General features: G+C 41.8%; 306 protein-coding genes and 2 tRNA genes (1 of these 308 running past the window's edge). 135 read left to right on the plus strand and 173 right to left on the minus strand.

Annotated features, from left to right (window positions below):
• On the plus strand, positions 1 to 818 hold the 3' portion of the coding sequence (locus tag HMPREF1532_RS07285) for a glucoamylase family protein (protein ID WP_005927019.1). The gene continues 538 nt to the left of window position 1, outside the view; 818 of the gene's 1,356 nt are visible here — the last part of the coding sequence; its start codon lies off the left edge, out of view; it ends in the stop codon at positions 816 to 818.
• A gap of 227 nt (positions 819 to 1,045) precedes the next feature.
• Here the strand turns inward: HMPREF1532_RS07285 and HMPREF1532_RS07290 are convergent, their stop codons facing one another.
• Complete coding sequence (locus HMPREF1532_RS07290) at positions 1,046 to 4,168, minus strand: coiled-coil domain-containing protein (RefSeq protein ID WP_005927021.1); 3,123 nt, start codon at positions 4,166 to 4,168, stop codon at positions 1,046 to 1,048.
• Positions 4,169 to 4,403: 235 nt separating this feature from the next.
• Here HMPREF1532_RS07290 and HMPREF1532_RS07295 point away from each other — a divergent pair, with 235 nt between their 5' ends.
• On the plus strand, positions 4,404 to 4,811 hold the full coding sequence (locus tag HMPREF1532_RS07295) for a hypothetical protein (protein WP_005927023.1): 408 nt from the start codon (positions 4,404 to 4,406) through the stop codon (positions 4,809 to 4,811).
• Positions 4,812 to 4,985: 174 nt separating this feature from the next.
• Here the strand turns inward: HMPREF1532_RS07295 and HMPREF1532_RS07300 are convergent, their stop codons facing one another.
• The gene (locus tag HMPREF1532_RS07300; protein ID WP_005927025.1) at positions 4,986 to 7,529 is read right to left on the minus strand and encodes an outer membrane beta-barrel family protein; all 2,544 of its coding nucleotides are present in this window, start codon (positions 7,527 to 7,529) and stop codon (positions 4,986 to 4,988) included.
• 935 nt (positions 7,530 to 8,464) lie between these two features.
• On the opposite strand from HMPREF1532_RS07300, the gene HMPREF1532_RS07305 reads away from it, so the two are divergent.
• The 5 genes from HMPREF1532_RS07305 (at position 8,465) to HMPREF1532_RS07325 (ending at position 17,010) form a co-directional block, all read left to right on the plus strand.
• The gene (locus HMPREF1532_RS07305) at positions 8,465 to 10,858 is read left to right on the plus strand and encodes a DUF5689 domain-containing protein (protein ID WP_005927027.1); all 2,394 of its coding nucleotides are present in this window, start codon (positions 8,465 to 8,467) and stop codon (positions 10,856 to 10,858) included.
• Positions 10,859 to 10,988: 130 nt separating this feature from the next.
• Complete coding sequence (locus tag HMPREF1532_RS07310) at positions 10,989 to 12,182, plus strand: DNA/RNA non-specific endonuclease (RefSeq protein WP_005927029.1); 1,194 nt, start codon at positions 10,989 to 10,991, stop codon at positions 12,180 to 12,182.
• A gap of 12 nt (positions 12,183 to 12,194) precedes the next feature.
• Positions 12,195 to 13,229, plus strand: a complete 1,035-nt coding sequence (locus HMPREF1532_RS07315; RefSeq protein ID WP_005927031.1) for an endonuclease/exonuclease/phosphatase family protein — start codon at positions 12,195 to 12,197, stop codon at positions 13,227 to 13,229.
• Positions 13,230 to 13,244: 15 nt separating this feature from the next.
• The gene (locus tag HMPREF1532_RS07320) at positions 13,245 to 15,986 is read left to right on the plus strand and encodes a TonB-dependent receptor (RefSeq protein WP_005927033.1); all 2,742 of its coding nucleotides are present in this window, start codon (positions 13,245 to 13,247) and stop codon (positions 15,984 to 15,986) included.
• Between the two features lie 28 nt (positions 15,987 to 16,014).
• Positions 16,015 to 17,010, plus strand: a complete 996-nt coding sequence (locus HMPREF1532_RS07325) for a DUF5689 domain-containing protein (RefSeq protein WP_005927035.1) — start codon at positions 16,015 to 16,017, stop codon at positions 17,008 to 17,010.
• A 92-nt stretch (positions 17,011 to 17,102) separates the two neighbouring features.
• On the opposite strand, the gene HMPREF1532_RS07330 is transcribed toward HMPREF1532_RS07325, so the two are convergent.
• From HMPREF1532_RS07330 to prfB, 7 genes are all read right to left on the minus strand, one after another.
• Complete coding sequence (locus HMPREF1532_RS07330; RefSeq protein ID WP_005927038.1) at positions 17,103 to 18,398, minus strand: MgtC/SapB family protein; 1,296 nt, start codon at positions 18,396 to 18,398, stop codon at positions 17,103 to 17,105.
• 46 nt (positions 18,399 to 18,444) lie between these two features.
• Positions 18,445 to 18,912 carry a CYTH domain-containing protein gene (locus HMPREF1532_RS07335; protein WP_005927041.1) on the minus strand — a complete coding sequence of 156 codons (468 nt, stop codon included), beginning with the start codon at positions 18,910 to 18,912 and terminating at the stop codon, positions 18,445 to 18,447.
• Between the two features lie 97 nt (positions 18,913 to 19,009).
• Positions 19,010 to 20,071: a porin gene (locus HMPREF1532_RS07340; RefSeq protein ID WP_005927044.1), complete on the minus strand. Its 1,062-nt coding sequence runs from the start codon at positions 20,069 to 20,071 to the stop codon at positions 19,010 to 19,012.
• A gap of 192 nt (positions 20,072 to 20,263) precedes the next feature.
• Positions 20,264 to 24,466 (minus strand): glycoside hydrolase family 95 protein, encoded by a 4,203-nt coding sequence (locus HMPREF1532_RS07345; RefSeq protein WP_005927048.1) that lies wholly within the window; start codon positions 24,464 to 24,466, stop codon positions 20,264 to 20,266.
• A gap of 492 nt (positions 24,467 to 24,958) precedes the next feature.
• The gene (locus HMPREF1532_RS07350; RefSeq protein WP_244266409.1) at positions 24,959 to 27,241 is read right to left on the minus strand and encodes a helix-turn-helix domain-containing protein; all 2,283 of its coding nucleotides are present in this window, start codon (positions 27,239 to 27,241) and stop codon (positions 24,959 to 24,961) included.
• Positions 27,242 to 27,321: 80 nt separating this feature from the next.
• Positions 27,322 to 27,456 carry a hypothetical protein gene (locus HMPREF1532_RS21920; RefSeq protein ID WP_005927054.1) on the minus strand — a complete coding sequence of 45 codons (135 nt, stop codon included), beginning with the start codon at positions 27,454 to 27,456 and terminating at the stop codon, positions 27,322 to 27,324.
• 73 nt (positions 27,457 to 27,529) lie between these two features.
• A protein-coding gene (gene prfB, locus HMPREF1532_RS07360; protein ID WP_122282116.1) for a peptide chain release factor 2 occupies positions 27,530 to 28,649 on the minus strand; the annotation gives its coding sequence in 2 pieces (ribosomal slippage) (positions 27,530 to 28,585 and positions 28,587 to 28,649; 1,119 coding nt in all).
• A gap of 132 nt (positions 28,650 to 28,781) precedes the next feature.
• Between prfB and HMPREF1532_RS07365 the strand changes: the two genes are divergently transcribed.
• Complete coding sequence (locus HMPREF1532_RS07365; protein WP_005927060.1) at positions 28,782 to 31,703, plus strand: M16 family metallopeptidase; 2,922 nt, start codon at positions 28,782 to 28,784, stop codon at positions 31,701 to 31,703.
• 71 nt (positions 31,704 to 31,774) lie between these two features.
• Here the strand turns inward: HMPREF1532_RS07365 and HMPREF1532_RS07370 are convergent, their stop codons facing one another.
• Positions 31,775 to 33,583, minus strand: coding sequence for an AMP-dependent synthetase/ligase (locus tag HMPREF1532_RS07370; protein ID WP_005927063.1), 1,809 nt, complete (start codon positions 33,581 to 33,583; stop codon positions 31,775 to 31,777).
• A gap of 88 nt (positions 33,584 to 33,671) precedes the next feature.
• Between HMPREF1532_RS07370 and HMPREF1532_RS07375 the strand changes: the two genes are divergently transcribed.
• Positions 33,672 to 34,739 carry a M20 family metallo-hydrolase gene (locus HMPREF1532_RS07375; RefSeq protein ID WP_005927066.1) on the plus strand — a complete coding sequence of 356 codons (1,068 nt, stop codon included), beginning with the start codon at positions 33,672 to 33,674 and terminating at the stop codon, positions 34,737 to 34,739.
• Positions 34,740 to 35,108: 369 nt separating this feature from the next.
• Here HMPREF1532_RS07375 and HMPREF1532_RS07380 read toward each other — a convergent pair whose 3' ends face one another.
• Genes HMPREF1532_RS07380 through HMPREF1532_RS07390 form a run of 3 tightly spaced genes read right to left on the minus strand, consistent with a single transcriptional unit; the run spans position 35,109 to position 40,231 of the window.
• On the minus strand, positions 35,109 to 36,233 hold the full coding sequence (locus HMPREF1532_RS07380; protein ID WP_005927069.1) for an aldose epimerase family protein: 1,125 nt from the start codon (positions 36,231 to 36,233) through the stop codon (positions 35,109 to 35,111).
• A gap of 22 nt (positions 36,234 to 36,255) precedes the next feature.
• The gene (locus tag HMPREF1532_RS07385) at positions 36,256 to 37,719 is read right to left on the minus strand and encodes a glycoside hydrolase family 125 protein (RefSeq protein ID WP_005927072.1); all 1,464 of its coding nucleotides are present in this window, start codon (positions 37,717 to 37,719) and stop codon (positions 36,256 to 36,258) included.
• Positions 37,720 to 37,747: 28 nt separating this feature from the next.
• A complete protein-coding gene (locus tag HMPREF1532_RS07390; protein WP_025819020.1) occupies positions 37,748 to 40,231 on the minus strand; it encodes a glutaminase family protein in 2,484 nt (827 codons plus the stop codon).
• Positions 40,232 to 40,657: 426 nt separating this feature from the next.
• Here HMPREF1532_RS07390 and HMPREF1532_RS07400 point away from each other — a divergent pair, with 426 nt between their 5' ends.
• The 3 genes from HMPREF1532_RS07400 (at position 40,658) to HMPREF1532_RS07410 (ending at position 48,274) form a co-directional block, all read left to right on the plus strand.
• Complete coding sequence (locus tag HMPREF1532_RS07400) at positions 40,658 to 42,721, plus strand: beta-L-arabinofuranosidase domain-containing protein (protein WP_005927079.1); 2,064 nt, start codon at positions 40,658 to 40,660, stop codon at positions 42,719 to 42,721.
• Positions 42,722 to 42,749: 28 nt separating this feature from the next.
• Positions 42,750 to 44,549 (plus strand): glycoside hydrolase family 2 protein, encoded by a 1,800-nt coding sequence (locus tag HMPREF1532_RS07405; RefSeq protein WP_005927082.1) that lies wholly within the window; start codon positions 42,750 to 42,752, stop codon positions 44,547 to 44,549.
• A 107-nt stretch (positions 44,550 to 44,656) separates the two neighbouring features.
• Entirely contained in the window at positions 44,657 to 48,274 is a 3,618-nt protein-coding gene (locus HMPREF1532_RS07410) for a glycoside hydrolase family 38 N-terminal domain-containing protein (RefSeq protein ID WP_005927085.1), read from the plus strand.
• A gap of 110 nt (positions 48,275 to 48,384) precedes the next feature.
• Here HMPREF1532_RS07410 and HMPREF1532_RS07415 read toward each other — a convergent pair whose 3' ends face one another.
• The 4 genes from HMPREF1532_RS07415 to dut all read right to left on the minus strand — a co-directional run bounded on the left by HMPREF1532_RS07415 (position 48,385) and on the right by dut (position 52,576).
• The gene (locus tag HMPREF1532_RS07415; RefSeq protein ID WP_005927088.1) at positions 48,385 to 49,692 is read right to left on the minus strand and encodes a murein hydrolase activator EnvC family protein; all 1,308 of its coding nucleotides are present in this window, start codon (positions 49,690 to 49,692) and stop codon (positions 48,385 to 48,387) included.
• On the minus strand, positions 49,689 to 50,249 hold the full coding sequence (gene lolB1 / locus HMPREF1532_RS07420; protein WP_005927091.1) for a lipoprotein insertase outer membrane protein LolB1: 561 nt from the start codon (positions 50,247 to 50,249) through the stop codon (positions 49,689 to 49,691). The genes HMPREF1532_RS07415 and lolB1 overlap by 4 nt, the downstream gene beginning before the upstream one ends.
• Entirely contained in the window at positions 50,246 to 51,997 is a 1,752-nt protein-coding gene (locus tag HMPREF1532_RS07425; RefSeq protein ID WP_025819018.1) for a tetratricopeptide repeat protein, read from the minus strand. Before HMPREF1532_RS07425 ends, lolB1 begins: the two co-directional genes overlap by 4 nt.
• A gap of 144 nt (positions 51,998 to 52,141) precedes the next feature.
• Positions 52,142 to 52,576: a dUTP diphosphatase gene (gene dut, locus HMPREF1532_RS07430; protein WP_005927097.1), complete on the minus strand. Its 435-nt coding sequence runs from the start codon at positions 52,574 to 52,576 to the stop codon at positions 52,142 to 52,144.
• Positions 52,577 to 52,717: 141 nt separating this feature from the next.
• On the opposite strand from dut, the gene HMPREF1532_RS07435 reads away from it, so the two are divergent.
• Positions 52,718 to 54,043, plus strand: a complete 1,326-nt coding sequence (locus HMPREF1532_RS07435) for a deoxyguanosinetriphosphate triphosphohydrolase (RefSeq protein WP_005927100.1) — start codon at positions 52,718 to 52,720, stop codon at positions 54,041 to 54,043.
• Here the strand turns inward: HMPREF1532_RS07435 and glsB are convergent.
• A complete protein-coding gene (gene glsB, locus HMPREF1532_RS07440) occupies positions 54,015 to 55,013 on the minus strand; it encodes a glycine N(alpha)-acyltransferase GlsB (protein ID WP_005927104.1) in 999 nt (332 codons plus the stop codon). The two genes, HMPREF1532_RS07435 and glsB, sit on opposite strands and share 29 nt — an antisense overlap.
• Positions 55,014 to 55,047: 34 nt before the next feature.
• Positions 55,048 to 55,866: a lyso-glycine lipid O-acyltransferase GlsA gene (glsA, locus tag HMPREF1532_RS07445; RefSeq protein ID WP_005927108.1), complete on the minus strand. Its 819-nt coding sequence runs from the start codon at positions 55,864 to 55,866 to the stop codon at positions 55,048 to 55,050.
• 257 nt (positions 55,867 to 56,123) lie between these two features.
• On the opposite strand from glsA, the gene HMPREF1532_RS07450 reads away from it, so the two are divergent.
• The 12 genes from HMPREF1532_RS07450 to HMPREF1532_RS07510 all read left to right on the plus strand — a co-directional run bounded on the left by HMPREF1532_RS07450 (position 56,124) and on the right by HMPREF1532_RS07510 (position 72,663).
• A complete protein-coding gene (locus HMPREF1532_RS07450) occupies positions 56,124 to 56,627 on the plus strand; it encodes an RNA polymerase sigma factor (RefSeq protein ID WP_005927111.1) in 504 nt (167 codons plus the stop codon).
• Positions 56,628 to 57,198: 571 nt separating this feature from the next.
• Positions 57,199 to 57,999, plus strand: coding sequence for an IclR family transcriptional regulator (locus HMPREF1532_RS07460; RefSeq protein ID WP_025819017.1), 801 nt, complete (start codon positions 57,199 to 57,201; stop codon positions 57,997 to 57,999).
• A 15-nt stretch (positions 58,000 to 58,014) separates the two neighbouring features.
• Positions 58,015 to 59,790, plus strand: coding sequence for a YncE family protein (locus HMPREF1532_RS07465; protein WP_005927119.1), 1,776 nt, complete (start codon positions 58,015 to 58,017; stop codon positions 59,788 to 59,790).
• A 19-nt stretch (positions 59,791 to 59,809) separates the two neighbouring features.
• Entirely contained in the window at positions 59,810 to 60,904 is a 1,095-nt protein-coding gene (locus HMPREF1532_RS07470; protein ID WP_005927121.1) for a chorismate transformation FkbO/Hyg5 family protein, read from the plus strand.
• 58 nt (positions 60,905 to 60,962) lie between these two features.
• Positions 60,963 to 61,700, plus strand: coding sequence for a cupin domain-containing protein (locus tag HMPREF1532_RS07475; protein WP_005927123.1), 738 nt, complete (start codon positions 60,963 to 60,965; stop codon positions 61,698 to 61,700).
• Between the two features lie 55 nt (positions 61,701 to 61,755).
• The gene (locus HMPREF1532_RS07480; RefSeq protein ID WP_005927125.1) at positions 61,756 to 65,748 is read left to right on the plus strand and encodes an SUMF1/EgtB/PvdO family nonheme iron enzyme; all 3,993 of its coding nucleotides are present in this window, start codon (positions 61,756 to 61,758) and stop codon (positions 65,746 to 65,748) included.
• A gap of 92 nt (positions 65,749 to 65,840) precedes the next feature.
• The gene (locus HMPREF1532_RS07485) at positions 65,841 to 68,321 is read left to right on the plus strand and encodes a cytochrome c biogenesis protein CcsA (protein ID WP_005927128.1); all 2,481 of its coding nucleotides are present in this window, start codon (positions 65,841 to 65,843) and stop codon (positions 68,319 to 68,321) included.
• Positions 68,322 to 68,607: 286 nt separating this feature from the next.
• Complete coding sequence (locus HMPREF1532_RS07490; protein WP_005927131.1) at positions 68,608 to 68,922, plus strand: hypothetical protein; 315 nt, start codon at positions 68,608 to 68,610, stop codon at positions 68,920 to 68,922.
• Positions 68,923 to 68,951: 29 nt separating this feature from the next.
• Positions 68,952 to 69,968, plus strand: a complete 1,017-nt coding sequence (locus HMPREF1532_RS07495; RefSeq protein ID WP_005927134.1) for a dihydroxyacetone kinase subunit DhaK — start codon at positions 68,952 to 68,954, stop codon at positions 69,966 to 69,968.
• A 13-nt stretch (positions 69,969 to 69,981) separates the two neighbouring features.
• The gene (locus HMPREF1532_RS07500) at positions 69,982 to 70,605 is read left to right on the plus strand and encodes a DAK2 domain-containing protein (protein ID WP_005927136.1); all 624 of its coding nucleotides are present in this window, start codon (positions 69,982 to 69,984) and stop codon (positions 70,603 to 70,605) included.
• A 232-nt stretch (positions 70,606 to 70,837) separates the two neighbouring features.
• On the plus strand, positions 70,838 to 71,710 hold the full coding sequence (gene lsrF / locus HMPREF1532_RS07505; RefSeq protein ID WP_005927140.1) for a 3-hydroxy-5-phosphonooxypentane-2,4-dione thiolase: 873 nt from the start codon (positions 70,838 to 70,840) through the stop codon (positions 71,708 to 71,710).
• Positions 71,711 to 71,775: 65 nt separating this feature from the next.
• Positions 71,776 to 72,663 (plus strand): beta-propeller domain-containing protein, encoded by an 888-nt coding sequence (locus HMPREF1532_RS07510; protein ID WP_005927143.1) that lies wholly within the window; start codon positions 71,776 to 71,778, stop codon positions 72,661 to 72,663.
• 72 nt (positions 72,664 to 72,735) lie between these two features.
• Here the strand turns inward: HMPREF1532_RS07510 and HMPREF1532_RS21760 are convergent, their stop codons facing one another.
• The 3 genes from HMPREF1532_RS21760 to HMPREF1532_RS07525 all read right to left on the minus strand — a co-directional run bounded on the left by HMPREF1532_RS21760 (position 72,736) and on the right by HMPREF1532_RS07525 (position 74,958).
• Positions 72,736 to 72,987, minus strand: coding sequence for an SGNH/GDSL hydrolase family protein (locus HMPREF1532_RS21760; RefSeq protein ID WP_005927146.1), 252 nt, complete (start codon positions 72,985 to 72,987; stop codon positions 72,736 to 72,738).
• Positions 72,962 to 73,228 (minus strand): SGNH/GDSL hydrolase family protein, encoded by a 267-nt coding sequence (locus HMPREF1532_RS21765; RefSeq protein WP_005927148.1) that lies wholly within the window; start codon positions 73,226 to 73,228, stop codon positions 72,962 to 72,964. Before HMPREF1532_RS21765 ends, HMPREF1532_RS21760 begins: the two co-directional genes overlap by 26 nt.
• Before the next feature lie 710 nt (positions 73,229 to 73,938).
• On the minus strand, positions 73,939 to 74,958 hold the full coding sequence (locus HMPREF1532_RS07525) for a FecR family protein (RefSeq protein WP_005927151.1): 1,020 nt from the start codon (positions 74,956 to 74,958) through the stop codon (positions 73,939 to 73,941).
• 442 nt (positions 74,959 to 75,400) lie between these two features.
• On the opposite strand from HMPREF1532_RS07525, the gene HMPREF1532_RS07530 reads away from it, so the two are divergent.
• Positions 75,401 to 75,979 carry an RNA polymerase sigma-70 factor gene (locus HMPREF1532_RS07530; protein ID WP_007479122.1) on the plus strand — a complete coding sequence of 193 codons (579 nt, stop codon included), beginning with the start codon at positions 75,401 to 75,403 and terminating at the stop codon, positions 75,977 to 75,979.
• 62 nt (positions 75,980 to 76,041) lie between these two features.
• Here HMPREF1532_RS07530 and HMPREF1532_RS07535 read toward each other — a convergent pair whose 3' ends face one another.
• The 4 genes from HMPREF1532_RS07535 to HMPREF1532_RS07550 form a co-directional block, all read right to left on the minus strand.
• A complete protein-coding gene (locus HMPREF1532_RS07535; RefSeq protein ID WP_005927157.1) occupies positions 76,042 to 79,710 on the minus strand; it encodes an endo-beta-N-acetylglucosaminidase in 3,669 nt (1,222 codons plus the stop codon).
• Between the two features lie 46 nt (positions 79,711 to 79,756).
• Positions 79,757 to 81,475: a SusD/RagB family nutrient-binding outer membrane lipoprotein gene (locus HMPREF1532_RS07540; protein WP_005927160.1), complete on the minus strand. Its 1,719-nt coding sequence runs from the start codon at positions 81,473 to 81,475 to the stop codon at positions 79,757 to 79,759.
• 19 nt (positions 81,476 to 81,494) lie between these two features.
• Positions 81,495 to 84,833: a SusC/RagA family TonB-linked outer membrane protein gene (locus tag HMPREF1532_RS07545; RefSeq protein ID WP_005927164.1), complete on the minus strand. Its 3,339-nt coding sequence runs from the start codon at positions 84,831 to 84,833 to the stop codon at positions 81,495 to 81,497.
• Between the two features lie 234 nt (positions 84,834 to 85,067).
• Complete coding sequence (locus HMPREF1532_RS07550; RefSeq protein WP_005927167.1) at positions 85,068 to 86,090, minus strand: FecR family protein; 1,023 nt, start codon at positions 86,088 to 86,090, stop codon at positions 85,068 to 85,070.
• A gap of 448 nt (positions 86,091 to 86,538) precedes the next feature.
• Here HMPREF1532_RS07550 and HMPREF1532_RS07555 point away from each other — a divergent pair, with 448 nt between their 5' ends.
• Positions 86,539 to 87,042, plus strand: a complete 504-nt coding sequence (locus HMPREF1532_RS07555; RefSeq protein ID WP_005927170.1) for an RNA polymerase sigma factor — start codon at positions 86,539 to 86,541, stop codon at positions 87,040 to 87,042.
• 530 nt (positions 87,043 to 87,572) lie between these two features.
• Here HMPREF1532_RS07555 and HMPREF1532_RS07560 read toward each other — a convergent pair.
• From HMPREF1532_RS07560 to HMPREF1532_RS07585, 6 genes are all read right to left on the minus strand, one after another.
• Positions 87,573 to 88,340, minus strand: a complete 768-nt coding sequence (locus HMPREF1532_RS07560) for a hypothetical protein (protein ID WP_005927173.1) — start codon at positions 88,338 to 88,340, stop codon at positions 87,573 to 87,575.
• Positions 88,341 to 88,401: 61 nt separating this feature from the next.
• Complete coding sequence (locus HMPREF1532_RS07565; RefSeq protein WP_005927176.1) at positions 88,402 to 88,878, minus strand: DUF3592 domain-containing protein; 477 nt, start codon at positions 88,876 to 88,878, stop codon at positions 88,402 to 88,404.
• Positions 88,847 to 89,293 (minus strand): hypothetical protein, encoded by a 447-nt coding sequence (locus HMPREF1532_RS07570; RefSeq protein ID WP_005927179.1) that lies wholly within the window; start codon positions 89,291 to 89,293, stop codon positions 88,847 to 88,849. The genes HMPREF1532_RS07565 and HMPREF1532_RS07570 overlap by 32 nt, the downstream gene beginning before the upstream one ends.
• Before the next feature lie 13 nt (positions 89,294 to 89,306).
• On the minus strand, positions 89,307 to 92,582 hold the full coding sequence (locus HMPREF1532_RS07575) for a DUF6443 domain-containing protein (protein ID WP_005927182.1): 3,276 nt from the start codon (positions 92,580 to 92,582) through the stop codon (positions 89,307 to 89,309).
• Positions 92,583 to 92,612: 30 nt separating this feature from the next.
• Complete coding sequence (locus HMPREF1532_RS07580) at positions 92,613 to 96,029, minus strand: hypothetical protein (protein ID WP_005927186.1); 3,417 nt, start codon at positions 96,027 to 96,029, stop codon at positions 92,613 to 92,615.
• A gap of 20 nt (positions 96,030 to 96,049) precedes the next feature.
• On the minus strand, positions 96,050 to 97,207 hold the full coding sequence (locus HMPREF1532_RS07585) for a T9SS type A sorting domain-containing protein (RefSeq protein ID WP_005927189.1): 1,158 nt from the start codon (positions 97,205 to 97,207) through the stop codon (positions 96,050 to 96,052).
• Between the two features lie 644 nt (positions 97,208 to 97,851).
• Here HMPREF1532_RS07585 and HMPREF1532_RS07590 point away from each other — a divergent pair.
• The 14 genes from HMPREF1532_RS07590 (at position 97,852) to HMPREF1532_RS07655 (ending at position 114,493) form a co-directional block, all read left to right on the plus strand.
• Complete coding sequence (locus HMPREF1532_RS07590) at positions 97,852 to 98,298, plus strand: HU family DNA-binding protein (RefSeq protein ID WP_005927192.1); 447 nt, start codon at positions 97,852 to 97,854, stop codon at positions 98,296 to 98,298.
• Positions 98,299 to 98,403: 105 nt separating this feature from the next.
• The gene (gene rsmH / locus HMPREF1532_RS07595; RefSeq protein WP_005927195.1) at positions 98,404 to 99,324 is read left to right on the plus strand and encodes a 16S rRNA (cytosine(1402)-N(4))-methyltransferase RsmH; all 921 of its coding nucleotides are present in this window, start codon (positions 98,404 to 98,406) and stop codon (positions 99,322 to 99,324) included.
• A gap of 19 nt (positions 99,325 to 99,343) precedes the next feature.
• Positions 99,344 to 99,703 (plus strand): FtsL-like putative cell division protein, encoded by a 360-nt coding sequence (locus tag HMPREF1532_RS07600; protein WP_005927197.1) that lies wholly within the window; start codon positions 99,344 to 99,346, stop codon positions 99,701 to 99,703.
• Positions 99,704 to 99,846: 143 nt separating this feature from the next.
• Positions 99,847 to 101,946 (plus strand): penicillin-binding protein, encoded by a 2,100-nt coding sequence (locus HMPREF1532_RS07605; RefSeq protein WP_005927199.1) that lies wholly within the window; start codon positions 99,847 to 99,849, stop codon positions 101,944 to 101,946.
• Positions 101,947 to 101,962: 16 nt separating this feature from the next.
• Positions 101,963 to 103,414: a UDP-N-acetylmuramoyl-L-alanyl-D-glutamate--2,6-diaminopimelate ligase gene (locus HMPREF1532_RS07610; RefSeq protein ID WP_005927201.1), complete on the plus strand. Its 1,452-nt coding sequence runs from the start codon at positions 101,963 to 101,965 to the stop codon at positions 103,412 to 103,414.
• A gap of 55 nt (positions 103,415 to 103,469) precedes the next feature.
• On the plus strand, positions 103,470 to 104,738 hold the full coding sequence (gene mraY, locus HMPREF1532_RS07615) for a phospho-N-acetylmuramoyl-pentapeptide-transferase (RefSeq protein ID WP_005927204.1): 1,269 nt from the start codon (positions 103,470 to 103,472) through the stop codon (positions 104,736 to 104,738).
• 178 nt (positions 104,739 to 104,916) lie between these two features.
• Positions 104,917 to 106,251 carry a UDP-N-acetylmuramoyl-L-alanine--D-glutamate ligase gene (gene murD / locus HMPREF1532_RS07620; protein WP_005927207.1) on the plus strand — a complete coding sequence of 445 codons (1,335 nt, stop codon included), beginning with the start codon at positions 104,917 to 104,919 and terminating at the stop codon, positions 106,249 to 106,251.
• A 37-nt stretch (positions 106,252 to 106,288) separates the two neighbouring features.
• A complete protein-coding gene (locus tag HMPREF1532_RS07625; RefSeq protein WP_005927210.1) occupies positions 106,289 to 107,587 on the plus strand; it encodes an FtsW/RodA/SpoVE family cell cycle protein in 1,299 nt (432 codons plus the stop codon).
• A 17-nt stretch (positions 107,588 to 107,604) separates the two neighbouring features.
• Positions 107,605 to 108,726: an undecaprenyldiphospho-muramoylpentapeptide beta-N-acetylglucosaminyltransferase gene (gene murG / locus HMPREF1532_RS07630; protein WP_005927213.1), complete on the plus strand. Its 1,122-nt coding sequence runs from the start codon at positions 107,605 to 107,607 to the stop codon at positions 108,724 to 108,726.
• 143 nt (positions 108,727 to 108,869) lie between these two features.
• Positions 108,870 to 110,249, plus strand: a complete 1,380-nt coding sequence (murC, locus tag HMPREF1532_RS07635; protein WP_044097448.1) for a UDP-N-acetylmuramate--L-alanine ligase — start codon at positions 108,870 to 108,872, stop codon at positions 110,247 to 110,249.
• A 45-nt stretch (positions 110,250 to 110,294) separates the two neighbouring features.
• Positions 110,295 to 111,029 (plus strand): cell division protein FtsQ/DivIB, encoded by a 735-nt coding sequence (locus HMPREF1532_RS07640; protein ID WP_005927219.1) that lies wholly within the window; start codon positions 110,295 to 110,297, stop codon positions 111,027 to 111,029.
• 139 nt (positions 111,030 to 111,168) lie between these two features.
• Complete coding sequence (gene ftsA, locus HMPREF1532_RS07645) at positions 111,169 to 112,596, plus strand: cell division protein FtsA (RefSeq protein WP_005927225.1); 1,428 nt, start codon at positions 111,169 to 111,171, stop codon at positions 112,594 to 112,596.
• Positions 112,597 to 112,655: 59 nt separating this feature from the next.
• Entirely contained in the window at positions 112,656 to 113,954 is a 1,299-nt protein-coding gene (ftsZ, locus tag HMPREF1532_RS07650; protein WP_005927228.1) for a cell division protein FtsZ, read from the plus strand.
• A gap of 89 nt (positions 113,955 to 114,043) precedes the next feature.
• Positions 114,044 to 114,493, plus strand: coding sequence for a GatB/YqeY domain-containing protein (locus HMPREF1532_RS07655; protein WP_005927230.1), 450 nt, complete (start codon positions 114,044 to 114,046; stop codon positions 114,491 to 114,493).
• Between the two features lie 374 nt (positions 114,494 to 114,867).
• Here HMPREF1532_RS07655 and recO read toward each other — a convergent pair whose 3' ends face one another.
• Positions 114,868 to 115,596 (minus strand): DNA repair protein RecO, encoded by a 729-nt coding sequence (gene recO / locus HMPREF1532_RS07660; RefSeq protein ID WP_005927232.1) that lies wholly within the window; start codon positions 115,594 to 115,596, stop codon positions 114,868 to 114,870.
• Between the two features lie 287 nt (positions 115,597 to 115,883).
• On the opposite strand from recO, the gene HMPREF1532_RS07665 reads away from it, so the two are divergent.
• The 5 genes from HMPREF1532_RS07665 (at position 115,884) to HMPREF1532_RS07685 (ending at position 120,128) form a co-directional block, all read left to right on the plus strand.
• Positions 115,884 to 115,955: transfer RNA gene (locus HMPREF1532_RS07665), tRNA-Glu, on the plus strand.
• A 42-nt stretch (positions 115,956 to 115,997) separates the two neighbouring features.
• On the plus strand, positions 115,998 to 116,252 hold the full coding sequence (rpsT, locus tag HMPREF1532_RS07670; protein ID WP_005927235.1) for a 30S ribosomal protein S20: 255 nt from the start codon (positions 115,998 to 116,000) through the stop codon (positions 116,250 to 116,252).
• Positions 116,253 to 116,455: 203 nt separating this feature from the next.
• A complete protein-coding gene (gene gyrB, locus HMPREF1532_RS07675) occupies positions 116,456 to 118,423 on the plus strand; it encodes a DNA topoisomerase (ATP-hydrolyzing) subunit B (RefSeq protein ID WP_005927238.1) in 1,968 nt (655 codons plus the stop codon).
• Between the two features lie 214 nt (positions 118,424 to 118,637).
• A complete protein-coding gene (locus tag HMPREF1532_RS07680; protein WP_005927241.1) occupies positions 118,638 to 119,075 on the plus strand; it encodes a hypothetical protein in 438 nt (145 codons plus the stop codon).
• Between the two features lie 24 nt (positions 119,076 to 119,099).
• On the plus strand, positions 119,100 to 120,128 hold the full coding sequence (locus HMPREF1532_RS07685) for an acyltransferase family protein (RefSeq protein ID WP_005927244.1): 1,029 nt from the start codon (positions 119,100 to 119,102) through the stop codon (positions 120,126 to 120,128).
• Between the two features lie 286 nt (positions 120,129 to 120,414).
• On the opposite strand, the gene HMPREF1532_RS07690 is transcribed toward HMPREF1532_RS07685, so the two are convergent.
• The 3 genes from HMPREF1532_RS07690 to gpmI all read right to left on the minus strand — a co-directional run bounded on the left by HMPREF1532_RS07690 (position 120,415) and on the right by gpmI (position 124,775).
• Positions 120,415 to 122,454, minus strand: coding sequence for a hypothetical protein (locus tag HMPREF1532_RS07690; protein ID WP_005927247.1), 2,040 nt, complete (start codon positions 122,452 to 122,454; stop codon positions 120,415 to 120,417).
• 163 nt (positions 122,455 to 122,617) lie between these two features.
• The gene (locus HMPREF1532_RS07695) at positions 122,618 to 123,199 is read right to left on the minus strand and encodes a DUF3109 family protein (protein ID WP_005927251.1); all 582 of its coding nucleotides are present in this window, start codon (positions 123,197 to 123,199) and stop codon (positions 122,618 to 122,620) included.
• 61 nt (positions 123,200 to 123,260) lie between these two features.
• Entirely contained in the window at positions 123,261 to 124,775 is a 1,515-nt protein-coding gene (gpmI, locus tag HMPREF1532_RS07700) for a 2,3-bisphosphoglycerate-independent phosphoglycerate mutase (RefSeq protein WP_005927254.1), read from the minus strand.
• A 313-nt stretch (positions 124,776 to 125,088) separates the two neighbouring features.
• Between gpmI and HMPREF1532_RS07705 the strand changes: the two genes are divergently transcribed.
• From HMPREF1532_RS07705 to HMPREF1532_RS07715, 3 genes are all read left to right on the plus strand, one after another.
• On the plus strand, positions 125,089 to 126,015 hold the full coding sequence (locus HMPREF1532_RS07705) for a magnesium transporter CorA family protein (RefSeq protein ID WP_005927257.1): 927 nt from the start codon (positions 125,089 to 125,091) through the stop codon (positions 126,013 to 126,015).
• Between the two features lie 318 nt (positions 126,016 to 126,333).
• The gene (locus HMPREF1532_RS07710) at positions 126,334 to 128,106 is read left to right on the plus strand and encodes a hypothetical protein (RefSeq protein WP_005927260.1); all 1,773 of its coding nucleotides are present in this window, start codon (positions 126,334 to 126,336) and stop codon (positions 128,104 to 128,106) included.
• Between the two features lie 28 nt (positions 128,107 to 128,134).
• Positions 128,135 to 129,610 carry a DUF5723 family protein gene (locus HMPREF1532_RS07715; protein WP_005927263.1) on the plus strand — a complete coding sequence of 492 codons (1,476 nt, stop codon included), beginning with the start codon at positions 128,135 to 128,137 and terminating at the stop codon, positions 129,608 to 129,610.
• On the opposite strand, the gene HMPREF1532_RS07720 is transcribed toward HMPREF1532_RS07715, so the two are convergent.
• The 3 genes from HMPREF1532_RS07720 to HMPREF1532_RS07730 all read right to left on the minus strand — a co-directional run bounded on the left by HMPREF1532_RS07720 (position 129,599) and on the right by HMPREF1532_RS07730 (position 133,249).
• On the minus strand, positions 129,599 to 130,201 hold the full coding sequence (locus tag HMPREF1532_RS07720) for a ribonuclease HII (protein WP_007479220.1): 603 nt from the start codon (positions 130,199 to 130,201) through the stop codon (positions 129,599 to 129,601). The genes HMPREF1532_RS07715 and HMPREF1532_RS07720 overlap by 12 nt on opposite strands.
• Positions 130,202 to 130,298: 97 nt before the next feature.
• Positions 130,299 to 130,718: a lipocalin family protein gene (locus HMPREF1532_RS07725; protein WP_005927269.1), complete on the minus strand. Its 420-nt coding sequence runs from the start codon at positions 130,716 to 130,718 to the stop codon at positions 130,299 to 130,301.
• A 326-nt stretch (positions 130,719 to 131,044) separates the two neighbouring features.
• Positions 131,045 to 133,249 (minus strand): sodium-translocating pyrophosphatase, encoded by a 2,205-nt coding sequence (locus tag HMPREF1532_RS07730; RefSeq protein ID WP_005927271.1) that lies wholly within the window; start codon positions 133,247 to 133,249, stop codon positions 131,045 to 131,047.
• Positions 133,250 to 133,603: 354 nt separating this feature from the next.
• On the opposite strand from HMPREF1532_RS07730, the gene HMPREF1532_RS07735 reads away from it, so the two are divergent.
• Together HMPREF1532_RS07735 and HMPREF1532_RS07740 are read left to right on the plus strand one after the other, a co-directional pair.
• Entirely contained in the window at positions 133,604 to 135,529 is a 1,926-nt protein-coding gene (locus HMPREF1532_RS07735) for a heavy metal translocating P-type ATPase (RefSeq protein WP_005927273.1), read from the plus strand.
• Positions 135,530 to 135,615: 86 nt separating this feature from the next.
• Positions 135,616 to 136,032 carry a Fur family transcriptional regulator gene (locus tag HMPREF1532_RS07740; RefSeq protein WP_005927275.1) on the plus strand — a complete coding sequence of 139 codons (417 nt, stop codon included), beginning with the start codon at positions 135,616 to 135,618 and terminating at the stop codon, positions 136,030 to 136,032.
• A gap of 134 nt (positions 136,033 to 136,166) precedes the next feature.
• Here HMPREF1532_RS07740 and HMPREF1532_RS07745 read toward each other — a convergent pair whose 3' ends face one another.
• From HMPREF1532_RS07745 to rimP, 10 genes are all read right to left on the minus strand, one after another.
• Entirely contained in the window at positions 136,167 to 136,487 is a 321-nt protein-coding gene (locus HMPREF1532_RS07745; RefSeq protein WP_005927277.1) for a heavy metal-binding domain-containing protein, read from the minus strand.
• 49 nt (positions 136,488 to 136,536) lie between these two features.
• Positions 136,537 to 138,774, minus strand: a complete 2,238-nt coding sequence (locus tag HMPREF1532_RS07750) for a RagB/SusD family nutrient uptake outer membrane protein (protein WP_005927280.1) — start codon at positions 138,772 to 138,774, stop codon at positions 136,537 to 136,539.
• Positions 138,775 to 138,819: 45 nt separating this feature from the next.
• On the minus strand, positions 138,820 to 140,031 hold the full coding sequence (locus HMPREF1532_RS07755) for a cysteine desulfurase (RefSeq protein WP_005927282.1): 1,212 nt from the start codon (positions 140,029 to 140,031) through the stop codon (positions 138,820 to 138,822).
• A gap of 47 nt (positions 140,032 to 140,078) precedes the next feature.
• The gene (gene sufD, locus HMPREF1532_RS07760; RefSeq protein WP_005927285.1) at positions 140,079 to 141,422 is read right to left on the minus strand and encodes a Fe-S cluster assembly protein SufD; all 1,344 of its coding nucleotides are present in this window, start codon (positions 141,420 to 141,422) and stop codon (positions 140,079 to 140,081) included.
• Positions 141,423 to 141,452: 30 nt separating this feature from the next.
• Positions 141,453 to 142,208, minus strand: a complete 756-nt coding sequence (sufC, locus tag HMPREF1532_RS07765) for a Fe-S cluster assembly ATPase SufC (protein ID WP_005927288.1) — start codon at positions 142,206 to 142,208, stop codon at positions 141,453 to 141,455.
• A 111-nt stretch (positions 142,209 to 142,319) separates the two neighbouring features.
• Positions 142,320 to 143,774: a Fe-S cluster assembly protein SufB gene (sufB, locus tag HMPREF1532_RS07770; protein ID WP_005927291.1), complete on the minus strand. Its 1,455-nt coding sequence runs from the start codon at positions 143,772 to 143,774 to the stop codon at positions 142,320 to 142,322.
• 3 nt (positions 143,775 to 143,777) lie between these two features.
• Positions 143,778 to 144,281, minus strand: a complete 504-nt coding sequence (locus HMPREF1532_RS07775; protein WP_005927295.1) for a CvpA family protein — start codon at positions 144,279 to 144,281, stop codon at positions 143,778 to 143,780.
• 130 nt (positions 144,282 to 144,411) lie between these two features.
• The gene (gene infB / locus HMPREF1532_RS07780) at positions 144,412 to 147,462 is read right to left on the minus strand and encodes a translation initiation factor IF-2 (RefSeq protein ID WP_005927298.1); all 3,051 of its coding nucleotides are present in this window, start codon (positions 147,460 to 147,462) and stop codon (positions 144,412 to 144,414) included.
• Between the two features lie 143 nt (positions 147,463 to 147,605).
• Entirely contained in the window at positions 147,606 to 148,868 is a 1,263-nt protein-coding gene (nusA, locus tag HMPREF1532_RS07785; protein ID WP_005927301.1) for a transcription termination factor NusA, read from the minus strand.
• 2 nt (positions 148,869 to 148,870) lie between these two features.
• Entirely contained in the window at positions 148,871 to 149,338 is a 468-nt protein-coding gene (rimP, locus tag HMPREF1532_RS07790; RefSeq protein ID WP_005927305.1) for a ribosome assembly cofactor RimP, read from the minus strand.
• A gap of 799 nt (positions 149,339 to 150,137) precedes the next feature.
• Between rimP and HMPREF1532_RS07795 the strand changes: the two genes are divergently transcribed.
• The 4 genes from HMPREF1532_RS07795 to HMPREF1532_RS07810 all read left to right on the plus strand — a co-directional run bounded on the left by HMPREF1532_RS07795 (position 150,138) and on the right by HMPREF1532_RS07810 (position 160,203).
• Positions 150,138 to 152,798 carry a hypothetical protein gene (locus HMPREF1532_RS07795; protein ID WP_005927308.1) on the plus strand — a complete coding sequence of 887 codons (2,661 nt, stop codon included), beginning with the start codon at positions 150,138 to 150,140 and terminating at the stop codon, positions 152,796 to 152,798.
• Between the two features lie 85 nt (positions 152,799 to 152,883).
• Positions 152,884 to 155,688, plus strand: coding sequence for a hypothetical protein (locus tag HMPREF1532_RS07800; protein WP_005927310.1), 2,805 nt, complete (start codon positions 152,884 to 152,886; stop codon positions 155,686 to 155,688).
• A gap of 209 nt (positions 155,689 to 155,897) precedes the next feature.
• Positions 155,898 to 157,919, plus strand: a complete 2,022-nt coding sequence (locus tag HMPREF1532_RS07805; protein ID WP_005927313.1) for a glycoside hydrolase family 2 protein — start codon at positions 155,898 to 155,900, stop codon at positions 157,917 to 157,919.
• Positions 157,920 to 157,965: 46 nt separating this feature from the next.
• The gene (locus tag HMPREF1532_RS07810) at positions 157,966 to 160,203 is read left to right on the plus strand and encodes a GH92 family glycosyl hydrolase (protein ID WP_005927316.1); all 2,238 of its coding nucleotides are present in this window, start codon (positions 157,966 to 157,968) and stop codon (positions 160,201 to 160,203) included.
• Between the two features lie 163 nt (positions 160,204 to 160,366).
• Here the strand turns inward: HMPREF1532_RS07810 and HMPREF1532_RS07815 are convergent, their stop codons facing one another.
• From HMPREF1532_RS07815 to HMPREF1532_RS07860, 9 genes are all read right to left on the minus strand, one after another.
• Entirely contained in the window at positions 160,367 to 162,220 is a 1,854-nt protein-coding gene (locus HMPREF1532_RS07815; RefSeq protein WP_244266411.1) for a discoidin domain-containing protein, read from the minus strand.
• Positions 162,221 to 162,348: 128 nt separating this feature from the next.
• Positions 162,349 to 162,696 carry a hypothetical protein gene (locus HMPREF1532_RS07820; protein WP_224203685.1) on the minus strand — a complete coding sequence of 116 codons (348 nt, stop codon included), beginning with the start codon at positions 162,694 to 162,696 and terminating at the stop codon, positions 162,349 to 162,351.
• A gap of 353 nt (positions 162,697 to 163,049) precedes the next feature.
• The gene (locus HMPREF1532_RS07830; RefSeq protein WP_005927328.1) at positions 163,050 to 163,733 is read right to left on the minus strand and encodes a hypothetical protein; all 684 of its coding nucleotides are present in this window, start codon (positions 163,731 to 163,733) and stop codon (positions 163,050 to 163,052) included.
• A 270-nt stretch (positions 163,734 to 164,003) separates the two neighbouring features.
• The gene (locus HMPREF1532_RS07835) at positions 164,004 to 164,489 is read right to left on the minus strand and encodes a hypothetical protein (protein ID WP_005927331.1); all 486 of its coding nucleotides are present in this window, start codon (positions 164,487 to 164,489) and stop codon (positions 164,004 to 164,006) included.
• A 4-nt stretch (positions 164,490 to 164,493) separates the two neighbouring features.
• A complete protein-coding gene (locus HMPREF1532_RS07840) occupies positions 164,494 to 166,059 on the minus strand; it encodes an O-antigen ligase family protein (protein ID WP_005927334.1) in 1,566 nt (521 codons plus the stop codon).
• 101 nt (positions 166,060 to 166,160) lie between these two features.
• A complete protein-coding gene (locus HMPREF1532_RS07845) occupies positions 166,161 to 169,088 on the minus strand; it encodes a DUF4982 domain-containing protein (RefSeq protein WP_005927336.1) in 2,928 nt (975 codons plus the stop codon).
• Between the two features lie 19 nt (positions 169,089 to 169,107).
• Positions 169,108 to 171,084 carry a T9SS type A sorting domain-containing protein gene (locus tag HMPREF1532_RS07850; RefSeq protein WP_005927339.1) on the minus strand — a complete coding sequence of 659 codons (1,977 nt, stop codon included), beginning with the start codon at positions 171,082 to 171,084 and terminating at the stop codon, positions 169,108 to 169,110.
• 59 nt (positions 171,085 to 171,143) lie between these two features.
• A complete protein-coding gene (locus tag HMPREF1532_RS07855; protein WP_005927343.1) occupies positions 171,144 to 172,154 on the minus strand; it encodes a glycoside hydrolase family 43 protein in 1,011 nt (336 codons plus the stop codon).
• Positions 172,151 to 176,158 (minus strand): hybrid sensor histidine kinase/response regulator transcription factor, encoded by a 4,008-nt coding sequence (locus tag HMPREF1532_RS07860; protein WP_005927346.1) that lies wholly within the window; start codon positions 176,156 to 176,158, stop codon positions 172,151 to 172,153. Before HMPREF1532_RS07860 ends, HMPREF1532_RS07855 begins: the two co-directional genes overlap by 4 nt.
• A 695-nt stretch (positions 176,159 to 176,853) precedes the next feature.
• Between HMPREF1532_RS07860 and HMPREF1532_RS07865 the strand changes: the two genes are divergently transcribed.
• Both HMPREF1532_RS07865 and HMPREF1532_RS07870 read left to right on the plus strand, forming a co-directional pair.
• The gene (locus HMPREF1532_RS07865) at positions 176,854 to 178,626 is read left to right on the plus strand and encodes a T9SS type A sorting domain-containing protein (RefSeq protein ID WP_005927348.1); all 1,773 of its coding nucleotides are present in this window, start codon (positions 176,854 to 176,856) and stop codon (positions 178,624 to 178,626) included.
• A 77-nt stretch (positions 178,627 to 178,703) separates the two neighbouring features.
• Positions 178,704 to 183,008 (plus strand): glycoside hydrolase family 2, encoded by a 4,305-nt coding sequence (locus HMPREF1532_RS07870; RefSeq protein WP_053253370.1) that lies wholly within the window; start codon positions 178,704 to 178,706, stop codon positions 183,006 to 183,008.
• Positions 183,009 to 183,467: 459 nt separating this feature from the next.
• On the opposite strand, the gene HMPREF1532_RS07875 is transcribed toward HMPREF1532_RS07870, so the two are convergent.
• The 25 genes from HMPREF1532_RS07875 to HMPREF1532_RS07995 form a co-directional block, all read right to left on the minus strand.
• Positions 183,468 to 184,340, minus strand: coding sequence for a nucleotidyl transferase AbiEii/AbiGii toxin family protein (locus HMPREF1532_RS07875; protein WP_005927354.1), 873 nt, complete (start codon positions 184,338 to 184,340; stop codon positions 183,468 to 183,470).
• Complete coding sequence (locus tag HMPREF1532_RS07880) at positions 184,340 to 184,906, minus strand: type IV toxin-antitoxin system AbiEi family antitoxin domain-containing protein (RefSeq protein WP_044097449.1); 567 nt, start codon at positions 184,904 to 184,906, stop codon at positions 184,340 to 184,342. The genes HMPREF1532_RS07875 and HMPREF1532_RS07880 overlap by 1 nt, the downstream gene beginning before the upstream one ends.
• Before the next feature lie 287 nt (positions 184,907 to 185,193).
• A complete protein-coding gene (locus HMPREF1532_RS07885) occupies positions 185,194 to 185,382 on the minus strand; it encodes a hypothetical protein (protein ID WP_005927362.1) in 189 nt (62 codons plus the stop codon).
• 427 nt (positions 185,383 to 185,809) lie between these two features.
• Positions 185,810 to 186,346: a hypothetical protein gene (locus HMPREF1532_RS07890; RefSeq protein WP_005927368.1), complete on the minus strand. Its 537-nt coding sequence runs from the start codon at positions 186,344 to 186,346 to the stop codon at positions 185,810 to 185,812.
• A gap of 3 nt (positions 186,347 to 186,349) precedes the next feature.
• Positions 186,350 to 189,673: a DUF6443 domain-containing protein gene (locus tag HMPREF1532_RS07895; RefSeq protein ID WP_005927371.1), complete on the minus strand. Its 3,324-nt coding sequence runs from the start codon at positions 189,671 to 189,673 to the stop codon at positions 186,350 to 186,352.
• A 65-nt stretch (positions 189,674 to 189,738) separates the two neighbouring features.
• Positions 189,739 to 192,909 (minus strand): hypothetical protein, encoded by a 3,171-nt coding sequence (locus tag HMPREF1532_RS07900; protein ID WP_044094271.1) that lies wholly within the window; start codon positions 192,907 to 192,909, stop codon positions 189,739 to 189,741.
• Positions 192,910 to 192,937: 28 nt separating this feature from the next.
• Complete coding sequence (locus HMPREF1532_RS07905) at positions 192,938 to 194,077, minus strand: hypothetical protein (protein WP_005927384.1); 1,140 nt, start codon at positions 194,075 to 194,077, stop codon at positions 192,938 to 192,940.
• A gap of 98 nt (positions 194,078 to 194,175) precedes the next feature.
• Complete coding sequence (locus tag HMPREF1532_RS07910) at positions 194,176 to 196,128, minus strand: sialate O-acetylesterase (protein ID WP_005927387.1); 1,953 nt, start codon at positions 196,126 to 196,128, stop codon at positions 194,176 to 194,178.
• Between the two features lie 96 nt (positions 196,129 to 196,224).
• A complete protein-coding gene (xyl3A, locus tag HMPREF1532_RS07915; RefSeq protein ID WP_005927390.1) occupies positions 196,225 to 198,813 on the minus strand; it encodes a xylan 1,4-beta-xylosidase in 2,589 nt (862 codons plus the stop codon).
• A gap of 25 nt (positions 198,814 to 198,838) precedes the next feature.
• Positions 198,839 to 201,394 (minus strand): glycoside hydrolase family 3 protein, encoded by a 2,556-nt coding sequence (locus tag HMPREF1532_RS07920; protein ID WP_025819014.1) that lies wholly within the window; start codon positions 201,392 to 201,394, stop codon positions 198,839 to 198,841.
• A 32-nt stretch (positions 201,395 to 201,426) separates the two neighbouring features.
• Positions 201,427 to 202,821 (minus strand): glycoside hydrolase family 30 protein, encoded by a 1,395-nt coding sequence (locus tag HMPREF1532_RS07925; protein WP_005927396.1) that lies wholly within the window; start codon positions 202,819 to 202,821, stop codon positions 201,427 to 201,429.
• A gap of 11 nt (positions 202,822 to 202,832) precedes the next feature.
• Positions 202,833 to 205,121 (minus strand): GH92 family glycosyl hydrolase, encoded by a 2,289-nt coding sequence (locus HMPREF1532_RS07930; protein ID WP_005927398.1) that lies wholly within the window; start codon positions 205,119 to 205,121, stop codon positions 202,833 to 202,835.
• A 122-nt stretch (positions 205,122 to 205,243) separates the two neighbouring features.
• Positions 205,244 to 206,230 carry a BT_3044 domain-containing protein gene (locus tag HMPREF1532_RS07935; protein ID WP_005927401.1) on the minus strand — a complete coding sequence of 329 codons (987 nt, stop codon included), beginning with the start codon at positions 206,228 to 206,230 and terminating at the stop codon, positions 205,244 to 205,246.
• 29 nt (positions 206,231 to 206,259) lie between these two features.
• On the minus strand, positions 206,260 to 208,272 hold the full coding sequence (locus HMPREF1532_RS07940) for a RagB/SusD family nutrient uptake outer membrane protein (protein WP_005927404.1): 2,013 nt from the start codon (positions 208,270 to 208,272) through the stop codon (positions 206,260 to 206,262).
• Positions 208,273 to 208,303: 31 nt separating this feature from the next.
• Positions 208,304 to 211,420: a SusC/RagA family TonB-linked outer membrane protein gene (locus tag HMPREF1532_RS07945; protein WP_005927407.1), complete on the minus strand. Its 3,117-nt coding sequence runs from the start codon at positions 211,418 to 211,420 to the stop codon at positions 208,304 to 208,306.
• A gap of 27 nt (positions 211,421 to 211,447) precedes the next feature.
• A complete protein-coding gene (locus HMPREF1532_RS07950; RefSeq protein ID WP_025819013.1) occupies positions 211,448 to 212,767 on the minus strand; it encodes an IPT/TIG domain-containing protein in 1,320 nt (439 codons plus the stop codon).
• A 26-nt stretch (positions 212,768 to 212,793) separates the two neighbouring features.
• Positions 212,794 to 214,899 carry an alpha-amylase family protein gene (locus tag HMPREF1532_RS07955; RefSeq protein WP_227096830.1) on the minus strand — a complete coding sequence of 702 codons (2,106 nt, stop codon included), beginning with the start codon at positions 214,897 to 214,899 and terminating at the stop codon, positions 212,794 to 212,796.
• Between the two features lie 650 nt (positions 214,900 to 215,549).
• A complete protein-coding gene (gene fucP / locus HMPREF1532_RS07960) occupies positions 215,550 to 216,869 on the minus strand; it encodes an L-fucose:H+ symporter permease (protein WP_005927413.1) in 1,320 nt (439 codons plus the stop codon).
• A 58-nt stretch (positions 216,870 to 216,927) separates the two neighbouring features.
• A complete protein-coding gene (locus HMPREF1532_RS07965; protein ID WP_005927415.1) occupies positions 216,928 to 217,317 on the minus strand; it encodes an L-rhamnose mutarotase in 390 nt (129 codons plus the stop codon).
• 22 nt (positions 217,318 to 217,339) lie between these two features.
• A complete protein-coding gene (locus tag HMPREF1532_RS07970) occupies positions 217,340 to 218,731 on the minus strand; it encodes a rhamnulokinase (protein ID WP_005927417.1) in 1,392 nt (463 codons plus the stop codon).
• A gap of 81 nt (positions 218,732 to 218,812) precedes the next feature.
• On the minus strand, positions 218,813 to 219,451 hold the full coding sequence (locus HMPREF1532_RS07975) for a class II aldolase/adducin family protein (protein WP_005927419.1): 639 nt from the start codon (positions 219,449 to 219,451) through the stop codon (positions 218,813 to 218,815).
• Positions 219,452 to 219,456: 5 nt separating this feature from the next.
• Complete coding sequence (gene fucO / locus HMPREF1532_RS07980; RefSeq protein WP_005927421.1) at positions 219,457 to 220,611, minus strand: lactaldehyde reductase; 1,155 nt, start codon at positions 220,609 to 220,611, stop codon at positions 219,457 to 219,459.
• Positions 220,612 to 220,620: 9 nt separating this feature from the next.
• Positions 220,621 to 222,393, minus strand: coding sequence for an L-fucose isomerase (fucI, locus tag HMPREF1532_RS07985; protein ID WP_005927423.1), 1,773 nt, complete (start codon positions 222,391 to 222,393; stop codon positions 220,621 to 220,623).
• Positions 222,394 to 222,465: 72 nt separating this feature from the next.
• Positions 222,466 to 223,446 carry a GntR family transcriptional regulator gene (locus HMPREF1532_RS07990; RefSeq protein ID WP_005927426.1) on the minus strand — a complete coding sequence of 327 codons (981 nt, stop codon included), beginning with the start codon at positions 223,444 to 223,446 and terminating at the stop codon, positions 222,466 to 222,468.
• A 208-nt stretch (positions 223,447 to 223,654) separates the two neighbouring features.
• A complete protein-coding gene (locus HMPREF1532_RS07995) occupies positions 223,655 to 225,994 on the minus strand; it encodes a glycoside hydrolase family 3 N-terminal domain-containing protein (protein ID WP_005927432.1) in 2,340 nt (779 codons plus the stop codon).
• A gap of 572 nt (positions 225,995 to 226,566) precedes the next feature.
• Between HMPREF1532_RS07995 and HMPREF1532_RS08005 the strand changes: the two genes are divergently transcribed.
• Positions 226,567 to 226,962 (plus strand): hypothetical protein, encoded by a 396-nt coding sequence (locus HMPREF1532_RS08005; protein WP_005927434.1) that lies wholly within the window; start codon positions 226,567 to 226,569, stop codon positions 226,960 to 226,962.
• Positions 226,963 to 226,976: 14 nt separating this feature from the next.
• Here the strand turns inward: HMPREF1532_RS08005 and HMPREF1532_RS08010 are convergent, their stop codons facing one another.
• Complete coding sequence (locus tag HMPREF1532_RS08010; RefSeq protein WP_025819011.1) at positions 226,977 to 227,675, minus strand: YgjP family zinc-dependent metalloprotease; 699 nt, start codon at positions 227,673 to 227,675, stop codon at positions 226,977 to 226,979.
• A gap of 138 nt (positions 227,676 to 227,813) precedes the next feature.
• Between HMPREF1532_RS08010 and HMPREF1532_RS08015 the strand changes: the two genes are divergently transcribed.
• Positions 227,814 to 228,554, plus strand: coding sequence for a head GIN domain-containing protein (locus HMPREF1532_RS08015; protein WP_005927440.1), 741 nt, complete (start codon positions 227,814 to 227,816; stop codon positions 228,552 to 228,554).
• A 12-nt stretch (positions 228,555 to 228,566) separates the two neighbouring features.
• Positions 228,567 to 229,346 (plus strand): head GIN domain-containing protein, encoded by a 780-nt coding sequence (locus tag HMPREF1532_RS08020; RefSeq protein WP_005927443.1) that lies wholly within the window; start codon positions 228,567 to 228,569, stop codon positions 229,344 to 229,346.
• 298 nt (positions 229,347 to 229,644) lie between these two features.
• Here the strand turns inward: HMPREF1532_RS08020 and HMPREF1532_RS08025 are convergent, their stop codons facing one another.
• The 7 genes from HMPREF1532_RS08025 to HMPREF1532_RS08055 all read right to left on the minus strand — a co-directional run bounded on the left by HMPREF1532_RS08025 (position 229,645) and on the right by HMPREF1532_RS08055 (position 235,226).
• Positions 229,645 to 230,127: a DUF4252 domain-containing protein gene (locus tag HMPREF1532_RS08025; RefSeq protein ID WP_005927446.1), complete on the minus strand. Its 483-nt coding sequence runs from the start codon at positions 230,125 to 230,127 to the stop codon at positions 229,645 to 229,647.
• Positions 230,127 to 230,636 carry a hypothetical protein gene (locus HMPREF1532_RS08030; protein WP_005927448.1) on the minus strand — a complete coding sequence of 170 codons (510 nt, stop codon included), beginning with the start codon at positions 230,634 to 230,636 and terminating at the stop codon, positions 230,127 to 230,129. Before HMPREF1532_RS08030 ends, HMPREF1532_RS08025 begins: the two co-directional genes overlap by 1 nt.
• A complete protein-coding gene (locus HMPREF1532_RS08035; protein WP_005927451.1) occupies positions 230,626 to 231,135 on the minus strand; it encodes an RNA polymerase sigma factor in 510 nt (169 codons plus the stop codon). Before HMPREF1532_RS08035 ends, HMPREF1532_RS08030 begins: the two co-directional genes overlap by 11 nt.
• 62 nt (positions 231,136 to 231,197) lie before the next feature.
• Entirely contained in the window at positions 231,198 to 231,971 is a 774-nt protein-coding gene (gene argB / locus HMPREF1532_RS08040; RefSeq protein ID WP_005927454.1) for an acetylglutamate kinase, read from the minus strand.
• A 31-nt stretch (positions 231,972 to 232,002) separates the two neighbouring features.
• The gene (gene speA, locus HMPREF1532_RS08045) at positions 232,003 to 233,895 is read right to left on the minus strand and encodes a biosynthetic arginine decarboxylase (RefSeq protein WP_005927456.1); all 1,893 of its coding nucleotides are present in this window, start codon (positions 233,893 to 233,895) and stop codon (positions 232,003 to 232,005) included.
• A 120-nt stretch (positions 233,896 to 234,015) separates the two neighbouring features.
• A complete protein-coding gene (locus HMPREF1532_RS08050) occupies positions 234,016 to 234,543 on the minus strand; it encodes a shikimate kinase (RefSeq protein WP_005927459.1) in 528 nt (175 codons plus the stop codon).
• Positions 234,544 to 234,623: 80 nt separating this feature from the next.
• Positions 234,624 to 235,226, minus strand: coding sequence for a nitroreductase family protein (locus HMPREF1532_RS08055; RefSeq protein ID WP_005927461.1), 603 nt, complete (start codon positions 235,224 to 235,226; stop codon positions 234,624 to 234,626).
• A 109-nt stretch (positions 235,227 to 235,335) separates the two neighbouring features.
• Between HMPREF1532_RS08055 and HMPREF1532_RS08060 the strand changes: the two genes are divergently transcribed.
• The gene (locus HMPREF1532_RS08060; RefSeq protein WP_005927464.1) at positions 235,336 to 235,971 is read left to right on the plus strand and encodes a ribonuclease H1 domain-containing protein; all 636 of its coding nucleotides are present in this window, start codon (positions 235,336 to 235,338) and stop codon (positions 235,969 to 235,971) included.
• A gap of 7 nt (positions 235,972 to 235,978) precedes the next feature.
• Here the strand turns inward: HMPREF1532_RS08060 and lpxZ are convergent, their stop codons facing one another.
• The 5 genes from lpxZ to HMPREF1532_RS08085 all read right to left on the minus strand — a co-directional run bounded on the left by lpxZ (position 235,979) and on the right by HMPREF1532_RS08085 (position 241,843).
• Positions 235,979 to 237,217 (minus strand): LpxZ family protein, encoded by a 1,239-nt coding sequence (gene lpxZ, locus HMPREF1532_RS08065; RefSeq protein WP_005927467.1) that lies wholly within the window; start codon positions 237,215 to 237,217, stop codon positions 235,979 to 235,981.
• 16 nt (positions 237,218 to 237,233) lie between these two features.
• Positions 237,234 to 239,066 (minus strand): ABC transporter ATP-binding protein, encoded by a 1,833-nt coding sequence (locus HMPREF1532_RS08070; RefSeq protein WP_044097430.1) that lies wholly within the window; start codon positions 239,064 to 239,066, stop codon positions 237,234 to 237,236.
• 206 nt (positions 239,067 to 239,272) lie between these two features.
• Positions 239,273 to 240,211, minus strand: coding sequence for a glycosyltransferase family 2 protein (locus HMPREF1532_RS08075; RefSeq protein ID WP_005927471.1), 939 nt, complete (start codon positions 240,209 to 240,211; stop codon positions 239,273 to 239,275).
• Positions 240,208 to 241,005: a glycosyltransferase family 2 protein gene (locus tag HMPREF1532_RS08080; RefSeq protein ID WP_005927474.1), complete on the minus strand. Its 798-nt coding sequence runs from the start codon at positions 241,003 to 241,005 to the stop codon at positions 240,208 to 240,210. The genes HMPREF1532_RS08075 and HMPREF1532_RS08080 overlap by 4 nt, the downstream gene beginning before the upstream one ends.
• Positions 241,006 to 241,021: 16 nt before the next feature.
• Positions 241,022 to 241,843, minus strand: coding sequence for an alpha-1,2-fucosyltransferase (locus tag HMPREF1532_RS08085; RefSeq protein WP_005927477.1), 822 nt, complete (start codon positions 241,841 to 241,843; stop codon positions 241,022 to 241,024).
• Between the two features lie 1,092 nt (positions 241,844 to 242,935).
• Here HMPREF1532_RS08085 and HMPREF1532_RS08090 point away from each other — a divergent pair.
• Both HMPREF1532_RS08090 and HMPREF1532_RS08095 read left to right on the plus strand, forming a co-directional pair.
• On the plus strand, positions 242,936 to 243,706 hold the full coding sequence (locus tag HMPREF1532_RS08090) for a glycosyltransferase family 2 protein (RefSeq protein ID WP_005927486.1): 771 nt from the start codon (positions 242,936 to 242,938) through the stop codon (positions 243,704 to 243,706).
• Between the two features lie 41 nt (positions 243,707 to 243,747).
• Positions 243,748 to 244,725, plus strand: a complete 978-nt coding sequence (locus HMPREF1532_RS08095; RefSeq protein WP_005927488.1) for a glycosyltransferase family 2 protein — start codon at positions 243,748 to 243,750, stop codon at positions 244,723 to 244,725.
• Between the two features lies 1 nt (position 244,726).
• On the opposite strand, the gene HMPREF1532_RS08100 is transcribed toward HMPREF1532_RS08095, so the two are convergent.
• The 4 genes from HMPREF1532_RS08100 to HMPREF1532_RS08115 all read right to left on the minus strand — a co-directional run bounded on the left by HMPREF1532_RS08100 (position 244,727) and on the right by HMPREF1532_RS08115 (position 249,415).
• On the minus strand, positions 244,727 to 245,521 hold the full coding sequence (locus tag HMPREF1532_RS08100; protein WP_005927491.1) for a LicD family protein: 795 nt from the start codon (positions 245,519 to 245,521) through the stop codon (positions 244,727 to 244,729).
• A gap of 10 nt (positions 245,522 to 245,531) precedes the next feature.
• Positions 245,532 to 246,434 (minus strand): hypothetical protein, encoded by a 903-nt coding sequence (locus HMPREF1532_RS08105; RefSeq protein ID WP_005927493.1) that lies wholly within the window; start codon positions 246,432 to 246,434, stop codon positions 245,532 to 245,534.
• Positions 246,431 to 248,251: an aminotransferase class I/II-fold pyridoxal phosphate-dependent enzyme gene (locus HMPREF1532_RS08110; protein WP_005927496.1), complete on the minus strand. Its 1,821-nt coding sequence runs from the start codon at positions 248,249 to 248,251 to the stop codon at positions 246,431 to 246,433. Before HMPREF1532_RS08110 ends, HMPREF1532_RS08105 begins: the two co-directional genes overlap by 4 nt.
• Positions 248,252 to 248,431: 180 nt before the next feature.
• Complete coding sequence (locus tag HMPREF1532_RS08115; protein ID WP_167556081.1) at positions 248,432 to 249,415, minus strand: glycosyltransferase family 2 protein; 984 nt, start codon at positions 249,413 to 249,415, stop codon at positions 248,432 to 248,434.
• A 221-nt stretch (positions 249,416 to 249,636) separates the two neighbouring features.
• On the opposite strand from HMPREF1532_RS08115, the gene HMPREF1532_RS08120 reads away from it, so the two are divergent.
• Positions 249,637 to 250,752: a glycosyltransferase gene (locus tag HMPREF1532_RS08120; protein WP_025819009.1), complete on the plus strand. Its 1,116-nt coding sequence runs from the start codon at positions 249,637 to 249,639 to the stop codon at positions 250,750 to 250,752.
• Positions 250,753 to 250,758: 6 nt separating this feature from the next.
• On the opposite strand, the gene HMPREF1532_RS08125 is transcribed toward HMPREF1532_RS08120, so the two are convergent.
• From HMPREF1532_RS08125 to HMPREF1532_RS08145, 5 genes are read right to left on the minus strand one after another with little or no spacing between them, the layout of a single operon-like run.
• Complete coding sequence (locus tag HMPREF1532_RS08125) at positions 250,759 to 252,720, minus strand: LTA synthase family protein (protein ID WP_005927503.1); 1,962 nt, start codon at positions 252,718 to 252,720, stop codon at positions 250,759 to 250,761.
• Entirely contained in the window at positions 252,717 to 253,127 is a 411-nt protein-coding gene (locus HMPREF1532_RS08130; RefSeq protein ID WP_005927505.1) for a GtrA family protein, read from the minus strand. Before HMPREF1532_RS08130 ends, HMPREF1532_RS08125 begins: the two co-directional genes overlap by 4 nt.
• Entirely contained in the window at positions 253,121 to 254,305 is a 1,185-nt protein-coding gene (locus HMPREF1532_RS08135; RefSeq protein ID WP_005927507.1) for a glycosyltransferase family 87 protein, read from the minus strand. Before HMPREF1532_RS08135 ends, HMPREF1532_RS08130 begins: the two co-directional genes overlap by 7 nt.
• Positions 254,306 to 254,326: 21 nt before the next feature.
• Positions 254,327 to 255,304 carry a glycosyltransferase family 2 protein gene (locus tag HMPREF1532_RS08140; protein ID WP_187373826.1) on the minus strand — a complete coding sequence of 326 codons (978 nt, stop codon included), beginning with the start codon at positions 255,302 to 255,304 and terminating at the stop codon, positions 254,327 to 254,329.
• Between the two features lie 10 nt (positions 255,305 to 255,314).
• Positions 255,315 to 256,100: a polysaccharide deacetylase family protein gene (locus tag HMPREF1532_RS08145; RefSeq protein ID WP_005927512.1), complete on the minus strand. Its 786-nt coding sequence runs from the start codon at positions 256,098 to 256,100 to the stop codon at positions 255,315 to 255,317.
• A gap of 166 nt (positions 256,101 to 256,266) precedes the next feature.
• On the opposite strand from HMPREF1532_RS08145, the gene HMPREF1532_RS08150 reads away from it, so the two are divergent.
• On the plus strand, positions 256,267 to 257,397 hold the full coding sequence (locus HMPREF1532_RS08150) for a glycosyltransferase family 4 protein (RefSeq protein WP_025819007.1): 1,131 nt from the start codon (positions 256,267 to 256,269) through the stop codon (positions 257,395 to 257,397).
• Here HMPREF1532_RS08150 and HMPREF1532_RS08155 read toward each other — a convergent pair.
• Genes HMPREF1532_RS08155 through HMPREF1532_RS08165 form a run of 3 tightly spaced genes read right to left on the minus strand, consistent with a single transcriptional unit; the run spans position 257,394 to position 260,015 of the window.
• Positions 257,394 to 258,323 (minus strand): lysophospholipid acyltransferase family protein, encoded by a 930-nt coding sequence (locus HMPREF1532_RS08155; protein WP_005927517.1) that lies wholly within the window; start codon positions 258,321 to 258,323, stop codon positions 257,394 to 257,396. The genes HMPREF1532_RS08150 and HMPREF1532_RS08155 overlap by 4 nt on opposite strands.
• 45 nt (positions 258,324 to 258,368) lie before the next feature.
• Positions 258,369 to 259,406, minus strand: coding sequence for a glycosyltransferase family 9 protein (locus HMPREF1532_RS08160; protein ID WP_005927520.1), 1,038 nt, complete (start codon positions 259,404 to 259,406; stop codon positions 258,369 to 258,371).
• A 3-nt stretch (positions 259,407 to 259,409) separates the two neighbouring features.
• On the minus strand, positions 259,410 to 260,015 hold the full coding sequence (locus HMPREF1532_RS08165) for a DUF4254 domain-containing protein (RefSeq protein WP_005927523.1): 606 nt from the start codon (positions 260,013 to 260,015) through the stop codon (positions 259,410 to 259,412).
• Between the two features lie 117 nt (positions 260,016 to 260,132).
• Between HMPREF1532_RS08165 and pdxB the strand changes: the two genes are divergently transcribed.
• Together pdxB and HMPREF1532_RS08175 are read left to right on the plus strand one after the other, a co-directional pair.
• On the plus strand, positions 260,133 to 261,176 hold the full coding sequence (pdxB, locus tag HMPREF1532_RS08170; RefSeq protein WP_005927525.1) for a 4-phosphoerythronate dehydrogenase PdxB: 1,044 nt from the start codon (positions 260,133 to 260,135) through the stop codon (positions 261,174 to 261,176).
• Positions 261,177 to 261,249: 73 nt separating this feature from the next.
• Positions 261,250 to 262,278 (plus strand): endonuclease/exonuclease/phosphatase family protein, encoded by a 1,029-nt coding sequence (locus HMPREF1532_RS08175; protein WP_005927527.1) that lies wholly within the window; start codon positions 261,250 to 261,252, stop codon positions 262,276 to 262,278.
• A gap of 493 nt (positions 262,279 to 262,771) precedes the next feature.
• On the opposite strand, the gene HMPREF1532_RS08180 is transcribed toward HMPREF1532_RS08175, so the two are convergent.
• The 3 genes from HMPREF1532_RS08180 to purN are packed head-to-tail and all read right to left on the minus strand — an operon-like array spanning position 262,772 to position 264,667.
• Entirely contained in the window at positions 262,772 to 263,647 is an 876-nt protein-coding gene (locus tag HMPREF1532_RS08180; RefSeq protein WP_129649191.1) for an IS3 family transposase, read from the minus strand.
• 8 nt (positions 263,648 to 263,655) lie between these two features.
• Positions 263,656 to 264,045, minus strand: a complete 390-nt coding sequence (locus HMPREF1532_RS08185; RefSeq protein WP_005927532.1) for a hypothetical protein — start codon at positions 264,043 to 264,045, stop codon at positions 263,656 to 263,658.
• A gap of 49 nt (positions 264,046 to 264,094) precedes the next feature.
• The gene (purN, locus tag HMPREF1532_RS08190) at positions 264,095 to 264,667 is read right to left on the minus strand and encodes a phosphoribosylglycinamide formyltransferase (RefSeq protein ID WP_005927534.1); all 573 of its coding nucleotides are present in this window, start codon (positions 264,665 to 264,667) and stop codon (positions 264,095 to 264,097) included.
• Positions 264,668 to 264,816: 149 nt separating this feature from the next.
• Between purN and HMPREF1532_RS08195 the strand changes: the two genes are divergently transcribed.
• The 3 genes from HMPREF1532_RS08195 to rnc are packed head-to-tail and all read left to right on the plus strand — an operon-like array spanning position 264,817 to position 267,233.
• Positions 264,817 to 265,053 (plus strand): acyl carrier protein, encoded by a 237-nt coding sequence (locus HMPREF1532_RS08195; protein ID WP_002558672.1) that lies wholly within the window; start codon positions 264,817 to 264,819, stop codon positions 265,051 to 265,053.
• A 16-nt stretch (positions 265,054 to 265,069) separates the two neighbouring features.
• The gene (gene fabF / locus HMPREF1532_RS08200) at positions 265,070 to 266,332 is read left to right on the plus strand and encodes a beta-ketoacyl-ACP synthase II (protein WP_005927537.1); all 1,263 of its coding nucleotides are present in this window, start codon (positions 265,070 to 265,072) and stop codon (positions 266,330 to 266,332) included.
• 4 nt (positions 266,333 to 266,336) lie between these two features.
• Positions 266,337 to 267,233, plus strand: coding sequence for a ribonuclease III (gene rnc / locus HMPREF1532_RS08205; protein ID WP_005927539.1), 897 nt, complete (start codon positions 266,337 to 266,339; stop codon positions 267,231 to 267,233).
• Positions 267,234 to 267,235: 2 nt separating this feature from the next.
• On the opposite strand, the gene HMPREF1532_RS08210 is transcribed toward rnc, so the two are convergent.
• Entirely contained in the window at positions 267,236 to 268,249 is a 1,014-nt protein-coding gene (locus tag HMPREF1532_RS08210) for an ATP-dependent 6-phosphofructokinase (protein WP_005927541.1), read from the minus strand.
• A gap of 134 nt (positions 268,250 to 268,383) precedes the next feature.
• On the opposite strand from HMPREF1532_RS08210, the gene HMPREF1532_RS08215 reads away from it, so the two are divergent.
• The gene (locus HMPREF1532_RS08215) at positions 268,384 to 269,895 is read left to right on the plus strand and encodes a GH3 auxin-responsive promoter family protein (protein ID WP_005927544.1); all 1,512 of its coding nucleotides are present in this window, start codon (positions 268,384 to 268,386) and stop codon (positions 269,893 to 269,895) included.
• 375 nt (positions 269,896 to 270,270) lie between these two features.
• On the opposite strand, the gene mnmA is transcribed toward HMPREF1532_RS08215, so the two are convergent.
• Positions 270,271 to 271,332, minus strand: coding sequence for a tRNA 2-thiouridine(34) synthase MnmA (gene mnmA, locus HMPREF1532_RS08220; protein ID WP_005927546.1), 1,062 nt, complete (start codon positions 271,330 to 271,332; stop codon positions 270,271 to 270,273).
• Positions 271,333 to 271,386: 54 nt separating this feature from the next.
• Between mnmA and HMPREF1532_RS08225 the strand changes: the two genes are divergently transcribed.
• From HMPREF1532_RS08225 to cysS, 4 genes are all read left to right on the plus strand, one after another.
• The gene (locus HMPREF1532_RS08225) at positions 271,387 to 274,434 is read left to right on the plus strand and encodes a DEAD/DEAH box helicase (protein ID WP_005927549.1); all 3,048 of its coding nucleotides are present in this window, start codon (positions 271,387 to 271,389) and stop codon (positions 274,432 to 274,434) included.
• 151 nt (positions 274,435 to 274,585) lie between these two features.
• On the plus strand, positions 274,586 to 278,893 hold the full coding sequence (locus tag HMPREF1532_RS08230; RefSeq protein ID WP_005927552.1) for a pectinesterase family protein: 4,308 nt from the start codon (positions 274,586 to 274,588) through the stop codon (positions 278,891 to 278,893).
• Between the two features lie 184 nt (positions 278,894 to 279,077).
• On the plus strand, positions 279,078 to 279,893 hold the full coding sequence (locus HMPREF1532_RS08235; protein WP_005927555.1) for a Cof-type HAD-IIB family hydrolase: 816 nt from the start codon (positions 279,078 to 279,080) through the stop codon (positions 279,891 to 279,893).
• Between the two features lie 58 nt (positions 279,894 to 279,951).
• Positions 279,952 to 281,427, plus strand: a complete 1,476-nt coding sequence (gene cysS, locus HMPREF1532_RS08240; protein WP_005927558.1) for a cysteine--tRNA ligase — start codon at positions 279,952 to 279,954, stop codon at positions 281,425 to 281,427.
• A 90-nt stretch (positions 281,428 to 281,517) separates the two neighbouring features.
• Here cysS and HMPREF1532_RS08245 read toward each other — a convergent pair whose 3' ends face one another.
• On the minus strand, positions 281,518 to 283,065 hold the full coding sequence (locus HMPREF1532_RS08245; protein WP_005927560.1) for a sulfatase family protein: 1,548 nt from the start codon (positions 283,063 to 283,065) through the stop codon (positions 281,518 to 281,520).
• A 199-nt stretch (positions 283,066 to 283,264) separates the two neighbouring features.
• Positions 283,265 to 284,467 carry a glycoside hydrolase family 88 protein gene (locus HMPREF1532_RS08250; RefSeq protein WP_005927563.1) on the minus strand — a complete coding sequence of 401 codons (1,203 nt, stop codon included), beginning with the start codon at positions 284,465 to 284,467 and terminating at the stop codon, positions 283,265 to 283,267.
• Positions 284,468 to 284,714: 247 nt separating this feature from the next.
• On the opposite strand from HMPREF1532_RS08250, the gene HMPREF1532_RS08255 reads away from it, so the two are divergent.
• Positions 284,715 to 285,119: a PaaI family thioesterase gene (locus tag HMPREF1532_RS08255; RefSeq protein ID WP_005927565.1), complete on the plus strand. Its 405-nt coding sequence runs from the start codon at positions 284,715 to 284,717 to the stop codon at positions 285,117 to 285,119.
• Here HMPREF1532_RS08255 and HMPREF1532_RS08260 read toward each other — a convergent pair.
• Entirely contained in the window at positions 285,109 to 285,984 is an 876-nt protein-coding gene (locus tag HMPREF1532_RS08260; RefSeq protein ID WP_005927567.1) for a DUF3108 domain-containing protein, read from the minus strand. The two genes, HMPREF1532_RS08255 and HMPREF1532_RS08260, sit on opposite strands and share 11 nt — an antisense overlap.
• Positions 285,929 to 287,833, minus strand: coding sequence for an Ig-like domain-containing protein (locus tag HMPREF1532_RS08265; RefSeq protein ID WP_005927569.1), 1,905 nt, complete (start codon positions 287,831 to 287,833; stop codon positions 285,929 to 285,931). The genes HMPREF1532_RS08260 and HMPREF1532_RS08265 overlap by 56 nt, the downstream gene beginning before the upstream one ends.
• 316 nt (positions 287,834 to 288,149) lie before the next feature.
• Here HMPREF1532_RS08265 and HMPREF1532_RS08270 point away from each other — a divergent pair, with 316 nt between their 5' ends.
• From HMPREF1532_RS08270 to lpxA, 4 genes are read left to right on the plus strand one after another with little or no spacing between them, the layout of a single operon-like run.
• Positions 288,150 to 289,310: an efflux RND transporter periplasmic adaptor subunit gene (locus HMPREF1532_RS08270; RefSeq protein ID WP_005927575.1), complete on the plus strand. Its 1,161-nt coding sequence runs from the start codon at positions 288,150 to 288,152 to the stop codon at positions 289,308 to 289,310.
• Between the two features lie 26 nt (positions 289,311 to 289,336).
• Positions 289,337 to 292,540, plus strand: coding sequence for an efflux RND transporter permease subunit (locus HMPREF1532_RS08275; protein WP_005927577.1), 3,204 nt, complete (start codon positions 289,337 to 289,339; stop codon positions 292,538 to 292,540).
• A 19-nt stretch (positions 292,541 to 292,559) separates the two neighbouring features.
• On the plus strand, positions 292,560 to 293,945 hold the full coding sequence (locus tag HMPREF1532_RS08280) for a TolC family protein (RefSeq protein ID WP_025819125.1): 1,386 nt from the start codon (positions 292,560 to 292,562) through the stop codon (positions 293,943 to 293,945).
• 28 nt (positions 293,946 to 293,973) lie between these two features.
• Positions 293,974 to 294,744: an acyl-ACP--UDP-N-acetylglucosamine O-acyltransferase gene (gene lpxA, locus HMPREF1532_RS08285; protein ID WP_005927582.1), complete on the plus strand. Its 771-nt coding sequence runs from the start codon at positions 293,974 to 293,976 to the stop codon at positions 294,742 to 294,744.
• A 130-nt stretch (positions 294,745 to 294,874) separates the two neighbouring features.
• On the opposite strand, the gene HMPREF1532_RS21770 is transcribed toward lpxA, so the two are convergent.
• From HMPREF1532_RS21770 to HMPREF1532_RS08355, 15 genes are all read right to left on the minus strand, one after another.
• Positions 294,875 to 296,266 (minus strand): glycoside hydrolase family 3 C-terminal domain-containing protein, encoded by a 1,392-nt coding sequence (locus HMPREF1532_RS21770; RefSeq protein ID WP_005927585.1) that lies wholly within the window; start codon positions 296,264 to 296,266, stop codon positions 294,875 to 294,877.
• 18 nt (positions 296,267 to 296,284) lie between these two features.
• Entirely contained in the window at positions 296,285 to 296,962 is a 678-nt protein-coding gene (locus tag HMPREF1532_RS21775; RefSeq protein ID WP_244266412.1) for a glycoside hydrolase family 3 protein, read from the minus strand.
• Positions 296,963 to 297,099: 137 nt separating this feature from the next.
• Entirely contained in the window at positions 297,100 to 298,044 is a 945-nt protein-coding gene (locus HMPREF1532_RS08295) for a glycoside hydrolase family 43 protein (protein ID WP_044094342.1), read from the minus strand.
• Between the two features lie 98 nt (positions 298,045 to 298,142).
• On the minus strand, positions 298,143 to 298,640 hold the full coding sequence (locus HMPREF1532_RS08300; protein ID WP_232305899.1) for a hypothetical protein: 498 nt from the start codon (positions 298,638 to 298,640) through the stop codon (positions 298,143 to 298,145).
• A gap of 5 nt (positions 298,641 to 298,645) precedes the next feature.
• Complete coding sequence (locus HMPREF1532_RS08305) at positions 298,646 to 299,098, minus strand: T9SS type A sorting domain-containing protein (protein ID WP_005927601.1); 453 nt, start codon at positions 299,096 to 299,098, stop codon at positions 298,646 to 298,648.
• A gap of 10 nt (positions 299,099 to 299,108) precedes the next feature.
• The gene (locus tag HMPREF1532_RS08310; protein WP_005927603.1) at positions 299,109 to 300,491 is read right to left on the minus strand and encodes a glycoside hydrolase family 43 protein; all 1,383 of its coding nucleotides are present in this window, start codon (positions 300,489 to 300,491) and stop codon (positions 299,109 to 299,111) included.
• Between the two features lie 37 nt (positions 300,492 to 300,528).
• Positions 300,529 to 302,874: a glycoside hydrolase family 127 protein gene (locus tag HMPREF1532_RS08315; protein ID WP_005927611.1), complete on the minus strand. Its 2,346-nt coding sequence runs from the start codon at positions 302,872 to 302,874 to the stop codon at positions 300,529 to 300,531.
• A gap of 15 nt (positions 302,875 to 302,889) precedes the next feature.
• Positions 302,890 to 304,968: a hypothetical protein gene (locus HMPREF1532_RS08320; protein ID WP_005927614.1), complete on the minus strand. Its 2,079-nt coding sequence runs from the start codon at positions 304,966 to 304,968 to the stop codon at positions 302,890 to 302,892.
• The gene (locus HMPREF1532_RS08325; protein ID WP_005927617.1) at positions 304,965 to 307,025 is read right to left on the minus strand and encodes a glucosidase family protein; all 2,061 of its coding nucleotides are present in this window, start codon (positions 307,023 to 307,025) and stop codon (positions 304,965 to 304,967) included. The genes HMPREF1532_RS08320 and HMPREF1532_RS08325 overlap by 4 nt, the downstream gene beginning before the upstream one ends.
• A 12-nt stretch (positions 307,026 to 307,037) precedes the next feature.
• Positions 307,038 to 308,174 (minus strand): SGNH/GDSL hydrolase family protein, encoded by a 1,137-nt coding sequence (locus HMPREF1532_RS08330; RefSeq protein ID WP_005927623.1) that lies wholly within the window; start codon positions 308,172 to 308,174, stop codon positions 307,038 to 307,040.
• Between the two features lie 79 nt (positions 308,175 to 308,253).
• On the minus strand, positions 308,254 to 309,018 hold the full coding sequence (locus HMPREF1532_RS08335; protein ID WP_005927626.1) for a DUF3823 domain-containing protein: 765 nt from the start codon (positions 309,016 to 309,018) through the stop codon (positions 308,254 to 308,256).
• Entirely contained in the window at positions 309,008 to 310,831 is a 1,824-nt protein-coding gene (locus tag HMPREF1532_RS08340) for a RagB/SusD family nutrient uptake outer membrane protein (protein ID WP_005927629.1), read from the minus strand. The genes HMPREF1532_RS08335 and HMPREF1532_RS08340 overlap by 11 nt, the downstream gene beginning before the upstream one ends.
• An 11-nt stretch (positions 310,832 to 310,842) precedes the next feature.
• The gene (locus tag HMPREF1532_RS08345) at positions 310,843 to 313,878 is read right to left on the minus strand and encodes a SusC/RagA family TonB-linked outer membrane protein (RefSeq protein WP_229108788.1); all 3,036 of its coding nucleotides are present in this window, start codon (positions 313,876 to 313,878) and stop codon (positions 310,843 to 310,845) included.
• A 215-nt stretch (positions 313,879 to 314,093) separates the two neighbouring features.
• Positions 314,094 to 315,326, minus strand: a complete 1,233-nt coding sequence (locus HMPREF1532_RS08350; RefSeq protein ID WP_005927634.1) for an MFS transporter — start codon at positions 315,324 to 315,326, stop codon at positions 314,094 to 314,096.
• A 23-nt stretch (positions 315,327 to 315,349) separates the two neighbouring features.
• Positions 315,350 to 316,408 carry a glycoside hydrolase family 130 protein gene (locus tag HMPREF1532_RS08355; protein WP_005927638.1) on the minus strand — a complete coding sequence of 353 codons (1,059 nt, stop codon included), beginning with the start codon at positions 316,406 to 316,408 and terminating at the stop codon, positions 315,350 to 315,352.
• A gap of 354 nt (positions 316,409 to 316,762) precedes the next feature.
• On the opposite strand from HMPREF1532_RS08355, the gene HMPREF1532_RS08360 reads away from it, so the two are divergent.
• The 4 genes from HMPREF1532_RS08360 (at position 316,763) to HMPREF1532_RS08375 (ending at position 325,631) form a co-directional block, all read left to right on the plus strand.
• A complete protein-coding gene (locus HMPREF1532_RS08360) occupies positions 316,763 to 319,201 on the plus strand; it encodes a GxGYxYP domain-containing protein (RefSeq protein WP_005927639.1) in 2,439 nt (812 codons plus the stop codon).
• A 39-nt stretch (positions 319,202 to 319,240) separates the two neighbouring features.
• A complete protein-coding gene (locus tag HMPREF1532_RS08365; RefSeq protein WP_005927640.1) occupies positions 319,241 to 320,017 on the plus strand; it encodes a T9SS type A sorting domain-containing protein in 777 nt (258 codons plus the stop codon).
• Positions 320,018 to 320,111: 94 nt separating this feature from the next.
• Positions 320,112 to 324,275: a hybrid sensor histidine kinase/response regulator transcription factor gene (locus HMPREF1532_RS08370; RefSeq protein WP_005927641.1), complete on the plus strand. Its 4,164-nt coding sequence runs from the start codon at positions 320,112 to 320,114 to the stop codon at positions 324,273 to 324,275.
• A 420-nt stretch (positions 324,276 to 324,695) separates the two neighbouring features.
• On the plus strand, positions 324,696 to 325,631 hold the full coding sequence (locus HMPREF1532_RS08375; RefSeq protein ID WP_005927642.1) for a tyrosine-type recombinase/integrase: 936 nt from the start codon (positions 324,696 to 324,698) through the stop codon (positions 325,629 to 325,631).
• 1,031 nt (positions 325,632 to 326,662) lie between these two features.
• Here HMPREF1532_RS08375 and HMPREF1532_RS08385 read toward each other — a convergent pair.
• Positions 326,663 to 327,304, minus strand: a complete 642-nt coding sequence (locus HMPREF1532_RS08385; protein WP_005927644.1) for a carbohydrate-binding family 9-like protein — start codon at positions 327,302 to 327,304, stop codon at positions 326,663 to 326,665.
• Positions 327,305 to 327,377: 73 nt separating this feature from the next.
• Here HMPREF1532_RS08385 and HMPREF1532_RS08390 point away from each other — a divergent pair, with 73 nt between their 5' ends.
• From HMPREF1532_RS08390 to HMPREF1532_RS08415, 6 genes are all read left to right on the plus strand, one after another.
• Positions 327,378 to 331,418, plus strand: a complete 4,041-nt coding sequence (locus HMPREF1532_RS08390) for a hybrid sensor histidine kinase/response regulator transcription factor (RefSeq protein ID WP_005927646.1) — start codon at positions 327,378 to 327,380, stop codon at positions 331,416 to 331,418.
• 206 nt (positions 331,419 to 331,624) lie between these two features.
• Positions 331,625 to 333,160, plus strand: coding sequence for a sulfatase family protein (locus HMPREF1532_RS08395; protein WP_005927648.1), 1,536 nt, complete (start codon positions 331,625 to 331,627; stop codon positions 333,158 to 333,160).
• Positions 333,161 to 333,197: 37 nt separating this feature from the next.
• Positions 333,198 to 335,030 (plus strand): alpha-L-fucosidase, encoded by a 1,833-nt coding sequence (locus HMPREF1532_RS08400; RefSeq protein WP_005927651.1) that lies wholly within the window; start codon positions 333,198 to 333,200, stop codon positions 335,028 to 335,030.
• A gap of 27 nt (positions 335,031 to 335,057) precedes the next feature.
• Positions 335,058 to 338,096, plus strand: coding sequence for a chondroitinase family polysaccharide lyase (locus tag HMPREF1532_RS08405; protein WP_005927654.1), 3,039 nt, complete (start codon positions 335,058 to 335,060; stop codon positions 338,094 to 338,096).
• Positions 338,097 to 338,114: 18 nt separating this feature from the next.
• Complete coding sequence (locus HMPREF1532_RS08410; RefSeq protein WP_005927657.1) at positions 338,115 to 339,239, plus strand: glycoside hydrolase family protein; 1,125 nt, start codon at positions 338,115 to 338,117, stop codon at positions 339,237 to 339,239.
• A gap of 324 nt (positions 339,240 to 339,563) precedes the next feature.
• Positions 339,564 to 340,496, plus strand: coding sequence for a lysophospholipid acyltransferase family protein (locus HMPREF1532_RS08415; protein WP_025819122.1), 933 nt, complete (start codon positions 339,564 to 339,566; stop codon positions 340,494 to 340,496).
• 19 nt (positions 340,497 to 340,515) lie between these two features.
• Here HMPREF1532_RS08415 and HMPREF1532_RS08420 read toward each other — a convergent pair whose 3' ends face one another.
• The 5 genes from HMPREF1532_RS08420 to HMPREF1532_RS08440 form a co-directional block, all read right to left on the minus strand.
• Entirely contained in the window at positions 340,516 to 341,346 is an 831-nt protein-coding gene (locus tag HMPREF1532_RS08420; protein WP_005927663.1) for a hypothetical protein, read from the minus strand.
• 382 nt (positions 341,347 to 341,728) lie between these two features.
• Positions 341,729 to 346,852: a chondroitinase family polysaccharide lyase gene (locus HMPREF1532_RS08425; RefSeq protein WP_005927666.1), complete on the minus strand. Its 5,124-nt coding sequence runs from the start codon at positions 346,850 to 346,852 to the stop codon at positions 341,729 to 341,731.
• 82 nt (positions 346,853 to 346,934) lie between these two features.
• Positions 346,935 to 348,428, minus strand: a complete 1,494-nt coding sequence (locus HMPREF1532_RS08430) for a RagB/SusD family nutrient uptake outer membrane protein (RefSeq protein ID WP_005927669.1) — start codon at positions 348,426 to 348,428, stop codon at positions 346,935 to 346,937.
• A gap of 17 nt (positions 348,429 to 348,445) precedes the next feature.
• Positions 348,446 to 351,490 (minus strand): SusC/RagA family TonB-linked outer membrane protein, encoded by a 3,045-nt coding sequence (locus HMPREF1532_RS08435; RefSeq protein ID WP_005927672.1) that lies wholly within the window; start codon positions 351,488 to 351,490, stop codon positions 348,446 to 348,448.
• An 83-nt stretch (positions 351,491 to 351,573) separates the two neighbouring features.
• Positions 351,574 to 353,349, minus strand: coding sequence for a right-handed parallel beta-helix repeat-containing protein (locus tag HMPREF1532_RS08440; RefSeq protein WP_005927675.1), 1,776 nt, complete (start codon positions 353,347 to 353,349; stop codon positions 351,574 to 351,576).
• 262 nt (positions 353,350 to 353,611) lie between these two features.
• Between HMPREF1532_RS08440 and HMPREF1532_RS08445 the strand changes: the two genes are divergently transcribed.
• Positions 353,612 to 354,529, plus strand: a complete 918-nt coding sequence (locus HMPREF1532_RS08445) for an alkaline phosphatase family protein (RefSeq protein ID WP_005927678.1) — start codon at positions 353,612 to 353,614, stop codon at positions 354,527 to 354,529.
• A gap of 138 nt (positions 354,530 to 354,667) precedes the next feature.
• The gene (locus HMPREF1532_RS08450) at positions 354,668 to 355,603 is read left to right on the plus strand and encodes a tRNA-dihydrouridine synthase family protein (RefSeq protein ID WP_005927680.1); all 936 of its coding nucleotides are present in this window, start codon (positions 354,668 to 354,670) and stop codon (positions 355,601 to 355,603) included.
• 316 nt (positions 355,604 to 355,919) lie between these two features.
• On the opposite strand, the gene HMPREF1532_RS08455 is transcribed toward HMPREF1532_RS08450, so the two are convergent.
• From HMPREF1532_RS08455 to HMPREF1532_RS08470, 4 genes are all read right to left on the minus strand, one after another.
• The gene (locus HMPREF1532_RS08455; protein WP_005927684.1) at positions 355,920 to 358,991 is read right to left on the minus strand and encodes a chondroitinase family polysaccharide lyase; all 3,072 of its coding nucleotides are present in this window, start codon (positions 358,989 to 358,991) and stop codon (positions 355,920 to 355,922) included.
• Between the two features lie 25 nt (positions 358,992 to 359,016).
• On the minus strand, positions 359,017 to 359,712 hold the full coding sequence (locus HMPREF1532_RS08460; RefSeq protein ID WP_005927686.1) for a DUF6250 domain-containing protein: 696 nt from the start codon (positions 359,710 to 359,712) through the stop codon (positions 359,017 to 359,019).
• Between the two features lie 142 nt (positions 359,713 to 359,854).
• Positions 359,855 to 360,406 carry a hypothetical protein gene (locus tag HMPREF1532_RS08465; RefSeq protein WP_005927688.1) on the minus strand — a complete coding sequence of 184 codons (552 nt, stop codon included), beginning with the start codon at positions 360,404 to 360,406 and terminating at the stop codon, positions 359,855 to 359,857.
• A 218-nt stretch (positions 360,407 to 360,624) separates the two neighbouring features.
• The gene (locus tag HMPREF1532_RS08470; protein WP_005927689.1) at positions 360,625 to 361,971 is read right to left on the minus strand and encodes an LruC domain-containing protein; all 1,347 of its coding nucleotides are present in this window, start codon (positions 361,969 to 361,971) and stop codon (positions 360,625 to 360,627) included.
• Between the two features lie 415 nt (positions 361,972 to 362,386).
• Here HMPREF1532_RS08470 and HMPREF1532_RS08475 point away from each other — a divergent pair, with 415 nt between their 5' ends.
• From HMPREF1532_RS08475 to HMPREF1532_RS08495, 5 genes are read left to right on the plus strand one after another with little or no spacing between them, the layout of a single operon-like run.
• The gene (locus HMPREF1532_RS08475; RefSeq protein WP_005927691.1) at positions 362,387 to 363,559 is read left to right on the plus strand and encodes a HEAT repeat domain-containing protein; all 1,173 of its coding nucleotides are present in this window, start codon (positions 362,387 to 362,389) and stop codon (positions 363,557 to 363,559) included.
• A gap of 7 nt (positions 363,560 to 363,566) precedes the next feature.
• Positions 363,567 to 365,036: a glycosyltransferase family 2 protein gene (locus HMPREF1532_RS08480; protein ID WP_005927694.1), complete on the plus strand. Its 1,470-nt coding sequence runs from the start codon at positions 363,567 to 363,569 to the stop codon at positions 365,034 to 365,036.
• Positions 365,037 to 365,049: 13 nt separating this feature from the next.
• Positions 365,050 to 368,016 (plus strand): tetratricopeptide repeat protein, encoded by a 2,967-nt coding sequence (locus tag HMPREF1532_RS08485; RefSeq protein WP_172680650.1) that lies wholly within the window; start codon positions 365,050 to 365,052, stop codon positions 368,014 to 368,016.
• Positions 367,991 to 370,156 (plus strand): DUF4838 domain-containing protein, encoded by a 2,166-nt coding sequence (locus HMPREF1532_RS08490; RefSeq protein WP_005927700.1) that lies wholly within the window; start codon positions 367,991 to 367,993, stop codon positions 370,154 to 370,156. Before HMPREF1532_RS08485 ends, HMPREF1532_RS08490 begins: the two co-directional genes overlap by 26 nt.
• 12 nt (positions 370,157 to 370,168) lie before the next feature.
• Positions 370,169 to 370,684 carry a DUF1573 domain-containing protein gene (locus HMPREF1532_RS08495; protein ID WP_005927703.1) on the plus strand — a complete coding sequence of 172 codons (516 nt, stop codon included), beginning with the start codon at positions 370,169 to 370,171 and terminating at the stop codon, positions 370,682 to 370,684.
• Positions 370,685 to 370,688: 4 nt separating this feature from the next.
• Here the strand turns inward: HMPREF1532_RS08495 and HMPREF1532_RS08500 are convergent, their stop codons facing one another.
• Positions 370,689 to 371,957, minus strand: coding sequence for a DUF2851 family protein (locus HMPREF1532_RS08500; RefSeq protein ID WP_005927706.1), 1,269 nt, complete (start codon positions 371,955 to 371,957; stop codon positions 370,689 to 370,691).
• Between the two features lie 84 nt (positions 371,958 to 372,041).
• On the opposite strand from HMPREF1532_RS08500, the gene dapB reads away from it, so the two are divergent.
• The 6 genes from dapB (at position 372,042) to HMPREF1532_RS08535 (ending at position 380,043) form a co-directional block, all read left to right on the plus strand.
• Positions 372,042 to 372,794 (plus strand): 4-hydroxy-tetrahydrodipicolinate reductase, encoded by a 753-nt coding sequence (gene dapB, locus HMPREF1532_RS08505; RefSeq protein WP_005927709.1) that lies wholly within the window; start codon positions 372,042 to 372,044, stop codon positions 372,792 to 372,794.
• 16 nt (positions 372,795 to 372,810) lie between these two features.
• Positions 372,811 to 374,238 (plus strand): signal peptidase I, encoded by a 1,428-nt coding sequence (gene lepB / locus HMPREF1532_RS08510; RefSeq protein WP_005927712.1) that lies wholly within the window; start codon positions 372,811 to 372,813, stop codon positions 374,236 to 374,238.
• A gap of 46 nt (positions 374,239 to 374,284) precedes the next feature.
• Positions 374,285 to 375,223 carry a signal peptidase I gene (lepB, locus tag HMPREF1532_RS08515; protein ID WP_005927715.1) on the plus strand — a complete coding sequence of 313 codons (939 nt, stop codon included), beginning with the start codon at positions 374,285 to 374,287 and terminating at the stop codon, positions 375,221 to 375,223.
• A gap of 46 nt (positions 375,224 to 375,269) precedes the next feature.
• Positions 375,270 to 375,911, plus strand: coding sequence for a WbqC family protein (locus HMPREF1532_RS08520; protein ID WP_005927718.1), 642 nt, complete (start codon positions 375,270 to 375,272; stop codon positions 375,909 to 375,911).
• A gap of 108 nt (positions 375,912 to 376,019) precedes the next feature.
• Positions 376,020 to 376,223 carry an alginate lyase family protein gene (locus HMPREF1532_RS08525; RefSeq protein ID WP_025819120.1) on the plus strand — a complete coding sequence of 68 codons (204 nt, stop codon included), beginning with the start codon at positions 376,020 to 376,022 and terminating at the stop codon, positions 376,221 to 376,223.
• Between the two features lie 244 nt (positions 376,224 to 376,467).
• Complete coding sequence (locus HMPREF1532_RS08535; protein ID WP_005927721.1) at positions 376,468 to 380,043, plus strand: rhamnogalacturonan lyase family protein; 3,576 nt, start codon at positions 376,468 to 376,470, stop codon at positions 380,041 to 380,043.
• Between the two features lie 213 nt (positions 380,044 to 380,256).
• Here HMPREF1532_RS08535 and HMPREF1532_RS08540 read toward each other — a convergent pair whose 3' ends face one another.
• Positions 380,257 to 382,482 (minus strand): glycoside hydrolase family 3 C-terminal domain-containing protein, encoded by a 2,226-nt coding sequence (locus HMPREF1532_RS08540; protein WP_005927723.1) that lies wholly within the window; start codon positions 382,480 to 382,482, stop codon positions 380,257 to 380,259.
• 119 nt (positions 382,483 to 382,601) lie between these two features.
• Positions 382,602 to 383,837 (minus strand): M16 family metallopeptidase, encoded by a 1,236-nt coding sequence (locus HMPREF1532_RS08545; protein WP_005927726.1) that lies wholly within the window; start codon positions 383,835 to 383,837, stop codon positions 382,602 to 382,604.
• Between the two features lie 101 nt (positions 383,838 to 383,938).
• Here HMPREF1532_RS08545 and HMPREF1532_RS08550 point away from each other — a divergent pair, with 101 nt between their 5' ends.
• The 6 genes from HMPREF1532_RS08550 to HMPREF1532_RS08575 all read left to right on the plus strand — a co-directional run bounded on the left by HMPREF1532_RS08550 (position 383,939) and on the right by HMPREF1532_RS08575 (position 390,338).
• On the plus strand, positions 383,939 to 384,478 hold the full coding sequence (locus HMPREF1532_RS08550; RefSeq protein ID WP_005927729.1) for an LOG family protein: 540 nt from the start codon (positions 383,939 to 383,941) through the stop codon (positions 384,476 to 384,478).
• The gene (locus tag HMPREF1532_RS08555; protein WP_005927732.1) at positions 384,475 to 385,080 is read left to right on the plus strand and encodes an SIS domain-containing protein; all 606 of its coding nucleotides are present in this window, start codon (positions 384,475 to 384,477) and stop codon (positions 385,078 to 385,080) included. Before HMPREF1532_RS08550 ends, HMPREF1532_RS08555 begins: the two co-directional genes overlap by 4 nt.
• Positions 385,068 to 385,985 carry a carbohydrate kinase family protein gene (locus HMPREF1532_RS08560; RefSeq protein ID WP_005927735.1) on the plus strand — a complete coding sequence of 306 codons (918 nt, stop codon included), beginning with the start codon at positions 385,068 to 385,070 and terminating at the stop codon, positions 385,983 to 385,985. Before HMPREF1532_RS08555 ends, HMPREF1532_RS08560 begins: the two co-directional genes overlap by 13 nt.
• A gap of 178 nt (positions 385,986 to 386,163) precedes the next feature.
• Complete coding sequence (locus HMPREF1532_RS08565; protein WP_005927738.1) at positions 386,164 to 387,222, plus strand: tyrosine-protein phosphatase; 1,059 nt, start codon at positions 386,164 to 386,166, stop codon at positions 387,220 to 387,222.
• A gap of 74 nt (positions 387,223 to 387,296) precedes the next feature.
• Positions 387,297 to 389,231, plus strand: a complete 1,935-nt coding sequence (locus tag HMPREF1532_RS08570; RefSeq protein WP_005927740.1) for a DEAD/DEAH box helicase — start codon at positions 387,297 to 387,299, stop codon at positions 389,229 to 389,231.
• Positions 389,232 to 389,474: 243 nt separating this feature from the next.
• On the plus strand, positions 389,475 to 390,338 hold the full coding sequence (locus HMPREF1532_RS08575) for a DMT family transporter (protein ID WP_005927743.1): 864 nt from the start codon (positions 389,475 to 389,477) through the stop codon (positions 390,336 to 390,338).
• Between the two features lie 140 nt (positions 390,339 to 390,478).
• On the opposite strand, the gene HMPREF1532_RS08580 is transcribed toward HMPREF1532_RS08575, so the two are convergent.
• The 14 genes from HMPREF1532_RS08580 to HMPREF1532_RS08640 all read right to left on the minus strand — a co-directional run bounded on the left by HMPREF1532_RS08580 (position 390,479) and on the right by HMPREF1532_RS08640 (position 404,244).
• Positions 390,479 to 392,617, minus strand: coding sequence for a S46 family peptidase (locus HMPREF1532_RS08580; RefSeq protein ID WP_005927746.1), 2,139 nt, complete (start codon positions 392,615 to 392,617; stop codon positions 390,479 to 390,481).
• 50 nt (positions 392,618 to 392,667) lie between these two features.
• Entirely contained in the window at positions 392,668 to 394,023 is a 1,356-nt protein-coding gene (locus tag HMPREF1532_RS08585) for a TIGR00341 family protein (RefSeq protein WP_005927749.1), read from the minus strand.
• A 3-nt stretch (positions 394,024 to 394,026) separates the two neighbouring features.
• Positions 394,027 to 395,472 carry a polysaccharide biosynthesis C-terminal domain-containing protein gene (locus HMPREF1532_RS08590; protein ID WP_005927752.1) on the minus strand — a complete coding sequence of 482 codons (1,446 nt, stop codon included), beginning with the start codon at positions 395,470 to 395,472 and terminating at the stop codon, positions 394,027 to 394,029.
• A gap of 96 nt (positions 395,473 to 395,568) precedes the next feature.
• Positions 395,569 to 396,591, minus strand: a complete 1,023-nt coding sequence (gene ruvB, locus HMPREF1532_RS08595; protein ID WP_005927755.1) for a Holliday junction branch migration DNA helicase RuvB — start codon at positions 396,589 to 396,591, stop codon at positions 395,569 to 395,571.
• 117 nt (positions 396,592 to 396,708) lie between these two features.
• Positions 396,709 to 398,259, minus strand: coding sequence for an ATP-binding protein (locus HMPREF1532_RS08600; RefSeq protein ID WP_005927758.1), 1,551 nt, complete (start codon positions 398,257 to 398,259; stop codon positions 396,709 to 396,711).
• Between the two features lie 79 nt (positions 398,260 to 398,338).
• Complete coding sequence (tatC, locus tag HMPREF1532_RS08605) at positions 398,339 to 399,127, minus strand: twin-arginine translocase subunit TatC (protein ID WP_005927761.1); 789 nt, start codon at positions 399,125 to 399,127, stop codon at positions 398,339 to 398,341.
• Complete coding sequence (locus tag HMPREF1532_RS08610) at positions 399,117 to 399,338, minus strand: Sec-independent protein translocase subunit TatA/TatB (RefSeq protein WP_005927765.1); 222 nt, start codon at positions 399,336 to 399,338, stop codon at positions 399,117 to 399,119. The genes tatC and HMPREF1532_RS08610 overlap by 11 nt, the downstream gene beginning before the upstream one ends.
• Positions 399,338 to 399,610, minus strand: coding sequence for a CXXX repeat peptide modification system protein (locus tag HMPREF1532_RS08615; protein WP_005927768.1), 273 nt, complete (start codon positions 399,608 to 399,610; stop codon positions 399,338 to 399,340). Before HMPREF1532_RS08615 ends, HMPREF1532_RS08610 begins: the two co-directional genes overlap by 1 nt.
• A 78-nt stretch (positions 399,611 to 399,688) precedes the next feature.
• Positions 399,689 to 400,630 (minus strand): CXXX repeat peptide maturase, encoded by a 942-nt coding sequence (locus HMPREF1532_RS08620; RefSeq protein ID WP_005927772.1) that lies wholly within the window; start codon positions 400,628 to 400,630, stop codon positions 399,689 to 399,691.
• Positions 400,631 to 400,634: 4 nt separating this feature from the next.
• Positions 400,635 to 401,891: a radical SAM peptide maturase, CXXX-repeat target family gene (locus HMPREF1532_RS08625; protein ID WP_005927775.1), complete on the minus strand. Its 1,257-nt coding sequence runs from the start codon at positions 401,889 to 401,891 to the stop codon at positions 400,635 to 400,637.
• A gap of 13 nt (positions 401,892 to 401,904) precedes the next feature.
• A complete protein-coding gene (locus HMPREF1532_RS20850; protein WP_005927778.1) occupies positions 401,905 to 402,216 on the minus strand; it encodes a Cys-Xaa-Xaa-Xaa repeat radical SAM target protein in 312 nt (103 codons plus the stop codon).
• 11 nt (positions 402,217 to 402,227) lie between these two features.
• Complete coding sequence (locus tag HMPREF1532_RS08630) at positions 402,228 to 402,569, minus strand: hypothetical protein (protein ID WP_005927781.1); 342 nt, start codon at positions 402,567 to 402,569, stop codon at positions 402,228 to 402,230.
• Between the two features lie 30 nt (positions 402,570 to 402,599).
• Complete coding sequence (locus HMPREF1532_RS08635; RefSeq protein WP_240059962.1) at positions 402,600 to 402,944, minus strand: hypothetical protein; 345 nt, start codon at positions 402,942 to 402,944, stop codon at positions 402,600 to 402,602.
• Positions 402,945 to 403,539: 595 nt separating this feature from the next.
• A complete protein-coding gene (locus HMPREF1532_RS08640; protein WP_005927787.1) occupies positions 403,540 to 404,244 on the minus strand; it encodes a DNA alkylation repair protein in 705 nt (234 codons plus the stop codon).
• Between the two features lie 120 nt (positions 404,245 to 404,364).
• On the opposite strand from HMPREF1532_RS08640, the gene HMPREF1532_RS08645 reads away from it, so the two are divergent.
• The 10 genes from HMPREF1532_RS08645 (at position 404,365) to HMPREF1532_RS08690 (ending at position 415,122) form a co-directional block, all read left to right on the plus strand.
• Positions 404,365 to 405,597 (plus strand): nucleoside recognition domain-containing protein, encoded by a 1,233-nt coding sequence (locus HMPREF1532_RS08645; protein WP_005927789.1) that lies wholly within the window; start codon positions 404,365 to 404,367, stop codon positions 405,595 to 405,597.
• 12 nt (positions 405,598 to 405,609) lie between these two features.
• Positions 405,610 to 406,026 carry an rRNA maturation RNase YbeY gene (gene ybeY / locus HMPREF1532_RS08650; RefSeq protein ID WP_005927791.1) on the plus strand — a complete coding sequence of 139 codons (417 nt, stop codon included), beginning with the start codon at positions 405,610 to 405,612 and terminating at the stop codon, positions 406,024 to 406,026.
• Between the two features lie 663 nt (positions 406,027 to 406,689).
• Complete coding sequence (locus HMPREF1532_RS08655; protein WP_005927793.1) at positions 406,690 to 407,598, plus strand: alkaline phosphatase family protein; 909 nt, start codon at positions 406,690 to 406,692, stop codon at positions 407,596 to 407,598.
• Between the two features lie 198 nt (positions 407,599 to 407,796).
• A complete protein-coding gene (gene mnmG, locus HMPREF1532_RS08660) occupies positions 407,797 to 409,671 on the plus strand; it encodes a tRNA uridine-5-carboxymethylaminomethyl(34) synthesis enzyme MnmG (protein ID WP_005927796.1) in 1,875 nt (624 codons plus the stop codon).
• Between the two features lie 50 nt (positions 409,672 to 409,721).
• Positions 409,722 to 410,252 (plus strand): adenine phosphoribosyltransferase, encoded by a 531-nt coding sequence (locus HMPREF1532_RS08665; RefSeq protein ID WP_021936113.1) that lies wholly within the window; start codon positions 409,722 to 409,724, stop codon positions 410,250 to 410,252.
• Between the two features lie 51 nt (positions 410,253 to 410,303).
• Entirely contained in the window at positions 410,304 to 412,148 is a 1,845-nt protein-coding gene (uvrC, locus tag HMPREF1532_RS08670; protein WP_005927802.1) for an excinuclease ABC subunit UvrC, read from the plus strand.
• A 166-nt stretch (positions 412,149 to 412,314) separates the two neighbouring features.
• On the plus strand, positions 412,315 to 412,767 hold the full coding sequence (gene dtd, locus HMPREF1532_RS08675; RefSeq protein ID WP_005927803.1) for a D-aminoacyl-tRNA deacylase: 453 nt from the start codon (positions 412,315 to 412,317) through the stop codon (positions 412,765 to 412,767).
• Entirely contained in the window at positions 412,767 to 413,105 is a 339-nt protein-coding gene (locus HMPREF1532_RS08680) for a nucleotide pyrophosphohydrolase (RefSeq protein WP_005927806.1), read from the plus strand. Before dtd ends, HMPREF1532_RS08680 begins: the two co-directional genes overlap by 1 nt.
• The gene (gene deoC / locus HMPREF1532_RS08685) at positions 413,092 to 413,994 is read left to right on the plus strand and encodes a deoxyribose-phosphate aldolase (protein ID WP_005927809.1); all 903 of its coding nucleotides are present in this window, start codon (positions 413,092 to 413,094) and stop codon (positions 413,992 to 413,994) included. The genes HMPREF1532_RS08680 and deoC overlap by 14 nt, the downstream gene beginning before the upstream one ends.
• A gap of 408 nt (positions 413,995 to 414,402) precedes the next feature.
• Positions 414,403 to 415,122 (plus strand): DUF1266 domain-containing protein, encoded by a 720-nt coding sequence (locus HMPREF1532_RS08690; RefSeq protein WP_005927811.1) that lies wholly within the window; start codon positions 414,403 to 414,405, stop codon positions 415,120 to 415,122.
• Here HMPREF1532_RS08690 and HMPREF1532_RS08695 read toward each other — a convergent pair.
• A complete protein-coding gene (locus tag HMPREF1532_RS08695; protein WP_005927813.1) occupies positions 415,098 to 416,075 on the minus strand; it encodes a polyprenyl synthetase family protein in 978 nt (325 codons plus the stop codon). The genes HMPREF1532_RS08690 and HMPREF1532_RS08695 overlap by 25 nt on opposite strands.
• Before the next feature lie 86 nt (positions 416,076 to 416,161).
• On the opposite strand from HMPREF1532_RS08695, the gene polA reads away from it, so the two are divergent.
• The gene (gene polA / locus HMPREF1532_RS08700; RefSeq protein ID WP_005927816.1) at positions 416,162 to 418,969 is read left to right on the plus strand and encodes a DNA polymerase I; all 2,808 of its coding nucleotides are present in this window, start codon (positions 416,162 to 416,164) and stop codon (positions 418,967 to 418,969) included.
• A 174-nt stretch (positions 418,970 to 419,143) separates the two neighbouring features.
• Positions 419,144 to 419,773 (plus strand): HD domain-containing protein, encoded by a 630-nt coding sequence (locus HMPREF1532_RS08705; protein WP_005927820.1) that lies wholly within the window; start codon positions 419,144 to 419,146, stop codon positions 419,771 to 419,773.
• Between the two features lie 240 nt (positions 419,774 to 420,013).
• On the opposite strand, the gene HMPREF1532_RS08710 is transcribed toward HMPREF1532_RS08705, so the two are convergent.
• Both HMPREF1532_RS08710 and HMPREF1532_RS08715 read right to left on the minus strand, forming a co-directional pair.
• Positions 420,014 to 420,787 carry a LytR/AlgR family response regulator transcription factor gene (locus HMPREF1532_RS08710; protein WP_005927822.1) on the minus strand — a complete coding sequence of 258 codons (774 nt, stop codon included), beginning with the start codon at positions 420,785 to 420,787 and terminating at the stop codon, positions 420,014 to 420,016.
• On the minus strand, positions 420,784 to 422,820 hold the full coding sequence (locus tag HMPREF1532_RS08715) for a tetratricopeptide repeat-containing sensor histidine kinase (RefSeq protein WP_025819116.1): 2,037 nt from the start codon (positions 422,818 to 422,820) through the stop codon (positions 420,784 to 420,786). The genes HMPREF1532_RS08710 and HMPREF1532_RS08715 overlap by 4 nt, the downstream gene beginning before the upstream one ends.
• 124 nt (positions 422,821 to 422,944) lie before the next feature.
• Here HMPREF1532_RS08715 and epsC point away from each other — a divergent pair, with 124 nt between their 5' ends.
• The 14 genes from epsC (at position 422,945) to HMPREF1532_RS08785 (ending at position 439,020) form a co-directional block, all read left to right on the plus strand.
• Positions 422,945 to 423,844: a serine O-acetyltransferase EpsC gene (gene epsC, locus HMPREF1532_RS08720; RefSeq protein ID WP_005927827.1), complete on the plus strand. Its 900-nt coding sequence runs from the start codon at positions 422,945 to 422,947 to the stop codon at positions 423,842 to 423,844.
• A gap of 131 nt (positions 423,845 to 423,975) precedes the next feature.
• Positions 423,976 to 425,289 (plus strand): THUMP domain-containing class I SAM-dependent RNA methyltransferase, encoded by a 1,314-nt coding sequence (locus HMPREF1532_RS08725; protein WP_005927830.1) that lies wholly within the window; start codon positions 423,976 to 423,978, stop codon positions 425,287 to 425,289.
• A gap of 26 nt (positions 425,290 to 425,315) precedes the next feature.
• The gene (locus HMPREF1532_RS08730) at positions 425,316 to 425,885 is read left to right on the plus strand and encodes an ORF6N domain-containing protein (protein ID WP_187373827.1); all 570 of its coding nucleotides are present in this window, start codon (positions 425,316 to 425,318) and stop codon (positions 425,883 to 425,885) included.
• Between the two features lie 7 nt (positions 425,886 to 425,892).
• Positions 425,893 to 428,034: a S9 family peptidase gene (locus HMPREF1532_RS08735; RefSeq protein ID WP_005927836.1), complete on the plus strand. Its 2,142-nt coding sequence runs from the start codon at positions 425,893 to 425,895 to the stop codon at positions 428,032 to 428,034.
• Between the two features lie 112 nt (positions 428,035 to 428,146).
• Positions 428,147 to 429,421 carry a phosphoribosylamine--glycine ligase gene (gene purD / locus HMPREF1532_RS08740; protein ID WP_005927839.1) on the plus strand — a complete coding sequence of 425 codons (1,275 nt, stop codon included), beginning with the start codon at positions 428,147 to 428,149 and terminating at the stop codon, positions 429,419 to 429,421.
• Positions 429,421 to 430,425, plus strand: coding sequence for a hypothetical protein (locus HMPREF1532_RS08745; RefSeq protein WP_005927842.1), 1,005 nt, complete (start codon positions 429,421 to 429,423; stop codon positions 430,423 to 430,425). Before purD ends, HMPREF1532_RS08745 begins: the two co-directional genes overlap by 1 nt.
• Positions 430,410 to 430,880: a YqaA family protein gene (locus tag HMPREF1532_RS08750; protein WP_005927846.1), complete on the plus strand. Its 471-nt coding sequence runs from the start codon at positions 430,410 to 430,412 to the stop codon at positions 430,878 to 430,880. The genes HMPREF1532_RS08745 and HMPREF1532_RS08750 overlap by 16 nt, the downstream gene beginning before the upstream one ends.
• Complete coding sequence (mnmC2, locus tag HMPREF1532_RS08755; RefSeq protein WP_005927849.1) at positions 430,877 to 431,614, plus strand: tRNA (5-methylaminomethyl-2-thiouridine)(34)-methyltransferase MnmC2; 738 nt, start codon at positions 430,877 to 430,879, stop codon at positions 431,612 to 431,614. Before HMPREF1532_RS08750 ends, mnmC2 begins: the two co-directional genes overlap by 4 nt.
• 15 nt (positions 431,615 to 431,629) lie before the next feature.
• Positions 431,630 to 432,511, plus strand: coding sequence for a metal ABC transporter solute-binding protein, Zn/Mn family (locus HMPREF1532_RS08760; protein WP_005927852.1), 882 nt, complete (start codon positions 431,630 to 431,632; stop codon positions 432,509 to 432,511).
• An 8-nt stretch (positions 432,512 to 432,519) separates the two neighbouring features.
• Complete coding sequence (locus tag HMPREF1532_RS08765; RefSeq protein ID WP_005927855.1) at positions 432,520 to 433,269, plus strand: metal ABC transporter ATP-binding protein; 750 nt, start codon at positions 432,520 to 432,522, stop codon at positions 433,267 to 433,269.
• A 329-nt stretch (positions 433,270 to 433,598) separates the two neighbouring features.
• The gene (locus HMPREF1532_RS08770; RefSeq protein WP_005927857.1) at positions 433,599 to 436,955 is read left to right on the plus strand and encodes a glycosyltransferase family 117 protein; all 3,357 of its coding nucleotides are present in this window, start codon (positions 433,599 to 433,601) and stop codon (positions 436,953 to 436,955) included.
• A 6-nt stretch (positions 436,956 to 436,961) separates the two neighbouring features.
• The gene (locus tag HMPREF1532_RS08775) at positions 436,962 to 437,618 is read left to right on the plus strand and encodes a polysaccharide deacetylase family protein (protein ID WP_005927860.1); all 657 of its coding nucleotides are present in this window, start codon (positions 436,962 to 436,964) and stop codon (positions 437,616 to 437,618) included.
• A gap of 18 nt (positions 437,619 to 437,636) precedes the next feature.
• Positions 437,637 to 438,575 carry a tRNA epoxyqueuosine(34) reductase QueG gene (gene queG / locus HMPREF1532_RS08780; RefSeq protein WP_005927863.1) on the plus strand — a complete coding sequence of 313 codons (939 nt, stop codon included), beginning with the start codon at positions 437,637 to 437,639 and terminating at the stop codon, positions 438,573 to 438,575.
• A gap of 67 nt (positions 438,576 to 438,642) precedes the next feature.
• Complete coding sequence (locus tag HMPREF1532_RS08785; RefSeq protein WP_244266414.1) at positions 438,643 to 439,020, plus strand: hypothetical protein; 378 nt, start codon at positions 438,643 to 438,645, stop codon at positions 439,018 to 439,020.
• Between the two features lie 119 nt (positions 439,021 to 439,139).
• Here the strand turns inward: HMPREF1532_RS08785 and HMPREF1532_RS08790 are convergent, their stop codons facing one another.
• The 11 genes from HMPREF1532_RS08790 to HMPREF1532_RS08840 form a co-directional block, all read right to left on the minus strand.
• Positions 439,140 to 440,381: a DUF4861 domain-containing protein gene (locus tag HMPREF1532_RS08790; RefSeq protein WP_005927869.1), complete on the minus strand. Its 1,242-nt coding sequence runs from the start codon at positions 440,379 to 440,381 to the stop codon at positions 439,140 to 439,142.
• Positions 440,382 to 440,463: 82 nt separating this feature from the next.
• On the minus strand, positions 440,464 to 441,258 hold the full coding sequence (locus HMPREF1532_RS08795; RefSeq protein WP_005927873.1) for a gluconate 5-dehydrogenase: 795 nt from the start codon (positions 441,256 to 441,258) through the stop codon (positions 440,464 to 440,466).
• A gap of 153 nt (positions 441,259 to 441,411) precedes the next feature.
• Positions 441,412 to 442,254 carry a 5-dehydro-4-deoxy-D-glucuronate isomerase gene (gene kduI / locus HMPREF1532_RS08800; RefSeq protein ID WP_005927876.1) on the minus strand — a complete coding sequence of 281 codons (843 nt, stop codon included), beginning with the start codon at positions 442,252 to 442,254 and terminating at the stop codon, positions 441,412 to 441,414.
• Between the two features lie 342 nt (positions 442,255 to 442,596).
• Positions 442,597 to 442,667, minus strand: a tRNA-Gln gene (locus HMPREF1532_RS08805).
• A 79-nt stretch (positions 442,668 to 442,746) separates the two neighbouring features.
• Complete coding sequence (gene tyrS, locus HMPREF1532_RS08810) at positions 442,747 to 444,039, minus strand: tyrosine--tRNA ligase (RefSeq protein WP_005927879.1); 1,293 nt, start codon at positions 444,037 to 444,039, stop codon at positions 442,747 to 442,749.
• Positions 444,040 to 444,107: 68 nt separating this feature from the next.
• A complete protein-coding gene (locus HMPREF1532_RS08815; RefSeq protein ID WP_005927882.1) occupies positions 444,108 to 444,749 on the minus strand; it encodes a TatD family hydrolase in 642 nt (213 codons plus the stop codon).
• 6 nt (positions 444,750 to 444,755) lie between these two features.
• Entirely contained in the window at positions 444,756 to 444,977 is a 222-nt protein-coding gene (yidD, locus tag HMPREF1532_RS08820; protein WP_005927884.1) for a membrane protein insertion efficiency factor YidD, read from the minus strand.
• Positions 444,974 to 445,354, minus strand: a complete 381-nt coding sequence (gene rnpA / locus HMPREF1532_RS08825) for a ribonuclease P protein component (RefSeq protein WP_005927887.1) — start codon at positions 445,352 to 445,354, stop codon at positions 444,974 to 444,976. Before rnpA ends, yidD begins: the two co-directional genes overlap by 4 nt.
• A gap of 79 nt (positions 445,355 to 445,433) precedes the next feature.
• Positions 445,434 to 446,186, minus strand: coding sequence for a uroporphyrinogen-III synthase (locus HMPREF1532_RS08830; RefSeq protein WP_005927890.1), 753 nt, complete (start codon positions 446,184 to 446,186; stop codon positions 445,434 to 445,436).
• Positions 446,187 to 446,190: 4 nt separating this feature from the next.
• Entirely contained in the window at positions 446,191 to 446,916 is a 726-nt protein-coding gene (locus tag HMPREF1532_RS08835) for a DUF4271 domain-containing protein (RefSeq protein ID WP_005927892.1), read from the minus strand.
• Complete coding sequence (locus HMPREF1532_RS08840) at positions 446,913 to 447,500, minus strand: LOG family protein (RefSeq protein WP_005927894.1); 588 nt, start codon at positions 447,498 to 447,500, stop codon at positions 446,913 to 446,915. The genes HMPREF1532_RS08835 and HMPREF1532_RS08840 overlap by 4 nt, the downstream gene beginning before the upstream one ends.
• Positions 447,501 to 447,863 lie beyond the last annotated feature (363 nt).

The raw sequence follows: 447,863 nt of genomic DNA on the forward strand, positions 1-447,863 counted from the left end.
AAGCATTGGCGCAAAGAATAGATAAACTGTGGCGTGAAGTGGATTGGAACTGGTACCGCAAAGGGAACCAGAATGTACTCTACTGGCATTGGAGTCCCGAATACGGCTGGGAGATGGACTTCCCGGTTCATGGTTACAATGAATGTCTCATCATGTACATACTCGCCGCCGCATCGCCCACACACGGTGTGCCTGCCGCCGTATATCATGATGGTTGGGCACAGAATGGCGCCATCGTATCTCCGCATAAAGTAGAGGGTATCGAACTTCACCTTCGTTATCAAGGCAGCGAAGCAGGTCCGCTCTTCTGGGCGCAATATTCCTTCTTGGGATTGGATCCCGTAGGACTGAAAGATAAATACTGTCCGAGTTACTTCAATGAAATGCGTAACCTGACGTTAGTCAACCGCGCCTATTGCATCCGTAATCCGAAACATTACAAAGGTTTCGGCCCGAATTGTTGGGGATTGACCGCCAGCTATTCCGTAAACGGCTACGCCGCACATGTTCCCAATGAGAAAGAGGATGCAGGAGTAATCACCCCTACGGCTGCTTTATCGTCCATCGTCTATACACCGGAATATTCTCTCGAAGTGATGAGACATCTTTATGATATGGGAGACAAACTATTCGGCCCCTATGGCTTTTATGATGCCTTCAGCGAAACAGACAACTGGTATCCGCAACGCTATCTTGCCATCGACCAAGGCCCCATAGCCGTAATGATCGAAAACTACCGGACTGGACTGTTATGGAAACTCTTTATGAGCCATCCGGATGTACAGAACGGATTGAAAAAGTTGGGGTTCAATAAATAAAAAAAGAAGGCACTTCCGGGATGTGTGGAAGTGCCTTTCTATCCAAGCGCCAAGCTACTTTGGTAGAGATGAAAATATAGCTTGACATATTAAAATTGCGGCTTGTCACAAGGGGCAATTTTAGAAACAAACAATATATCATATTCTACATTATATCTGAATCAGTAGAAAAAAATCGGATAGTTCCCACTTTAGACAAAGGGGAACTAAATCCGATTAATTATATTTTATTGTACCAATGCAGGGATTGTAATTAAGATTTCCGTATTAGACGGAGTAGCTCCAGCTATTTCTCCCCATGGAGAAGTAACATTAATCGTCACTTTAGCCTCATACGGTTGTACAAATCCGAAAGTCTTACCAGCTTCAGTGAAATATACTTCACCATTCTCGAACTTCAAATACGGGCATTCAGTACCATCGGCAGCAGTAAGCGTACAAGTCGGAGCAGTTAAACCGTATACCGCCAAACCTTTTACACCGTCTGCAAAATCAGTACCGCCTTCAACGTCCGCACCGTCTGCCCACATTACTTTATTTCTGAAATCAATCCAAGAAAATCCTTCTAACACATTTATCTTAGCAGCCTTATCTGTTAAAGTTACTTTAAGTTTTCCGGGTTTCCAAGTACCACTGACATTAACGACTTTAATCGTAGCTTTGCTAGCATCCACAGTAGTATTACCAAACTTAACATCACTTGTAATCACAATGTCCTTTCCACTATATTTAGATGGATTAATAGTTACTACATTATCTTCGAATGATACAGCACCGTTGAATCCAGCCAAATCTTGAACATTAAGAGTTACTGTACCGCCTGCTGCTGTTACATCATTATATACCTCCGTATAATTTCCAAAGAGAGTTGTCAAATCCATTGAAAGAGCAATGGTGCTCGGCCTAAATTGGTCATCCAGTGTAGGAGTGAAAATGACAGTACCATTCATTTTATCACCCTCCCACAGTTCAGGTTTAGTAGTCAAAGAAACCTCATTGTAAGTAATCTTCACATTCGCTTTTACGGTAATCTTCTTTCCATTTCCTTCAAATATCACCTGAATCGGATGCTCACCGCCTGCTGTATTAGCAGCAATAGCGACACTTAAAACATTATCTGTTCCAACTACAAAATGTACATCAGCAGTTTCGTCATAAGATGCGGTTAGCTGTTTGAAAGCGGTAGCTGTTATATTGGCTTCGTCATAGATCTTAGTTAAATCAAATTTAGAAGCCGGAATAGTTTGCTCAGCATTCTTCCATGCTACCTCCAAAGTACCATAATCACAAGTTGTCTCGGCTATAGAAGTTTCTTCTTTAATTGTAACAGCAGCAAATGAAGTCGGGAAAGTACGTTTCACACCTTCTATTTTCACTGTGGCAGTAGCCGTAGCAGTCTGATCTACATAACTGGCCAAATTATAGTTAGCAGGTTTTAATATACCCTCTGCTTTACCAATAGAGAAATAATTTTCATTAGTGACGCTATATTCAATGGAGAATTTACTCATATCATAATTTTCCAAATTTACATAACCGCCATTGATAACATATTTTATACCTTCCGCATAATTAATAGCCGAATTCTCATTATTATAATATAATGTATTTTCTGCTTTAGCAGGACTTTCTAATACAATTGTTTCAATCTTAGTAAGAGACTTACTTACAACAAAGTAATTAGATGTAATATCCGTCAAATTATCATCATTATCAACTTCACCGACTTTCGCTTTAGGAGTCACATGCATACAGATGGCATAACTCTTACCTGCAGAAATTCCCGTTGAGACCACAAAGTTAACCATTCCGGTTGCCTCATCGACACTACTGCTCTCAACATTCAAATACTCAATTTTTCCGGCAGCACGAGACGCTACTTCATGTCCCTCAAAACTATAATCATATTTATCGAAGAATACTTTTGCAGCAGATACTGGAGATACACGGAAAGATATATTCAATGATTTATCCTCTGCAACAACTACATTCTTGTTCGGGGTCACTCCCGTATCCTCTACCTCCAACGAGTTAAATGCAACTACGCCGCCAACAGTCTGAGGTGCGTATACAATGCTTTGTATCATTGCTTTCACACCTATTTCAAGGGCCTCCAGTCTTTTTTCCAAAGCTTGCATCGTAGATTCTGCCGATTCCATCGATTCACTCAAATATGCCTCTATCTTATCATTTAGATCCGCCTCTTTAACATAGTTTGTCAATTCGGTAGATTTGACATATCCACTCAAAGTCTGTGACAAATCTGTGATTTCTCCCATTGCAGCAACCAAATCTGCCACTTGTTTACTCAACCCTTCTTTATCGGAAGTACCATTCACCAAGTCAACAAGAGCTTGCAATGTCTCAGTTTTATAGTTGTTCAAAGCCGTAACATCCGACACAAGTTTTTTGTATTCCGAACTCTCCGAGTCAACATATCTGGAGAACTTCTCATTGATCTCTTTCAGATCTTTATTATATTTATCCAAACTCACATAAGCAGCATTCACTTTTGCCATTATGTTAGCCGTCAATGTATTATTTACATAATCATAAATAGCTTGTTCTTTCTTTGCATAATCCTCTTTTGTCAGATAATCAAGCATCTTGTTATCCAACAACTTAGCGATTTCATCTTTAGTCAGATAAGCTTGCAACGCTTTCGACAAATCTGCTTCTGTTATGTTGTTGCCTTGTGCTGCTTTTAGTTCATCTATTGCAGTCTGGAAAGCCTGATTAGATGTCTGTAACGCTTCGATGGAAGCCTGGATCTCAGCTAACTGTCCTATTTGGGTTGTCAGTTTCACAATTTCCCCGGCATTGTCGCTTATTTTTTCCTCCAACTCTTTCAGCTGATTCTGTGCCTCGGTAAGTTTTTTAGCCAATTCTTCCATTTCAGCAGCATCAGCTACATTAGCCAACTCGTCTTCCAGCGCCTTTATTTCAGCCTCAAGTTTTGTTTTAGAATCCTCCAAAGAGCCTTTTACCGAGTTCACCTCCTCAGACAATTCTCCAATCTGCGCTATCAGTTCCTGGATAGCCGAAGCGTCCGCTTTGTTATTAAGGGCAGCTTCCAGTTCCCTAACCTTATCCTGTAATACCACAACAGCCGCATTATCAGCCTTACCGGCAATAACAGCTTCCAGTTCTGTTTTCAAGGCACTAATAGCCGAAGATACCGCTGTTGACATTTCTGCCGTAGTAACTCCCGGTTCTTTCTTATTGATATTATCAATCTGTTCTTGCAGATTTTTAATATCATCATCATAGTCCGTACAGCCTACAAAGGACGCACTAACTGTAAGCGCTAACGCTCCGAAGAGCATCACTTTAACAAACTTTTTTCTCATAAATAAAAAAATTACATTAATAATATATTATTAAACACTAAGTTCCATATGCTATCTATTTGTGTACAATTCCGTCTTCAAACTCTTACTTATCAATCATTTAAAAGTCGCGCAACATGCACTATCAATGCTGTTTTTTTAGTAACTTAGCCGTATTATAGCCGTATTACGGCACAAATATCAAACATTTATTTGAAACTTCAAAACAATTAATTGATTATTTTTTTAATAAACTATGGATATAATTGATAGATTACAAGAAATAATAGACTATGCCGGCCTTAACGTATCCTCATTTGCCAAGAAAATAGGGGTTGTAGACCAAACAATTAGAGGAATTGTTGTACAAAGGAGAAATAAACCGGGATTTGACATCCTTGCTAAAATACTTCAAACATTTACTTGGATAAATGCAGAATGGCTAATTACCGGAAAAGGAGAGATGATTAAACAGGAAACAACTGCAAAAACAGAGAACAGCCCGTCATTAACGGAATTAATACAATACCTGCGGGAGAAAGATTTGAAAATAGAAAAGCTAATAGAGGAAAAGACGGAGTTGAAAATAAAATTTGAAATGGCAAAAAAAACAAATGTGCAGAAAGAAGAACAAATTCGCACTTCACCTACCACTCAAGGCTAAATAATCCGAGAACTCTGATTTTCATTTTGTATTTAAAGAAATAACGAGCGGACAGAAGAGAACAGCAAGTGCATCAAGACTCATATAAATAAAAAAATCGCCCACGTTCCTAATTTGAGCTGCGCCCTAAAAGTTTTATGTCTTGTCTTACTTTTAGGGCACAGTTCGCATTCTTTAATTCGAGCCACCCTGGCCTCCACCACCTTCGCCGCCTTTCACATCATCATTCTCAATAGAACGGGCAGCTTTCTTCACACTGGCTTTTAACTCACCGATCCGGTAACTCACACTAACCCCAAAACGTTGGCGCGAATAACGCGAAGTGCTTTCCTGCCAAAAGTCATCACCGGTCAGCGTATTCTTATTTTTCATGTATTTTTTGAAGAAATTACCGGCAAAAGCACTCACTGTCAATCGTTTTTCTTTGAGAAAAGAACGGTTGACACTCACACTGTAGTCATAGTAACTGCTACCCTTACCTTGTAGAGAGATATACGGAGTGCTACCCATCAAATTCACACTAAGACGGATATCCAATGGCAAAGTTTGCTGTACACCACCATAAGCAAATACACTCCAGCCACTATTTTCCAAATTCTGAGACGGACTCTTTAAGCGTGAATAATCTCCCCAAAGATTAAGATATACACGAGTTTTCGGAGAAGCATTCCAATTGACATAGCCACTCAAACCCAAATAGCTGCTTTTACCTATATTCTGATAAGTGGAATAAAGCACCTCCTTACCTGTGTGGCTGGTTAAGCCGGGAATATCTTTATCATTCATCAAACTGGTCACCCGCTCTATACCATTATTATTAAACGAGTAGTTCAAAGACATATTTATATTAAATTTCTGCGTAAAGTTACTGTAACTCAGATTAAAAGCATGACTTTTCTCACTTTCCAATGAAGCATTTCCCTGAGTGACATGAGCCGGATTCGAATCATTCAAGTAAGGATTCAAAAACCAGATACTGGGACGCCAGATACGCATATTATATCCCAAACGAATATTCGACATGTCCGTAATTTTAAATCCCAAACTGGCAGAAGGCACCCAATCGTTGAAATCCGCATCAAAACTCTGCTCCGGCTTCTCTGTATATTTCACATCCTGCATTGTTCTTTCATAACGCACACCGGCACGACCCGAAAACTTCTTCACCTTAATACCATAACTGACATATGCCGCCAAAATATCATTCAAATGTTTATAATGGCTACTTCTGTCCTCATCATAATTTTCATCTTTATCATAACGGTTGTTATCGCTATGATTATTACGAATAATATATTTCAACCCCGTTTCAAGCGTATGAATTTTTGCAATAGGGGTAGTATAATCAGCCTGAAAAGTATGCTCCGAACTATTCTGTTTCCCATCAGAACGTTGACCGGCAAGTGTCTTATTCACGTAGTCTTCCCAGCCCGGCTCTACATGATTAAGCGTATAACCATACCGTGAGTTAGAGGTACTCGGCCTTGCATTTATCTTATAAGAAAGGGTAAACATACGATCTTTAAGTTTACGGGAAGTACGCTGATAATCGATATTGCCGCGAACGGAATACCATGAACCATCATTCTCATTATCACTTTCATAAGAATAGTAGGGTACTCCCGAAAAAGCAGGATCGGCATTCTTCATCACCGTCTCACCGTAACCCGTCCCATCATTATTTCCACCATACATACCAAAACCCATTGTTATCAACCGTAAAGTATCTATTTCATAACTGGCTTCCAAATTACCACTCTGAAAACGGTTCTTTCCCTTACTGGAACTTTCGGACTGAATCACTGTTTCTTCCTGCTTTCCCTCGGATATAGTTTGCGTCTGACGCTGTGTGGAACTGGAATAACTTCGAGGAGAATTATTTGCATTATAATTATAACGTGCCGACAACGTCAGTTTATCTTTCTTAATAGTAGTGTACAAGCTTCCTCCACCACCGGTATTGCTGCCATTTCCGGTAAAAGTAGCCGTATAACCTTTAAAACCGCTACCACCTACTGTCACAATATTAAGAATTCCACCAACTCCCTCAGCATCGTATTTTGCACCGGGGTTAGTTATCACTTCAATGTGTTTAATCGTATTAGCCGGCATACTTTTAAGAACGTCTACCGGATTATCGCTCATCATATTATCCGGCTTACCGTTCACATGAATCTTAAAACTGCTGCTACCGTTTACCTTAATATTGTCTTCCCCGTCTACCGTCACTAAAGGAACCTTACGAAGCATTTCCAGTACAGTATTGGTTTTTGAATCCGGATCATCCTGCACATTATATTCTATTTTATCAATATCCGCTTTAACCAACGGTTTTTGAGCCACAATCTCAACGCTTCCCAACTCATTGGTAGCCTCCGAAGTATACAAAGTTCCCAGATCTACTTCTTTCTCACCCGATTTCACTTCAAAATCTTTAGTGACGGTGCTTTTCCCAATCGAAGTAATTGTAATAACATACATCCCCGGCTGAGCATTCATTTTCTCTTTAAAATTTCCCTGCATATCGGTTACAGCCATTTTCACCGCTTTATCCGGAGCTTTTTTCTCCACTATTTTAATAGTAGCATAGGGTTCCCCCTCCAGAGTCAGTGAATCGACGAGGATACCTTTTACTATATAAGAAGAGGTAGTCGTGTTTTGTGCATAACTTGCACAAGATGCAATAAGCAACATCAATAGTAGTAGTTTGCCTTTCATATTGTCTTTGTTGAAGTTTATAGTCTATAAGACGAAAAATCATATGTTTTGTTACAAGGTTTTGACAAAAGTAGAGCCTTTATCCTCCGATACGAAATTTTCGGAGTTAAGAAAGACAAATAAGGAATAAAAAAAGAGTCCTAAAAAAACAAGTTAAAATAATTATCAAAGTAGCACCCTTACCAAAATATGATGTAAAGTCCATTTTCTACATATAATATGCAAACTTCAAACTAAGGGAAATAAGAATAAAAAAACAATTTAATCAAACAAATACAAGAGAGGACAATAGTTTTCTTCAATAACATTTGTCTCATTAAACGAAATACTCGATCTATTGGTCGTAGAGAGACATCCCGTTGGTCGTAGAGGAACGAGTCGTTTCTCTACGAGTTTCACCCTCTTTCTCATAGAGGAAAACGGCACCAACATAAAGAGCTAATAACCAAGCAATTATCCATCTTGCTGTTTGTATCACATTTTCATAACCAAAAGGACTAATACAGCAATATTCCTCACTTAGAAAGCAACAATAAATAAAGACAAAAAAGGCGCAAGAATCCTATTCGGCAATCAAACACTCTCTTCTATTTTCTATATCAAAAACTTTATTTTCAATAAAAATAAAAGAATACAACCATATGACTAAAAAAACAAAAAAAGTCAAGCAATAATGAACATCTTCAAGAAATAAAAACCTTTTGTTTTTTCATTTGTTATACACAATATAGAGTAATCACAGGAGAGACATTATCAAATAGTCACTTTGCCTCAGTCTTTTACATGTTTTACAGCAAAAAATTAACCAAAATGTAATATAAAATAGGATTACTAACCTTTGTTTATTCAGCTCAATAATATATCTTTGCCTACTCAATTGTGGCAAAAAATATATATTATATGCCACGAATATTAACTTTTATTTTTTAACATCAATGAAGAATCTAAATTTTCTGAAGTTGTTTTTTGGGACAATACTCCTGATTGCCACAGCAACTTTTGTAAGTTGTGTCGATGACAATGATGACACAGAAGCTCCTTTTCTGGAAGTTTCTCCTACAAGTCTGATCTTTACCACAGATGGCGTTCCTGCCGAAGGAAGCCAAGCATCTTTTGAGATCTTAACCAACCGTCATTGGACGGCAACAGTGAAAGATGACAAATCTTGGGTTACTCTCTCCGCAACTGAAGGCGATGGCAGTGCCACCATTCAAGTTAGCATCCCGGAAGGAATCAACGATGAAGCCAACATCGATATTCAAATTTCAAATAAAGTAGGGCCATTGATGACAGAAACGGTGAAAATTACAAGCGGTAATATCGTGCCGGCAGAAGTAATTTATCACGAAACAGTGGGTAGTACTACCGTAACAAACCCTTATCCCTATGTTGATGCATATGAAGGATGGGCTAAAACCGGTATCGGAGCCGCCAATGTAACATATTCCGGTCAGAAAGCGACCATTAGATCCAGTGGATTGCCCAACAATAATCCGAGTGCCTATGACGGAGCTTCCGGTCCCAATGTTGTCTTTTTCGGTACACTACCCGCAGATTTTGTTATCGGTGACATTGCACTGACAACTGAACAAACCAATCTAAAACTGACGTTTGGTGCAAGCTATTCATACAAAGCAGAAGGAGCTACCGATTATGACAACACCTTCGATCCGAGTAAGTTCACAGTATCACTGAGCGGGGATGGCAATACATGGGTTCCCGTAACTTACACTAAAAATAATGGCGATGCCGAAACACCTTACTGGATTTTTGCAACGGCAAACTTCACACTTAAACAAACTTCAGCCAAATTATACATTAAATTCACTGCATTAGCAGCATCCGCTATCCGTCTTGACGACATCACTTTGTCCACAGGTAATGGAGGTCAGGAAATCGATTTAGGGAATGTTACTCCACCGGAACCGGGAGAAACAAAACCAATTACCATTCCTGAACTTATAGGAATGATGACTACTACGCAGACTCCAGTAGATGCTACCACTGACCGTACATTCGAAGCTGTTGTACAAAGCAATACGGAAGGTGGAAACTATACGAATAACAACCTTGTTCTCGCAACGGAAGGAGCAACTGCGGCAGGCAATGGTATTACTCTCTTCGGAAGTCAAGTAGATCCAGCTACATTACAACTTACGCAGGGAGATAAAGTAAAAGTCACTCTTTATAAAGGCCTTGCTAAAACAGTAAACTACAATGGTATGTACGAAGTAACCGGTTCTCAAACTGACAATTGGGCAAAAGTTGAAAAAATAGGAACAGCAGCTATCACTCCAATTATCATTACCGCAGATAAACTTACAGAATATCAAGGAATGACAGTAACGATAAAGAATGCAACACCTGAAAATGCCGGTATTTGGGGAAGTCAAGATACTCATGCTTTCACTGCGGGTGGCATTACATTCGCTGTATTTTGTAAAGAAGACTCACCGGCATTTGCCAATCAGCCATTTGTAAAAACAGAAAGCGACATCACTGGTTTGGCGGCAGTCTATAAAAACAATAGTCAACTCGTACCGCGTAACCTGCAAGATGTTATCGGTTTTAACTCTACAGATCCTACAATTATCAAAGTGACTCCTTCTCCTGTGAGTTTCCCAGCCACAGGCGGTACCCAAGTTTTAGATGTTGAGATAGCTAATCAAGGAAGTAATACTATCTCTGCCACTGGATTAAGCGGTATATTATCTTCTACAGTAGATGGTAATAAAATCACAGTTGTAGCAGAAGCAAACAACAGTACAGATCCTGAAAATCAAACGTTGTCCATTTCACTTACTAACGGTAATACAGTTACTGTGCCCGTAAGCGTTTCTGGACAAGGTAGTGGAAACCAAACAGTAATTTCTGTAGATTTAACAAACGCAGCCAATTATCCAAGTACATTCCCTAAATTAAAAACGGAAATAAAAGTAGAAGCCCAAACATTCTCATTCGGTGGTTACGATTATGTTTTTGCAGGTTCAACCGGGAATGGTTATTATCAAGCAATGAACAGTAATGTTCCTTATATAATAAACGGAAAACAAGGAGCCTACATCGAATTACCGGCTATCGCAGACAAAAAGTTAACCAAAGTTACCGCTACCACACGTAGCGGAGCATCTACCAACGTCATGGTAGCTATCGTAGACGGTTCTAACACGGAAATTCCTGGTGGAAAAGCGATCAAATGGGATCAGGCAGATGGTAACATGGATTATACTTACAATTTAACAGGAACAGCCATCAATACTAAATATAGAATCTATATTAGTAGCTCTCATAACGCCCAGTTTACAAAATGGGAACTCACTTACGAGTAATTGATGCTTCTCCCCAGCCCTCCCCGCGAGAGAGGGAGCCAAGTTAGTTTTATAACTAATTAATAAACAAGAGTATCTGCTTCCCTCTCCCACGGAGGAGGCTGGGGAGAGGCTTTAAAACAATTTATAAATGACATCAATTCATAAATATTATACAACTGCGATACATACCGCTTTGCTTACAGTGTTGATACTGTGCGTAGGTTCTTGTAGCAGTGATGATCCGGAAGTAGCACAAAGCCCGAATGATGCCTACTGGAAAGTTTCTTCAACGGTAAGCTCATCCGAAGGATCATCAGCAATTATCATAACAGGTACAACAGGAACTGAATGGGATGCAGAAATCACCGAAGGAAGCGGATGGTTCTCGTTCAGCAGTAAAGATTATGCCAACTCTTCCAAACATGGCACCATAAATGACGGATTAAATGTACTGTATGTATATTATAAATCCAACACAGGGAGAGAGCAACGCCAGGCTAAACTATCTCTTCGGTTTGCAGGAGAAGAACCCCAAACCTTCAGCCTCGTTCAAATGGCCGAATCGCAACAGAACTTACCGGCTTTCGGAGCATGGGTAGAACTGCCGGAACGTAAAGAGAATGCAAATTATCAATACGTTACACATTACGGGCCATTAAGTAACAATAAAACAGTCCGTAACTACTCCATTTGCTTCGACAAGACGAAGAAGGCCGCATTATGGGTTGCCTATCCGATACATAATGCCTATCTGACAGGATCGGGCAAGCGGACAGACGCATGGGCGTTTGACCCCATCATCCCCATAGCCTATCAGGCAAACTGCATAGACAAGTCGTATAGAGGTAGCTATGACCGGGGGCATCAATTACCTTCCGCAGACCGTCTGGCGACTAATGAATTGAATGCTCAAACATTCTATATGTCGAATATGACTCCACAATTGAACCGACTCAATCAGGATATGTGGGCCAATCTTGAAAACAAAGTTCGCAACAATAAATGCTCCGATACTTTATATGTAGTAACCGGTGTGTATTTCGATTCAAATGCGACGACGTACGACGGAGCCGGCAACATTGTATCACTCCCGTCAAACTACTATAAGGTATTATTGCGTACCAAAAGTGGTTCGACAGGCAAAGCAATCAAAGATTGTTCGGCAGACGAGCTGATTTCTATCGGATTCTGGGTGGAACATAAATCCTACGGACAGGATATTCCCCGGTCTATTTGCACTAAAGTTGCCGATATCGAGGCCAAAACCGGTTTCACTTTTTTCCCACAAGTATCCGCTTCTGTAAAACAACAAAATAACCCTACGCAGTGGGGAATTAACTAATAACTCTGGCATATGAAAAAGCTATTGATTCCTTCTATTTTCTTTGTGTTACTGATTTCATTCAGTTTCGCACAGAAGCCTTATAAGGTGGTTTTCTATAATCTCGAGAACTTCTTTGATACAATCAATGATCCCGAAGTTCTGGATGACGAGTTCACTCCTGATGGCCCCAAGAAATGGAATACAGCCAAATATAACAAAAAGCTCAACAACACAGAGCGAGTACTTTTTGATATTGCAGCCATCGATAAGAATTATCCGATTGTAATCGGTGTTTCCGAAGTAGAGACCAGAGGCGTGCTGGAAGACATCGTAGCAACGCCCAAACTGGCACCGGCTAATTACCGAATCGCCCATTTTGATTCACCGGAAGCACGTGGTGTGGATGTGGCATTCCTTTACCGACCGGATGTGTTCAAAATAGAAGGACAGTATCCCGTAAAAACAGTCATTCCTTCGCTACCCCATTTCAAAACGCGTGATATCCTTACCATGTGGGGAACGATCGAAGATGAGCCTTTCTTCTTCATGGTAGCACACTGGCCCTCACGTTTGGGAGGCAAAGAAGCTTCGGAGTTTAAACGCATCGCGGTAGGAGAACAAATGCGCAGTATTGCCGACTCCGTGTTACGGGCAAATCCGGCCACCAAAATCATTGCAATGGGAGACTTTAACGATGATCCGACAGACAAGAGCATCGCTCAAGGATTGGGTGCGAAATTCAAACTGAAAGATCTCAAGAAGGGAGATATGTACAATCCATATGCAGACATGCTGAAAGCCGGATTCGGTTCACTGGCTTATGGTGATGCATGGAATATTTTCGACAACATTGTCATGAGTGAGAATCTGGCTAAAGGTTCGACCGGTAAGCTCCAGCTTCAGAAAGCACCCGGCTCCAAATTCTATGGCAATATCTTTAAGCAACGATACATGGTGCAAAAAGAGGGACAATACAAGGGATATCCGTTGCGTACATATGTGGGCAATAATTTTCAGGGAGGTTTCAGTGATCACTTCCCCGTATATATCTATATAGGTAAATAAAAATCTTCAATATTTATGAGAATAAAAACATTTCTGATTATGGTGTTATCTTTGGCTTCGCTGACGGCTTTTGCACAGGGTGGCGGTGTTAAAGGTAAAGTCGTTTCCCGTACAACGCGTGCGGCTATCGATGGTGTAAAGGTCACCTTAACACCCGGCGATATTACGACAACAACCGATGCAACCGGTAATTTTGAGATTGATAAATTGGCGAAAGGCGAATACTCACTTACTTTTGAAGCAACCGAATTCGAATTGCTGACCATTGCCGTCCGTGTAGACCAAATGATGAGAGATATCAATCTCGTAATCATGGTACCCGAAAACACAATGATGTTGGACGATGCCGTATTTGCAGAGTTCGATACTGAGACTTTGGATGATGCCCAGTCATTACCTTCATCACTGTCCGCATCAAAAGATGTTTTCAATAACATCGCATCTTATAAATTCAGTGAGATGCGCTTCAATGTCCGTGGTTACGATTCACAATATTCGGATGTCTATATGAACGGTATCCAGCTTAACGATGCTATGACGGGATATACTCCCTGGTCATTGTGGAGCGGCTTGAATGACGCTACCCGTAATCAAGAAATCACCTCCGGATTAAATATGGGTGATATGGGTATCGGTGGCATTGCCGGTACGACCAATATCAACACCCGCCCTTCACAAATGCGTAAAGGATTACGTGCCAGTGTAGTAAACGGTAATTCTATGTATCGTTTCCGTGGCATGCTAACTTATTCATCCGGGCAACAGGACAACGGCTGGTCATATGCCTTTTCCGTTTCAACCCGTCAAGGAGGAAATTCTTACGTAGACGGCGTTTTCTATAACGCTTTCGGCTACTTTGCAGCCGTCGAAAAACAGTTTAACACCCAACATCGTTTAGGACTAACTGTTTTGGGTACTCCTACGGAGCGCGGAGCACAACAGGCCTCTACCCAAGAAGCGTATGACCTGGTAGGCAACAATTACTATAACCCCAACTGGGGATGGCAGGACGGCAAACGCCGTAATGCACGTGTACGTAATTATCACGAGCCCATCGCAATGCTTAATTATACGTTCGATATCACCGATCGTTCTCAATTGAATATTGCCAGTTCCTTACGTTTCGGAAAGAATGGTTATTCTGCACTGACATGGTATGGTGGTCCGGACCCACGTCCCGATTACTATCGCTATCTGCCGAGTTTCTACAATGGCACAGAAATCGGTGCATGGCTCGACGAAGCATGGCGCACCAATACAGACAACATACGCCACATCAATTGGGATCAGTTGTATGACATCAACCGTAATCAGCCGGAGAACTCGCTGTATGGCTCCGGACGCCGTGCCATCAACATGATCGAAGAACGCCATACCGATCAGTTGGACTGGAATTTCTATACACAATTCTCACACCAACTACGCAACAATTCCAAAATCAACGGCGGGATGAACCTTCGTCGCAACCGTACTGAATATTACAGCGAAGTAAAAGACTTATTAGGCGGTGATTACTGGGTGGATGTAGACAAGTTTGCAGAACGTGACATGGGTGGTCTTAATCCGGTTCCTTACCAGAATGATATGGATTATTACCAGCAATACGGTCATGCCCGTGCAGCCAAAGAAGGAGACAAATACAGTTATGACTATTATGGCAATAACCTCACCGCTCGCGCTTGGGCTATGTATGAAACAAGTTTCAAAGGTATTGGTATCAACCTTGGTGGTGAGGTGGGACACTCTACCTTGTGGCGCCATGGTTTATGGAAAAAGGGGTTATTCCTCGATAATTCACAAGGCGACTCCCAAAAGTTGAATTACCTGACGTATAAACTGAAAGCTAATTTCAATTATAAATTCTCGGCAGCCCACTCTATCGATGCCAGTATTATCTATATGCAGGATGCGCCGGCATTCCAGGCGGCATTCGTATCTCCACGTACGCGTAACTCCGTTACTCCGGGTATCTCCGCTGAAAAAGTATTCGGTGTAGACGCATCCTACAACCTGCGTATAGGAGATATCAAGGCACGTGTATCCGGTTATTATACGAAGTTCATGGATCAGACAAAAGTACTGTCGTACTATGATGACGTGGAGTCCACTTTCTCTAACTTTGCAATGAGCGGTATCGACAAGCGTCACTTCGGTCTGGAAGTAGCTGCTTCTATACCTCTTTATCAAGGATTGTCTTTGAACGGAGCTATCAGTTGGGGGCAGTTTACTTATGATTCCAATCCCGACTATGTACAGATACAGGATAACAGTGGCGAAATCAAAAATCAAGGTAAGGTCTACTGGAAAAACTTCCGTGTAGAAAGCACTCCGCAGACAGCTATGAACATCGGTTTATCTTATCGCAGCCGTAAAAACCTCTATGCTTCCGTAGACTTGAATTACTACAACAATATGTATTTGTCCATGAGCCCGCTCTACCGTACGGACGCTGTTTTATCACGTAATATGACAGAAGAAGACATCCGCGAATTACGCCATCAGGAGAAGTTCGATCCGGCTTGTGTCCTCAATGCCAGCATCGGTAAGAACTGGTACATCAACCGGATCTATACACTTGGATTCAGCCTTGAAGTAAAGAACCTGCTCAATAATCAGGATATCAAGACAGGTGGATATGAGCAAGTACGTCTACTCAAGAACAAAGATGAAAATTATCAGACGTACCAGCCGTTCGATTCGAAATATTTCTATATGTTCGGTACGACCTATTATATGAATATTTATTTCCGGTTCTAAGTAACGTAACGAATAAAAAATGAAAGCTATGAACAAAATATTGAAAATATGCATGATGGCAGCGATCGTATTAGGCTTTACGAGCTGCTATAACGACTTTGACGATCCAGCTCCGGCGAAAGTATGGACTGAAGAGGATTTTGCCAATGAAACTTTGATCTCGATCAAAGACTTCAAGCAACTATTCTACGATGTATACGGCAACGGTGCCGCAAGTTTAGGCAAGACTCTTGAGATCACAGAAGATTACGTTATCCATGGTAAAGTAATCTCAAGCGACCAGGCAGGCAACGTTTATAAATCGGTATATATTTATGATGAAGATTCAGAATCGGCTATCGAACTGAAGCTAATGGTTAGCAACTATGTATTTTATCATCCCGGACAGGAAATATTCGTAAAGACCAAAGGACTGGCAATTGGCTGTTACCGCTATATGTTAAGTGTGGGTGGAATGCCGACAGAAGCGGATATTGCCAAAGGATATGCCAATCGTAATCTTGAAACCCAACTACTGGTTAATGCCCATATTTTTACCGGTGCTTTGGGAGAGTTAAGCCAAAGTGATACATTGGTTGTAAATAAAACCAATTATAAGACAGAACTCAACGATGATGCCTTAGGCCGTCTCGTTCGTTTCGAAGGTCTGGAATACAGAGCAGGAACATTCGATGACGACAAATACCCCCAATATTTAGAAACGACTTATCCGGGTGGTTCAACTACGGCCGTTTATACCAATAAGTATTATGAAGAAGAAGGGTTGACACCGACTTATGCGTATAGTTATAATAATCAGCGCTACTATGGTTCGTCCTGGTTCTCGTACAACGAAGGCAATCCTACCTCGACAGGTAATTACATTGTACGTGTAAGCGGTTATGCAAACTTCGCACTTCAACCGTTGCCGGAAAATGGAAAGACAGGGGATATTACAGCCATTTACACAAAGTATTCATCAAAATCAGGAGGATTTATCAAATACCAACTACTGGTAAATAGCATGAACGATATTCAATTCTGATAGAAATGCTCAATAAAGAAATAAATTTCCGAAAATAAAAAAGTCCGGGTGTACATCGCCCGGACTTTTTTATTCCCATAAATATCAACGGATTACAATAGATAGAAAATCAATAACAACACAGCATTTATTGCCACTACACACCCGAATCCTCCTAAAATCCACGGACGCAGCTTACTCTCTTTCCCGGAAAAAAACAAGGCATAACACATGTTCACCAGAATATTGCTCACAATAGCCTGCATACTACAAGCCGTAACAACCAACACAGCCACACTGCCCGTATTTTGCAGCAAGTTCAAGATAAAAGGAGTAATATCACTAAAACCGGAAACAAACGATAAAAGATTCAACCCTCCCGTACCGGCATAAATCAAAGTATAGTGAGTAAGCACCGTAAAAACGACAAATAACCCCGCAAAGATCAAAGCAACTTTGAACTCCAACGGATTGCTGCTGTCCTCTTCTTCATCCAGACTTTCGGTACCATCCGTTTTCTTCCGCCGGGAATGAATAAACCAGGCAACAGCAGCAGCTACCAAAGCCATAATAAGCAAATAAGGATAGATACTGACAAATATCTCACGACTAAAAATAAAAATAAGTATCATAAATCGCAAGAACATCATACTTACAGCCAACAACATGGCAGCCACATACTCCGTAGCCTGTTCGGAATGCGCATTACGGCTTTTACGTGCCAATACAGAGATGGTGGCCGTACTGCTATACAATCCGCCGATGATACCGGAAACCAATACTCCCGACTCACGGAACACATAACGCTTTAATAGATAAGACAGATACGAGATACCGGAAACCACCACCGTAGCCAACCATATGGAATAGGGAGTCAGATTGATATCCGGAATGATGTTCTTGTCGGGCAACATCGGCAAAATGATTCCACTGATAGCCAAAAACTTGGCAAGAGTGATCATCTCGTCATTCTTCATACGCTGGGCAAACTCAGTAAAGGTATGCTTCAATTCTGTCAGTAACAATACAGTCACAATTACCATCACGTAAAACCACGATGGCTGCGTGTCTACAATGGGAGCAATACAATAAGTAATCAGGGCTATTATAATAGTAGTAATCCCGAAAACATGAAATTGAGACTGCTTGACGTAATAGTTCAGCCCGAGCAATATCCCCAAAATCAAACCGCCCCCCATAAAGAGACGCATATCTGCTTTATCAAGAATATAAAGCAGATATCCCAATATACCGATAAAAGTAAAAGTACGGTCTGTACCGAAAAGCGTGGTTTCTCCTTCTCGTTTCAGACTGATTCTACGCTGCGACAAACCGATAAGAAGAGAAAATAAAGTCACCAAAATAAAGGTAACCAACTCGCGCGGCAGATAATTATATAATTGTTCCATACACTGTTCTTTTGAATGCGAACAAATATACAGATTATTTTTAGAGTTACCAGATTGTATACGGCTTTTTCATTAGCTGTGAATTATAGTAACGGACATCCCCCGTCACCTCTTGACCGATAAAAGCAGGCTTCACAAAAGCTTCATCCTCTGTACTCAATTCAACTTCCGCCACTACAAGCCCCTCATTCTCACCATAAAATTCATCCACTTCAAAAACATGCGCCCCGCTACGGACCAAATAACGGGTTTTATCAATCACTCCCGGCTCACAAAGTTTCATCAATTCTTCGGCCTCGTTCAACGGCAACTCTCTCTCCCACTCGTAACGGCTGGTTCCGGAAGCATTAGAAGCCCCCTTAATAGTAAGATACCCTTTACCATCACGGATTCGTACCCGTACCGTCCTTCCCCGGGCACTGCTTATGTATCCCTGTATAATACGACTTTGCGCAAAAGCCTGCGATTTATAATCTCCCGAAACGAGAAATTTACGTTCAATTTCCTGTGCCATGCTGCAAAAGTAGGAATGAATAATGAATAATGAACAATGAAATTAATTTATTTTCCAGCATCATCGCTCCTAAATCATCATTCATAAATCATACAACTCAAAACCGTGTCATAAATTCAATCACTAACTTATCCTGTTCGGACGGATCGGGTATTCCTCCACTTTTATAAAAATACTTTTCGTAGTTCAAGCGTATATCGGCTATAAAAGATTTGGAGAAGTTGAAAGTCAAACCGCCTGTCACACGATGGCGTGCATAATCGGTTATGGCCAACTTATTCGGTTCCGTTTCAGACGTTGTTATTCCATCACTATGATCCGTCATCATATCATAACGTGCCAGAAAAGACATCTTATGAAAAAAGCAGCGAAGCGGAATATCATAAATAGCGAAACTATTGACAGAATGCATATTCTTAAAAGCGTCATGTCCATACGTCTTATACAAATATTCCGCTTCTATATGGAATTTATCAGTTTCATAATAAATTCCGGCATCGTACATATTGACGCGTACCTCGGCAGGTTTCATCATTTGGGTACTCAGCGTAAGATTCCATCCCTTCGCAAACCAAAGTTGCCCTTTCAAAGAATAATTCAATGTTTTATGCCATTCCTTCTGTTCTGTCAGTCCGGAGCCATTGAACAACCCGCCTTCAAGGATAAACGGCAAAGATGCATCTTTGCGTGTATAAGCCAGAGTGGCCCCGACATCACGTACATCACCAACCTGTTTTCCAATAAACGAACGGTTAGCGAAAAAGCGTACATGCGGCGAACGGTGCGCATCAATCGTAAAAGGAACCCTCATCTGTCCGATTGTAAAGTTGACATGCTTTATTGGGAAAATACGAGTATAAGCATCCAGCATACGGATTTTTCCCTGATCGGACAGATCTATTTCCGCTTTATAAGCCACGATCGGAAGCACATTGCCTGTCAAGCTGAAACGGGCATTCCGTACTTGAAAACGACTTTCGTCAGTTGCCGTCTGATATTCGTATTTTGCACGGATCGTTCCATGGATTGCCGGTAAATAGTCGTGCAATTCCATCTTCTCCTTATCCAGTTTTTTCCCATCTACCACTTCTTCGTTTACTTGTGCCAAAGCTGTTGTCGTCAGCAGTAATCCTGCCCCAATCGTAACCAATATTTTCATCAGGTTTATAACTTAATATTTTGGTGCAAAAGTAACGATGCCCCCATACACCCTTATGACAAACAGGTTACAAATGTATTACACATTACAAATAGATTACGAAGTACAATAACAGTTCCATCAGACAACAACCAACAGTATTGACAAATATATCATAAAAAAAGCGCCCCTCACAGGACGCTTCCATTCATCTTACTCGGCTACCATTATTTTCGCAACCCGATTATCCGCCTTAACCAGATAAACGCCATTCGGAAGTACTACACGACAATTTTTCTGATGATTCGCCTGGAACAACTGCTTTCCTTCCAGATCAAAAACAGCTACACTTTCACAACTATCCGACAGAAAGAGGTGGCCTTTCCGATAATAAACAAAATTTTCCGTAGTCACATCTCCAATACCGGTAGCATTCAGTACGGTCAGAGTCCCATCTCCTTCGAAATAACCGGGGTGAGTGCCGACACTATACGTTCCGGGCACTTGTTTTACACCGTTCAGATACAGTTCGGCTACACTGCCGTTTGTATTCATAACCGCCTTTCCTCCTTCATTCAATTTTAAAACAGCACAGTCACCGGCAGCTCCCACATGGTTAAAGACCACCCGATTACCCTTACCAATTTGTATTTCACCATTGCCCAAAGCATATGCGGCATCTCCTTGTACCCCAATTACCGATCCCTCGGTACGTGGACTGTTGGTAATACTCCAAACACCGGTAAAACCACTGTTATCACCCTTCAGCACAAGAATGGCACTATTCACCGTTTTTGCATCATTTGCCACAGTAACCGTCGACTTTCCATCTACATTTCCCTGTAGTGTAAGCGTATTTACCGTACCACCGCCACTTAGTTTAAACGATACTTCCCCATTGATATGAACAGGACTGTTCCAACCGAAATCGCTGCTGCCACTGGCATAACTCATACTCGTACCGCCTGCCATATAGAGTTCTTTAATCTTACTGACTGTTTTTCTCAAACGAATGTTATTAGCATTAAGATACATCACTACCGGAAAATTATCTGTTGATGCTTCTATTTCGGAATCAACAAGAATAGTATCTCCTTCAACCGGTAAAATAGCCGGAGTATAATTGGCGGCAACCTCCCAATTTTTATTTGCCTGCGGAGTCCACTGAAAAGCATAATTAGGATGGACAACCGTCAAAGTACCCTCTCCCTCCAGATAGGCTGGCAATTTAGTAGCAGTATACGTTCCCTCTGCCAATAATTTACCACCGGTATATACCTCACTCAAAGAAGCATCCGTATCCAGAATTAATTTACCGCCTTCGGCAATATTCAGTTTGGTTTTGTGATACAGGCAATCACCGCCTGCCAATCGAAGTCCGGCTTCCACAGCAACATCGATATTACCGGTTCCGGCTGCATTCTTACCATGGACAGTTACCTCACCTGCTTTTATATCCAGATTTCCGGTCCAGGTATCATTCACTCCCTGTATAAACAGTTTTCCGGTTTCTGTTTTGCTTAAAGTGCCTTCGCCATCTATATTTCCTATAAGAACGAGATTACCGGCCACTTCCGCAGTCACATCCGACATCAATGAGATGCCTCCGGTAGTTAAAGTTGCCCCTTCCGATCTGTTTTTTATTACTGCACCGTTGAAAGACAATTTTCCCTTCAGATTCGAAGCAGCAGAAACCAATGCTGTCGTTCCCTCTTCAAGAGTGATATTACCGGCAAAATCTCCCCCGTCAAAATCTATCGTGCCATGAGCCACAATTCCCTGATCCTGTTCTTTCGGTGTCCCGGCAGGATTCCAGTTATTAGGCTGATTCCAAGAATTTGATTCGGCACCTGTCCATTCGTAAATATTACTTACAGGAACAAATGTGTAGGTCTTCCCGGCTTCCGTTTCAATATCATACACAGTGGTTTCTACCAAATCCAGTGTGGGAATCTTGGTAATATCTTTAATTACCGGTTCGGGTATTTCATAAACACTGTTCAGTGAATTGCTGTTATCACCCTCTGCTACCTTCATCGTGAAACTATCTCCCGGTCTCAGAGGAGTAGCAGTGCGCAAACGCAAATTGCCTCCTATGCCGGATTTAACCGTTACAGATACGATTTTACCCCACTTCCACTGCATATCCACAATCTCAAATCCTCCTCTGGCTTTCAAACCGGTTACTTTACCTTCCGACCATACATCCGGTAACGCCGGCAATAAATGCACAGCCCCGTCATGGCTCTGTACCAACATCTCTGCAATACCGGCACAGCACCCGAAATTACCATCTATCTGGAAAGGCGGATGTGCATCGAACATATTGGCATAAGTTCCTCCATTCGCATCCGAAATAGTAACATTCGGATCCTTCAGTTTCAACTGATTCTGAATCAGTTGATAGGCATGATTACCATCCTGTAACCGGGCCCACAAACAAACTTTCCAACCCATAGACCACCCACGGCTCTCATCCCCACGTCCTACCAATGACTTCTTTACAGCCTGGAACAGGGCAGAATTAGTATAGGGAGAAATCTGAGTACCGGGAAACATACCCCACAAATGAGAGACATGACGATGTCCGGAACTCTCTCTGTCCCAATCTTCAAGCCACTCCTGCAACTGTCCGTATTTACCTACATGCATCGGCGGCAACTGTTCTTTCAACTCTTTCAAATCGGCAACAAATCCTTTATCCGTGTTCAATATTTCAGCAGCCTCAATGGTGTTGCGAAGCAGATCGTATACCATCTGATTATCCATGGTCACCCCACTAAAAATAGCCGCATTCTGTTTGCTACCACTATCATCGGTATACGAAAACAATCCCGGATGATTCTCCGGAGAATTGGAGGGTGACACAACTTTGTAACCGGTATTCGGATCTGTAATCAGAAAATCCTGATAAAATTCGCTGGCGCTCTTCAGAACCGGATAGATCTCTGCCAAAAACTCTTTGTCTCCAGTAAACAAATAATGTTCCCACAAATGAAAACAGAACCAAGCATTGCAGGTAGGCCACACACCGCATGCCGATTTGTCCACCGCCCCGGTAGAACGCCAGATATCCGTATTGTGATGAAGCGTCCATCCGCGACAACCATACATTTTACCGGCCGATTCTTCTCCGGTCACACTGACATCTTTCACCATCTGCAAAAAAGGATTATGACATTCACTCAGATTCGTGACTTCGGCTGGCCAATAATTCATTTCAACATTTATATTGGCCGTATATTTACTATCCCACGCCGGATACTGCCCGGCATTCGGATTCCAGATTCCCTGCAAATTAGCCGGTTGTGTTCCCGGCTGTGAACTGGAAATAAGCAGATAACGCCCAAACTGAAAATACAAGGCGGCCAATGAAGGATCATTTACTGTAGAAAACTCTTCAATCCGTACATCGGTAGGTTTCTTTTCCTGTTCACTGTTATTGCCCAGATTCAGAGTAACACGTCCGAACTGCTCTTGATATTTCGCAATATGATCCGCTTTGGCCTGCTCGTAATCCTTGTCAAATTTATCAAGATACTCTTTGGCACGTGCTTCACTATCGGCACTGATATCTTTATAACTAACAAAATTGGTAGCTGTCGAGATATAAATACAAGCACTATTGGCATCCGTAACATTCAAGCTACTGTTTGCCGCCGTCTGACTACCTCCATCAGCAACGACCTTTATCAATGAATGGGCATGCAACAGATTAGGAATATTTTCTTCCGTCTTTTTCCCACCTTCAGTGTAAACAGACAGCATGTTATCGGCTCCTTCCACCAGCTTAACAGTCACCTTGGTACGATTTGTTTTCAACGGGCCGACAAAAGAGGTTTTAAAAGTCACCTTGCCCGGTTGGTCAGCCGAAATTTTAATAATAATCAACTGATCTGCCAATGAAGTAAAAAACTCACGGGTATAGTTCACCCCATCTACCGTATAGGTTATTTTGGCAACCGCATTGGAAAGATCCAATTCACGATAATAATTAGACGGTGTTTTGTGGTTTTCGGGAAAATCGAGCAACAGATTACCGATTGACTCATAAATCATCCCGTGACCGGTGATATTCCGGTCTGCAATAATATTAGCCAATGCTAACTTTTGAGCCTCTGCATACTCACCATTATTAATATAATTCCGGATATCTTCCAAATGCGTAAGTGCATTCGGATTCGCATTGTTATAAGGACTACCCGACCAATAGGTATCCTCGTTAATCTGAATAGTATCCTGTGAAGCGATACCATAAACCATTGCTCCTAACCGCCCGTTTCCCAAGGGCAAAGCTTCCACCCAATAATCGGCAGGACGATCATACCATAACTTAAGATCTTGTGCCGACATATTTCCGGTACACAGACCTACTACTAACAGCAGTAAACTTTTCATCAGTACATGTTTTCTCATGGATAAAATACATTTTAATAGTTAACCATGAGGCAAAGTTATCCAACGAAAACCTCCCCAACCGGGTAAAAACGTTTCTAAAAAAGGGTAAAATCATATATCCACCCATAAAAACCAATATTTATAAATTCGATTTATTGATCAAAAACAGCAGTAATCACACCTCAAAAGTCCCCTTTTCAAACACCCTCAAATACAAATCCTTTTTACCAACCAACATCAGGCTTCAAAAAGATAACGAACTAACAATAAACAAGTTATCTACAAAAGTATCACATACCCCTTCAAAACCGAACAAAAATTAGCAATGAAATAATCCTCCTTTCGGAAGAAATAGTCTACCTCCCAATGGAAAAGCTTAACAGCCTCAACCTGATATAAAAACCATGTGAAATAAAAGTTTTCCCAAAATCAAGTTCAACCTTTAAAATAACCATCATCAATGATGACAGCCAGCCAATTGGTATATTGGCATATTGGCGCATTGCCCAATTATTCCTGTTCTTTCAAATAAGTAGTAGGCACCTTGCCGGTTTCTTTCTTGAAAACCCGGCTAAAGTATTTCGGGTCACAAAAACCAGTCATGTCCGCTATCTCCGCAATCGTATACTTTTGCGACTTCAACAAGCGTTCCGCTTCCCTTATCCGAATATCCTTTATAAATTGTGCAGGAGTCTTATTCACACTTTCTTTCATCCGCCGATACAACAAAGAACGGCTGAGTCCCAAATACTCTCCTAAGAAATCGACTGTAAGATTATCATTGGCTATATTTTGCCGGACAAAATCTTCTGCTTTGCGAAGAAATCGCTCATCTTCCTCTTCTTTCAAACCGACTGTTTGCCCGTCCACTGTTCCGGACGATATATCGAAATTTATCTGCTGCCGCCTTTTCCTATAATAAATGACCAAACAGAGCGATACAAGTAATACGACGGCGAATCCGGCATACAACATTTTCCTCTTAAACGGCGGATCGATATCGATAGACAAAGTAGTAATCTCTGCACTCCAAATTCCTTTGCTATCGGTATATTGTACCTCTAATAAATATTCCCCATTTTTAAGCCCGTTCAGAACAATCGGCTCTCTTTCCGCCAAAGGTATCCAAACGGAATCCGGATTCAACCGATATTTATACTGTATTTTCCCCATATAGCCATAATCCAACACAATGGGGGAAATGCGGATCTCCTGCCCTTCAGATGCCTCTATTTCCGTTATATCCGTGTGTAGATGTAATGTATCTACAAGAATTTCTTTCCAACAAAAGGAGGGATTATTTTTCGACAAGTCATTCAAATGCATGGTAAGATAGCCATCCACTGTCCCCACCCAAAGAGTACGTTCCCGGATAAAAGCCGCCGCTTCTGAAAAGGTCATATTCCTGCCAAAATAATTACTCCCAAAAATCTGGACCTGCTGGCCTGCCGAATATTTGAAAAAAGAATCATCCTTAATAAAGTAAAGAACCCCGTCCGTATCTTCTGCAACAGACAGAACGATCTCCGATGAGACGGAGGGTATTTTGAAAGATTCCAATTCCCATTTGCCATTTCGGATAACGAGTTTATGCAATCCGAAGCCCATCGTTGAAACATAGACCGTACCATCCTGTGCGGCATATATATAAGAACAATCGTAGTGGCACAACCGTTGTTCCAATCGTCCGTCCTTATCGTATATCAACAATCCTTTCTTGGAAGCCACCGCTATATGACCATCAATCATAGTGATATGCCTTATTCCGGCAACCGTATCCACCCTCTGTGGAAGAGAATCGTAGTTAGGTTGCCAGGCTATCTTATACAATCCATTATGGTACGTTCCTATCCAAAGATTTTGCCGGTCATCAAAAGCAAACGAATAAATACTGGAATCTCCCTCAAAATCAGTCCAACGGCGAATCTCATACCGGCCTTCTTCCTTTGGAGTAAGCATAAACAGTCCGCCCCCTTTACTCGCCATCCAGACATTTCCGTGCCGTAATTCCATCGAATAAATGTTTGCCCCAAAAGAGACAGGTTCTCTTTGTATATCTCCCCGGGGAGATAAATATCCGATAAAATTCCGGTGCAGGTCATACATGTAGATCCGTCCATTCTTACCAGCCAGCCAGAATTCCTTTTCCATATGCAAGAAAGCACGAATCTCCGTCGCATAGATAGGAGAATCCGTATCCTGTATATGTGTATAGTACTGGTACTGCTCATTTGGAAAACTTATCTTATAAAGGACATCGTTGCAATTGACCCACAAATTACCATTACGATCGGTACAGGAAGCATGCAAAGTAGTGCTTAAATCTTTCTTGGTAGGTACGGATAAGAAAAATGTGTTCCTGCTATCGGAGATCGTTATACCATTTTGTACCGCTTTTAAAACATATGGATTCTTTATCTGTTTTTTAGGGAAAGCCTGAGAAGCCGGCACGGAGAATCTTTTTGTTACCGGATCAAACAGATAACATTTATTTTGTGGTGTCCGGCAAAGAATCCCTCCATTCTCCGTTTCGGCTATCGAACCGAGCCTTCCGATCAGTTGCCCGTCATCCAGTTTATTATAAGTAGAAAACTCACAACCGTCATATTGGCATAACCCATTCCAAGTAGCCATCCACAAATATCCTTTCCTATCTTGCAAAATATCCCGGACAACGCGGTGAGACAGTCCATCGGCCGTGGTATATATCTGATAATGTGTAATATTCCCGGCCAGTACATTAAAACCGGACAACAGATAAAAGACGAAAAGCAACAGGAAATATCTACACATTCTACAAACATTATAAAGAATAAACAAGAAGGAGGCTGTACTCAAACCGCACAGCCTCCATTAATTGTAAAATCTGCTCTTCAACTCACGAAAGAAAAACCTATAATCATGGCAAGTGCCAAAATGACGAGTGAAATAGAAATGATCTTGATCACACGTTTTGCCTGTTCTTCCTCCTTTTTGGTGTGTGTTACTTTTTTCTTATTCTTACCCATATGTTTTTAGCTTTAAAGTTCAACGCTAACAAAGCTAAGAATAATTATTCAAACCAACTAAAGAAGAAGAGAATTAATTTTGTTCCTCGGATGAAAATTCCATCAAATAGGCTTTAATGAAGTCTTCGATCTTTCCATCCATCACTCCATTGACGTCAGAAGTCTGATAATTAGTGCGATGATCTTTCACACGGCGGTCATCGAATACGTAACTTCGTATCTGCGACCCCCATTCTATCTTTTTCTTTCCTGCTTCCACTTTTGCCTGTTCGGCCATACGGTGCTGTAGCTCTTTATCATATAAGATAGAACGCAACTGGCGCATGGCATTTTCCTTGTTCTTAGGTTGGTCACGGGTTTCGGTGTTCTCGATCAGGATTTCCTCTTCTTCACCGGTATAAGGGTCTTTAAACTGATAGCGCAAGCGCACACCCGACTCCACCTTATTTACATTCTGACCTCCGGCACCACCCGAACGGAAAGTATCCCAGGAAATACGTGCCTGCTCGATATTCACTTCGATACTGTCGTCAACCAACGGAGTGACAAAAACCGAAGCAAAAGAGGTCATTCGTTTTCCTTGTGCATTATATGGAGAAACACGCACCAGACGATGTACCCCATTCTCCCCTTTCAAATAGCCGTAGGCATAATCGCCCTCTATCTGGATGGTACAGGTCTTGATACCTGCCTCATCACCTTCCTGCAAAGTAGAAATAGTGGCCTTATAGCCATTCGTTTCGGCATAGCGCAGATACATACGCATCAGCATGGACGCCCAATCCTGACTCTCCGTACCACCGGCACCGGAATTTATCTTCAGAACACAACTCATCTGATCGGCCTCACCGCGAAGCATGTTTTTCAGCTCCAGATTCTCAACCGCTTCCAATGCTTTGGCATATCCTTCGTCCACCTCCGCCTCGGTGACAAGATCGTCTTTATAGAAATCGAAAGCCAGTTCCAGTTCATCACTCAGTGTCCTGACATGATTATAACCCTCAATCCATTTCTGAAGATCTTTCACCTTCTTCATTTGCGCTTCGGCACGCTTCTGGTCATCCCAGAAACCCGGAGCTTGTGTCCTTAATTGTTCTTCTTCGACCTGAATTTTCTTCCCGTCGATGTCAAAGATACCTCCTCAGCGCATCAGTGCGCTCTTTCACGTCTTTAAGCTGTTCAATAGTAATCATTTCGATTTATAATTTAGCGATTTACAATTTACGATTGAAGTTACTTTATCCAATCATTTTATTAGTCTCAAGGGTGCAAAGATAAACAAAATTCTGCTACCTTTGCTTTCATAACTAAATTGTTATCATTATATGAATAAACTACTAAAATTATCCTGCCTGTCGCTATTTCTTCTGATGGCGGCAAGTGTAAGCAGCGCTTCTCTCAAAGATTACCGCTACGAGACAGTGCCCAACGATCCGTTGAAAGCACGTATTTACACACTTGACAATGGGCTGAAGGTCTATATGACCGTCAACAAAGAACAACCACGCATACAGACGTATATCGCCGTACGTGTAGGTGGTAAAAATGACCCTGCCGAAACCACCGGGCTGGCTCACTATTTTGAACACTTGATGTTCAAAGGAACCAAAAAGTTCGGAACACAAAACTATGAAGCCGAAAAACCGTTGCTGGACCAGATCGAGCAACAATTCGAAATATACCGGAAAACCACCGATGAAGCAGAGCGCACCGCCATTTACCATAAGATAGACAGCCTGTCGTACGAAGCTTCCAAACTGGCCATCCCCAACGAATATGACAAGCTGATGGCTGCCATCGGTGCTACCGGTACCAATGCTTATACCTCTTTCGACCAGACGGTTTATGAAGACGACATTCCTTCTAACCAGATAGACAACTGGGCAAAAATACAGGCAGACCGTTTTGAGAATTGCGTCATCCGTGGATTCCACACAGAACTGGAAACGGTATACGAAGAGAAAAACATGTCGCTGACCAAAGATCCGCGCAAGGTATACGAAACAGTGCTTTCTTCCCTTTTCCCACATCATCCTTACGGCACCCAGACCGTATTGGGAACACAGGAAGATTTGAAAAACCCTTCCATCACCAATATCAAAAATTATCACAAGGTATGGTATGTGCCCAATAACATGGCTATCTGCCTTTCGGGCGACTTCGATCCGGATGAAATGATCGCTACCATCGATAAGTACTTCGGTCATTTGAAGCCCAACAAGAACTTGCCGAAATTAAACCTGCCGAAAGAGACGCCGATCACGGCGCCGATCGTGCGAGAAGTACTGGGACCGGATGCCGAAAGCCTGACATTAGCATGGAGATTTCCGGGAGCCGCCAGCAAAGAATTTGAAACGCTGCAAGTGGTATCGCAGATTCTGTATAATGGCAAAGCCGGACTTATCGACCTCGACCTCAACCAGCAACAGAAAGTATTGCAGGCTTACGGTTATCCGTTAGACATGGCAGACTATTCAGCACTGATGTTACAGGGACGTCCCAAACAGGGACAGACATTAGACGATGTAAAAAATCTGTTACTTGAAGAGATCAGCAAACTTCGCGCCGGAGATTTTGACGAAAAGATGCTACAAGCCAACATTAACAACTTCAAGCTCTATGAGATGCAGAGGTTAGAGAGTAATGAAGGACGTGCAGACATGTTTGTGAATGCTTTTGTCAACGGTGCCAAATGGGAAGACGAAGTAACCGCCATCGACCGTATGGCAAAACTGACCAAAGCCGATGTCGTCGCTTTTGCCAATAAATATCTGACGGATCAGAATTATGCCGCTATTTACAAAAAGCAAGGGCAAGATCCTAACGAGAAGAAAATGACCAAACCGTCTATCACACCGATCGTAATGAATCGTGACGTAACCAGCGGCTTCTTGAGTGAAATACAAAATAGTAACGTAAAACCGATCGAACCTGTATTCCTCGATTTCAAGAAAGACCTCAGCCAACTGAAAGCCAAATCGAATATCCCCGTACTCTACAAACAGAACACAAGCAACGATCTTTTCCAGTTGATCTATGTATTCGATATGGGCAATAACAATGATAAAGTGCTCGGTACGGCATTCGACTACATTGATTATTTAGGTACTTCCGACATGACTCCGGAACAATTAAAAAGCGAATTCTATCGTCTGGCATGTACTTTCCGGGTAGTCCCGGGCAACGAGCGTACTTATGTCTTACTGTCGGGACTGAACGAGAACATGCCCGAAGCAATGAAGCTTTTCGAAAAGCTGATGGCAGATGCACAAGTCAACAAAGAGGCATACACCAATATGGTGGCAGATATTCTGAAATCCCGTAAAGATGCCAAATTGAACCAAATGCAGAATTTCCGTCGCCTGATGAGCTATGGCATGTATGGTCCGAAGTCTCCGGCTACCAATATTCTGACAGAGGCCGAACTACAGAACATGGATCCACAGGAATTAATAGACCGTATCCACAATCAGAACAGTTATCAACATCGCATTCTGTATTATGGGCCAACAAGCGAAAAAGAACTATTGGCTATCATCAACAAAAATCACCAGGCGCCCAAAAAGCTGAAAGAAATTCCTGTAGGCAATGAATTCCCACGTCTGGAAACACCGGTTACCCAAATCTTTATCGCACCTTACGAAGCAAAACAGATTTATATGACCCAACTATCCAATCGTGGCGATAAATTCGATCCGATGATCGAACCGTCCCGCCAGATGTATAATGAATACTTCGGTGGGGGTATGAACTCTATCGTTTTCCAGGAAATGCGTGAAAGTCGCGGACTGGCATATTCTGCATGGGCCGGATTGAACCGTCCGTCTTATCTGAAATACCCGTATATGTTGCAGACTCAGATAGCAACTCAGAACGACAAAATGATCGATGCCATCAAAGTCTTTAACGACATCATCAATAATATGCCGGAATCCGAAGCTGCTTTCAAGCTTGCCAAAGAAGGACTTATCGCCCGTCTGCGCACAGAACGTATCATCAAAAGCGACATCATCTGGTCGTATATCAATGCCCAAGACTTGGGACAGAATGTAGATAGCCGTATCAAACTCTATAATGATGCACAGAACATGACGTTGAAAGACGTAACCGATTTTCAGAAGAAATGGATAAAAGGACGCACCTATACATACTGCATCCTCGGTGACAAGAAAGAACTGGATATGGAAAAACTGAAAGAAGTAGGACCTATTCGGGAACTGACACAGGAGGAAATCTTCGGATACTAATTAGTTGAAAGTTGAAAGTTACTATGCAGCATAATAGCGCAGCCTAACTTTCAACTTTCAACTCTCAACTTTCAACTCTCCTCGTACATCTTGTCTATCACCTCCTTGTAGTTTTTAGCTACTACAGGGCGTTTCAACTTCAATGTATTTGTCAGTTCTCCTCTTTCCATGCTGAACGGTTCCGGTAGAAGTGTAAAGCGTTTCACTTGTTCATAATGGGCGAACTGTTGCTGCAATGTATCGATACGGGCGCGGAACAAGCCGATAATTTTCGGGTGTTGCAATAATTCTTCCATATCCTTATATTCAATACCTTTCTCTTTTGCATAATCTTTCACAAAACCATACATGGGCACAATCAATGCAGATACAAATTTACGCTGATCAGCGATAATCGCAATCTGGTCGATATAACGATCGATGGCTAACTTTGTCTCCAACGCTTGCGGAGATATATATTTCCCGTTGGACGTTTTAAATAAATCCTTGATGCGTTCTGTCAAATACAAGCAATCTCCATTCAGATAGCCGGCATCGCCTGTATGGAACCATCCCTCCTTATCGATAGCCTCAGCCGTAGCTTCCGCTTTTTTATAATACCCCTTGGTAATTGTCTTTCCACGCAGCAGAATCTCGTTGTTCTCACCGATCTTCACTTCCACGTCCGGCATTACAGTACCCACCGAACCGATTTCATACCCTGAATTCTGAAAACATGAAACGGTTGCCGTAGATTCGGTAAGTCCGTATCCAACCAGCATATTAATTCCTACCGAATGTACGAATTCACAAATTTCATCAGGAACCGCCGCACCGGCCGTCGGGAAGAAGTTACCATTCTCAATACCGATTGTCTTCTTCAGCAATGAATAAACTGTTTTTTCATAGAACTGATATTTCAAATGAAGCATCAGGGGAGGCGTTTTTCCTTTACGCAGGTAATCTATGTTGTGTATCTTACCTACACGGATAGCATCGAGCATCAACGCTTTCTTTATACCGGTAGTTTCGGCTATTTTCTCCTGTACACCGGCATAAACTTTCTCCCAGAAACGCGGTACGCTACACATCAGAGTCGGACGAATTTCCTTAATCGTCATCTGAATATCCACCGGACGGAGGTTGATGCATATCTGTACTCCCTTATGGATACAGAGATAACTCCAAGCCTTCTCGAACACATGAGTCAATGGCAGGAAGTTCATCGACACATCTTTGTCCGACATATCCACCAGACGAATATCATGAATGCGGAAAGCTTCAAGGAAGCAAGAGTGATGCAACATGACTCCTTTGGGCTCTCCCGTCGTACCGGAAGTATATAAAATATTGGCCAGATCGTCTTCCGAAGCGCGTGAAGTACGTTCTTCCACCACATCATTATGAGGCAATCCTTCACCCATTGCCAGAAAATCATCAAAATAAATGGAAGATACGTCACGCCGGTCTTTTACCACAGAACGGTCGAATATGATAATCTGCTGCAACGACGGACAAAAACCGAATACACTGAAAGCAGCATCATACTGAAATTGTTCGCCTACAAAAAGAATACGGATTTGTGCATCGTTGATAATGTATTGTGCCTGTGCGGGAGAACTCGTCGCATACAGTGGGATGGTCACCGCCCGATTGGCAAAAGCCGCAAAATCCGTAAAAAGGCATTCCGGTTTATTTTGAGAGAAAATACCGATATTCTCTTCCTCCTGTACACCGAGTGCTACCAAAGAATTAGCAGCTTGCCTGACAGTTTTAGAAAACTGGTTCCATGAAATGGGAATCCATTGTGCGGTCTGGTAATCACGGTATCGGAGCGCTGTCTTTTCGCCATACTTTTCAGCCTGACGATGAACCAAGACAGATAAATGATGATAAGTCATATCTTTTGTTGTTAGTAAATACACGGCAAAGATATTAGTTTTATTTGAAACTATCGCCTTTTTCAATAATTATCAGTAAGTTTGCAGCATGAAATACGATGTATCTTACTTAACGACAGAGGCCGTAAGCCTTCTTAAATCGCTTATAGCCATCCCCTCGGTCAGCCGCGAAGAAGCACAAGCAGCCGACCATCTACAGAATTATATCGAAGCGGAAGGTATGACAACCGGCCGTAAAGGCAACAATATCTGGTGTCTCAGTCCGATGTTCGATCTGAAAAAGCCAACCATACTACTCAATTCCCACATCGACACGGTGAAGCCTGTAAATGGCTGGCGAAAAGACCCTTTCACCCCGAGAGAAGAAAACGGTAAACTCTACGGGTTAGGAAGCAATGATGCCGGTGCCAGTGTGGTTACCCTGTTACAGGTGTTCCTGCAACTATGCAGAACACAGCAGTCATACAATCTGATCTATCTGGCTTCCTGTGAAGAAGAAGTCTCCGGTAAAGACGGAATAGAAAGTGTATTAAAAGGACTTCCTCCCATCTCATTTGCCATCGTGGGAGAACCGACAGAAATGCAACCTGCCATTGCCGAAAAAGGTCTGATGGTGCTGGATGTGACCGCTACCGGAAAAGCCGGACATGCCGCCCGTAACGAAGGTGACAATGCCATTTATAAAGTGTTGGCTGACCTTGCCTGGTTTCGTGATTACCGTTTTGAAAAGGAATCTCCCTTACTCGGTCCTGTAAAGATGAGCGTTACGGTAATCAATGCCGGCACACAGCACAATGTGGTTCCCGACCGATGTACGTTTGTGGTGGACGTACGGAGCAACGAGCTGTATTCTAACGAAGAATTATTCGCAGAGATAAAGAAACATATCTCTTGCAAAGCCGAAGCGCGTTCGTTCCGTCTTAACTCTTCACGGATCGAAGAAAAACATCCTTTTGTGCAGAAAGCCATTAAGTTAGGACGTGTTCCTTTCGGATCTCCTACCCTGTCGGACCAAGCTTTAATGCCGTTTCCATCGGTAAAAATAGGACCGGGACGCTCATCACGTTCACATACGGCAGACGAATACGTCATGTTGAAAGAGATGGAAGAAGCAATAGACCTGTATCTGAAATTGCTGGACGAACTGGCTCTTTAGACAGGCGGAAGGGATAAATAGTTTTTTCAACAACAGGTAATAAGAAATATGCGCATTTTTAATAAAGCACACATTAGGCACAACATCCCCATGTTTTACGGCACAATATCCCCATGTTCTGAATAACAACATCCCCATGTTTTATACAACAACATCCGGATGTTCTTATATACCAAAAATAGATTTCTGACAGACAAGAAGCCATCTCCTTGCCTATCAGAAATCTATTTGATTATGTATCTCTAAGTAGTAAGTAGTCAAGTAGTAAGCATCAGGTGATAAGTAGTTAAGAAGCAAGCAGTTAAACAGAAGCATCTTGTCTAATATATTTTCCTTGACTGCTTAACTACTGATCATGAGTTATTCAGGTTAGTTAATAGAGAACTTAAAGACACAATGGCTATTGTACTTTTCACCCGGGCGTAATACAGCCGAAGGCCAATCGGGTTTATTTGGAGTATCAGGATACTTCTGTGTTTCAAGGCATACGGAAGCACGTTGATTATAAACAATACCTTTTTTACCCATTATCGTTCCGTCGAGGAAGTTTCCTGCATAAACCTGTATACCGGGTTCATTGGTATAAACATCCAATACAATACCGGTTTTGGGAGATTCTAAAGTAACACATTTATGGGTGATATCTCTTTGGGTATTCAATACCCAATTGTGGTCGTATCCGTTTCCGTTCTTTAGTTGTACAAAATCAAAGTCATCGATACGGGCACCCACCGGAGTTGCCGTACGAAAATCCATCGGTGTTCCTTCTACAGGAGCTATTTCGCCGGTAGTCATGAAAGTACTATCCACCGGTGTATAATAATCCGCATCAATGGTCAGCAAATGATCGGAATTGCTGCCGGCATCACCATCCAGATTGAAATAAGAATGGTTCGTCATATTGACAATAGTCGGTTGATCCGTTTCTGCCTCATAGCGGATATCGATAGCATTATCGTCCGTCAGTGTCATCAGCACTTTGCAAGTGATATTGCCGGGAAAACCTTCTTCTCCATCCTTAGAAAGATAGGTGAGCTCGAGTTCCTGCGGACCAGTCTGCCGGGCATCATATACCTGATATTGAAAACCGTTCGGCCCTCCATGCAAACAGTGACCGTAATTATTACGAGGTAAGACGTATTCTACTCCGTCAAGCGTAAAGCGACCTTGATTGATACGATTCGCATAGCGTCCGATACTGGCACCAAAATCAGACGGTATGGTGATATAATCCCGGATAGAATCAAATCCCAAAACCACATCCCGCATAACTCCTTCCCTGTCGGGCACCATTACGGAAACAATACGCCCACCGAAGTTCGTAATACAAACTTCCATGTTGTTTGCATTCCGCAATACAAATAAATCCGTCTTCTTACCATCTACTTCTGTCTGGAAATTACTTTTTAATAAACCGGACGCAGTCGGTTTTTCACCGGTAGCACAGCTTGCCAGTAAAAGGGCGCTCAATGCCCACATTGAAAATCTTTTCATACTAAATTATTTCTAAAAAAAACTATTCGATACTATTCAGCAGATCGGCTTTCCCTTCGTTCACCAGTTTCAAGATCAGTTCACCAAACAAGGTGTTCTGCCAAGCAAACCATGCACGGGTAAAGTCTTTCGGATTATCCTTGTGGAAAGATTCGTGCATAAATCCCGTACCGGCATCTGTATCCATCAGCATCTTCACACAAGTCTTTATCTCTTCATCGCTCCGGCTGGTAAAAGCTTTCATCATAATGCTCATCGGCCAAATCATATTATAACCGATATGCGGACCACCGATGCCTTCACCGGCTTTCCCCTTGAAAAAATAAGGATTGTCTTCGCTCCAGACAAAACGACGGGTATTCTGATAAATCGGGTCTTTCACATCAACATCGCCCAAATACGGCATCGCCAGAAGGCTGGGTACATTGGCGTCATCCATCAATAAATGATTTCCGAAACCATCGACTTCGAAAGCATATATCTTACCATACTTCGGATGTTTGTATACGGCATATTTCTTTAAAGCCGCTTCTACTTCTTTCGCAAGATCGGTACACTCTTTTGCCAGAGCCGTTTTCTTATTCACTGTTTGCAGAATCTCGGCAGCTTTGCGAAGCGAGGAAACCGCAAAGAAATTGGAAGGCACGAGAAACTGGAAAGTAGTAGCATCGTCCGACGGACGGAAAGTAGAAACGATCAGGCCTACGGGCTTCACCGGATTTCCTAATCCGTTGTTAGTCACGGTATCGAGTGCACGGTTCGTTTTACGCTCAAACCGGTAAGGACCGACACCCTCTTTGCGCTGCTGCTCCTTAAATGTACGAAGAATATTGGTGATGGCCTGTATCCACTCTTCATCAAAAATACTGTCATCACCGGTCACCTTCCAATATTGATAAGCCAGACGCAAGGGATAACACAAAGAGTCGATTTCCCATTTCCGTTCATGCAATTCCGGTTTCATATCCGTCATATCACTCATCCAATATCCACCGACCGGTCCATCATTAAACGCATTAGCATAGGGATCAAAAACAATACTCTTAAACTGGCGGTGAATAACCCCTGCAAGCATACGTTTCAATTCCGGGTCCGAATTGGCCAATTGTACATAAGGCCATACCTGAGCTCCGGAGTCACGAAGCCACATCGCGTGTATATCACCGGTATAGACAAAAGTATCCGGTTTCCCGTCACTGCCCTCACGGAAATGAACCGTCGTATCCAATGTATTCGGGAAACAGTTGGTAAACATCCAGGCCAGACGGGCATTCTTTAATAGTTTTTGCACACGGACAATCTCATTTTCTACGGCCTGCGAACGAAACAGACGTTTATCCGGCTCCGGACGATTATCCTTTTGGATGGCATCCGTCACACACACATGTTCGGTTGAAAATACAGTAGATGCAAATGCGCCCGGAGTACAGAATAATGCACCTGTAACAATAACGCCGATAAGTTTACTCGATATTCTTTGTGACATAAATCAATAGGTTTAAAAAACTGTTTAGTTAGTTATTCATTTTATTTTCAAGCATCTTTATAAAATAGCCCCCCACAACAGAACGCGCCTGGAAAGCCCGGTGCTCCGGTTTATCGGTAAATACCCAATCGGACATCGGAATGCGGTCGGTGGTTTCGTTCATGAACAGATAAACCGGTTCGATGAATTCCTCAAAAGTAGCTTTATCCGGTGCTAACGTAGCCGTCCACATGATCCAGTCTGTTTTGGTATAGGTCTGACGGTTATCCAATGGCAGTCCGTATCTATTTTGCTTCGTCAGATAATAGGGAATCTCCGTCTTTACGATTTGTTCGGGGAATATCTGCCAATTCATTAATTTATCCCAAACCAGATTATATTTCTGACTCCATGTACCGGATTTATCAAAAGTCAACTTATAATGATCACCGTCACTGGCCATCCGTTCCCATTCGACCGCCATTTCCTTCGCCTTTTGCGTATATTGTCCGGCAATCTCTTTTTTACCTAATTTATCAGCCAGATACCCGTAGGATGCGATACCCAAAATTGCCTTGACAGAAAGATTGGCATTATGGGCAAAGTGTCCGGCAAAGTCGTCAGTACAAAGTTGGTTTTCCGGATCGAGACCATACTCTACCAAATAATTTGTCCAGGTAGTCAATGTCTCCCAATGCTTCTTTGCATAATCGGCATTTCCTTCTATGGCGGCAATGGCAGCAGTTATTATCAGCATATTTCCGGACTCTTCTACCGGCATGTCACCGTTGTACGTCTGACCATTCGCTAATGGATAGGTGCCTATATCGTGCGCCGCAAAAGGTTTAGTCCATTTTCCACTTTCGCTATAATAAAAAATGTGATTGAGCAGTGCTTTGGCTATTTCCGGGTTATAAAGTAAAAAAAGAGGAGCGGAAGGATAAGTAATATCCACCGTACCGATAGAGCCGTTACTGAAATTCTCTTTTGACAAGAACAGAAGTTCTTTATCGGGTGTTTCTACCAATTTATGGGCAGCAATAGCCTGTCGATAGGCCAATGCACAGAGTTCCGCATACTTGCGGCCACCGGCTTCGGTGGCTTCTCTCATAAGTTGATTATCGAAAGCAATCGCTTTGGTCATCAGTACGTCATACTCCCGTTCTGCTTTATGAAATTGGGAAACAATCGTCTCGTTTCCACTCCGGTTCCAGTAAGGACGAAGATTCTCACCAAAATACTGAACTGAATAAATATCATCATAACCAATCAGTAAATGCCCTTCCGAAACTTTCGTTTCGCCCAAAGAACGTACCAGCGCCAAACGGTCATATCCGTCCGTTCCGGTAGCAGAGAGTTTGCCTTCAACAAAACTTTTACGCAACTCCCGGCTACTGCCAGTAGCATATTGAGTATTCTCTTCATCGGCAGCCAGATAAAAATATCCCCAATCAATATGGACATCATCTCCTTTTTTAGCCAGCACTTTCTGATCACGACTACCGGTTTTCAGAAATACAAGATTTTCATCTACAAAGCTTTCTGCCGTAGAAGGTTGTCCGGCAAGGTCCACCGCCCATTGCGGAGAAGCCTCAAAATAAAGTTCGACAGCATGCTTTTGCCCATCAGTAGAAGCCACAGTATATGAAATGTAATTTACCGGACGCGCCATCAACTCCAGATCATCCATAAAAAGCGGAGCGGTAAACGTCAAATCTAAATTCACCGGGCCACAGGCAAATTTATAAAGAGTCTGCATTGGTTGTATTTCGACAGAAAGTTGCCGGGCTATTTGCACAAAACTACGTTGCCCTTCTTTCTCTACTGCCAATCCGAAATCAAGCAATCCGCCATGTGCGCGGTTGCGACAAGAGGCGGCTATAAGATTTTCACCCGGTTTCAAAGTAGCTACGACTTCTTCCGGCAATTTTGTAACAACATGTTTTTTCCAAGCATAGCCGGTATCGACCACTTTAATACCGTTTATGTAAATAACTGCGTCATCATCATGAGAATAATCCAAATAGACCTTTCGCCCTTGCAAATCGTCGGTTATATGGATGATACGGCGTACCCAGATATGTTCTTCTCCCCATTGGGTTCTGGCAGTAGGCTCACTATCCATCGTACCGAAAGCCGCCTCTCCTTCTTTCCATGAATGATCATTAAATCCGGGGTTTTGCCAGCCATCCGCCGGCTTACGAGTAGTATATTTTCCACTCCAAAGACTTTGCTCCGAAGTTCCGGCAAGCGTAGTGAATTCTGCATCCTCAGCACCCATAAAGCGATAAACCTGTCCGTCGACTTTTGCCACACCGATCAAAGGAAAATCTTTTCCCGTCCAGTGTTTCACGGGAGCATCGTAAAGACAGTCGGAAAATGCCCATCCGCTCGTATACGGATCGATTGTCACCAACGGATATGCCGGGGGCCTTAATTCATTCTTACTATCATGTTTTATTTTAGTATCACCACAACTACTAAATAATAATACCATTACACCCCAAACGAGTGTCATCCATTGTTGTTTCATCGTTTTCAATTTTGCCGTTATATAAATTATAAAAAATGTGTTCTTCATACGGGTACATTATAATTTGCAAAAAAAGGAAAAAAACAACCGGCGTTCCGGTAAAATCCAACCAAAAAATAGTAAAAATGAACCAATCGTGATAATGATCAATCTATTTTGGAAAAATCCGAAAGTTTTTTCAGTCAATACTTCCCCCAAAAGTAGAAACAGGTTCACGCAAAGGAAATATGATTTCACAAAGGAACACCATTTTAAGCAAATAAAAAAGCATTCATCTGTTGTAAATAAAAGAAAAAAGTATCCTATTCTGCCAAAAAAGTATCAGAAAATGCCCAATAGACAAATGAGCAATTTATTGAATGATTTATTTTCTACATTTGTCTCTGTTTTCACTTAGTTTGTAATTTGAATCCTAACAAGAAAAACATGAATACCGTTACAAAACTGACACAAATTTTCACCGTTACACTGATTTTAGGAAGTACACTGAATTCATGTACATCCGGTGAAACACGACAAGAAAAAGTTTTAATGAGAGAACGCCCGGACTGTACACAAGCCAATGTTAACTATGCGGGAAACCGTTCCCCGTTAAGGCCGATGAATTTCATTAAACTTCCCGTGGGCGCCATACAACCGGAAGGATGGTTAAAAAAGTACCTGAATCTGCAAAAAGAGGGATTGACCGGACATTTGGGAGAAATCAGCGCATGGCTTGCCAAAGACAATAATGCCTGGCTCACCAACGGCGGCGATCATGGCTGGGAAGAAGTTCCCTATTGGCTGAAAGGATATGGCAACATGGCTTACATCTTAAAAGACGAAAAGATGATAAACGAAGCCAAAACCTGGATCGAAGGAGTATTCCGGAGCCAACAACCCAATGGCTATTTCGGCCCGGTAAACACCAGAAACGGTAAACCGGAGCTTTGGGCACAAATGATCATGCTATGGTGCCTGCAATCTTACTATGAGTATTCGCAGGACGAAAGAGTGATCAACTTGATGACCAATTACTTTAAATGGCAAATGACAATACCGGACGAACAATTTTTAGAAGACTACTGGGAAAACAGCCGGGGAGGCGATAATCTGCTAAGTGTTTATTGGCTCTACAATCGCACCGGAGATCGTTTTCTGTTGAAACTGGCAGAGAAAATCCACCGGAACACGGCTGATTGGACACGTCCTTCCACTCTGCCCAACTGGCACAATGTGAACATCGCACAATGTTTTCGCGAGCCTGCAAGCTATTATATGCTTACAGGCGATTCGACTCTACTGCAAGCATCCTACAATGTACACAACCTTATCCGACGGACTTTCGGGCAAGTACCGGGAGGTATGTTCGGAGCCGACGAAAATGCCCGCATGGGATACATTGATCCACGGCAGGGCGTAGAGACCTGTGGTATGGTGGAACAGATGGCTTCCGATGAAATCATGCTCTGCATGACCGGTGATCCATTTTGGGCAGAGCATTGCGAAGAAGTGGCTTTCAATACCTATCCGGCAGCTGTAATGCCCGATTTCAAAGCATTGCGGTATATCACCTGCCCCAATCACACCGTAAGCGATTCGGAAAACCATCATCCGGGAATCGACAACAGTGGTCCTTTCCTTGCCATGAACCCGTTCAGCAGCCGTTGCTGCCAACACAACCATGCACAAGGGTGGCCCTACTACAGCGAGCATCTGATACTGGCAACTCCCGACAATGGAGCCGCTATCGCATTATATGCAGCATGTAAGGCAACGCTCAAAGTAGCCGACGGACAGGAAATTACTCTTCATGAACAAACCAACTATCCTTTTGAAGAAAAAATAAGTTTCACCGTCAACACCACCGAAGATGTACGCTTTCCGTTCTACTTACGCATCCCTTCGTGGTGCGACCAACCGGAACTGGCCATCAACGGAAAACAAAAAGAGATCGATCCCATACCGGGAAAATATATTTATATTGACCGTACCTGGACCGATGGAGACAAGGTAGAATTGAACTTACCGATGAAGCTCTCCATACGTACTTGGCAAGTAAATAAAAACAGTGTCAGCGTAAACTACGGACCACTGACCCTGTCACTGAAAATTAATGAGGAGTACATCCAAAAAGACAGCCGTTCCACAGCCATATACGATTCCCGCTGGCAGGAAGGAGCAGATGCCACCCAATGGCCATCTTATGAGATTTTTCCAAAATCACCCTGGAACTATGCATTGGTATTGGACTCAAAAGTTCCCTTGAAAAACTTCAAAGTCATACGAAAGGAATGGCCATCGGACAATTTTCCGTTTACTGTTTCCAACGTGCCGTTAGAGGTGAAAGCCATCGGAAAGCAAATACCTTCCTGGACACTCGACAAGTACGGATTATGCAGCGAATTGCCCGAAACCAACGCCCCCAAAGGAGACAGGGAAGAGATCACATTGATACCGATGGGCGCCGCCCGGTTGAGAGTTTCTGCTTTTCCAAACACCTACGAATAAATCAACAACCATATAAACTAATCCTACCATGAACAAATTATTAGCCGTAGCGCTATTGCTACTTATCAACATCTCTGACGGATTTAGCGAAAGTACTCCCCGCCCGGAGTATCCGCGCCCTCAATTCGAACGGTCGGAATGGATAAACTTGAACGGAACTTGGACTTTTCAATTCGACTTTGGTAACTCCGGCAAAGACCGTCAACTACAATCTGCGGAGAAATTTTCCAAAAACATCACTGTACCCTTCTGTCCGGAGAGTAAATTATCAGGCGTAGAGTATACCGATTTTATCAATCAAATGTGGTATCAGAGAAAGATTTCCATCCCGACAGACTGGAAGGGAAAGAAAATTCTTCTGCACTTCGGAGCTGTGGACTATCAAGCCGAAGTATTTATCGATGGCCAATTCATCGGACGACACATCGGAGGAAGTTCTTCATTTTGTATGGATCTGACCCGCTTTGCCAAAGCCGGAAACACTCACAACCTGATCGTATACGTGAAAGACGAACAACGTTCGGGTTTGCAAACAATAGGTAAACAATGCAATAATTTTTATTCCGGTGGTTGTTCGTACACCCGAGTTACAGGTATCTGGCAGACCGTATGGTTGGAAGCTGTAGCCCCGGCCGGGTTGAAAACCGCAGTGATCCGCCCGGACATCGATCAGCAACAGTTCGTCATAGAGCCGGAATTTTACAATGAATCAGACGGTACGCTGGAAGTCACTTTGTTGGATGGACAGAAAACTATCGGCAGAAAATCTGTAAAATGTGCCAACAGTTCTACCGTCATCCTGCCTGTAAAAAAACCGAAACTATGGACTCCGGAAACCCCACACCTTTACGACATCATCTACCGCATAAAAGATACACAAGGACATCTCATAGATGAAGTAAAATCGTATGCCGGTATGCGCAAAGTACATACAGCCAACGGACTCTTCTATTTGAATAACGAACCTTACTACCAGCGTCTTGTACTCGATCAAGGCTATTATCCCGAAGGAATATGGACTGCACCGACGGACGAAGCACTGAAGCACGACATCGAGTTGGGAAAAGAATCCGGCTTCAATGGCGCACGTCTACACCAAAAAATATTTGAAGAGAGATATTACTATTGGGCCGACAAACTGGGTTATATCACTTGGGGCGAATCACCCAGCTGGGGTTCGGACGTCAATAATGAACTTGCCGTACGCAATTTTATCAGCGAATGGAGCGAAACCGTCATACGCGACCGCAATCATCCTTCACTTGTCACTTGGACGCCTTTTAACGAAACGTGGGGAGGTGGTCCGGATACTTATGTACGATTAATTCAGGACATATATCACATTACAAAAGCCATCGATCCCACCCGCCCCATCAACGATGCCAGTGGTGATAACCATGTACTGACAGATATCTGGAGCGTGCATAACTATACACAAGAAAAAGACAAGCTCATCGATGAATTAAAAATAACAGAGGGACAAGAACCTTACCGTAACTCACGCGATAAAAAATACTTAGCAGTATATGAAGGACAACCTTACATGCTGGACGAATTCGGAGGCATCCCCTGGATGGCGGCCACAGATCGTAACAATTCATGGGGATACGGTGGAATGCCTAAAGATGAAGAAGCTTTCTACCAACGCTTGGAAGGACAGATAGACGCCTTGATTGCTTCCAAACATGTATGCGGTTTTTGTTACACCCAATTAACAGATGTCGAGCAAGAGAAGAACGGTGTCTACTATTACGACCGTCGCCCGAAGCTGGACATGAAACGCATCAAAGCCATCTTCGAGAAAATACCAAGCAGACCGGCAAAATAACACCTACCAATCAAAGACCTGTTTAAATCTGCTTCCATCTCATTTTCAAAGACAGATAAAAAACAGGTTATTAACCAAGAAATATATAAACTATAAAACAGACCAAAATGAAAAGACACATTGCCTTAATAGCAACGGCTCTACTGCTATGCGGCGGTTCCTACGCACAAAATACGCAGCCGGAAAAAAAGCCTAAAGCCTACGTGATTGCAGATGCGCATCTTGACACTCAATGGAACTGGGATGTGCAAACCACCATCAAACACCATGTATGGAACACCATCAGTCAGAACCTTCTTCTACTGAAGCAATATCCCGACTACATCTTCAACTTTGAAGGAGGGGTGAAATATGCCTGGATGAAAGAATATTATCCGGCACAATACGAAGAAATGAAAAAGTACATCCGAGAAGGGCGCTGGCACATCAGTGGTGCCAGTTGGGATGCCAACGATGTTCTTGTACCATCTACAGAATCAGTTATCCGTAACATTATGCTCGGACAGGAATATTACCGGCAAGAATTCGGTGTTGAAAGTACCGACATTTTTTTACCGGACTGCTTCGGTTTCGGCTGGACGCTACCGACCATTGCCGCCCATTGTGGATTGATCGGCTTCTCATCACAAAAATTGGATTGGCGCAACAAACCTTTCCACGGTAAAAACAAATATCCATTTACCATCGGGTTATGGAAAGGGATAGATGGCGCTTCCATCATGTTTGCCCACGGATATGATTACGGAAAAAGATGGGACGATGAAGATCTGTCGGAAAACAAACAACTGCTTGAACTGACAACACGCACTCCCCTCAACATGGTATATCGTTATTACGGCACCGGAGACATAGGCGGTTCGCCAACAATCGGTTCGGTACGTTCCGTTGAGAAAGGCATCAAAGGTGACGGCCCCCTCGAAGTGATCAGCGCAACCAGCGACCAGTTATTCAAAGACTTCCAGCCTTATGATAACCATCCGGAATTACCCGTATTCAACGGAGAATTATTAATGGATGTGCATGGAACAGGATGTTACACATCACAGGCAGCCATGAAACTATACAACCGTCAAAACGAGCTTATGGGTGATGCAGCAGAAAGAGCGGCCGTAACGGCTGAATGGCTGAACCAGGCAAGTTATCCCGGTTCTACCCTTTCCGAAGCCTGGAAACGTTTCATCTATCACCAATTCCATGATGACCTGACAGGTACGAGTATTCCACGAGCATACGAATTTTCCTGGAATGACGAGTTAATTTCTCTCAAACAGTTTTCAAATGTCCTCACTTCCTCCATTCGTTCCATTGCCGGTCAAATGGATACACGCGTCAAAGGAACGCCCGTGATATTATACAATGCATTGGGATTCCCGGTACAGGATATAGCAGAAGTGGAAATCACCTTACCATCGGCTCCGAAAGGTATTACTGTTTACGACATGAACGGGAAAAAGGTAGCAGCACAATTGCTGAACTATGCTGACGGAAAAGCACAACTGCTGATAGACGCTTCCGTACCGGCCACCGGCTATGCCGTATATGATATCCGCACTTCGGGCAGTACAAACAACCCGGTTGACGTAGCCAATCACACAATCGAAAACTCTATTTACAAAATAACATTGGATGAGAATGGAGACATATGCTCACTCCTTGACAAGATCAACCACAAAGAATTGGTAAAGCAGGGAAAGGTAATTCGCCTGGCACTCTTTACTGAAAATGAATCACACCCTTGGCCTGCTTGGGAAATCATCAAAGAAACCATTGACAGGGAGCCGATTTCCATCACTGGAAATGTGAAAATATCACAAATTGAAAACGGCAATCTCCGTAAAACGCTCTGCATTGAGAAAACTCATGGAGAATCGGTCTTCAAGCAATATATACGGCTTTATGAAGGCAGCCGTGCCGAACGGATCGACTTTTACAATGAAGTAGACTGGCAATCGACCAATGCTTTATTAAAAGCAGAATTTCCCTTAAACGTGGAAAACCGGGAAGCAACCTATGATTTGGGGATCGGAAGTGTGAAACGAGGCAACAATACCGACACCGCTTATGAAGTGTATGCACATTACTGGGCAGACCTGACTCACCGGGACAACAGTTATGGTGTGTCGTTCCTGAACGACAGCAAATATGGTTGGGACAAACCGAACGACCATACCCTGCGCCTGACACTGCTCCATACACCGGGAACAACCCATAATTATGCTTATCAAGACCGTCAGGACTATGGCCACCACTGTTTCACTTACAGCCTCATCGGTCATTCCGGAGCATTAGATCACACGAGTACCGTAGAGAAAGCAGAACTCATGAACCAACGCCTGAAGGCCTTCCAAACCGACAAGCATAAAGGAACATTGGGTAAAGAATTCTCTTTCGTTACTTCCAACAACCGTAATGTAATTATCAAAGCAATTAAAAAAGCGGAAAGTTCGGACGAGTACGTAATACGTGTATATGAAACCGGAGGGAAAAGCATCCAACAAGCAACCTTGTCATTTGCCGGAGATATTCTCAGCGCCAACGAAGCCGACGGTACCGAAAAAAACATCGGCAACGCAACCTTTAATAGCAACCAATTGCAGATCCATATTAAACCTTACTCTATCCAAACATTCAAAGTACGCTTAAAGAAGTCAATGCAACCGGATTACCGGTCAGAATATGCCAACCTTTCGCTGAACTATGACCGGAAATGTGCCTCGTTCAATGAATTCCGAGGAGAGGCTAATTTTGAATCAGGATATTCATATGCAGCCGAGTTACTGCCGGATTCAATTTTTATCAATCAGGTACCTTTCCATTTAGGAGAGAAAGACAGTTTTAACGGCATGACCTGCAAAGGAGATACGATTCTCCTGCCATCCGGAAATACATATACACGCCTATACTTCCTGGCTGCCTCCGCATCAGACAACGACTGTGCCGCTACATTCTGCTGCGGAAAAAGCAAAACAGAACTTGTCATACCGTCGTATACAGGTTTCATCGGCCAATGGGGACACACCAATCATACGAAGGGCTATCTGAAAGATGCAGAAATAGCCTATGTAGGTACCCATCGACATTCTTCCGGTGAAGACCACCCCTATGAATTCACCTATATGTTTAAGTTCGGTATCCATATTCCCAAAGGTGCTACGAGCATTATCCTGCCAAAAAATGATAAGATCGTCTTATTCGCTGCTACATTGGCAAACGAGAACCTGCCGGAAGTAACTGCTGCATCCAGGTTATTCCGTACAGCCATTAAAGGAAACCACACCGGTGTCCCTACTGATGATAATCCCAATAAAGAGAATCTGCTTAAGACTGCCGAAATCCTGTCATATTCGGGATATGCCAACCCATATGAAAAGCCGGAATACATGATTGACGGCAACAAGGATACCAAATGGTGTGATACCGGTATGACCCCGAATTACGTAGATTTCGACTTAGGTAAACAGCAGCACATCAGTGGCTGGAAACTAATCAACGCCGGAGAAGAAAGTCATAGTTATGTGACAAAAGGATGTTTCCTGCAAGGAAAGAATCATCCGGATGAAGAATGGAAGACCCTGGACCGGATTGACGGCAACAGTCGCAATAAAGTGGAGCGCCAACTACCCCAACCCGCGCAGGCACGTTATATCCGCCTTTTAGTAACTAACCCGGTACAAGACGCCGAAGGTAAAGATGCTCGTATCTACGAATTCGAAGTATACAAATAAGAATTGACAAGAGACCAGTAATCAATGTGCCAATTAGTATGCAAACAGATCTGACTACATTACTAATTGGCACATTTTCATTATCATCCTAATTACGCCCCTACATCCGGTCACCGATTCAGCCAAGGTTCCGGATTCAACTTTTCCTTTTCTTTTCTCAATTGGAAATGCAACACGGTACGTCCGTTATCAGTAGCATCCGAAAAGACCTGCCCGATAGCCTGCTTGGTTTTCACTGTATCTCCCGACTTAACAGACGCGGAAGACAGGTTACAATAAACTGAGATATAATTGCCGTGACGGATCAGAACATTAAATAGTCCATTCAGTTGGAAAACGGCAGCCACCTTACCGTCAAATATAGCCCTTGCCTGCGCTCCCGGCTTTCCTTGAATATCGATTCCTTTATTATCCAACTTTACATTCCGCAATCCTTCGACAGCATACTGTCCATAATGACTGGTAATAATATAAGGGCCGGAAATAGGCATGGGCAATTTTCCACGATTACCGGCAAAATTACCGGATAACTCACGATCGGCCTTACTCATGCTATAAGCTTCCAAAGGAGCGGCTTTCTTCGTCGTTCCTCTTGAAGCGGAAGACGATTTACCCTCCTTGCTTTCCGCTTTCTTACGAGCCGCAGCCTCCCGGCGAGCCTCTTCGGCAGCACGCTTCCGGGCACGTTCTATCTCTTCGGCTATCAGCTTATCGATACGGGCATTAAGCTGATTGGCTTCACGTCTTTTCTTGCTTACTTCATTCTGAAGCCCCTTCTGCTTTTTTTGCAGGCTGGTAACCAATGCACGTTTCTCTTTCTCTTGGCTTTCGAGTTTCTGTTTCTCCAGTTCGCGGTCCTTCAACAGATTCTCTTTAGCCTTCTTGACCTGTTGCAACTCGGCCCTTTTCTTTTTAATCTGCTCTTGCTTCTTCAATATTTCTTCTCCCTGAAGCCGTTGATAAGTGGCATATTCACGTACATAACGAAGCCGGCGATAAGTCTGTCCCAAACTTTTGGCCGAAAAAATAAACATCAGTTTTTCTTCAACCGACTTATTCCGGTACAGGTATTGCACAGACGATTCATATTTCTTTTTCTTATCCTGCAAATCACGCTGCAACGTACGAAGCTGACGCTCCAATACATTCAATTCTCGTTCAAGGGCTTCCACATCATTGTTGATGGCAAGAATGTAGCGTTTACGTTCTTCAATCTGCCCGGTCAGCAAAGCAAGACTGTTTAACTGACTGCCTACGTCTTTCTTTGTATTTTTCAACAATGACTCCGTATCGGCAATTTGCTTCTGCAATTCGCCACGTTTGCTTTCCAGCTCTTTGATCAACTTACTGCTTTGGGCAGAAAGCGAAACAGCCCCCCAAAAAATACATGCCAATAATACAAAGATGCGTTTTATCATAACTTAGTCAGCATATTTAACAATTCCGTAAGCGGCACTTGAGTATATCTGTCGGAAATCTCCGTAGGAGTCATTACAAACTCTTTGGATGAAAAATCGTACAACCGTACTTTCGCTTTTTCCAAGGAAGGTATTCCTAATTCTTTACCACTCAATTCTGATTTCCCTTCAGGCAATGAAGCATCCAAAAGCAGCTTCTCCAATTTGGAAAATCGGGCCTTTTTGGGTAGAATATCATTCAATTCGCTACGCGAAGCACGAACATAACGCTTATTCATTCGATCGACAAGCAGAATTTCATCGGGAGTTATCTCCAAACGGGCTATCTCTGTACGTAAAATAGGCATAAGAATGGAGAGTTGCACACGCTCGCCTCCCTTCATTTTCATCGTCCCTCCGGTAGTTATACTCCCATTTGCTCCGGAAGGTATAGTCAGTTGAAGCCTTGACGACAAATAGTGTGCTGTTTCGGGAACAGCTATGCCAGCAGCCTGCTTTGAACTGCGGCAACCGGCCAACCCAACCATTAGCAGCAACAAATATAGAATCTTCCTCATTCCGCAATATATTTCTTCTTCTTTATCTTTTCTTTCAACGTTTTCGACTGGCTACCCATATCCAGAGCTTGCTGCCAATATTTCAAAGCCCCATCCACATCACCGGTCATATAATAAATATCACCACAATGCTCTACGATGACATCACTTTTTTCCTGATCGCTTTTCATCGCATTATCAATGTAGATACGCGCCTCGGCATAATTCCCCTTTTCAAACAGTATCCAGGCATACGTATCAAGAAAAGTAGCATTATCAGGTTCGGCTTTTACCGTCTTATAACTCATTTCCTCGGCCTTGTCAAGATCACGCCGTTCTACCGACAGATAGTAAGCATAATTATTCAAAGCACCTATATTGGACGGATTGTAAACCAACGCGGAATCGTATGCATTGTATGCATCTGCCATCTGCTTTTTGGTATGATAAATATCACCCATGATAGAATAGAAATCAGACAAGACCTCTTTTTTACTGTCCGGTGTAGCATTCTCCAAAGCTTTCCGGCAGATGGCAAGCGCCTCATCATGACGCTCCGCCTGGTTATAGGCAATAGCCAGATAAAAATAGAACTCAAGCGCATCGGGAGTTGCTTCGATACCCGGTTCGCAGATTTTTATCACCTGGTCAAAATCACTCTTTTGTACGGCTATCTCCAAAAGCATCAAACGGGCAGCCTTATTAGTGGGATCGATCTGAACAACCCGTTCCAACACCGGTACGGAAGCTTCCTTCAAATTTTTAGCCCAAAGATATTGAGAATATAACATCGGAATCTGATCATCTTCCGTATCCTGCTGAAGAATCCGGTCGAAAAGCGAAATTACATCCGTACTGTCCGCTTCTGCCTGTTCATTCTGCGCAATGATCTGACGCATCACATTCAGTTTTGTATCTGCCGGCACTTTCTTATTCAGCAGTAGCGAATCGATTTGTTGCCTGTACAAATCCTTTTGCCCCGTCTGCTCATAATAAGATGCAAGAGAAAAACGGGCCATAACGTTATCCGGCTCGGAAGCAAGCACTTTTTGATAAATATCATAGGCTTCTTGCTGTTTACCATTTTGCATATATACATCACCCAAAATCACCTGATAACGCATATCCATTGGGTATTCTTTCACCAACCCTTCTATTTCACGGAAAGCGCTCTTATCATCCTTCATTTGCAAATAAATACGAAACTTCTCCATCGTAAGCTGCTCGTTTTTTCCGAGCTTCTCTTCCAGACGATCCAGTGTTTCGATCACTTTTCCATAATCTTGCTTCTGGTTGTATAAATCGATCAGAGCAAACAAGGCATCTTTCTTCGCAGGAAAACGGACTGCCATTGCTTCAAGTATATTTATTGCCTTCTCTTTCTCATCCTGTTGCTGATAAAGGCTGGCAAGTGCCTGATTGTACCAATAATTATCAGGTGCGTTCTCTACTGCCGCTTCCAAAGCAGCCTGCCCCTGCGGCACCTGCTTAAGAAACATATAATATTGAGAAATCTCATAAAGTGCCGAAGCGGCATAAGGATCGATAGTCAAGCAATGTTTCAGTAAATCAAACGCAGCATCATACTCCTTTTTTACTTTCAACCGGGTAGCTTCAAGGAAGAAATAGTCGTATTTGCGTTGTTGCTCAGGTGAAAGCGTTATCCGCTGCCGGGTTCCGGCAACATCCGCCTTTCCAATCCTGCGCGAAGAGCCACAAGAGATCAACATCCCTACCAACGTCAAAAGGAGTAACAATCTTATTTTCATTCGTTTTTCGTAATTTGTTATTTAATAATTTAGGAGTAGGCAAGTAGGTAAACAAGTAGTCAAGTAGTTAAGTAGTCAAGTAGCAAGTAGCGGATAGTATTGACTACTTGCTACTTGACTACTTAACTACTTGACTACTATACACTACTCTCTACCTGTATGCCCGAAACCACCGGCACCACGTTCTGTCTCATTCAAGACATCCACTTCCTGCCATACAGCCTGCTCGTGACGGGCAATCACCATTTGTGCAATCCGTTCGCCATCTTCAATAACAAACGTCTCAGTAGAAAGATTTACTAAAATGATGCAAACTTCTCCGCGATAATCCGCATCTATAGTACCCGGAGAATTCAAGACAGTAATACCTTTCTTTAAAGCCAAACCGCTACGGGGACGTATCTGTGCCTCAAAGCCTTCAGGAAGCGCAATGTACAAGCCGGTCGGCACAAGACAACGTTGCATGGGAGCCAGTGTAAGCGGTTCCGACAGATTTGCTCTAATATCCATTCCAGCAGAGAGTCCGGTGGCATAAGCCGGAAGCGGGTGCTTCGATTTATTGATAACTTTCACGTTCATATTCAGCATGTTTACTATTTAACGGGCGAAAATACATAATTTGTATCGAATTTCCGTACATTTGCAGTTAAATAATGTGCGAAAACAGAACAAGACATCGCCAAATAGTAAATTGTAAACCGTCAAATAGTAAATAAAAAGATGGATTGGAGGAAACTGATCTCAGCAAAACGTTTCGGAATGGAAGAATTCCATGAAGACAGACAAGAAAACCGCTCGGAATTTCAAAGGGATTATGACCGGCTTGTTTTTTCGGCCCCTTTCCGCCGTCTGCAAAATAAGACACAGGTATTTCCTCTGCCCGGCAGTATCTTTGTCCACAATCGTTTAACGCACAGTCTGGAGGTTTCGTGCGTTGGCCGTTCGTTGGGTAATGATGTATCCAAAGCAATACTTACCCGCCAGCCGGAACTGTACGATTCGTTCCTGCCGGAAATAGGTTCTATCGTATCCGCCGCTTGTCTTGCACACGATTTGGGCAATCCCCCCTTCGGCCATTCCGGGGAAAAAGCGATTTCTACTTTCTTCTCCGAAGGAAAAGGGCAGTTCCTGAATGAGCAAATCTCCCCGGTGGAATGGGATGATTTGACACATTTTGAGGGAAATGCCAATGCATTCAGATTGCTTACACACCAATTCGAAGGACGGCGGAAAGGAGGATTCGCAATGACCTATTCTACCCTTGCTTCAATCGTAAAATACCCCTTTTCATCGAGTCTTGCAGGAAATAAATCCAAGTTCGGTTTTTTCACCAGTGAAGAGGAAGGATTCCGGCGCATAGCCACAGAATTGGGCTTAATACAGCTCAACGCTCATCCTTTAAAATATGTCCGACATCCATTGGTATATCTGGTAGAAGCGGCAGATGATATCTGTTATCAAATGATGGATATCGAGGATGCCCACAAATTAAAGATTCTGACCACCGATGAGACAAAAGAATTACTTCTGGCCTACTTCAGTGATGAGCGAAAAGAACATATCCGCAAGACCTTCCATATCGTCAGCGACAACAACGAACAAATTGCCTACTTGCGTTCTTCCGTCATCGGATTATTGATAAAAGAGTGTACTAAGGTATTCCTCGAACACGAATCCGAAATATTGTCCGGAACATTTGAAAATCCTCTTATAAAAAGAATATCGGAAAGACCGGCACAGGCTTATAGACGCTGTTCGGAGATTTCGTTTGCAAAAATCTACCGGTCACGCGATGTGCTCGACATCGAACTTGCCGGTTTCCGGGTTATCAGCACATTATTGGAGTTGATGATCAATGCCGTCACCTCCCCGGACAAAGCATACTCGCAACTTCTCATCAACCGCGTATCCGGGCAATACAACATAAAATCGCCCGTACTCTATGAAAGAATACAGGCGGTACTTGATTATATTTCGGGAATGACCGATGTCTTTGCTTTAGACCTTTACCGCAAAATTAACGGCAACAGTCTTCCTGCGGTGTAAATACTTTATTAACCCCAGAGGTCAATTTACATTCGTCGGGATGATTCTCAATGAACGATTGGATGTGACGCATACGTTTATCCTCAAGGATCTCGTCTACTGCTATCAATATACCGGTTTCTTCCACGTCACCGAATTCATAATTGATAGCGGTACCGAACATACGCATGGTAGGGCTCAAACTCATATATGCATTGACTAATGGCGGGATATTATAACCCAACTTGCGGATTTCACAATTCAATATTTTATAATCATCCTTAAACGAGTCTTTACTAAAGATCCCTGCGAGTTCCTTTTCTTCCGTCTCCATAACCAACGGCTGCATCGGAGTAATCAGCTTGTCCTTATCACCGAAATGCTTCTTCAGGAAATAAAGAATCATATCGCGTCCTTGGCGGTGGTAACTCGGATACATCGTCACTTTCCCAAAGAAATACTTCACATTAGGCATTACCACAGTCAACGCCCCCAAACCATCCCATAAATTATCCAAAGCAAACAAGCCTTTGCTTCCGGCACGGGTAGACTGATATTCCAACGTAACGAACGAACGTCCCAGTTCGATGGTAGTAGGCAAATATTCTTTAAGGAACTTTTCCGAGAAATTGAACATATGGGATGTTGCCAGTATCGGCGCTCCCTTTTCATCAAACCGTACATCCGTGCCTAACAGATAACGATATCCTCCCAATATTTCTTCCGCTTCAGGATTCCATACAATGAGTTGCTTATAAGGATTCTCCATTGTATCGTATTCATCAATATCCATGGAAAGGCCTGTACCACCTCCGGCAGCACGAAAAGCTATTTCACGCAAACGGCCGATTTCTTTCATTACATTCGGAGCATTCTGAGCAGTAATAATATAAATCTGATTATTACTTTTATTGGTCATGCGCAACCGTTTATCCTCTGTCAATTCCGCTTTTAGTAGCTCTTTGCTTATCGGTTTAATAATCTCTTCCATATTCCTCGTTAGTGTAATTGTTCTTTTTCTCTTCTTACAGTTTATATACGATGTCCTTCACGTATTCCGCCCATTGCGCCGGTGTTTTCGATTTATCAAATGTCTGCCAAGGAATCGGTTTTCCAAAAGTGACTGTAAATGTCTTATGACGGTTTTTAAACATTTCATCCGCCAGATAAAGCATGGCAATGTTAAATTTAATACCCAATGCCTTGCATATATTGGCCAGATTATAAAAGAAATCGGAGTTCCGTCCTCCGAAATGTACAGGTACCACATCGCGCTGAGCCTGCACACTCTTTACTATAAATGTCTTTTTCCACTCCAAATCACGAATCACTCCGTTCCGACGCCGCGAACAAAGTCCTGCAGGAAACATAATCAACTGGTCATCCGATTTAAATCCCGCTTCCACCATCTTCGGAAAATCTTTTGCCTGTTTCCCGGTCTTATTGATAGGAATACAAAGCGGTGCCAGTCCTCTGAGATTCATTAATAAATCATTGACCAGATATTTCACCTTTCCATTGTAGAATTTACCGAGAACATAGCCCAAAGCCACTCCATCCTGTCCGCCCAGTGGATGATTCGATACAAACGTATATAATCCCTCTTTAGGTAAGTTTTCTTCTCCCCTTACTTCTACCTTGGCATCCAGAAAATCAAGCGAAGCTTCTAAAAAGTCAACACCTAACTTGTCTTTTGACTCTTGAAGAAAGACATTGATCTCCTCTTGATGCACGATTTTCTTCAAATAAGAAATCAGAAATTTAGGGATATATTTATACCGCTTCGGAGCTTTTGCCCGAAGTATCTTATCGATATCTATTAAAAACAAAGAGTCGTCAGTCATTCGTTATAGATAAAATGATTGTGCAAAATTAATTGTTCTTTTCTATTAATTGCAATAATTTGGCAGAAAATGCTGGATCAAGGTTTGCAATGCGAAAAAATAACGCCCGAAAACTATCAAAAATGACCTGAAAACTATCAATTGATAGTTTTCAGGCTAAAGAAAGATAAAATCCCCCCTATCGCAATCAGCAAAATGCCGTAAACTTGCAACATCGAAATAAACAACGATATATTCACAATTTAAAAAGCAACATTATGAAAAGTATAAGCTTCAGAAAAGATTTAATAGGAGTTCAGGATGAACTGCTGCGTTTTGCATACAAACTGACTACGGACAGAGAAGAAGCAAATGATTTGTTGCAGGAGACCTCATTAAAAGCATTGGACAATGAGGACAAATATATGCCGGATACCAATTTTAAAGGATGGATGTACACCATCATGCGCAATATCTTTATCAACAACTACAGAAAAGTAGTACGTGATCAGACTTTCGTAGACAGAACAGAGAACCTCTACCACCTGAGTCTCCCGCAGGAATCGGGATTCGAGAGTACGGAAAGTTCGTATGACCTGAAAGAAATGCACCGCATAGTAAACTCGCTGCCAAAAGAATACAAAGTGCCTTTTGCAATGCATGTGTCCGGATTCAAATACCGCGAAATTGCAGAAAAGCTCAATCTCCCGTTGGGAACAGTAAAGAGCAGGATCTTCTTTACACGCCAAAAGCTACAGGAAGAATTGAAAGATTTCAGATAACGATATTATATAACCTAAACCGACAACTAACCAATTTTCATATAATTTTTTAGCGCAAATTTTTAATTGCATTAATTCAGGAGCAAGAGGAAGAGACTTCCCACTTGCTCCTTTTTTTAGTTTATCATCGTTCGGCTTCAAAAGCGCTGTAAGCCGAAGAGAAAAGTAATGCGTTCCCCAATCAGCCATAAAAATGACGAATTTTCAAAAAAATGCAGTATCTTTTTCAGATAAATCACATTCATCCGGCAAAACTGCTCGTACTCTGTATTTTTCCCGCCCCTTCGCCGGTTTCACCTTCCTTGCTCAAACATCCTATTCATAGGCTATTCAGGGCAAAGAAAAGTTTCTGTTCCCTATACTCCATGCAAATGTCTTCTAAGGGTCGTATATACATTCTATAAAACTCAGGCATACGGATATCCCCATACGCCAATCAGTGTCCGCAAACAAGTATTTTCGGACATAACATACTCTACAACACATTTAACCATTTTTTACAGGGGCATTATCATCTTTTGCCAAATGTTTCCTTATATTTGAGCAACAAACATGGAAGATTATTCCAAATATGGAAAAAACAGAAGAAAACATGGAAAAAGTAGAAGAAAACTATAAAGTGCCGAACCTTGAAAAAGGGATTGCAGTCCTTGAATACCTGTCACTTTACACGACGGGGAAAACATTGCAGGAAATCAAGTCGGAACTTGATATTTCGCAAACTACTGCTTATCGGATTCTAAATACTTTGGTCCGGTTAGGATACCTTATATATAATGAAGATACCAAGCATTACAAATTATCCCGTAAACTATTGACACTTGGATTCAGATCGCTAAACGAACACAATCTATTGGAAATTGTCCTGCCGCATCTGCGTAATTTGCGTGATCAGGTGAAAGAAACAGCCTGCTTCGGAGTATTAGGAGATCAAAAAGGCATATTTATCGAACAGGCGCAAGGGCACCATACGTTCCGGTTCGTACTTTCACCGGGAAAACCTTTCGAGCTGCATTGTTCGGCGCCCGGAAAAGCTATCATGGCCTATCTCCCTAATACTGTCCGCGATTATTATCTGGCGCAGATGGAATTTACGCGCTACAACGCACGTACAATTACGACCCCGGAGGCTTACATGGAAGAGCTGGAGAAAGTACGCAGACAAGGCTATGCCATGGACAACGAAGAAGAGCTGAGCGGAGTAGTCTGCGTCGGCACACCGATCTTTAATTATACCAGCTACCCGTGTGGTGCCATTTGGATTTCCGGTCCCAAAGACAGACTATCGAAAGAGGTAATCCGCCAATCCGTAGAATATATAAAAGATACGGCACAATGTATTTCAAGAGAGTTAGGATATAGTCAAATATAAGAAAAAATATATACTATGAACACCCCCAAGCAAATATTGAAAAAGATAATCGTAGCTGCTTTTTTGTGCAGCCCCCTTTCGTTTGTCTTTGCAGGAAATCCTCCGCTTTTTCCTACAGATATCACCTTGAACGATAAAGGGGAAATTCTGATTACAGAAAAAGGCAGAAACCGCATCAGCATCTTCTCGCCGGATGGTAAAACACTTCTGCGTACGATTCCGGTAGACGAATCTCCTACCGGTATTCTTCTGGATGCCGACAAGGCATATGTCACTACAAGTGCTGCCACCGGACATTTACAGATTATTTCTTTGGAAACCGGCAAGCAGGAAACCGCCATTGCAACAGGTTCCGGTGCCTGTTATCCGATATTCGGCCCGGACAAAAAGCACATATATGTATGCAATCAATTCCAGAATACGGTTTCAGAGGTCGATCCGGCAAGCCACCAAGTTATCCGTTCCGTAAAAGTCTTGCGTGAGCCCAAATCAGCACTGTTCAGTAAAGACGGCGAGTACCTGTTCGTGACAAATTTTCTGCCGGCCCAACGGGCGGATGTCGACTATGTGGCTGCCTGTGTATCAGTAATCAGAATGAGCGATTTCACCAAGGTAAAAGACATACAACTGGCCAATGGAAGCAATGCACTTCGCGGCATTTGCATGACTCCTGATGGTAAATATATTTATGTATCACATAATCTCGGCCGTTTTGCTGTTCCGACTTCCCAATTGCAACAAGGATGGATGAATACCAGTGCTTTCAGTATCATAGATGTATCAAGACAAGAATTCATCGGAGCGGTTGTTGTTGACGAGCCGGAACGAGGAGCAGCAGGCATCTGGAGCATCGCCTGCAACGACGAAACACTATTCATCACCCACTCCGGAACCCATGAAATCAGCGTTATCGATCATAAGGCAATGCTGGACAAGTTTCTGAATTATCCCAACAAATCGATGTTGGATTATGACCTGAGATTCCTGTACGGCTTGCGCAAGCGTATTCCATTGGAAGGAAACGGCCCCCGCAAAATGATCATGGAGAATGGTAAACTCTATATTCCCACTTATTTTGCCGACATCCTAAACATCGTAGACGCCCAAACTTGCGAAATAGCCACAGCCAATCTGAATCCGGACCGGGAAGAAAGTGCGGAAAATAAAGGAGAACGTTACTTCAACGATGCATCCCATTGTTTTCAAAATTGGCAGAGCTGCAACGGATGCCATCCCGGAGACGCCCGTACCGACGGTATGAACTGGGATTTAATGAACGACGGAGTCGGCAACTCCAAAAACTGCAAGAGTCTGTTATTCAGTCATCCTACCCCTCCCAGCATGATATCCGGTATCCGTGAAACCGCCGAATGGGCTGTACGTGCCGGCTTCAAGTTTATCCAATTCTTCGATATCACCGAAGAAGACGCCGTTTGTGTAGATGCCTATCTGAAATCTCTGCGACCTGTTCCAAGCCCTTATCTGGTCGACGGCGAACTGTCCGACCTCGCCAAAGAGGGTCGAAAAATTTTTGAAAAACTGAACTGTACGGAATGCCATAGCGGCCCCTATTATACCGACCTGAAGATGCACCGTATCGGTGAAGACATCGAGTTTGAAAAAGGATGGGATACCCCTACTCTTCGTGAAGTATGGCGCACAGCACCCTATCTATTCGACGGCCGTGCCGCCACCATGGAAGAAGTGTTCGAAATACATAAACATGGAATTGACAAAAAAGTATCTAAAAAGGAAATCAAAGCACTGACAGAATACGTAAACTCATTATAAACCAAAACCACTGGAAAACATGAACTATTGCGAAAAAATACGGTATAACATATATACCACCGAAGTAGCAGATTTTACAACGATGGCAGACACCTTATTGGCGCAATTACCGAAAGACGAGTCCATATTCAGACTGGTATTCTTCGGTACTCCGGCAAACAATGAAGAATATGTCACACGACGTAGCATCCTGTGGAATAAGATACAGCAACGTTATGAAGATCGTCTGCCTGTAATGAGTTATGTATCACAACCGGCGTTGGACGGTGCCCTCACTTTGGAGGTACACAGCTACCGGGCGGATGAAAATGACCACATCACTTATCATCCCAACAAAGGTTTTCCATATGTCACGCTGGAGAATGCAGACGGCCGTTTTCTTTTTGCCGGTGGTTTTCACAGCGACATACTGGATTTTAATATCCAACAACAGGCCGTTGAAATCTTCCGCCTGGCAAGCGAGGTTCTGCACAAAGAGAACTTCCCCATCGAAAATATCATCCGGCAATGGAACTATATCGAACAAATTACCAGTTTTGACGGTGCCGACCAGCATTATCAAATGTTCAACAACGTACGCAGCAATTTCTACAATCAGGCAGTATGGACGAACGGTTATCCGGCAGCCACCGGAATCGGGACAAACTTAGGCGGTGTTCTGGTAGATATCGATGCCGCCGTATTCACACGCCCTGCCTGCTTTGCTACCCCGATCGACAACAAATTGCAGATTGCCGCCCATGCCTACTCGCCGCAAGTATTGGAAACCGCCCAACAACAAAAGACGACACCCAAGTTCGAACGTGCCAAAAGTATGACGTTCGACGACAGAAAACTTATCTACGTATCGGGTACAGCCGCTATCCGGGGAGAAGAGAGCCTGACCGGAGTCGGTCTCGAACGGCAGCTTCACATCACAATGGAGAATATAGCCCAACTGACCGGAGATGCACAACTGAAAATGCTGCGCGTCTATCTGAAAAACAAATCCGACTATAAGGAAGCGTACGAAGTATTAAGCAGTTATCAACTGGCCATTCCTGTCTCTTATATGTGTGCAGATGTATGTAGAGATGAGTTATTAATCGAAATAGAAGGGATTGCCATAAAATAAAACCCAATTCCTCCAGATTACACCACAGCAAAATCACTAACCTAATAAATAAACAAAAATGAAGAGAAAGCTAACAAAATCAGTAGCCTTAGGAGTAGTTATACTCGCTATGGCTGCATGTACCGGCAAAACATCCAATTCAGAAACCACCTGTTGCGAAAACGGAACATGCACCGAACAATGCAAAAACGAATGTAATAACAACAACTGTAAAAACAAAAAAGAAATGACTTATTCCAAAAAGTACACAAATGCCGATTTCTACAAAGACGGCAAATTCCAACAAAATGTTGCCATGGAGGCAATGAAAGACATGTTCGCATTCTATGATGTTCCTTTCACTAAATTGATGGCGACCGATATGTGGGTCACTGATTTCGGATTGGGAGACTTTGAAAATGTAGGTATGGGAGGCATCTTTTGGGTGAACAATGAAGAACAAAGATATTTTGCACACGCCATTTATCTGCTCCCCGGCCAAATGATCCCCGAGCACGCGCACGTTGCCACCAAGTTCCCCGCCAAGCACGAATCATGGATGGTTGAAAAAGGATGGGCTTACAACTTCTCGGAAATTGGAGAAGAAACTCCGAATGCACCCGCCATACCGGCTACTCACGGCCCTATCAAAAGCAAGAATTTCGTAATACAGCAAGTAGGTGAAGTATTGCCGTTGAAACAACTGACTACTTTCCACTTCCTGATGGCCGGCCCCGAAGGAGCAATCGTTTCCGAATGGGCTACCTATCATGACAATGCCGGATTGCGTTTCACCAATGCCAAAGCCGCGTTATAAATATCCAAAGCTGCATTATAAAACAAGAAAATAGCAACACCTTATTATCAACTCCATGAATAAATCTTTGCTAATAGCTCTTGCATTCTTATCGGCTTCCGCCCTGGCCTTTGCCGGGCCGAAGCCCAAGAAAGCGGAGACGTGGATCGACGCTTCAGTGAAAGCGAAATCCGAATTACGCTCGCAATTGCAAAAGGCGGGAATGCCCGTCATATCCAAATGGATGAAAGCGAAAGATAAAGCCGAACCTTTCGTAGTAGACTTGAAAAACTGTAACCAACTCATACTCATTACCTCCGGTGGTCCCGACGGTACCGGGTATGACCATGCCGTATGGGGAAACGCTCGCTTTATTACAGCCGACGGTTCTTCCGTCTGGTTGGATCAGATACCGTTTGAATACGGTGTAGCCGGTTGGGACAAACCCAGAACCAACATAAATGCCAATGGCAAACCGATCCGGATTGCAGGCAAACCTTACGAACACGGAATGTTCTGCCATGCCAACGGCACACTTATCTATCCGGTCAAAAGCGAATATGTACGTTTCGAAGCAGAAGTAGGAATCGACGATGCCTCAAATACCGGCAGTGTATTTTTTCATGCATTGAACGTACTGCCTACGGCTGCTGCCAAACAGTTATCCGAGAAATATCCGGACCAGATAGGAATGCTGAACAGCCAAATGGGAGAACTGGATACTTGGTTAGTCACTGTTGATGCGTCTATTGAAAAACAGGTAGTAGAAGGTATGGCCAACAAGCTGAAAGACAGTGCTTACTTCAAAGACCTGATCCGGCAGGTAGCAGTAGAAAAAGACATAGACACACAGATACGTAAATACCTCGAATTATTTGAGAAGATACAAAATGTCTACGAGGTACAGAGCGAACTGGAATGGCTCAACATAGAAGCCATCAAACTGGCTTTTGCCGACATGAAAAAACAACAGGGGTACGATGCCGCAAAGTACGAACCTCTATTCAATGAACTGCTGAGCCTTTCTAAAAAAGGGTTTAACGCCATTTATCAAAACAACGCACAGGCGTTGGCAGATGCCCGCAAGGCATTAGAGAACAAACAGGCCATCCTGCTCGGCAATCCTCTGTTGGATGGTGACAAAATTGTAGCTACCCGTTTCAAGTTAGGTACACGTGCCCGCACGGCCATGGCACCGGATTTAGGTACGCAATCCAATAACTGGAGCAATCAGGAGTCTGCCCGCCGTAGCGGCTTCGACGCGGAAATTGTCGAATTATCCAATTTGCGCGGTGACATCCAGATGCACCGGGTCTATAAACCGAAAAACACTTCATCCATTGCCGACCTTAAAATGCACTGGGACGGTGACCGGGTAATGTTTACCGCAACCATGCCGGACAACCGCTGGAACATACATGAGGTAAAACTCGATGGAACCGGTTACAAAACATTAGTCGAAAACAAAGAACCGGACCTGGAATTCTATGACGGTACTTATCTGCCCGACGGTCGTCTGATTGCCATCAGCAACATTGGTTACCAAGGAGTTCCCTGCGTCAGTGGTTCCGACCCGGTAGGTAACATGGTTCTGTACAATCCCCAAAATCAGGATATGCGCCGCATCACATTTGACCAAGATGCCAACTGGAATCCGGTTGTTATGAATAATGGACGTGTAATGTATACACGCTGGGAATATACCGACCTGATGCACTACTACTCCCGTTTCGTGATGCACATGAATCCGGACGGCACAGAACAGAAAGCCCTCTTCGGAAGCGGCTCCGCCTTCCCGAACAGCACATTCGACATCCAGCCTCTTCCCGGTCATGCATCGGCTTTCGTAGGTATCATTTCCGGTCACCACGGCATTGCCCGCTCCGGCCGCCTGATACTGTTCGATCCGACCAAAGCACGTAAAGGTGCGGCAGGTATGTTGCAAGAGATTCCGTATCGTAACCGTCCGATCGTAGAGATCATAAAAGACGAACTGGTAAACGGCGTATGGCCGCAGTTCATCAAACCGACTCCGTTGGACGATAAATACTACTTGGTAGCCGCCAAACTGAATCCACAGGATTTATGGGGCATCTATTTGGTAGATGTGTTCGACAATGTGACTTGCCTGATGAAACAGGAAGGTGAAGGCTTTATCAGCCCGATCATCGTACGTAAAAATGTTACTCCGCCCGCCATTCCGGATCGTGTGAAACTGAATGAAAAGGAAGCAACCGTATTTATCCAGGACATTTACGAAGGAGAAGGCCTGCGTGACGTACCTCGCGGAACCGTGAAAGAACTCCGTCTGCATGCCTACGAATACGCCTATCTGAAAACCGTATCCGACCACAACTGGCACGGGATTCAAAGCGGATGGGATATCAAGCGCCAGTTGGGAACCGTGCCCGTGGAAGAAGACGGTTCGGTGATTTTCAAGATACCGGCCAATACGCCTATATCCATACAACCGGTCGACAAAGACGGTGCCGCCATCCAATGGATGCGTAGCTGGCTGACCGGACAACCAGGTGAGATCGTATCCTGTATCGGATGCCACGAAGACCAGAACCAAATCCCCGTACCCAAACGCGTGATTGCTTCTCAACGTGCCGCTCATTCCATCAAAGCACCCGAAGGTGGCGTTCGCTCGTTCACTTTCGACTTGGAAGTACAACCGATCCTCGACCGTGCCTGTATCGCCTGCCACAACGGTGAAAAAGCATTCGACCTTCGTGCCGGAAAGAAAGATGAACACGGCTACGGCCCTTCTTATCTGAATCTGCACCCGTATGTGCACCGCCAAGGCCCGGAAGCCGACATGGCTGTTTTGCAACCGTACGAATATCATGCAAACACCAGTGAACTGATCCGTATCCTTAAAAAAGGACATGCCAACGTAGAACTGACCGATAAAGAGTGGCGGACGTTGTACAATTGGATTGATTATAATGCTCCGGACAAGGGCTATTTCAATGCCAACAAGATTACCGATTTCCCCTACCAAGGTTACGACCAGATTGAACGCCGTACAGAGCTTACCAACAAATATGCCAATGGCATGGGAGTAGACTGGAAGAAGGAAATTGCAGACTATGCGGCTTATCTGAAGGGCAAGGGAGAGATAACTCCTGTCATGCCGGAAGCTCCTGCACCTGTGAAAGAAAAGAATATAAAGGTGAAAAACTGGCCTTTCGATGCAGATGCAATCAGAGCCATGCTGGCCGATGAAAAAGAGACCCGCAAAGAGGTGACATTGGCTCCGGGCATCCAAATCACATTTGTACGTATTCCCGCAGGAGAATTCCCGATGGGTAGCTGGAACGGCGCCGATGACAACCGTCCTGTGTCTAAAGTAAAAATCGCCAAAGGATTCTGGATGGGTGAAGTGGAAATTACCAATGAACAATACAATGTCATCTTCCCCGATCATGACAGCCGGTATGTAGATCAATTATGGAAAGACCACGTACACTTCGGTTACCCGGCCAATGAGCCGAAACAACCGGTAATCCGTGTCAGCTACAATGATGCAATGGAGTACTGTAAACAGCTGAGCGAGAAGACCGGTCTGAACATCACACTGCCGACAGAGGCACAATGGGAATGGGCTTGCCGCGCCGGAAGCGACTCGGATTTCTGGTATGGTAATTCCAATACCGATTTCGGCAAACTGGAAAATCTGGCGGATGAAAGTTGTAACCAGATGGCCGTAAGCGGCATTGACCCGCAGCCGATGTCGAAAAACTCACATTGGTATAAGTATTACTCTTATCTGCCTAAAGAAGAGAGTGTGAATGATGGAGCCATGAACCAGGTCGATTCCAAGAATTATCAGGCAAACCCCTTCGGTCTGTACAGCATGCATGGAAATATCGCCGAGTGGACACGTTCGGACTACCGTCCTTACCCTTATACCGAAAAGGCGAAAACACCTTCCGAGTTTAAGGTAGTACGGGGCGGTTCGTACATAGAGCGTCCCAAATTCGCGACTTCTTATGTCCGTAAAGCCTACTATCCGCATCAACGGGTGTTCAATGTAGGGTTCCGTGTAATCATAGAAGACTAACCGTTGCAATACCAAACCAAACCTATGTACCCATATGCCAATTGGCATGTGGGTACATTAAAACTCTTATTTATTATTCAATTGACAACCCAATGAAAGTAACCTTTAATAAATTACTCTCTTCTTATGTAACAACGGTCGTTTTGTTACTTATCTATGCTGTTGCCCTGGCTGCCGCTACTTTCATTGAGAAATATTACGGTACGCCGACAGCCAAAACAATGGTCTACTATTCTCCCCTATTCTTCCTGCTTCAATTGCTGTTAGTCATCAACTTTCTGGCAATCGTCATAAAACGTTCCTATCTCAAAAGCAGGAAATGGGGTATGCTGACTGTTCATTTTGCTTTTATCATCATCCTGCTCGGTGCGCTTATTTCCTTTTTATTCAGCGAAGAAGGTATCCTGCATCTTCGTGAAGGAGAAACAAGTAACCAAATCGCCGTCCGGACCTCCGACGACAGGACCGGTATCCATATCCTCCCTTTTTCAGTGGAGCTAAAGAAATTTACACTGACCCGTTACCCCGGTTCATCCAGCCCTTCTTCCTATGAAAGTGAAGTCATTGTACACGTAGACGGCAAATCCCGTCCGGAACGAATCTTCATGAATAACGTGTTGGATGTGAAAGGTTACCGGTTCTTCCAAGCATCCTATGATCCGGATGAACAAGGAACAATCCTTTCCGTCAACCGTGACGTGGCAGGACGCAACATTACTTATACCGGCTATCTTCTGCTGGTCATCGGGCTGCTCCTTTGCTTTACCGGCAAGAATTCCCGTTTCATGCATCTGAGTCGCCGGCTGAAAGAACTTCACAATGCCGGAAATATCATCGCATGTTTACTAATGATGATTCTCGCATTCCCCGTAAACAGCCAAGCAAACGATGGAAGGCGAGAGACAAGAGATGGAAGATGGGAGATTGTACAAAAATATATGGTAAATCCGGGGCATGCCGAAGTGTTCGGTTCCTTACCGATGCAATCGAATAGCGGGCGAGTGATGCCAATCAATACTTTTTCGTCTCAAGTACTGCGGAAACTGCATAAGTCGGAAAAGATCGGCGGTCTCAACTCCGATCAGTTCCTGATCAGTTTGTTGATAATGCCGGATATATGGATGCAAATTCCCTTCATCACCGTTTCCAATCCGGAGTTGACAAGTTATTATAACCTGTCTGCCAAACAATGTGCATACATACAGTTCTTTGACAACGGCCACTACAAACTGCAAGAAAAGTTAGAAGAGGCTTATAATAAAATGCCGAACCAACGCACGCGTTTCGATAAAGACCTGATGAAACTGGATGAGCAGATCAATATCTTTCACCAACTCATCAACCGCCAAATGTTGAACCTCTTTCCATTGGAGAATGACCCCAATCATAAGTGGTATGCTCCGGGAGATGACTTGTCCGCTTTTGCCGGAAAAGATTCCATGTTCGTATCCCGCATCATGGACTGGTATCTGGAAGAAGTGCAGGAATCGCTGAGAAGTAATGATTGGACAAAGGCTGATGAAGTGGCCGGCATGATCAATACCTATCAGCAAGCCAAGAACAAGACACTCGATATCAGTCCTAAAAAGATACAATCAGAATTAAAATACAACCGGATGGATGTGTTCAGGGCTTGCAAAATCGGCTATCTGGTTCTGGGCGGTTTATTGCTAATCTTCACATTCATTGCCCAGTTCCAGTTCCGGGAAAAACGTTGGACAAAAACACTGATCTGGATATTGGGTATTCTGGTTCTGATCGTTTTTCATTATCACATGTATGGCATGGGTATGCGGTGGTACATAGGCGGATACGCTCCTTGGAGTAACTCTTATGAGACTATGGTATATGTGGCTTGGGCTACCGTCCTTGCCGGTTTGTTGTTTGTACGCCGCAATCCCCTGACTCTTGCACTGGCCACTCTATTCGGCGGGATCATTCTTTTTGTATCCGGTCTGAACTGGATGGACCCGGAAATCAGTACGCTGGTTCCTGTCCTTAAATCTCCGTGGTTGATGTTTCATGTGGCCATCATCGTCGCTGCTTACGGTTTCTTCGGTATCAGTTGCCTAATGGGCCTGACGAATATGATAATGATTGTTTTTGCCGGAAAAGAGGATAACAATCCGTTGATCAACCGTATCAAGGGGCTCAGTATCATCAATGAAATGTCACTACTGGTAGGGCTTGCCCTGATGGCCATCGGTACCTTTTTAGGAGCAGTCTGGGCCAATGAATCCTGGGGACGTTATTGGGGATGGGATCCTAAAGAGACTTGGGCATTAATTACAATGGTTATCTATGCCATCGTCACCCACCTCCATCTGATTAAGCGCTGTAACTCCCTCTGGTTATTCAATGTCACATCGGTCATCGCCTTTTCTTCCGTCCTGATGACTTTTTTGGGAGTTAACTATTTCTTGAGCGGTATGCATTCTTACGGCCAAAATGAACATGTAAACAACATACTTATATATCTGTACTTAGCTTTCGGAATCATCATTGTTCTGGCTATGCTGTCTTATAGAAGCTGGAAAAAGAATCCGGAAAGGAGGAGGAAGTATGATAAGTAGTCAAGTAGTTAAGTAGTAAGTAGTGAGTAGAAAATAGTATAGCAAATAATAAAGTAGTAAGTGAAATGACAGTCAAGTAAGTAATAAATAATGAGTAGTTAGGGAGTAGACAGTAAGCAGTAAAAAGTAGATAGAAGACAATCAAATCGTAGAATAGAATTCCCAGACACGGAATCTATCCTACTTGACTACTTAACTACTTGACTACTTGACTACTTAACTACTAAATCACTTAACTACTAAATCCAATCACTTAGAAAAAATAACCATTTAAAACAAATCAATTATGAGAACATTCAACCATGTAGGTATCGTCACAACCGAACAAAAAGAAAATGCTTTCTTTAACGAAGGTCTCAGCGTATGGCTGACAGACTACAGTAAAAGTCCGAACAGAATCGAGTTTTTAAAATTCGAAGAAGGCAGTTGTATGCCCGAACTCGTACAGAAACAAGGACATATTGCTTATACAGTTCCTTCACTTGAAGAAGAATTGAAAGGGAAAAAGGTGATCTTCGGTCCGGCTGTTTGCGATGAACATCTCACGATTGCTTTCATTGAAGAAGAAGGCATTGCGATCGAAATAATGGAAATCAAATAAGAACTAATCAAAAAAAGGAGGACAATACCATGTCAGACATCAAAACAAAATTCATCAACGATCCGGAACAAATAACTCCCGAATTGTTGGAAGGCTACACATTAGCCTATGCCGATCAGGTAAAACTCGCAGGTGAAAACATCGTAGTACGCACCCACCCGAAAGATGAAAGCAAAGTAGCTATCGTCACATTAGGCGGCTCCGGCCACGAACCGGCGTTAAGCGGTTTTGTAGGCGAAGGTATGCTGGACTGCTCGGTAGTTGGAGATATCTTCGCAGCTCCCGGCGCACAACGTCTGTTTCAGGCCTTGCAGTTAATGAAACGTGAAGCCGGTATCCTGTTAGTCGTACTGAATCATTCCGGTGATATCATGAGTGCCAACATGGCATGCCAGTTAGCAGAACGGGCGGGTATCAAAGTGAAACAAATCGTCACCCATGACGATATCAGCGCAGGAATCGATGCAAATACCGATGATCGCCGTGGTTTGGCCGGTTGTGTCCCTTTATATAAAATAGTAGGAGCCGCAGCCGAAGAAGGTAAATCTTTGGACGAACTTATCGAAATCGGCGAACGCTACAACAATCAAGTAGCTACCCTTGCCGTAGCAATGCATTCCTGCACACATCCGCAAAATGGGGCAACCATTACCGACCTGCCCGAAGGTATTATGGAAATCGGTATGGGGCAGCATGGCGAAGGCGGTGGCGGCCAAAAACCGCTTGTATCCGCCGATGATACGGCAGCCGAAATGGTAGACCTGCTCTGTCAGCAGCTCAAACCCAAAGCAGGAGACAAGATGATGCTCATCATCAATGGTGTAGGCGCTACAACTCACATGGAACTGAATATTATCTTCCGTAAAGCCTATAAAGAGTTGGAAGCCCGCGGACTGCAAGTCGTAGTCAGCCGCATACAGGAAATACTAACTGTACAGGAGCAAGCCGGTTTCCAGATGATCATGGCTATCCTCGATGAAGATCATATCGATTATTTGAAGAACAAACGTTCCGATGCACCTTACTGGACTACCATCGGAAAATAAAACAACAAAGGAAATGACACAACTGACCATTGATAATTTTAAAACAATGCTTGCCACTGCTTTATCCAACATTAAAGCACGCGAGGATGAATTTTCCAAACTCGATGCCGTCATTGGTGACGGTGATCATGGACAAGCCATCGTAACAGCTATGAGTGCAATCGTTGCCACGGCCGAAAAAGGGAAAGAGTTCAAAACGATGCTGAACGACATGGGATTCGATGTCATGATGCAAGTAAGCGGCTCGACCAGCACGTTATTAGGGGCTTTCTTCTTAGGGATGAGCGACCATGCAAGTGGTACCGAGTTAGATACCAATGCCGTAAAAGTGATGTTTGCCGGAGGCCTTGCCAATGTGCAGAAGCAAACCAAAGCCCAGAAAGGTGACAAAACAATGATGGATGCTCTGATACCCGCTGTCGAAGCTATTCAGAATTGTCCTTCCGAAGATATCAAGGACGTCTTGAACGCAGGAGCCGAAGCAGCATTGGCCGGTGCCCAGTCCACCATCGATCTGAAAGCAAATTTCGGACGTGCCCGTAATTATGGAGAACGTTCCATCGGTTACATGGATAGCGGTGCCGCTTCCTGGAGTTGTATGTTCGCTTCCTTTGCAGAAGCAGCTAAAGAAAAGTAATTTATTTAGTAGTTAAGTAGTCAAGTAGTTAAGTAGTCAAATAGTAAGTAGTAGATAGTCAAGTATAAAAAAGCAAGTAATAAAATTGCATGTAGCAAGCAACAGTAGTAGATAATTAAATCATTAAGTATAAACTTCAGATGCAAATCTATTCTACTTAACTACTTACTACTTGACTACTTACTACTTAACTACTTACTACTAAATTATCATTCAATAATAACAAAATAAAATGGCAGATTTAGACGATTTAAGAGAAGGCTCAAACTTCGGTTTGAATATCGCCGCTCAACAACAACATTTTCATGTGAAAGGTGCAGAAAATGCATCATGGGGTATGAAAGACCGTTTATCACGCATCTTCAACCCGAAAACAGGTAAATCCGTTATGTTGGCTTGCGACCACGGATTCATCATGGGCCCTACTTCCGGTCTGGAACGTATCGACCTGACAATTGTTCCGTTAATGGAATATGCAGACTGTCTGATGTGTACCCGAGGTATCTTGCAATCCGTTATCCCGGCTAACACAAAGACACCTATCTGTCTGCGTTCTGATGCGGGCACCTCTATTCTGACTGATTTGAACGACAATGTATTAATCGATATCGAAGATGCTGTCCGCATGAATGTATCGGCTATGGCTGTCATGCTGGCCATCGGTGATGAGGCCCACGAAGCAAAAACAGTAGCTAACCTGTACAAAGCAGTCGACAAAGCAAGCCGTTACAATATTCCCGTAATGGGAGTAACGGCAGTAGGGAAGCAGATGGCGCGTGATGCCCGTTATTTCGGACTGGCTTCACGTATCTGTGCCGAAAACGGTGCTAATATCGTAAAGACCTACTATTGCGACGGTTTTGAAAAAGTAGCAGCCGCTTGTCCGGTTCCGGTCGTTATTGCAGGTGGTAAGAAACTTCCGGAGAAAGAAGCTCTCGAACTTTGCTATCACGCTATTAACGATGGCGCTGCCGGTGTAGACATGGGACGCAACGTATTCCAAAGCGAATCTCCTGCTGCCATGATTCAAGCAGTACATGCCGTGGTACACGACGGACTTACTCCGGAACAAGGTTTTGAAATGTTCCAGGATTTATCTAAATAACGAAAAATTCAGAATTGGGAACCAAGTCAGACAGGTTCCCAATTTTCTATTAACACACATGCATGATGAAGAAAATATCTATATTTTTATATTTCATCTTTTTTCTTATTTCCAACACTTCCGGACAGAATAAAACGGAAAAACTACTGTTAGGTGGTTCCGGTTGGAATAAGATTGTCATCATAGACAAAGAATCGAAGCAAATAGAGTGGGAACATCCCCTACAAGAAGGATGGGAGTGCAATTCAGTAGCCGCTACACCGGACGGCAACATCTTGTTCTCCTACGGCAAGGGTGCCAAAACGATCAACCGCAACCATCAGGAAATATGGAATATCACCGTACCGGACGGATGTGAGATGCAAACAGCCCGTGTACTATCCGACGGCAATTATCTGTTGGCATGGACAGGACATCCGGCTGTGATCATGGAAGTAAGCCCGAAAGGTAAAATTCTATCGCGTACAGAATACGAAACAGGGATCGACCATCCCCACTCCCAGTTCCGCCAATTGAATAAAAATCCACGTGGAAACTATCTTATCCCGCTTATATCCACTTCCGAAGTGCGGGAAATATCTCCGGACGGTAAACTGATCAGCACTTTAAAAACAGAAGGTACTCCTTTCACAACCTTGGAATCAGTTAACGGAAATTACTGGATAGCCTGCGGTGACGGACACGCATTGGTAGAAGTCAATCCGGATAGCCGTCAAGTCATCCGCCGGTATAGCGAGAACGATATTAAAGGAGTCCGTCTCTTCTTCACTGCCGGCTTATGCAAAGGCTCCGATGGAAGCCTTTACATCTGCAATTGGCAAGGGCACAGTCATGATGCCAACGAAGCAAACAGTCCGCAGCTTTTCGAAATAAACCATAAAGGAGAAATTGTATGGAGTTTGAATGATAACCGGACATTCGGGATGATATCCACTGTCAGTATCATAAACTGATTTCCTAAAGAAAGCATATGTGCCAATACGGTATATTTCCGGTGGCACATTTGCTTTATTGGGAATCTTATTTCATAGAAGATTCTCTATTAATGCTGCATTGATCGAAGATCCTTCCGGCAAGAAACAACGTATAGGAGTCAGTAATATAATTCGTGGATGAGAATTCAAAGCCTTATAACTATCTATCAGATGTTGATAATCCGCCATGAACTCATCTTTATATTTCCAATTTTGCGGCTTCGTATCATTAGTTCCCAATTTTATCAATACAATATCCGGTTGAAAATTTTGTGATTCAATGTACTCTTTCGTTTTTAACATAAGGATAATCTCCTTGAGTAAGAAGGGTTCTGCCCGATACCCCATAATTTCTGACCTCATAACCATCACCTAAATAAGCTTGCAGTTGTGCCGGATAAGAGTTTTGATCGCGATTGGCAATAAATGCTCCATAAGTTATACTGTTTCCTATACAAGCCACTTTTACAGCCGTCTTCTGGGAAAACAGATTCGTACTCAGAAACAAGAACATCCATAAATTCAAAATGAATTTTAATCTCATTGTTATCAGTAATTTATAATTCGGTTTAACGTTTATTCCTTTTATCAGATTCTGTTCATGATACATCAAAAACAATCTTTGGCATCCTCATTTAATATTTTTGTAAAAGTACAAAAATTATATTCCGATAGACATAAACCGATCAATGTTTTTTCACAAACAGCAAAGATCACCTTGATCGTCACAAAAATAAGAAACTATTGATAAAACCAATATCAACATTCTCTCAAATACGATCAATAAAGTATCCATAATTTAAAAAGACAAACTTCAAATGCACAAAGACAATAAACAAATATTTTTTATTACAACGATCTATAAAAAAGGGGAAGAAGTGCATAGAGAAATCATACGATAATATCCGTAAATCACACCCATTTCAGATACATAATATCAAGAGCTGAAAGATATAACAGGGTTCTGAAACACCAAAAATAAACGACAAACAGCAAGCCCTATAAAAAGCTATATATCAAGCAATTATATAACACTATTTTTTCTCTACGGGAAACGGGTCGAAACTCTACGAGGAACAACCCGATTCTCTACGAGTTTCGGGCCGTTTCCCGTAGAGAAAACAAACGGTCGTCCATAAGTTTAAACAAAATAGAGAGACTAATGATTAGAAAAGAACATCCAAGCGTAAAATAAAGATAAAGTGAAAAAAGAAAGTGCCTATTACCTCCCGGCAACAAGCACTCACAAAACTTTTAATACAAATCTACAATTACCTTTCTCTTGGTAAATGTTCCGTCGGATAACTGTACAGGATCCTCCACATTCCATTTCATCGACACCGATTTACTCAAATAATCAAGTATCTGAAACAACGATTCATTCCTGAATGTGGCCCGGAATGTGTAATTCTTGCCCGATTTATTATTGAAATGAATATCGACATTAAAATGCCGGGACAATCTTTTCAGCATCTCATCCAAAGAAGTATTTCTAAAAATCAGTTTACCATCCTTCCAGGCCGTTTTTTCAGAGACGTCTACCTTAGATTTCATAAACTGCAACGCTTTTTTATCAAAAAGCAGGCGTTCACCCGGATTCAAGGTCTCGGAAGTCCCGTAAACCGGCATAAACACGCTTACATGGCCGGACTCCAAGACCGTCTCAACATAGTCTTCACTTTCATAAGCACTAACATTAAAACGGGTGCCATAAACGTATACACGTATCCCCGAAGGAGTATTCACATAAAAGGGATGTTCCTTGTCGGTTTGTACATCAAAATAAGCCTCACCTTGCAAATCGACTTCACGTCCCTCTCCCCGGAACACGGTAGGATAACGAAGCGTACTTCCGGAATTCAGCCAAACGACCGAATTATCCGGCAATTCATAGCGGACAACAGAACCGACAGAAGCTGTAATATCTACATATTGCACTTTTTCCTCCGGCTCATTGAAATATAAATATCCCAATATGACAGATGATAAGAACAGTGGCAAAGTCAAGAAAGCGGCATATTTAATCAGTCGAGTTCCGATTTGCCTATTCCGTTTCTTCCTGATCCCTTTTCGAGTTCTCTGATAAGCAGCTTTCACATCGATTGCTTCCATTGCCTTTATATCATCTCCCAAAGCCAATGCATTCTGAAGATCATGAAAAAGTTTCCGGTGCTCTTCCGACTCATTCAGCCAAACCTCTACTTTCTCTTTCTCAGCCTCCGTACACAAGCCTTTACAGTAACGAAAGAATAATTCCGAATCTTGATATTCCATCTATTTCTAAATTATTTAGAAGCCTCTCCCCAACCCTCTCCGTGGAAGAGGGGGTACAGATACTATTGTCTATTAATTAGTTACAAAACTAACTTAGCTCCCTCTCCCACGGAGAGGGCTGGGGAGAGGCCTCTTTTTTATTAGTTTCTCGCTTTTTTAACCCCATTCACAAAGTGCTAAATTACCATATTATTGGCAGATACAACTGCAAGTATAAAATAAATTTGTTAATAAACAGCCAAATTGGAGATAAAATTAAGAGATTCATAACTCTACAGGAGAAATTCAACTCATGGATATTACAATCGAAACCCGGCCGGTAGGACAGCTTCCCTACTTTTTTTTGATTTCTGAAAAAAACAAATCCAATCCATGCTTTTAGAAAATAGTATTTATTATTTTTGTAACGCCATCAAGCCGATAAGAACTTTAATTGTATATAATGAGAATATCCCTACACGAAAGTAACGACGAAAAAGAATTCCGGAAGCTGTATGAAGAATATTATGCTCCCTTTTGCATCTACGCAAAAAGGTTCATAAACGATATGGCTATTTGTGAAGATATCGTTTCTGATGTATTTGCCTCTCTTTGGGATAAACGAAACTCTATTGAATTAAAGAAAGATACCGCAACCGCATATTTGAAAATATGTGTACGCAATAGTTGTCTCAACTATTTAAAACACTTGGAATACGAATGGAATTATAATGAACTCTGCCAAAAGCAACCACCTGTCTATGCCACAGAATCAGATAGCGTATATACCTTAAACGAACTTTATGATATGCTGTTCAAAGCATTAGAGCGACTCCCTCAAAACTACCGCATTGTTTTTACTAAAAATTTCTTTGAAGGAAAGACTCATGCGGAAATAGCGGAAGAATTAAACCTAAGCGTAAAATCAATCAACCGATACAAACAAAAAACAATGGATATGCTCAGAAAAGAGTTCAAAGAATACCTGCCCGTATTGCTATACCTCATCGTCGTACAAAAAGAAATGCAGTCTATTATATAAAAATGGCTACAAACCATATTTTCAACAGTTTGTAGCCATTACAATCAACTTAAACCAACTCTTTATTTCTTTATAATTTTAGCTGATTTCAAGATCATATCATTTTTCATGACTTTCAGCAGATAGATACCGGAAGTTACATCCAAATCAATATGAACCGTCTCGTTATTCACACAATCTTTCTGTAATCTTTTTACCAACATACCTTTTGAATCGTAAACAGTCATAGTATAAGTACCTGCATCTATCAGACCTACGGCAACATTATCCGTAAATACCGTCGGGGTAATCGTTACATAATCTTTATTGATATCTTCAATACCGACTCCACCTTTTTCAACCTTTACAGTTACTTCTTTCACATCCGTACCATAGGCATTTGTAACTGTCAATGTTGCCGGATAATTTCCTTCTTCTTCATAAGTGACTACCGGAGCTTCGATATTTGACAAATCGACATTAGCAGCTCCCTTGAAGTCCCAAGTCAACGTAGCTTCCACTTTAGTATTACCGGAAAGCCAGGTAGAACCCGGAACAATCGAAGGAGTCAGATTATCATTATCGTTCATAGTCGTCCCTTTAAAGACACCACCCGGAAACTCTTCACCGGCCTTACCCAAATTGGGGAATTTCTTGTCATTATCAGCACACTTGTCTTCAAATATCCAATATCCCTGTAATCCTGCCGGTACTTTGTCCGGAGTATAGCCGTACATAGCCACTGCCATCTCTTCGTCAGTCAATGCCTTATTCCAGAACTGAACCTCATCGATCGATCCCTGGAATCCTTCCGTACCCAAAGAATACAAATCATAAGAAGTTTTAAATGAAACGCTCTGCTCAGCAACACGCTTACCATTTACATACAGACGAACTTCTCTATTATCTCTATCCAATACCATAGCGATATGATACCAAGTTCCGATCTTCACTTCTACTCCGGAGAACATGTCCTTAAAGTCTGAGCCACGATCACGTCCCATTAAACAGAATTGTACTTGACCGGTCGTCTTTTCTTTCTCCAGATAAATCCAGGTAGATCCCCAACTCGGGTTTGTACCCAAATCACGCAAAGACATCACCTGTCCGGCCAGATTAGTCGGTTTCACCCAAGCAGCCATAGTAATAGTAGAAGGAGTCCCCAAAACCGCCGGATCGGCAGCAAAGAAATGAGTACCGTCAGTCAAGTCGATAGCATTGGAAGTATAACCTTCACCCTTAATACCGTTAAATGTAAATGTTACATTCTGAGGTCCTTCAGAGATATCGATATCTTCATCAAAAGTAAAGTCAGCTTTCGGATAGCGTCCGGTCGCTTCAGGAGTAACAACCACCAGCCCGTCATATGTTTTCTGATATACGGCATCCGGGTCTTCCGGTGACGGATTATCAAAACTTACACTCAGATTATACAAACCTACAGATGGGCAGGAAGCAGTAATAGCCTGTCCGTCTTCTTCCTTGACAGTAGTTCCGTCTTCTGCTGTTAAAATCCAATGAGCAGTCGGTATTGTAGGGTCTTCCAACGAGATAGTAAACTCTTCATCCGGAACGATTTTACGACCGTCAAATACAATACCCGTCTTGTATTCATACTTATGTTCGAATACCTGATCAAGCCAAGCGATTTCCGAACGGGTAACACCGTCGGGGGCCACTGCACGAACTCCCATTTCAAATGTCTTGCTGGTAGCAGTCAACTGTACCACCGTTACGGCTGCCCATGAAGTCGTACGGTTCACCATTTTAGGTTCACCTCCGTCCTCACGTACCATTACTTCATAATACCAAGTATCAACATCATCATTATACACGGTAGTCCATGGGTCTTCGCTGTCTTTAGCTTTCCAGATCAGTTTGATTGTTTCATAATTATAAGCAGAATGATTCATTTGCATCTCATAACCGTCTGTTATAATAGTCGGTTTTACAGGATTGAATGTCTTGGCAGGATCAACAATTGAAAGTTCTCCTACATTCACGGCATATTTCTCATCCGTATTCTCTATGGTTACTCCCAAGCAAGCAATTACATCTCCATTATTGATTCCCCAGTCACTCAGTTTCCAGGTAGCAGTAGACCATTCGCCCGCTTTTGCCACAGGAACAACTACTGATTTAAACTGATCTTCCGATCCTTGCAGGCTATATGTCAACTTCATTTTGGCATCCGTCCCTTCTTTAACTTTATAAACCAAAGTCGCTTTTTCAGAACCTTTCACCGCAAACTGAGTCTTAAACAAGCGAACATTCGATTTAGCAGTCTTGCCACTAAATTTCAAGCTGTTAGCTCCCATATAAGCCTCATCATAAGAAAGATCACATTTTATCGCATCAGCAGGTACGTTTCCGTTATCGTCTATTACCCACCATCTCCAAGTCGGCATAAAGTCCTGCATACCCAGATTATACCATTGGAAATCACTGAATTTCTCCCCTTTTTCATAGTTACAAAGCCCGTTACCCAAGCTAAAATAAGTGACAAAAGGCAATTCATTCAAAGTACTCTGCGCAACAACCTTTGTAGCTACACCATTAAATTTCTGCATATTGGCATAAGAAAGGTCTCCTCTCGACGTGATATATTCAGGGGTATTTTTCGGATTACGGTTACCACCGCTGAAGAACATTTCCAGTTTCTCCGTATACACCTGCGACTGAATCTCAGGAGCCGATCCCTTATCCGTACTGTTATAGAAAATATTATTTTGGCTATGTTCACCCCAAGTACCGATAGAAATTTCGTTCTCCATGATAGATTCCCAGCTATCGCCTAATCCACGAGTTCCGATGTGCTGCCCCGTATACACATCAAAAGGACTATGTCCCAATGACTTGGCTGTTCTCACCGCATTAGTAATCTGGCCGGATCCATGATTATAATTCAAAAAGAAATGATCGGCAACCTGTTTCGTCCTATCATCACGGTAAGCAAACCAGTTTTGATTGCTTGAATACAAAGTATTCATAGAAAAAGAAACACCACCGGAGTTCAGCATGGAATCATACCAACATAAGTTCCACTGATCTCCCCATCCTAATTTTTCAGCAGCCTCACGACAAGCAACCAGGAAGTCCTGCAATTTATTTGCCGTATCCTGAGTCATACTCACCTCCGGATTGATGCTCCAACCACTAATTCCATAATAACGGAACATCTTCACCAGTCTTTCCGCATTCACAAACTTTCCGCCTTCTTCTTTAAACAACATGGCAAAAAACTTAGAAGGAGCATTTTGTGACGGCTTGGTGTAATCAATCGTACTTCCGGAATCAAAGAACACAAGCACGGAATTCCGGACACCGTTTTTATGGCAAACATCTCCAAATGTACCGGAAGAACGCAACATCGGTTGATTCCATCCACCATGTACATCCAGATAAGACCACATACTGAATATATCGTTTCGCATAGTATAAGACGGCAAATTCAATGTCCAATCACCATTAGAGATAGGCATCCACCAAAGTACCTTCTTTCCTTTAGCATCCTCGGCAGGATACACCTGTGTTTTTTCATTTACAAAACGCTCACGCGGGCGAACGCGGGAAATAAAGAAGTTTTCTTCCGGATTCTGTCCGGGTTCCCAAGATTCAAAATTCTGACTGTCATACCATTCCCCACTGTTGAAAAGAGGTACATACATGTCCATCCGCACTTCCGTCTGTGCGCAAACAGAAGATGCCAGTAAAAGTGCAGCACTGCACAATAAACTAAACCTGTTTTTCATAATTAATTTAATTAAATTGATAAACTAAAATATTTCTATCCGTATATTATTCAAAATTTCCTTTGTCTACATCCCACCATAAACGGGTACCCCCATTGTCCGGCCCTTTCAGCAAGCCGAGTGCCTTATTCACTTCCTCCGTATTACCTCGATATTCGCTTTGTGTAAAAGGCAAGCGGCGTATCTGAAGTTCCGTATCGATAGCCCCGTTACTATAATTCAAGTCCGAAGGGATAGGTATCAATTTAGGATAACCTGTACGGCGATATTCCGTCCATGCCACAGAAGACAAAGTAGGAAAGAAAGAAATCCATTTTTGAGTGATGATGCGTTGCAATTTCTTTTCCGGAGAATCTTCATCATGCCACCTTACCGAAATGCGATTGATACCGACCTGCTTACCATTCTCCTCGATATAATAATTATATTCCTGATTACGATAATTGATATAAGGAGCAGAACCGAAACCACCTTCAAACAGTTCCCAATCAAAATCACCGCCTTCTTCAGTATTGATAAACCCGTTGATATAGCTTTCGTAAGTACCGGCCCATCCGGATTCATCTCCCAATACACTGGCCCAAGCACTGTGAATTCCTTCGTTATACAGGCTTTCCGGAGTTCCGTCTCCCATATTCCAGTTCCTCAACATACCTTCCGCACGGAGAAAATAAGCCTCAGCCACACGCAATACCGGCCGGGGCCCCTGTTCCGGAATACCGACACGGCTCGTTTTAGAGTATCCTTGATATTCGGTACGGGTCATCGGCACTCCCTGCCGTACTCCCAGATATTTGGTAGCTTTCTCCACAACAGGAGACAACTCGTCATCCGTACTATAAATATCCGCATTATTAGTAGCAAACCATCTTTCCAAGCGAGGGTCTGAGTATCCTTGTAAGATAGAGATTATATTAGCATTGGCACGGGTATCATTCCATAAGTCTTCAATACGGAAAAGCATCAAACCGGATTTCAATACCACATCCGAATCCGAATTTGTCAACACTCCGTCTCTTACAGCATCTTCGGCTTCTTTCTGAGAGTCCGGATAAACCTTCACCAACTGCATGGCAATACGCAAACGCAATGTATTGGCAAATTTGATCCATTTATCGATATCTCCGTCACAAACCTTATCCGCCCGTTTAAAATCATCCAAGAGGTCCTGAGAAGGACTACTGTCACGAAAATCTTTCAACCATTCAACAGCCTCTTTCAGGTCTTGAAACAGACGCTTGTAAATTGTTTCTTCAGAATCATAATAATACGTATCCGAACCTTCCAACACACAAGAATACTGTGCAGGACCATAAGAAGTAACTACCGGTAAAATAGCAGCTACATTGGCAATCTGCATCATGGCTGCCAGTTCAAAGCGTTCCAGTGCTTTACACTGCGGTATATATTGGCTGGTATACTTAAACACATATAAATAGAAGTCATCATATGTCTGAGCACAATGGTCCGGTCTGAGTTGATAATTATAATTATTCGATCCACCGAAATCATTCACCCCCATCATAAAACCGGCAAAGATATCCGTAGTAAGATTCGCCCAAAGTTGATAGCGATGTTCCTGGGGAGGAATAATATTGTCCAACGGACTTTGAATCTTATCCACCATATCGGTTACCGAATCATCGACACCTTTCGGGTCCGTATTAATTTCTTCAAACTTATCAGTACACCCCGTAGACACAAGGCACAAACCAATAAAAGCCGTAGCCAAATGAGATTTATATTTAAATAAACAATTCTTCATATCGTTTTTATCTTATGTATTAAAAATTCAGCTTCAAGTTTAGTCCCCAGCTACGTGTAGCAGGCAGACTGAATACGTCGATACCCTGCCATCCATTTCCCGTAGAACCGGAAATATCAGGATCACAAGGAGACTTTTTATACAAGAAGAATAGATTACGACCGACAACAGAAGCAGTCAGGTTCTTATTCATTCCAAATAAATTCTCGAATGTATATCCGACAGAAAGTTCCCTCAAGCGGAAATTAGTGGCAGAATACATATACTCCATAGCATTAAAACCGGCATTTTGTGCACGCCCTCCTACTCTCGAATAATATTTCTCCGCATCGATCATGGAACCGTCCTTATTGGGTACTCCGCCGTTCAAACGAGCATCTCCTGTCGCCTTAGATACTCCGTATCCATCCATAATCGCTTCGGTCATAGAAAGCACTTTACCTCCGATTTTACCGTCAACCAAAGCATAGATATTCAGATTCTTCCAATTGATCGTATTAGACCATCCCAAATGGAATTTCGAGTTAAAGTTTCCGGCATAGGTATCGGCATCACTTGTCAACAGAGGCGCTCCGGTGTTATCCAATTTTATATTTCCGTTGTCGTCATATTGGAAATCATACGTATATATATCACCATAAGAGCCACCCTTTTTCAACTTCATAATGAAAGCGGAAGCCTCGGCAAGATTATACTCTTCCAACCCCGGACAAAGTTCTTTTATCTCGTTCTTGTTATAGGAGAAATTGATTCCCGGCGTCCACGACCAATCATGGTTGAAATCAAGACGATAACTTAAAGAAGCCTCGATACCTAAGTTCTCCACATTACCGGCATTAATATTTCTTTTGCTATATCCCGATGCTACCGGTGCCGACACCTGGAAATACTGGTTCTTCGTATTGGCCTTATAGAAAGTAAACTCCGTGCGTAAACGGTTGTGCAGCATTGCCAAGTCAAAACCGGCCTCGATAGAGAACGTTTTTTCAGGTTTCCAATCCGTGAACGGCATAACCGTCGGCAATGTGATGGTCAATTTAGACAAAGTGGCTACCGGACGGGAGTAATATGCCGGAATATCGTTACCTACTACCGAATAAGAAGCACGCAACTTCACCATATCGAACAGATCGTCATTCATATGGAACATCTCGTCCAACAAGAAAGTAGCACCTACCGAAGGATAAAAGAAACTCATACTTTCTGTAAACGCCAACGCGGAAGACCAGTCGTTACGAGCGGTAAGATCGAGATATACCATATCCTTATATCCGAGTTGCAATGTACCGAATACGGAGTTCAATCGTTTCTTGGTATAATTCTCCTGATAGTAGATATCATAATAGTTATCCCGATGGAAGATATTAGGGAAATATACGTTACCTTGAGGCATCTTATACGTAATACCGTTCGCATCCGTCACATCCACTTCATAATATTGGTCTCCTTCCGCATTCAGATAAGTACCGTGCGTCACCTCTTTAGTAAAGCTGGCACCTGCCGTTGCCGCCACTGTAAAATCATTCCATGTCTTATTAAAGCTCACCAAAGCATCTCCAAACAAATGCTCGTAGAAATTCATCGTCTCACTGTACGCTCCCATAGAAAGACGGTAAGTACTGGCATACTTTTCTCTTCTGAAGTTTGTATTATCACGTTCATAACTCAAACGTCCCTGAATACTTAGGCAATCCAATATCTGATATTTCAATGTACCGGAAGTTGTAAAACGATGACGAATTGACTTTCCGATTCCACGGTTCAGCATCCAATAGGGGTTTTGATTATGCTCTTCCAAAGAAGTATAATCCTCTACAATCCAATTTTGAGTAGGCACGGTAGGACGTTCGGCATTAAACAATTCATAGTTATCTCTATAATAGCCGTAATCCACGTTTCTGGGAATTACATACAACCCTACCAACGGATTATCCAACATACCGCCACCCGGTTTGTTTTTCGTTTCCGAATAGGTATACGTACCCGAGAAGTCCATAGTCAACTTTTCATTGAAGGCTTTAAAAGTCTGCCGTCCGCTAAGGTTATGGCGCACAAATGTATTGGTAGGCATCACTCCGCGGGAAGAGGTGTTTCCATAAGAGAAGTAACTTTGTGAATTCTGAGAACCGCCACTTACAGCCACACTGTTATTAAAATTATATCCCACCTGATAGAAATCTTTTATCTGATCGAATCCGTCTATATCCATCTGATCTCCCCAACTGTAAAAAGTAGAAGGTTTACCGGTTTTAGAATTCATCGGTACCCCGAACGTATTTTGCAACTCTGGCAGATTAAAAACAGTTTCCGCCGTCATATTGCTGGACACATCGATTCTGATCTTTCCTTCGCGTCCTTTCTTGGTAGTAATCATAATTACACCATTGGCAGCCACCGCACCATATAAAGCAGCAGCCGAAGCGCCTTTCAAGATACTGATACTTTCAATGTCATCCGGATTCATTGTAGACAGGGCGTCTCCCTGGTCAGTACCACCGCCATACACGACGCTTCCCCCATCATTGGTATTATTAGCCATCGGCACACCATCGATAACAATCAACGGATTATTACCACCCTGGATCGATTTATTACCGCGCAATAATATTTTGGAGGAACCACCGGCACCATTGGCATTCGGGGTAATAACCAAACCGGCAGACTTACCTTGCAAAGAATTTATCAAGTTCGCATCTTTTACACGGGTCAGTTCTTTTCCCCCAACAGTCTCAGCTGTATAAGACAGCGTTTTAGACAGGCGCTGAATACCCATTGCCGTAACGACTACTTCGCCAAGCATTTCCGTATCCTCTTTCAAGATTATAACCAGCGGCTTATTTCCGACAACAGTAGCAGTCTGAGATGCATAACCTACATAAGAGAACTCTAACACATCACCTTTTTTCACTTTTATGGTGAAATTTCCGTCAATATCCGTAATCGCTCCGGAAGTCGTTCCGCGAACTACAACATTCACACCGATCAAGGCCTCTCCCATAGCGTCCCGAACCTGTCCTTTCATGTCAAAAGAAGGGTCTTGCTGGGCTGCTTCCACTTTTTTGGGAGATAGTATGATCTGTTTATCTACGATTGTATAGGATACCGGAGTTCCCTCAAAAATTTCATTGAGGATCTGGGATATGTTGCCTTGTGGATTCTCAACAGAAACCACCCGATTCTTATCTATCGTCTTATCATTGTATAAAAACACAAAATCAGAAGTTTCTTCTATCCTATTCAAGACCTGTTCGACAGAGACCTGCGACATGGAAATAGGAACCTTTGTTTTCTGAGCGTATCCATTTCCGGCTCTAAGCTGTATCACAGCTACAAAAAGTAATACTAAAGCAATCCTCATAATTAAAGGGAGTTTAAGGTTGAGTACACACTTTGAACAATGTGTAACAATGGAATAATTTTTCTTCATAAACTTGTGGTTAACTAAAGTGTTTTATGAATTAACAAATAAAAATTTACACACCCGGATTCACGTAATACAACATCTCCGGTTTTTTCTCCAGTACAGGATCGATAAAGCAATCCCGTTTTTTACATTTAGAACTATACAATCATAGGCAGTCTATTTTTTATATCAATACAAATCCACTATTATCTTTTTCCTCACGAATGTTCCATCAGATTGCAGCACAGATTCTTCCTCCGTCTTCCACTTTATCATAGCCGATTTACTCAAATAATCAAGAATCTGTGACAATGTCTCATCTCTGAAAGTAGCCCGATATCTATACTGTTTTCCCGATCTGTTATTAAGTGCAATATCGACATTAAAATGCCGTGACAATCTTTTCAAGACCTCTTCTAAAGAAGAATTTCTAAAGATCAATTTTCCATCTTTCCATGCGACCTTCTCCGAGACATCAACTTCGGATTTCACAAATTGCAATGCTTTTTTATCATAAAGCAAATGTTCACCGGGTTTCAAAACCACAGATGTTTCATACTTAGGAATAAATATATTGACACGTCCCGACTCCAATACTGTTTCAACATAATCTTCATTGTCATAAGCACAGACATTAAACCGTGTTCCATATACATATACCTGTACCCCCGAAGGCGTATTCACATAAAACGGATGCTTTTCATCTGACTGCACCTCAAAAAAAGCTTCTCCCTGCAAATCCACTTCACGCCTTTCTCCCTTAAAAATATTCGGGCAGCGAAGCTTGCTCCCCGAATTCAACCAAACGACCGAATTATCAGGTAGCTCATAACGAACAACCGAACCAACAGTTGCCGTTATATTGGTATATTGAATCTTTTCATCGGGTTTCTTAAAATACAAATACCCCAGCGCCATAGAAGAAAGTAATAGCGGGATGGTCAAAAAAGCGGCATACCTAACCAATCTCTCTTGAAATATTCTAATTTTTTTTGCTCTTATATCAGCCTTAATTTTCTTATAACCTAATTCCGCATCAACCGCTTCCATCAATTTTATATCTTCTCCCAAAGCCCATGCAATCTTAGAATCAAGGAATTGTAACCGATATGCCTCTGATCCGTTCAGCAACTTCTCAACTTCATCCTTTTCAGCCTTCGTACACAAGCCTCTATGATAGCGGAAGAATAATTCTGATTCCTGATGCTTCATCTATTTTTTTATTTGATTATTTTGGTTATTTTTCGTTTTTAAATTCGCTTTATAATTACTACAATTATTAAGAGACAAAAAGGACAAGACGTCTTGTGTTTTTTTTCATTTTTTGAAATTAACCACTCAAACAATTATCAGAAAAGAGAAAAAACAAAATAACATTGTGGTTATTTTCTGAAATCACATCAGATCACAAGCTTATTATTAACGAGAATATTCCATATGAAAGGACCCATGAAAGAGGATTTTAATAAAAATAGCTTTATTATCACATTAGGTTCCCTCTAAGACCACCTGAAAACTATCAAAAATGACCTGAAAACTATCAATTGATAGTTTTCAGGCTAAAGAAAGATAAAATCCCCCCTATCGCAATCAGCAAAATGCCGTAAACTTGCAACATCGAAATAAACAACGATATATTCACAATTTAAAAAGCAACGTTATGAAAAGTATAAGCTTCAGAAAAGATTTAATAGGAGTTCAGGATGAACTGCTGCGTTTTGCATACAAACTGACCACGGACAGAGAAGAAGCAAATGATTTGTTGCAGGAGACCTCATTAAAAGCATTGGACAATGAGGACAAATATATGCCGGATACCAATTTTAAAGGATGGATGTATACCATCATGCGCAATATCTTTATCAACAACTACAGAAAAGTAGTACGTGATCAGACATTTGTAGACCAAACAGAGAACCTCTACCACCTGAGCCTCCCGCAGGAATCGGGATTTGAGAGCACGGAAAGTTCGTATGACCTAAAAGAAATGCACCGCATAGTAAACTCACTGCCAAAAGAATACAAAGTGCCGTTCTCTATGCACGTTTCCGGATTCAAATACCGCGAAATTGCAGAGAAACTTAATCTCCCGTTGGGAACTGTAAAGAGCAGGATCTTCTTTACACGCCAAAAGCTACAGGAAGAATTGAAAGATTTCAGATAATCGCATTATATAACCTAAACCGACGACTTATCGATTTCTATTTCTATATGAGTAATTTTTAGTGCAGATTTTTAGTTGTGTTAATTTAGGAGCAAGAGGAAGAGATTTCCATACTTGCTCCTTTTTTTATTTCATTCCTGTCAGAATGAATAGCCCAAAACACCGGACCATCCGGTAAAGACACTGTTCCGTGCAAAAGTATCCCTCGTTCCTTCTAATTGCGCACGAATCATGATAGCATGTTGCCATTTTTTAGAAACGGGAATCAGCAAACCAAGATTTACATAATATCCTGGAAAAGCTCCACCAAAGGGTTCCAACCGTGTGTTCCCTATTTTATACTTAGCCGATAGAAAGCCACAGACCACTGCACCGGCTCCAATAAAAGGACGTACTGCTCCCCTCGGAAAAGTATATCCCCCACCCTACTTGCCGGAGAGCAATATACTTGAATAGTCGCTCTTCCTTCTTGTATCCTTCGCCGACAGCTTGGACACAGACAAATCGACAACCAAACTAAGCGAACTTATCTAACGGGGACAAGAAACAGCAGCATTAACCCCCACCAAGTATGTTAGTACAGGTTTTCCATATTCTTTTAGATCATCGTGCGAAGTATATTTTTGCAAACCGATATACGGAGTTACAGCGACATGAATTTTCGGTTTGTCCGCCTTTGCCACAAACTCGATACAGCCTTCTTCATTGTTACACATCATACCGTGATAAGCTTTCACCAGATCGACCATTCCCTTATGCGTAAAAGGGGTACGATCTATTTTATCCTGAATCCCGAAACAATCCCGAAAGACATAGTGTAATGTCGGAATATAACGATTCACTTCTTTCTTAAACGTACGCCCATCGCTCTGTGTATTTTCAATCAAAGGTGCATCCAATTTCACCAACCTGTCATGACTTTCTATAAAATAAAACTCTTTATTATCCTCGCTTTCATAGTAATACAAATTCTTCATACCCTGAAATAAACACTCCAGAAATAGTTGAACAGTACTGCCATGGCTCAATTCAACCGAACGCGAAACATACAATTTTCCATCGTTCACAAAATGATATTTTTGGATATCACCGGGGTAATAAATAACAGGAGATGCATCCATATCCGACTTAAACATGCAGCAAGCTGCATTTATCTTATCCGTCCGCAAATTGATTAACCCTTGCACAGTATCCTGTTTAAGGGTAATGATATATCCCTTGTTATAATTATCTTGGGCAAATACGGAATATGAAACCCAAAGTACTGAGAAACTAATTAGTAACTGTTTTAAATCCATCTTTGTAATATCTTATAAACCTATTAAATCATAAAAGAGATATTTCCGACACCATTTTGATTTATCTAAAAAGCGACACCAAGCCCAGAAAAATACACAGTATTCCACTAAACAGCAAAAGATACAATGGCGAACTCAATGATGTTTCTAAAACAGCGCTCTGCGGTTTCTGCGGATTATAATGTACCGTACATTTACGCCCCGGGAAATACTGTTTCACTTTTTTACGTGCATAAGACAAAGAACTTGTAGACATGCGATGACCGTAATTAAGCCTATTCGAAACATATAATTTACCCTGTACCTGATACTCATATTTTATCACGACTCTATGTAGCTCATCAATACTACCAGAGGTTGCCACCTCTGAAAATAATATCTGACCGATAGTAGTAGGCCATTTTCTGGCCTTTCTGATGAAATAAAGCAGAATAAAAAAATAAATCAACAACAAGCCCCCCATGATCAGGACAAAAAGCTCGCCAAAAGCATCTTCCATATTCAAATCATTCAATATAATAAAATTTTGCAGACTCATCTAATTCATTCGTTAGTTCTGAATCAAATTTGAAGTTATAAAGCATCCATCTATCCTTTGGTTTATACAACGTAAATGAATACCTAAGTGGCTGGAGTTCATAATTTACAATACAAGAATAATGAACTATAGTTTTACCTATAACTCTTTTGGCTATAATTTCATAGCCAAAATACTTGCCCATAGTATTCTCACAAGACTTTAATTTTTCTCTCAACTCATCTATACTATGTGTCGGCAACTTTAAAAAATTGATATTAGTAGCAAATATTTCATTCAACGCCTTTTCTGCACCAGCACTTTCGTATGTCACGAAAAATGTTTCAACTATTTTACGGGACCCCTCATCACTCACTTTATTGGATTGCACACAAGAAGTTAACACAAGCAATAGCATAATAAATAATTGTTTCATAATCTATATAATTTTAATAACGATTTCCCTCCTGTTTTGTGTTCACATTAATCTCTGGCGTCAACACCTCCACTATTGTATTCATCATTCCATGTAACCACTGAGTAGCCGCTTTGAAATCAACAGACAGTCCAACCTTAGCTGGACCAGCTTTAATGTTAGCACCGACTTTGGTATTATTGTCTATTTGGGCGTTTACTTTATCACCAACTAAAACAGACGCATTAGCGGATGCAAAATCAAAATTTGTATTCATATTCACATCAGAATCAAACGTAGTTTTTACTTCTGCTATTGAAACTTCTGCTTTTAAAGATGCAGAATTTACAGAAAATTTAGCCTCTGCATCTCCTGCTACAGCCTCCATAGACAATTGATTGCCATTGGTTTTAACCGAAATCTCCCCAAAATTCACTTCTACCTTTCCCTTAACAGAGCCTAAACTCAAGCCTGCATTAACAGAATACAGCGATCTACCTAAGCCAATCTCCGATCCTCGAAAAACTTCCTTAGCGGCAGTATTTGTTGCATTAACATGCCTTTCGACTCTAGTTTGTTTCTCACGACTCCAATTCCAATAACCATTTCCCGGTGGGATTTGTACTTCTTTTCCATTCGGATCCACAAATCTCACAGGATTACCAAAACAATAAATATACGGACTCATCGAATAATACTTTTCACAAAGCGGATCGACACCAGTCCACCCCGGAACATCCGATCTTAAATATCTCGCACCGAAATCATACCAATCCAACCCGTGCATCCTATCCAATTCCTTACCACCATATTTGTAAGGCTGCTTACTCTTTTCCACTCCTTCTCCAAATAAACCACCGTAAGGATAATAATGATTCACCTCTTCTACAGTACCATATTGATCTGCCACAACTCGATTATTTCCTTGATGATCACGTAAATAATAATGATAAGTAGACACATTACCATTCAATGTTATATATCCGTCTTCCGTTAAGATTCTGCTTAACTCCCCGTCTTCATATATAAAATTACCACAATAATCGGTACAAGTATATCCCTTATAGCGTGCGCGTGAATCTAAAACAAGGTTAGATACATCCCGTTGCATTGCTAAAGAAGAAGCTAAGTTATTCGATATTTGAAAACCCGGAATCGGATCGACTACCTGTTCCAATTTCGTATAAGACTCTTTACGGCGTTTTACACCATCCGCACTGTATTGATAATCGATATATCCGCTCATATGTAGAATTACTTGCGAAGGCAAATTTAAACTATTATATCTAATTGAAGTAATTCCTTTATTTAAATCTTTAACTAAACTTCCATTTGCATCATAAAAATATTCCTGCGGTTTAGACGAACCATCTACAAAATTAAAAGCTCCCTCATAAAGAGGATCTCCCGCAGAATTATCGTCTATTGCTTTTAACTGATTCCCATTATAATCTATAAATAAATCATCAATCATATCAAAATCATCCGGTTTATTTAAAAGTCCATAACGTCTCACGAAAGTCAAATTACCCATTTTATCATATGCATAATCAACTCCATAATCAGGACAATAGTTAGGATCATCATTACTTTCTCCATATATAGCTCTCTTTAGACGATTCAATTCATCATATTGAAAATTATAATTGCGTATAAGACCAGCTTCCGAAGTAACAGACCAATTCATCTGGCTAATATTCCCATTATAGCAAGGGGTATTGTCTTCATCTTGTTCATTATAAAACAATTTTTGAGTAAACTTTGAGCCAGTAATACCAGTCAGCCAATTACGAATATTATAAGTATATGTACTTTTAAGCGAATCATTCTGATGATAAGTTTTGGTTGATAATCGTCCCAATTCATCATAAGTATTTTCAGACAACACAACAATAGGGGCATTAGGGCCTAATTGATGGGTCGTTTTTACTAATCGATCTGCATGATCATAAGTATATTTATATATTTCAAGTTTAGCTGTTTCTTTTGTATGATAATGAGCATTGACCACCTGCGAAGGCTTACCTGTAAAAGTATAATTAGTAACAGTTATTTTATATCCACCAAGATGATCATCTTGAGTAACCCGAATGGGTCGGCCCTTTATATCATAATAAACCGCAGTATATAGTTTGGCAGAAGTATCGAGTAGTGAAGATATACTTCCTGTTAAAAAGCCATTCGCCGCTACAGTTTGAGCAGGAAATTTAGCACGATTCTGGAAACCGACCAATGACAAAAAGGAATAGTCATCATAATAATTAACCTGATGAATTATTGGAGAAACAAGCTCAAAGTCAGAACTATAACCAGTATTCTCCAATCCATCAGGAATAATACCACTATCATCTTTATTTAATGAGCATACCACTATCCTTTCACTCACCGAAGAAGTGTTAGTATTTCCACATATTCCTTTGACAGTTAACCGATGAAAATTATCATACAGATAAAAAGTCCATTCTAATTTTTCTCTCTGTACACCATCCTGTGAAAAAATCAAATTATCTGCCTGATCATACACATATTTGATTGGTTGACATCCCGGAATTTTTTTCTCTATACAATGGCCCCAGTTGTCATATTTATATTGATAAGCATATAAATCCAAATCAGGCTCGTCTTGGTAAGCTGGCGGAAGAACAAAAATCAGATTATCACAAGCATCGTACACAAAATAGGTATCATGTGGTATATCACCTAACATCTGACGGACTAACACTTTACGATCTTGCTTATCCCTAAAGGTATAAGTCTCATTATGATCTTCGTCTTTCTCTCTTACAACAGACAACTCCTTTTCTGCATAATTGCCATTTAAAACAAGTTCCCCTGTAAACGTGACTTTATAAAGTTTACACAAAAGTATCCCTGTTGCTTTATTAGAGGAATATCCTGTAGACAAATCTCTTGAAAATTTTTCACCAGGCCCCATTATACCAATTACACGTTTCAGTGGAGAATAGTCGTAAACATACTCTGTATAATACATTTCATCATTATAAGTAGCCATAGCTTCTTTATATGAATAAACGCGGTCTGATGTTGTCACTATAGGGAGACGATCCTCTACGAGACGCCCTGTTTCATCACGCCATTGCTCAGTCAAAAGGTTTTTTCGAGAAGGAGTTACCCCTTTTTGAACGGTCATAAAAGAGCGCCCTAAACCATCAAAATATTGAATCGTTTCTATACATTTACTCGCTGCCTGATCCAACATCACGTAAGAATGAATATAATTCTTACAAGAGTCTTGAGAGTATAAATTCAACGTTAAACAGGATAAAATAAAGATATATAAATACTTCATACTTCTTCAAATTTAACTTACCTACAAAATTTATTGTTTGTAATTATATTTTAAACGCTTAACAACTTTCCCATTATGATCCAAAATCGTTTGCAGACGTCCAAAAAGATCATAGTTATAGGTAGTATTCATCCCTGTTGGAGATACTATCTTTTGAATTCCCCACGGTACTTTATAAGTATAAGTAGTAATCAGCGATTTCTTTAGTAAAGAGCGTAGATTTTCTATAGAAGTCATAATCGGAGACAAAGAATTCTCAAATGAATCCATATTTCTAAGGTGCATAGCCACCTCATTATAAGTAGCATTCCGGATCTCTGCTATCGGATAAATACTTTTATATCCCCACAAGTATGTTACAGGTATATTATCTTTTTCAGACATCTGTACAATTTTACCATGTTTATTATATAGGTCTATCGAATACTTTTTTCGATAGAATGAACTATACATAGACAACGAAAGCGGAGAGGATGCTTTTAAAGCATACACTATTTTAGGTAGAATCAACCCTAAAGTATCTATATAACTCGTTTTTTCTGCTTTTGTAACAGAACCGTCACACATGTAAATTGTCTCAAGAGGTTTATTAACAAGATTACGGTTCTTCATCTTTTGCGACATCTGATCCGCATAATCGGTTGAATATTTATATTGTATCTGCCTAATACTCTTATCACTATTACCATAGGACACCATAGACGGTAAATCATTGGAAGATAAATATTTATAATCTTTATAAAACTGAACTGATGGAGTCCCATAATTACTGCCATAATTATTAGGATCATATGTAGTTGTTATTTCTCGTGTCAAATTCCATCTCTCAGATACCGTATCATAAAACCTGGCATATATATAGTCAAATTCACTTGTCGAAAATGTAGAGAATATTAAAGGAATATATGCCTTAAAACCTTTAACCGTTTCTTGTCTATCTACGGTATAAATATAATTTGTTTCCTCTACCTTTCCCCCGTCATCATCATAGAGTATTTTCGATAATAATTGCCCATTTCGCAAACTCCCTGTAGTGGGAAATCCCGGTATATAAGATTCATCCGAAGATAATGCTCTATCCGGTACATTATAATAAGAATATTCTTCATACCCTGTACAAAAATTCTCGCGAACAGTAACCGTACTATATCCCACAGAAGCTCCCATAGCAGAAAAACTAAAAGGAGTATATGGATAAGACATACCACAAACATAAAATCCGGTCACATCTATCACATCAACCCTAACTCCTCCAATATCATACACTCCCCTTAAGGTCAAATTTCTTGTTGTAAAGGGATAAGTAAAAACCGGACTATTCATCAACAATCCTGTACTTTTCCCTTTTTTCATATAGCTATATTTTAAGTCAGAAATTATTTTCCCCTCAAACGTACTATAGATTCTTTTCACCCTAACGCCTCCACCTTTAGACACAACATTTGTATCTATATTTTTCACAACCTCCATACTGACACTTAACGACATACCATAATTTCCGGGAGTTATAATATTCTGAGTTGCAACATTTACAGTATACTTTCCTGCGGGAAGTACAAGTTTTTGCAAAATAAATCGTCCCATTTCTCTTTCAACAACACTTATCTCTTTCAAAATTTTCCCCGATTCATTTTTTAAAAATGCACATCTATAAAAAGAAACTTCTCCATCCTCATCTTTTTTAGGCTCTTCATCATAAGTAAGAACTCTCCATTGCAATGTAATTTCAGTTTCTTTTGTCAATGTAAAAGCAGCCATTTTAGAATTCTCATACATATTCTCATCTTCATCTTCATCCCAAAGAAAGTTTTGATAATAAGCAACTCCTAATACCACTTGTTCTTTTTGAAGAGTACTATTACTTCCATTTTGAACAGCGTGAGGTTCGTATTCAAAATTCGTAATTAATCCTGTCGGATATTTCATTGAAGACAACATTCCGCATGTAACATATTCATTAACAACCTCACGACTTCTTCCTAAATAACTCAAATCATAAGTATATCCCGACAAAGGGCTCATTGTCTTCAAACGATAAGCAGGCACATAAGTAATATTAGATTCCCCTCCTTGCTGCTGTTCGGTACCCCAACGTCTATCCGAAATAGTCTTACCATTATAATATCCCCAATCATCAATGGCATTTGAATCTTTATTCGGAAGCTTAGAAGCTCTATCATATGTAAACTCATACACGTGTCGTTCTTCCCCAGCTTTATCTGTCACACGTTTCAAGAAAAGGCGGCAGCTACAATAGTTCGACACAAGACCTACATATTCATAGTCAAAAATTATATTTTTTACAACCAAACCAGAATTATCCTTTATTTTTATTTCTGATACTTTTTGAGGGAGCTTCGTAGTCTGTACTGATTCAATATCCAACCTGTTATCAGTAATAATCTCTATTGTCAACAAGTCTGTAACTATTTTCTTTAATACTTTCTGATTTATTTTAGAAAATGAATATACATAATTTTCTAAATCATGAATCATACCACTAGCAAACCGAGCAGGAACTGCATCCACTAAATGGTAAATAGTTTCCTGTCTTTGTTTTTGAGTGTAAATATAATCTTCTCCATATTCAAATGTTATTTTATTCTTCTGAGGAGATACAATAGAATCCAAATACCATGTAGTAATAACATCTGGTTGTATTCCTCTAGAGTCATGCATTATCCACCCACGAGTAGTATTAGACAATTTTGAATTACTAGTAGTTGAAAACTGATAAGACTCTGTCATTTCATATGTATTAAAATAATAAATATATCCATCTCCATCTACTATTTCCCAACTTTTACTTTCAATATTATATTCCACCTTAAGATTATCTTTCACTTTTGTCAATAACGGATAGGCTCTATTAGCTAAGTTATTCCCAACCCCATTGCATTGAAAAAACATAGTACCACTATAATTTCCAAAATTAAAATGAAATAAGTCGGGCTCTCCGTCTCTTTGACTATAAATCGAATAATCCTTACATTCACTAACTGATCCATTTTGGTAATCATATCCATTATCTTCTGTTGGTATTGGTAAATTTGTATTCCAATAATAGCCTTTAGGGGATGACTCAAAATCATCAAAACCACGAACTTGCTTCGTTATAGCTCCATATCCTTGTAGTGCCCACCCCAAACCAATACAACCGGACTCTTGTGCCACCTTTATTCCAGATGCATGATAAGCAATATTTATAGGAAACTTCTTTCCATCAAGTGCTATCTCATACAAAGGAACCGAAATATCCGCCGTACCAGTATAGTGCCCAACTGGAATATAACCAAACTGTCCTAAAGAAGCAGCAGTCGGCGATACAGGAACAACCTGTACTACAGACGTATTTTCTCCTTTTAAGTATTCCCAATTTAGAATAGAAATGAATAGCATGCTAATCTTCAAGTAAGTTGTAACTTTATCATTTAATAGTAGTTTCATGTCTCAATTGTATTATTTTATTAAGGTTTCAATATTTTCTCTCCATACATCTTTCCATTAACCAATATTTGCAACAAATATTCACCAGAAGGATAAATATTAAATGACAACCGATCCTGATAACTTCCCTTCTGTAACAATCCTATATTCGATCTCAATAATTGTCGTCCTTGAAAGTCATACAGCATTACTTCAACTTTCGCATCTTCCTCGAGAAAGTAGTTCAATTGTAGATTACCCGTTTCATCCATATAAAAGCTATAAATCACATGTTCATCTTCATATCTTCTCCCTTTCCCTCTTTCAACAGTTCCCCATAAACGGTTGATTCCTTCTTCATCAACACGTTCTCGCCGTAATTGATTTTCAAGATCATCATTCAAATCATAAGATTGTCCATAAGGTGGATAATAAAATGACGTCGTAAAATGTTCATAACATTTACCAGATCTATAAGCCATACTTTTTATCGTTTCAAACACTGGATAACGATAGCCGTCAGCATACCAACGCCAAGTACTTATCTCTAAACAATCAGAATCATTTGCCAAATGAAAATCTATGCTATCATGACAGAGAACAAAAGGGATGGTATCATTCTTGCTTTTTTCTGAAACAAATTTTGTTTTTTCCACCACTTTCTTAATTGTATATATTCGTAAAACATTACGCAAAGTATCCCCATCAGGAAGAATCATGCCCCCTGTCGCATCAGCAGTTACAATAGATTTTCCTTGTATATGTATTCCTAAGCGATTGCAATAGTTGCCCATTCCATCGAAATAATCAGTAAAAGAGTGTCCATATGAAAAAGGAAAAATAAGCAAAGTCTCCGGTTCACGATAACGTATCCAAGTCGTTGGATTTTCATATCCCAATAATAAAAGAGAATCTGTAATTGATTGATAATAGTACATCGTACGATGCTCTATACCGACAATAGAATCAGAAAGTGTTTTAGGAGTAATATATTTTAATTTATAGTTCTCATTCACAAGATCTTGTTCACTAAAATCCCATATAACATTTTCCCCCTTAGGTCCTGGAGATTTACATTTCACCTGTTGTTTAATAATACAATCTCCTTCCCGAGGAGAATTCGAGGCACACCTCAAAAAGAACTGCGCCGACATCTGGGAAGGAGCAAAGAGTAGCAAAAAGAACAATAATAACTTCATATGCATTTATTTTTTATAAAGATAAAGAGTTTTAAATAAAAATTCCAAATATATAACCCGGACAAATCACAACTAACACTTTTTCCAATAAACATCTATTTATCAAAAAGATACAATAAAAAAGAGATTAAAAAAAATGATAATACCCGGACAATTCAAAAAAAAAATCATTGACCCTAATACAAAAAAAACAAAAAAGACCTCGTAAAGCCGAAAATTAGCGTACATAACAACTGAATCATTTATATTATTCTCTTCACACTTTATAGTACAAGCGACCTCTTCCACAAAAGCAAATTGGAATCCATAGGAGGAGGGGATATATCATTTCTTTGCCATTCCAATCTATTATGAGTTACAACCCACTCATTTACAAGGCATAACAAAAAGATATCTTTTTGACTGCCGTAGCACATGGTTATTACTTGCACAGCCATATACTTTAGCATATCTTTGTGAAAAGATTCAGCACTAAAGACATCCCCATGCTGTCGTTCAAAACATCCGGATGTTCTTGTTTACAACATGCCCATGTTTTGTATCAAAACATCCCCATGTTTTTAGAGCAAAAGTATAAAGTCACAAACAAGACGATTGAAAATTTATAAACAGTACAAGTATAATTATCAATAACAGAAGAATATATGGCTATTAATTATGTAGTTACCAAGAAGGTGGACACAACAAAGGGAGAAACAAACGTGCGTTATTATGCTACCACAAGAGCTTTACAAAAGAAACCCGTCGACAGTGCGGAAATAGCCCGGCAACTGGCGGAAAAGAGTTCACTGCAAGACGGGGATGTCATGTCGGTACTTGTACAGTTATCAGGTGTTATCGCCGAACATCTGCACCAAGGACGCACCGTTAGCATCGACGGGCTGGGCAATTTCTTTCCCACAATCACGAGTAAAGGAGTGGAAAAACCGGAAGAATGTACTGCCGACAAGGTATGGGTAGCACGTATCGGCTTTAAATCAGCACCGGCATTTCTGAAAAAGATACGGATGAAAACCAAGTTTCTAAGCATCCAACTACGGGAACAGAAAAAGGCAAATACCCAAAAGAAAAACACTCCGGGGAACATTTAACAATCTGTTGAAAACTTTATTCCATATTTTCCATACAGGAGGTTCTTTTTTCTTTGAGAAATATGTATTTTTGCCGTCACTTGCTTATATAATAAGGTAGAACAGATGAAGGAGACACAAGAGGAATTGACATATCACGTACCGGTATTACTAAAAGAGAGCGTAGACGGAATGAATATCTGCCCGAATGGCACGTATGTAGACGTGACTTTCGGTGGTGGAGGGCATTCCCGTGAGATACTTTCGCGTTTGGAAAAAGACGGACGTTTATTAGGATTCGATCAGGACGAGGATGCCGAACGAAACATTGTCGATGACCCGCGCTTCATTTTCGTGCGAAGCAATTTCCGCTACCTGCACAACTTTCTACGCTATCACGATATAGAGAAAGTAGACGCCATACTGGCAGACTTGGGAGTATCCTCCCATCACTTCGACGACAGTGAACGAGGATTTTCTTTCCGCTTCGACGGTGCATTGGATATGCGTATGAACAAACGGGCCGGACTCACAGCAGCAGATGTGGTAAACACTTATGCAGAAGAACGGTTGGCAGATATCTTCTACCTGTATGGAGAATTGAAAAACAGTCGCAAATTAGCATCGGTTATCGTCAAGGCCCGTGCCAACGGACAAATAAAGACAATCGGCGAGTTTTTGGAGATCATCAAGCCACTCTTCGGCCGGGAACGCGAGAAGAAAGAACTTGCCAAGGTGTTTCAGGCACTTCGCATTGAAGTAAATCAAGAGATGGAGGCTTTGAAAGAAATGTTGACCGCAGCAACGGAAGCCTTGAAACCGGGAGGAAGATTAGTCGTTATCACTTACCATTCATTGGAAGACCGGATGGTTAAAAACATTATGAAAACCGGTAATGTGGAAGGTAAAACGACACAGGATTTTTTCGGTAACCTGCAAACGCCTTTTAAATTGGTGAACAACAAAGTCATTGTGCCGGACGAAGAGGAAATAGAACGCAATCCGAGATCACGGAGCGCCAAACTAAGAATCGCAGAAAAGAAATAAGCAGAAGAGATAGAAACTTATGGAAGAGAAAAAGATAAATAAAAACGAGAACAAAGAACCCAAAAAGAAAAAGAGGGCCTCTTTGAAAAGCATTTTAGGAGGAGATATCTTAGCTACAGACTTTTTCCGCCGCCAGACAAAACTGCTGGTACTCATTATGGTATTTATTATCTTCTATATCCATAACAGATATGCCAGTCAACAACAGCAGATTGAAATAGATAAGCTGAAGAAAGAACTTATCGACATTAAATATGACGCGCTCACACGTAGCTCGGAATTGATGGAAAGAAGTCGTCAGTCACGTATCGAGGAATACATATCGACCAAAGAGAGTGATTTGCAGACATCTACAAACCCTCCTTACCTGATAGAGTAAAAAAGGAGAAAGGAGAAAAAAGGGAAAAGGGAAAAGGGAGAATGGAGAAGGAAAGAAAAAGTAAATTATCAATTGCCATTTGTCAATTGTCATTTGTCATTTATAAATTATAAATAGTTTTGGCTGTCAATAAAAAAAATATAATGACCCGTTACTTCTTTGTTATCCTCATAATGGGGCTGATAGGAGTAGCAATCGTGGTAAAAGCAGGCATCACCATGTTTGCCGAGCGACAATACTGGCAGGATGTTGCCGACCGTTTCGTAAAAGAGAATGTAACGGTAAAGCCTAATCGGGGTAATATCATCTCCTCCGACGGCAAACTGATGGCAAGTTCACTGCCCGAATACCGCATCTATATGGATTTCAAAGCAGGAGCACCGGCCAAAACCGACTCCTTGAAAAAGCATATGAATGAGATCTGTGAAGGGTTGCACCGGATATTCCCGGATAAAAGTGCGGCTGAATTCAAAGCGCATCTACAGAAAGGGATGAAAAAAGGAAGCCGCAATTATTTGATTTACCCGAAACGTATCTCGTACATTCAATATAAAGAGGCCAAACGCCTGCCTGTTTTCAACATGAACAAGTATAAAGGCGGATTCCATGAGTTAGCTTACAACCAGCGCAAGAAACCATTCGGCTCTTTAGCAGCACGTACATTGGGCGATCTCTACGCAGACACCGCACAAGGTGCCAAGAATGGAATAGAACTGGCTTTCGATACCTTGTTGAAAGGACGTGACGGAATCACGCACCGCCAGAAGGTGATGAACAAATACCTCAACATCGTAGATATTCCTCCCGTAGACGGTTGCGACCTTATCGCCACCATCGATGTGGGCATGCAGGACATCTGTGAAAAAGCATTGGTAGATAAGTTGAAAGAGCTGAATGCCAGTGTAGGCGTTGCTGTTTTAATGGAAGTCGCCACAGGCGAGGTGAAAGCAATCGTCAACATGATGAAAGCGGCGGACGGCAATTATTACGAAATGCGTAACAATGCCATCAGCGACATGCTCGAACCGGGTTCCACCTTTAAGACAGCTTCTATCATGGTGGCTCTTGAAGACGGGCACATCACCCCCGATTACGAAGTGGATACGGGAAACGGTATCAAAATGATGTACGGACGGCCGATGAAAGACTGGAACTGGCATCGCGGCGGATATGGCAGAATCAACGTAACCCGTATCTTGGAAGTGTCGTCCAACGTGGGGACATCCAGCATCATCGACCAATTCTATCATGACAATCCGCAAAAGTTCGTAGACGGACTGAAACGGATGAGCATCGACCAGCCGTTGCACCTGCAGATCGCAGGAGAGGGAAAGCCCAACATCAGAGGACCGAAAGAACGCTATTTTGCCAAGACTACCCTCCCGTGGATGAGTATCGGGTACGAAACGCAAGTGCCCCCGATGAATATACTGACATTCTACAATGCCATAGCGAACGATGGCGTAATGGTTCGCCCGAAGTTCGTAAAAGCGGCTGTAAAAGACGGGGAAGTAGTAAAGGAGTTCCCGACAGAAGTCATCAACCCGAAAATCTGTTCGGATAATACGCTGAAACAGATACGGGAAATTCTCTACAAGGTAGTGCATCAGGGACTGGCAGGACCGGCAGGCAGCAAGCAGTTTGCCGTATCCGGCAAAACAGGAACGGCACAGATTTCACAAGGCGCCGCCGGATACAAAACGGGCAGGACGAACTATTTAGTCAGCTTTTGCGGATACTTCCCTTCGGAAGCGCCGAAATACAGTTGCATCGTCTCCATTCAGAAACCGGGGCTTCCGGCTTCCGGTGGGTTGATGGCAGGTAGCGTATTCGGTAAAATAGCAGAAAGGGTATATGCCAAAGACTTGCGCCTGCCACTGACAAATGCCATCGACACCAACAGCGTGGTAATTCCCGACGTAAAAGCCGGAGAGATGAATGATACCAAACGGGTACTCGACGAACTGAAGATACAGAGCCAGGCTAAGTTCGAAATCAAAAGCGGCAAAGAGACTTGGGGCAGTACACATGCCGCCCCCAAAAGCGTTATCTTAGAAAGCAGAGACCTGATGCGTGATTTTGTTCCGAGCGTGATCGGCATGGGCGCACGGGATGCTGTCTATCTGCTCGAAAGCAGAGGGATAAAAGTAAATCTGGTAGGCGTAGGCAAGGTAAAAAGCCAGTCGATAGCCAATGGAACAAGAGTAAGAAAAGGACAAACAATCGTATTGCATCTGAACTGATTATATATAATAAGGTATGAAACTGAACGAATTACTGAAAGCGATCCAACCGGTACAGGTTGTGGGGGCTTCGGACATAGAAATAACAGGAATCAACATAGACTCCCGACAGATAGAAGCAGGACATCTGTTTATGGCCATGCGCGGCACGCAGACAGACGGGCATGCCTATATCCCGGCTGCCATAGAAAAAGGGGCCGTCGCCGTACTTTGCGAGGACCTGCCGGAACAGCCGGCAGAGGGAATCACCTACGTGCAAGTGAAAGACAGCGAGGATGCCACAGGCAAGATGGCGACTCTGTTCTTTGGAGATCCTACTTCTAAAATGGAACTGGTAGGCGTAACGGGAACCAATGGGAAAACGACCATCGCCACCTTATTATATAATACATTCCGCTATTTCGGATATAAGGTAGGACTCATTTCAACGGTATGCAACTATATCGATGACGAAGCAATCCCAACCGAGCACACTACCCCCGACCCCATCACATTGAACCGCCTGTTAGGCAGGATGGCGGACGAAGGTTGCAAGTATGCTTTTATGGAAGTAAGCTCCCACTCCATCGCCCAAAAACGCATCAGTGGATTAAAATTCGCCGGAGGTATCTTTACGAATCTGACCCGCGACCATCTGGATTATCATAAAACGGTAGAGAACTATCTGAAAGCCAAAAAGAAGTTTTTTGACGATATGCCCAAAAACGCATTCAGCCTTACCAATCTGGATGACAAGAACGGACTGGTAATGACGCAAAACACACGTTCGAAGGTATATACCTACTCTTTGAGAAGTCTGAGCGACTTCAAAGGGCGAGTATTGGAGTCGCACTTCGAAGGAATGTTGCTCGACTTCAACAACCATGAACTGATGGTACAGTTCATCGGTAAATTTAATGCATCTAACCTTCTTGCCGTATTCGGCGCTGCCGTATTGCTCGGTAAAAAAGAAGAGGATGTACTGGTGGCGCTCAGTACACTACACCCGGTAGCAGGACGTTTCGACGCCATCCGTTCTCCGCAGGGATATACGGCAATCGTGGATTATGCCCACACTCCGGATGCACTGGTCAATGTCCTAAATGCCATTCACGACGTACTCGAAGGCAGAGGTAAAGTCATTACTGTGGTGGGTGCCGGAGGTAACCGTGACAAAGGGAAACGCCCCATCATGGCCAAAGAGGCTGCCAAAGCGAGCGACCGTGTCATCATTACTTCGGACAATCCCCGGTTTGAAGAACCGCAGGATATTATCAATGACATGCTGGCCGGCTTGGATGCCGGAGACAGAAAGAAAACAATCAGTATGGCAGACCGCAGGGAAGCTATCCGCACAGCATGCATGCTGGCCGAAAAAGGAGATGTAATTCTCGTTGCCGGAAAAGGACACGAGAACTACCAGGAAATAAAAGGAGTGAAACATCACTTTGATGACAAAGAAGAGTTGAAATCAGTGATGAATGATTAGTGACGACATCACTTATCACCAATCACTCATCACTAACCCCTAATCACTATTTACAATGTTATATTATCTATTTGACTGGCTACACAAACTCAACTTTCCCGGTGCGGGAATGTTTGGTTATACATCATTCCGTGCATTGATGGCTATCATTCTGGCACTGCTGATCTCGAGCATCTGGGGTGATAAGTTTATCAAACTGCTGAAGCGTAAGCAGATCACGGAGACACAGCGTGATGCCAAAATCGACCCGTTCGGTGTAAATAAAGTAGGAGTGCCGAGCATGGGTGGCGTCATCATCATTGTAGCCATTCTGATCCCCTGCCTGCTGTTAGGAAAACTACATAATATCTATATGATCTTGATGCTTATCACTACCGTTTGGTTGGGATCATTGGGATTTGCCGACGATTATATCAAGATATTCAAGAAAGACAAGGAAGGGTTGCACGGAAAATTCAAGATCATCGGGCAAGTGGGATTGGGACTGATTGTGGGATTGACCCTCTATCTCAGCCCGGACGTCGTCATTCGTGAAAACATAGAAGTACAGACACCGGGACGCGAGATGGAAGTCGTGCACGGGACAAACGACTTGAAATCGACACAGACCACCATACCGTTTTTCAAAAGCAACAACCTCGATTATGCCGATCTGGTAGCTTTTATGGGAGATCATGCCCAGACTGCCGGATGGATCCTGTTTGTGATCATTACCATCTTTGTAGTGACGGCCGTATCCAATGGCGCCAACTTGAATGACGGGATGGACGGGATGGCAGCAGGCAACTCTGCCATTATCGGACTGACTTTGGGCATACTGGCCTATGTATCGAGCCACATCGAATTTGCCGGCTATCTGAATATCATGTACATCCCCGGTTCGGAGGAACTGGTAATCTTCATATGTGCTTTCATCGGTGCACTGATCGGTTTCTTATGGTACAATGCCTATCCGGCGCAGGTATTCATGGGCGATACCGGGAGCCTGACCATCGGCGGTATTATCGCCGTATTTGCTATCATTATACATAAAGAGTTATTGATTCCCATTCTTTGCGGTGTATTTTTGGTAGAAAACCTGTCGGTCATTCTGCAACGCGCTTATTACAAGGTCGGAAAGAAAAAAGGGGTAAAACAACGCCTGTTTAAACGTACGCCGATACACGATCATTTCCGTACATCGATGAACCAGATAGAAAGCGGATGCCGGGTGGTATTCACCCAACCGGACAACCTCTTCCATGAATCGAAAATCACTGTTCGTTTCTGGATCGTAACAATCGTATTGGCAGCAATAACGATCATCACATTAAAGATCAGATAAATCATGGTTCAATGTGCTGATATGCCAATCGGGGAAGAAGCGGATGCAGGTGAAAAGGCAGGGAAGCGGCAATGAACCCATAAATAAAACAGAGAGAATTAACCGGATTATTAACCATTAAAGTTTATGTGTTGCCGGTGGCATACGGCCACATCGGTATATCGACACATTATTGAGAATGAAAAGGATTGTAATTTTAGGAGCAGGCGAAAGTGGCGCGGGTGCTGCCGTATTAGCCAAAGTGAAAGGATTCGAGACGTTCGTATCGGACATGTCCGCCATCAAGGACAAGTACAAAGAACTGCTCGACAGCTACGGTATTGCCTGGGAAGAAGGCCATCATACCGAAGAACTGATTCTGAATGCCGACGAGGTAGTTAAAAGCCCGGGTATTCCAAACGATGCTCCGTTGATTCTGAAATTGAAAGAACAAGGCACACCGATTATCTCGGAAATAGAATTTGCCGGACGCTATACGGATGCCAAGATGATCTGCATCACCGGTTCAAACGGAAAGACCACCACCACCAGCCTCATCTATCACATTTTCAAGAGTGCAGGATTGAATGTCGGCCTGGCCGGTAATATAGGCAAGAGTCTTGCCCTGCAAGTAGCCGAAGATAAACACGATTATTATATTATCGAGCTGAGTTCATTCCAACTGGACAACATGTACGATTTCCGTGCCAACATCGCCGTCCTGATGAATATCACACCGGATCATCTGGACCGTTACGACCACTGCATGCAAAACTATATAGATGCGAAATTCCGTATCACCCGGAACCAGACGCAGGACGACGCCTTCATCTTCTGGAACGATGACCCTATCATCAAACGGGAGTTGGAGAAACACGGACTGAAAGCACACCTATATCCATTTGCCGCAGTAAAAGAAGACGGAGTCATTGCCTATGTAGAAGATCATGAGGTAAAGATCAACGAACCGATTGCCTTCAATATGGAACAGGAGAAGCTGGCACTGACCGGACAGCACAATCTATACAACTCACTGGCAGCAGGTATCTCGGCCAATCTGGCGGGAATCACGAAAGATGATATCCGCAAAGCATTGTCCGACTTCAAAGGAGTGGAGCACCGTCTGGAGAAGGTGGCCCGTGTAGGAGGAATCGATTTCATTAACGATTCTAAAGCAACCAATGTCAACTCCTGCTGGTACGCCCTGCAAAGCATGACCACCAAGACAGTCCTCATCCTCGGTGGGAAGGACAAAGGCAACGACTATACGGAAATCGAAGACCTGGTACGCGAAAAATGCTCCGCATTGGTGTACTTAGGATTACATAACGAAAAGCTGCACGCATTCTTCGACCGTCTCGGATTGCCGGTAGCCGATATACAGACCGGCATGAAAGATGCAGTGGAAGCGGCGTACAAGCTGGCCAAAAAGGGCGAGACTGTCTTATTAAGCCCCTGTTGCGCCTCGTTCGACCTCTTTAAGAGCTACGAAGACCGGGGAGATCAATTTAAAGAGTATGTGAGAGAATTATGATTCTCTCATAATTCATAAATTATAATTCATAAATCAAGTGGACTTATTAAAAAACATATTCAAAGGCGACAAGGTAATCTGGATAATCTTCCTTTGCCTCTGCCTCATCTCGATTATCGAGGTGTTCTCGGCAGCGAGCACGCTTACCTATAAAAGCGGAGATCACTGGGGCCCTATCACACAACACTCCATCATACTGATGGTGGGAGCGGTGGTAGTGGTACTCATGCACAACATCCCTTACAAATGGTTTCAGGTGTTTCCAGTCTTCCTGTACCCTGTCTCGGTAGTGCTGTTGGCTTTCGTCACTCTGATGGGGGTTATCACGGGCGACCGTGTCAACGGTGCGGCGCGTTGGATGTCGTTTATGGGTTTACAGTTCCAGCCTTCCGAATTGGCAAAAATGGCGGTGGTCATTGCCGTCTCCTTTATCCTGTCGAAAAAACAGGATGACGAAGGAGCCAATCCGAAAGCATTCAAATACATCCTGATTATTACAGGAATCGTCTGCCTGCTGATTGCCCCGGAAAACCTTTCTACAGCCATGTTGTTATTCGGAGTAGTATTCCTAATGATGTTTATAGGCAGGGTGGCAGCCCGAAAGCTGCTGATGCTGGTAGGTTCACTCGGATTGGTGGGTGTGGTAGGTGTCGTATTCCTGTTGGCTATCCCGAAAGATTCGGACATTCCCTTCCTCCACCGTTTTGATACCTGGAAGAGCCGTATCGTCAACTTCACCGAAAAAGAAGAAGTGCCGGCTGCCAAATTCGACATAGACAAAGATGCCCAGATTGCTCACGCCCGCATTGCGATCGCCACGAGCAATGTAGTAGGGAAAGCACCGGGAAATTCCGTTCAACGTGATTTCCTGAGTCAGGCGTTCTCCGACTTCATCTTCGCCATCATCATAGAAGAACTCGGACTGGTAGGAGGTATATTTGTGGTATGTCTCTATATATGGTTATTGGTACGTGCGGGGCGTATCGCGCAAAAATGCGAACGAACCTTTCCCGCTTTCCTCGTAATGGGGATTGCCTTAATGCTGGTATCGCAAGCCATCTTGAATATGATGGTGGCCGTCGGTCTGTTCCCGGTAACCGGACAGCCTTTGCCACTGATCAGTAAAGGAGGTACTTCGACACTGATAAACTGTGCATATATCGGCATGATACTGAGTGTGAGCCGCTACACTGCCTACCTTGAAGAGCAGAAAGAGCGCAATGCCCAACTACAAATGCAGACAGAAGCAACCGGCACAACAGAAGCGCAGACAGCCGCCGAACCGACTGCACAAGTACTGAACAGTGACGCAGAATTCGAAGAAGAAAAGAAATAGGAAAATTACGAGTTACAATGGAGAAAGAACTTAGAATCATTATCAGTGGCGGAGGTACGGGAGGGCATATCTTTCCGGCCGTATCCATCGCCAATGCCATAAAAGAACAATGTCCGGATGCAAAAATATTGTTTGTAGGAGCCGAAGGACGGATGGAAATGCAACGTGTCCCCGATGCCGGTTATGAGATTATCGGATTGCCGGTAGCCGGATTCGACCGCAAGCATTTATGGAAAAACTTTGCAGTACTCGTAAAGCTGGCTCGCAGCCAATGGAAAGCAAAGAGTATCATCAAAAAGTTCCGTCCGCAGGCAGCAGTGGGAGTTGGCGGCTATGCCAGTGGTCCGACATTGAAAATGGCCGGTATGATGGGAGTTCCGACATTGATACAAGAACAGAATTCGTATGCCGGAGTGACGAATAAATTGTTGGCAAAGAAAGCGCAAAAGATATGTGTAGCCTATGACGGAATGGAAAAATTCTTTCCGGCAGAAAAGATTCTGATGACCGGCAATCCGGTACGTCAAAATTTACTTGACCATGCCCTGAGCCGCGAAGATGCGATACGCGCTTTCGGTCTGGACCCGAATAAGAAAACCATATTGATCTTGGGAGGCAGTTTGGGGGCACGTACTATCAACAACACGCTTATTGCCGGACTGCCGACTCTAAAAAAGAATAACGACATCCAATTTATATGGCAAACCGGTAAGATATACCATCAGCAGGTGATGGAAGCCGTCGGTAGTGCAGGAAGCATTCCGAACTTATACGTAGCGGACTTTATCAAAGACATGGCTACCGCCTATTCGGCTGCCGATCTGGTCATCTCACGCGCAGGCGCCGGTTCCATATCGGAATTCTGTCTACTGAGCAAACCGGTCATCCTGGTGCCTTCGCCTAACGTTGCGGAAGACCATCAAACTAAAAATGCACTTGCACTGGTAAATAAAGGGGCGGCCATCTACGTAAAAGATGCAGAAGCCGAAACAAAACTTTTGCCCGCAGCTTTGGAAACGATAGCCGATACGGCAAAGCTAAAAGACTTAAGCGATCGGATAGCCAAGCTGGCCTTGCCGGACTCGGCAACTATAATAGCGAAAGAGGTTATTAAATTAGCGGTGAGAGAGCAAGAGTAAGGGAGAATAGAGAGGGGAGAAGTAAAAAAAGAGATGAGAAATGGGCGAGTATCTCGCTACTGCATAAAAGAAATGTGAACAAAAAAATGGTGAACAGTTTAATGGTGAATAGTTTAATGTAAACAGTAAATAAGATGGTGAATATCAATATAGATAATATTAAATCGGTGTATTTTGTCGGTGCCGGAGGTATCGGAATGAGCGCACTCGTACGTTATTTCCTCTCTAAAGGGAAATTGGTAGCCGGTTATGACCGCACACCCAGTGAACTGACGGAATGCCTGATAGCTGAAGGGGCGCAGATACATTATGAAGAAGACGTTCATCTGATTCCGGAAGCGTGTAGAGACAGAGAGAATACGCTCGTCGTGTTGACTCCGGCCGTTCCACAAGAGCATGAAGAACTAACCTACTTCCGTGACAATGGTTTTGAAATTCAAAAACGGGCACAAGTGTTGGGTACAATCACGCACTCCAGCAAAGGACTTTGTGTAGCGGGCACACATGGTAAAACCACCACTTCGTCTATGGCTGCCCATCTGCTATATCAGTCACATGTCGGCTGTACGGCTTTTTTAGGAGGTATCTCCAAAAATTACGAAACCAACTTACTGCTTTCGCAGACAAGCCCTTATACCGTAATCGAAGCAGACGAATTCGACCGTTCTTTCCATTGGCTATCTCCTTATATGTCTGTTATCACAGCCACAGACCCCGATCATCTGGATATTTATGGAACAGCCGAAGCGTATCTGGAAAGTTTTGAGCATTACACCACCCTTATCCAACCGGGCGGGGCACTGATTATCCGCAAAGGAATTTCTCTGCATCCTCAAGTGCAACCGGGTGTAAAGGTGTATACTTACTCTCGCGATGAGGGTGATTTTCACGCAGAAAACATCCGTATCGGAAACGGTGAGATCTTTATTGATTTTGTCGGACCGGAGGTACGCATCGAGGATATCCGGTTGGGAGTTCCTGTAAGCATCAACATTGAGAACGGGGTGGCTGCTATGGCCTTGGCGCATCTGAACGGGGTGACGGATGAAGAGATCAAACAGGGAATGGCAAGTTTCCGGGGAGTGGACCGCCGTTTTGATTTTAAAATCAAAAATGACCGTATCGTGTTCCTCAGTGATTATGCCCATCATCCGTCGGAGATCAAACAAAGTGTACTGTCTATCCGCGAGTTATACCGGGATAAGAAAATAACAGCCATTTTCCAACCTCATCTTTATACCCGTACACGCGATTTTTACAAAGACTTTGCAGAGAGCTTGTCTTTACTGGACGAGGTAATCTTAGTAGATATCTATCCGGCACGTGAGCAACCGATACCCGGTGTGACCAGCCAACTGATTTATGACAACCTCCGTCCCGGTATTGAGAAAAGCATGTGTAAAAAGGAGGAGATACTCGATGTATTGAAAAATAAGAAAATAGAAGTTCTTATCACTCTCGGAGCCGGAGATATAGAAAACTATGTCCCTGCCATTACGGAAAAATTAAACACCATGGATTGAACAAATTCCGATTGTAATTTGTCAACCTATCGTAAATATCACATTATGCTGAAACGGATTCTTTTATCTATCGTTCTGTTGCTCATCACTGTCTACCTGGGTGTAGCTGTGACAGTATTCAATCGCAAACCCGCCGATCAGGTGTGCCGTGACGTAGAGCTGATTATCAAAGACACGGTGTATGCAGGCTTTGTCACCAAAGATGAAGTAACCGGTATATTGCAAAAGAAAGGCATCTATCCGGTAGGAAAAAAGATGGAGCGCATACATACGAAAACCCTGGAAAACGAGTTGGACAAGCATCCGCTTATCGATGAGACAGAGTGCTATAAGACCCCCAGTGGCAAGCTTTGCGTGGAGGTCAGACAGCGTATCCCGATCCTCCGTATCATGAGTAATAACGGTGAAAGCTACTATGTAGACAATAAAGGAACGATCATGCCGCCCGAAGCCAAATGCGTAGCCCGGCGAACAATTGTAACCGGAAACGTAGAAAAGTCGTTTGCAATGAGGGATTTATATAAGTTTGGTGTATTTTTGCAGAACAATCCGTTTTGGGATGCACAGATAGAACAGATTCATGTGCTTCCAAGCAAAGATGTAGAACTTGTGCCACGAGTAGGCGACCATATCGTCTATCTTGGAAAACTGGATCAATTTGAAGATAAGCTGGACCGCCTGAAAGTATTCTATAAAAAGGCGTTGAACGAAGTGGGATGGAATAAGTACTCACGTATCAGCCTGGAGTTCAATAACCAGATTATCTGCACAAAAAGATAATACATAATGGGCCAATGGGCTGATATGCCAATGAGCCAATTAAAGAATGAGAAAAGTACTAAATTGAATAATAACCAAATTAAAGCGCCAGCCAATCGGCATATCAGCCGATTGGCAGATTGGCACATTATTTAAATATATGGCAACAACAGAATTTATCGCCGCTATTGAACTGGGTTCATCAAAGGTAACCGGCATTGCCGGAAGAAAGAACAGTGACGGAAGTATGCAGGTGTTGGCTTATGCCAAAGAAGACTCCTCTTCGTTTATACGGAAAGGGGTTATCTATAATCTGAACAAGACAGCCCAAAGCCTCACTTCCATCATCAACAGACTGGAAGGCGATCTGAAAGAATCGATCGCCAAGGTATATGTAGGTATCAGCGGACAGTCACTCCGTACTGTACGGAATGTCGTAAGCCGCGACTTAAAAGAAGAAACACTCATCTCGCAAGAGTTAGTGGATGCCATCTGCGACGAAAATCTGGAAATTCCGTTGATAGACATGGATATACTGGACGTTGCCCCCCAGGAATTTAAAATAGACAATTTTCTTCCGGACACACCGGTAGGAGTGCTCGGCAATCATATTGAAGGACGCTTCCTCAATATCGTAGCCCGCGCCTCTATCAAAAACAATCTGGAACGTTGTTTTGAACAGGCAAAAATAAAAATTGCCGATCTCCTGATCGCACCATTGGTAACCGCCAATGCCGTATTGAGCGAAAGCGAACGCCGTTCCGGATGTGCTTTGGTAGATTTTGGTGCCGATACAACCACTATCTCCGTTTATAAAGGCAACATACTTCGTTTCATGACCGTACTCCCGTTGGGTGGTAACTGTATCACCCGTGACATCACCTCTTTGCGGATAGAAGAAGAGGAAGCGGAATCGCTGAAAATAACGTATGCCGATGCCACCTATGAAGAGGAAGGTGAAGAGAAAGCGACCTGCCAACTGGAAGACGAGGAACGAACCATCGAACTGGGCATACTGAACGACATCATCGGTGCACGTGTGGAAGAGATTATCGACAACGTATGGAATCAGATACAGTTATCCGGTTACGACGACAAGCTTCTGGCCGGTATCATCATTACAGGCGGAACAGCCAATCTGAAAAATCTGGATGAGGTGCTCCGCAAGAGGACCAAGATCGATAAAGTGCGAATAGCACGCAATATCCGTAACACCATATACGCTGACGGAGACCTGATAAAGAAGGACGGAACACAGAATACGCTGTTCGGCCTTTTGTTTGAAGGAAAAGAAAACTGCTGCCTTGTAGAGACACGCCCTGTCACCCCGCCACCTGCCGCAACCGAACCGGTAAATATGTTCGAAGAGGACGAAGCGCTGAAAGAACAGGAAGCCGCCGCCCGTGAAGCGAAAAAGAGAAGAGAAGAAGAGGACAAGCGCCGAAAGGAAGAAGAAAAACGCCGCAAAGAGGAGGAAAAGAAAAAGAAAGAAGAAGCCCGTAGAAAGAAGAAAGAAGGACCGAGCTGGTTTGAAAAAACCTTCAATAAAATCTCCAACGAAATTTTCTCTGATGACGACATGAAATAAGAGAATGAACGGTGGAAACGAGCAAATAACAAATTGTAAATTATAAAACAGTAAATATTATGACGGACGAGATAGTACAATTCGATTATCCTCAAGACTCACCTAAGATCATCAAAGTGATCGGGGTAGGCGGAGGCGGAGGTAATGCCGTAAATCACATGTATAAAGAAGGTATACATGACGTAACATTCGTTCTCTGCAATACGGATCATCAGGCACTGGCCGACTCTCCGGTACCGGTCAAGCTACAGTTAGGTAAAGAAGGATTAGGAGCCGGTAACCGCCCGGCACGCGCACGCGAAGCAGCCGAAGAGAGCCTGGAAAGCATCAAAAGCATGCTGAATGACGGTACCAAAATGGTATTCATCACCGCCGGAATGGGAGGTGGTACAGGTACGGGTGCCGCGCCGATCATTGCCAAGACAGCCAAAGAAATGGATATTCTCACCATCGGTATCGTTACCATACCGTTCCGTTGGGAAGGTGACAAGAAAATCGACCAGGCATTAGACGGTGTCGAGGAAATCAGCAAGCACGTAGACGCATTGCTGGTGATCAACAACGAAAAGTTAAGCGAAATATATAATGACCTTTCCGTAGACGATGCTTTTGACAGAGCGGACGATACCCTCTCGATAGCCGCCAAGAGTATCTCGGAGATCATTACCCTGCACGGAAAAGTCAACCTCGACTTTAACGATGTAAAGACGGTGCTGAAAGACGGTGGCGTAGCCATCATGAGTACCGGATACGGGGAAGGGGAAGGACGCGTAAGCGCTGCCATACAGAATGCGCAGCACTCACCGTTGCTAAACAACAACAACATATTCGACTCCAAGAAAGTATTGCTGAACGTCTCTTACAGTTCTCAGCACAAACTGATGATGAATGAGATGGACGAGGTAAAGGAATTTATGAACCGTTTCAGTCGTGATTTTGAGACCAAGTTTGGTATCGCTATTGATGACAGCCTGGGCGATCAAGTGAAAATCACTTTGCTGGCTACCGGATTCGGTATTCAGGACATTCATATGAAAGAAATGGATAACCGCATCTCGCAACGTAGCGTCGAAGAGCAACAACGTCTTGCAGAGCTGGAAGAAAAAGAGGAGGAAAGACGCAACCGCCGCGAAAGATTTTATGATGATAAAGGAGGTAACAAACAGAGAAAGCGCCGCCATATTTATATCTTCAGCGCAGAAGATCTTGACAATGAAGACATCATCGCCATGGTAGAAAGTACCCCGACTTACCTGCGCAACAAGACAACCATAGATAAAATCAGAGGCAAAGCATCCTTGAAAGAGGAAATCACTCCTGAAGAAGCGGTGGATGAAAGCGGACTAATCACTTTTTAAGGGGAGAAAAGAGCATGGAGAGGGAAGAAGGAAAAAAGACCCTTCAACTTAATCGCGAATAATAAACAGCTAAATAGTAATATAGAATCATGGATTTATTTGAAAGAGTCAGCGAAGACATTAAAAACGCAATGAAGGCGAAAGACAAAGTAGCCCTTGAAACATTGAGAAACGTAAAGAAATTCTTCCTTGAAGCTAAAACTGCTCCGGGGGCTAACGATACTTTGACAGATGATGCAGCACTGAAAATCATTCAGAAGCTCGTGAAACAAGGAAAAGATTCTGCGGAAATTTACATCGGACAAGGCCGTCAGGATCTTGCAGAAGGTGAATTGTCACAAGTGAGAGTAATGGAAGCTTATCTGCCCAAACAAATGACACCGGAAGAACTGGAAGCCGCACTAAAGGAAATTATTGCCGAAACGGGTGCCACCAGCGGTAAGGACATGGGCAAAGTTATGGGAGTAGCTTCTAAGAAACTCGCCGGCTTGGCCGAAGGTCGTGCCATCTCTGCAAAAGTAAAAGAGCTCCTGGGATAATCACATTTTCCGTACAGGAAGGCTCGGGAATCGAAAAAATAGAGAAAAACAGGGTATTCCTGTTGTTTTTACTCCCTTCACCTGCTTCACCTTTTTGGGCAATCGCCCTATCCATCGGCGATACAGGGTGAAGGGTCGTTACATTTTTATGCATAGTGCAAAATCTTCCCGGAAACGGTATCTATCACCTCTAAGCACCGTACATACAGACTGAATGGACAGTGCTTACGATTGCCGATATGCCGCCATACCTTTCTCCCGCAGACTTTTGGGGTAGGCCCTTCACCCTATATAGCCGATGAATAAGGCGTTTACCTCTAAAAGGTGAAGCGGGTGAAGGGGGCAAAAACAAACAGGATAAAACCGGAATAAAGTCAATCGAACAGCTCTTTTAATACATCTAAGGATTTTAGTACCGGAAAGTCAGGCAGATGGAGCCGGTAATATTCATTAATGATCGTAAGGCAACGCGCCCGTTCCAAACGGTTCATACCGAAAAGATGCATTGTGTCATAATTCATCCGCATCAGCACTATCAGCCGGGAAGCCTCCTGTGGAGTGATATAAGAAGAATGCAACTGTGGCCGCAACGAAGTAAAACAGGCATTCAGCATATCAAAATAATCTCCGTCATGATAATCCTCCAAATTAGGATATAATCCCAAAAAACGGGAAAGACGCATTAAAAACACCAAATGGAAATTAGCAAACCCCTCGCGGCATTCGTCCAGCCAAGTGATGGAATGTACCAGATAAGCAAACAACGGCCGATTCTCTGCCTCTTCACGAACCGCACGATAAAGGAACTCGGCCAAGAAAAGCGCAATAGACGATTTATAAGGATCGTAAGGTATCGAAGAGAAAGGGAAAAAAGACTTCGCTTCTTTTATTTTATAAAGAGTGGCATTGGGACGGAAATCGGCTTCAATCTCTATCAAGGAAAGAGGTTGAAACAATACGGACTTTACCGCCGATTTCCTTGAACGCGGCACCGGAACCAAAAAAGAAACACGCCCCGACAGCTCGGTATACATCTCAACAATATTGGATGTATCATTGTATTTTAGCGTATGAAGAACTATTCCAACCGTTTTTTGTAACATTTTTCTTTCGTTTCAATTGATCGCAAAACTACAAAAAAAAGACGAGAAGTAATAAGGCTACGCTCTATAACCCCAAAAAACAAAGAAAAAAAAGAAAATTTTTCCTTGCGTTATCTCACTGATAATCAAAACCAAAAAACGTACAAAGGGGAAAAGCGCTCCATTTCTATGAAAATTTTTCCAGTGAAATATTTGCTAATTCAAAAAAAGTATCTACCTTTGCATCCGCAATCGAGAAACAAACACTCGAAAAGCGAAAAAGAAACGGAAACGTTTCACCAAATGATGGCCCGTTCGTCTATCGGTTAGGACGCAAGATTTTCATTCTTGAAAGGGGGGTTCGATTCCCCCACGGGCTACAATTAAAAAAATAAACGAATTAAAAAAACAGATTAGTCGAGATGGCAAATCACAAATCATCACTTAAGAGAATCAGACAAGAAGAAACAAGAAGACTTCACAACAGATATTATGGTAAAACCATGAGAAACGCTGTTAGAAAGCTTCGCTCAACTACTGATAAAGCAGAAGCTACTGCTATGTATCCTGGTGTTACAAAAATGCTGGATAAGTTGGCTAAAGTGAATATTATTCACAAAAACAAAGCAAGCAATTTAAAATCTAAATTGGCGATTTATATCAATAAACTTGCTTAATACAAGAATTTAGCAATACTTCATACAACACAGAGACTGAGCTTTTTAGCTTGGTCTTTTGTGTATTACAACAAGTCCAAAACCATATTCTCACGGTTCTCCCCTCCCCCTTTCTCCAATTCTTGTTTTTTCACCCTTTATTCTTCCTCAATTCATTTTTTTTTGCTATTTTTGCTCTGTTATTATAACTTAGAAAGGTAATTATGAGCGAAGACTTAATTCCCCAAGTTCCCCAGAACGAAGGATCGTATTCTGCCGATAGCATCCAGGTATTAGAAGGCTTGGAAGCAGTGCGTAAACGCCCCGCGATGTACATCGGCGACATCAGCGTAAAGGGACTTCATCACTTGGTATATGAAATCGTTGATAACTCTATTGATGAAGCATTAGCAGGTTATTGCGACCACATTGAAGTAACCATCAACGAAGACAATTCAATCACCGTACAGGACAATGGACGCGGTATCCCCGTAGATTTCCATGAAAAAGAACAGAAATCAGCATTGGAAGTAGCAATGACAGTGCTTCATGCCGGTGGTAAGTTCGACAAAGGTTCGTATAAAGTTTCCGGTGGTCTGCACGGTGTAGGTATGTCTTGTGTAAACGCACTGTCTACCCACATGGTTACCCAAGTCTACCGTAACGGTAAGGTTTATCAGCAAGAGTATGAAATAGGAAAACCGCTTTATCCTGTAAAGGAGGTAGGTGTATCGGAACATACCGGAACCAGACAGCAATTCTGGCCGGACAATACGATCTTTACCGAAACGGTCTACAAATATGAGATATTGGCAGGCCGCATGCGCGAACTTGCTTACCTGAACGCCGGTATCAAAATCACACTGACAGACCGTCGTACTGTAAATGCTGAAGGACAGTTCAAACAGGAGGTATTCTATTCGGAAGAGGGCTTGAAGGAGTTCGTCCGTTATCTGGAATCATCACGTGATCACCTGATCAATGATGTCATCTATCTGAACACGGAAAAACAAGGTATCCCTATCGAAGTGGCTATCATGTATAATACCGGATTCTCCGAAAGCATCCATTCGTACGTAAACAACATCAATACCATTGAAGGCGGTACGCACTTGGCCGGTTTCCGCCGTGCGTTGACGCGTACGCTCAAAAAATATGCCGAAGACAGCAAAATGCTGGAAAAGGTAAAAGTGGAGATTGCCGGAGATGACTTCCGTGAAGGTTTGACAGGTGTCATTTCCGTGAAAGTAGCCGAACCGCAATTTGAAGGACAGACCAAAACGAAGTTAGGAAACAACGAAGTGATGGGAGCCGTAGACCAAGCTGTAGGTGAAGCTCTCTCCTACTATCTGGAAGAGCACCCGAAAGAAGCCAAACAAATTGTCGACAAAGTGATTCTTGCCGCAACCGCCCGTCATGCAGCTCGCAAGGCACGTGAAATGGTGCAACGCAAATCACCGATGTCCGGCGGCGGACTTCCCGGTAAGCTGGCCGACTGTTCGGACAAAGATGCTACCAAATGCGAGTTGTTCCTTGTCGAGGGAGACTCGGCCGGCGGTACTGCCAAACAGGGCCGTAACCGTGCATTCCAAGCAATCCTGCCTTTACGCGGCAAGATTCTGAACGTAGAGAAAGCTATGTATCACAAAGCTCTTGAGAGCGAGGAAATACGTAATATCTACACAGCATTGGGGGTCACTATCGGAACAGAAGAAGACAGTAAAGCTGCCAATATCGATAAATTGCGTTACCACAAGATCATCATCATGACCGATGCCGACGTCGATGGTTCACACATCGACACGCTGATCATGACGTTCTTCTTCCGCTATATGCCACAAATCATACAGAATGGTTATCTGTACATCGCCACTCCTCCGCTCTACCTGTGCAAAAAAGGTAAAATAGAAGAGTATTGCTGGACAGACGCACAACGTCAGAAATTCATCGATACCTATGGCGGCGGTTCTGAAAACGCTGTTCACACCCAACGTTATAAAGGTTTGGGTGAAATGAACGCCCAGCAATTATGGGAAACAACCATGGATCCGGAAAACCGTATGCTGAAACAGGTAAATATCGAAAACGCAGCCGAAGCCGATTACATCTTCTCCATGTTGATGGGTGAAGATGTAGGTCCGCGCCGCGAATTCATAGAAGATAATGCAACGTATGCAAATATCGATGCATAATACGTTTTTATAAACCAACCTCACATCTTACAACGAAGAAGCGCCGGCAGCAAAGGAAAATCCTTTGAGCCGGCGCTTTTCTTTATAAGACACGGAAAAGCTAATCCATCCGAAAAAGAATCATTTATTTTTATTCTATAAAAATTTAGTACAAGCGGCACATATTCCCGTTTTTTTAGTATTTTTGTTTACAGTATTCAAAAAGGAGGTTCACATGAAAGCGACTACGGCATTCAAAAGTACATTTATCAGCTTGCTATTTTGCATCCCTGCTATTCCTGTATTTGCGCAATCCGTCCCAATAGTTGGAGAGACATATGCTCCATCCCCAAAGCAGCTGAGCCCTGCCGATATAAATCTTCCCAACAATTTATTCCGTTGGGAACCTACATATCTACAGACATTAGCTAACCAAAAAGCTATGACAAACCAACACATTCCCTATTTAAGTTTAAATGAAATTAAAGAGAAGAAAGATGTATTCCCTAAAACCCGTCTTTCTTATCACTTAAACACATCTCCCATGACTTTTACAGACACCCTTTTAGGATTGATTAGTGTGGCAACCGAACTTTGGTGTAGCCATTATTACGGAAGAACCGGATCTGATATCTCCACCGCTATTCCCACAACACAAAGCAATACTTTTTAAACCAATCCTCAAATTAGTATTAAAATGCAATCCGACAATAAAAGAATCACCTTTTTAGACATTACAAAATGTTTCGCCATTTTTTGTGTTATACTTGGCCATGTCATTCAACAAACATTTCCGGGAGACCCATACCATGATAGTTGGCTATTTCAATTCATTTATTCATTTCATATGCCGCTTTTCATGGTAGTCAGCGGGTATTTCATGGAGAAGGCGTTCGCAATGTCTCCTCTATATTTTCTCAAAAGAAGGTCTATCCAATTATTACTCCCCACCTTAACCTTCTCTATATTATTCATCCTGTTTCACAATATCATATACACCCGTTTTACAGATAAAGACAGTATCAATTTCTTTGCATATTTATCCGGAGGCTGGATGTGGTTTTTGAAATATCTATTCATCTGCGCGGTTATTGCATATGCAAGTAAAAAGATATTCCGCAACGATATTTTAGCTGCATCTCTACCTACAATACTATTAATTATACTGACTCGTACCACCATATTCAGATTATTACCCTTCTTATGGCTTGGGTATTTCCTTCATAAATACAATGACAGGTTATTTAGGCGTCCCTTAGTCCCCCTCATAGGCAGTCTGATATTTTTCATATTCTTTTTAATCTTTTGGAAAGGAGATTATGACGCCGCTTATCGCATCATTTTCTTCAAAGATGCAGTCAGATTTGACATGCAGAATTTCATCATAACACTCATCCGTTTAGGAGTAGGAGCAGCCGGTAGCATATTCTTTATCGCATTATTCAAAATACTGCTGGAAAGAATAAAAGGTGGAAAACTATTGCAGTTATGTAGCGAAACAGGAAGAAACACATTGGGCATTTATTGTATACAAATCTATCTATTGGAGTTTGGTTTAGAACATATAGCATTCAGATTTAACTTTCCCGGAGCAGTAATCGCCCAATTAGTTTATGCCATCATCGTATTAATCCTTTGCGATGCCCTTGTCCGTCTCGTCAACAAGAACAAATGGACAGCACTGTTTATGCTGGGACGCTGGACTCATAAGTCACAGACGAATTAAAAAGTATTTAACTTAAAGAGTATATCTATTTTAAATCCAAACAAATCCATAGACACGACCCTTAAAACAGGAGAATGTATCGAGACTCAATCTCAGAGAAAATAAACTTTTAATCTAAAACTTGACAATCCTCATCCGCAATAAAAAGAGCCATATCTTTACTCAAAAATAGAGTATAATATGGCTCTTTTATATTCACCAGTTATAGCCTGTAACTTTTCTGAGGATTCATTTTAGTTCTGACAACCTCTCACAAAAAACAATCCGACTAAAGATACCTTAAAAATCACTGCCTGAAAAAACGTTCTGTCCTTCCGGGCGAAAACAATTCCCAAAGAGAAGCGACCGTCCATCCCGGAGCAAAAATATCATTATAAAAACCTTTACCATTACGACCATAATCCCAATTGGTGTGTTGCACTACCTCCGGATAATATCCCGTTTTTGCAATGCCGCAAAAATGCCCCTTATGAGGAAGAAGTTGACGCATAGAGGTACTCATCACCGCAGCAAACTGAGAAAAACGGGGCTCGCCATATTCCTTCGAAAGCCAGTTGAGAATAGAAGCAAATTCAAAAACAAATACATCGATGTGATTATTTTCGACGGAGACATTGCCCCAACCACGAGTTTTAAACCCCAAGTCACCCAACATCTGCCCCGGTGCAAAGGGTACATCCCAAGTATAGTACCAGGAAAGGGCGAAATAGGCAGCTTTCTTAGCCAAAGCAGCATAATGCTCCCTTTCGGCTCCTTTGGAAACCAATGCCAGATAATAGGCAGCAGTAGAAGCATAAAGCGAAGCCTCCTTATCCTCACAGTTTGCATCCAGTGTAGACGAAAAGTAATCTGATTTTGAGATCAATTCTTTCTCCAGATAATTTACGGTACGCTTGGCACTCTCGAGATAACGTTTATCTTTGAAATATCGGGCCCCCATTACCAAAGGAAGTGTAGCCGATGGAGTACTCCCCCCACTCTTATCCGTAATGGTAAAGTCATCCTTAAACTTACGTGGAAAACTGCCATTCTCATTCTGGAGTTTCAAGAACATATCGAGCATCGTTTTCAAACGCTTTTCCCATTCGGAGTGTTTCCGCCCTCTCTCCTTTTCATATTGCAGATAATGCAACAAAGCATAAATCCCCTCTGACTGACGACGTATACTATGCATTTCACCAAAATCGCCCTGGTGATAGTCCACACGCTCATTGAAGAACCCAGACTCAGAGAAACCCTCCTCCAGATAGCTGTCGATAACTGCATTAGCATTTTGAACCAATTCTGCACGCTGATTTGCTTCTCCATATTCCAAAGCATTGAAGGCATTCAACAATGTGCGACCTACAAAACCGATTTCTGCCACAGAACCACTCTCACAAGTAGCCGTAAGTAAGCCTTCGCCAGAAAAGTAATTGGTAGCATTGCCACTTACATAACTCTCCACAAAGAAATTACTCATCACCTCTTTCATCTTATCCTCCGAATAGGGCGTCTCTACCGGCTGTGGTTTATAAGTGTCATAGCAATACTCCCAAGCCCGCTGTACAAACTGAGAAAAATCCTCACTTTTATCGTTGCGAAGTTCCCACACAAGGGAGATACTCTCCCCTTTAGCCAGTTTCTGAAAAGCCTCTACGGCAGATGCCAGCGTAAGTTTACGGATGTATGTTTTGGGAGCTTCCCGGAAAGGGAATCCGAAAGCGAGATAAGAGATACCACCTACATTCTCGAAACCCGTATATCCGACTGAAGTCTTTCCAGAGAGAATCACCTCTCCTTCTTTATGGGTAGTCAAAGCATCCGTATCGTAGGTTGCCAGACGAATCACCGACATTGATTCGCCACTCTGTTCATTAAAAATAGCCGTCAAAGGAGAGCTCAACCGATCCTCACGTACCACCCAACTATCAGAGGTGTGAAAAGAGGGTGCTTCCTGGGGCGAACGCAAATTACGCCGATACCAAAAACCCGGTAAATAGAACTGACAGTCTTTATGATGAAATCCGGTTTTCACCTGCTGGCCGTAATTGAAATAAACGTCTTCCAATGCGGTTAAAAAGACAGTGATCCGTTCTCCATTATCACATTTTTCTACTTTCTGGAAAATATTCACCGGCAGTTTCTCTGTTCCAGCCAACTCGTAATCAAAGTAATTACCAACCAACCTCTGCATCTTGAGTGCATGAACTTCTGCCGAATTCCCAGGAACCTTTAATGCCAACGTAGCCGATACAGACTCCGGAGTATAATTGACTGCCCCCAACATTGCTATACCCGACAACGCTACCGCACAACAAAAAAATCGTTTAATCATTGCATTCATGTTCATTTATCTTTTTATTGAATATATACTTTGAAATAAACTTAATAAAGATAAGCTTAATGAATACAAAGATAAAGGCAATGAAGGCTTACAAATAAAACAAAAATTCCAATATATAAAACTATATAGTCAAATTCGCTTTTAAAAGAATATTTAAAGGGGATCAAATAATTCCTTGGGTCTCTAACTCCCGCGCTGTAAGTTCCAATTCTTCATACCATGCTTTTCCGAACTTACGAATCAACGGTTCTTTCAAGAATTTATAAACAGGCAGATTTTCTTTTCTACCAAGCAATACCGCCGCCTTGCAAACATCCCAACGATGATAATTTACCGCTTTATAAGACCCATAATTTCCGACACGGATCGGGTATAAATGACATGAAACAGGTTTATAGAAATCAACCTTCCCGGCACGATAAGCTTTCTCTATTGCACAATAGCAGCAACCTTTCTCATCATAACAGGTAAATACACAATCTTTATTATTCACGATGGAAGTCACCAAGTCTCCCTCTTGATCCGTATATACCACCCCCTGCTCTTCAATCACCCTACGCGCTTCAGGTGACAATTCGTCCCAAATCGCAGGAAGTGCTTCTTCCAGTTTGGCTACTTCTTCCAATTCTACCGGCGCCCCGGCATCTCCTTCAATACAACATTCGCCTTTACAAGCATCCAGATTGCAAAGGAACTTCTCGCGAAACACATCAAAACTTACTACAACGTTGTCGATCTGAATCATAATCTTATTCGAAAAAAAGGGCGGATAGAAACCCGCCCTCATTATAATATAAGGATCGTTCTTACTTAATCAATACCTTGCCATTCATTTCGGCAGGGACTTCAAGGCCCATAATTTTCAAAATAGTAGGCGCTACATCGGCCAAGCGTCCATTTTCTACCTTAGCGTTCTTATTCTCTGTAACATAAACACAAGGAACAGGATTCAAAGAGTGGGCTGTATTCGGAGTGCCATCTTCATTCAATGCATGATCGGCATTACCATGATCGGCAATAATGATGGCTTCATAACCTTGTGCTTTAGCAGCTTCGACCGTTTCTTTGACACAAGCATCTACTGCAACCACTGCCTTTTCGATTGCCTCATAAATACCGGTATGCCCTACCATATCACCGTTTGCATAGTTCACAACGATGAAATCATACTTATTCTCATTAATGGCAGCTACCAATTTATCTTTTACTTCATAAGCACTCATTTCCGGCTTCAAATCATAGGTTGCCACCTTAGGCGAAGGAACCAGAATACGGTCTTCGTTTTCATAAGGAGTTTCACGACCACCATTGAAGAAGAAAGTTACATGAGCGTACTTTTCTGTTTCAGCGATATGAAGCTGTTTCAAACCTTTGGCTGCCAGATATTCACCCAAAGTATTCATTACGTTCTCCTTATCAAACAATATATGAACTCCTTTGAAAGAAGCGTCATACGGAGTCATACAGTAGTATTGCAATCCGGGTATGGTATGCATTCCCGCTTCCGGCATATCCTGTTGGGTAAGAACCACGGTCAATTCTTTGGCACGATCGTTACGATAATTAAAGAAAATAACCACATCACCTTCTTTGATCGTACCATCTACATTGGCGTTTACAATCGGTTTGATAAATTCATCGGTAATCCCTTCATCATAAGACTCCTGCATAGCTTGGACCATATCCGACGCTTTTTTTCCCACACCGTTCACCAACAGATCATAAGCTTCTTTTACACGCTCCCAACGTTTATCACGGTCCATAGCATAGTAACGTCCGATGATAGAAGCTATCTTACCGGCAGACTTTGCACAATGCGCTTCCAGTTGTTCGATAAAACCTTTACCGCTTTTAGGATCTGTATCACGGCCATCCATGAAACAGTGTACATACGTATTCTCAATACCGTATTCTTTGGATATATCGCAAAGTTTGAAAAGATGGTCCAATGAACTATGCACACCACCGTCTGAAGTCAGCCCCATGAAATGAATATTCTTCCCGTTTTCTTTAGCATAAGTGAAAGCAGAAACGATTTCGGGATTCTTCATGATACTGTTGTCACGGCAAGCCAGATTGATTTTCACCAAATCCTGGTAAACCACACGTCCGGCACCAATATTAAGATGACCGACTTCCGAGTTCCCCATTTGTCCATCCGGCAAACCAACATTCTCACCGCTTGCCTGTAACTGAGAATGAGGATATGTTTTTACTAAATAATCCCAATAAGGAGTAGGAGTATTGAAAATTACATCATCTTTCCCCTGGTCGCCTATTCCCCAACCATCAAGGATCATTAAAAGGGCTTTCTTACTCATAATATCTATAAATTAAATTGATTTTTATACTCATTCTTAATTTCGGGCGCAAAGTTACAAAAAAACAGCTGTTAACAGACTCTGTTTATCTATAAATTACCTAATATTCGATACTTTACGCAAAAAGAAAAAGGAAAATACAGGCAGTACAGAATAAAATCCGTACTTTTGCCTCGCTTAAAAAATAGATGAATATAAATATGGACGATTCAAACCCGCGAACGTGCAACAGTATTAACTAAAGCGAACAGAGCCATACAAGTGTCATGATGCCTCTGTTCGGATTAAAAAACAAACGAAAGGAGGCAATAAGATGAGAAAGTATCTTTATTGTGAGGCTGGCTTTGTGGAAAAATCACAATGGCTCCCCAATAGTTGGGTAAATGTAGTATGCCCCGATGCTAATGATTTTGAATTCCTGACCAAAGAACTACAAGTTCCCGAGTCTTTTCTAAATGACATCGCCGATACCGATGAACGTCCCCGTACAGACACTGAAGGCAATTGGCTATTGACAATCTTACGTATTCCCGTACAGAATAATCAAAACGGTATCCCATTCAGTACAGTACCTATCGGTATTATCACCAACAACGAAATCATCGTTTCCGTATGCTATCATAACACGGAATTACTTCCGGACTTCATAGAGCATACCCGTCGGAAAGGTATCGTTGTACGCAATAAACTGGATTTGATCTTGAGATTAATCTATTCCTCTGCCGTATGGTTTCTGAAATATCTGAAACAGATCAATGTAGATATCACTGCTGCAGAAAAAGAATTGGAAAAGAGTATTCGCAATGAAGACTTGCTCCGCCTGATGAAACTGCAAAAAACACTTGTATATTTCAATACATCCATCCGTGGTAATGAAGTGATGATCGGTAAATTGAAGAGCATTTTTCAGGACACAGACTATCTGGATCAGGAACTGGTAGAAGACGTTATCATTGAATTAAAACAGGCATTTAATACAGTCAACATCTACAGTGATATTCTTACAGGTACAATGGACGCTTTTGCTTCCATTATTTCCAACAATGTGAATGCCATCATGAAACGCATGACAAGCTTGTCTATTACGTTGATGATACCAACGTTGATAGCAAGTTTTTACGGTATGAATGTCGATATCCATATTGACGAAATCCCTCATGCTTTCGTCTGGATAGTACTGGCTTCTGCCATATTATCTGCACTGACATTCATTGTTTTCAGAAAAATTAAATGGTTCTGAATAACTTTCAGCACAAATACAAGCATCTTACCACACTATTATTTTAACTAAACGAAGCAAACGTTTCCACAGATAATAAAATCGTCCGGATGAAAAAGGCAATCAATTTCATCCGGACACTAAAAAATAGAAAAATAACGTCTAAGCGGTCTAAAATCATGTCTAAACATAAATAAGAAGTGCCTAACTATAACATATTGTCTTCTTACCCAATAAATTATAAAACACTTTTTAACCCCAAAATTTGCCACATTCAGTAATATTGTCTATTATTGCAAATAAAATTATATTAGCGTTAAAAACCCAAAGCAAACATTTATGGAAAAAAGACACTTAAGACTCATACCTATCGTCCTTTCCGCTTCATTATTTACATTTTCCTGTGTAGATAATGATTACGATCTGACCGATGACATTGATCTCACGATTCAAGTAGGAGGCAGTGAATTCGCTATTCCCGGAGGAGAAACAGAACCGATTCTGCTTAGTAAAATTCTGGACATAGAGGAAGACGGCGTTGTCAAGACAGATGAATACGGCAATTATTACTTATGGCAAGAAGGCTCAGAAACGACTACCAATATTTCAGTAGATGATTTTGAGATAAACAGTCCCGACATCAATCCAATAAATCAAGTGTTGAATTTCAACCTTCCATCTATAGGCGGTGTTCAGGAAAATCTTCCTCCTATCACTTTGGATGAAATGACTACAAATTTCAAACTTGACGGAACAGAACTTCCCAAAGAAATCAAATCTCTGTCTCTTATCAGTATGGACATGGAAGCCGTCGTTCATTTTTCATTTGAACCAGCTATTGCTGAAAACTTATACTTAGAAGTCATTAACCTGCAATTCCCGGAGTTCATACAATCATCTCGATTAACTCATGGACTTTTACAACTTGAAAATGAAAAAGCCAACAGGATAGATGGACTGTCTGTCACAGTACCTATTGATGGAATAGATTGCAGGCAAGATGGCGTCAGATTCGAAGGAGGCAATATCCTTATTGAGGGAAATATTTCTTTGACAGGTGAGGTAACTATTAATACCGGAGAAATCCTTGTAGGTGAGGGGCCTGCTTCCGTTACATTGAAAGTTGATATCACCCTGCAAGATAAACAGACTAAAAAACAAATCATCAAAATAAAAAGTATAGTAGGTAAAGTGGAACCGGATATCGACATCACTATTGACCCGGTAACTATATCCGGATTGCCCGATTTCTTGGATGACGAAAGAGTTACCCTGTCGGTAGAAAAGCCCATGATATTCTTCACAGCCAATAATAATACACCTGTAGCAGCCCAAGTAAAAGGTGAAATCACTTCTTATATCACTAAAGATAATCAAAAGGAACAACTTGGAGATCCTGTGAATCATCCTGTTAAATTCGATTTTACAATAAATAAGGAAACAGAAGAAAAGTTCTGTCTTTTGCCACCGGATGTACCGACAGATATTGAAGGAGTTACTACTTTTGTCGAAGTGGAAAATTTACCTACCTTGATTTCAAGAATACCGGATTTATTTGAATTCGAAGTAACCGCTGAAGCAATCCAGGCCGAAACGGAAATCCAACTAAACCATACTTATGGCATTACCACCGATTATGATGTCAATGTACCTTTTGTTTTCGGTAAAGACGTTACTCAAATTGTTTATAAAGACAGCGTAGACGGATGGTATGAAGACCTAAAAGACTATGAAATAAAACAAGTAAACGCAACAGCCACAGCTGTTAATAAAATACCGTTAGGATTGAACTTTACAGCGAAAGCACTGACTGTAGATGCTCAAGGTAATCCGGAAGAATTAAAAGGCGTAACAGTCACTGTAAAAGTTGACGGAGAGAAGGACGGTATCATCAAAGCCGGTAAAAACAATGTAGCCGCCGAAAGCGCATTAGTCATCGAAATAAAAGAAACAACCGCCGGTGCAGTTAAGAAATTAGACGGATTGGCTTTCGAGATCGTTGCAGCCTCAGGAACAGACGCCCAAGGACAACAACTAAACGAAAATCAAACGTTACAGTTAAAAAATGTCCGATTGAAAGTACCTGGCGGTGCAATTGTTGATTTGAATTAATTTGAAGATGTATAAAAACGATAAAACAATGAAACACTATAAATTAAAAGCCATATTGGCCTCATTCTTCATTCTTTATACCACAGGTGTAGGAGCACAGAATCTCAATTCAAGCTACTTCATGGAAGGTATGACTTATCGCCATCAGCTCAATCCGGCATTCATGGGTGAAAGCAACTATATAAACATGCCGCTTTTCGTATTGGGTAATTTTAATGTCGGCGTCCAGGGAAATATCGGCGTTAACGATTTCCTTTATAAATACAATCAGAATGGATATAAGCTGACTACATTTATGAATCCAAGCGTCAGCAATAGTGAGTTCTTAAGCAACCTACACACCAACAATCATCTAAGCATGAATTTGAGCATGCCGATCATTGCATTCGGCTTCCGGGGCTTTGGTGGTTTTAATACATTTGAAATAGGATTCCGCTCCAATACTTCTATCAATCTGCCTTATGGACTCTTTGATTTCATGAAGACAGGAATGAGCAATGAAGCCGGTAGTCACTACACTGTAGAAGATCTGACCGTACGCTCTAATAACTATGCAGAGGTAGCCTTAGGGCATTCTCACGAAATCATCAAAGACCGCTTAACGATCGGTGCTAAAGTCAAATTTTTGGTAGGAGGCGCCAATGCAGAAGCCAAAATTAAAAAGATGGATATCACCATGGGACAAGATGAATGGCTCATCGATGCAGAGGGACAATTAGAAGGATCACTAAAGGGTGGTTATTTTGAAAGCAAAGAGCCGGACGAAAATGGCAAGCCCGGTGAAATTGACGGTTTCGATATTGATGGTCCCGGCATAGGCGGTTTTGGTGTCGGATTCGATCTGGGTGCTGTATACAAAATGGATGACTTTGTAGAAGGATTGACGCTATCTGCAGCTTTGCTGGATTTGGGTTTCATCAAATGGAATAACGGATTAAAGGCTAAAATGATACATAGTTACACTTTTAAAGGATTTGAAAACCCGATTGCCGTAAAACCGGACGAAGGCCAGCCAGGTGATATCGACGACGAATTAGATAACTTGGGAGACCAATTCGAAGAATTCATCAAATTCCGCGATGAAGGTACAGTTAGCAGCCGTACTACTAAATTGGCAACAACAATGAATATCGGAGCAGAATACGTTCTTCCTTATTATAAAAACTTGAAATTCGGTCTGCTTTCATCCACTCACTTTAACAAACCGTTCACATGGTCGGAAGCACGCCTTTCTGCCAATGTTGCTCCGGTAAGATGGTTTGAAGCTTCCGTCAACTATGCAATAAGCAGCTTTGGTTCATCGTTAGGATGGGTATTGAATTTCCATCCGAACGGATTCAACTTCTTCATTGGAACAGACCATATGATTACCAAAGTTACACCGCAATATGTACCTGTAGGCAATGCTAATGCAAATGTAAGTTTGGGATTCAATATTACTTGGGGAAAGAAGAAGGCCAAAAAAGTTGTAAAGACTACTACAACTACAATATCAGAATTCTAAAGACAACTGACCATCTCCTAAGAGATTAAAAGTCATTCGATGATAAGGAGAGACACCGTGTTCTACGATAGCAGCACGGTGTTTTTTCGTAGGATATCCTTTATTATGATCCCAATCATAGTAAGGAAACTCTTGGTGCAACCGGTTCATGTAATCATCACGATAGGTCTTGGCTAAAATGGATGCTGCTGCAATAGAAAGATATTTTCCATCCCCTTTTACCACCGTCGTATGAGGGATTTCCAGATATTTCTTGAAACGATTCCCATCAATCAGCAAATGTTCAGGACGTACCTTCAACTGATCTATCGCCCGATGCATAGCAAGAAAAGAAGCATTAAGAATATTTATCTCATCAACTTCTTCGGGAGAAACAACTCCTACCGCCCAAGCAACAGCCTCTTTCTCTATCACCTCACGCAATGTATAACGTTGCTTTTCGGTGAGTTGCTTAGAATCATTCAACAGTTCATTCCTAAAGTCTTGTGGAAGAATAACAGCAGCAGCATAGACAGAACCGGCCAAACACCCCCGACCAGCCTCATCACAACCGGCTTCTATTGTATCTCCATTCAAATACGGTAATAACATAATCGTTTTATTATAACTTAAAAACCGTACAAAGATAAGAGAATAAAAAAAGGATGCCGAGAAAAAGCATCCTTTTATATTGAACATAGTTCTAAAATTATATTTTTTGGAAAGTAGATTTGTCATAGTATTCATAGTCGGAATCTTTCTCTGATGACTCCAATATCAATTCAGAATCAGTCAGTTTCAGAACTGTGTAAACTTCATTATCTTCAGAATCATCATCATAGGCATAAATTATAGTCAACTTATCACCTTCCAATTTCCATTTTCCGGTATCACCATCAGCAACTACCGTACCATCTTCATTGAATGTAACTGTAAAATCCCCTTCTTCATTCCATTCATCATTATACTCTGGATTATTTGCATACTTTTCATATCCTTCCGACCAAGTGCATTGCCATTTACCTACCAAAGTATCTCTTCCTCCTATCTCATCATCATCGCCACAAGAAATAAGACTTACACTCATAATAGCAAACAACATAAAAGATAAAAACTTCAAGTTTTTCATATATAACAACTATTTTTCGCTTATGGCTCTCACTTTCAGCATTCATTAATAAAACATAGCACAAGAGCCTTTAAAGAGAATATTTCTCTCTAACATGCCATTAAATAAATTATAATTCACAAAGATAAAGCTATTATAAACAACCAAAAAATACAAAAATAGCTAAACAAGAATATTTTGCAAAATAATGTGATTATTCAACATAAAAAAGTGATTATCTTGCAAAAAAAATCAGTGACCGATTATTATCAGATGAAACGATATAATAAAATAGTGGCGACTAAATGTATTTTCATTCAGCCGCCACTACCCTATATTTTTTAATTTTAGAATATGCTCCAAGCAACTGTTAAGCCTGCCATTACAATGGCTACCATACTCATAAGCTTGATTAAAATATTCAGACTCGGTCCGGAAGTATCTTTAAATGGATCACCCACCGTATCCCCCACGACAGTTGCCTTATGAACCTCACTCCCTTTACCGCCAAAGTTACCTTCTTCCACATACTTTTTGGCATTGTCCCAAGCTCCTCCGGCATTAGCCATGAAGATAGCCAACACAAAACCACTGCTCAAACCACCAATCAACAACCCAACGACTCCGGTTACCCCAAAGACAACTCCGGTTAGAATAGGGGCTATAATTGCAATAAGTGACGGGATAACCATTTCCCGTTGAGCACCTTTGGTAGAGATAGCTACGCAACGTTCATAATCTGGTTCTGCTTCTCCGGTCAAAATTCCTTTTATTTCACGAAATTGACGGCGAACCTCATCAACCATATGCCCGGCAGCTCGTCCAACGGCATTCATTGTTAATCCACAGAAGAGAAAAGCCATCATAGAACCAATAAAAATGCCGGAAAGTACCTTAGGATTCATCAAGGTAACATCGTAATAGTTCATGAAATCGACAAAAGTAGCATTAGCTGTTGCAATAATATCACCATTTGGCATCGTTAATTCTATGGTACCGAGACGGGTTAATCCGATGCGTATCTCTTCTATATAAGAAGCAAGCAAAGCAAGTCCGGTCAAAGCAGCAGATCCGATAGCAAAGCCCTTGCCGGTAGCTGCGGTCGTATTACCCAACGAATCAAGGGCGTCCGTCCGTTTACGGACTTCCTCACCGAGAGCAGACATCTCGGCATTACCACCCGCATTATCTGCAATAGGACCATAAGCGTCGGTAGCGAGGGTGATTCCTAAAGTGGAAAGCATGCCGACAGCTGCTATACCGATCCCATAAAGCCCCATGCCGACATTGTCGAAATCAAAACCGGAAGCAAACAGGAAAGAAGCAATAATACCTACCACCACTGCCAAAACCGGAATAGCCGTGGAAAGCATACCTAAACCAATGCCGGAAATAATAACGGTAGCAGGCCCTGTCTTACCGCTTTCACTCAATTTCTGTGTCGGACGATAGGATTGTGATGTGTAATATTCGGTAGAACGCCCGATAACAATACCGACGATCAATCCCACCACTACAGCACAGGAAATCCACATCCAGTTATCGAGTTGCAACAACCAGAGAATAAAGAAAGTGGCCACAACGATTAAAACAGAACTGAGATTTGTTCCGAAAGCAAGAGAATTCAAGAGGTCTTTCATTTTGGCATCTTCCTTCGTGCGGACAGAAAAGATACCGATAATGGAAAGTAAAATCCCTACAGCCGCAATCAACATAGGCGCAATAACTGCTTTGAACTGCATGACTGTATCTCCTGTATGCATAAAAGCGGCGGCTCCCAAAGCAGCAGTAGCCAAAATGGATCCGCAATAGGATTCATAAAGATCGGCACCCATGCCGGCTACATCACCCACATTATCACCTACATTATCAGCAATTGTAGCCGGATTACGCGGGTCGTCCTCAGGAATACCAGCCTCGACTTTACCTACCAGATCAGCCCCCACATCGGCTGCTTTGGTGTAAATACCGCCACCCACACGGGCAAACAATGCCTGAGTAGAAGCACCCATACCAAAAGTAAGCATAGTGGTAGTAATAATGCATAGTTTATGAGTAGGAGTCAATACATCCGCAGGAATGGCCCAATTCAACAGCAGATACCAGAAAGATATATCAAGAAGGCCGAGACCTACCACCACCAATCCCATCACTGCCCCGCTACGAAATGCAATCCGCAACCCGGCATTCAAAGATTTACGAGCCGCATTTGCCGTACGGGCAGAGGCATAAGTAGCTGTCTTCATCCCCAAGAATCCCGACAATCCGGAGAAAAAACCTCCTGTAAGAAAAGCAATAGGTACCCACGCATTCTGTACTTGAAAGCCATAGGCCATAATTGAAAACAATATTACCAAACCGAAGAACACCCACCCCACAATCTTATACTGTTGTTTCAGATAAGACATGGCACCTTTGCGCACAGCAGCAGCAATCTTAATCATTTGAGGAGTACCTTCACTCTCTTTCATCATCTGCTTATGAAAATAATAAGCAAAGCAGAGAGCCAATACAGAGGCGGCCGGAACCAACCAGAAAAGCAAGCTATCCATAGAATAAATATTAGAGGTTTAACGAAAGGATAAAAGTATTGATTCTAAATGAAATAGGCAAATAAAAATTAAAGAAATTTCGATGGTCACACTCTGCTTTCTTTTCGAACGGACTACAATGAAATCATTTCGAACGAGAGAGAGCCTCTCCCTTGACAATCCGTATTCAACTTGGATCCGATATAACTTTTATTCCACATAGTTTCCCTATCTTCCAAAAAGCGATGTAGCATCATGATTATATCGAACTGAGGCTATATAGAGACGGCAATCAATAAATTCGTCCTTGTACTGGTTTGCAACACAGTTGCACCACAAATCTCCTACCTTTGCATCAACAAAAGAAAAAAAGTCATGGGATGTAATTGTAATCATCACTCCGGTTGTCATATACAGGAGGAAAAGAAGAAGAAAAGTAAAAACCTACCCGTCATTATCAGTCTTATAATGTTGGGAACGGGAATGGGAATGAATCATTTCGGTTGGTTCACCCTGCCGGGTAGTGCATTGGTATGGTATGCGATCGCCTACCTCATCGCAGGCTGGCCTGTATTGCGGGAAGCTTTCGAACAGCTCCGTCAAGGAGATTTTTTCAACGAATTCATGCTGATGGGAATTGCTACCATCGGTGCATTTTGTATCGGCGAATATCCTGAAGGAGTAGCCGTAATGCTCTTTTACTCCATAGGTGAGGCTTTTCAAGACCGTGCGGTAGGGAATGCACAACGAAATATTAAAGCCCTGTTGGATGTACGCCCGGAGACAGCTACCGTGATACGTAACGGGCAGCCCGAAACAGTACATCCAGAAACAGTAAACGTAAATGAACTCATTGAAATAAAAGCCGGAGAACGCGTCCCTCTTGACGGAACAATGCAAAACGAACAAGCCTCATTCAATACTGCTGCTTTAACAGGTGAAAGCCGCCCGCGCACCATCCGCAAGGGAGAACCGGTACTTGCCGGTATGATTGCCACCGACCGTGTGATACAGCTCATTGTAAGTAAACCATATAATGAAAGTACACTTGCACGAATACTTGTCATGGTACAGGAAGCAAACGAACGGAAAGCTCCCGTAGAACTGTTCATCCGGAAATTCGCACGCATTTATACACCCATTGTAACCGGATTGGCCGTACTGATTGTTCTGATTCCTTTCTTGTACTCACTGGGCATGCCGGCATTCGATTATATATTTAGAGACTGGCTCTATAGAAGTCTGGTATTTCTGGTAATCTCTTGTCCTTGTGCACTCGTTGTCAGTATCCCGTTAGGATACTTCGGAGGAATCGGAGCCGCTTCTCGCGCGGGTATCCTATTTAAAGGTGGCAACTACCTGGATGCCATCACACAAATAAACACAGTGGTATTCGACAAAACAGGTACGCTGACAAAAGGAGTTTTCGAAGTACAACACGTAGAAAGCGTCTTATCTACCCAAGAAGAATTATTACGATACATCGTCTCTGCCGAACAACAGAGCACCCACCCGATAGCCCGCGCCATCAGTGAATATGCCGATAAGAAAGAAATCCCCCTACTCCCCTCTTCCGCCACAACAGAAATCCCCGGGCATGGGCTGGAAGTATATCTGGACGGACACAAAGTATTGGTAGGAAATCCACGACTGCTCTCCCGTTATCAAATAGCCTATCCTATGGAATTGAACGCAATAGCAGATACCATTGTTGTCTGTGCTGTCGATGGTGTCTATGCCGGTTATCTGCTGTTATCGGATACTCCGAAAGAAGATGCCATAACCGCCGTCAAAGAGCTAAAAACATTAAATATTGATAATATACAGATCTTATCTGGAGACAAACAAGCAATTGTTTCTAAATTAGGGACGGAATTAGGGATATCACAGGCATACGGCGATCTATTACCGGAAGGAAAAGTTGCTCATATTGAAGCATTAAAAACCAATCCCTCCAATCGTATCGCCTTCGTGGGAGACGGTATCAATGATGCACCTGTACTTGCCATGAGCAATGTCGGCATAGCGATGGGAGGGTTGGGAAGTGACGCGGCTATCGAAACTGCAGATATCGTTATACAAAACGACCAACCCGCCAAAGTAGTTACCGCCATTCGTATCGGCCGTGCAACGAGACGCATTGTATGGGAGAATATCATTCTCGCTTTCGGGGTTAAGTTCGCAGTGCTGCTATTAGGCGCTATCGGCATAGCCACCATGTGGGAAGCGGTCTTCGCCGATGTCGGAGTTGCTTTAATCGCAATCCTTAATGCCATACGGATACAGAAAAAGAAATTCTGACCTCCTGTGGAAAGATGGAAATTGTTCTATCGGGGAAAGAAAGGTATTCGGGAAAAGTAAAATACCGTAAAAAAGGAACACTTATTATGGAAGAAGATATTTATTTGAAAAAACTGGCGCAACGGAACATCAAGCCGACTGCCATGCGGTTGCTTATCCTTCGCGCCATGATGCAGTTTGACCGTGCTTTCAGCCTGCTCGACCTGGAAACATACTTGGATACAGTGGATAAATCCACACTATCACGTACCATCAACCTCTTTCTGAAACATCATCTGATACATGGTATAGACGACGGTTCCGGTTCACTGAAATATGCAGTCTGCGGCAATGAATGTAATTGTGATATTGACGATTTACATGTACACTTTTATTGTACAAACTGTCATCGGACATATTGTTTGCGGAATATCCATATACCCACCGTAAGTCTTCCCCAGCACTTTACAGCAGAAAGTATTAACTACGTGATAAAAGGATTGTGCGACCATTGTTCACACTAAATAAAACAAAAAGGTCACACAAAGAGACTAAAACTCCCCCGATACCGGCTTTTGAACCGCACTCCAAAAGTTAACCACGAAACTTTTGGAGTGCAGTTTGATTTCCTGCCTGACAATCGGGGGAGTTTTATATTCTATTCGATGGTTACCGCAGTTCCGGTAGCTGTCACCATTAGCATGCTTCCGCTACCTCCTACGGTTTCATAATCCAGATCGACACCGATAACGGCATTGGCTCCCAAACGGGCAGCTTGTTCTTCCATCTCTCTAATTGCCGTATCTTTCGCCTGTCTCAGCACCTCCTCATATGCTCCGGAACGTCCGCCTACAAAATCGCGGATACCCGCCAAAAAATCACGAAACACATTGGCACCGATAATCGTCTCACCGGAAACGATACCATAATAACGAATTATTCTTTTCCCTTCAATAATGGGAGTGGTTGTTACTAACATACTCTTTTCTTTTTTAGTTTACTTGTACCAAATTAGACGTACAAACGACCTAAAAAGTTGCAGTTTCTTCCTGTTTTTTTCCCCATCCGGGATTCTGGATAAGTTTCGAATCCGGATAATCTATCTCTTGCTGAGGGATAGGCAGAAGCTGCTGATAGCTCTCTATCTTCAACTGTCCGGTAGCAAGATCATTACGACGCAAGAAAGCGAAGTAACTGCCAAAGCCTTTCAACTCACTTTGCCAGGTAGAACGCAAAGATTCAATAAAATCGGCTCCACTGACCGGCGGTAAATTACGGGCTTGCCGTACACGATTCAGATAATCCATAGCTTCGCCTTGATTACCCAAACGATAAGCACACTCGGATGCAGACAGCAGTACCTCAGTGTAAGTAACGAAAGGCACATAATCATTCTCTTTCAATACATTTTCATACGATTCCGGTTGTGCGCTGGTCAACAACCCCCAAATAAGTTCTCTTGAATTTCGGGTAAGAGAAGCACTCGAAGACAGTTCCAAAGCATATACACCGCTATCAATGATTCGTTTTAAATGAGCATAAGCTTGATCATAAGACTTTTGATGCAGATACATCTTTGCCAATAAAGCCAACGAAGCGCCTTGTGATGGATATAAGAAACTTTCCGAAGAGTCAAATTTACCCGGTTCCAGTTTGCTGTGTTCCACACAATAATTCAAATCCTCCACTAAATTCGCGAACAAGTCTCTACTAACCAACTGCTTGGTGACAGCAAACGAATTATCATAACTTATCACATAAGGAACGTTCTCCCACCAAGATGCCAACTGAAAATACTGAACGGCAGCCAATTGATGGATGTAAGCCATAAAAGGCGGAATCTCAGTCACTCCACTCCTTTCAAGCAAACTATCAAATATTTTAATTCTGCTAATGGTACTATACACATTGCCCCAAACACTATAAAGTTTACTGTCAGAAGGTGTCAATGTATGTTCGTAAATAAAACGATAAGCCGTACTTCTACCGTCAAAACTTTGTGTATAGTAGCCATCCAAATTAGAGAAATCCTGCATGGAAGTTGCCATCATAAGAGCTATGCCGGTAATCACTTTCTGACCATCCTCTCCAAATTCCACCGGTTTAGACGGATCTCCTTTTTGCGTAAGTCTAAGATCTACCGAAAGCCTTCCACTCGTAGTATAAACCGTAATCGTTTTATCTCTCACCAAAGCACCGGCAGCCGGTTGAACCACAATCTCCAACTCATTTTCCTGAATGGTTCCCGTATAATCGATATCGGAAAACTTAAAAATCTTCAAGGTTTCCACTGATATAGACTCTCCGGGTATACCCGCCGGTTTTTCCAAAGTAACCGGCACCTTACAGTCTATCTTAACACGGAAAGTCCCGCCCTCAGCAGGGATTTCCAATTCTTCCTTATCAAGAGTCAGTGTCACATCACCACCGGCATCCGGTTCATTGCCGGCAATACCGTCTCCATCCCAATCAATGAAATAATTCAAATTGGGAACAGTAACTTCCACACCTAAATCTTTATAGCGTCTAATGATATTATCCGAAATCTCATTTACTTTCAATAACATGGAACTCTCTCGGATTTTCTCTTTAGTATCATCCATAAACCTACCTTCCGCTTTGAATTCGGAACTCAACATAGCAAGGTATTCCGTCAATTCGGCATCACTACGATCTTTCAACAAAGCAGATGAAACGACAATCAACGCACCGGCCTCCTCTGTTCCGGAAGCAATAGAGAAATTACAAACATCCTGATCGGCATAGCGCTCCAAACCAAAATTTCTCAAAACCTCCTTCTGTACTTTCGCATCAGCCTCATCAAAATCCATGATATTGTTTCTGATAAGCTGCATCATACGTTGCGTCTTCAGGTGAGTAAGGATATTAACATTAGCCTGTTTATTATCAGTCAAATTTACAATCGATTGCATGGATATCTGACCATCAGACAATTCACCGTACACCTCATTAAAGTAATACCCGTCAGCCGTAAGCAACACATATGGAGAATTCAAATTAATCTCACCGAAATCAAAAGAACCGTCATTATCAGTAATAACGCCTTGATAGACTTCACCGGTCAGATTATAATTCTTATCCAACGCCTGTGCAGTAATCTTAGAACCATTAATAAAAGGCCCTTTTTCTACCTTACCCGATACATTATATGTTTTCGGAGTAAAAATATCCTCCTTATCTTCACATCCAGCAACGAATGCCAAAATAAAAAACAAACAAAAATAGTTTAGCAGTTTATGTTTCATAGTCTATGTTATTTACGCCTTACGGCCATATTTTACCGATCCAAATCAGAACATCTTACTCACTCTCTCTATACCGGCTACAAGTGCATCTACCTCTTTCTTCGTATTGTAAATGGCAAACGAAGCACGCACTGTACCCTCTATACCGAGACGCTGCATCAAAGGCTGTGCACAATGATGCCCGGTACGCACGGCAATACCCAGCCTATCAAGTAAAGTTCCCATATCAAAATGGTGAATATCCCCCACAAGAAAGGAGATAACACTGCTTTTATGTTCTGCTTGCCCAAAGATACGGATATTGGGTATCTCCTCCAATAATTTCGTACCATAAACCGTCAGCTCGTGCTCATGGGCCGCAATATTTTCGATACCGAGCCCAGTGACGTAGTCGAGTGCTTTTGCCAATCCGGTCGTACCTATATAATCGGGTGTACCGGCTTCAAACTTAAAAGGAAGTTCATTGAAAGTTGTTTTCTCAAAAGAGACATGTTGTATCATCTCCCCTCCACCCTGATAAGGAGGCAGACGATCGAGCCATTCCTCTTTTCCATAAAGAACACCGACACCGGTAGGTCCATATACTTTATGAGCAGAAAAAACAAGAAAGTCCGCATCGAGTTCCTGTACATCCACTTTCAGGTGAGGAACAGACTGAGCCGCATCCACCAAGAAAGGCACCCCGTGTGCATGGGCTGTAGCAATCATCTCTTTAATAGGATTGACCGTTCCCAACACATTGGAAACTTGGGTTACACTGACAATCTTCGTCCTTTCCGAAAACAGTTTTTCATATTCATCCAGCAGTAGCTCACCTTTATCGTTCATCGGAATCACCTTGATGGTAATACCCTTGCGTGCAGCCAGCAATTGCCAAGGCACGATATTACTATGATGTTCCATGACAGAAACAATCACCTCATCCCCCTCCTGCATAAATTCCTCACCAAAGCTGGAAACAAGTAAGTTTATGCTCTCTGTCGTACCACGGGTAAAAACGATTTCGTTCGTACTCCGGGCATTGATAAACCGACGGACAGTCTCACGGGAGGACTCATGCAACTCCGTAGCCTGTTGGGAGAGATAATGCACTCCACGATGCACATTTGCATTGACGGAGTAGTATTCGTCAACAATAGAATCAATCACCAAACGAGGTTTCTGCGTAGTTGCCGCATTATCGAAATAAACCAAAGGTTTCCCATAAACCGTACGGTCAAGAATAGGAAAATCTTCACGTATCTTTTGTATATCCATAATGGTAATGATTAGTGAGTTGTGATAAATAATTAGTTACCACCAATTTACTTGCATATTGCACATCCCTGGCATTTGTTCAGTTCACCCCGGAAACGTTTTTCCACCAACAGGTGTAAACGATCTTTCAAGGCATCCAGACGGATCGTATCTATTACCTCATTCACAAAAGCAAACATCAGCAACAGGCGGGCCTCCTTTTCCGAGATACCACGCGCACGCATATAGAAAAGAGCACCCTCATCCAACTGACCTACCGTAGCGCCATGAGAACACTTCACATCATCGGCATAGATCTCCAACTGCGGTTGTGTATACATACGGGCATCACGTGTAGCACACAGATTACGGTTAGTCTGCTGTGAATTTGTATGTTGTGCATCCGGACGTACCAATACCAATCCGGCAAAAGCACCGACAGCCTGATCGTCAAGTACATACTTGAACAATTCATTGCTGGTACAATTAGGAACTGCATGGTCTATCATGGTGTTATTATCCACATGCTCGTTCTTGTCTGCAATGGCCATACCGCAAAGATTTATTTCCGCTCCCTCTCCGGCAAGGGTCACTTCAGTAGTGTTACGGGTAGTACCGTTGTGCAATGTCATACCATTCAACAGTACATTACTGTTTGCTTCCTGCCGTACATAAAGGTTACTGATACGTACCGTACTTGTATGCGTCTCTTCCAGTTCATACAGATCGAATACAGAGTTCTCTCCGGCAAACACCTCGATAACCTGTGTTGACAGGAAATTTACATTATCCATAGCATGGTCACAAATCAGCAGACGTGCCTGCGCTCCATCTTCAAGGATTATCAGCACACGACGGTTTACCATGAAATTAACATCGGCACGCAAAATATTTACCAACTGAACAGGTCTTTCAACGATCACATTTTTAGGCACATACATCAATATTCCGTCCTGAGCGAAAGCTGTATTGAAAGCCGTCACTCCGTCTTTTGAAGTATCAGCAAGTTTGCTATAATATTTCTTCACCAACTCAGGGTGCTGTTCCGCCATTTCTTTCAATCCACCGAACAATACTCCCTCTGGTAAGTGAGATTTAGGCAGCTTCCTGCTATAGAACGCATCGTTCACCACAAAGAACAAAGACGTACTCATGTTCGGCACATCGCATTTGAACACCTCATAAGGATTCACCGGAATCTCCAACCGGTTCAAATTAAGTCCGTAATCGGGTTCAAAGAATTTGCTGATATCCGTGTATTTATATTTCTCCTGCTTGCGTGTCGGAAACCCCAACCGCTCGAAATCGGCAAAAGCCGCAGCACGCGGTGCATTCATCACCTCAGCACTATGCCGGCAAATCATAGCTTCCGTTTGAGAAAATAAATCTATATATTGTTGTTCTACAGTCATCTTATTGATTTATGAGTTATAGATTATGATTTATAAATCATCAACCTCTTTCTTAATCCAATCGTATCCTTTCTCTTCCAACTCAAGCGCCAGTTCCGGGCCGCCGGTCTTCACGATACGTCCTTTATAAAGCACATGTACGACATCCGGTTTGATATAATCCAACAGACGCTGGTAGTGAGTGATAACGATACAACTCGTATCGGGAGTTTTCAATTTATTAACCCCTTCAGCTACGATACGAAGTGCATCGATATCCAAACCGGAATCTGTTTCGTCAAGGATACTGAGACGCGGTTCGAGCATAGCCATCTGAAATATTTCGTTACGTTTCTTCTCGCCACCGGAAAAGCCTTCATTCACCGAACGGTTGGCAAGCTTGTTATCCAATTCTACCACTGCCCGTTTCTCCCGCATCAGTTTCAAGAATTCACTGGCCGTCAGGGCAGGAAGTCCCTTATACTTACGTTGTTCATTCACAGCCGCACGCATGAAATTCACCATACTCACTCCCGGAATTTCTACCGGATACTGGAAACTAAGAAAAATGCCTTCATGGCTACGGGCTTCCGGACTCAACTCCAGCAGATTCTTACCATAAAAAGTCACACTCCCCTTCGTCACCTCAAACGCCGGGTTGCCCACCAGCACGGAAGAAAGCGTACTCTTACCCGAACCATTGGGCCCCATGATAGCATGTACTTCTCCTGCATTCACAGTCAGGTTGATGCCTTTCAATATCTCTTTGCCATTAATACTGGCATGTAAGTCTTTTATCTCTAACATGATTATATTTACGATTTTACAATTTACGATTTACGATTGGTAATACTTCTAAGACGATCCGCATTTACAATCCAGTTTCAATTGTAAATCGTAAATCGTCTGACCGTCCAATCATCCCACGCTGCCTTCCAACGATATCGTCAGTAGTTTTTGTGCCTCCACGGCAAACTCCATCGGAAGCTTGTTAAGCACCTCTTTGGCATATCCGTTTACAATAAGCCCGATAGCATCCTCAGTCGGGATACCGCGCTGATTACAATAGAATATCTGGTCTTCACTGATTTTACTGGTTGTAGCTTCATGTTCCACTACAGCCGTCTCATTATGAATATCCATATAAGGGAAAGTATGGGCGCCACATTTATCGCCCAACAGCAGTGAGTCGCATTGACTATAATTACGAGCATTATCCGCTTTCTCGGATACGCGAACCAGACCACGATAGGAGTTCTCACTCTTTCCGGCCGAAATTCCCTTACTTACAATCGTACTGCGGGTATTCTTTCCAAGATGTATCATCTTCGTACCGGTATCTGCCTGTTGATAATTGTTTGTCACTGCCACCGAATAAAACTCGGCTGTAGAGTTATCACCGGAAAGAATGCAGGAAGGGTATTTCCAGGTAATCGCCGAACCGGTCTCTACCTGTGTCCACGAAAGTTTGCTATTTACTCCCTTACAGTTACCACGCTTCGTCACAAAGTTATAAACACCTCCTTTTCCTTCGGCATCACCCGGATACCAGTTCTGAACAGTAGAATATTTCACTTCAGCCCGATCGTGCACCATGATTTCCACAATGGCGGCATGCAACTGATTTTCATCACGCATCGGTGCGGTACATCCTTCCAGATAAGAGACATACGAATCTTCATCGGCCACGATCAAAGTACGTTCAAACTGCCCTGTATTTGCCGCATTGATACGGAAATAAGTCGAAAGTTCCATCGGACAGCGAACGCCTTTCGGTATATAGACAAATGAACCGTCGGAGAATACAGCCGAATTCAAAGCTGCAAAGAAATTATCACGATAACCAACCACCGAGCCAAGATATTTCTTCACCAAGTCGGGATGTTCACGAACCGCCTCACTGAATGAGCAGAAAATAATTCCCTTCTCCATCAATGTCTCCTTAAAAGTAGTCTTTACAGAAACAGAGTCCATCACAGCATCCACCGCCATCCCGCTCAGCGCCATCTGCTCTTCCAACGGGATACCTAATTTATTGAACGTTTTTATCAACTCCGGATCTACCTCATCCATACTTTTCGGCCCTTCTTTCTTCTTTGTCGGGTCGGCATAATAAGATATTGCCTGATAATCTATTTCAGGAATTCGGAGATGCGCCCAAGTAGGCATCTCTAACGTCAGCCAATGGCGATACGCTTTCAAACGGAACTCCAGTAACCATTCCGGCTCCTCCTTTTTGGAAGAAATGAGACGGATAACGTCTTCATTGAGTCCTTTCTCAATGATATCCGTATGTACCTCCGTAGTGAAGCCATATTTATACTTCTCCTGCGTAAGTTCCTTTACATATTTATTGGGTTCTTCTTGTTGCATCATTTAATTGAGTATATATTGTTGTGTCACTTCTTTTGCCACAGGGAAAAATATTCCCGCAAACCTTTCCATAGGATAATATAACACAGATTCCTCCTTCTTTGTTTTACTAATCAATGTGTTATCTGCATCGATAAATTCTATTACGCAAATTATCAGACTGGTAAGCAACAGAAACTTCAATGCTCCCAAACCACTGCCAAGCCAACGGTTCAGCCATCCCAAAGAAACAGCCTCCATCGCTTTTGTCAACAAAGATGCCACTAAAGTAAAAGTTAGTGGCACAGCAATCCAGATGATAACAAAAGCAAGAATCTGCGCAACTGTCATCGAATCGGTTATCGTAGGACAAAGCTTCTCAGCCAATGACACATACAACGCCTTTGCCGCCAGCAATCCCACGATTAGTCCCAATATGGAAGCAAGCTGCCTAATGAAACCCTTCATAAAGCCAACAACCACACCGGCACCAACAATAACCAAAATCACAATATCGATAGTTGCCATAAATACAGTTGAAAGTTAAAAGTTGAAAGTCTGAATACAGTTGAGAGTTGAGAGTTAAAAACCAACAGTGCTGCTATCACACTGCAAGTAACTTTCAACTTTCAACTCTCAACTTTCAACTAAATAAGGCTTATAGCGTTTGTTTTACCTCTACCTCTTCATAAGTTTCGATCATATCGCCTATCTTCAGGTCGTTTGTACCTACCAGACTAATACCGCACTCGAAATTCGTGCCGACTTCTTTCACATCGTCTTTGAAACGTTTCAATGCGTTGATAGCACCCGAGAAGATAACGATACCGTCGCGAATCAAGCGCGCCTTGTCGCTGCGTTTCACTTTTCCGGTCTTTACCATCGCCCCGGCAACCGTACCGACTTTCGTTATATTGAACACCTCACGAACCTCGATAGTGGCAGTAACCACCTCTTTCACTTCCGGAGCCAACATACCTTCCATAGCCGCTTTCACCTCTTCGATAGCATCGTAAATAACCGAGTATTTGCGAATATCCACACCTTCTTTGTCAGCCATTCTTTCAGCAGAACCGGAAGGACGAACCTGGAATCCGATAATGATAGCATCAGAAGCAGCAGCCAAAGATACATCCGATTCGGAAATCTGTCCCACCCCCTTATGGATCACATTCACCTGGATCTGCGGAGTGGAAAGTTTGATCAGTGAGTCGCTCAGAGCTTCTACAGAACCATCCACGTCACCTTTCACGATAATATTCAATTCCTGGAAGTTGCCCAACGCAATACGACGGCCCAACTCATCCAATGTAAGAATCTTCTGCGTACGCAAGCCCTGTTCACGTTGCAACTGCTCACGCTTATTGGTAATTTCACGTGCTTCCTGATCGGACTCTACCACGTGGAAAGTATCACCGGCAGCCGGCGCACCATTCAATCCCAAAATCAATGCAGGCTCCGAAGGACCGGCCGACTTAATACGCTGGTTACGTTCATTGAACATGGCTTTCACACGCCCGTAGCTTGTTCCTGCCAACACGATATCCCCCACTTTCAACGTACCGTTGGATACAAGTACCGTAGCCACATAGCCACGCCCTTTATCCAAAGTAGATTCAATGATAGATCCCGTAGCATTACGGTTCGGATTAGCTTTCAGCTCCAGCATTTCAGCTTCAAGCAACACTTTTTCCATCAACTCGCTAACGCCCTGACCTTTCTTGGCAGAGATATCCTGTGACTGATACTTACCACCCCATTCTTCCACAAGGTAATTCATAGCAGCCAATTCTTCTTTTATCTTATCCGGATTAGCCGTCGGCTTATCCACTTTATTAATGGCAAATACGATAGGAACACCGGCAGCCATTGCATGGTTGATAGCCTCCTTCGTTTGCGGCATCACATTATCGTCAGCCGCAACAATGATGATGGCGATATCCGTCACTTTCGCACCACGGGCACGCATAGCCGTAAATGCCTCATGACCTGGAGTATCCAGGAAAGTAATCTTACGTCCGTCCTCCATTGTCACGTGGTAGGCACCGATATGCTGTGTGATACCACCCGCCTCACCGGCGATAACATTCGCCTTACGGATATAGTCGAGCAATGAAGTCTTACCATGGTCTACGTGTCCCATCACAGTTACAATCGGCGCACGCGGTTCCAGATCTTCCTCCGCATCTTCTTCTTCGACGATAGCCTGTGCCACTTCCGCACTTACATATTCCGTCTTAAAGCCGAACTCTTCTGCCACCAGATTAATCGTTTCCGCATCCAGACGCTGGTTGATAGAAACCATTATACCGATACTCATACAAGTAGCGATAACCTGATTAACAGATACATCCATCATACTCGCCAACTCATTGGCTGTTACGAACTCCGTCAGCTTCAACACTTTGCTTTCTTCCATCTCCTGGTTTTCCAGTTCCTGCATACGGTTGGAAACCATCTCCCGTTTTTCCTTACGGTATTTGGAAGCCTTGTTTTTACCTTTCGTTGTCAGACGAGCTAATGTTTCTTTTACCTGCTTAGCTACATCTTCTTCGCTCACTTCCTGTTTTACAACCGGCTTTTTGAAGCGATCTTTATTATTGTTACGGTTACGGTTTTGTCCCCCGCCTTGTCCGCCATGTCCGGCAGGTTTCTGACTGTTAGGAGTAGGATGTGTAAAGTTGGAAGCCACATTGTTGACGTCCACCTTCTCCTTATTGATGCGGATGCGTTTTTTCTTTCCATTTGCATCGGCATTTTCTTTAGGAGCACTTTTAGCAACCTTACTGTCGTCTTTACGGATCTCCTTGATAATAGCATCTTTCATCTGCTTTCTCTGATCCTGACGCTGTTTTTCCTTTTCTTCGCGTTCTTTCCGTTTCTCCTCTTTCGATTTTTTCTTCGGACGGGTCGACTGGTTCAAAGCAGCCAAGTCAATCTGGCCGATCACATTAATCTTGGATACAAATTCCGGCTGACGAATCTTGAAAACATCCTCCTCTTGCTTCTCGGTTGCAACCGTCTCCGGAGTTTCCACTTTAGGCTCTGCCTTTTCTTCTTTTGTCACTTCCGGCATCACCTCCACCTTCGGTTCTTCCTTTTTCACTTCTTCCACTACTTTTTCTTCTACTACCGCCGGCTTCGGTTGTTCTATCACTACAGGCTCCACCTTTTCTTTCACAGGTTCCGTCTGTACGACCGGTGCTACGATTTCTTCTTTCTTCACCTCGGCGACAACAGGTTTCGTTGCCTCCTCTTTTTTCTTCTCTTCAGTTACCACCGGAGCGGGCTGTTGAGTTTGAGGTTGCGACTGTTGTTTAGATTCGCTTACCGGTTCTTTTTCTACTTTCCGGTTGAATTTATTCAAATCAATTTTTCCGACAGGTTTAAACTTCGGACGTGCATCTTCGGGAACGACTGTCTTGATAACATCATCCGCCTTAGACTTCTCCGGCTGCTTTTCGTAACCATCGATAGACACCGATGCCTTATTACGATCCTTGTTCTGACGTTCCTGGATAAAACGTTCTGATTCAAGCCGAAGATTCTTATCCGTGCTAAACTCTTTCACGAGTATAGCATACTGTTCCTCGGTAATTTTTGTATTCGGGTTTGCCTCAACGGTATACCCTTTCTTTTGCAGGAACTCAACTACCGTTGCGATTCCTACATTCAAATCTCTTGTTACTTTGTTTAACCTTATCGTCATACTTTAAATTAAAAGAATAATGGAGCGAAGATATTTACGATTTCACGATTGACGATCAGACATTTAATTTCCTTTCATCTACAACCCACAATATAGAGAGCAGCTCCAATCGCAAATCGTAAACAGTCTAATCGTAAATGAAATTATTCATTGTCTTCAAACTCCGATTTCAAAATACGTAATACCTCGTCCACAGTTTCCTCTTCCAGGTCCGTCTTTTCGATCAACATCTCACGAGGTGCATTCAATACTGCCTTAGCCGTATCGATTCCGATAGCTTTGATAGCATCGATTACCCATCCGTCGATTTCATCTTTGAACTCTTCCAGATAGATATCTTCATCCTGCGCACTCTCATCCAGTTCACGGAACACGTCGATAGTGTACTCGGTCAACATACTGGCAAGTTTGATATTCAAACCGCCTTTACCAATAGCCAGCGAAACCTCTTCCGGGCGAAGGAAAACCTCAGCCTTGCGTTCTTCTTCATTCAATCGTATAGAAGAAATCTTTGCCGGGCTCAAGGCACGCTGAATAAACAAGGAGATATTCGATGTATAGTTAATCACATCGATGTTCTCATTGCGAAGTTCACGAACGATGCCATGAATACGACTTCCTTTTACACCTACACAGGCTCCTACCGGGTCGATTCTGTCATCATAAGACTCTACCGCAATTTTGGCACGTTCGCCGGGGATGCGGGCAATCTTTTTAATGGTGATCAGGCCATCGTTAATTTCCGGTACTTCCATTTCGAACAGACGCTGCAGGAAAACAGGAGATGTACGCGAAAGGATAATTTTCGGATTATTGTTTTTGTTATCCACACGGGCCACCACTGCACGTGCCGTTTCTCCTTTACGATAAAAATCCGCCGGAATCTGTTCTGTCTTTGGCAGCAACAGTTCGTTTCCTTCGTCATCCAGCAGCAGCATCTCTTTTTTCCAAATCTGATATACTTCTGCATTAATGATCGTACCTACTTTATCAATATATTTATTATAAATACTGTCTTTCTCAAGCTCAAGAATCTTAGAAGCTAACGTCTGGCGGAGATTCAGAATAGCACGACGGCCGAACTTTGCAAAAATCACTTCATCAGTAACCTCTTCACCGACTTCATATGAAGCATCTATCTTCTGTGCTTCCGTCAAGGAAATCTGCATATTCGGGTTTGTTAAATCTTCGTCTGCCACTACCTCCCGGTTACGCCATATTTCAAAGTCCCCCTTGTCCGGGTTCACGATTACGTCGTAATTTTCATCAGTGCCAAACATTTTCGCGATAACACTACGGAACGACTCTTCGAGCACGCTTACCATCGTTGTTCTATCGATATTTTTCAGTTCCTTAAATTCCGAAAATGTATCAATCAAGCTGATTGTTTCTTCTTTCTTGGCCATAATTATTTAAAACTAATTAAGTATTTAGTGTATTTTATCTCATCATAACGGAAGGTTTCGTCTTCTTCCATCAATTTAGGACGTTTTGCTCCTTCTACTTTCACTTTCTTTTGTACAGCCACCACAAACTTTTCCTCATCGGCATCTTTCAATACACCGGTCAGCTTGCGGTCATCTTTCGTCAAAACCTCCACATCGCTACCGACATGGTTGTAATACTGTTGCAACACTTTAAAAGGCTGCCCGATTCCAGCCGAACCTACTTCCAGTTCATAATCTTCCTCTTCACGGTTCAGCTTCGATTCGATAAAGCGGCTCAGCTCCACGCAATCTTCAATCCAAACACCTTCTGCATGGTCTATCTCGACCACAATCTTGTCATCCGGGCTTACGGTCACTTCCACCAGAAAGTAGTCTTTTCCCTCCAGCCACTCTTCAACAATCTGACTAACAGTTTTCTTTTCTATCATTGATTAGCTATATAAGAACAAAAAAAGGAGCTTAATCGCCCCTCCACCTTTCATCCATTTCGGGTGCAAAGATATAAATAATCTGTTCGACTACAAAATATTAGAGAAAAAAAGTTTATTATAACATTGCCCATAAAGAGCATGATGAAATTTTGCGTAATCAACGAAGAGAGTACTATTCGCATCAATTTTGACTATTTCGGTACATTATCCACATCGTTTTTACCCCCTTCACTCTCTTCACCTTTTTCGCTTAACCGCTCTATTCATCGGTAATACAGGGTGAAGGTGCAATCTGGTTTTCCAAGCATAATGCGCACCGTCCATATGCATGGTGCCTACGAGTAGTATCCACGGTGCTTACAAGCCGTAAACACAGTACTTGGAAGACATTTGCATAAAGACTGGAGAACGGGAGCAGCCCTTCACCCTGTATTACCGATGAATAAAGCGATTAAGCGAAAAAGGTGAAGGGAGTGAAGGCAGTAAAAATATCATAGGGCAGGTATTCTGAAGAATAAAAAACACCTGCCGAAAAACAATATTGTACTTTTTCTTAAAACCTACCACTTCTTCTCCCGGCCTCTCCCCCAGTTAACGTACATGTAATCCTTTTACCCAACCCATGCAAAACAAATGACAGAAAGGACAGTGTAAACATCAAAACAGACATGACACCCCACATACAATTCGGCTACTTTTGTAAAATCAATTGAACAAATTTCATTCAATCACAGCAAGCAAGTTAGTGAAACCCAATTTACTATCACACTAACCTGCATGCACTTTTTAATATTATATGAAAACATGCATCTATTTAATATTTTCTTTATATGCCATATGCATTCAAGCTCAAGATATCTACAATAATTTAAACCAAAAGTTCACTCAATATTTAATCAAGACGCTCCCCGAAAACATTTATGTACAAACTGACAAGCCCTATTATGTAGTAGAAGACCCCATCTGGATGAAAGCTTTTGTAGTGAATGCACAATTACTTCAACCCTCACCCAGCAACTTTGTTTATGTAGAACTCATAAATCAGCAAAATGAAATACTAAACAGAATAAAGCTAAAAAAAGATTCTGCCGGATTTCAAGGATATATCAAATTAAACGAGCACATCCTCGCCGGAGAGTATGCACTCCGTGCCTATACAAATTGGATGAGAAACGAAGTGCCGGAATACTTCTTCCAAAAAAATATTACTATTGAACGAGTGAAGCAAACACCCCAGCTACTCACTATAAAATATATTCCTATCGAAAAAGACAGATTACAAGCCGTTGCCAAATATACATATAGCGACGGTTCAGCTATCAAAGGACGAAGAATAGATTTTACATACACCAAAGACGGACGTAAATATAGAAAAAACTATTCTGTCACTAATAATGAGGGAGAAATACGATTCAACATTCGGTTGAATGAAGAAAAACCTGATAAGCAGAAGCTGACAGCAACCATTTTCGATCAGAAATGGATCATCTCGCACGAACAGAATTTCGTTATTCCTAACCTCAAAAAAGATTTTGATGTACAGTTCTTCCCGGAAAGCGGCACATTATTAACAGAGACATGGCAATTTGTAGCTTTCAAAGCGATCGGTCCAGACGGACTATGTGAACACATCTCGGGAAAAGTGATCAGCGAAGGAGGAAATGAAATAGCCCAAATACACACCCAGCATGACGGTATGGGAAAGTTTGCACTGTGGCCTCACAAAGATAGTATATATTATGCTGTGGTAACTAACCGGGAGGGTGTTGAGAAAAAGCTCAAACTTCCCGAAGCACGAATTGAGGGAATGACACTCCGGCTTAACATTAAAGAGGAAAATTGCCTCTACTCTATTGAGAATCATACGGCATACTCAACGGATAGTTTATTTCTAATTGCCCATACACGTGGAATGATTTCCGTAACCAGACAACTGACCGAAGAGAAAAGAAGCGGAAAGTTTTCTTTAAGCCAATGCCCTGAAGGTATCTTGAATGTTGCCGTCGTCGACCGGATAGGAAACGTATTCTGCGAACGAATGTTATATGTCAAGAAAGCACATAGCCCGGCTGTACAAATTAAAACCAATTCACAGGAATACGGAAAACGAGAGAGAGTGGAAATGCTACTAAATACCGGACAGAAAGGAGAATTTTCCCTGTCTGTTACTGATGCGAAAGTTGTGAAATGGGATTCTCTGAATAACCATATCATCAGCCAATTATTACTGAAATCAGAAATCAAAGGACACATCGAAAAACCCGGATATTATTTCACAAGTGATAACAAGGTAGTCAACGAGCATTTAGATCTCCTAATGCTTACGCAAGGATGGAGACGCTATAATTTACCGAACATCTTACAACAACAAGTACCGGAAATGAAAATACCTTTAGAGCGGGGACAGGCTTTGAGTGGAAGAGTAAAACCTTTTCTCCGAAAGAAAATTAAGGGGGCAGAAGTAGTAGGATTCACTGATAAGTTGAAAGCCATACATGCAAAAGTAGATACCTCCGGAAATTATGTTTTCGAAGGAATTGAATTTCCGGATAGTACGCCATTCACAATCAATGCAGTTAATAAGAAAGGAAAAGCAAAAGGAATCATGATTTATCCGTCACCGGAGATATTTCCCGACACAAGAAACCTATTTATCCCAAATCCACACCACTTTGAGGAAGTGGAGGCACACCTTAGGCTATACAAAGAAACATATATACAAAACGATATAAGTAAAGAGATTGTATTAGATGACATCGTTGTGACACAAAAATATATCAGTCAGACCGGTAAGTTGGCAGGTGAATTTGCCGCTTATGCGGATTATGTTGTAACAGACAAAACGATCGAGGAAGAATATAAGAATAAATCCGTGGCAGACATAATACATACTGCCATCATGCAACGTTTCCCTGGCATCACTATGGTAGAGGAAGACCATTTTTGGTATAGAGGAAAGCCACTACGATTTGCTGTTGACATGAAACTGATTCAATACGATGAATTACGATTCTATATGGCTGAAGAGATTGCATCAATCTCCTTCTTTAAAGAAGCCTCTGAGGTGCCTCTATATGTACCCATGCATGACGAATTCATAACGGCTCAAATGAACAAATATAGAGGAGTGATCCTTATCGAATTAAAAAAAGGGGGTATAGCTCACTACTTCCGCCCCTCACTCGGTCTGGCTACTCTCTATCCGTTAGGCTACCAAAAGCCGGCAGAGTTTTATTCACCCAAATACGATGTGCCCGATTCGTTACAAGCCGATAAAACTGATTTCAGAACCACCGTTTATTGGAATCCCAAGATACAAACCGATTCTACCGGACATGCCAAAGTATCTTTCTACACCACGGATATGAAACATGATATGGAATACATATTGGAAGGTATTACCGAGAACGGAATACCTTGCCGGGCGACAGGACGGATAAAAGTGAAGAAAGAATAGGGTAAATACCTAAAAAGAGTAGGGAAGTCCCTTTCCTTCGGGGATTTTCCTTTCTTACTTTTGAAAAATCAAAATCTTATTATGTATGAAACACATCATTTCTATTTTATTCATTTGTTTGTCAAATATGACTTCTCAAGCACAAAATAGTCCAAGTGATCTCAACCGGAAATTTGTCAATTATCTGACTTCCTCCCTCTCTGAAAGCATTTATTTACAAACTGATAAGCCCTATTATACGACAGAAGATACAATCTGGTTAAAAGCTTACGTAGTTAATGCACAAATTTACCAACCATCGCCCAGTAATTTTGTATATATAGAATTGATCAATCAACTCGACAGCGTGGAAAGGAGGATAAAAATCCGAAAAGAAAACAATGCTTTTTCCGGATATTTAGCCCTTGATAAAAAGCTTATTCCCGGAGAATATGCCTTACGCGCATATACCAATTGGATGCGAAATGATTCACCAGATTACTTTTTCCAAAAGAATATCTCAATCAGTAAAGTCATACAAAACCCTAAAATACTGACCGCCAAATTCTATCCGGCAAAGGAGAATAAACAACAAGCCCTTATTCAATATACTTATAGTGACGGTTCCCCGATTAAAAATTGCCGGATCGATTTTGCTTATAACAGGAATGGTAAGAAATATCGGAAAAGATATGCCTTAACCGATTCTAAAGGAGAAATCGAATTACAAATACAGCAGCAAGATCGTCCCACAGAAAAACAACAATTATCAGCTACTGTCTTTGATAATAAAGGAGGAATCATCTATGAACAAAAGTTTGCCATACCCGAAAGAGGAGAAGATTTTGACGTCCAATTTTTTCCCGAAAGCGGAATATTATTGGCAGGCACTCCTCAAACAGTCGCATTCAAAGCCATAGGAGCAGACGGGTTGAGTACCTCTGTATCCGGAAAAGTGTTCAGCGCGGGAGGAACATTTATGGCTGACATAACGACCCTGCACAATGGCATGGGAAAGTTTCCGCTATTAGCACAAAAGGATAGTATCTATTTAGCAATTATCACCGACAATAAAGGGATTGAAAAGCAATTCCGACTCCCCAAAGTACAAGAGAAAGGAATAACGTTACAACTCCGCCAACAGGGAGAGACTTGTATTTACATGCTCGAAAACAATACGAACTTCCCAACGGACAGCTTACTGATAATTGCCCATACTCGGGGGATACCTTCAATAGTCAAGCCACTAACTACAAACAACAAAACCGGTAAGTTCTCTCTAAGCCAAGTACCCGAAGGTATTCTTAACGTAGCAATCACCAACCAAACGGGCCGGGTATTCTGCGAACGAATGATGTACATAAAAAAGGAAACTCATATTACCCCCCGGATACAAACCGACCAAGCTGCATATGGGCAAAGAGAAAAAGTAGAAATGCAAATAAGTCTACCCGGCAATGGAGACTTCGCCCTTTCTGTCACTGATGCCCAACTTATAAAATGGGATTCATTGGAAAACAATATTAGTACTCAGCTTTTAATGAAGTCAGAATTAAGAGGGCATATAGAAAGCCCTAACTACTACTTCACTGCAAACACAACACAGATAAACGAACATCTGGACCTGTTGATGCTAACCCAAGGATGGAAAAAATACGATTTGTCATCTATCTTACAGGAACATGTACCTCAACCCCAACATCCGATGGAGATAGGACAATCACTTACCGGAAAGGTTAAGCCGCTCTTCTGGAAAAGCATGAACGGAATAGAGGTTGTCGGCTTCAGTAATCACTGGAAAGCCGTACACGCACAAGTAGACAGCGTAGGGAACTACTTTTTCAACGGAATTGAGTTTCCGGATAGTACCGCATTCACCATTAACGCCATTAATAAAAGAGGAAAAGCGAAAGGGGTAATGATTTACCCGGACGCAGAGGTATTTCCGGATTCCAAAACATTCATCCCCGCCCCCAAAGGAGTCATACAAGAAAGAACTCAAAGTGCGATGGACGAATACCATCAAATTTATCGGCAGAATAATATCTGGAAAGAGATTATGTTGGATGAGATAAACGTTACAGCCAAATATATCAGCAAGACAGGAAAATTAGCAGGGGAGTTTGCCGGATATGCCGATTATGTAATAACCGACAGGATGATAGAAGCAGAATACAAAAATAAGAGTGTGTGGGATATTGTCTATGAAAACATTATACTCAAAACACCGGGAATCGGAAAATTAACAGAAGACCAATATATATACCGAGGAAAAGAGCTGCGTTTTGTTGTAGATATGAACCTGGTAGAATCTACTGACTTGCAATACTATATGGCAAGTGAGATCGCATCTATCTCTTTTTTCCGGGATGCTCAAAGCGTACCGGTTTATGTCCCGAATGCACCTTTCCTGAAAGGAGCCGAATGGCAGGTAGGCCCCAAACTGAAAGAGAGTAACACGATCACCGGAGGAGTAAGCTTTAAGGAAAAAATAGAAGAAGGGTGGAAAAACGATGCAAACGAGAATACCGGATGGAAGAATACAGACTTTCAGAAGCATACCGCCGAAATGGACAAATACAAAGGTGTCATTCTCATCGAATTGAAGAATGGAGGCTCCGCCCATTATTATCGCCCATCGCTGGGATTGGCTACCCTTTATCCGTTAGGTTACCAGAAGCCAGCAGAGTTTTATTCACCCCAATACGATGTACCCGATTCGCTACAAACCGACAAGACCGATTTTAGGACAACTATTTATTGGAATCCCCAAATACAAACCGATTCTACCGGACGTACCAAAGTATCTTTCTATACCACAGATATGAATCACGATATGGAATACGTACTGGAAGGGATTACTGAAAATGGAGTACCCTGCAGAGTTACAGGACGGATAAAGACTAAATAGGACTTGCATCCAAGTAGAGTGATATTACTTAATTCAAGGTTTCAAAAAATAGAATATCCGTATCAAACGTTTTTTTCAAACCGAATTATTGTCGGAATAATACATATTTGCTATAAAATGAGTGCTTCGTTACTATAGAATCAGGATTTTCTACGCTAAATTTGCCATATCATCCTTATCAATATTGTTATCTTAAATTTTATGCACTCATGTACATACGAATGAAATTTATTATTGTTGTTGTTTTATGTTTATTCCCTTTTTTGCAATCTTCCGCCCAATTGCGCCAAAAACTTCTATTGGATCAAGAATGGGAGTTCCGTTCAGACAAAGACGGAAATAATTTAACTTGGGAAAAAGTAACAGTCCCGCATACCTGGAATGCAACAGATGGCCTGACTCCCGACTACTATCGGGGAACGGGCGAATACCGCTATCATCTGAACATATTGCCGGAGATGTTAAAACAACGTGCTTTCCTACGTTTTGAAGCAGTCAGCCAAGTAGCTGATGTCTTTGTGAACGGCATCCCGGTGGGGAACCATAAAGGTTCATTTAATGCTTTCTGTTTTGAGATAACTTCTTCATTAAAAAAGGGAGACAACCTTATAGAAGTAAAGGTTTCCAATCGTTTAGACAACGATATCGCTCCCCTATCCGGCGATTTTACTGTTTTTGGCGGTATCTACCGACCGGTATCTCTACTTTTACTGCCCAAGACTTGTGTCACTCCATTAGATTACGCTTCTTCGGGAGTCTATATACATCAAAACAAAGTAGATTCCAAGCAGGCAGAATTATCTGTCGTAACCAAAGTGAATAGCAGCAAGGCAGAAAAAGATTTATCTGTAAAAACCAGTGTGTTTAATGCGAAAGGACAACTTGTAGGCAACTGTATCACCCGGAAAGCATCCGGAAAAGACGAGACCGTTGAATTTGTTAACAAGCTGAACATAAAACAACCTGTTTTGTGGAACGGAAAAAAATCCCCTCATCTGTATCGTGTTTTTATAGAAGTAATGAAAGGAAATACCGTAGTAGACACTTTATCTCAGTACACTGGGTTAAGATACTACTCCGTCGATGCTCAAAAAGGTTTCTTCCTAAACGGTAATCCCTATAAAATAAAAGGTGTAAACAGACATCAAGACCGGGCCGGAAAAGGATGGGCAATAACAAACAAGGAGCATAATGAAGACATGGAATTGATCAAAGAGATAGGAGCCAACGGAATAAGACTGGCCCACTATCCACATTCTGACTTTTTCTATTCGCTATGCGACCGGGAAGGTATGCTGGTATGGGCAGAGATTCCTCTTATAGGCAAAGCATCTCCTACCCCTGCCTTCACCGAAAATATAAAACTGCAATTAACCGAGTTAATCCGGCAGAACTTTAATCATCCTTCTATCTTTTGCTGGAGCTTGTTCAATGAACTGTGCGAAGGAGATGTAAAAAAACTGATACAGGAATTGAATGAAGTAGCCCATAAAGAAGATCCGGGACGTCTGACAGTTGCTGCCGCCAACGTAGAAAACCGACCGGAAAATGTAATTACAGATATCATGGCGTACAATACTTACCCGGGATGGTATTGGGCACAACCTTCCACTATGAAATCGTCCGTAACACACTGGAACCGTCTGGTGGGAAACAAAGGTATCTGTGTCAGTGAATATGGTGCAGGAGCCAATATCTGGCATCACCAACAAGATGTTCAATCAGCCCCCAAAACAGATGGAATCTTTCATCCGGAAGAGTGGCAGACCATTGTTCACGAGCAGAATTACCGGGGAATAAGTAGCAGCGATTTCGTATGGGGATCTTTTGTATGGAATATGTTCGACTTTGCAAGTGCCTCCAGAAACGAAGGAGATATACTGGGACTAAATGATAAAGGGCTGGTTACTTATGACAGAAAAGTCAAAAAAGATGCTTTCTACTTTTATCAATCGGCATGGTCAGAGTCACCGGTTCTACATATCACGAGCAAAAGAGATATTGCCAGAAGAGAACCCGCCACTGATATCAAAATTTATTCTAACTGTGATCACATTCACCTAAAAGTGAACGGACAAGACTGTGGACATCCTGACAGAGAGGATAATATCCTTATCTGGAAAAACGTATCACTCAAAAAAGGAGAAAACCGGATCGAAGCATCCGGAAAGAAAGGTACTGTCGATCTGACAGACCAGTGTAAATGGGTTCTTTTAGATAAGAAAAAGTAAACATAGCCCGCTATCTTATAAATGTATAACACCCCAAATAAACACCATGAAGAAAATACTTTTTTTGTTTCTATGTTTCTATACAAGTCTCACCTATTCTCAACCCCCAAAAGAGGTTGTGGACTATGTAAATCCTTTCATCGGCACTGCCCTCAAAGGTGAAGGAGGCACAGTACCCTACGTCGGTACGCCTTTTGCCATGACCAGTTTTCTCCCGCAGACGAGAGAGAACAAGATGGGAGGTATGGCATACGTCTATGATGATGAACACATTATGGGATTTTTAGGTTCCCATCAACCCACCATCTGGATGGGAGATTACGGTTATGTATCGGTTATGCCCCAAGTAGGAGAAACGGTGAAAGTTCTTCCGGAAGACAGAAAGATGAGTTTCAATCACAAAGATGAAAAAGCCTCTCCCCATTATTATTCCGTCACTCTAACCGATAAACAGAAGAACCGCATTTTTACAGAATTGACAGCATCCAGCCGGTGCGCAATGCTCAACTTCCGTTTCCCCAAGAATCAGAAACCCCGGTTAATCATCCAAGGCATTAATCTAAACCCTGCCCTGAACGATTGGTGCAATCATCTGAGCCATCGCCTGAACACCATAAAAGGCTGGGTGAAAATAGATACGGAAAACAACGAGATTATCGGTTACAATCCGGACAGGCAATCGGCACAAATAGGACCGGACCTCCCCAATTTTAAAGGATACTTCATCATCCGCTTCAACCGGGATATAAAAGATTTCGGTTGCTGGAACGATTCCACCCTTTATCCGGGAGAGAAAGAGTTATACGGCACCCGGATGGGAGCCTATATAGACTTCGACAAAAGCTCCCCGCAAATACAAGTGCAGATCGCAACCTCTTTCATAAGCATCGAACAGGCACGTATGAATCTGGAACATGAGGTTCCCGAATGGGACTTCAAACAATTATGCAATAATACCAAAAAGGCATGGAACGACAAGCTCTCCAAATTCCACATCAAAGGAAACAATAAAGATGATGCACCGATATTTTACACAGCACTTTATCATTGTTATCTGTTTCCCCGTGAGTTCTCGGAATACGGAAAATATTACAGCGCCTTTGATGATAAAATCCACGATGGATTCTCGTACAATGACTACTCCCTTTGGGATACATTCCGTGCATTCCATCCCTTAATGACCCTTATAGAGCCCGACTTGACCAGCGACTGGATTACTGCATTGCTACAAATGTATAAGGAGGGCGGCTGGCTGCCTATGTGGCCCAATCCCAGCTATACCAATATTATGATAGGTACTCATGCAGATGCCGTGATAGCCGATGCCTACATGAAAGGGATTCGCAACTACGATATCGGTCTGGCCTATGAAGCCCTACGCAAAAACGCAATGGTCCCTCCTGATTGCGACACACAAAGAAGATACGGAGACCGTGACTATTGGACCTCTTTTGAAGGACGTGCAGGAGCCAGCTATTACCACTCCCTCGGATATGTAGCCGATGACAAGACAGCAGAGTCCGTTTCCAGAACTTTAGAATATGCATACGATGACTGGTGCGTGGCACAAATGGCAAAAGACTTAGGAAAAACCGAAGACTACAACCGCCTGATGCAGTTCAGCCAGAATTACAGAAATCAATACAATGCCGAAAAAGGATTCTTCCTGCCACGTAATTACGACGGAAGCTGGATAGATTTGGACGATCACTCACGGCACGGATTAACAGAGGGTTCCAAGTGGACCTATCTATTCTGTGTTCTTCAAGATATCCCCGGCATGATCGACATGATGGGAGGAGAAAAGGCATTCTCCGCCAAACTGGACCGTAACTTCGAAGAAGACCACTACCGGCACGACAACGAACCGGGACATCATTACATCTACCTGTACAACTACTGCAACGAACCGTGGAAAACACAGGAACTGGCTCGTAAACACGTGAGAATAAACTATAAGAATTCTCCCGACGGCGTAAATGGTAATGACGATTGCGGTCAAATGTCCGCCTGGTATCTTTTCTCGGCAATGGGATTCTATCCGGTAACTCCCGGAAGTAATGAATTTGCCATAGGAGCTCCCCAATTACCGGAAATCAAAATCCAATTGAAAGATCACGAATTAACGATAAAAGCAGACAACCTTTCAGAAGAAAACCAATATGTACAATCCGTATTTCTGGATGGGAAAAAACTTCTAAAGCCTTTTATCAACTATTTCGACTTGATCGGCGCTAAAGAACTACGCTTCATTATGGGAAACAAACAAACCGTCTACAAATAAACCAAATTACAACACGACTTTACTATTATTTATCAAAGTATAAGAGGGTACTTCACAAACAAAAAAGTACCCTCTTATCTGTTTGTGAAAAAACTGATATATTGTCCAATACTGATAATCAGAGAATTTTACAACTAACTTGACGATTCATCTTGAACTTCTCTTACCAGAACACCTGCTCTCCATCTACATACGTAAAAATTCGTTCTTCTTTTCCTCTCGTTAGGTTTCTTAAAAAATACAGTCCGCCAGAAGGCACTTCGGTATATTCCAACTTTATAGTAGTAGCAATTTGTTTTCCTAAAGAGGCCCAATGATGGTCTGTCCAATAGAACAATTCATATTCATCTCCAATACCGATTATATTACCGTCGCCTCTCGGTGTATAAATAATTTTTTCTATATCCACCGGATGTCCAAAATCCATACCTACCCAACCACCGGCAGGAAGTGCCGAATCGAAAAAAGTAAGTAAATCTCCATCGAAAGCTGCCTCCTTATACGTATTCGGATCATTATTCCACGAGCGTGGAAGACCTATCACCTTACCTTGATTCCTCAGATGAGAGTCCCGTTCTACAAAGGTTATTTCAGCAACATTACAATGCGACCATTCCGGCTGAAACAATCGCCAATACCTATATTTATTACCTAAGGGGGGGATATTGATCTCTTCTCCTCTCGTACCCCATTTGTCTATTCTATATATAGATACAGAATCTTCAAAAGTAGGTTTATTTGCCGCTTGAAATTTGGCTCCCAGTATTCGATATGCTATATCCTGAACATGTTTAAACAATGGATACTTTCTGTAAAGAGTCATTGATTGCAATACCTTTTTATTGGGGATAATTGTTGTTACTTTGCCTTTAGAAGTTAGAATAAAAGGATTCCCCACTGGTTGTATTCCATACTCCGTATAACTAACCGGAAGATATAAAACATTCTTTCCCAATTTCTTGAATTGTGCAATATGGTTCTTGACTTTCGCAAATGCGATAGGAATCCAAGAAGGATTGTTAAAAACGGCCAAATAAACATATTTACTGTGTTCGCTGTCTATTTTGATATCCACATCACAAGTTGCCATATATTCAGCTGTCACATCCTTTATGAAAGGAGTTCGAAAAGTTTCAGGGACATATCTTTCACTTCCCAGCAAATCCTGCATTTCGGCATTCCTTGCATAGGTTCTCCTATAAACTTTTGCCATTTTCTCACCTAATTTGTGCGGTTCTCCCGGATTACTCTCCGCTCCGCTAAATGGGATGTTCTTTCCATTATTAGCTAATAAAACATTCCAAGAATGCCCCAAGTCAAGAAAAGGCCACTGAGGAGTAAAATCCATCATAACAGGAATACCGTTACTCCGCATAACCGAAGTTGCCATTTCAACATAATCTTCACAAACACCAAAAGGCAGTTTCGTTTTCGTCCTTAAACGATGAATCGGATACATATTATAATCAAGCAGATAAGGATGGACATCTTCCCTCAATTGATTATTCACACGATGAGTGGCCCAAACAGCCGATCCTCTATATGCCTCGCAGTACTGTAACTCATCAAGGCCCTTACTATACTTAATCCCCGCAGAATCTCTCCAACTATCAAAAGGCTGTAATTCCACTGCCTTATAAGGAAGCAGATATTCGCAGAAATCCTGAAAAGAGACATGAGTGGCCCATTCTCCCTCTTTCCATTGACTAAAAGCTTTTTCAATGTTTGCAATCAGAAAATCAGATCTGATAATCTCCACATCCGGAATGGTATAATAGTTCATAGCAAAATGCTGGGATACCTTCTCCAAAGTATCCCGTATCTCCTCCCTTGAACATTGCACATACTTTAATACAGAATCTACAGCATCATAATATTTCTCAACGCTATCCACCTCTCTATAAGAGTAATGTCCGGGCATATTCTTTATTAAAAACTTCGCAGCTTCCAGTTTCAATGAATCCTTTTCATAAAAGGCCAATGCCTTCTCCAGTTCTCCCCGATTTTCTTTTGCCAAAATTAATGCTTCTTCTAATTGAGAATCATATCTTTGACAACTCGAAAAACAAGATAAAAAACAAGAAAAACATAAGATAATACATTGTTTCATAAATGTGCCTTTCATTAAATTCAATACAATAGAATTTACTTTTCAGATTGACTCCGAGTTCCAGCATTAGGAAGTAATCTAAACACTAAATACCCAACAACTATAGCAACCAGAATACCTACAAAAATACGAAACGAACCTAATGTTTCTGTAAAATAACGAATTCTTATATATAAATCAATAATCGAACTACCAATAAGTATCGTAACAAATAACTGCCAAGGTTTTACCCTTCCACACAACCTGCCTATTACAACAGTTGTAAATGCTTGAAAAATCACACAAGTGATGATTGCAGCACTTTCGGTTTGTATCATCAACAAAGGACTAGTAACTATAAATAGCAATACAGATGCAATAAAAACGCCAATAAGAATCTTCACACTATTCCCATGCATAACTCATATAATTAGAAGTCAAACAGTTCAAATTCGCAACTAAACGTCTATACCCAACCAAGCACATTTCAAGAAACCTCACCTTAACATATCCACTAAACAAACTATCATCATTAAAATAGTAATAATGATAGGAAAATAATCTACGGACTGTTCTTTCTTATTTCCTTTTATTATAAGCACTTTTCTTATTTCAATAAAAAACAGAGTTCCCCATGTCGAAAAATACATAACATTATTCAATAGATACTCTTTTCCCCCTATAGGATATACTCTATTTATTAATGAAAATAGTATAGATAAAAAACAGACAATTATATATATAGTATAATCATTTCTCATATATCAATGATGCTGACGTTGGCAATTTTCAAATCACGCTTAGCAGCCTGCAAATCATCATCCAATTTATCTAAAGCTGCAAGAACACATGCACAAGCACCCGGTCCAGAAACAATCAAACACGAACATGCCAATACTGCTGCACTGCATTTAGCTTCAGCATAGTTACGAGCAGAATTATATTGTTCATAACATGTGGCATACAATACCTCTGATCGAGTCTTTACTTTTACAATATTAGAAGCTTCAAAGTAATCATTAAAAAGTTGTATCTTTTCCATCTGATTTAATCGTTCATATTGCGTATTAGCCAATAAACTATTCATCTTCGCTCCTAATCTCTGTAAATCGTTAAGCATATCAGCTTTATTTATAATATCCAACAAATAATCATCATCATTCACATTAGACATTAATTCATTATAATCACTTTCACTTAATGTTTCCTTATACATAAGAAATTTAGCCATAACTGATTCATTCTCTTTAATAAAAGCTAAAAACTCATTTGAATTTTCAACAGATATCATAAGCGGATTTTTATTCACAACAACATCCTCCATTGAACTATTTATAATGTCACATTCATCAGAGGAACAACTGTAAATCACCCCAAAAATAGCTGCAGAAAAGATCATAGCACTACAAAGAGAGGCCATTGCTTTAAATTTTAATTTCATATTATTACTTTTTTAATTATATAAATAATCCTAACCAGCCAAACATTTCAAATTTGGTATATTCCTATATTTTTTCACAAAAACAAATCAAGTAACATTGGTCTTTATCCTCCTACCCAAAACAATTTTATATTTCATCATTAAGTGTACACAATATAAGTCGTATACTTTTTTAGTTACAAACATAGAGGAACTACCAATAATTCACAACAAACAATTATAGACAAACACCATAGACAAGCATTTGTCTATGAAATCTTAGACAAGTATTCAGTATTTTTCATTTCTAAGCATTCCCGTTATAGCCTCATTAATAGACTTCACTTCCTTCAATCCCATTTTCTTGGCAATACGATAACGGTGAGTAGCCAAAGAGGCCAATTGGATATGATAATAGGATGCAATCTGTTTATTACTCACTTCTAAACAAATCAGTATTATTAAATGAATATCTTCATTAGACAACGGATAATTATTACGTAACTTCTGAATAAAGCCATCGTATGTATTATCAAAATATGCCTCCAAACAGTGCCAATCTTTATCATCTGAAGGCATATTGAGTAATACTTGCTTCTTCTCAAGAGAAGTTGAGATCGTATTTACTTTTTGTGGACAACTCTGTTCTATACAAAAATTCTTTCCAGCCCTTTTGCTACTTTTCTTTTGTTTTTTAGGATAAATAAGATAACCAACAAACAAGATAAGTAATATTACTATCCAATATCCAATGTGAATATATAAAGTATTAGACATAGCATTATATTTTTAAGGTTAAGTAATTTTCCATTTCACTCTTTATTCGCTCAATAATAACTGATGGTATTTTCACTGGTTTAGAAATAATAATCGTAGCAAGTTCTCTTGCTTCTGTTTGCCGTCCTTGTCTATCCAACAACCAAACCAATCGATACAATGGCATAAATCGATTAGGACACATATCAGAAGCCAATCTAAAATATTCCTCCGCTTCTACCATTCGATTTATTTCCCAACAATTCTGCGCAATCAACATTTCCAAATCATAATCACTCCATAAATGACGGCATTTCATCGCAATATCAAGACTTTCCTTGTAAAACCGGGCTACATTAAGCTCAGCTGCATAATTGTATAAAAAATAGCGATCATTCCCCAGCACACGCTCTGCCGCATCATACAAAGGTTGTGCCTTTTCGAAAAGCCCACACGAAGACAGGGACAATGCATGTTTCCATTTCATCTCTGCCTTTACCCGAATAACCATCGTGTTCGTTATGCACAAACTCCCCATAACACATAATATCACCAACCACTTTCCAACAACAGAAAATATCTTCCAATGAATATGCCACGTATTCCCAGCCAATATAACCAAATCCAATAAAACAACAGCCCAAGTAAATGGATATAGAAATGGGTAAGAAAATAAAGAGAAAACGGTTATTGAACAAAGACTTAATGCAGCTAAGTCCTTATAGCAACTGTTACATTTTTGATAGCAAAGTATTAAAAATACAATCATTCCCAATAATCCCAACAGCCCACCTAAACCATAATCTACGGCTATGCGAAGAAATTCATTAAATGGCTGCTGAACCGTATCAGCAAGAATAGCGTATCCGCTATCTGGATTCCGATGAAAAAATTGAGCCTGATAATCCATATAATGTGCTTCAAATCCTCCGGAGCCAAACCCGAACCAAGGTTTGATTGCTATCATATTTAAGCAACAAATCCAAATCAATAATCGGCCATCGGCCGAGTTTCTTTTCAGAAAATAAAGAAAAACAATCAGCACTACTAAAGCACCTATTACCAATACGATTTTCTGTAGTTTATTCCAGGAAACAGACTGATACCCCCAAATAGCAACCAACATAAATATACTCAATACTCCTGCCCGTGAGCCTGACAAAAAGACACCACATACAAGTAATAGGATAGTCATTACACACAGCAACTTCTTCCATCCTTTTAACCCATTCCATACAAACCACAAAAAAGGTATACCGGCACATAAAGAAGAGGCAAACCCTGCCGGATTATCAAAGCTACCGGTTATCCTAAAAGATGAAGTACATTGTAATACTCCCCAATATTGTAGGATTCCATATAATGCCTGCAAAGCACATGAAATAATAATAGCATAGATGATCCCTTGCATTTCAAAAGAAAAAGATCTTTTTCGCTGTGAGAGAATTAAATAATAGACAACTAATACAATTCCCATAGCAATAGTCATATACCATTTAGGCACTATTCCTGTGTCAACAAATTCAGAGCTATTAAAGAATAACGCTCCCAAACAAAGTAGTGAAAACAGAATCATCTCCCTAATAATCATATCTGTCTCCTTTCTTTGTTAAGAAGCGTACATTCTTTACAATCTCCATATACTAAGCCGATACTTTATCGGTACCTATGCAAAATTACATGGATTTTAAATCACAGTCTAACCTTCTTGGATTTCACAGAACCTTCTCCCGAAACCAATCCGTCTGCACTCACTTTTACTTTTATTTTTCCCGGATTAAAGGTCGTTCGTACAGCCACTCTCATCAAACCGCCCTCTGCTTGCAATTCATGATCTCCGGGAGCATGATAGGCTAAATCCTTACCCTCAGTCACATAGAAGTTATAAGACCCCTTATAGACTCCTTCCCCCTCTACTTCAAACTTCAAAAGATGATCGGCCCTGGGACACCAGCGGCCGGCTTTATCCACAATCTTAGCCGTCACAATAAAGGCATCGGAAGCATTGGCACGTAATACAAACTCTTCACCGTCGGGTTTGGCAGTCTGCTTCTCGATAGTGACCTGTATTACATAAGGTTCATCGGACGACTCTATCTTTTCGGAGCAGACAGGACGCTTATCATAATCCAGCCCGACCGCCTCAACAATACCCGGTTCCCAATAAATCTCTTTCCAGGTACAACGACGGGTTGCCTGATCCGGCTCAACGATCCCATAGGATTTCTTATTGATAAACAGTTCTACATAAGGACAATTACTCCAGGCATCCACATCCTGAATACCCGAATAGTTCCAATGGCTTTGAAGAGCAACTCCCGGCCGTTTAGAAAACGGTACCCAAAGTGCTTTCTGATAAATCCGATACTTCAACTTTGGAAAGCGATTGGCGTCCATCGCACAGGAACCCAGACTCTTCTGATTCCTCATCCCATTCAGATAAATCGTATACCCCTCGCCATACGTCTCTGCCAACATCCAATCGATCCAGCCACATGCCTGCCTGTCGAGATCATGAAGATAATCCTGTACATAAGCCTGAGAGAACTGCTTTTCATTATCGTAATCGAAGCGGGCAATACACCAGCTGGGCTGACCGTTCCAATTGGTACCATAAACTTCCGTATTCAGAGAAGGATGTCCCTGTACTTTCTCATAACGATTGGTATAGCCTATCACAATCGGCTCCTTCTCATCCCATTCCGGAGGATAACCATCACGATTCAATACCAGACGCGGTTGTATATAATCCCATTTCTTTACCTCCTCAAGCGTATAAGAAGGCAAATATTTATCACCTTCATAGGCCAGCCCATTGTTCGATTCCCAAATAACCACCGAAGGATGATTGCGGAATGCAATAATCGCATCACGGTCGTACTCCCGTTTGTAAGTCTTGGCCGGTTCGTTTTTCAAGGCCCATTCATTGTCTCCACTGTTTACAATCAGCAGAATGCCATACACATCACAAGCCTGAAAAGCTTCGGCAAACGGAGGTTGATGCCCTACGCGGAACGCATTTCCTCCACACTCGGCAATATAAGCGATGTCCTGCCAACGCAAAGCTGCCGGAACGGCGGCTCCCAAACCCGGATAAATGTTTCTGTTGCCAAATCCCCGCAAAATACATTTTTCACCGTTGACATAGCAATGATTTTCATCCCAGGTAATTTCACGTATACCGAATTTCTCACTTTTACTATCCACCTGTTTACCGTCTACATACACTTTATTCTGCACAGTGTACAAATATGGAGTGCCCGAACAGCCGATAGGATACCATAAGTTCGGATTTTGAATGGTTTCCGTCCGATCAAACAGATGAGTAGCGCCGGGTGCCACATTTCGCTGTTCGGTAAATGATAGCACCGTACGTCCCCGTTCATCTTGTAAATAAGTACGCAGTTCGACTGCCTGTGTATGCTCCGAAGAGTTTTCAACATTCGTCTGAAACCTTACGACGGCCTCCTGCGGCGTAGCAGATACCGTTCCGAAATAAGTGCCCCATTTGTTTAAAGGAGAGTAACTGTTGAATGGGATATGCACTTTATCTTTCTTATGCATATAGACAGGACTCACAATACCTCCCATTGCCTGTCCGAATCCTTCATTCTCACCGAATCCCGGCCAGGCAAAGAACGTATTTTTCGCATTCGAGACTTTAATCGCAATCTGATTCTCTTCACCCCATTTTATATATTTGCTGATATTCACCACAAAAGGAAGAGAGCTGCCTACATGAGTCACCACTCCCGGTTGTTTAACCCGTGTATTCCCGGAAATAGCCTGCCCGTTCACAAAGACAATAGCTGCCAGATTCACTCCCTGGAATTCCAAAAAAATCTCCTTCTCCCGATCCTTCTCATTGAAAAAGAGTTTCTTTCTGTACCAGCCTTCTCCCCGCCAGCAACGTTCTCCCGTACTTGCATTCAGATAAGTATCATGTTCGTTGTAGCAATGCGGGATGCCGACCTCTTCCCATCGTGTATCATCAAAATCTGCTCCTGCCATTTCCTGATCCGGATGATCATTTTCAACCGGATGAATGGCCAGCTCACTGACACGCACCGGTAATTCTTCTTTTTTTTCAGAGAAGCATTTCAAACCGGAAAGCTTTATATAACGGTAAGTCACCGGAATCGGTACAGAAAGTGAAGTGCTCGTAACGGTTGCAACGTACCCTACCGTATTATTGACACTCGAGATATCGCCTTCTTTATACAATTCGCACCGCTGTCTGTCTATACCGTCTGTCAACGAATTCCATTGTTTATTATCAAGGCTTACTTCCACTTTTACAGTAGCAAAATATACCCGGTTCCCCTTGAAAGACAATTTGACTTTTCCCGTCTGTTTATTCTCATGCAGATCGATGAGCAGACTTGGTTCCGGTGCATCATTTGCTACCCATTCCGTATTCATATCACCATCATTGATCACAGGTACTGCCTGCGTACCACAGAGAATACGGGCATCTTTTGCCAAATCCATCTCCTGTCGAACGACTTTGGAAAACCTCCAGGGTGTTTCTCCCAGATTTATAGGCTTCTGCTCTTTAGCATATCCGCTCTGAATAAACAAAACAGCACAAGCAAAACATAAATATTTTCTCAATATCATACAGTAAAAATTCTTTTTATTACATCATTACTACTTTCTGTCTTTTCACAGCAGAATCGGTCTCGATCCTGACAATATAAGTGCCTTTTACCATCAGATTGACAGTACCGGTCCCGTGAATCCGACTTTGATACGTCACGCTGCCATCAATGCCGAATACAGTCATCTTCCCCATGCCAGAGATCGAATAATTCAGAGACTGCCCATTGGAAGAAATTAAAATAGCATCCTCTTCTTTGAGGGTAGTAATACCGGTGGTTCCATTCACCTTCACAGTAGCTTTTGCAAAAAGTCCACCTCTTCCTCCATTGTCAATGGCTTGTACTCCCCATTCATATTCACCGTCCGATTCTACTTTAATCTTATAAGAACATTGAGTGAGATAACCGGAAACAGAACCGACTTTAATAAAACCGGAAGTAATATCCGCCGGTACGGTCATGCAGCATTTATCACCTTCCTTCTTCTTCAAATAAACATTATACCGTAAAGCTTTCTGAGGAGTAACATCATCGGCAGCCTCTTCCCATGCCAAAGAAAGAATATCGGAACCTTCGATCAACTTTGCCCGTAAATTTTGCGGCATCCCCGGCGCTTCGTTCTTGCCGGCAACAGAAGTATTTTTCCAAAGTTGTGTATCACAACCGGAAGAACAGGCTCCATTGGACCATCCGGAAATCCATGCATCCAACAGTCCGTCATTATCAATGTCGATCAGATGTTCATTGCCATGAGTGACTCTGGGGAATGCCCATCCGTAATCGTCCTGATTGTACCATGCAATCGGCTCAAAATCAAAATCACCTTTATTGACATATAGCCACGTGCTGTGCTGATGCGTATTATTATGACCACCCACCAGCATATCGGGCAGTCCGTCATGATTCACATCGCCAAAAGAGAGCTGTCCGCCATCTATCGGCAGCAGATTTTCATTTTCTATTTTCTCAAAATTACGCTCTCCCTTGTTTTTATAGATATAGAATTGCTTTTGATTATTATTGAAATAGACTCCCGTCATAATGATATCTGCCAGACCATCGTTATTCAGATCATATACATCACATGAAGAGTTACAAGTAGTGTCAAACTTAAAATCCGATTCCTTAAATGTACCGTTCTGCTGATTCCAGTAAACGTGTACTTCCGACTCTCTTGAATAACCATATCCGGTAGACACGATATCCAGCCAGCCATCATTATCCAAATCGACAAAGCAGACACTGCCATCGGTCAAACCATGGAAAGGCTTTGTTCCCTCCAAAGGAGTTTTCTGCAGTTCGAAATACTCTCCTTTTATATTCTTAAACAGATATACCGCTCTGACCGCATCTTCATAATCTTCCCGGTTCACCCTCGTATGTTCATCAAAGCCCGTTACAAGCAAGTCCGTATAGCCATCGTTATCATAATCACCCGCAACCGCCCAATTGTGTCCTTTTCCTCCGGTCTTTCCATTAAACACCGGCATCAAACCAGATTCCGCCACCGGCATTTCCTTAAACTTGCAAGTACCATTATCCTGTACTCCCTGATTAATATACAAACGTGCCTGGATATTGGATAGGCGTGTATCCAGATCATTCCACTGATAATACCAATCGCCCAGTCCCGGAAGAAAAAGATCCAAAAGACCGTCGTTATTCATATCAAACCAAACCGGGCATGAAAAAGCAACTCCTGCAAATGGGGAGGTTAATTTACGGAAAGTACCATCCCCGTTGTTCTGGTAAAAGTTGCTCTGAATTTTCGTAGCACTACCGTGATTATTCTTATCACTATAAAACAGGTCGAGTGTCCCGTTATTGTTGTAGTCCCCCCAAGCTGCATTCACATAGGTGGCATGAATAAAATTAATCGGGTCACCTCCCGTACTCGACTGTACCGGTTTATCCATATATTCAAACCTGATGTTCTCAATATCTCCCGGAACCTGTGCGTGCAGCAACAAACTAAAGCAAAAACTGCTGCATGCAATAAAAAATAGTTTCTTCATAATATATTATTTAAGAGAAGGTTTTACACTGTCTATTATAGATTTTTCAAAGGTTTCTATTACAAGTCGTTTAAAGACCATTCGTCTTTCCATTCTATCGTAATACTGTCTGCCGAATGAAATTGAACAGGTAACCAAATATATCTGGAATTGATTAAATCCAGTTTATTCCATTTGTCGAACATGGCAATGTATTTATCATTTTCGGGATCTACTGTTATGACATGCGTACTTTGTCCGCCAAACGTCCTGTCGGCATTCTCACCCACACAAGGGTTCCCCATTGCCGTCCACTCTCCCAACATAGAATCTGCTATGGCATATTCCGCTTCATTAGGATCCCAGCCGCTACATCCGGACGTGATCATATAATATTTATCCTGCCTTTTAAAGACAGCCGGTGCTTCTCTGAACTTTCCGGGGAAAACCGCCTTATAAGTTTCAGTATGTTCCAGATAATCATCCGAAAGTAAATGAATATATAAAGTAGAATTACCTTTGGTAGAGTAAACATGATAAGCCTTCCCGTCCCCGTCTTTGAACAGTGTCATATCCCGGCTTTCTTCTCCATACGGACGAAGAGAGTGTAAATACTTGAAACCACCGGTCGGACTATCCGATACGGCAACACCGGTAGCTGCTTTCGAATAATTATAACTATCAATGTGCATCCACATCACAAACTTACCAGTCTTCTCATTATAAATCACTTTAGGTCGTTCTATCACCATAGAAGGATGAATATCCGATTCCGGATTGGCCATATCCGGCTTTAACGCTACCCCCTCGAACTTCCAGGAATGCAGGTCTTTGGATGAATAGCAGGCTACCCCGCCGGCCTCTGTCCGGTAACAATCCCATTCTACACCGGGTGCATGATAGGTAGAATCATTTTTATATTCGCCATACCAATAATACGTCCCGTTATGATACAGAACTCCTCCTCCATGCGCATTAATCATGTTCTGTTCCGTATCCGTCCAGACCTCACCGGGATAAATCATTTTTGGGCCACATGAATAAAGTCCGATTGCAACTATGCTCAACAGTAAAAAATTAAATGTTTTCATTTTGTCAAATTTATATTATAATCATTTGTGTTTGTCATCCTTTGTTGTTTCTCAAATTCCTTCGGTGTCATACCAAACTGTTTTTGAAACAATTTGATAAAATAAGAGGGAGAGTTTATTCCGACGATATAGCACACCTCTCCTGTGCGATAATGCCCTTCGGCTATCAGCTCGGAAGCCTTTTTCAATCGTATCAAACGGATAAAGTCCGTAGGCGATGTTCCGGAGAGTGCCTTAATCTTACGATGCAGGCTCGACCGACTCATGTTGATAATCTCCGACAAGCGTTCCACACCGAAATTAGAATCGGTGATATTCTCTTCAATGATACCTATAATTTTATTTATCAGCTCTTCATCCGCTTTGCACAGTCCTATCGACTGCGAAGTGACATAAGGTTTCTTGATAAACGCTTCTTTCTCCCTCTTTCTGTTTTCAAGAAGCGAATTCAGTTGTGTCGTCAGATACTTAAACGAGAAAGGTTTCTCGATATACGCATCAGCCCCGGTTTCAAGTCCTCTGATCTTACTGTTCAAGTCATTCTTAGCCGTTAGCAACACTACGGGTATATGGCAATACTCAATGTCCGTCTTTATTTTCCTACAGAGTTCAAAACCGTCCATGATAGGCATCATGATATCCGTAACGACGATATCGACATTCACCCTTTGGATAATATCAAATGCTTCGGCACCGTTAGTGGCTTTTTCCACAGAGAAGTTCAAACTCAGCTTTTCGGTCATAAACGATAGCAGTTCAAGATTATCTTCTACCACCAAAATCGTTTCCTGTTTCGATTGCTGCTCTACAAAATCGTCATTATAAATATCGATGTTGGTTTCTTGCCGGGATATATCGCCCTTTGGAATGGCTAATGTAAAAATATTCAGCCCATCGTTACTTTTATAGAGCAACACACCATGATGCAATTCGGCAAGTGACCGTGCCAATGACAGTCCGATGCCGGAACTTGCATTTATATTTGCATTCTTTTTCAATTGATAGAAAGGATCGAATATTTTATCGGCCATTTCGGGAGGTACTATCTCACCGTCGTTCTTTATAATCAGATAGAATTGCATATCGTCCTCTTCAAGTTCCACATCGATTGTATGTTCGGAGTAACGAATCGCATTTGAAAACAGATTGTTCAGAATTTTAATAAAAGATCCTCGGTCGATCAATGCATGGACAGGCAGCTCCGGCATATGAAGTTCTATTTTCTTATTTATAGACAATGCCATCGGAAGAAACTCCTGATATACCTCATCCACAATAGCCGATATATTCCCAACGACAAAATTCATTGTCACCTTATTGGCATCCACCTTTCTGAAATCCAGGATCTGATTAATCAAAGTAAGCAGTTCCGATATGTTCCTCTGCATGAGTTGGACATTCTTCTTTATCTCATGATCTTTAATATCCATCTCGGCCAAAGACTCGAGAGGACCGTTGATCAACGTCAGCGGCGTTCGTATCTCATGGGCTATGTTAGTAAAGAAATCGATTTTGGAGCTATACAGTTCTTTCTCCTTTTCACTCTCAAACATCCGTTGCTTTTCCAATGTCTTCTTCTTACTCACATACAAGTAATATCTGGTTGTTAACCAAACACATACAATCAGAAGGATCGCATAGCAAATGTTGGCAGTCCAGGTCTTCCACCAAGGAGGAAGGATGATAATCTCGACAGAAGCCCCCTCCTGATTCCATACTTTGTCATTATTACTTGCTTTCACAACAAACCGGTATTTTCCGGGAGCAAGATTGGCATAAGTCACACTTTGATTATCTCTTGTAAAGATCCAGTCTTTATCAAGATTTTCCATCTTATAAGCATATTGATTGGCCGCCGGGCAGGCATAGCTTAACGCAACAAATCCCAGTTCTATACTATTCTGATCGTGTTGTAGGGTTATCTGTTTAGCCTGCAGATAGCCGCTATTCGTCCCCTTATCATATAATTCACCGGATGCGTCATCGTTTTTATGCTTTATATAAGTAATATACACAGGAGGGATAAAGCTATTCTGCTCCAGTCTCTCAGGAAAGAAAGAGATCAGCCCTTCCAAAGTTCCAAAAAACAATTCACCCGTACTGCTTGCCAATGCAGATTTATAATTGAACTGGTTGCTGGGCAGACCATTATCCGTCGAATAGGTCTCAATGGTAAAATTCTGCGGATCAAACTGTACCAGCCCGCTATTAGTACCAAACCATAAATAGCCGTTTTTATCCTCAACAATCTTGTATGCAGTATCATCGGGTAACCCCTCTGCCAGTGATACGGTACGGAAATTATTCTCCTTACTGTCGTATTTACAGATACCGCCCCGGTCCGTTGCAAACCAGATATCGCCATTGCTCGTTTCCGTAATACTGCTGACGGAGTTAGAACTTATCGAATGTTTATCATTGATCTGGTTCGTGTAATGCTCTATCTGCTGAGTTTTCTGATTATACTTGAACACACCGTTTCCCATCGTCGCTATCCAGATATTGTCGTTAGCATCCTCCATAATATCATATGTATAGCACAGCCCAAATTCGGGCATATTGACAAATTCCATCGTTTCCTTATTACCCTTATAAATCCCCCAGGCATTCCCTAACCAGACGTTGCCGAATTTATCTTCCCCCAAAGCATATAAACTGAATTCATTCAAGTCTAACTGTTTTCCGGAATAATGCCGGGTGTTATAGCTACCGGCAGAAACGATATCCAATCCTTTCTTAAACAATCCTACCCAGATATCTCCGTTAAGGTTGAGCAGACTCAGCGTCTGTTCCGAAGTCAAGTCTCTACCTATATCTCTTCCCAACTTTTTAAATGTCTGCTTTTCGGGCGAGAAAATATTCACTCCCGCATCTTCGGTACTTATCCATATATTTTGATTATTATCTTCAATGATCTCTCTTATCCGTTTACTGCTGATCGTTTCTTCACGACTCAACGGTATATACCGGGTGAATTTCAGTACAGAACTGGAGAGATAATTAATACCTCCGGCATTGGTTCCTACCCAGATTCCCCCTTCCCGATCTTGATAAATCTCCCCGACCTGATTGTCCGAAAGCGAATAACTACACATAGGATCGTTGTATATTCTGAAAACCTCTCCTTTTTCTTCATCGATAATGTAGATACCATATTGCGTACCGACCCATAATTTGTTATTCAACTTCGCTATACAACGGATAATCTTATAATGCACATCCGGTGCATTTACATCGGTTACCGCATTCTTCCTCTTATTTATTCTACGCAGTTTACCTTCATGTATACCCAAAATAAGATGCTCGCCATCGTCAGACATCGTATAAATATTCTCTCCCGCCAGTGTATTGCCATTCGTATCACCAAGGTATTGAGTAAATTCATCCGTCTGTTTATCATATAGATATACTCCTTTCCCATTTGTCCCAATCCAAACCCGGTTACTTTGATCTATGCACATACTCTGCGGATTCCCATGATCGGGAACCGTTTTCTTTCCAAATGCATAAAACTTCAGCTCTTTACTATCCTGAATATAGCGGAATAATCCCTGATTAGGAACAACAATCCATATATTGCCATCCCGGTCCTCCCCGATATCCGAGATCCAATCGGTCATGGTAATCCCTTCCGCCGTCTGTGTATTCATATAAGTAAAAATTTCGGTTTGAGGATCTAATATAAAGACCCCTTTATCCGTGCCGACCCAGAGATGTTTCTCCCTGTCTTCAAAAAGAGAGGATATGTTGTTATTCTGTTTTTGCGCTACATAATCATAGCAATCGAATATTTTGAAAGTATTCCCGTCATACCGGTTCAGCTTATTGCGGGTGCCAAACCACATAAAGCCATTGCTATCCTGAATGATCGCTTTCACATTGGATTGCGACAATCCCTTATCTCTACCGATTATGTTGAAATAATAATTATTCAACCCATATCCGGATATGTTGAACAACAACATCAAGAGGAAAACGGTAATAGTCAATTGGGGGTGTTTCATATTCTTTATAAACGAATTATTTGAGGGCAAATATAAATAAAAAGAAGAGAACGATTCTTTCAAAAAATAGCAAATTGGTAGTACGTATCACCATCATACAAGGCTTTCCAAAGCACTTCGTACAAATACAACATAAAATGAAACCTATGTAAAGAAATACACGAAGCCAACAAATAACCATCCATACCTTGTCAGTTTTTCCTTCCGGAACAACAAACAATAACCGATTAACGAACAGCCATTGTCATCATACACGGAAAATGATATTTCACCCACATAAATAAAACGTATTCCTTAATATATAAAAACACCCGGATGTTTTTCGTACACAAAAAGCAATTCTTAATTTCCAACGAATACAATCTCTAAAAGATTCGTTTCAATTAATAAAAGAAACGGGATAGATAGCAGATGCCTGTGACCAACTTATTATTTTTTGAATGATTCGTTCTATATAAAAATGGATAGAACGCGTAATTTTGGCATTGGTAATTCACTATATATAAACCGGTTCTTACATAAAATAAGAGTTCATTTCTCAGTTTTCAATAAATAAAGCAAGGAAGATATAACAGTTCAAAAATAGGATCAGATAATAAAGAATCAGGCATAAGTAGCACGCAGATGTTATAAAAATAATCCGGGATAGCTACAGGCCTAATCAAGAATAGATGTTTAATTTAAATTATTTTACAATGAAAAAAAACACATTACTCATCGGAGCGCTCGCTCTATTAGGAATGAATTCTGCATTTGCACAGGATTTAGTGATCGAAACAATGAAAGGGAATGAGAACATCGAATTGGTTACAGATGCTATATTCGATGTCGGTTATGGCAATATCGGCCAAACATCCACCTCAACAATTATTTGCTTGGGAGAAGTTGATTTTGGAGCTGATGGGAACGCTTATCAAGCTACCGGAGTTGAATTCGCACAAGGATGGGGAGATTTCGGAGTAGAAAGATATGTAGTCCTTCACGCCGGAAATACGTTTGAAGAATCCGTAACTTTCACAGAAATGACGGTAGACAGAACATTCGGTTATCACTGCTTTGAAACATTTGCATGGAATATGAAAGAAGGTGAAGAATTCGAACGTCCTACCGGTAAACAAAAAGTTTGGTTAACTTTCCGTGAAGGAAATGGAAATTTACGTTCTGTCATCTTCTATAAAAATACGATTGCAGAAGAGGGTATGCAACCATGGATCAATGAATCACCGGAATATACAGATAAAGCAAATATCATATATGGCGATATCTTCCGAGTAGCAGTCGATGTAGATCCGGAAAACCCAGATGATCCTTTCAAAGATTGTAAGTATAATGAAGAAACAGAATGTTGGGGAGGTGTAGTTAAGGATTTCATTGTCAAATCCGCAGAACCGATTGATTTCGGTGAAGGAGAATTCCAACAATTAGTTGCCTACATTGGTCATGATGGTGAAAGATATAAAGAATATATGGAATTCTACATTGACGAAGTAAAACCGGAAAATATGATTGCAAGAACTTGGACAGGTATCAATTTGCAAAAATGGAACGATTTTACCCCGGTTGCTACCAAACTAAAAGAAGTAAAAGGTTCTCACTATCTGTTTGTGAAATGGGGAGATGCAACCAACCTTCACAGAATCGATCTATTGAAAGAAAATCTTTGGTTTGAGAATCCGGATTGCGGTGTTGTTTATGAGGATATAGCACCGTCTGAAAATGCTGTAGTATTTGTTACCAAAGGTGCAGGTGACGAAGGTGGCGATTGGAGCCAAGGCGATATGGAATGGGAAGTTATAGTTAAAGGCGGCGATGGTGCCCGTGGTGAAGGCTCAAATATCGGTTATACATCCAATGGTGTTGTTGTGGCCTATTATGACATCGATTTCAAAGACGGTGATTACAAGAGAGTTCTTATCAATCATTCCTGTGATAAAAATTATATAGGTACCATTGAAGAAGCTAATTTCTCATTGTATATCGACTTGGATAATATAAATTGGAACAGTGGTAGTACTCCGGAAGATGTACAAAATGCACTTGCAGGACACGAACCGATCGCTGTGGTCAGAGCTCAGGGTACCGGTAAATGGGATACCAAAATGACAACTGCAGCAGCATTGAAAGAAGTGAAAGGAGAACACACCATATATGTTGTTTACAATTTACCAAGTAGTGTAGGTGCTAATATCTATGGTCTCTATTTAGATCCTGATGCCGGTACTGGAACGGGGCTCAAACCGACTGCTACAATCGAGGGCCTAAACGTATATTCCGTAAACAGTGAAATTATTGTAAATGCTACTGAACCGGTAAGTGTTGTTATCTATACAATAAGCGGCATGCCGGTTGCAAACAAAATATTACCGGCTGGCAATACTACCATCAGCAACTTGCCCGAAGGTATGTATCTATTGAAAGCGACTAATCAGAATGGCGCTGTAAGTATCAGCAAGTTAATGGTAAAATAAGAATCATTATAACTTCTAATTACATAAGGGTACCACATTTCCGGGTACCCTTATTTTTATCCCTCATCTCTAACAACATGAAAACAATGCATATACAAAGACTTTCAATCGTAGGATTTTTCTGCTTCATGGGTATCTTTCTTTCGCACGCTCAAGAATGGAAAATGAAGCAAGCCCCTATGATGACTCCATGGAGTGAAACAATAGACGTGAACAACGTGTTACCCGAATATCCGAGACCACAAATGGTAAGAAAAGAATGGCTCAACTTAAATGGCATCTGGGATTTGCGAAAAGGCATAAAAGGCGAAGCATACGATCCGGAGAATTTCACTTTTACACAAAAGATATTAGTTCCTTTCCCCATAGAATCCGCCCTCTCCGGAATCATGGAAGAGAGCGACAGCCAATGCTATTGGTATAAACGTTCAATAAGTATCCCCGAAACGATGAAAGGGAAAAATATTCTGCTTCATTTTGATGCCGTAGATTGGGAAGCCGTTGTCTATGTAAACGGTATAAAAGTAGGTAAGCATACCGGTGGATACGATCCGTTCTACTTTGACATAACCTCTGCTTTAAAAGACCAAGAAAAACAAGAGTTAGTTGTCTATACATACGATAATACCGGTGCCGAAGGACAAGCGAAAGGCAAACAGGCATTAAATAAATGGGGTTGCTGGTATACTCCGGTAAGCGGTATCTGGCAAACGGTATGGTTGGAGCCTGTCAATCCGGTTTATATAGAGGACTTAATGATACGGCCCGATGTAGACAACTCCTGTTTGAAAATGAGAGTCAATACCAATGAAACATTCGGAGTAACAGTAAATATCAGCTTGCTCGACAAAGAAGGAAATAAAATAGCAACACTGGAAAACGACAAAGTCGGAAGGTTACTGACCATTCCTATCGATAACCCTCATTTATGGTCGGTAGAAGACCCGTATTTATACGACCTCGACATAGCTATCCTAAAAGACGGAATACAGACAGACGCCGTAAGCAGCTATTGCGGAATGCGCAAAATCGAAGTAAAGAAAGTGGGTGAAACGCCCCGTATCTTCCTCAATGGAAAACAAATCTTCCAGATGGGGCCACTCGACCAGGGATGGTGGCCTGACGGCCTGTATACTGCTCCAAGTGACGAGGCACTCCTGTTTGATATAAAAGCGATGAAAGCTTTAGGATTCAATATGATACGGAAACATATCAAGATAGAACCTGCACGTTGGTATATGCATTGCGACAGGGAAGGAATATTGGTATGGCAAGATCTGCCCAGCCCCAACTTACCTTCCGGATACGAAGACTATGCAAAAAAGAACTTTGAAGATGAATCGAAAAGAATTATCACTGCTTTCAGAAACCATCCGAGTATTATCCAATGGGTGGTATTTAATGAAGGTTGGGGACAATTCGATACAGAAAGAATGACTCAAATTGTCATAAGCGAAGTAGGCCAAAGCCTTGTCTGTTGTGCCAGTGGCTGGGTAGACGCTCCCATTGGTGACATTAAAGACTCCCATAGCTACCCGAACCCCTCCTGCCCACTGGACGAAACCAGGGCCGGCGTCTGTGGCGAGTATGGCGGCATTACATTGAAAGTACAGGGACACATCTGGCCCGGAGGCGATTTCCAATACACCACCGTAGAGACCGGAAAAGACTTCACCGTCTTGTTCAACAATTTAGCCGACAAAGTAATAGACCATTATTATTACGGATTAAATGCTGCCGTATATACCCAGCTATCCGATGTGGAGATCGAAAAAAACGGAATCTACACATACGACCGGCGCGTATTGAAGCCCTATTCGGCAACCGGAGAACTAAAAACAAAAATAGAGGAATGTATCAATCTGCCACAAAGCGGAATAAAAGTAAGACCGATTCTTTCTACTGCCAAAGAGCATAAATACAAGTGGAGATATACAACCTCTTCCGATATTCCCCGCCGGTGGTTTGCCAAAGAGTTCGACGACCGTACCTGGACGGAAGGAGAAGCCGCATTTGGTAGCTCCTCCATATGGAATGGGGCAAACTTAATCTCAACTCCCTGGAATACCTCACAGATTCATATGCGCCGATGGTTCCGTCTGGGCGACGTCACTCCGGAAATGATCAATGCCATGCGCTTCCTGCTTTATCACGACGATGATATTCACATCTACATCAATGGTGTTTGGGCAGCAAGCAAAAAAGGGTCGGTTTCCAATTACATTCCGTTCGATATCTCTTACGAAGCCAAACAGACATTAAAACCAAATAGCTGGAACTTGATCGCAGTAGAAGGCCTACAAGACGGTGGCGTGCAAATTATGGATGTGGGTATATCCACTTTCTCAACAGAGGATTTTAACTATACGGAAATATACGATGACTTATCCAATCCGGACTACTCGGAAATCGCTACTCCCGGCAATCCGGTATCCCCTGTCTTTACCAAAATAACAAGACCGGTTCCTGCCGAACCCATAGCAACGTCCCTCATCAGAGGGCAGTTCTACCATACGGCAGATCGCTCCAATGTGGCATGGGGGGATTACGATAATGATGGCTGGCTGGAGATTGCCTACTCCGGAAAGAATCCGCATCTCAGAACAGCCTCCGCTCAAAAAGTATCGGCTCTGTATGACTATGACGGTACAGAATCTTTCGTCCGCCTTACCAGTCCTTTCGATGTTTGCTACTATGCCTGTCCGGTCTGGTTCGATTATAATAACGACGGATTATTAGACCTGTTTGTCCCCGGGTTAAAATCAATGGATTACGAAAATAACCTAGAAGAGATTGCTGCATTTTTATACCGCAATAAAGGGGCGGAACAAGGTGGACAGCCTATTTTCGAGGAGGTCAATACCGCCACTCCGGCAGGAAGCAAAATGGGTATCTCTCCGATTTACAGTGCAAAAGACGGTGGCCGGTCACGTCAATGGGTTTCGGTAGGCGACTATGACAAGGATGGCTATCTGGATCTGATCATTGCAGGGCTGGACGATTACGAAGACCCCGATGGAAGAACAGATGAAAAAGGAAATCTCATCGTACACCACGACCGGCGTGCACTTTATCTATACAAAAACAACAAAGGCAAGGGATTCATCCGGCAAGAAACCCCGTTAAATGGTACAGAACCGTTTTTAGGTCTTTCGAGAGGTTCCGTGCACTTTGCCGACATGGATAATGATGGTTGGCTGGATATTGTATCCTCCGGTTATGGTCCGGGCGAAGGCAACCTCCGTATCTATTGGAACAATGGAGACGGAACATTCTCCGAAAACCAACAGTATTTGTATGGTTCCAACGATTCTTCCTGCTCCTTATGTGATCTGGATGCCGATGGTTATATGGATATTGTGGTGACAGGTTTTTCCAGTAATAAAGGTTCGGGCGCCAAGTCTTTTTACATCTATCGGAATTGTGGCGGACGCAACTTTGAAATGCTGAACGACCTCTTTTGCGGTTTTGAAGGAGTAGACGGTGCAACTCCTTCCTTTGGGGATGTCAATCACGACGGTTTGCCTGATATCCTGATAGGTGGTCACGGAGAAAAGCATGAAATTACAACCTGGCTGTATATGAACCGGGGCGATTTCAGTTTCAAAGCTTGCGGAGCCTACTATGATGCAGATCAGGAATGGACTTTCGATCGCATCAGTCACGGTAACAATCATCTGATCGATTACAACAATGACGGTTATCTGGATGCATGGAACATGGGATGGGCACAAAGCAACGTCTGCTCTTTCAGTTGTGCCACTCAACTCTGGAAAAACACGTCCTCAACAGCAGGTATATTACCTAATGAGGCTCCTTCCACTCCTTATAATCTAAAAAGTTCCTACAACAAAGAAACAGGTATGGTTACCTTCTCTTGGGATGCCGCCACAGACGATGTAACTCCCTCCCGGGCATTACAATATAACATATACGTGAAAAAAGCCGGTTCCAAGGAATATTTCATGACAGTCCCTGCCGATCTCCAAACCGGATTTATCAAAACAGGCGAAATATCCGGCCAGATTATGACCACTTCCTATTCCATGTATATCGATAACGAAGATACCGAATACGAATGGGGTGTACAAGCCATTGACAACGGTAAAAGAGGAGGTCATTTCGCTTTATCTTCATTTAATCCGGCAGCCACCGGCACACAAGAAAATAAACTTTCGGAAGTATGTGTATACACAGCCAATGGCGATATTCACTATAATGTAAGTGAGAACACAATTATTGAAATCATCAATACATCCGGCATAAGTATTGTACGAGCTTCAGTTAATGGTAGTGGAGTGTACAGAGATTTAGAAAAAGGAGTCTATCTGGTATCAACCCTTATCGGAAAACTATCCCGGACGTTTAAACTCGCCCTATAATCGCCATGAAAGCATTCTAAATATATAGTAATTATGAAGCTATCCCTGCTGCATATGATTGCGGCAGGGATAGTTTCATAATTATCAAAAGAAGAACTATATATGTTTCAAAAAAATGAATTAAGAACTAAAACGGCTGATTACCATATACACAAACCACTGATTATCAAACAAGAGAACCCACTTATTTCATAAATCATAAAAGTATATACTCTTCATTATATTAAAACTATACTCTTACCGTATAAAAATATACACTTCTACTGCATAAAGGTATATTCTTTTGTATAGCAGAAATAAAACGTTAAAAGTTAGATTAACAAAATTAACACAGTATGTTTCCATATTATGTCACATCTCAAACGTATTTCAGCTAAATATTTACTAAACATCTAACTTGTAGCTTTATCAATAGGGAACAGTGGTAGTAAATTGTATGATTTGTGAAGTCCTCAAAGCTTATTTCATGGATTCCCAGTATGGAAATAATCTTTCTCTTATCAGTGCACCAACGGTTGAAAAGTCCAATGTCTCTTGGTATTTAATTTTCTGCAAAAAGCCTTTCCAAAATATTTGACGGTCTTTTGCTCTGAAGAAATCTTCAGTGAACAGTGGATGACTCTCACGATAGTTTGTTTCTCGGTTAGAGAATGTAGACTTGATGGCTTCTGCCAGCACCTCATTATCTACTCGGTCTGTTACGAGGATGCGGTAAACATCAAAGAAATCTTTCATGCGACTGTTAGCCAACGAGAGGGCTATCATCGCATGAAACTTCTCAGCAACAACGGTCTCCAGAGAGTAAGCCATGATCTCTGCCTGTGGCACGGTATCTATCAGCGCAGGGAATGTCAACGCTTGTGGAGCTGGTGTAACCACATCACCAAAACCGATATCCATTGATATGCGTTGGCGAGCAGTATCAAGACGGGCAACGACTGAGACACGCACTCCATGGTATTCTTTGTTTACCGTTATATCTTCCGTCTCAACGGTGTCAGCATCGTAGCTGACACCGTCAACCACAGCGTCAACATTGCATATCTCTTTGATAATGCGCTTTATATTTTCATTATCATTGTTAATATGCGTTGCCATGAAGTCAATGTCCAAGGTAGGACGAGCTTCGAAACGGTCATGGGCATAGAGCAACGCACCACCTTTAAGGATCAAACGCTCACGGTAGTTGCTGACAGAAAGACGATAAAGCAACCGCTCCTGCATATATCGAGAAATCATCATCTGCGGATTGTAGTGTTCCGCTCTTGACAGGTTTAGCAGTCGTTCCCTAACCGACTTACCCGAGTTTGTTTTTGTGTGTGTCTTACTCATTATAGCATGAATTTTATCAGTTCATCAATTTTTTTTCCGACTCTCAGTTGATAGGCATATTCATAGAGCCGAGTGATGTCACGATCTTTGCGTGCCAGATAGTTTTTCAATATCTCAGAACTTACGTCCAACCCTATCTTGTTCCGATACTTGATAGCGTCACAAACAGATTTTTCCAAGTCGTAAACTTTTACTTTGAATCCATCTATATCTGCCTCTTCAACTCCAAGTTCATGGACATTTTTTGACATAAAACTAAGCTCAATAGGAGGAAAGTCCGGAAGAATAATCTTGCGACTACGTTCTACTGCAATATAGTAGGCTTGCGGAATTTGAGTTGTTAGTTCGTGATGCGACCATGCCGAGTATAGGCACAGCACACCACCAGGCACCAGTGTCTCGACATCAATCATCTGCTTGGACAATCCTTCGTTTAGGGCATAAACGCCACGGCGTACACGCACAATCCGCCCATTCCTCGTTCCGTCCAATAGTTCATTGTACAGCGAGGCTTTCTTGGCATCAGCAGATGATATGAAGCCACCATTCCGAGTTATATAATCCATTATGCTCATTGCTAATCTCTTTTACACACAAAAGTACTACAAATTATTCAATATGCAGTAGTTTTGTATAACCTATCTCACTTCTAAAGTACATTTCATTGAATTTTAGGATAATTTTTCAATATAAAGAGAAGATACAGTATTCCAAATCATCAAGTATAATTTACGGTACCAGCAACATACAAAGGACTTTTACAATTAAATACACCAAGCCCTAACAGTACTATTGTTAATATATTTATCTTCATTTCGTCTACCAATTTAAATAACTCACTTACTTATCAAGATCAGCTTTCAAATTGTTTCAATATTGATCCGATGTTCTTTTTATCCGATAAATCAGAATACCACCATTTACCGCACCGATAGCCATCCATATCGTTAGGATTATCATCTATTACTATCTGTATCAGCTGAATTGCTGTATCCCAGTCTTTATCACACTCATATTGCTTCAATTGTTCTCTCCAACACATAGCATTTGAACCTTTTTTAGTTTTTCGAATATTATATTATCCTACCTAAGTCAATAATAATTAGATTCCATTTCATCTTAAACAGAAGTTAGAACACAGAATTATAATCATCTATTCGAAAACTTCAATCAAACCAAAACACAGTCTTACAAAGGTCATTCTCTCTTATTGGATATTGAATATAAAAAAAGAAGAATACTAATACCTACATAGTATAAAAACCTTGAGCTATCTAATCTTACCGATTAAATACCCAAAAGCAAACTCTTTATCAATATAATCTACTTTGGAGGGTTCATCTATTTCATACTTATAACTGACTTAAGAATTCACAAGATCAGTGATAATAAAAAACAGAACAACCAACGAAATAAGTATTGCTACTATAAAAATAATCTTTTTCATATTTCTAAAATCAACAAATACATTAATTAGCAACACCATAGGGAATCGCAACCTTATAATAAGAAAATTTTTCATTTTCTAATTCAAGTGTCGGTGGACCGTCTAATCCCGTATAAACTCTGTTATAAAAGTCGCCCCGAATCAAAACCAAAAGAAAAAAATCCGGTTGTCTACCAAAAGACATAAGTTCTTTTACTTTTTTCTTGTCACTTTTTAACGGAATGCGATTATCTAAATAGGAGTATGAGTTTGACAATATATATTTATTATATAATTCGCTTGGTATATATATAGGTAATCTCAACTCTAATAAAAAAACATCCGCTCGTTTAAATAAAGTTTTTTCCTTTCCATTAAATGAATTAAACGCTTGATGTGACATCACAAAACAATATCCACTCTTTGTCAAAACAGATACCGGATCATCTATCTGTATTGTATCAACAACATAAAGACTTTTATATCCATCTTGATTAGCATAATCTGGATAATTTAAATCTACTGATTTACAAGACAATATAAAAAACAAACAGAATAAACAAATAACATTTCGGATCATAAATTACCTCCTTCTTATTTTTCCCCATTTACTAACAGAATAATATGAACTACCTATAGAATATGAAAAATTGAAAACACTTAAGTGCCCTTCACCAGCTACACCTCTTCCTTCAGAATTGCTCTTTCCTCTGATAGGATAAGTTATCATATCTTTGAGTCCCACTGTATTTAAATCTAATGAACGATAAGGATCTGTAGATGATGACGTCATCAATCCAAAAGAGCTATGAGTGAGTCCCAAAGTATGACCCACTTCATGTGCACCTGTATTTTCATCCTGCCGCGAATATTTTACTCCAATATGATTACCATTGACAGTCACACCATTTTTATTGGAATCTTTAAAACTTGATACAACTTCATAGATATTAGCAATTCCAGATTTATCTGCCCGGAAAGCCTCCGTAACAACACTACTTCTTTGAGCTACATTCATTGATTCATCGGTTGGCACCTCAATTACTGATAATGAGAAATCCAATGTATAATCACCTTCTTTTGTTTTATAGATATAGTTACCACTTTGTTTATTCCAAAAGTCAACAGCTTGTTGAGCAGAACCAAAATCTTGGGTTGATGCATAATACATTGCGGTCACAATCATTCTATTATTCTCTTTATCTATAGTCAACCTATAATCTCTTCCGTCAGGATCAATCGCATTTACCGGATTATTATTACAATATGCATACGGACTTACCGAATAATAGTCTTCACATAGCGGATCCATTTGATTAAAACGATTCATGATGGCATACATTGTACGGGCACCAAAGAAATACTCATCCAAGTTATTCGTACCCATGAATTCTTTGCCACCCAATGCAAAAGGAACATCTGTATAAGGTTTTCTATATATAATGCCGGAAGGATGATAACTGGGATAACCGAATGTTATGGGACCATTAGCATGACCCGGTTCCCAATAGCCTCGGAAAGAACCGACATGATCTTTCATGGAATAAAAGATTGAATAGCCGACACGGTTCACGAATCTTATAAATCCTTCAGGAGTAGCAATGCGATATAGTCTTCCCGAATAATAATAATCCTCACTCCAATCATTATGCTCTGTGATATAAGGATCCGTATTGTTCACAATGCTATCTAAAGGAGTAGAAGTTCTTATAGGAAAAGAACCATAAGAATCACGTACCTTACGACCATCAGCCATATAAGAATAAGTGAGGAGATTACCGTCATTAAAAGCTACTGCTTCGGGAAGATTAATTATATTATATTTAATAAACCCTATTTTATTATCCAGATTCTTCACCAAGTTACCATTACTGTCATAGAAATATTCAATATCTTTATTCGCTGCATCTTGATAGCGAAGCACATAATAATCGTGGCCACGACTCTCATCAGTCACTTTCTTAATCTGATTACCATGATACTGAATCGTCATTTCGTTTAAGTAATCAGGGTAAGGGTCATAATAAGAACGCTCGATTGTGAGCACGTTACCCATTTTATCATAAGTGAATTTTTCGGGAGTTTCAATAAAACGGCCATCCGGTCGATATTGTTTAGTGGATACCAGACGATTCAGACCATCGTAAGTAAAATGGGAAGTCAAATTATTATCTGCTGTGTTGGACAAACAGGGGATATTGCCATTATATAGAGGAGTAACTCCTTGAGGGAGATTCTCGTTATAATAGATTTTCTGCGACATACGCGGCTCATTAATCTCGGTAGGCCAACCACGAACATTATATTTATAAGTAGAAGTGGCTGTTTCATTATGTAACAGTTTCTTTTCCAAGCGTCCCACTTCGTCATACTCATATTTGGCTACGAGAACTTTGGCATCGTTATCATAAGTCTGGTATAGCTTAGACAAACGCCCTGCATGATCATACTCATATTCATATGTCAGGATATGGTCAACATCATCCACAGAAGCAGGAGGTGTGTCCCGGTAAATACTCGTATGCTCTTTACGGACAGAAACAGGCTGGCCGGTAAAATCATAGTTAGTAAAAGTGTAATTTCTAAAACCGAAAGCAGAATTCATCGTGGACTGTACTTCACGCCCGCGCTGGTCGTAATAATAAGCAATGCAGTCTCTTTTGGAAGGATCGTTCAAAAGAGCTACAACTTGGCCGGTAAGTTTATCACGTGAAGTAAGAGAGGAAGCGGAGAAAGAAGAGTAATACCCTGGACGATTGAGAAAGCCAATGAATTCATTGAATATAGTAGTATATTCATAGTTATCATAATAATTAATGATTAATGGGGTACATAAATAACTTATTCTAGGAACCGAAGTATACCCATAATTTTCTGAACCATATGACGTGCCTCTAAAATAAATTCTGAGATCCAGATTTTTACATATACGTATCCAATCAGCGTGTGTTTTGTTGCGAGTCATAAAGGCCCATATCACTTGCCGCCCTAAACGGTCATACTGAAAAGATTGCCATCTCCCAGCCTCCCGGTCATTACCATCCTGTTTCAGCACCAAATAGTTACACCTATCATACACATAATAAATAGGCTCACACCCCGGAAGTTTTTTCTTGATACACCGGTCTCGCTCATCGTAATAATAGAGATACCCGTATAATTGGACCTCTTCAACCTGACTACACATGAAAGTGCTATATCCTCCCAACGCATCAGCAGCAAGAGGTGGCAGGACTACCCGTTTTCTTCCATGATCATCATAAACAATATAAGTATCGTGCGGAATTCCGTTTGCCTTCTGCCGGGTAAGAATCAGTTTCCCTTCATGATCGGTAAACTGATCGGTCACATTGCCGTCTTCGTCTGTTGTCCGCAGGATAGACACTTCATTTGCATCATAAGATTTCACTTCAACCTTTATATCCTCTCCAACATCTTTTGCAGACAGGCAGTAGCAATGATCATCACCCGTTTTCGTATTATATAAGTAAGTGTACTTCACAGATTTCCCATTCTCCCGCCATGTTTGTCCGGGGCCATAGCTTTCGCGAATGCGGTTTAGCTCCGAATGTTCATAGACCGTATAACTTTCCGGATTGGAATCATTATAGAAATTGGTATTCCCCACAGGCCGGGGAAGCGATTCGGACACTTTGCGGAACGCACCGTCATATCCGACAAATGTTTGTAGATCGTTACCTTGAGGGGAAGCCCCTATCTCTCTAATTTCATCATTTAATCCGAAAGAATTATAATAAGTTATCGTCTCCCTAAAACTACTACCATCGTCTTTGGTCATTAGTCGGGTCCGCACATAATGACGATTCTTATCTTGCCCTTTCAAAAGAGAAGGAAAAAATGAGAAAAGGCAAACAAAAACAAAGATAGAATAAAGTGTATATTTCATGCTGTTTTCATTTTTTAATTAGTTACAATCGTTCTCTTGCTTTCTATAGAAAATAGAAACAGATATTAATGAGTAGGGAAATTATAATCAAAAGCAGTTATCGTCTTCTTAACATTATTCTCCCAAATGTATGATTCGACAAGACGGCCAAAACTATCATAGGTAAAATAGGTAGTTATTCCGTCCGGACCTTTAATAGAAGTGACCCCGATCAAAGGTCGATAAGTATAGAAGTATCCCCGATAACCGGGCATTTCCTGAAGCATTTTCATATACGTCGCAGCAGTAGTTGTGTATGCTCCCTGCTTTTCCATATCCGTAATCCACGTACCATCGGATTGTGTTTTCTTAATTATTTCATCAAGCGTCATTCCTTCCATTTTAAATACCGGATGTTGGTTATAGTATGACCATAGATAGCTGGTAGTAGAACCATCAGAAGTGACAGAACTAATGTTGCCATAAGGAGTATAGGTGTAAGAAAGGCGATCTTCAAAGTTAGAAAGTACCGGATTCCACGTTTGTACCTTTTGAACAGCCAAACCGGAATAAACGTTTCGCAGAGTAGTGGTATCCGCTCCGCATATGCGTTTATATGCTATCAAGTTATTCAGTGCATGCAATTGCAACAAGAAATCTTGTCCCAAATCTTCCGTTATGCTATCTTTCGCCTCTTCCGGATAAATGAAATGTTCGATCGTTTCAGAACTACCAGTAGTAGTACGTATCCGTATAGGATTCAAGTGCCTTGTTGCAAACCACACGGTTGTCTCCACTGGACTATCAAACAGGTCTCCTGAATTTTGTGGACAATAAATATAATCACGTGTCTGTGTTCTTTTATTGCCATCGTCCGCAAAAGTGGTAATACGTTCTCGTTTCAAACGGGAAGCTCCGGCCGTTATAGCCCAGGTAAAGTCTTGATATATCTCTTGAGGATAAGCACCGTATTCTTCCAAATTGCAAGCACGCGTTTTATAAGGACGACCGATAATGACCTCCGGACCATTAAACTTCATAGGATCTCTATAATAATTATACTCGTACTCACGGCGCTCAAGCAGGGTATTGCCTTCATATATCTCTTTCTTTATCAGTTGCCCATACTTTAAAGCCTCTAAGCCGTCATCCGGATCAAAAGGCTTAGTGATATCCTGACGAACTTGAGTACGGGGATCAAAAGGATCATTAGGAATTCCGCCAGCGAGTTCCCAATATGGAGCACTAAAAAAATAATCCGTACGGTTCTCTTCGACACCTGCATTATCAATAACCTGTTCTCTTACGTATGGATAAATAACAGAGCTGCCATTGCTAAAAGTGATATTGGAAACTGGATTCGCCCCCCAGGTCCGTAAACGGCAAAGCTTTGTATTACCACTTGCAGGAATTATAGTCAACCGCTCCATCTGTGTACAGTAATCCCGCTCTGTCAAAGCATGTTTAGGCACTCCAAGATCCTTTTTATACTTACCATCCGACCCTTCCGGTTTAGCAAGAGCATAAGAGAACACGCGTGTCCTTGAAAAGCCACTATGCATATCCTTTTCCCTTATTCGTTGTACACGCAAGCCTCCGGCAAGATAGGTACCCTTCGCATAGTTTGCATCTCCACTGAACATCTTTCCATAACGGTTGGCTTCGTAGGTAAAATTGGTATGTACACCCTCCGGTGAAAAAATATCAGTCAGAATTCCAACCTGCATACAGGCTTCATTACAGTTACGGGCGCTGTCACCAAAATTAAAATAATACTGGTCATTACAATAATAGCGCCCATACGGAATAGGAAGGCGGTTCCTGACATTTTCCCCGTTATAATATCCCCAGTGATCCATTGCATAACTGGCTTCTGACTGGACATTATAAGGCATTTTATATTGAAATGAATAAACCTGTCTCTCTAAAGGAGTTCTACCGGAAGTGACAACTATCGAATCTAATTTAGTAAGACTCGTTTTTTCGTTATAGCGGGTTATATAAAATTGAACCTTTCGAATAATTTCCCCACTCTTGGATTTAACAGTAATAGTACTCAAATTCATATCACCGCCCTGTACAAAAGAAATAGAACCATCGTCAAATTGAATCGAATTTAATTTGCGTTCTTGTACGGAAGTTGCAAAATAAGGGCTGGGAACCAGATATTCCTCAAAATTAGAATATGAACCGGCAACTCGCGCTTCGCCATTTTCAATACGATAATAATATGTGGTGGCACCTTGCTTGGATATCAACCTGTAGTTACCCGGAGATGCAGAATATGCTCTAGAAGCATTTAAAGAATCCTCGCGGCGCAGAAATGTATTCTCTTTGACAGAAAAACAATCAAAATCAAGTGTATCAGGTGCTTGTCCACTATTCCGGAAAGTTCCCGAATACTCTTCCAAAGCTACATAATCGGTAGAATAAGACGATATGATCGGTGCGGATTGGAAATCAGTGTATGTAAAAGAGATATTTGCTCTGGTTTTGTTAGATACAATTCTCCGACACAACCAACGAGTATTATAATTTCCGGTCTTTTCCGTATAGCCGTCCGTTTCACTACCAAATTCATATCTGAGCCCATTATCATCCGTTATATGAAGTTCATTAGGCCCAAGTATTTCCCAACCGACCACATGTATAGGAACATAAGGACGAGTGCAACAAGCACTGACACGGGTAACCGGTTTAAACCCGGAAGTTTCTACACCCAAATAGAATGTGCCGCTCTGCTTTGCCAGTTTATAATAAAAACGATCGGGTTCGCTATCGATAATCTTCTTTTCAACCTGCTTTAAGAAACGAGTCTTTTTATCCGGATCGCTCTGTTCTCTTTCATTAAAATACTTGGCAGTAAGATATCCTCCATATTTCTCCTCATCCGGAATACCTCTGATCTCACGCATAATGGAGGGTTCCGCATTCAAGGTCCAGTTGGTTCCTACCCAACCGCTCAACTGACGGAGTTTAATGCCGGCGGAGTGATAAGACAAGGTTATAGGAAGTTCCATATCCCCCACTTTTATTGTATAAATAGGAATCGTTATGTCAGCCAATCCCGTACTATGATTCACCGGATAGCAAACGTATTTCTGAACTGCAGCAGCCTCCGGAGAAACCGGAACAATCTGGGGTTGGGAAATGGTAATAGGCATCTCTCCGTTCTGTGCATAAAGAGTGCAGCTGTATCCAAAGTTAACGGACAAAAGAAGTGCCAACAGTTTATAAAGGTTTCGTCGATTTTTCATAATAGTGTATTCTAAAAGTAGTTCATGTTCAAATTTTCTCACCATAGGTTTTACCATTGACAACCAAACGTAGTATATAATGCCTAAAGAGAGAAGGATCGATGGTGATAGATTCGCGATATTGCCCCGGACGCATTTCCCTCTTTGGAAAGACGGACAAAAGCTCTCCCTGCACAGTGTATAAAGCGATCTCGACTTCACAAGGAGCAGTCAGTAAATATTCTACAACCAGATGAGCATCCTCCTGATAAAAATTACATTTACCAAAACCATCTCCCAAAGGGAAAGAGCCGTTACGGGACTGTTCCTCTTTTTTCTGTTTCTGCACGGACCTTTCTTCACGTGTCTGTTGATTGTCCGCATCTTCATTCAGAGTATAATATTGCTCGGACGGTGAATAATAAAATGCCGTTCGAAAATGAGATTCATGAGTACCACGACGAATCAATGTGTTCTCCACTGTTTCCAGAATAGGATAACGATAACCCGGAGTATACCAAGAGTAGGTATCCGTTTGCGTGATAAGGGTATCCGCATGGATACGGGACAAAATGCTATCCGGATGGAATTTACATAACCATCCGGCAGAGTCATCTACCGCACGGTATACACCGTGAAAATCCAGGTCCTGAACAAACCGGCGCTGCGTATGTACACGCAACACATCCGGTACCGTATCTCCCTCTATCACGAGAATACCTTCCGCATCTGCCGTAACGGTAGTCTTACCTGACAACTCCATACCATACGCGTGCTGATACTCACCGATATAGCCGAACAGACTTTCGAAACGGTCATTCAGTTTCATAGGATACACAGCCAGAAGTTCCGGAAAAACGGCTTTCTGGTAAGTCGATCTATTTTCTACGCCGACTTTCCATAAAGAATCTCCCTGTATGCGGTATTTATACATGGTACAGTGTTCCGTACCGGTTAAGAGAGAATCACTGCCGGTATAAACCAGTTCATATTGTTCCTTCACCGGAGTCAGTTGCTCTATTTGCCAAACTTGCTCCAGACCCGGCTCACCGGGTGAGAAGTAATTGATCTCCTGCTTACAGATTTCATCGCCTACCCGGGGAAGCGTAGCCGATTTATGCAAAATAGTTTGTGCGCTCGCATGCAGACAACAGATGCCTAACAAAGCGATAAATAATTTTTTTCTCATAATATAGTAAGTTAACATCGTCGTATATCGGTTAACATCGTTTGATAAAAGAACCTGCCTGAAAAATCAACGCAATCAGACAGGTTCTTTCTTTACGTCTACTTGTCTGTGCGGAAAGGGCCTACCGGTACTCCGGACGGGCTATACAGATTCCCATTCGGACAGTCGGCCCAGTTGTAACGTGCCGCAATGGGAATTTCCACTTGAGGAGATTCCAGCACGACACTTTTACCATTTTGCTGCAACGTTGCTTTAGCCGGATAGAATACTCCGTCGGGACCAGCCAATACAAATCCTTTTACTTCTCCTGCATTAGCTTGTACAGGTGAATCGAATGCCAAAGCAAGTGTACGGTCATAAACCTTATATCCTGTACAAACCGGCATGTGATAAGTACCTTTCCGGTAAGTATCGGCTAATGACAAAGCCGCCAGCCGCTTACCGACATCCTGTTTGTTCTTCGGATGAATATCATACGGATCGCCTAAATCGACGGCTGTTATCATCCCTGTATTGGCTATATGCAAAGCCTCGGCCTGTGCCTCGCGAAGAACTGCCCACCGGGAATCCGGCTGTACTTCCTGCGGAGTCATATAACCGGCCAATTGTACAAAGTAGAAAGGCAAATCAATTTTCCACTGTTTCCGCCAGTCGGCAATCAATGCCCGGAACAAAGGAGCATATTGCTCGGCTCTACTGGCATTTTCTTCTCCCTGATACCAGATGACACCCTTAACAGGGAAAGCAGTTAACGGACTGACCATGGCATTGTACAACCCGGAGGGATAATGAGAACTCTCGGGAGAAACCGGTTTCGCAGGAATATCGGTAACCGACATACCTATCCAGTAAATCCACTTTCCGGCCAGTGAGATCCGTTCGCCACCAACTTCTGCATATAAATCTTCGGGAGCGCCATTGATTCCTCCTTCACCTCCATAATCGGTCACACGTATGGTCAGAACACCCTTTCCGGCTTTTACCTCGTTGGCAGGAATCATATAAGACCGGGGAGTCGCGTGCCCCTGTCCCCTTGCTATTTCTTGTCCGTTATAGTAAGTAATATCTTCGTCGTCAATCTTTCCCAAAGACAGCCTGACCTCTTTTCCTTGCCAAGCCGCAGGGATTTCTATTTCACGTTGAAACCAGACAACACCATCAAAACCATCCAGACCGTTCCGTTCCCAGAATCCCGGAAGTTGCATCGGTTGCCAACCGTCACCGGTTTGCAAGGAAGATATCCATAAAGGCTGTCCCTCTCCATAGCCGGCATCCCGGTTCATAAACTCTCTTTCCCATGCCTGCATCTCTTTTTGATAAGCTGCCATCAATCGTTCTTTATCAAAGCCGAGTGCCTCCATCTCAGTCAGTTTTTCCCGGAATTCCGCCACTTGCTTCAATGTACCCGCACTGGTCCATGACTCGGCAGGAGTTCCTCCCCAAGTACAGTCAATCACCCCGATGGGAACATTCAGATTCTTCCATAACTCACGGGCATAGAAATAAGCCACAGCAGAAAAGTCCGCAACAGTAACCGGACTGCATTCCTTCCAACTGCCACCGATGATCTCCACATCCGTAGCAGGAGTATATCCGATCCTCCTCTCGATCTGCAACAAACGGATGGAGGGATATTGTGCTTCTGCCGTCTCCTGTTCATAGTTCATCACTCCTCCCCACTGCGCTACCGGCATTTGCATATTCGACTGGCCAGAACAAAACCAGACTTCACCGGACATTACATTATCCAATATCAATTTTTCTCCATCGGAAAGAGTCAATGTATACGGGCCACCAGCCACAGGTGTCGGTATCTCCAACCGGAATGAACCGTCGGCCTGGGATTTGACAGTGTATTTTTGCTTATTCCAACTTGCTACAACCGTTACCGTACGCTGCGGCTTCGCTTTCCCTTCCAAAGTCAGCATACTATTTTGCTGTACTACCATATTGTCTGTGAAAAAAGCAGGCAAAGTAATCCTGGCAGATACAGGAGCTATCAGCATGAACAATGCCGCTCCTACAAAAAATGATTTCAAATGATCTTTCATTTCTTACTTTATTTAACGATGAGAACGATGTTATCTGACGGTGAATAACATCGTTCCCAACTAATTTACAAACAGTTCGTCTCAGCGTTCAGAGCATCATTTCAGCCTGATACTCAATTTATTTCCCGGTAACGTTTCCGAGCTATTACCATACATAATTTCATAATCTCCCGGCAGGATACGCATGGTATTGGTCTCCGGATCGAAGAATTCAAACGTTCTCGGCGGAAGGTCAATAGAAACGACAGACGATTTACCGGCTTTCAACGGTATACTACGGAAAGCACGGAGAGTCTTGACAGGTCCTTCCTTATCACCCACTTTGCGGACATATACCTGAACAACCTCAGTACCTTCGCGCTTGCCTGTATTCTTCACATTGGCTTTGAAGGTTACCGTCTGATTGGTAGAGATCACATTCTTACTCAAACGGCCTTTGGATATATCAAAAGTAGTATAGCTCAATCCGTAGCCGAAAGGATACAAAGGAGTTTCCGTCATGTATCTGTAAGTACGTCCTTTCATGTCGTAGTTTTCAAAATCAGGTAACTGATCCGTATTCTTGTAGAAAGTGACAGGCAGTTTTCCACTCGGATTATAATCACCGAACAGCACATCCGCTACAGCCGTTCCTCCGGCTTGTCCGGGATACCACGCCTGTAGAATGGCATCACATGATTTCGTTTCGGGTACCAGAGCGATAGCCGAACCGGAACAGTTCACGAAGATCACCTTTTTACCGGCCTGTTTCAATGCCTTCAAGATGTTACGTTGTACTTCCGGCAGTTCGATCGTCGTACGGTCACCACCACTGAAACCGGGGCAGTTGACAAAATACTTGTCTTCACCCTCCAGATCCGGAGAAATTCCGCCAACGAAAATCACAACATCAGCATCCGATACTCTCCCGGCAACTGCTTCAGGAGTTATCTGACGATAAACACCGATGTCAAAGCGCAACAACGCTTCCGCACCCGCCTGCATATACTCTACCTTGATTTTATAATCCTTTCCGGCAGTAGCTTTCAGTGTATATTCTCTTTTTGCACTGGCATGTGCCCCCCAGTAATCAATCACTTTCTCACCGTTGACATAGACACGATACCCGTCGTCGCCCTCGATAACCAGAGAATAATCACCGTTATTCTTCGGACGGAAGGTTCCTTCATAAGATGCAGTGAAGTTATACAGTCCGACTCCCGGAGCATAAACGGTATTTCCACCGTTGTTGAAATTGAAAGGGGTGCTTACCTGCTGTATAGCGGCTACTTCGCCTTTCAGATCCATATTATTCCAATAAGTGCCGGTGAAGCCCGGTTTGCCATTGTTGGACACCTCACTGAAATAAGAATCGAACACCTGATTAGTCAATAACTCGCAGCCCTTTTCATAAGGCACGTTACCAATCTTATTTCGTATTCCTTCCAAAATGGTGGATGTGTGTGACGGAGTCCCTTTATAATTACCCCATTGCATCACAGAATCCACTGCGTTCGGCCCCATAACGGCAATACGCGTACCTGTTTTGGCAAGCGGAAGCACACCGTTGTTATGCAGCAATACCATAGACTTACGGGTTACATCCAAAGCCATCTGCTTATGGGTTTCACAATCCACTGTATCGATACTGATTTTACTCCACGGAACCAGAGTATCATCGTCCATCTCTCCCAGTTCAAAACGGGCCTTCAACAGACGACGCAGGCTTGTATTGATCCGTTCTTCCGAAATAAGCCCTTTCTTTACCGCTTCTTCCAGATGGGCATATTCAATACCGCATTCCAGATCAGTACCGCTTAGTACGGCAGCGGCACTTGCATCCGCCGCATCCTTATGAGTGGCATGGCGGTCTTTATAAAAGAAATCGCTGATAGCTCCACAGTCACTTACCACCATGTGTTTATATCCCCATTCATCACGCAGAATCTGAGTCAACAGACGATTGCTGCCACAACAAGGATCTCCTTCAAAACGGTTATAGGCGCACATCACCTCTTTTACATCCGCTTCCTGTACCAGGTCTTTAAAGGCCGGCAAATAAGTTTCCCACAAATCGCGGGGAGAAATATTCTCCGCATTGAAATAATGGCGTTTGGCTTCCGGACCACTATGCACGGCATAGTGTTTGGCACAGGCATGAAGTTTGTCATATTTGGCATCGGCAGGGCCTTGCAGCCCATTAACGACTGCAACTCCCATACGGCTGGTCAGGTAAGGATCTTCCCCATAGGTCTCCTGTCCGCGTCCCCAACGCGGGTCACGGAAGATATTCACGTTCGGTGTCCAAAAAGTCAATCCCTCACAACGTACCCCTCTACGGCCTTCCCGATGTGCATTATGGTATTTGGCACGGGCCTCATCACTGACAACCGTAAACACATCTTCTACCAGCTTATCATCAAAAGTGGAAGCCATTCCCATTGTAATGGGAAATACCGTAGCTATTCCGGCACGGGCTACTCCGTGCAGCGCCTCATTCCACCAGTCATAATGGGCAATACCCAACCGCTCCACCGGGAAAGATTCGTTTTGCATCAGCCGTACTTTTTCTTCCAAAGTCAACCGCCCCAATAAATCCTCCGCACGCTGTTCCGGAGATAAATCCGGATTCTTGTAAGGTTCATTTTGCGCTACACCAGTGATAGCGATAGCACCCAGACATAAAGTAAATATAAGTTTTTTCATTCTTCTTTTCTTAATTAGGGAGATATTATAATTCAATGGTTTCCTGAAGTTTAATATCTTCAGACGAGCTTCCTATCAGGAACACATATTTACCCTCAGGAGTCACGAACTGCCGGGTTTTCTCATCCCAATAGCGCAGTTCCTTTTTCGGTACGGAAATGGTTACGTCTGCGGAGTTCCCTTTCTTTATATGTACTCTGGAGAAACCTCTCAACTGTTTCAGAGGCATATAAGTACCTGTCTCCGGATACTGAACATATACCTGAGCCACTTCATCACCATCGTATTTACCGGCATTGGATACCTTGAATGTAATATCGATCGTATCATTGGCTATCGAAACATTCTTCCTCTTGTAGTTGAACTTCGTATAGCTCAACCCGTAACCAAACTCATATAAAGGCTTACCCTTGAAATACTGATAAGTTCTGTTTTGTACTGAGTAGTTATCGAAAGAAGGAAGCTCGTCCAATGAGTTATAATAAGTCAACGGAAGGCGGCCGCCCGGATTGTAATCGCCAAACAATACCTCTGCAATAGCTGTTCCACCCTGTTCGCCGGGATACCAGGCATTCAATATGGCCGGAACATTTTCATCGATCCAGTTAATAGCCAAGGAGCTTCCGGCAACTAACACGACCACCGTATTCGGATTTACCTTGTAGAGTTCACGGATAAACTCCTGCTGATCGGTAGGTAACTCCAAAGAGTAACGATCCTGCCCTTCTCTCTCGATCGATTTATTGATACCCAAAACGGCAACGGTTACATCACACTCTTTGGCAGCCTTACCGGCATCGCCAAACAATGCCAAACGATCTACCTGATCGGTAGTAGGTACCTTCCAATAAAGACGCGCAAAACAATCTCCGCCGCCATCAAAATATTCCACCTGCAAGTTATATTCTCTGCCGGCTTCCAACTTCACTATTACATTATCCATCTGGGCACTTCGTTCTGTCCACGAGTCAATCAGTTTCTTTCCATCCAGAAACAGACGGCAACCGTCGTCCGTTTTCAGTCCCAATGTGTATTCTCCCGAAACGGCCGGTTTAAGAACACCGGTCCAGCGAATGGACATGGGTGCCTGCGGCTGGAACGGATCAGGACGGCTGGCGGGATCATAAATCAACTCTTCCTCCGTACGAACCGACGGTGTACCTTCCAACTTGCTATTTGTGAAATACTCTGCTTTCAAGCCGTTCGGGAAGTAGTTCTTGCTAATCGGATCAAAATCCGAGCCCGTAGATACCCAAGGGGCATATACAACTTCCACATTCGCTTTTTCAGCATACTTCCTGATACCATCGAGCACAGAAACGGGAGCGTTCTTCGGAATGCCGCTATAATCTCCAAATTCACAGTGACCGGCATTGATACCCACTACAGCAATGGACTTTACTTTCTTTAAATTTAAAGGCAAGAAGTTTTTCTGATTTTTCAGAAGAACCATACTTTGCCGTGCAGTTTCCAATGCCAGTTCCTGATGCTTCTTACAACCGATAACAGAGGGCTCTATCTGATTATAGGGATTCTGAGAAGGATCGTCAAAAAGCCCCAGGAGCATTCTGCCCCGCAAAACCCGGTAAGCGGCAGAGTCGATATCGGCTTTGCTTACCATCGATTCGTTATAGGCTTTCAATAACGGAGCCGTATATACACGGTCACCGCACTCCAAATCGAGTCCGGCTTTAATAGCTAATGTCGCAGCTGCGTCCAGATCTCTCACATATTTATGTTTAGTCACCATCCACTCGGGGGCGCTGCAATCTGAAACAATATAACCGTTAAAGCCCCAGTCTCCACGCAATACATTCTTTATCAGGTAGGTATTGACTGTACAGGGAACCCCGTTCACCGCATTGTAGGCCATCATGATGGACTGCGCCTTTGCATCAACGATACAACGTTCGAAAGAAGGCAGGTAGAACTCTCGTAAGTCCCGTTCGGACATTTTTGCATTACAGCTCGAACGGTTGTGCTCCTCATTATTGGCAGCAAAGTGTTTAGGAGTAGAAACCGTTTTCAAATAACGGGGATGATCGCCTTGCAAGCCCTTGACAAACTCGCAGCCGATCACTCCGGTCAGAAACGGATCTTCTCCGTAAGTCTCCGGAGTTCTGCCCCAACGCGGGTCACGGGCCATATTTACAGTAGGCGACCAGAAAGTCAGCAAGTCACTGGCACCGGCTATTTGTTTCTTACCATAATCCAGCTCTTTCCAACGTCCCCGCGCCTCATCCGAAATGGCGGAAGAGACCTCAAAAATCAGCCCGGGATTCCAAGTTGCCGCCAACCCGATAGCTTGAGGAAATACCGTAAACTCACCCGGGCGGACAATACCGTGCAAAGCTTCGTTTCCATGATAATATTTATCAATATTCAAGCGGGGAATCTCTCTTGCATCATTCACCAGCAAAGAGATTTTTTCCTCTATCGTCAATCTGGAGAGCAAATCTAAAAGACGTTCATGCTGAGGAGCATTCATGTCGCGGAACAGCTCGCCACCGTTCTGTGCCTGCCCTGCCAACGGCAATGCCAACAGAGATAACGAGCATCCGATTAATTTAAGAATCTTCATCATGTAAGTTTGTAGTTTAAATATTTAAAAGTTTAAAGGGTTATCGTGTTAAATGTTTTGGGAGCCAGTTTTACATTGGCCACATGTCCTTTGCAGGCTATCCTGATATTCCGTTCTTCCGTATCTTTATTGGCGCAAAGAATAACTACCTGTCCATCCGGATTTTTAAATGCCAATACATTATCTCCTTTCGATACACTCAGCCGACGAGCGCCTTTCTTCACGAAATGGCTCAAATGCTTCATCACATAAAACTCCGGTGTATAAATGACCTGTTTCGTCTGTGAGTCGATACGTATCATCGCATTTTGTCTCCATCCCCAAGAACTGGCACCATCATCCTGCAAAACCATATTCCAGTACATATAAGAGTTCACACCTCCGTTCAAATAGGTATTCAGCAAGTCAAATGTATGTTCTGCCGCTCCCCAGTCAAAAGTACCGCCGCCACACTCGTTTTCTGTCTGCATCAGTTTCATATCAAGGTATTTTTGATGAACATCAGCCACAATATCTTTTCCTTCCCACTGCAATCCGATGCCACGGATATATTGGGCGGCATCAGTATCTTCCATCACACAAGCCAAATCTGCCATCTTATTGCAGTTAAAAGTACCGAACCATAAATCGACATTCGGATGCTTCTCGCTAAATACCGGTCCTAAATATTTCCCGATAAAATTGGCCATCGACTTCGGAAGCCAACTGCAATTGGGCCATTGGTGCTTTGTATAGGGTTCATTCTGAAAATACAACAGCGAAACATCAATGCCATTCTGTTTATACTCATCAATGAATTTGGATAAATAAAGCGCATAAGCAGTCAGATATTCGGGCTCTTGTATAAGATGATCACCGGCCACTTCATTTCCTTCTCTGAAATCGTTGTGCTCACCGGGAGCAGTCGCATAATGTTTGGTGGCTTTCATCCAGACAGGAGGACTCCAGGGTGAAGCCCATAACTTGAGATTCGGATTGATGGCTAATGCGGCTTTTATATAGGGTATCACCCCACCCTTATCGCGCTCTATACTGAAATTCTTCATTTCAAAATCTCCCGGAGTTTCATTATAACTATACCAGTCACGGGCATAGTCATTCGCACCGACCGGTAAACGGCAGAATGTAAAATGCACGCCATCCGGGCCAAACAAAGCATTTAATACCGTATCACGCTGCCCTTCGGACAGTAAAGACAAAGCATCCCATCCTAATTCATTAAAGCATCCGCCAAAACCGTCAATCACCTGTTCTTCCGTATCCGAAACAATAACGTCGGCATCCGCGTCTGTCTGCCTCTGGACCTGCACGGGCGACCTCTGCCACTGAGCCTGCTCGGATGTAGTATAAATTTCCGCTTCTTGAATATCAGGTGATTTACAGCCCTGAATTGCTAAAAGTGATAATAATAAAAATTTAAATCTCATAGGTATATAGTTTAGTAGTTGTGTTTATGTTCCATTACATTAAGTGAGGGAGGTACATCATCGGCACTCGCTCCCCATTCCGTATTACATTGATTACCCATTACAAATTCGAGTTTTCCTCCGTTTTCTATATCTTCATGACGAAACCAGGGCTTTGACCATACTTTACCATTCAGCTTAGCCGACTGAATATATTTATTATCAACCGAACAATTACGGGCAACAATCTCCAAGACCTTTCCATTACTCAACTTCATTTTTACGGAAGAGAAGAAAGGACTTCCGATATGATATACCGGCAAGCCCGGTGTAACCGGATAAAAGCCCATCATTGAGAAAACGACAAAGGAAGAAAGACCGCCACCGTCTTCATCTCCGGGAACTCCCATCAAATCATTCCGAAACCACTGATGAACCAGCGAACGGATCCGCTGCTGGGTTTTCCAAGGGGCCTGTGCATAGTTGTACAGATAAGGAATGTGTAGAGAAGGCTCGTTAGCCATAGAAAATTGCCCTACATTTCCTGTGTGATCAGGGAGTTGGGCGTAAAATTCGTACTTCGGTTTCCCCAACCATTCACTGAAGGTGGCATCCAGGTTTTTAACAAAAGCCGAAGCGCCTCCCATCATATTTACCAAATCGCCGAAGTTATGCTGAACGTCCCACCGATAAATCCAACCGTTGTTTTCTCCATAATATTCACGTGCACCGAGTCCCCCGGAAAAACGATAATCAAAAGGCTCTAAAAACCGGCCATCCTTATCCTTGGGGTGGAAGAAAGAGGTTTGGGGATTAAACAAATTACGATAGTTGTAAGAACAGGACACATAATGATCCGCTTCCTTCTCCAATCCGAGAGCAGAAGCGATACGCGACAGACACCACTGGTCATAAGCTGTCCCTAACGTTACAGCGACCGATTGCCGTTTCTCAAAAGAGTTCACTTCAGGCACCGTTTCCTGTTCTCCCGATGCCAATGACGGGATATATCCTTTCTCTTTATAAAAACGGTCTATCCATCCGGCCTTTGCACTCGACCAGGGAGCCAGCGTCTTTTCTTCAATGGCAGCCTTCGTATAGGTATAGGCCTTCTGTAAATCAAAATCACGTACTCCTTTATACCAGGCATCCGCTATGACAGAAACTCCATGATTGCAATTCATCCGGCGCGAATCTCCCGTCACTTCCGGAAAATTAGGAAACCAATGGTCCGAACTGAACTCGGACATCCTCAGAAATGAACGGATGACATCCGTATGTTTTTTCCGGTCGGTCAATATTCGTAAAGGATGGGCCGCCCGATAACTATCCCAAATCCAGTCGTCCGTATAGTAAGCATAACCACCGTCTTCATGTATCCGATTATCGTATACACAGAAATAGCGGCCTTCTTCACTGATGTTTACCGGACGTTCCAGGCAACGGTACAGAGAAGTATAGAAAACGAAACGGTCATTTTCCGTTCCACCGGAAACACTGATTTTTCCAAGTTCTTCGTTCCAGATTTTGCGTCCTGCCGACGTTACCTTTTTCAGATCAAAGTCTTTGATCTCTCTTCGCAAGTTCCTTTTCGCTTGCTCCACACTGATATACGAAATTCCATAACGGACATTCAACGAAAGCGGAGCGGCATCCCAGCCGACCACCACGCAGGTATTATCCCCTTTTGCCTTGCGTTTGCCTTCCTCCCATTTATCAGATTGGAGAGTACCCGTCTTCGTCGGCTCCGTATCCGTCTCCATATAGATATATACCCGCAGGTTATTCCACATATTCTGATAACCGGAAATCACGTTACCGCTAACCTCCAATTCACCATTTCCGGCATTTAATATGAGATAAGGAGTTTTATCTTCCTTATAATCAAAATGATAAATTGCCGATTGGTGCGAAGGTGCAAACTCTACATGTAACTGCTGATTGCATAAATCCACCTGATAGTGATAAGGTTTGGTCACCTCGTTATCATACTCAAAATTGATTACCCGGGACAATCCGGATGCATCCCCCTGAAAAGGCGACAGGTTAAAAGCAAAAGAACCGCGATGGCTGATCTGTATCAACGGGAGCCCATGAATTTTATCCGAAGTATAATCACCACGCTGCGGATAAACTCTTAACATACTGTTGGGCAGATGTACGATCGGATAGGTAGGAACCAGCAAATGACTGATATTCCCCATATATGGATTCACATAATCGACCGGAGCTTTCGCCGAAGCAGCTTCCAGTTTTGTGATACCCGTCGTTCCTGCAACAAACAATAAAATAAGTATTTTCCGAATTATAGTATTTACCATAAGTATTACGTCTGTAAAAAAATGCTACCTTAATAAAAACAGGTCCCATGGAACGATTGGTTGTACATCTCTATCCATGAGACCTGTATTCAAAAAATCACTGAAAACAATACCTTTTTACCTTATGAATTGATCAAAGGTTCTTTCTTTGTCATCGTTTCTTCTATATCGTGCCAAACGTCATAATCGGCATCGCCATTACTACCGTCACATCCGTCTTTCAACAGACGATACCGGTAATGTAAATAGAACCTTTGAATTCTATCCAAATTGGTCTTCGTCTCTACATATAAATTGCTTTCACTGCTATCTACCATTTCAACCTGCATGGTACCCACCGAAGTTATTGTCAAAGTCGCATCCTCATTCACTGTTATACGTATCGCATATTTCTGAATATCCTCTTTCGTCAATTTAGAAACATCATACGTATTCATACCGGCAAAACAACGAATCGAATTCTTTGTCAAGGGAACAACCGGACGTGTCAATGAGAACGAACTATACCGGTCGATATCTTCTCCATTTTCCTTATAGAATATATCCATACCTACCGTCGAGTAAGTAGTTGAAGGCGATTGAAGAGCATAATCATTTTTCAGCAAAACGCGGTATAGAACCGTACGTTTATCCGGATTAATTTCATAAGCCGATACACTTTTAATTCGAAGAGGAATCAGATAAATAGAATCGGGAGACAAACCTTCCGGACGTACATGTACCGGAATAGTACCATAATTATCTTCACTCTCCGCTTTCAATACGGTGGTCATATCAGGTATATCGTACCGCTGTGGGTCGAGTGCGTGGGCAAACTTCGACTCATCAATATCAAAATTCAATCGGTTATACTCTGCCAGCGCTTCATTATCCGGTTCCAGTTCCACCAATACATCCGTATCTATATGCTTGGTTCCTCCACATCCGATACTTATATATCCGGTGGACTCTTGCTTATTCAGATCATGGTTCACTGAAAAAACCAGGTTATCATCGCTTAAGACATTTATCACTTTCTTGTACAATTCCTTATCAAACTGTGCATCTTCATTACAAGCTGTCATGCAAAAAGTTACAGCAGCTGCCAATAATATACGACTTGTTTTCATGTTCTTTTCCTTAAATACATAGGTTTATATTAATCATCCCATCCCGGATTCTGATCCAACTTAGGAGCTTTTCTCACTTCATTCCGGGGAATAGGCAAAAACACTGTTTTTTTATCAACCACCCGGTTACGATAGTCCGCATGATTGACAACTGTACGCTGGAAAAATTCGTTTTCAAGTCCGTCTATATTCATACCCTCGATAGGTTTGCCTTCTTCCTCTTCATAAATACCCCAACGGCGAATATCATAGAAACGACGTCCTTCACCCAAAAACTCAACCATACGTTCTGTCACGATCTGTGCATCCATATCCTCCTCAGTTGCATAATCCTGTGCCCGTAATCCCGGCAAGCCTGCTCTATAGCGAATCATATTGAACGCTGTGATCATATCCTGCAAATTACCGGCTCTCGAGAGTTCATAAGTTTCGCCACTCTCCATGGTTACCGTATGCGTAGAATTTAAATGATTGATGGCTTCCGCATAAGACAAAAGAATTTCAGCGTAACGAATAATCGGAAAGGCTTTGGCTACACGAGCAGAGCCGTTACCATTATACCAATTGTCTGAAGGATGAATATATTTCTTCAATACATATCCGGTTACAGCATAATTTCTATCCTTATGGTCTCCGGTAGCCATATTCTTTCCTGCATTACCATTCATATAATAATTCACCGTCAAATTGAAAGAACCGCTATTACTACAAGAAGTTCCCGGCCAATAACAACCACTAAATCCTACACAAGCATAGAATCGCATCTCACGATTACTGTACATATTATAAGTACCTCTATTTAAGCGATAACCAGAGAATGTCTGAACCCTTGTCGTATTACCTTCTTCCGAATATTCATCGGGAGCAGCTTCCTGAATTGTTTTTCCGTTACGCGTCTTATAAGCATCCACTAATTTCTGTGTCAGGCACATACCGCTATATCCTCCCATGACTGCCGGGAAAGATTGACGGGTATACTCTGCCACTTCTCCTGAATTACGCGCCCAGATCAATTCTTTATTTTGTGTCGAATAAGTTTCTCCATTAAACATATCCGTATAAGATTTCAAAGGGTCGATTCCTCCGGCGCCATTCGGAAAAGTTTCCGTAGGAACACCTTCCGGCAACTCAGGGGTAACATATGCGCCGGAACTTGAGGCTCCTACCGTATGCAATGTATAGCGTTGTCCGCCATCCATATCCATTACACGCTTGGCAGCAGCAGCTGCCAATGCCCATTTTCTTTCATCATAGGTTTGGGATACATATTGTACTCCATCCGTACCACGTTTCCAGTTTCCAAAATAGCGATAAGCTGCCGTTCCTCCATTAAATGCCGGACTAGCCGCCTGTAAACGTACGCGGGCTATAATTGCGTAAGCTGCCCCCTTTGAAGGACGGCCATAATTTACGACAGAAACATCCGCTGGAATGTATTTAGCAGCTATTTCCAGTTCGGAACAAATGTATTCCACTGTCTCATCATACGTGGCACGAGCCCGATCATAATACTCCGCCTCTTCATTCGTTTCCAGAACCTCATCACCCAAGAGTACTGCCGGACCATAATTCATCAGAATATAATAATAAGCATACCCACGAAGAAAATGAGTGTAACCCAATAACTCCTGTTTTTGCAAAGGCGTAATATTCGTACATTCGTCCATTCTGTTCAAAATAAGATTCGCTTTACGAATTACCTTATAACAGGTACTCCATACTCCTAATCCCTGAGTATTGGCAGCAGAAACAAGTCCTAAAGTCAATGCTTTTCCATGGAACAAGTCATAGCCCATCAACGTAAATATATCATCGGCAGCCGTAATACCGGGAGTTTCGTCATTTCCAAATATCTTACTCTCATCCGGCAACTCTCCTGCCGTTCCCCATAAATATTTCTCCAAATTTACCCGGTTGGCAAATACCGAGTCATATTTCAATGTATCATCAAAATATTTGTCAACACTCAAAAAATCGCATGAGCTCATTAATCCCAATACCAAACATGGGATTAACCAAACACTCTTATTTATGAATTTCATACTCATTCTATTTTAAATCAAAAAACAATTCTTAAAAATTCACATACATCTGGAAAGCAAAACGCTGTGGAATCGGATAAGCTCCACCATTGTGATCGGCCTGCTCTGCATCCCACAATTTCATCGGGCTCCAGATACACAGGTCAGATGCAACAAACTGTAAATCAAGAGAACGTACTCCCAAATATTTCAGTAATCTACCAGCCGGTAAATTATAGTTAACACTAATTTCCTGCAATCTCAGATAGCGTGCATTTTGATACCAGAATGACGAGAACTGAGTATTATTCTCATTCTTACCATAGCTAAGACGTGGGAATCTTGCATTCGGATTCTCTGTCGAAGGATCACCGGAATAAGATGCCGGAGTCCAACGGTTACTTTGGTCAGCAACAATCTTCAGCACATTACCGGTTTTTCCACCATAAAACGGTATATACCCTTCACCATTCTTTCCTTTATCCCAATATCCGTTGTCATCTACAAAATAGTAGTCTGTCTTTCCAGTTCCTTTAAACAAGACCCCTAAAGTCAAATTCTTATACCGGAATTCTCCACCAAAACCATACATCAGACGCGGATAGTTCGGATAAGATAAAGGCACTTTGTCATCATCATTAATCACACCATCCCCATTTACATCTTTATATTTGATATCTCCCGGCAAATAATCTCCGAACGTCTGCTTCGGACTGGCGGCTATGTCCGCTTCGTCACGGAAAAGCCCCAAAGCAATATATCCACGGAATGCATTGTTTACATAACCTGAATAGTTTTGATAATCATACTTTTGTACAGCCTGTTCCCAATTTTTCACTTCATTGGCCGAATAAGTAAAGTTTCCGCGCAATGTAAACGACATATTTTTATTGATATTCTGAGTAAATGAAATATTACCGTCTGAACCATAACTTACCATCTTTCCGACATTACCGAAAGGCATTTTCTGTAAACCAGCATAGTCAGGGATTTGTTGACGTTCCTGATAGATACCGTCACGTTTATCATAGAAAACATCTACTACAAAATTTAAACGTTCTCCAAACAGTTTACCTTCAATACCAATATCCGTTTTCTTGGCAATTTCCCATTTCAAGTTATCAGCGCCTATCGTCTCTTCTGTGATATATCCGTTGGTACTTCCCCAACCACCACCATCACCAGTTTTCAATAGCGTCAGATAAGGGAAACGAGTATTTGTCAAACGGTCGTTACCTACCGTACCGTATGATCCACGGATTTTCAAAAAGTCCAACCATGGCAATTTCTCCCGTACCCAATCATATCCGGTAGGAACCCATCCCACAGCTACTGCCGGAAAAAATCCGAAACGATCTCCCTTTGCAAAGTTGGCCGAACCGGTATAGCCAAAATTCAAATCCAAAAAATAAGTATCACGCAATCCGTAAGTGATTCGTCCTGACAGACCCTGATAACGGATAGGAATAGCATACATGCTCCTTAAACTTTCATCTTTATCATCAATATCCTTATTCATCTTCTGCTCACTACTCATATAGTAGTACAACAGCCCACTCAGGCGGTGTTGTTCGGCAAAAGTCCTTTCATAATTCAACATCGATTCGAAATGTACTTTATAATATTGCTCGTCTTCATGAGTGTACTTCACCGGTTCGCTGTCTAACTTCTTATATAGTCCCAATTCTCCGGTATAACGACGGCGATCTGCGTAATACATCTCGGGACGCACATAACGTTTCTCCTTCAAGTTCAACTCCGTATCATAAGCTATCTGTGCCCGGGCACTCAAACCTTTAGTAACCATAGAAAGATCTTGCTTCAACTCTACAGTCGATTTTCCACGGAAATGACGTGTATTACTCATACCGGTGTAATTCAGCATGACATAAGGTGAATAAGCATTATCTGCTCCATAAGCCGGTAATTGTCCGGTAGAATAAACTCTTGGAATAGTCAACGGTGTCAAATTGCGCTGTGTGGCCCATAAAGCATCCGTATCGGCATTACCGGGCTCTGCCTTTTCTGAAATAAAACCATCGGACCCAAAGTAAACCGTAGTTGTTTTAGTCAGATTAATATCTAAATTGACGCGATAATTGTAGGTGCGATATCCGACTTTTGTGGAATACTTAGAAGATTTTTCCTGTTTGTAGGCAGAAGATTCATTAGACATGCCCAAACTCAGATAATAACGTGCAAGGCTACCACCGCCTTTTGCATTTATATAATAAGTCTGCTGCAAAGCATTACGATTCAAAACCTCTTTCTGCCAGTTTACATTCGGATACAAGTCCGGGTCTAACTGATATTTGATCAAGTCCAATTCCATGTCTGAATACAAAGGCGTGTTTCCTCTGACTCTAAGAGCCTCATTCGCCAATTTTGCATAATCATAAGCCTCCAGATATTCGGGCATATTTACCATATGAGAAATAGTCCAATTGGCGCGGGCTGTAATCTGCAATTTATCTGCCGTACCTCTCTTAGTAGTTACCAAAACAACACCGTTTGCACCACGAACACCATACACTGCTGTTGCAGACGCATCTTTCAATACCGAAAAACTCTCGATATCCGAGGGATCTATCTCGCTCAAATTACCCTCCAAACCGTCAATCAACACCAAAGCACTGCTGTTGGCACCGAAAGTACCGATACCGCGAATCCAAAACTCTGAGATATTTTTTCCGGGTTCACCACTACGCTGAAGTGAAATAACACCCGGAATACGTCCACCCAACATATTGTTGATATTCGTTGCCGGAGTTTGTATGTCTGCTATATCGACATTGGTGATAGCACCTACAACGCTCACTTTACGCTGCGTACCCATACCTACAATAACCGTTTCTTCAAGTACTTGCGAATCCTGTTTCAATTTAATAGAAATATTACTCTCCGATTTCGTCACCAAATACTCTTCCTGCTTATATCCCAAAAATGAAACAACAATCACATCATTTTTCTGAGCTTTCAAAGAAAATTTACCGTCAATATCCGTGACAGCTCCCACTCCCGGAGAATTCTTAATAAAAACACTGGCTCCAGGAACCGGCATATCCAAATCATCAAACACTTGTCCGGACACTGTAAATGTACTTTTTTGTTGTGCAAACACAGCAACACAGCCACACAACAAGAACAATAAAAATATATATTTCTTCATACTGTATTATCTTAAAAGTCTCAATTATCATTCAATAGCAAGTCGGCGTACACACTGATTTTCACTATCACCAATATAGATAGTTCCATCGGTATCTAATGCTACACCAAAAGGTTTGTCAAACAATGCTTCTTCCGGAGTTCCATCCATAAATCCCGATTGACCGGCAAGTCCGATTACCGTACTGACAATTCCATCTTGTGAAATCTTTCTGATCACATGATTATTCGTATCGGCCAAATACAACTCATTATCCGCACTTACTATCATCTGACGAGGTTCGTTAAACATAGCATACTCACAAGGGCCATCTGCATATCCCGAACGATTCGTCATACCGGCATACAATTTATGTTCACCTGTTTTTAGATTGTATGTATAGATACAATGAGAGTTAGTATATGCCAAATATAAAATATGTTCTTCCCCTTTAATCGGACTAAATACTATATAAGAGTCGCTCTCGGCCATCAATTTCGTCTGTGTTGAAACAGCCATTGTATATCCCGTTGACGGATCAAACCGTAATAATGTGCCATCCTTTGCGCGTGTATACATAAATCCATCATATTTGCACATTGCAAATGAGTGTTTAAATTTAATATCAAAATCATCACTGGAGGGATCTTTACGCAAAGATGATTTACGGGGGATCCACATGTTCTCTGACGAAAGTACCCAATACTCCATTCCTGCATCTGACGGAATATACACCGTTTGTCCATCATCGGCTATACAAGGCTGATTGAGCGGTGCACCGGTATTGGGGATAAGAATCTGACTCTTATCTTCCAATTCATTTACCAGCATCACTTTGTTGTTATCATAATAACTATCCAATTCCCGGCAACAAACAAATATATTATGGTCAGTATCAATTGCCAAATAAGTAACCTTCGGGAATTGAGTTTCGGCAAGATTTCCCACTTGCGCTCCGGGAGTTCCTTTCATACCGCAAAGCGTAGTTACCGTAGTTTGAATATGATAAGTAAAATGTTCGTCAAACGCCACTTTATTATCACCTACAGAAACTGTAATAGTACAGTCTTCGCCCGGTTTACGCGGGGTAATTACATACATTTTTTCGCCGGTACTTCGAACTACAGCTGCTTTTGTGTCATTAAAATACACATTGATTTTACTCACATCCGTACCGAAATTTTCCCCACTAAAGACCATTTTAGTAGCAATACCACCTTCTTTCGGATAAAAATCCGTCAACACAATCGGCTTGTTGGGATCGTGTTCATTCTTTTGGCTTTCATCATCTTTACAAGAAGAGAATCCTGCAATAAGGAAGCCCATCAACAAAGATGTGAAAATTCTAAATCTGTTACTCTTTTTCATAATATAGTTATTTAATTCCATGAATCTCATTTTTTATACAAATGGTAAATTTCGGCCTGATGCTTAGGTAGATTGTAAGAAAGCTTGCCCTCTTGAATCTGTACGTTATTTCCCGACCAACACTCTATACCACCGGAAACTTTCTCCGGAGTGATCCCAAGATCCTGAAGAGTCAGTTCACCACTCTTCACACCTTCGTCATAATTAAAATAAGCAATGTAATAAGCGTCTTCCGTTTCTAAAGTAAACAGGTCGACCGAGCGGTTAGAACCGAATACTTTATGACCATAAGCCGGTCTGAACGTTTTACCAAGATTGACAACTGCATTGATCCGGTCGTTAACAGCGAATTTCTTCACCTTTTCCTGTGACACCTCTGTTCCGATATAATTTCCTTTAGTCGATAAGTTATCGCCAATCATGAAATAACCCGTCACAGCTCCACTTGTGATACGAGACATATTTTCCGCTTCGCTCCGGTCTCCCATCACAAGATGGTCGGGATCATTATAAGCATATACGCGATCCAGCCACCATCCGAAAGACAAACTGTTCATCATGTAATTGGTGTGCCACATTTCTCCCCAGGCATCACAGCTGATACGACGGGCATTCGCATACTGATAAGGGAAAAGGGGAGCGATCGATTCGACAATAAACATTTCGTCTCCACAGCGTTCACGCAGATATTTCATCCCGTAGTTAAAGGCTTGGGTACCTGTTGTTATATCCTTATTATACCATTTGTCTGCCTCAACCATACCGGCAGTAAGAAAATCCAGTTTGAGATATTTAAAACCGGCTGCTTTAAATTTATCAATGAAATAATTAATTCTCGACAGTGTAGCCGGGGCTGTAGGATCCATACAGCCGGCACCATATAATTTCCGTTTCTGACCGTTCACCTTTAAGTGTGATTGGCTGTATTTATAGCCATTATTCCCTTCAATATCACGTTCATTGTCCGGAAACCAGTCATTGAACGGAGTCCAGTAAATACCCGGCACCTGCCCATTGGCAATACAATGCCGAGCAAAATCTTCCAGTTGCTCCCAATTCAAGTTATCCCAATAAGAATCCAAGCCGACAAAAACAACTCCGCTTGCGCCAAAACCGCCTTTCCCCTGCAAATGCTCTTTCACAAAATCAGAGGCAGAAAGCACTCCTTCATAATTCACATGCGTACTCATCCCCCCCCAGCTATTCCAACCGAACGGAGTCCCCTTGGTCCACTCCCGTTTAGGAACAACGGCTGCATTCGCTTCTCCAAACGTTTCCATACCCAATCTCCAATCATCAAAGAAACCCACAAACATTCTGGATGACTTCACCGTTGTGCTTTTTATAGAACCGTGCACCTTATCATCACGTGTAGCAGAATGGCTGGCACCGCTATAACATTCCAATTTAGTGATACTCCGGTTATCACGGGATCCTACCATACGTATAGCCGACTTCCAGGTATCATGCTCTACGGAACCAATCACAAGACCATTCTGGCTACCACCGTTAAAGATGGAAGTCACTTCGAATGAAATCGTATCGCGAGCCAACGGTCCGGAAGCGTGTATGGCGCTTGCCGATTTTGATTGCGACAACGGTAACGAACCGTAAGTTATAAAACCATCATTATCAAAAGGGACAAACAATAGACGATTGTCAGTATCCTGAGGTAAGAATTGATTGGTTGCCGTCGTATAAATCGGAGAGATATAATTGGTTACCAACACCTTTCCATCCACAGAAATAAGATAAACTTCCGTCAGAAAAAAATCTTTGGAAGAATAAAGATAAAAAATCTGTTCGATGGTAGGAGCACCCTCTTTCTTATACTGTATCGTACATTTTTGAGCCGGACCGAACTCATCGGTAATCTCATCCTTTGTAAACTTCACATCTGTATATTCGGAACTATTATAGTAATTCGAAGAATTATTGAACCGAACAAACACATCGCTCAAAATGAGCTCTCCATTCTTCAACAAATCAATTTGCTTTGTCTCGTCTTTAAAACGAACCGTCCACTCACCGGCAGAAAATTCACGGCTATCGGCACAAGCACTTTCCAAGAATAAGATCTGAATGAACAATAAGCAAAGCGAATACTTAAATATACAATTTCGTCTCTTCATTTTATTAAATTTAAAAATTAACAGATGCATTACTTTGTTAGCCAAAAGTAGCCGATTCGTATATCTTAAAATTGCAAAATACAAGCAAAAAATAGAAAATTCGTAGTAACAGCAGGGGCAATATCCATGGAATAGAACCTCCATACCATTTTATGGAACAGATATACCGATTAAGATAATGACAACCTATCAGAAGAAATTCGAAAAGTAATTATAAATAAGAATGGAAAAACCTCACAGAATTAAGTGCTGAAAACAGCCGATTCGCTAACCGGCACAAGCAAAAAACAATAGGGAATTAGACAATAAGTCTAAGAAACAAAAAATTCACTGCTCCCATCAGTTATCCAAAAACTAAAATTGTAATGATTTAAACAAAACGGCAGGTTGCTTAAAAGTAAAAACAGAGTTTCTTTTACAGTAAAGATAATACACAGGGTAAACAAAACACACAGAGCTGGCTATCAGCATATTAGATGAATACATTTTTTCCCGTAGAGAATCAGGTCGTTTCTCTACGGGAAAAAGATAGTTCCTCTACGAGAAAAGTATCGTTTCTCGTAGAGGAACTATCTAAAAGTCCATAAGATATGACAAAGGGAGTAAAATGAGAAAGTAAGCCCCAACCTCCCTTGTAAAGATAAAGGCAATTACCCTTTTCTCACACGTTTATAAGAACGATGTCCGTATATAGTTACCACCACAAAACAAATAAATGGAAGTATAAACGAAAGATTCACCGCCGGCATTCCAAATAAAGCATGCTGATCAATGATACTTGCCTGCAACGGAGGTAAAACCGAACCACCTAAAATAGCCATAATCAACCCGGCAGCGCCAAATTTGGCATCATTACCCAAACCTTGAAGAGCTATTCCGTAAATAGTAGGGAACATCAATGACATGCATGCCGAAACACCGACCAAACAATACATACCTCCGATATTCTGTAGGAAAATAACTCCCGTTGTGAAACAGCAGGCGGCAATAGCCAAAATCTTCAGCAGTAGTCCGGGATTGAGATAACGTAGTATGAAAGTACAGACAAAACGGCTCACACAAAAAATAACCATTGCTATTATATTGTATTGCTGAGACAAAACTTCCGCAGCCTGTTCACTCATCCCTTGCGAGGTAAACAAACGGGTACCGTATTGAATGATAAATGTCCAACACATGATTTGTGCACCCACATAGAAAAATTGAGCAATCACCCCTTCACGATAATGATGAATGGAAAAGATACGCTTCAACGTAGGCAGAAAATCGATGGAATGAGACTGGTCAGCATTTTTGGGCATCTTCACCATACGGATCAGCAATAGCATAACCAGAATGACAATACCGATTACCAGATATGGAGCAATCAGTACGGCCAAGTCCGAATCACGCATCGCCTCGAACTCGGTTTGAGACAACTGAGCCCGTTCGGCAGTATCCATCGGATTCAGACGGTTCTGGATAAAATTCATCGCCACATACATGCCTAATAATGACCCCATCGGATTGAAAGACTGGGCCAGATTGAGCCGACGCGTAGCCGTCTCCTCCGTGCCCATCGACAGGATATACGGATTAGCACTGGTCTCAAGAAAGGAAAGTCCGCAAGTCAAAATAAAATAGGCAATTAAAAAAGGATAATAATTTCCGGTCATCATGGCAGGAAAGAAAAGGAGAGCACCGAATGCATACAGCCCCAATCCCAACAAAATGCCGGCCTTATAAGAATACCGGCGGATAAATATAGCAGCCGGAAAAGCCATTGCAAAATAACCACCATAAAAAGCGACTTGCACCAATGCGCCATCCGTCACACTCATACGGAATATCTTGGAGAAAGCTTTTACCATAGGATTGGTTATGTCATTGGCAAATCCCCAGAGTGCAAAACAACTGGTGATGAGAATAAAAGGAATAAGATAGCTGACGCCGTCTTTGCTCAGGATAGAAAAGCGTTTGGTGTTATTCATAATGGTATAAATTCGTTAGGATATAAACTCGTTTGAGGTTGTTCGTAAAAATAAAAGGTTATTCGTATAAATGGAACATACGTTCCATCGGTTGCCATTTTTGTGCGGAAGTAGATCCGGGAGTCACAAGTTGGAAAATCGCCATATAATCTTCCCATTCCTGCTGGCGGGGCAAAGTGGCAAGCCGTTCCATTGCCGTGTCCCAATCAAAATCGAGTGCAGTCTCGACTATCATAAACAAACGTGTATCCAAAATGTAAATTTCCATTTCAAGGATACCGACTTCCCGGATACCGGCGATAACTTCCGGCCAGATTTCCGCTTGGCTGTGGCGTCGGCGATACTCGGCTATCAGCTTCGGATCGTCACGCAGATCCAATGTCCGGCAATATCGTTTCACCGGTTGATGATGCTCTTTAGCCGCATAACTTTTAATAGATGTTTCCATGGTTTTATTTTTATCTGTCCCTTTAAATAATTTCTGTAATTTCATCACGTGTCTTAATCTCCCCACACGCCAAAGCTTGCACAAGGATATTTCCAATAGCAGTGGCCTCAACAGGACCTGCATACACCGGAATGCCCAATGCTTCTTCCGTCAGGCGGTTGAGAAGGCGGTTACGACACCCTCCCCCTATGATATGAAGTTGGGTAACAGGTGACGGTAACAAGCTGTTTAACTGAGTGACTCCTTGTTTATAACGTTGCGCGAGCGATTTAAGTATACAAAGAACATATTCACCACAAGTTTTTGGTACGGCAAGGCGATGTTCACGGCAATAATCGGCAATTGCTTTCTCCATATTCAACGGACTTTGAAAGACCTCGTCATCCACACGAATAATTGAATCGATTTCCGCATTCTCCGCAGCAGTTATCAGAGTTTCGTACTCCGTATCTTCGCCTCGTTCTTTCCACTGAGCTATAAGTTGCTGCAAAATCCACAAGCCTGTGATATTCTGCAAAAAACGGATTTTACCTCCCACGCCTCCTTCGTTGGTAAACCCTGCCAAGCGGGCCTCTTCGGTAAGGATAGGTTCGTCTAATTCAACTCCAAGAAGCGACCAGGTTCCTGAACTCAGGAAAGCTTTTCGGGTATTAACACCACCGGTGACGGCAGGCACTGCAAATACGGCGCTTGCAGTATCGTGCGAACCTACGGCAACCACATCGACCTCACCATTCATACCGATCTCTTCAGCAATATCGGCTTTCAGTTTTCCCCGTACGGTTCCGGGCATTACTATTTCTCCGAAAAGACGTTCGGGTAAACCCAAACTGTCTATTAATGGATAGTTCCAAGTACGCTTGCGGGCATCGAGCATTTCGGAGGTGGAAGCAATGCAATATTCATTATTTGCCACGCCTGTCAGAAAGAAACTGAAAAGATCGGGCATAAACAGCAACTTATCTGCAAGTTCCAATTGTACATCCCCGTTCTTTTTCATACTGTAAAGCTGAAAAAGCGTGTTAATAGGCATCACTTGAATACCGGCCTCCGCATAATGACGGGAAATATCCATATGCCCGAACAGTTCTTCGGGTAATCCATTCGTGCGCGGATCGCGATAGCAAACCATATTGCCCAACAAATTGCCTTGCCTGTCTATCAATCCGAAATCGACCCCCCAAGTATCGATTCCGATACTTTTTATGGAATATCCTTTATGGGCAGCCAGACGAAGCCCGGTTTTCATTTCACCGAACAATGCAAGGAAATCCCAATAAATATAGTTCCCCATCCGGATTTGCCGGTTGGGAAAACGATATACTTCCTCCAGTGTTAACCGCCCGTTGTCAATGGTGCCGGCCATCACTCGCCCGCTACCTCCACCAAAATCCACTGCTAAATATGTATTCATAGCTCAACTCTTTTCTAAATAATAAGGAGGAGAAAAAGAGACTTGGAAATACATCCCCATTTTCCCCTCCTTTTCATCTTATTATTTAGTCTTCTTACCCAAAACGTAAGTCTCGAGATCATCAATCTCTTCGGGCGTCAACACGGTATAATCACCGCCGGACTGGATAATAATGCGACATGCCATCTCGAAGAACATGGCACGTTCAAAAGCTTCGTCGAAGTCTTTTCCACATACCACTTGTCCGTGCTTTAACAGTAATACCGAATTGTGGTCTTTCAATCCATCTATCACCCCTTGTGCCAATTCTTTCGAACCGGGACGATAATAAGGAACTACCGGCACTTCTCTGCCTACATGACAAGGTATTTCGGCCGTTACATTCAAATTAGTGGGACGATTCTTCATACAAGCCACCGCAGTAGCATAATGAGACTGGAAATGAAGCACCACATTCACATCGGGACGCTCACGGAGAACACCGAAATGGAAACCGCTCTCCATAGACGGCTTCACACCATTCAGCACTTCTCCCGTCGACAGTTTACAGATGGAGACCTTTTCTTTGGGCAGAGAAGGCACCCAAGAGCCTGTACCGGAAATCAGCACTTCATCCCCTATACGCCAGGAGATATTACCGCTACTGCAAATAGTAAGTCCGGCATCGCCTACACGATGAGCCTGGGCTATAAACTGTTCTATCTGTTCATTCGTTATCATAATGACTACAATGCTTTTTTATAAAGTTCAAGTATTATTTCTTTGCTCACTTCACGGGGATTTCCCGGGGTACATACATCGGCAAACGCCGCCGTAGCCAACTTATCCAGATCTTCTTCTTTTATTCCCAATTCGGATAAATGCTGCGGGATCCCTACACGGACAGAAAGTTCCCGGACTGCCTTGACCGCCGCAGCAGCGGCTTCTTCACGAGTCATATCCGGCGTATATACATTCATAGCCTTGGCTATCTCTACATATTTATCGAGTGCCGCAGGAGCATTGAACTCCATCACAATAGGCAACAGCAAGGCATTTGCTACACCGTGAGGTATATCGAAAATAGCTCCCAACGGATGTGCCATGCCATGCACAACTCCCAAACCTACATTAGAAAACGCCATACCGGCAATGTACTGGGCAACCGCCATACCATTACGGGCTTCGGCATTGGATGGCTCATTGACAGCCGTCTCAAGATAACGGGCAATCATTTCGATCGCTTTTATCTCGAACATATCGCTCATCTCCCAGGCACCTTTCGTTATAAGTCCTTCAATGGCATGCGTCAAAGCATCCAACCCGGTAGAAGCTGTCAGCCCTTTGGGAAGGGTATACATCAATTCGGCATCTACAACGGCAACTACGGGAATGTCATTGGGATCTACGCAAACCATTTTCTTTTCATTGGCTTCATCGGTAATCACATAATTAATAGTAACCTCGGCCGCCGTACCCGCCGTAGTAGGCAAAGCAATAATGGGAACAGATTTGTTTTTCGTATCTGCCACCCCTTCCAGAGATACTACATCACTGAATTCCGGATTATTGGTTATAATACCGATCGCCTTGGAAGTATCGATCGATGAACCGCCACCGATTGCAAGAATAAAATCGGCACCCGAAGCTGCAAAAGCCTGTAGACCAGCCTTGACATTAGCTACGGTAGGATTCGGTTTGACATCACTGAAAACCTCGTATGGAACAGAAGCTGTTTCAAGTACTTTCAACACTTTATCGGCCACCCCGAATTTAATAAGATCCTTATCCGTAACGACCAGAGCCTTATGCAGCCCCAAACGGGCGATCTCTTTCGGGAGCACTTCCCGTGCTCCCGGTCCGAAGTATGAAACTTCGTTTAATATAAATCGATTAATCATTTTATTCCATTATTTATAAATAGGACCATAAACAGCACATGCTCTGTAATCCGCTCCTTCTTTCTCCATACCGAAAGCATTCCATGCGGCCGGACGGAAGATGGCGTCTTCTTCGACATTGTGCATACATACAGGAATACGCAACATAGAAGCTAATGTGATCAGATCCTGTCCGATATGCCCATAACTGATAGCACCATGATTGGCCCCCCAATTGTTCATTACCGAATAAACATCTTTGAATGCAGGTTTATCACACAAACGGGGTACAAACCAAGTGGTCGGCCATGTACGATCCGTACGTTCATCCAGCAAACGGTGAACTTCCGGATCGATCTCTACCGTCCATCCCTCGGCAATCTGGAGTACCGGGCCTAATCCTTTAATCAAGTTCAGACGTGTCATCGTAACAGGCATGCCTCCTTTGGATAAGAAATTGGAAGAGAAGCCGCCGCCACGGAAATAATCACGGTTAGCAGGATACCAGGTAGTAGCTTCCAGACATTTCTCCATCTCTTTTTCCGTGATCTCCCAGCAAGGTTTCATCGCCGGTTCACCTTTCTCATCGGTTTGCTGACCGGTTCCGTCGAGCGTTGTAGCACCGGAATTGATCAAGTGAATAATACCATTGGCAGCCATGCCGGTAAGTTCTTTTCCTGTCACGCGTTTTACCGCTTCGGGGCTCCAATAGGTACGCACGTCCGAGAATATCTGCGCACGGTTTGTCAACAGATGCCCGAAGAGCATCGCTACGCCGTTACAGGCATCATTTTCGGTAGCTACCACATAAGCTTCACGAATACCGTTCCAGTCAAAAGAGGTATTCAATAAGGCTTCCGAATAATCCCCGTTAGGATAAAAGTCGGTCCATTGGCGTTGCCCCTGGAATCCGGCAGCGATGGCATTGTGCCCTAAAGCCTCTTCTTTGAAGCCCATCTCACGCAGTTTCGGATTTCCCTGCATCAAATCGCGCATGATAATAGTCATCTTGACAATGAATTCCCAGTCTTCGTCTTTCTGCTCACGGTTTTTTGTTTTCTCCGGAAGGTTGAAGTCTTTTCCTTCGTTCTTCTTACAATACTTTTCGGTCCAGGCCATTGCTTTGGCGAACTCTTCTTTATCATAAATACCCTCTGTCATGCGGCGGATGATTTCTGTGAGGTCGACAGACTCATTTCGCATACCGAGATATTCCTGGAAGAAATCCGGATTAACGATAGAACCGGCAATACCCATGGAAACACTACCCATAGAAAGATAAGATTTTCCTCTCATAGTAGCTACCGCCTGGGCAGCACGGGCAAAACGCAATATCTTTTCGGCTACATCGGCAGGAATGGAATTATCATTCAGATCCTGTACATCGTGTCCGTAAATACCAAAAGCCGGCAGGCCCTTCTGTGCATGTCCTGCCAATACGGCTGCCAAATAAACGGCTCCCGGACGTTCGGTTCCGTTAAATCCCCAAACCGCCTTCGGGTAATACGGGTTCATATCCATTGTTTCGGCTCCATAACACCAGCAGGATGTCACGGTAATGGTTGCCCCCACCCCTTCACGTTCGAATTTCTCGGCACATGCAGCACTTTCGGCCACACGTCCGATCGTACCGTCGGCTATCACACACTCTACCGGAGTACCGTCTCCGTTTCTTAAATTTGTAGAGATCAATTCGGCTACGGCTTTAGCCAGATTCATTGTCTTTTCTTCAAGACTTTCACGAACACCACCCTGACGACCATCAATGGTAGGGCGAATTCCAATTTTCGGATACTTTTTCATATTCTTATGATTTAAATAAGTAAAACATTTCCATCTGTACTGAACTGTGCTGAAACATAGGAATAAAAAATCCTATAAAGATCCTCTTAAACGTATCTCGGTAGGCAAATACGTATGTATCTGCTTGCCGGTAAGGATAAAATCGGCTGTCAATGTCCCCATCTTTTCCCAATCGATACTCAGCGTAGTTATTCCCCTGTCTATCACTTCATAAGCAGGAGTTTCATTATAGGCCAACAAGCCGAAATCAGTTCCGCAAACCAAACCTTCTATCCGGCTTTGTTTGATGATATGTACCACATCGACCTGTCGGATAGCGATATAAACCTCGCCTTCGCGCACTTTCATTCCTTCCACATCCTCCCTCACTTCGCATATGAATTCCCGGTCGGCACAAAACTTCCGGAAACTGTCACAAGTGCTCCGGGGGTGCTTTGTCCCTTTCACAAACAACAAAACGAGCCTTTTATAGTGCCGCAACCGATCGGCCAGTTGCAATAATGCCTGATAAAAAGAATCATCAAAATCCTGACATATATAAGAATAATCTTTCTTGTCGAACTTGCCGAAGTCGAGCAATAAGAGTTTGGAAGAGTCTATTTTATAAAGATTAGGAGAGAACTTTTCGTTATCGAAGTTCATAACAACGTATTTATTATACCGCCCCAAGGATTCACGAAGAATAGCATTGAACAGGCTCTCGTTATATTGGTGAAACCATAAATCGACCTTATAACGGGAAGACAAATGCTTGATAATGCTATTGTAAAGGGTGTCTTTAAATGGGGAATATTCATCAAGCAACAACAATATGCTTTTCTGCCTGTTTACCACATAATACCCTTTTCCGGGGGTGGAATCGATAATTCCCCGTTCTTTCAAATCGATGAAAGCTTTGAAAACCGTATCACGTGATACCTTATAATCCCGGCTCAACTGATTGATAGAAGGCAAAGCATCGTCTACCTTATATCTACCCATTGAAATATCTTGGCTGATGAGATCGGCCAATTGCTTCACTTTGGTTGTTTGCTGTCCGAATATAATCTCCATATCTACAGATCAAAAGGTTTTCAGAAAACGTCCGGCAACTATGCTGAACCATCCTGCTGCAAAGAAAAGTAATTTATTTAAGATCAACAAGAATAAGAAATATGTTTTGCAACACAAGATCGAGGATAATCGTATAAAAAAACATCCTGATACCTTTTATTCATAGTATCAGGATGCAACTATATTTCTTAAAATCAACAGATTGATTTTATTTATTCGGTGTATTCCACTTTTTTGTTTCCGAGCAGGTTATATTCAGCGTTTGCTTTCCTGTTTGAATTCTGAAATCTCCTTTTTCCAGTATCCATTTACCATCATAGCCTACAAAAGCCAAATCGCTGCCTTTTACTTTCAATGTAACGGTTTTCGTTTCACCCGGTTGCAGTTCTACCTTTTCGAAAGCACGAAGACGGCGGATATCAGGAGTCAAGGAAGCCACCAGATCACTACTGAAAAGCAGAACACTCTCCTTACCTGCCTTATCACCGGTATTGGTCACATCGACCGTAAAAACGAGTTCATCACCGGCAGTAAACGAAGGTTTATTCACGCTCAGACGATCATAGGCAAAAGTCGTATAGCTAAGCCCGTAGCCAAAAGCCCACTGAACAGACATCACCGCATCATAATCATAAGCTCCCTGCATCTTCTCAAGGTCTTCACACGGTTTATAATCATAAGTCACCAAAGAATTGATATCTTTAGGATAAGTATAGGGCATCTTCCCACTGAAATTGACATCGCCGGCCAAAAGATTAGCCAGTGCATCGCCCCCGTAATTACCCGGCAACATGATGTTGACAACCGCCTTTACCAACGGCTCTATCTCATTGATAATACGCGGACGCCCCTCATTCAGAATCAGAATTACCGGTTTTCCGGTAGCCGCCAGAGCTTTCACCAGATTCAACTGGTTTTGTGAGAGGAAAAGATTAGTCAGGTTGCCCGGTGTTTCACAATAAGAATTTTCACCGACACAGGCCAGAATATAGTCCACTTCCGAAGCGGCAGCAACCGCTTTTTCTATTTTCGGAGCATTCTCTTCCCAGTAAGCACCTTTCTGCTTATAAGTCACTCCTGGTTCGTATACCACATTTCCCACACCGAATTTTGCCTTGAATGCTTCAAGGATCGTATTATACTCACCGGCAAACCTATCTGCCTTATGGCCTTGCCAGGAATAAGACCATCCGCCATTCAGCGTACGCATCGAATTGGCATTCGGTCCGGTAATCAATATTTTCTTTCCGGAAGCAAGTGGCAGAATCCGATCCGCATTCTTCAATAGGACAAGTGATTCCTCTGCCGCCAGCAAAGCAGTTGCAGCATGCGATTTACTCGCAAATTCCGGGTATTCCGAAGGATCCCAATATGGCTTGTCGAACAGCCCGAGACGGAATTTCATGCGCAGTACCCGGCGTACAGCATCATCAATGCGGCTCATAGGAACTTCACCTTCTTGCACAAGTTCTTTCAGATAATTACAGAAACTCCATTCATAAGGCACCATAGACATATCGATACCGGCATTAATAGCCATTTTTACGGCTTCTTTCTTGGAAGCGGCCACTTTGTCACGGGTATACAGGTTGTTTATATCCGCCCAATCCGTTACGATGAGCCCGTCCCAATTAAGGTCTTCCTTCAGCCATTTCGTCAAAAGTTCATAATTGGCATGAAAAGGAAGCCCGTTGTTCATAGCAGAATTCACCATAACAGACAAAGCACCGGCTTTCACAGATTCCAGAAAAGGGGCAAAATGCTTTTCACGCATCTCCTGCACCGTGATAGACGATGGCGTACGATCTTTGCCGGATACGGGGACACCATAACCCATATAATGTTTCAAACAGGCAGCTACCTGATTGGGGCCTATATGGTTCGGATCCTCGCCTTGAAAACCAATCACAGATTCACGTCCCATCTCTGTATTGACGTAACAGTCTTCTCCATAATTTTCCCACATACGAGGCCAACGGGCATCACGGCCAAGATCCACAACGGGCGCGTACGTCCAAGGAATGCATCCGGCTTTTGTTTCGTAAGCCGATATCTCGGCTCCTTTCCGTACCAGTTCACGATTGAATGTAGCCCCCATATTGACGCCCTGCGGAAAGAAAGTTCCACCGGCCGTATAGGTGGTGCCATGTATCTGATCGACGCCATACACGCAGGGAATTCCCATAGACTTTATCGATTCTTCCTGAATTCTTTTGATAAGAGTGGCCCAGACCTCCTTCGTCTGTGCTTCGCCATAAGGTACATTCAGTATAGATCCCACTTTATATTTACCGATCACGGTATCGAGCATGGCTTCATCAAAAGTAAAACCCGGTTGCCCTGTTGTTTTCTTATCAGTCAACACATCGATCGTCAATTCGGTCATCTGCCCTATTTTCTCTTCCAGAGTCATCTTTTCGAGCAACTTCTCAACCTTATCCTCTATCACTTTATCAACAGGAATAGCCGGGGAGATTATCGTATTCTGTGCAAAAACAGACCATGCAAATCCTGCGAATACCAAAGGAAATAATAGTTTCTTGTTCATGTTATCAATTTGATTTGTAGTAAGCCGTACACCGGATATCGTTATGATACGTGAGCAAAGATAATACAATGTACCCGATATAATATTGCCGAAGGAGATAAACTTGAATTCCACAAGCAGGAATTCGCAGCGTCAGGCGGTAAATATCCAGCCAAAAGCATAAGAAGTATTTGACAAAGACAGGAACAGAAACATAGACAGCGAGAGTCTGCACAGATCCCTTACGCAATTCTGAAATGCCTTGCTTGCCGCCATTACAGAGCGGAAGGGGCTCCAAGAGCTGGAAATACGAGGCACAATCACCATATTCACATAAAGCATAATCGAACATTGACAATCCCCCCTTCCGCACGCAAACACTGATGAACAAGGGGAAGCGTAAGGGGTAAGGAATCAATTCAAGTTTCTATTCCATACTTTTAATTCCGACTTCTGTACCTTTTGCAAACGAACAAAGCCTTTATTATTTTTTTGATAGGTATTCGCTACGATTCGCTATGATTCGGACATTCCTATACCGGTAATCACAAATAAAATCAGTACCTTTACACCGAAATTTTAAAAGAATCGTTATGGCACATCGTCTGAACACTAATAAGCAATTTATGGTAGGCAATGGTATTCTGGCATTCGCCGTTATTTTTGTTGTAGTCATCTTTGTCTATATGAGTATGAGGCTGCAACGCGAAAAACAGGAAGAACGCCACTTCATAGAAACTTACACGATCCATCTTACCAAAGGATTCACCGGTGATTCGCTCTCACTTTTCATCAATGACAGTCTGATAATAAACAGACGAATAACCGAAGAGCCCTTCGCAATCGAAGTAGGCCGATTTGCAGAGCAAAATGCGCTGATGATCGTCGATAATCTGACAGACGAACTGTCTACATTCGACTTAAGCGAAAAGGGGGGCAGCTACCGCTTTGAAAAAGATGCCGACGGAATTAAACAACTCTCCCGTTAGACGTTGCCATCCTTTCAAATCTCCGTCTTATAATTTTTCAATTCTTCGCGTAGCGCAAGCGCTTTCCCATCGGTCAACGAATCGAGTAACGACCAGAAACGATCGCCATGGTTCATCTCACGCGTGTGGCACAATTCATGAAGCAGCACATAGTCTATTAAATGCTGAGGCAACAAAACAAGAAAGTAAGACAGGTTGATTGCCTTACGAGCCGAGCAACTCCCCCACCGTCCACGGCTGGAATTGATTTTCACACTCTTGTAAGGAAGGTTATGCCGGCCGGACAGCATGTACAGTCGTGGCGGAAGAATGATTTTTGCATTTCTTCTCAGCGCTTCCTCAATGACCTTATGCAACCATTCCTGCAACTTACTATCAGTAAAATCAGCAGTCGGGGGACAAACGATACGCATCTCTCCTAACTCCGAATGCGCCAGAAAACGATCACGCTCACCGGCTACCAAAGACAGCTTAAAATATTCCGTCTCAATCCGGTAATCCAAATCTATCGATGGGCGAGCAGTCTTCTCCTTGAAGCCACGCAATTTCACACGCAATTGATTGATAGCATCGGTGATCTCGGCAGATGTGGTTCCGGGAGGTACGCTTACATAAATGGCATCACTTTTCGTCCGGAAAATCAGCCGCTTGGCACGTGGATTAACACGTATCACCAAAAGCCCCAATTCTTCATCTTCAAGTATCTTATCTATTTTTTCCATACACCTGCAAATAAACAAATATTCTGCGGGAAGAACAAATACAACAGACTCAAAAAAAAGTAGTACCCGATGCAACCTTTTTGAAAGAGTCTACGTCTAATAAACAGAAACCTCAAAAAAACTTATAAGATGAAAGCAAAATTAAACGTATTCTTAATCATATTCCTGACTGGATTACTGACCGGTTGTACCTTTATCTCAGAAAGAGCGGAAGGCATAGCTCCCAGCAAAAATTACATCACACGGGATTACCAAATAAAAGATTTCAATTCCATAGATGCCACTACGGTAGGTGACATTTATTATACCCAATCTACAGATGGGAAAAGTTCCCTGCAAATCTATGGACCGGATAATTTTGTCAAGTTAATACAGGTATCGGTAAAAGGTAATACTCTGATATTAGCTATGGATAAGCATAAGAAAATAAAGAATGCCAAGAAACTCAAAATAACCATCAGCTCTCCGGATCTGAACCGGATCCAATTTAAAGGCGTAGGAAACATTCACATCGATAATAAGTTTGTTACCGGCAGGCTCGACATCGAAAGCAAAGGAGTCGGCGACGTCAATGTTCAGGAACTGGACTGCCAGAATCTGACCGTAAACTCGATGGGAGTGGGTAACGTAAACCTAAAAGGGAAAGTAGTCAACGCCAATCTCAGTTCTAAGGGTGTAGGCGATGTAGAAGCAACGGATCTGGAAGCAACACACGTGAAAGCCTCCTCCAATGGAGTGGGCAATATCTCATGCAATGCTACCCAATCTTTAGACGCAGCCGTCAAAGGAGTAGGAAGTATTAACTATAAAGGAAATCCTGCACAAAAAACATTCAGCAAAAAGGGTGTGGGAAGTATCAAGGGTATTTAAATATATAAAAACATGAAATCAATTTCAATTTCTTCATTCGCTGCAATTTTACTGATCTGGACAATAACTGCCTGCTCGCCCAGCAATCGGGTGACCGGAAGCAATAACTACATAACCAAGCAGATCAAAGTAGAGAAATTCAACGGGCTACAATTAACAGGAAGCCCGGATGTTATTTATAAACAGGCCCAAGGAAAGCCTTCTGTAGAGGTATACGGCCAAGATAATATAGTAGAACTGCTGGATATCTATGTGCAAAACAATAGCCTGACCGTAAAATTCAAAAACAACACAAGCATACAGAACAGGGGAAAATTGGAAATAAGAGTTTCCGGTCCTGCACTCAACCGAATAGCCTTATCGGGTTCCGGTGATATCAAACTTGTAAACGGAATACAAACCGACGATAATTTAAGTATTAAAATACAAGGTTCGGGAGACATTGCGGGAAACAAAATAAGCTGTAATTTGTTATCATTATCCATCAACGGGTCGGGAGATATGACATTGAACAGGATAGATGCCCTAAAGGCAGAAGTAGGTATCAACGGTTCGGGAGATATTTCCCTTTCCGGAATCTGCAAAAATGCCGAATACAGTATCAACGGTTCAGGAGACATTCAAGCTTCCGAATTGGAAACAGAGAATGTAACGACCTCTATCAATGGTTCGGGAGATATAAGCTGTTATGCCACAGAAAGCTTGAAAGGGCGTGTCTCCGGCAGTGGTGAAGTAGCCTACAGAGGAGAACCACAAATAGATTTCTCCAAAAAGGGACTGCGTAAATTATAAAATTCTCTCTTTACATATAACTTTATCTCTCTAACAGAGATGGAAAAAGGAAGTTTCCGTGAGGCAACTTCCTTTTCTCTTTAATGCCATTCTCTGGTATTCTCTTTCTCCTTTTTCCAAGCAATCCATATGAACCGGCAGGATAAATAAAAGGGCTACTGCATCACGCGGTAGCCCATCTATTTAGTTAGTTTTTCTATAAAAATTTGAGAGAATTGAAACTTCACAGCCTCAAGTTGTTTTAATTAAGCACACTAACTATATTTATGTTTAAAGCAAATGAAAATGTCTTTTCTTATCAAGAGCGCTTGGGCTTCATCGAAGCTGCCAGCTTCGAAATGAATTCCGGACTCATATTGCCCGTAAAATTAATCACGGCAAACTGATTCTTTTCATGCATCAACATCACCAACTCGACAATCGCATCCTTCTTCTTTCGGATCATAATCTGACAATTTTCAGCTTTATCCTTAAAAGAAAGAAACGGTTCGAACCTTCCGGAATTCTTTTCCACCACCTTTAGAGCTTCATCGTAATACTTCTGCCCTTCCACTTTGGCAGTCAGCATCTGCATGCTCTTCAAATTAGAAATAATCTCCAGAACTTCATCATCTTTCTCAGCATCGCTTTTCATGATCTCCTCCATCATCTTCGGGCTGATAGTTATACACGTCAGATTTGAATCCGCCTTATGTTCAGTCAGAAAACGCGAAGCAAAGTCCTGAGCCGATACGGCTACAGATAGCAATGCCATCCAGCACATTAAAAGAACGCTCTTCATTATTCGTTAATCATATCGACTCCGCCTAACCGCACACTGTCGGCCAAGTTTTGGTCTTGTGATTTATTGATTCCTTCAGACAGCATCATCAATGCAGAAGAAACTTGCTTATAAGCCACTTCCGGATCATCATATGTATCTGTATAAGTATCGTAATTATAATCCAAAGTTTCATTGGCGAAAAATGTATGCTGCGCCACACTCCCCAATGAAAGCATAAAAGCAACAACCGCAGCCGCCTTCAACAAAGGCATGAACCTTCCGACCAATGTCAGACGCCGTGCTTTCACTACCGGCGGTTCTACCTGAGCCAGAATACGTGCATCGAAGTCTTCGCCCAGCCCCGTCTCACGCTGAACCTGCTGATAAACAAACAGGTCTCTATATTGAAGCAGATGAGCCGGTATTTCTCCCTTTGAGAAGAAAGCGCGCAACTCCGATTCTTCCTCCAAGGAAGTCTCACACTGCCAATATCGCTCCAAAAGCTGTTCTATATATTTATAGTCCATATTCGTCAATCTCTATATACCGTTGTTTCACTTTTTGCCTTGCCCTGAAAAGGTTTACTTTAACTTGTTCCTCCGTCAGTTGAAGCACTTTTGCAATATCTTTATAGCTCTCACCCTCTATATCCCGCAACTGCATAATAAGCCTTTGTTTTTCGGGAAGTTCATCAATCAACCGGTGAATAATTTTCATACGTTCATTATTCACCAATCGGTCATAGGGGCCGGATGTATCGACTTCTTCCGCCATTTCGGGGGTCAGTTCTACATTTTGGGCATCTTTCTTCTGACTTCTGTCTATCGCCAGATTCTTTGCCACTATCAGGCAATAAGCCTCGACAGATTCAAATTGTTGCCACTCATCACGCTTATTCCACACCCGTATCATGGTATCCTGAACAACATCCTCGGCCTCTGCCCTATCCAAAGTTATTCTGAGGGCCAGTCGAAAGAGTTTATCTTTCAAAGGCAATATATCGTTTCGGAAGCTGATTTCTTGCATCTCTATAAGAATGACGGATGAGAATATGAAAAGTTACAGGTACACTCTTATTTTTTTTCGGATTATTTTTTGATCCGTGTTCCTTCTTCTCCGCTAATAGCTGATGCTAAAGTTATTATAACCTCCGAAACTCCGGCATCAATTGCAGCAAAAGAGTTCTCGAGCTTTGGAATCATCCCCCCCTGAATAATGCCATCGGCCACATATTGCTTAAATTCCGCAGGGGTGATCAAAGGAATCACGCTATCGTCATCATTTTCGTCACGCAACACGCCTTTCTTCTCAAAACAGAAAACAAGAGTCACATCAAAAAGAGCGGCAAGCGCCTTTGCCGTCTCTCCGGCAATGGTATCGGCATTGGTATTAAGCATATGGCCTTTACCGTCATGAGTAAGCGGTGCCATAACAGGAACCACACCTTTATATATAAGATCGGATAACAGTGAAGCATCCACTTTTTCCACGTCACCCACAAAACCGTAATCCACTTCTTTCACCGGGCGTTTCACCGAACGCATGACATTCATATCCGCTCCAGTCAATCCCAAAGCATTCACTCCGCGAGCCTGCAGGCCGGCAACCACGTTTTTATTGACCAATCCGCCATATACCATCGTCACCACTTTCAGTGTCTCAGAATCTGTAATACGGCGTCCGTTCACCATTTTACTCTCAATGCCAAGCTGCGCCGCTATCTTCGTAGCCGAACGCCCCCCGCCGTGTACCAGCACTTTATGGCCTTCTATCGTTGCAAAATCATCTAATAATCGGTTAAGTGTAGCTTCTTCTTCTACAATCTTACCGCCCACTTTAATAACAGTCAATTTTTCTCTCATATATTCTAAAAGATAAGTCTCTCCCCACCCTCTATTCCAAATATGTATATCCGTAAAGTCCCGAACGATAATTCGACAAGAACTCCTTCCCCTCTTCTACCGATATTTTTCCTTCTTTTACGGATTTGGTAACCCACGTCTCTAATGTACGCACCAATTTTTTGGGGCTATACTGCACATAATCCAACACTTCGGCAACCGTCTCACCATCGATAATCTGCTCAATGGAATAACCTTTCTCGTTTACGGAAACGTGTACTGCATTCGTATCGCCGAACAAGTTGTGCATATCACCCAATATCTCCTGATAAGCTCCGACCAGAAACACGCCGAGATAATAAGGTTCCTTACTTTTCAAGCTGTGCAAAGGCATATAATGTGACACGTTCTTCGTTGAAATAAAGTTGGCAATTTTTCCATCCGAGTCACAGGTGATATCCTGTAAGGTAGCCGAACGATCGGGCTTCTCGTCAAGCCTCTGAATAGGCATAATAGGGAATATCTGATCAATAGCCCAAGAGTCGGGAAGCGACTGGAACAATGAGAAGTTACAGAAATATTTATCTGCCAACAATTTGGATAAACTACGGAATTCATCCGGTGCATGCTTCAATCCGGCAGCTATCTGATTTATTTCACGGGTAATAGACCAATATAAGCGTTCAATCTGTGCACGCGTTTTCAAGTCGACAATACCATGACTGAAAAGATCAAGGGCCTCTTCACGAATTTGTTGTGCATCGTGCCAAGCCTCAAGCATCTTATTCTGATTCAATGTATCCCAAATCCCATATAGCTCCTGCACTAACTCATGAGCATCCGGAGCGATTTCTTCTTCATCGTCCCATTCGGGCAGAGTAGTTGTTTCCAATACCTCAAAAATGAGCACCGAATGATGGGCTGTCAATGCCCTGCCGCTTTCAGTAATAATATTCGGATGAGGAATACCATTCTTATCGCTGGCATCCACGAGAGTAGAGATCGAGTCATTGACATATTCCTGAATAGAATAATTCACGCTACTTTCACTGCTGGAAGAACGGGTACCGTCATAATCAACTCCCAATCCGCCTCCAATATCGACAAACTGCACATTAAAGCCCATCGCATGAAGCTGTACATAAAACTGAGACGCCTCACGCAATGCCGTCTTAATACGACGGATTTTAGTAACCTGGCTCCCGATATGGAAATGGATCAGCTTCAGGCACTCTTTCATCTCCTTCTTTTCCAAAAAATCCAATGCTTCAAGCAATTCACTGGAAGTCAGCCCGAACTTACTGGCGTCACCGCCCGAATCTTCCCACTTACCACTTCCGGAAGAAGCCAACTTGATACGAATACCGATATTAGGCATTACATTCAATTGCTTCGCCATCTTAGCGATAAGTTTCAATTCATTCATCTTCTCTACGACGAGAAAAATACGTTTTCCCATCTTCTGAGCCAATAACGCCAGTTCTATATAACTTTCATCTTTATATCCATTGCAGATAATCAATGAATCAGAATCCGTATTTACGGCAATCACAGCATGAAGTTCGGGTTTAGATCCGGCTTCAAGACCGAGATTGAACTTCTTTCCGTGGCTGATAATTTCCTCCACAACCGGACGCATCTGATTTACCTTGATTGGATAAATAATGAAATTCTGAGCCTTGTAGCCGTACTCTTCGGCAGCCTGCTTAAAGCAGTGAGCTGTTTTTTCAATACGATTGTCCAAGATATCCGGAAAACGTATCAACATGGGAGATGCCACATCACGTAACTGCAACTCATCGACCAGTTCCTTCAAGTCGACGCCGACGCCGTCTTTTCGCGGTGTAACAACAACATGACCTTTGTCATTAATACCAAAGTACGAAGTACCCCAACCTGTAATGTTGTAGAGTTCCTCAGAATCTTCAATACGCCACTTTCTCATTTTAATGTATTCAGTTGTGTTTATAAATTATTTAAGGCAACAAAAATAACTATAAATCCATAGTATACAATCAGAAAGCCATGTTTTTTAAATAAGATATTTACAAAAGGTACAAATAAGCTACAGTTTCAATAAGTCACGCAACTTTTCCACCGATTTTTCTATCTGGGAACGATCCTCCAGTTCATCGGCATTAAAAACATATTGGGCTTGCGAATAAAAAGGAGCACGTTTCTCCAATGCCCGGATAATAAATTCTTTCAACTCGTCGTCCTGTTTACCCTGTAAAATAGGACGTTGCTGCTTGGCCACACGCAACCTACGGAACAGCATGTCGGGATGTACATTCAAAAAGACCGTCTTACCGTTGCGGTTCATAAAATCCATATTATCAAAAAAACAGGGAGCACCGCCACCTGTGGAGATCACAACATTCTCAAAGGCGCCTACTTCATGCAGCATATTCTTTTCCAACTCCCGGAAACCTGCCTCACCACGTTCCACAAACAATTCACCTACCGTTTTATGAAAACGTTCTTCCATATACCAGTCCAGATCGACAAACGGAAGATTTAATTTCCGTGCGAATGCTTTCCCTAATGTCGTTTTACCGGCTCCCATATAGCCGGTCAGAAATATACGAATCATAATTGCCTATCTTTTTGAGACAAAGATAGGCAATTATATATTAAAAAGCTCACGGTATGTAGTAAATAAAACCGATATGCTTATTTAAAAACTTTCACTCTTTCCGAAAGTTCCTTGAATTCTTTATCGCCCGGTTCTCCGGCGGGCATTCCAAACGGCATCTCGGCTATTAAATGCCAACTTGCCGGAAGTTCCCATGTGCGACGAACTTCTTCATCGATCAAAGGATTATAGTGTTGCAGAGAAACACCAAAACCGGCATCTTCAAGCATCGTCCACACCGCTAATTGGTGCATAGCAGATGTTTGCATAGCCCATCCCGGAAAGTTATCTTTATAACTGATAAATTTATTCTGCAGATCCTGCACCACATTCTGATCCTCAAAAAACAGTACCGTACCATATCCACTGGAAAAAGAATGATCTATCTTCGCTTCTGTATTTTTGAAAGCTTCCGGAGTCACTATCTTCCACAATGTATTTTTAACGATCTGCCACAATTTCCGATGGTTATCGCCCAATAGCAATACGACACGGGTGGATTGTGAATTAAAAGCCGATGGTACATGTGTTACGGCAAAATCGATAATTTCTTCTATTTCTTTATCGGAAATCGGCGACTGGTTTGTAATTGCATAGTAAGTCCTTCTGTGTTTTAAGGCCTCTTTAAAAGATTTCTCCATTATAACTCCTTTCTTTATTATGATATCTATAATAAAGAACAACCGATCATGAAAAGTTGTTCGGTAAAAGAAAATATTTGTAACTTTGCCACTCAAATGAAAAAGATAAATGGGTAAACAAAAGTTTTACGTGGTATGGGAAGGAGGTACTCCGGGGATTTATACCTCCTGGACAGAATGCCAACTCCAAACAAAAGGTTATGAAGGTGCTAAATACAAATCCTTCAGTACCTACGAAGAAGCTGAACGTGCCTTTCATTCGTCTCCTTATGCCTATATCGGAAAAAATGCCGTAAAAACAGAAAACAAGCACAAACCCTCTTCCGAAGTATTACCCGCAGCCGTAGTAGAAAACAGTCTCGCAGTGGATGCCGCCTGTAGCGGTAATCCCGGTCCGATGGAATACCGTGGAGTACATGTGGCCAGCAGACAGGAGATTTTTCATTTCGGCCCCATGAAAGGCACAAACAACATCGGAGAATTTCTGGCATTGGTACACGGACTTGCCTTGTTGAAACAAAAGGGGTTTGATATGCCCATATATAGCGATAGCGTAAATGCAATCAGTTGGGTGAAACAAAAAAAATGTAAGACCAAACTGCCCCGTACCCCAGAAACGGAAGCATTATTTCTCCTTATCGAACGTGCGGAAAAGTGGTTAAGAGAAAACACCTATTCCACCCGTATTTTGAAATGGGAGACCAAAGAATGGGGAGAGATTCCTGCTGATTTCGGACGAAAATAATTGCAGACTACTTGAATTTCTTAATCAGAAAAGCCGGATTTACCCTAAGATAAACACCAAATGAGAAATTAGTCATGCTTCCTTCCGGAACAAGTTCACCACTCGCCAGCTTCATGGTACCGGGCATTGAATAATACAGATCGCCTTTTGCACCGAAAGCGTAGTGTTTTCCAAAAGTCCGGGAATATTCGACGGAAAGGAAACAAGTTTGAGGGTCATCGTAAACCGCTCCCTCTGTCTTCATAGAAACAGCACCAAAATAAGGGATGCCGAATAAAGAGATAAAATCTTTGCAAACAAAATAGCCGCCTTTTACACGAATATTATTTCCTAAATCAAAAGAGGCTTTCGTGTATAATCCCACCCCTTTGTCAAAAGGCCACAACTTGCCGGATTCCTGATAATATCCCAACATGTCCGCCTCAACATTTATCCGCTTCAACACTTTGCGGTTTACGTTCCAAACAATACCGGCACCAACAGAGCCATTTGCCAAAGTTTGCACAGGACGGTCGTTATCCACGATCTGTTCTCCCCCCCGGTGCTGAATAGTCATCTGTACCGGCAAATAATAATGGAAACGGGATTCCGGTCTATTAAATTTAACCAAAGAAGAGAGACCGACCGTAAAAGCCTCCTGATGGGTGTCCGCTTCAAAAATAAAACTCTGCCAGTTGATCCAGGCATCGAAATGCCAACGTTTTAAATCACACAATACTTGAAATCCGGTTTCCGGATCGGCCGTCAAGTTCAATTCGGGATTATAAAGGGGCTCAATCAGTCTATGATTTTCACCGCCATACAGATTACCCAAAACCAGATTTACCCGCGACAAAGCCAGTTGCGCGCGGAAATAAGGCAAAATATGCGTACCACGCTGATACTGGTTTCCTTTCCAAATTGCAATATCATGATAAGCATAATTGGGAAACTTATAAGCACCGCTATAAATCAAGGCATGAACTCCCAATTCCAACTTTATATTCTTCAATGGATAAAACACCCCTTTAGGCTGTAACCACAGACCGGGCAAAGAGTATCCGTTTATAACGCTTCCTGCAAACTCATTGTCCTTAAAAAAGCTGATATTATCAAGTTCAACCAGAAGTTCTCCCTGTCTTTCCGGATCAATCTCGTAATCCGTCCGGCATAAACGTTCTACCATCTGGGCATGAGCTACCGAGCCAAGCAAAGTAACAACCGTCAGACAACAGGCTATCCTACGGACATATTTATTGAGTTTCATCGTATCTGCAATTTTATCAAAGCGACTGCATGTCATTAAGACGTTTATAATACCCATTCAAGGCCAATAATTCTTCGTGCTTACCGCGTTCTACTATTTCCCCTTCATAGAGAACACATATTTCATCCGCATTTTTTATTGTAGAAAGCCGATGGGCTATTGCAATCGTCGTACGAGTTCTCATCAGACGTTCCAACGCTTCCTGTACCAGACGTTCGGATTCCGTATCCAAAGCAGAAGTAGCCTCATCCAGAATCAAAATAGGAGGATTCTTCAAAATAGCGCGTGCGATACTGATCCGTTGCCTCTGGCCACCCGAAAGCTTACTTCCACGATCACCGATGTTGGTGTTGTAGCCATCCTCTTTCTCCATAATGAAGTCATGTGCATTGGCGATCTTCGCAGCCTCAATCACCTGCTCCATAGTCGCATTTTCTACACCGAAAGCAATATTATTAAAGAAGGAATCATTAAACAAAATAGCTTCCTGATTAACATTGCCAATCAAGGTTCGCAAAGCAGAGATACGCACATCCTTTATACTGGTCCCATCAATCGTTATTTCACCTTCCTGCACATCATGATAACGCGGCAACAGGTCAACCAATGTCGACTTACCCGATCCGGATTGCCCTACCAAAGCGATTGTTTTTCCTTTAGGCACAGTCAGATTGACATGCTTCAAGACTTCTTTCTTACCATTATAACTGAATGAAATATCCTTAAACTCAATTTTATCATTCAAGCCGTTCAATGGTTTCGGATTAGGAATTTCCTTTATATTATTCTCAGCCTTCAATATCTTGTCTACGCGCTCCATAGACGCCAATCCCTTAGGAATGTTGTATCCGGCTTTAGAAAATTCTTTCAACGGATTGATAACACTATAAAGAATCACCATATAGAAAATAAACGAAGGAGCATCAATCGTAGAGTTCTTCCCTAAGATCAACGAACCACCGAACCATAGTACAATAACAATCAATATGGTACCTAAAAATTCGCTCATCGGATGTGCCAGCGCCTGCCGCATAGCCACCCGGTTATTGGCATCCCTCAATTCATTACTGCATTTGGCGAAGCGATCCACCATTCTTTTTTCTGCAATGAATGCTTTGATAATACGCAATCCTCCCAGCGTCTCTTCCAATTGTGACATTGTATCACTCCATTTTCCCTGCGCTTCCAACGACTGCCGTTTCAGTTTCTTACCAACCACTCCCATAAGCCATCCCATCCCGGGAAGAACCAACAGAGTAAACAGTGTCAACTGCCAACTGGTGATGATCAATGTTCCAAAATAGAATATGATAAGTATGGGGTTTTTGATCAGCATATCCAGCGAACTGGTTATAGAATTCTCTACCTCCCCCACATCACCACTCATACGAGCGATAATATCTCCTTTCCGTTCTTCTGAAAAAAAGCCCAGAGGTAATGACATCACTTTAGAGTAAACCATAATACGAATATCCCGAACTACTCCTGTACGCAAAGGAATCATGACTGCCGAAGAAGCAAAGTAACAAGCGGTTTTAAGCAAAGTCATAAAAGCCAAAAACAGTCCTAAGAAAAGCAAAGTCATCGACGGACCATTTACCTCAATCATGTGTGATACATAATAATAGAAATTATTCACAGCTATGTCTTTCAAGCTCCCAGTCGAATCCCAAGGCATAAATTCATATACCTTACTATCCATTTCAAATAAAATTTGAAGGATGGGAATCAATAGCGTAAACGAGAATATATTGAATACTGCTGACAAAATATTCAAAAACACGGCTCCCACCACATATCTCCGGTAAGGAGATACGAACCGTTTCATGAGTTGCAAGAATTCTTTCATTAACTTGTACTAAAATGATTTAGGCGACAAAGATAGAGGAAAATCTCCGAAATTCATATCTAAACATCGATAGAAAACACAGGAATTCAACAATTATCTTAATTATAGTTTGTCTGGCACATTATTATCCCCTTCTCATTCATCAGCATGTATTTTTCAACAAGTATAATAAAAAAGCATTATCAACACCCTCCTTTATTCTATCTTTAACGATGTAAGTGTGAAATATTAAATATCTTATCAAATTCATACAGCCAAATAGAAAATACTCCCCCCCGGAATAATTCAGGATGAGCATTCAAAGCTTTCTGCTTCAACCCAACGCGGGTTTTAGCATCTTTCAAAAGTCGTTTTAAAGTACGTCCACCAACAACGTATTGTTGATAAGAGGATAAATTCAGCAAAGATATCATATATTCAAGAATTCGCCCCCCCTCTATAAAATATGCACCCTCTTTTTCTGCCTTTGGGGATACCTTATTGTCATGCTGTCGAAAATAATTCAATTTACGGTTTATACGAATAACATTACCCTGCCGACATATCTCTATCCAAAAAAGCCAATCACCACAATAACGAAACTCTTTATAGCCACCATTCACTTTCGTATAGCATTCTTTTCGAAACAACACCATGCTGGCATTATATACACTGGGGCCCCATAGCATATTCTTTATAAGAAAATCTCTACTCGCAAATTTTGTCTGCAACGGCAATTTAGATGAAAATTTATCCCAATCCAACGCCATGTGTTGTCCATCAGCATCTACCATCTGCGAACCGGTAAAAGCTAAAACGACATCCGGATTTCCTTCTAATGCCGTAACCGTTTCTGTTAAAAAATTCTTTTCAGCAAAATCATCACTTTCAGCAATCCAAATATATTTACCTCGAGCTAAAAGCAAGCCCTTATCCCATTGTTTAAAAGTCGTACCACTATTTTGTTCATTAAACACGATATGGGTAACCCGATTATCGGATTGATATTTTAACAAGATATCACGACTATTATCAGTAGAACAATCATCCAGAAGTATCAACTCGAAATTATCAAAATCTTGAGCCAAGATACTATCAATACGTGACATTAAATAGGCACTATGATTATAATTCGGTACAATTACAGAGACCAGAGGTTCGTTCATCTCAAATATTTATCAATTCCATTATCACACCACTTAACATGGTTTTCCTTTACTACTTCCAGAGCATGCAAATGTTGCCCCTCATTATGGCGGGAAGCCTCCTTATGCCAAAGATGATAAACAATTCCTCCCATCTTTAAAGCTTTCTTTCCAACTCCTGCAAAATGCAAACGATACACCAGCTCTCCATCTTCATGTCCCCAATCCTGCAAATCCTCATTATACCCATTTATTGATATAAAATCATCCCGCCAAAAAGCCAGATTACACCCACGCATATGATCTATGACTTTTGCATACCGTTCTGCCAGGAAAGAGCGCAGTAATCTGGAACGAAAGCCATTCAGGATAAACCCTGCTTTAATTTCCGAAACATTCAGCTTTAAACTGATATCACTAATCAATCTTTTAGTCACCATTGGTCCTAACTTAGTACGGCTTCCACAGACAAAATATCCTTTATCCATCATCTCAATATGATCTTGGATAAAATGACGTTCCATAATTACATCACCATCTATCTGGATGATATAATCGCCTTTAGCTTGCGCAATAGCCTTATTCAAGATTGAAGTTTTTCTAAATCCTTTATCTTCTTGCCAAATATGGACTATAGGAACTTTTAATACTACTCTAAAATCATCTATCAATTTACGAGTATCCTCTCTCGAACCATCATCAGCTATCACAATCTCATCCGGAGAAACCGTTTGAATAGAAGCACTCAACAGACATAATCGTAACGCATCTTCCCAATTATACGTAGAAATCAGCAATGACACTTTTGTATCCATCTCTCTTAAAGTTAGGTTAAACAGTCATGAACAATTTTTCAAAAGAACTAAAATTACTCAATTGCAATGGCGCATTCTTATCCATGATCCAATAAATCGGACGATTATTATAAAATGCAGCCATCAACGAGAAAGTACTCTTTACACCTATTATATAGTCGCACTGAGACAGCAAACACAAGTCCTCCGCCTCATTTCCCTTCGGACAATAAATACTTTTCAGCCCTAAAGCCTCCCTGTAACAATTCACATTTAAATTACGATCATTGGTACAAATAAAAACAGAAACTTTTTTATCAGGAAAATTGTCCAAAAACTGACGTATGTGCTCAATATACACATCATCATTAAAAAAATATTTTCCGCCCATCCAGACCTTATAATCACCTCTGCGAATATGAACGGCCAAACGTACGTCCGTACCGTCTGCTTTTGTATGTTCCTCTAAAAAAGATTTTATTTTATTTAAAACCAAAGATTTAAAGGCAAACATATCTTTAATTTCTGTCCGATATTTCATAAATAATTCAGGAAAACGAAACTGCCAACCATCAATAGCAACCATTCGATGCCTTTTCAACTCTGCAAGTACATCAGGGGTTACATCTGTTGGCTCGTCCAGAAAAAAACACTTTATCAACTGCAATTTAATCAACATTTTTGCAAAAAGATAAACCGGCCAACGGTGATACTTATAATTACAGACTTCAAAGTAACGATATTTATAAGCAAAACGCATTGATACGACTTTTACGTTGTTTTCCTTTCCCCATACATAGGCATGTGCGTATTGCAGAATGTTATTACACATTTGCCCATATCCTTTTACAAAAATCATATTCACAATATTTGTTTTTACTTTTCCTAAGAACTTACTTTCGCTCTATATTCTGCAAAAATAACAATAAAAAACTGATTATTTTAACTTTAAGCCTTAATTCTTCCTACCAAGATGGTTAATAAACTCATAGCCTTTTAATTATTATCACTTTTCTTCTGCTTAATTTAAATTTCCAAATACATACAATAAAAATGTGAAAGACACATGCAGAAATAAAAAAAAGGAAAATACAAGTTTGCAATACAAAAAGAATATCATTTATATTTCCATCTTTGACAAAAACATAAACAAACATTCCTTCATTACTTTAGTAGTCTGCATGAATACAAATAAAAAATCTCCCTCTAAACTTACAATTTGACAAAACGACATTCTTTTTTTCATAGAATCCTTTCGTTAAGAGAAGATACCGGTACGAATGTAAAAAACGCCATTATTCCCTAACTCCTTTTTCCAAAATCATCTATTCACAAGTAATTAACTGACATATTTCTCTTCAATTTCAACATCCGCCGGCAATTCACCATCAGAACCTACATATTTCATACTTTTTTCCATACGAAAGCCCTCCAAAACAGAGAAGCAATTAGAGTCAAAAAGCGTTCTTTCAAAAAGAATTATTTTTTCTCATAGAGAATCTTACCGTTCCTCTACGACTTTCAAGTCGTTTCTCGTAGAGCAACCGGGTTTATCAAGTAGAGACATTCCGACTAAGATACCAAGAAAATATACATATATATTCAATTTAAGCAAAAAATATGCAATAAGAACCGTATATTATCTACATTATCATGCAACCCATTTTCTATTTACTACTTTTTTGCAAAAGTGAATTACAGGAAAACAATCAATACAACAGCAAAATGATAGTATATTCTCTTTTTTAATAACTTTCGCACAAACATCAATCAGTAAATCTAATTACTTCATCACAAGAATCAGACCAATTCTATTCGTTTTAACCCAATTTTTCAACTAATATCTTTCACATCATGCAGATCAAAAACAGAATAAAAAGCTAATTATATAATATTCAATTATAATTCTTTCTATCTTTGCTTTAGAAACGAATCAATAAAGCATATCACAATGAAAATATCAGTTATCATAAATACCTATAACGCATCAAAACATTTAAAACAGGTTCTTGAAGCCGTAAAAGGTTTTGATGAAATAGTTATCTGTGATATGGAAAGCACTGACAATACAATTGAGATTGCAAAAACATTTAATTGCAAAATTGTAACTTTCAAGAAGGGAAACCATAATATCGTAGAACCAGCACGCAACTTTGCTATCCAACAGGCTTCACATCCTTGGGTGCTTGTAGTAGACGCAGACGAAGTGGTACCCGAGCAATTAAAAGAATATCTTTATAAACAGATAGCAAGCCCCGATTGCCCTGCAGGTATTTACATTCCACGCAAGAACTATTTTATGGGCAGGTTCATGCATTGTCATTATCCGGATCATATTTTAAGGTTTTTCAAAAAAGAAGGAACTGTATGGCCCCCCATAATCCATGTGTCCCCTATAGTAGAAGGAACATTGTTTTCGATTCCTGCCAGACGTAAAGAGTTAGCTTTTGTCCATCTGGCCAATGACAGCGTTTCTGATATTATAAGAAAAACCAATGAATATACCCGAAATGAAGTAGAAAGAAAAAAAAATAAAAGATATGGAACCCTCGCATTCTTTTATCGCCCTTTTTTCCGATTCTTCAAAACATATATACTGAAAGGAGGTATACGAGACGGTAAAGAAGGCTTTATAAAAGCCTGCCTGGAAGGATATTATCAATTTGTAATGCTCGCAAAGCTCACAGAACACCATAAAGGCAATCATACAGATAATAAATAAAGTTCACCAAAAAGAATCTAAACACATATATACAAGCCACCATGCAACCTGTTTTTCCTTTAGTTTCAATCATAACTCCAGTGTATAATGCTGAGAAATATTTAAAAACATGTATAGATAGTGTCTTAAAGCAGACTTACACAAACTGGGAACTAATCCTGGTAAATGATGGAAGCACAGACGGCAGTTTAGATATTATAAAACAATATGCACAACTCGATGTCCGAATTAAATATATAGATAAAATCAATGAAGGACCATCCTTATCCAGAAAATCAGGCACAGAGCAAGCAAAAGGGAAGTACATTCAATACCTGGACAGTGATGATTTTCTGCAAGAAAATGCGATTGAATATTTAACTGATAAAGCAGAAGCAACCAATGCAGAAGTTGTTGCTGCCCCTTTCTTTTTCTATTACTCAGAAAACAAGATGGACATTTCCGGGCATTTTTCATTTCAGGAAATGACAGGTATGGAATATTTTAACGAGATTCTTTCAGGAAGAGCTTATTGGAGTGTCTGGTCCAACTTTCTTTCCCGTTCTCTTTTTGAAAGAAACGATATATCATTCGTTCCGGAAATATCTTTCGGTGAAGACGCCATATTAATGGTACAACTATTATATCACACACAAAAAGTAGTAGCTTTGGAACAGCCCATTCTCTATTACAGACAAATAGAGTCGTCCATTTGCCACGATATAACCCCTAAAAGACACGAAGACTTACGAACTTACACCAAGTGGATAGAAAGATTCATGATAGAAAAAGGCTTATACGAATCCTATCGTAACAACCTAATACTAAAAAATATAGAAATGGCTTTTTTATGCATGCATTGGGGATATTATGAGAATGCAGACAAAGATATGAAGCGTATTGTCAAAGATATAAAAAAGCGTCCGCAATTGCTCAAATGCCTGCCGGGAAGACAAAGAAAAATCATCAAAGTATACCGCTTCTCTTCCTGGCTGGGATTTCTAAACCTGATGCATTACAAAAAACAAGGGAAATTATAATTCAATCCAATTCTACATCTGCCGTATGCACCTCTATTTTCTCTATATCCGGTAATTGAAGATAATCTCCATAGAGACGGGTCAGATACTTGTCGACACTTCGGGGAGCAGGAAAGTAGCTCCCTTCAAACTCCACCTGTGAAAGAGGAAACAATTCACTCTTTCTGCGAGATATCGAGAACCAGCTTCCCCAAGTATGCCTGACTTCGTCACGAATACTTACCCATGACCAAAGACGAATCCAGAAATATCTGACCGACAAGAAAAACCACTTCCGGACAATCAGCTTTTCTCTTTTCTGCCTGTCTTTCTCCAAAGCAGCCTTGTCTTTCAGCTTCTGATGCTTTCTGACAAACTTCCGTGCCAGCTTTTCCGACAATGGTTCCAAAGGAAACAAGTCAACATACACTCCTTTATACTTATAAAAGATATCTGCATCATGTGTCTCTTTAATCACAGAATGTAAATCCCTTAATTTCCCAAAAGGATAAAGATAATGTGTATCTGTTTTATGCGTTTGCAAAGCATATTTTGAGTCTATTTCCCGTCCAAGAACTTTCACAAGCTTCAAATAATCTTTCCGAAGCATCTCAATATCCAGATCATCGTCCCAAGGAATGAAGCCGCCATGCCTCACCGCCCCCAAGAGAGTTCCGGAGCTTAACCAGTAAGAGATATTGTGCTTTTTGCATACACCGTCAATATACTTCAGCATTTCCAACATACGTAATTGGTGGTTGCGCAACGATGAACCATCCGGATTAAAACGCTCTCTCAATTCTGCTTGATTGGCCATAACAGTTTCATTAACGGTTAGTTATCATATCGTATATATTAGATGCAAAAAAGACATCATGAAGCCCCAGTCCAATATTATACGACAAAATTCGCTCCTTATCATTTTCCCGGCCACGGCATGTTCCATCAAGTACATCTCCTATCTCATTAAACCATTTAAATTGATTGAAATACCGGAAGCTTCTAACGTGCTCAGTATCGTCAGCAAAAACCTTATCAAAAAACAGATCACAATTTTGAAAGCCACGCGTGTGCACCGGAACCAACAATATACCGGGTTTAAACAATGCATCGTTTCCTATTAAAAGTCCGTCCGCATCAGTGATACAGGACACCAAGACATCCGCATCTTCCACTAATTCCTCCATCGTATCCACAACGCTAAAAACGACATTTCCAAATGTTCTAAAATAGTCAATGAAATACTCTGCCTGATCTTTATAACGAAATAAAACGACTTGAAATATTTCATCCGGGAAACTGCTCAATAGACAAAGCAATGTCGCTCTTGCCGTATTTCCCAATCCGATGAAAGAATATTTCCGGGCGGAAGAAGAACGCAGCGTTTTAATTGCCAACGTAGCTACCGCCCCTGTGCGCATGCTTGTTATCCAATCCGCATTTATCAACGCCAGCAACTCTCCATTTGCACTATTGTAAAGCAGTATATCACTACTTAAAGAAGGGGTTCTACCCAATATACGAGACACTACTTTAACACCGAACCGCTCTTTATCCGAAGGGAGCAAACAAGGCATAGTAGTAAAAAAATCATTTCCTGCAGGGTGCACAGAAACTTTTGCCGGCAATTGGCTATCCTTTTTCATCCGGAAACTTTGTGCAACCCAATCCACACACAAAGAAGGAGAAATAAATAAATTTTCTATTTGCTGGGAATCGATAGTAATCATATTCTGTTATTTATAACGCTCAGCGCGTCAATCAGTCGGTTGTTGTCTTTCTCACTCCGTACCGCAATACGGATATAATTTCCACCATTAAATGCCGATTTCGCAGAACAGTCTTTTATAAGAATATTATGCCGTTCAAGCAACAACCGGGTTAGCTCCCCGGCACTATAGTCAGAAATAATCTCACATAAAAAATAATTGGCTTGCGAAGGGATAACCCTCAGATAAGGAATTTGCTGCAACAAGCCCCAAAAACGTTCCCGTTCCACAACAAACTTCTTACAAGCCCTCTGATAATCATCTTCGTATTTGCCAAAGATTTGCATATAAAATTCGGCAAACGAATTGATATTCCAGATAGCTACATCTTTTCTAATGCTGTCAATCAGTCTGGTGTCAGAAGTAGCAAGTACCCCTAAACGAAGTCCGGGCACACCATAAGATTTTGAAATACTCTTTATTATAATAAGATGTCCATTCTTTTCCAGAATATCATTTGAGAGAAGCGAGTTCAGCTTGCCTTCTGTAGAAAAGTCAACAAATGACTCATCAATAATCAACCGGATATTTTTGCGCTGAGTCCACCTTATCAGATTCTGCACATCCGGTATAGATATAAAATTGCCCGAAGGATTATCCGGATTAATCAACAACAACGAAGAGACAGGCTTATCTTCAAAAAAAGCTTGAAGTTCCTCAACCGTATAAGTAAAATCTTTATTATTCGGAACATATGGAATCACCGTCCGATTATCCAACCGGTTAGGATATTCCTCAAAAGTGGGAAATACCACACCTATGTTACCGCTAAGCTTTTCCATCAGACTTTTAATTAATTCGGCGGCGCCATTACCTACACAAGCAAATCTTTGTTTTATACCAAAATACTTAGCAATCAAAAGACTGTTGACATTCATCCCCGACGGATATTCCGTCAATAAAATATCAAAATTAGCTTTCATTTCCTCCCGCATACGACGAGTAGGGAAATAAGGATTAACCAAATAACAGAAGTCTAAAAGATTAGGGAAGCGCCAATATCCTCCAAAACGTTTCTGATAAAGCGATACTTGTTTTCCAGAAGGAGCAAAAAGAGATTCGGCAATATCCAAGTCCTGAACATCATCTATCTCATACCATTTCTGTCCGGTCAGTGGAAGGGCCTTCAAATCGCAGTTATCCAGCAACGTTATAACACGCAGCACCTGCTCGTAATATTCATTATTGCCCAACGCTTTAGTATAGGCCTCCAGGAACGGAACATAATGTGTCGTTAAGAACTCTTTACTGAATTTATAAACATTCGTAGTTTTATAGTATTGTTCCGCATCACTGTATTTAAATGCTTTCTTCGGTATGAAGTTTACAATGTTATTTTCATCATCCAAACGCACCATTGTACCGTCCATCCAAGTTTCATACTTATCCACCAAAGCTAAATTAGGATAAGGATTGTCCAAGATCAGACGAAATAAAGAGTCTTCAAAAATCAAGTCCGATTCTATCAATAAAGTATCATCTTTCTGCAATTCTTCCTTTGCCAAAGATAAAGAATATATATTATTCGTTTTATCATAAATCTTATTCTCTATATATTCTATGGCAAGTCCATTATAGGTATTTCCTAAAAAAGCCCTCAGTTCTTCTCCCTTATACCCTATTACAATAATGATCCGCGTCAGGGGTAAAGAAGACAGTTGAGTTAAAACACGCTCTATTAAAGTTATTCCATTAACTTTAATCATACATTTTGTATTGTTCTTTGTCAGTTCGCCCAGACGTTTTCCCATCCCGGCAGCCAGAATAACTGCTTGCATGTTTATATTTTAAATATTAATACGTTATAACTTTAAAAGGATAAGAAATCCAATGAATGCAAAAGTCGAGTTTTTTTATAACATGAGCAAATTCTATGCATTAATCTTAATTGAAAGTCAATAATTTTAAAAGCATGAAGAGCACATTATCTATATTTTTCCCAGATATTCGTTTCAACATCAAGGACGCCAATCTTTTTTCTTAAAATAGAAATTGAAAAAGTAGTATGGCTTCCAGAAATAAACAATTTTCCTCAAACGTTTATAACACCGAGGCTCTATCTCTTCTTTCGACAAATAAAGCAAAATTTTCAACTTTTGCCTCATATCCTCAATCGGTTCCCAAAAATACATCACTTTGGTCATCGACAGAATCTGTTTGAATAAAGCAAAACAGATATTTATAATTCTCGTCAATTCAACATAAAGTTCTTTTCCCTCGAACAAAGCCTGTTCTTTTATAAATTGTATCCGTGCAAACTCTGACAAAAAATGATGATACAAGTTCAAAGGCTTAACAGTATGGCAAATACTTCCCTGGCGTTCTACATAAAAATAAAACGCTTTGTCAATCCATGCTATCCTCTGACACAGAAGTATACATTGATGCATCGCCGCCCTATCTTCATAAAGAACTCCCTCGGGAAAAAGAAATGAATCAAACAGTTCCCTCTTAAACAGCTTCGTACAAGCCGAACAGCTCATTTTCTCCTGCATCATTTCCCTTAAAACTTCACGTCGAGAACACAGATAAACCTCCCCGGAGTTAGGATAGGGAGAGTCAGTGTGCATATCCGGATATTCATAACAAAAATTACAATACGTCATATCAGCCTGATTCCGTACCAATGCATCAACCATTTCCTCATACATAGTGGAGGATATATGATCATCACTATCAATAAAACCTATATATTCAGATGTTGCTTCTTTAATACCGGCATTGCGTGCCGTCGAAAGATCTGCAACAGGCAAATGGAGAACTTTGATACGCGAGTCAAGCTTAGCATATGCGTCGCACATTGCAGGAGAATCGTCTGTTGAAAGATTATCTACCAGAATTATTTCAATATCTTTCAAAGACTGGTCTCTCACTGACTCTACACACTTGCGAAGATAATCTGCAGTATTATGAACCGGAATAATAACACTTACTATACTCATTTCCAAACCCTTTTCTATGCATAAATGCATTTAGTTACAACAAAAATACAAATAAATATCCGCCTTGACAAGTTTACAAAAATATTTCTTATATTTGTCGAAAATCCAAGCTACTAATGTCAAAAAAGAATATTTTAATTACAACCTCGGTTTTTCCATACCCACTTAACTCAGGAGGAGCACAAGCCCAGTATCATATGATTAATGCTCTTCGAAAAAAAATGCAAATCTCTTTTGCATATGTTTCTACAAATATAAAAAATGAAACGGCTTTAAAAAAAGAGTGGCCTGATGTAAAATTTCATCCTTATCAAGAGCAGCGCCCTTGCTGGCTCATCAGAAAATACAGAAAGAAAATAAAAAAGCTATACAAAAAGATTGATAATAACAGGGCTATTATAAATCCTTACCTATCTCATTCTTTCGAGGGAGCTATCGATTATGGCTTTGTCCGTTTTTTGCAACAAGTAATAAATGAAGATGACATTGAGATTATACAATTTGAATTTGCAAATTCCCTGAATCTGGCATTTGCATTCCCCGACATTAAACGCATCTATGTGCAACACGAGATCCACTTCATCCGTAACCTAAGATTCATTAAAGACGTAAAAGCCTTATCATCACAAGATTACTACCAATTCAATATGTTAAAGCAGCAAGAGTTGACAGCAATGAACGCATGTACGGGCATCATTACGTTAACAGAGACAGACAAGAACATCCTGAACGAAGAAGGAGTCATCCGGCCCATATTCGTATCACCGGCTATCATTCCTTCTCCTGCTGAAATCTCGGCAGATTACAAATTTTCCAATAGTCTGATTTTCATCGGAGGAGACCAGCACCAGCCTAACTACGAAGGAATTATGTGGTTTCTCGACAATGTATGGAATGATATATTAAAAGAGAAACCTCAAACTACTCTATTCATTATAGGAAAATGGAGAAAGAGAAACCAGAAAATGATCCGTCAGACATATAAGCAGGTTGAAATGACCGGATTTATTCCTTCTATCAGCCCTTACAGCAGCCACTCAATCATGATCGTACCTATACTTACCGGTAGCGGAATGAGAATGAAGATTATAGAGGCCGCCAACAATGGCATACCATTCGTCACCACTCAAGTCGGAGTAGAAGGGCTGACATTTGAGAATGGAAAAGACTGCTACATAGAGAATACACACAGCGCTTTCGCTCAAAGCACACTCACCCTCATGAACGATCCTAATACTCAATTGACATTCAGAACTAATGCTTTTAAAAAGATAAAAGAAGCATATGATACCGACAAACTAATAGAGCAAAGAATGAATGTATATCAACAAATTTGAGAATTATCATTCCACCGTCATCCTATCTCCATTCATCCGCTCCATGTACTGCTGAATGATGGCTTTCAGCTCAAGTTCCATAGCACCTTGCTGTGGTACTTGACCAACCAAGTTTTCTTTCAACAGCTTATCTGTTTTAAAGGCATAAACAGCTACCGTTTTCTCACCGTCGAACTGCAACATATAATCGCCTTTAAAATATTGGTAAATGCCATTATTGTAATTTACCGCATAAGTATCTTCAGCAGGCGTATTCAATAAATCACACCCAAAAGAGACGTAAGGCTTGTCATACCCAAGATAACTCAGTACTGTCGGCATGATATCGATTTGCTGTGCTATGGCATCTCTATATCCTTTTAAATCACCATCCGGAGTATAGAAAATAATAGGAACGGCATAACGGCCGTAATCTGTCCAATATTCAGGATGTTCTGTCTGATTGGTGTGATCGGCAGTCAGCACAAATAATGTATTTTCAAACCATGATTCTTTAGAAGCTTTTTCAAAAAAGAGTTTCAGAGCATTATCCGAATAACGAATACACTTATGTATTTCAAGAGTACCATCCGGAAAAAACCCTTTGTAACGATCCGGAATTACATAAGGGTGATGTGACGAAGCAGTAAAAATACCCGCAGAAAAAGGTTGGGGAAAGCTGCTCATCTTATCAGCAAAGAACTGTAGAAATTCTTCATCCCAAATAGCCCAGTTCCCATCAAAATCATCATCATTCCCATACTCCTCACGCCCGAAATAATCAGGATATCCCACTGCACGTGCATAAGCCTGAAAGCCCATAGAACCGTCTCTCGCACCATGGAAAAAAGCAGTATAATATCCCTTCTTCTTGAGTTCACCACCAACACTCGACAATTTATTCAAGGAGGCAGGAGTCAGAAAAAAGGGTTCTACAAAACGCGGTATTCCCGATAGAATAGAGGGCAGACCATCAATGCTCTGTTGCCCGTTGGCAAAAGAATATTTATAAACAAGACTTTCGGAAACCAAAGAATCCAGAAAAGGAGTGTAACCTTTGTAATTTCCATCCTCAAGCTCTTTATTCAGAGAACCAAAATACTCCTTACCGAAACTTTCCAGCACAAGTACCACCACATTTTTGGAGCGAAAAGTCACACTGTCAGCCGGTACATGAACGGGAGTGAACAGCGCGGTCATCTCCGCCTCATCCGCGAAATAATCGGGAACGACAAATGGTTTCTTTCCGATAGTACGGAATATCGAGAAAGGGGTATTCAATACAATGGCAGTTTCTGCCGGCCGGTTTACATACTGATTGGCATTACTGATTGTAATAGGTCGCACATCCCTTCCTATTCCTCCGCGCATTCCAAAAACACACAAAGGGATAAATGCTACCAACACGATTAAATAAGTCAAGTAATACGTCACCAGCCGATGCTGTGTATTTACCTTCGGAGTGCGATAAAGTTTAAACAACGCATATCCGAAAGCCACAGCTATCAAGACCAGATACCAATGTCGTACCAATTCAATGCCAAAAATCCCCGCCAGATTATCTTCATTGGCAAATTGACTGAAAACAGAAGTAGTAGTACGTCTGTTGGAATACTGAAAATAAACCGTATCTACCAGATTCATTATAATCATTACCATATTGGTAATGACGAATATCCACTTCACAACAGATTGATATTTAGGATTCTCTTTATAATGAAACGGAAAAAGAACCAACAGAATATAAAGGGCATTAGTATAAAGAATAGCCGACGTATCAAAAACCAAACCTCCGCGAAACATTTCCCAAAAATGCGAGAAAGTCAAATCGGTAAAATAATTATGATTCACCCAAATAAACAACAACCGACACAAGCTAAAGCTCACGTATATTAACAACAAATTGACAATAAGAGCCAAAGGCGCTGAAAATATCGTCTTAAAACTGTTCTTCATCTTCTTCTCTCCTAACATTAAATGGAAATTCATTTTTCTTCAAAATTTTCGGCACATTCTTTCTTTTTGTGCTTAAACACCCAGCGAAGTAACAAAAAATTAATCGGAACTGCAACTGCCAATACCAATATAGGAGCTAATATCCGCGAAATTCCGATATATAAAAAGAAATTAAACAAAAACATGTGAATTAGGTAATTGACAAGATGACTCCCTCCAAAACCAATTACTTTCTTAATAGACGGTGCACTGTGGAAAGTCAAATAAGCCGTCAGAAAGAAATTACACACCAAACTTATCAAATAACCGGTCGTATAAGCTACGTTGACATTAATATATACCTGTAACAAATAATAAATCCCGTAATGAATTCCGGCAGCAATCGTTCCAACGAAACAAAAACGGATAAACTCAAACAGTTTTTCTTTATCTTTCAACATTCTATCTTACTTTCTCCGATCTCAATGTAATTTCTAAAACACATCTCATACGATAATTTAAACCAGATAATGGCACAGGGCAACGCTTTCAATGCATAGGGTTGTACAAATTCCTTCCGCAAATAAGCAGGAAACAGATCGGAAGGTGAAAAGCTGGTCAATATAAAAGCAAAAACCATCAGTGCAATATCCCACTTCGAACGCTTCCAGGGAACAGACCAATACCAGATACCAACCCCGACAAAAGCAATAATATAGGTACTGGATTCACTTCCGGTGCTGAACAAAACAACAAATAATAACACGGATGCCAGCAATGCATAGCGAAATGCCTTATATTTATACTGAGCAATACGGAGATAAGGCAATCCAAAAATGATAAGTCCACCGAGTATAAGCCACAAATCGGAATAAGAGGCGCATCCGGAAATTTTACGCACCATGCCAAGCAGAGAGATGTTTTGTCCGCCGGAAAATATATTTTCGGCATTCTTGGCAGACAGGCTATCCCACCATCCTACATATTGGGAAATGATATAATCCGGACTACTGATAGCCATAGGAGCAACAAACATAACCAACGCCCACCCCAACAAAGCAAGGAGAAATTTCACCTTATGCTTGGAAAAGAAGAAAAAGGCCAGTCCGACAATACCATACAGCTTTACAAAAGTGCCCAACATAATAAAGCACGCCGCCCAAATATCCTTCTCTTTCTCTATACAATAGAACGTAGCTACAATAATGGCTGCAATAGCAATATTAAACTGCGACATAAACAGGGCAGTCAGCAACTCATGTGCGCAAAACCAATAAAGAAATATCCGTTTCCGGTCGGGAAAAGGTAATTTACGTATTGCATAATACAAAGACAGGGACAAAACGATCAACCAGAAAAACAGCCCCCACCGTACAGGAAGCATTGCAAACGGTGCAATCACCAAACTAAAAAACGGTCCGTAATGGTTTGTATCCCAATACTCATCATAAGCTACATATAACGGTAACTGCTCGATAGTATGCCAATATACATATCTGAATATCAGAAAATTATTATGTTTCGACAATTTCAGGAGAGTGGCAATGACCGGTAATAGCAACCATAGCCCCAAAAGAGTACGATAATCACTAAAAAACGGTTTTTGTAAAAACAGGTAAAGTCGTTGCACTTGTTTCATAAAATACTCTTATTTCAATAATTATTTCGATGACGTATCTTGGAGTTTACTCTTCTTATCACACAAAAGTGTTTCAATGTTATAGAGGGGACGATTCTTGACCTCAATATAGATTTTACCTATATACTGCCCTATAACCCCTATGGCTAAAAGCACAATGCTACCGATAAACCACAAAGACAGCATCATAGAAGTCCATCCGGGAACCGTAGCATGTTCCCAATAAGACAGCAAGATATACACGGTCATGACAATACTGATAAACAGGAAGAAAAATCCGGCTCCTAAAATTAATGAAATAGGTTTGGTGGAAAAAGAAGTAATACCATCCATTGCCAAAGCCAACATTTTCTTCAGCGTATATTTTGACTTACCGGCCGTACGCTCACTAATAGCATCGTCTACCGTGGTCGACTTATAACCAATCAACGGAACAAGCCCCCGCAAATACAAATTCCGTTCCTTAAAATGCGAGAGCTGCTCCAGAGCCCGCCGGCTCATCAAGCGAAAATCAGCATGGTTATGAATGGCTTTCACTCCCAACGAACGCTGCAACTTATAAAATACAAGAGCGGTATTCCTCTTCATGAAGGAGTCGGCATCACGCGATATCTTCACACCATATACAATATCATATCCCTCATTGTAACGATCCACCATTTCTTCAATAGCCTTCAAGTCATCCTGCAAATCGGCATCGATCGTTATCACAGCATCACACATGTCTTTTGCCGTCATCATTCCCGCCATTATAGCATGCTGATGGCCTACATTTCCAGCCAGGTTCACCCCATAGACATAAGGATTCACTTCGAACAAATGAGAAATGATCTCCCATGTGTTATCCCGGCTTCCATCATTGACAAAAAGAATGAAACTATCCGCATCTATTTTCTTCTTTGCAACGAGATCATCCATCAAGACAGTCAGACGTCCGGCCGATTCCGCCAGAACTTCATGTTCATTATAACAAGGGGCTACAATACCTAATTTCATAATCTTACCGTATTTATAGATTCTGTCGCTTCTCTCTGGCAAATTCAGAATAGGTGACAAATTTCTCTCCTGTCGATTTAAAATAACAGATCAAGTCATTCAGACGCTTCTCCATGCCTTTTCCCGAATGGTTACGAATAATAAAAGGCATTTTAAGCTCCGGATGCTCTCCCAGAGGATAAAATTCCCAAGGATGAAAGTAAGTGACAAAATATCCGTCATGTCGCAATGTGCGACGACATAACCAACGATACAATCCGGCAGGCAAATTATGACAAGAAAGCCAAAACAGAGGAAAACGCAACCAAGGAGTCACAGAAGCGGGTATCTGCAATACCCCCTCTTTCATGAAACAGGTACGAGGCTCTGTCAAGTGCATATAACGCCCGGGAATAAAAGCCGGATTCAAAGAAGAATTATACAAATACCCTTGCCGGGCTATCTCACTCTCAGACACCGGAAACATACGCGGCTGACGATAACCATAGATAGTACATGCCGTTAACTTCTCTAAGACTTGTTTGGAACGGGCCACATCCTCCGGTTTCGGATTCCAATGGTCACAGCCATGTGCAGCAATTTCGTGCCCTTCATCGATTATACGCTTCATCACTTCCGGGGCATTCTCTGCAAAATTCGTGGTACAAAAGAAAGTCGCTTTCACGTCATTACGCAACAAACAGTCCAAGATACGATTTGTCCCGTAGACTGATACTTTCATAGCCTCATCCAATGGATAATCTACCCCATGCTCACGGGGAACATCAAATTCTTCTGTATCAAAACTTAGCAATATCATTACACTCGCTGTTTTTATTTGCAAAGTTACATTTTTTTTATGGAACTCACCCAAAATATTATCTATTAAAAAGAATGACAGATAAATGTACCTGAATATTGGGTACAAATAATTATCTTTGGCAATAAAATAAAGATAATCTGTTCAACTCATATACAAACTGATCATGATGATAGGTTTCGATGCAAAACGCGCCGCACAGAACAAAACCGGCTTAGGCAATTACAGTCGCTTCGTCATTGAAGCATTGACCCGGTTTGCACCCAATGAACGCTATTTACTCTATATTCCCAATCCGAACCGGACTTCTTCGCTAAACGGAATAGAAAAAGCGAACAACGTGGAACTGCGTTATCCTCAAACCACATTCTGGAAAAAATTCCGCTCACTCTGGCGGGTATGGGGAATTACTTCCGATATTGAAAAAGAAAATATCCGTCTTTTTCACGGATTGAGTAACGAACTCCCTTTGAATATCCGTAAAGCGGAAAACACACGAAGCATTGTCACAATCCACGACCTTATCTTTTTAAGATATCCTGAATATTATCACTATATCGATCGCAAAATATATGCATACAAGTTCCGTAAAGCCTGTCAGAATGCCGACCGGATCATCGCAGTCAGTGAATGCACCAAACGGGATATCATATCTTTCTTTCATATTCCCGAAGAAAAGATCGATGTTGTTTATCAAGGATGTGATGCACAATTCAAGCAAGCAGTACCCGAAAATACAAAGGAGGAAATCAGAAGAAAATACCAGCTTCCACAACGCTATATTTTATATTTAGGAAGCATTGAAAGCAGAAAAAATCTGTTATTGATAGCCAAGGCATTGCTACATATCCAAGAGCCGATAACCGTTATCGCCATTGGCAAACGGACACCGTATGCGGAAACCGTAGAAGATTTCTTAAGAAAGAACCACCTGGAAAACCGGATGCGTTTATTAAGCAACATTCCTTTCAAAGAATTACCCGCTTTCTATCAGATGGCAACCACTTTCGTATATCCCTCCTTCTTTGAAGGATTCGGAATACCTTTACTGGAAGCATTAAACAGCGGCGTACCGGCAATCGGCGCCACAGGTTCCTGTCTGGAAGAAGCCGGCGGCCCCCATTCCATATACATACATCCCGAAGACGATAAAGAGCTGGCAAAAGCCATAGAGCAGACATTAACCGATCAATCGCTCAGAGAAAGAATGATAAAGGAAGGGAAAAAGTACGCATTATTATTCGAAGAAGAAAAGCTCACTAAAGACCTTTTAAACGTGTATAGAAAAACAATCTAATCAAGTCTCACCCGTTTACTTTCTTCATCGTATCGTCGATTGAACTCTTCGCGGGTACGTTTCCAACGGTTATGAGTCCACAACCAATATTGCGGAGCTTTTTGAATCGTTCTTTCCAACTCTCTGAAATACAATTCCGTCAGTTGAAACTCTTCCAACCGACGAGGGTCGTGAGCAACCTTCTTCAACCGACATACATAATACCCACGCTTCACACGGACAATATCCGCATAATAGACCACAAAATCCACCTGTCGCGCTATGCGTTCCGCACCCGTCAGTACCGGTGTGTCATGATTCAGAAAATTTGTCCAATAATGAATGTTGTTCCAAAAAGGAGTCTGATCCGATATAAACCCGATAATCATCTTTTTTCCTTCACGGCGATAGGAGATTATTTTACGGAGTGTCTCTGCCATCGGGATATTCACAGCCTGAAAACGACTACGGACACGCACAAAAAGATCATTGAAGGTCTTATTCTCCAACACATGATAAATTTGTCCTAATACAACTTCTTCTTTATCAAAATGCAAGGGAAGCGAAGTGATCCACTCCCAATTACAGTAATGCCCCAGGTAAACACAACACGAACGCCCCTCTTCAAAAGCAGCTTTTACGTCTTCCACTCCTTCAAACCTCATCCGCTTCCGCATCTGCTTTTCACTAATTGTAAAAAGCTTTATCGTTTCCATCAAATAATCACAGAAATAAGAATAAAACTTCTTTTCAATCCGAACAATCTCTTCAAGGCTTTTCTCCGGAAATGAGTCTACCAAATTTCGGCGTACCACTTTCCTGCGGTATCGAATACAGTAATAAAGAGGGAAATAAAGTAAATCTGAAAAAAAATAAAGTACCCGCAACGGCAAAAGAGAAACAACAAACCAAAAAGCAAAAATCAGATAGTATAATAAAGATTCCATGTAATCAAACAATGTATTTCAAACGATTATCTCTGAACAATATTCCTAATCAACCAACATACCTTCTATCTTCTGTATGATCTGCTCGGGCTTAATATTCCGCATACACGCATAATCCTTGCGAAAACAGGGTTTCTGCCCGTATACCGAACAAGGACGACAGGAAAGATCGAGTTGTACCGTATTGGTAGGCAACTGTTTCCATCCCATAAATCCGGCGTAAGGGTGAGTCGCTCCCCACACCGAGACAACCGGCGTATTCACCAATGAAGCCAGGTGCATGTTGGCAGAATCCATAGAAAGCATTACATCCAGATGACTCATGAGATTCAGTTCGGTGCTCATATTCAACTTACCGATCATCGATACTACAGTCGGGTATTTCAATATCCACGAGTCAAAAACCTCTTGTTCACTTCTCCCTCCCCCAAAAAGGAATACCTTTACATCGGGGCGACCGGCAAAATGAGCTACTACCTGTTCTTCCAATTCTATAGGATATATTTTGCCTTCATGTTTGGCAAAAGGAGCAATGCCAATCCACTTTATCCCATCACCTTTAGGTCCCGTCACCGGCTCTATCAAAGAAAAGTCTCCTTTTCCCTCACCATAGATCGAGGTAAAATTCAATAAAACCGGAAAGCCTAACTTCTCCAAGACATCGGCATAACGCCTGAAAGAACTTTTCTGATTCTCTAATACTTTATCATGACGGCGTACCAGTTTCTTTTTTCCTTTACGCCCTTTATCAATGGATGCTACCGGTATTCCAGACATCCGGAATCTTAGACAAAGATATTTCGTACGCAGAACATTATGAAAATCAGCCACATAATCAAAATGTTGCTTTTTCAACTCTGAATACAATGTATTCAATCCCCATAATCCCCGGTGCTTACCGGTCAGATCGGCACTCATAAAATGCACATTGGCAGGCAATCCCTGAAAAAGCGGTTGCAAAACCGCACGGCTCAATACGGTTATTTCATGTTGAGGATATTGAGCCGCCAGCGAATAGACCACCGGAATAGTCATAGCGACATCACCGAGCGCAGAAAAACGAATTACAAGAATACGGGACATTTCTTATTTTTTAGCATAAAGCACCGGATTCAAAGCCGGATCATTATACATCTTCATCTGTTTGTATACTTTCATATATTTCCTTCCGGCCTCAATATCTGCCAACAACTGGTCGATCGCCGTTGAAAGGTCTTTTTTCTGTTCCAGCAAGATAGCAAGCTTCACCTGACACTGGTCATGATGCTCTTTTGTTGTATCCGTGCGTTCCACTTCCTGTTGCATGTGATAAATTTTCAATGCAAGAATAGAAAGGCGGTCTATTGCCCAAGCCGGACTTTCCGTATTGATCGTTGCATCCGGTAGAGCAAGCACTTCTTTGTACTTATCAAGGAAATAGCTGTCGATCAACTCTACCAGATCCGTACGGTCCTGATTGGATTTATCAATTCTACGCTTCAGTTTCAATGCCTCCACCGGATCAATCTGGGGGTCACGTATAATATCCTCAAAATGCCATTGCACGGCATCAATCCAGTTCTTCAGATACAAATAATATTCTATCGACTTCAGCTCGTAAGGATTGTTCATCGGAGCGTCTACACTGTCCGTAATATGATAATCGTTAGTCGATTTCCAAAAGATGTCATTGCAAAGGTTACTAAATGTCATAATCTTAACTTGCTTATATATATGTACAATAAGACAAAGCTAAAGAATATTTCTCACACAAGCAACCCTTTCTTACTTTTTTATTCTATCTTTGCTTGTCTCTAAAGAAAAATGTATATGAAAATTATTGTAGACAACAAAATACCCTACATACAAAAAGCCATTGAGAGAATCGCCGATGAAGTGGTATATGTTCCCGGAAAAGACTTCACTCCGGAACTGGTCCGCGATGCGGATGCATTAATTATCCGTACACGGACACATTGCAACCGCGAGTTATTGGAAGGCAGCCAAGTGAAGTTTATTGCAACTGCTACCATCGGCTTCGATCACATCGATACGGAATACTGCCGGAAAGCCGGCATCACATGGACCAATGCTCCGGGATGTAACTCTGCCTCCGTAGCACAATACATAGAGTCTGCACTTGCCCTTCTCAAACTCGTAAAAGGAAAAGAACTTCACAAAATGTGTATAGGCATCGTGGGAGTAGGAAATGTAGGAGGCAAAATCATCGACGTTGCTCAAAAACAAGGTATGCGAGTGTTGCTAAACGATCTTCCCAGAGAAGAAAAGGAAGGGAACACGAACTTCTGTTCACTGGAGCAAATTGCCCGGGAATGCGATGTGATAACTTTTCACGTCCCTTTATATAAAGACGGGAAATACAAGACTTTCCATCTGGCCGATGAAGTTTTTTTCCGGTCATTAAAGCGTAAACCGGTTATCATCAACACCTCTCGCGGAGAAGTGATAGAAACCCAAGCACTGTTAAATGCCCTGCAGAATGGTTATATTTCCGAAGCCATTATCGATGTCTGGGAAAACGAACCGAATATAAACCTCGAACTATTAAATAAGGTAATGATAGGCACTCCCCATATTGCCGGTTATTCGGCAGACGGAAAAGCCAATGCGACCCGCATGTCATTGGACTCTCTTTGCCGGTATTTCGGAATAAAAACAACATATAACATTACTCCCATACAACCGGAAAACCTCGCGATACAAGCGGCAACCACGGACGAAGCATGGTTGAAAATATATGATCCGCAACAAGACAGCAACAGGCTGAAAGCCCATCCCGAACAATTCGAACAGCTCCGGGGAGACTATCCCCTAAGAAGGGAAAAAGAGGCCTATCATATAAGCATAAGCTAAAACGTCCATATTTGCCGTATTTTTTGAACTACTATATTAAAACCAACCATAACCTATTTAAATTTCAGAAATCATGAAAAAAATTCTTTTATTTACTTTTCTTCTTTTGTGTACTCTCCCGGTAAGTAGCAAAAAGGCGGGGGAATTTACTGTTTTGCAATGGAATATCTGGCAGGAAGGAACATCTGTGCCAGGTGGCTATGAAGCAATCATTAATGAAATCGTTCGTCTGAAACCGGATTTCGTCACATTCAGTGAAGTCAGAAATTATAAGAATAGCAACTTCAGTGCCCGAGTCCTGTCTTCATTGCGTGAAAAAGGCATGACTTATTACTCTTTTTACAGCTACGACAGTGGCTTATTGAGCAAACATCCCATTACGGATTCCCTGACTGTATTTCCCGAGAAGGAGGATCATGGCAGCATTTACAGATTGTTATCTACCGTAAACGGACATAAAGTGGCCATTTATACGGCTCATCTGGATTATTTGGATTGCGCATATTATAATGTACGCGGATACGACGGTTCTACTTGGAAAGAAATAGCCAGACCACGAACAGTAGAAGAAGTTCTAAAGGTCAATACTGATTCACAACGTGATGATGCGATTCGCTTATTTATTGAACAGGCACGTAAAGATATAGCAGAAGGATACAGCATCATTTTGGGTGGTGACTTCAACGAACCTTCCCATCGTGACTGGGTGGAAGCAAACAAAAATCTGTACGACCATAATGGCATGGTAATCCCCTGGACAGTAACCACTCTGCTCGAAGATGCAGGATTCATTGACAGCTATCGCGAAATTTATCCTAACCCACTCACCCATCCCGGATTTACTTATCCATCGGACAACCCTTTAAAAACTCCCGAAAAACTCACATGGGCTCCCAAAGCCGACGAACGGGACCGGATTGATTTCATCTTTTATCAAGGGAAAGGCCTTCAAGCAGAAAAGGCGGTTATATTCGGCCCTAAAGGTTCTATCGTACGGAGCCAAAGAGTAGAAGAAACGTCAAAAGATCAATTCCTCACTCCCAAAAACGTATGGCCAACCGACCATAAAGGATTACTGGTTACCTTCCGTTTTAAGAAATAAAAAAACAAGAAGAGTCGCAACAGTTCAGAGGAAGAAGATGTAGATCATTAATAGTCAATCATGTAAGCATGTGCACTTGAGATTATCAGGCTTCTTCTTATATCAGCCATAAATTCATATTATTAAAACACCCGGATGTTGTCATGCACAACATCCGGATGTTTTTTATAGGAACATGGGGATGTTATTACTCAGAACATGGGGATGTTGATGTGTACTGGATTTAGTTGACAACTTCGATTGTTATTACTGTATTCGTTCACTCAACAATTTTCAATACCTGAATAGGTTTACATTTCTGTTTGTTAGACCTACTGTAGTTGTCCTATTTGGATTTCCAAATATAATGCTAATTATTCTATTTATTCCAAATGTTGTTGAACTGATTTTTGTTATTATCTCGTTTGCCAAGAAATATCCTTGGTCGGGGATCGCCGTGCGGCAAGGGGCGGGACCACCCGTCCCGACGAGCACAATCTGAGTCGGGGCACTTTCATACCTTCTCCTCCTTTATAATTTCCATTGGTGTGCGCATTTTCAAAGCTTGGTGTGGCCGAATATTATTATATGTGTACACAGCCTGTTTAATACGTTCTTCCACCTGGTTAAAAGTCTCCTTCCCGCAGTCAAAGAGCCATCCGTTCTTAATAGTATTGTTCATCCGCTCGGCCAATGCATTATGCAGAGGATCACCACACTGTGTCATGCTTATGCTTATATGTTGTGCTTTTAACGTGTCAACGTATTGGTTTGAGCAGTATTGAACCCCACGGTCTGAATGATGTATCAACCCGCTGATGTCTATCCCGTTCTCTCTGTAAAACAGAAAAGCTGACTCCAAAGCTTTCATCGGGCCTTCCGTTGTCAATGAAGGACAGAACGAATAGCCTACTATTGCACGACTGTGGCTATCAGTAAGCAAGGACAGGTATGCCCAGCCATCCCTGGTGGAGACATAGGTAATATCTGCCACAACCATACTTCCGCTTGTGCTTGCTACGAACTTAGGTGTCGTGTTCAGCAAATCAGGATATATATAATAATTATGATTGGAGTTCGTTGTTTTGGGACGTACACGCTTCTTCCTCTGGACCAGACCATTAGAGCGGAATATCTCATAGCACTGGTCACGACCTATCACCATTTTCTCCTTAAAGTAACGAACACAGCATACATATAGCTCACGCATACCCGATTGGGGCATTAAAGTTCTTAATTCTTTGCAATACAGAACAATACTTGTCTTCAAAACATTAACTTCACACTGTCTGTCCACATGTTTATAGTAACCTTGTCTGGTTATGCCGAAGTAACCACAGAGTCTGTTCAGACCACCGCATTTACGGTTGACCGAGCCTCTCTGTGACAAGGTGTCGATTACTTGGCATCTGAGTTTTTTCGCACGGGGATATGATAGGTCTGCTCTGTCAGATCAATTAGCACCTCGCAGGCTTCATGAAGCATCTTTGTCGTATCCAAATCCCGTTGAAGTTGACGGTTAGACTTGTGTAACGCTTCATTTTCAGCACGAAGCTGAGCGATAAGGGACGCTGAGTCTTCGTCTATCAGCTGTGGATCAATGATGGATTTTTGCATCTTAGGATCTTCTATCTCGTACATTTTCATCCAGCGGGACAATGTACCTAAACTTAATCCATTACGTCGTTCAAATGTTTTCCGACGGTCGGAGCTGGAAAGATACTCGCGAATATAAGACTTACTTTCCAATTCTGTAAACTTTCTGTGAGGTTTTCTTTTGGTTGACATACTTTTTTTGATTTAGAAAGTGTCAACTTATTCAGTACACTACATGTTGTTATTTCCCAAGTATTGTCCTCTCTATTATTAAAGGATAATGTTTATACTCCAAAGAGTGTACCTTCTGTGCCACATCAATTGCAGAGTCATCCGGCAGTACCGGACACTTCGCCTGAAAGATAGTATCACCTTCATCATAATGTTCATTAATATAATGTATAGTAATTCCGCTTTCTGTCTCTCCGGCAGCAACCACCGCCTCATGTACATGATCGCCGTACATCCCCCTTCCACCAAATTTCGGAAGCAGAGCAGGATGTATATTTATAATTTTATCGGGATAAGCATGCAAAAGTCTCTCCGGAACACGTACCAAGAAACCGGCCAGAACAATAAAATCAATATGATATTCATGCAACAAAGCAAGAATCTGCTCACCGGAGACCCAATCTTCCTTCAGAAACACCTCTGAGGGCACCTGTAACCGATGTGCACGCTCTAAAACATACGCATCGCTTCTGTTAGAAAGCACCAACGCCACCCTAATCAAATCATTCTCTTGGAAATACCGGATAATATTTTCGGCATTCGTGCCGGAACCGGAAGCAAAAATTGCGATGTTTTTCTTCATAATCAGCTTATTCTATGCACAAAACAGTGAAAAATGTGCAAAAGATTGCATTTATTTAATCAAATATTTGCGCAGAACGATAAATATTTATTCCTTTGCACCGCAAAATTAAAGAAATAAAACTATTTATTAATTAAAAACTTAAAGTTATGTCTGAAATTGCATCAAGAGTGAAAGCGATTATCGTTGATAAATTAGGCGTTGAAGAATCAGAAGTTACAACTGAAGCAAGCTTCACTAATGACCTGGGAGCTGATTCTCTTGACACTGTAGAACTTATCATGGAATTCGAAAAAGAATTCGGTATCTCTATTCCTGATGACCAAGCTGAAAAGATTGGTACTGTAGGTGACGCTGTATCTTACATCGAAGAACACGCTAAGTAAATCGGATTTCATCAATATGGAATTAAAAAGAGTTGTAGTAACAGGTCTGGGCGCCATTACTCCCGTTGGCAATAGTGTACCCGAATTTTGGGAAAATCTTGTGAACGGGGTTAGTGGAGCAGGGCCTATTACTCATTTCGACGCTTCGCTATTCAAGACCCAATTTGCATGTGAGGTAAAGAACTTCGATGCAACCAAATATATCGACCGTAAAGAAGCACGCAAAATGGACCGGTACACACAATTAGCTGTTGCCGTAGCCCAAGAAGCAGTATCAGATTCTGGTCTTGATATCGAAAATGAAGATTTGAACAGAATCGGTGTTATTTTCGGTGCAGGTATCGGTGGTATTCGTACGTTCGAAGAAGAAGTAGGCAACTACGCTCTTCATCAGGAAAACGGTCCGAAATTCAATCCGTTCTTCATTCCCAAAATGATCTCGGATATTGCGGCCGGACAGATTTCCATCATGTACGGTTTCCATGGTCCTAATTATGCAACCTGTTCCGCATGTGCCACTTCCACCAATGCCATCGCTGACGCATTCAATCTTATCCGTCTGGGTAAAGCGAATGTAATCGTATCCGGTGGTTCGGAAGCAGCAATTGCTGCCGCCGGTGTAGGAGGTTTCAATGCAATGCACGCTTTATCAACCCGCAATGATTCTCCGGAAACTGCATCACGCCCGTTCAGCGCAAGCCGTGACGGATTCGTCATGGGTGAAGGCGGCGGTTGTCTGATTCTTGAAGAATTGGAGCATGCAAAAGCACGCGGTGCAAAAATTTATGCAGAAGTAGCCGGTGTAGGTATGTCAGCAGATGCGCATCACCTCACAGCCTCACATCCCGAAGGATTGGGAGCCAAGTTAGTGATGCTGAATGCATTGGAAGATGCCGAAATGGACCCGAAAGCAGTTGATTATATCAACGTACACGGAACATCTACTCCCGTAGGTGATATCTCGGAAGCAAAAGCTATTAAAGAAGTTTTCGGTGATCATGCCTTTGAATTGAACATCAGTTCGACAAAATCAATGACAGGTCACTTATTGGGTGCTGCCGGTGCGGTAGAATCTATTGCCAGCATCCTGGCTATCAAAAATGGCATCGTACCTCCGACTATCAATCACGAAGAAGGCGACAATGACGAAAACATTGACTATAACCTTAATTTCACTTTCAACAAAGCACAGAAACGTGAAGTTAATGTTGCCCTGTCCAATACATTCGGATTTGGCGGTCACAATGCTTGTGTAATCTTTAAGAAATACGCAGAGTAATATCGTGTTACGAAACCAAATAGACAAGATAAGGCTCCTGTTCTGTAAGGACAGAGAGTCTTATCTTTGTTTTTATAGGATACTTGGATTCTATCCTCGCAATATCCATCTTTACGAACAGGCACTCCTGCACAAGTCTACTTCCATCCGTTCGGAAAAAGGACGCCCTCTAAACAATGAACGTCTCGAATTCTTGGGCGATGCCATCCTTGATGCCATTGTAGGAGATATCGTTTATAAACACTTCGAAGGGAAGCGGGAAGGGTTCTTAACCAATACCCGGTCTAAGATCGTTCAGCGTGAAACATTGAATAAGTTGGCCGTACAAATCGGGCTCGACAAACTCATCAAGTACTCTACCCGGTCTTCATCTCACAACAGTTACATGTACGGCAATGCGTTTGAGGCATTCATCGGTGCCATTTACCTTGACCAAGGATATGAACGTTGCAAACGCTTTCTTGAAGAGAGAATTATCCGTCCCTATATCGACCTGGATAAATTATCCAAGAAGGAAGTGAACTTCAAATCCAAACTGATCGAATGGAGCCAAAAGAATAAAGTAGAGGTATCTTTTGAACTCATCGAACAATTTTTCGATAAAGAAAGCAATCCGGTATTCCAAACAGAAGTACGCATTGAAGGACTTCCTGCAGGTACAGGCACAGGGTATTCTAAAAAAGAATCACAACAAAACGCAGCTCAAATGGCACTTAAGAAAATTAAGACACCGGATTTTATGGCAAGCATAAACGAAGCCAAAATGCTACATTCTCAAAAGGAAGAGATAACAGAAGCCGTATGCGAACAAACGGAAGAAACAGTGATCCCCGAAAAACTCATGCAAGAGGAGCCTGCCGAAGAACACAAATTGTCCGAAACGACATTCGACGAAAACTAAGTTTATCCGAAGCAAATCCCCATACGACGTCCTTGCACCACCAGATCATGGTCTTCAGTGACCAGCTTTAACTTACCGGCCACTTCATTCAAAGGAAGAGAAGATATTTCGTCCCCTTTCAAAGCAATCATACGGCCGAATTGCCCATCAGCAATCAGTTCGGTAGCATGCCCTCCCATCCGTGTGGACAAATTACGGTCAAACGGTGTAGGTGAACCTCCCCGTTGAATATATCCGAGAACAGTCTCACGGGTTTCAATACCGGTTTCGTATTCTATCTCCTGAGCGATATACTCGGCAGCACGTTTCCGCCCGTCCGTCTGAATACCTTCTGCTACAACCACGATGGAATACGGTTTTCCCTTCCTCAAACGGTTCAGGATCACCTCACCGATATTCTTTATATCATAAGGAATTTCCGGAAGAAGAATTACATCCCCTCCACCAGCCATGCCCGAATACAGAGCAATCCAACCGGCTTTATGTCCCATGACTTCAATGACCATCACACGTTTGTGAGAACTGGCAGTGGAGTGTAGGCGGTCGATGGCATCCGTAGCAATACTCACGGCAGAGTCGAATCCGAAAGAGATATCCGTCCCCCAGATATCATTATCAATCGTTTTAGGGACAGAAACAATATTAAGCCCCATAGCGGCAAGCTTGGCTGCTGTTTTCTGTGTTCCATTACCACCGATGCAAACGACGCAGTCGAGCCCCATTTCCTTGATATTATGCTCTATCAAGGCAGGCTTATTCACATCCTCGGCAACTACCCCTCCTTTTTTAAAAGGTTTCTCACGCGAGGTACCCAAAATAGTGCCACCCAAATTAAGCAAACCGGACAATGACTTATCCGTTATCAGCTCTACATCCTTGGTTAACAGACCTTGAAAACCACTATGGATACCGACGACTTCCATACCATAATAATTTATGGCAGTTTTACACACGCCACGAATGGTAGCATTGATGCCGGGACAATCGCCCCCCGAAGTTAAAATTCCAATTCTCATCGCCGTTTATTGTTCTAAAGTTCGGAACTACTCTACTCTTCTTTAACTTTTAACTATTATTTCCGTGGTAAAGATAGAAAAAAAAGATAAATAAGGTTACTTTTGCACGATTAAACATTATCCCAGTAAGAGAAATGAATATCACAAAGATTATAAGACAAGCGTTCAATTCCCGTTTAAAAGAAATAGACCTCTATGTGAGCCAGGCCGGAGAAATACAGCATCGTGTCATGACACGGCTCGTTAACCAGGCTGCCAATACCGAATGGGGAAAGAAGTATGATTATAAATCGATACGAAATTACGAGGAGTTTAAAAGCCGTATCCCTGTACAAACCTATGATGAGATAAAACCTTACGTAGAACGTCTTCGGGCAGGAGAACAGAATCTACTCTGGCCCTCGGAGATTCGTTGGTTTGCCAAGTCTTCGGGAACCACCAACGATAAGAGTAAATTCCTTCCCGTAAGCAAAGAAGCCCTGCAAGATATTCACTACCGCGGAGGAAAAGATGCGGCGGCTCTCTATTTCCGGATAAATCCGGACAGCCATTTCTTCTCCGGCAAAGGATTGATTTTAGGTGGCAGTCATAGTCCGAACTTAAATTCCAATCACAGCCTTGTAGGCGATTTATCTGCCATTCTTATACAAAACGTAAGTCCCCTTATTAATCTGATACGCGTTCCCAGCAAGAAAATAGCTCTGATGAGCGAATGGGAAACCAAGATAGAAGCAATTGCCAACAGCACGATTCCGGTCAATGTTACCAATTTGTCGGGCGTACCTTCATGGATGTTGGTACTCATTAAACGTATTCTCGAAAAAACAGGCAAACAAACATTAGAGGAGGTATGGCCTAACCTTGAAGTATTTTTCCACGGAGGGGTGGCTTTCAATCCTTATCGTGAACAATACAAACAGGTGATCCAATCGCCCGGAATGCATTATGTGGAAACCTACAATGCTTCTGAGGGTTATTTCGGAACGCAGAACGATCTTTCAGACCCGGCCATGCTGTTGATGATCGATTACGGAATATTCTACGAATTCATGCCATTGGAAGAAGTTGGCAAAGAATTTCCCCATACCTGCTGTCTGGAAGAGGTAGAATTGAACAAGAATTATGCAATGATTATCTCTACTTCCTGCGGGTTATGGAGATACATGATTGGCGATACTGTAAAATTCACAAGTAAAAACCCGTATAAGTTCATTATCACCGGACGCACCAAACACTTCATCAATGCCTTTGGCGAAGAACTGATAGTGGATAATGCAGAGAAGGGACTGATTAAAGCCTGTGCAGCAACCGGTGCACAAGTCAGTGATTATAGTGCAGCACCGGTATTCATGGACGAACATGCCAAATGTCGCCATCAATGGCTGATAGAATTTGCGAAAATGCCTGATTCCATCGAGAATTTTGCTGCGATATTGGACGCTACTCTTAAGGAAGTAAACTCCGATTATGAAGCCAAACGCTGGAAAGATATCGCCTTGCAACCACTTGAGGTGATCGTAGCCCGGAAAGGATTATTCCATGATTGGCTGGCCCAAAAGGGCAAATTGGGCGGACAACACAAGATCCCCCGCCTAAGTAATACAAGAGAGTATATCGAAGAAATGCTGGAATTAAATGAAGAATAATGTGACAATATGCCAATGTGTCAATGTGCCAATTGCTATTCAGCATTCAGTATTTAGTATTTAGTATTCAGCATTTAGTATGATAACAGTACGGGTGGTTGACACATACTGACATATTACAACCACAAAAGCGGTGGAATATCACTATCAAATTCTCCCCATTCACCGCTTTCACCTTTTCGAGCAATCAGCTTGTTCATCGGCATTTGAGGGTGAAGGCTCGTCCCCCCGTTTTTATGCACCGTGCAAAAGTCTCTTACGAACGCTGCATACGGGTCGTACGGATAATGCCCAGTGAAGGTAAGCACGCTGCTTACGATTACTGATGTGCCGTGACAGCGCAGCCAATTGGTACATTGGCATATTGGCGCATTGTCACATTGTTATAATACCTCCCCCCAACAGCAAGCCATCTTTATAAAAGGCGGCAGCCTGCCCGGGCGCAACAGCTGTAAGAGGTTCAAGAAGCCGGAGATGTAGCAATCCCTCTGTTGTCAACCGCACCTCGCAATGGTTTGCCTGTTTCCGGTAGCGTATTTTTACGATAATATCGTCATGCCCGAACAAACGGGACTCGTCGATTATGTTCCAATCTTTCAGCCACATCTCCGTCTTCTCAAGAGCCTGCAATGAGGATAAGACGATTTTATTTTCCGCCGGCCATATTTCTTTCACAAATACAGCACGGTTTAAATCGATACCCAACCCTCTACGCTGTCCGATTGTATAAAACGGATATCCGTCATGCCAGGCAATAAAATCCCCCTTTTCATCGACAAATTTGCCTCTTTCAATGCCGGTTGTCGTAAAGCCGGACTGCAAATTCTTTTTCAAAAAGCTACGGTAATCCATCGGACAAAAGCAGACTCCGATACTGTCTTTTTTAGTGGCGGCTTTTTCAAACCCTCTCGCAGCAGCAAAAGCACGTGCTTGCGGTTTCGTCATTTCCCCCATTGGCAGCAACATCCTCCGAAGAATATCCTGTTTCAACCCCCATAAAAAGAAAGACTGATCTTTATCCGAATCGGCAGCAGGTGTGATATAATATTTCTCATCCATCCATATTTTGCGCACATAATGGCCGGTGGAAATATAAAAAATACCCATTTCATCGGCCAACATTGCCAACAATGGCCATTTCAGATAATTATTGCAAAGCGTGCAGGGCACGGGAGTATGACCTGCTAAATATTCATCGATAAAATAAGTGACAATACGTTCATGAAATATCTTACGGGCATCGTAAGTTATATGCCTGATACCAAGCCGTGACGCCAATATACGAGCATCTTCCAAATACTCCGTAGAATCATTCAGCTCAAAAAAACGGAAAGTCACTCCTACCACCTCATAGCCGGCGTCCTGCAACAACATGGCAGCAACCGAACTATCGGTCCCGCCACTCATTCCCAACAATACACGTTTCTTTTGCTCCATCATGCCGCAAATTTAAACAAAATCCCGTATCTTTACCTTTTCAAACTAAATAGAATGAAAGAAACAACGCCACATAGCCAACTTGTCATCGTCCTTTCTGAACATCCGGTACTGGGCATGCTGCTCATACCGTATATCGCAGAAAGAACTACAAAGGAAGAACTTTGTCTGATGGAACAAGCTTTCCATCTTTCTCCAAAAGCTGTGGCACAATTGAGCGAAACAGAACAAAAGGCCATTGAAATCGCGTCACACTACACCGAGAAATATTTGATGACGGTCTATTCCAAAGACAAGACGATTCCCAAGTTCCTCCGTAAACTATCCGAAGATCCGGCAAAGTTGAAAAATATCCGCCTGTTCATCGAGAAAAAACTGATAGAAATGATGGAATTGATCCGTACTCATGCCCTGCTTTTATATCAGAAACAAACAGGCAGCAAATTACTCTACTCACATCACGCCTATCATGTACATAGCAAGGACACAGAAGTTCACTTCTCATTTGAAGTGAACGAGCAATCATTCAGCTATCAACTGCAATGTTATAATGAAGGTAAAATCATTCCTCTTATGGAACTAAAACCGGTAATTGTCCTGACCGCCAATCCGGCAATCTTGTTATTGGGCATGGAAGTATACATTTTCCGGCACATAGAGGCAACACGGTTGCTCCCATTTACAAAAAAAACAAAGATTCGCGTAGACGCTTCACTCACCGAAAAATATATCGACAACATTCTCATTCCTATTGCCAGTTATCACACTATCAGCGCGAAAGGATTGGATATCCGCAAGGAAGAGAGACCTTGTGACTGTCTGCTATACGTAGAGGAAACAATCTATTCCACTCCACTTTTAAGATTGAATTTCCGCTATGGGACTGAACTGTTCACACCTCAACCCACCGAAGAAATAAAGAAATTCTTCTCACGGGAAGTTATAGAGGGTAAAAACATCATATACTATTTTCAACGTAACACTGATGTGGAAGAAGAAGCCATACAAATCCTCCAAAACACCGGACTGGAACGTATTAATGATTCTCACTTCAAACTATCGGAGAAAGCACCGGAGAAGAGCATAACCGAATGGATCACCGTACATCGGGCCATGCTACAAAGTTCGTTTATATTGACCAGCGACTTACAAGATACACCGTACTGCCTGGAGGAAATTCACATCGAACAAAGCTATGATGACGGACCGGACTGGTTCGAACTACACATAACGGTGGTCATTGGTAATTTACGAATACCTTTCAGCCGCTTCCGTAAACACATTTTGGAAGAAAAGCATGAATATACCCTCCCCGACGGACGGATAATCCTACTACCTGAAGAATGGTTCAGTAAATACGCCAATCTGATGGAAATAGGCATGACACGAGGAAAGAATATCTACGTAAAACGCCCGTTTATGGGCATCGTAGAATCTATCATGGAAAATAATAATCCTAAGGAATTCATTCCTCCCCAATTTCAACAAAAATATCCCGTACCTATAGAAATAAAGGCCCAATTACGCCCGTACCAACAAAAAGGTTACGCCTGGATGATGAATCTTTACGAACAAGGTTTCGGAGGATGTCTTGCCGATGACATGGGATTGGGAAAAACGTTGCAGACACTCACTTTACTACAAAAGATTTACAGCCGCAATCATGATGATAGCGACACGGAAAGAGAAAAGACCGAACTCCCGAAAAACAAGAGTGGAATATCGGTGGAATACGAACGGAATCCCATATTAAAAAGCGAGCCGGTCCGTATCGATGAAATGGGGCAATTTGAACTTTTCGGAGATCTGACGAAGGAAAACACATTGAATAAATGTGAAGTTTCCCAACGTACCGCCGAAACTACTCGCAAACCGAGTACACTGATTGTAGTTCCCACCTCACTGTTACATAATTGGAAACGAGAAGCAGCCCGCTTCACCACTCTGTCTATGGCGGAATACAATAGTAATAGCCATTACAAGGAAGGACATCCGGAGCAATTTTTCAATCGTTTTCATCTGATATTCATCTCTTACGGTACCATGCGGAATAAACTCGATGTTCTCCGGCAATACTGTTTCGAGTACATCGTACTGGACGAAAGCCAGAATATCAAGAATAGTGATTCACTAACTTTCCGTTCCGCCATCCAATTGCGCAGCCGCCATCGTCTCGTGCTGACAGGTACTCCTATTGAAAATTCCCTGAAAGATCTTTGGGCACAATTCCACTTCCTGCAACCGGATCTTTTGGGAAATGAAAGTGCATTTACCAAGCAATTCATTAATCCCATCAAGCAAGGGAACAGCCGTATGGAATTACGCCTGCGCCAGCTTATCACTCCCTTTATCCTGCGTAGAAGTAAAAGTGAAGTCGCACCGGAACTGCCACCCCTTACAGAAGAAATTATCTACTGTGACATGCCGGAATCACAAGATGAAATATACCTGCAAGAGAAAAACAGTCTTCGCAATACCCTGTTGCAACTCAGTCCGAATAAAAAACAACACCAGCAGTTCACGGTACTCAATGGCATTTCCCGATTGCGCCAATTAGCATGTCATCCGCGAATGATATTCTCCGATTATGAAGGAAGTTCGGGAAAACTGGAACAGATCATCGACACTTACAGAACCCTCCGTAGCGAAGGACACAAAGTTCTGATATTCTCCTCCTTCGTCAAACATCTGGAGCTGATAGCTGCGGAATTTCATAAATACGGCTGGCAATATGCCCTACTTACCGGTGCTTCCACCAACCGTCCGGAAGAGATCGCCCGATTCTCACAAACAGAAGAAATACAAGCTTTCCTCATCTCCCTCAAGGCCGGAGGGGTAGGTCTCAACCTGACACAAGCAGATTATGTATTCATCGTAGACCCATGGTGGAATCCCGCCGCCGAAGCACAGGCCATAGCCCGCGCACACCGCATCGGACAAAACAAGCAGGTCATTGCCTATCGTTTCATTACGAAAGACAGTATTGAAGAAAAAATCATCCGGCTACAAGAAGACAAACGGTTGTTGGCCGAAACATTCATCACCGATAGCGAATCGATTCCGACATTGACCGACCAAGAGTGGATCGGTCTGTTAGAATAAGCTAACCTTGTATTTTTTAGTATGATAGATAGACAAACTGTTTTATCTTGTGTAATATCTGACTTAATCAAAAAACAGGTAACCGCCTTATTTAGAGTTTATATTATATTCGCCCCATCAGAATAATATTAACTTTAATCATTCTTGTATTATGAGAAATGTATATTACACTATTCTTGCAGTTGCATGCCTGATAGGTAGTTTAACCGCCAAGGCGTCAACAAGGGCGGAGAACAGCTCCGGGTTTACAGACATCAAACTTGATTTGATGAAGGGAAATTTCCTCACTTCCGATGAAATTGCAAACAAAAATCAAGTCACATTTGGCATAGCGATTGCAGAAGACGGTACTCAAACCCGCGTATCAGCAGACGATGCATCTGCCAATATCGTACTAAAAGATTTTAAATACCACAGTGACGAGCATGGTCTCAATCCGGGTACAGCCATTGTAAAAGTACAAGGAGCCGTAAAAATCTCTATTGGAACATGTGCCTGGGGTGGTGATGTGACCATTACAAATGCCGATGGAACAACCGTGGCAAGTATGAATACCAATAATGGAAAATGCTACCACAATGATCAGACTTGTGCTGAAGCATACTACAATGGAGCAGCAACTACGCTTTCCATAAAAGGAGGCAACTATGTGCCCTATATAGCAATTGAAACAGCCAACGATGTTCCTGCAAATTCCAAAATCACCTTTTCTTTAGGTGAATATACCAATGCCGGCACAGCTCCTTCAGAAACTGAAGTGCAGACAGGTGCTACCTACACACTTCCCTTGAACAGAACTTTATATGTGGAAGGTAAAACATTGACAGCTTGGACCGATGGTAACAATAGCTACCAACCGGGTGAAGAAATAACAGTTACCGAAGACTTAGCTTTAACAGCCGTTTTTACTGACAACACCGTATCTCTAAATGACCGGGAAGACGAAGTGACGGTTAGCTGGGATTTTCAACGTAAGAATGGTGCCCCTACTTTAGCCTACGAAAAAGTAACCGGTATCTATGTAGCCCAAACTACCGTTAACGGCCAAGTTATTGATGTAAAAATAGATCTGGATACTACTTCCGGAAAAATAGCCAATGCCGGTTGGACAGACTGGGCACAAATGAATCCAGGTACTATCCTTACTATTCCTGCTGCCAAAAACTGTACAATTTCTTTGGAATCATACAGCGCAACGACCACTACCACTATTGCCGGCGATACCAACTATCAACTATCCGGAAACGTAGCAACCTATGTTTATGGAGGCGATGCTGAAAACATTGATATTGTTATAGGTGATGGTTCTTACTTCAGATACTTCACAGTAGTTTATCCCAAAGTAGAAAGCAATATCCAAGAACGTCCCGTTTATGTGACGGATTTCACTGACTGGCAAAGTTTGTCTTCCAGCAGCGCACCGGCCACTGTTGATCAAACCACTAATTTCAGTAATGAAACTCTCACTTTTACATTTGATGGAGTAACCGTTTCTCCTAATGGAACCAATAGTAAATTCCCTGCTGATGCAATGGGATATGCCATGGCAGAAAAAAATATGGCAGGTACGATCGTTACTTCAAAGCTGAGTAACATCACCCGAGTACGTTTCCGCCATGCTGCCACGGGAAGCAAGCGTGGTTATAAACTGGAAAAGAAAAATGCCACAGATGCTGATTGGGTAGTATTATCCGATGCCGTTGCCGATCCGGCAGGCGGAGCATGGGTGGAATGTGCCGTTAATGAAAACGATGTACAGTTACGTTGGACCAATCTGGCACCTGCTCAAAATGCCTATATGCTCGACCTTGAAATTTATTCCAACGTTGAAATCACCGTACCGCAAGTCACATTGGCAACAAACGTATCGCCCGCAGAAGCCGGAAGTATATCCGTTTCCCCTGTCAGCAGCCAATACGATGAGGGTTCTGAAGTGACGCTGACTGCTAACAAGAATTTCGGCTATAAATTTGTGAAATGGGTGGATGCAGCCAATCAGACGCTCTCCACCGATGCAAGCTACAAACAAATATTAAACGAAAGCATGGTGATCACGGCCGTGTTTGAACAAATAGCGACCTATTCACTCAAAACCAGCGTAGAAGGTGGAGCAAACAGTTATATGATAACCGCTACTCCCGATGCGACCTTAGTAAATGGCGAGAAAATGTATGAAGGAGGAACTCTTGTCACTCTTACGGCAACAGAAAATCCTATTCTGAAATTTACTAACTGGAAAAGCGGAGAAACGACCAATGAACTATCCGTAACCATGGACGATAATAAAGAGTACGTTGCCGTATACAGTGCTTCTGACTATATCGTAGGGTGGGATTTCATCCTAAAAGGCAACAACAGCCGTCCCGCAGACTTCATCTCCACAAGTGAAAATGAAGCAACCGCACTGATTCTTCGCAAAGAAGACGGAACCACTCAAAGCTGGCTGGATAAATCAAAAGAGTCAGGAGGCTACGAGGGTGAACCCGCTGCCGTAAACTGGAAAAACATCTCTGAGAAATATTACTACGAGACCAAAGTAAATGCAGCCGATTTCATCGACATCAAAGTTACTTCCAAAATGCTGTATAATTACAATGCATATTCCGTGCAAAAATTAGAATATTCTTTGGATGGAACCAATTATAAGGAAGCCGCCCGCATCACCCTGACAGGTGCAAAAGCGTGGACACCGTTGGAAGCTACGTTACCCGCAGAATGTAACAATGCAGAGTCACTGCATCTCCGTTGGATTCCTGATTACAGCTCTGATATTGTAGGTACAGCATCCGACAATGACGGTACGGCTATCGGTGCAATTTACATCACCGGAACAGAAAACGGGATTCCTCCGGCAGATCCACCCAAATTGTTATCCAGCATCCCGGTAAACAACGCCGAAGAGATTTCGGCTACAGGACGTATCGTATTGACCTTTGACAGCAAAGTAAAAATGGCAGACGGCGCCGTAGCGACTTTGGGAAATAAAACACTGACTCCGACCGTATCAGGCAAGACAATCACTTTCTCCTATATGGGCTTGGACTACAACACTACTTATACATTCACATTGCCAGCCAATAGTGTATCCAATTTATTCGATAATGAGGTAAAAGAGGATATCACCATCCGGTTTACCACCATTGCCCCTCCGGCAGTGACTCCGGGCATGTATGATGCCATCGTCAGCAATGCCGACGAATTGCTTGAAGCCTTGGCACAAGGTAACGCTGCTTCTACTTCCGGTGCACGTTTCCGCATTTTCCTGCATGACGGGGTTTACGACTTGGGAAGCAAATGCCTGACGGACGTAAAATCGAACATATCACTGATTGGTGAAAGCATGGAAAACACAATGATCGTAAACAAGGCCCCTGCAGAAGGAATCTCTATCAGCGCTACCCTACAGCCAACAGGAGAAAACATATACATGCAGGATATCACCTTGAAAAATGATTATGACTACATAGGAACTACCGGACGTGCAGTATGTCTGCAAGATAAAGGAAACAAAAACGTATACAAGAACGTGCGTATGCTAAGTTATCAGGATACTTACTATTCTAACAACAACCGTATGCGTTCATACTTCGAAGACTCTGAAATTCATGGTACCGTAGACTTCATCTGCGGTGGCGGCGATGTCTTCTTCAACCGTACGTTACTCTATCTGGAAAATCGTTCTGGAAACTGTATTACAGCACCCGCCGGTGATACCGATTGGGGATATGTATTCAATGATTGTATCATCGACGGATACGATGCAAACAAAGGTACATATGCATTAGGACGCCCTTGGCAAGGTGCTCCGATGAGTGTATGGATTAATACGACGATGAAGGTTATTCCAAAAGCAGAAGGATGGAGTGATATGAGCGAAACGATTATTCCGAAATTATTTGCGGAATACAACAGCCACACAGAAAGTGGTATGGCAGTAGATTGCAGTGCCCGTAAAACGAAATACACCGGTGGAACCATCCCGTACAGCCCTGTACTTTCAGCAGAAGAAGCCGCCCGCTTTACCCTTGAAAACGTATTGGGTGGCAGCGATTCCTGGCAACCGGCTTTATTGACCGAACAGGCTGCGGCTCCGATTCTGACAGTCAACGGTTCTACTCTTACTTGGAATGCCAGCGACTACGTATTCTGTTACGCTATCTGCAAAAACGGAAAAGTAATAGACTTCACAAACGAAACTACCTATACGATTCCGGCAAATGCAACCGACGAAGATGTATTCACTGTACGTGCAGCCAACCAGATGGGTGGACTCGGACAAGCATCCAACGGAAGTAACGCTACCGGCATCGATCAAAGTACCGTAAACAAAGAAGTGGTAGAACGTCAATACTACAATGTAAACGGTATTCGTATCAATAATACAGAAAAAGGTCTGAACATCATCCGTACCATCTATAGCGACGGTACCATTGATACAGTAAAAGAATTCGTAAAATAAAGTAAGAAAAGGTTTCCCGACATACTTTGCCGGGAAACTATTCTCTATTACTGAATGCCGGCTGCATCCCTTTCATATGCAGCCGGCATTTTATTTGCAAGTAGCTGTTAATTGAAAGAAAACACCCTACCAAAAACAGAAAATATTATCTTTGCGCTCTCATAAATCAAACACTGAACAAAAAATGAATTACAAGCTCCTCGTTCTCGATCTGGACGGCACTCTGACCAACACAAAGAAAGAGATAACACCCCGTAACAGAGAGATACTGATACAGGCACAACAACAAGGCACACGACTGGTATTGGCTTCCGGCAGGCCCACTTATGGCATCGTCCCCTTGGCAAACCAATTACAAATGAATCAGTTCGAAGGATACATCCTCTCCTATAACGGCGGAGAAATCATCGATTGGAAAACTCACGAAATACTCTATTCAAACGTATTGCCCGATACCGCCATTCCTCAATTATACGAATGTGCCAAACGGAACGGCCTTGCCATCCTTACTTACGACAAAGAATACATCATCACCGAGAATCCGGAAGATGAATACGTAAAGAAAGAAGCCTTTCTGAACAAAATGCAAATCCGGGAAACAAACGATTTCCTAGCCGACATCCGCCTGCCTTTGCCCAAATGCCTGATAGTAGGAGAACCGGATAAACTGATAGCAGTGGAATCAGAATTGTCCCTTCTGATGCAAGGCACAATCAGCGTTTACCGTTCAGAACCTTATTTCCTGGAATTAGTGCCGCCGGGTATCGATAAAGCCCGGTCACTTGCCGTATTATTGGAGAAGCTGAACATGAAAAAAGAAGAAATGGTAGCTATCGGCGACGGTTATAACGACTTGAGCATGATTAAATTCGCCGGATTAGGAGTAGCCATGGGCAATGCTCAAGAACCGGTAAAGAAAGCTGCCGATTATATCACTCTCTCCAACGATGAAGACGGCGTAGCCGTTGTTGTAGAAAGATTCTTTTCAGCATCAAAATAAGAAATATCAATTATTTATTCTAACTTTGTGGTTTCAAACAGAATAAATATCAAACGTTATGGAACATCAACTGACTATTTACAACACTTTAGATAGGAAAAAGGAATTGTTTGTGCCTTTACATGCACCCCATGTAGGTATGTACGTTTGCGGACCTACCGTGTATGGTGACGCCCATCTGGGGCATGCACGTCCGGCCATCACATTCGATGTACTCTTCCGTTATCTCACCCATTCAGGATATAAAGTGCGCTACGTGCGCAATATCACCGACGTAGGTCATCTGGAACACGATGCCGATGACGGTGAAGACAAAATCGCCAAAAAGGCACGCTTGGAAGAACTGGAACCAATGGAAGTGGTACAGTATTACTTGAACCGTTACCATAAAGCGATGGATGCATTAAATGTACTTCCACCAAGTATCGAGCCGCATGCATCCGGACACATCATCGAACAAATCGAACTGGTAAGTAAAATTCTGGAAGCCGGTTATGCTTATGAAAGCGAAGGTTCCGTCTATTTCGACGTAGCCAAATACAATAAGGACTATCATTATGGCAAACTCTCCGGCCGCAATCTGGACGACGTGCTGAATACCACCCGTGACTTGGACGGCCAGAACGAGAAACGTAATCCTGCCGACTTTGCCCTATGGAAGAAAGCACAGCCGGAACATATCATGCGTTGGCCCTCACCGTGGGGAGATGGTTTCCCCGGATGGCACGCTGAATGTACAGCGATGGGACGGAAATATTTAGGAGAACACTTCGATATTCACGGAGGAGGTATGGACCTGATATTCCCGCATCACGAATGCGAGATCGCTCAATCGGTGGCCTCTCAAGGCGATGACATGGTGCATTACTGGATGCACAATAACATGATTACGATTAACGGTACCAAGATGGGCAAATCGCTCGGCAACTTCATCACATTGGATGAATTCTTTAGCGGAACCCACAAGTTACTGACGCAGGCATATACCCCGATGACTATTCGCTTTTTCATTCTGCAGGCACATTATCGCAGCACGGTAGATTTCAGCAATGAAGCTCTGCAAGCATCTGAAAAAGGGCTGCAACGTCTGATGGAAGCCGTAGATAACTTGGAGAAAATCACCCCGGCAGCCACTTCTACAGTCAGCGTAAAAGAAATCCGTACGAAGTGCTATGAAGCCATGAACGATGACATGAATACGCCCATCGTTATAGCCAATCTGTTCGAAGGCGCCAAAATGATTAACAATATCATTGCCGGAAACGATACAATCTCCGCTGAAGACTTGAAAGATTTAAAAGAGACATTCCATCTGTTCAGTTTTGAAATTCTCGGTTTGAAAGAAGAGAAAGGCTCTTCAGATGGCCGTGAAGCGGCTTATGGAAAAGTAGTCGATATGTTGCTTGAACAACGTGTGAAAGCGAAAGCAAACAAAGACTGGGCGACTTCCGACTTCATCCGTAACGAACTGACCGCACTGGGATTCGAGATCAAAGATACCAAAGACGGCTTTGAATGGAAGCTAAACAAATAAAGAGGAAACCCTGTCTATAACAATAAAATGCCGGATCAAAACAAGTCGATCCGGCATTTTTTCTTTACCTATATTCACTAATACCCCAATTTATTCATAAGAAATCATATTTGACAATATACGTTCCCTATACCAGGGATCATCTATCTCTTTCAGCATTCCCCCCATTTCCGAACAAAGTTGTTTCACCACCTCTTTATTCTCCTCCAATGAAAGGTTATTCATCTGATAAGGGTCTTTTTCATCATCAAACAACAGACTCTTTTTCAATTGCTTCGTATTGCGATCGATATAAAGCGCCATTGTGTAACGATGCGTCTTGATTCCCCTTGATGAAGGAAAATAAGATGTCACTAACCCGTTTTCATCTTTCTCTCCATCCAGATTCTGAATGTATAAGGCACCTGTCGGACGTACGATATCAGCTTTTTCATCGAAGAAAAGCGGAGCAAAATTGCGTCCCTGTACTTCAGCAGGAATAGAATCTCCAAGACCGCACAATCCCAACAGGGTAGGCATAATATCCGGTGAAGAAAGCATCAGATTATCCACTCGCGGGCGGATTTTATCCGGATACCGCACTATAAACGGAACATTCATCGACTCTGAATAAGGAGAGTTTTTCGGGTCATCCGTACGCTGGCTACACATAGTTTCTCCATGATCCGAAGAGAAAACGACAATTGTATTCTTATCCAGTCCCATCTCCTTCAATGTTGCCAATATCTGACCAAAAGCACGATCGACGCCAGTCACCGATGCAAAATAGTAACGAGCCGATTCCGCCTTTTCCATTTTCGCATCTGCATTGGGCCGAATCAAAAGACTATCAAGCGGACGGTCTTTATACAAATTGAAATCTTCCTCCATACAGTCGTCCAATGAACGATACGGACTATGCGGAGGATTCATTCCTACCATAATAAAGAACGGCTTTTTCATATCGCGCACATTGCCCTCGTTTTTCAAGTACGAAACAACCATCCCGGCTTCGTGTAAGGGCGACCATTCCTTAGGGTCATGACGTTTCCCGTCCGTATCCCAATAATGAGGATTCTTATGTTCATCAAATGTGCCGTAAGAATACCAATAATTAAATCCGTGTCGACGTTCCTTCGGAGTATAAGCATCCCATACCGGCCGCTTTTCTTCTACATACTGTCCCGGATTTTCCGGATCATTCGGTGTCGGAAAATCAGCATGCAATTTTCCAAAATAAGCACAATCGTAGCCTGCACTTTGAAACACGTCACCGATACACTCTGCATCTTCACGCAAGGAACTGATGGGGCGATTCGAATTACAATTCAAAGGTATACCACTCTTGTTAGGATACATTCCTGTCAACAAACTGCCACGATGAGGACTACTCAACGGACAATTACTCTGTGTTGAAGTCAGTACCACTGATTCGCGGGCAAAAGCATTCAAATTAGGTGTATGCACGGGATCGGCTTTAAAATTCACCTTTTCCCGGAATCCCTCCTGTCCCCAAAATTCCATCGCCTGATTGCGATACTGATCAGGAAAAACATAAATGATATTGGGATGTTCGATTTGTTCAGCCTGTGGAGCTTTACACCCCTGCATAGCAAACAAACTCAAACCGCCGAATAATAAATTTATCTGATTGTTCATGACAAATGACTATTGATTACTAGTAAGCAAGTAGTTAAGTAGTTAAGTAGTCAAGTAGCAAGTAGTCAAGTAGCAAGTAGTCAAGTAGTAAGTAGTAAGTAGTCAAGTAGAATAGATTCATTCTGAAACATGCACTCTTTTTTGATAGCCGGACTATCACCTACTCACTACTTGACTACTTAACTACTTGACTACTTAATTACTTTTTCTCCATATCTCTCTTACGCATCAATCCCTCCAAGAAGTAATAATCGGCATAGTTCAACGGAACATCGATTTCGGAGTCGTGAGGGATGCTGCCTACGGAGTGCATCAGTATAAAATTACCGTTTGTTCCTACTGCTGCACGGTAAGCCGGCGAGCCAAGACTCTCCATGATTTTATCAGCCGTAACCTTATAATCATTTCCCGGAAGATAGTTTTCCATTTCATATAGTGCGGAAGCTGTACAGGCAGCAGCCGAGGCATCACGCGGTTCATTCGGAATATTGGGAGCATCAAAATCCCAATAGGGTACGAGGTCTTCCGGCAGATTTTTATTGGTAAAGATAAAATTGTAGACTTTCTGTGCTTGATCAAGATATTTCTTATCATGGGTATAGCGGTAACAAACCGTGTACCCATACAGTGCCCATGCCTGTCCGCGAGCCCATGCCGACTCATCCGCATATCCCTGCGCTGTCTGTTTCTTACGCACTTCACCTGTTTCCGGATCATAATCCACCACATGATAACAACTATTATCCTGACGGAAATGATGCGCCATCGTTGTATCGGCATGTTTCACTGCAATATTATAAAAAGTAGAATCTCCCGAAAGCGTTGTCGCTTCAAACAACAATTCAAGATTCATCATATTATCAATGATAACCGGACATTTCCAGCCGCGTGTACTCTGCCATCCTCTGTCGGCATCCCACGACTGAATAACTCCTGCATTCGGACGAAAACGAGTAGACAATGATCTGGCAGTTTCCACAATCACATCTTTGTATTCTTTCTTATCAGCCAGGCGATACCCGTTCAGATAGCTGCAACCAATCATAAAACCTACATCATGATGCCATTTCAAATGTTTTACCGAATCGAGTGCTTCTGTATATTTCACTGCCAGTGGCAACCACTTCTTATCTCCGGTAAGCTCATAAGTGAGCCATATACTACCCGGATAAAAGCCAGAACACCAATCATCAATGGGAATATAAACAATATTACCATCTTTATCAATCGTGCGTGGATTCAATACTCTACCCGACTTCTCTATAATATCAGTCTGGATCGTATTCTGCGCAGCAGCATTATCAATGTTATCCTGAATAAAGTCTTTTTCAACCGTTTTAGTGTTGTTGCAACTTGTCAGAATCAGCAGGGAAAATCCCAATACACTCAAAATCGTTTTCATAATACCTGGATTATTTGTGATGTAATTAATTTCATGATGGCAAAAATAGCGCAATCCAACAGATTTGACTGTACTAAATAATCCAATTAAGAGACAAATTTGGTACATTTGCAGAAAATAATATGCCAATGAGCCAATATGCCAATATGCCAATGAACCAATATGTCAATGTCCAACTGCACGTCCAGGTATAGCAGCGCAGCCAATTGGCACATTGGCATATTGACCAATTAACCAATTATTAATCATGACACCACAGGATTTTTTTAAAAACGATCTTTTTGCCGAAAGGGCAGGCATCGTACTCATGGAAGTACGCGAAGGATATAGTAAAGCCCGACTGGAAATAAAAAAGGAACATCTCAATGCAGGAAACCGCACACAAGGAGGAGCTATCTTTACCTTGGCCGACCTTGCCTTAGCAGCCGCTGCCAATTCGCATGGGCAACTTGCTTTTTCCCTATCGTCCAATATTACGTTTCTCCGTGCCAGTGGTATTGGTGATACATTGTATGCCGAAGCCCGGGAGCGATATATCGGCCGGAGCACCGGATATTATCAGATAGATATCACTAACCAAAAAAATGAATTAATCGCCACATTCGAATCAAGCGTATTCCGCAAAGATCAACAAGTACCTTTTACTTTGTGACAATCGAAGTAAGCGGATAACGATTCCCGGTAACACTTCTGAGAAAAGCTTTGGCCGACCCGATATTCAAAAACATATCCAAACGAACCGGGAGGTGGTTTTTATCATCTGTAATATAGAATGTAATCACCTCCTTTTCTTTATCTTTGTCGGTATATTCCACAAATGAGAAAACAAGGCATCGGTAAGTCGTATCATTCTCTGCTTTGATATTTTTCATCCCGCGATAAATCAAGGTCTGTTCTTCTACCCTGCGACCGGTAGCCATAGGAAAGTTTATTTTCTGCCCGATCGTATAGTCGTTCGGATCGTAAGAGCGGGCTTGTGCCAAAATACTGAGCATATCAAAAACACAGCGACTGTCACTATATTCGGTCTCTATAATCTCACCATCCCGGTAAGTACGCTTTTGATTGACAAAGCACAGTCCGTCTTTATAGGAAAACCATGCCTCGTCTACCGTGTAACGTTTTCCCTCTTCAGCTCCTTTGCGGAAATAACGGGGTTCGAGTTTCTCACTGACAATACAAGTCAAAGTGTCCCGCATTTTAAAGAAAAAATCAATTTTCTTACTGCTCACCGACAAGAGATTAAAACGGTAGGCCGGTTTGGAGTGATAAGTCGTCGCATTCGTGGTAAGGCTTGCCAAACCTGCCTTTATCCATACAAATTTCCAGTTGAAATACAAATCGTACATTACATGCTCACCGGACTTGAAAGCTTTGTTCGTAGCTTCACACTGAGCCTTGACCGGCATTGAGAAGCAAACACTAACAATCAATGTCAACCATAGCAGGTTTATACGACTCTTAACGCTGGCGACCGCTTTGATTATTATTCTGGCCTCTTTTCTTCTTGTCTTCATCTGGTTTTTGTTTTTTAAGTTCATCCGGTTTTTGTTTATCCAATGGCGTTGCCTTCACATCCCAAGTCTGTTCGACCTCCCAATTGGCTCTCGGTTCCAATATCTGCGGATAATAGTACACCATTTCCGGCTGCCGCTTCGTTTCGTATTCACCGGTATCCCAGACTCCATTTCCATTCGTATCATTCACCAAACGAGCGCAGTACTTACCCGGATTCAAGAAATAGAAATCTGCTTTCCCATCAACGACAGGTACTTTACGCACTACCTTATCCTGACCATCGAGCAATTCCACAAAAGCAATGGAATCACACCCTGTAACATTAAAATAAATGGCCCCGTATTCCTCCAGAGAACGTACTTTTATGTTCTGCTTTATCTTATCGGTAAACAACCCGTAAATACCATGAAAAGCAGTCGAATCTACCGAGAACTCGTATTCCGTCGCCGGCTCCCAATCATAATACAAATTATACTTACGTAAGTTCAACGAATCCTGTGTAAAATCAAAAGAAACCTCCTCCCATAACGTATCCACTTTCTGTTTCAGGTGGATAGCCGCAGTATCAAACCAGGCTATCGGCTCCTCAAAAGTCAATGAGATATAATCGTACACATCCATAGAAGAAGAGGCACGCGATGATACAGGCAGGAATTTGGTCGGTTCCGGCTCATCCTCTTCATCTTTCTTTCTCTTCTTTTTCTTGGGCTCATCCGTATTCTTTTTCACATTCTTGGCTACAAGCTTCAATGTATCCGTCCGCGGAACCAACTGATTCAATGTATCCGTATACAAATAGCTAAGACTGAATGACAACGTATCTTGCTTATAAATCAACGAATCTTTTACCCAATAATGAATAGTATCATTCTTCAGGCTCTTCTCAATAACAAAAGCATCCTCCTCTTCAAAGTTCAATCCCTTCAACACCGGCAAAGTATCGGCTTTGGCTGCAAAATAAAGCGTAAATTTCTCCGGAGTCAGACGTTCGCTTTTAATAAGATATTGCGAAAACAGATTTTCCGTAAAAGAACGCAATACAATATTATCCGGCAGATAATAAGTATATTTTCTTTCAACAATCGTATCAATAGTCAAAGAGTCCACCCAAGTCGTATCCTGTCGCATACGTTCCTCCCAACGGGGAATAACCAAAGAGTCATTAAAAGCCAGCGCTTCGCTCTTCTGGCTGAAAGAAAAATTCTGATCGGCATCCATCAGACCAAAGATACGGTATTCTCCCGGAGCAATCCCCCGGATTACAAAATGCCCGCGACTGTCCGTACGGGCTACCCGGTCAAACGGCAATTTAGTAAATGCCGTATCGGACAAATTGGAATGTAAGCCCACCAGCATTCCCTTTACCGGCTCCAGATTGGAAGCTTCGAGTAACGTACCGGATACCTCTAACGTATCGATCACATCTCCGGTAGAGAAAGTAAACGCAAAATTACCCAACGGATTTCCTTCATTGTTATCAACGATGGCATCCGAAAAATCAATCGTATAAGTGGTATTGGGTTTCAGTGAATCGAGCAGGTTTATGTTTATCTTCTTTCCCGAAGGTTTAATTTCAGGCTGCTGTGCCTGAGGCGGAGAAATCACAACCTTTTCATTCGCTTTTTCCAATTTTATATATTCATCAAATTCAAGTGAAATTTTCTTCCGGGTGCTGTTAAGTGCCCCGGCAACAGGTGAACTCTTCATAAAACGGGGAGGTGTCTCATCCCTCGGGCCACCGTCCGGACGGCCTATACTGGCACATGAATAAAAAGCAGCCACTCCTGCGACTACCGTCAACACCTTGCGAATAAGCAACTTTATATTATAAGATCTTTTACGTAACATGATGCAAAAATAAAGGTTCTCAGAGAATAAATACTATACTTTACACTAATTTAATGAAAAATCGGGCAATACCGTTCCAAGCATCACTCAGCTGTCATTATTTACCAACAGATGCGACATTTGGAACGAAGTCTCTATTAATAAGAGAAAAACATAGTTAAAAAAGCGGGTATTATAGAACATTCTTACAAGAAATTAAAGTACTTTTGCAGCGAAAACTGAAAAAGCGTATTTCGGTTTTCTTCTTCCATCCTTATACATTACTATGAGCACACAAATTTGTAGAAATTTATCAATAAACACTGAATATAGAAGTATGAAAAGTAGAATTGTATTATTCGCATTTTGTTTGACCCTCTTGTCGAGTTGTGGCAAAAAGGGTTTTGACATGGGAGGAGCTCCGGAATGTGCAGTGCAAACCCTGCAACCCGCAACAGTCAATCTGACCAGTTCTTATCCGGCTACTATTAAAGGAAAACAGGACGTAGAAATTCGTCCCCAAGTATCAGGTTTCATCACCAAAGTTTGTGTAGACGAAGGTTCCATGGTACGCAAAGGACAGGTATTGTTCATCATTGATCCTACGCAATACGAAGCTGCCGCACGTTCGGCCAAAGCAGCCGTAGCAACTGCCGAAGCTGCTGTAAGTACGCAACAGATCACTGTTGACAATAAACGTGCCTTGAACAAGAAAAATATTATCAGCGACTATGATCTGGCTATGGCCGAAAACTCGCTTGCATCAGCCAAAGCACAACTGGCCTCGGCAAAAGCACAGCTTATCAGTGCAGAGCAGAACCTCGGATTTACCAACGTAAAAAGTCCTTCCGACGGTATTGTCAATGATATCCCTTATCGTTTGGGAAGTTTGGTAAGCCCCTCGATCGCTACCCCACTGACTATTGTTTCAGATATTACCGAAATGTACGTTTATGCTTCTCTGACAGAGAAAGAACTCTTGGAATTGGTACGTAAAGACGGTTCGCAAAGCGCTGCCGTAGAGACCTATCCCGAAGTACAACTCCAACTTTCAGACGGAAGTACCTACGATCAAAAAGGAAAAATAGAGACCATCAGCGGTGTAATCAATGCAAACACAGGTGCGGTCAGCATTCGTGCTACTTTCCCAAACAGTAACCACCTGTTGAGAAGTGGCGGTATGGGTAATCTCATCATCCCTTACCACATGGAAAACGCTCTTGTTGTTCCGCAAAAGGCAACGACAGAAATACAAGATAAGAAATTTGTATTCCTGCAACAACCGGACAATACGGTTAAGATGAATGAAATCACCATACTTAACATCGATAACGGACAAGAGTATGTAGTTACCTCCGGACTGAAACAAGGCGATCTGATCGTTATTGAAAATGTAGGTACTCTGAAAGACGGACAAACTATTAAACCGACTACTCCTGCCCAGTCGGAAGCAAACTTCCAGCAAGCTATGCAAGATCGTAAAGAAGGAAAAATGTAAATTCAGCTTATAGAGATAACAAAACTATGAAATTAGATAGATTTATTAATCGCCCGGTACTATCTACGGTAATCTCCATCGTAATAGTCATTCTGGGTATATTGGGACTGTTCTCGCTCCCTATTTCCCAGTATCCGGACATCGCACCGCCTACGGTAAGCGTCTCCACCACTTACCAGGGAGCTAATGCCCAGACGGTATTGAACAGTGTGATTGCCCCACTCGAGGAGCAGATCAACGGTGTGGAGAATATGATGTACATGACATCTACTGCAACAAATACAGGTGAAGCCCGTATCGACGTTTATTTCAAACAGGGAACAGATCCGGATATGGCCGCCGTCAACGTACAGAACCGTGTAGCCAAAGCACAGGGCTTCCTGCCGGCCGAAGTTACCCAAGTAGGTGTAATCACCTCCAAACGCCAGACCAGTATGTTGCTGGTATTCTCGTTGTATAGTTCAGACGATAAATACGATAACGAATTCCTTGAGAATTATGCCAAAATTAATGTAATCCCTGAGGTTCAGCGTGTACCCGGTGTGGGTGATGCCATGGTGCTCGGTGCCGACTACTCTATGCGTATCTGGTTGAAGCCGGATAAAATGGCCCAATACCACCTGATGCCTACCGATGTCTCCACTGCTTTGGCCGAACAGAATATAGAAGCCGCTCCGGGCTCGTTCGGTGAACAAGGCAACCAGACTTTTCAATACACACTAAGGTACAAAGGACGCCTGCAAAGTCAGGAAGAATTTGAAAATATCGTCATTCGTGCTACTTCAGACGGACAAGTGCTTCGCCTGAAAGACATTGCAGAAGTGGAGTTAGGACGTTTAACTTATGGGTATACCAACAACGTTAACGGACACCCGGGTGTTACCTGTATTATCTTCCAAACAGCCGGTTCGAATGCAACACAGATTATCAAAGACATCGAAGCATTGCTGCAAAAATCTGAAGAGACATTCCCTCCGGGTGTAAAAGTAAATATTTCCCAGAATGCCAACGACTTCCTTTTTGCTTCTATCCATGAAGTAATCAAGACTCTGCTCGAAGCATTCGTACTGGTATTTATTGTGGTATACGTCTTCCTGCAAGATTTCCGTTCCACATTAATTCCGGCCATCGCTATTCCAGTAGCTTTGATCGGTACATTCTTTGTACTTTATTTGATCGGATTCAGCATTAATCTGCTGACGCTTTGCGCTATGGTACTCGCCATTGCCATCGTGGTCGATGATGCCATCGTAGTCGTCGAAGGGGTCCATGCAAAACTGGACCAAGGATACAAATCTTCCCGATTGGCTTCTATCGACGCCATGAATGAATTAGGTGGCGCTATCGTATCCATCACGCTCGTAATGATGTCCGTATTTATCCCTGTAAGCTTCATGACAGGCACTTCCGGTACATTCTATCGCCAGTTCGGTTTAACAATGGCTATCGCTATCGGTTTATCGGCAGTCAATGCATTGACACTGACCCCGGCGCTTTGTGCCATCCTGCTGAAACCGCATAAAGAAGATGAAAAGAAAAAATCAACTTTCGTCAGCCGTTTCCATACAGCATTCAATGTCTATTATGACAATATATTGAAACGATATAAAAAAGGTACACTTCGTTTCATCCACAAGCCTTGGTTGACCATCGGTAGTGTAATAGCCGGCATCGCCCTGTTGATGTTCCTGATGAATATTACTCCAACCGGTTTGGTTCCAAATGAAGATACCGGTACTATTATGGCAGTTGTCGACATGCCGCCGGGAAGTTCTATGGAGCGCACCACCGAAGTTATGCAGCGCATCGACAGCTTGTTGGGTGCTGACCAAGCAATCGAAAGCCGGACGATGATTGTCGGTTACAGCTTCCTCGCCGGACAAGGACCAAGTTACGGTTCATTTATCTGTAAATTGAAACCTTGGGAAGAACGAAGCATCAAGCAACGTTCCGATTTCGTATCCGGAATGCTTTATCTGAAAGCCCGTGAAGTCATCAAAGATGCACGCGTATTGCTGTTTGCACCTCCTATGATCCCGGGATATAGTGTATCCAACGGTTTCGAGTTGAACTTGCAGGATAAAACCGGTGGTAGCCTGGATAAGTTCTACGAAGTAGCACAAGACTTCATTACCAAGTTACAAGCGCGTCCGGAAATTCAGTCTGCACAGACATCCTTTAATCCGAATTTCCCGCAATACATGATCGATATTGATGCCGCCGCCTGTAAAAAGGCCGGTCTTTCACCAAACGATATCCTGACAACCCTGCAAGGATATTATGGCGGTCTATACTCTTCCAACTTCAACCGATTCGGTAAGTTGTATCGTGTAATGATCCAGGCAGATCCCGATAGCCGTGCCAACCTTGAATCCTTGAAATCCATCAAGGTACGCAACGGAAATGAAATGGCACCCATCACTCAGTTCATGAGCGTTAAACGTATCTACGGACCGGATAATATCAAGCGATTCAATATGTTTACTGCTATGACTATCAACGGTTCCCCCGCTGACGGCTACAGTTCCGGGCAAGCTATCCAAGCAATGCAAGAAGTAGCTCAAGAATCGTTGCCTACCGGTTACGGTTATGAGTTCTCCGGTATGACCCGTGAAGAACAAAGTTCCAGTGGAAGCAGTACAGCCATGATTTTCGTACTCTGTTTTGTTTTCGTATATCTCTTGTTGAGTGCGCAGTACGAAAGTTATATTTTACCTTTGGCCGTATTGCTTTCTATTCCGTTCGGTTTGGCAGGTAGTTTCATTTTTGCCCATTTGATGGGATTGGCAAACAATATCATCCCGATACTCGGAGCAGCTACCAATAATATCTACATGCAAATCGCCTTGATCATGTTGATGGGACTTTTAGCAAAGAATGCCATTCTGATCGTAGAGTTTGCCCTCGACCGTCGTAAGATGGGTATGAGTATCACTTGGGCAGCCGTATTAGGAGCAGGTGCCCGTTTGCGTCCTATCCTGATGACTTCATTGGCCATGGTTGTCGGATTGATTCCATTGATGCTGGCCATGGGAGTAGGTGCCAACGGTAACCGCGCATTGGGTACAGCTGCCGTAGGCGGTATGTTCATTGGTATGATCTGTCAGATCTTTGTCGTACCGGCCTTGTTCGTAATCTTCCAATACCTGCAAGAAAAAGTTAAGCCGATGGAATGGGAAGATATCGACAACTCTGATGCGGAAACAGAAATAGAACAATATGCTAAATAAAGTTAGAAAAAAATTAAGCATGAAAAAACAAATCATATGTATGTTGTGTGCAACTGCCTTTTTAAGCAGTTGCCACATCTATAAATCATACGACAGACCCGAGGATATTGAGATCTCCGGTTTATACCGTGATACGGTAGCAGGAGGTGATACGTTGGTATCCGATACGACCAACTTCGGGAATCTGCCTTGGAGAGAGGTTTTCACCGATTCTCAGCTACAAACACTCATTGAGCAGGGATTGGCGAATAATACCGATCTGCAGACCGCCATACTGAAAGTAAAAGAAGCACAAGCAGCTTTGATGACTTCCCGTCTTGCCTATGCTCCAATGCTGGCATTATCCCCTCAGGGTACTATCAGCAGTTTCGATAAAAGTGCCGCAACCAAAACGTATTCCTTACCGGTAACCGCCAGTTGGGAACTCGACCTCTTCGGTAATTTGTTGAATGCAAAGAGAGGTTCTCAGGTAGCTCTTCTACAAACGAAAGCATACCGCCAAGCCGTACAAACTCAGATTATCTCCGGCATTGCCAATACATACTACACCTTGTTGATGTTGGACAAACAGTTGGAAATCTCCGAACAAACAGCCGATGTAATGAAACGCAACGTAGAAACGATGCGTGCCATGAAAGATGCAGGAATGACGAATGCTGCCGCCGTTGCGCAAAGCGAAGCCGCCTATGCGCAGGTTATCGCCTCTCTACCGGCTATCCGTCAAAGTATCCGCGAAGCCGAAAACGCCCTCTGCATGCTTTTAAGACAAGCACCGCAAGCTATCAAACGCAGCACATTGGAAGAGCAGCAATTACCCACACAATTCTCTGTTGGCGTACCTTTGCAGCTATTATCCAATCGTCCGGACGTGAAAGCCGCCGAAATGAATCTGGCAAGTACTTATTATAATACCAATGCCGCCCGCGCTGCTTTCTATCCGCAAATCACGATTAGCGGTTCAGCCGGCTGGACAAACAGTGCCGGTAGTGTTATCGTTAACCCAGGTAAACTCCTTGCCTCTGTTGTCGGTTCACTGACCCAGCCTCTCTTTTATCGCGGCAGCAACATCGCCCGTTTAAAGATAGCCAAGGCACAGCAGGAAGAAGCTAAACTCGCTTTCCAACAGACCGTATTAAATGCCGGCAGTGAAGTAAGCAACGCGCTCTCTTTATACCAGACTACCGCCGAAAAGACCTCTGCACGTCAACTTCAAGTAGAATCTGCCGAAAAAGGCGCCGAATATACAAAAGAATTGTTTAATTTAGGCACGTCAACCTATTTGGAAGTTCTCTCGGCCGAACAGTCACTGCTGAGTGCGCGTCTGTCACAAGTATCCGACCATTTCGACAGCATGCAAGCCGTAGTCAGTCTCTACCAAGCATTAGGTGGCGGAAGAGAAAATTAAAAGGTATTAATTGTAAATCGTAAATATCATGATTAGTCCGTTAGCTTATGTAGATCCCGGAGCAAAAATTGGAAAGAATGTCACTATCCAACCGTTTGCCTATATCGAAAAAGATGTCGAAATCGGGGACGACTGTATAATCATGGCTTATGCCAGTGTTCTGAATGGTACCCGTATGGGAAAAGGCAATAAGATACACCACCATGCAGTGTTAGGTTCCGAGCCTCAGGATTTTCATTATACAGGTGAAGACAGTAGCCTGATTATCGGTGACAATAATCATATCCGTGAGAATGTAGTGATCAGTCGTGCCACATTTTCCGGTAATGCAACCCGCATCGGTAATGAAAACTTCCTGATGGACAAAGTACATATCTGCCACGATGTTCAGATTGGCAATCACTGCGTAGCCGGTATCGAGACAACCATTGCCGGTGAATGCAAACTCGATGATTGTGTCATCCTGAGCGGTAATGTAATCTTGCATCAGTATTGTCGCGTGGGTAGCTGGTCATTAGTTCAGAGCGGATGTCGTATTTCCAAGGATGTCCCCCCATATGTGATTATGTCCGGCAATCCCACCACCTATCACGGAGTGAATGCCGTAGTACTTACCCAGCATCACAATACATCAGAACGTATCTTACGTCATATTGCCAATGCCTACCGTTTGATCTATCAAGGTAACTTCAGTATTACAGATGCTGTACAGAAAATCGTAGACCAGGTTCCTATGAGCGAAGAGATCGAGAATATAGTTAACTTCGTGAAGAGTTCTGAACGGGGGATTGTAAAATAACGATTCGTATAAAGCTATTCATAAAGAGCTCCAATTCTTTGTTACTGAATTGGAGCTCTTTCTTTTACATAAACGAATATCGGTCAAAATCTATAAAAAGAGAATTTCATACCGCAATCACCTCACTTTATCACCAAATTTCAAAGTCAATCTTACTTTCTCCGACTCCCAATTCTTTACTCCTCTTGCAAGGAGCCGCTCCTGATACTATAATCGTATATTTGCCTTTCAGCAAATTCTTGCTCCCATCCTCCATTACCATTTTCAATTGATCGGGCTTAATAATAAATTCCACAGTTTGTGACAAATGAGATTCCAATGTAACACGCTTAAATCCTATTAATGATGATATAGGAGTAATTACCCCTGCACCAGGTGCCGACAAATAGAGCTGTACAACCTCTTCCACCTCATTATTGCCATTGTTTCTCAAAGTAGCCTGAACATGTATTTCTTGTTTTCCATCATACTTAGGATTAAGTATTTTTACATCACTGTAACTAACGTCACCATAAGTAAGGCCATATCCAAATGGATACATTATATTATCTGTCATATATTTGTATGTTCGACCTTGCATATTATAATCTTCGAAAGCAGGTAACCAATCGCTGTTTATAGGAAATGTTACCGGCATTCTCCCTGAAAAGCTAACATCTCCAAAAAGTAAGTCACCGAGTGCCATACCTCCTTCTTGCCCAGGATACCATGCCATTATTACAGCATCAGAAAGTTCAGAAACCTCTTCTAAATCTATCGGACTTCCTCCCGTAATCACTGTCACTAATTTATTCCATCTGTTCCTACTAATATCCCGTAAAAATTTAAGTTGATGTTCCGGTAATTTCAAATTTTGTTTATCTCCCCGATGAGAGGATGCAATTGCGTCTCCCTCTTCCCCTTCATCAATACCCGACAACCCGATTACAACAATAGCAACCTCTGCTGCACGTACTTCACCTACTGTCCAATCAGCAGGATTCATATTAGGAGTAGTAGGTAAAATCCCTATCTTATAATTTATGCTGGTACCTCCACTCACTTTTGCGGCAATACCTTGCAGGAAAGTATTAGATCGGGGCGACACGCCGTAATAATTCCCCATCATCACATATGTATCGGCAGTATAAGGTCCTGTAACAAAGATTGTTTTCACATCCTTTTTCAAAGGCAGTGTATGATTGTTATTTTTAAGCAGTACCATACTTTTCTGTGCTACTTCACGCGCAACCATTGCGTGCGTATACGAAGCTATCACCGAATCAGAGATATTTTTATAAGGAGATTCGTCATCATCGGTTAAGTTACCTAATTTCAAACGTGTCATCATTAAAGGCATCAGTGCGTTATCAAGATCAACTTCAGTAATAAGTTTACGTTCCAACGCCTCTTTCAACGCATGAAAGCTCCCACCACAATTAAGATTAAGACCTGATTTTAAAGCAATAGCCGATGCTTCAGCAACATCTTTGGCTATTTTATGTCCGCCATAAATATCGTCGACAGCTCCACAGTCTGACACAACATGCCCTTTGAACCCTCATTTTTTACGCAATATATCTGTCAACAAAAAGAAACTTCCTGATGCACTCTCACCATAAACCCGATTATAAGCTCCCATAACAGCCTCTACTTTAGCCTCTTTCACCAACGCCTCAAAAGCCGGAAGATAAGTTTCGAATAAATCTCTTTTTGAAGGACTCGCATTAAATTCGTGACGCAACGCTTCCGGCCCCGAGTGAACTGCATAATGTTTTGCGCAGGCAGCAGCTTTAAGGAAAAACGGATCATTGCCTTGTAATCCCCGCACATAAGCCTTTCCTATTTCGGCTGTTAAATATGGATCTTCACCGTAGGTTTCCTGTCCACGCCCCCAACGTGGATCGCGGAAAATATTAACGTTAGGAGACCAATAGGTCAATCCTGCATATCTACCGTAATTACCGATTTGCCGGGCAACATTATATTTCGCTCTCCCCTCGGTTGCTATCACGTCGCCAACCTGTTCAATGAGATTTGGATCAAAAGTTGCTCCTATGCCAATCGGTGCCGGAAATACCGTAGCACACCCATTGCGCGCCACACCATGCAAGCCCTCACTCCACCAATCATAGGGCTTTATTCCAAGACGTTCTATACCGGGAGCCTCATTCATCATCTGACTGATTTTTTCTTCAACTGTCATTTGAGAAATGATCTTTCTTGCTTTCTTCAGCATTCGAGTTTCAGTATCTATACTCCCTTGTCCTAATACGTTTGCTCCTACAATCAGACTACCTAATAAAACTAAAAATCTACTCTTTTTCATCTGGAATTTAATGAGGTATGATTTATCTAAGGAATACAACAAAAATCTCATTCGATAAAACGCATAGGTACCCCTTCCAGCGAAACTTTCACGGGTTCAATGTAGCCATCTTTATCGAATGTCATGCGTTCAATACAAGTTTCTCTATGAGTTCCATCATTATCTCCTTTGGGATGACGATGGTATATTATATAATATTCATCGGTATTAGGAAGCCGTATAACAGAATGATGCCCGGCTCCCGTTGCAATTTCCGGATTTTGCAGCAACACTGTCCCTATACGTTCAAACGGGCCAAACGGTGAATCGGAAATGGCATAAGCCACACAATATTCAGGTCCTCCCCAATTCCCCTCAGACCACATGAAGTAATATCTATTATCTCTTTTAAACATAAAAGGGCCCTCAACATACTTTTCAGGAGTGACCTCTTTATAATAAGATCCATCCTCAAATGGAAGCAATCCTGTAAAATCATCATTCAATTTTACAACATTACAATGCTGCCATCCTCCATAATACATATAATACACCCCCTCGTCATAAAAAACAAATTGATCTATCGGTTGAGCTCCATTCACTATTTTAGAAATAAGAGGTTTCCCTAATAAGTCTTTATAAGGTCCTTCCGGTTTGTCAGCGACAGCAACTCCAATACCTCCTATTTGATCATCACTTGCGAGTCCATTAGCACTGAAAAAGAAATAATATTTATCATTTTTTCTTATTACCGAAGGTGCCCACATGTCTTTATAAGCCCATTTAACCTCAACAGTATCCAATATGGTGGAATGTTTAATCCAATTGACCAAATCTTTAGAAGAAAAGCAATCAAAAAAAACTTGTTTTTCATAAGCGTCGGAGTATGTAGGATAAATCCAATAAGTATCATCATAAATAATGGCTTCCGGATCGGCATACCACCCTTCAAAAAGAGGATTTCCACTCATTGTAATTTGTTCAGTCTTCTTGCATGATGTAACAGTACACATCAATATTGGCAAAAGCCACATAATACTACGATTCAAGTTCATAATCTCTTATTTTTTCATTATACATTATCTCTATTTCTTCATTCATAAGAATATTCTTATTTTCTTATAGCTATTTTTTCTGCTTTTATATTCCCCATTTCATCAACAACAATATTCCACCGACTTCCATCAGGCGATTTCAAACACAAACCACCGGCTAAATTTGTATATTTGGCGTATGGCACACTCATTAACTGCCGAATACCTAATGCCACATAATTACCATCATTACTTTTATCTATTTCTATTTTCAAGAAATACGGTCCTTCCAACCACTCCACACGGGACAACTGATTTGTAATCATAGCCCCTTTCCCTATTTCCAAGCAAACAATTCCTTGCGACGTTGTTTCTATGGTATGCTTCTCTGCAAAAACAATTTCTCCATCAACTTCTTTTTGGTGAATATAAAAACGTAAATTTACCATTTGATTAGTAACAAGGTTATTCATATCATCCCTAATCACTGCTTGATACTGAAAAGCATCAGGTACCTGTGCTTTCAAACATACAAACATCCACAAAAAGCAGTTTAATATTAAGACCTTTTTCATATGTATCACTTTTTCATAAGTATAACCGAACTTTTTAAATGTGTACCCACAATTCTCAAAATATAACGTCCGGTAGTATAAGATGCAAATTGAATGTATGATTCAGGCGTAGCCATCATACCCTTATTTACCATCCTACCATTATCATCATATAAGAACCAAGTACACTTTCTATCCTTCTGTAAGCGAATCGTTAGCAGATCTTTTACTGGGTTAGGGTACACTATAAACTGCACATCATTCTCCAATATCTTTATGACACCTGTGGAAACAACCTCCAACGGCTGACCAAATCCTTGCAAAAGCATACTTTCCGGTCTGGATACAGTTTCTGTCATAATCTCTCCAATAGTCCAGCTTACGCCTTCCTCTACATTACCCGCCGTGGATATTACATCTTGCCCATAGCCCATCAAAGAAAAGGTTATAAACAGTAAAATAGCAATATTTTTTTTCATATCTTCCCACTCACTTAAGTATACGTCTTTCAACTCCTTCTCTTGTCATCTTGACAGGTCTTATCAGATTCGTATTAGGACTTATAAACTTCATAACTTCAATACAGGTTTCACGCGAATTCCCCAACGTTTCAGTAATAGGTCTACGATGATAAAAAATGTACCAATCATCTGTTCCTGGAATATTAATTACAGCATGATGTCCCGTACCATTGGCTATTACCTTATCTCCATGTAATATAACACCCTTCTTTTCAAAAGGTCCGGTTATAGATTTCCCCGTTGCATAACTAACACTGTAACTTTCATCCATCCAGTTTCCTGCAGACCACATAATAATGTATTCTCCATTTCTTTTTATCACAAATACCCCTTCTGTATACCCATCAGGAGTAACCTCCTTATACAATTCGCCATCAGGAAAAGGAATAATACCTGTAAAATCATCTTTCAACTTCACTACATTACAATGTCCCCATCCTCCATAATACATATAAAAGTTACCATCATCATCTTTCATCACAAATTGATCAATAGGATGTGCTCCATTTATCGTCTCCGAAATTAATGGTTTTCCGATAAGATCTTTATAAGGTCCCTCCGGCCGATCGGCAACAGACACTCCGATTCTCTTATCATCAGCACTGAAAAAAAGATAATATTTCCCATTATTTTCTATCGCAGAAGGTGCCCATATAAATACATTTCCCCAAGCCACATCCTTAATATTCAAAACAGAGCTGTGCTTTGTCCAGTTCACCAAATCATGAGAAGAGAAACAATCAAAAACACCTTGTTTCTCCTGAAAATCTGAAATAGTGGAATACACCCAATAGGTATCCCCGTAAATGACAGCATGGGGATCAGCATACCATCCTGGAAATATAGGATTTCCGCTTTTTCGTATATCATCAACCGGTTCAGTCCCAATTTCCCCATTATCAGAGACGGAAATCAGCCATTTTTTACCTTCACCAGAGGTGAGACATACAGCTTCGGTTACATCTGCATATTGGGCCATAGGAACGCTTAACAATTGCTGAGTGGAACTTGGTATATAAGCACTTCCCTCATCAACCCGAACTTCCAAAAAATAAGCATCAGAAGCTCCCCAATCAATAGAAGAAAAATCATTCTCTGATATTTGAGTGTTTTTTCCGATTTCAACGGTAAACAACCCATTTTCGTTCGTCCTGCCACCAGCCTCTTCCGAATATACGACTTCTCCCCTTGCTTTCTCTTTATGAATTTTGAAAGTTGCTTTAATCTCCCTATTCGGCAATATCTCTCCTGTATTGTTCCTAATCACTGCCTGATATCCAAAACCGGTGGTTTGTGCATCAGCTGACAAGGACAGGCTAATAAAAAAAAACAATAATAAAAGTTCTCTCATATTTTTTCTTTTTTATAGTTAACGAAGAGAATACATCTCATTTTCTCAGCATAATGCGTCCGCCGAATATGCGCCCTGCCTTTTTCCAGCGATGCGCATGCAAAGTCACAACTACTTCTGATTTCCCTTGGGTAAGGTTAAAAGGAATTGCATATTCTTTATCAAAGTATTCACCTCGACAACTCCCTGTCAAAACCTCACTTGAAATCAATTGATCATCAATCAAAATATCAAACTGATAGTCTGCACCATCATCCCCCCAATATGTGAGGACTAAGTCAACAGGAGCATGAGGATCGACTTTCATCTCAAATGAAAAATTTCCTCCGTCATACGCCTGACACCATTTTCGACTTGACGCACCTATTCCACGTTCAACGTTCTCTCCTCTAAACCGGTGATCAGTTTCCGGTTGCTGTTCGTTAGGACGAAAATAATCAAGAGTCCTCCTTTCTTGCTCACGTAAGAACTTATCTTCTTCTTCATACTGCTTGCGGATTTGTTCCCATTCACTTGGTTCGTAACAATCAAAATATACAGAATAATGTCCGTCACTCTTTTTATAAAGTGGAACAAGTTCTACATTTTTAGGAAATCCGGTTTTAGTAATGAAAGAAGTTTTTGTCCGATTGGACGGCTGTATCCAGTCCCTAAGTTCCGAATCTTTCTTCTCCAGAAAAACAATTTTTCTTTCATCCAAATCCATTTCACCCGCCAAAACTATCGGTCCATTCAAAAAAGCGAACTTATGTTCATCTCCAGGAAGAACTTCCTTATGAAGACTTTTAGGCATTTCTATCTCAATTTTATCACCATCCTTCCACAAACGGTTAAGAGAAATATAAGATCCCGGTTTCTTTTCTATTTCCTGTATCTTATCATTCACTTTAATCGTATATCCCGTTGTAGCCCATTGCGGATAACGGATGTGCAGAGTTAGTGTCTGAGACTTTGCACAACGTAATATAAGAGAAGACTTATCCGACTCCGGAAATTCAGTCTGCTGTTCTATTATCATTCCTTTTCGTCTCCAATTCAATCTGGATGCCACAAATAAATTGATGTACAAATCATTTTCACTCTCCGAATAAATACCTTCCGCATATTTCACGTGGTTTTCAAATCCTGTACCCACACAGCACCAGAAGCTATGTTCCGGAGTGGAAAATTCCTTAAATGAAGCATATGCTAAAGGCAAAGAGTAAACCACCATACCTGTTTCATGATTTTGTGATGCCAAAATGTGATTATACAGTGCCCTTTCATAATAGTCCATATATTCGGCTTTAGGTTCCCATGCAAACAGATGTCCTGTCAATTTTAACATATTGTATGTGTTGCACGTCTCTGTTGTTTTATCAGACAAGAATAATTCTCCAGGTTTGCCAAAATGCTCATAATTACTATTCCCTCCTATACAATAAGTATGTTTCTTCAGAACCGTATTCCAGAAAAAGGTTGCAATCGTTTTATCTTTCTCCCTACCCCGAAGCTCATACGACCGAGCTATCCCCGTCACTTTAGGTATTTGAGTATTGGCATGAAGCCCATTCAGTTCGTCTCTTTGTTGAGACAAGGGTTCCATTACCGAATAATGATAAAACTTATCAGCCAACTGTAAATATCTCAGATTACCAGTAATAGCATACATATTATATAAGGCATCATTCATTCCTCCTGTCTCGCAAGATATCATCCGTTGCCACTGGTCATCGGTCATATCCCGAAATTTATCACAGGCCCAGTCTGTCAATTCAATGGCTACTGTCTTTGCCGTTTCAACTCCCGTATACAAGTAAACGTCTATGAAGCCCGACCATAATTTATGTAAGTTATACCAAGGTGCCCAAAAACCGTTTATCCACGATCCTCCGGGTTCTATTTTATCTGCAACAAGTTCATTCCATAATCTATCACCATCAGGAATAGCAGCCACATATCCGGTTCCTATGGCAAGTTGGCATTTACGTATTTCATTTATACTATACTCTATCCGTCCTAACAATTCATTGTCTCCTGTAGCAGCATAAAGCATAGACATTGCAGATAAATAATGCCCAAAACTAAAACCGCTTTGAGATGAATCTTCCCAACCGTCATACATAGGTGCTTTGGGAGTAAATCCTGCATTCTCGTGAAATCTATGTAAGAAACGGTCAGGTTGCAGAGACATCAGCCATTTCCGATCTGCCTCCATAGCCGCTTTAAAAGGACCTTGAAGCAAACGAACCTCAGAAATGGAAATTGGATAAGCTTGAATCTCAATACAAGGAATAACTTCCATTCGTCTTTCATTGAGTAATGGAATATAATTCTGAGCATAAATCCTACCGATTAATGCCACCATTACCCCAATACACACAGCACTTTTTATCAATTTCATAATAGTATTCCCTCTTTAGTTATCCACAATTTTACCCATTTCTCCCTTTTCCAACTTCAAGCTTTTAATCTTTTGCATAGCAGAGCCGGAGAAGATAATATCGCCTTGCTTCTTCTTATTTATATCAATGTACTTTCCAAGATAGGGTATATGCGTTACACCAATAGTACTTTCCGGATAAATATTTATAGCAGTAGGCGTACCCTTAGTAAACATATAGCCATTCTTCAATAAAGTGAAATCGATCATTGCAGCTAATCCGAAAATAGAAGGACGTACACCTCCGGGTTGGGGCTCTGCATCATTGGTATACGTCTCTGCGTATACGCAATCTGCTCGCAAAATATCTCTCAAGTTACTCTCAAGCAATCCACGTGCCAGAACATCCTTTCCTCTTTCTATAAGTCCATACAAGGTAAAATCGACATCCGGATATTTTGGAGCATTAAAACCAGCAAAAGACTGATTTGTGTCATAATGTTTATAGAACAGTCCCAAAAGACTTTCATAATAATCCATATCAATCTCATTCACATATAATCCGGTAGTAATTTGGATAGGATGCGTATCGCGCCCTTTATATTGATTGATGTGCTGACATGGTAAATCCTGTGGGGTACTCCAAAACCATTGTTTATATTGTTCTACAAAACTCTCTTTCTTTATACGCCACTCTTCTGCATCTTCCTCCAATCCTAACTCTTTTGCCAAAAGAATCATATACTCAACATCTTTTATCGCAGAGACCACAAATTCGGCATCTTTCTCGTTCTCGGGCGTCATATTAGTATAAATCCAGCGTGGATTCTGTAATCTCCAATTTAAATAACGAGATATGGCAGGATAAACTTCCGACAACGACTTTGCGTCTTTCGACAGTTCATACAACACCCATGCTGTGTGAGCTTTACGAGAAGGCAAACTCTCCCCACCCAGCATTCCCGATTCATCAACAAGCGCTAACAAGCCTTTCAAACTACTCCATGAAATATTAACATCTATATAAGCAAACAGCTGTATTGCAACAAACGACTCCCATGCAGCCGAAAATGGGGCTAATTCATGTCCCTCATCCCACAAGGAGGCCTTTCCTGTAACAACCTGATAATAAGGGTAATTTTCCGTTTCCGGTTCCAATACGTTCTGAGCCAAAAGAACCCATGCTTTATAATATGCTTTCTTTATCTGCTCAGCAGTAATCCCTTTTTTATCAATTGAAGTTAGCTCAAAATTAACAGGATGAGGTATTTTATTTTTCAAAAAATCATCCCAATAACGAATCTTATCTAAATAAACATCATCTATATTCTTTTTAAAAGGCCGTCTTACATTAGAGATAAGCATCGCATCAGAATCTGTATTTAATGCATAAGCAACTGCTATATTTACGTCTCCTTTCCCTTTCATGTCAAGAGCCCACCAACAGGCATCTCCCGTATCTGCCACTTTATTAGTTCTTGCCTTCATATCCTCGCCGGAAACATAAAAAGATACATTTTTACTATTCATTCCTTTCACAGACACTGCATATTTACAATTACCGGAATAAACAATAAGCGTCTCATTCCTATCATCCAACCGAACCTCTCCTTTTATAAATCCAGATAGTAAATAGTGTTCTTTTTTATCAAGTCTCAAACTGCGCACAATTGTATTATCATCATAAAAGAAATCATGTCCTTCCAAATGAGAGCCATCTTTATAATCCGCAGAAAACATGAGAGCATGAGGAGCCCATTCTGTACTATATTTTTCTACTCCATTGTCCGGACTTTCCAAACATGAAGCAACTCTTATTTCCAATACATTTTTGAACTCTCTCCCAAATCGCCGTTCCTTTTCATGATAAACATTCTGAGCTGTTAAATAAGCAACGTTTAAGGGCAACACCTCACTATTACTGTATACTACTGCTGTATTTTCCTGTGGAGACTTTCCAAAATCATAAGGATTGATTACAATACGGGATCCAATCGTACTCAAGTCCCTGCGTTGATATGCACCCTCTTCTTTTAAATCAATACTTGTAGGAATCTGAGCATTTAAAACAACAGAATTCAATATTGTAACTAAACATATAATAATCTTTCTCATCTTTCTATTTTTAACTTTTCCATTCGAGTTTCCCCTATTATTCTTTTTTCCGGTTTCCCATTATTCACCCCCCATTGTGCTTCCCGTTTATGAGGGTTTATTTTAAGAGAATAGCGTTCTCCTCGGATTAATATATTTTGCACACCACCTTTTTTTTGATTCAGCAACACGCACTCCGGTATTCCTCTGTCATATTTAAAACCATTCAACAACCATACAAAATCAATCAATGTGCTCGATCCGAAAAGAGAAGGGCGTACACCATCCGGCTCAAAGTCATCTCCAACATATTGCTCGGCAAAAGTTGCTTTAGCCCGTACTATATCACGTAAATTTGCTTCAATTACTCCTTGAGCTTTTTCCACATACCCGTGTTGTAAAAGCCCATAAACCGAGTAACTCACATCCGGATATTTAGGTATACCAAACCCGGCAAAAGACTTATCCGTATCGTATTCCGAGTCGAACCGTTTCATCATACTATTCAAATAGTCACCCTTCAGTAAACCATCGACATACAACCCTGTAGTGACCCAAATCGTATTTCCCTTACTTCCGGAATCACTATTTATATCATAATTCTGCTCCGGTATCGTTTGTGGAGTTCTCCAAAACCATTCCAAGCATTTTTCACTAAATGTTTGATGCGCTTGTTGCCATATCTCCGCATCATTTTCATATCCTAACTCCCCGGCAATAACCATCAAATGTTCCATGTCGATAAGAGCGGAAAAACAAAACTCGGCATCTTTATATGATGTAGATGGTTTAATATCCTGATAGATCCAATGAGTCACATTCAGCCGCCAATTCATGTAACGCTTAAGTGCCGGATAAACCTCCTTCAAGGATTCTTTATCGTGTGTCAGTTCATAAAGTATCCGCGCTGTTTGTACTTTCCGCGATGGTAGACTTTCTCCCCCTAACATACCTTCTTTATCCACAAGTGTCATTAGTCCCTTAAAGGCCTTCCAAGCTAAAGTCGGATCAACATAAGCATACCATTGAATACCGATAAAGCTTTCCCATGCAGCAGAGAACGGAGCACGTTCTTCACCCTCATCCCACAGAGACGCTTTCCCGGCACACACTTGAGGATACGGAAACATCATGTCGTCCTCCGGCAAAACATTTTGTGCAGTAAAAACCCACGCTTTGTAGTAAGCTGATTTCAAATCACCAGAAAGAATCCCGTATGTTTTAACCTGTACCAGCTCAAAATTCTCGGGTCGCGGAACATTAGATAAAAAAGAATTCCAATAAGTTTCATTCTCTGCCATTCTATTTTTTATATCCCCATTGATAAACGGAGCTTGTACTCTTTTTATCAGATCGTCTTCCGACTCGTCTTCATCTGCAAAAGCAACAACAACTGACTGCTTCTTTTTCAGATCTAAAGCAATATGCCATTGATCCTCAGTCTTTTTAAAGTTCAATATGGGTATATTAAAATTTACGGCATATCGTATATTTCCATTATCAACAACTAAAATATTATTGCTCAATGCCAGAGTTCCTCCATATTTGCCAGAAATACAATAATATCCATTACCCCTCTTTAGATCCAGACTACGCACAAGCGTTTTATTATCATAAAAAAAATCAACTCCTCCCAATTCATCTCCCCCCTCATACTTAGCACTGAAAGGAAGAGCATGAGGCATCCACTGAGTTGCATAGGAAAAAGCTATCCCCTCCAATGAATCTTTCACCATAGCATCAAATCCTTTTACCGAATTCCGAATCGTCAACAAATCGGAAACCGCTCTGCTAAAACGGGTACGCGGATGACGCCCTTTTACATTTTTATGAGTTGACAAATAAGCGACATTGAGAGGCAAAGTCGGCCTGTTACTAAATTCTGCAGCAGTCTTCTTTCCATTAAAATCATAAAAATTTATAACTATTCGAGAGCCAGGCATGCTTAAATCTCTACGTTGCCACATATCGTCTTCCAGCAAATCCCGACTTTTGGGTGGGTTAATCGCATACGCAACATATACTTGAGAAATGATACCCAAGACTCCCAATACTACTATTTTCAATAAATGCTTCATAATTTTATAAGATTAGGGTATTATTTGAATGTTGTGAAGTAAAAACTCTTTACCGCTTTTATCATCATACTCAAAACTTAGTACATGTTCTCTTGTTACCGTATCATCCAATATTACTTCCGGATACATATAATCACCCCAACCATCTTCAAAGTAAGTATTCAGTCTCTGACGTTTCCCATCAAGAAGTACATACACATTGGCAGCTTTCTGCCGATCAACAGTTCGGTTAAACATTATTGTTATCATAGAAGCCTTTATATTAAATGTCAGAGGAGTACCTTTATGCGTCGTGTACCATCCCCGCGAAGTTAACTGCCAATCAGGATTCCCCATCGGAGTAAAAGGATACATACCCGCTTGCTCATATCTATTTTGCGTTAACGGTGCAGGTAAATTTTCACCGTCATATATCTTCTCCAAAAAATCCACAACAAGATTTCGTATAATCTTATGCCCTCTATCATTAGGATGAACATCGTCTACAGCCAATTCACTCCAAAGCATGTTACCGGATTCTACTTCTGGATATAAAGCATCACGATAACTAATAAATGGAATATGATAATGATTACAAACATCCACATGGTACTCCTGCCATGATTTCCCTTCCATGTCCATCAAGCCTAAAGCCAAAACAGCAGGTTTTCCTTCTGACTTCAATATTTTACGTATTAAACCTTCATAGCTCGACTTCGCCCTCATTTCATCTCTATCATTCACGCTAAATTCGACAATCACAAAATCGGGCTTTGCCGTAAGCAAATCCTGATCAACTCTATGAGCCCCAAACACGGAATTAGTTGCCCCTATTCCCGCGTTCACAAAACGAACCTCCACATCAGGAAATTTCTCACGAAACCATTCAGCAACCAAAGGGGCATAAGCTGTCTTATAAAAGTCCGACGCTCTGGCACCGGCCGTTATTGAACCTCCAATAACTCCAATAGTTAATTTCTTATTTAGCTGTATCTTTTCAAACATTGTCTTTATTGGCAATGTAACATAGTCATTTTGCAAGCTTCGCCGATACCATTCCTCTTTCATGTTAACAGAGACTTGAGCTGAAACAGAAACACAAAAAACATAAATAAAAAACAAAGTCAATATTCTCTTCCAAAAGGAGACATATACTACAACAGTTTTCATTAGCATTTTATCATTTTAGTAAAAGGAATAATGAGGGCATGTCATACGTAAGCATGCCCTCGTGTTTCATAATTAATAATCAAGGAACCGAGATTTCAATAGTTTCTGTATAATTCCATCTTTCAGAACCCGTCAACTTCGCCCCAATCCTCATCCAATAGGTCTTTCCAGGATCAAGAGCTATAGTTTCAACAAATTCACGCCCGTCAACATAAGTCATCAGTTGTGGAGCTGATTTAAATTTTGAATATTGCTCCTCATAACCACCGACATTGAGTCCACCGCTCAGATACTTGGTACGACTCGAAATAATAACACCGGCTTTTTGAACCCTAATTGCCTTGTGATCATTATTACGATTCATCGTATATTTAACGGTGAGATTCGTGCCGTCCAATGAATGCTCCTCTGTCAATGAGATAAACGGAATCACATTAAAGTTTACCTCTACACGGGCTCCGGGACTCACCTCTATTATCTTCTTACTATCTCCAACAATATCAAAAGCACCATCAAATGGTTCTACTTCGTACGTTGCCACACCATAAGGAGAATTTTCATATTTCCTATCTGTATATCCAAACAACTGTTCCCAATTAAACGAACCATCCGGTTTTCCCTGAAAAGTTTGAGGTTGGGCGTCAGGTCCCCAACTCACTTCTTTAAACCGAATCTGAAATCCGTTAGGTTGTTCCGAATACATTGGTCCATTTGTTATATCATCGATTAACTGGCCATGAAAGCTCGCATTAGGGCCATCGTAATTATCATCGAAACTGCATGAGGTAAATGTGCAACTTACGATCAGGGTAAAGATACCCACTGTTATATTTTTAATATCCATAGTTCTGACAAATTTTAGGGTTAGTAGTAATTTGGGACGTATTTATCCAATTATAATAATACCTGGATAAAAAGCTCTTTTTAGGGTATTTAGAAGCTACGATCTTTTTGAACTTCCATTTATTGTTCGTTATGTCCCAATAAGGTTCCAAGCCTGAGCATGTAAAGTCATTGGACAGAGTTTCTTCCAATACGCGCCATCTCCGTTTACACCAAAAGACTTCATTTTCAAAAGCAAACTCACATGCCCATTGTTTACGAATATCAGGAATACTCAATTCCGAAACTTCCGGTAATCCGGCACGAGTTCTGACATCATTAAGTGCAGCTAATCCTATACCGTTCTCATCAATCCCAAGCTCTGCCGCGGCCTCTGCAGCAATAAGCAACACTTCTGCATATCTCATATCAATCCATGAAGTACTTTCCGGAGAAACATTGGCAATATCCGCTTCATTAATATACTTTCGAACCAGAAACCCTGTATGCGTTTCATCCTGAGTGTCCCCCATTCCATACTTTCCACGTATAGAATATGTTTTTCCATTTACTGTAACATTTCCGGTTCCATTCTTTACCTGTCCGTCAACAATAACTCCTCTACGAACATCAAAAGTCGAATTGTAAAAATTACAACCTGGAAAATACACCGTCCCACCCAGACGATAATCCCGACCTTTAAACATCTCGTCAAGGGTCGTATATTCTTCTGCTAACCATTCTCCTTGATTTACTGCTACTTTTGCAGATGTTCCGTCCAAATTATCATAAAGATCTATTAAATCAAGAGTCGGATTATCCATAGCCGGCCGGCCATAAGGAAGAGGTAGTCTGAAAACACTCCAATCATGAGTTCTTTTTTCTTCCAAATAATACTTCACAAAAATGGCTTCTTTATGTTTGTCCGGTTCTAAAAATAACTTAGCAAAATTAGTAGCCCCATCAGCATCCAAACCACGTGCTAATTCAAATTTATCGGCGGTAATAACTTCTTTGGCTGCATCGAATGCAATTTTATAATAATAGGAAGCCTGATCCGCCGGGATTCCACAAACCTGTTTGTTTGTATTAGGATCCCGATAATCGCCAATCCCCAAAATCGGACTGTTATAACGGGCAATACTTGCCGCATAAAGTGCCGATTGAGCTTTCAAAGTCAAAGCCACATACTTATTTATCCGCCCTTGCGCCTCAGAAACTTCTTTCAATCCTCCTGCAATAGCCTCATCAATCTCATTAATAATAAAATCCCAGATTTCCTTTTCAGAAGCGCGGGCAACCATCAAATCTTCTTTATCGGGATTATTCACATCCTGAGGTTCTGTAATAAGCGGTACTCCACCAAAACGTTTAGCCATTGTATAATAGTACCAAGCTCTAATCACTTTAGCCTCCGCCTTCCAAGCCTTTACCTGATCAGCTGTAAAATTGGAAGAATACTTATCTATCAGCTGCAAAAACTCATTGACATTTCTTACGGCAGAATAATCCCACCACAGATACCCCATGCCTCCATCTATTCTTTCACCATTATTATCTATCACATCAAGAGATTCTACTGCAACACCATAACCTGTATAATATTCAAATTGATCCCAATGAACATAAGGATCATAAGAACTGGTACATATCTGAAAATCTTCAAATAACATCTGAGAATAAAGCTTTGCGAAATGAGCAGTGATAGAAGATTCTGTTTCATATGCTTTTTCTTCCGGAATAATATTTACCGGAGATATATCCAACACATCACAAGACATTACACATGATGCAAGGAATGCGCAACAGTAATATTTCAAATTTCCTGTATTCATAATAGTAGTATTTAGAATGTTAGATTTACACCAAAATTAAAATTCATAGCCATAGGATACTTATACTGTTCCGGCATTTCCGGGTCCAGTTCTTTAATATTAGAAAATGTCAACAGATTATAAGCATTGGCGTATACTCTTAATTTCTGGATTCTGACTTTATTCAATAACATCCTTGGTAAGGAATAACCAATTTCAATGTTTTTCAAACGAAGATAAGATGCATTCCGAATACGACGTTCATCATCCCAAACGTTTGGTAGAAAACTCCATTCGGCACGGGCACGAGGATATTTGCCTGCTATCCACTGCCCACTGTCGTCTTGTCTCCAACGGTCTGTCCACATCTCCAAAGCACCGGCACTTCCCCCATATACCAATGGATTTCTTAGAAACTCTTCATAACTTACCGCATATTTGGCTGCACCATTGAAAACCATATTCAAATCAATACCTTTATATTCGGCAGAAACAGTAAAGCCATACACAACTTTTGGAACATTATTTGTAAAAATCGGAACTAAATCAGTCCATTCAGAAACCCACCCGTCACCATCAACATCCAGATGCCAATAGTCACCAAGCCCCGTCTGAGCCATTTGCGAAGTTCCTTGATGAAGTACTAAATATTTTACTTCATCCTCACTCATAATCTGCCCGCCTAAAACATGCCCCCATTTTATATCATTCCATCTATTATTCTGATTATTTTTCCAATTATCAAAAGAGTTCACGGCCCGAGCCTGCTCTACATGTTTATTTTTAGTACGGAAGATATTCAAATTGGCAGACACAGTATATCTAAAATCATTAATTCGATTGGTATGAGAAAGGGACATTTCCCAGCCTCTCGTCATATCGCTATTCAAATTTTCCTGGGGCATGCTTGTCCCTGTGGTTTGGGGAATAGTCCCCACTCTTGTAGCCAGCAAACCGTTCCTGTTTCTTTGATAAAGTTCAACCGTTCCGGATAACATTCCTTTCCATAAATCAAAATCAAGTCCTAAATTATAAACATCGGAAGTATACCACGTCAGATCCGGATTTACCGCTCCCTTATTCACAATTCCTGGTATTAACTGATTATCAAAAACATATCCGTTATCCGGATATATGTAACCAGCTGCCCAATTGAATTTAGCAGCACCGTCATCTCCAAGTTTACCATATGAAGCTCGAATTTTTATATTATCAACAAAAGATAAAGCATCTACATTTTTAATAAAAGATTCTTCTGATATTCTCCATCCAATCGAAACACTGGGAAAAAATCCCCAACGATGTCCTTTGGCAAAGGCTGAAGAGCCGTCATAACGAAAGCTTCCCTCAATCAAATACTTACCGGCATAATCATAATTCACACGCCCTACAAAACCCTGATTAGCCTCTTTTACAGGGGTAGTCCCCCAAACTTTCTGATCCTCTTCCAGCCCGGCGAACAGTTCATCAACGCTATCCATTGCATAATATCGAAACGCACTAAATCCCGATGGATTATCATTCTTCTGCTGCTCAAACAAAGCCAATATCTTTAGATTGTGAACGTCGTTGAAACTCCTTTCATAAGTAAGCATTGCCTGCAAATTATTAACCCAACGATCATCATATTCCTGTTTCAAGTTCGTTCTTGGTACAACCTGATGTTTCATCAATTCACCTTGAGCGTCATAGCTATACAAATCCAACGCCTTTTGCCAACGCTTACCAGTCATCTGATATTCTTCAAAAGCATATATAAACTTAGCTTGTAGCCCCTTTATAAAAGGCACATCCCACGACAAGCTTAAATTTGTATTAAAATGCTTATTCGCATAATTTGCATATCCCACAGCGTCTGTTCGGCTGCTGGCCAATGGATTATTAGAAAATTGCTTCAATTTCAAATAATAGCCTTTCTCATCGTCTGCCATCAAAGAGGTCAAAACATTTCCGTTTTCATCTACCGGCTGAATACCCCAGATGTCTTTATAAATTTCACCATCATACGGAGCATTTTTATTATCACGCATATAAGCCATATTAACACTGGCTGTAAATCCGTATCCTAAATCTGCGGAAATATTGGAACGCAAATTATAACGGTCATAAGATAAATCACCCGATTTATATAATCCATATTCTTTCATATAGTTAGCCGACAGAAAGTACTGCACCCTATTATTTTGACCAATAGATCCGGAAACAGAGAGATTATGATTCATAATCGGATTACTATTCCTCATCACCTCATCGTAGACATCAAGTCCGGGAGTGTTTCTAATTTGTTCCAACTGTTCGTCATCATATAAAGCAGCAACAGGATTTAGCATATTCCTGTTTATGTCATTTTTCAACAATGCATAATCATATGCTGACATTGGTTTATTCAAATTAATCAATTTTGAAAACCCCATATTCATCGAATATTCGATAGTTGGCTTCCCATCCGTATTCGCTCCCTTTCTTGTAGTAACCAACAAAACACCGTTGCCAGCTTTCATTCCATATACAGAGGCGGAAGCGTCTTTTAGCACTGAAACATTTTCTATTTCACTTGCGCTCAAACGATTAAAAACATCCATAGAAGAAATCATACCATCGATAACTACCAATGGTTGTCCTAATCCTCGTATATTTATATTGGTATTAAATGCCCCCGGTTCCGCACTGTTTTGCCGCACGGCAACGCCCGACAACTTACCGGTAAGCATATTCTGCGTATTAGAACTGAAAGCAACATTCATATCTTTCCCGCTAACAGCATCTACAGAACCCGTAATTGTAGCTTTTTTCTGCGAACCATAACCAACTACCACGACCTCATTTAACTGTTTGGCATCCTCTTCCAGGATAATACTCAATCGCCTGTTATCAGTTATTCGCACCTCTTTATTTTTATAACCAATATACGAAAAAACCAATACATCATTTTTATCCGCTCTCAACGAGAAACCGCCTTCCAAATCAGAAGTTGTTCCGGCAGATTTGCCTTTAATCAGTATAGATACTCCTACCAGAGGCTCTCCGGATATATCGGTAACCCTCCCCGTAATCGTATAGGACTCCATTGAAAATGCCGACACCGTAACTGTCGAAAAAATTAGAACACTAATTAAGAATAAATTAACATAAACATACCTTAGTAGACTGTGCATATGAAATATTTTTTTAATTATACTTTATTTATTACTTGATAAAAAATAGTTAATATACACCTATTAAGGTGGAACAAAATTTACAAATGTTTTCATAAATATTCAATTTAAAATTAATCATAGGTTTTCTATCCGTTTTCCATCTCATCTATATTTTTCGAAATATGTCTTACAACAAAATAAAATAGAGCTTGCAATATTGTAACCAAAGGCAAAGTAAAGATCAAGGCCGCATTATCAGAGATTGCATAAGTTATAAAAATGAATGTTCCGCATCCTAAAAGACGCCCTATATACAATCCGCATTCATGACTAAAAATATAAGAGTATTCATTTCTATTTTCAATATCTTTCAGAAAATCAATCACTCGCATCTGTAATGGGAAATAAGCAAGGTCGAACATAGGTCTTGCAACAATCATCAACAACAAAAAGATAAAAACCGATACCACATTGAAATAGATCGAATTTATTAAAGTTCCTATTACAAACAGTAAAACTGCTACTGCATATATCCGTAAACGGTGTTCTGGTTTGGAAAAACGTCCTATCATATACATTAATAATGCCGTCAAGAGTGAACTTACACTCTGTACAATACCCAAAGTCCCCTCATCGCCCACAATTTTCATAATCAGCATGGCAGGAGCAGTCACGATAAACCCTTGTACCAGACCTTTTGACGCCGCAACACATAACATTTTGTACCACAACATATTGTACCTGAAATATACAAATCGCGCTTTAGCCGGTTTGCGATACGTACCATTCGTTACAAGAATTGAAGCAAAAACCGTTATAACAATCACAATATAAATAACCACCTGATAAGCCGAATTTATATTCTTGAGCCATGATATGCCTTGGGCGGACTGAATAAACCACCCGACACTCACAGGAACAACTACAAAAGTCAATGTATTAAAAAAAGTCTCCAAGCCATAGTAATAATTCCTATTTAAGTCGTTTGTGCAAATTAAAACCAAATAATCCCGGTTCGCCCAAAAAAAGCCGAACGACATTCCCATCACAAGGCCGGCAATGGCAATTCCAACAAAATTCAGTTCTGGTAAAGAGGTCATTATCAACATCGACACACCACTTAACAGCATCCCAAATGCATAAAGTTTACCCGGATTTATTTTATTCAACAGATACCCATTTATCAAAAATGTAACAGGGATACCCGAATATACCGTTAACTGATATGTCATTACCCTACCCACATCCGAAGAATTACGCATGATATAAGCCGCTACAAAAATATCCACAACAGGCAGGACAAATGCATATAACAAAGAAGTAAGTAGCAGAATTCTCGTGTTTTTAGGCTGGCTAAAGAATAGTTTTATCTCGTTCATCAGTGCAAATATTTAAATGATTATCAAAAACCAAGAGACCTTAAAATTGAAGTAATTGAAGCTTTTGCTCCACAAATGACTTCATCCGCCGCACCATAATAGATTATCAGTTCATCCCCATTTACCAATTGTCCGTTTGTGAAAATAACATCACCGAAAAATCCCATTTTCTCATAAGAAGTCTCCGGCTCCATAATCGGGCTTTCCGAACGTGCAATCACCACAGACGGATCGTTTATATCAAGTAATAATGCACCTAAACAATATCTATTCTCTATAGTTGCTCCGTGGTAAATCACTAACCATCCTTTTTCTGTCTTGACAGGAGCACATCCTGCTCCCAATCTTGCACTATCAAATTTACCAGCACGCGTACAAGCTATGCATTTATGATTGCCCCAATGTACTAAATCCGGAGATTCGGCAATCCACATGTAATTACCTCCAATTTCCGGACTACTGGGCCGATGGAGAGCATAATACAGACCATTTATTTTTTCTTCGAAAATAGCGCAATCTTTATTATGCGGTGGAAAAATAAGGCCCAACTCTGTATAGTTGCCCCAATCTTTTGTCTTTTTCAGTCCAACCCCCACCCCTTTAGAAGATACAGAAGTATACGTCAAATAGTATTCGTCGCCTATCTGCGTAACACGGCAATCTTCGATTCCGAAAGAACTGTATTCATTGTTTCCAAACAATCTATTGGTACCCTCCAATACAGAAAAATGAATGCCGTCATCGCTAAAAACCGGACATAAATGTGAGATGGTCGTCAGATAATCTTCACCTCTGAATGTTATCACACGAGGATCTGTCCAATTCAGTTCCGGATCTTTTTTAGATATTTCCATTATCTCTATACGATTCAAATCATCCAATATCGGAAAAGAGATGAAATTCTCCTTTTGTAAAGGACGCTCGGCAACACGTAATAAAAGACCTATTTTATTTCGGAAATAGAAAACTCCCGGATTAAGCAAACATTCAATTACCAAACCCTCCATACTTGGTTGAATATCCCGAGGAGTTAATATCGGATTCTGGGCAAAACGGATAAATAGCGGTTCTGTATTATTCATAATAATTCTGTGGGTTAAAAAATTAGATATGCAAAGAAAGGCATATAAAAAAGAATAGAAGTACACTAAAACAACAAACAAGTATACTATATTAACACCCCATCCAAACACACTAAATAGTGCACAAATTCGGCATACAAAAGAAAAATCCAATATTACAGTACACAAAACAAGAGAGAAACAAATACTCCAACCCTAAATACCATCATTTTCATTCACATTACAAAATTCCGAATCAAGTTCAATCATCAAATATTTTTCAGCATTAGCACAACAGTGTACACTTCTGTAATTACAGGATACACTGAATTACAGCACACGGCATATCTTTGCAAGCAAAACAATCTTATTATTATGAAAACTATTACAAAAAAAATCCGGGTACATAGCTTATTTGTATTACTGACATTCTTATTAGTCCACATGTCAGTCTTTGCCGGTACAAGCAGAATCTATACAGTGGACATATCTATATTGAATGAAGAAGAAACAGCTGCCATTCTCAGTTTACAAGGTTTAGCAAATAGGGAAAAGCCACAAATACTCGTTCTGCCCAAGGACAAAGGAGGATTTAGTGGCGGAGGATACAAATTCCAGGATACAAACATGCAGCGTGACGGCTTGGCCGCACTTTCACAAGAAACATTAGACAAGTATGCGTCTTTAGAAGATGTTTGGGAAGAATACTACACCCAAACCTATGATTACACATTCGAGTCAATTGGCTTTGAAGAGGCATTCAACACTTTTTCGTCTTTATATAAAGGATGTATAAAATATGAAGGCATCAATGCAGCAGCAGGTATTGCAATTGCAACAACAGTATGCGGAGTTTCAGATGCTATTCCAATCACCCAGTCACTTCTCAACAAATATCCGGTTTTCAGGAATTGTACTATCATTAAAGACCTGACTGCATTCAATTTTAAAAACAGAAAAGAGGCACATCGTTGGGCAATCGATAAATATCTGGATCAAACCTCTAAAGATTATGCCTACTCATACTGGCAACACGAACGTAATCTTTATACAATAGATTATGCTGTCGCCCATAAAACATTCGCTTTCTTATTATCATTTGCCAGTGCAAAAAATCCTCAAGGTGGTACCTACGATCAAGAAGAAGCAGATATGCTGGATGAGATTTTCGCACACTTGAATCCGGGAAGCATCATTCTGGGCTGGGGAGAATCAGAAGAATACATCATACAAGCTCGCTGCGGAGAAGGAGGGCATGCGTTAATTTGCACAAATGTTTCCCCAAACTTATCTTTTCATGCAGCAATACCAACCAACATCAAAAGCCTAAAGCAAAAAAGACAACTCGACGAAAATAGCGTTACTGTTGAGAACAAAATATATATCACCTTTAGTATTAACGAAGGAGACACCTATAAATCAATAGGAAATCTAATGATGGATGGTGCATGGTTGCACGAGAAAAGAGGCCAAATAGCATTTAATTGGCCCACCAATCCTAAAATATTGCATATGCTCCCTGGCTTGGCCCAATATTATTATAACAGTATGACTGATAATGATTACTTCACGGTACCGACTTCCGGTATAGGATATTTTGATGCAACTCACTCTACAGAAGAAGCACGCAGCCTATACGCAGCCAAGAGCAAAGAGGTAGCAGAATACGCAGATTTACACTATATCGACGTATGGTGGAACGGTTTTCAAGGTAATGACAAATGGCTTCAAAGCATGGGGATGAAAGGATATACCTCTTGGACGGATAAGCAGCAAGTATGGTATTTCTCAGCCATTCCACGCATCGAAAGTGAATTATATTATGATTTATACTATCCCCCTACCCGAAGAAAAGCCGCCAATATGGCTACATACATAAAAAGTCAGACTGAGTCTATTACAGACAGACCTTGGTTCGTACATGTATATGCATGCGATCCCACCTTTGCTGCAGAAGTCATGAACAATCTCCCGGCTGACCGTTTCAAGGCAGTCTGTATGGATGAATTCTTTGCACTGGCCATAAAAGCTAAAAACAAAGTCCAAGGTCGAAAAATTATGAAAAACCCAGAATTAATGCAGCAACTAATTGATGACGTTGACAATAGTAGCTTCATAGAAGAGTTTGTGACTCCTTCCAAATGGACCGTACATGACGCCACTTATGAAATTAAAGATGGAGAAATGATCATAACAGCAACCGGTACCAATTATTTCTCATTACTTTATAGGGATGGCAATCGATTCAAAATAAACAAATATCCTATATTGGCGGCCAAAATCAACCAATTCCCATCAAGTGATAATAATAACATATCCTGGCTTATCAAACTTAATGACGGGAACGGAGACATCGTTCTAAACGGAAAACCAGAGTATCAACTTAAAAACTATCCGAATGTATATGCATGGGATATAAAGGCATTAAGTAATTGGGATGGAACTAAAGAAACAAATCTACAATTTGTTATTGAATCGACAAATGGTGAAGCGAATGATCTGAAAGACATACAAATGAAGTATGACTGGATTAAAACATATGAAAGCATGAATGCTTTGCTATCAGATTTAGATAACCAAACCGGTATAATTAACAATCAAGCATCTGATTCAGATATTAAATATACAATAAGCCAAGGGATACTGAGAGTCACAAAATACTCCAATATAATCGAAAATTTAGCAATTTATGACACAAGAGGTTCTAAAATGAAGCAATCTACCAAACAAAATGATATTGACATTAATGGTTTAATTCACGGAATATACATACTAAAAATCAATAATTTACATTCTATTAAAATTTCTATTTAGATATAAATCAACATTTGTTTCATTTAAAAGTATAATATTATGAAAAAAAGAATTACATCAATTGTAATGTTTGTCATGGTATTCATGGCAAACAATCTTTCTGCTCAGATCTCAAATTATTTCAGTAGTGAAAACGATCTTATCGGTTTTAAAGGAGCACAAAGTGACCTTTCAATAGAAAATGGCAAGTTAAAGATGCAAATAACCGGGGGTTGGTGGGGAGTTGCCAGTTATGAACCGGAAGAAGGTGCCAATTGGGATTTTGACAAGTACAAATTTGTGGCTGTGAGAGTAGGTAATAAAACACAAGGTACCATCCAGTTTAAATTTTACGACGGAGATACCACCCCATTCGTCAACGGCAAAGATGATGAAGCAATACCTGTAGATGATGGTAGCGGAGATCAGATTTATGTGTTTGATTTAAGTGAAATGGGATTTTCAGGAGTTACTCATTTTGTGAATTGTCAGATAGCATTTGAAGGAGTCGGTCCGGAAAACGTTTTCTATTTTGATTGGATTGAATCTTTTGCCGACATTGACTCGGCATACGAATTCATCGGTAAAGTATTAGAAGGTTGGGATCCAACCCCTACAGGTATCCAATCTGTTTCAAAAGAAACGATACAAATACAAGGTATAGAAAATGCCATATCCTTCAGTAACATGTATAAAGCGGAATCTGCACAGGTATATGATACTGCAGGAAGACATATAGCCCAAGCAACCGTATATAATAGTGACATCAAAAACATAAAAAAAGGCTTTTATATCGTAAAAATAGGAGATCAGACCCATAAAGTAATCGTGAAATAAATATATTTGCAATTCTGAAGTTAAGAGACGAAATAGAATAAGAATATCGTCTCTTAACCTCTATTTCTCGTCTCTCGTATAATAAAGCTACTTCATGACAAAAACAACCACATATCAGGTTTATTATACCACAGCAAAATTCATTTTGCTGATTTGTGTTGCTTTCTTAATCCCCATATGCGTATATGCGGACAACAAATATGTACAATTCACAAACACTTCTGGACTATCAAACAGCGCAATAAACTGTATTTGCCAAGATTCAAGTAAAGTGATGTGGTTGGGAACATGGGATGGTCTAAACGCTTTTAATGGTAAAGAATTTACAATTTACACCCCCAGCCTTGCGAATACAAACGCTATAAGTAATAATATTATCCGAAATGTTATCGAACAAACAAAAGGTATCATTTGGATTACCACCGATCATGGTATCAATCGGATGGATACTTATAACTCCTCTTTCTCCCACTTCTATTTTGGATATGAAAAAATCTATCCTGCATTACCAGAAATATACTCGATTGCCAAATCATCAGACAATACTATTTTCTGTGCAGTCTTTGAATGGGGACTATCATTTTACAAAGAAACAGAACAAGACTTTTATACAATAAATAGCCCATTTATAAAAACTCAAGATATAAAAGATATTAAGATCGACGCAAAAGATAACATTTGGGCTCTACATAAAGACGGAACCATCGATATTATAGAATGGAATAAAGATACAAAAGGAAATGTAGTAATCCAGCATAGTTCAAAAATAGAGTTATCTGACATCAATACATTATATTGTAATAATGAATATATTATTGCCCTTGATAAGCACAAAAATATATTTACTTTTGACACCAACACAAAAAAAATTATATTCACTTATAATCTGAAAGATATAATCCCTACCGGAAGTATCAATAAAATAAGTATCATCAATCAAGAATTATATATCGCTCCTTCCACAGGTAGCTATTTCACCCTATCCATGTTCTCTAATACCCCTCCTTTATTCAATGATGAATTAAAAGGTATAAAAGTAACTTCCTTCTATCAGTCAGATCAAGATATTCTATGGATAGGTACAGACGGCAGTGGCATCTACACTGTCTACAACAAGAGCCAAATGTTCAAAACGGTAAATATTAAAAAAGAAATGCATATGGTCAGATCTTTTTGCGAGGACCATGCCGGAAACTTATGGATTGCAACCAAAGGGGGAGGCGTAGCCATGTTGGGCAATTCCAAAGATTCAGATTTCAAAATTACAACGGAATACAATACAAACAATGGGCTACTTAATAACGATGCCTATGTCATAAAAGAGGGATTCGATGGAGATCTATTCATTGGAACAGACGGGCAAGGGCTCAATATCCTTGTAAACGGACATTTATCCACATTAAATCTAAAAAATATATATTCCGAATCTTCCGGACAAAAAATATTTTCCGGTACTTATGCCATCCATTGTTCCGAAAAAGATTCTACTCTGTGGTTAGGAACAAGTGAATATGGACTTATCAGAATAAAGATACAAAAACAACAGGATAAAACATACAAAGCCATTAGCTACAAACAATATATACATCAAAAAAACACTTCCAACTCTCTGACCAACAACGTTATTTATGCAATAATACCCGATGGAAACAATCATCTATGGATAGGAACAAGAGGAGGAGGCCTCAACTATTTTAACATCTCCCAAGAAAAATTTATTTCATATCAACATATACCCGAAAACAGTACTTCTTTAAGCAATAATGATATTTTATCCCTCTATCAAGAGGATAATGGCGATCTATGGATCGGAACAAGTGCAGGATTGAATTTATTAAAAAAGGAAAAACGGGAACAAGGTCATTTTATTAGATATGACTACACCGTCAATCTCCCCAACAACACTGTTCATGGCATCATCAATGATAACAAAGGAAACATTTGGGTCAGCACCAATAAAGGAATTGCCAAAATCAATAAAGGGAATAACCAAATAACGGCATATTATCAAAGAAATGGATTACAAAACAATGAGTTTTCCGATGGAGCATATTATAAAAGTAAATTCAATAATTATATTTTTTTCGGAGGAATATCCGGATTTAATTATTTCAATCCGGAGCAAATTTCTTTAAGCAACTATGTGCCTAACTTCCAAATATCATCTTTTAAAATTTTCAATACCGAAATCAACATTCATGACAGAATTAAAACAGGAAAAGACGGAATAGAACAACTTATCCTTAATTATAAAGAGAATGTATTCAGTATTAACTTCTTAGCAATGGACTTCATCCAAAATGAGAACTGTGAATACAAATATCTATTGGAGGGTATCGATAAAGACTGGATTTTTAATGGTAATCATGGCTATGCAAACTATGCCAATTTGAAGCCTGGTGAATACAAATTGCTCATTTATTATACCAATAGTGACAAAGTATGGGTACAAAAGCCATATGCCCTTCATATCAAAATCAACCCACCTTATTGGCAAACACCATTTGCCCATTGTATCTATTTCATTCTTTCATGCATATTCATCTATTTCACTTATATCATTGTCAAGAGAAAATTCAACAAGAAAAGAAAATTACTCATAGAAAAGCTTGAACGTCAGGAGTTAAAAAACATACATGAGGCAAAACTTCGTTTCTTCACAAACATAGCCCATGAATTTTATACCCCAATCACTCTAATTTACGGTCCATGTGAAAGGCTTTTGGATTACCACAACAGCGATGAATATATAAGAAAATACACAAATATCATTCTCTCAAACGCTGAAAGAATGAAACACCTTATATCTGAATTAATGGAATTTAGAAAAATAGATCGTGATCTCATGACCATCGCTCCTAAAAGAATCAATATAACCCGTCTAATAAAAGAAATAAGCAGTAAATTCCAAGAAATAATAGAAGAAAACTGCATTAATTTCACTATCAATATGCCTCAATCTGATGTTTACTGGATAAGCGATGAAAGTTCCATAGAGAAGATCCTCTTCAATATTATTTCAAATGCTTTTAAATATACTCCACAAGAAGGATATATAAAAATTAAAATCTCGGAAAGAGACAACCTTTTAACATTTGAGATCACCAATTCAGGCAAAGGTATCAAACAAGAAAACATAAATAAGATTTTTGACCGGTTCAAGATTCTTGATGATTTCGAAAATCAAATAGAAAAAGGAAATGTTGGAAGAAACGGAATAGGACTTGCTTTGACAAAGTCATTAGTAACCCTATTGGATGGAAAAATCAAAGTAGAAAGTACTTTGGAGGAACACACTACATTTTACATCGAACTTCCATTGCTGGAAGAGAAAAAATCCAATCCGCAAGCAAAAGAAGAAGAATTGCCCATTTCACCGGAGATATCCAAAGAAATCATACAATTGCAATCACGAAATGACAACAACGAACCCATTATATTGATTGTTGATGATGAAAAAGATATCAGAACTTTAATACAGGAAACCTTATCCACAAAATACATCAACATTATTCAAGCTTCTAATGGAATTGAAGCTTTGAATTTGATGAAAACAAAGCGTCCGGACCTTATTATTTGTGACATTATCATGCCAGAAATGGATGGAATAGAATTCGCTCGGGAATTGAAAAGTAACATATTCACGAGCCATATACCCATCATTTTCCTTTCTGCCAAAAACTCAATCGAAGATCAGATACTGGCAGAAGAAAGCGGATCGGATACATATCTCACAAAACCATTCCACCCTAAACATATATTGGCTAAAGTAGATAATATCATTGATAAGCACAAACAATTACAAAAATATTATCTTTCATCCGCCACTTCTTATGAATTATTGGATAATGGAAATCTTATTCATAAAGAAGATAAGGATTTTTTCAAGAAAGTCATAGATTTCATAGAACAAAACATTGAAAACGAAGATCTATCCGTTCCATTAATTTGTGACAAAATAGGAATCAGTAAAATGACTTTCTATAGAAAGACCCGAAAAATATTAAATCTGACACCCTCTGATTTTATAAAGAATATAAAATTAAACCGGGCTATAGTTTTGCTAAAAACAACAAACTTCACTGTCCAAGAAGTTATATTCAGATGTGGTTTTAATAATAGATCCTATTTCTACAGAGAGTTCTTCAAATTATATAATATGACTCCTAAAGAATACAAGGACAAACATAATATTAAAGAAAATGAACATAAAATGAATAGTACCGATATTGATTCTGCAAATAGTCATCTTTTGTAGTAACCTATTTACGCAATCCCCTTCAAAGAAAACATAGCACCGTGAATTTACAAACTATCAGTTGGTAAAGACGATTTACTCCATAAAGTCCAAGTTAACTATCCATTTCAAGCTCATCGATATTATTATCACATTCCATTCTCTATATCCAACAAAACATCGAAATCATTATATATCTCAACTAAATTGACTGTTCTCATCTAATCTGAACATTTAAGAATTTATCTTCTCCAATTTCAAAAATGAAAGTTAATAGTCTCCTCTATAAGCTAAGTAGTCTGAAAAATTAAGATAACTTTCCTCTAAATTTGTTCTTTATCGTCTTCCATCCCCATAAATTGTAATGATATATACCATTATCCATAAAAATGGAAGAACAAAAGTTTTTTATCCATTATTCATAAACTAAAATTAGAAAATATGAGACAAGATGATTTCGTGAACTTCATGCGTGCAACTATTTGTAAGTTTGAACAAAGCAATAGCTATGGAACAGCGCATATATACAAAAATAGCCTGAGCAATCTTATTGCATTTTATCGTACCGACAGGATACCATTTAAGAAAATAACTCCAGAGTTACTGAAAGGATTCGAGTTCTACTTAAGACAGAAGCAGCTCAGTTGGAATACCGTCTCCACTTACTTGCGCACAATCCGGGCAACTTATAATCGGGCTGTCGACAGGCACTTGGCACCCTATATCCCGCGATTATTCAAACAAGTATATACAGGTACACGTGCAGATCGGAAAAAGGCACTGAACGCCAAGGAAATGGCGCAAATATTTCAGAGTTGGAAAAACCGGGATATATCGGAGACACACTCTCGCACGCACGGTCTGTTTATCCTCATGTTCCTACTTCGTGGTTTACCTTTCGCAGACCTGGTAAACTTGCATAAGAAAGACCTAAACGGAAATACAATCTCTTACCGGCGTCGCAAAACCGGCAGGCAGCTAACCATTGACATCCCCCGGGAAGCATGGGCTATTTTAAATGAATACATGGATACCGATCCTCACTCTCCCTACCTATTTCCATTTCTGACGGGTAAAGAGGGCAGTATAGAATCCTACCGTGAATACCAATGGGCCTTACGTACTTTCAATCAGCAGCTCAATCAACTCAAAGGAATACTGCATTTGAAAACTCATTTAAGCTCTTATACGGCCCGCCATACATGGGCTACCTTGGCCTATTACAATGAAATCCATCCGGGAATCATCTCGGAAGCAATGGGACACTCATCCATAACAGTCACGGAAACCTATCTAAAACCCTTCAATGCAACGAAAATAGATGATGCCAACAGGAAAGTCATCTCATCAATAGCACAGCATCGTTTGGTGAATTAATTATGACACATTACTTTGTAGGTAACAGAGTTTATTTTTGTCACAAAGATCAATATATTTTTCGTAAAAGCAAAATAAACATCACATTTTTTTATCAATGCGAGGAAACACTATTCAAATATCAATTATTTAACAATATTCTCCCCAAAAATTAAGTGGAGTTTTTCTGCAAAAGCAAAAAAGAGTTCTCTCCATATTCATTCCGATAAATATGGATCACATCGCTATGACATTTACTCTACATCAAACAATAAATCAATTGAAACAGTAGTCTCTCTAAACGCTTTCAGAGGTGTATTTTATCATTATTCCGTTACCTACAAAGTAACAGAAGAGCACAGCCCAAAATACATTATCAATACAGAAAAACAAAACAAGTGGTTTATGACAAAATGGTTTGGTAATTTTTTATTTTCAGAAAACAGAAATGAGTACATTAGAATTGCGTTTGAGTACAATTCTACCCCATGGCGGGTTTACAATTTGGCACATAGATCAAAGGCCCGTAGCAGAAAAGAGGAAAGAATCCTCATGGAACTGAAGGAAAGAGGCATAATCACAGTTATTCGCCTTTTCTGATCAAAAAGGATTACCAAAAGAGTGGGACCATTTTCTTTATACTCTTCATCTCAAGTATTTGACATGCCCACTCTATTTGGTAATTTACATAAAACATTTATAAAAAGAGACTTGATACGAAGGTCTTTTAAAAACCGTTTTGAGAATTATAATTCCGATTCTTAAAACTTATTTAAACTTTGCCCGGCATTATTTTAAGAAGAGAACTTAAAAACAAACCTTTAACACGACCTTAAGAGTTATACTATTCTTATCAATCACAATAGATCTTTATACAGATAAGCAGTAGCTTTCATTTAAAACGAACATTAAACTCTTACTACAACAACATCCGGATGTTCTTATATAAAACATGGGGATGTATTCATGCACAACATCCCCATGTTCTGTATGACAACATGGGGATGTTTTTAGAGTGTAAAAAAAGAAAGGAAGAAATCCTGTGCAAAAGTTTATTCCATTTCCAACGTACCGAAGAAGTCCGGACGGTGAAAATCCGGTTGTTCTATCTCTATCGGATTCCAAGAAAGAAAATGCGGAGTTTGAAGTTCATCGCCGCATTTATAGAAATTAGCTTTGATCTCCTTTCCATCCAACGAAGTTATCTGATGTTTAAAGAACACAGTATAAGGAACAACCAAAGCGACCTCCCAGGTCACCTCCTCTACACGCTCTTCAAAGGGGGTACGTCCGAGACTTGACCAACGCTGTATCTGCGCTGTAACATCCGCAGGAGCATGTTCGCGATTGTTCCGTTGAGGTCCCACTCCCACAAGAACAGTACCGATACAATTACATTCAATGTTATAGTAGATTCCGTCGCCGGCCGGAATAGAGAAGAACTCCACACAGGAATCCGTCCACACCGATCCATTATCTTCGCCATAACGGGCACGCACACTGGCTTCCGTTACCTTGAAATGCAGTAAAATGGCATCCTCCGTATGAGCAACCCGGAATTCGACTTTCGGGCAATAAGGATATTCGTTCCAATTCACTTTGCTGACAGGCTGGAAACCGATCTTTTCTTCATCCAGCAATTTGGGAAGTGAACTGACTTCCACATTAGCTACACTAATTTTTTTTACTTTCATGGCTTCTTGTATTTCTATAAGTCAAACAAAAGTAATATATTTGTGATTAGTTTCACCTTAAACCCGATAAAAAGTGAAAAAATTAATTCTTTTATTTTTAATTATACTGAACATAGCCACGGTTCTTGCTCAAAAACAAAACATCACTTTCAACCATTTGACCACCGATGACGGTTTATCACAATTCTCTGTGAACAGTCTTTACGTGGACGAGCAAGGGGTACTTTGGATCGGTACGCGTGAAGGATTAAATCGTTACAACGGTAGCGATATTAAAACTTTCAAGCTACAGAAAAACAATCCGAACAGTCTGTTCTGCAATACAGTACTTCGTATTACGGGCGATCAGCAAGGAAAGGTCTTTCTGTTGTGTACGGAAGGTGTTGCCGAATTCGATCTAATCACGCAGAAATTTACAACACTTCTGCAAGGGAACGTCACCAGTATTTACTTCAATAAACGTCTCTTTATCGGAAAAAAAGACGAAGTATACGTATACAACAAAGAGACACGGAATTTCGACCTTTCCTATCATCTGGCGGGCAAAGACATCTCTATTTCCTGCCTTCACCTCGACGATGAAGGTAGTCTGTGGATGGGAACCGATAACAGTGGGGTCTACAAATTAGACAAAGAAAAAGTACTCACTCATCCCATTGAAAAAGGGAATACAACGAGTATCTATCAGGATTCCTCAGGCGAATTATGGATAGGGAGCTGGGAATACGGATTATACCATGTGGACAAAGACGGTGTTATACACAACATGCGCCACGACCCGCAAAATCCCAACAGTGTTGCATCCGATTTTGTAAGAGATTGCTGTGAAGATAATAACGGTAACATATGGATAGGTACCTTCAAAGGGCTGAACCGTTATCAGAAAAGTATCGGGCGCTTCGACAATTATGTAGCAAACAATGATACGGAAAGCCTTACACACTCCTCTATCTGGTGTATTGTAAAAGATGCCCAAGGAACTTTATGGTTGGGTACTTATTTCGGAGGTGTCAATTACTTTAATCCGGAATACGAAATTTATACCCGATACAAGGCAACCGATACAGAACAAGAAGGATTGAGCAGCCCCATCATCGGCCGTATGATAGAAGACAAGAACGGAAACTTGTGGATATGCACAGAAGGAGGCGGCGTGAACGTTTATGACAGAAAAAAAGGAATTTTTCAATGGTTCCGCCATGAAGAAAGAAAAAATAGTATCTCACACAACAACGTCAAAGCGATCTATTATGATGAAAAGGCAGAAAAGATGTGGATAGGCACTCACTTGGGCGGACTCAACAAGCTGGATTTGCGCACCAATACCTTCACCCATTACCGGATGAAAGAAGACGATCCGAATTCATTACCTTCGGACATTATCCGGGACATAACCCCCTATCGCGACCAACTGATTATAGGTACCCAAAACGGAGTATGTCTTTTCGATCCGGCAACAGGTATCTGCCGGCAACTATTTAAGGATACCAAAGAGGGACAAGCCATAAGGATGGTAGCAGATCTTTTTATGGATAAAGACAGCACGTTATGGATTGCCGCGACGGGCGAAGGTGTATACAGCTACCGTTTCGATACCGACCTGTTAACCAACTATCGTCACGACCCGGAAATATCCGGTAGTCTCAGCAACAACAATGTAAACAGCATTATGCAAGACAGCCGAGGCCGTCTGTGGTTTTCCACCTCCGGTAGCGGACTTGATTTGTATCATAAGGAAAACAACAGTTTCGAGAACTTCGACATGCAGAAAAACGGGCTCTCCAGCGATTGTGTTTATGAAGTGTGCGAATCCTCTTTTGAACAAAACAGTTTGCTGCTCATTACCAATCAAGGATTCTCCAAATTTGATGTTCCTAACAAGACATTTCATAATTACAGTATTGAAAACGGATTCCCGCTAACAGCCGTCAATGAAAACGCACTCTATATAACCCGTGACGGTGACGTGTTTTTGGGTGGGGTACAGGGAATGATATCTTTTCACGAGAAAAAACTCTATTTTACACCTAAATCATATAATATTCTTCTATCACGCCTGATTGTTAACGGAAAAGAGGTTACTCCGGATGACGAAACAGGGATTCTACAATATGCCCTCTCATATACGCAAGAAATCACCTTAGAAGCCGACCAGAATATCTTCAGCATAGGCTATACCACCTCCAATTATATTTCGGCCAACCGAGATAAAATACTTTACCGCCTTGAAGGATTCTCTAACGAATGGAGCAGCGTGCAACGCGGACAAAATATCATCACATATACAAACCTAAACCCGGGAAACTATACATTCGTAGTCAAAACACACCGGGATGAAATCAAAGAAACCAGATTAAAAATACGGATACTGCCTCCCTGGTATGAAACCTGGTGGGCTTATCTCATCTATATAATATCGGTAGGAAGTTTATTGCTGTATCTTATTCATGCCTACAACTCCAGAATCCGTCTACGCGAATCTCTCAAATACGAAAAAAAGCATATTGAAGATCTGGAAGCACTCAATCAATCCAAATTGCGCTTCTTTACCAATATTTCCCATGAGTTCCGTACTCCGCTCACACTGATCGTAGGCCAGATAGAAACCCTGTTACAAGTGCAAACTTTCACCCCTAACGTATACAATAAAATACTAAGAATTTACAAAAGTAGTTTACAGTTGCGGGAATTGATAAGCGAACTTTTGGATTTCCGGAAACAGGAACAGGGGCATATGAAAATTAAGGTAAGCAAACATAACCTGGTAACATTCCTTTATGAAAACTACCTGCTTTTTCTGGAATATGCCAGTAGCAAAAAGATAAACTTTAACTTTAAGAAGGAAGCAGAGGATATTGAAGTATGGTATGACCAGAAACAAATACAAAAAGTTATCAATAACCTGCTCTCCAATGCTTTGAAACATACCAAGGCAGAAGACACCATCTCGATCAGTGTGAAAAAGCAAAAAGGAAATGCAATTATTGAAATACAGGATACAGGATCGGGTATCGACGCTACCGAAATAGATAAAATATTCGATCGTTTCTATCAAACCGAACAACTCGATTCATTAGCTGTAGGTGCAGGAACCGGAATTGGCCTGGCATTAACAAAAGGCATCATCGAATTGCACCACGGAACAATTTCCGTGGAAAGTGAACTCGGAAAAGGCAGTAATTTCATCATCACGTTAAAGTTGGGCAACGGACATTTCGAACCGGATCAAATTTCTCTGAAAGAAGAAATCGTGCAACAACAAGAGCCTCTGCACCCCGGTGTCTCCGCTATAATGGCCGAAGCTGCCCTCGATAATGACATCATCCCTTCACAGCCCTCAGATGCAAAAATGCTTATTGTTGAAGACGACGCTTCTATCCGTGAGATGTTAGCCGACATATTCCGGACATTCTACCAAGTTATCACCGCTTCGGATGGTGTAGAAGCTATGGAATTGGTAGAGAAAGAGATGCCGAGCATCGTATTGAGTGATGTAGTAATGCCACGTATGTCTGGTACTGAGTTGTGCAAACAAATAAAAAAAGAGTTCAACACATGTCACATCCCTGTTGTTTTGCTTACAGCACGAACTGCGGTAGAGCACACTGTAGAAGGCCTTCGAATCGGTGCAGACGACTACATTACGAAGCCTTTCAACATCAATATACTGGTGTCACGCTGTAACAATTTAGTTAACTCCCGCATCCAGTTACAGGAAAAATTCACCAGACAACCGCAAGCCTTTGCACAAATCCTGGCTACTAATCCAATGGATAAAGAAATGCTGGACCGTGCCATGGAAATTATAGAGAAATATTTGGATGATTCGGAGTTCAATGTCAACACCTTTGCCCGGGAAATGGGTATGGCCCGTACCAACCTGTTTAGCAAGCTAAAAGCTGTAACCGGACAAACGCCAAACGACTTTATTCTGACCATTCGTCTGAAAAAAGGAGCTATCATGTTACGAAGCAATCCGGAACTGAATATTACGGAAATCTCTGACAGAGTAGGTTTCTCTTCCTCTCGATATTTCAGTAAATGTTTCAAAGATGTATACCATGTTAGCCCGATGAGCTATCGAAAAGGAAAAGAAAGCGAAGATGAGGAATAAAGGAAGAGGGGAGATTTGAGAAGGGAGAAGTACTATTGTGCAGCATGATAGCGCAGCCTACTTCTCCCCTCTCAAATCTCCTTTCTCCCTTTATTATGTACTTTTCTTGCCTATAATTCGGACTTCATTAGCCTATATTCTTCCTTATTTGGGGGTATCTTTGCATATATTAAAAGAACAAAGAAATCCTTAGATAAGAAAAGATCATGAAACAAATCTTGTATACTTTATCCTTATTACCCGGTGTTGCTCTAATAAGTAGCTGCGGAAATGCAACCAGCAAAGAAACAAGAAATCACAAACAACAAAAACCTAATATCATCTACATTTTCGCCGACGATCTCGGCATCGGTGATCTTAGTTGTTATGGAGCAACCCAAATCAGTACTCCAAATATCGACCGTTTGGCCGGACAAGGTGTCCAGTTCACCAATGCTTACGCTACATCAGCCACCAGTACCCCTTCACGCTTCGGCCTATTAACCGGAATGTATCCCTGGCGACAGGAAAACACCGGTATCGCCCCGGGAAATTCAGAGCTGATTATCGATACAGCCTGTGTCACTATGGCCGATATGATGAAAGATGCAGGCTATACTACCGGAGTAGTAGGCAAATGGCATCTCGGTTTAGGGCCTAAAGGAGGTACCGACTTCAACAAACAAATTTCTCCCAATGCACAAGATATCGGTTTCGACTACGAATTCGTGATTCCTGCCACGGTAGACCGTGTCCCCTGTGTATTTGTAGAGAACGGACGCGTAGTGGGGCTCGATCCTAACGATCCGATAACGGTAAATTATCAGCATAAAGTAGGGAATTGGCCCACAGGTGAAGAAAATCCGGAACTGGTTACTCTTAAACCCAGCCAAGGACACAATAACACCATTATTAACGGTATCCCACGTATCGGATGGATGACAGGAGGAAAATCCGCCCTCTGGAAAGACGAAGATATTGCCGATATCATCACCAACAAAGCCAAACAATTCATTTCTAAGCATAAAAACGAACCTTTCTTCTTATACATGGGTACCCAGGATGTACATGTCCCCCGAGTACCCCACCCTCGTTTTGCAGGAAAAAGTGGCTTAGGTACTCGTGGCGATGTCATCTTACAGTTAGACTGGACTATTGGAGAAATCATGAATACACTGGACAGTCTGAACCTGGCAGACAATACAATGTTGATTTTTACAAGTGACAACGGTCCGGTTATTGACGACGGATATCAAGACCAAGCCCTCGAAATGTTGAACGGACATACCCCGATGGGTATCTACAGAGGAGGCAAATATAGTGCCTATGAAGCCGGCACGCGTATTCCATTTATTATCCGTTGGCCTGCGGGTATCAAACCAAGCAAACAACAGGCCCTTTTTTCACAAATTGACGTTTATGCCTCTCTTGCCGCCTTACTGAAACAACCTTTACGGAAAGGGGCAGCGCCCGACAGCCAAGAACACCTAAGGGTATTGCTTGGCAAAGAAGCCGGTAATCGCGATTATGTGGTACAACAAAACCTGAACAACACCCTTGCCATCGTAAAAGGACAATGGAAATATATTGAACCCAGTGACGGACCAGCCATTGAATATTGGACAAAAATAGAACTGGGTAACGACAAACAGCCACAACTATACAATTTATCATCTGATCCTGCAGAAAAACAGAACGTAGCCGATGAGTATCCGGAAATTGTGAAGCAATTATCCACCTTATTGGAAGAAGTAAAAAAATAGAATTCCTCTATTACATTCACTCTTAATTCTAAAAAAAATGAATCTGCTATTAAAGAAAAAACTGTTTATACTCTTGGTTGTCCTGAGTTGTACTTCCAATCAATTCATCCTTGCACAACCAACCCATACTACAACAGAAACGCGACTAAACTGGTGGCGTGAAGCCCGATTCGGTTTATTCATTCATTGGGGATTATATTCTGTAGCTGCCGGCCAATGGAACGGCAAAGACATAGATGGTATCGGTGAATGGATACAGAACTTTGCCAAAATACCTAACAGTGAATACAATAAGCTAACCAAAGATTTCACACTTCTGAACTATCATCCGGAAGAATGGGTCGCATTAGCCAAACAAGCTGGTACCAAATATATCGTTTTCACAGCAAAGCATCACGATGGATTCGCTCTTTATCCAAGTGATGCCAGTGAGTTCAATATAAGAATGACACCATATCAAGAAGACCCGTTAAAACAATTGATTACAGCTTGTCGAAAGGCCGGAATTAAAGTCGGAATTTACTATTCACATCGTCAGGACTGGCACGAAGAGGATGCAGCCGTTATGTCTAATGAATACGATGGACACTATGGAAAACCGAAATCAGAAGTCAAACCCAACCTCGACAGGTACATTCGACATAAAGCGCTCCCACAGATACGTGAACTGCTGACACGATATGGCAATATTGACTTAATATGGTACGATACCCCTTTCGATCTGACCCTTGAACAAAGCCAGATATTTGTCAATGTGATACGGGAGTTACAGCCAAACTGTATTATCAATGGGCGTGTAGGATACAACCTGGGAGATTATGGACCATTGGGAGACAATGAAATGCCTTGTAGCAAAGCAACAACCGATCTGGAAATGGTGGCAACCTTAAATCATACTTGGGGATATAAAAAGAACGACAATCATTGGAAAGGGAAAAAAGAGATTCTCTGTTCCTTGATCGAATCTGCAAGCCGCAATATTAATTATATGGTTAATATCGGCCCGATGGCAGACGGTACAATACCTACGCCAAGTGTGGATATTCTAAAATTTGTAGGTAACTGGATGGCAGTAAACTCCGAATCCATTTATGGTACAGAAGGTAATCCATTCAATGATAATTTCCCTTGGGGCTATGTCACCCGTAAAGAAAATAATCTATACCTGCACCTGACACAATGTCCGCAAAACAATTGTATATTGCTAAAAGGCTTACATTCAGACATCCGGCAAGCGATGATACTGGCAACTCAACAACCATTAACCGTTGCTAACCGGCAATCCGTCAAAACAATCACAATCCCTGATGGACTGGACTATGAAAAAATTCCGGTTATCAAACTTGTCTGCGAAACTCCAATAAAAACAGATACCAGAAACTTAATGAATGAAGGAATTATCTCCATTCCGGCAGCATCAGGAACAGTTAAGGCCGGCCAAAAGGGAAAAATAACTTTCGCAGAAGGAGGAACGACCGAAAATTTCAACCCGCAAACCGGCAGCCTATTGTTAGAATGTGAAATAGACATTCCCGGAGAGTATGAAGTAAAGCTATATACCAGTCGCCACTGGAGAAAATCATTTGCAGAAGGAACATTTGTTACCTTAAAAACAGGAGACAATATTCTCAGTAACCGCCTGCTTAAAAAAGACGGCGAACTGGCCAATGTACGCCAGAACTCTTATCCGGAAACTTGGAGTACCATCGGTACTGTTACATTCCCCAAAGAAGGTACGCAGAAAATAGAACTTTCTATCGACAAAATCGGAACATTCACCCGGCTCGGTCATTTTGGAGAAGACCTTCAAGGTGAAAGTGAAAATAATATACGAATCATGAAAATAGAATTAATCTACAAAACACAATAATTATTTTATCACTAAAGCCCTATTCATATGACAAAATATCAATCATTCAAAAATGGCCTTTGCGCCACCATTATGGCCATCAGCCCGATTTTACTATCAGCCCAATTAGTGAAACATGACAGACTGTTGTCCTTCGAATCAACAGAAGTACCTTCATTCGTCGCCGGTATTCATTCTGATTTATCTATCTCCGGTCAACATTATAAAGACGGTACACAATCGCTCCAATGGAAATTCCAGCCGGGAGGAAGCATTATTATCCATAAGGATTTGAAATTTGAAAAGAAAGATCCGACAGGAACGGACAAATATCTGTCAGTCTTTGTGGTATGGATATATAACGAAAAACCGATAGACAAAACGCTTCAATTCGAATTTCAAAAAGACGGAAAGACCTGTAGCTCATTTCCTTTCGGATTGAACTTTCATGGATGGCGTGCTGCCTGGGTTTCTTACGAAAGAGACATGAAAGGCACTCCGGAAGAAGGTATGAACGAAATACGGATCACAGCTCCCGATGTGGCAGGGGAGATTTATATCGACCATCTGCTCACCGCTGCCAAAATGGATCATCGCTACCAGACAGCCGACTTGCAAGTTCCATTCGTGAACAAAGAGACCGGTAATCACTGGTTGTTCGCTCTGAAATATTCCAGACTGACTCCGGATATTCCATTGGAAGCAACCGTCAGCAACACTCAGAAACAAGAAATTGAAATCATAGAAAAACGCTTAAGAGAAATAATCTGTCCTCCGAGCGAAGTTACCTCACAAACAATAGCCAACTTACGCAAAGCTTACGAACATTATGGCATCGTATACAAAGACGGAAAAGTTGCCGGACTCCCTCTCTTTTATGGGCGGGCAGCCGAAGCCTACGAACGTATCCTCCCGAATTGGAAAGGCAACTTAATGGCTGCCAACAATATGGATGTAAGCAGTTTTTTCAATCTGATGAACAGAATAGCCGTAGCCTATAACAATACAACAAATCCTCAAGATAAAGCAGTGCTTAAACAAATGTTCATAGCCATGTACGACCATATCACAGATCAGGGAGTAGCTTATGGCAGTTGTTTGGGCAATATCACTCACTACGGTTATAGTTTCCGTACTTTCTTCACCGCCTATTTCCTGATGAAAGAAGTATTCAAAGAGATAGGTAAACAAGAAGAAGCGGAAAAAGCAATGCTCTGGTACTCGACAGTGAACGACGTATACAATAAACCCCAAACAGCAGGGATTGATATCGACTTCTTCAATACCCTCAGTACCGGACGTATCGCCAGCATCCTGTTTATGGAAGACACACCGGAAAAAGTACAATATCTAAAATCTTTTTCACGTTGGATCGATAACGGCTGTTTACCGGCAGAAGGTTTGAATGATGCCTTTAAAGCAGACGGCTCTGCCTATCATCATTGCAACAATTATCCGGCATATGCCACAGGTGGACTAACAGGAGCTACAAATATGATTTATCTATTGAGTCACACAGGATTCGCCGTTTCTGAATTGGCCCACCAAACGGTCAAAGAAGTACTTCTCACCATGCGTTTCTATTGCAACAAACGGAGTTTTCCTCTCTCCATGTCCGGCCGGCATCCAAATGGAAAAGGAGAATTAATTCCCAGCCATTATGCCATTATGGCTCTCGCCGGTTCTCCTGACCGACACCAAGAAATAGATACCGCCATGGCCGGTGCTTATTTGCGCCTGACAGAGAAGCCCTATAAACGCAGTAAACAGGAAGAACTATTTACGGACTTGCTGTCCGCTAAAGGATTCACCCCGGAACAAACTCCCGAAGGAAATAAGGCAATGGGATATGCCTGTGTATCGGTACAACGCCGCAACAACTGGTCTGCAGTAGCCCGCGGACATTCCCGCTATTTATGGGCTGCCGAACATTACCGGGGTGCAAACCTTTTCGGACGCTACCTGGCTCATGGCAGCTTGCAAATCATGACAGCTCCCCAAGGAGAAGAGGTATCCTCTACCAGTGGAGGATGGCAGGAAGAAGGATTCGACTGGGGACGCATACCGGGCACAACAGCCATCCATCTCCCGGTAGACCAATTGGAAGCCAACATCCTCAATGTAGATGTTTTCTCAGGATATGAAGAAATGCTGTACTCAGACGAAGCATTCGCAGGAGGGATTTCACAAGAACACCGCAACGGAGCATTCGGGATGAAACTTCACGAACATGATAAATACAACGGTTCCCATCGTGCCCGTAAATCATTCCATTTCTTCGATGGAACAATCGTATGTCTTGGTTCGGATATCAAAAATACAAACAGTGAATACCCTACGGAAACAACCATCTTCCAGCTTGCCGTAAAAAGCGATGCCGACCGCAATTTCTGGAAGAACTATAAAGAAAATGAAAAATACTGGATAGACCCTGTCGGAACAGGCTACTACACTCCTGTAACAACCCAATTCGAAAAAAATTTCCCGCAATACTCCCGTATGCAAAACACCGGCGAAAAGACTCAAGGAGATTGGGTTTCGCTAACCATTGACCATGGGAAAGCTCCCCAAAACGCTTCTTATGAATACGCCATCCTTCCCTGCACCAACCAGGCTGAGATGAGTGCATTTGCCAAAAAGCCGTCGTACAAAGTACTGCAAAAAGACCGTAATGCACACATCGTACGCGATTTGAAAAGTAATACGACCTCTTATGTTTTATTCGAAACTCCGGACGCACTGCCAAAAGGACTCATACAGAAAGCAGATACTTCCTGTCTCATCTTATTACGTGAGAATAAAAAAGAAGCAGTGCTCACCGTATGCCAACCGGACCTCGCACTGTATCGGGGCCCTTCAGACGATATATACGATGAAAAGGGAAAACGTATCGAGCGCAGCATTTATTCCCGTCCCTGGATAGGAAACCCGAGCCAACCCATACCAGTACATATCGAACTGAAAGGAAAGTGGGAAATGGACAAAACTCCTTACTGCAAAATCCTCTCTTCGGATAACAAAAAAACCGTATTGGAATTCACTTGTACGGATGCAGCAAGTTTGGAAATAAAGCTTCACAAAAAATAAAATCAAACAAAGTAAAACATGAAAAGCCAAATCTTATTTATCGCATATCTTTTGATAGGAACTGCCCTATATGCCCAAACCTTGCAAGAGGTACAACAAAAAAAAGCAGAATCACAAAACCCGTTGTTTCATAAACTCGGGAAAGCCTACAAAACACCAGCCTTCGAATGTGAAGGCTGGTGGATATGGGGAAGTTCTGTCATCAAAGGAGAAGATGGCAAATACCATATGTTCGTATCCCGCTTTCCTAAGTCTCTTCCTTTCCATCCGGGATGGATGGTAGCTTCGGAAATCGTACATGCAACCAGCGATGTTCCACAAGGACCTTACCAGCTCTCGGACATTGCATTAAAAGAAAGAGGTGCCCAATATTGGGACGGACGTTCTGCTCACAATCCCCGAATTTTAAAAAGCGGAGATACTTATTATTTGATCTATATGGGATCTACCCACCCTTTTGACACTCCTACAGCCGAACAACTTACATTGGAAAGCCCGTGGTGCATCGTGGCCCGTAGCAATAAAAGAGTAGGCATCGCCAAATCAAAATCACTCTACGGCCCATGGACACGTCTGGATGAACCCATATTGAAGACCAAGCCCAACACCTTTTATAGTTTTCTGACATCAAACCCCTCTCCTATTGTAGAAGAAGACGGATCGGTAACAATGATATTTAAAGGAAGAGAATATATCGGTAATGACAAATACTCTGATATGGCATTAGGAATCGCTAAAGCAAAACACATAGAAGGCCCTTATGAAGTGCAGAACAACAATCAGCCCATCTTTCAAGTAAACGGCCAGGGAGAAGCCGAAGATCCGTTCCTATGGAAAGATAAAGAAGGATATCATATCATCTTCAAAGACCATGTAGGAAAATATACGGTTGAATCCAAAGCCGGAGCAATGGCACACTCCAAAGATGCTATTCGCTGGACAGTAGATAAGGATGCACAAGCTTACTCCAAAACCGTGGAATGGGAAGATGGCACAGTTACAACTCAAGGACAATTAGAACGCCCGTTCATCTTGTTTGAAAATGACAAACCTGCCTATATATTTTTCGCAACAATGGATGGTCCCGGAGGATTTGATAATGCAACACGGTCATGGAACATGGTAATTCCGATTGCAAAATAGCAAGACAAAAAAACGAATTCACCTCGTACCCAGAAAGAGAGTCATAAGATCTTTTTGGGTTACCTTTATTTCTCTACAAAAAGGCAGTAAGAAACGAGCTATATCAACATAAAATCAGAAGATATACACTTCTTTCGAAAAATGAGATCGAAGATACAATGTTAAGTTTTCATTCAATTAAAGCCAAATAAAAACACCAAAGGGTTGTCCGTATAAGAAATATTCTTTAGTTTTGTCCGATATTTCAAATTTCGGTTATACTTGTTTGGTTCTGTTGAACCAATTCAAGCGGAAGTATAGAATCTTATGGATCAATTCGGCTGTATGAAATCTTCTCTATATTACTTGATTTTTGCCTTTTGGTATATCATCTCTTTATTGCCATTGAGATTGCTTTATATATTCTCTGATTTGCTTTATTTTCCTCTTTATTATTGCATCCGTTACCGGCGGAAAGTCGTTCGGCAAAACTTAATCTCTTCATTCCCGGAGAAAAGCTTAAATGAGATTTTATGCATTGAAAAAAGATTTTATTCTTATTTCTGTGATTATCTGATGGAAACGGTGAAATTATTCTCCATGAGTAAAAAACAGATGCAGAAACGAATGCATTTCGAAGGAATCGAGCAGATTACAGAAGCTTTCCAAGCAGGTCGTTCTTGTTCGGTATACTTAGGGCATTATTGTAATTGGGAATGGATCAGTTCGCTTCCTATGCATTTGGGCAATGCAGGAATTAGCGCACAAATTTATCATCCATTGGAGAATAAGGCTTTTGACCAGCTTTTCCTATACATGCGCGGACGCTTCGGAGCTACATCCATACAAATGGACGACACTTTCCGAACCATTTTAGGCTGGAAAAAAAGGGGGCAAAAAAGTATCGTAGGTTACATATCAGACCAAGTTCCCGGATACAATAACATCCATTATTGGACAGATTTCCTTAATCATGACACACCGGTGTTTACCGGTGCTGAGCGAATCTCCAGAATAGCAGATTGTGTAATCTTTTATCTGGACGTATACCGTCCTCAAAGAGGATATTACAAGGCTCGCTTTCTAAAAATAGCCGACTCAGCGAAAAACCTGCCCCAATTTCAGGTAACTGAACAATATTTCCGTTTATTGGAAAAAACAATTCAACGCGAACCGCCATATTGGCTTTGGTCGCATAAACGCTGGAAACGTACACGTGAAATATATAATCAGCTCTATCCGAAAGAAATACAGGAAAAAAAACTTAGCCGGCTTTAATTCCGTGACAAGAAGCCGTCTATACGGAAATACGGCTTAAATAGAAAAACAGCAATGTTCTGAATTTCCGCAATGGATTTTCCGTCAGTTTATTGATATAAGTTACAAATGGGTTCTCCACAGGGCTGCTCATGTCTGCCCCACGGATACCTTCTGCTGAAATTCGGGATGCCAATACTGCCTGCCCACCCGAAAGTCTTTTTTCCATCCTTTCCGGTATCAGATAATATCGTCGCAAATCTTTCGACATGCAAATACAACCGGTCAACACTGCCTGGTCATGCCTATGTTCTTTAACAGAAGGATTTTCCTTAAAGCGCTCGTCTTGATGAATATCAATAAACAGGTGAGGATGGGTTGTTGCCAATTGATACCATCGCTTTATCACTTCATTACTTTTTGTCTTTTTTATCATGAAAAAAGTAGCTTGTATCTGATAGGCATTTCTCCACAGACTATTATTCGGATTGAAAAAAGTAAATACTTCCTTTTTACACCATTTCTTGTTCTTGCCCTTCGTTATAAAGAAAATGGCCTCTTTTCTTTTAAGTATTCGAAAATAGTCTTTCCAATCCGTATGCCTCAACAAAGTACATCCGGCATCAGCATACACAATGATATCCCCCTCATCAACCTTGCTCAAAGCATCAAAAAGAACATACGGTTTCCATAACCAATACCCGCCTCCCCTTTCGTATTGTCTTACATATTCTTGAAACAAATCCGGAAGTAATTTATCGTTGTAAAGATGAATTTCATCAAAAATCTCCAATGCCTCCGCTTCTTTTTTTATCCGTTGCAAGGAATCTTTATACTTCTGATCACCATATGTAATGAAAACCTTCTTCATTGTAAAATGTTTCAAAAAATTAAATCAGCATCATTGTTTTTATATATTTTATTATTGTATAAAAACACTACAAACATTCAAATCCAATATCTTTTTACAAAGATAGTTAAAACAATAACATATTATAAAATATAGATGAAAAACAAATAAATTTCATCTTATATTCATCTATCATTGTATCCAATTGTAAAATTTGACACCTAACAACTAACCATTTCATTCTCATCGGGGATATTTAGAAAGAGAAATATGATAAAAACACGTATCCAATATCAAATTAAAAACATATCTGTAATAACAATAACAAGGTTATATAAAAACAAAAACCGACCCTTTCGGGCCGGTTTCAATCATAGGTTAGAAGAATTACGAAATCGAAAGGTTATCGAATCATAACCTTTTCCGTTTTATCATTGATTTTCACGATATAGCATCCCTGTTGTTCAAGAGTGAAACGTGCCGTACCATCTACATCAACCGTTTTAACGGCTTGTCCGGCAACATCATACACAACTGCCGTTCCTACAGCATTCACAACGAAAACATCGTTTCCTGCCGTATAAACTTTGGTCTGTACAGATTGCTCTACATTTCCTATACCCACGGCGTCTTTATCAATCAGTTCAATGTACACCGGTTCACCTTCGGCAAGGGTCAAGGTTATCATTGTCGTATTATCACTCTGAGGAGTAACTACAACTCCATCGACATCCTGACTCAATACCCATTCTCCATCGACAACGATATTTGTCTCTGTAGGAGTAGCTACCCAACCATAAGTTTCATCATCCTTCGGACGTAAATTAGGATTCGCCACAGCTAATGAAAGCGTTTTCTTTTCAGTATCCAGTTTTTCCATCAACAGCATCTCTGAACCGGTAGATTTCACACAACCGAAATTCAAATCACTCATAGCAGTAAAGATAGAATAAGCTGTAACATTAGCAGGCTTGTAAGTCAGAGCATGCAATTTCTCATTTTGAGCTTTTATCTCAAAAATTTCCCCGCCATTATTAGCCATCTTAGCAGCCAATTGAGTCATATCCGTAGTATTCGTTGCCGGAACAGCCACAAATACATATTTTTTATCGGAAGTCTTTACACCATGATCAATATAAGCTTTAGCAGCAGTTACAGTAACAGGACTATCCACATTGTCACCTGTCTCGTTAGGAGACTCTTGTTCACCATGCTTAATAACGATCGGATCGTTTCCTTTCGGCACGAAATAACCGGTACCTTGAGGTGTTAGCATCCATAAATCAGCAGACGAATCATTTGTTTTAGCTTCCGCACCGGCCGGCATTGTCTCACCATTTATTATCAGATCACCACTAACATCAGAATCAATACCCTGGAATAAGTTAGTTGCAGTAATCATATCATCACTATACGAACCGGATGCAGAGATATTGCTACCTAAGCTGATCAACATTCCATCAAATGCATATACAGACTTTTTAAAGGTCAGATTAGTCGGAGTGAAACGCTGGCTTCCCCAAGAATCATCCTGATCAAATTCTGCTCCGAACATACCACAATCTTTCCAAGCCAATGCACCGGCAAAGTTCGTCGTTTTGGAATATTGGTCGAAACGATCGGTTACATTCTTATTCGGCATCATTTCTTTCCACGAAGTATAATGTACGGTAGTTGAACCGGCTTCTACATTCCAATCCCATCCACCAGTTTCTTTAGTTGTACTGTTATCATTGTCTTTTTTCGGGAAACCGGAATTCTCCATAGCCCCGTCATACATTATCTCAAGAGTTCCATGAGCCTGATAACGACCAAAACGATTCGTTTTACTATAAATCTCACCACCCCAGAATTTTGTAGTCGGACAACGCATGGTAGCCACCCAATTATCCTGACGGTAAATACCGGCCGGACTATAATTAAATTGATAGAAACCATCCATATCTGCCTTGTTGACTCCAGAATAGAAATCTTCCATAAAGAAATAATTGTATTGAGAAGCTAACTCTGAGTCAATACCAGTACCCATAATATCGCCACCAACTTCTACCAGTGTCTTGAACAAGTCTTTTGTAAAAGTCATTTCTGTACCACCTACCAATGGATGGCGTCCAGCCAAACTATTGGCAGAAAGTTGTATCTTGCCATCTTCAGATTTTGTAGACATGATATACATTGATACTACCGCTTTTTTAATACGTTCATATGCATCCTGGTTGATTCTGAAGCAAGTACCTTTAAGTTTTCCTATATATTCTACCCAACTTCTATATGCATACATATAATTATTATAATGGGTGTTGTGATGGAATCCCGTTCCATCCGGCTTCAAAATATCATTCGACCCCGGAGAGTATTCACTAGCATTCTCTAACAATCTCGTTAATGCTTTCATATTTTCAATTGCTACATCTTGATCCGGATAATTGGCAGCACATCCATACAAATGTGGCAAGAAATTATAAATATAATCTGAACTCTGGTTAGGGAGCGTGTATTCTAATGGTGCATAAGCCAAATTAAATTCCACAATCCACTTCACTGCTTTGATAATTTCAACTTTCTGTGCTTCCGTATAAGCATTCATCGCATTAAGGAAACCTGCAGGAATTGCTTTTACATTTGTATAATCACTATAAGTAAGTCCACTGAAATTATATAAGAGTCCTTGATCTATTATATGATCAACCAGATTATTAAATGCAGTTTTTACCTGTTGGTTACTAATAGATGCAGCTAAAATTTCAACATCAGAAGATAACTCATTTAAATAATCCAAAGTCAACTCTTTAGGAGTAGGCATCACATCACCAGACACAGTACCATCACTATTTCTCACAATATTCATTGCAGAAACTTTACTAAGCAACTCCCTGATCTTACCGGTATTACCAGTTGGGGTTCTACCAAAGCCCAATTTCAATGTATTGAAATCACTTATTTCCATATCAGTTGCCTTTTCCGGGATTATATCTGCGCCAAAAGCATACACCTTCAACAAACGTGAATTATCTTCACTGAGATAGGCTGCATCCAATACCATCATGTCCGGATATTGACGTTTACTATCCACTACAGCATTAAAATCTACATTGTCAAAAAATATCTTTTGCCCATCGCCCTCTTTTGCAGCATAAGTAAATCTTACTTTTTTCACTTTTCCATTAGCTTTATTCTCATATTCATTATATGGGCGACTAAATTCACGCCATCCCTTAAAGTTTACGAGAATCGTAGCTCTCTTCACAACTTCATCGTCAGCATCCAGAAACTCTGTATAAATAGTATCATTATTAGCATTCATACTATAGATATTAAAGAATGCTGCATTTTGATCACTAACGGTCAAATTATCACTAAACCCAATCTCCACTGTTGCTTTATCAGCAGCGTCCCAACATAAAGACTGCACTCCTTTCTTAAAATGCTCTTTAGTTAGACTAAGTTCACTTCCTACAGCTTTCCATTCCGTAGGAACTACCGTTTCCTCAAAGTCATATTGAATAATCAACTTCTGATCTTCATCATCAATATCAGCAATTTTCGCAAAACTTACATTATCAATATAAACTGTGGCATTTTCCTTATTACCTAAAAAACAAATATTCAAATTAGTCAAATCAATATCTGTTGCATTCTTCACAATCCCTTGATCAAATGTCCACTGGTACATACTATTAGCAGTCTTTGACAAGTTAAAGTCCACATAGTATTCTTTCCATGTATCTGTTAAAGTAAAACTTTGCCAGCATCCGTACCAACTTTGAGTTGGATCACTCGGTTTCCCAGTTTCCTTGATAAAGAACTTATTTACATTACTATTATTTTCATCCGTAGCACGTGTATAAACTCTTAATTGGCCACCGTCATCCGAACGTCCCAAAAATGAAAAGCGGTAAATCCCAAGGGGAACAGTACCATCAATACGCTGAGATAAAACTGTCGTATACCAAGAAGAAGTTTTTCCAGTAATAGCAGCCACCTTACCTTGTGTTGTATCGTCACTCACACCAATAGTTACAACATTTGTTTCATATTGATCTTTATAAGCAACCCATTGTCCACAAACAGTAGGTTCTTCCAACTGTAAAGTTAAATCTGGATTAGATTCAAAATCTGCATCCTTTACCAAGTTTTCACCTGGTTGGTCAGGGTCTTCCGGATCAGACATATCTTTGACAAGAGTAAGCGAAACACCATCAATTAATATTGTCTTATCTGCGATATCACCTTGAAAACAAATACTAAAATCAGTCAAGTCAATATCATCGGCATCAATAGCGTCACTCAAAGGTGCACTGTACATACTATTAATCGTTTTTGTAAAGTCAAATTCAACAGAATATTCAACCCATTCCGCAGTCAAAGCTGTACTATAAAAAGAACCATACCATTTTGATGAAGGATCAGAAGGTTTTCCAGTTTCCTTAATAAAGAATTTTTGTACATCTTTACCACCGGCATCCGTGGTACGAATATAAACCTTGGCCTTACCTCCATCTGTCGATTTACCCCAGAAAGAAAGTTTATAAATTCCCTTTTTAGCAGTAGTTTCAATTCTTTGTGCAAAAAATGAGGTATACCAAGAATAAGGTTTGCCTGTATAAGAACCGACTTTACCCCTAACTGCATCATCAGCAACAATATAACTGATATTATTTTTCTCATTTTTAGCATCTGTATACGTTACCCATTCGCCGAAAACAACTGGGGTCGCATCAAATGTCTTAGTAAAATCTGCATTTTCAAAATCAGAATCTTTAATCAACTCAGTTGGAGTCTCCGGATCCGGTTCTGATAAATCCTCCACTAATTCCAATTGTACATCATCAATCAAAATCGTTTTATCAGCAACATCACCTTGAAAACAAATACTAAAATTAGTCAGATCAGTCTCATCCGCATCAACAGCATCACTCAACGGCACGCTGTACATACTACCTATCGTCTTGGTAAAATCAAATTCTACAGAATATTCTGCCCATGTAGAAGTAAGTGAAGTATTGTAGTAAGAGCCATACCATTTAGATGAAGGATCAGCCGGTTTACCGGTTTCTTTAATAAAGAATTTCTGCACATCTTTTCCATTTGCGTCAGTCAAACGAATAAAAACTTTAGCTTTACCTCCATCTGTCGATTTTCCCCAAAAAGAGAGTTTATAGATTCCTTTTTTAGCAACGGTTTCAATCCTCTGCGCAAAAAATGAAGTATACCAAGAATAAGGTTTGCCTGTAAAAGATCCAACTTTACCTCTCTCCTGATCATCTACTATATCATAAGAAGTAACATTCGTTTCTTTGGCATCTTTATAAGTTAACCATTCACCATATAAATAAGGTTCCGCATCGAATACTTTCGTAAAATCAGCATTATCAAAGCCAGAATCCTTTATCAGATTTACAGTTGTAGTTGAAGTTTGTGAGGTCTGTACCATCTCTTCATACCACATTACCGCATTAGGAGCAAACCATGCCGAGGCTAATCCGGCACAGCCCAAAAAGGACAGTGTTAAGAAAATGTTTTTCATAAATTTTATTGATTTTGTGAAGAAGTTACCCTTCATTAAAGGATAACTTCTTCGAATTATTTTCTAAAAAACGTAAGAATCGTTAACGAGGATTTTGGGTAAATCCACAAGATTGTACTTCCTCAGAAGGAAGAGGCATCAAATAAACATTTCTATTATCTTTAGTCACACCATAGCTATCAATCCCTTCCTTTATTCTTGGAGTGAACTGATTGGCATCCCAAACCTTTTCCGTTCTGACGAGTTGGAACCAACGTTTAAATTCACAAAAGAATTCCCAACCTCTTTCGTCAAATACCGCTTTATCAAACTCTTCTTCATCCAAATTCGGAGTTAAGGGATTATCAATACCACCCATAGCACGTTTACGAACTTTATTGATCTGCTCATAAGCAAATGTATTGGGTCCATGATCCGCCTTGTTCTGAGCCTCGGCGTACATTAACAAAACATCAGCATAACGATAAATAGGTGTTATACCCAACGACTGAGCAGAATTAACGCCTCCATAATCACGATATTTATTAATAGCAGGAGATCTCATTGTCGTATTTTTAAAGCTAACTTTCCTTCTATTAATAATAAATTCATCTATAAAGTTAAACTCTTTACGCTCGTCCTCCGGATATCTTTCATAGAAACAGGAATCAGCTACATAATCAGACCAAGCCGACGTAGATTCTTCTGTAATATAATAAGATTTACCATAATTACTGTACATGTCCGTAGAATGATTCAATGCAAAGATATGTTCTTTATCATCACTTTTAGTAGCTTCTTTCCATAAATCCTCATAGTGATCAACAAGATCATAACCACCATCTTCTATTATTTCAAAAGCTTTATCTCTTGCATCTGCATAATACTGAGTTTGTTTCAACGGCCAACCCGCCATTGTCAAATAAACTTCTGCCAGACAAGCTTTAGCCGCCCATTTAGATACCGTAGAATTAGGAGCATCAGAAACACGACCTCGGTTAGGCAACAACGTTTCTGCTAATTGTAAATCAGGAACAATCAATTTCTTATAAATATCTTCTACACTATTTCGAGTAATTGTTGAATTACCCAAAAAATCTGTAGCACATTGTGAATCGGTAAACGCTGGTACGTCACCAAACCAACGAACTAAATTAAAATGAGCAAATGCTCTCATGAAGTAAGCCTCACCCAAATATTGTTTCTTTTCTTCCTCTGTCATTGAAGATGTTGCCGTCAGACCCTCAATCAACTGATTACTTCCTTGTATCAACTTATACATATTGTCCCACATTGTCATGAAGTCATTTTCCATACTCGCCATATCGACATGCAGTTGATCCCAATGAACACCACGTTTAGTATAAGAACCACAAGAAACATCATCAGCTCCCAACCCCATTAATATCGTACGACAATTGTATGCATAGTTACCTCCCCAAAGAGAAGTATATAAACCATTTGCCAAACTTGTCACATTTTCTTCTGTATATTCAATATTCTCAGGTGTAGGAAAACTTAAAGGCTCCTGAAGCAAATCAACACATCCGGTAAGCAATATACCACTAATCCCAAATGTTATAATTAGTTTTTTCATACTTTGTAATTTTAATTTTAGAATGCGAAATTAAGCCCTATCAAATAGTTGCGTCCATTAGGATAATATCCCCAATCGATACCAGAAGTCAGTGGACTTTTCAATGTTACCTCCGGATCAATTCCAGAATATCCCGTAAACAAGAATGGATTCTGGATAGATGCATAAATTCTAAGTTTACTAATGCCTGCCTTACTTAGGTTTGCATTCGACAAAGAATATCCCAATGTTATACTTTTCACCTTTACAAAATCACCTTTTTCCACAAACTGAGAGGAAGGAGTCAAAGCATTAATTCCCTTCACAAACCCTACAATATCCGTATTTTCATTCTCAGGAGTCCAACGATTAGCCCATTCCGGATTAGGACCTAAATTAATAAGTCCATTAGTAGCAAAACGAGCTTCCCGTGTATAATTATAAATATCAAACCCGTGTACTCCCATAATAAATATACCCAGATCAAAATTTTTATAAGTCAATGTATTATTCCATCCCCATTGGAAAGACGGCTGGCCATTACCAATAGCTGTTTGATCATCTTCTGTAATACCTTCAACCCCATCAATATCTTTAAACTTATACGATCCGGCTTCTGTTCCGGCAGGAGCATCCGCCAATTCCCAAGATTTCCATACACCATCACTTACATATCCCCACATTGTAGCCAGTTTTTTCCCTTTTACATTACGGAAATATTTATTTTCATAATTTCCACTAATAACCATATAAGATTTATCACTATAAAGTTCCTCAATAGTGCCTTCATTATGAGACAAAGTAATATTTGTATTCCAATTAAAATCTTTAGATACAATAGGATCAGCTCCAATCGTTATTTCAAAACCTTTATTCAGGATATGGGCAGCATTCTCCAATCTACTGGAAAAACCTGTATAATGTGGAGCATCTACCTCTAAAAGTACATCCTTACTCAACTTATGATATACGTCCAATGATACAGTCAAACGATTATTAAATGCACCGAAATCAATACCTCCATTCCATTGTTGCGTTCTTTCCCATCTCAGATTAGGAGTTCCGATGCGTTTAGTAGATAAAGCTAAATGATTCTGAGCATCTCTAGTAGCTTCTAATTCTGTATATGCCGAATATGGTTCTACTGCCTGATTACCAGTTTCACCATAGCCAACACGAAGTTTCAACTGACTCAAAAAATTGACATCACGCAAGAATCTTTCTTGTTTTGCATTCCACGCCAAAGCAACAGAAGGGAATTGTTCCCATCTATTATCTTTATCCAAACGAGAAGAACCATCATAACGCCAAGAAGCCGTCAACATATATCGGTCCATAAGTACATAGTTCACACGCCCCATCCAAGACATCATTGCTGTTTTCGTTCTTTCACCGGAAGCATACATCACATCACCTAAAGCTGTATTATTAGCACCTATTATCGTTGATACTAACCCGCCTTTAGCTTCAGTTTTATGAATAAAGTCATCAGAATACATTTGCTCAAACACAGCCGTAGCATTAATTCTATGATTTCTATTAAATTCTTTCACATAAGATAAAATATTCTGATTGGTCCAACTATAATTATGTGTACTAGTAGCAGTAGCACTTGTTTTATCTCCATTTGCCATCACAGTAGTATAACTATCTCTTCCATAAGTTGACCGAGATACATTATCTCCAAAAGTAAAACCTTGCGTCATTCTGAAAGTCAAACCTTTCAAAAGGGTTACATCAACATAACCTTGTATACGAGAAGTATATTTATAACCATCAGTATCTATTTCCCAAATATGTCCCATTGGATTATATTGGGGACCCGTCAAATTTGCATTATTATAATTTCCATCTTCATCTTTAGGCAAAATAGTATTGGGGAATATTAAAGATTCTATCAATACTCCACGATACTGACTGAAACGAGGACCCTGGCTTTTTGAATAATTACCCCAAAGATTAGCACCAAACTTTAGCCATGATTTAATCTCAGTATCAACCTTTAAACGATAATTATAGGTATCTGCACTTGAACTTTTAGCAGTACCTTGATTATTATTATAACTTCCAGAAAATAAAAATTTAGTTTTTTCACTACCGCCAGAGATGGAGAGTTCATGGTTATTCTCAATAGCAACATCACGGAAAACATTCCCTACGTAATCATATACATTTTCACCTCTATCAAAAGCGGCAATTTGCTCATCAGAATAAAAGCGATACGGCTCCCCTGTATCAGTAGCCGGATAAAGTGCCGCTCCATATTCATTTGCCACTCTTGCAAAATCACCTGGAGCCATAACATCAGGAAGACTATAAGGGGTCTTAAAATTCACATAACCACTGTACTCTACTCTTACTTTTCCTGCTTCCGGATTACGGGTTGTTACCAATATTACACCGTTAGCACCCCGAGAACCATATATAGCTGTAGCAGAAGCATCCTTCAAAACCTCAATAGAAGCAATATCCGAAGGATTCAATGAACTTAATGAACCTCCAATAAAACCATCGATTACTACTAACGGACCGCTATCTGCCTGCACGGAATTCATACCACGTACACGAATAGTAGAAGAAGATCCCGGTTGTCCAGAAGAAGAAACAATACTTACACCCGCCAAACGCCCCTGCAATGAAGAAGTTATATCAGCAGCAGGAGCATTTTTCAGAACCTCGCTACCTTTTACAGATGCAACAGCACCAGTTAAGTCTGATTTACGTTGTACACCATATCCGACAACCACAACTTCCTCCAAAGCTTGTGTATCGTCAACCAATTGTATGGTAAAACTCTTCTTACCTGCAACATTCACTTCCTGAGTTTTAAAACCAATATAAGAAATTACCAATGTAGCATTAGAAGGTACATTATCCAACTTGAAATTTCCATCAATATCCGTAATCGTACCGCTTGTAGTCCCTTTTACCAAAACGGACGCCCCGATTACACTTTCTCCGAGACTATCAAGAACCTTACCTGTCACAGTAGAGTTCCCTTGTGCCAACGTAGTTTGTGTCAATAGAAAACTGACAACAAAAAAACAGACAAACTGCATCGACAATAAAATAACTTTCTTCATAGTGTTATAATTTTAAATTATTAAAAGGAAATACAAAGAACGGTATTGCATCATTACCGTTCTTTGTTATAGATAGAAGGTTATTATTTGATAATAACTTTAAATGCCTTAACTTGATTACCAGCCACTACTCTAACCAGATACAGTCCTTTTTCAGATACAATCATAGAGGAGTTACTACCTGCTCTAATTTCTTTAGACTCAAGCATCGCACCATTTATATTATAAAGAGTAGCATAACCATCTTTTTCCGACAAAACATAAATGATACCGTCTTCAACAATCACATCGCAATTCACTGTTTCTTTTTCATTATTGAGACCAGTACCTTTTCCACCTTGGTAAGCACCCATATTTATTTTGCCATCTACTATTCGATCATTATCTGCAATATCTTTACTCATAAATTCATCCATCCATTCTTCTGTCATAAAAAATTCATCTATAAATTCTACAGAACCGGCATTATTACAGAGCGAAGTGCTGGTCAAGGAGAAATCCGCATTTTGTAATGCCTGAATATCAGTCTCATCCGTAGTAGAACCGACAAAAGTAGTTGTCTGAACAAAAGGATTAGCTTCTACAATATTATTCAGAAGAGTTACTGAGTTTGTAGAAGAATTATCTGTAATTTCTATATCAGAAGCACTGTATTGAACTGCTGAATTTTCAGTAGTAAAAACAGCCTTATCATTATGAGTAGGTTGATTATTTACCATAATTGAATTCACTACTTGCGAATAGTTCTCACCGACATAAATAGTTCCCTTATTATTTGCAATTGTATTATTAAATATGGTACTGCCTTGCAAATCTATTAACAAATTATCTGAAGAGTTATTAACTATCAAACAATTCTCTATTTGTGCATTTTTCTTTGTTGCTATTATCGAGTTTCTCCAAGAGTCACCACCAGCTACACTCGTATTTGTATTATTACGGATTATGTTAAACGCAAAATCATAATACACTTCCGAATTACCAGAAAGTACAGTACCTATATTACTAGATACATTCCCTTCAAACAAGCAATGAGTTATTTTCAAATAACGTTTAGCCCATTGATTATTTATCTGAATACAAGAAGATTCATTATTTCTGAAAATACAATTCGTCACAGATGTACCATCTTGGTCACTCAACTGTTCTTCCGTATTATAAATGGATAAACTAGGGACTTTATTACCTTCAAATACGCAGTCATACAACTGATTACCTGGAAAATATTCAGAATGACAACCTCTCAACTGAAGAGTCACTGTAGCTTCGTAAGTAGCGTCAGAAGTATTATTACCTGAGAAATAACAATTACGGACTATCATGTTTTCTTCACCATAAACAACTGTACCCTTACACGCATTATTTAGAATCTGGCAATTTTGAAGAGTTACAGAATTTCTTAAGTAGAGAACCCGACTGTCTGTTGAAACATTGTTTTTAAAAGTAATACCATCTATAATAGTATTTTCCCAAAATGTATCTTTATCAACACGGTCTACCAAACGGAAAGTCTGATTTCCACTGGTAATTATCGTTTCATTTGTAAATTTCCAAGGTTCTGTAGCAGCATTCGGGCGTACACGATTCTCAATAGAAGTCTCTCCTTTGGCAAATCCACCATAGACATGTACTCCTTCTATCATATTAATAGTAGCAGTAACCGTATAAGTACCGGCTGCCATGAGAATTACATCCCCTTTGGATGCTTTTGAATAAGCTGTTCCAAGATCACTGATTGGAGAATCCCAAGAATTACCATTATTAGAGGTAGAGCCATCCGGGCTAACATAGATGTTTTTCGCATTCGCACCCGTCGCAAGCATTAGAGCTAAGACTGAAGTAATAATCACATTTTTCATAAGCGATAGTTTTTATTGTATTAAAGTTACTATTAGGCTTGTTTTTCTGCAACAAAAGTATGAATAAAGACTATATTCAATACACATTTTTGTTCATCAATGCTCCAAAATTGTACAAACCTTTTTTTAATATTTCAAGAGCCAAAAACAGGCCGTATCATGTACTATATTGTAATAAATAGCTCCGTTATAGGTAGAGAGCTATAATGAGGAGAGGGTATCTTTGTGAACTGAACAATACTTAATCTAATTTTTAACAATCATGAACAACAAAATTTTTAAGCTTATCATTTGCTTTACTTTATTATTATTGTGTACTCCTTCATTCGGGGCTAAATGGAGAGCTAAACATGTGGTATTTATCGGATTAGACGGATGGGGTGCCTATAGCATGGAAAAAGCAAATATGCCTACTGTAAAACAATTAATGAAAGACGGTTCATACACCTTGGAGAAACGATCGGTATTACCTTCCTCAAGTGCCGTAAACTGGGCTTCTATGTTCATGGGGGCAGGTCCGGAACTACACGGATACACCGAATGGGGTTCAAAAACACCGGAACTCCCCTCGCGAGTACTTAGCCATTATGGTATCTTTCCAAGCATCTGGGGATTATTCAGAGACGCCAATCCGCAAGCAGAAATCGGTTTTTTCTGTCAATGGAACGGACTGGAATATCTGGCAGAGATGAAGGCTATGAGCAAGGAGATGCATGTAAAAGCCGAAGACGATCCTTCCGGAAAAGCCGATAGAGCGGTAGCGACTCACTCTTGCGCTTATATTAAAGAAAAAAGACCTGACCTTATCGGTATATTTTTCGATGAACCCGACCATTTAGGACACCAAATCGGACACGACACAGAAGCCTATTATCAAAAATTAGAAGAATTAGACGGATACATTGCTGAAATAGTAAATGCTGTAAAGGAGGCCGGCATGTGGGACGACACAATCTTTATATTAACAGCAGATCACGGTGGCATCAATAAAGGACATGGAGGCAAAACAATGCAAGAAATGCAGACTCCGTTCATCATTTCGGGAAAAGGTATCAAAAAAGGATATAACTTTACGGAAAGTATGATGCAATTTGATGTGGCTTCCACAATTGCATATATCTTTAAATTACAACAACCTCAAGTATGGATTGGCCGGCCGATGAAGCAAGTCTTCAAATAAACACGCTACTTCTACCTTAATCAATTTGAATATCTCCAAGCCTCGTTCTTCCCCCCAATAAAGAATGAGGCTTTTTTCATTTTATTATTGGCAATAAGGAATATTCCCTCTACTTTTGCATGCAAAAAAGAAATGCTTATGCTTGTTGAAACGCTTCCTATCCACTTCGCTCCTTTACAAGGCTACACCGAAGCTATTTACCGAAATGCACATGCTACCGTTTTTGGCGGAGTAGAGACATATTATACTCCTTTCGTACGGCTTGAAAAGGAAACATTCCGCAGCAGGGATATCCGGGATATCGAACCGGGCAATAATACCGTCTCCCATCTGATCCCACAACTTATCGGAGCAGATACCAATAAAGCGGAAGCAATTTTATCCCTTTTCATCGAGAAAGGATATAAAGAAGTGGATATCAATATGGGATGCCCGTTTCCGATGTTGGCCAAACGGCATAATGGTTCCGGTATATTACCCTTTCCGGAAGAAGTGGAGAAATTATTAGAAATAATACATAAATATCCGGAAATAAACTTCTCAGTTAAAATGCGTCTGGGATGGGAAAACACAAAAGAATGCCTGAATCTACTTCCGATAATGAATGCACTCCCACTCAAACACATCACAATGCATCCGCGATTAGGGAAGCAGCAATATAAAGGAAACGCCGATATGGAGGGATTTGCAGCTTTCGCAAAGGCATGCCGGCATCCACTGATCTATAATGGAGATATAAAAAACGCAGAAGACATAGAACGCATCCATTCCCGATTTCCTTCTTTAGCCGGAATTATGATAGGAAGAGGATTATTGGCCAACCCCGCTCTGGCGATAGAATATAAAGAGAAGAAACACCTCTCTGCTGAAGATATGAAAGAGAAGCTGTTTGCAGCACACAAAATCGTATTGTCCGGTTATGAAAAACGTTTGCAAGGAGGAGAAGATCAGTTGCTCAATAAAATGAAAACCTTTTGGGAATATCTTGAGCCACAAATCGGACACAAAGCTTGGAAAGCAATTCATAAAAGCACAAATCTGACAAAATACAATGCGGCAATAGGACTTATATGATAAATACACCTCATTTTTATTTACAATATATTATAGTGCAATTTTTCATAGCGCACTCAAAATGTCACATCTTATAAAACTTCAATGAATTTCTCTACGAGATATACCCAGTTTCTCTACGAAGAAACGATCATTCCTCGTAGAGTTTCAAGTCGTTCCTCGTAGAGAAAAAAATAGCAAAAGCAGAATGCTGATAACCAAGCAATTAACAAAGCAGACAATTGTATAATATTTTCAACATCAAAATCCATACTTCCAAAAATTAAAAACAACATAACCCATCCTTTTTTTCTTACAATACAAAAAAAACGGGGTATCAATAAGGGAATATTTCCACATCTTGACTTTTGCCATCCTTACAAATAAAACGAAGAACCGTATACTTCTTATCCGATGATACAACCTGGCAAGCAGGCGTCTCTCTAATAGCCCAACGTCCTCTCAAAGTAATTGTTACAGGAATTTCGCCACTATCATTATCAATCCAAGGACGAGAATAGATACTACGCTCGATACGTTTTCCCTTTTCATCGTATATATCGTCTGAAGGGCCCCGATACAGTGCGAGATCCGGCTGAGCAACAGTCAGCAACGCCTTCTCTTTTTCCTCACGTATCATCACCAGGCAAGAAGTATCCGCTTTCGCTAATAATCCTTGGGGCAGAACGGTAGAAGGCGTTTCAAACAGAACATACGAAGTGGTATGATCCGACAATGATTTTACAATATGGGCATTACGGTCTTTTTGCAACACCTTGTAAGTTGGTTTCCTTGCAAAAGTTTTCATGGCAGCAACAGTCGTTTGTGGAAGTACGGCATATTCATATGCAGCCCCCTCAGGTGCTTTTCCGTGATCAATAATCAAAGAGACCCAATCTCCTTTTGTCTCCTTGTTCGCTTTTTGAGCACGCGAATACTGTGGAAAGTTCTTCTCGAATTTAGTTGTTACGGGAGTGTAATAGCCTGTCCCGACAGGGTCCACCCAATACTTCCCATTTTCTTTATAATCCTTCCAGAAGTTGCGGTCGGTATTGTCCCTTATGGCAAGCTGGAAAATGGTGGTTTCCGTAGGATACTCACTGTTTGTATTCTCGATATCCGAACCGAGGCATACGATTGTTTCGTCGAAGAAATGGAATGATTTACGGGCGCGATGGGAACCATTGTATTTGTCATGCTCATGAAGTTTCATTCCAAAATTTCCATTCATATGCTGCTGAGATAAACCACCGGCAAAGGCTTCGTCCGAATAAAGCATCTCCTCCATACCGGAGTAAGTATCGACATTATAGATTTTTGCCTGTAAATCGTCAAAAGGCAAATGAATAGAGGTAACTCCCGGAATACGATTCCAGTCGAACCCCTCCTCTTGCCATCCGCTTGTGGCAGGTGTCACTGTAACCCCCGGAGCAGCAGTAAGCAACTGCATACTTCCGTGTGCCAGATAACGTCCATAAAGATTAGCACCCAGATAATGCTCGGCAGCCCAGAAATAACGGGAATGCCCGCGTACGATTGCCGCCCAATTACCACGACGCTGTACAGAAATACATCCGTATCCCAAAGCAAGATTTCCCTGTGGATCAGCCTCAGGACGGAATCCTTTATCAGAAAGAAAAGTTGCCATCTGCTGCTCCTCTGCATTGGTAAATTGGGGCACATATTCCGGTTCCTCGCCCGAAGTAACTGTTGAAGCAGAGACCAACCGAAGGTAAGCGGCAGCCATATCAGGATCAAAATCCTCCTTTCCATCGGGAGTACCGGCAATAGCCATCATGGCATACTGCATAGGAACCAGCTTTCCTTTTCCATCCGGATGCCGGCCGGACATAGAGAGCGGAAAGTGGAGTTTATTACAATAAAAACGCATGGTAAGCAGAACCGTCTTTACTGTTTGATGAGCCAACTCAGAAATAGCAAATCCTGTGTGATTCAACAGATAGATCATATTCGTAGCCCCTTCCAGTCCGCCAACTGCATAGGCCGGATAATTATTACGATGATGAAAAGCACCTCCGTCTTTCTTGAACGAACCGGCAAGTCCCAAAGCCGGGCGGCAACCATAATCAATCCACCGGGAGAAAGACTTCAAATATTGAAGTTTTTCCGGTGTATCTTCCATCATCAATATACTTGCAATACGCCCCGTAGTCTGAGTATTAAAAGAGTCCATATCGATACCATCCACCTCCGGTTTCGGATAAACCTCATTCGTAATGGCATACCAACGCAGAGTAGCCTCCGCTTCATTCAGTTTGCCGGCTTCACGAAGTACGTCTTTCATCAAAAAATAGGCCAGATAAAGTCCCCGGACACTATAACCGTAATGATGAATATTTCCCCAACAACTGCCATAAGCAACTCCCTGATCGGTAATATGATCGTACATCGCGAGGAATTTATCTTTCATTTCTACTCTGACAACAGCATCTTCAGCATTGTTATAGGCAACAGCTATCCGTTTCATCAAATCAAAATAAGCTTTCATCTCGACTCCCAACTTAGTCAGCATATCCTTATCCCAATCGGGTATCATCCGTTCATAAGCTTCTGAAGCACGTACCATAAAAACAGGAACTCCGGATACCTGACCGTCTTTATAAGAAATATCATAAAACTCATACTTTTTACGAATCGTCTCAATCTCTTTCTGTGTCAACGCAGAAGGAGTATACACCATATCCCGGAAACGACTCTCTATCAATTGCATTTCCTGTCTTTGCCTTTCACTTACAGGAGTCAGCTCGATATCAGGTTTCAGCAACGAATGTTTATAAACCACAAGCCAGTGATTTGTCGTAGCCGCATTCACAAAAGGAACCTGCAGATCAGCTGTCTGCTGGCGGGCATCGACCTTTGTTGCGGTAATCAAATGATCAATAAAAAGTTCTCCTTTTACATCCGGCGCAACCATGCGCAGTTCATTCATCCCCTCTTCGGGAACACCTTGCATATCCCGTTCATAACAAACCCATGCGGCACGCCAACCCTTGAAATTGATACCGAACGGAAAAGAGGTACATATTTTTCCGTCCTTCAAGAATTGAAATTCTATTTTTTTATCCTGCGGCTGTTCGTTATATACCCATACGATAAACGCGGAAAGAAATAAATCTTTTCCGGTGGGATCTTTCTTTTCAAACTTCAGGTCTTTCTTTAAAGAAAGTATTCCGCCCGATTCAAACGACCATGCCAAAGAATGTTTTCCATCCTTATAATGCTCCGTTGAAATGGATAATTTTGAGTTTTCACTACTCATGCATGCCGGTACTTCCGACTCCTCAAAAGAGAACATACGATCATTCCGGACGAACTGGGCAAATAAAGAAAAAGAACCTCCGAAAGAGAGAAAAAGTACTATTTCCAATCTGATAAAAAGCAGCTTCATTATTCAAAGTATTAAATGTCAGTTATTAAATCGATTGTACTTCAAAACCCGTCACCAATACATGATTCTGAAGCAAGCGCAGGCCAAAATAACCGTCACCTTCTCCGGGTTTCAATGAAGCACGGAATAATTCCTCGCCATTCACAGAATAAGTAGTATATTCTTTCTCTACACGAATCACAATATGATACCATTTACCCGGTACCAACAGGTGCTCCGGATCCGTATATTCCGCTATCAATGGCTTTACGCGAGCATCATCCACACCATTGTATTCGGCATAATAGCGACGAAAACGAGTGGTGGTATTTTCATTTCCGCCATAACCCACATAGAAAAGATTCAATGTATTATAATTCTTAAAAACTCCGTTCCGCCATTCGCTACGGGCAAAAATATGATCAGGATGCAACGGGTCATTAGCTGCCCAGAAGCAGTTAAGATCGCTCAAACGATCGAATTCACCGCCTTCCATCAGCATGGCAACCTGATAACTAATCTCATAATCGCCCGTCAAAAATTCATTATACCACAAAGTCAGCCCAGCGGGTACAACGAGTTCCATCGTATCGGATATCAATGACAGTTGCATTGCCGCAGACTCATCTTCCGCAACCCATTTTTCAAGAATCGGATTACTTTTTTTATTAGAAGAAAAGCAAGCAACCAACAGGCAACTCCCAATTAATAAAACTGAATATCGGATCAAAGTTCGTCTCATGAATATATGTATTAGTTTTAAAGATCACTACCGGTTACAAAGAAACCCCACTTTTTGAAAAAAGCAGGGTTCAAATCGTACAGAATATTACAATAATTATTCAAAATATCCCATCGTGTATAATTCAGAGCAGCACCTCACATCAAGGATGTATTTCCTTGAAAGCCTTATTGTCCTCCTGAATCTGCAGTATAGTCTCTTTCAACTCGCTTATAGGCAAATCAAACCCATACCATCCTGTATAGCAATCGGTCACGTACCATTTACCGTCAATACATTCGAATTCTACGCGAAGATCTACCTCCGATTCTTCATAACCGGCTTCAAAAACTTTATGACCAGGCTCATTAAGCGTAAACTTTGAAACATAAATCCCTCCTTCTTCCTGAGTGATGCGTTCCTCTTTCAAAGTCTCACTATCCAGCAGAGGCCATTTATCTTTAGTAAAAGGAAATGTTTTCTCACTATTTCCATCATCGGTCATCAATGTAATGGGAGTTTTCATCGGAAATTTTATTCTTGTATACTGAAAAGCCGCACTGGAAGTAAACTTCTCCAGAAAAGACTCAAAATCCTCAATTTCCGTTCCTACGTTTTCCCCTTTCGCTTTCGAATGATTGGCACAGGAGATCAATAGTATGCCTGCAAACACAATGCAAGCAAATAATCCGGATACAAATTTCTTGATTCTCATAAAAAACTGTCTAATGTTTGAATATTCAACTCTCTTTCTCTCACTTCTAAAAAGTAATGCAAGTTATCAAGAAAATCCCGATCCAGCAAAAAAGAACAAGAAAATATATATTGCCCTTTCATTTTCTCCAATAAAAAACTCCGGTGAAGTAAAGACCAAGTCTTTACTTCACCGGAGCATATCGTTGGAACGAATCTATTTACCCGTTCGGAATACACTTACCAATAACGGATCACCTTACCGGCAGCCGGATGCAAATACCAATCTTTATTCTTGGCACCATCACTTTCCACCCATTCTTTAAATTTCGGGTATGCTGTCGAAAATAAAACTTTTTCAGAAGCGTGTGCTATACCTACAGGAACTTTGATCCCCCAGACAAAACCATTCTTATTACAATAAGGTACATTATCCATCATCAATCCCTTTGAATCGGTATCATAATTTGTATATGAATAAGTCGGTTTATAACCTTTCATATGGATTTCCTTATTATCATGAGTAACAATAAAGAAGTTCTGTTTCTTCGTATCTGTGATCAGTTCACGATAAGCAGCAAGTTGCGCATCGCTTTCGGCCTTTGTTACCCCTGCATCTGAACGATTTACTCCCGTCAATTTAACTTCCGTTCTCAACATCGGACGTCCTTCCTCTACATAACCGGGAGTTACCTGGAAGAAATTTGTATTATCACCCAGATCAGACAAACCGTCCAAAATAACGACCGGAGAGTCCCCCTTAGTATCTATTGTCACTTTACAATATTGTGCCTGCCCATTCACCTCTCTTACTTCCGCCATATCCGTACCAGTAGCCAATTCCTGCTCCGTACCCTGTCCGCCTTTCAACACTATACGGACAGTGGTTTCCTTTATATACTTTTTATCCAAACCACCCAATACAACACCCAGTTTAGTAGGATATCTGCCTCCCTTTGCACGTACATCCAACGTCATCAGTAATCCTTCTTTATATCCCTGAGCCGGCAATAAGTCCTCTTTCTGACACTCCGTAACCTTCAAATCATATTCAAACACCACATCATTCATGTCATTGTCATTTCCCGATTCATTCGGCCAAGTGTCTTCAAACATTGCCACTCCCGTATTATGATAAAAGCGGAAACCTGCATCCTCTTCACTTGTAGGCTGCACACAATCTTCCGGCACTATGGCCGCAACAACCTCGCTTCTTGTGTTGGTGTTCAAAGCTATTGGCATCGTCTTTTTACCCGATACGGAGTTATACTTCAGATACAACGTTTCGCAATGAATCGGAATATTCAATTCAAGAGAAGTTGTTGTAGAAGAGACAAGCAAGTCACCTACAAGCAAAGTAGCCTCACTGCAGTCCTTGTCCGAATAGATAGAAACTACTGTAGTTTTCGGCGATGAGACCGACACTGAAACATTACGACTGGTTGCCCAATCGAACCCTGCCGATGCAGTATATTCAGTTGAACCCGTTTGGTTCTCATTACTGCCATTTACTCCCTCGACATTATCGGAACATGAAGAGATCATAAAAGCTCCTACAAGAACATACATTAAATTGTTTGTTTTCATCATTGCATATTTTAAAATTACTATATTTCAATCGTTTACCATTAAACCAAACGCCTTTTATAAAAAACATTATTTAATAAAATATAACTTATATTTTATTAAATAACCTTTCAATCCGAATGCTTCCCATATAAAAATGAAAATAAAGCAATAAATAAAAGCACCGAACAATCATCCATCCATAAAGCATTCTCGAATCGCACACAGTTAATAAGAATTAAATTAATTTAATATTTCTCTTATAAAAAGCCACTCGAATTGACTATTTCTATCCATTCCAACGGTACGCACTGTAATAGAACCATTTTAATCCAAATATGTTCCCCGAACAGAATAATGAATAATCGGTTATATTTGTATCAAATATACAACTTTTCATCAGAATATACAACTTCGATTTTAGAATATACAACTTATGAATGAAGTCTTATACGGCATAGATTACTTGGAATACTACTTCTATTGGATATATTACAAGTTCATGGGATATCCGCTGATCATACGAATATGTACCGCTGTAGTAATGCTGTGTATCTTTGCGTACTTTTGCCTTCTCATCAATATCATTTATGGTATATTCAAAAGAAAAAGAGAAAAACGCAAGTATGCCAAGATTCATAAACGGTATTACGAAAAGCTTAAAGAGATATCTTTAAATACAAACCATTTAACAGATGAAGAGATAGCAAACATAGTAGAATATAACGAGAAAAAAAGAATAAAATCAAACGAGATCCGCATTATCACGCAATTATTGGCTGAGATAAAAACAGAGTTTGAAGATCAAATCAATGAACTCAATTTCCAAGGCATACAAAACGTATTTCAAATTACCCGCTATTTTGAGCGGGAACTTCAGTTTGGGCCGCAAAGAAGCAAAATCCAAACCCTGAAACTAATCCAATCCATCAACGGATACGCTTCTGAAGCAGTATTAGTACGGTTTCTATATCATCGTGAATTAGAGTTAAGAAACTCTGCCCGGTATGCCTATATGTGGTTAAGTCAAGGCAATCCTTTCCGCTTTTTCGACGAAGACATCGGCATGAAATTACGAAAGTGGGACATGATGGAACTCCATGCCATTTTGGAACATCGCAAAAAAGCAGGATATGCAACGCCCAGTTTCATTAAATGGGTAAATACTTCGGCAGAAGAAGATGTAAAGAAATTCTTTATCAACGAAATCCGATTTTATAACGAGACAGAGAGCGCCCCTATACTGGCAAAACAGATAAATGCCCGTTCACCGGAAATACGAAGTGAAATAATACGGGCTTTAGGGACTTTGAAATATAAAGAAATCGAACCTAAGCTATTCGAAATGTATAACACGCAGCCGGAAGATGTAAAACAAAACATCATTGCTGCTGTTTTAGAATTAGGAACGGGCAATGCGGTAGATTTTCTTAAGAACGCATATGAAGAAGCAGATAACTGGAGTACCAAGCGATCTATTCTCAAAGCCCTTTATGGATACAATGAAGCCGGCAGACAAATGTTTGATGTACTGGAGACCCAGGCAAATGCTCACACAGCTATTTTATTTGCCCATACTAAGGACTTATTAATTAACCAAATAAGCTAAGCAAAATATGAGAGGATTTATATTAGACTTTTTCAACTATTTCGTATTTTTCTATACAAGCACTCTCGCAACTTGTTTTATCTTGTTTGCTTTCTTGTCTTTTATATCCTTAAAACGAAGAAAAAGCTACTACGTAGAGAGTTATATCCGGAAAACGATTAAGGAATCTCCCTATACACCGGGGGTTTCCGTTATTGCCCCCGCATACAACGAGGAGAAAACGATCATAGACAATGTCAGTTCCATGCTCGCCCTGGAATATCCTGTTTTTGAAGTAATCATCGTGAATGACGGTAGTACGGATAAGACTTTAGAAAAAATGGTCAAGCATTTCGATTTGGTAGAAGTACCATTCGCCTATATAGAACGTATTAAAACCAAACCGTTCCGCCGATTATTCAAATCCACAAATCCCGAATATAAAAGGCTGATTCTGGTAGATAAGGAAAACGGAGGGACGAAAGCCGATGCATCCAATGCGGGAATCAATGTTGCTTCGTACCCCTATTTCATCTGTACCGATGTGGATTGCATCCTCGAAAAATATGCACTTCACCGCTGCATACTGCCGGTTATTTCTTCTGAAAAACAGGTAATTGCCGTCAGTGGTACAATGCTCATGGCAAATGGGTGCGTTGTCAGCGAAGGACAGATAGTAGATGTAAGATCGCCCCATACTCCCATTCCCCTCTTCCAGAACTTAGAATATATGCGTTCTTATCTGATAGGCAAAATGGGCTGGTCGGCCATTAACGGTATGCCGAACGTGTCCGGCGGATTCGGGCTTTTCGATCGTTCTGTAGCAATCGCTGCCGGAGGATATGACGGTACTTCTTTTGCAGAAGACATGGATTTGATTACGCGTATGGTGGGATATATGTGTGACTTCTCACGGCCGTACAAGATCGTGCAGATTCCCGATACCTGTTGCTGGACAGAGGGACCATCCAATTTGGCAATGCTTTACAGACAGCGTACCCGTTGGGCGCGAGGACTCTTCCAGACGCTAAGTATCCACCACAAAATGATCTTCAAAAAAACCTATAAGCAGATGGGGTTGCTTACGTTGCCCTATATGTTTGTATTCGAATTCTTAGCACCGATTATCGAAGTCGTCGGATTCACCGTATTCCTGTATCTGGCCTTTACGGGAGCCGTCAACTGGAATACAGCCTGGATGATATATCTGACAATATACATATTCTGCCAATTCTTATCCATTGTGGTAATCACGTACGATTACTATGTGGGCATGTTATATAAGAGAGGATATGAATATCTATGGATTATCCTGGCTTCCATATTGGAACCGATTATTTACCATCCCATCATCACATTCTTTTCATTGAGAGGTTATTTCAGCTACCTGACACAGCGAAATTTCAAATGGAAGAATATGGAACGAAAAGGATTTAAACAGAAGAAAAAAGTAGTCCGGGAAAGTGAACTTTCTACAGTACAAAGTCCCGCCACTTAGCTATTACGAACCTATGAACAAAGAACTCTATCATAAAATTATCATGCTCGGCTGTTTGTTCCTTTTGATAACTTCATCAATCGGTACGAACAACGATCCCCTATTGCCCGAAGATTATGCAAAAATAGTACAGGAACATTTTGCAAATGAAGAGTGGGAAGAAGGAAAAACCCTTCTGGAAGAAGGACTCGGAAGATATCCGAAGGTTTCCGATCTGCAATGGTTGATGGGAAAATACTGGCATCATAAAAAAGACTATGACCAGGCACGCTATCATTTGATAAAAGCAATAGAAGATAATTACAATAATGTAAACGCCAAACAATTGCTGGTAGACGTAGAAGAGAACACTCAAAATTATTCCAGCGCCATCTGCTATGTAAACGAACTATTGGAAGTAAACCCGTATTGGCGGGGTTTATGGCGCCGAAAAATTGATCTTTACCGCAAACAGGGCAACGATGTAGAAGCCGACCGCCTTTTAAAGCGCATCAATCAGATTTATCCCAACGACACCATTTTAAGAAAAGACTATATCTACAGCATGGAACTGGGATATCAGCACATGAAAAAAGGCGGTAACCGGAAAGAGGCTATCAACACCTTGACCGAACTGATCAAGGCGGCACCGGGAAACGAACAATACTATCTGGATATTATCAATCTGCAATTGCAAGAGGGAAATCAGGAAGCAGCTTTAGGATGGGCTTCCAACGGTTTGTCCGAAATACCCGGCAGTTATTCTTTAATAAGCAAAAAAGTGGGAATTCTGGGCGAACTGGCCCGTTATCCGGAAGCGTTGGTTTTCATGCGCGATCAGATGAGAAAAAACAACAGTGCGGCTTTACGGCAATTATACAACCATATCCTTTTAGAAGCGGCACAGGCAGAAAGGCAGCGTGATCCGTACGTCCTGTACGGCATTGTGTACGACAATGGAAAAAACAACAAAGAAGCATTGGATTACCTGCTAAACACTTCTGTCACCAGGGGATATAGCGATGATGCTTTCTACTATTTACGGGAAGCAAAAAAGAAATACGGCGATACGGACAAAGGCATTCTCTACAAAGAGTACCTACTTTACCGTAAGATGAACGAAAAAGACCGTGCCTTTTCTACTTTAAACAAATTATACGAGTTATATCCGGACGATTATGACATTCTGCTGGCCATATGCGAACAACATATGGAAAAAGCCGAAAGGCTTATAGAATTGGGATTGCACGCGGAAGCACTCCCTCACACCCAGTTTATTATTCAGAAACAGGTAGACAGTGAAATCACCGGAATAGCCTGGGAAAGAGCCTTAGGATGTTATATCAGCATGAAAAAATATAATGAGGCATTGGCAGCGCTGGACACGCTCACCACCCGCTATCCCGAATATGAAAACGGCATCTGGAAAAGAGCCTTCATACTCGACAAGATGGATAAGACCGCAGAAGCGTTGGACATCTATCTTTCAGCCATCGAGCACAGTGACGAAGACATGCGCATGTTCTACGTTATCGGCTACGAAGAGCTTGCAATTCCTTATATCAAAAAGTGCATGGAGGCAGGAAATACGCAACGGGCACATGACACGGCATGCAAACTCGTGCAACTCAACCCGTCGAGCGACCTCGGTTTACGGTATGCCATCAACACGTCGGCATTATTAAAGCAGTATGATAAGTTCCAGCAATACACGGAACAAGGACTTCAATATTACCCGAATGAGCCGTTTTACCAAACAAAACTGGCTACTATCTATGACCGGGACAAACAGTACGATCTATCCATCGGACTCCTGCACCCGATCGTACAGAAGTATCCGGACAACAAAGAGGTAATAGGGGCCTTTTCACAAAGCAGCGAATACCGCGCTTTACAATTATCAAAATCAAGAAAGGCCGTAGAAGCCATCGCCGTACTCGATACAGCGATCCAATTCGACAGCCAAAACAAATCACTTAAATATACCAAAGGATTGGTATACGAAAACAATAAACAGGCAGATTCGGCTTATTACTACCAGAAGTATTATGAACCGTCCCTCATGGAGTACAAGTCTTTCCAACGTCATCTGAACGGTTTGAAAAGCCAAATGCTCAAGAATGAGATTGCTTTGATATATCTGCGCGCACGCTATGGAGAAGAAGACATCATAACCTCGGTTGCCAGCTTGGAATATACCCGGAAAGCCCGTAAAAACACCTATACCGGAAGGATCAATTATGCCGGACGAAGCGGATCGGCCAATAAAGACATGACTGCAGAAGAACAGACTCCGGGAGGAGTCGGCATACAGATACAGGGTGAGTGGACGCACCGATTCTCATCGACAGTCTCCGGCATGGCAAATGTTGCCTACGCCACACAATATTTCCCGCAGATAGCTGCCAATATTGCGGTAACCAAATATTTCAAAAATGATTGGGAACTGGACATTCATGCCGGATACAGGCGCACTACAGCTTTCAAGAAGTCTTTCAGATTCAATGAAAACGCTCTAAATGAAGAAACAGGGCACAATGGAATATGGGAATTCGATTCGTGGGAGAAGTCACGAACCAATCTGTTCTCTGCCGGCGCGGGAGTAGCCAAAACCATCGATAAGGTCTGGCTAAATACCAAACTGGATCTGTATCTCTTGAATTCGGACATCTACTACAATGCTCAGATAGGGGCTAAATATTTCCCGGCGGATGATGGTAAAACAAACATCATGGCAACGGCAAGTATGGGATCGGCTCCCGAAACAGCCGTATTGGATTATGCACTTCCCGGTTCTTTCTCACACACAAATACAATGGTAGGACTTGGAGGGCAATATCTGATAACCCCGAATATTACAATCGGTGTAATGGGCACATGGAATACTTATTATAATCAAACCAATACAAGAACGGGAGGGCAGAACAATTATATAGACAAAGTATCGACACGATACAAGAATTTATACAATATTTATGCACAGGTTTATATTTCATTCTAACAAAGTATCTTTTATTATAGAGATCGTAATTTTATGCTATTTTCTGATAGGCTGCGGCACACAGGGCCATACCGAGCCTACACTATTGTCCAAGGAAGGCTATCTCGTCTCGATATCCGACTACGCAACGGAAGAGGATACGCGTTGGGCCAAATACCTGTATGATCATCTTAAAAAACGTGCAGAAGACGAGGATATGATCGCATTCGGCGTTTCGGAAAAAGACATGTTCCGTATTATCGTACAAATCGACCCGGCACTCAAAAATGATTTCAAGGTAGAAACCCATGCCAACGGTATAAAACTCATAACCTCCGGACCCAAGAAAATGCTATGGCTCCAATACCAGATCATGAAAAAAATCGGCGATATGGATAAACGCATAGAGTCTTCTGATCTCCCCCCAGCTTTGGTCAACCTAAATGACACTTGCGGTTCTTTTGCCTTCAAATACCAAAGCATTTATTCACCGACCGGACTACATCCCGACTATCCAGGAATAACGGGACTGGATAACTTCGATGAAAGTTGGGGAATCTGGGGACACAACCTCGGAAAAGTACTGGGAAAAGATCTCGATGAATTCTATGCCACAATAGACAAGAAAAAATACGAAGAGCAGCTTTGCTTTTCTTCCGATGCCATATACAGACGTATAGAGAATTACATCATAGACAACTATGGAGAAAAGAAAACAACGCGTTTCGTCATTGCTCCGAACGATGACCCTTCAGCCTGTATGTGTCCGGCCTGTAAAGCATTAGGCAACACTTCCGGAAACGCTACGCCGGCTGTAACACAACTAATTACCCGTTTGGCCAAACGTTTTCCCCACCATCTTTTTTTCACCACTTCTTATTTGAGTACCCGGCAAGTCCCGGCAATGGAATTACCATCCAACGTCGGTGTCCTCATAAGTGCCATCGAATTACCCCTCCGCCTTGTCAACAAAAAACACACACAAGAGAAGCAATTCATACAATCATTAAAGCAGTGGAAAAATGTAACAAAGCAAATCTATGTATGGGACTACATCAATAATTTCGATGATTACCTGACCCCCTTTCCTATATTGAGAATAGCCCGTGACAGACTGGCTTTCTTCCGGGAGAACGGTGTAAGCGGTGTTTTTTTCAATGGAAGCGGATACGACTACTCCAGTTTCGACGATATAAAGACCTTTGCACTCTCAGCATTGCTCATCAACCCGGAACTGTCAGTCGAAGAGTTGATCGGGAAATATACGGCTCAAGCATACCCTCGGTCCAAAAAACTGCTAACCTCTTACTACTGTAACCTGGAAAACCGGATTCAACCGGGTAAAAGGCTTCATATGTATGCCGGAGTACAAGAAGCCGAGAAGGCTTTTTTGCCGGCAGCAGAATTTGTAAAGTTCTACAATGAGTTAAGCACACTTACGGATGAAGCGAAAGGCGATGAACGGAAAAAGCTCCATATGCTCAGAACCGCCCTTTCGTTCACCCGGTTGGAGCTGGGGCGTATCCATAATTTCACACCGTATGGATATGCATGCCGGAAAGGAGAAAAAATCGAGACTATACCGGAAACCGGAGATTGGCTAAACCGCCTGAACGAACATGAGGCATTCCCGGAAATGAGATATTACAATGAAGCTTCCGACGGAATCGACAATTATTGTGAAGAATGGGAACAATATATAGCCCAACCAATGAGTTCTCCCAACCTGCTGTTAGGAGAAAAACTAACCGCAGGTTCCAAGCTGGATGAGAACTACACCGACCTTTCCGTACTCACCGACGGTACGTGCGGTTTACCGGGAAGCTATCATTTCGGCTGGTTTATTTCTTCATCCGGCGATTTAATATTAAATTTACCGAAAAAAGCGGCCGATAGAACCGGAAAACTCTGCATTCGTTTTTTGCATTTGCCGAGGCATCGAATTTATACGCCGCAATCTGTCGAATTGCTAAAAGACGGGGAATTTTACAAAAAGTTTCCAAGACTTCCAGGCAATACCGGTGAAAAGGGAGAAATTACAGAGTCATGCCTCCCGGTGGAACTAAAAAGCAATCAACAACTGACACTGAGAATTAAACGGGCCGATAAGAAAAAAGCCCAGATCGCAATAGACGAGGTATCATTTATACCTCAAAAATAAAAAGCAGTAACAATGAGCAAATATGTATTCTATATTTTTTTATGGCTGATACCGGCACTCTTACTATCATCGTGCCGAAAAGAAGTGCGTCCTACCAGCATAGAGATAAAAGACCCCGACAGGCATTATTACCCCATCAAACAAGGGCAGCAGCTCGATATCATGTTCACAATAACAAATACGGGCAATACTCCCCTGCTTATCACCGACATACAGCCCTCTTGCGGATGTATCATCATTGATAAAAGTTCGCATGTCATTATTCCGGAGCACGGAACCAAACAGTTCCGGGCAACATATAACAGCATAAAAAACATCGGTTTGGTTACTCACTGTATCCGGATCTACGGAAATATTCTCCCTGCGGGAAAAGCAGAAATCAAATTCGACGTCAATGTTGTGCCGGACGCTGATTACACCCGCGATTACGAAGAACTGTTCCAAGACTTTAATGTCAAAAACGGAATCGTGAAAGAGATGGTGGATGGAAAAGAATCCGAACAGGGATATTATGTAGGAAATCCTTAAACAATCATTTCCGCCGTAAATATTCATATCCGAAACGGCAGTACAGGCACTTCTTTTTATCACAATATTCTTTCTGAAGCTGTAATAAAGCCTGGCTGTCGGCAGCCGAATGTACAGACAAGCCTGCACCATTCCACATGCGGGTGACATAATTGTTTTCCGCTTTCAGTTCTTCCAGAAAACGGCCGGCACGATCACAAAGACGTTCATCCGCTTTATGCAACCCATAAGCATAAAGAAAAGGAATCACCGTATTTATAATCAATAGATTCTGCGCATTTATACCGATCGGCTTTTCCTTTTTGGCAGACGGCTTGCCAAAAACAAAATGCTCCTCCCAATAAGGAGAAGTACGGGCAACCAGAATTTGCCGGACTGCTTTCAACGTTTCCGCTTCCATAATGTGGGAAAACAGAAAATGCTCTTTATGATAAAGCGATGCTAACTGTGCCAAACGGACATATGGAAAATTATCCGGACGAATACGCAGGAAACGCCACAAAGTGACATCCATTGCAGCAGGCAATTCGAATTTGTATTGTAAATAACGAAATTCATTCTGTATCCGTATCTGATAATCATCGATAGCATCTCCCTCCAACAGCCCTGCCAACCCAAAGAAAAAAGCCTCTATCTGCATTAAATCATCACGGTGCTTGTCGACGGCACGGAAAGGTATCAAGTTTGCCCACGTCTCAAAGGCATCCCCATTCAGTCCGAAACCAAAATTACGGGAAAGAGTGATAAAAAAAGCATCTTCCCAATTATTATTACAACGCTGTAATCGTCCGGCAATAACCTCTGCTTTCTGCTGAAAACGCTCTGTTTGCAAAGCAGTCAGCCAAGAATGAATGGTCAGTCCAGGCAAAGAGGCAAGAACAGAATAACAAGGAGGATAAGTATCTGCCCGGCAAAGTTCGTCATAGTGCAGTCTTATGTGCTCCGGGCAAGTAAGCTCTATTTGAGGCAGTTGTTCGCCGTTGGGCCGTATCACTTCACAATCGGCCTGCTCCACCACATGCAGGATGACCGAATCGTAAGCCTTGTCCTGATCATGTCCATGCCTGTACCAATCGGAAGAAGCTGTGTGTATTTCTACGTTTCCCACCCAAAGAGTACCATCTATCTTTAACTTTGCATTAAAAAAATCCGGACCGGCATGTGAGTTTTGCAAACCGGTATCAATGACCTCTACCGGCAAGCCGGAAGTTGTCTGCAATAAGTTGAGGGGAAATATTTTGTGTTTCCAGACATAGTATAGAAGTTGTTCCATGTTAACAAGACGTTAATGTATTCGACAAATGTAATAAAAATCTTATCTTTGCGACTATTATTTTGAATATAAGTCAGTAAAACAATGAAAATAGCATTAATCGGCTACGGAAAAATGGGCAAAGAATTGGAAAAAGTCGCCCTCAGTCGCGGACATGAAATTGTCTGCATTATCGATATCAATAATCAAGACGATTTCGAATCCGAAGCATTTCGCTCTGCGGATGTAGCGATCGAATTCACCAACCCGATGGTAGCTTACAGTAACTATATCAGAACCTTCAAAGCCGGTGTAAAACTGGTTTCGGGCAGCACCGGATGGATGGCCGAGCATGGTGACGAGATAAAAGAACTTTGCGAGAAAGAGGGAAAGACCCTGTTCTGGTCTTCTAATTTCAGCTTGGGAGTAGCCATTTTCTCCGCTGTCAACAAATACCTGGCAAAGATTATGAACCAGTTTCCGGCATACGACGTGACTATGAGTGAAACGCACCATATTCACAAACTCGATGCACCAAGCGGAACCGCCATCACTCTGGCCGAAGGCATTCTTGAAAATCTGGATCGCAAAAGCCATTGGGTAAAAGAAGAAGCCGCAACAACGGATGAACTGCCGATCCACTCCATCCGCGAAGGAGAAGTATTCGGAATCCACACCGTTCGTTACGATTCTGCCGCCGACAGCATTTCGATTACCCATGATGCCAAAAATCGCGGTGGGTTTGCCTTAGGCGCCATTTTAGCAGCCGAATATACAGCCGGTAAACAAGGATATTTAGGAATGAGCGATCTCTTTCCGTTTTTAGCCGACGAACCTTCGAAGCCGAGTTCTAAATAAACAAAAAACTATAATCATGAGAAAAGCAACGCGCGCACAATGGATTAAATGTGCCATCGCTATCATCCTTTACCTGATCTTCCTGGTATGGGTGAAAAGTTGGTGGGGACTCATCGTAGTACCTTTCATCTTCGACATTTACATTACCAAGAAAGTCCCCTGGTCCTTTTGGAAAAAATCGAAAAACCCGACCGTACGCAGTGTTATGAGCTGGGTAGATGCCATCGTTTTTGCTTTGGTAGCCGTATACTTTGTGAATATATATATATTCCAGAATTATCAGATCCCTTCTTCCTCTTTGGAGAAATCTTTGTTAGTGGGTGATTTCCTGTACGTCAGCAAGATGAGTTACGGCCCCCGGGTACCGAATACCCCCCTCTCCATGCCGTTGGCACAGCACACACTACCTATTATCAACACCAAATCATACATCGAGTGGCCTCAATGGGAATACAAGCGTGTTCCCGGATTCGGAAAAGTCAAAATGAATGATATCGTGGTATTCAATTTCCCGGCCGGCGATACCGTCGCCGTCAACTATCAGCAAACGGACTTTTACGACAACATCGTTTATCGGGAAGGTAAAAGGCTGTATCCCAACCAAATCAACATGGATAGCCTCAGCCGCCAACAACAGCGTATCGTATACGACCTCTATCGCAATGCCGGAAGAAAATATGTACTTTCCCATCCCGAAGAGTTCGGTAAGCTTATCTACCGTCCGGTAGACCGTCGGGAGAATTATGTGAAACGTTGTGTCGGATTACCGGGAGATACATTACAGATCAAAGACCGCATCATATACATAGACGGTAAAGCACAGGAAGAACCGGAAGATATCCAATTCTTCTACAAAGTGGAAGCTACCGGAAACATCATACCGGCCGCCTTCCTGCATGATGAATTGGGATTGAGCAATGAAGATACGCAAGACTATCAGCCGGGAGCCACTACTTTCTACCTGCCTCTGACCAAAAAAGCACGCAATACACTGCTCGGCCGCAAGGATCTTGTCACTGCGATAGACCCCATTCCTACGAGGCCATTACATGACCTCTATCCACAAAATCTATACACAAACTGGACAGTAGACAATTACGGCCCTATATGGATACCGTCCAAAGGTTCTACCATCACATTGACCATGGACAACCTGCCGCTTTATGAAAGATGCATCGTTGCCTACGAAGGCAATAAGCTGGAAGTAAAAGAAGACGGCATTTACATCAACGGACAAAAAACGGATAAATATACTTTCGGGATGGACTACTACTGGATGATGGGTGACAACCGCCACAACTCACAAGATTCCCGCTATTGGGGATTCGTGCCCGAAGATCATGTAGTCGGTAAACCCATCGTCGTATGGCTGTCTTTGGATAAAGACCGCGGATGGTTCAACGGCAAAATCCGTTGGAACCGTATCTTTAAATGGGTAAAATAGTAATTATTCAATCGATCAATGCGCCAATGTATGCATTGGCTGTACTATGAAGAGAAACCTGAAATGGATAATCGCCTTAACCGGAGCAATAATCATCGTACTATTGCTCCGTGGTTTTGCTTTTACCTCCTGTCTCATTCCTTCGGCAGGGATGGAAAATTCTCTTTTTCGCGGCGAACGCATATTGGTCAATAAGTGGAGCTACGGACTCCGCCTGCCTGTCATGTCCCTTCTCTCCTACCATCGATGGGGAGAACGGAAAATCCGGAAAGAAGATATTGTTGTTTTCAATAATCCCGCCGCCGTAACGGAACCGGTCATTGATAAACGGGAAGTGTTCATCAGCCGTTGTATAGGTGTGCCCGGCGATACTTTGCTGGTCGATTCTATTTTTTCCATCGTATCGTCCCGAAGTGCCTCCGCCCCCGACCGGAAAAGGCTGTATGTCTATCCACGAGAAAAAGAACAACTGCTGGATTCTCTCCTATCCATCTTATCCATCACTCCGAATGACCTGATGGGACAAGATTCCATCAACAACGTACGGAGTTTCAGCCGCTATGAATACTATTTACTGGAACAAGCCATGAACGGCAACAATTGGATACATCTGCTGGAACCCGGTCAAGAGAAACAGATAGCCAACCCGTTGATTATCCCGGGAAAAGGAAAGGCCATACGGGTATACCCGTGGAATAAAACCCTCCTTCGCAACACATTGGTACTGCATGAAGGGAAACAGGCCGAAATCAAGAACGATACATTATATGTGGAAGGACATGCCGTACAGCATTGTTATTTCACAAAAGATTACTATTGGATGGTCTCCGACAATTCCATCAACCTGTCCGATTCACGTCTCTTCGGTTTTGTCCCGCAGGACCATGTCATAGGAAAAGCCGCTTTCGTCTGGTTTTCTAAAGAAGACGGGAGCGGGCTATTCAACGGATACCGATGGAACCGTTTCTTCCAGCCGGTAAGATGAATGAGGGATTTATGATTTTTGAATTATGAATTATGAATATAGAAAGATGAAAACTGCATACTTATCTTCCGCCTATCTGGCTCCTGTAGAATACTACACTAAGTTAGTAACTTATGATAAAATCTACATCGAGCAACATGACCATTACATGAAGCAGACCTATCGCAACCGTTGCACCATTGCCGGCCCGGACGGGGAAATAGCGCTTTCTATTCCTATCATAAAGCCGGAAAACCTGAAATGCCCGATGAAGGACATTCGTATCTCCGATCACGGTAATTGGCGGCATATGCATTGGAATGCCATAGAATCAGCTTACAACAGCACACCGTTTTTTGAATATTACAGGGACGACTTTTATCCTTTCTACGAGAAGAAATATGTATTTTTAGCCGATTTCAACGAGGAGCTATGTCACCTTATCTGCCAACTGGCAGACATTCAACCGGACATCACACGAACGACAGAATACAAAACGGACTTTACTCCGGATGAATACGATTTCCGGGAAGCCATTCATCCCAAGAGAGATTTCCGGCAGACAGATCCGGAATTCATCCCCCGCGCCTATTATCAGGTATTCGAGCATCGAAATGGTTTCCGCCCAAATTTAAGTATCATAGACTTGCTGTTCAACATGGGCCCTGAAAGCCTGTTGATACTACAACCGGAAGCAAAAAGCAAATAAGAAATAACTTCCAACAAAAAAGAGGTCAGAAACAAATATTTCACCTCAAAATAAAGGCAGGAAAGAAACCGGAGTTTCCTTTCCTGCTTCCATGTCCTAAAGTAAATTGTGAAAAAACTCTTTCCTCCTGCCTTAAAACCGTCTATCACTTCTTTTAGAAGGATTCTGACCAGCGGACAGGGAAAAGAAGAACATGAAGCCTCCAATAACCACAGTGTAGCCTATGATGCACAAGTCATTGCTTTTGCCATGTATGCCGGAGACAAGGCTACAGCCAGCCGGTTCATCAAGGAGTTTCCGGAATTCTCTTGAACAACCCATATCCTCAAAGCCCGTCCGGTCCCAATCGATTAGTCCGACGGGCTTTTCTTATGTCCCGCAAAACAGATGTAACACATCTTCCACCTTTCAAAAAGAAAAAAATCATTTCGTCCACATCACTCCAAGAAAATCCCAATTTTTCCACTTTATAAAAAAGTATATCCCCCTCCGTTTCATCGATATCAAATATTTTTGCAATGATTAAAACATGTGAAACTTTATAAATCAATCGATTATGAGAAACTATTGGAGGATTATCCTTTCCTTATTTTTAATCGGCAACGCTTTATCCGTCCAAGCTGCCGTCAAATCCTTTACCGAAACATTTGTTCTTTATACCGACTCGGAAGGATTAACCACTGCATACAATGAAGGTTGGTGTCTGGACGGAAAAGGTTCGGGCACATTCGGATATTATTCATCACGTTCCGGCACATTTCCCGACCCGTTAGACGATGGTACCATTACAATGGAATCGGACTGGCTGGACGTCAAAGGAGCCGGCAACAATAAAGGAGCGGTCTTCACTGTCACAGGAATTTCCGGATTGAAGCTCGCATTTCAAAGCGGCAGTTCGGTAACCCGTTACGTCCGTGCCGATATATCCGGTACTTCCGGCGCGAACATTACTTTAAAAGGAGGTAATGACGGTACAGAGGGCAGCATGCTGGAAACTTCCGAACTGATTCCCGCCGAGCAATACACGATTACCATCACATCCTGGGCAGACGAAGAATGTACCAGTGGCGCTGACAGCCGTTTGTATTATGTGGCTTTCATGGTAAATTCTGCCGATCTGCCTGCAGCAGTCTATGTTTACGATTCCCAGTATGCCAATTATTCAATATCCAAAGATCCGGTCTATCTGACACTGACAAAATCCTATAAGGTAACAGCCGTCGATGCAAACAATTACAATTCTGTTCCGGGTACTTATTACACAGAGACTTTAAAGGATTATGACCTGGTAGTTGCTTCCGAGTCCGTTGCCAGTACGAATAAATTCGGTATTGCCTTGGCCGGCCTTGCAGGCAAAGTACCGATGCTAAACCTGAAGGCATTCTACTACGGAAGCAGTTCATGGAACTGGGCGACGGCCGCCAATCCGACGGCAGGAGCTACCGGATGGAATCAGATTATTGTAGCCGATGCATTTAAAACCCATCCTCTCTTTGCAGATATCGACTTCACAAACGCCATCACCCTCTTTGACGGTACCGCAAAGACAAGCAACAATGTACAGAGCTACCATTCCCCCAAAGAAATCATCTCCGCAGACGATGTGCTGGCAACCAATGGTGCAAACGGATACAATGCCATTCACGAACATAAGCAAAGTAATGGTAAAAACACCTATATACTGATTCCCCTTTCGTATTCTGCCATCGAGACATTGACTCCGGATGCGAAAACACTGATTGCCAATGCGGCATCCTATGTAGCGGCTACTAAAAGCGAATACACCGCACCGGCCCAAGTAGAAGCTCCCGTCATCAGTTATGACAGTGACAATAAGGTGACTATCAGTTGTCCTACCAAAGGAGCTACCATCTATTACGGCAAAGATGTTTCCGCCCTGTCTGCATCTGCATCCGTTTATACGGAAAGCTTCTCTTTGGGCATCACGACAACAGTCAGAGCCATCGCCGTAAAAGAAGGCATGCTTCCATCCGAAGAGGTTTCCGAATACATTGAAATCATCAGAGAATGCGGCCCGCAAGTACTCGACCCGGAGCGTCTGAACCGGGGTACCATTGCCACGTACACCAATGACGGCATGTTAGTCAGTTGGCGTTGGCTCGCCACCGATCCGGACGACATCGTTTTCAATGTATACCGCGACGGAACGAAGCTGAACTCGCAACTCCTGTCCTCACGCACCAATTATCTGGATGCCGAAGGTTCGGTTAATTCTAATTACACGGTCGAAGCAGTGAGTGGCGGTAAGATCATTGAGACTTCTACGGCATTGGTTCTGGAGAAAGGGTATCTGAATATTCCTCTCGACCGCCCGGCAGGAGGTACAGTTCAAGGCAGCAGCTATACTTACACCCCCGGTGATGCCAGCGTAGGCGATGTGGACGGAGACGGCGAATATGAAATCATCCTGAAATGGGATCCTACCAATCAATGCGACAACGGGCAGAACGGTAGCCAAAACTATACCGGAAACGTTTATCTGGACTGTTATAAACTGAACGGGACAAAATTATGGCGTATCGACTTAGGCGTCAACATACGTGCGGGCGCCCACTATACCCAATTCATGGTTTATGACCTGGACGGCGACGGAAAAGCCGAAGTAGCCTGCAAGACCGCCCCGGGTACCATTGACGGAAAAGGAAACAATGTAATCATGGGTAGTGATGACCCTAAGGCCGATTATCGCGGAACGCACGGCGGCAAACAAGGAGTTATCAAAACCGGACCGGAATATCTGACGGTTTTTGAAGGCGCTACCGGTAAAGAACTGTCTACAGTAGCCTATGAGCCGAGCCGTAACATCCTTTCAGATTCGGCATGGGGAGACAGCTTTGGCAACCGCTGTGAACGCTATCTGGCCTGCGTTGCCTATCTGGATGGGAAAAAGCCGAGCCTTGTGATGTGCAGAGGCTATTATACAGCCGCTTACCTGTGCGCTTGGGACTTTGACGGGAAAGAACTGAAAAAAAGATGGTTGCACGCATCTACTACGAAAGGAGAAGGAGCTTATGGCGAAGGTGCCCATAGCCTTACAGTAGGTGACGTAGACGGTGACGGATGCGATGAAATTGTTTATGGAGCCTGTTGCATCGACCATGACGGAAGCGTACTCTACCGCACCGGATTGGGCCATGGCGATGCCCTTCATTTAGGTGATTTCATTCCCGACCGTGAGGGTTTGGAAGTGTTCATGGTACACGAAGAAAAATCTGCTGCCTACGGTTTCGAGATGCGTGATGCCCAAACCGGTGAAATCCTTTCCGGGAGAAAGATGGGCTCAGATATTGGCCGTGGTCTTTGTGCAGATATCGATTCCCTCTCCCGTGGAGCCGAATATTGGTCATTGGCAAAGTTTAATATGACCAGTGACGGCAAGTATAACAGCATCACTTTCGACTGCAACGGCGACTCCATCTCCACCAAACGCCCGTCTGTCAATTTCCGCACTTACTGGACAGGTAATCTATCCGAAGAATTGCAGGAAAAAGGAGTCATCTCGCAATGGGTAAACAAAACATCCAGTTGTACTACCGTTACCGACTTTGTTTCCACTTACGGCTGTGGAGTGAATCTGATAAAAGATACCCCCTCTCTGCAAGCCGATATTTTGGGAGACTGGCGCGAAGAGTGTATCTATTATGACGAAAAGACCAAAAGCAATCTGATGATTTTCTCAACTCCGTTTACATCTCCTTACCGTGTTCCCTGCCTGATGCACGACCATATTTACAGAATGTCTATCTGCTGGCAGAACGTGGCTTATAACCAACCGCCTCATTTAGGATACTATCTGCGCGACTACGTCAAATACCAGCAATCCAACCCTACGGGTATATCACGGCCAGTCCTGACGGATGAACAAAGTAATGTTGAGATTCCTTTCACTCTGATTTCCGATGGCATTGTTATCCGGTATACGGATATGGACAATGCCTCCTCCAGCATCCGCGTCTACTCTTTAGACGGATTGTGCGTATATCATGTCACAAACCGACTTCAAGGAAGCGGAGAAATCAAACTGGAAGGTCTGGAAGGACTTAAAAAAGGCGTTTACCTGCTTTCTGTAGTCGTTGATGGAGTAAAGACCGTCAGAAAGATCATACAGTAAAAGACGATTAATTGAAAGATAAGCCCATCATTGGCAAATTGATTGCCGATGATGGGCTTATCTGTGTTATTCCACCAAAGCAACTCATCGTTTCAACCTATTGAAACGATGAGTTGCATACTGAAGAAACGGACAGTGCCAACGTATTGAAACGAATGGTTGCATACCGAAGAAACAAACAGTTTCAAACCGGTTGAAACTACCCCGCTATTCTTATCTCAATTCGAAAGGAACCACTCCTCTGATATCGGCAGCAGAAGCGGCAATCACAGCTTCGAACTTACCCGGTTCCGCTATCCACTCATGCTTAGCGTCATCAAAAAAGCTCAGAGCATCTTTGGCAACAGTGAAAGAGACCTTTTGCTCCTCGCCCGGTGCGAGCTTCACTTTCCGGAAACCTTTCAACTCTTTTACCGGTCGCGGCAAAGAAGATTTCTTGTCACTAATATAAAGCTGCACGACCTCTTGCCCTTCACGGTCGCCGGTGTTCTTTACAGTAACCGTAAAAGTAATCGTATCGTCGGCCGTCATCGTCTTTTTATCGGCAACAGGCTTACCATATTCAAAAGTAGTATAGCTCAGTCCGTGACCAAACGGGAAAAGCGGCTTCGCTTTCTTCTGTTTGTCGGCCCAACGATAACCTACAAAGATGCCCTCATTGTATTTCTCATTCACAATGTCACCCACCTTTTCGCTACCGGGATACTCACCCAACTGATGGGCAGGTACATCTTCCAAACGGGCAGGGAAAGTGAAAGGCAATTTCCCGGAGGGGTTTACATCACCCATCAATACGGCAGCGATGGCATTTCCGGCCTCCGACCCCAAGAACCAAGCCTGCAAAACCGCCGGAACTTCCTTGATCCAAGGCATCGCTACGGCATTGCCGGAAACATTGACCACGACTAAATTCTGATTTGTCTTGACCAATTCCGTGATAACCCTGTCCTGACCGTACGGCAAACCAAGACCGGTACGGTCAGAGTCTTCGCAATCCTGATGCGCACTCTTATTCAATCCGCCAATGAAAATAACATAATCGGCTTCACCGGCCACCCGGACAGCTTCGGCAATCAATTCTTCCGGGCTACGGTCATCTTTCAAATTCTGCCCGGAAACAACGCCGTTGTATTCGCCACTGACATCCCCCACATATCCACGGGCATAAACCACTTCCGCACGATTACCGACACGATTGCGGATACCATCCAACGGAGAAATTTCCCGTTGTACCTTCAAAGAAGAGGAACCACCTCCCACAGTCATCATCTTCACGGCATTCTCGCCTATCACGGCAATCTTCTTTGTTTTAGCTAAATCGATGGGCAACAGGTTACCATTGTTTTGCAGCAATACGATACCCGCTTCCCCTATCTTACGGGCGGCATCATAATGCTCCGGAGAACGCATGGCACCATAAGGCCGGTTACGGTCCATCGTTGTACGGAAAGCCAGACGAAGAATGCGGCGCACTTTATCATCCAGTTCTTTTGTGCCTGCCTTACCCGATTGGATACGTTCAAGGTAAGGATCCGCTAAATAATAATTATCATAAGCATTGCTTGCCCCGTTGGAAAGACCGTCTGTCCAGCTACCGAATTCCATATCGAGTCCGTTGGTTATCGCCTGGTCTGTATCATGCACACCGCCCCAGTCGGATACCACCACTCCATCAAATCCCCATTCACCTTTCAGGATGTCATTCAGCAGATATTGATTGTGACAGGCATGTTGGCCTTTGTATAAGTTGTACGCCCCCATGATACTCCACGCTTTGCCCTCCTGCACAGCCGCTTTGAAAGCCGGGAGATAGATTTCATAAAGGGCGCGGTCGTCTACGATGACATTTGTGGTATGGCGGTTCACCTCCTGATTATTCAATGCATAATGTTTCACACAAGCGGCTACTCCGTTCTGCTGTACTCCCTGCACATAAGGGACGACCATACGTCCGGCCAGATAAGGATCTTCGCCCATATATTCAAAATTGCGCCCGTTCAACGGGGTACGATAGATGTTCACTCCCGGCCCCAGCAGCACGGTTTTATTGCGATAACGCGCTTCCTCACCGATGCTTTTGCCATAGAGCATAGACATATCGGTATCCCAGGTAGCGGCCAGACAGGTCAATGCCGGAAAAGCCACACAAGAGTCATTGGTCCATCCTGCCTGGTCCCATTCATCCCATAACACTTCGGGACGTATGCCGTGAGGACCGTCTGTCATCCAAAACTCAGGAATTCCCAAACGAGCCACGCCCGGAGAACAGAATTTAGACTGTGCATGCGTGACCGCAATCTTTTCCTCCAGTGTCATTCGAGACAAGGCATCCTCTACTCTCTCTTCAACAGGTTTGCTATCATCCAGATAGACGGGTGTCTGTGCCAATACCGGCAGAGCAACCAGGGATAAACCCAATAAGACTGATTTTGCTTTCATGATATGATCTATTGTATATAGTTAATCAAAGGAAATTTATCATTCATACATACTTCCCGAATATGGCCGCATATTCTCGCTTTCCGGTATTCAACCGTATTTCATTTTCCTACTGTCTCCTATCTATAAATCAACGTCGACAGATATTCTTCCGCAAACATCTCATTCGCCACTTCCAACAGATCGTCCGCCGTCAGCGCTTCGATCCGCTTACAGACCACTGCCAGATTCTCAAACTTATTATAATGCAGGAAGGTTTTAGCCATACTCAGTGCGTTGTTCTCAAAATTATCCGAAGCAACACAAATCTGGCCGATCAACTGCTTCTTGGCTGCCGCCAATTGCGAAGAAGTCATTTTCATGTCACGCATCCGCTTCAATTCCTTATAGGTCAGTTTCAGGCAGGTATCCACGTCTTCCGGATCTGTCCCGAAGTAGATGCAGAAAGCACCCGTATCCGTATAAGAGGTAAGATTAGACTCTACATTATACACCAATCCGCGACGCTCGCGCAAAGCAACATTCAAGCGGCTATTCATACCCGGACCTCCCAAAATATTATTCAGCAGATAAAGGGCTGTACGTTTGTCGTCATAAGCATTGTAAGCACGGGCTCCCAGCATCACATGTGCCTGATGGGTGTCTTTGGGGATAACCAGATATTCAGGCACATACAGAGGAGGCGGAGTACGTACCCCCTTTACCTCACCATCCGGTATATCCGCCATCCATTTTTCGAGCATATCGACCAGCTTTCTGAAATCGACCTTTCCCTGAACAAAGAAAACCATGTTGGAGGGCTGATACAACCGCCTTGTAAAATCCAAAGCATCGGATGTACGAAACCGCCTCAACAACTCCGGCCGCCCTAAAATGTTGCGCCCCAACGGATGTCCACGAAAGATCATATCTTCAAAATCATCGAAAATAAGTTCCGAAGGATTATCTTCATAAGACTGTATTTCGTCAATGATCACTTCGGTTTCCCTTTCTATCTCCCTTTGAGGAAAAGTAGAACGAAATACAATATCTACCAGTAATTCCACTGCCCGGGACAGATCATCGGTCAGAAAAGCAGAGTAGACTACCATTTCCTCTTTATTCGTGTAAGCGTTCAAGTCTCCTCCCACCGCTTCCATCCTATTCAATATATGCCAGGCTTTCCGTTTCTGTGTTCCTTTAAAGATAAGGTGTTCTACAAAATGTGCCATCCCCTGCTCATTCTCAGCTTCATCCCGGGTTCCGGCATTAACTGCAAAACCACAATAAGTCACGTCAGAAGCAACAGGTTTACAAATAACTCTCAACCCATTCGACAGAGTTTTCTCCACCTGTTCCGTTAGTAAATTCTTCATTCTCAAGACTAAGTTTTATTGATGCCACAAAAATACAATAAAACTTATTGTCGTTTATAGAAAATTGCAGATATTTGTAGACTATAACAGCGACAACGTGTATGGAAAAGATAGGAATATTCTGTTCTGCATCGGGAAACATTGACAAAATGTATTTCGATATGGCCGGCCGGATAGGCAAATGGATGGGAGAAACAGGAAAAACTCTTGTATATGGCGGTGCCAGTCTCGGACTTATGGAATGTGTAGCGCAAGCAGTAAAAACAAACGGCGGCCACATTATCGGCGTAGTCCCTGCCAAACTCGAAGAGAACGGAAAAGTGAGCGCATTGCCCGACCGTATCATCAACACCCGCAATCTTAGCGACCGTAAGGACATGATCGTAGAAGAATCGGATGTACTCGTTGCCCTCCCCGGAGGTGTAGGTACCCTCGATGAAATATTTCATGTGATGGCAGCCGCATCGATCAGTTATCACCACAAGAAAGTGATCTTTTATAATGAGGACGGCTTTTATGACACCCTATTGAAAGCACTCAAGGAGATCGAAGAAAAAGGATTTGCCCGTCAGCCGTTCTCGACTTACTACGATGTAGCCAACACGCTGGAAGAGTTAAAACAAATAATAACAACCATATGATAGAATCCATCAAAGACCTTTTGCAAAAGGAAGCACAAGCCGTGCTGAACATCCCCATAACAGATGCGTATGAAAAGGCGGTAAACCTGATTATCGAACAAATACACATCAAAAAAGGCAAGTTAGTGACCAGTGGTATGGGAAAGGCCGGACAAATAGCCATGAACATCGCAACGACCTTTTGCTCTACGGGCATCCCCTCCGTTTTTCTGCATCCGAGCGAAGCGCAACACGGAGATTTGGGCATCCTGCAAGAAAATGACCTGTTATTACTCATCTCCAACTCCGGAAAAACACGCGAGATTGTGGAACTGACCCAACTGGCTCATAATTTGAACCCGAATTTGAAGTTCATCGTTATCACAGGAAATCCGGACAGCCCCTTGGCTGATGAATCGGACGTTTGTCTCAGTACCGGTAAGCCGGCAGAAGTATGCACATTAGGAATGACTCCTACCACATCGACTACCGTTATGACCGTCATCGGCGACATTCTGGTGGTACAGACCATGCAAAAGACCCAATTCACCATTGAAGAATATTCCAAACGCCATCACGGCGGCTATCTTGGAGAAAAATCAAGAGAACTATGCGTAAAGTAATCGGTATCGGTGAAACGATCCTCGACATTATTTTCGAAGGAAACCAGCCTTCGGCCGCCGTACCGGGCGGTTCTGTATTCAATGGTATCGTCTCGTTGGGACGGGCAGGAGTAAATGTCTCTTTTATCAGCGAAACAGGAAACGACCGCGTAGGAAACATCATCCTGCAATTCATGCGTGAAAACAACATACCGACAGACCACGTCAATGTATTCCCGGATGGAAAATCACCCGTATCACTCGCATTCCTGAATGAGCACAGTGATGCGGAATACATTTTTTATAAAGACTACCCCAAACAAAGGCTCGATGTCCTGTTTCCGGAAATCCATGAAGACGATATAGTAATAGTCGGTTCGTATTACGCCCTTAACCCTGTGCTTCGCGACAAGATACTGGAATTGCTGGAAACGGCAAAAGAGAAGAAAGCGATCATCTATTACGATCCCAATTTCCGGAGTTCACATAAGGACGAAGCTATCAAGCTGACATCAACCATCATCGAGAATCTGGAATATGCCGACATTGTACGCGGATCGGCAGAAGATTTCTTCTATATGTACGGCCTGAATGACGCAGACAAGATATATAAAGATAAGATCCAGTTCTATTGCCCGAACTTCATTTGCACCGCAGGAGCCGGACAGATCTCATTGCGTACCAGAAATTGCAGAAAAGAATATCCGATAGAACCGTTAAAGGCCGTCAGCACAATCGGTGCAGGGGACAACTTCAATGCAGGACTTATTTATGGGATGTTGAAATACGACGTGCGTTATCGTGATCTCGACAATCTGGACGAAAACACCTGGGATAAAATCATCCGGCACGGTAAAGACTTTGCAGCAGAAGTGTGTAAGAGCTTTAACAATTCAATTTCAAAAGAATTTGCAAAGAGCCTGTAACACCAACATATCGCCACGGAATAATGTGAGAATCCCGTTTTCCCTCTCGGTCATGCATCATTCTGTGGCAATATATCCACGTTAAAAACCCTATACTTTGGCTAATAATCGCAAAGGAATTATATTGTGCGCCAGTAATTCCTATCTTTGCATATAGAGTTATTAGACAAATTATACTATGTATAAGAACCTGTTAAGCTGGCTGACCGTCCTCGTGCTGTTTCCATCCTGCTCCAAAACTCCGCCGAATATCTCGGTTGTCTGTGAGGAGAACAACGTAGGAAACTGCATCATCAAATGGGAAACCGCCCCTCTCATACACGGGCAGGTGAAAGTTTATGCATCCGCCAATCCGGAGTTAATCCCGGAAACAATGCCGATTGCGGCCGCTCCCATTTCTGAAGGGAAAATGGTCATTGTCACAGACGACCCCTCTCGACGCTACTATTATACAATGGTATTCAATAATAAATACCGCGTGAAGGTGGCTACCCGTAACATCAATATCCCCGGAATACAAAATTTCCGCGACTTAGGAGGATACAGATCCTCCACTACAGGGAAAAATGTCCGTTGGGGAATGCTCTACCGTTCTGCACAAATCGACAGTTTAGGTTGTGCCGCACGCCGGGAGTTGAGAAATATGGGCATAAGGACCATCATCGACCTCCGTGCTCCCGAAGAGCTGAATAACTATCCGCAGATCCAGAAAGGTTTCAATGTGGTGCATATTCCTATCGCTACGGGAAATATGGAGAAAGTGTTGCAGGGAATACAGGAAGGGAAAATAAAAGGCGACACAATCAACCGGATCGTGGAACGCATGAACCGCGAATTGGTAATAAACTATCGCGATGAATACAAAAAATTATTTGAACTTCTGCTCGATCGCAGTAATTATCCGGCCATCATCCACTGTTCTTCCGGCAAAGGACGTACGGGCATTGCTTCTGCACTCGTGCTCGCCACATTGGGTGTAAACGAAGATATCATCATGCAGGATTACCGCCTGAGCAATGATTATTTCAACATTCCCAAAGCGTCTAAGTATGCCTACAAGCTTCCGGTGAATTCGCAAGAAGCCATTACCACCGTCTATACAGCCAAAGAGGATTTTCTGAATGCAGCGAAAGAAGAGATCGAACGGACCTATTCCGATATCCCCACTTATCTGCGGAAAGGACTTGGGCTAACTGCGGAAAATATAGAGAAACTACAAAACATTATGCTCGAATAATTTGTAATTTATAATTCATAATTCATAATTAATCTCTATCTTTGCCACCGAATATAAAGATATACAGAGATTTAATGAAGACATTTGAAGAGCTTGGCGTTTCTCCTGAGATACGTAGAGCAGTCGAAGAAATGGGATATGAGAATCCCATGCCGGTACAAGAGGAAGTGATTCCGTACCTTTTAGGAGAAAATAATGATGTAGTAGCTCTTGCCCAAACGGGAACAGGGAAGACAGCCGCATTTGGTTTGCCGCTGATACAACAGATTAACGTAAAAAACCGTGTTCCCCAATCACTTATCCTTTGCCCTACACGGGAGCTTTGCCTGCAAATAGCGGGTGATTTGAACGATTATTCCAAATACATTGACGGACTGAAAGTACTGCCCGTATATGGCGGATCGTCGATAGACAGCCAGATACGTAGTTTGAAACGCGGTGTACATATCATAGTAGCCACTCCGGGACGTTTGCTGGACTTGATGGAACGTAAAACCGTTTCACTGTCTACCATCAGCAACGTCGTAATGGACGAAGCGGACGAAATGTTGAATATGGGATTCACAGACAGTATCAATGCTATTCTGGCAGATGTTCCCCAAGAACGCAATACGCTCCTTTTCTCAGCGACCATGAGTCCGGAGATTGCCCGTATTTCCAAAAAATACCTCCGCGACGCCAAAGAAATCACTATCGGCCGCAAAAATGAAAGCACCAACAGTGTAAAGCATATTGCATATATGGTGCAAGCGAAAGACAAATATGCCGTACTGAAACGCGTGGCAGACTATTGCCCGCAGATATACGGCATCGTTTTCTGCCGTACCCGTAAAGAGACACAGGAAATTGCCGACAAACTGATGCAGGAAGGTTACAATGCCGACTCACTGCATGGCGAACTCTCACAGGCGCAGCGTGACGCCGTTATGCAGAAGTTCCGCCAACGGAATATCCAAATCCTTGTAGCTACAGACGTAGCCGCACGCGGATTGGACGTAAACGACCTTACACATGTGATCAATTACGGCCTGCCAGACGATACGGAAAGTTATACCCACCGTAGCGGACGTACCGGACGTGCCGGGAAAACCGGAATTTCCATTGCCATCGTCAATATGCGCGAGAAGGGCAAAATGCGCGAAATAGAGCGTATCATCGGCAAAAAGTTCATCATGGAGCAGGTACCCACAGGGAAGCAAATCTGTGAGAAACAACTCATCAAGGTAATTGATGATATCGAAAAAGTAAAGGTCAATGAAGAGGAGATTGCCGACTTTATGCCCGATATTTATCGTAAACTGGAATGGTTGAGCAAAGAAGATGTTATCAAACGTATGGTATCGATGGAGTTCAACCGTTTCTTAGAGTACTATCGTGACCGTGAAGAAATACAAACAGCTACCGACAGCCGTGGTGAACGCGGAAGCCGTGAAGATCGCGGAGGCCGTGAAGGTGGCAGCCGCAAGGCAGCACCGGGATTCACCCGCCTGTTCATCAACTTGGGTAAGATGGATAATTTTTTTCCCAGTGAACTGATCAGCCTGCTGAACAGTAACACCCGTGGACGTATTGAGTTGGGGCGTATCGATCTGATGAAAAACTTCTCTTTCTTTGAAGTAGAAGAAAAAGAGACTCAGAATGTAATAAAAGCCTTAAATCGCGCAAACTGGAACGGTCGCAGGGTTTCGGTCGAAATTGCCGGAGAAGAGGGCGGAGAAGGCCGTAGAAACAGCGACAGAAGCAATGATAAAAGTGGCGTCAAAGGTAGAAACGGCAGAAGTAAAGATACTCAAAAAGATAATTCCACATCGGCATCAGCTAAACCGCGCAAAGAAAAAGCAAGCAAAACGCCTGCTTCCACCGACAGCAAGAAGCAAAAGCCAAGCCGTGAAGAACGCGGTTATAAAAATGCACGTGGAAAGAAAGACGATTGGAAGCAATTCTTCAAAGATGAAGAACCGGATTTCAGTGAAGAAGGCTGGGCACGCAGAAAACCAAAGAAAAAATAAGAATATCCTTTTCAGCAAAGGAAGTGAGACTGTTTCCAATCAGGGATTCAGTCTCTTTTTTTTCGGAACAGCACTCTATTTAAGCTCAACCCGGCAATAAGAACCATACGGCATAACTTCTCCTCTTCCGGGAAGGAACATCCATAAAGAACGGCGGCCGATAGGATAAAAGTTATGTAGGACTCAAGTTATTTTATTACCTTTGCGGCGTTTTTCAAAACAATGAACCCTATTCCTTAAAGTATGAATAAATTAAACGGTTTTCTCTACGGACTGCTGTCTTCGGCATCTTTCGGCCTCATTCCGCTATTCACCATTCCGGTGATGCGGCAAGGGATGCAGTTCGAATCAATTTTATTATACCGGTTTGCTTTTGCCACACTGGCACTGGGGCTTATCTTGTTACTCGACGGACAATCTTTCCGTATCAACCGCCGGGATATCCCTTCACTCGTATTGTTGGCATTTCTTTATCTGATGTCCGCCGTATTCCTATTCTGGGGATATAAATTCATGGCGAGCGGCATCGCTACCACCCTTCACTTCATGTATCCGGTACTGACCACTTTGATAATGATGCTATTCTTCCGTGAAAAGAAATCCATCTGGCGTTTTCTGGCAATTATTCTCGCTGTAAGCGGAGTGTTTTTCCTGTCTCAAGGTGACGATTCGGGCAATATCACGATCACCGGCATTCTTATTGTCCTTCTTTCAGCTTTGGGATATGCACTTTATCTGGTAACCGTAAGTCAATTAAAAGTCGGCCAAATGAAAGGATTACGACTCACATTTTATGTATTTCTATTCGGAACTTTATTGCTTCTTGCAGGAATCAATGCCACAGGAGATATCCAACCTATCGGTAATTGGCACATAGCCGGGAATCTGATGATGCTCGCCATCATTCCAACCGTCATCTCCAATCTGGCACTGGTGAGAGCCGTGAAATGCATCGGTTCTACCCTTACTTCGGTTTTAGGAGCTATGGAACCGGTCACCGCCGTATGTGTCGGCATCTTTATGTTCGGAGAACCTTTCACAAGCAGCATCGGCTTGGGAATCGCCTTAATCATTACCGCAGTAACGGTAATAATACTAAAACGGTAAAGTCACCCGGCATTTACAAGATATTGACCGGCCATCCAGAGAGGAAGAATGTGCCAAAGCTCAACTTTAAAGAAAATGAATTTTTAATCTGAAACTTGATACCCTTCATCAATTGTTCATTTTAGCCTTGCCCCCCTCTTCTATTTGGAACCATTGATTTTCAGTTCCTTGATCAAATTGGCCGCCCCGCCATATTTCTCTATAATAAAAAGCATATAGCGTACATCCACACCAATGCAACGTTGCAAATCCGGTTCAAAAACAATATCACTGCTCATCGCTTCCCAATTTCCATCGAAAGCAAGCCCCAACAACTCACCTTTTGCATTGAACATCGCACTACCGGAATTTCCGCCCGTAATATCGTTATTAGAGATAAAACATACCTTCATTTCTCCCTTTTCATCCGCATAACGTCCAAAATCTCCGGCACTGAACAGTTCCAATAAACGCGGGCTGACCTCAAAATCCGGATCTCCCTGATGATCACGCATCTTTTCGAATATTCCCATCGGAGTAGTATAATAATTATAAACCGCCCCATTGAACGGAGAATAGCTGCAAACTGTTCCAAAGCTAAGCCGCATAGTCGAATTGGCATCCGGATAAAAATTACGATCGGCATACATCCGGCGAACAGCCGCATTGAATAACCGCTCATCTCTCTCTATCTTTTCCGAAGCCTCCACTACCGCATGATTCATATCATAATAAGCCACAATAAGGTCGATACCTAACGAGATTGCAGGATCGTCGATGATATTGAACGTTGTATCACGTTCCAGAAAGCGTTTCAGGCCTCTTGGAGAAGTTATTTCCGAGCGGGCATACAAAGTGTCGATATAAGCCTGCTCATTGCCATTATAAAGTGTATCGATAGTCTGATACATCGGTGGCAGATACTTGGCAGGCACCTCTTCGCGATATTCTCTCAAAAGTGCTGTAAACACCTCCTTATCAATGTCAATATCCAGATTGGCATACTTTTCCAATAAACTTTTCAACCGTGCAACCACCTGCTTCTCCTCTGCTTCAAAATCAAAATTAAGAATTTCGAGCGACAACTGTACCAACTCCGGCCCGTTAATGAACGATTCACCGAAATAAGCCAGCGCCCGATTCACTTCCCGCCGACTCTTATAGTTCAATTCGAGCGAAGAGAGCAGATGCATCAGCTTTTCACGCTCAGCAGGAGTATTCTGAATCCATTGCCTCAATGTAGCTTCCAACTCCCGCTTCTTCTCAAGTACTTTCAGCTTACGGATCGCCTTGTTCGTTCCTATGCTGTTTTTCCAATAATTAGAACTTTCATCATACTTAGAAGCATACTTAATGCGGATATCGTCTCTACGATCCATCTCGCGCTTCCAGATAGCCTGTTTCACACCACGCACATCTATCATCGCCTGGTTCATGCCGTTCATCATCTCTTCAATGCCAAAAGAAGATAGAAAACGTTCCGTACTGCCCGGATAACCCAAAGTCATACAGAAAGAACCTTCCTTGTACCCATCCAATGAGACAGGAGCTACATACGACGGGTGATAAGGCACATTATCGGGTGAATAATCGGCCGGTTCGTTCTTCTTATCGGCATAAATACGAAAAACCGAGAAATCACCGGTATGGCGCGGCCACATCCAATTATCCGTATCCCAACCAAATTTTCCAATAGAAGACGGAGGAGCAAATACCAGTCGCACATCGTTGAAATCGCGATAAACCGACAACCAAAATTCATTTCCGCCATAATAAGCATCAACCACCCCCACAAGTGTAGAGTCTTTGAGGCTCACCTCATCGGCTATCAAACGTGTAATGGAATCGACGGCCGCTATACGTTCCGGCTCAGTCATGGAGTCACGGGTTACCTTGAGCACGCGTTTCGTCACATCTTCCGTACGCAGTAAAAAACGGACATACAGTTCCGGATTAGGCAGTTCTTCTTCAAGAGTGCGGGCTACAAACCCCTCTTTCAAATAATCGTGTTCAACCGTAGAATGTTGTTGTACGCTACTGAAACCGCAGTGATGATTGGTAAAGACCAATCCGTCTTCCGAAACGACAACACCGGAACAAAATCCTCCGAAACTGACTACAGCATCTTTCAAAGAGGCTTTTTTAGGATTATAAAGTTTCTTAGCGGGCATCTGCAAACCAAGCTCTTTCATCGATTTCTGCGTTTGTTTATTCAAATTCCCTAACAGCCACATCCCTTCATCGGCATGGGCGGCCGATGAAAGGAAAAGAGCAATCATTGCAAATAGTTTAAGTTTCATTCAATTGGGGGATTAAGTGGACATTTTTTATAATTCAAATCAAAGAAGCATCATTCGGTTATCAGACGTAACTTCTTCGCTCCTACACGGGCTTGCAGCCATTCGGAGATTTTCTTCTTCTCACTTTCGCTCGGATGGCGGCCAAACTTCAACACAGCAAGTGCAACCGTATCCGTTTTCAACGAATCTACCGTAGTCTCCAAAGTATGAGAAATAGAGACCGCCGTCACCGAAGGATATAACACTTTCAATTCGGGTATGATGGTACGGCTCATTTCATCATAAGATTTATATTTCTCCAAGTTCTTCTCCAAAGCAGCGATCTTCTTTTGCTGTTCTTGCAAGCGCTGTTCACTGTTTTTGTAGAAGTCTTCCATCACCATAGCCCGTATAGACGAAATGTCCATCGCATCATTATTCATTCCCTGTAATACGATGAGCTTAGTCTCTTCCAACTTGTATCGCTCCATCTTACTACGCGCCAGCTCTATCGAGGCCTCAGGAACTTCCGGCCCGATAAGGACGACACGTATTTCGCGATGTTCATAACTCACCTTCTTGTCGAGTACCTGCGTATTCTCAAAGTTCAGTTCCGTATTGATGAAATGATTGGCAGCCGTTTCATAGAAAGTGCTCTTAATAATGCCAAAAGTCAGATAAACAGCCGGGCACATGGTAATAATGACAATAAGGATAATGTATTTGCGAACCGTTTTTTCCCGATTCTTATCTACAAATTCTTTTCGCTGAAAATGCATTACCCGCACACCGAGAAAGGTAGCCAGACTGATAAAGACAGAATTTATGAAATAGAGATAAAAAGCACCGAGAAAGTAAATCAGATTGCCGGATGCCAATCCGTATCCTGCCGTACAAAGTGGCGGCATCAATGCAGTGGCGATGGCAACACCCGGTATCACATTTCCTTTCTCCTTGGTAGAGAGAGCCACAACACCGGCCAATCCACCGAAGAGAGCTATAAAAACATCATAAATGGTAGGAGATGTACGCGCCAAGAGTTCCGATTGCGCCTCAGCAATAGGGGTAAAAAGAAAATAAACAGTAGCGGTGGTTACGCTGAATGCAGTCGTAATAAGAAAACTCTTCAAAGAGCGTTTCATCAGTTCAAAATCATTCATTCCAACGGAAAGCCCCACTCCCATAATAGGCCCCATCAACGGAGAGATCAACATCGCACCGATTATTACGGCAGTAGAGTTCACATTCAATCCCAATGATGCCATAAAAATGGCAAATATCAGAATCCACAGATTGGCCCCTTTGAATTCGACTCCCTTGCGGATGGAATCGATGGTTTCCAACTCATTATCTTTGTCCTTTCGTAAGTCAAGATACTCGCGGAGAAAGCTCTTTATGGCAAAAATGTTCCGATTGTCTGTTTTCATATTTTACCTCCTTAAAAAACGGTTAATAACAGGGATTTGCTTCAATGGTAAGTCATGTTTAATAATATATGCTATAAATACAGCCAATAACACTGTGCGGAAAAGCAAACGGAGTACCGTATTCTCCAAAGGCATCCATTCTCCTACAGCGTAGATGACCAATGCTAAAAGTACGTATCCACCGATACTTTTCAAATCATAATTTATCGGATATTTCTTTTGCCCGACAAAGTAAGACAGCAGCATGGCAACTGCGTATCCGGTGAAACCGGCCCAGGCACAAGCCACATAACCATAAACGGGAATAAGGAAAACGTTCATCAGAATAACAATCGTACAGGCCGTTATAGAAAAATAAGCCCCCCACTTTGTTTCATCTGTCAGTTTATACCAGAAGGAAAGATTGAAATATACCCCCATAAACATTTCGGCAGCCATAACGATAGGAACTACCTTCAATCCTTCCCAATAGTCACGCCCGATGACATAACGAAGGATATCGAGATAAAACATCACTGCAAGAAATGCCAATAACGTGAAGATGATAAAGAACTTCATAGCCTGTGCATACATCTGCCGGTTGTCTTTCTCTCTGCTTTTGCCAAACACAAACGGTTCATAAGCAAAGCGGAATGCCTGTGTAAACATAGCCATGATCATGGCTATTTTACTTGTTGCACCATATATTCCCAACTGTACGGCCGCCTCTGCTTCATCGGGATAGACAAACGGGAAAATGATTTTATCGACAACCTGATTCAGTATACCTGCAATACCCAATATCAGAATGGGAAAGGAATAACGAAACATCCGCTTCACTAAATCACGGTCGAGCGTATAGCGGAAACCACGCAACTCAGATATCAGGCAGACCATCACCAACGATGTACAAATCAGATTGATCAGAAAAGCCGCACCGACATCGGTTCCTTTCATAAATACGAAATAAACAATGTTCAATGCAATGCTGGCGAAGATAAACAGCATCTTCAAAGCGGCAAACTTAATAGGATGGTTCTTATAACGCAGGTAAGCAAAAGGAATGGCCTGAATGGCATCCATAGCTATTACTATCAGCATCATCCCCAAATACCAAGGATGCTCTTCATACCCCATCACACCGGCTATCGGCTTCAAAAACAACAGACAGACTGCCAGGAATGAAAGAGAAATCGATCCGACGGTAAGCAAAGTAGTAGAATAAACCCTTATAGGGTCATCGTCACCCTTATTGGCAAAACGGAAAAACCCGGTTTCCATACCACACGTAAGCAGAACAAGCAGTAACGCCGTAATTGCATACATATTCGTAATCACACCGTATCCTCCCGTAGAAGCAGGCATGGAAATAGTATAAATAGGCACCAGCAGATAATTGAGGAAACGCCCTACGATACTACTGACACCATAGATAGCGGTGTCTTTTGCCAATGATTTTAATCCGGCCATGTATTTTATTTACAATTAGACGATTTACGATTAGACGATTCAGAAAAGACTTACGCTGTAACTTCAATCGTAAGTCGTCAATCGTCTAATCGTAAATCAAAACAATGTTTGTTGACTATTATAAATACTCCGTCCCAAATGTTTATAAGCAAGCTCAGTTACTTCACGCCCGCGGGGAGTCCGTTTCAAGAACCCTTCTTTGATGAGAAACGGTTCATATACCTCTTCAATGGTTCCGGCATCTTCACCTAACGCGGTAGCAATGGTTGTCAATCCCACGGGGCCGCCTTTAAACTTATCGATAATGGTGCAGAGTATCTTGTTATCTATCTCATCCAAACCATATTTGTCAATATTCAATGCTTCAAGAGCAAAAGTAGCGATATCCGTATCGATGGACCCGGAGCCTTTCACCTGTGCGAAGTCACGGACACGACGAAGCAGCGCATTGGCAATACGAGGCGTACCGCGACTGCGTGAAGCTATCTCGCCTGCTGCGGGTATCGAGCAAGGCACATCCAAAATAGCAGCCGAACGCCGGATAATATTACTTAACACGTCATCATCGTAATATTCAAGATGCAGGTTGATGCCGAAACGTGCACGCAACGGTGCTGTCAGTAAGCCGCTACGGGTAGTTGCACCTACCAAAGTAAACGGATTCAAATCAATCTGAATACTTCGTGCAGACGGCCCCTTATCTATCATTATATCGATACGATAATCCTCCATGGCAGAATACAAGTATTCTTCCACCACAGGAGACAAACGATGGATTTCATCGATAAACAGAACATCGTTGGGTTCAAGACTGGTGAGCACACCGGCAAGATCACCGGGTTTGTCGAGCACCGGACCGGAGGTGACTTTAAAGCCTACCCCAAGTTCATTGGCAATAATATTTGAAAGTGTAGTTTTTCCCAATCCGGGAGGACCGTGCAACAGCACATGATCAAGTGCCTCTCCACGGAGACGGGCTGCCTTTACAAAAATACGGAGATTCTCCACGACTTTATCCTGTCCGCTAAAATCCTCGAAACTAAGCGGACGGAGCGCATTCTCAAAATCCCGTTCTTTACTGGTCAGTTGTTGATTACGTATATTGAAATCTTCTTCCATAAAATTACATTCCCGTTCTTCTATATATAGAGGGCAAAGATAACATAATTCAAAGAAAGATGATGCCGGGGGGATAAGATAATTATTACCCCGGCGTAGAATTAAACCGGAAAAAGATTATTCCACAATCCACTTCTCTATATTTCGTGTCTCCGAACTAAAATTCACACCAATCCTGAGAAGTTCACGAGGATCGGATTCAAAAGGACGGGTATATTGCCGCTCATTGATTTGCTGCAATGCGGCCTCTGCCGTGCCATCTAATTTGAACTCCATGACATAAATAAATTTATCCGTCTGTAAAACAAGATCAATACGTCCCTGTCCCGTATGGTACTCTACATGAACATAAAAGCCGATAAGTTTAAAGACGATAAAAAGGACATTTTGATAATGTAGCTCCAAATCACGGATCAATTCATAAGGAGTATCTGCAAAGAAACTTTGAAGACGACGGAAAAATGCGTTATAATCACCAGCCTCTATTTCATTGACAAAATTTTGTATCTCAAATGGAGACTGCACCGCACTGCGATTAGCATAAAAAGGTAATAAGAACTTTATAAAACCCTCTTCCACTTCCCGATTAGGAAAACCCAGACGATAAATACCAAAACGAGGATCATATTCCTTAATTGTCAGATAGCCACTTTGATAAATGACTGGAATGGGATCGGTAGACGAAGAATCGATACTGTTCAGCACATCGGCACTGGTCTCTTCGTGTGTCATACGTTCTAAATTGTAATGGTGCTTCTTCAACAACTCGACCAAATAAGTAGGTGTCCCTGTCTCAAACCAATAACTACCGAATTTATTCCGTTTGAAAGCATTCAAGAGACTAAAAGGATTATAAATACCGATGGAATCTTCCACAAAATGATAGCCGTCATAGCACTCACGCAACTCTGAACAAAACTTTTCATAATCCATCTGCTGAGCAGCCGCAAATTCATGCATTTCCGGAGTGAGATAATCATACAACTCCTGTTCGCTAATACCGCAAAGACCTACGTACTCATCCCACATCGAGATATCATCCAGATTGTTCAAGTCACTGAAAACGCTCGCCTTGCCAAACTTCGTAACCCCCGTCAGCATACCGAACCGGATGCAGCCATCCATCGTTTTCAAAACGCCATAAAAAGGTTTTAACGTATCGCGGAAATGGGCTTGCAAGGCCTCGTTATTGATAGCCTGAAGCATTGGTTTGTCATATTCATCGACCAGAATAACGACTCGCTCACCTGTCTGTTCATAAGCCCGCTTTATAATACCGGCAAAGCGCAACGCCAAAGTCGTTTCAGCCGCCCCTATACCATAAATGGCTTCCCAATCCGTCAAAGCTTTGTTCAATATACGGTCAAGACTATCCGGCGTATCATACTTTCCGATATTAAGGTCCATATGGAGAATCGGATGCCGCCTCCACTCCTTTTCAAGTTTCTCCATCGCCAGTCCCTCAAAAAGTTCTTTTTTCCCCTGAAAATACGCTTCAAGCGTAGAAATGAGCAGACTCTTCCCAAAACGGCGGGGGCGGCTAAGAAAATAGTAGCTACCTGTCTTGACCATTTTATAGATGAGTGCGGTCTTATCAATATAAAAATAACCTCCCAAACGAAGTTTCTCAAAATTCTGTATACCGATGGGATAAATCTTGTTACTCATAATCTTTTGGAGTTTAAAAAGTCCCTGTAGACAAAGATAGCACAATAATCACCTAAGAAGCAATATAAATACTTAATTTTTATTCTATCCGCTTAATTATGACAATGCATAGTTCATACAACAAATACATTGGAACCGTCACCAATATCAAAGTAAACAAATCCGGCGGAGTAATAATGGCAGCCGTTACCATAACACCGATAAAGGCATGTCTTCTGTATCGAACCATAAAAGTAGAAGTAATCAATTCGAGCTTAGCCAATATAAATGCCACTACAGGTAATTGAAAGACCAGTCCCATAACAAATGTCAGAGTTGAAAAAGTTGAGATATAAGATGCCAAGGTTATCGTACTTCGAATGGACGGATCCACTTGATAAGTTCCTAAAAATCGGAATGAAACAGGAAATACAATGTAATAATTCATCAATACTCCCAATGAAAAAAGGACATACATAGATACAACTATCATCAAAGAGTACTTTTTCTCGTTTTCATATAAAGCCGGACTTATAAAACGAAACAACTCGTATAATATATAGGGTGAAGCCCCCAACAAAGCCAAATACACCGATGATGAAATATGCATCATAAACTGCGATGCCAATTCTGTACTTATCAGATCGATCTGATAAGGTTCAAACCGAAAATCAAATCCGCACCAACGGACAAATTCTTCAATACATCTATAAGTAGCAAAATTCCATTCACGCGGAGCTAATAAAAGTTGAAAAGTCCACTCTTTAAAAGAAAAAATCAATATCGTGAACACGACTATAACCAAGACAATACGGAAGAGCATCTTTCTCAACATCTCCAGATGCCCCCCGAATGTCAAAAGCTGAATATCATCCGATTTATTCTTCATCTATCCTTTTCAACTCGTCTGTAACTTCCGTTTTTTCCAACAACGATTCATCTTCCGGCTCACTTTTTTCGTGCATGCCTTCCTTGAAATTTTTCACTCCCTGTCCTAAGCTACGCATCAGCTCCGGAATCTTCTTTCCACCAAATAAAAGCAGTACAGCACCCCCAATCACAATTAATTCAGTAGTGCCAATCATTAAAGGTTGTATCATCATTCGTATATTAAATAAATTTCATTTGTATCAAAATCAATCTCCCAATTACCATTTTCGGTACTTTCCCATTGATATTGACTTGACATACGATCCCACCAATTCTGAAATTTCATACCGGTTTCACCTATATCTTTTACTAACTTTTCATACAGCACTTCATTATCTACAGTAAGTATTCCGGCCAATTCGTTCAATCCGTTACGCCGCTCAAAAAGTGTTTGAATTTCACACTTTTCTTCATTTGTAACAGTTCCTACCAGTTTTTTCATAATACTCATTTTTTTTATTTACTCATACAACAACTTTCCCGAGGAAAGCATACTCCATAAGAGTATCCTTATAACACATCAAAACTCCTGCCTCACATCAAATGGATCCAAATATGTAATCTCTTTTATCTCATGTCCGGGAAGAAATGTCCCGTACCGGCGAATATCAAGCAGTAATGAGCGAGAGGCATTACGCTCCAGATGAGCTACTACACACTGCTCATGCGAGGGTGTATTTACCTCTAAAGTCGTTTTCCAATTCATCCAAATACACCGTTTACATTGGTATGCATCACAATTGCGACACAGAGGTGCGTAAGATAGTTTATAGAGTTTTGGATTTTTTATATCCAAAACTTCAACCAAGCTGCCGATGGAATATCCGTCGTCAGCCAAATAAAATGCAGGACAAATATAGAATTTACCATCAGGAGCCAATGTAATATTTTCAACTCCGGCATTACAATTATTCATTTTGTCCAGCATCATACGGTCGGTCAATAAATTCAATTGCGGAGCCATTCCTTCCAGATACATACCTTTCAGTTTTAAAGCCAATTCATCTAAAACCGATTTATAGACATCGAAATCAGATTCGGTAAAGGTATCAATATCAACCAGAACAACATTCAACCTTAAAACCTTATCCAACACTTCATTAAGAATTGTATAATTTTTAAAGAAACCGATCTTTCCTGTTCTCAATACATAAGTTTTTTGAATATCACAACCTGATACCGACAACTGTTCCCAATCATCAAGAACCACCACATCAGCCTTATCCCGGTATTCTACCGGAGCAATTTTGCTATGATCGATTGTTTCTATCGCATCTTTATAGGCTTGCGGTAATTCATAATGCGGATACACAAATTGAAGCATCAGGTTTTCTTTCATAGCAAAAAGAATACCTGCCTTTAAATTTTCCAGACTAATTAATCTGTGTTCAGATTTCCGGTTATCATAATGACAATAAGAAACGCTCGTATCGTCTAATAAAATTACAAGATATTGAAGCATAAAATTAACTATTTATATCGTTTGACTCATTCTTGCCCGTTCCAGACCTGTCACATTCATCCTCCGATTCCAGTTTCCGGTAAAGTTTGTTCCAATAGTAATTATTGGCTCGAACACGCGCTTTATGCATTTTGCAAATAGCCGTACTACGTTGATAAATCGTATTTGTATCCGCCGCATCATAATTCTCACCTTGACACCAAGCGCATCCCTCAGCCACCTCGCAATCAATACATTCCGGGGTACTTTGTGTACATCGGTCAAGAGTTAAAAAAGGACGCAATTTATTTTTATCAAGACCATCATGCACATTACCTATAATCCATGCTTTTTTGTTTCGGAGAGAATATTGGGCAAAACGTGTACAAGGATAAAAGTTACCGGCCGCATCTACCGCCAACATCATTCCGGCACCACACCAATTCTGATTTTGCAATTTACAGTCCAAAGGCTTACCCAAATGCTCGGAAAAAAAAGAGCAATCGTTTTTCTCATAAAGTCCATTATCAATAATCGAATCGGCCAGTTGAATCAGTTGCTCCTCAAACAAAGAGTCATCACCCTCTTGCCATACATCTTCGAATACACAATTAATATTGACCTCATGAATACCTAAATTATACAAATGCAAGACACTTTCTTTTATATACGGGAGATCCGGGCTACTAATCGTCACTTTAGTACCGTCACCGGGAAACTGTTCTAACCACAGCGGAATATTTCGTACCACATCCTTATATGAGCCTTTTCCGGTGTTCTTATAAATACGGTTAAGATCATGTTTTAATTCTGTCCCGTCAATAGTTATACCGATACTCAAATGATCTATATTTTTCTTAATAAAGCTCTGTACTTTTTCCTCATGATAATTAAGACCATTAGTAGAAAAACTAAAGCGATATGAATCAAACCAATGATGATTTCGTTTAAACAATTCAATCTTTATATAATTACATATTTTTTCTATCAATTCTATTTCAAGAAAAGGCTCTCCGCCGATAAAGTCCCAAACTACTGATTTTTCCTGAAAACTCTGTTCATTATCCAATATATAATCAATAGCTTGTTTGGCAATGTCCCAAGACATACGTTCTTTCGAGTTCTTACCTACGAGATAACAATATTTACATGCTAATTGGCAATCTTTCGTAACAATAAAAGTTATATTTTTAGCTATGCCATCTTGCCACAGTTTTTTAGCTTCCTTTATTTGTCCCATCATTTTATGATTTAAAAAGGATATACCCACTAAATGCAGCATATCCTTTTACATGTTAATAGTTATTCCATCCCGCACATGAACCTGTACACGAGCCTGTACAGGTACCTCGACAGGTCCCTATACAACTACCTTGGCAAGTTCTCTCACAAGTTCCCATACAGGTGTTGTTACAGCCATGATAGCAGGCACGGTAACAAGAACCTGTACAATAACTTTCACACCCCATAGCGACTTTAGCCGCTTTAGAAGCAACAGGATTGCTAACCAATACCACTGTAGCTATAATCGGCAAGGCTGTTTTCACTGCTTTTTTGAAGAATTCACGCCTTGAATAAAGTTCTTCATTCTTGATTTTCTTTTTCATACCTTAAATATTTAAAGCCCTTTCCGGGCAGTAGCCATACACAAACCCTTACATGTACTTAAACACGCACTTTTACAAGTTCCCGAACATCCAGAAGGATAATAAGACGACTTCCCCCGACATGCAGTGGCACAACTCGCTCCACACCCTCCTACACAAGTAGAGCAACTTGAAGAACCGCCACCGGAAGAACCGCCACCACCATACGATTCGTCATCGTCAGGATCGTCACAAGAAGACAAAATAGAAGGAACGATCATAACAGCCCCTAAAAAAGGAAGTATTCCTTTCACTGCTTTTTTAAAGAATTCACGTCTGGAGTGAAATTCTTCATTCTTTTTTTTCTCTTTCATAAATAATAGATTGATTATTAATATATAATATTACCAGTCTGGTCGTATCTTATTCTGCGCAGGAATCAAGCGAGCCTCGGAGAAGTACCCTGCATCATATAATCCGGAGTGCCGGATAACAGATTTATCCTTGTAAACATATAAGGTGGCACAGCCGGCATAAGGAATACAGGATTTATAAATGTACCAACCGTTCTGATACTGCTCATATGCATACATACCAACCGATTCCCCATTGATAAGCAAAGAAATCGTTGAATTACCATAAAAGTCTTTGAAAAATCCCAGATTATACATACGCCCTTTTAGGTTAAGGCAGAGTGGATGACTGGAGTCAACCTGCCGGAAATCGGAATCAAAAAGTTTACTAAACACATACTCTTCACCATGTGCAAGTATAAAAGAAAATAAGAATAAAAAGAGGAACAAGAAAAATCGCATCCGTTCCTTTACAGATGTTTGTAATTGCATTGCGTCATGTTCATGTGCCTATAGCCTCCCCGGATTCGGTATTATACAAAAAAGACGTGGGAGTCTGTACTTTTGCTTATCCAGATTCCAGGCCTTCGCATTGCCTACCTCCAAAGATAAGCAACGTACACAGCCCACGTCAAGATAGATATACAGAACACCACGTCGCGCGTAATGTTTAGATATAATCTAAAGTGGACGTTTCCGTTGCTCTATCTTTTTTGGAGGTTTCAAATTTGCGAAGTTTGGAATCCAAAAGATAATGCCGTAAACGTCTTTTTTTACATTTTATAAATCTCCTTTACTCTTAAAGTTGAGATTATTCCTTGCAAAGGAAGCACTAACAACAAACTCTTTCACAAAATTATTTTCTATTTTTAAAACATGTATCTTAACCCACATTAAATTAATTATTCGGTCATATTGCCGCACTTTAATGAATCATATACTTCAAGATAAAGTAATCAAAATATTATAAGCGTACGCAAATACAGTAACATTACCGTTTCATATAATATTTCCGTTCTTCCTCCGTCAGCTTTTCTATCGAATAGCGAAGCATCGTACGGGGCATTTCACCGGCATGTTTATCAAGAAACTGTAACAGCAGGTTCTGGTCGCGTTTACCCATCTCACGGAGCATCCAACCTATGGCTTTTTGCATCAGGTCATGTTTATGATGCAACAACAATTCGGAAAGACGAAGAATGTCAATAAAATCATCATTTCTGATCAGTGTAATTGTAGAAACTACTGCAATACGCTGCTCCCAAAGAAGTGTGCTGTCAGCCAGACGGTACAAATCCTCACGGGGGTTACCCTTTAAATATTCTCCTACAATATAAGGAGCAGACAGGTCCACCAAGTCCCAGTTATTAATATGGGCAGTCTGTGTCAGATAGAAATCATAAATCTCTTTTCGTGCCTTTTCACCGGACTTCTTGAAACGCTCCACCAACATCAGCAATGCACATAAGCGGCATTCATGCCACTCACTCTCTAATAAATCCGCTATCGCCTCAAACGGTTCTTCTTTATGACGCTTTGCCACCAGGCGGGTATTGGGAACGACAATCCCGAGAAATTTATCACCCTCACCATACTGCCCTTTTCCTGTTTTGAAAAAATTGGGCAAATACTCCCTTTTCACCGGGTCGATATACATTTCCAATTCTTTCTGAATCTCTGCTGCCTTTGTTCTCATATGATCTTCTATATAAATTCAAGCGGCTTGCAGTAAAGCAATCCGCACCAAAAATAAACAAAATATGGGGGAATAATGGAAAGTTATATCTATTTTTGCAGATAATACAGTAATCAGACTATGGTTTTAAATTACATCTGGATAGCATTCTTCATCGTCGCTTTTATTGTGGCATTAGGAAAGCTCATCTTTACAGGAAACACACAAATATTTACCGATATCATCAATTCCACTTTTGATTCGTCAAAGACCGCCTTTGAAGTCTCACTCGGATTGACCGGTGTTTTGTCTTTGTGGTTAGGCATTATGAAGATCGGAGAAAACAGCGGCCTTATCAATGCACTGTCCCGATGGCTGAGTCCTGTGTTTTGTCGTCTCTTTCCGGATATTCCGAAAGGACATCCGGTAATGGGATCCATATTCATGAATATGTCTGCCAATATGTTAGGACTCGACAATGCCGCTACTCCGATGGGACTGAAAGCAATGAAAGAACTGCAAGAACTGAATCCCCAAAAAGACACAGCCAGTAACCCGATGATTATGTTTCTCGTTATCAATACTTCGGGGCTGATACTTATACCTATCTCCATCATGGTATATCGTGCACAGATGGGAGCGGCACAACCAACCGATATTTTTATCCCTATCCTATTGAGTACGTTCGTCTCGACATTGGTTGGAGTGATTGCCGTCAGTATATCTCAACGTATCAATCTGATAAACAAGCCTATACTAATATTAATCGGCATCCTGAGTCTCATTTTCGGAGGGTTGATGTATCTCTTCACCACCCTTTCACGCGAAGAAATGGGAACCTATTCTACGCTGATAGCCAACATCATACTGTTCGGAGTCATCATTCTTTTCATCTTGACGGGAATACGAAAAAAGATCAATGTATACGACTCTTTTGTAGAAGGGGCGAAAGAGGGTTTCACCACCGCCGTACGCATCATTCCTTATCTGGTCGCTTTTCTGGTAGGTATTGCTGTATTCCGTACTTCCGGGGCAATGGATATCCTCGTAGACGGTATTGGCTATGTAGTAGGACTCTGCGGACTGGACACGAGCTTTGTCGGCGCTCTACCCACCGGATTGATGAAATCGCTCAGTGGAAGCGCTGCCAACGGATTGATGATCGATACGATGAAAGAATTCGGACCGGACTCTTTCGTATCGCGCGTCAGTTGCGTTGTACGCGGTGCTTCGGACACAACGTTTTATATTTTAGCAGTGTACTTCGGCAGCGTAGGCATCACTAAAACACGTAACGCAGTTACGTGCGGGCTGATAGCCGACTTCTCAGGAATCATTGCCGCCATACTAATCAGTTATTTATTCTTCTTTTAATACATCAATATCATGGCTGTAACTTATCAGACAGAGGGTGTAAAAATGCCCGATATCAAAAAAAGGGAAACAACGGAATGGATTAAATCTGTGGCTGCCACATATGGCAAAAAAGTCGGTGAAATCGCGTATATTTTCTGTTCGGACGAAAAAATACTGGAGGTAAATCGCCAGTATCTGCAACACGATTACTACACGGATATCATTACTTTCGATTATTGTGAGGGTGATCGTCTTTCCGGCGATCTTTTCATCAGTCTGGACACAGTAAAAACCAACTCCGAACAATTCAAGACTACGTATGATGAGGAACTTCACCGAACAATCATCCATGGTATCCTTCACCTGTGCGGCATTAACGATAAAGGGCCGGGTGAGCGCGAAATTATGGAAGCAGCCGAAAACAGGGCATTGGAAATAAGAAAATAAACCGACGAATAATCTTGTTAATGGGAAAGGCATATTCAGTCATAAAAAAGATTTTATCGCTGATCCATAAAAGAGGTATTTATCCCTGTTTCAAGGAGTAAGACATCGCTATAATATATTATATATCAACAATATACATAACAAGATACACTTCTCAATGTACAATAGATATATTATATCTGTTTATCAGTACAGTCCCAAGCCCTCACAACATCCCCATGTTCTGCATCACAACACCCGGATGTTTTATATGACAACATCCCCATGTTTTAGATAAGAACATCCGGATGTTGTACGAATGGAAAATAGAGTTCCAACAATGTAAGGATACAGACCATTATTTACTAAGAATAAGATGAAATATCTAACATAAATTCAATTAGAATACATCCATCACTTTGCCTAAGTCATAAAGCAACTAAATATATGTTTATGCAAGGTTCTCCACCATCCAATACCCAATCAAAACCGACATGTATTATCTTTAATAAGGGGTAATTTTGTCCGAAATACAATTATGGTAATTACCAAAACACAGAGTACAATTCTCACTGGACGAAATCCACTTTATTTGCATAACTCGAATGATAAACCATTCCAGGGTCGACGTAAAATTAAAATTATGTATATTATAAACATTAACCATTTATAAAACTATAAACCATGAAACATTTATTTTCAACTTGGGCAATCCTATTATTTGCCCTGTTTATCGTAGTTCCCAACAGTTTTGCCACCAAAAGGAAAGCGCAACACGTCGTTCTGATCGGTCTGGACGGATGGGGAGCATACAGTGTAGAAAAAGCGGATATTCCCAACATCAAAAACGTGATGGCGAATGGAGCGTACACGTTGAAAAAACGTTCGGCACTCCCCTCGTCAAGCGCCATTAATTGGGCCTCCATGTTTATGGGAGCCGGTCCCGAACTACACGGCTATACCGAATGGGGATCCAAAACGCCGGAACTTCCGTCACGCGAATTGAACCAACACGGTATTTTCCCAACCATCTTCCAACTACTACGTGATGCTTCTCCGGAAGCGGAAATAGGTTGCTTATACGAATGGAACGGCATCAAATACCTGGTAGACACGCTTGCATTGAGTTATTACCAACAAGCTCCGGATTACAACAAACACCCCACTGCCCTGTGCGAAATGGCCGTAAGCTATTTGAAAGAAAAGAAACCCGCCCTTACCCTTGTGGCATTTGATAACCCCGATCACATAGGTCATGGTGTCGGTCATGACACGCCCGAATACTATGCAAAACTAAAAGAACTGGACGGATATATCGGACAAATCATCCAAGCTACCAAAGATGCAGGAACATTTGACCAGACTATTTTCATCATAACAGCCGACCACGGTGGTATCAATAAAGGTCACGGCGGAAAAACAATGAATGAAATGGAAACTCCTTTTATTATTTGCGGAAAAAACATCAAAAAAGGATTGAATTTCAATGAAAGTATGATGCAATATGATGTGGCATCCACCATCGCCTATGTATTCGGCCTAAAACAGCCACAAGTATGGATAGGACGCCCGATGAAACAAGTGTTCAAATAAGCGGAAAGGGTGCACCCCTACCATCAAATCGCCCATATTATAACCATGAATGCGCTCCAAAAGTTTTATATCTGACTTTTGGAGCGCACTCATATGCCCCACAGCCCATCTTCTTAAGTGCTTATAACTCTCTTTTTCATTATAAAAACGGAACTTTTTCGTAACTTTGCACCGTTTGAAAAAGAAGTATTAAAACGAATGGACTTTAAGTACGACGTAATAGTAATCGGTGCCGGCCATGCCGGTTGTGAAGCAGCAGCAGCCTCAGCAAATTTAGGCTCAAAAACCTGTCTCATCACGATGGATATGAATAAAATCGGCCAGATGAGTTGCAATCCGGCAATAGGCGGTATCGCCAAAGGACAAATTGTACGTGAAATAGATGCGCTGGGTGGGCAAATGGGACTGATAACGGACCAAACAGCCATTCAATTCCGTATCTTGAACCGCTCGAAAGGGCCGGCAATGTGGAGTCCGCGCGCGCAATGCGACCGCAATAAATTCATCTGGGCTTGGAGAGAAGCATTAGAAAACACACCCAATCTTCACATCTGGCAAGATACAGTAAAAGAATTGCTCGTTGAAAACGGAGAAGTTGTGGGATTAGAAACAATGTGGGGAGTTACTTTTCATGCAAAATGTGTAATACTTACCGCAGGTACATTCCTCAACGGACTGATGCACGTTGGGAAAAACATGCTCCCGGGCGGACGTATGGCAGAACCGGCATCTTACCAGTTGACCGAATCCATCGCACGGCATGGTATCAGCTATGGTCGGATGAAGACAGGTACCCCTGTGCGTATAGACGGACGAAGCGTGCATTATGAATTAATGGATACGCAAGACGGAGAAGCCGATTTCCATAAATTCTCTTTCATGGATACTCACGTGCGTCATCTCAAACAGCTACAATGCTGGACATGTTTCACCAATCCTGAGTCACATCGTATTTTGCGTGAAGGATTGTCCGAATCTCCCCTTTTCAACGGACAAATTCAAAGTATAGGGCCACGTTACTGCCCAAGTATAGAAACTAAAATCGTCACCTTTCCCGATAAAGAGCAACACCAATTGTTTTTGGAGCCCGAAGGGGAAACCACACAAGAATTATACTTGAACGGATTTTCTTCTTCACTCCCTATGAGCATACAAATTGAAGCGTTGAAGAAGATTCCAGCTTTTAAAGACTTGGTTATTTATCGTCCCGGATATGCGATTGAGTATGATTTCTTTGATCCGACCCAACTAAAACATTCGTTGGAATCGAAGAAAATCAAAAACTTATTCTTTGCCGGACAAGTAAACGGAACTACCGGATATGAAGAAGCCGGCGGCCAAGGAATCATTGCCGGTATCAATGCACATATCAATTGTCATGGAGGTGAACCGTTTACACTGGCGCGTGACGAAGCATATATCGGAGTACTCATCGATGATCTTGTAACCAAAGGAGTAGACGAACCTTACCGGATGTTTACTTCCCGTGCTGAATATCGCATTCTATTACGAATGGACGACGCAGACATGCGCTTGACAGAAAAAGCATGGAAATTGGGTTTAGTAAAAGATGATAGATATACATTGCTAAAAAAGAAGCGAGAAGCGATAGAACGCATTGTCTCTTTCGCGCGCAACTATTCGATAAAAGCGGCACTTATCAACGATTCACTCGAAAAACTGGGTACTACTCCTCTACGTCAGGGATGTAAATTGATAGACCTAATAAACCGTCCTCAAATCACAGTAGAAAATATAGCCGAACATGTGCCGGCATTCAAACGGGTACTCGACGAAATCACAGAACGCAAAGAAGAAATTATCGAGGCTGCAGAAATACTGATTAAATACGAAGGGTACATCGGCCGCGAACGAATTATCGCAGACAAGCTTGCCCGGTTGGAGAGTATCAAAATCAAAGGAAAATTTGATTATAATTCCATTCAATCCCTATCCACCGAAGCAAGACAAAAGTTAGTCAAGATAGATCCGGAGACTATAGCACAAGCGAGCCGAATTCCGGGGGTATCACCAAGCGACATCAACGTGCTGTTGGTACTTTCAGGAAGATAAGAGCGTGCGTTTCACGTGAAACAAAACATTTAAAGAAACGAAATAAATCAATGATTATGAGCAAAGAAAGGCTTATCAAAAGCATTCGGGAAATACCCGATTTTCCCATTCCGGGAATACTCTTTTATGATGTTACTACCCTATTCAAAGATGCCGCATGCTTGCAGGAACTTTCGGATACAATGTATGAGATGTATAAAGATAAAGGAATCACAAAAGTAGTGGGAATAGAATCCAGAGGCTTCATTATGGGACCAATTCTCGCCACACGATTAGACGCAGGCTTTATCCCGATCCGTAAACCCGGGAAATTACCCGCCGAAACGATTGAAGAGAGTTACGACAAAGAATACGGAAAAGACACGATACAGATACATAAAGACGCTTTAGATGAAAACGATGTCGTATTACTACACGACGATCTGCTGGCTACAGGTGGAACAATGAAAGCTGCCTGTGAACTGGTCAAAAAACTAAAGCCGAAGAAAGTATACGTAAATTTTATCATTGAGCTAAAAGAGTTGAACGGAAAGGCCGTATTTGGAGACGATGTAGAAATAGAATCGGTATTGTCTTTATAAATAATTTCCTATATTTGCAGGGCGTAGCCATACAGCTACGCCCTTTTTAATATGGAAGCCGATCAGAAAACCAAAACCAGCGAATACCTGAAAGGGATTGTAGCAAATCTCCCGGAAGGCCCCGGTATTTATCAGTATTTAAATACCGAAGGAGTAATTATATATGTAGGAAAAGCAAAAAACTTAAAAAGAAGAGTATATTCCTATTTCAGCAAAGAACACGAACCTGGAAAAACAAGAGTATTAGTCAGCAAAATAGCCGATATACGTTATATCGTAGTCAATTCCGAGGAAGACGCTCTTTTATTAGAAAACAACCTGATAAAAAAATACAAGCCTCGATATAATGTATTACTGAAAGACGATAAGACTTATCCGTCTATTTGCGTACAAAACGAATACTTCCCGCGCATATTCAAAACCAGAAAGATTATCCGTAACGGCTCCTCTTATTATGGCCCATATAGCCATATGCCATCGATGAACGCCGTACTCGACCTCATCAAGCACCTCTATCCGCTACGCACTTGCAATTTAAACCTTTCACCGGAAAATATCCGTGCCGGAAAATTCAGTGTTTGCCTTGAATATCACATAAAAAATTGTGCCGGCCCTTGTATCGGATTGCAATCGCAGGAAGAATATTTAAGAAACATCGGTGAAATCAAAGAAATTCTAAAAGGAAACACACAAGATATCAGCCGCATGCTATTTCAGCAAATGCAGGAACTGGCAACCGAGATGAAATTTGAGGAAGCACAAAAGATCAAAGAGAAATATACTTTGATAGAAAATTACCGTTCCAAATCCGAAGTAGTAAGTTCAATATTGCATAATATCGACGTGTTTTCCATTGAAGAAGACGAGAACAACTCCGCTTTTGTCAACTACCTGCACATCACTAACGGAGCAATCAACCAAGCTTTCACTTTCGAATACAAAAAAAGGCTGAACGAAAGCAAAGAAGAACTTCTTACACTGGGCATCATTGAAATGCGCGAACGTTACAAAAGCCTCTCACGAGAGATTATCGTACCGTTTGAAATAGACATGGAGTTAAGTAACGTGGTTTTCACCGTACCGCAACGCGGTGACAAGAAAAAGCTCCTTGAACTGTCGCAACTCAACGTTAAGCAATACAAAGCCGACCGCATGAAACAAGCGGAAAAGCTAAATCCGGAGCAGAGAAACATGCGATTAATGAAAGAGATACAACAAGAGCTACATTTAGACAGACCACCCCTTCAAATAGAATGTTTCGACAACTCCAACATTCAAGGATCGGATGCCGTAGCCGCCTGCGTAGTATTCAAAAAGGTTAAACCATCCAAACAGGACTACCGGAAATACATTATCAAAACGGTAGAAGGACCGGACGACTATGCATCCATGAAAGAAGTGGTCAGAAGACGTTATCAGCGCGCCATAGACGAAGAGAGCACTCTTCCCGACCTGATCATTACCGACGGCGGAAAAGGGCAAATGGAAGCCGTAAGACAGGTTATGGAAGAATTGCATCTCACCATACCCATTGCCGGTCTTGCCAAAGACAGAAAACACCGGACTTCCGAACTTTTATTCGGCTTTCCACCGCAAACCATTGGGTTAAAACAACATTCTCCCCTCTTTAAATTACTGGAACAGATACAAAATGAAGTACATCGTTTTGCCATCACTTTCCACCGCGATAAACGCAGCAAACGCCAAGTAGCATCTGCATTAGACACGATTAAGGGTATCGGAGAGAAAACAAAAACAGCCTTACTAAAAGAATTCAAAAGTGTAAAGCGCATAAAAGAGGCTTCATTGGAAGAAATCAGCGCCATCGCAGGAGAAGCAAAAGCCAAAATTATCAAAGAGGCACTCCCTACCCCGGAAGCCACCAACCGGCAATAGATCAACATGTAGTGCACTAAATAACCTGTATCAACTTATTTAGCACACTGCACTTTTCATTCCCTATACCGATTTAAATATTTTTTTGAGAAAAACCATTTAAACTTCTGATTATCTATAACGTTTTTTGTAAATTTGCCTTTCCAAAAGCAATATAAAAGAGAAAATGAGAGTAGTAATACAGCGTGTCGGCCATGCATCAGTAACCATTGACGGGCACTGCAAATCAGCCATAAAAAAAGGAATGTTAATCCTCGTAGGCATCGAAGAAGCCGACGGAACAGAAGACATTACATGGCTGTGTAAAAAAATTATCAGTCTCCGCATCTTTGATGACGAAAATGGAATTATGAACAAATCGATCGTAGAGACTGGAGGTGAAATACTGGTAATCAGCCAGTTCACCCTACATGCATCAACCAAGAAAGGAAATCGTCCATCGTATATAAAAGCAGCTAAGCCGGATATTTCCATCCCTATTTACGAACAATTTTGCAGAGAATTGAGTTCTCTCCTTGGTAAGGAGATAGGTACGGGAGAATTTGGTGCAGACATGAAAGTGGAACTACTGAACGACGGCCCGGTAACCATTTGTATAGATACCAAAAACAAAGAATAATGACACTGGAAGAAGCTCAAAAACAGGTAGACCTGTGGATAAAAAAGTACGGAGTGCGCTACTTCAGCGAACTTACGAATATGGCCGTACTCACCGAAGAAGTAGGTGAATTGGCGCGTATAATGGCACGCAAGTATGGTGACCAATCTTTCAAGGAAGGAGAGAAAGACAACCTTTCCGATGAAATGGCAGATGTACTCTGGGTACTTCTTTGCATCGCCAATCAAACCGGTGTAGATCTCACCGATGCCTTCACCCGTAATCTGGAAAAGAAGACCCAAAGAGATAATAAAAGACATATAAATAACCCCAAATTGAGTGACCATGGAACAGAATGACACCCACCTAAGCAAGTATGAAGCTGCGTTGGCTAAGTACAATACCAACCTGAGCGATGCCGACGTGCAAGCCCGCGTAGCTGCAATCATTGCAAACAAAGTAGCGGAAAATAATACGGAAGAGGTAAAAAAATTCCTTTTCAATTGTATAGATCTTACAAGTCTGAACAGTACGGACAACGATGAAAGCATTATGAAATTTACTGAAAAGGTAAATCAGTTCGATAACGAGTTTCCCGACTTGAAAAACGTAGCTGCTATTTGCGTATATCCGAACTTTGCAGAAGCCGTTAAAAACACATTGGATGTTGACGGGATAAAGATAGCCTGTGTATCAGCAGGTTTCCCTTCTTCGCAAACATTTATCGAAGTAAAAATAGCCGAAACAGCCATGGCGCTAATGGAAGGTGCTGATGAAATAGACATCGTTATTTCCGTCGGGAAATTCCTTAGCGGAGACTACGAAACGATGTGTGAGGAAATTCAGGAATTGAAAGACACCTGTAAAGAACGCCATCTGAAAGTAATCCTTGAAACCGGAGCTTTAAAAACAGCCTCCAACATCAAAAAGGCCTCTATCCTATCCATGTACTCGGGAGCGGATTTTATCAAAACATCTACCGGAAAACAGCAACCGGCAGCCACTCCGGAAGCAGCATATGTAATGTGTGAAGCCATCAAAGAGTATTACGATAAGACCGGAAACAAGGTCGGATTCAAACCGGCCGGAGGCATCAATACTGTAAATGATGCACTGATTTATTACACCATAGTCAAGGAAATATTAGGAGAGGAATGGTTAAACAACGAATTATTCCGCTTGGGAACAAGCCGATTAGCGAACCTGCTGCTTTCTGAAATAAAAGGTGAAGAAACAAAATTCTTCTGACATACTGCCAACTCCTCCTCCTGCAAAGAGGGGGAGTTTTCATATTAAGACTCCTGCTACGATTGCAAACTCATATCTATAATTAAGAAAAACTAAAGTTCCTTACTTACAAATACTCATATTTTTACTATCTTTGCCGGACATTAGACTATAGAGAATAGGATAATGCACTGTATTAGAGAACGTTTCATTTATTATCTTTTTCCTGGAATTCGGCAAAATTCATGTTATGAAAGGTAATAAGCAAACGGGTCTCACGCACCTTCACGTATATACTCTTGTTATATATCGAACGGAGCGTGAGACTGTTGCTTGTATCGTCATAACGGCTTGCCGAAGCCCCAGGAAAGATACAGAGCAACAGTTCTCACGCTTTTCGGTTAACAAAAGATTAAAAAAGACAAGAGTATGGAACAAAACAGTATTTCAGTACGTTTCAACCCGAACAAAAGAAACGACATCTTAGCAGTCAACAATACACAGAATTTGCTTATCGGGCTAATATCCAGTATGAAAACGGGCCTTTTTGTCGATAGTTTGGAGACAGGCATAGAACATGAAAGACTCCATCGACTACTGGCAGAAACGCCACAACTGAAACAGGAAGCCGCTATCATCGAAATGCTGTCCCTCCTTCGCAACGAAGGCGAACGAACCTCCTACTCCATCCTTATACCTTATCTGCTCACAGCCAACAACGGAGACGAAACAGAAAGAATCCTTCGCGAACGTTTTTTCGGCATAGAATTGTTTATACACCGCGCTAAAAACTTATATCATTTCTTGGAATATGTGAATAAGAAAAACATCGTATCCATCGAAAAAGAAGACCTTAAACGGGGGATTCTGGCATGGGATATGGGAGAACTGATCAGTTGGGCACGAATCGCTTGCGAAACCGGATATATCGACGAAAAAACCGCTTGGGAATATATTAAATATGCAGGAGAACAATGCCGACAGACATTCCGGAACTGGAATGAAATAGGAAAGAGTTATTTAATCGGACAAGCCATGATAACGGACAAAAAAGAAGAAGCCGACAGAGCAATCAGATACTTTCTCCTGGCCACACAAGATGAAAACAGTCCATGGAGAAAAAATCATTTCTCCCTATCAACCACATAATCGAGATAAGCTTCAAGCGCTTCACAAACATCGGAACCAGATGTGATGGTGTGGAGTAAATCAAGGGCTTTTTCTTTGTAAAACTTCATCTTCTCTACGGCATATTCGATGCCGCCATTCTCTTTGGAGAACTCTATCAAACGGGCGATTTCACCGGATGTAGCAGTACCCTCCTTTATTCTGACAGCTACTTCCTGTGCCCACGCATCGGCAGTAGAATTTAAAGCATAAATGGCAGGCAAAGTCAACTTCCCTTCCAACATGTCATTACCCGTCGGCTTACCAAGCGCTTTATTCTCAAAATAATCAAAAATATCATCTTTTATCTGAAAACAAATCCCAATATATTCGCCAAACAAACGGGCAATCTCCGCCTTTTCATCATCAGCATGCACAGATAATGCCGCCGATTTAGTACAAGCAGCAAAGAGCGCTGCTGTCTTCTTACGAATCACATCGAAATAGATTTCTTCAGAGAATTGCGGATTGCTTACATTGGAAAGCTGCAACAATTCGCCTTCAGCCAAATCTTGGCCCAGACAAGAAACAACCTCCAATATCTCGTGACTCATCGTTTTTCCGGCATGCACAAGACTGGTAGCCAGTAGAAAATCACCCACCAACACCGCTACTTTATTATTATAAATGGCATTAACAGAGAGCTGCCCGCGACGCTCGGTACTCTCATCCACCACATCATCGTGAACAAGGCTGGCCGTATGAAGAAGTTCCAGCGCAACAGCCGCATGAAGAGTGGCAGGCCGAATAGCACCATACAAACGTGCCACCAATAACACTAAAATAGGACGCATCATCTTCCCATTCCTCTGCCGGATATGAGCAATCACGTTATTCAGCAGAAGATTCGAACTGGACAGAGAACTATCAAATAGTCTCTTAAAGTCTTCCAGTTCCGTTGTTATCGGAGACTTTATTAGGGGTAAACTATCCATATATGACACAATTTGAGCACAAAAGTAATAATAAAACGGTTAATACCGTATTTTTTTGTACTTTTACCATGAAAAATTAGATAAATATGAATCAAAACAGTAAACTTTTCTTTTTGGATGCTTACGCACTTATATATCGGGCTTATTACGCCTTTATCAAAAATCCACGAATCAATTCCAAAGGTTTCAATACCTCGGCAATCTTAGGTTTTGTAAATACATTGGAAGACGTATTGAAAAAAGAGAACCCTACACATATCGGCGTGGCTTTCGATCCTCCGGGCCCCACCTTCCGACACGAAGCATACGAACAGTATAAAGCACAACGTGAGGAAACACCGGAAGCAATCCGCCTATCGGTACCTATCATAAAAGATATCATCCGGGCCTACCGCATACCTATACTCGAAATAGCGGGCTATGAGGCGGACGACGTAATCGGCACACTGGCTACTAAAGCCGGACAACAAGGTATTACTACCTATATGATGACCCCCGACAAGGACTACGGCCAATTGGTAACAGACCATGTATTCATGTACCGCCCCAAATACGGAGATAAAGAATTCGAAGTAATGGGCGTGGAACAGGTCAAGGCGAAATTCGATATTCAATCTCCTGTACAAGTCATCGATATGTTAGGATTGATGGGGGACGCTTCAGATAACATTCCGGGTTGCCCCGGTGTAGGAGAAAAAACAGCACAGAAACTAATTGCCGAGTTCGGTAGTATCGAAAATTTACTTGAGCACACTGACCAACTGAAAGGTGCACTAAAAATAAAAGTCGAGACAAACCGGGAAATGATTACTTTCTCCAAATTCCTGGCAACTATAAAAACAGATGTTCCTATCAAATTAGACATGGACGCATTGGTTCGTGAACAAGCAGACGAAGAAGCACTACGAAAAATTTTCGAAGAATTGGAATTTCGTACATTAATAGATAGAATCTTCAAAAAAGACAATCAGCCTCTCTCCTCTTCTCCCGGACCTCTTTTTGCACAAACAAACACTCCGATTCAAGGCGATTTATTCGCAGAATTTACGGCCAACGGGACAGTTGAAGAGAAAAAAACGAATCTACACACGTTAGAAACATTAAAATGTGATTACCAACTTATTGATAATAAGGATAAAAGGAGCAAATTAATTCAAAAGTTACTTACAACGAAAATTCTCGCGTTAGATACGGAAACTACAGGTACCGAGCCAATGGAAGCAGAATTGGTAGGAATGAGTTTCAGTTTTGCAGAAAATCAGGGATTTTATGTACCGGTACCCGCCGAACGGGAAGAAGCGTTAAAAATAGTAAATGAATTCCGGAAAGTCTTCGAAAATGAAAAATCATTGAAAGTCGGGCAAAATATCAAATATGATATGATCGTCCTCCAAAATTATGGAGTGGAAGTGAAAGGCCCTCTTTTCGACACAATGGTAGCACACTATGTCCTCCAACCGGAACTTCGTCACGGGATGGACTATCTGGCCGAAATTTATCTCCACTACCAGACCATTCATATCGAAGAGCTTATCGGCCCTAAAGGAAAGAACCAAAAAAACATGCGCGACCTCGATCCCAAAGACATCTACCGATATGCTTGCGAGGATGCAGATGTCACACTAAAATTAAAAAATGTACTCGAAAAAGAACTGAAAGAGAATGATGCTGAAAAGCTTTTCTATGAAATAGAAATGCCACTCGTCCCTGTACTTGTAAACATTGAAAGCAATGGTGTACTTTTGGACACAGAGGCGCTCAAGCAATCGTCAGAACACTTTACAGCACAAATGGCAGCCATCGAAAAAGAAATTTACGAATTGGCCGGTGAAGAATTCAATATCGCTTCTCCCAAACAGGTAGGCGAGATACTATTCGACAAACTAAAAATTGTAGACAAAGCCCGGAAGACCAAAACCGGCCAGTATGTCACATCGGAAGAGGTACTCGAAAGCTTGCGGCATAAGCATCCCGTAGTAGAAAAGATATTGGAACACCGTGGGCTGAAAAAATTACTGGGTACCTATATAGACGCCTTACCGTTACTTATAAACCCACGTACAGGACGTGTACATACTTCTTTCAATCAAACGGTTACGGCTACCGGACGTCTCAGTTCCAGTAATCCCAACCTTCAAAATATCCCTATTCGTGATGAAAACGGGAAAGAGATCCGCAAAGCATTTATTCCCGATGAAGGATGTCTGTTCTTCTCTGCCGACTATTCGCAAATAGAATTACGTATCATGGCACATCTGAGCGAAGATAAGAATATGATAGATGCTTTTCTAAGCGGTTATGACATTCACGCTGCCACGGCAGCCAAAGTGTATAAAACCAATATTGAAGATGTAAACTCCGATATGCGTCGTAAAGCCAAAACAGCCAATTTCGGGATCATATACGGCATTTCCGTCTTTGGCCTGGCAGAAAGAATGAATGTGGACCGGAAAGAGGCTAAAGAGCTCATAGAAGGTTATTTTGAGACTTATCCACAAGTAAAAGCCTATATGGACAAAAGCATCGAGGTAGCACGTGAAAAAGGCTACGTCGAAACCATATTCCACCGTAAACGTTTCCTACCGGATATCAACTCGAGAAATGCAGTAGTACGCGGATATGCCGAACGTAATGCCATCAATGCGCCCATCCAGGGAAGTGCAGCCGATATAATAAAGGTCGCTATGGCACGTATCTACGAACGTTTCAAACGCGAAGGGCTGAAAGCTAAAATGATACTGCAAGTACATGACGAATTAAACTTCAGTGTTCCGATAGAAGAACGGGAACGGGTAGAACAAGCAGTCATTGAAGAAATGGAAAAAGCCTATAAGATGCATGTCCCCTTAAAAGCAGATTGTGGTTGGGGAAAAAACTGGCTGGAAGCACATTAAAAAAGCCAATCGCCACATACCAGAGAACCCTGAAAGTTTTTATCAGACTTTCAGGGTTCTCTTCAAAAACGGCTTCCCACTTCCTGTGTGCCACGTGGAACAAATGCATAAAGATGAATACATTAGAAGATATTTATTACCTTTGTCTACTCATAAACACCAAAACAACTCCTCATGAATCAAGAATTAAAGCAGTACGTAGAAACCACCATTATTCCAAAATATGAAATGTTTGATAAGGCCCATAACCGGACACATGTATGCACTGTCATTGCCGAAAGCCTGATACTGGCAAAAGATTACCCCCTAAATACGAACATGGTTTATACCATAGCAGCTTACCATGATCTCGGATTATGTAAAGACAGAGCCACACACCATCTTGTCTCCGGTGAAATTCTTGAGAATGATAAAATGCTGTATAGATGGTTTACAGAGGAAGAAATAAGAGTAATGAAAGAAGCCGTAGAAGACCACAGAGCCTCTTCTGACCATGAGCCACGCAGTATTTACGGAAAAATTGTAGCAGAAGCAGATAGAATTATAGATCCGGAAATTACATTAAGAAGAACCGTACAATACGGATTGAAACAGAATCCGGCAGAAAACACAGAATGGCATTACAACCGCTTCCTAAATCATCTCTTAAATAAATATGCCGAAGGAGGATATCTGAAGTTATGGTTCGAACACTCAAAAAACGGAGAAAAATTACGAGAATTACGGTCACTTATCAACAACCGGGAAGAATTAAGAAATGTTTTTAACAAGATATTTGAAGAAGAGACAAATCTACAGATATAAATTCGTACGAAAAATTAACAGAATAGAAAAAACAGCCGGAGTTTTTTCACAAAAATCCCCGGCCCAACCAGTTACAGAGAATTTATCATCTAAAAACTAAAAAACATTCAATCTTTACCTAACTCTACAAAAGTAACATAAAAAAAGGAAAATATCAAATATCAGATTTGCGAAAAACGAACATTCTGAATCAAAACACGCTTAAGGCGACAAAATTAGAGTTTATATAGCGAAAAAAAATCATATCAGACAGAAACGTTCCTGCAATTCTTTCAAGAACCCACGTGAAATACGCAAATCCTCCCGATCATTAAAAGGGGGATACAGTTGGCATTGTTTGCCATTAATAACAGCCAGATAGCTGACATTTATAATTATTGATTGACTAATCTGTACAAATGACTCCGAATAGCTTATAATATCTTCAGCTTTCGTGTTTTTCTTAAGGCTCAATCTGGCCTGATTGAAAAGTGTCACCTGCCACTGTCGTTTATCTTTCGAATATTCAAAGAAACCTATCTCTTCAATACGAAGCAACTTAAAACCTGTCACAGTACTTATCATGAAGGTATCGCGTTGTGGCAATAATGCACTCACAGACGCCGCAAAGGCCGGAATCGCCGGATGGGAAAGCGCTGCTTTCCGATAACGTTCAATAATCAATTCGAGATCTCCTGAAACAAAGGGTTTCAATAAATAATCAAATGCCGATTCCCGCAATGCCTGAAGCAAATATTTGTCATAGGCTGTATAAAAAACAACCTTCATATCCCACAATACCTCGTCGCGCATTTCACTCAGTAACCTGATCCCCTGGATATCCGGTAATTCTACGTCTAAAAACAGAAGATCAGGATGTTGCTCCATGATTAATTTTCTTCCTTTAGCCCCATTGACAGCAGTCCCTCTGACATCCATTTCGGGATATAACGCCAATTCCCGACACAGATTTTCTATCGCCGTACGATCATCATCCACAATCACTACTTTGCAAATTCCATTCATTGTTATCATAGATCATAAGAATAATTGCATGGGATATACACAGAAACACCAGTTCCGGTTCGCATCCCGTCAGCAAGGTTTGTTATTTCAAAACGTATCTTTTCTCCTTTATTTTTTGCATTCAACAACTGAATTGTCTGATAAAGCACTTTCAGACCTGTGCCTGTTCCCCGGGTAGGCGACATAACCTGAGGTAAATATCCCCGTCCGTTATCTGCAATCATTATCCGTACGCCATTCCCTTCAGGCATAACAGATATCTCTAACCGCTTCTCCCCTTCCATACCAGCAAGTCCATGCTTAATAGCATTCTCTACCGGAATCTGCACAATCATGGAAGGTACAATGATTTTCTCTACATCCAAGGTCGTATCGACCGATAAATCCAATATAAAGTTTTCACCTAACCGGTCCCTTTCCAAGCCGATATACGTCTGTACAAAATCCAATTCCTCCCGTAGCGGCACACTTAGTTTCTCTGTCATTTCCAAACTCTTACGCAACAATTTCACTAAATCAACCAATCCCGAACGTTCTCTGTCAGTCCCTTTAAAACGGCTAATCTCACGATTCAGCACATTAAAAGTAAAATGAGGTGAAACATGATTACGGATATTCTCCATACGAAGGCGGCTTATCTGGTTAAGAAGACGTTCCTGCAAAAAAGCACGTTTCTTTTTCATCAAACGATAAAGAAAAAATAATACAGCGATAGAGCCAACACAGGCAATAGCCCAAATGTACGATGTAAGCCGCAAGACTTTCATCTCTCCCGACTGTTTTTCAATCAAAAGTTCACGCCGCATTACAATCGTGTCCTGACTATATCGCATGTCTAACTCCGCAACACGAGTACGTATCTGCTCGTTCCGGATAGAATCATTCAACTCCTGATCACGTCTCAAATATTCATAAGCACGCCGATAATCACCTGTCTGCTCAAAATAGTGCTGCAAATACTGATTACGGATATTAATCATATTGGCATCGACATGCCCGTCAGGAACAGTACGCGCAATCATCCGGCTGGCAAGTGACACATCACCCTGTCGGAGTGCAAGTTCTATCATTTGAGTTTCAATATAATACATCGCCGAACGATTATTCATACCGGAAAAGAAACGATAACTGTCATTCAGATATAGTTGAGCGGAATCCAACTTATCAGTCAATACATACAACTCACCCAGATTGGCTTTACACAGATTCTGTTCATAAATCATTTGAGAATAAGGAGCTACAACAGCTAAAGCACGCTCCATGTAGCAAGAAGCTTCCCGGTAATCTTTCTTATAATAAAAATGGTTACCACGATTGTTGAGATAAGTAAACTTCTCAGGAACACTCATCTGCGAAAAGTAACGGCCGGCCATCTCATAATAATGATTAGAAAGATCGAAATCACGCAATTCCATATACGTCTGTCCCAAACCATAATAAATAGGAAATTTATTGCGGTCGGGCAAGCCTAATGAATCACAAAGGAACAACGCACGCCGATAATAATAAGCCGCATCGGTATAATCGCTTTTATGAACATTACCGTCGGCCAGGTTTATGCAAATATCAGGCAAATAAGACAATTCATTACCCTGCTTGCGATGTTCATAAGCTTTCTGATAATACACAACGGCAGAATCCGGAAAATTCCATCTCCCCCATACATTTCCCATCATATTGTAAGTGGCAGAAAAGAGATCGTGTATTTGTGGAGAGTCAGAAGATTTCTGACAAAAATGAAGAATTATCCGGCTGTAATACACAACCGAATCAAACTGAGAAGCAGCAAAACAGGCCTTAGAATAGACATTCATTAATCGATAATAGGACAAACTATCTGCAGTCTGCGACATATTCTTACGCAATAAAGAACGGGAATAGGCATTATTCGTGAACAGAGAATCCATCGCTTTTCTTTCCAATAAAGTCACAATATCATCTTCGTCACCCGTTTCTGATATGTCTACATGCTCGTCACATCCACACACAAACAATAATGAACAGATGAATACAATAACTCCCTGAATATATCTATCTACCATCTCCTTATCTATAGAATATTGCAACAAAAATACATTCTTTTTCTGAATGATATATATATTCTGATAGAAATTATAAGCAAAATTACTTATCTTTGTAGCCAATATTATAGAATACAGGAATCTAATGAGTCCATTAAACTTCACTCACATTCTGACACAGGCAGTCGATGAGCTTTCGGAAAGCGAATCATATAAAGGACTGTTTCATCAACACAAAGACGGCGAACCCTTGCCCTCTGCACGGGTATTGTGCGAAATTATCGAGTTGTCACGTTCCATTCTCTTTCCCGGGTATTTCGGTAATTCCACGATCAACAGCCGGACAATCAATTATCACATCGGAGTTAATATTGAAAAATTATTCGGCCTGTTGTCAGAGCAGATTCTGGCAGGATTGTGTTTCGGAAAAAATGAAGAATGCGGTACTTGCAACGAATTACAGCGCGAAGAAGCAGCCCGTCTTGCCGCAAAGTTTATCAGTAAGTTACCACATATGCGTCGTATTCTGGCCACGGATGTGGAGGCAGCTTACAATGGCGACCCTGCAGCCCAAAGCTTCGGCGAAGTGATTTTCTGTTATCCGGCCATCAGAGCCATCAGTAATTATCGCATTGCCCACGAATTATTGGAATTAGGTGTACCGCTCATTCCCCGTATCATTACGGAAATGGCACACAGTGAAACGGGCATAGATATTCATCCGGGTGCTCAGATCGGAAGCTATTTTACCATAGACCACGGAACCGGTGTGGTAATCGGAGCCACCAGTATCATCGGACAGAACGTGAAACTGTACCAAGGGGTTACGTTAGGTGCCAAAAGTTTCCCGTTGGATGCCGACGGCAAGCCGATCAAAGGCATTCCCCGCCATCCGATACTGGAAGACAATGTGATCGTCTATTCCAACGCAACTATCTTAGGACGTATCACTATTGGTAAAAATGCGACAGTAGGCGGTAACATCTGGGTGACGGAAGACGTACCTGCAGGAGCGAAAATCGTCCAGACCAAAGCCAAAAAATAAAGGAAACAATGTGCAAGTATGCCCATGTACCGATTAAGAGAATAAGAAATTAATAACTTGAATAATTAACAAATTAACGCGCCAGCCAATCGGCACATTACCCCCATTGGCATATTGGCACATTATTCATTATGAGCGAACAATTTGAAATGATTGCCAAAACCTTCCAGGGATTGGAAGAGATACTGGCAGAGGAGTTGACGACATTAGGAGCCAATGACGTACAGATAGGTCGAAGAATGGTTTCATTCACCGGAGATAAAGAGATGATGTACAAAGCGAACTTTTGCCTGCGCACCGCCATCCGCATTCTGAAGCCTATCAAAAATTTTAAAGCCAAGGATGCCGACGAAGTTTATGATCAAATTAAAGCCATCGATTGGGAAAATATATTGGATGTAAACAAGACCTTCGCCGTAGATGCCGTTGTATTCAGTGAAGAATTCCGTCATTCCAAATTCGTCTCTTATAAAGTGAAAGACGCTATCGTTGACTATTTCCGCGAATTGAACGGCAAACGTCCATCCGTGCGTATCAACAAACCGGATGTACTATTAAATATCCATATCGCACAAACGACCTGTACTCTCTCCCTCGATTCATCCGGCGAATCCCTACATCGACGCGGTTACCGTCAAGAAGCTGTTGAAGCACCGCTAAACGAGGTATTGGCAGCCGGTATGATTTTAATGACCGGATGGAAGGGCGAATGCGATCTCATCGATCCGATGTGCGGATCGGGAACAATCCCCATCGAAGCTGCATTGATAGCCCGTAATATCGCACCGGGTGTATTCCGCAAGGAGTTCGCTTTTGAAAAATGGGTAGACTTCGATCAGGAACTATTTGACAATATCTACAACGACGATACGCAGGAACGGGAATTCGGACATAAAATATACGGTTATGACAACAACCCGAAAGCCAATGAAATTGCCATGCATAACATCAAGGCTGCCGGTGTATCAAAAGACATCGTTTTGAAACTACAACCGTTTCAGCAATTCGAACAACCGGCCGAAAAATCAATTATCATCACGAACCCGCCTTATGGTGAACGTATATCCACCAATGACCTTTTAGGACTGTACAGCATGATCGGCGAACGATTAAAGCATGCATTTGTGGGCAATGATGCATGGATACTCTCGTATCGTGAAGAATGTTTCGACCAGATAGGATTAAAACCCAGTCAAAAGACCCCACTTTTCAACGGAGCACTGGAATGCGAGTTCCGTAAATACGAAATATTCGACGGTAAATACAAGGAATTCAAGAGTCAGGAAAGCGGCGAAGAGAATGGAGAAAAAACATCGAGAGAGAGAAAAGAATTCCGTCCACGCCGTGAAGAAGGAAGCCGTAGTTTCTCCGGAGACAGAAGGCCAAGAGAAGGACAAAGCTTCAATAATGGCGACAGAAAGCCGAGAGAATTCAAAAAAAATTAGAAGCCGAAGGCTGAAAAGTAGCAATGATGGATGAATTAGCTATCATAGAAAATAAGATCTATGAAATCAGAGGACAGAAAGTAATGCTGGACTTTGATCTGGCAGAAATGTACGGCGTAGAGACTCGAGTATTAAAACAAGCTGTACGGCGCAACATCGAACGTTTTCCAATAGAATTCATGTTTGAACTTACTAAAGAAGAAGCAGAGTTTTCAAGATCACAATCTGTGACCTTGAAAACAGGACAGGGACATAACATTAAATATCTTCCTTTTGCTTTTACAGAGTATGGAGTAGTGATGTTATCAAGTGTACTAAAAAGCAAAACGGCCATTGAAATCAATATCAATATTATCCGTGCCTTTGTCCACATGCGCCAATATTTGCTTTCGAACATCCCCAAGCAAGAACTGGACGAATTAAGAAAACGTGTGGAATATCTCGAAGAAGATATATCCTCCGATCGGGAAAGCTATGAAAAACAGTTCGAAGAGCTGTTCACAGCCTTTGCCAAAGTCAGTGCCATCATTCAATCTAAAACGGCTCCTTTAAACAGGGTCGAGATACAAGGATTCAAAAACCAAGAGGATAAATAAGAAAATGATGAATAAAAAAGGTTATCTACTGATAGGATTGATCTATAGCCTATTTATCACAAATATCATGTCGCAAGAGTTAAAAACGCCGACACTGGAAGATCTGATTCCCGGCGGCGAGACCTACCGTTATGCCGAAAACCTTTACAGCTTACAATGGTGGGGGGATGAATGTATCAAACCAAGTATAGATACTCTATTCGTTATCGATCCCAAAACAGGAAAAGAGAAGATCATCGCCATACGGGAAACCGTAAACAAAGTACTGGAAAAAGAGCAGACAGGAAAACTGCCGCATTTCTATTCCACAAGTTTCCCTTGGGCAGATAAAGAAGAAATGCTGATCGAACTGCCCGGCAAATATGTTGTCTATGACTTCAAAAACAACCGGATCGTTTCTACCGTTACATTGGCAAAAGGTGCTTCTAATCAAGATTATTGTACCGCTACCGGAAACGTGGCCTATACGGTCGGGAACAATCTGTACGTAAACGAGAATCCTGTTACCGATGAGCCCGAAGGCATTGTTTGCGGTCAATCCGTACACCGAAACGAATTCGGCATCTACAAAGGCACATTCTGGAATCCCAAAGGCGATCTGCTGGCATTTTACCGTATGGACGAAAGTATGGTGACTCAATATCCACTGGTAGATATAACCGCCCGTATAGGAGAAGTAAACAACATCCGTTACCCAATGGCGGGAATGACCAGCCATCAAGTCATGATAGGTATCTACAATCCGACTACCGGCAAAACGCACTATTTAAAGACCGGAGACCCTACCGACCGTTATTTTACCAATATCAGTTGGTCACCGGACGGGAAAAGCCTCTATCTGATAGAATTAAACCGCGATCAGAACCATGCAAAATTGTGCCGATATGATGTAGAAACCGGAGAACTGGCCGCTACCCTCCTCGAAGAGACACATCCCAAATATGTAGAACCTCAGCAACCCATCGTTTTCTTACCTTGGGATTCTACTAAGTTCATCTACCAAAGCCAACGTAGCGGTTTCAATCATTTATATCTGTATGACATCACCGGCAAGCTGATCAAGCAACTGACCGAAGGGCAATGGCTGGTTAATAGCATCTTGGGCTTCAATGAAAAAAAGAAAGAAATTCTTTTCAGTGTCAACGATGCTACAGGACGGGATAACTTCTCCGTAAATGTAAAAACAGGCAAACGCAGTCTGCCTTTCAGTATGCATACAGATACCGAAGGAGTACACAATGCTACAGCCAGTCAATCAGGCCGTTATGTGATTGACAGTTACTCTACTCCCACCATTCCCAGAAAAATTGACATCATCGATACTCAAACGGGAAAGAACATCAACTTGCTCACAGCAGCCAATCCGTTCGACGGCTACAAAATGCCGGTTATCGAAACCGGTACGATCAAAGCCGCAGACGGTGTAACCGATTTGTATTACCGCCTCATCAAACCTGCTGACATGGATCCGAACAAAAAATACCCCGCCATTGTATATGTCTACGGAGGTCCCCATGCTCAAATGGTCACAGGAGGCTGGCAAAACGGTGCCCGCGGATGGGATATTTACATGGCCAATAAAGGATACGTCATGTTCTGTCTGGATAATCGCGGCAGCTCTAATCGTGGACTGGAATTTGAAAATGTTACTTTCCGCCAATTAGGTATCGAAGAAGGAAAAGACCAGGTAAAAGGAGCCGAATTTCTACAAAGCTTGCCTTATGTAGATAAAAACCGGATCGGCGTGCATGGATGGAGCTTCGGCGGCCACATGACTACTGCACTGCTACTCCGCTATCCGGAGATTTTCAAAGTAGGTGTAGCCGGTGGTCCTGTTATCGACTGGAGTTATTATGAAATAATGTACGGAGAACGGTATATGGATACCCCTCAAAGCAATCCCGAAGGTTATGAACAGTGTAATCTGAAAAATCTGGCCGGCAACCTGAAAGGGCATCTGCTCATCATCCATGATGACCACGATGATACCTGTGTGCCCCAGCATACACTTTCATTCATGAAAGCCTGCGTAGACGCCCGTACTTATCCGGATCTCTTCATTTACCCGGGACATAAACACAATGTAATGGGACGCGACCGCGTACATTTACACGAAAAGATAACCCGCTATTTTGAAGATAACCTGTAAACCGGTGCCTGTTTTAAAGATGCGATAAATAAATTATAAGTAAGAACAAATGCCACATATCCGGTGCCGGACGCGCACATTGGTATATCGGCATATTAACCCAATTATCAATATGAAACTGTTACTCTTAGGTTCGGGCGGCCGTGAACATGCCTTAGCATGGAAAATAGCCCAAAGCCCCAAAGTGGAAAAGTTATACATCGCTCCCGGTAATGCCGGAACCTCTTCGGTCGGTGAGAACGTAAACATCAAAGCTACAGATTTCGATGCACTGAAAGCATTTGCTCTTAAAGAGAAAATCGACATGATCGTAGTCGGCCCCGAAGATCCGTTGGTAGAAGGTATTTACGACTATTTCCAAAACAGCCCTGAAACAAAGCATATTTCCATTATCGGGCCTACTGCCGAAGGTGCCCGTTTGGAAGGCAGTAAAGAATTTGCCAAAGAATTTATGCAACGCCATCACATTCCGACCGCACGGTACAAGAGTATCACAGCCGATACCCTGGAAGAAGGATTTGCTTTTCTGGAAAGTCTGGAAGCACCCTATGTATTGAAAGCCGACGGACTCTGTGCCGGAAAAGGAGTATTGATACTTCCGACTCTGGATGAAGCAAAAAAAGAGCTGAAAGAGATGCTTAGCGGTATGTTCGGAGACGCATCGGCAACAGTGGTTATCGAAGAGTTTCTCAGTGGAATCGAGTGCAGCGTATTCGTATTGACGGATAGCGAACACTATAAAGTACTTCCTGTAGCCAAAGACTACAAGCGTATCGGTGAAGGCGACAAAGGTCTCAACACGGGAGGTATGGGCAGCGTTACTCCGGTTCCCTTTGCCAATGAAGAGTTTATGGAAAAAGTCCGCACACGGATCATCGAACCTACCGTCAACGGACTAAAGACAGAGGGCATTCTTTATAAAGGCTTTATCTTCCTGGGGCTGATCAACGTAAAAGGAGAACCGATGGTGATCGAATACAACGTCCGTATGGGAGACCCGGAAACAGAAAGCGTAATGCTTCGCGTCAAAAGCGATCTCGTAGAGCTTTTCGAGGGAGTAGCCCAGAAAAACTTAGATACAAAAACGCTCGAGATCGATCCTCGCACGGCAGCATGTGTCATGCTGGTAAGCGGCGGCTATCCGGAAACTTACCAGAAAGGATTTCCTATCAGCGGCATTGAACAGGCCCAAGATACGGAAAGCATTCTCTTTCATGCCGGCACGGCCTTAAAAGAGGGTCAAATCGTAACCAACGGAGGACGTGTCATTGCCATCAGTTCGTATGGAAATTCCAAAGAAGAAGCACTTGCAAAGAGCTATCAAGTGGCCGAGATGATACAATTTGAAAAGAAAAACCTCCGGCACGATATCGGATTTGATTTATAATGAGAAATAGAAGACTACAAGGCCGGATAACAGCAGGCAGATTCACACTGCCCGCTGTTATCCTTATTTGCATCGTCTGCTGGATAGGCACTTCCATCCTGCTGCCTGCAATGAGTTCGGAAAAAGAAGCCGGATATGCATTGTGGCAGTCGGTCTGCACACTTTATCTCCCTGCCTGGGCCGACAGGGTCATCAGCTTTATGCTATACGCCGCCATCGGATATTTTCTGATCGAGCTCAACAATACGTTCGCCATTATCCGTATGCGGGCTTCGGTACAGACCTCCATTTATTTTTTATTGGTAACCATCTGTCCGGGCATGCACCTGTTGTATGCAGGAGATATAGCCGCCGTAGCCTTCCTTATCTCTCTGTTTTTCTTATTTAAAAGTTATCAGCACCCCCGTCCGGTGAGTTATATATTCCATTCTTTCGTTTTCATAGGAGCGGGAAGCCTGCTGTTTCCACAATTATTATATTTCATTCCCCTTTGGCTGATAGGAGCTTATTACTTCCAATCACTCACAGCCCGTAGTTTTTGTGCCGCATTGATAGGGCTGAGTGTTTCCTATTGGTTTTTGTTCGGCCATGCGTTCTTCTACGGTCAGATGGAGCTGTTCTACCAACCATTCGTCGAGCTGGTTCATTTCCAACCGGTCAATCCCGGCAAGGACCTTCAACTTTGGGAGCTCGTTACGCTTGGTTATCTATTCATCCTGTTCATAGTCAGCGCAGCGCATTGCATTGTCAGTGGATTCGAAGACAAGATACGTACCCGTTCTTATCTGCATTTCCTGATTTTCATAAATTTCTGCATATTCCTGTTCATATTCCTGCAACCGGCCCACTGCATGGACCTACTATCGTTACTTCTGATAGGAGTCAGTATTCTTGTGGGACATTTGTTTGTTTTAACCAACAGTAAAGCCGCTAATCTATTCTTTATCGGTTCCATGACCGGATTAATTCTCTTATTCTGTTTCAATGTATGGACGCTTTTATAAATTTTCTTATTGAATGGGGTTATTTAGGCATGTTTCTTTCTGCCGTACTGGCTGGGAGCGTTGTTCCTTTCAGCTCGGAAGCGGTGTTGGCAGCATTGGTTCTGCCCAGTACAGGTTTGAGTCCTGTTATCTGCCTGTTATCAGCTTCGGCAGGCAACCTTTTAGGTAGCCTGACCTGCTATGCAATGGGGCGCATGGGCCGTATGGATTGGCTTGAAAAATACTTCCACATGAAACGGGAAAAGGTAGAACGTATGCAAGCCTACCTCAACGGACGAAGCGGCTTCATGGCTTTCTTCGCTTTTCTTCCCATTATCGGAAGCGTAATAGCCGTTGCACTGGGATTTCTGCGAAGCAATATATGGGTAGTTTCCATCTCTATGCTGGCCGGAAAAATGCTGCGTTATATATTAGTAATCCTTGCAGCGAGGGGGCTGATCGACTTAATGGTATGAAACGAATCATTGAACTGACTGCCGATGGCAGCGCCACTCTTTTCGTTCCGGAGTTGAACGAACATTATCATTCTGTGAAAGGTGCCAGAACCGAGTCTCAACATATTTTCATCGACATGGGATTGAATGCCTCCGAAGCCGTAGAGCCACATATTCTCGAAATAGGTTTCGGAACGGGATTTAATGCTCTGCTTACACTTGAAACTGCAGAAAGATCCCTTCGGAAAGTGCACTATACCGGTATCGAACTCTACCCGCTTTCCTGGGATATCGTAGAGCCGTTGGGATATAGTAACAACCCGTTGTTCAAAACATTACATATGATTCCCTGGGGTGAGGATGCAATAATAACGCCCCACTTTACGTTAAGAAAAGTACAAGCGGATGTAAACAATGTATTTATGTGTCCATGTGGCAATCTATCTGCTGAAAACACGGTGATACCTGACAGTAACCGGGGGATCGGCACGGCAACACATTGGGACATTATCTATTTTGATGCTTTTGCACCCGAGAAACAACCGGAGATGTGGTCGCAAGAACTATTCAACCGGCTATATGTTATAATGAATCCGAAAGGCATACTCACCACTTATTGTGCGAAAGGGATAGTACGCCGTATGTTACAGGCAGCAGGCTTTACAGTGGAACGCCTTCCCGGCCCCCCAGGAGGAAAACGAGAAATACTAAGAGCCCGGAAAGACTGTCCGCCGGAGAAAAAAACAACCATCTAAAAAGAAACAATATATATGAGACATATCTTCGCTCTTCTCCTGATAATCATCTGCCTGACATCGTGCAATACAGGAAAGTCAAAACAAAATAACGAGAAGCCGGTTATTGCCGTCACCATCGAGCCGCAACGTTATTTCACCGAAGCCATTGCCGGAGATAAATTCGATGTCATCAGCATCGTACCCAAAGGCAGCAGTCCGGAAACCTACGATCCGACGCCCCAACAGCTCGTTTCACTTGGAGACAGCAAAGCCTATTTCCGCATCGGCTATATTGGCTTCGAACAAGTCTGGATGGATCGTCTCACAGACAATACCCCCCACATCCAAGTATTCGATACGTCGAAAGATGTAGACCTCATTTTTGAAGAAGAAGAGATTCACGGAGACCACCGCCATGCCGGAGGCGTGGAACCACATATCTGGAATTCGACCGGCAATGCCCTCATCATCGCGCGTAATACGTACAAAGCGCTCTGTCAGCTGGATAAAGAGAACGAAGCCTATTATCTGGCCCGATACGACAGTCTGAGCCAACGTATCATACAGACAGACAGCATTATCCGGGAAACCTTGAAAGAGCCCGGCGCTACCCGGACATTTATGATTTATCATCCGGCCCTTTCCTATTTCGCCCGCGATTACGGACTGCAACAAATCAGCATCGAAGAGGGCGGAAAGGAGCCCTCTCCTGCCCATTTGAAAGAGTTGGTAGATGTTTGCCGCCAGGCAGACGTCCGTGTTATTTTCATCCAACCCGAGTTTGATCATCGTAATGCAGAAATCATAGCTAAAGAAACCCGGACAAGAATTGTCCCCATCCATCCTCTCAGTTACGACTGGGAAGCAGAAATGCAGGCAGTTGCCCGGGCATTGGCAAACAACGATAAACAATAAACGATCCGATGACGACACAACCGATAATAGAAGTTCACGGACTTTCCGCCGGATATGACGGACGTACCGTGCTGCATGACATCAACCTTACTGTCTATGAAAATGATTTCTTAGGCATTATCGGCCCCAACGGAGGAGGAAAAACAACTCTTATCAAATGCATTTTAGGGTTATTAAAACCTACAGCCGGAAAGATTACATACAATATTTCGACTATGGGTTACCTCCCGCAATACAATACGATCGACCGTAAATTTCCTATTTCCGTTGAAGAGGTAATATTATCCGGACTCAGTTCCAAAAAGTCACTCATCAGTAGATTTACAGACGAACAACGCGAGAAAGTGCGTTCAACCATCGCCCGTATGGGACTGGAAGGCTTGGAAAGCCGTGCGATCGGACAACTCAGCGGCGGACAATTACAACGTGCTTTATTGGGGCGTGCCATTGTCAGTGACCCGTCGGTCGTTATCCTCGACGAACCGAGTACTTACATAGACAAACGTTTCGAAGCCCGCCTATACGAGCTTTTGGCAGAAATAAACAAAGAATGCGCCATTATCCTTGTGAGTCACGACATCGGCACGGTACTGCAACAGGTCAAGTCCATCGCCTGCGTCAACGAAACACTGGATTATCACCCGGATACGGAAGTCACGACAGAGTGGCTGGAACGTAACTTCAACTGCCCTATCGAATTATTAGGGCACGGCACATTGCCACACCGCGTACTGGGAGAGCATCACCATCATCATTAGAGGAAAGAGAGAAACCAATAAGAGTCTTAATCGTTTCACAGTTGTGAAACGAGTTCCTCACACATGAGAGACGTGCGTCTCACAACCATGAGACGCTCTCCTCACAATTGTGAAACAGTAAAAAAGCAATAGAAAAAACATAAAAGAGCGACTGCCTTATCACCTTTATTCAACCTGCACACTCCGCAAACAAAGCATATCGACGGACATCCCGTATAGGCTTCTTCCTAAAATCTTATAATTATTCCTCCCTTTCCACTTCTTTATACATGTAAATCATTATCTTTGCGCCCACTTAACATGTTAATGAATAAACAACTATCGTTTTAATGAAACAGTACAAAACCGTAAACAACCTCGTCGGTTGGCTTACTTTCATTATCGCTGCCACGGTCTATTGCATGACAATAGAACCGACAGCCAGTTTCTGGGATTGTCCCGAGTTCATTACTACCGGCTATAAACTGGAAGTCGGTCACCCGCCCGGCGCACCTTTCTTCATGCTGACAGCCAACCTATTCTCACAATTTGCATCCGATGCCACCACCGTGGCCAAAATGGTGAATTACATGAGCGCCCTGATGAGCGGTGCCTGTATTCTGTTCCTTTTCTGGAGCATCACCCATCTGGTACGCAAACTCATTATCAAGGACGAAAACAACATTACGACCGGTCAACTGATCACCATTATGGGTAGCGGACTTGTCGGTGCATTGGTATACACCTTCAGCGACACCTTTTGGTTCAGTGCCGTCGAAGGTGAAGTTTACGCCTATTCATCCCTGTTCACAGCCGTTGTATTCTGGCTGATTCTGAAGTGGGAAGATGTGGCCGACCAGCCACACAGTGATCGCTGGATCATCCTGATCGCCTATCTCACAGGATTAAGCATCGGTGTTCACTTGCTGAACCTGCTTTGTTTACCCGCCATCGTATTGGTATATTATTATAAAAAAGTTCCCAACGCCAATGCCAAAGGTTCGCTTTTGGCCCTTTTCGGTTCTATGGTACTGGTAGGAATCGTACTTTACGGCATTGTACCGGGAGTTGTAAAAGTAGGCGGATGGTTCGAACTGCTCTTTGTCAACAGCATGGGGCTGCCATTCAATACCGGTGTTATTGTTTATATCATTATACTTGCAGCGAGCATCATCTGGGGAGTATACGAAAGTTATACGGAAACCAGCCGCCCACGCATGAATATCTCTTTTATGCTTACCATTGCCCTGTTGGGTATCCCATTCTACGGACACGGAGCAAGCAGCGTCATTATCGGTATTATCGTACTGGCAGCCTTGGGACTTTACCTGTTCGCAAAAAAACTCGATCTGAAATACCAGATATCTGCACGCACCATGAATACCGCCCTACTCTGTACCATGATGATCATGGTAGGCTATTCGTCGTATGCCCTGATCGTTATCCGTTCAACGGCCAACACTCCGATGGACCAAAACTCTCCCGAAGATATCTTCACACTGGGCGAATACTTGGGACGTGAACAGTACGGAACCCGTCCGTTATTTTACGGACAGGCCTACTCTTCAAAAGTAGAATTGGAAGTCAAAGACGGATATTGCGTTCCTGTAGAAGCCAACAGTACCACCAAATATATCCGTAAAGAAAAAACATCCGCAGACGAAAAAGACTCGTACATCGAGGTTCCCGGACGTGTGGAATATAAATATGCACAAAACATGCTCTTCCCGCGTATGTACAGCAGCGCACACGCAGCACAATACAAAGGATGGGTAGATATCAACGGTGTCGACGTCCCCTACGACGAATGCGGCAATGCCATCATGGTCAACATTCCGACCCAATGGGAAAACATTAAGTTCTTCTTCCGCTACCAGCTCAATTTCATGTACTGGCGTTACTTTATGTGGAACTTTGCCGGACGTCAAAACGACCTCCAGGGAAGCGGTGAAATAGAACATGGCAACTGGATTACAGGCATCCCGTTCATCGACAACTGGCTGGTAGGCGACCAGAGCCTGCTTCCGCAAGAACTGAAAGACAACAAAGGACACAATGTATTCTACTGCCTGCCTCTGCTCTTAGGTATTATCGGCCTCCTTTGGCAAGCCTACCGGGGACAGAAAGGCGTACAGCAATTCTGGGTAGTATTCTTCCTGTTCTTTATGACCGGTATTGCCATTGTGCTCTATCTGAATCAGACCCCGAGCCAGCCCCGTGAACGAGATTATGCATATGCAGGCTCCTTCTATGCCTTTGCCATCTGGGTAGGTATGGGCGTGGCAGGTATCATCAAGCTCTTGCAGGACTACGCCAAAATGAAGGAACTTCCGGCGTCTGTCCTTGTTTCAGTACTCTGTCTGCTGGTTCCCATCCAAATGGCAAGCCAGACATGGGATGATCATGACCGTTCGGGACGTTACGTCGCACGTGATTTCGGGCAAAACTACCTGATGTCTTTACAGGAAAGCGGCAATCCGATCATCTTTACCAATGGTGACAATGATACATTCCCCTTATGGTACAATCAAGAGACAGAAGGTTTCCGTACCGATGCCCGTACCTGCAACCTGAGCTATCTGCAAACGGACTGGTACATCGACCAAATGAAACGCCCGGCTTACGATTCCCCGTCACTCCCCATCACATGGGACCGCGTAGAATACGTAGAAGGAACCAATGAATACATTCAGATCCGTCCGGAAATCAAACAGACCATCGACGCCCTCTATGCCCAGGCAAACAGCAGCGACAATCCGGAGGCCTTGCAGAATGTCCGTAACGAGTTCGGAGAAGATCCCTACGAATTAAAGAACATCCTCAAATACTGGATACGTTCCGAGAAAGAAGGGTTACACGTTATCCCGACTGACAGTATCGTCATCAAAATCGATAAAGAAGCCGTACGCCGCAGTGGTATGAAAATTCCGGAAGCATTGGGCGATTCAATCCCCGATCACATGAATATCCTGCTGAGAGATGACAACGGAAGACCCAAACGCGCACTTTACAAAAGCGAGCTGATGATGCTCGAAATGCTGGCGCATGCCAACTGGGAACGGCCGATGTATATGGCCATCACCGTAGGCCGGGAAAATCAGTTAGGCATGGACAAACACTTTATCCAGGAAGGTCTCGCTTCCCGCTTCACACCGTTCGAAACCAAAAAGTTAGGAACAACCGTGGACAGCGAAAAGATGTATGACAACCTGATGAACAAGTTCAAATTCGGCGGCATCGACAAACCGGGCATCTACATTGACGAAAACGTAATGCGCATGTGCTACACACACCGCCGTGTGTTCGCCCAGTTGATAGAGCAGCTGATGAAAGAGGGCAAAAAAGACAAAGCCCTCGCAGCACTGGATTATGCAGAGAAGATGATTCCTGCTTACAATGTTCCCTACGATTGGCAGAACGGTGCCGTACAAATGGCAGAAGCCTATTACCAGTTGGGAGAGACAGAAAAAGCAGATAAGATTATGGACGCATTGGCCAATAAAGCCATCGAATACCTCACTTGGTATCTCAGTCTGGACAATTCGCAATTCTTCGTATCATCACGGGAATTCGAATACCACATCGCTCTGCTGAACGAAGAATTGAAACTCATGGAGAAATATAAATCAAAACTGTCAGACAACTATTCCGGCAAACTGGACGAATTGTATGGCATGTATGTTTCCCGCATGAAAGGAGCAAGATAAAAGGCAATGTTTATAGAGCAACCACCGTGGATTTTCCGCGCTCTATATCCGAAAGCTATCTTCCGGATGAGTCCCGACGAGAAGGCTGTTTATCTGACCTTCGACGATGGCCCCATCCCGGAAGTAACTCCGTGGGTATTGGAGTTGCTGGATAAATACGACATCAAGGCCACCTTTTTCATGGTAGGCGATAATATACGGAAATATCCGGATATATTCAGAATGGTCGTCGAACGCGGGCACCGGATCGGGAATCATACATTCAACCATATTCGCGGATTCGAATACTCTGCCGACGAATACCTAAAAAACACCGATCTCGCCAACCGGGAAATGAAGACCGACCTCTTCCGCCCGCCACACGGACATATGGGCTTCAAGCAATATCACACACTAAAACAACACTATGATATCATCATGTGGGATTTAGTGACACGTGATTACAGTAAAAAGAGACGTCCCGAGCAGGTCTTGGCCAATGTAAAACGGTATGTGCGCAATGGTTCCATCATCACCTTCCACGACTCACTAAAATCGTGGAACAATGGGAATCTGCAATACGCTTTGCCCCGTTCAATCGAGTACCTGAAACAACAGGGCTATGCTTTTAAAGTACTTCCTGCCCGGAGAAGCTCACCGGACGACGGCAATAACAGAAAATAAAATCGTGAAAGCAAAACCATGGAGGTAAAAACCCTTTCTGCAAGTCAAATAAAAGCCGAAGCTCTACGCCTCGGCTTTTCTGCATGCGGAATGGCGCCGGCAGAACCGGTAAACACAGCCATTGCCGACGCTTTCAGCCGATGGCAGGCACAAGGAATGCAGGCGAACATGAATTATATGGGCAACTATCTTGACAAACGCCTCGATCCCCGCCTGCTGATGGAAGGGGTACGTACCATTCTGTCCGTAGCTCTCAATTATTATCCTGCCCGGCAATTACGGGAAGACCAATACCAGTTTGCCTGGTACGCCTATGGCAAAGACTATCACGACTTGATGAAAACCAGACTGACCTCGTTGCAGGCATACATTTCCGCACACTCTCCCCTACCCTTGCAAAGCCGTGTGTTCTGTGATACCGCCCCCGTATTAGAGCGTTATTGGGCCTATCGCGCAGGGCTCGGCTGGATAGGAAAAAACACCCAGCTCATCATTCCACATGCCGGTTCCTGCTTTTTCTTAGGAGAATTGTTTCTCGATATGGAAGTAGACGAATACGACCAGCCACAGAAAAACCGGTGCGGCAATTGTACCCGATGCATACAGGCTTGTCCTACAAAAGCGCTGGAGGCTCCTTTTTTGCTCAATTCAAGACGTTGCCTGTCTTACCTTACCATTGAGAGCCGTGACGCCATTCCTCTCTTAGAGGGCAAAAAAATGGGCAATAAAATATATGGCTGCGACGAATGCCAGAAAGCCTGTCCCTGGAACAAGTTTGCCACCCCTTGCCAGACACCTGAACTGCAACCCACAGAGCTCTTTATGCAGATGGAGAAAGAAGACTGGCACACACTGACAGAAGAGCAATACAGAACTCTTTTTAAAGGAAGTGCCGTAAAAAGGGCCAAATATGCCGGACTAATGAGAAACATACATCAGGTGGAAAGTAACGAATAAGCTCCAATCGCATCGCCCCCTATCCGGCAAAGTCAAACATGAGACGGCAGTGACAATTTTTGAGAGAATGCCAATAAAAAAAATAAAAGGTTACGATATCCTGCCGTTAATCAAGGATCCCGCCAAACCTGAAACAATACGGGAAGCCACCGTACATCATTCCATCCGTGGAGAATTTGCCATACGAAGAGGGAAATGGAAATTACTATGCTCACCCAGATCCGGTGGCTGGAGCTATCCGAAACCCAATGCAGACAAAGAAGCAATTACCTCATCACCTCTCATCCAACTTTATGACATGGATCAGGATCCGGGAGAAAAACATAATGTATACAAAGAACATCCGGATATCGTAGAAGAATTGAGAGCACTCTTACAGCAGTATATAAAGAACGGAAGAAGTACTCCCGGAACTCCCCAGAAAAATGGCGCCGTCCATAAATGAGAACAGGTAAAAAGCATCATGCACGATGATTAGAGTCATTTTCCGAGCATAAAAAAGAGACCGCCGCACAGCATCATGCTCCACAACGGTCTTTTTTTCTATTTGAAGTATTCTTAATCTTACTGTACGGTCACCGTCAACGGGGCCCGCAACTTCTGTGCAAACGCAGCTACATACTCATTCCAGGCATCAGCCGTTTTGATATCAGCCTTGTCCCATGCAGCTCCCCAGTAATAAGTGTATTCCGAACCCGGCTCGTAGTCACTGACAGCCAATACATGGCCATCTGCCCCACCGCGCAATTCTTTCTTCTCTTTCTCCGGGAAAAGAGCAACTTTAGCCTCTTTTACCGTAGCAGGGAAAGCCGCACCAACAAAAATCTTTCCATTATTGTTGTTTACGTTATCCGTCGGGTCTACATAAGTGATATAACCGTTAGCGGCATCGGCTACAACAGCACCATCCGGTTCATGGAGAACAATACCGGTAACTACAGGAGTCGTTTCTTTCAGATTGCTGTAAGCAACAACCGTCTTGTTCATATGCGAACCTGCATCCAGAGAGATCAGACGAGTTTCTACCACATCCGTATTCTCTTTCACTGTCAATGGGTTATACACCAACTTCACAGTAAAACGCAAGGGGCCATTGTCCAGAATTTCCTGCGTAGCATAGCAATAGGGATAAACAATCTCGTCATCAACCATCAAGGCAGCCGTACCGCCACCCAATGTAGGTCCTACTTTATAGCAATCCAACCCATTACCATGATCTACATGATAAGAAACAGAGCGGTAAAGCTCACTCGCTGCTTTCGGATCCGTCTTCTTCAACTCATCGATCTTCGCTTTAGTTTCCGGATTCAATTCGCTTGCATAACGGGCCTCTACAACCGGTTCCGTTGTGTTGTATTTGGTCCATACATCATAGCCGAAAGCACGTTCGCCGGTAGCCTGCAAAGCCGGGCCATAAGCACGGAAAGCAACCAGGTCATTCTCCCATGCCACATCATCCACACGTTCGGGATAATAGCGTCCGCATGCCTTCGTATCGAAAACAGCCGGCACACCTGCCTGAATAGTATAAGCGGCAGTCCCGTTTGCCTTTACCGTGGCCGGGAAAATCACTTTCTCATCATAAGTAATCTGATAAGGTACTTGTTGCCCGTCAGCATCGAGTACAATAATTTGTGCCGTATCGGCCAATTGCAATTTAGAAGTAACATCACTCATGGATACCTCCACCATTTCACCGGCACGCTCCATAGCAGTTGGGTTCGTTACCGTTACAGTAACCGTTTTGCTCTCATTACAAGCGAAACATACAAGAGCAGTTGCAATAAAGAAAAATAGTTTTTTCATCTTTCTGTCGTTATTTTGATTATAAAAACCCGAAAGGGCGGAGTTCTCCCCCGCCCTACAGTATATAACTGTATTTTGTCTCTTATTTCGGTTGTTTTCCGATGTATGCCAGAATACCGCCGTCAACGTACAATATATGCCCGTTTACGAAGTCAGAAGCATCCGATGCCAGGAACACAGCAGGTCCTGCCAGATCTTCCGGAGTTCCCCAACGGGCAGCCGGAGTTTTAGCTATAATGAACGAATCAAACGGATGACGCGAACCGTCCGGTTGGATCTCGCGTAATGGAGCAGTCTGTGGAGTAGCGATGTAGCCCGGGCCGATACCATTACATTGGATGTTGAATTCACCGTATTCAGAAGCGATATTTTTAGTCAGCATCTTCAAGCCGCCTTTAGCAGCAGCATAAGCCGATACAGTTTCACGTCCCAGCTCACTCATCATCGAGCAGATATTGATAATTTTACCGTGACCTTTTTTAATCATAGAAGGGATAACAGCCTTTGACACGATGAACGGGCCATTCAAGTCGATATCGATTACCTGACGGAATTCGGCAGCAGTCATTTCATGCATCGGAATACGCTTGATGATACCTGCATTGTTTACCAGAATATCAATAACGCCTACCTCTTTTTCAATCTGAGCTACCATAGCGTTTACCTGCTCTTCGTTGGTCACATCACATACATATCCTTTAGCCTCGATACCTTCAGCCTGATAAGCAGCAAGACCCTTATCCACCAGTTCCTGCTTGATATCGTTAAACACAATCTTTGCACCGGCCCGAGCAAAAGCAGTGGCCAAAGCTAAACCGATTCCGTAAGACGCACCTGTTACCAGTGCTACTTTACCTTCTAATGAAAAGTTTACCATAATAATAATTTATTAATGTGCCAATGTGCCAACATACCGGCAAAGGTACTAATTCACACATCCAGCACGAAGATTGTTAATTAATTGTTCTTATTAAGCTATTTCTTAGAGCCTGTTTAAATTGATACATTGGCACATCAGTGCATTGTATCCTTATTTAAGGTCTGTAATCAACGAGAAGTCCTGATCTCCATAGTCAAGGTTTTCTCCTCCCATACCCCAGATAAATGTATAATTGTGCGTAGCGGCAGCCGAATGAATAGACCATTCGGGAGACAGAACAGCCTGGTCACCCTTCATCCATACGTGACGTGTTTCATCCACCTCACCCATGAAATGACATACAGCATGCTCTTCGGGTACTTCAAAATAGAAATAAGCTTCCATACGGCGGCTATGGACGTGTGCCGGCATTGTGTTCCATACACTTCCCGGAGCCAGTTCCGTCATACCCATTTGTAACTGACAGGTAGGCAATACCTGATTCACCAGCATTTTATTGATATTACGGTGGTTAGAACCTTCCAACGATCCCATTTCTGCAACCACAGCATCTTTCTTCGTCACTTTCTTATCCGGATAATTGCGGTGGGCAGTCAATGAGTTGAAATAGAATTTGGCGGGATTCTTTTCATCTTTGCTCTCGAAAGTCACTTCGCGGTCTCCCGAACCTAAATAAAGGGCTTCTTTATAATCGAGTTCGAATACTGCATTACCGGCTTTCACCACACCGGGACCACCTACATTAAAAATACCCATTTCGCGACGAGTCAAGAAGTAAGGAGCTTTTAGCGGATCGATCGCTTCCAGTTTAAGCACCTCTCCTACCGGCATTGCACCACCGACCACCATTCGGTCATACATAGAATATACCATATTTACTTCGTTAGCTGAGAATACTTTTTCAATCAAGAAGTCACGACGGATTCTCGTAGTGTCGTAGCTTTTTGCATCTTCCGGATGCGCAGCATAGCGAATTTCATAGTTCGTTTTCATACTTTACTTATTTAAATAGTTTATAATATTACAGTTCAGGTGCACGTCGTTTGCGTACACGATGCAAAAATAGAAAAAGAAAATGGCAAAACCTTGCATTTTTGTTCTTATTATCTATCAATATTGTCCACAGACAGATAATAAACGAAGCGTTTAACAAACTATAATACGAATTAGAGAAGTACCATTCAATATTTTTTCAGAAATACCGAAAGATCATTTTTACATTAATTCCTCAGAATTTTACGTTGCCCCCCAATTGTTGTTCGAAATAAAGAGAAGCCGGATGGCAGAAAAAGCAAAATCCCCGACGATCATTGATCACCGGGGATTTCTATTTTGTTGTCCTACCAAGATTCGAACTTAGACAAACAGAACCAAAAACTGTTGTGCTACCATTACACCATAGGACAAACTCGCTGTGCTTTCTGTTAAAAAGCGGTGCAAAGATAGTGCTATGCAACTAAATCTCCAAATATTTTGGCATTTTTTTTATTTAGCAATGATCAGATAGTAGTTCTTCTTGCCCCGTTGAACAAGTAAATACTTCTCATCCAGTAAATCTGCCGTAGTAATCACTTGGTCGAATGCGGCCAACTTTTCTTTATTCAGAGAGACGCCTCCGCCCTGTACCAACTTACGCATTTCACCTTTTGATGCAAATACAGCCGCATTGTCTACAAACAAATCGACCGCCTTCACACCTTCAGCCAGTACATCACGAGACACTTCGAACTGCGGAACACCTTCGAAAACCGCCAATAGCGTGTCTTCATCGAGTTTTCTCAATGCATCGGAAGTAGCATTACCAAATAAGATATTAGAAGCGTCTACAGCCGCATTATAGTCCTCTTCAGAGTGAACCATAATCGTCACCTCTTTGGCCAGACGTTTTTGAAGCACACGCAGATGCGGGGCTTGCTGATGCTCTGCAATCAATGAATCGATTTCCTCTTTTGAAAGAGCAGTAAATATCTTGATGTAGCGTTCCGCATCCGAATCGCTGACATTCAACCAGAATTGATAGAATTTGTACGGTGAAGTATATTTCGCATCGAGCCATACATTACCCGATTCCGTCTTACCGAATTTACCGCCATCCGCTTTGGTAATCAACGGACAAGTCAAAGCAAAGACCTCTCCTCCGTTCGTGCGACGTATCAGCTCGGCACCCGTAGTGATATTGCCCCACTGATCCGAACCACCCATCTGAAGTTTACAACCCTTAGTCTGGTTCAAATGCAAAAAGTCATATCCCTGAAGCAACTGGTAAGTAAACTCCGTAAATGACAACCCGTCACGGGCTTCCCCGTTCAGACGTCTCTTTACCGAGTCTTTTGCCATCATATAGTTCACAGTAATATGTTTACCCACTTCACGAACAAAATCAAGGAAAGTGAAATCTTTCATCCAGTCATAATTATTCACCAACTCTGCGCGATTCGGTACCTCCGATTCAAAATCCAGAAACTTGGCCAACTGCTTCTTGATACAAGCCTGATTGTGACGCAAAGTCTCTTCATTCAGCAAATTGCGCTCTGCCGATTTACCGGACGGATCACCAATCATACCTGTCGCACCACCGATGAGTGCCAACGGTTTATGACCACAACGCTGGAGGTGGCGGAGCATCATTACGCCACACAAGTGACCAATATGCAATGAATCAGCCGTCGGGTCAATCCCGAGATAAGCTGTTACTTGCTCCTTAGCTAACAATTCTTCTGTGCCCGGCATCATATCTTGCAGCATGCCACGCCATCTTAATTCTTCTACAAAATTCATCGAATGATATTAGTTTTTAAATATTTAGTCAGGGCAAAAGTACGACTCTTTCTTTGAAGAAACAACTCTTATCCATTAAAAAAAACTTTCTTGATATTATGCTGTATCTGCTCCGTAAGTTTGATTACGGAGATTCCCAACGTACGAGCTGCCCTCTCGCATACTTGACAGATATCCGTCTCGCTGTCATCCGTCTCTAAAAAGAGTCTGTCAAGCGGTATTACCCGTAAAGAATCCTCATTATAACGAATCCCCAAAGAAAGATAAAAGCCCGAACGCAGCATTTCCAAAGCCAATTCCGGCTTTCCGCGAAAACCGTGCTGAATCCAGGGGATATGACCAGAAGCGTTCTTTTTCAAAAGTCCGATAATCCCGGTAGACTTCACATTATGAATCAGAACCGGTTTTCCTAACTTTTCCGCAACAGCCAACTGACGCGAGAAAATGCGTTCCTGAGCCATCAATAACTCCGGATAAACATGTTTATCCATACCGCATTCGCCAATAGCAAGCACTTGCGGATGCCCGGCCAACTCCTCAAACAAAGTCCAGTCTATCCGATTTTCCAACGTCACTTCCCACGGATGTACACCTACAGAATAAAACCGTCCTGCTTCCGGAAAGAACTTATCTTTCGGAAAACGAATATTCAAGATTGCCCGGAAAGGATCTTCGGACAAATGATGAGAATGTATATCCAACAGTTTCATAATCAACTAAGGTACAGGGTCATATCCGGAACCACCCCAGGGATGGCAACGCAGTATCCGTCTTACAGCCAAATAAAAACCCTTAAAAGGACCGTGTTTTTTAATTGCCTCGATGGCATACTGCGAACAAGTCGGAGTAAAACGGCAGGAGGGAGGGAGCATAGGAGAAATACATGCCCGGTAAAAATAGATAGGAATCAATAATATGTACGACAACAGACGCTTCATTCCAGCCTCTCCGCGATACGGGCCAACAACACTTTTACCTTCTCTTCTATTTCCTCAGTACGGCACAGCTCATCCGACAGATAAATAAAAGCAATCGTCAACCCAAGTCCTTTTTCTTGCAGAACCTGCCACAACGGACCCTTATTCTTCCGGTAAGCCTCACGTATCTGACGTTTTACCCGATTACGCTTTACCGCCCGCTTAAACCGCTTTTTGGGGACACTGATAAGGATAGACACAGGCACTTCCTGCTGCTCCACAGACATATACACCGCACGCAGAGGAAAGACGGAAAACGAACGTGAAAAACCGCCCGCAAACATCTTTTCAATAACAATCTTACTATGAAGCCTTTCAGCTTTACACAATGTATTCATCCGTACGATATAAAAAACAACGAGCTACAAGCACACGCACGTGCGCAGCACTTGTAGCTCGTCGTTTGTCATTTATTAATTACTTTCCTTTGTTATTCTCCTTAATGAACATATCCAAAGCGGCTGTCATAGAAGGAGCCTGTACGGTAGGAGCCTCTAAATCCAAGCGAAGCCCGGCATCACGAACAGCTTGTGCTGTTGTAGAGCCGAATGTTCCGATCTTAATATTCTTCTGATCAAAATCCGGAAAATTCTTCTTCAACGAAGAAACACCGGCCGGACTAAAGAATACCAACATATCATAGTCAAATTCTTCATCCTTGCCAAAGTCATTACTAACAGTGCGATACATCACTACCTCCGTATGCTGGATATTATGTTTATCCAACAGGTTCTTGATGTCATCATTGTGCACATCCGACATCGGCACGAGATATTTCTCAGTCTTATGTTTCACAATAGAAGGAATCAGATCTTCAATCTTACCTGTAGCGCCAAAGAATATCTTGCGCTTGCGGTATTGCACATACTTTTGAATATAAAGTGCAACTTGTTCCGTTACACAAAAATACTTCATTGTTTCCGGAATAGTCACACGAAGCTCCGTGCAAAGATGGAAAAAATGATCAATCGCATGACGCGAAGTAAATATGACAGCTGTGTGGTCAAGGATTGACACTTTCTGTTGTCTGACCTCTTTAGCAGAAACACTTTCTACTTTGATAAAGGGGCGGAAATCTATTTTTACGCCATACTTTTCGGCAATGTCGTAATAGGGAGATTTCTCTGAAGCAGGTTTTGGCTGCGACACAAGTACTTTCTTAATTTTCAACGTCCTAAATTTTTATTACCAATATATTGTTTAGTTCTCTCAAGCCCTGATACAAAAGTAAATAGGGCATGATTTCAAGGGCACAAAAGTACAAAATTAAAAGGAAAAGGCTGCTAATCTTATCGAAAAAAAGCTTTATCCACTTATAAAACATCAATATTTTAGCAAAAATTATCAAGAACAGCCCGATTGAAACTAAAAACAAGATATTCAAATCGAAATAAACAAGGAGAAGAACGAACGGAAAAAGAACGAATCCGAGGTAATAAATCAGTGTAGAATAAGACTCCAACCATATAGTTGTCCGATTTTTATCAAAAAACACCCACCCTAAGAAAGAATAAAACAGCCACTTTAGTAAAAGATAAAGCAAACAGATAAGAATATAAATTCCTAATAGGAGAGGAGGGGAAACCTTTTCCATCAAAGTCGGCTGCACATCATTAAAGTAGTTAAAAATGCAGATACCACTCAAGATACAGGTCTGAAATACCAGCAACAACAGATAACGGACATCCGCCGCCGTAGAGGCAGCAAAAATACTTGTACGTTCGCGATGAAGCATAAAGTCCTTTGCTTGTTGAGAAAGAAACTTCTTGCTCCGTGCCAACGCAAAGGACGAGAAGAAGAAACAGGCAAGCAGAACCAATGCAATTACATCGTCCGTACGGGGAGAATAGGGAAGGGGTATCCCCTCAAAACCCGATACAAGCATCAACCACGCACTCATATAGCCGCAAATTTACGGATGGACGCATCCCAAACGGGAACCCTATACACCAGTTCGACAGCCTCTTCAGGAGTGGCAGCCACATGCCAGATATCGCCATGCTGTCTCCGCATAAAATTCTCGTCAATAGCCCGCTTAAGCTGGTCGAGCAACGGATCGAAAAAGTCGTTTGTATTCAATATCACAATCGGATTAAGATAAAGCCCCAACTGTTTCCAGGTGATAACTTCAAGCAGTTCCTCCAATGTACCGCATCCGCCGGGTAAAGCTATGACAGCATCACTCAAATCCGCCATGAGCTGCTTCCGCTCATGCATACTTTCCACTTCAACCAACCGGGTCAATCCTGTATGGTGCCATCCCTGCTCCACCATAAACCGGGGAATAACCCCCGTAACCTCACCTCCGTTTTCAAGGACAGCATCGGCTACAGAACGCATCAATCCAATACTTCCAGCACCGTTCACCAAACGGATACGCCGTTCGGCAAACAACTTGCCCAACCGGCCGGCTGCTTCAAAATACACTTTATCTATCTTGCTACTCGATGCGCTGTAAACACATACGGAATTTATCTGATTCATACTTCTATATCATATGTTTAGACCACAAAGGTACGTTTTTTTGGGTTACACATAAAATCCTTCAATAAAAGAAGTATAAAAAATGGCCCTAATTCAGAGAGTGGATCATTATCGTCTTCACAAGACATTCTATATACTTATCAACAACCATTAATTGTAGTGTACTGAATAAGTTGACACTTTCTAAATCAAAAAAAGTATGTCAACCAAAAGAAAACCTCACAGAAAGTTTACAGAATTGGAAAGTAAGTCTTATATTCGCGAGTATCTTTCCAGCTCCGACCGTCGGAAAACATTTGAACGACGTAATGGATTAAGTTTAGGTACATTGTCCCGCTGGATGAAAATGTACGAGATAGAAGA

The organism is Bacteroides salyersiae WAL 10018 = DSM 18765 = JCM 12988 (genome assembly GCF_000381365.1).
GTDB classification, from domain to species: Bacteria; Bacteroidota; Bacteroidia; order Bacteroidales; family Bacteroidaceae; genus Bacteroides; species Bacteroides salyersiae.

What these genes read in the sequence shown, in the direction of transcription:
- HMPREF1532_RS07480 (WP_005927125.1), top strand. Translation starts at nt 61,756, where the DNA reads ATGAATAAATCTTTGCTAATAGCTCTTGCATTCTTATCGGCTTCCGCC.
- HMPREF1532_RS08550 (WP_005927729.1), top strand. Translation starts at nt 383,939, where the DNA reads ATGGAAAAGATAGGAATATTCTGTTCTGCATCGGGAAACATTGACAAA.
- HMPREF1532_RS07390 (WP_025819020.1), bottom strand. Translation starts at nt 40,231, where the DNA reads ATGAAACAACAATGGATGACACTCGTTTGGGGTGTAATGGTATTATTA.
- HMPREF1532_RS08250 (WP_005927563.1), bottom strand. Translation starts at nt 284,467, where the DNA reads ATGAAAACGATTTTGAGTGTATTGGGATTTTCCCTGCTGATTCTGACA.
- HMPREF1532_RS07460 (WP_025819017.1), top strand. Translation starts at nt 57,199, where the DNA reads ATGGAAAAAACAGAAGAAAACATGGAAAAAGTAGAAGAAAACTATAAA.
- HMPREF1532_RS08610 (WP_005927765.1), bottom strand. Translation starts at nt 399,338, where the DNA reads ATGATACAACCTTTAATGATTGGCACTACTGAATTAATTGTGATTGGG.
- HMPREF1532_RS07730 (WP_005927271.1), bottom strand. Translation starts at nt 133,249, where the DNA reads ATGGATAGCTTGCTTTTCTGGTTGGTTCCGGCCGCCTCTGTATTGGCT.
- HMPREF1532_RS07640 (WP_005927219.1), top strand. Translation starts at nt 110,295, where the DNA reads ATGCTGAAACGGATTCTTTTATCTATCGTTCTGTTGCTCATCACTGTC.
- HMPREF1532_RS08050 (WP_005927459.1), bottom strand. Translation starts at nt 234,543, where the DNA reads ATGATTCGTATATTTCTGACCGGCTATATGGGAGCCGGTAAAACGACA.
- HMPREF1532_RS07900 (WP_044094271.1), bottom strand. Translation starts at nt 192,909, where the DNA reads ATGAAAAATCGACGAAACCTTTATAAACTGTTGGCACTTCTTTTGTCC.
- HMPREF1532_RS08490 (WP_005927700.1), top strand. Translation starts at nt 367,991, where the DNA reads ATGCACAGGTTTATATTTCATTCTAACAAAGTATCTTTTATTATAGAG.
- HMPREF1532_RS08025 (WP_005927446.1), bottom strand. Translation starts at nt 230,127, where the DNA reads ATGAAGAGCGTTCTTTTAATGTGCTGGATGGCATTGCTATCTGTAGCC.
- HMPREF1532_RS08015 (WP_005927440.1), top strand. Translation starts at nt 227,814, where the DNA reads ATGAAAGCAAAATTAAACGTATTCTTAATCATATTCCTGACTGGATTA.
- lepB (WP_005927715.1), top strand. Translation starts at nt 374,285, where the DNA reads ATGAAGAGAAACCTGAAATGGATAATCGCCTTAACCGGAGCAATAATC.
- HMPREF1532_RS07300 (WP_005927025.1), bottom strand. Translation starts at nt 7,529, where the DNA reads ATGAAAGGCAAACTACTACTATTGATGTTGCTTATTGCATCTTGTGCA.
- HMPREF1532_RS08705 (WP_005927820.1), top strand. Translation starts at nt 419,144, where the DNA reads ATGAATCAAGAATTAAAGCAGTACGTAGAAACCACCATTATTCCAAAA.
- HMPREF1532_RS07525 (WP_005927151.1), bottom strand. Translation starts at nt 74,958, where the DNA reads ATGGAATATCAAGATTCGGAATTATTCTTTCGTTACTGTAAAGGCTTG.
- HMPREF1532_RS08420 (WP_005927663.1), bottom strand. Translation starts at nt 341,346, where the DNA reads ATGAAGAAGGTTTTCATTACATATGGTGATCAGAAGTATAAAGATTCC.
- HMPREF1532_RS08070 (WP_044097430.1), bottom strand. Translation starts at nt 239,066, where the DNA reads ATGAAAGAATTCTTGCAACTCATGAAACGGTTCGTATCTCCTTACCGG.
- HMPREF1532_RS08495 (WP_005927703.1), top strand. Translation starts at nt 370,169, where the DNA reads ATGAGCAAATATGTATTCTATATTTTTTTATGGCTGATACCGGCACTC.
- HMPREF1532_RS08410 (WP_005927657.1), top strand. Translation starts at nt 338,115, where the DNA reads ATGAAAAGCCAAATCTTATTTATCGCATATCTTTTGATAGGAACTGCC.
- HMPREF1532_RS07850 (WP_005927339.1), bottom strand. Translation starts at nt 171,084, where the DNA reads ATGAAGAAACTATTTTTTATTGCATGCAGCAGTTTTTGCTTTAGTTTG.
- HMPREF1532_RS08145 (WP_005927512.1), bottom strand. Translation starts at nt 256,100, where the DNA reads ATGATATTGCTAAGTTTTGATACAGAAGAATTTGATGTTCCCCGTGAG.
- HMPREF1532_RS08430 (WP_005927669.1), bottom strand. Translation starts at nt 348,428, where the DNA reads ATGAAAAAACTAATTATAACATTTGGGATTAGTGGTATATTGCTTACC.
- HMPREF1532_RS07500 (WP_005927136.1), top strand. Translation starts at nt 69,982, where the DNA reads ATGACACAACTGACCATTGATAATTTTAAAACAATGCTTGCCACTGCT.
- cysS (WP_005927558.1), top strand. Translation starts at nt 279,952, where the DNA reads ATGGAACATCAACTGACTATTTACAACACTTTAGATAGGAAAAAGGAA.
- HMPREF1532_RS07965 (WP_005927415.1), bottom strand. Translation starts at nt 217,317, where the DNA reads ATGGAAACATCTATTAAAAGTTATGCGGCTAAAGAGCATCATCAACCG.
- speA (WP_005927456.1), bottom strand. Translation starts at nt 233,895, where the DNA reads ATGAGAAAGTGGCGTATTGAAGATTCTGAGGAACTCTACAACATTACA.
- HMPREF1532_RS08245 (WP_005927560.1), bottom strand. Translation starts at nt 283,065, where the DNA reads ATGAACAATCAGATAAATTTATTATTCGGCGGTTTGAGTTTGTTTGCT.
- HMPREF1532_RS08175 (WP_005927527.1), top strand. Translation starts at nt 261,250, where the DNA reads ATGAAAAAAATTCTTTTATTTACTTTTCTTCTTTTGTGTACTCTCCCG.
- HMPREF1532_RS08350 (WP_005927634.1), bottom strand. Translation starts at nt 315,326, where the DNA reads ATGAACGAGATAAAACTATTCTTTAGCCAGCCTAAAAACACGAGAATT.
- HMPREF1532_RS07405 (WP_005927082.1), top strand. Translation starts at nt 42,750, where the DNA reads ATGAACAAATTATTAGCCGTAGCGCTATTGCTACTTATCAACATCTCT.
- HMPREF1532_RS08485 (WP_172680650.1), top strand. Translation starts at nt 365,050, where the DNA reads ATGAACAAAGAACTCTATCATAAAATTATCATGCTCGGCTGTTTGTTC.
- HMPREF1532_RS07585 (WP_005927189.1), bottom strand. Translation starts at nt 97,207, where the DNA reads ATGAAGTTATTATTGTTCTTTTTGCTACTCTTTGCTCCTTCCCAGATG.
- HMPREF1532_RS07410 (WP_005927085.1), top strand. Translation starts at nt 44,657, where the DNA reads ATGAAAAGACACATTGCCTTAATAGCAACGGCTCTACTGCTATGCGGC.
- purD (WP_005927839.1), top strand. Translation starts at nt 428,147, where the DNA reads ATGAAACTGTTACTCTTAGGTTCGGGCGGCCGTGAACATGCCTTAGCA.
- HMPREF1532_RS07940 (WP_005927404.1), bottom strand. Translation starts at nt 208,272, where the DNA reads ATGAAATTCATAAATAAGAGTGTTTGGTTAATCCCATGTTTGGTATTG.
- HMPREF1532_RS07325 (WP_005927035.1), top strand. Translation starts at nt 16,015, where the DNA reads ATGAACAAAATATTGAAAATATGCATGATGGCAGCGATCGTATTAGGC.
- HMPREF1532_RS08545 (WP_005927726.1), bottom strand. Translation starts at nt 383,837, where the DNA reads ATGAAGAATTTACTAACGGAACAGGTGGAGAAAACTCTGTCGAATGGG.
- HMPREF1532_RS07295 (WP_005927023.1), top strand. Translation starts at nt 4,404, where the DNA reads ATGGATATAATTGATAGATTACAAGAAATAATAGACTATGCCGGCCTT.
- rimP (WP_005927305.1), bottom strand. Translation starts at nt 149,338, where the DNA reads ATGATAGAAAAGAAAACTGTTAGTCAGATTGTTGAAGAGTGGCTGGAG.
- HMPREF1532_RS07375 (WP_005927066.1), top strand. Translation starts at nt 33,672, where the DNA reads ATGAAATACGATGTATCTTACTTAACGACAGAGGCCGTAAGCCTTCTT.
- HMPREF1532_RS07540 (WP_005927160.1), bottom strand. Translation starts at nt 81,475, where the DNA reads ATGAAGAATTGTTTATTTAAATATAAATCTCATTTGGCTACGGCTTTT.
- HMPREF1532_RS08255 (WP_005927565.1), top strand. Translation starts at nt 284,715, where the DNA reads ATGACACCACAGGATTTTTTTAAAAACGATCTTTTTGCCGAAAGGGCA.
- HMPREF1532_RS08815 (WP_005927882.1), bottom strand. Translation starts at nt 444,749, where the DNA reads ATGAAACTGTTGGATATACATTCTCATCATTTGTCCGAAGATCCTTTC.
- HMPREF1532_RS07450 (WP_005927111.1), top strand. Translation starts at nt 56,124, where the DNA reads ATGAAAAGTATAAGCTTCAGAAAAGATTTAATAGGAGTTCAGGATGAA.
- HMPREF1532_RS08165 (WP_005927523.1), bottom strand. Translation starts at nt 260,015, where the DNA reads ATGACATTTAGTAACCTTTGCAATGACATCTTTTGGAAATCGACTAAC.
- HMPREF1532_RS08185 (WP_005927532.1), bottom strand. Translation starts at nt 264,045, where the DNA reads ATGTCAACCAAAAGAAAACCTCACAGAAAGTTTACAGAATTGGAAAGT.
- lpxZ (WP_005927467.1), bottom strand. Translation starts at nt 237,217, where the DNA reads ATGAAACTCAATAAATATGTCCGTAGGATAGCCTGTTGTCTGACGGTT.
- murD (WP_005927207.1), top strand. Translation starts at nt 104,917, where the DNA reads ATGAAAAGGATTGTAATTTTAGGAGCAGGCGAAAGTGGCGCGGGTGCT.
- HMPREF1532_RS07610 (WP_005927201.1), top strand. Translation starts at nt 101,963, where the DNA reads ATGAAACTGAACGAATTACTGAAAGCGATCCAACCGGTACAGGTTGTG.
- HMPREF1532_RS08715 (WP_025819116.1), bottom strand. Translation starts at nt 422,820, where the DNA reads ATGGTAGATAGATATATTCAGGGAGTTATTGTATTCATCTGTTCATTA.
- HMPREF1532_RS07560 (WP_005927173.1), bottom strand. Translation starts at nt 88,340, where the DNA reads ATGGATTTAAAACAGTTACTAATTAGTTTCTCAGTACTTTGGGTTTCA.
- HMPREF1532_RS07470 (WP_005927121.1), top strand. Translation starts at nt 59,810, where the DNA reads ATGAACTATTGCGAAAAAATACGGTATAACATATATACCACCGAAGTA.
- HMPREF1532_RS08320 (WP_005927614.1), bottom strand. Translation starts at nt 304,968, where the DNA reads ATGAGAAAGATTATTATATGTTTAGTTACAATATTGAATTCTGTTGTT.
- HMPREF1532_RS08725 (WP_005927830.1), top strand. Translation starts at nt 423,976, where the DNA reads ATGAGCGAACAATTTGAAATGATTGCCAAAACCTTCCAGGGATTGGAA.
- HMPREF1532_RS07835 (WP_005927331.1), bottom strand. Translation starts at nt 164,489, where the DNA reads ATGTCTAATACTTTATATATTCACATTGGATATTGGATAGTAATATTA.
- mraY (WP_005927204.1), top strand. Translation starts at nt 103,470, where the DNA reads ATGTTATATTATCTATTTGACTGGCTACACAAACTCAACTTTCCCGGT.
- HMPREF1532_RS08500 (WP_005927706.1), bottom strand. Translation starts at nt 371,957, where the DNA reads ATGGAACAACTTCTATACTATGTCTGGAAACACAAAATATTTCCCCTC.
- HMPREF1532_RS08195 (WP_002558672.1), top strand. Translation starts at nt 264,817, where the DNA reads ATGTCTGAAATTGCATCAAGAGTGAAAGCGATTATCGTTGATAAATTA.
- HMPREF1532_RS07605 (WP_005927199.1), top strand. Translation starts at nt 99,847, where the DNA reads ATGACCCGTTACTTCTTTGTTATCCTCATAATGGGGCTGATAGGAGTA.
- HMPREF1532_RS07910 (WP_005927387.1), bottom strand. Translation starts at nt 196,128, where the DNA reads ATGAAAGATCATTTGAAATCATTTTTTGTAGGAGCGGCATTGTTCATG.
- HMPREF1532_RS08075 (WP_005927471.1), bottom strand. Translation starts at nt 240,211, where the DNA reads ATGAACGAACCTCTGGTCTCTGTAATTGTACCGAATTATAATCATAGT.
- HMPREF1532_RS08080 (WP_005927474.1), bottom strand. Translation starts at nt 241,005, where the DNA reads ATGGATACAAAAGTGTCATTGCTGATTTCTACGTATAATTGGGAAGAT.
- HMPREF1532_RS08770 (WP_005927857.1), top strand. Translation starts at nt 433,599, where the DNA reads ATGAAACAGTACAAAACCGTAAACAACCTCGTCGGTTGGCTTACTTTC.
- HMPREF1532_RS08275 (WP_005927577.1), top strand. Translation starts at nt 289,337, where the DNA reads ATGAAATTAGATAGATTTATTAATCGCCCGGTACTATCTACGGTAATC.
- HMPREF1532_RS08585 (WP_005927749.1), bottom strand. Translation starts at nt 394,023, where the DNA reads ATGAAAACAGACAATCGGAACATTTTTGCCATAAAGAGCTTTCTCCGC.
- HMPREF1532_RS07485 (WP_005927128.1), top strand. Translation starts at nt 65,841, where the DNA reads ATGAAAGTAACCTTTAATAAATTACTCTCTTCTTATGTAACAACGGTC.
- fucO (WP_005927421.1), bottom strand. Translation starts at nt 220,611, where the DNA reads ATGATTAATCGATTTATATTAAACGAAGTTTCATACTTCGGACCGGGA.
- HMPREF1532_RS08620 (WP_005927772.1), bottom strand. Translation starts at nt 400,630, where the DNA reads ATGCTTCAATATCTTGTAATTTTATTAGACGATACGAGCGTTTCTTAT.
- HMPREF1532_RS08100 (WP_005927491.1), bottom strand. Translation starts at nt 245,521, where the DNA reads ATGGCCAATCAAGCAGAATTGAGAGAGCGTTTTAATCCGGATGGTTCA.
- HMPREF1532_RS07990 (WP_005927426.1), bottom strand. Translation starts at nt 223,446, where the DNA reads ATGGAGATTATATTCGGACAGCAAACAACCAAAGTGAAGCAATTGGCC.
- HMPREF1532_RS08265 (WP_005927569.1), bottom strand. Translation starts at nt 287,833, where the DNA reads ATGTTACGTAAAAGATCTTATAATATAAAGTTGCTTATTCGCAAGGTG.
- HMPREF1532_RS08835 (WP_005927892.1), bottom strand. Translation starts at nt 446,916, where the DNA reads ATGAGTGCGTGGTTGATGCTTGTATCGGGTTTTGAGGGGATACCCCTT.
- HMPREF1532_RS07745 (WP_005927277.1), bottom strand. Translation starts at nt 136,487, where the DNA reads ATGTTAGTAACAACCACTCCCATTATTGAAGGGAAAAGAATAATTCGT.
- fucI (WP_005927423.1), bottom strand. Translation starts at nt 222,393, where the DNA reads ATGAAAAAGTATCCGAAAATTGGAATTCGCCCTACCATTGATGGTCGT.
- HMPREF1532_RS07415 (WP_005927088.1), bottom strand. Translation starts at nt 49,692, where the DNA reads ATGATAAAACGCATCTTTGTATTATTGGCATGTATTTTTTGGGGGGCT.
- HMPREF1532_RS08225 (WP_005927549.1), top strand. Translation starts at nt 271,387, where the DNA reads ATGAAAGAAACAACGCCACATAGCCAACTTGTCATCGTCCTTTCTGAA.
- infB (WP_005927298.1), bottom strand. Translation starts at nt 147,462, where the DNA reads ATGACGATAAGGTTAAACAAAGTAACAAGAGATTTGAATGTAGGAATC.
- HMPREF1532_RS08280 (WP_025819125.1), top strand. Translation starts at nt 292,560, where the DNA reads ATGAAAAAACAAATCATATGTATGTTGTGTGCAACTGCCTTTTTAAGC.
- lolB1 (WP_005927091.1), bottom strand. Translation starts at nt 50,249, where the DNA reads ATGAGGAAGATTCTATATTTGTTGCTGCTAATGGTTGGGTTGGCCGGT.
- sufC (WP_005927288.1), bottom strand. Translation starts at nt 142,208, where the DNA reads ATGTTAGAGATAAAAGACTTACATGCCAGTATTAATGGCAAAGAGATA.
- HMPREF1532_RS08470 (WP_005927689.1), bottom strand. Translation starts at nt 361,971, where the DNA reads ATGAAAACAAACAATTTAATGTATGTTCTTGTAGGAGCTTTTATGATC.
- HMPREF1532_RS08085 (WP_005927477.1), bottom strand. Translation starts at nt 241,843, where the DNA reads ATGATTTTTGTAAAAGGATATGGGCAAATGTGTAATAACATTCTGCAA.
- HMPREF1532_RS07970 (WP_005927417.1), bottom strand. Translation starts at nt 218,731, where the DNA reads ATGAATACATATTTAGCAGTGGATTTTGGTGGAGGTAGCGGGCGAGTG.
- lsrF (WP_005927140.1), top strand. Translation starts at nt 70,838, where the DNA reads ATGGCAGATTTAGACGATTTAAGAGAAGGCTCAAACTTCGGTTTGAAT.
- HMPREF1532_RS08555 (WP_005927732.1), top strand. Translation starts at nt 384,475, where the DNA reads ATGATAGAATCCATCAAAGACCTTTTGCAAAAGGAAGCACAAGCCGTG.
- HMPREF1532_RS08560 (WP_005927735.1), top strand. Translation starts at nt 385,068, where the DNA reads ATGCGTAAAGTAATCGGTATCGGTGAAACGATCCTCGACATTATTTTC.
- tyrS (WP_005927879.1), bottom strand. Translation starts at nt 444,039, where the DNA reads ATGAATTTTGTAGAAGAATTAAGATGGCGTGGCATGCTGCAAGATATG.
- HMPREF1532_RS08445 (WP_005927678.1), top strand. Translation starts at nt 353,612, where the DNA reads ATGAACAACAAAATTTTTAAGCTTATCATTTGCTTTACTTTATTATTA.
- HMPREF1532_RS07720 (WP_007479220.1), bottom strand. Translation starts at nt 130,201, where the DNA reads ATGTTATTACCGTATTTGAATGGAGATACAATAGAAGCCGGTTGTGAT.
- HMPREF1532_RS07775 (WP_005927295.1), bottom strand. Translation starts at nt 144,281, where the DNA reads ATGGCAACTATCGATATTGTGATTTTGGTTATTGTTGGTGCCGGTGTG.
- queG (WP_005927863.1), top strand. Translation starts at nt 437,637, where the DNA reads ATGGAGGTAAAAACCCTTTCTGCAAGTCAAATAAAAGCCGAAGCTCTA.
- HMPREF1532_RS07305 (WP_005927027.1), top strand. Translation starts at nt 8,465, where the DNA reads ATGAAGAATCTAAATTTTCTGAAGTTGTTTTTTGGGACAATACTCCTG.
- HMPREF1532_RS08745 (WP_005927842.1), top strand. Translation starts at nt 429,421, where the DNA reads ATGAGAAATAGAAGACTACAAGGCCGGATAACAGCAGGCAGATTCACA.
- HMPREF1532_RS07555 (WP_005927170.1), top strand. Translation starts at nt 86,539, where the DNA reads ATGAAAAGTATAAGCTTCAGAAAAGATTTAATAGGAGTTCAGGATGAA.
- HMPREF1532_RS07590 (WP_005927192.1), top strand. Translation starts at nt 97,852, where the DNA reads ATGGCTATTAATTATGTAGTTACCAAGAAGGTGGACACAACAAAGGGA.
- HMPREF1532_RS08765 (WP_005927855.1), top strand. Translation starts at nt 432,520, where the DNA reads ATGACGACACAACCGATAATAGAAGTTCACGGACTTTCCGCCGGATAT.
- HMPREF1532_RS07575 (WP_005927182.1), bottom strand. Translation starts at nt 92,582, where the DNA reads ATGAAGTATTTATATATCTTTATTTTATCCTGTTTAACGTTGAATTTA.
- HMPREF1532_RS08775 (WP_005927860.1), top strand. Translation starts at nt 436,962, where the DNA reads ATGTTTATAGAGCAACCACCGTGGATTTTCCGCGCTCTATATCCGAAA.
- HMPREF1532_RS08440 (WP_005927675.1), bottom strand. Translation starts at nt 353,349, where the DNA reads ATGAAAAATGTGATTATTACTTCAGTCTTAGCTCTAATGCTTGCGACG.
- HMPREF1532_RS08235 (WP_005927555.1), top strand. Translation starts at nt 279,078, where the DNA reads ATGAATTACAAGCTCCTCGTTCTCGATCTGGACGGCACTCTGACCAAC.
- HMPREF1532_RS07805 (WP_005927313.1), top strand. Translation starts at nt 155,898, where the DNA reads ATGTACATACGAATGAAATTTATTATTGTTGTTGTTTTATGTTTATTC.
- HMPREF1532_RS21920 (WP_005927054.1), bottom strand. Translation starts at nt 27,456, where the DNA reads ATGGGTAAGAATAAGAAAAAAGTAACACACACCAAAAAGGAGGAAGAA.
- HMPREF1532_RS08090 (WP_005927486.1), top strand. Translation starts at nt 242,936, where the DNA reads ATGAAAATATCAGTTATCATAAATACCTATAACGCATCAAAACATTTA.
- HMPREF1532_RS08210 (WP_005927541.1), bottom strand. Translation starts at nt 268,249, where the DNA reads ATGAGAATTGGAATTTTAACTTCGGGGGGCGATTGTCCCGGCATCAAT.
- HMPREF1532_RS08295 (WP_044094342.1), bottom strand. Translation starts at nt 298,044, where the DNA reads ATGTGTACTGTTACATCATGCAAGAAGACTGAACAAATTACAATGAGT.
- HMPREF1532_RS08325 (WP_005927617.1), bottom strand. Translation starts at nt 307,025, where the DNA reads ATGAAGCATTTATTGAAAATAGTAGTATTGGGAGTCTTGGGTATCATT.
- pdxB (WP_005927525.1), top strand. Translation starts at nt 260,133, where the DNA reads ATGAAAATTATTGTAGACAACAAAATACCCTACATACAAAAAGCCATT.
- HMPREF1532_RS08230 (WP_005927552.1), top strand. Translation starts at nt 274,586, where the DNA reads ATGAGAAATGTATATTACACTATTCTTGCAGTTGCATGCCTGATAGGT.
- HMPREF1532_RS07845 (WP_005927336.1), bottom strand. Translation starts at nt 169,088, where the DNA reads ATGATATTGAGAAAATATTTATGTTTTGCTTGTGCTGTTTTGTTTATT.
- murG (WP_005927213.1), top strand. Translation starts at nt 107,605, where the DNA reads ATGGAGAAAGAACTTAGAATCATTATCAGTGGCGGAGGTACGGGAGGG.
- HMPREF1532_RS07935 (WP_005927401.1), bottom strand. Translation starts at nt 206,230, where the DNA reads ATGAAAACAAGTCGTATATTATTGGCAGCTGCTGTAACTTTTTGCATG.
- HMPREF1532_RS08480 (WP_005927694.1), top strand. Translation starts at nt 363,567, where the DNA reads ATGAGAGGATTTATATTAGACTTTTTCAACTATTTCGTATTTTTCTAT.
- HMPREF1532_RS08730 (WP_187373827.1), top strand. Translation starts at nt 425,316, where the DNA reads ATGGATGAATTAGCTATCATAGAAAATAAGATCTATGAAATCAGAGGA.
- HMPREF1532_RS08630 (WP_005927781.1), bottom strand. Translation starts at nt 402,569, where the DNA reads ATGAAAGAGAAAAAAAAGAATGAAGAATTTCACTCCAGACGTGAATTC.
- recO (WP_005927232.1), bottom strand. Translation starts at nt 115,596, where the DNA reads ATGTTACAAAAAACGGTTGGAATAGTTCTTCATACGCTAAAATACAAT.
- HMPREF1532_RS08680 (WP_005927806.1), top strand. Translation starts at nt 412,767, where the DNA reads ATGACACTGGAAGAAGCTCAAAAACAGGTAGACCTGTGGATAAAAAAG.
- HMPREF1532_RS08020 (WP_005927443.1), top strand. Translation starts at nt 228,567, where the DNA reads ATGAAATCAATTTCAATTTCTTCATTCGCTGCAATTTTACTGATCTGG.
- HMPREF1532_RS07495 (WP_005927134.1), top strand. Translation starts at nt 68,952, where the DNA reads ATGTCAGACATCAAAACAAAATTCATCAACGATCCGGAACAAATAACT.
- HMPREF1532_RS08115 (WP_167556081.1), bottom strand. Translation starts at nt 249,415, where the DNA reads ATGAGTATAGTAAGTGTTATTATTCCGGTTCATAATACTGCAGATTAT.
- HMPREF1532_RS08790 (WP_005927869.1), bottom strand. Translation starts at nt 440,381, where the DNA reads ATGAAAAAACTATTTTTCTTTATTGCAACTGCTCTTGTATGTTTCGCT.
- HMPREF1532_RS07895 (WP_005927371.1), bottom strand. Translation starts at nt 189,673, where the DNA reads ATGAAATATACACTTTATTCTATCTTTGTTTTTGTTTGCCTTTTCTCA.
- dut (WP_005927097.1), bottom strand. Translation starts at nt 52,576, where the DNA reads ATGAACGTGAAAGTTATCAATAAATCGAAGCACCCGCTTCCGGCTTAT.
- HMPREF1532_RS07740 (WP_005927275.1), top strand. Translation starts at nt 135,616, where the DNA reads ATGGAAGAAGATATTTATTTGAAAAAACTGGCGCAACGGAACATCAAG.
- HMPREF1532_RS20850 (WP_005927778.1), bottom strand. Translation starts at nt 402,216, where the DNA reads ATGAAAAAGAAAATCAAGAATGAAGAACTTTATTCAAGGCGTGAATTC.
- HMPREF1532_RS07290 (WP_005927021.1), bottom strand. Translation starts at nt 4,168, where the DNA reads ATGAGAAAAAAGTTTGTTAAAGTGATGCTCTTCGGAGCGTTAGCGCTT.
- glsA (WP_005927108.1), bottom strand. Translation starts at nt 55,866, where the DNA reads ATGACTGACGACTCTTTGTTTTTAATAGATATCGATAAGATACTTCGG.
- HMPREF1532_RS07400 (WP_005927079.1), top strand. Translation starts at nt 40,658, where the DNA reads ATGAATACCGTTACAAAACTGACACAAATTTTCACCGTTACACTGATT.
- HMPREF1532_RS07860 (WP_005927346.1), bottom strand. Translation starts at nt 176,158, where the DNA reads ATGAAACACCCCCAATTGACTATTACCGTTTTCCTCTTGATGTTGTTG.
- HMPREF1532_RS08690 (WP_005927811.1), top strand. Translation starts at nt 414,403, where the DNA reads ATGGAACAAAACAGTATTTCAGTACGTTTCAACCCGAACAAAAGAAAC.
- ftsA (WP_005927225.1), top strand. Translation starts at nt 111,169, where the DNA reads ATGGCAACAACAGAATTTATCGCCGCTATTGAACTGGGTTCATCAAAG.
- HMPREF1532_RS08425 (WP_005927666.1), bottom strand. Translation starts at nt 346,852, where the DNA reads ATGAAAAACATTTTCTTAACACTGTCCTTTTTGGGCTGTGCCGGATTA.
- HMPREF1532_RS08030 (WP_005927448.1), bottom strand. Translation starts at nt 230,636, where the DNA reads ATGGACTATAAATATATAGAACAGCTTTTGGAGCGATATTGGCAGTGT.
- HMPREF1532_RS07385 (WP_005927072.1), bottom strand. Translation starts at nt 37,719, where the DNA reads ATGTCACAAAGAATATCGAGTAAACTTATCGGCGTTATTGTTACAGGT.
- HMPREF1532_RS08735 (WP_005927836.1), top strand. Translation starts at nt 425,893, where the DNA reads ATGAATAAAAAAGGTTATCTACTGATAGGATTGATCTATAGCCTATTT.
- uvrC (WP_005927802.1), top strand. Translation starts at nt 410,304, where the DNA reads ATGGAAGCCGATCAGAAAACCAAAACCAGCGAATACCTGAAAGGGATT.
- HMPREF1532_RS08615 (WP_005927768.1), bottom strand. Translation starts at nt 399,610, where the DNA reads ATGAAAAAACTGGTAGGAACTGTTACAAATGAAGAAAAGTGTGAAATT.
- sufB (WP_005927291.1), bottom strand. Translation starts at nt 143,774, where the DNA reads ATGCAACAAGAAGAACCCAATAAATATGTAAAGGAACTTACGCAGGAG.
- HMPREF1532_RS08060 (WP_005927464.1), top strand. Translation starts at nt 235,336, where the DNA reads ATGGGTAAACAAAAGTTTTACGTGGTATGGGAAGGAGGTACTCCGGGG.
- HMPREF1532_RS07570 (WP_005927179.1), bottom strand. Translation starts at nt 89,293, where the DNA reads ATGAAACAATTATTTATTATGCTATTGCTTGTGTTAACTTCTTGTGTG.
- HMPREF1532_RS07695 (WP_005927251.1), bottom strand. Translation starts at nt 123,199, where the DNA reads ATGATTCAGATCGACAACGTTGTAGTAAGTTTTGATGTGTTTCGCGAG.
- ftsZ (WP_005927228.1), top strand. Translation starts at nt 112,656, where the DNA reads ATGACGGACGAGATAGTACAATTCGATTATCCTCAAGACTCACCTAAG.
- HMPREF1532_RS07955 (WP_227096830.1), bottom strand. Translation starts at nt 214,899, where the DNA reads ATGAAGAGACGAAATTGTATATTTAAGTATTCGCTTTGCTTATTGTTC.
- HMPREF1532_RS07380 (WP_005927069.1), bottom strand. Translation starts at nt 36,233, where the DNA reads ATGAAAAGATTTTCAATGTGGGCATTGAGCGCCCTTTTACTGGCAAGC.
- HMPREF1532_RS08655 (WP_005927793.1), top strand. Translation starts at nt 406,690, where the DNA reads ATGAAACATTTATTTTCAACTTGGGCAATCCTATTATTTGCCCTGTTT.
- HMPREF1532_RS07370 (WP_005927063.1), bottom strand. Translation starts at nt 33,583, where the DNA reads ATGACTTATCATCATTTATCTGTCTTGGTTCATCGTCAGGCTGAAAAG.
- HMPREF1532_RS08305 (WP_005927601.1), bottom strand. Translation starts at nt 299,098, where the DNA reads ATGAAAAAAAATATTGCTATTTTACTGTTTATAACCTTTTCTTTGATG.
- HMPREF1532_RS07735 (WP_005927273.1), top strand. Translation starts at nt 133,604, where the DNA reads ATGGGATGTAATTGTAATCATCACTCCGGTTGTCATATACAGGAGGAA.
- HMPREF1532_RS08375 (WP_005927642.1), top strand. Translation starts at nt 324,696, where the DNA reads ATGAGACAAGATGATTTCGTGAACTTCATGCGTGCAACTATTTGTAAG.
- HMPREF1532_RS08590 (WP_005927752.1), bottom strand. Translation starts at nt 395,472, where the DNA reads ATGGCCGGATTAAAATCATTGGCAAAAGACACCGCTATCTATGGTGTC.
- ruvB (WP_005927755.1), bottom strand. Translation starts at nt 396,591, where the DNA reads ATGGAAGAAGATTTCAATATACGTAATCAACAACTGACCAGTAAAGAA.
- HMPREF1532_RS07340 (WP_005927044.1), bottom strand. Translation starts at nt 20,071, where the DNA reads ATGAAAATATTGGTTACGATTGGGGCAGGATTACTGCTGACGACAACA.
- HMPREF1532_RS07870 (WP_053253370.1), top strand. Translation starts at nt 178,704, where the DNA reads ATGAAAACAATGCATATACAAAGACTTTCAATCGTAGGATTTTTCTGC.
- HMPREF1532_RS08435 (WP_005927672.1), bottom strand. Translation starts at nt 351,490, where the DNA reads ATGAAGAAAGTTATTTTATTGTCGATGCAGTTTGTCTGTTTTTTTGTT.
- HMPREF1532_RS08760 (WP_005927852.1), top strand. Translation starts at nt 431,630, where the DNA reads ATGAGACATATCTTCGCTCTTCTCCTGATAATCATCTGCCTGACATCG.
- HMPREF1532_RS07365 (WP_005927060.1), top strand. Translation starts at nt 28,782, where the DNA reads ATGAATAAACTACTAAAATTATCCTGCCTGTCGCTATTTCTTCTGATG.
- HMPREF1532_RS08105 (WP_005927493.1), bottom strand. Translation starts at nt 246,434, where the DNA reads ATGATTACTATCGATTCCCAGCAAATAGAAAATTTATTTATTTCTCCT.
- HMPREF1532_RS08215 (WP_005927544.1), top strand. Translation starts at nt 268,384, where the DNA reads ATGAATATCACAAAGATTATAAGACAAGCGTTCAATTCCCGTTTAAAA.
- HMPREF1532_RS08840 (WP_005927894.1), bottom strand. Translation starts at nt 447,500, where the DNA reads ATGAATCAGATAAATTCCGTATGTGTTTACAGCGCATCGAGTAGCAAG.
- HMPREF1532_RS21765 (WP_005927148.1), bottom strand. Translation starts at nt 73,228, where the DNA reads ATGAGATTAAAATTCATTTTGAATTTATGGATGTTCTTGTTTCTGAGT.
- HMPREF1532_RS08405 (WP_005927654.1), top strand. Translation starts at nt 335,058, where the DNA reads ATGACAAAATATCAATCATTCAAAAATGGCCTTTGCGCCACCATTATG.
- HMPREF1532_RS07830 (WP_005927328.1), bottom strand. Translation starts at nt 163,733, where the DNA reads ATGAAATTAAAATTTAAAGCAATGGCCTCTCTTTGTAGTGCTATGATC.
- HMPREF1532_RS07950 (WP_025819013.1), bottom strand. Translation starts at nt 212,767, where the DNA reads ATGAAAAAGAGTAACAGATTTAGAATTTTCACATCTTTGTTGATGGGC.
- ybeY (WP_005927791.1), top strand. Translation starts at nt 405,610, where the DNA reads ATGGCTGTAACTTATCAGACAGAGGGTGTAAAAATGCCCGATATCAAA.
- HMPREF1532_RS07880 (WP_044097449.1), bottom strand. Translation starts at nt 184,906, where the DNA reads ATGGATTATATAACTCGGAATGGTGGCTTCATATCATCTGCTGATGCC.
- rnpA (WP_005927887.1), bottom strand. Translation starts at nt 445,354, where the DNA reads ATGAATACATTGTGTAAAGCTGAAAGGCTTCATAGTAAGATTGTTATT.
- HMPREF1532_RS21775 (WP_244266412.1), bottom strand. Translation starts at nt 296,962, where the DNA reads ATGCTGAAGAAAGCAAGAAAGATCATTTCTCAAATGACAGTTGAAGAA.
- kduI (WP_005927876.1), bottom strand. Translation starts at nt 442,254, where the DNA reads ATGAAAACGAACTATGAAATTCGCTATGCTGCGCATCCGGAAGATGCA.
- lpxA (WP_005927582.1), top strand. Translation starts at nt 293,974, where the DNA reads ATGATTAGTCCGTTAGCTTATGTAGATCCCGGAGCAAAAATTGGAAAG.
- HMPREF1532_RS08695 (WP_005927813.1), bottom strand. Translation starts at nt 416,075, where the DNA reads ATGGATAGTTTACCCCTAATAAAGTCTCCGATAACAACGGAACTGGAA.
- HMPREF1532_RS08315 (WP_005927611.1), bottom strand. Translation starts at nt 302,874, where the DNA reads ATGAAATTGATAAAAAGTGCTGTGTGTATTGGGGTAATGGTGGCATTA.
- HMPREF1532_RS07655 (WP_005927230.1), top strand. Translation starts at nt 114,044, where the DNA reads ATGGATTTATTTGAAAGAGTCAGCGAAGACATTAAAAACGCAATGAAG.
- HMPREF1532_RS07710 (WP_005927260.1), top strand. Translation starts at nt 126,334, where the DNA reads ATGGAAAAAAGACACTTAAGACTCATACCTATCGTCCTTTCCGCTTCA.
- HMPREF1532_RS08460 (WP_005927686.1), bottom strand. Translation starts at nt 359,712, where the DNA reads ATGAGACGAACTTTGATCCGATATTCAGTTTTATTAATTGGGAGTTGC.
- HMPREF1532_RS08450 (WP_005927680.1), top strand. Translation starts at nt 354,668, where the DNA reads ATGCTTGTTGAAACGCTTCCTATCCACTTCGCTCCTTTACAAGGCTAC.
- HMPREF1532_RS08150 (WP_025819007.1), top strand. Translation starts at nt 256,267, where the DNA reads ATGATGATAGGTTTCGATGCAAAACGCGCCGCACAGAACAAAACCGGC.
- mnmA (WP_005927546.1), bottom strand. Translation starts at nt 271,332, where the DNA reads ATGGAGCAAAAGAAACGTGTATTGTTGGGAATGAGTGGCGGGACCGAT.
- HMPREF1532_RS08335 (WP_005927626.1), bottom strand. Translation starts at nt 309,018, where the DNA reads ATGGATATTAAAAATATAACAGTGGGTATCTTTACCCTGATCGTAAGT.
- HMPREF1532_RS07565 (WP_005927176.1), bottom strand. Translation starts at nt 88,878, where the DNA reads ATGAGTCTGCAAAATTTTATTATATTGAATGATTTGAATATGGAAGAT.
- HMPREF1532_RS08365 (WP_005927640.1), top strand. Translation starts at nt 319,241, where the DNA reads ATGAAAAAAAGAATTACATCAATTGTAATGTTTGTCATGGTATTCATG.
- HMPREF1532_RS08665 (WP_021936113.1), top strand. Translation starts at nt 409,722, where the DNA reads ATGATTATGAGCAAAGAAAGGCTTATCAAAAGCATTCGGGAAATACCC.
- HMPREF1532_RS08330 (WP_005927623.1), bottom strand. Translation starts at nt 308,174, where the DNA reads ATGAAAACTGTTGTAGTATATGTCTCCTTTTGGAAGAGAATATTGACT.
- HMPREF1532_RS07925 (WP_005927396.1), bottom strand. Translation starts at nt 202,821, where the DNA reads ATGAGATTTAAATTTTTATTATTATCACTTTTAGCAATTCAGGGCTGT.
- HMPREF1532_RS08540 (WP_005927723.1), bottom strand. Translation starts at nt 382,482, where the DNA reads ATGAAAGCAAAATCAGTCTTATTGGGTTTATCCCTGGTTGCTCTGCCG.
- sufD (WP_005927285.1), bottom strand. Translation starts at nt 141,422, where the DNA reads ATGACTGTAGAACAACAATATATAGATTTATTTTCTCAAACGGAAGCT.
- HMPREF1532_RS08340 (WP_005927629.1), bottom strand. Translation starts at nt 310,831, where the DNA reads ATGAATACAGGAAATTTGAAATATTACTGTTGCGCATTCCTTGCATCA.
- HMPREF1532_RS07490 (WP_005927131.1), top strand. Translation starts at nt 68,608, where the DNA reads ATGAGAACATTCAACCATGTAGGTATCGTCACAACCGAACAAAAAGAA.
- HMPREF1532_RS08005 (WP_005927434.1), top strand. Translation starts at nt 226,567, where the DNA reads ATGGCACATCGTCTGAACACTAATAAGCAATTTATGGTAGGCAATGGT.
- HMPREF1532_RS07875 (WP_005927354.1), bottom strand. Translation starts at nt 184,340, where the DNA reads ATGAGTAAGACACACACAAAAACAAACTCGGGTAAGTCGGTTAGGGAA.
- HMPREF1532_RS08785 (WP_244266414.1), top strand. Translation starts at nt 438,643, where the DNA reads ATGCCAATAAAAAAAATAAAAGGTTACGATATCCTGCCGTTAATCAAG.
- purN (WP_005927534.1), bottom strand. Translation starts at nt 264,667, where the DNA reads ATGAAGAAAAACATCGCAATTTTTGCTTCCGGTTCCGGCACGAATGCC.
- HMPREF1532_RS08565 (WP_005927738.1), top strand. Translation starts at nt 386,164, where the DNA reads ATGTATAAGAACCTGTTAAGCTGGCTGACCGTCCTCGTGCTGTTTCCA.
- HMPREF1532_RS08135 (WP_005927507.1), bottom strand. Translation starts at nt 254,305, where the DNA reads ATGAAACAAGTGCAACGACTTTACCTGTTTTTACAAAAACCGTTTTTT.
- polA (WP_005927816.1), top strand. Translation starts at nt 416,162, where the DNA reads ATGAATCAAAACAGTAAACTTTTCTTTTTGGATGCTTACGCACTTATA.
- mnmG (WP_005927796.1), top strand. Translation starts at nt 407,797, where the DNA reads ATGGACTTTAAGTACGACGTAATAGTAATCGGTGCCGGCCATGCCGGT.
- HMPREF1532_RS08535 (WP_005927721.1), top strand. Translation starts at nt 376,468, where the DNA reads ATGAGAAACTATTGGAGGATTATCCTTTCCTTATTTTTAATCGGCAAC.
- HMPREF1532_RS07840 (WP_005927334.1), bottom strand. Translation starts at nt 166,059, where the DNA reads ATGATTATTAGGGAGATGATTCTGTTTTCACTACTTTGTTTGGGAGCG.
- HMPREF1532_RS08395 (WP_005927648.1), top strand. Translation starts at nt 331,625, where the DNA reads ATGAAACAAATCTTGTATACTTTATCCTTATTACCCGGTGTTGCTCTA.
- HMPREF1532_RS07535 (WP_005927157.1), bottom strand. Translation starts at nt 79,710, where the DNA reads ATGAAAAACAGGTTTAGTTTATTGTGCAGTGCTGCACTTTTACTGGCA.
- rsmH (WP_005927195.1), top strand. Translation starts at nt 98,404, where the DNA reads ATGAAGGAGACACAAGAGGAATTGACATATCACGTACCGGTATTACTA.
- HMPREF1532_RS07690 (WP_005927247.1), bottom strand. Translation starts at nt 122,454, where the DNA reads ATGAATGCAATGATTAAACGATTTTTTTGTTGTGCGGTAGCGTTGTCG.
- HMPREF1532_RS07550 (WP_005927167.1), bottom strand. Translation starts at nt 86,090, where the DNA reads ATGAAGCATCAGGAATCAGAATTATTCTTCCGCTATCATAGAGGCTTG.
- HMPREF1532_RS07545 (WP_005927164.1), bottom strand. Translation starts at nt 84,833, where the DNA reads ATGAGGATTGCTTTAGTATTACTTTTTGTAGCTGTGATACAGCTTAGA.
- fucP (WP_005927413.1), bottom strand. Translation starts at nt 216,869, where the DNA reads ATGAATAACACCAAACGCTTTTCTATCCTGAGCAAAGACGGCGTCAGC.
- HMPREF1532_RS08160 (WP_005927520.1), bottom strand. Translation starts at nt 259,406, where the DNA reads ATGTCCCGTATTCTTGTAATTCGTTTTTCTGCGCTCGGTGATGTCGCT.
- HMPREF1532_RS07855 (WP_005927343.1), bottom strand. Translation starts at nt 172,154, where the DNA reads ATGAAAACATTTAATTTTTTACTGTTGAGCATAGTTGCAATCGGACTT.
- HMPREF1532_RS08055 (WP_005927461.1), bottom strand. Translation starts at nt 235,226, where the DNA reads ATGGAGAAATCTTTTAAAGAGGCCTTAAAACACAGAAGGACTTACTAT.
- epsC (WP_005927827.1), top strand. Translation starts at nt 422,945, where the DNA reads ATGAGTCCATTAAACTTCACTCACATTCTGACACAGGCAGTCGATGAG.
- mnmC2 (WP_005927849.1), top strand. Translation starts at nt 430,877, where the DNA reads ATGAAACGAATCATTGAACTGACTGCCGATGGCAGCGCCACTCTTTTC.
- HMPREF1532_RS21760 (WP_005927146.1), bottom strand. Translation starts at nt 72,987, where the DNA reads ATGTTAAAAACGAAAGAGTACATTGAATCACAAAATTTTCAACCGGAT.
- HMPREF1532_RS07885 (WP_005927362.1), bottom strand. Translation starts at nt 185,382, where the DNA reads ATGTGTTGGAGAGAACAATTGAAGCAATATGAGTGTGATAAAGACTGG.
- HMPREF1532_RS08385 (WP_005927644.1), bottom strand. Translation starts at nt 327,304, where the DNA reads ATGAAAGTAAAAAAAATTAGTGTAGCTAATGTGGAAGTCAGTTCACTT.
- nusA (WP_005927301.1), bottom strand. Translation starts at nt 148,868, where the DNA reads ATGGCCAAGAAAGAAGAAACAATCAGCTTGATTGATACATTTTCGGAA.
- HMPREF1532_RS07995 (WP_005927432.1), bottom strand. Translation starts at nt 225,994, where the DNA reads ATGAACAAGAAACTATTATTTCCTTTGGTATTCGCAGGATTTGCATGG.
- gyrB (WP_005927238.1), top strand. Translation starts at nt 116,456, where the DNA reads ATGAGCGAAGACTTAATTCCCCAAGTTCCCCAGAACGAAGGATCGTAT.
- HMPREF1532_RS07310 (WP_005927029.1), top strand. Translation starts at nt 10,989, where the DNA reads ATGACATCAATTCATAAATATTATACAACTGCGATACATACCGCTTTG.
- HMPREF1532_RS07315 (WP_005927031.1), top strand. Translation starts at nt 12,195, where the DNA reads ATGAAAAAGCTATTGATTCCTTCTATTTTCTTTGTGTTACTGATTTCA.
- HMPREF1532_RS07475 (WP_005927123.1), top strand. Translation starts at nt 60,963, where the DNA reads ATGAAGAGAAAGCTAACAAAATCAGTAGCCTTAGGAGTAGTTATACTC.
- HMPREF1532_RS08795 (WP_005927873.1), bottom strand. Translation starts at nt 441,258, where the DNA reads ATGGTAAACTTTTCATTAGAAGGTAAAGTAGCACTGGTAACAGGTGCG.
- HMPREF1532_RS08600 (WP_005927758.1), bottom strand. Translation starts at nt 398,259, where the DNA reads ATGAGTAACAAGATTTATCCCATCGGTATACAGAATTTTGAGAAACTT.
- HMPREF1532_RS08095 (WP_005927488.1), top strand. Translation starts at nt 243,748, where the DNA reads ATGCAACCTGTTTTTCCTTTAGTTTCAATCATAACTCCAGTGTATAAT.
- HMPREF1532_RS08155 (WP_005927517.1), bottom strand. Translation starts at nt 258,323, where the DNA reads ATGGAATCTTTATTATACTATCTGATTTTTGCTTTTTGGTTTGTTGTT.
- HMPREF1532_RS07335 (WP_005927041.1), bottom strand. Translation starts at nt 18,912, where the DNA reads ATGGCACAGGAAATTGAACGTAAATTTCTCGTTTCGGGAGATTATAAA.
- HMPREF1532_RS07975 (WP_005927419.1), bottom strand. Translation starts at nt 219,451, where the DNA reads ATGATAACGAATGAACAGATAGAACAGTTTATAGCCCAGGCTCATCGT.
- rpsT (WP_005927235.1), top strand. Translation starts at nt 115,998, where the DNA reads ATGGCAAATCACAAATCATCACTTAAGAGAATCAGACAAGAAGAAACA.
- HMPREF1532_RS08260 (WP_005927567.1), bottom strand. Translation starts at nt 285,984, where the DNA reads ATGAAGACAAGAAGAAAAGAGGCCAGAATAATAATCAAAGCGGTCGCC.
- HMPREF1532_RS08455 (WP_005927684.1), bottom strand. Translation starts at nt 358,991, where the DNA reads ATGAAGCTGCTTTTTATCAGATTGGAAATAGTACTTTTTCTCTCTTTC.
- HMPREF1532_RS07920 (WP_025819014.1), bottom strand. Translation starts at nt 201,394, where the DNA reads ATGAAGATTCTTAAATTAATCGGATGCTCGTTATCTCTGTTGGCATTG.
- HMPREF1532_RS07715 (WP_005927263.1), top strand. Translation starts at nt 128,135, where the DNA reads ATGAAACACTATAAATTAAAAGCCATATTGGCCTCATTCTTCATTCTT.
- HMPREF1532_RS07510 (WP_005927143.1), top strand. Translation starts at nt 71,776, where the DNA reads ATGAAGAAAATATCTATATTTTTATATTTCATCTTTTTTCTTATTTCC.
- HMPREF1532_RS07930 (WP_005927398.1), bottom strand. Translation starts at nt 205,121, where the DNA reads ATGGTAAATACTATAATTCGGAAAATACTTATTTTATTGTTTGTTGCA.
- HMPREF1532_RS07865 (WP_005927348.1), top strand. Translation starts at nt 176,854, where the DNA reads ATGAAAAAAAACACATTACTCATCGGAGCGCTCGCTCTATTAGGAATG.
- HMPREF1532_RS08750 (WP_005927846.1), top strand. Translation starts at nt 430,410, where the DNA reads ATGGACGCTTTTATAAATTTTCTTATTGAATGGGGTTATTTAGGCATG.
- HMPREF1532_RS07350 (WP_244266409.1), bottom strand. Translation starts at nt 27,241, where the DNA reads ATGTGTAGATATTTCCTGTTGCTTTTCGTCTTTTATCTGTTGTCCGGT.
- HMPREF1532_RS08465 (WP_005927688.1), bottom strand. Translation starts at nt 360,406, where the DNA reads ATGAGAATCAAGAAATTTGTATCCGGATTATTTGCTTGCATTGTGTTT.
- gpmI (WP_005927254.1), bottom strand. Translation starts at nt 124,775, where the DNA reads ATGAGTAAGAAAGCCCTTTTAATGATCCTTGATGGTTGGGGAATAGGC.
- HMPREF1532_RS08645 (WP_005927789.1), top strand. Translation starts at nt 404,365, where the DNA reads ATGGTTTTAAATTACATCTGGATAGCATTCTTCATCGTCGCTTTTATT.
- HMPREF1532_RS08570 (WP_005927740.1), top strand. Translation starts at nt 387,297, where the DNA reads ATGAAGACATTTGAAGAGCTTGGCGTTTCTCCTGAGATACGTAGAGCA.
- HMPREF1532_RS07750 (WP_005927280.1), bottom strand. Translation starts at nt 138,774, where the DNA reads ATGAAACATAAACTGCTAAACTATTTTTGTTTGTTTTTTATTTTGGCA.
- HMPREF1532_RS07680 (WP_005927241.1), top strand. Translation starts at nt 118,638, where the DNA reads ATGAAAGCGACTACGGCATTCAAAAGTACATTTATCAGCTTGCTATTT.
- HMPREF1532_RS08625 (WP_005927775.1), bottom strand. Translation starts at nt 401,891, where the DNA reads ATGCTGCATTTAGTGGGTATATCCTTTTTAAATCATAAAATGATGGGA.
- HMPREF1532_RS07945 (WP_005927407.1), bottom strand. Translation starts at nt 211,420, where the DNA reads ATGAAGAAATATATATTTTTATTGTTCTTGTTGTGTGGCTGTGTTGCT.
- HMPREF1532_RS08120 (WP_025819009.1), top strand. Translation starts at nt 249,637, where the DNA reads ATGCAAATCTCTTTTGCATATGTTTCTACAAATATAAAAAATGAAACG.
- deoC (WP_005927809.1), top strand. Translation starts at nt 413,092, where the DNA reads ATGGAACAGAATGACACCCACCTAAGCAAGTATGAAGCTGCGTTGGCT.
- dtd (WP_005927803.1), top strand. Translation starts at nt 412,315, where the DNA reads ATGAGAGTAGTAATACAGCGTGTCGGCCATGCATCAGTAACCATTGAC.
- HMPREF1532_RS07320 (WP_005927033.1), top strand. Translation starts at nt 13,245, where the DNA reads ATGAGAATAAAAACATTTCTGATTATGGTGTTATCTTTGGCTTCGCTG.
- HMPREF1532_RS08415 (WP_025819122.1), top strand. Translation starts at nt 339,564, where the DNA reads ATGAAATCTTCTCTATATTACTTGATTTTTGCCTTTTGGTATATCATC.
- dapB (WP_005927709.1), top strand. Translation starts at nt 372,042, where the DNA reads ATGAAAATAGCATTAATCGGCTACGGAAAAATGGGCAAAGAATTGGAA.
- HMPREF1532_RS08110 (WP_005927496.1), bottom strand. Translation starts at nt 248,251, where the DNA reads ATGCAAGCAGTTATTCTGGCTGCCGGGATGGGAAAACGTCTGGGCGAA.
- HMPREF1532_RS07755 (WP_005927282.1), bottom strand. Translation starts at nt 140,031, where the DNA reads ATGGATATACAAAAGATACGTGAAGATTTTCCTATTCTTGACCGTACG.
- HMPREF1532_RS08125 (WP_005927503.1), bottom strand. Translation starts at nt 252,720, where the DNA reads ATGAATTTCCATTTAATGTTAGGAGAGAAGAAGATGAAGAACAGTTTT.
- HMPREF1532_RS07425 (WP_025819018.1), bottom strand. Translation starts at nt 51,997, where the DNA reads ATGAAAATAAGATTGTTACTCCTTTTGACGTTGGTAGGGATGTTGATC.
- HMPREF1532_RS07530 (WP_007479122.1), top strand. Translation starts at nt 75,401, where the DNA reads ATGAGAATATCCCTACACGAAAGTAACGACGAAAAAGAATTCCGGAAG.
- glsB (WP_005927104.1), bottom strand. Translation starts at nt 55,013, where the DNA reads ATGGAAGAGATTATTAAACCGATAAGCAAAGAGCTACTAAAAGCGGAA.
- HMPREF1532_RS07725 (WP_005927269.1), bottom strand. Translation starts at nt 130,718, where the DNA reads ATGAAAAACTTGAAGTTTTTATCTTTTATGTTGTTTGCTATTATGAGT.
- HMPREF1532_RS07580 (WP_005927186.1), bottom strand. Translation starts at nt 96,029, where the DNA reads ATGAAACTACTATTAAATGATAAAGTTACAACTTACTTGAAGATTAGC.
- HMPREF1532_RS08710 (WP_005927822.1), bottom strand. Translation starts at nt 420,787, where the DNA reads ATGATAACAATGAATGGAATTTGCAAAGTAGTGATTGTGGATGATGAT.
- fabF (WP_005927537.1), top strand. Translation starts at nt 265,070, where the DNA reads ATGGAATTAAAAAGAGTTGTAGTAACAGGTCTGGGCGCCATTACTCCC.
- HMPREF1532_RS08575 (WP_005927743.1), top strand. Translation starts at nt 389,475, where the DNA reads ATGAATAAATTAAACGGTTTTCTCTACGGACTGCTGTCTTCGGCATCT.
- HMPREF1532_RS07890 (WP_005927368.1), bottom strand. Translation starts at nt 186,346, where the DNA reads ATGATCCGAAATGTTATTTGTTTATTCTGTTTGTTTTTTATATTGTCT.
- HMPREF1532_RS08640 (WP_005927787.1), bottom strand. Translation starts at nt 404,244, where the DNA reads ATGAGAACAAAGGCAGCAGAGATTCAGAAAGAATTGGAAATGTATATC.
- HMPREF1532_RS07705 (WP_005927257.1), top strand. Translation starts at nt 125,089, where the DNA reads ATGAGAAAGTATCTTTATTGTGAGGCTGGCTTTGTGGAAAAATCACAA.
- HMPREF1532_RS08580 (WP_005927746.1), bottom strand. Translation starts at nt 392,617, where the DNA reads ATGAAACTTAAACTATTTGCAATGATTGCTCTTTTCCTTTCATCGGCC.
- HMPREF1532_RS08300 (WP_232305899.1), bottom strand. Translation starts at nt 298,640, where the DNA reads ATGAAAAAGGTCTTAATATTAAACTGCTTTTTGTGGATGTTTGTATGT.
- HMPREF1532_RS07810 (WP_005927316.1), top strand. Translation starts at nt 157,966, where the DNA reads ATGAAGAAAATACTTTTTTTGTTTCTATGTTTCTATACAAGTCTCACC.
- HMPREF1532_RS08355 (WP_005927638.1), bottom strand. Translation starts at nt 316,408, where the DNA reads ATGAATAATACAGAACCGCTATTTATCCGTTTTGCCCAGAATCCGATA.
- HMPREF1532_RS07600 (WP_005927197.1), top strand. Translation starts at nt 99,344, where the DNA reads ATGGAAGAGAAAAAGATAAATAAAAACGAGAACAAAGAACCCAAAAAG.
- xyl3A (WP_005927390.1), bottom strand. Translation starts at nt 198,813, where the DNA reads ATGAAAAAACTTATATTTACTTTATGTCTGGGTGCTATCGCTATCACT.
- HMPREF1532_RS07905 (WP_005927384.1), bottom strand. Translation starts at nt 194,077, where the DNA reads ATGAGAAAAAAATTATTTATCGCTTTGTTAGGCATCTGTTGTCTGCAT.
- HMPREF1532_RS08520 (WP_005927718.1), top strand. Translation starts at nt 375,270, where the DNA reads ATGAAAACTGCATACTTATCTTCCGCCTATCTGGCTCCTGTAGAATAC.
- argB (WP_005927454.1), bottom strand. Translation starts at nt 231,971, where the DNA reads ATGAGAGAAAAATTGACTGTTATTAAAGTGGGCGGTAAGATTGTAGAA.
- HMPREF1532_RS08310 (WP_005927603.1), bottom strand. Translation starts at nt 300,491, where the DNA reads ATGAGAGAACTTTTATTATTGTTTTTTTTTATTAGCCTGTCCTTGTCA.
- HMPREF1532_RS08270 (WP_005927575.1), top strand. Translation starts at nt 288,150, where the DNA reads ATGAAAAGTAGAATTGTATTATTCGCATTTTGTTTGACCCTCTTGTCG.
- HMPREF1532_RS08345 (WP_229108788.1), bottom strand. Translation starts at nt 313,878, where the DNA reads ATGGAGTCCTATACGATTACGGGGAGGGTTACCGATATATCCGGAGAG.
- HMPREF1532_RS08130 (WP_005927505.1), bottom strand. Translation starts at nt 253,127, where the DNA reads ATGTTGAAAGATAAAGAAAAACTGTTTGAGTTTATCCGTTTTTGTTTC.
- HMPREF1532_RS08370 (WP_005927641.1), top strand. Translation starts at nt 320,112, where the DNA reads ATGACAAAAACAACCACATATCAGGTTTATTATACCACAGCAAAATTC.
- lepB (WP_005927712.1), top strand. Translation starts at nt 372,811, where the DNA reads ATGAGAAAAGCAACGCGCGCACAATGGATTAAATGTGCCATCGCTATC.
- HMPREF1532_RS08035 (WP_005927451.1), bottom strand. Translation starts at nt 231,135, where the DNA reads ATGCAAGAAATCAGCTTCCGAAACGATATATTGCCTTTGAAAGATAAA.
- HMPREF1532_RS08475 (WP_005927691.1), top strand. Translation starts at nt 362,387, where the DNA reads ATGAATGAAGTCTTATACGGCATAGATTACTTGGAATACTACTTCTAT.
- tatC (WP_005927761.1), bottom strand. Translation starts at nt 399,127, where the DNA reads ATGAAGAATAAATCGGATGATATTCAGCTTTTGACATTCGGGGGGCAT.
- HMPREF1532_RS07330 (WP_005927038.1), bottom strand. Translation starts at nt 18,398, where the DNA reads ATGGAACAATTATATAATTATCTGCCGCGCGAGTTGGTTACCTTTATT.
- HMPREF1532_RS07435 (WP_005927100.1), top strand. Translation starts at nt 52,718, where the DNA reads ATGGATTGGAGGAAACTGATCTCAGCAAAACGTTTCGGAATGGAAGAA.
- HMPREF1532_RS07685 (WP_005927244.1), top strand. Translation starts at nt 119,100, where the DNA reads ATGCAATCCGACAATAAAAGAATCACCTTTTTAGACATTACAAAATGT.
- HMPREF1532_RS07800 (WP_005927310.1), top strand. Translation starts at nt 152,884, where the DNA reads ATGAAACACATCATTTCTATTTTATTCATTTGTTTGTCAAATATGACT.
- HMPREF1532_RS07795 (WP_005927308.1), top strand. Translation starts at nt 150,138, where the DNA reads ATGAAAACATGCATCTATTTAATATTTTCTTTATATGCCATATGCATT.
- HMPREF1532_RS08360 (WP_005927639.1), top strand. Translation starts at nt 316,763, where the DNA reads ATGAAAACTATTACAAAAAAAATCCGGGTACATAGCTTATTTGTATTA.
- HMPREF1532_RS07465 (WP_005927119.1), top strand. Translation starts at nt 58,015, where the DNA reads ATGAACACCCCCAAGCAAATATTGAAAAAGATAATCGTAGCTGCTTTT.
- HMPREF1532_RS08400 (WP_005927651.1), top strand. Translation starts at nt 333,198, where the DNA reads ATGAATCTGCTATTAAAGAAAAAACTGTTTATACTCTTGGTTGTCCTG.
- yidD (WP_005927884.1), bottom strand. Translation starts at nt 444,977, where the DNA reads ATGAAGCGTCTGTTGTCGTACATATTATTGATTCCTATCTATTTTTAC.
- HMPREF1532_RS07345 (WP_005927048.1), bottom strand. Translation starts at nt 24,466, where the DNA reads ATGAGAAAACATGTACTGATGAAAAGTTTACTGCTGTTAGTAGTAGGT.